Here is a 406,241-nt window from a genome sequence, read left to right as displayed (position 1 = left end):
AAGAGGAGAAATGTATGTCGAGAATTATAGGAGAGCGTCATAAAAGATAAGAAAAACTCTTTATTTGGAGTTTTTCTTAAAATAAATTTGCAATTGTGGTAAACCTAGAATACGACTGAGGCAACGCGAAATGGAGATATCTATAAAAAATGTCGTCATTGCGGGGAGGAACGACGAAGCAATATTACTACGATCGCTACCTGCGACCGCATTTGGATTGCTTCGTGCCTCGCAATGACGAGTTATAGCTTAAAAATACTGCTTAATCGCAGTTAGCATCTCTGCAGTAAGTTTGCCGTTGGTGGCTAATATTTCTCTTTTTTCAAAATAATCATTTCCTCCCGAAAAGTCGAACACCTCTCCTCCTGCCTGCTGTACAATAAAACATCCGGCGGCAAAATCCCACTGTTGCAGGTTGAATTCGAAAAAAGCATCAAAACGTCCGCAGGCGGTATAAACCAGATCTACGGCTGCCGCACCAATTCTGCGTACGCCATGGCTTTTTTGCATCATTTCGGCCAGTAATTTTAAATATTGAGGTTGTTTATCAAACTGCCAGTACGGAAATCCCGTAGCCAATAAGCTCGATTTTAAATCAGGATTAACAGAAACTTTAATTTCTTTTTTATTCATAAAAGCTAAGCCACCTTTGTAAGAATAAAACATTTCGCCCCTGTTTAATTCATAAACTACTCCGATAACAGGCAAACCATCTTCATAAAGGGCCACGCTGATGCCATAAGCCGGCATGCCATGGATAAAATTGGTGGTACCATCTAAAGGATCGATGATCCAGGTATAGGTTTTACCTTCCCTGCTGATTGTTTTCTCTTCGGTAATAAAACCAGCATCGGGAATTAATTTTTCGAGATTTTGGACAAGTTTCTGTTCTGCCGTTTTATCAACATAAGAAACCATATCATTTAATCCTTTGTATTCGATTTTTTGTGCATCAAATTGCATGGCTTCTTTACGGATAAAGTTTCCGGTAAGCTTTACAATCGATATCACTTTATTGCATAGTAATTCGTAATTCATAGCTATTTAACAACCAAACATAGTTGTTGTTGGATTTTAAATAAATATTTAGAAAGCAGTTTAAGCCAGTTGATTTTTGTTCCTTAAGGCATAAGCACTTAACGCGATCCCGCCAACTACGAGGAAGGTAGAAATCATTTCGGCCTGGGTAAAGCGAAGACCAAAAACATGGTATTTTGAATTTACACGAATCAATTCGATACAGAAACGCTCTAAACCGTTTAAAATCATATAAATACCAAACATTAAACCTGGTGCTTTGATTTTATCCCTGATTTTCCATAAGAAAGCAAAAAGGATTAAACAGATAATTACCTCGTAAATTGGTGTCGGATAAACACCCTGGGCCAGTTCGTTACAGAATTTACCATTACAACCCGGAATTGGAATTCCTTCGCCTACCACATTATTAGGATATTTGTACGACCATAACCAATCTGGCAGCCATGAAAAAGGTTTTGGGTTCGGATTTACAATTCCCCAGTCGCCATCGCCGGCTAAATGGCAGCCTATACGGCCAACAGCATAAGCCAGCATCATTCCCGGTCCACCTACATCGAGCATGTGCAGGGGCTTAATTCCATTTCTTTTAGCAATAATTAATACTGCAGCACCGCCACAGATTAAACCGCCGTAAAAGGTTAAGCCGCTAAAAGATAACAGCCTTTCGATAGGATGCTGAACAAAATCATCCCAATATTCTAAATTATCAAAGAATTTTGCCCCCAAGAAGCCCCAGATCGCTGCCCAAACAATCAGGTTGCTCATGGTTTGGTATGGATGAACAGTAACCAGCGTTTCTTTTGGTTTATCGAGTTTGTGTTTATTTTTTTCAGTGTAATCCCAATAAGCAAATAAACCGGCGAAGAACAAACCACCGATGATATTTCCTTTAGCCGACATGAGTATGCCCTGTGCATCGCTAACAAAAAGCCTGTAATTTAACAAGGCGTAAACCAGTTTATAACCAATAACAAAGCCAAAAAGGCCATTCATAATCAGTTCTGAGGTTGTAGCAGGTTTACCGATTACAATTGTTTTTTTAATTGGATGGAGTATGCCAAGTGCTTCTTTACGCTTAAGTTCTTTGGTAAATGCCCAATAACCTGCCACAAATGCCAGCGCCACAAAAACGCCGAAAGTATTAAACGGAAGCGGTAAATTAATGCCGAAAAGATATTCTAAAAAATGTGAAACGGTAGGAAACATACAAATAATTTGAAGCGAAGATAGGAAAGAAAGACCAAAGCTTAAAGACTAAAGTGGAAAGACTAAAGACCAGCGTTTAAAGCAGAAAGAAACAGGTTAAAATCTAAGTTTTTTTTGAAAAAGAGTGGTTCTGTATTTCATCGGTTAATACAGCCCTGCTCTACGCTTTACTCACCCGATTGAAAAAAATCGGGATTCGTGCCCGCTCCGATCAGGTTTAATTAACTTATTGCACTAGTTCTTCGCAAAAATTTTAACCAGTCGATATCAATTCCATCATCCATCTTACATTTTCCATCATCTATCCTTCGAATACGCTCAGAATGACAAACAAGTTGATGTGAACTTCGGACTCAGGACTACCGACTTTGGACTTAATTAGTGATGTGCGTAAGCAGTTTCCAGTTCAGCAACTTCTACTTCGCCATCGGCGGTAATCTCTAATAGCTTAACAGCTTTTAATTCGTTTACCATAACCGGATCGTATTTGGCACGTACTTTTACATAGTTCTTGGTAAAACCGTGCATGTAGCCAGATTTTTGATCGGCTTCGAAAAGCACTTCTCCTTCGCTGCCAATCTGAGATTCGTAAAAAGCCCTGCGTTTTTTATCAGATAAAATATGGAGCATTTTGCTACGCTCATTACGTTCGCTACCTGTAACAACACCTTTCATTTCTGCAGCAGCAGTTAATTCGCGCTCAGAATAAGTAAATACATGCAGGTAAGAAATATCAAGCTGATTCAGAAACTGATAGGTATCTAAAAAATCTTCTTTTGTTTCGCCGGGAAAACCAACAATCACATCTACACCAATACAGCAATGTGGCATTACCTCTTTAATTTTAGCAACACGCTCTACATACAAATCTCTGCGGTAACGGCGGCGCATTAAGCCTAAAATTTTATCGGAGCCCGATTGTAAAGGAATGTGAAAATGAGGTACAAATCTTTTTGAGGTTGATACGAACTGAATAATCTCATTGCTCAAAAGGTTTGGCTCAATTGATGAAATACGGATCCTTTCAATTCCTTCAACTTCATCCAGGGCTTTAACCAAATCAAAAAATTTATCTTCACGCTGACCGTTACGGATACCGAAATCGCCAAGGTTTACCCCTGTTAACACGATCTCTTTTACACCGCTTTCGGCAATCATTTTTGCACGGTTAACCACATTCTCGATGGTATCGCTACGGCTTGCGCCACGTGCCAATGGAATGGTACAATAGGTACAAGGATAATCGCAGCCATCCTGCACTTTTAAGAAAGTACGCGTTCTATCGCCAATAGAATAAGAAGCAATAAAATTATGGTTTACTTTTTCTATATTCCGTTGATGCACAACCGCTTTAGGCTGTTTGGTTAAATCGGTAATGTATTCTACAATCCTGAATTTTTCTGCAGCGCCCAAAACCATATCAACGCCTTCAATTTCAGCAATTTCCTGTGGTTTTAATTGCGCATAGCAACCTACAATGGTTACAAATGCATTGGGAGAATACTTTAAGGCCTCTTTAACAACTTTACGGCATTTTTTGTCCGCATGCTCGGTAACTGAACAGGTATTAATTACATACACATCGGCCTGATCCTGAAATTCTACCACAGCATAACCAGCATCGGTAAATAAACGACCGATGGTTGAAGTTTCAGAGAAGTTGAGTTTACAACCTAATGTATAAAATGCGACCTTTTTCATTGAGCCTGCAAAGATACAATTTTTAGATATTAGATTGGATACAATATATTTGTTAGTGAATAACTGACAAAATACAGACTATAAATTATTGGGCACACAGATAGTTGTGCCATCTTTTAAGCGCAGCTCGTGCATCCCCTCCAGGCAGGCTCTTTTTTCACATCCGCATAGAAATAATCCCGAAGCGAATAAAACAACTAAAATAAAAACTGATTTCGGCATGATGTTGCTGCTTAGTTTGCGTTATACGATTTAATACAATCTTTTACAGCATCGAAACTATAGCTGTCGTCTTTTTTAAATTTTTCCAGCAATTCAGGTTTGTCGCTGATCAGGTTATATAAATTATCTTTACGCTCACTTCTTGATCCAAAAATGCGATTGCTCTTTACCTCAAAAAGTTCTCCGTTTTGTTTGCTTGCATACCAAACGATATCAACGTGGTTATTACCAGACTGGCGGTAATATTCTAACAAATCTATTTTACCCCTTACAAGCCTTTGCAAAAAATCAGGACTCTTTTTATCCGGACGTTCTTTAACGAGATAGTTGATTTCATTTTCGGCTTTAAAGAATTCTTTAGTTTCGCGAAGTTTAATTTTATTAAAACTATCTGTTCCTTCAGGTTTGAAGCTGTAAAAACCGATAAATTGCTTTTTGATTTCCCCTTTCAGGGTGTCGTTTTAAGAAGTAATCAGGAAATCCTGTGCATTAAGCCTGGAAAAAAAAGCGCATAGAAATGCACAGCATAAAACGGAGCGTAAAAATAGTTTCATGATATTGGTTTGGTTTAAAGGCCAAAAATATTTAAACTTTGGCAAAATAGCAACTACTCCTGCCAGCGATAACTTTCCTGTTCAAACCCTGCCAAATCAAGCACCCTGCTGATCACTGTTCCTGCCACTTCTTCAATGGTTTTAGGTAAACTATAGAATGACGGGTTTGCGGGGCAAATTATTCCACCTGCTTCGGTAAGGGTTTTCATGTTATTAATATGGATCAGGCTGAAAGGCGTATCTCTTACCACCGCAATCAATTTTCTCCGCTCTTTTAACACTACATCCGCAGCCCTCGAAATCAGATCGTTCGATATGCCATGTGCAATACGGCCTAAAGTACCCATAGAGCAGGGAACGATGATCATGGTGTCGTATTTTGCTGATCCTGACGCAAAAGGCGCATTAAAATCGTTCTTATTATAAAAAGTAAAGTCTTTAAAATCATTGTAGTTTTGATTGCCAAGTTCGAACTGCCAAACCTCTTTCGCATTATCGCTCATTACTACACCAACCGCTTCAATCTGATCTTTTAACACCGATAACTGGTCGAATAAAACTTTGGCATAAATAGATCCGCTCGCTCCGGTAACAGCAACAATTACTTTCTTTTTCATCATGAAACAAAAATAGGTTTTCTGGGGGATTAAAAATAAAAAAGGGCCAGAACATTGTTCTGACCCTACATCTACCTATGAAAAACATACCCTCGAAAGGGTAAGAACAAATATATATAAATTTTTAAAAAAATGTATGTAAGAAATGTTAAATCGTTAAAATGACGTATTTAAATCTAAAACAAAATATAAACTACTGATTAACAGTTCAATAATTTTTATTAAAAAGATAAAAAAACTATTTTAAGAGACAAAAACGTGACGTTTTATATAACATTATCATGAAAAATGTATTACAAATAAGTCACTTTTACTCAGTATGCCATTACATTTTAAATTCCATACCGTTATTTCGGTAATTTGGCTTTACATTTTTTTGATATTAAAATAACATTTGCACTCAAAATAATTCAGGCTAAAGTGCTTCTTATTTGCGATTATCGTGATTGTATTTCTGCAAACTGCAGCGCCAGCTTTGACCTGATACGGCTTAAGGTTTCCAATCGCATACATAAAAAAGAAGCAATATATTTTAAGGGCACCCTGTTAACCAGTTCAGGATAAGATTTCATAAACCGGAGGTAACGTTTCTCTGCGGATTGTAACCTCGAAATAAGTGCCCTTTCGCAGGCTTGCAAATAATGAAGCTGGGTCATTTTCCGGCTTACATAATTCACAATCTGGTAATTAAGATATAGTAATTTTAACATCGTGTAGGGAACAGCAATAGCAACCACATCTTCAAGCGCCTGTACATATTCCTCAATGGGTTCGCTTTCATCCCAAAAATTACTAACGTTGCCAACAAACTCGTTTTCTTTTGCAATCCAGGTGGTTATTTCCTGATTATCTTCTTTCATATAGCCCCTCACAATACCATTTAAAATGAGGTATGTACATTTATCGCGGTGCAATGGCGAAGTTATAAACTTATTTTTCTTAAAGTTAACGGGAAAGGTATGGCTATTAATGATAAATTCTATATCAGGCGTTAGATCGTGAAACAATCTATATACTTTTATCAACGGCGAAAAGCCATTAAAAGGTAGCCACTTATCTTCTGAATAAATGTTTTCGGGATTCATGTTTTATCTATTGTGTAACTGCAAACTAATCGTTCAAAAAAGAACGACAAACGAAAATATTATCTACCTATTTCTGAAACACAGATACAGGAAAAATGTTTAGCTAAAAATAATTTATCCATAAAAATAAATGCTCGCTGTAGTTTTCGGATCATTATATATTGAAAAGTTACATTAGCTCCGTATATCTACTACAATTTTGTAGTATAAATATGATGCAATCCCAGCAAATCTATTGGCAATTAACGTCGTAAAGATTATATTTGGTAAAGCGCCAATTCAATTTTATGATTAATTTAACCTCTTCATTCCTAAAAGCATTATTAAAGCACTCCAAATCGCCCCTTATTATCTTTAAAATAAAACCCGTATTAGTGGTGGTGGAGCACAATGATGCTTATCAGGCTTTAATAGAGCGGATTGGAGGGGAATTAAAGTTTTACGATATTGATGCGATCCCTAACCTGATATCTGACAGAGAGAAAGATTTACTGGTTAAAACGGTACATAAAGTAAGCGAGCTTAAAACAAACAACAGTTTAATTATCCATCCCATTTATTCCAATTCGCCAAATGTGAACTGGGAGCTGGAGTTTTCACCTGTGCTTCAGGCTGAGCACCCGGTTGAATATATTGTTTGTTCGCTCAAAGAAATCCCTACTAATGAAAATGATCTCGAACATATTTTACTCGAACTATCTGAAAGCGAAGCAAGGTTTAGGGGCTTTTTTGAACAGGCGCCGCTAGGTATGTGCGTATTACGAGGCAGGGAATTAATTACGGAGTATGCAAATGATAATATTTTAAAACTCTGGGGCAGAACCAGAAAAGAAGTAATCGGCATTCCGCAGGAAGAATCAAGACAGGAACTTGGCCTGCAAAGACAGATATTAAGCCGTGTGAAGGATATTTTTAAAACAGGCGAGCCTTTAACATTAAATGAACTTAAAATTTCGACACCTACGGCTGATGGTTACTTTATAGCCATGTACCAGCCGCTAAAAAACGATAAAAATGAAGTAACCAGCATTCTAGTTATTATTAAAGATATTACAGAACAGGTAAACTTTAAAAAGGAATTGCTTAAGGCAAAAGACATTTTAAAAATTGCTATGGATGCCTCAGAAATGGGATCGTGGAATATTGATATAGAAAGCAAAAAAGTACTTCTATCAGAAAGGGCACAGCAGATTTACGAACTGGATAGCAATAAATTAAGCCTGGATGAAGCAAAGTCGCTTATTAGTCCCGAAAATTTAACATTTCTAACCGGCAGTATCAGAAAAGCACTGCACAACAAAGAAGCGTTTAATATTGAATACCAGATTAATTTAAACGGGATTAAAGCCAAAACAAAGTGGCTGAGAACGGCCGGAAAAGCTTATTATAACGAACAGGGAAAGGGTGTTTATATTGCTGGAGCGGTTTTGGATATTACTGAGCATAAGCAGGATGAAATCAGAAAAAATGATTTTATTGGGATGGTGAGTCACGAACTTAAAACACCATTAACTGCCTTAAACGCTTATGTGCAGCTTTTACAATATAAGCTTAAAGAAACCGGAAATGAATTTACAGCAGAAACGCTGGATAAAATTAACGTTCAGCTGAAAAGAATGTCGTTAATGATTGATGGTTTCTTAAATGTATCTCTACTGGAATCGGGCAAAATTTTACTTAATAAAATTGATTTCGACCTGGCAGACCTGATTGAAACCATTGCAGAAGAAAACCGGGTAATTTTACCAAGTCATTTTATACAGGTAATCGGATCAGAGGGAATGATTGTAAATGCTGACCGGGAAAAAATCGGCAATGTAGTGAATAACCTGATCAGCAATGCGGCCAAATACTCAAAAAAAGAATCTCTAATTGCCATAAAATGTGAAAAAAGACAAGGTGAATTAGTGGTAAGTGTAGAAGATGAGGGAATTGGCATTAAAGAAAACGATCTTCCTAAACTTTTCGACAGGTTTTTCCGCGTAGAGAGCCAGGTTACACAAACCATTGCTGGTTTTGGCGTGGGTTTATATATCTGCGCCGAAGTGATAGAAAGGCACGGCGGAAAAATATGGGCAGAAAGTAAATTTGGTGAAGGCTCTACCTTTTATTTTAGCCTGCCTGCTCCCATAATAAGTTCTTAGCTGTTATAAATTACATAGGCTGGGCCAGAGTTTTTCTTTTTCTACCTCAACATTCATGGCAGAAAGCCCCTGGGCTGTTAATTGTATCTCAAAAGTTACTTTTGAATTTATTTCAATTTCATTGGGTATTGTGTCCAGACGAAAATGAATATCCTGACCATTTTCATCCATTATGATTCCAATGCCAAGTTCAATATTGATCTGAATAACTTCTCCCCTTCTTTTATCACTCATAAACACTTGTAAAAAACTCGACAATTATAATCAAAAAACGTATAATTAAAAATACATAAACACATTTTTATGCACAACTTAAAGCTATACTAAAACGTTTTGTGGTGGTTAAATAAGTTAATATATCTATTCAGGTTTTTCAAATCACATAAATGAACAATTCTTATAAACAAAAACAATTTTAGCTATTGAGTTAGATTTAGATGATACCGATGGCAATGAAACATATAAACTGATTTTTAATATAATTAAACTATAGAAAACATAGTGATTAAGATTATTTAACACAACTCACTGCATTACAGCTTGTTATTTCCAATAAAAAAAGTTAATTTTATCAAAACAAAATGGGTTTGTAAGTGTTATTACCGAATTAATCATTCCGCTATGAAAAATCTCAATCAAACCACAGGCATTAAAGAAGAAATTATCCTATTATCCGAAGAAACAGACCGTAATTACTGGGCAAACCGTCTTGGCGTGAGTTCTGAAGTATTGAAATCGGCCGTTAGGGCCACCAGGTGCATTACACTGCATCAGATTACGGCTTATTTAAACCAGCAAAAGAAAGCAGTGAGTATTTCCTGATTTTATAAATGATCTTAACAGAGGGTCTTCATTTCAATCCGCTGGTTGAAATGAAGATCAAACTATGCTTCTCATCCTCCTCTTTTGTTTTCTAAAAACCCAATCACGCTCAATCTGTTCAATATTTTAACCTCGCCACACAATAAGCCAATAGGTTGATGGATTCTTTCGAAATTTTCTTTTGAAGAAAGCCATCTTTGATATTACTAACCGCGTTTCCTAGTTTATCTTCTAACAGATCAAGCATAGCCATAATATTTTCTGGCGCTACAATTAATGATAAGATAGGATAATACTTATTTTCGAGGTCTTTTTTCTGTGTATTGGTAGCTAAGTCCAACGTCCACTCTTCGTTTGCTGAAAAGCCATATTCGTGCCTGGTATTGTTCAATTCATACAAAAAAACTTTTGCCTGAACTTTCTGATCGTTATTTGCCATTTTTACCCGGTTTTTTGGCGAATGGATCGATTTCAGTTTTTGCCGATTTACCTTTACCGGACTGATAATCTGTGGGTGCTTTTTTGTTTACACTGGCCTCTTTCTTTTTGTCTCTACTCATGAATCTTAATGTTTATGATAAATAAGACCAATCATCATTGCATAAACAATTCGGTGGTTGGAATAAGAAATACTCATCTAAATAAGATTAGCGAATACCATAATGGTACATCAGCGAGAGAAAGAAGTAATTGTATTACTGATATAAACAAATATACATTTTAAAATGGTTAAAACAGTCATAGAAGTCTGGTTATCAGGATATATTTTATTTAAACATTAAAAAGCATCGCAAATAAAAAAGGCCTGAAATTAATTCAGGCCTTTTAAAATGTTATTAATGATGCGCGCTATTTTTGTGATTGCTCAGGCGCTTTACCAATCAGATCCATAAACTGATCTAACTTAGGCGTAATGATAATCTGCGTACGTCTGTTTTTGGCTTTTCCACCAGCGGTAGTATTATCGGCAATCGGGTTATATTCGCCACGGCCACCTGCTGTTAAACGTTTAGGATCTACAGCATATTTGGTTTGCAATACCTGCACTACAGATGAGGCACGTAAAGCACTTAAATCCCAATTATTGCGGATATTGGGCTGTGTAATGGGCACGTTATCGGTATTACCTTCAATTAAGACATCATAAGTATCGTAATCTTTAATGATCTTGGCGATTTTACTTAAAGTTTCTCCTGCTTTATCAGAAACTTCGTAACTACCTGATTTATAAAGCATATTATCAGCTAAAGAGATATAAACCACCCCTTTAAGCACCTGTACATCCACATCGCCAAGTTCTTCCCTGCTTAAAGAACGGGTTAAATTATTGGTTAACACCATATTAAGCGAATCGCTTTTGTTTTTGGCATTTACCAGTTGTTTGATGTATTTATTTGAACTGTTAATTTCATCAACCAGCTTCGAGATATTCACGTTACCCTGATTGCTGGAGTTTAAACATTTATTCAGGGCATCTTGTAAGGCGGTAACATTTGCCCTTTCTGATGCAATCTGTTCTTCTAAACTTTTAACCCTGCTGGTGCTTCCGCTCAGTTCGCGTTGGCTATCCTGATATTTATTGCTCAGTTCCTGATTTCTTTCTCTTAATTTCGAATAAGTATCCTGAAGTTCGGCGTATTTTTTATTACTTACACAACCTGCAGCAAGGGCGAGGCCAAAGAGCATTAAAGGGATTGATTTGTATAATTTCATAATATTAATTTTTTTATTGTTAATAGGTTAACAAATTTCCTGCCGCAAAGTTTAATATGCCTCTAACCGATGTTAAAAAGCGTTAATCTTTACAGCATCGAAGCTGGCCAATGCTTTATACGCTCTTAATCCTATACTGCCCGACTGATACTGGCTATCTGCTGCAGAAAGAATAGCTTTTGCAGATCCGTTTATAAAAATATCGAAATTATCGCCGTTAGCAACAATTTTTAAGGTGTACATTTTGTTCATTTCAACAGGATATTTTGCCGAGCTCAGCACAATCCATTTTTGATCGCTCACCTTACCTAACTGTACCGTTCCATCAACCGGGTTCAAACCAACATAATATCCCTGATAAGCATCAGGACCGATGGCCGGATTAGAAACCCGGAACATTAAGCCGGCATCGCCTGCGGTATTGATTTTTACATCGGCCTGGTAAGTAAAATCTTTAAAATCTGTGCTATTGGCTACATATTTTGAACCATTAATGCCGTAACCACCAGAGCCGGCGTTTGAGGCCGAATTAACCTGCCCATCTTTCCAAAACCAGCCACCACCATAAAAAACCCAATCGGCAGCCATTCCTTTATCAAAATTTTCTGTCAGGCTTTTATTTACTTTTTTGGGCTGACCAATTACCGGAAAGCAGCTTAAACGGATATTTTCGGATCCGTAGGGTACTAAAGTAATTTCTTCATCTTTTTCATCAGAGGCAACAGGACTAAAGGGCACATCAAAAGCTGCCACCTTATTATATCCTAAACCCCAGGAAGGGATTTTTTTGCCCTGAACCTTTAATTTTACAGGTGATGATGCTGCGATAAAAGGATTTTCTGGCATGGCAGATTTTTCAATTTTAACGGTACTGTTTAAATTTCCTTTAGTTAATGAAAGTCCATAATTCCATGGTGAGGCGGGAAGGATTTCATAATCGGTAAAACCAGCAACAGGATGCGTTTTGGTAATTTTATTTTCAGCCTTGATTTCTAATGCATAAACGATTGGACCACGCATTATACTTACCGAATTATTTACCTGACTTTGCGTACTTACCTCCATCGGGAAATTAAGTTCCAATTGGTCGTTATTTTTCCAATCGCGGCTAATTGAGAACATTTCTCCTGCTTTTACACCGCTTAATAGAGTTCCGTTTAATTTTATGACCGGTTTAATACTCCATGCCGGAATTCTCAAAATTAACGGAAATGATGTCGGTGCTGTCAAGCCAATTTTTAACCTGATTTGTTCTTCAAAAGGGTAATTGGTTTCTTCGATAATTTTAATTTTTTTGTTCCCGGCCACTATAGTTTCTGTTTCCATTGGCCCATAGGTAATTACGGCCAGCCCGTTACCGGGTGTAGCCACCACGCTATTTTTCACAAAATACGGCCAGCCCATGTGCATATTATAGCGGCAGCAGCCATAACCTGAGTAAGGACTGGAAACGATGCCAGAAGCATAATCCTGATTAAAACCATATTCGCCATGTACGCTTTGTACCTGATTGGGCAAGGTATAGTAAGAGTGATTTTTAAAATCCCTGCTAAATTGGGCAGGCAAGGCATTAAAAGCTACTTTTTCAAGCTGATCGCCAATTTTTGCCTCGTGAATTACTTTGGCAGCAGTTTCTAAACTCTGCATCCATTCTACCACGGTACAGGTTTCTACCCCTTCAACACTGCTGGTGCCTGCCAGAAATTCTGTTCCGGAGCCTAAACCTTCAGGCTGGCCGTGATCGTGCATGATATGCTGAATACCTTTTAAAAGGGCATCGCGGTTGGCAGGCGAGTCGTTCAGTTGTGCATAAACCACAGGGAATTTTAAGGCCTGAGCCACATTAACCATGTGCTTTGGCTGAAAATCGTCACCATAAAAATAAAACCCGTTATTGGTATAAATATCAATCCAGGGATAAGCCTGTTCTTTTAATTTTTCTACCAGTTTTAAGAGGTCCTTATCGCCGGTTTTATTGTAAAGCCAGATGGCAATTTCCATATTGTCGCCAGCTCTTGATTTACCCCATTCTTTTAAAGGATCGGCATCGAGATTGGCCAGTTCGTATTTAAAATATCTGGAAAGAAACGGGATTACCCTTTTATCATTTGTGGCTTCGTAATAACTTTGAAGGGCATACATCATGGGCATACGCGGCCACCAGTCTTTCATTTTTGGCGGGCCGAATAAACCATTTGGCTGCTGATTATTGAGCGTCCAATCGATATATTTTTGTGCTTTAGCTTTAAGCGCAGCATCATCTAAGGTATAAGCCAGGGCCACTAAACCTTTAACATAGTAAGGTACCCGCTCCCATCCGTTACCATCTCCGCCAAGCCAATCGGTATTTTTACCCAGATTATCTTTCTCGGGATATAGTTCTTCGGCCATTCCTGTTGCGCCATCGCGCTGTTGCTCGAGTTGTTTTAATAACCATCCTTTGGCTTTTATACTGCCAAGTGGCAATTGCACATAAACCTGTTGTTTTAATGGCGCTTTATTAAATTCGGTTAAATTTTGGGCTTGTAAATTTTGAAAGACTAAACTGGAAATCAGAAAACAAACTGGTGCTACTATTCTCTTCATAAAAGGATTATTGGTTAGATAATTATTTTTATAAAACTAACAAATATAGGCGAATAATAAAACGATTTAGTAAATATCCAAGAAAGCAAATAAGTAATTGACAATCAAAAAATTACCATAAAAAACAAAACCGACAACTTATATTAATAAATTGCCGGGCTTTATATAAAGTTATTTATAAAAATTATTTTTTGCCGAAAGTGATGCCTTGCCAGGTATCCGTTCTGAACGGTGATGCCGGAAGCCCATCGCTGGCAAGTAGATTTGCTACTGGATTATTTCCCCATGCATAGCGCACAGCAACAGGATTTGCAACCTGATCGCTGCTTACTACAATCTGATTTCCCTGGATACTGGCTTTTGCCCAGTGAAATTTCTTATCTGCCCCTGCAATGGCAAAACCGGTAAGGGCCGCACCATCTGCTACTTTTATTCCATTTTCGGTATTGCTAAAAGTTAAACGGATTTGTTTGCCTTCTACCTTCGCAGATTGGTAAACCGGCCCTGAATAGTTATTTTTCTGACCGTAAGTTTTGGCCAGTGCGATCAGGCCGAGTCTTCTTCCTACTTCCTGTTTGTTTTTAGGGTGAATATCTTTTGCGTCGCCAATATCGATAATGGTTGCCATGCCGGTATTTGGTAAAGCCAGTGTTCTCTGATGTGCCTCCCTAAGTTCGGCCCAGGTCGATTCTACAGGAGCATTATCTACCTGCATGTAATTGGCCAACTGTACAAAATAGAAAGGAAAATCGCCCTGCCCCCATTTCTGGCGCCAATCTTTAATCATTACAGGAAATAGCTCACGATATTGATAAGCCCTATCGGCATTGCTTTCTCCCTGATACCAAATGGCTCCTTTTATTGAAAACTGTATAAAAGGATGAATCATGGCATTATATAAAACAGTTGGTCGGTTGGGTCCGCTTTCGTCGGCAGGTTTTGGTCCGATGTTATTAAAATTGAGTCCAACTTTGTATTTCCAGTCTCCCGTAAGTGAAATTAGCCCGCCAACGCTATTTGTCAAATTTAAATTTTTGCCTTCGCCATAAATTCCCCCACCGCCACCGCTATCAAAAACGCGCACGGTAATGATATTTTCGCCGGGTTTGAGTAAATCAGCTGGTATTGTATAGGTTCTTCCTACATTATAACCAACGGTTTCGCCAACTTTTACACCATTTACGTAAGTGATGTCGTTATCATCAATAGTACCAAGGTTAAGTTTTATACCGCTTGTTTTCCAATTTTCAGGAATATTCACCTTTTTACTGAACCACACAATGCCATCGAAGTTTTTGAGTGCTGCCTCTTCCCACAAAGTTGGTAAAGTCATGCTTTTCCAGTTGGTAGTTTCTGCTGCAGCCCATTTAAGTTGTCCGGCCTGATATCCGGAATCCTTTTCTGTAGTCATTTTAACCCAACCGGCTACTTTTTCATCGTATGAAACTGTTGAAGAATTTTTAGCGGCTTGCTGGATTTTATCAACGGCTGCAGAAAAATCAGTCATTTTTTTAAGCGATTCAGCGCTGGTCCAGGCTTCTGCAATGGTACCACCCCATGAGGTATGGATTAATCCGATTGGGATTTTTGTTTTCTCGTACACTTCGCGGGCAAAGAAATAGGCTGTAGAAGAAAAATCTGCAATATATTTTGGGCTGCATTCCTGCCAGCCGCCATTAGTTACTTTGGTATCGCTTAACGGAACATTACTGGTGATATGTTCTGCCTGTAATAAACGGATGTTTGGGAATTTCGCATCTGCGATTTCTTTTTCATAATTGTTTATTTTCCCCCAGCCTGCAAGTGGCATTTCCATATTGGATTGACCTGAACAGATCCATACATCACCGATTAATACGTTACTAAGCTCCAGTAATTCTCCATCCGAAATGGTGATAGTGTAAGGTCCGCCATAAGCAGGAGTTCCAACTTTAATTTTCCAATTGCCTATTGCATCAGCAATGGCACCATAATTAATTTTATTCCACGAAACTGTGATTTTAACTGCTTTACCAGCAGTTGCTTTACCCCAAATTGCAACATTTGTTTTTTGTTGTAAAACCATATTATTGCTAAAAACCGATGGCAACAAAATTTTCGCTTGTAAAAACTGGAAGCTGAATATTAATAATGCAAGTAGAAATAAAGATTTTGATCCCGGGATGCTCATAATTGATCTGTATTTTGATGATTAGATAGCGAATTTACATTTTCTACGGGTTAACGGCAATACATTCATGGCTCCGGGCAAATTTATGTTAAAAATGAGGTAAAATTCGTTCAATTGTTTTGGGTAAGAATATCATTTTGCTTATTTTGCAGGTCTAAAAGAACAGCTCTGGATTCAAGATCGAATTGCCGGACGTTCCTCAAATTACTGAATTAATGGTTAAGATTTTTATAGGCGGCCTTCCTGACAATATCCAAGAGATGGATTTGGCAATACTGGTTAGTCTTCACGGCAGGGTAGAAACAATTAAAATTGTGCGCGACAGGGCTACGGGCAAATGTAAGGGTTATGCTTTTTTGGAAATATATAGTCTTCCTGATGCCAAAAACATTGTATCTACTTTAAATGATGAAACTTTTAAAGGCAATGTTATTACGGTAAAAATATCGGAAGAGGACAATACCGCTAAAGCGGTGAAACCAAAAACCAACCAGCCTTTTAAAAGTAAAAGACCAAGGTTACAGCGGTAATTTTTCTTCAAATTTCTTTACAACATCTTACCCTTTCAGTTTTCTTTGTTTTTATAGCAGCAAACTGTTAATCAGTATTTGCTTTCTGTTAATTAGTTTTTTGACGATAAACTTTTTTATCTGGTTCTAAACCTATATTTTGCCAGCATAGTTCCGATGCTCATGTAAATAACCGACATAAACAGATATGGAAAATTATGCCATTGTAATATTTATTTTAGCGGTAATGATCGGTTTATCCTCAATTGCCGACCACATTAAAATCCCCTATCCTGTTTTATTGATTATTGCCGGTATAGCAGTTGGTTTTATCCCTTCTTTACCGCCTGTTGATATTAATCCGGAAATTATTTTTTTGATTTTCTTACCACCATTACTCTACGATGCCGCTTTTAATATTTCGTTCAAGCAGTTTAAAACCAATATTAATACGATTCTTACATTAGCTATATCACTTGTTTTTATTACGGCAATAGGCATTGCTGTTGTGGCACATTATATAATTCCGGGTATGAGCTGGCCGATATCTTTCGTACTGGGTGCGATTCTTTCTGCTACTGATGCGGTTGCTGCAATGAGTATTACGAAAGGATTAGGCTTATCGCATAAAACCAATACCATTTTAGAGGGCGAAAGTTTGGTTAATGATGCTTCGGCACTGGTAGCATACCGTTTTGCTGTTGCGGCAGTAACCGGAACTGCTTTTGTATTTTGGAAAGCGTCGTTAGAATTTGCAGTTTTAATGGCGGGAGGTTTCCTGATTGGTATGGTAATGTCGAGAATTCTGGCTTTTATTCTTAAAAGGATACACGATAACCGGTTGGCAACCATCAGTTTTATGTTACTGATGCCCTTCGTTACCTATTTAATTGCTGAACATGTGCACGTTTCGGGCGTAATTGCTGTGGTAATGCTGGGCTTAGGCATCTCGAGATTCAGCAATATGGTTTTCCCGGAACAGCTTAAAAATCAGTCGAAAAATATCTGGGACATTGTTATTTTTTTATTAAACGGATTGATTTTCATCTTAATCGGGCTGCAGTTTCCTTACGTTTACAGGAACATCAATAGCGCAGATATCCTGCCTTATATTGGTTATTCTTTTGTGATTACCATTGTAGCTTTGCTGCTTAGGATGGCACGTGTTTTCCTACAAAGGTTTAACCTTCAGAAAGCTTTTCAAAAAGGAAAACATAAGATTACAGAAGAGGCTTTATTAGATTTTAAAAATAGTCTGATTATTAGCTGGTCGGGTATGCGGGGCATAGTTTCTTTGGCTATTGCCATCGGATTACCAGCTACTTTAGCTGATGGAAGTGCTTTCCCGCAGCGTAATGCTATTATTTTTATTCCTGTTGTGGTGGTCCTTTTTACGCTTATCGGGCAGGGGCTTACTTTACCATGGTTAGTTAGGAAACTGGCAACGGAGGATGAAAGATAATGCTCTGTTTTACTTCAGAGAGTGCAAAGAGATAAAATCACAGAAAACGTATAAGTTAGATAGATAAACTTTGACAATCTTAAAGGCTTATTGCACAATAAGATTGTTAAAGTGTACTATAATCTGATTATAAACTTAAACGACGACTTACCCTTGACTTTCGTAACTATTTCATTTATCATTAAGGAATTAAGATAGTTAAGAAAACTTTGACAATCTTAAAGGCTTAGTGCACAATAAGATTGTCAAAGTCTAGGCCGTTATTGATTTACCAATACACGCTGTAAAGGGCAACCAATAATCCGATAATTAATAATGCACCAACGGCAAAACTGGTTGATGTTTTAAACATTTTAGCATCGATGGCCAGTCCTTTTGCTTCTGCTTTTGCTTTATTGCTCGATAAACTGATAATAACCATACCAAGGATACAAAAGACAAAAACAAAACCCATTCTGTCTAAGAAAGGTATTTCGTAAACACCTGCGGCATTTTTAACCGAAAAGCCACTTCCCGACAGCCATGAAAGATCGGTAAGATTAGGTAAGAATTTAAGTACGATAGAAAGGGCAAAACCGCCAATAGTAGCAAATAATGCCGCACCTGAAGTTGTTCTTTTCCAGAAGAAACCTAAGATAAACATGGCAAAAATACCAGGTGATACAAAGCCTGTATATTCCTGGATGTATTGAAAACCACCTTTTTTATCAATTCCCAGGAACGGAGCAATTACTACTCCCAGGATCATGGCCACAACGATAGAAATTTTACCAGTTGTTACCAGATTTTTTTCTGATGCTTCAACATTTAATACCTTTTTATAAATATCCAATGTAAAAATAGTAGCAATACTGTTTGCTTTGCCTGCTAACGAAGCCACCACGGCAGCGGTTAATGCGGCAAAAGAAAGTCCTTTTAAACCTGCAGGAAGCAAATTTAACAATACCGGATAAGCACGATCTGGATTTACTGAACCACCCTGAATCATTTCTGACTGGAAAGCGCCATCTTTATATAAAACATAAGCTGCAATACCCGGAAGTACTACAATAATCGGCATTAATAATTTTAAGAATGCAGCGAAAAGAATCCCGCCGCGGGCCGTTTCTAAATTTGCCCCCAAAGCACGCTGGGTAATGTACTGGTTACAGCCCCAATAATTTAAATTCACAATCCACATACCGCCTACCAATACACTTAAACCTGGTAAATCGATGTAATTTTCGTTGTCAGGCTTTAAAATCATGTGAAAATGCTCTGAGGCTTTAGTTGTCATCAAGCTATAACCCTCGAAAATCCCTGATGTACCATAATGCGTAGAAACGAGGTTTAAAGCCAGATAAGTGGTTGCTAAACCACCTAAAATCAGAAAAAACACCTGAATTACATCGGTATAACCGATTACTTTCATCCCGCCGAGGGTAATGATGATGGCAAAAATAGCAATGGCATACATACAAAAACGCAGATCGAAACCAGAAATACTGCTTACGGCCAAAGCACCCAGATAAAGGATCGAAGTTAAATTTACCACTACATACAGCAATAACCAGAACACGGCCATAATCATGGCCACTGTTCCATTATAGCGCTGATGCAGGAATTGCGGCATGGTAGCAATTTTATTTTTCAGGTAAACCGGAATGAAAAATACCGCTACTACTACTAAAGTAAGCGCGCCCATCCATTCGTAAGTTGCAATGGCTAAGCCCATTTTAAAGCCTGAGCCACTCATGCCGATGAACTGCTCGGCCGAAATATTCGATGCAATTAATGATGCACCAATGGCCCACCAGGTTAAAGAGCCTTCGGCAAGAAAATAATCTTTTGAGCCTGTAGATTCTGATTTTTTCTTGTTGTAGATGTAGAGCCCGTAAGCGGCTACAATAACGAAGTATATTGCAAATACAATATAATCCTTCGTGTCTAATAAATTGTTCTTCATTGATTTATTTTGGTTAGTGTATCTAAGCTGTATTAATTGTATAAGCTGGTTCCATTATCGGTTTGGACGGTATAAGCATCTAATTTTAACCCAAACTCCAGCTGGTATTTAGCAGCCAGTTCTTCGATGAGACCGGCAATTTTATCTTCTTTAACAATATTTATGGTACAGCCACCAAAACCTCCTCCCATCATCCTGGCACCTAATACATCATCCAGGGGTTTAACAGCATCAACCAGAAAGTCGAGTTCTTTGCAGCTCACTTCGTAATCTTTGCTTAAACCTTCATGTGTTTCGAACATTAATTTGCCCAAACCTTGCAGGTTACCATTTTCCAATTGCTCTGCTGCGGTGAGCAAACGGCCAATTTCTTTTACTACGAAACTACATTTTTTGTACACCTCTTCGTCTTTTGGTTTAACATAAGCATCCAGCATGCCTAGATCAACATCACGCAGGGTATTTACATTTGGGTAATGCTCTTTAACCCAGGCAACACCCTGTTCGCATTGTGCCCTTCTTTTGTTGTAAGCCGAATCGGCCAGGGCATGTTTTACATTGGTGTTTAATAACAATAATTTATATCCATCCAGTTTTAAGGGGATATAGATGTGCTTCATTGATCTGCAATCGAGCATAATGGCCTGATCCTTTTTACCAAACACCGAAGCAAACTGATCCATAATACCGCAGTTAACGCCTGCAAAAGTCTGTTCGGCTTTCTGCGCGATTAAAGCAATATCTATTTTCGGAACGGAAAGCGAAAAAAGCTGATCGAGAGCAAAACCGGTAGCACACTCTACCGCAGCAGAAGACGACAAACCTGCTCCCAACGGCACATCGCCATCAATATAAAAGTTAAAACCACCCAGTTTATAACCTCTTTCTTTTAGCTGATCGGCTACTCCCAAAATATAATTGGCCCAGCTGTTTTCTGATTTTTTTAAATTTTTAACCGATGAAATATCAAATTGCTGATAGCTTTCTGAAAACAAATGAATTTCATCATCTTCTCTTTTTGATATGGCCACATAAATGGCCTTATCAATAGCAGCCGGCATCACAAAACCACCATTGTAATCGGTATGCTCGCCTATAATGTTGATCCTTCCGGGGGAGCGCACCAGGAGTGGTTCGGCATTGAAAAGCTTTTTAAATGTATTTTTTAACTGTTGTGCATTCATTTTTAGCATTTTATCCTTCAGTCTTGCTGATTTTATAGTGTATGGTAGACATTTCTTTTAAACGGTTTGCGGCAAATTCAGGTGTAATATCACGCTGTGGATTGGCCAGCATTTCGTAACCAACCATAAATTTTTTAACAGTTGCCGAACGCAATAAAGGCGGATAAAAATGCATGTGCCAGTGCCATTCAGGATAATAACCATTGTTTACCGGCGTTTGGTGCATTCCGGCTGAGTAAGGAAAAGAGGTTTCGAACAGGTTATCGTATTTGGTTGTAAGTACTTTAATTGCTTCTGCCAATGATTTCTTTTCCGCCTCGCTGAACAATTTAATGCTGTTTACATGGCGTTTGCTGATGATCATGGTTTCGTATGGCCAAACTGCCCAGAAAGGAACCAACACTACAAAATGATCATTTTTAAATACAATACGTTCGTTCTTTTTCAATTCCAGTTTTAGGTAATCGGCAAGCAAACTTCTTCTATGAATGGCATAATAAGTTTTCTGACGTTCGGTTTCTTTGGCAATTTCGAGGGGAATATCACCCTGCGACCAGATCTGTCCGTGCGGATGCGGGTTGCTACAGCCCATTATTTCGCCTTTGTTTTCAAAAATCTGAATGTATTTGATCCAATCGTTTTCGGCCAGACTGTTAAATTCATTCTGCCAAACATTTATCACTGCGGTAATGGCTTCCACACTCATTTCGGGTAGCGTAAGGTTATGCTTCGGGCTAAAACTGATTACCCGGCAAAGCCCTCGCTGGTTATTTGCCACCAACAAATCATTTTCATTCATATCACCTGCAGGTGTATCTTCGAGCAAAGCCGCAAAATCATTGTTAAAAACAAAGCTTTCGGTATAATCCGGATTGCTATCGCCATCTGCCCTGCCATTGCCCGGGCATAAATAACATTTTGGATCGTATTCTGGGCGGTTATCAGGTGTTACATCTTCAACCTTGCCCTGCCAGGGCCTTTTAGTACGGTGTGGGGAAACTAAAACCCATTCTCCGGTTAATATATTTAACCTGGTGTGCGGGTTACTGTCGAGTTCGAATGTCTGGTTCATCTTATATTTTCAATTGGTTAGAATAAGGAAGTCATTTTACTTCACCCGTCTAAGCCGCCAAATTATAAAATTAATATTAATTGTCAAATAGACAATTAATATTAATTTTTATATTCGTGAAAATTTGAACATATTAAGGCCTTAAAACCTCTTATAAAAAATGATTGAATATTCCAGACAGCCGCATTACCTTGTTGCTGTTGATTGTATTGTATTTGGATTTGATGGCGAGCACCTTAAAATTCTTCTTGTAAAGCGCGGTTTAGAGCCCGAAATAAATAAATGGAGTTTAATGGGCGGTTTTGTTGGTGCTGATGAAAGCCCTGATGATGCCGCAAACAGGGTATTGAAAAAAATGACGGGTTTGGAAGGCGTATATCTGGAACAAATGCAGATTTACGGCGAACCTAACCGCGATCCGATAGAGCGCACGCTTTCTGTGGGTTATTTTGCACTAATTGATATCCATAAGTACGAAGCGCAGTTAAATGATGATTATGAAGCAGAATGGTTTTTGATTAACGACAGGCCAAAACTTATTTTCGACCATAACCAGATGGTTGCAGATGCCCGTAAAAAATTAAGGTATAAGGCGGCCCTCCACCCTATTCTGTTCGAAATGCTGCCTAAAAAATTCACTATACCGCAATTGCACATCCTTTTTGAAGAGGTAAACGACACCAAAATCGATACGCGGAATTTCAGTCGTAAGATTACATCGACCGGACTGCTGATTAAACTTGCTGAAAAAGACAGAACAGGTTCAAAGAAAGGTGCATTTTATTTTAAACTTGATAAAAAGAAATATGCGGCCAATGCACAGGCCTTTTTAAACCTGATGCCCAATCTGAAAGTTTAGGTTTTACTTCTGTTGGTGCTATGAAAGCTAAAACAAAAACAAAGCCTTATTCCTTTGCTTAGGTAGTTGATACCTTAAATATGGCAAAGCACAAAAAAAGAAAATTCCAGCCTATAGAAAACTATGGCGTTATCGGCAACCTTAAAACCGTGGCCCTGGTTTCGCTGCAGGGATCAATCGATTTTTTATGTGCGCCAAGGTTTGATTCGCCTACCGTTTTTGCCTCCATGCTCGATTCGGAGAAAGGTGGTTACTTTTCAGTTGAGCCACAACTGGAAAACTGTACCAGCAAGCAACTTTACCTGCCGGGAACGGCTGTACTCCTTACCCGTTTTTTTGCTGAACAGGGCATTGCCGAACTTACGGATTACATGCCTTTATCAAAAGAAACTGATTTCCCAAGTGCTATCGTGAGGCAGATTAAAGCCATTAGGGGCAACATTACCTTTAAAGTTTATTGTGTGCCAAGCTTTGGTTATACTAAAAGTACACATACCGTTCAGCATGAGAATGATGAGCTGGTGTTTTTTTCCAAAACGGAAAAAATTACGCTTAAATTAAAGGCAGATGTTCCGCTCCATATTAAAAAAGATATGGGTTATGCAGAATTTACGCTAAAAGAATCGGAAATGGCGCATATCATCATGGAAATTATTGAAGGTGATGGATCTGCAGCTGATTTAAACCATTATACGAAACATGGTTATAGGAAAACCGTCGATTATTGGCGCGAATGGATTAACCAGACTACCTATAAAGGTCGCTACGACGAAATTATCAGAAGATCTGCCATTACCCTCAAATTGCTTACTTCAGCAGAATTTGGATCAGCAGTGGCAGCGCCAACTTTTGGACTGCCGGAAACCATTGGCGGGAACCGGAACTGGGATTACCGTTTTACCTGGATCAGGGATGCGGCATTTACCATGTATGCCTTTTTAAGACTCGGCTTTTTTGACGAAGCCACGGCGTTTATGGACTGGATATTTAACCTTTGCCAAAAGATAGACCTTCAACTGGTTTATCAGATAGATGGAAATGCGAAAATAAAAGAAGTAGAAGCCGATCAGTTTGAAGGTTATCAAGCCTCAAAACCTGTAAGAATAGGTAATGAAGCGGCAAGCCAGTTACAGATTGATATATATGGCGAACTGATTGATACTGTGTACATTTATAACAAATCGCACAAACCAATTACTTATGAATTCTGGACATTGATTGAAAAACAGGTTCAATGTGTAATTAAACAATGGAAAAAACCTGATCACGGTATCTGGGAGATCAGGAATGAGAAAAAGGAATTCCTGCATACGCGTTTAATGTGCTGGGTAGCAATGGACAGGGCGATTAAAATTGCCGAAAACCGCTCATTCCCTTATCCTGAAAGTGAATGGCACAATATCCGCAGCGAGATTTATGCAGACATTTACCATAATTTCTGGAATGAAAAATTAGGTGCCTGGGTACAGTATAAAGGTGCCACACATGTAGATGCGAGTGCATTGCTGATGCCATTAACACATTTTATCTCCCCATTAGAATCCCGCTGGCTTTCTACCATGAAAGTAATTGATGAAGAACTATTACTGGACGTACTGGTTTACCGTTATAAAAACGGCATGACTAAAATAGATGGATTAGAAGGCGAAGAAGGCACCTTTAACATGTGCTCGTTCTGGTTTATAGAAGCACTGGCAAAAAGCGGGGAACTGGAGCGTGCAGTAGAAAATTTTGAAAAGATGATCGGTTATTCCAATCACCTCTTACTTTTTAGCGAAGAACTGGGTCGAAAAGGTGAACACCTGGGCAATTTCCCTCAGGCTTTTACGCACCTGGCTTTAATCAGTGCAGCAGTAGAGCTCAACAAACAGCTGAGCCGCGAAACGGGTTAGCTTATTGCTCTTCGTAATGATAGGTTAAACCGCCATCAACAAAATAAGTTGATCCAGTTACATACGCGGCATCATCAGAAGCGAGAAAAGCCACCACATTGGCCACATCTTCTACCTTGCCCATTCTTTTTAAGGGGATATTCTGCAGCACTTTTTCCAGTTGCTCCTTATCATTCAATAAATCCTGATTGATGGGAGTAGAAACTGCACCCGGCGCTACATTATTGATCCTGATGTTAAAAGGCGCCAGTTCTGTGGCCAGGTTTCTTGTCAGCATTCTTAAACCGCCTTTACTGGCACAATACGCTGCAAAATGCGGAAATACAATTTCTTCGTGTACCGAACTCATGTTAATTATTGTTCCGGCTACTTTATGCTCCCTACAGTAGTTTACAAAAGACTGGATACCGAAAAAAACACCTTTTAAATTGGTATCCATTACCAAATCATAATCTTCTTCGGTTACTTCCCAAAAATTGGCCTTCTTCTCAACGCCTGCGTTATTGATCAAAATATCAAGATGACCAAACTCATTTACGGCATCGTTTACCAGTTTAATGGCTTCTTTCGCTTTACTTAAATCGGCTGCTAAAAAAGAAGCTTTTTGTCCCATTTTTTCGATCAGGACAATCAGTTTTTCGCCACGCTCATCAAACTTGTGTCCATTTAAAATAATATCACAACCTTCTTTGGCTAATTTTAAGGCACATGCAGCACCAATTCCCTGGCTGCTTCCGGTAATTAAAGCAACTTTATTTTTGAAACGATCCATATCCATATTTTATAATAGATAAAGAAAATTTAGCGGAATATGTTTGGAGAAACCGCATTAAAATGGTGTTGATTTAAAATAAGTTATCCTGAAAAAGATCCTGAAATGACAACTAAATCTGATTGATTGATGCAAAAAATATAACTTCTTAAATAAAACACCGTTATACGTGTAATCGTTTTTTAGTATGTTTGGGCAACAAACACACAATAAACTTAAATTAATTTTAAAACATGAACATTACCAAAAATCTCCTGTTTACTACGCTTATTGCTTTGGGTACGCTTACGATGTATTCTTGTAAAACCAAAAAACTGGCTGCAAAACCAGCTCCGGCACCTGTTGAAAAACCAGCACCACCTGTTGAAGAGAAAAAACCGACACCAGAACCTGAACCCGAAAAACCAGAACCCATTGAAAAACCGAATTTTAATTTAGATAACATCCAGTTCGAGTTTAATTCGTTTGTACTTAAAACTTCTTCTTTCCCAATTTTGGACAGAGCAGTGGCTGAAATGAAAAAATCACCAAATACTAAGTTTATCCTTAACGGATATTCATCTGCCGAGGGTACACCAGAACATAACATGTCACTTTCAGTTGACCGTGCAAATTCGGTAAAATCATATTTTGTGAATGCTGGTTTAAACGGTAACAACTTTACCATTGTTGGGCATGGGGATAAAGATCCGATTAGTCCGAATACGACTGAAGAAGGTAGAATTTTGAACCGTAGAACTGAAATTAAAGTTCAGAAATAAGAACAAAAAAACAATATTAAAAGCTGAATCGTGTAAAATGATTCAGCTTTTTTGTTTATAAGTTGCCTTACCGGCTTTATAAACTATTAAAGTCTTATTTTTTATCGTCCTGTTTAACATCAGAATGACCAAGGTTTTTATCTGGACTAATTTCATCTCGGATCAGCTGTTTTAACTCTTTTATCTCGGGAAAACGCTGCATCTGTTTCCTGTCGAAAATTAATTTATCATTTATCGTTATTGTAAATACACCCGATGTTTCGGCCGGCAATAAAGTAACGCCTTTTACCTCATCAACAAAAGTGGTTAAAATTTCCTGCGCCATATAAGCCGAACGTAGCATCCAGCCGCATTTAGGGCAATAGGTAATATTTATGAGGGGTTTCTCCATTGATTTTCTTTTTTACAAGGATACAAAATTATGGAAGATGTAAAACATAAAATGGATGAGGACTGATGACCATTATCAAATCACAAGGACCAATAGTGATGGTTAAAGGAATAATTGAGAAAATTGTTAAAAATGAAAGTAATGATCGATTTACATTGAACAATTATACCTAATTACACTGAAAAAATAAACTTACTCTGCGAGCATCTCTGTAGACTGTGGGAAATAATTATACACCCTAATCTGCCGCCTTTGAGCTAAAAATTTAAGCACCTACCTTTTCTTCTCTCTATCGGGCCTAAAAATAATATAAAAAACAAAAATTCCTGCTAATAAAAAAACTATTCCTAAAATTAAATTTGCCCTATCATCCATATAAAAGCAACACCGCTATGTACAAATAGTTGGGATTAACCTACAACCTGTAAGAGTAAACGATTTTAGCACTGAACAAAATGAACTAAACAAGTTTTAGGCTCATCTGTTATCAAAATAGAAATAGGGTATCCACATCCATGTTTACCCCATTTCAAATTACTCCCGTGTTAGAGGAATTATAAATACATTAATAAAGCACATTTTGTTTGCTTTGTATGGATTATCATACATAATAAATTTCAAAACAGGTTGAAACCAGTAAATAAAAATCCTTCTACTACGCTCAGGATGATAATGGTATAAAAATATTCAACATATACTACATCGCTATTTATCTTTCAATGGAATTTTAAACCAGAATTCTGAACCTTCCCCTTCTTTACTGTTTACGCCGATTTCTCCTCCGTGCCTTTCAACAATTTCTGCTGAGATATATAAACCTAAACCAAGCCCGGAGAAACTATGCGAAGAGGCTTCTACCCGGAAAAACCTGTCAAATACAAACTGCGATTTATCTTTAGGAATGCCAATACCATAGTCACGAACAGAAACCAAAAGGTAATCTTCTTCCGTTTTTGCCGAAACTTCAATTTTATCGGCATCGGGCGAATATTTAATGGCGTTTGAGATAAAATTACTCAATACCTGTTCAATACGGTTGCGATCGGCAAATACCTGTACATCGTTTATTTCCATCACAATATCATGCCCGTTCAAACTTTCCTGCAAGCCATCAATGGCATCTTCTATCACTCCGGCAATGTTAAAATCAGAGAAGTTGAAAGTCATTTTGCCAGCTTGTATCTTGGTTACATCCAATAAATCTTCAACGAGTGCCGTCAGCTTTCCAATCTGTCGGTTGGCCTTGTCTACAAACTCATAAATTTTTTCAAATTTCTGTTGTTCGGCCATTCTCAGCGCAAATTGCAAAAAGCCTTTAATACTGGTAATAGGTGTTTTCAGTTCATGACTGGCAATACTCATAAACTCATCTTTACGGTGCATCAGCTCTTTTGTGGCCTGTTGCGCTTTCATTAAATCGGTTACTTCGAAACCAAAAAAAGCAATTCCATCTATTACACCTTTATCAGAAAATACAGGGTTTAATATCATATCGAACCATTTCTCTACTGATTTACCTGTAGTTTTATTTACCTGATCAATTTTATAGGCATTGGCTACATAAGTTTTGCCTGTTTGCATTACCTGGTCTTCAATTTCCAGAAGTTCAGGCGATTCGAATTTAGATCCGTTCCCTATCCTTGAGCGGCCGATATAATCTGTACCTCCATCAAAGGTTTTAAAGGCTTCATTCACAAATTCGTATTTCAGTCCTTCCCCTCTGCGGATGGTAATTAATGCAGGTGCATTTTTGAAAATGCTGTAAAACTCGTCTTGCTGTTTTTTGATGAGTTTTTGGAGTTCTCCACGTTTTTTCTCGGTATGTTTCTGTTTGCTGATGTCGATTACGTAAGTTACAGCACCGTTAGGCACTTCTTCATCGAGCAGGGCAGCACCTACCAGCACATCAACAGGAACGCCATCTTTACGGAGGTATTGTTTTTCAAATGGCGGACAGAAACCTTCTTCTTTTAACAATTTAGCAGATATTTTGCTGATTGGTAAAAAAGCTTCGGGTGTGATCTGCATCCAGTCTATATTTCCATTTTCGAAATCAGACCGTGTATAACCTAAAAGTTTTAAGAAAATATCATTGGCATCCTCTATCCTGCCGGTTTCGGTATTGCTAAACAAAATGCCGATTACGTTTGATTCGAAAATCTTTCTAAATTTACGCTCGGTAGAGTTCAGTTTTACTTCGGTATCTACCAGTTTCGAAATATCAACAATAGAGCCTACCATGCGGTAAGGGGTTTGCAGATCATCCAGTAAAATACTGCCACGATCGAGTAAGGTAGCATAACTGCCATCGGCTTTTTGTAAGCGGTATTGGGATGTCCACTGTGTTTCGTTATGGTTAATGGCATCGTAAACACTGGTTTTTACCCTTTCGCGGTCATCCGGATGGATTTTATCAAACCAAAAGGCAATATTTTGAGTCTCCAAATCCTTTTCATAGCCAAACATTGTGGTAAAGTTATCGCTCCGCCACATGGTATTATGTGCTAAGTTCCAGTCCCAAATGGTATCGTTAGTGGCGTGTGATACGAGGTTGAAACGTTCTTCACTTTCAGAAAGTTTCATGGTCCGCTCCTTCACCTTCAGTTCAAGGTCGGAGTTAAGCTGGCGCAGGTTTTCGCGTGCACCCAAGAGCTCGTTGTAGTTTTTCTTCAGTTTCTGTTCGGCCAGTTTTTGCTGACTGATATCTGTGAGGGTGGCCACAAAACCATCCGACATTTTTACGGCAATAAGCTGGCACCATTGTTCTTTAGAGAACTGCAGTTCCGTTTCGAGCACCTTGCCATTTTCTACAACACCAACATATTTATTAAACAGGTTACTTACGGTTAGTTCGGGTAACATTTTAACCAGCCTTGCACCTGTTAGTTCTGCTTTATTTTTCTTTAAAATACTCAGTGCCGAATCGTTATAGGTACTGCATTCAAAATCAGTAATAAAATGCTTGGCATCCCTTACCGCCCTGAAAGCTAAAATACCATTTATGCTGGCATTAAAAACACCGCTAATGATGTTGTTCAGTTCGGTAATCCTTGAAATATCTACGAAAGAAATTACGACTCCATCTACCCGCTTATCTTTCCTTAAATAAGGCATAATCCGCATTAACGAACGGGTATTGTTTTTTAGCTGAACTTCTTTTTCTATTATATGCCCGCTTAATAATACTTGTCTGATATCACCGGTAAAGTTTTCTGCCTTAATATTATTTGAAATATGTTCAATGGAGCGGCCAATATCTGCTTCAATAAGGTTAACCATGCTGATTGCTGCAGGATTAAATTTACGGATAATCATTCCCGCATCCAGAAAAATCTGTCCGATGTCTGTACTCCTGAAATAATTGTCCAGGTCATCGTTTAACTCAATGAGTTCTTTAATTTTAAGCTGATGCTCGGTATTAAGGGTATGAAGTTCTTCGTTAAGCGATTGCAATTCCTCATTGCTGGATTGCAGTTCTTCGTTTGCCGAAAGCAATTCTTCGTTACTGGATTGAAGCTCCTCGTTGGTGGTCTCCATTTCTTCAACCGCCATCTGCAGGTTAGAACGGGTTTCGTTCAGTTCGGCTTCCAATTCAAATACGTATTCAGATTGTGTAGCATCATGAAAACCAGGCAATGCCAATTCGTCTTTTCCGGCAACAACTTCTAAAACATGCTCGGCAAAAACCACCATTGTAAAGCCGTTCGTATTTGCAGGATCGGATGGTACGATGGAGATATTGACAAATAAATTATCCTTAAAACGGATCTTTTTTAAGGTGATTTTTTTATTCTCTTTCCATGCTTTTCTCAGTCCGGTATTAAGCACAACTGATACCTCTCTGGGTACCATTTTCAAAATATTCAGTTCAATGCTTTGTTCGGGCAGCGATAAATATTGCCTGTAATCGCCAACAGCATCCTGCATAACATAAGCCTGATCTATAAATACGGCTACATACCCAACATCTGATGAGAGAAAGTCGGCCAGGCGTTTTTCGAGCGGACTTTGAACAGTTTCATTAACATTTCCTTTTTTCCGGTCTAAACCAGGGGCTGTCCTGGAGCCGGTGTTATACGTATTATAGGTAGAATAATTAATTTTTCCGGTTTTCTGATAGATTTTCGATTTACCCGAAATTTCTGTTAATCCGGCTTTCATAGATGATGCCGTTTCGCTTGAGCCCAGAAACAGGTAACCGTTAGGCAGCAGCGAAAAGTGAAATATCGAGAGAATTTTTTCCTGAAGGATGCTGTTGACATAAATAAGCATATTCCGGCAGGTAACCAGGTCGTTTTTTATAAAAGGCGGCGATTTAATTACATCGTGTTTGGCAAACACCACCTGTTTACGTAAGCTGGCAATCACGCTGATGTATTTCCCTTCCTGTATAAAGTACTTTTTAAACAGGTGGGCCGGAATTTCCTTTTTTACAGTAAGCGGATATTGCCCTTTGGAAGCAATTTCGATGCTTTTATCATCAATATCTGAAGCAAATATTTTAATTTCGATTTTTTTACCAGAGCGGTCTACACAATCATTTACCATCGCGGCAACAGAGTAAGCTTCTTCTCCGGTGCTACAGGCACATATCCAGATTTTGATAACATCGCCATCTTCTTTTCGTGCAACTATATCCTGCAAGGCATATTCGTTAAGCTGTGCAAAGGCCTGTTCATCCCTGAAAAATTTGGTTACACCGATGAGGAAATCCTGCGCTAAAATTTTCACTTCATTTGCATTGCCCCGCAAAAATTCTACATAACGATCGAGTTTTTTTATGCCTCTTTCATTCATCCTCCGGCCAATGCGCCTGATGATGGTTGGGGTTTTATAGAGGTTAAAATCGTTGCCGCTGCTGTTGTGTACCAGTTTAAATATTTCATCAAGCAGTTCTTCATTTACCTTACCGTTTTCGAGTACTTTAACGGGTTCTTCATTTACGTAACTAAAAAGCTCTTCCTGCATCCTTGAAGGAACCATCACATGATCGGCGTTGCCTGATGCTATGGCTGAATTTGGCATTCCGTCGAACTTGGCAGAAGCCGGATCCTGAACAATTACCATCCCGCCGTTTTCTTTAATGCTTTGGATGCCTTTGGTGCCATCAGTTCCTGTTCCGGAGAGGATAATGGCAATGGCTTTTTCTTTTTTATCTTTAGCCAGGGTATATAAAAAATGATCAATCGCCGTATTTGGTGCTTTAATCTGCGATTTATCTGCCAGTTTAAGCCGTCCATTTACCAAAGTCATGAGTTTATTATTGGGAATAATATACACGCAATCCTGTTGGATGGCCATATCATTTGCGGCTTCGAACACCTTCATATGGGTATGTTTGCCCACCAGCTCTACCAGTAAACTTTTATAATCTGAAGAAAGGTGCTGGATTACGACAAAAGAAAAACTCGAATTTGCAGGCATGTGGTCGAAAAATTCGTGAATAGCTTCCAAACCACCTGCAGAAGCTCCAATAGCTACAATATATTTATCGTAACGCTTATTCAATACCAGATCCTGCTTTTCCTTTTCCTGCTTTTTTTCCATCAGGTTAATTATAAAGTTGCTTTGTTCTAAATTCAAATATAAAATTCCTCAATGATTCGGCGATTTCCAGTTCATTTTGGACCCAGTGCAATGATTGACCATAAACGGTTTGTAACCAAAGTTTAAACGAGTTACGCGGGTGATAGTTTTTACCGTCTTTGTCAAAATTGATGACCTGCTCCGGGTCTCCGCCCCATTTTATCTGCCGTATTACCTCCGGACGGAAACAGATGACATAATCGCCGCTCCTGCCATCAACAGGAATAACCAAGATGCCACTTCCTGTTTTTTCGTAAGCCCTGGCTTCTTCATATAATTCGCCCAGGTGGCTGCTCGAAAAAATCTTTTCAATCCCCTTGCCTTCAAGCCAGAGCATCAGGTTATAAATTTCACTTTTATCAGGAATATCACCCCGGTATTCTATTCGGTTTCCAATCTTTACCACCACTCCACCAGCATTAAACAAAGAAAGAATGTTTAGGTTTTCGTCATCCAGCAATCCTTCGATAATATCATCTTTACCATAAATAAAATCAGTAATGGCGGTCCGTTTTTCCAATCTAGAGGCCGATTGATTGTAATCTTCCTGATCTAAAATGGCTGCAATCCTGTTTGATATTTCTACCGAAAGCCATTCGAAAATATAGCGCATATCTACATTCGGATAATTTGGTTCGATGTGGTGGCAGGAAATTAACCCCCATAGCTTACCCTCACGCAACACCCTGATCGACATAGATGCACTTACATTCATATTCTGCATGTACTCCAGATGTACCGAAGCCACGCCCCGTAAATTACAGTCAGACAGATCGATAAACGCGTTCGTTAACGGATTAATTACCGGATATAAGCGAACAGGCTGATAAGCCCTATTAGAAATAAGCCTGAAGGGATTTTTAAGGTAAAGTGCCCTTGCCTGTTTAGGCACATCAGAAGCCGGAAAGGTTTGGCCGAGATAACTTTCCAGTGCTCCTGAAATATCTTCAGCAATAACAGTTCCGTTCCAGTTGGCATCGAACTGGTACATCCTTACTCCATCAAAGCCAGAAACTTTACGTAATTGTTTAATGGCCACATTGCAAACTTCTTCCAGGGTAGAGCCGCTTTCCATTGCCGAAATAAACTGCCTTACTTCCTGAAAAACATCCGAAAAGCTTTTCCTTCCTTCTTTTGATGCCGTTTCTATTTCGAGCAGTGAATAATCATTTTTAATGTGGATCAAACCATCAAAAGACAGCTGTTTGCCCTCTTTCTCAAACAGGAGGTTCAAAGGAATCCTGTCTTTGGCATCACCGGCAATGAGTTTAGTGATATTTTCTACATCAGCGCGGCTAAAAAAAGATGATAAATGTTTGTTCATCATCTGCGCAGGTGCCTCATCCGTTATGGTACTCAGGTTTTCGCTGACCTGAATAATATTCAGCGTTTTATTATCAAGCACCAGCAGGTACCCGTAGTCCTGAATGGAGTTGATGTGGTGTATGGGCAAATTTCCGCAGAATTCTGCATCATAATTTCGTATTTCAGACATTTCCGACTATCGTTGATGGTAACCTTGTGAAGACAAACACAAGATTCCATTTCTTAACAATTATACTGCCAACAAGTTAACAGTTTAAGATAATTTTCCTTTAAATAAGCCGATCAAGGCATATCTTGCTAAAATATAGATTAAGGACATTACATAACGAAAAATCATGAAAATAATACTACAGATACAACCCATAGGAATGTTATTATACCATGCATGTATCTTAGTAAAAAAAGTAAATATGCCTGAATAACCCTTTTTATGTCTTCAACAGCCGCCTGAATTTTGATTGATAAGGGTTAATTTTATAACATAATCAACAGAACATGAGCAACGAAAAGAATTTAACAGCCAGTATAGAGATTAACAAACCGGTTGAGGTGGTTTGGGAACTTTGGAATGATCCGGTACATATTGCCGTTTGGAATGCGCCATCTGAGGAATGGATCAATGAGAAAATTGAGAATAACCTGACTGAAGGAGGATTTTTTTTATATGTAATGGCAAAAAAAGATGGCAGCGAAAAATTCAATTTTAAAGGTACTTATACCGAAATAATCAAACATAAACGCATTGCCTATACGTTAGATGATAACAGAAAAAGTTTGATCACTTTTACAGGAGATCAACCGGTTACCCTTACCGAAACCTTTGAGCCTGTTACACATCTTGATTTGGGCATGCAGCAGGAGTTCTGCCAATCTGGACTGAACCAGCTTAAAGCTTATGCTGAACGGTTGTAGCCGTTTTTTTAACTGGTTTCTTCCTTTTCTTCCACCAGATGATAAAACCGGTGACGGGTAAACTGGCGGCAATTAACGCGGCCAGGAAAGAAACTATTTTATTGGGTAGCCCTAAAAGCCTGCCCGTATGCAGGTCGTAATTGGTCGCTTCGATTAAGTCGGCGCCATTAAAATCTTTATACAGTTTAGCCCTGAGCATTGCTCCGGTAGCTTCCTCGTAAAAAAATGTATTCTGATTTCTCGCCCAGCGGTAAGGATAAATCATTCTTAAACGCAGTTCGCCTTTACCCCGCAAAGAAAAATTGGTTGCCATAGCCCCCGGATATTTATTTTTTGCTTCAGTATAAATTTTATTGTAACGTACAGGTAACGAATCAATCTGCGCCGGTTTAGCAGCAACAGTGGCTTTTCCCTGCCCCAGTTTACTGCCGGTAAAAAAACTCGCTGTATTTTTTACACTTTTAAAGGCAAAATATAAACCGCTTAAAGCGGTTATTAAGAGCACGATCGATGCATAAAAACCAAGTACATTGTGCAGGTCGTAATTGAGGCGTTTAAATGATGCTTTCCTTTTAATCGTTAAAGATTGTTTTAATAAACGCATTTGCCCGGGGAACCAAAGCACCAGCCCGGTAATCAGCATGATCACAAAAATAACCACCGACCATTGCATGATAAACTCTCCGGTTTTCCCCAACAATAATGAAAGATGGATGTGTTCAACTACCTGAAGCCAGTCTTCTTTTCCTTTTTTTACTAAAGAAGCGTCGTAAGGGTTAAAATAATAAACAGCAGCTTTTTTTGTGGTAATTTCTACTGTTGCATTCGGTATAGCATTTTCAATTCGGATCAACCTTAACTGATCTTTTGGCGAAAGTTTTTCAAAGCTTAAAATAACCTGATCTAAACCAACGAAAGGCTTCTGCTGAACTGCCACATAACGAAAATCTTTCTGGGTTAGATCTCTTATTTCTTCTTCAAATACGTAAAGCGCACCTGTAATACTGATGATGATAACAACCAAACCACTTGCCAGGCCTAACCAGAGGTGAATATTCCTGATGGCGTTTTTAAAGTTTTTATTTTTCATTGCCTAAAATGCATAGCCCAGCGATAGGTTAAACCTGCGTCCGTTGCCCCTCACATAATTTACATTGCTGCCATAAAACTGAGAAATAGCAGGATAATAAACCTTATTCAGTAAATTTTCTACCCCTAATGACAGTTTTAAAGGTTGTATAATCTGATAGGCAGCTGCAACATTAAACAGGTTAAAAGCTTTAACCGGACCTTCTCCGATTAAATATTTACCCGCAGCGTTGGTTTTAAAGCGATCGCGGTTACCAACACGCATCCAGTTTACATCCAGGCTCAGGTTTTTAATGCCCGTATATTTTAAATAAACAGTAGTTTTAGACGGCGGGATACGCGTTGTATTTAAATACACATCTTTATCGCCATTAAAATTCCCATCATCATCCACATCACCTTTTCCTTCTACCTGTGCATAATTTCCTCCTATGCCCAGCTCTTTTAAAATCTGGTAATCAGCCTGGATTTCAAATCCATATACACGCTCAGGAATACGCTGAGAGATGTACGTTCCATTCACTTCTAAAAGGTTGGCACCCAGTTTTGATGTACTGTAATAATAGGCCGCGCTAAAATTTAAGTTGCCAATTGTGCTGCTAAAGCCAGCTTCATAATTGTTTACAATAATCGGCTTGGTTTCTAACTGTGATAAAGTATTGCTTTTTGCCGCCCTTAAAACCCTGCCTAATTCAAATACCGAAAATGATTGTGCATAGCTAACAAAAGGATTAAAGAATTTAAATTTAGAATAACGCGCACCTGCATTAAACACCAGGGCATTGTAGTTTAATTTACCACCTTGTACAGCAATGCTTCCGGCACCGTTGGCGCCAGTGGCCAGGGTGTTAAAATCGTCCACATCGATATTGATGTTCTCGATCCTTAAGCCGCCTTTAATGGTTAAATCGTTCATTAAAGTTGCCGAAGCCTGTAAATAAGGTGCAAAATTAACCATGTTCATATCCGGCACCCATAAACGGCCATCAGTTAAGCTTTGTGCAGTTTTATCGTTCATTAAATCCAAACCGTAGTTCAATTGCATGGGCACCTTTTGGGTAATGTTAAATGGTGTATTTAAATTTACCCTTGCACCTTTCTTTGTTGAAGTAATAGCAGATTGGCCACTACCAAAAAATGATGCTGAATTTGAATAAATGGTATAAAAATCCTGGTAATATATATTGGCTGTTAAATCAGTTTTACCAAAAATCTGCTGATTGGTATATTGTAAATTGGCATTATGGTTAAACCTTGTCCCTTCATCTTCGCCCAATCTTGTTCCGTAAACACCAATTGCGGGCAATTGACCATAAACGCCATCTTTGGTAATATATTTAGAGTGCTGCCTTGAACTGAAATAATTGTACATTACCTGTAAACGCTGCCTGGTGGTAATGTTATAACCCAGTTTTACAAAACCGTTGTAAGATTTCGTTTCACCCAAACCATATTCAGGCGAAATTACCAAACCCTCAGCATCACGGAAAACACCTGTTTTTTCGTACATGCCACTTACCAGGTAATCAAATTTATCCACCTTGCCATACAGCTGTTGCGAAAAACGATAACCTATGGTGCTGTCGCCTTTTAAGTTACCCGTAATCCCTGCCTGACTATAACCTCCGAAGGATTTGCCTTTATCGGCTTTTTTAGTGATGTAGTTGATTAAACCACCTTCTGCTCCATTACCATAAATAGCCGTAGCACCTTTAATTACCTCTACACGTTCAATTACCGAAGGATCGATACTGCGGATATCCCTGCCGCCTGCCCTTAAGGGTGTAGATTGCGGAATGCCATCAATTAATACCAAAACATTTCTTCCACGCAAAGTCTGACCAGAGTTACCTGTCTGATTGGTAGAAAAACCTAATCCAGGTACACTGTAAGAAAGTATGTTGGCCAAATTCGGACTAATGGCAGATTGTGTATTTAATTCTTTTGCCGTAAGCACGGTTACCGAAGATGGTGTTTGCGATAAAGATTCAGGCCTTCTGCTTGCCGAAACAATTACGTCGTTAAGTCCTTCGCTCTGTTCTTTTAAAATGAAAATAACTTTGGCTGTATCATTTATATTCACCAATACGCTCTGCTCAAAAGGGTCGTATCCGGTTATGGAAACCCTAACCTGTTGATTTCCGGCCGGTACAGAAACCAACTTAAAATTTCCGGATTTATCTGAAGTGGTTTTAAGGTTTTGCTTCCTGATCTGGATATTGGCAAAGGGTACGCTGTTTCCCAGCGAATCGACAACTTTACCACTGATTGATCCTTTCTCTGTTTGTGCAAAGATGGTAACGGACGATAGGATAAAAAGAACTATGGCTAAAAGTTTGATATAAATGTGCTTCATGAAACTGGAAATTTCGGCAAATCTAACATTATTTAGACTTGTTAAAAATAATAATCAGAAAAAGATGCCTATCTGGGAATTAATCATTCGCCATTTTAAAATAATTGAGACATAATTTCTATTTTATTTGATATTTGTGCTAACCGTTTAAATAAAAAGGATGTCGGAAATAAAGAAGCTTAAGTATGCAATGGTAACCGGTGCCAGTAAAGGTATCGGCAGATCGATGGCTGTTGCACTGGCGAAAAGAAAAATTAACTTACTGCTAGTTGCCCGTTCAGCAGATGAACTACATGGTCTTCAAAACGACATTAAAAAAAAATACGGTGTTGAAGTAGATGTTTTATCCATCGATCTCAGCTTGCCGCAGTCGCCAAAGGAAGTTACAGATTGGGTAAATGCAAAAAATTACGCTGTTTACATCCTCATAAACAATGCAGGTTATGGTTTATGGGGCAAGTTTGCCGCGCTGGATTTGACCGCTCAGTTAGAAATGTGTCAGTTAAATATGAATACCGTTACTTCATTATGCCATTTACTGCTTCCAATACTTTCAAAAGAAAAAGAAGCTTATATCCTTAATGTATCCAGTACTGCAGCTTACCAGGCGGTGCCTACACTGGCCATTTATTCGGCAACTAAAGCCTTTGTATTATCATTTACAAGGGCATTGCGCTTCGAACTTAAAGACACCGGTGTTTCGGTAAGCTGCTTAAGTCCCGGGCCGGTTGATACCGGCTTTGCCAGTCGCGCAGGTTTGGATGCCTTTAGCAAAATGGCAGAAAAATTTAACATGCAGCCCGATGAAGTAGCTGAAATTACAATTAAAGGGATGTTTAACAAAAAATCAGAGATTATTCCAGGTTTTACGAATGTCATCAGCGTATATGCCAATAGAATTTTACCAAAAGGATTTATCGAGAAAATGGCCGCAGGGATTTATAAGACGAAATAAGATGGAAGATGTGGGATGGAAGATGGAATTAATAACCAATGATTCATTTGTAATGACCAACTGCTACCTCACTAAATGATTTTGTGATCCCGAGCGTAGTCGAAGGATCTTCCCAATACATTAATTTTACTTTGATAATCTTCCGGAACCAATGCCTGTAAGATTGTCAAAGTTTACTGTTTCAGCGTTTCAATCTGCAGAAACGATTTGTCATCCTGAAGTTTACTTTGACAATCTTTTGGGAATAATGCCTGTAAGATTATTAAAGTTTACCTTTTAGAAGAAAAATAAACCCAGATAGATTTCATGGAATTACAATCTGCCAGAAGCGATTTGTCATCCTGAGCGTTGTCGAAGGATCTTCCCAATAACATTAAAGTTTACTTTGACAATCTTTTGGGAATAATGCCTGTAAGGTTGTCAAAGTTTACCGTTTAGAAGAAAAATAACCCAAATAATTTCTTAGCGTTGCAATCTGCCAGAAACGATTTGTCATCATGAAATTTACTTTGACAATCTTCCGGAGCCAATACCTGTAAGATTGTCAAAGTTTACCGTTTCCCCAATACATTAATTTTACTTTGATAATCTTAAGGAACCAATAACCTAGCCGCCCTCAAAAAATATTTTAAAAAATTTTAAATAAAATTCTTTGGAATATTAAAAATATGTTACGTTTGCATTAAATACTACTAAATCTATAGATAATGTCGAATAAAACAAACCTGTTTTATTTTCCTTCAGTACCGAACCACTCGCCCATGCGAATGTGCTGTTGTTGCGCATAATTCTATCTATTCAATTTATTTCTTTTTCTAAACCTTTAATTTACTTACAATGGCCACATCGTATCCAACCTTTACCCTATCCGATCAGTTAACCAGGCAACAACTTGATTTTTTTAACACCCATGGTTTTATCCATTTCAAAAATTTCATTAAACCAGCAACGGTTTCTTCCATCATTGATGCCTCTAAAGAGGTGGAAAAAAAATGGATCGAACAAGATATCAAAAAAATAAACGGAGTGCCTATTAAATACGGAAAAGACCTCGATGGCTCGCCGATTGTACAACGTTTCGCTTTTCTTAATCAACAGCATCAAACTTTGAGCGGTTTATTGTTAGATCCACGTTTTAATGCGCTGCTTCAGCTGGCTGGCGATGGTGCGCGATTAGGTACAGAAGAAAAAGACGGTATGGTATTTAACCACTACATTAACGGACCAGACAGCAAATTCAGCAAAATGGGCTGGCATACCGATGGTTTAAGGGATATTTTTTATGGCACAAAATTGAACCCAATGTTGAATGTTGGCATCCATTTAAGTACCTTAAAACCCGAAAATGGCGGATTAAAGATTATTCCGGGCACGCACAAACAAAGTATATACCAGATGTTGTTCCGCAAGAAATACTTTTTGGATAACAAACCGGATGCTGATGAAGTATCGATCTTGCCTGAAGCCGGGGATTTAACCATACACGATGGCCGTTTATGGCACAGGGTTGCAGAATCGGCTGTACGTGGTGAGGAAAGCAGGCGCCGTGTAATTTACATCCCGATTATTGCAGGTAAGTACGCACCAAAAAATGAGAATAGTCCGACGGTGTTTTACCAGCGTTTTGCAGGGATTGTAAAATAAATATATGTTATTTGTACTATTATTCAGTTACCTGGTCAGATCAGGAAAGCTAAAGCGGATAAGCGATTTTTATAAGTGCATACCGAAGAAAATCGGTTTAAAATTTTACCGGCCGGGAACCGCGATACTATTTAGCGTAATACTGGTTGGGGTATAAATTGGAGGATAACATTAAACAGAACGAAAACCATACAAAAGGCAAAAGGGTATTTGCAGATCGGGAACGGACCAATATTTTACGTAAGGGCGAGCAAAGCCTGATCCTTTTTTTATTGAAGAAAGTACCTGCGTGGGTATCTCCTAATATTATGACGGGTATCGGAATGTTCGGATCTATAATTGTGTTTTCTGCATTTATTTTAGCTCATTTCTACAGCCGGACTTATTTACTGACGGGGATTTTAGGATTTTTCATCAATTGGCTTGGCGATTCGCTGGATGGCCGATTAGCATATTACCGCGAAACACCTCGAAAATGGTATGGTTTTGCACTCGATATTATTATGGATTGGCTCAGCATTATCCTCATTGGTTTTGGATATTATTTTTATGCAGAAGGACTCACACAGGTTTTAGCCTTTCTTTTTGTAGTGCTTTATGGCTGGTCGATGATTATCAGCCAGTTGAGGTACAAGATAACCGGTCATTACCAAATCGATTCGGGCCGCTTAGGGCCAACTGAACTGCGAATCATCATTTCGATTGTTCTTATTGCCGAAACATTAATTACTGGCAGCATTACCTATTTTGCTATGGCCATGGTAGCTTTGTTAATGATATTAAACACCATTGATACCTTTAAACTTTTAAAAGCCGGCGATGCTAAAGACAGGGAGGAAAAAGCATGATCAACTGGCCATCTGTAAAGCTTTTTTTAAAGGCACAGGTATCTGCATTTTCTGGTGGGGTAACCGATTATGGTTTAATGGTGCTCTTAACCGAATGGCTTCATATCCATTTTACCATTTCAATTTTAATTTCCGGTACTGTTGGCGGAATTGTTAACTTTTGCATTAACCGTTTTTGGGCCTTCAAAAGCACCGATGATTATTGCAGTTCTGCGAGCGGGCAACTGATCCGCTTTTTTACGGTAGTTCTGGGAAGTATTTCTTTAAAATCAGGTGGAACTTATTTATTGCATCAAAGCCTGAATGTAGATTACAAAATCGGCAGATTATTAATTGACAGCGTTGTTTCTTATGGTTTTAACTATCCTCTAATGAAATATTGGGTGTTTAAAATTAATAAATCCCATGAATTTGATGATGAAGAGGAGTATTTTGATCCCATTGGGAGAGAACAAAGGGCTTAATTACTTTGCTACTATTTTTTATGATTTATCATATAATAGCCCTACCATATTTAACTGGCAAGCGTTTGCGCTTTATTCGTTAAAATAAAGCGATTCAAAGGGTTAATTTCTTTAGAAAAGTGACGATAGGCTTTTAAGTGATGATTTATCTCGATAAATTGTCACTTAAAAGCCAATTTTTCATTGGATGAAGCAATCTCTATTGTATTATTAAAAGCTAAAAGATTGCTTCGTTGTTCCTCCTCGCAATAACAACTTTTCTACTTAAATCTGTCGATGGTAAAAGTAAAAATTTCAATTCAACAGACCGTTGATTATAGATATATGTATATTTCTAATTAATAAAGGTAAAAAAGGATGTCCAGCCCAAACGATGAAGCATAAAAACCGAACACCTTACCTTTACCTTATCAGTTTAATATTGTTTTAGGGTCGCTTACCCTATCCTGATTTATTTTTTTAATAATTTCTTCGAATCTGGATTGTTTTTCAATGTATTTATTTAATAAATCGATCTGGTTTAAGCCCCTTACCAAATTATGACCGGCATAATTGGTTTTATAGTAAGTATCTCCATTTAAAAAATCGGCTATAAACCTTACGGCCTGCATGTAAATCATAAATTTACCTGCATAAATGAAGAATTGTTTTTCAGTAAAATTTAAAACCGGATCCATCTCTTCCATATATCCTTTATGTATCGCTGCAAACACATCTTCCCTGATGGCTATTTTACTAAAATCTTTTTCCTCTTCGTTTGCTTCTGATAAATAAGTACGCATCATATCACCTACATCGCTTATAAAATAGCCCGGCATCACCGTATCCAGATCGATTACGCACAAGCCAACACCTGTATCAACCTGCAAAAGCACATTGCTGATTTTGGTATCGTGGTGTACCACACGCAGGTTAAGTGCGCCGCTATCAACCATATGGCCGTATTGCTCTTCGATATCGTAATGCCTGATGATTTCGTCTATCGCGAATTTTGCTTCTTTGATCCTTTCTTTGGTTGCCTGCTCTAACGCAGTTTTAAACTGTTCTACACGCAATGGAAGGTTATGAAAATCTTCGATGGTGGGTTTTAACTTTTTTACATTGAAAGCGCATAACATCCTCGTAAATTTACCAAACTGCTTTGCAGCGTGATAAGCCTGCTCCGGATGGTGCACAAAATCAATTGAGCAAGAATTTTCAACAAAAGGGAAAACACGGTAAAAGTGATCGTCGATTACTACAAAATCATTTCCATCTGTAGTTGATATGGGCGCAACAAATAAATACTTGGGAGCGGTTTGATCCAGATATTTCTTTATCGTTTCGATATTTTGGGCAATATTTTGAGGCTGACGAAAAACCTCGGTATTTACTTCCTGTAAAATATAGGCTAATTCTTCACTATAAACTTTCCAGGTATGGTTAATTAAACCCGAGCCAAAAGGTTCAATTTTAAATTTTTCTACGTTAAGTCCATAAGCACCTAAGACTTCTTGAAACATAAGATGTTAATATTTTTGATGAAAATTGTTCCAGGTTAATCTACATTGATGCCCCCGGATAAAGTTGCGTGTTAAAATATGCGGGCAGGCTTGTACACACTACCCGCAACCGAGACTAAAAGCCGCTATCGTCTAAAGCGAAAGTATTTTTACGGTCTTTCCATTTTCCTTTGGTAAAATCAGGGAATTTTTGTGGCATGTTCCCTTCTTTTAACGATTTGGTAGAAAGCGGTGTAATTACACTCATGGTAACCGAATCATATACATCAATCGGCGTTTGTTTTTTCTGTTTTACCGCCTGGATAAAGCCGTTAAATACAAACCAGTCCATACCACCGTGACCAGCGCCTACTGCTTCTGCTTCGTATTTTTTCCAAAGCGGGTGATCATATTTATCAAACCACTCTTTTGCGGGATCCCAAACATCGTCCTTTTTAGATTTATGATCGATATAAACCGATTTGTTTACGTCCATCCAAAGGCCTTTTGTACCCTGCACCCTGAAACCGATAGAATACGGGCGGGGCAAGTGTGTATCATGACTTAACAACACGGTTTCGCCATTTGCACAGTTGATCATCGTTGTGGTTACATCACCGTTTTTATAATTGATTTTGGCATTTGGATGGCCTGGCGACATTTCTTCTACATAAGCAGCCAATCCTCTGGCTTTAGAGCTGAAGGATACCAGACTGGTAAAACTGTTCCCCCTGTTAATATTGGCATATTGCATTAACGGACCTACGCCGTGTGTGGGATACAGATCGCCATCCTGATCGATGTTGAACTGCGTACGCCATTGTGCCTCGCTTAAAGCTTTTGGGCCGTATTCTACCCCACCACCATAATAATCTTTGCCGTTGTTAAAAAGTACGTTTCTTAAATTATGCTGATACCCACCTTCCAGGTGTACCAATTCTCCAAAGAGGCCTTGTCTAACCATATTCAGGGCTGCCATCACATCTCTGCGGTAACAAACATTCTCCAAAGTCATGTAAGGCATGCCGGTTTTTTCAGAAGTATTTACAATATCCCAATGATCCTGTACGGTTAAACCTGCAATTACTTCGCAGCCCACATATTTACCAGCTTTCATGGCATCAACCGCCTGATCGCGGTGAAACTGCCACGGGGTTGCTATAATTACGGCATCAATGTCTTTACGTTCAATCAGTTTTTTGTAAGCATCTACCCCACCTGTATATTCTGTTGCGGCTGGCCTGCCTTTTTTAGCGATAAAAGCCCGGCAAACTTTAAGTGAGCTTTCCTGAGTATCGCAAATTGCCACGATTTCTACATCGTCTCTTAAAGCACCTTCAGAGATATGGCTCATTCCACGTGCGCCTACACCGATATAGCCCAATCTTACTTTTCCACTGTCTGATGATGCAAATAAACTTCCGGTTGGCAGGATGGTTAAACCAGCAGCCGTAAATGCACCATTTTTGATAAAATCTCTACGTTCCATTTGTGTTGTTTAATATTTATTGTTTAGTTTTTAATTGATCCGGTTATTTCTGAACAAACGTTTTACTAGCTGTTATTTCGCCCTTTTTCTCTTCAAAACCACTTCATCTACAGCGCATTAATAATCATTTTAGTTTAAAGGTTTTTAAATGGTTTCTGGTTAAAATATAACCTGTAATCTTTAATCCTTCCATTGGCGTTATCCTGCCTTGGCAGTAATTTCAATCCTTTAATATTGTAGCTTTTGCCCAGGTCGATTACGATCTGATGCGGTGGTTTTGGTGATTTATTTTCCCACTGGGTATGCCAGATACTGGTAAACTGCAGGTCGAAAACATTGGCTGCATTTCCGTCATCGCTGCCAAGTTCTTCGCTATCTGCAAAAACAATTTTCCAATCGTTACGCGGAATTTCATTGCCTTTATCATCAAGCAATACAATTTCTGCAACAGAGGTGTATGGTTGCCCTTTCTGTTCTGATAGTGCTTCCAGGCAGAAATACCTTGCTGTTATTGGTTTAAAATTTACTGTTTGCCATTTATTATCATTAGAAAAGGTGCCTTCGGTATAGGGCTGTTGTGCATCGGCAAGCCACTTCTGATTGGCTTTACGGTGTAATTCGGGCTGTTTTTCGTTTACTACATCTAAAATGGGTTTGTCCAGAAAGCTTAAATCCGGTTTTGCATTTCCGAATAAATCGAAAACCACCACTTCGTTTTTACCTTTTTTAAGCCAGCTGCCCGGCACCAGCATGGTTTGTGTAGGGCCGATATTCCAGTATCTGCCCAAACACATTCCATTTAACCAAACTAATCCCTTATTCCACTTACTCATGTCGAGATAAGTATCCTGCTGTTTATCAGCATTAAAATTTCCTTTATAAAATGCTGCTGTTGCAGGCTGGTTTGTAAGCTTTTCGTAATGCAAGGGAATATTTACCTCACCCATCCTGACAGGATAATTTTTCCAGCCTTTTAATGTAATTTGTTTTCCGTTTTCAGTTAAAACTACCTCACCGTGTATGCCTTTTCTATCGTGCATCTGGTATCCATAGTTTACACGACCTGTAGCCTCCACCAAAATTCTTAATGTGCTTTTAGCAGTTCTGGCCGGAATTTCGATGCTGAATTTATTTTTTCTTCTATCCAGTTCACCTATTTTTTTGCCATTAATGTACACCAGGGCATAATCGTGGATATCTTTAAAAGTCAAAATAGCTTTTTTGCCAGCAGTTAAAGCCGTTTCGTACAATACCGCGCCAAAATCCAGGTTTAAATCTTCCATTAGCAAGGCTGTATCTACTAATACGGGTTTAGGGAGGTTTTTGGTAAGCACAGCTATTGATGAAAAAGTAACCGGTTGTAGTTTCTGTATTTTGTTTGCTGCAGGTACTTCAGGCAGCACCTCCCCTTCCTGCAGGTAACCGGCAAAAAGCTTGCGGATGGCATAAAACTTCTCGGTGGCATTGCCGGCCTCATCAATAGGTGCATCATAATCGTAACTACTGGTTTGCGGCAGGTAAGGCGGTGCATTGGCGCCACTGTAGGTGCCAAAACTGGTACCGCCGTGTGCCATATATATGCTGAAAGATGCTTTCTGATCGAGCATATATTTCAACTCATTTACAATACGCTGCGTATCACCTTTGTGGTGCGGCCTGCCCCAGCTATCAAACCAGCCCGGATAATATTCGCCACACATTAACGGGCCTGTTGGCTGTATAGCCCTTAAGGCTTTAAAATTGGCCTCTGGTCCGCTGCCAAAGTTTACTACTGCAAATAACCCATCAGGATGATCGTTTTTTAACTGCGAAGGGCCATCGCAATGAAATAAGGGAACAGTAAAGCCGGCTTCTTTTAAATCGGTCTTAATGATGTTCATATAATCCTTATCGTTGCCATAACTCCCGTATTCGTTCTCTACCTGCACCATGATAATATTACCACCATTATTAACCTGTAAAGGTGCCAGCTGTTTGCCTACTGCTAAAAGGTATTTTTTCGACCTTTCTAAAAAGTATGGATATTGTGTGCGCAAACGAATGTTTTTATCTTTAAGCAGCCACCAGGGGAAGCCACCAAACTCCCATTCGGCACAAGAATATGGCCCGGGCCTCAATATTACATACAAACCCACTTCTTTAGCCAGTTTGCAAAATTCTGCCGCATCGCTCTGGCCCGTCCATGTAAACTGATCAGGTTGTTTCTCATGCATGTTCCAAAATAAATAGGCACATACCGTATTTAAGCCCATTGCTTTTGCCATTTGCAAACGTTGTTTCCATTCGGCCTTTGGTATGCGGGCAAAATGCATCTCGCCACAGCGTATTACATAAGGCTTGCCATTAAGTTCAAAAGCATCGGCACCTATAGTAAAGGTAGTTTGTTTTTGGGCCCAGCCATTTACATTCAGGCTGATTAACAATCCTATAGCAATTATATTTTTAAGCAAAAGGGCACGCATTTGTTTAGGTTATGTTGGGTTTTGTTGATTTGTATTTTTAAAAGTAGAACAAGCAAATGAGCAAAACAACATAAATAACAGCGCAAACGATTGACTAATTTTTAGGTTACACATTTTAACTAAGCCTAACGAACGCACTTATTTCGCAATTGTATTTAACCCATTTTTAAAGAAATAAATTGATTTTTAAAAGGCTGGGTTATTAACTGGAAGCTTAAAAACAGATAAAATATAAAATGCTTTTAATCATCTAATTTTTAAAAAGATGTAGAAGTATTTCCACAACTACAATATAGAGTGTGGAAAATTAGCATAATACCCAGATATTTTTTTTCATACACATGCTCAAATATTTTCTTTAATATATTATTCTTTGAGCGCCATAATCTGCTTTAAATCACAAAAAAGAGCACTTTTTCTCAAAACAACTTCTTTCACGCAAACACAAAATACTTAAAATCAGGCTATCACAAAACAATTTGGACAAAATTTTGCAAGAGTGTAAATGCAGATTGCATTTATATCTGGTTTTCTAATTCTAACCTCTTATTATGGGAGACAAACTCATTACCGAAATCAATATCGAAGGCAAGGCCATCAAACACTTTGATTCGTTCGACCTGGAACAAAAATTTAACGGACATCATTATTTCAAACTAAAGTTCAGGCAAAACCAATTGGGTTTGCCGGGACTTATTACGCTTGATAACAGCCGCGATTTTGTTGGCAAAACACTTACAGCTTCTTTTGGATATGAAACTGATAAATTACAGGAATTTACAGGGTTGGTTACCAAAATATCGCTTGATCAAAGTCATGGTTATCATGGCGTACTCGTTGTGAGTGGCTACAGTCCTACCATTTTAATTGAACATGGAGCAGATCTGGGTTCTTATCTTGATAAAAGTTTAGAAGAAATAGTAGCGCTGACCACAAAAGATATAGCTAAAAATGATCTTAAAATAGTAACCAATACTAACCGCAAAATCCCTGTCGATTATCTTATCCAGTACAAGGAGAGCGATTTTGAGTTTTTAAACCGTTTATCGGCCGAATATCAAGAATGGTTTTTCTATGATGGGAAACAACTCAATTTCGGCAAACCAGATGAACAAAAGGAAATACAACTGTTTTATGGTCGCGATGTGCAGGATCTGCAATATGCCATGGAAATTTCTCCGATCAAAAATAAAAATTTCACGTATTACCACAATGAAGACGAGATTTTGCAAAGTGAAAGCACAGGCAAAACAGACGGCATACCTGACCTTGCACATGCAGTTCGAACTGCTAAGCAAACCTTTAGCAAGACACATCATCAACAGGTACAAATCGCTATAAACAGTAATAAGGAAATTAAAACCTATACAGAAAACGAGGAAAAAGCCAATGCATCAAAGTTTTTAAAAATCAATGCCAAAGGCGATAATGCAGCATTAAGCATTGGTTGCGTTGCCGAAATCATGATGAGCATAAAACAGGAACTTGCTTTCATCACCGAAAGCCTGGGTAAATTCCTGATTACCAGTATTCATCACCATATTGATGTAGCGGGCAAGTACCATAATACTTTTGAAGGTTTAGTCGCCTCAACAGAATATCTTTTGGTAAAAAATTATAAAAGGCCAAATCCGCAGATGCAGCTGGCTGATGTGGTGGATAATAATGATCCGCTTGGCCATGGCCGGATTAAGGTGAGGTTTAAATGGGAATGCCTCAACAACGATGTTACTGATTGGTTAAGGATAATAACACCAGATGCAGGCAGCAGCGCACAGGTAAATACAAACAGGGGTTTTGTATTTGTTCCCGAAGTTGGCGACCAGGTTGCTGTAACTTTTGAAGAAGGAAATATTGCCAGACCCATTGTAATGGGGAGTATTTTCCACGGTTTAAATGGTGCGGGAGGTGATGAAGATAATCATTTGAAAACAATTGCAACCAGAAGTGGGCATACGGTTGAATTTAATGACACTGCGGGTGCTGAAACCATTACCATTACCGACAAAAACCACAATATCATCAGATTTGACACCAGCGCATCAAGTATCGAAATCAGCGCACCAGAAAACATTAACATTACGGCTAAGAATATAACCATTAATGCTGAACAAAACATTTCAATAACTGCCGGAGAACATCTTTATTATAATGCCGGAGGAAACATTACGAGCAATGCGGGCGAAAACCATTCGGTAATGGCAGAAAACATCAGCATGGTTGCTAACAATAATATTAATAAAAGTGCTTCCAATATCGAAAAAACTGCAGAACATATTAATTTAAACAGTACAAAAGAGAATATCGAGTTGCATAGCAGCAAAGAAATTGTAAACAAAAGCGGCAATAAAGTTAAATTGTTCTGACATGGGTACGATCAAATATATCAGCAAAACCATCACTGAAAATGCAGAAAGTACTAAGTGGTCTGCAACCAAAGGCGACATTAATTTAAATGCATCAAAAGAGGTGATGCTGCAGAGTGGAGATAAGGTTAAGTATAATCAGTATGAGCCTGAGGAGAGTAAAGCATGTAGCTGCAAAGTACATTCTAAAGTGAGAAACTTTAAAGAATTAGTAGCAATAGTGAAAGATGCCGAAGATATGTTGATCAGAAATGGTATTACTGAGGTAGGAGAAAGGATTAATACATTAAGAGGTATTTACTACGGTTCGTTATGGAGTGTCGATTATGCAAACGAAAAAAGTTCATCTAGAAATATAGCATTTACTGTATACACTGGCTCTAGTGTAAAGTACGACGCCAGAATAAAATTAAAATGTTCAGTTAATTGTAAAGGTAATTTATTTCATACGCTTTACTCATCAGCTGAAGTATTTGACACACCTTATAAAGCTTTAGATTTTGGACATTTAATTATTGGGCTAGATTCAAGAAGAAGTTGGGCATCGAGACGCGCGAAAATACCTACGCAAGGCGGTACGGGTTTGGAATTAAATACATGGGTAGGAGATCTGGGAGGAGGTGTTGGATTTTTATCGAATTTAAGAGTCACAAATTCAAAAAAAAGAGCAAAATCAATTTTTCCAGTTGGTGGAAGTAGTTATGGCTCAATGGTGAATTTGGAAGGTGATATTGGTGCATACGTAGCAGGAATGGATGAAAAATACCCAGAAAAGATTGTTGACTCAACCGCACATTTTAATACTATACATGAGATCCTACAAGATTACTTTATTAATAAATGGAATAATAGGGCATTCTATTTTATGGCCATGCTTGGGGGAAGAGTTAGTAACAATGAGATTAAGTATGAGAAGGAAACTTTAATTATGGAATGTGCTGATAAAATCGAAGATTTTGCTAGATGGTACCTCGGAAATAGAATGCGGGATAAAAACTCAGGTGGAATAGAAGATTTCGGGAAAGCGAGTCAGCATTTCAAACCTGTTTCTGAAGAAGTTGCTGCTATTTTTATTGAAGCTTTAATTCATACTGTAAAAAAACCATCAGATATGATCACTGCCAGAACTGATCCTAACCCAAAAAGACCAGGAGAATCTACATTATCAAAGGCTTATAGAGGTGGGCATGATTTATATGAAAAATTAAAGGAAAAATTACAGAAATATTAATGATGAAAATGTTTTGGAAAATCAATATTTACCTAAGCATCATCACATTTATGATATGCTTATTTTATTTGGCAAGTATAATTCGTTCATTAAACCTAAATAACGTTATTCTTTCTATTACCTCCATGTTTTTTTTATACGGTACATTTTTAGAGATCGTACAAATCCCGCTCTGTTTAATAGCACTTCTTTTCAACAACAAACCAAAAAGGATATGGCTATTCTTTTTAATGATGATTATCTTTTTTACAGTTAAAATAACACTATATGTATACATTTTAGGCAGTATCTAAAACTATCTAACTAAATGAAAAAATGAGTAAAATTCTATATAAACCTTTAGAAAAACCACTAAGCATGCTTTGCAAGGTTGAGATAACCGAGAAAACGGGTAATGATGAAGATTATTTTTTTAAAACTTTTAGTGTAGAAATTTTTCCACACAAAACTTCTTTTTGGTCTGGAAATCAAAATATAGATATTGTCCGTAAACCAATTTCGCCCAACAATTTACCAGATAATAATGCTGATGCCTTTGCCCAACAGGTTTCGGCAGTCTTGTATCAGTTAACCATAAAGCTCGGATTAAACGGTGTACCAAGCGCAGTTGAGAAACAACACGAACTGTGGCAAAAGTGGTTGAATATTAGAGAAAATTTAGCCGATACTTTTACAGGAGATTGGGTTGAACCGGCCCTAACAAAAGTGGATGTAAAAATGTTGCCTGGCGAGACCTTCACTCCATACATCATGCAAGACATATTTCTGAATGAATATTTTAGAAATATCTACGATGCTTCTTTTACAGGTAATGTTTTTTATAGCAAAAGAACTGTGCATGGCTTGTGCCCCTTCCCTATCCAGTTTAACGAAAAATGGTTGCTTCATACTTCTGACACTGAGCAATCGATTAATTTTTCAGGTAAGTGGGATAAAATTGATGATCAGTCAGGTTTTAAAAAGTGGCTTAAAAATAAAACTGATGATCGCCTCGGCGAAATCCGTGTTGAAGGACAATATCAGCTAGATCCTGTTACGGGTTGGTGTAATGCATTGGAAAGCTGCTATTTCTTAACCACAAACAGTTATAAAAAGACGCTTAAAATTACTTTAACCACCAATTAAATATAACCAAAATGGATTGGAGCACAGATCCTGAGCCAGTTAATGCTAAAGATAATATCACAGCTATTGATGCTGCCGATACCCTAAAGGGAGCAGGCCAGCCTGCCGTGCAGGATCCTGACCGTTCCATCCCGAATACAGAAATTACGGAGATTTTGGCCTGCCATGGTGCAAAATGCACCTGCGATCAGGCTTTCGATCCTTCTTACAAACCATTAAAAGTACTCAGCCATAATAAATACATAATTAACGATAACGGTGAAACCAAACTGATTGCCACCACTTTAGAAAATAAACTGCTCAACCTCAACTTTGGCCAGTGTAAAGTACCGGATCCGGGAAAACCCGTGCCCTGTACGGCCAAGCTGCAATGGAAAGATTATTACGAAAAAGTAGAGCTCCCCAACGGGGCTTATGTGCTAACCGATAAAAGCACGGCAATATGTACAGCAAAAGGCGGAAACATAAAAATTGTTCAGCATGGCCAACAGCTTGATATCACTCCCCGAGAACTCGAAAATGCCAGTGCAGGCAGCTGGGTAGCTGATGGCCCCTTGCTTACCGAGGAGTTTATGTACACCAGTGCGGTGGCAAAAAACAACGACGAAGACGGTGCGGCCGTAAAGTCAATTTCTCCATTAACTTATGGCAAACTGCAGCCGCTCAATAGCCCTGTTACTTTCAGGGCAGAATTTTACGGACAGCCCGGCGATGCCGAAAAGCAGGGCGTAAACTGGGTAATTTACGATACAAACGGCGAGCCCATGCAATTGCGGAGCGATGCCGGCGAAACCATCACCATTACCTTCAAAAAAGCAGGAATATACCTCATTGAGGCCTATGGCAAGGCAAATGGCGATAAAAAAGTAACCAGGGCTTATACCATCAAAGAAAACACGATCGATACGGTAACCGCGGTAGACGGAAAAACCAAAGTGAGGGTACAGGTACCTGTAACATTCAGGCTGAAAAGCCTTTTCCCTGGCCTGGCCGTACCCGGCGATATCAGTACCATTAGCTGGGAAGTAACCAAAACAGGTGGTACCGGGGTGCCTAAACTGTTAACCCCAAGCGGGAACATTACCCAGGTCATCTGTAATGATGAATGCACTTATGTGGTATCGGCCTGTTTTAACGGTGTCCCAAAACAATCAGAGCAGATCCATGCCCTGAGGAATGGGATTACATCGGTAATTGCCTCTGTTGAAAGTACGAGGGTAAAAGAACAGGTCATATTTAGCGTAAAAGACCATTTTAAGGTTTTGCCTGCCCTGCCCGAAGAAAGTACTGCGGTAAAATGGACATGTAAAGACGATAAAGGAAAGCCTGTTGAAGCATTTGAAACCAAAACTGGTGAGACGGTAAGCCATCAATTCGAAGAACCAGGCGAATACACCGTACAGGCCTATCTGGTACAGCCAGGAGCAAAGGTAGCGGTTAAAATAACCGTCGCCCAGCCCGCGCTTATACTCGCACAATGGGAATACCCCGAAGGTGGCAGAAAAACAAAAACGGGCTGGGGAGAAAAAAACCACGCTTACCTTAAATTCAAAGCGGCGGAAGGCATTACCGTTAACCTGGAGTACGGCTATATCGATGGTAATGGTAATGCCAGGGCCATGCACGTCATCAATGGTTTCAAGGTGCCCCAAAACCAGATACCCGATACCGCAAAATATCCTTTTGTACCACACGCAGCCCAATATTCAAAACTGTTAAAAGCAGGAACAGAATTTTATTTCAAGGTACATGCTGCCGATAAAAAATATGAAATTTTAAACGGGGATATCCCTCAGCCGTTGCAAAAACTAAAACTGGTTACAGGTGAAGAAATTGTAAGCATTGAATTTTTAACCGATGGCAAAGCAGTTATACAGGCCTTATACGGCAGTAAAATGCAATGCCGAATCCGCACCCGGAACCTGAGCACAAAAAACATCTCGGTAAAAATATACCGTAAAGAAAGCCGGCTGGGACTGGATAACCTTAGAAACGATACCCTTGTACACCATAAAGAATATCCCTTAAACCCTGACGGTACAGTTGAATTTGACTTCACCCTGGACAAAAGCTGGGAAAAAAGTTACAGCGAAAGGCTGCACCGATTTTATGCCGTGATCGGAGAAATGGAGTTTTTTGGTATCAGCAATACCCTGATGGCTTTTAAGAATGACGTGCCCGCAAATGGCGGCAAGGCACTGGTGGGGATTGGAAGGCAGGAAGGGCATAATACTGGCGGCTGCCCGAGGTGCAATAAGGATATTACCCCGGCAGAACTGAAGCAGATATTCGGGGACGCAGATAATGAAACACTCACAACAGTTGCCAATACCTACAACAAATATATGGCAGAACTTGGCATGAACACCTGCTGGGTAAAAGCACATTTCTTTGCCCAGATCAGAGTCGAATCTAGCACTAAACTGCATTTAAAAAGTGGCGAAAGCTTCAACTATTATTATGAAAGCTTAATAAATACGTTTGCAACATTTAAATCTGCAGAAGGGAGAGAAAAAGCAAAAGAATGGGGACGTGCCAAGTTGAAACCAACCTTGCCTGGTGTAGATTTAGAAAACCAGAAAAAAATTGCAAACTGGGCATATTCAAGAAATGGCGAAACGGGCAAACAATTAGGGAATAAAGAACCGAATGATGGTTGGAACTTTAGAGGAAAGGGACTAATTCAGTTAACCGGGAGAGATGCCTATGTTTATGCAAATGCATATACAAAAAAAGAAAATTTCGACATTATAGCCAATCCAGATCTAGTTTTGACAAACATTACTGCCGCAACATTATCATCAATGGCATTTTTCAAATGGAAAGGTCTAATTGCTATTAGTAATGGTTTTTCCATAAACATACTTGTTTCTAAAGGAGTAGGAAATGAAGTTAAAAAAAGTTACTCCGAAAAACAGAAAGCATTTGATGACTATACTTCAAGGATATTTAGAACAAAGGATTGTGATTGGAATAAGATTAGTATTAAAATTCTAGGTAATCGTGCACCTTGGATGGAAATTGCCTTAAATGAGGCAAAAGCAATGAAAGGATGCCTAGAAAAAGATAATCCAATGTATGCAAGGGCCAAGGCATACTTAAAATATTGCGACAACTATGAGGAGCCCACTCATCCTAAAAAAGGACCATGGTGCGCTGCGTATATGAATTGGTGTATTGGTAAAACGAAGAATTCGAAAACTAACCAGGCTTATAGTCATTCAAATTCAGCATCTTCTTTAGTGCCTATAGGTAATCCTAAATATAAGAAGATACCAGTCCCCATTTATGGATGCCTGGTTGTTTATAAAGCGACAAATGCATCAGGCGGCCATACAGGCTTTCTTTATGGAAAAACAAAGAACGGGCGATTTATCCTTATAGGGGGAAATCAAGGAGATTCTATTCGTTTTAGTGATTATGGATCTTCATTTACATATAATGGGATTATTAAAAAATTCGAAGGTTTTTATATCCCTGCCGATTATCAACCTAAAGATGCAGATAAATTAAATGATAAGGATATATATGCTGATGTAGCAGAAATAAATAAAAAATATGGCATTAAATCAAAAGTAAAAACGAACAAATCAAATTAGTCAAAATGAAGACAATTCAAATTATTGCTTTTTGCATCATCTTAACCGCTTGCAGAAATGAAAACAGAGAAAATAGTTTGCTAACAAATCAAAAAACACAAATTTCAACCATGCCGATAAAAGAGATTAAGGAAATAAAAGAGCATATTGAATTACAGAAAAGAGTAAATACTGAAGAAGAAGGGTTTGAAAATCCTTATTCAATGACTAGTAAAGATTTAGAACTGGCTTCAACAGTTATTTTTGAAGGATTGAAAAATAACGGCTTTAAGAAAACAACAGAGGAAGATTTTCTAAAACGGATTAAATTAATATTCGGAATAGAAAACAAGAAAAGCTCTAATTATAAAATTCATTCAACGAATATGTATATTTCCTTATATGGAAATCAAAATCTTCCTTATGAAGACTTGATAAAAAACGAATTTTATAATTCTATTGATACTCGAAATTATTATTTGATGCTAAAAAATCATATAATTATAGAACTTGAGTACTTAGAAGATATTATTAAAATAAGTAAAGATAATACTTATAAAATTATTGTTAAGCCCAATCTTGTACACAGGAATAAATATCTATTTAATAGTGACAAAGCAAGTTTGGCCTGGCTACTAAATAATGATAAACCTTTTTTAATAGCACTACTCGAAAAGTATGGATATGATAAAGATCCCAAAATAAATAAAATGGTGCTAGATTCTATCTATAAAGAATATACTCAAACAGGTCCAGTAAGAGGCCAATATATTGCTACGTTATTTTTCATTAAAGACAGCTATAATCAATTACAGATTAGAGAGGGTTTATTAAGATATGTTGAAGAAACCACAAGCTCAACAGACAATCGACTATTATATGCTTTAAGTGCCTTTATGGACTCTTTATATTCAGAAGATCGTGATCATATCTATAATGAAGACCCCTCTAAAAAATTTACAGAGCTAGAGAAAGCAAAAATAATAGCATACTTTACAAATATAGAAATTCCTCTTATTGAAAAGTATAAACAAGATCAGGTTATCTGGAACAATGCTACATCAACGTTCTATTACCTTGCACAAGAACAACCCCAAATGGTAGAATTGATTAAAAAAAATAATTATTTCGGTTTGCCTAAACTGAAAATCATGATTGATGAAACATTAAAACAAATTGAGGTTTACAACGAGCATTATCACGAAAGTAATCCATAAGCTTAATAATAATATTCCTTAAGCATATAATTTTGGGGTTCCTATGTTTTATAATGTCGATGAACCATTACTAACGTGTAGCTCCTCAGTAATACGTAGCGTGACACTTTGATTAATGGCAACTTAAATAAAAAAAACCGGTAAGCGCGACAGTCCTCCCTTTTCTTATTTCACCAAACATCATGAAGATGCTTATAAATATGGCCGTACCAAAGACCATGCGGCGGATCAAAAGATGATCGCCAACTTAGCCTACGCCGATAAAAACAGAAGTGTAGATAACAGGGTCGGAAATACCAGGAAGGTGATGGCTGGAATTTTAGGGGTAAAGGCCTGATCCAGCTTACCGGAAGGGAAAATTATACCAAAGCAAATGCCTATACTTTGAAATATGAAAAAGTAGATATCCTTAAAAATCCTGATATCGTATCCAAAGATATTAAAATAGCAGTACTAACCTCTATGGCCTTTTTTAAATGGAAGGGGTTGATTGCGCTTAGTAATGGTAGAACAAAAAACATTCAAATATCTATGGGAGTAGGCCATGAGGTTGGGAATAGTTACACCTTAAAACAGAGTTCATTTGATGAATTTACGTCAAAGACATTTAAGATTAATCTCTGTACATGGGGCAAAGCAACAAATATAAAACCCAGCAAAAATAGAGCTCCTTGGATGGTATTTGCGATAAATTAAATTGGCCAGAAAGCATTCAAAGGGGATATAATAATAAAAGAATACAGAATATTTTAGTGCATTAACTAATGGAAAGGGATCAAATGAGGAAACAAATTGGTGTAGGGCATTTGCAAGTTGGTGTTTTTATAAAGCTTCTATACCCCTCCTCCTCTGTCTTGTAGAGCCGCGATGTGGCAGTTCTGGAAAAATCTAGACCTATATACGGATCAGCGGCAGTTATTGATTGGGGTTCCAATGACTTAGCAAAACCAAATGGCCATAATTTTGCTGTTGGTGGTGACGGCCATATAACTTTTGTAATTGGGATTAGTGAAGATGGGAAATATTATTACTGTGTGTAGGTAGGAATCAGGGAGGAACTAAAGGGGCTAGAGAAGTTAGTATTTCGAAATATCCAAAAGCAGTGATTGATTGGTTTGTTATTCCACCAGATTACATACCCGAAGAAAATGAATATAATTTAAAAATTATGCATAGTACAACTGATATAGGAACAGAATTTACAACCCGAACTGAAAAATGAAAAGCAACACAAAAAAAGCAGCAATATATTTATTAATAATTATACTCTATTCTTGCAAAAATGAAAATAAATCTAGCCTTAATCAAGATACCAATACACTAACAATGGAAATTTTGAAAAAACAAATTGAAGCTGGAGCTTCAGCTGAAAAATTTGAAACTGACTATCCTAATTATAAATACACAGAACAGGACCTTCTGGCTACTCTACCAATTCTAAAAGAGCGATTGCGAGCCAGTGGTTTTAAATTTTTAAATCAAAAAGAATTCATTAACCAAGTAAGTTACGTATTTGGGAGAAATATTGATTTCACTTCAAATAATCCTTTTCTAATTTTAAACACAGAAGATAGATGCAATAAAACAGCACAATTTAGTAGAAATGATTTTTCGATCGAATTAAATCCGTTTTTATTCTATATCGCAAAAAGCGACAAATTATTGACAGAGCTATATGCATTACCTGAAATTTTTAATTATAAAGATGATTCACCAGAGATTTCAGCTTTTGAAAGTACTATGCCACTAATAAAGACCGATACTGATGGTGAAAAAATTAAAATATACCCTTGGAAGGACGTTGAATCAATTAGTAAAAAAAGAGAAAAAAATCTTCAAACCTTTATTCATCGAAACAAATATATCTTTAACAATGATAAGGCTAGCCTAGCTTGGCTATTGAATAATGATAAAATATTTTTGAAAACACTCGCTCTAAATTTTGGTTACGATAAGGATCCGAAAATAAATAAGATGGTCTTATCTTCTATTGTTAAAGAACATATTAATTCTACAGAATTTATAGGACAATTCTTTTTCATCAAAGATTGCAATAATAAATTACAGATAAGAAAGAATCTTTTAAAATATGTAGAGGAAAACACTAGCGCTACAGACAATAGATTTATTTATGCATTAGGTTATTATATGTTATCAATTTATTCTGAGGACCTGGATAAAATCTTCGACGAAGATCCCTCCAAAAAATTCACTGATGTAGAAAAAGCAGAAATTGTAGCCAACATTGCCAATATCGAAAACCCTGCAATAGAGAAATATAAATCTCTGGAATCATCAGATGTATGGAATAAGGCAGGCTCTTCATTATATAATATTTCGGTTTCGCACCCTGAAGTAATTAAAATAATAGAACAGCATAATTATTTCGGCCTGCCTAAGATGAAAGAGATCATAGCTAAGTTACAGGAAGAGGCTCCACCAACTGGTGCAGATCCGGAATAAGCCGTAAGGTTAGCCAATTTTAAACCCATAAGCAAGTAGTTGTTTATGGGTTTGCCTTTAAAAAGCATTCCAGAACCTATTTATGGCTGTTTCGTAGTTTATAAACATAAAGATGGAGTACATGGCCATACCGGTCTATTATACAGCAAAACACCTAAAGGAAAATATATATTACTTGGTGGTAATCAAAGCAATTCAATCCGTTTTAGTGAATATGGTGAATATACGAGTAAGAATAAACAGAAAAAATTATATGGTTTCTATATACCTGTTGATTATGAATAAAGATGCGGACAAATTGAGAGATGGTAATATTTATGAAAGCTCTGCAGTAGTAAACAAAAAATATGGCATTAAGCCAGCACCAAAAAAAGAGAATAAATCAAACTAAATTTTTAAATACAAAATATGAAAATAAATAAGAGATTGTTTTTTTGCATTATGTTATTAGCATTAAACAGCTGTAAAAACAAACCAACACAAAATGATTCTATTCTAAAAGAAGAAATACAAAAGCAAGATATGCCACTAACAATAATAGAAGAAATAAAGCAACATTTGGAATATCAAAAAAGATCAAGCAACGAAAATGAGGATATTGAAAATCCTTATGAAAGAAACTCAAGAGATTTAGAACTGGCCTCAATTGTAATCTTTGAAGGTTTAAAAAACAATGGATTTAAAGCTGTAAGTGACGAGGTATTTAATGAAAAAATTAAGGAAATATTTGGAATTGAGAATTTGAAAAATCTCCATTACAAAATACATGTTACAGATAGTTACATTACACTTTTTGGACAACAAAAAGAAGATTATAATTTCTTGATAAAAAATGAATTTGAGGGATTTGCTGATACTGAAAATTATTATCTCCTAAGAAAAGAACATTTATTTATGGAGCCTCATTCATTAAGGTACATAATAAAAATTAATAAAGATAATAGTTATAAAATTATTATAGAACCTTATCTTATTCATAGAAACAAATATTTATTTAATAACGATAAAGCAAGTTTGGCCTGGCTTTTAAATAATGATAAATCTTTTTTAGGTACCCTACTAGAAAACTTTGGCTATGACAAAGAGCCAAAAATAAATAAAATGATGTTGGATTCCACATACAATCGAAACCCTCAACGTGGAGAGTTAATTGCAAATTTGATTTTTATTAAAGATAGTTACAATAAATTTCAGATGAGAGAGGGCTTATTAAAATACATAGAAGATAATACTAGCGCAAAAGATAACCGTTATATTCTTTAGGAGATTTTGCATATGTATTATATGATGGCGATGTGAAAGACGATGCTTATAAAGTTTTTACTGAAGATCCCTCCAAAAAATTCACTGATGTAGAAAAAGCAGAAATTGTAGCCAACATTGCCAATATCGAAAACCCTGCTATAGAAAAATACAAATCTCCTGCATCTTCTGATGTATGGAATCTTCCGGGTTCTTCATTATACAACCTTTCGGTTTCTCACCCTGAAGTAATTAAAATAATAGAACAGCATAATTATTTCGGCCTGCCTAAGATGAAAGCGATTATAGCTAAGTTACAGGAGGAGGCTCCACCAACAGGTGCAGATCCGGAATAATGGAAATTTGAGATACACGTAGAAGAGGATAATTGCCCCAATAAATATCACCATGTTATTGGCCTGATAATTTGCAAACACAGGGGTATTACAAATTTGCCAATGCCAAAAGCCCATCCACGCTAAACCCGGTAGCAATGGAAATCCTTTTTATTGGCAAGGTATCTCCAATTATTACCCATATAGCCTGTTGCGCAATATTTCCAATAAAAAGATTGGAGTGTATAACGGGACTAAAGCACCCACGATGGTATGAACGTCCATTTTCAAATTAAACTCCCCGCGTGTGCTTTAGAAACACCTTAAAATACTATGCCGCCAGATTACCCTCTAAATTAATGAAACTGTCAAAAGAAAACTCACGGTTAAGCAACAAGACGATATTAATTAAATATTAAGTTAACAATTTATTAATATCTTTAGGCGCTAACCAAACCTTCAGAATTCCTTCAGAATTGGAACTTACCTTCGCCCAATACTTATACAATTGTGGCAGGTAAGCTAAAAACTTTTGGATTCGACCTTATAATGAGCATTAAACAACAAACAAACAAATTACTGAATAACAGATTTGGTCCAGTTTTTTTAGTTACCGCACTGTTATGCAGTATATCTTTACTCACCAGGCTGGCTTTACTGGTTTATAGTGCCTCATCTGTTGATTGGTCGGTACTTAACCTGATTAAAATTTTCACTATCGGCCTATTTTACGATCTTGCTGCAGCATCTTTTGCAGTAATACCCATTGTAATTTATTTATGGTTGCTGCCTTCTAAATGGTATAACCGTAAATTCAGCAGGGCATTGTTGTTTATTTATTTCTTTTTTGTTGTTTTCAGCCTTATTTTCAATGCCATTTCTGAGTGGTTTTTTTGGGAAGAATTTTCGGTGCGTTATAACTTTATAGCGGTCGATTATTTGGTGTACACTACAGAAGTGATCGGAAATATCCGCCAATCGTACCCCATAAATAGCATTTTGCTGGCTTTGGTGTTGCTGACGGCCGCAGTTATTTACCTTTTAAGGCCATATATAACTGCATCAACCACTTCAAAAAGCAGTTTTGGTAAACGAACAAAAATTGCTTTGATCCTTTTATGCGTGCCTGTTTTTACCTATTTCTGCGTAAGCCATAAATTAAAATACCTGAGCAAAAACCAATATGTAAACGAGCTTTCGGGCAATGGGATGTACGATTTTGGTTTCGCATTTTGGAATAACCAGCTCGATTACAACACTTTTTATAAAACGTTGCCCATTAAAAGGGCCGGATCTATTTTGAACCATTTACTTCAGCAGGATACCAGCCTGGCATTCAAAAATACTTCGAGAAAAATTGCTAACGCGGGTGCTGAAAATAAGATGAACGTAGTACTCATCAGTGTTGAGAGTTTAAGCGCCGAGTTTCTGGGTACTTTTGGCAATACGCAGCACATTACCCCGCAGCTCGATTCGCTGGCCAAAGAAGGATTGCTTTTTAATAATTTATACGCCTCGGGCACGCGGACGGTACGTGGTTTGGAAGCACTTTCGCTTTGCATCCCTCCCACGCCCGGACAATCGATTGTTAAACGTCCGGATAATAAAAACCTGTTTACTTTGGGTAGTATCTTCCGATCTAAAGGTTATAACAGCAGGTTTATTTATGGCGGTTATGGCTATTTTGATAACATGAACGAATTTTTCTCTAACAATGGTTATGAAGTAACCGACAGAAGTTCGTTACAGGATTCGGAAATTCATTATTCTAATATCTGGGGCGTGGCCGATGAAGACCTGTTTACCCTGTCGTTACGCGAACTGGATAAAGACTATAAAAACAAAAAGCCGTTTTTTGCACAGATTATGACGGTTTCGAACCACCGCCCTTACACTTATCCTGAAGGCCGGATTGATATTCCATCGCATACCGGCAGAGAAGGCGCCGTAAAATATACCGATTATGCAATTGGGAAATTTATCAGAGAAGCAAAGCAAAAACCCTGGTTTTCGAATACCCTTTTTGTTATTGTAGCCGATCATTGTGCATCCAGTGCAGGTAAAGTAGAGCTACCGGTTGATAAATACCATATTCCAATGATTTTTTATAGCCCCGGGCACATTGCGCCGGGTAAATTTGAGAAACTTACCGCACAGATTGATATTGGCCCTACTATTCTGGGTTATCTGAATTTTAGTTACGACAGTAAATTTTTCGGCCAGGATGTTTTTAAAATAAAAGACGGCGATGAAAGGGCTTTTATCAGTACCTACCAAAGCCTGGGTTACATTAAAAATGACAAACTGGTAATCCTCGATCCGAATAAAAAAGCGGTTACCTATAAACCTAATTTTACTACGGGGAGTGCAGCAACCCTGCCGGCAGATCAGCAACTAATTAACGAGGCGATATCGAATTACCAAATGGCTTCATACTTATACCAGAAAGGGCTGTACGGTTTCGAATCTAAAAAGAGATAATTGCCTGAACAGAAACCTATAGAAATTACAAACGATATACTATTTACTTAATTCCAGCTGATTATTCCACTCTTTCAATAATTCGGGGTGTTTTAACAATTCTTCTTCACTTAAATCGGTTTCCAGTTCGCTTAATTTAAAATCGATGGTATCGGTTATTACGCTGCTGATGTTTAATAAATGGTCTATTTCCGGATCGATCAGGTATTCTAAAAGTTCGAATACCGCACAACCAGCATTCAAGGCATAAGTTCCAGATGGATCAGTAAATTCTTCGGTATCGGGTAAAACTTCTTCCAGTTCAGTTAAAAGTTGATTTACCTTTTCTTCATTCACGCCATCCAGCACTGAATCCTTAATACATTGAATAGATTCTTTCAATATTTCAGGATTTCCCCACTTAAATTCATTGTAAAAATCGATGTAATCAGGTAAGAGCCTTTCGCAGATATCCAGTCCAAAGCCAATTAACCTGCTTTGAGGTAAAACCGTTAATTGCTGACTTAAGCGCTCGTAAAACCGGGTAGAATCCATATGATATTATTTTAGCAAACCGATTGACCTTTAAGCAATTAAAATCATTAAGAAAAACATTCCTCAATATTTAAATACATCAATGGCCAGGGCACAAAGATATGCGTAATTTTTACAGGCACAATTTTATTGCAATTAAACGATTTGCCTGCACGATGTTTCTCTTACATTTGCTTACGTATGCAATTACCGCCGCATCATTTACTCCAGGGACTGGTTAAACACTATCTGATTATTGATCAAAAAGTCAGCGTGGTACAATCCTACCGCATGTTTTCGGATGGTAATCCAGGAATCGTTTTTCATTTAAAAGATCCGTTTTTGCAGTGGAATAACGAAAATTCTGCAGTCATTAAACAACCCCGGAATTTTGTTTATGGGCAACTGAGCCATTATAACACCATAGTTACCCAAGGTGATTTAAAGATGATTGTTGTGGTGCTGGAACCTTATGCTCTATTTACCCATTTCCATACGGCGGCATATGAGTTAAATGACGAAACGGTACCTTTGGCCATTTTTTTTGGACAGGAAGCCCGTAATGTTGAAGAACAAATTACCACTGCCACATCTCCCGTTGAAGCCATCGCAATTATTGAGCGCTTTTTAATCAAGCGGTTAACTGCACAAAGAAATTTAAGTGCCGGTTTTAACAGGGCCATGCGTTGCATTTACCAGCACCATGGCTTAATCAGTATAGAAGATTTACTCCAAACAATCCCCATAACCGAAAGGCAGCTGGAACGTAAATTCTGCGAGCATGTGGGTACCTCGCCTAAAAAATTTGCTGATATCATTAAGCTGCAGCACTTTCTTAAATTACTTCAAAAACAACCCGATAAGGAGAAAATAGCCAATTTGATTTATATTTCTGGTTATTACGACCATGCCCACCTTAACCGTAATTTTAAAAAGATGACTGGTTTTACCCCAATCTATTATAAACAGACGCCGCAAATGCTGGCCATAAATCTGATGCAGGTATAAGGTGATTGATTGTCGGTTTTGTACAAATTTTTCATTATTGAGCTGATTAGTTTTGATCAGTTAAAATACTAAAAATGAAAAATTTTAAAATAGCTACCGCTCAGTTCGAAAACCGCAGTGGCGACAAGGCATATAACCTTTCGGTAATTGAAAAGCTTGCCAAAGAAGCCTCAGCTCAGGGTGCACAGGCAATTGCCTTCCACGAATGTTCAATAACCGGTTACACTTTTGCCAGGCACCTTTCTAAACAGCAGATGCTCCAACTGGCAGAAATTATACCTCAGGGATCAAGCATTATCCGCTTAACCGAAATCGCCAAAGAATTTAACATCGCCATTCTGGCCGGACTATTTGAAAAAGATGAAAACGATAATCTTTTTAAAGCCTATGTTTGTGTTGACGGGAATGGACTGATTGCCAAACACCGAAAGCTGCATCCCTTTATCAATCCACATCTTTTACCTGGCAATGCTTTTACGGTATTTGATTTATATGGATGGAAATGCGGCATACTGATCTGTTATGACAATAATATTATTGAAAATGTAAGGGCAACCACACTGCTGGGCGCACAAATTATTTTTATGCCGCATGTAACCATGTGCACGCCATCTACCCGCCCGGGTGCAGGCTTTGTAGATGCTAAACTTTGGGAAAATAAAAAAGCGAACAACGTTATTTTACGTGCAGAATTCGATGGCCTTAAAGGCCGCCAGTGGTTAATGAAATGGTTGCCTGCCCGGGCCTACGATAATGGAATTTACGCTGTTTTCGCCAACCCCATTGGCATGGATGATGATCAGCTTAAAAACGGATGTTCGATGATTATTGATCCTTTTGGAGATGTAATTGCCGAATGCAGGTCTTTAGGAAATGAATTTGTACTTGCTGAATTAAGTTCCGACAAGCTTACCGATGCGGGAGGATACCGGTATATCCAGGCCAGGAAACCAGATTTATATCAGGCTATACTTGGTAAGCCACACAAAAGCAATCAACAGGTTGCATGGCTTAAGAAGAAAACGATCTGATTGGCAGGATAAATTGAGGTTGTAAATCCATCTGCCGAATTATTCATTACAGAACAACCCTATATTTTATGCTATTAAACAAAAAAGCCTTACATTTCTGTAAGGCTTTCTGTGATCCCGCTGGGATTCGAACCCAGGACCACTACATTAAAAGTGTAATGCTCTACCAGCTGAGCTACGGAATCATTTATTTATGTCCCTTGCGGGGCTGCAAAGATAGAAATTAAATCTATTGTTGCAAAAGATAAATTTAAAATATTTAATATAAAATTAACGTTAATGAAACTCAAAGAGGTTAAATATTTATGAATCATGATGTTAAATTCATTTAAAAAAAATCTTATTCCCGGTATCTTTTTACTGCTTTACATCGAAATGAAATATTTTTTTTAAAAGAAGCCTGTTTAAAATATCCAAAACCTTTATATATCCTTTCCGATTTAATGTTGTAGCAAAAAAGTAAGTAAAAAGCAGAATCATTTCTTTTCACCTGAATCTATCCATGAACTAACCAACATTTTAACATTCCTGTTAGTTGTATGAACTGCTGATGATTTTTTTATTTTCATTATTATTTTCATTTTTACGGATACATTCGCTTTTCCCTAATGAATATTGAAAATATTTATGGTGAAGATAAATGGACTGCATTTGGTGGATTTTCGCCACTTATTACAGTCTTTAAGTCTTACCACCCGCTTAATCCCGAAATTGAAAACATTATTAACCGCTATACATTTCCTATACGCTTTGCAAAAAACAAACATATTGCATCGCCGTTAAAGCACAACCGTTATATCTTTCTGATTTTAGAAGGGGCAGTACATGGTTACCTTAAAATGGGAAATAAAAAAATTACCACATGGATTGCTGCAGAAAACGAACTGGCAGGAACAATCAGGAATTTGTGGGAGAATGAAATATCCGACGAATATATTGAAACGATTGATCCGGTGTTTGCGATTGCCATTCCGCATGAAATGTCGAAACTACTTTACGAAAATTTCCCCATCGCTAACTATGTAGGGCGTAAAATGACTGAAATTTATTTTCAGGGGGCAACCGAAAGAGCATTCATCTGCAGACTTCCTACTGCATTAAAACGTTACCAAAGGTTTTTAGTTTCTTATCCACACCTGATTAACCGTGTACCACTGAAGTATGTAGCTTCGTTTATAGGCATGCGGCTCGAAACACTTAGCCGAATCAGGAAACAGGCTTTAATTGAAGATGGTAAATAATTTTTCAACTCATAAGGGTTGTAACCCTAATAAAAAAGCGGGACCAATTAAAATCAGTCCCGCTTTTTTTACTAAATTTTCTTTTAAAACTTAACCGTATTCAAGTTTTTATCCACTAAAACCCCATCATTAACGTTAAGGTTAAACTGAAGTTTACGTTTGGCTTTCAATTTCAGGATAAATAAATCGCTGGTTCCGTTTAAGGCATCTTTAGCCCCAACATTTATAAATGTTGGGTACAAAACCTTATCTCCGTTGGTATGTAGGCGATCGTTGGTGAAATTGTCCATTTGTTTCACATTTAAGTTCTGCACGCTTACAAAATCATAATCCTGCGCATGGTATGGCAAGGCGAAACTTAAGGCATTTACAGATTTAAGGTTCAATCCTTTTACTTTAATCTCCACAATCTCATCTTTGTTATAGGTCTGTTTTGCAGTACTGATTTCCAGCTTACCCGCAACCTTCTCAATTTTACTATCGTTTACACCACCATCAAGCTGGGTAGCTACTACTGAAATATCGTAGGCATCAATCAGGTTGTTTTTATTGATATCGCCATTGCTGATATAACCTTCAAAATCGGCATCACCTTTTCTTAGCCCGGTATAGTTGATGTAAGAAGTTAAATCGTTCCGGTCAATCAAACGGTCGTTATTGATATCGCCGGGCAGGTAACTTTCGGTTCCGGCAACTTTAAACACGTATAATTCGCGTCCAGATCCAAAACCACCCACACCATCGGCAACTGCAATTTTAATGTAACGAGCAGTTGGATGACTTGTGAAGTTAAATATTTTAACATCACCATTATTTGCCCACTCAAAAGTGCCTGCATCCGTCCAGCTTTCTTTATTGTTGCTGTAAAACACTTTACCTTTTAATAATATTCCGTTGCCTCTCCCGCTACGTGGCAGGTAATGAAATTTATCCAGCTGATTAATTGATTTAAGATCGATCACCATATCAAAAGGAACCGATTTTACACCCCATTTGGTGTGCCATATGTTACCTTCATCAAAATCAAATAATTTATCAACGCCCTCACCATCCTGATTTTCAGCTGTAGTTTGGGCCGCAATACCCTGAATGGCAAATTCTAAAGGATTAGATTTAGTGGTAGCTTTAATTTCAGTCCAGTCAGAATAACCATCCTTATTTACCGCACGCAATTTAAATGTGTAAGGCGTTTCGGCCGATAAACCATCAAATAACAGGGCCGTATCGCGGATGGTGGTGTAGTGCATTTCATTGAAATCGATTTCATAAAAATCTGCATGATTTACTTTGCTCCACGTTGGGGTAAGTGAGTAAGCTTCTTTGTTTTTATCGGTGACACTTGCGTGCAACGGAGCAGCTAACTTTCCTGTTGATACGCGTTGTTTATCAGCAGGTTCAAATTTAAAGCCATCTATATTAACCGTTACAGGATTGATTGTAATGTCGGTAGCCTGAATTTTGATTAAAACCTGAGGATTTTTTGTAATTACAACTTTTTCAAAATCGCTGCCTTTTGTAGCAAAACGGTTCAAGTTCGGTGTGGCATCATAAAAGAATACGTTGCTCTGTTTCAAAAACGCCTCTTTTGAATTTACTTCTGTGAGTTTAATTTTATCATTCCCCACCCTAGCCGTAAGCTTTTTAGGCTTTTCTGTTGCGTTAACCACCAATTCGGTTGTTTTTTCTTTAATAAAACCCTCAAAATCACCTTTTGTAATATTAATGGTTACCGCAGCATTATTTTTTTGATCTGATGTCAACTCAATTAAGGTCGACGCACCTTTACCTATTTTGTACGCTTCTGTTGTTCCATCATCATCATATTCGGTAAATGAGGTATTCCCTGATGGATAAAGTTCGTAAATCCTATTGGCTTTATTAATCTCAGCAACATTGTTGTTTGGATTTGTCATCGGAATAATGGCTCCATTTTTAACGAAAACGGGTAATTTCCAAAGTGGTGCGGCAAAACTGTTGAGGATGCAGTTTCCGGTATATTTTTCACCGGTAAAATAATCGATCCAGGTTCCTTCCGGCAGGTAAATGCCGTTGCGGATATCATTTCCTTTATCGTCTGATTTAGTCGCCTGATAAATTGGTGCTACCAGAAAAGACGGGCCATATAAATACTGATACTGTGTTGAAATTCCTTTGGTATAAGCATTTGGATATTCCAGGAACATGGCCCTGATGATCGGCAAACCTGTAAGGGCTTCTTTCGCGATGCTATAGGTATAAGGTATTAATTCGGATTTCAGCTTTAAATAATTTCGGTTGATAGAAGCCACAGGTTCTCCTAAAGCGTGCGGATATTTTTCGTTGGCACCCCAGCCATCCATGTTCAACTGCATTGGCGTAAAGGTTTTCCATTGAAAATCGCGGGTGTTGATGGTTTGATTTTTACCACCAAAAATACCATCCATATCGGAGGTAATGTTTGGCTGACCGGATAAACCTGAACCTAAGTAGGTTGGAATGTGAAAACGGATATATTCCCATACCCCGCCGGTTTGATCGCCCGACCAGATGCCTGCATAGCGCTGTGTACCTGCCCAGCCATCCAACGAGATGATGAAAGGCCTGCTGCTGTTGCCATAATAAGGCATAATTTGCGCTACATCGGCTACCCCGTTTAACCCGAAAGAGTAACCTGCGCCTACCCAGGCTACATCGGTTTTTAATACACGAACACCGGCATCTCTGGCTTCTTTGATGATATCGCGCTGTAATAAAGCACTTACCCCGGTTTTAGGATGAAGATCTGATTGGGTCCACAAACCTATTTCAACACCGTTTTTACGGGCATAATCGCCAAAACTTTTTAAGTTTTGAATGTTGCCGTCCAATGTTTCGGTTTGGCCATATCCTGCCCCATAACCATCGTTAGGAAGCACCCAGCCCAAGGGCATGTCATTCTTTTTGTAGCGATCAATCACCGCACGTGCTGAAAACTGATAATTGTTTTTCTCGCCGTTTAATGATTCTTTTATCCCGCCGTTATCTTTCTGGCTTTCCTTGTAGCGTTTTCCATCTTCAAACAAAGTTCCTTTTTCATCTTCTTTCCAAAAATCGCGGTTGTAGGCATTTAAATGTCCCTGGTAAAAACCGAATTTCGGCAATAATACAGGATTCCCTGTAAGCTGGTAAAAATCATTCAATAAAGGCACGGCACCATTGTCTACCATAAAAAAGGCATCCAGGTAACCGGTTTCGTGTGTTAATTTAACCAGTCCTTTTTCTTTAGCACCAAAATTGTAATTTCCTTTACTAAAGGTGTACCACATTACGGCATAACCGTTTGTAGACCAGTAATAAGGTGTTGGCGTAGCTACTCCACCGTCTGTCCAGCTGTTTTGGTTTTCGATGGAAATGGCTTTTCCTTTATGCGAGAAACGACCATTTTGCACACCGCCCCCGTAAAAATATTCATCCGGATTTTCTTTAAAGCTGAGTGTTACTTTTCCTTTTTCGAACTGAATGGGGATAAGTTCTTCTAAAGCCAATGCCTGTGTAGCGAGGTTAATGACCTTAATTAAAGAAGTATTTTTATCGATCAGAACGGTTATCTTTGCTGTAGAAATGAATAACTGATTATTTTCATCCTTAATTTCCAGTTTCGATACCGGCCTGCGCGGATTTTCTACCAGAATTTTAGCCTCTGGTTTTGCTTCAGGGTCACGGATAAACCCACCGGTGGGATCCTGAAAAAGGCGGAAAATATTATCGCCATAAAAATCGACTGTTAAGCGCTGGTTATCGGTAAGCAATAACTCAATTGTGGTTGAATTGATCTTTTTTACATCAGTTACCCTGATGCTTTTTTGAGCAGGCTGGTTGTTTTTTTGCGCCATTTCCTGTGCGAAAACATAGGCTGGAAATGCGTAAAAAAGAGCCGTAAATGCTAACAGGATTATGGTTTTAGAGCGTTTGTAAAAGGGTTGCAGGGCCATTAAGATTTGATTTGGTTATGTTATGTAGTTAGGCAAGCTTATTGTACAAGCTGCTGTTGGCTAAAGTTAGCAATGATGCATAAGGAAACGCTGTGTTTTTAAGCACAAACACCGCGCAATCGTTTGTCTATCATGTTTTTTACTTTATTTAGCAAAGCGCTTGAGTAAGGAACCGGGGTTTAGAGTTGAGAGCCGGTTAACCGGTAACCGATAGACCATTCTACCTAAAAATTTTACAATTAATAAGGATTTATGGCAGGCGTTTTGCATACAGATGGCAAAATCAGATTAATGAACCTTTTAGTACCTAAAGCTTATAGTTGCGTGATCATTGATGATAGCCGCATGAGTAAGCCACTTTTCGAAAATTTCGTTTCCCAAATAGATAAACTTGAACTTAAAGGCAGCTTTACGGATAAAGTAGATGCTATGGCCGCTTTCTGGACATTCGGAAAAATAGATTTCCTTTTTTTAGACGTACAAATGGATATGTCGGGCATTGATGTAGCCAGGATGCTCAAAAACAGCGTAAAATATGTTGTAATTTTAGGTACGCAGGGCACACAGGCAATCGATGCTTTTGCTAATAAGTGTAAATTTTTATCAAAACCACTCGATTTTACAAATTTTTTAAACGCAATTGAGCAGTTGATTTCTGTTTAGTCCGGAGTCATTAGTCTGAAGTTATAAGTCGATTATTCGACAAAATGACCAATAACCAATGATCAATGAACTAATGACCAATCAACTAATGACTAATGACCAATAAACCAACTTAAATATCCGAATAATCGGTGGGGTAAATAAATTTTGTATCGTTTTTAGAAACGTTGTGCTGATACTCTGGCATTGCAGATAACTTTTTCCAATAATCATCGGCAGAAAAAGCCTTCCAGTGTTCATCTCTGTCTGCCTTATTCTCAAAGGTAGTGAGGTACATCAGGTTCGGCATGCGGCTTCCTGAAATTACTTCTCCGTAAAATACGGCATTAAAATTAAGCCGCTTAAATAAACCTATTTCATCGCCTTTATTGAACATCAGCACTTTGTTCTGGTAATATTTTTCGGTAGGCGATTCGTAACTCCTTAGTTCATATACCCGTTCTTTCATTGGTGATTTTAATTTGGGCAGCATAAAAGCGGGTGCACCTTCAAAAGCTTGTAAAATAATGGATTCAAGGCGTTCATAAGGCGCATCGTTATATATCGCATCCAGATAGGTCTTGCCCTCGATGCTATATTGCTGATCTTTTGCAAGTTTTTTATCGAGTTCTAAAATGCTATTGACTGATTTTAAAGGAATAAATACATAGATAAGTTTTTCATTAACCGCAGCCGGATCGCTTACAATAGGTTTAAACACGCCCACTTTTGCAATTCCGGATCGGTGGAGTGCGGGCAAATAAGCTTTCTGTAAATACTCATCCACGGTTTTTTCCTGCGCATCGTTTTTTAAATGGTAAATTTTAATCTGATAGAAATCTCTCTTCGCTGCATGTGCTGCAAATGCATTAAATGCTAAGAAAAACAAAAACAAACCGGATATTCTGATCTTTGGCAACATATTTACTGATGATTAAAATGATTTGGCACTAATGTACCGATTATCAGTTAAAAAAAATCAGTTAACAGTTTGCAATCGACGGTTTATAGTAGCAATTGAATAAATAACCAATAACTAATGACCAATAAACTAATGACCAATGACCAATGACTACTGAACTAATGACCAATGACCAATCTACTTTGAAATATTTGGATTTGGCGGTTCGGCATTAAGCAGGTGTTTCACAAAAAAATCGCGCTTACGCCTCCGTCCATAAATACCTCCATCACTATGGCCCATCCCTGGTATGCTTAAAATATCAAAATTTTTATTCGCTTTGATTAAGGCATCTGCTAACCGATAGGTTGATTCTGGCGGTACATTTTCGTCCGCTTCGCCAACAATCAGAAATAAATTGCCCTGTAATTTGGCCGCATTTGTAATGTTAGATTGTTCTTCATAATGCGGTCCTACGGGATACCCCATCCATTGCTCGTTCCACCACTGTTTGTCGATACGGTTATCATGGCAACCACAAGCAGAAACGGCCGCTTTGTAAAACTCCGGATGAAATAACAGTGCCCCCGTTGAGCTTTGTCCACCTGCAGAAGTACCATAAATTCCCACGCGTGTAATATCTGCATTCGGATATTTCGCTGCCATGGCTTTCATCCATAATATCCGGTCAGGAAAACCGGCATCGGCAATATTTTTCCAGCATACATCATGAAAGGCTTTAGACCGGTTAGCCGTTCCCATTCCGTCAATCTGCACTACAATAAACCCTAATTCAGCCATACTTTGCATTTCGCTGGCCGGTAAAAAGTTTTTAGGCACAAAACTATCGTGCGGACCTGCATAAATATTTTCGATCACGGGATAGGTTTTGCTGGCATCCATGTTTGATGGAAAGCAAACAATGCCCCATATATCGGTTACACCATCGCGTCCTTTAGCTACAAATACCTCAGGTAATTTAACACCAGTAGCCAAATACGCCTCCTTTTGCCCGTGTTCTATTTCAGTTATTTTTTTTGTGCTCGCCGTTAACCTTAATGCTGTAACTGGTGGAACATTGACCTGAGAATAGGTATCAAGGTAATATTTACGATCGGGAGAAAAACTGAGGCTGTGGTTGCCATTTTCGGGCGTAAGGCCAATCAGGCCTTTACCGTCAAAACCAATGCGGTAATAGTGGATAAAATATGGATCTTCTCCATTATTCATGCCGCAGGCCCTGAACCAAACCTGGCGCTTTATTACGTCTACACTATCAATATCAAGCACCACATAATCTCCTTTAGTAATGATCGACTGTTTCCCGCTGAGCGTATTTACATGATAAAGGTGCTGCCAGCCATCCTGCTCGCTGGTATATAACATTTCATTTGTTTTAGGCAGGTAACGGGTATAAATCCGGCTTTCGTAAATGAAAGTTTTTGTTTTTTCGTCGATGATATTTTTGGTTTTACCCGTTAGCACATCTACTTCAATTACCCTGAAACGCTGATGGCCCCTGTCTACTTTTTCGTAGCTGTAATACCTGCTGCTGCCCGAACGCCAATGCAGGTCTGGCGGACCGAAAAAATCAATCGGATCTGCATCTACCTTAATGGCAGTTTTAGCTGATACATTAAAAATGTAGGGTTGGTACGCCGTAAAATCATCGCCCGGCTGTGCATATTCTCTTGATTTTAACTCGCCCCGTGTAGTACCGGGAACGGAACTCAGTACATAATGTACTTTTTTAATTTCTTTGGGATCGGTTTTGTAAGCCACTATAGTTTTGCTATCCGGCGACCATTCAAAATCGCCATAGGGTTTGCCGGCATTGCCATCGGTGCTCAATTGTGTTTCTGCTTTGGTTTTAAGATCGACCACGAACAGGTTTCCTCCACGAATCAGGATTTCGTTTTTACCATCTGGCGATTTCCGCAATTCGCGGTTCCTTTGCCAACGCGACCGACGTTGTTGTAAGGCTTTTTTAGCAAAATAGCGGTAAATTGTGGTGTCGCTGGTATTGGTCAGGCTAAAATCGCCAAGATTGAGTTGAAACCAGTTATCCTGTATTTTTATTTTCGCGGTATTTCCCTGTTCAGCGAAATACAATTCAGCAAATTGAAGTTTTAGCGGATTTTGTTTCTTACCGGTAATTTTCTCAATATTCCTGGCTACGATATCATGATCGAACGCCAACTTACGTTTTCCGCTTGCCGCATCTACATAATAATATTCCCAGGTTCGGTTGGGCAGGTTCTTCTTATACCAGAATGCACTTCCATCTTTTTTCCAGTAAGGAACAATATCATTATTGGTTGGAATATTGCGTAATGCAGTATCGAGTTTAGCAGATAATTGATACGCGCTAGCCATTTCTACAGCGCCCGGAGCATAAGGACTTAGTTTTAAATGTTGCGCTTTTGTTTGAAAAAGAACTAAATTTAACAGAATAAAAATTACTGGCATTTTGGCCTTAGAAAAAGTCATTATTATATTTTTTGGTTATAAATACGGGATTATGAGCGTTGGTTGCACTTTACGATAAGCAACATTTTAAAAATCAGGTAAAAGGCATCTCCCTCCATTTGAAAAAACGGCTATGTTTTATGATGAAAGAAGATAATCTATTCGTTTAAGCGCCTACGTAATTCACTTTACTTACGTTGTTGTAAGTATCGATATAAGACCGTGGCGATTGGCCGATAATGCTTTTAAATACCCTGTTAAAATTAGTAATACTATTAAAACCGGCTTTATAAGCTACTCCTGAAATACAATCTGCTTTTTCGCCCGAGATCAGGCTCTTACATGCGTCGTTGATTCTCACTTCGTTTAAAAATGAAACAAAAGTGTGTCCGGTGTGCTTTTTAAAGTACCTGCAAAAGGCTTGCGGAGTCATAAAAGCGGTATTGGCTACATCTTCCAATGAAATCTGGTTATTGTAATTCTGGGTAATGAAACTGATGATCTTACTCAACCGCATCCCTTCATTTTCGCTAACATTAGTTGAATAAATATCCGAGCAGAGGGATTCTACATTTTCGTTTAAATCCTGCAAACTGTTGATCAGTTTTAAAAAATTAAACAGTACATCTACACCCGTTGCGTGATGAACATTGAATAATTTGGCCACGATATCTTTGGTAAAGCCAAGAGGAATTTTAAAACCGTGTTTATTTTTAGTCAAAAAAGCGCTTGCCATTTTCATTTCCGGAAGATTGAACAATGAAGCAAGAATGCCATTGGGATTGAAATAAACCGAACATGCTTTGATTGTTTTATGGCTATCTGCCGAAAAATATTCAGGATTACTTTTAAATAAATGCGGAAGCTTTGCACCGATTACAAAAATATCGCCCGACCGGAAGCTATGCATATCGTTCCCTGCAATTAAAGTACCTTCTCCACTTTCGATATAAGTGATCTGCCATTCGTCGTGGCGGTGCAGATATTGATAAAAATACGGCAATTCGATGTGTTCCGATATAACACTCTTATCATCGGGCACAAGCAGGGTAAATGGTAATACTTTCATAGTCTGGTTAGATTTGGTTCAGTTTACAGATTATGAATTGAATGTAAGGATATTAACCATAAAAATCAAACAAATACCAAATCAGGTTAAAATCCTGCTATAATTTAACAATATATGGCAGATTATATCTGATATAAGTCCGGACCACTGCAAAAAATGAAAACATCTATTTTGGGATTACAAATCCGTCTACTTAAACAGTAAGTTAACGCGATACTGCAAAAGGTTCCAATTTTAAATCAGTTGCAGTTCCGGCAACAATCTGGCTAACAAGTAATCCCGTTGCAGGGCCTAAACTCAAACCCATCATGCCATGACCAGTTGCAATGATCAGGTTATCTCTTTTTTCACTTCTGCCTATGTAAGGTAAACCATCCGGGGAAGATGGACGGAAACCATACCAGATGTCTTTTTCCGCCGGAAGTTCAGGCTTTAAATCAGGGAAATAAGCCGGCACCGATTCTACAATGCCTTTAACCCGCTGCATGTTTATCCGGTTATTAATTTTATCCAATTCCATTGTCCCTCCGTACCTGATCTGACCGTTCATTGGTGTAATGGCTACCCTCGCTTCGCATAACAATGCCGGAATAGTTAAACGGTTTTGTGGTTCGGCTTCCATAAAAGAATAGCCTTTTCCTGGCATTAAAGATATGTTGATATCGGCCATTTTAGCCACCGCAGGCGACCAGGAGCCAGTAGCTATCACATACTGATCTGCTTCCCAGGCCTGTATCCCTGTAAAAACTTTCGTGATGCGATTGCCTGCCACTTTTATCTGATCAACCTCCTTCCCCCGTTCAATTTTTACACCATTTTCGGTTAAATATCCGAGTAAAGCATTCATTAATTTTGTTGGATAGAGGTGTGCATCGCAACGGTAATGTACCGCGCCTAAAACATCCAGCTTTAAACCGGGCTGTAGTGCCCTGCACTCATTGACGCTTAATACGGCCATATCCAAACCCAGTTCTTTTGCTCTTGCTGCCAGATGAGCTTCTTCTTCACCTGCCTTTTCCGTTTTGTAAAAGGCAAGAATACCATTATTGGTGAGCCCGAAATTAAAATCCGGCTCTTTTGCCAGGTCTTCGTATAGCTTTTTACTTAATAAAGAAAGATCGCGCAAAGGTTCTGCCGATTGGCTAACATGTTTTGCAGTGGCATGTTTCATAAATTTCAGTCCCCAATTAATGAGATTTGAACTTAATGACGGGCGGACGTAAAACGGACTTTTACTGTTAAACATCCATCTGATACCCTGTTTAATCATTCCGGGTGCAGCCAAAGGCACAAAATGGCTCGGTACAATCATTCCCGCATTACCAAAAGAGCAGTTGTCGGTAATGTCGCCTTTATCTAAAACAGTTACTTCGTATCCTTTTTTTTGCAGGTAATATGCTGAAGTTAAACCCACAATCCCACCACCAATAATTAATACCTTCGACATTCTTTTATTTTATTTACTGATCAATTTAAAAACTTACTATATCACCTGAAATCCATGTGCGTATGGATCATCTTCGGCATCAATTTTAATCGTATTGTAACCAAATACTTTTGCCCAGCCCTCTACACTCGGGATAATTGCTTTAATTCCATTCAGTTCTACTTCTTCTTCTACCCTCCCTGTAAATTTACTGCCGATAAAACTTTCGTGGATAAAATCTTCTCCCAATTTTAATTTCCCTTTGGCATGCCACTGCGCCATGCGTGCAGAAGTACCGGTACCACAAGGTGACCGATCGATGGCTTTATCGCCATAAAAAACGGCATTTCGGGCGGTTGATGCTGGGTCGATTGTTTTGCCTGTCCATAATACATGGCTACAGCCGTTTATTGTCGGATCAAGCGGGTGAACAAAAGTATATTTTTCGTTAATGCGTTTTCTGATGGTTTGGCTCCAGGTAATTAATTGTGAGGCTGAATAGTTTTCCAATCCGGGAAAATTCTGCTGAGGATCAACAATCGCATAAAAATTGCCTCCGTAAGCTACATCAAAAGTAAGCAGTCCTAAATCCGGACATTCAATTTCCAGGTTTTCAGCAGCGAGATAGGAAGCTACATTTTTTAACTTAACAGATTTAACTTTTCTTCCTTCCTGCCTGTATTCGATTAACACAAGCCCTGCCGGAGCTTCCATTCTGATTATACCGGGTACTTTTGGTTTAATCAGTCCTTCTTCAATCGCAATGGTAATGGTGCCAATTGTTCCGTGGCCGCACATGGGTAAACAGCCGCTGGTTTCGATAAAGAGCACGGCAACGTCGTTATCCGGATCGTGAGGGGGATAGAGAATACTGCCCGACATCATATCATGCCCACGTGGCTCGAACATTAAACCCGTTCTGATCCAGTCAAATTCTTTTAAAAAATGCTGACGTTTTTCACTCATATTTGAGCCAATAAGCTGTGGACCACCACCTGCAACCAGCCTCACCGGATTTCCACAGGTGTGCGCATCTACACAAAAAAATGTTTTACTCATGAGATTTGGTTAATTTTTGATTAACGGTTCTGAAAATATTTAAAGGGTTACCGTCCTTCAGTTCATCCGGTAAAAGTTCCTGTTCCCAGTCCTGATAAGCCAATGGCCTTACAAAACGGTTGATTGCAGTAGAACCTACTGATGTAAAGCGGCTATCGTTAGTTGCCGGGAAAGGCCCGCCATGTTGCATAGCTGCACAAACTTCCACTCCGGTAGGCACGCCGTTTAAAATGATCCTTCCGGTTTTACCGGTGAGTTTACTAAGCAAGACTTCATAATGCTGAAGCTCCTGCTTTTCGGCCATCAGGGTTACGGTCAATTGTCCTTCCAATACATCAATTGCTTTTTCAAGTTCAGCAACATCATCAGCCACTACCAGCAAAGAATATGGTCCAAAAATTTCTTCACGGAGTTTTGGGTTTTTGATAAAATCAGCGGCACTTACTTGCGCAATTTTTGCCTGAGATTGATTTTTTAATTCATTATTATTCAGATTAGATGAAGCTATAACCTCAACTCCTGCTTCATTTATAATTTCTGCAGAAAGTTGACCATAATTGCCTGCAATGCCTTCGGTAAGCATGGTTGCTGATGGGATAACCGCAATGGCTTCTTTTAAAACAATTTTAAAATTATCGAGCCCCGGAGACTGAACAGCGAGTAATAAACCAGGGTTAGTACAAAACTGACCGGCACCCAAAGTAATAGAAGCTGCATATTTTTTGGCCAGTTCTGCTGCCTGTTTTTCTATAGCCTGCGGAAGAAAAATAACCGGATTAATACTTCCCATTTCGGCAAAAACCGGGACAGGTTGCTCACGCTGTTGCGCTAAATTAATCAAAGCCATGCCTCCCTTATACGAACCTGTAAAAGTTACTGCCCTGGTTAACGGATGTTGCACAAGATTAGCTCCTATGCTATAACCATCATCATATAACATGGAAAAAACACCTTTTGGCATCCCGGTTTTATCCACAGCTTTTATAATGGCTCCGCCTACTAAAGCACTGGTACCATAATGTGCCGGATGTACTTTTACTACTACCGGACAACCAGAAGCCAGCGCCGAAGCGGTATCACCTCCTGCTACCGAAAAAGCAAGCGGAAAGTTACTCGCGCCAAAAACCACTACCGGGCCAACCGGCACCAGCATTCTTCTGATATCCGGACGAGGTAAAGGTTGCCTTTCAGGCAGGGCTGTATCTATAATCGCATCCACCCAAGAGCCTTCGGAAACAAGATTGGCAAATAACCTTAACTGCCCGGTGGTTCTGCCCAGTTCGCCCTGCAGGCGGGGTAATGGCAGGCCACTTTCGGCCGAAGCCCTGTTTACCAGTTCTTCACCAAGGTGGGCAATTTCGTCGGCAATGGCATTTAAAAAAGCTGCCTTAAGGTCTTTATTTAAACTTTTGTAACTATAGAAAGCCGTAGTTGCTGCTGCTAAGGCTTCATCAACCAAACTTTTGTTTGCTTTAGAAAATTCGCCATCAAGCGTTAATCCTGTAGCAGGATTAACGGCTTTAAGGCTTTTTTCATTAACTTCTGCATAGGCACCGGCTACAATATTTTTTCCGTTCATATTTGATTTTTAAACTATTTGCCCCAACTTCCGGCTGGTAATTCAGGACGAACAGCTAATGCATCGTTGATAATTTTCAATACTTTTTCTCTTTCTGCCCCGCTTAACGGTAAACGTGGGGCACGCACAGCCTCTGTTCCTAAGCCAGTGGCTACCTCTGCCAGTTTAATGTATTGTACCAATTTGGCGTGGATATCCAGTTCCAACACAGGTAAAAACCAGCGGTAAATGGTGAGGGCTTCGGCAATGCGGTTTTGCTTGATCAGCCTGAAAATTGCTACGGTTTCTCTTGGAAAAGCATCAACCAAGCCTGCAACCCATCCATGGGCACCCATTACGATACTTTCCATCGCCAGGGGATCTACACCGGTAAAGATTTTAAACCGGTCGCCAAAGCGGTTGATTAAACGGGTAACATTTGAAACATCTCTCGTTGATTCTTTTATCGCCTGGATGTTATCATATTTGGTTAACACTTCAAACATATCCAGTGTTACCTCGATTTTATAGTCGACCGGATTGTTGTAAATCATGATGGGCAGACTGGTGCTTTCTGCAATCGCCCCGAAAAATGCAAGGGTTTCATCGGCCGCTGCATTATAACGCATTGGTGGCAATAACATCAATCCGTTTGCGCCAAGTGATTCTGCTTTTTTAGCGGCTTCAATCGCTTTTTTTGTGGTAGACTCTGCAATGTTCAACAAAACAGGTACACGGCCGTTTACGAGGCTTAAAGTGTGCGACAGCAGGCCAAATTTTTCTTCATCAGTAAGCACACTGGCTTCGCCAAGTGATCCACCCAAAATAATGCCTTCTGCGCCTGCTTCCAGCTGTGCTTCGATATTTAAATCGAAAGCCGGAAAATCCAATTCATCATTCGCTGTAAACTTAGTGGTTACAGCAGGAAAAACTCCCGTCCATTTGATACTCATTTACTTTTATATTTTTAATATTAAGATTGATATGAATTTTAACTAAATTTTAGCTTTAGTTAATTAAACTATCATCATTTAGGTTTAATATGAATAAACTTTTAAATGATTTTCAAATTTAGGGGATATGTAAATGGCAACATTGTTGGATTTTAACCAATACCGACCGGAAATGCACCATTTAAATCAGCAGGTAAATGACCAGAGGAATAATCATCATGTAGAATACGCTCAAAATGAAATAATGAGACGAGCGCAAAAAAAAATGGTATTCTTTCGAAAAAGAATACCATTTAGGTGATCCGTCAGATGCTACCATCTAACGGCATTTTAATGTTTATTTTTTAATAAGCACCGCTTCTGATCGATTCAACTTCTGCAGTAGTTAAGGCTAAATGTTTACCTAACATTCTGCTTCCGTTTTCGGTAACCAGAAAATCATCTTCTACCCTGATGCCGCTAAAGTTTCTAAACTGCTCTAACTTATCGTAGTTGATAAATTCAGTAAATTGATTGGCGGCTTTCCAGCGGTCAATCAGTTCGGGGATGATGTAAACTCCGGGCTCAACAGTTAATACATAACCTGCTTCGAGCGCCTTGCCTAATCTTAACGATTTTAAACCAAACTGTGCTGTATTTTTAACCAGCTCGTCGGTATAACCTACATATTGCTCGCCTAAATCTTCCATATCATGTACATCGAGGCCCATCATATGGCCGGTGCCGCATTGAAAAAACATGGCATGCGCACCAGCCTGTACGGCATCGTCTACATTTCCTTTCATCAATCCAATATCTTTTAAACCCTGCGCAAGCATTTTACAGGAAGCCAGGTGTACATCTAAATACCTAACACCGGGAGCCAAAAGGTTTTTAGCGTGGGTATAGGCATTGAGTACGATATCGTAAACATCTTTTTGCTCAGGGCTGAATTTCTTGCCCACCGGAAAAGTACGGGTAAGATCGCCGGCATAACCTAAAGCGGTTTCCACACCCGAATCGTTGAGTACTAACTGGCCCTCTTTAAGCTGGTTTCCGTGGTAGTGGTTATGGAGAATTTCGCCCTGAACGGTGAGGATAACCGGATAAGCCAGATTGCCTCCCGAGGCCAATGCCTCGCCCTGTATTTTTGCTGCAAGCTCACGCTCGTACATCCCGGGTTTTGCCTGTTGCATTACCATTAGATGAATATCGGCAGAGCGCGATGCGGCACGATCCAGTTCTACTATTTCTTCAGCTGACTTAACTGAACGCTGTGAAACAACTGCCTTTATAAAATCAAGCGATGCATGTTCTTTAAGCTGACCAATCGGAATGTTAAACCAATTTGCCAGTTTAATTTTATTCTCCGGGCGATACGGTGGTAAAAAATGAACGGCACGTTTTTTTATCTGATATTGATCGAGGTAGGTATCAAGTTGATCAAGGGGCAGCACTTTGGTTAAGCCTGAGTCTGCACTTTTTTCGGCTAATGTTTTTTGACGACCCATCCAAACGATATCATCAATGCCCATTTCGTTGCCGAACAGAATGGTTTCATCTTCCTCTAAATCAATAATTGCAGCCAGTGAAGGTTCGCTGATCCCAAAGTAATACAAAAAGGTACTGTCCTGCCTAAAATGGTAGGTGTTATCTTTATAGTTCATGGGACTATCTTCGTTACCCAGAAAGAGTAATATCCCGGAATTGATTTTTGATTTTAATGCGGAGCGTCGTTGGAGGTAAACTTTCTTTTCAAACATATTTTTATGAATTAGGCAAATATCCCAAAAGTGATCTTTATGCAATAGCTATTAAACAGAATGGCTAAAATATGGGTTGTATTTGCAAATTATAAGCTATTTATAAAAGTCATAATAATATTCTGCTTACCGAAAAATTAGTACAAAATCTGACAGTAATTAAATTAAAGACTATAAACAATTGATTATCAAATTTGTGATTGAATAAGTATCTGATTTAGTAAGAGCAATCACATACAATTAAAGTTTTTATTCAATATTTAATTCCGAATAATTTATTTATATAATTGAATGATAACACTTTAAGTAATTTTATATTAACATATAATACCATCAAGCTATACAGTTTATTCATTATCAATTCATAATAGTGAATATAATAATAAAAACTTTGTTGTAAAGCTCAAGAAATTATAAAATATTTCATTGAAGATTATCGTAGAATAGTGCTCAATCGTGATCTTAGGAGAAATCTCTAATTATAATTTTAAAGATTTCTCCACCCTGTCGAAATTATGATTCAAGGATACACCTGTCATTCCAAATTCTTCATTTGTTATAACTGGCCTCCTGAAATGATGATAAATTAAATCGCCTTACATTTCTCTTTCAGCCATGCAACTTCTTCTACAGAAAGCAAAGGTTGAAGCTGGTTAAAAACTGTTTGATTATAGTGGTTTAACCAGGCCAGCTGATGGCTTTCTAAAAGTGATTTATTTATAACCGAAGTATCAATGTAACATAAGGTTAATGTTTCGAAAGCGAGGAAATCACCAAATTCAGTATGGTTGTGGGAAATGCATAAAACCAGGTTCTCGATCCTCACACCGTGTTTTGCAGGACGATAAATACCAGGTTCGATTGAGGTTACCATGCCAGGCTTAAAGGCAATATCTACATTAGCCGGGCTAATGGTCTGAGGTCCTTCATGTACGTTCAGAAAAAAACCAATACCGTGACCTGTGCCGTGGCCGAAGTTGATTCCATACTCCCAAAGGGGTTTTCTACAAACAGCATCGATCTGGTAACCATTTGTACCTGCCGGAAAGATGAGTTTAGATCCTTCTATCAAACCTTTTAACACCAAAGTATAATCGTCGGCCTGGCGTACTGTGCAATTGCCGATGGGTATCACCCTTGTAATATCGGTTGTGCCATAAAGGTACTGTCCTCCTGAATCGACCAGAAACAAACCATCGCCATTGATTTCCTGATCGCTTTCCGGCGTTACAGTATAATGTGGCAGTGCACCATTGGCATTATAGCCCGAAATGGTATTAAAGCTTAAACCAACGAAAGAAGCATTTTCAGCCCTGAAAGCATCCAGTTTTTGAGCAGCAGACCACTCTGTAATTTTTTCTTTTCCCAGACGATCTTCCAGCCATTTAAAAAACCTGGTTAAAGCTACACCATCATGCAGCATGGCTTTCCGGATATGTTTGATTTCCGTGCCGTTTTTCAGGCTTTTTAAATGTGTGACCGGATTAATCCCTGAAATTATTTTAGCTGTTTGGGGTAAAAGCTGACAGAGGCCAAAGCATGTCCGTTTTGGATCAATAAAAACCGTAGCCTCTTCTGGCAGCGTTTCCAGTGCATTACCTGCTTCATGATAGGGATATAAATCTACTCCCTGCTGATTTAAAGTCTCTATATCGTTCTTTGAAAGTTTTTCTTCATTGATGAAAAGCTTTGTTTCGTTTGGTGTGATTAAAGCAAAGCTTAAAGCAACCGGATTGTAATCTACATCACTGCCACGCAAGTTAAAAAGCCAGGCAATATCATCAAGTGCGGAAATAAAGTGATAACCGGCTCCGTATGCAATTAAGTTGGTTCTTACCTGCGTTATTTTAGCTGAGATGCTGAGGCCGGCAGCTTCTGCATCGATTAAATAAGCTTTCTCCGCTGGAAGGCCTACCCTATCGGTCCATATCTCGCTAACGAAATCTACATTGGTTATCGCTATTTGTTGTTGCTGCAGGCTATTTTTTAGCGCTGTAGCCAATGTAACGGTGATTAACTGGTAATTAAAGCCGACCGTGGCACCTTTAGGTAAAACTCCGGACAACCAATCGATGTACTCGGGCGTATGCGGTATTTTTAATTTTACCAGTTCATAACCCGAACCGCTCAATTGCGCCTCTGCCTGTGTAAAATACCTCGAATCTGTCCAAAGACCTGCAAATTCCTGTGTAATTACCAGCGTTCCGGCAGAGCCTGTAAAACCACTAACAAACGGAATGGCTTTGTAATGCGCCGGCAGATATTCGCTGATATGCGGATCGGCCGCGGTAATGATATAGGCATCTATATTATGCCCGGCCATTAACGTACGCAAGGCCTGTAATTTTTCTATATAGGTCATGTTGAGGAAAATTGTAATCGGCCAAATTTAAATATTACGACGATATTAGCTATCTTAAACAGCTAAAAGTTACTTAATACTCTCGTTTTTCCTTTTCCAGAACAGGTATTTCGAAACGTTTAATTAGCGGGGTACGGTGTTCTTTTTTCGAAATGGCAACCATTTGCTTAATGATATCGGGATGGGCCGATGCCACATCATTTTGTTCTTTCAGGTCGGTATTCAGATCGTACAATGTCCATTTATCATTGCCTTTTAACATATCTAATCTTACTCCTTTCCAGTTCCCGATGCGGATGGCTTGTTGTCCGCCATATTCGGGATATTCGAAGTAGAGGTAATCATGCTGTACCTGTTTTCCTTTATTCAAAATGGTTGGTAAAATACTTAATCCGTCAATTCCGGATGGTGTGTTGATCTTCAGGAGGTCGCAAAAGGTTGGCATCATATCCAAAGTTGAAGAGATCAGGTCGCTTGTAGCACCTTCTTTTACTTTACCCGGCCAGGATACGATGAACGGTTCTCTGATGCCCCCTTCTCTCACAAAACCTTTCCCCCAGCCGTATTCGCCCTTAAAAGGGCCGTTGCTGTTAAAAAATACGGGATCAGCCCCTGCATTAAACGCGGTACCGTTATCGGCGCAGAACATGATGATTGTATTATCGTAAACACCTTCATCCTTCAGTTTTTTAATCAATTGTCCTATCTGCCTGTCGAGCAATGTAATCATAGCAGCATACGTAGCACGCGGATAGCGGCAAGGGAAGTACGAGCCTCCAAGAAACGGCTTTTCATCGCCAAACTTTTTGTGGTAGTAATTAACCAGGTCTTTAGGTGCCTGTAAAGATACATGTGGCAAAGGACTGGCGTAGTACAAAAAGAAGGGGTTATCTTTATTTTTGCCGATAAAATTTAATGCAGCTTTGATCAGAAAATCAGGCGCATAATCGTTCTGCTGGTATTTTTCGTAGTTTTTTTCGTTTAAAGGATCAAGATCTGCGGGGAATTTAACATCAGGATCAACAATCTTATTATCAAGCGGAACCCGGTTTTCATTTTCCCATAAATGGCCGCTGTAATAGGTATGATCCTGCCGCTGACAGATAAACCCATAGAAATAATCAAACCCCTGACGGTTGGGTACGCCAGCAGTCATCGGACTTCCCAATCCCCATTTGCCTACCAATGCGGTATGATAACCTACCGTTTTTAATACTTTGGCAATGGTGATGGTAGAATCAGGGATGGGATACTGGCCTTCGAGAAAGGGATTGGCCTCCATTGCCTTAAAGTTCCATACTTCTCCACGTTCGTCCCACTCGTGGTTGCCGCGGATAAATGCTTTACCCGAGTTGATACCTGTCATCAATCCATATCTGGAGGGTGCACAAACCGGATAGGCATAATGCTGGGTAAAACGCATGCCACGTTTGGCCAGTTCATCTAAATTAGGGGTTTCTATCTTCTGCTGTCCATAACTACCCAGTTCACCATAACCCAGGTCATCGGCCAGAATGTACACAATGTTGGGCCTGGATTTTGATTGTTGTGCAAAAGAATTAAAGGTAAACAGGCAGGCTAATATTACTAAAGCAGTTCTTTTTATCATACATTAAAGATGGTAAGCGTTTATAGCCTACAATATATTGATAAGTACGGATGCTGTTTTAATTTTTCACTGCACAAACGTTTGCATAAAAGCAGGATAGTAACCCAATGAACAGAAAAGTCCCCATATCAACCATTGGGCCTTTTGGTTTACACCGAAAATTATTTAGGTAATCATTATTTTTCACCAACTGAGCCACCGGATAACAGCTGAGTTTTGGTTGATATATTATTTAACTGAATAAACCTCTTCTATTTGTTTAGTAAGGTATTTAAAAGCCTGTGGCATTTCTACAGCGGCATTATTGGTACTGGCTTCGATAAAGATATACCCTTTGTAGTTGATTTTCTTTAATGCCCTGAGGTACGGCCTGAAATCATCGCCGGCCACACCGGGCAGGCTACGTTTTTCTTTTTCGGCAATTTCGCAAAAGCCAACTTGTTTAGCGGCAGCAATAATTTCATCGGGCGATTCGCCTTCACGCAGCATGTGGAAAATATCAACATTAAGCCTGAAGTTGGGTTCGTGTACTTTCTTTACAATTTCGGCTGCTGCTTTTAATGAGGTAATGAAATTGGTTTCGGTGGTTTCGAGGTTTTCCAACAGGATCACCACCTCATTTTTCCTAGCCATCTGGCCGAGTTCTTTGCAAAGGATTACGAAATCTGCTTTTGCTTTATCCAGATCGTAACCAGCCGGAATACTTCTCGCTCCCGAACTGCCGAGAACAATGTATTTTACGCCCGCTAGTTTTGCCCTCGAAAGCACAGTTTCGGTATAACTTAAAACTTTCGCTTCATCTACATCGGGGCCTGCAATTTTTAAACTGCTCGGGAAGAAAAGGTTACAGCTTAATACTTTACATTTCGCGGCTTTAATTCTTTTCAAACTGGCTTGAAATTCATCTTCACTCAAAGTAGGCGAAAGTATCTTCGGTACGGATTCACCAATCATTTTAAACCCAGCAGCATACGCTGTACTATCTTGCGCCAAACCGCTTACAATACCCAATTCCGGATAAGCTTGCCGGGCTGAAACCGGATTAGAAATGAGCAAAATGCATAAGCTGGTAATTGCTAAAAATATATTTTTCATAATGTTACTGATTCAGAACAGGATTAATGAGTTTCAGGATTATAGTTTTCAAAAATTGATTCAACTACAGGCTGTTTTATTGCCATATAGATTTAACCGAGTAAACTTTTAAATCTTTAATTTCGATATTATTTCCCCAAAGCTGAAAACCTTCGGTGTTTTTAGCATCTGGTTTTCGCTCCATTGAATAGGAATAGGCGCCACCATCAATAAAAACTTCAACAGAGGTACGATCGATAAAAATATCTGCAGAAATTTCCATGCTGGTCATATCTTCCGGTGAATAGAAAACACCGTTTATCAGATTAAAATTCATATCATAGTCCAGTATTTTCTGCCCTGAAAGGCTTAATCCGGCACTGGTGGCATGAGAAAGTTTCAGCGTAGTTTTAATGCGGATCCTGTCTGTACCACTATAGGAACTGAGCTTTTCGTTCGCGTCTTTTGCGCTTAAATTGCTCCATCCACCAGCGTTTTCGAAAAGTTGTCCGGCCTCTTTTACAGGTTGGCTCACTAAACGCAAGCCATCTTTTGTGGTTTTAAGTTTAAGTTCGGTGGGTAAAAGCATCATGCCGTTAAAAGGCATATCGGGGTGACTAATCCTCCCCCATCCAATCTGGATCCTTCTGCCATCGCTTTCGGGGATATTGGTAAAGGTTTGGGCAGCATAAATGCTTCCGGTTACATAATAGTGTTTACCAGATTCGGGTATAAATTTCTTGCCATCAAAAGTACCGGTAATATAAGTGTTCGAAGCGCCGTACATCACCCATTTCGTTTTATTTTTATCTCCGTCAACAGGCAGTTCAAATAAATCGGGGCATTCCCAAAAGCCGGTGGTATGACTTTGGAAAGTCCAGTCTTTTAAGTTGGCCGAATTATAAATCGAGTGCCCATCGCGTTCATTGAGCACCATCACCCAATGTTTGCCTGGCTTATACCAGAAAACCCTCGGATCGCGGGTATCTACACTGTTCCATTTTGCTTTCGAATCGATCACTGGATTTTTACTGTATTTTGTCCAGGTACGCCCTTTATCCAGGCTGTAAGCCACACATTGCACCTGTTTTTCATCCGTAAAAGCGGTATAAGTGGCTACCATGGCCGGAGTATTGCCTTTGTTAAAACCAGCCGTGTTATTATAGTCAATTACAGCTGAGCCAGAAAACATCGTACCCGTTTGATCAGGACTTAAAGCAGTTGGCAATTCTTCCCAATGGATCATATCTTTACTTACGGCATGGCCCCACGACATGTTTTCCCATTCGCGCTCATATGGATTATGCTGATAAAACAGGTGATATTCGCCTTCGTAAAAAATAAGGCCGTTCGGGTCGTTTATCCATCCCCGTTTGGTAGTGAAATGAAACTGCGGCCGGTTTTTCTCTTTGTAAATGGACTTTTGCCCTTCAATTTCATCATCCTGATAAATTTTCTGTAAACCCGCAGCATCGCCCTCGTAACTGATTTTAATCGTTTGTCCTTTCAAGGCCGTAACATCACAGAAAACCCAGTATTCGGGTTCGTCTTTTGCCAGCCTGATCTTAAAAACCCGCTCCTGCCTGCCTGAAATTCCGAACTTCATAGTGGCCCTGGCCTGTTTTTGGGAAACGGGAAGGTTAAGGTAACGTTTGTTGATCTTGATTTCGATATCGGCAGCAAAAGCAAATTGGGAAAGAATAAGTAAGGTGCCGATGGCAAAAATTGTTTTAAAACTGGTTTTCATGTTCCGGGATGGTAAATCGTTTTATCGATAAAAGAAAATATTGGTTAGTGGATGAAAAGATAGGGAAAAATATTGGAGGCCGCAATAAATTATTCCTCAGGGCGACAATCGCATTGAAATTAGATTACTGATCTACCGATGATTGACTCCGGACTTCAGACTAAACCATTATATTTGATAATAACTTTCGAAGGAGCAGAACATGAAGACATTGGTTATTTCGGGCGGCGGCAGCAAGGGTGCTTTTGCCGGTGGTGTAGCAGAATACCTCATTAAATACCGTGAAACAAATTATGATCTCTTTGTAGGTTCTTCAACCGGGAGTTTGCTCATCCCTTTTCTGGCCATTGGCGATGTAGAAAGGATTAAAAAACTTTACACCACCATTTCACAATCAGATATTTTTACGGTTTGCCCGTTCATTGTTAAATACAAAAATGGGAAAGTAAAACTGCGTATGAACCATTTCGGGATTATTAAGCAGTTTTTTAAGCGACAGAAAACGCTGGGCGACAGTACGGGTTTAAGAAATTTAATCAGGAACAATTTTAAGCGTAAAGATTTTGAAACCATTAAGGCACTTGGTAAAGAAGTGGTGGTTACTGTAGCCAATTTAACTACGCAACTGATCGAATACAAATCGAGCAACGACTGTAATTATGAAGACTTTTGCGATTGGATGTGGGCATCGTGCAACCTGGCCCCATTAATGAGCCTTTACCAGAAAAATGGAAATGATTATGCTGATGGTGGCTTTGGAAACCTGATTCCGGTGCAGGAAGCGATTATAAAGGGTGCAACAGAGATTGATACGATTGTGTTAAGACAGGAAAAAGCCGTTTATAATAATCCGCCCCTCCAGAATGCGATTGAGGTATTTGCCCGGACGAGCGATTTTATGCTCAACCAGATTGCAAACGACGACCTGATCATCTCGAAATTACAGACCGCGAGCAAAAACGTAAAAATTAATTTCTATTTCATTAACCGCGAGCTTACCACCCATTCTTTTGTATTTAATAAACAGGAAATGACAACCTGGTGGCAGGAAGGATACGACCTGTTTAAAGCGAAAGATTGTACCACACACGTACTGGCAGTTAAAGGGGATCAGGGAATTAAACTTACCGAACAAAAACACGTTAATTTATAACTCCCTAAATAAGTTTCGGTCTGTGAAACACAGACCGGGATTTAACTTACTTTACCACAGTAGCTTCCAGTTCTACTTTTAAGGTTTCGAAAAGGCTTTTTACTTCGAGCAGGGTAGTTGCTTGCCTGATGTTGTGTTTTGCAATCCAATCCTGAAAGATATTAAAATGCGGCCATAGCTCGTAGGTAGCGGTGGTATAAATATTCAGCCTTACAATGCCACTGCATTCGTAACCTGCCTGTGTAATTACGGTTTCCAGGTTTTTCAGGGCATCAATCAACTGGGTTTTCATATCGGCATCGCTGGAGATTCCTTTATCATTAATGGCCGTCTGGCCTGAAACGTATAAGGTGCCTGTTACGTTTTTTACCTCAACAGCCTGTACATAACTGCGCTGATCCTGCCATTGCCAGGGATTTATGATTCTTTTTTCCATTTTACGGGTGTTTTAAATTTTACACCACAAAATTGGAAATAGCAATTAAATACTGCTGTTGACAAACCGCACGATTTTTATGTGAGCTTAATCACAGCCGCAGCTGTTATTTTCAAGCGGCTTAAGATCAGGCTTATTGGTTAATGTTCTAATTTTAAGTGCACTTTAAATGAAGATCCTTTGCCAATTTCACTCTCTACGGTAATTTTTCCACCTGCATAATCCACAATTTCCCTTACCAGGTAAAGGCCAACACCGGTACCCTCAACCTCATTGTTTAAGCGCTGGAATTTAGTAAAAACGGTATTCAGGTTTTCCTTTGCTATGCCCATACCATTATCAGAAACCGTGATGGTAACATAACCTTCCTCTAACGCCGTTCTGATTGTAATGATCGGTGCACGACCGGCAGCCTGGTATTTAATGGCATTATTAACAAGGTTATACACAATGCTGCGCAGTTTTCGCCTCACAAACATCATTTCTGAAACCTCTATTTCGGTATTTATTATTGCTCCCGATTCCAAAATCTGAGGGGCAAGTGTAAGGCGCGCATCCTCTACAATATGCTCAAAACTGATCAGCTCCGGGAAAGCCTTATACTTTTGCTGGTGATTTCTCGAATCCGTCAGGTCGAAAATAACATCTTTCATTTTCCTTAAGCTATTCTCTACTTTCTCTAACAGAAGCGGAAACCGTTCCATGCTTTTATCTGGCAATGCCTTTAACATTTCAATGGTTAAGCCAAGGCTGGTCAGCGGTGTTTTAATGTCGTGCGATATCGTATCAAGCAAAAGCTCATGTTCGGCAATTAACCGTTCCTGCTCTTTCAGGTCTCTGATGCGCATCGTAATCTCCACAAAAGTGATGATTACCCCGTTGGTTTTATTGCTTTTCCTCACAATATAAGGCAGTATATTCATCTGATACCAGCGGAAATCGATAGTTTGGATTTCTTTTTCAAGAATTTCTCCTGAATCTATTACCTGCTGGATGTTTTCTAGAATGGAAGGAAAGCGGAAATTTTCCTTTACATCTGCTATTGGTTTCCCGATATCACTTTCCTGCAGGCTAAACTGCTTCATTGCCGGAGGAGTAAATTTTCTTAACGTTAACGATGCATCAATAAAAAGTTGCGGAATAATGGTATTGCGGAAATAATTTTCCAGTTCCTCGTTCAGGTCGGTTAGCGCACTAACCTGCAGTTTCTGATCGTGCATTTTCATATTGTTTATATCAAAGGTTGGATAATGAAAATGCGTACAAATTCGAAATCTCTCTAAAATAAGATGAAAATTATCAAGTCGTGCAAAATTGATATAAATACGCGTAATTAACAGAAATCTCCGCCCCAACACATGCATTCAAACACACTCAGTACCATTTCTATCTTACCTGGTCAACCTGACCTGCCTTAAAAAGCCAGCAAAACAATGGCATTAAAAACAATGTTGTGCATACACACTAACCAGCTTAAAGTTACAACATGAAAGGATTATCACCATGGGCACTAACAGCACTAGGCCAGTTTAAAAGCAGTAAAACATTATATTCCAAAAATTATGGTGCAATCAGTTTCACCATATTCAGCACAGCAGATTCTTTATGGGCCAGCGTTTCAGATAAAGAAACCGATCCGGTTTATTTCCGTTTGTGTTATGTTCCGGCTGGCCTTAACGATGAGCTGATTATAAATGAAAAGGAAGAAAAAATTTCGCTCAGGATCAATTCAGCAATCGGCATATTTGATGTAAATGTTTCTTTTGAGGCCGAAAAACTTGGCTTTTTAAAATATTCCTGTTCATTTAAACCGGTAGCCAATGTTTTTTTTCCTTTTTGGCCCAGGGATATTTTAACCATCAACCAGGCTGATTATCCCGTAAAACCGATGGGAGAAATCCATGTCAGCCAGGTTGGAACGCGATCAGGCCTCTTGTATTTTTCATTACCGGAACGTAACGTGCGGGTGCTGTATTTCCAGAACCTTACCTCGCTTTCGCCCTATTGCGAACAAACCGGCACCTCGTTAAAAGAGGTGGTTGGAGGCATACTGCCAGAGCTGGGTCTTGCGCTGCCGGCAACAACAAACAAACCTTTGAAAGCTGGTGAAAATATAATCCTGTCTGATGCGATTGTTGCATTTAAAATTGTTGAGACTACAAAATCAGATCTTGCAACCGATTACCTGGATATGCTGGCTGAAGTTTATATCCACATTCCAAAACCGGCAACACATTATAAACACTGGCCCGGAATTTTGGAAAAAGGTTTAACAGACCTGATCGAAAACCCGGGATGCTGGTCGATGGTGGGCGGAAACAGTTACCTTAACGCTTATGTAAGTGATTATGATACACCTCCTGAAATTATGGTACAGCTTGCGGTATTGCTTCCTTTAGTCGATTATAGTGAATGGAGCGGTAAATCGTTAAAGGTTATGGACACCATCAAAAAAGGCCTGCCCGCTTTTTATAGCACTAAATTAAAAACCCTGGTGCGCTGGCACCCTGCAGCTGCTGATAAACTAAAAGGAGAAGAAGAACAAAAAATGCCGATGGTGATGGATTCATGGTACCTGCACCATCCGCTGCTAAATTTATCGCGGCTGGCCATTAAAGGCGATAAGGAGGCAGAAAAACTGTTTCTTGATTCTTTGGGTTTTGCCATAAAAGTAGCACATCAGTTTAAATATGAGTGGCCGGTATTTTATAAAATGGATACACTCGAAATTATTAAAGCTGAAACTAAACCCGGCGAAGGTGGTGAGCAGGATGTAGCCGGACTTTATGCACATGTAATGCTACAGGCATATGAGCTAACTAACGACGGAAAATATTTAAAGGAAGCAGAAAAAGCTGCAAAAAAATTTGAAAAGGTTGGTTATAAGGTAATGTATCAAGCCAACAATACGGCATTTGGTGCGGGGGCGCTTTTGCGTTTATATAAAATTACGGGCAATAAGCTTTACTTAAATTTAAGTTACCGGTGTTTAGCTTCTATATTTCAGAATGTACAGCTTTGGGATTGTAATTATGGTTTTGGCAAACACATCCCAACCTTTTTTGCCCTTTTTCCGCTTAGTGACGCTCCTTATACCGCAGCCTATGAAGAACAGGAAGTATTTTGCGCCCTTCATGATTACCTTGAACATGCACAAAACGTAGACATATTGCCAGCTGTTAAACTGCTCTGCTGTGAATTTATCAGGTACCTGGTAGAAAGGGCACCCTATTATTATCCGCCGTTTTTGCCTGATGAAATGATTTCGGATGAGGTAAAAACAGGCGAAGTAAACCGCAACCTCTGGATTGCGCTGGAAGATATCCATGATGGCATTGAACAAAGTGGTGCTGTTGGACAGGAAGTTTATGGTGCCGGTAATGCCTTTGGCATATTGCCCCGTCATTTTATCCGTTTTGAAGAAGAATCTTTTTTAATTTTTATTGATTGTCCTGTTTCAGGCATCAGGAAAAGCAAAAATTCAGTTATTTTTCATGCTCAGGGTGATCCACGGATATTATGCAGGTTACGCATTACAACCGGCGAGGGAGTAAAAATGCCAAAAAACCTGAAATTTGAATTGTCATCCGCATCGGCAGAACTGAAACCCGCCAGTGATAGGAAAGAAGACTTTGAAGCGTTTATAAAAGGTGGTGAAAAAGTTAAAATCAGCTGGAGCAGATCTTAACTCTTGCTAATAGCAAATTATAAATACGGCAGATATAAAAAGATATATCACAAAAGAGGCAGCTGCCAATGGCGCTGCCCTTTATTAAATTATGGTTTCAGTACCACTTTTACACAATCCTCTTCTTTTTCGTCAAAGATTTTATATCCGTGTGCGACTTCTTCAAGCGGCAAACTGTGTGTAATGATATCATCGAGTACCACTTTACCATCGTTAACCAAACCGATCAGTTTGTCAATATAGTTTAACACCGGTGCCTGCCCCTGCTTAATGGTAATGCCTTTATCGAATATACGATGCATCGGAAAATTATCGTAAGTTGAACCATAAACACCCATAATAGAAACTGTTCCCATGCGGCGTACCGCTTCAAAACACATATCGAGCACTTTCATTGATCCTTTTTCGAAATTAACCGTTGCCTTTACTTTATCCATAAAACTACGCTCAGGTTCAAAACCAACGGCATCTACACAAACATCAGCCCCACGTCCGCCTGTCATAGCACGGATGGCTTCCACTACATCAACCTTATGCGGATTCAATGTATCAACGTTGTTAACGGCTTTTGCTTTTTCCAGGCGGTAATCAAGCGGATCGATGGCAATTACGCGGCTTGCACCGTTTATCCAGGCAGCTTTTTGCGCCATTAAACCTACAGGTCCTGAGCCAAAAATAGCCACCACTTCGCCGCCTTTTAGCTGCGCCCAATCAATTGCCGACCAGCCTGTTGGAAAAATATCTGTTAAGAAAAGTGCCTGCTCATCGGTTAAATGTTCGGGCACGATCCTCGGACTCACATCTGCATAAGGAACACGCACATATTCTGCCTGTCCGCCCGAATAGCCTCCATAAAGATCGGTATAGCCAAAAAGCGCCCCACCTTTCTGATCCATTAAATCGCCGTTTGGCCCGTAATGTTCATAATTAGAATTTTCGCATGCTGGTGAGGCCTCATGCGTACAGAAAAAGCAGGTACCGCATGAAATCGGGAAAGGAACCACTACCCTGTCGCCTTTTTTAAGGTTGGTAATGGCCGAGCCCACTTCTTCTACAATGCCCATAAACTCATGACCTAAAATCATGTTTTCTTTTTGAGGCACAGCACCACTTAAAATATGTAAATCTGAGCCGCAGATTGCGGTTGAAGTAACTTTTAAAATGACATCCCGTGGATCCAGAATTTCCGGATCCGGCACATTATCTACCCTGATATCGCCGGGTTTATGGAAAACAGCTGCTTTCATAGTTCACTATTTAAATGATTAATAATTATTCTCTTTTTCTTCTGATTCGTCATCACCTTCACTTTCGAAACCGATTTCCTCATCATCGTCAGCTGTTGCCGACTCATCATCAGTCAATGCACCAAGATCAGCCGTTGTTACCGAAGTATCATAATCAGCATCGCTCCCGGCTAACTGGTCTTCTGCATCATCATCTTCAACTGTCTCATCCTGATCAGCATCGCTACCTTCAGTCTGTTCGTCAAGGTCTGACAATTCATCCTCTCCTTCGGCACCACTTTCACTTACCGGCCCGTCTGTAGCATACGATTCGTCGTTTTCATTGGTTTGATCAGCATTCACTGTGTTTTGATCCAATTCGTTTTCGTTCTGTTCAAAATTTAAATTTTCCATGTTTTATAGGTTGATCAGGATTGTATTATCCTTATTTAAACAACCTTTGTTATCACTAATTGTTCCGCTAAAAAACGTTATTTATCCCTGTATTTATACCCTATTTATCAATACTGTTGTAGTTTGATTGCGTTAGCACACAACTACCCTTTTGTAATATTTAAATTACAAAAGAGTCTTTCTTTTTTAAATCACTAATTTAAATTATTGATCCGCCCCATACCGGTGGATTAATTTTTAACCGGATTACTAAAACGTTTTAATTAATTCTAAAATGGTTTTATAAACGGTTTAGGCCGCAAAAGATGTCTACTGTGGGATGGCCGGATTTAATATAGGAATCAACTCAAACCTAAATATAAAAACCTATTATGAAACACAGATTAATCCTCATTCCGGGCATTCTGATCTTTCTTAGTTTCTCCTGCAAGAAAAAAGAACTGGATCAACAGGAGCAGCCTTTGAAAAAACCCGCTACCCTGGCAAACACAAACTTATTGGCCGAACCTCCCCTAACCTGGCAGGAACACTGGTTCGACCATGTGCAGGTGCTGCAACGCTTTTACCATGATACGAGCATTGTGGTTTACCACGATAATGATGTGAGCAGCACCGTTACCTGGCCCAATACCTACCTGGCGCAGGTTTGGAATTACACCAAAAGTAAATATGGTTCATTTGGTCCCGATTCGCGTTTATGGGCCATATTTCATACCGGTAAATACAGCGGTGGCCATCCGAGTACCTATATGGATGCCAGTCATGATTACCGGAATGTAATTGATGTCGGCTCGTCGAGCACCAGCGCATGGCTTTCGGGCACAGGCAACGACCTTGATATTACCACACACGAAGTAGGGCATATTGTTGAAGGTGCATCAAGGAATGTATTAAACTCACCTGCATTTGGTATCTGGCATGATAGTAAATGGATGGAAATTTACATCTACGACGTTTATGTTGGCTTAAACCGCACAGCCGACGTACAGCGCTGGTATAACCTGGTGGCTAACGGTGCCGAAAATTATCCAAAAGCACAAACTTATTGGTTCAGGGATTGGTTTTTTCCAATTTATAGTCAACAGGGAAATGCAAGTGCTTTAAACAAATATTTTAGCCTCCTGGCGCAATATTTCCCGAAAGAAACGGTAAATAACGGACAGGGAAACATCACGCGTTTTTCACGGTCAATGAATTACGGCGAATTTATCCATTTTTGGAGCGGTGCAACGGGGATCGATCTTAAACCGCTTGCTTTAAGCGCTTTCGGCACCTTAGATGAGCAGGGCAATAACTGGACTACCCAGCTCACCACCGCCAGAACAGCTTTCCCGAATGTAAGTTACCTGAAAGATATTACCAGCTCGGCAACATTAAGTGTAAGCAATGAAAATGCAGGTGGTGCTTCAGCCGCTGAAGGTTCTTCAAAACTGACAGACAGCTATTACAATACCAAATTCTTTTTGGGCGGCTATCCTGCTACTTTCTGGGCACAGCAAACTTTCTCATCCAGTCAGGTGGTTAAAGGTTATACCATTACTGCCGGCAATGATGCGCCAGACCGCGATCCTAAAGGTTGGAAATTGATGGGATCAAACGATAATGTAAATTTTGCGCAGCTTGATATCCAAAGTAACCAGACTTTTGGTTTAAGAAGACAAACTAAAAAAATATTGATTAGCAATACCACGGCCTACAAATATTACAAACTGTTTATCACTTCGAATAATGGAAGTGCAGATCTGCAGTTTAGCGAGTGGAGGTTGTTGCAGTAAAATTAAAGCTAACGACCGGGAATTTAAGAGTTGAGCAGTTCCTGGTCGTTATTCATTCCCCTCTTTTAGAGGGGTATCCGCAGGACGGGGTGTTTTTTGATTAACAAATTATTTTTTTTGAAAAGCAATACCTGTAATTCAATCAGATGTTAGTCCCGCTATCGCTTATAGTCCTCGCTACGCTGCGGGCTATTCCGCTCTATCTGGTTTAAATGGCAAAACAGCAGCTGATATTAACGGCGAACACCAAACGTTCCTACGGAACGTGAACGCCAATTTCAAAATTGGCTACCTATGATTCGTTCCTACAGAACGGCGCGGGAAATCAATTCCCCTCTCCCAGAGGGGTGTCCGCAGGACGGGGTGTTTTTTGATTAACAAATTATTTTTTTTAAAAGCAATACCTGTATTTCAATCAGGTGTTAGTCCCGCTATCGCTTATAGTCCTCGCTTCGCTGCGGGCTATTCCGCTCTATCGGGTTTAAACGGCAAAACAGCAGCTAATATTAATGGCGAAACACTAAACGTTCCTACGGAACGTTAAACGCCAATTTCAAAATTGGCTACCTATGATTCGTTCCTACGGAACGGCCGCGGGAATCCATTCCCCTCTCCCAGAGGGGTGTCCGCAGGACGGGGTGTTTTTTGATTAACAAATTATTTTTTTGAAAAGCAATACCTGTATTTCAATCAGGTTTTAGTCCCGCTATCGCTTATAGTCCTCGCTACGCTGCGGGCTATTCCGCTCTATCGGGTTTAAATGGCAAAACAGCAGCTGATATTAACGGCGAAACACCAAACGTTCCTACGGAACGTGAACGCCAATTTCAAAAATTGGCTACCTATGATTCGTTCCTACGGAACGGCCCGGGAAATCAATTCCCCTCTTCCAGAGGGGTGTCCGCAGGGCGGGGTGTTCCTCTAAAAGTGAATATTTAACGCGAATAATAAACATGCACCCTACCAATCTTCTCACCAGAACGAAAAATGCATTTCCAAATCAGTTATGCCCACGCTTTGCGCAGAAACCTGATCCAGTTGCCGTGCATTAAATTTTCTATATCTGTTTTGCTGTAACCACGCTTTTCGAATAGCCCTGGAATCTTATCAAGATCAGCAATGCTTTCTAAATCATAAGGGCATTGCTCTCTTCCAAAGGCGCCATCCAGATCGGAGCCAATGCCTACATGCCTGGCATTACCTGCCAGCTGGCAGATGTGGTCGATATGATCGATCATCACTTCGAGGTTGCAGTTCATTGCTTTTGGCGTTGAAACGCCCCGCTGCCAGTTGGGTACCATCATCCAGGCATCTAAAGCCGCACCAATTACAGCCCCGCGGGCAATTAATGCTTTAATCTGATCATCACTAAACTGCCTGTTATGATTTACTAAAGCCCTGCAATTGTTATGCGAGGCCCATACATGACCGTTAAAATGATCAAGTGCATCCCAAAAACTATCATCACATAAATGGGTGGCATCAAGAATAATATTGAGTCTCTCCATCTCAGCAAGCAGTTGGTAAGCCCCGGGACGCAGTTTACCTGTCGCATCTGTTCCCTGTGCATACCTGCCGGGACCATAATGCGCTGGTCCAACGGCCCTTAATCCGCTTTCATAAGCCTGTTGCAGGTAATCAACATGCACAACAGAATCGGCACCTTCCAAACTTAAAATATATCCGATCCGCTTTTTTTCGTTCGGAGAATCTGATTTCCATAAAGCAAGATGTTTTTCTAAACTAGCCACATCGTTCACCAGGATCATTTCGCCACGGTCTTCCATGGCTTTATACCAGGCCAATTGCCCTTGCGTTTGCGCCCAGGCCTGCTCCGGCGAATGCCAGCCCGGCAATGGGTTATCGGGTGCAACAAACCTGGCAATCTGTGTAGCCACCACCAAACCAATATTACCTTTCCGGAGCTCGGGCAGCGATACAGTGGCTTTTGCACGGTCGGGTTTATCAGTTAAACCCTGTTCACGCTCATTTATTTCAGAGAGCGGCCGGGTTAAATCGCGGTTCCACTCCAAAGCATTCATGCTTAAATCTAAATGGGCATCTATGGTAAACATATCAGGGTTTTATATGGTTATTTTTCTTTTTCTGGAAGTGATGTCCCAGATTTGATTAGTATTTTCTGTTGAAACAGCAAGCGCATTTTCGTAAAGGGCAACCGTCGGGCAGATGTGGTACGGCAACCCGTATAAAACATCACCTATCTGGTATTGGTGATTTTCGCCTGCATTTAAAACCAAATGTTCCTCACTTTGGCTAACCGGAATAAGCTCAGGGGCATTTAAAAATACCACTCTTTTATCAAGCGGTTTTTCTGCGGCTACGGCTTTATGCCCTAAATCGCAGCAGATCAGATTACTTTCAGGTAAAGAAACAATCCGCGAAATCACTAAAGCAGCAGTACTAAATTGCTGTTCTTCAAAAGCATCCTGATAACCTTTATCCCAAAGGGCGAAAGTACCGGGACTGCAATCAAAAGTACTTTCTGTATTGTAAATGGTAAAAGTTGGTGTTCCTCCGGCTACAATTACGGGTTGATACTCAGATTGTTTTTGAATTGCAGAAGCTAAGCCATTTAATACCTCAATAATTAATTTTGCTTTTTCGGTTCGAATGCCAAAATCACTTTCATGAATATGACCATCGTAAGCATGTAAACCTTTAACGGACAGGCCTTTTACCTGATCCAGTTTTATATAAAGATCCAATACTTTTTCAGGTAAAATACCCGTACGGTCCATGCCTGCATTTACATCGATAAAAACCTCAGCAGTTAATCCGTTTGATTGAGAAACTGAAGTCAGTTCGAGCGCAATTTTTTCATCATCAACCAGGCAACTGAATTGGGTAAGAGGATATGCTTTCTGGAGAGCAGTAAACCTGGCAATATTTGGTCCAACAGGCTGATAAGCAAGCAGTACATCTGCTGCGCCACACCGGCCAAGCATTTCTGCCTCGGCAATGGTAGCACATTTAAATTTCGCAACTCCTGCATCGATCATCAGCTTGCACACCCCGGCCGATTTATGAGTTTTAACATGCGGACGCAGTCGGTTTTGATCATCGATCATCGAAATAAGCTGTTTGATATTGGCCTTAATCCGGTCTGTATAAAAAACCAGGCCCGGCGATTCAACTGAAGCCGGATCATCTAAGAGGTACCATTGCTTTTCTAACATGATATTGGTTTAATACAGTTCGAATAAAGCTTCGATCTCTACCGGGATATTATCGGGCAGTGAACCAAAACCTACCGCACTTCTTACACCTATCCCGTTGTCAGGCCCCCAAACTTCTGCAAATAATTCACTGCAGCCATTAATAATAAAAGGATGTTTTTCAAATTCGGGTGTGCAGTTTACCATTCCTAAAACCTTAATTACCCGTTTTACCTTGTCCAAACTTCCCAAATTCGTTTTAATGGTCGATAACATGGTTAAGCCTACCTGCCTTGCAGCAAGTTTGCCTTCGTCCTGATTCATATCAGATCCGATCCGGCCGATAATCAGACTTTTATCGTCCCTTACCGGACCATGACCGCTCAGATACAAATATTTTCCATCAATAAGATAAGGTTTGTACACCCCAAGCGGTGCCGGAGCGGGCGGAAGGTTTAATCCAAGTTTTTCGAAATTGGCATCTGCCGTTATATTTTCCATATTAAGCTATTATTATTTTAAGTAAAAGTACGCCGGCTAATCCTGCAGTACCCACTATTGATTCCATTAAAGCCCAGGATCGGAATGTATCTTTAAGGCTTAAATTAAAATATTCTTTAAACATCCAAAATCCGGCGTCGTTTACGTGCGAAAACATTAAGCTGCCTGCGCCAACCGCCAAAACCATTAAATTTGGATCGGTATGCGTGGCCACCATTAAAGGCACAATAATACCTGCTGTGGTGAGGCCGGCAACCGTTGCAGAACCTACACAAAAACGGATCAGGGCTGCAATTAACCAGGCCAAAAATAAGGGTTCAACAGATAATTGTTGCAGATAACCGGCAATTTCTTTACTCACACCACTTTGGGTTAAAATCTCTTTTAAAGCACCCGAGCCGGCAATGATCAGCAAAATCAGTGCGATATCTTTTAAGGCATCGCCAAAAATCCCGGAGAGGTAATCCATTTTCTTTCCTCTCCTAATGCCCAGGAAATAGCCTGCTAAAATCAGCACAATCAACATCACAATAGAGGGATGACCTAAAAAGGTAATGATTGGAAGAATAGTTGAATCTGGATCTAAAAACAGCGGCAAAAAAGAAGCAAGTCCCAGTAAAATAACAGGCAATAAGGCGGTAAAGAGACTGATAAATGTACCAGGCAGTTCATTTTCGGGCAATTCTTTTGCCCTGAACGATGCCATTGGTGTGGAAGGGATGTTTTTTAAAGTTCTGGCAAAAAGCGGTCCGCCGATTACTATTGCAGGTATGGCCACAAGCAATCCATAAAACAGGGTGAGCCCCATATTAGCCTTAAACTGCACCACCAAAGCGGCTGGTGATGGATGGGGTGGTAAAAAACCATGGGTAACAGAAAGCGCTGCAAGCATCGGCAAACCAATATAGAGGGCCGGCAACTTATAACGGTACACCACAGAGAAAATCAGTGGAACCATCAGCACGAATCCGATTCCATAATAAAGCGGAATGCCGATTACAAAACCGGTAATTACCATGGCCCACTGGATATGTCTGGCACCAAAAACATCCATCATGACCTGGGCGATTTTTTGAGCGGCACCACTTTCTGCAACCAGTTTGCCCAACATGGCACCCGTTGTAATGATAATTACCAATGAACCCAAAACATCGCCAATTCCTTTTTCAACAGCACCTGCAATTTTCGGCAGAGGTAAGCCTAAACCCATTCCTGCCAGTACCGAAACCGTCAGAAAGGCCAGAAAAGCATTGATTTTAAAAACGGAGATCATTAAAATCAACAATGCAATGCAGCAGAAAACGATGAGTATGGTCATTTATGTATATTTTTCAATTTTCTCTGCCTGCACTGTTTTTCAGGCGATATAATGCAAAATAGTAATTATTTTGTTTTAAGTTGATGATATCACCCCGTATTTTACCCGGAATATCTGCATAATATTATTATGGGAGCCCTAAAATCATATAAACTTTTATCAGAATTATATAAAGCCATCAGGCAGAACCCCGCTTAATTTTGTTTTATGAAAATTAAGGCAGTTTTCTTCCTCTTTACATTTATGCTTAACACCCTTGTGGGTTTTGGCTGTTCCATATTAATGGAAAATGAAGGGAACGAAAGTAGCCATAAACATGACCACCATACACATCAGCATGAAACAGTTAAGTTAGTTTCTTCCCAGCATGCTGAGCTTAAAATAACCGAAAAAGAAGATTCCTGCTGTAAAACACTGGTTACCAATTTTCTGGTTCAGGGTAAACTACTGTCCTATTATACAAAACTAAACCTAAAGGCACCTGCACTGGTTCCAACGGGTTTCGCTTTTGTTCCGCAAACAAAAATTATTATTGCAGCTCAGCAAGAAATTAACCATCGCGCTTACCATCCACCACATCCTGATATCAGGATATCCATACAGAGTTTTCAGATATAGCATTAAGATAATAAAGCCTGCTAACAAACAGCTTTGAGTGATCGCATAGCGTTGTCACCCTGTCCCAATTCCGTAATTAGATCAGGCTCTTTTTAGCAGTCACGTCAATCTAATTATTAATCTTATTCTTTATCGTTAAAATAAAACACATGAAAACTTTCCTATATAGCCTTGCCTGCTCTATATTTTTCATAAGCACATACAGTACAAATGCTGATGCGAAACAGGCTTACAATCTTACAAATGATCAGGGCGCTAAAAACAATCCAACAACTATTTTAGATGCTTACTTAAAGTTAAAAAATGCCCTGGGTGCTGATAATGGCAAAAATGCCGCCGCTGCCGGAAACGAGCTGGTAAAAGCATTTGCAGGTTTCGATCAAACCAGGCTCACTGCTTCGGAACGGAAAACCTATGCAGAAATTGTGGATGATGCCAAAGAACATGCCAGGCACATTGGAGTAAATGCAGACAACATTCCTCACCAACGCGAGCATTTTGGTCTATTGAGCAAAGACATCTACGACATGATTAAATTATTGGGCGCCGGCCGCGAGATTTATGTTGACAGTTGCCCCATGTACAATAAAGGTAAAGGTGCCATCTGGATCAGCGAGGTAAAAGATATTAAAAATCCATACTTCGGAAAAGCGATGTCTACCTGCGGTGAAATCAGGGAAACGCTGCATTAACAGATGCATTTCGTAAAGAAAACACTAATTGGGCTGCTATTGATTACGATAGCGGCCCATTTTTACAGGCCTGCCCAAAATAACGATCCATCGGCTATGCCAAATCACATTTCGAGGGTTGTTAATGTTCCCGGTCAGGTAAATGCTATACTCAGAAAGGCCTGTTACGATTGCCATAGCAACAACACCCGGTATCCCTGGTATGCCCAAATTCAACCCCTTAACTGGTTTGTTAATAAACACATTAAAGCGGCCAAAGCAGAACTCAATTTTGATGAGTTTAAGAATGATACCAAGAGGAAACAGTTGAGCAAGCTCCGTGCAATTGAAAACAGCCTGGAAGATGGCACCATGCCCATTACATCGTACACTTTAATCCATCGTGATGCCATTTTAAGCAAACATGAAAAACAGCAGCTCACTGAGTGGATAAAGGCATCGGAAGAGAGCCTTGAAAAAAACTCATTTTAATAACAACACAAATATCGAAAGATGAAAAATATAATATTCAGCATTTTAATATTCTTTTCGCTCAGCGTTTCTGCCCAGGAAAGGAATGGAATGAAAATGCCAGAGAAAGAAAAAACCACAACAACGGTTTATACCTGCCCGATGCACCCGGAAATCGTATCTGATAAACCAGGTAAATGCCCCAAATGCGGAATGAACCTGGTTGCAAAGAGGGGAAATGACACTAAAAACAAAGCGGCTCATCAGGATATGCCGGGCATGAAACACGATAAAAGTGAAGGCATAAATGGTATGGATATGACCGGCAATTCTACCACAATGGACAACATTAAAAAAGCGAAAGCCAATCTTGGTCCCATAAAAATTTTGCCATCTAATACGCCTCCAGGAACCGTTCGCTACGATTTATATGTTACTGATACCACCGTAACCTATGGAGGCAAACCCAAACATGCCATTGCAGTAAACGGCAGCATACCAATGCCCACTTTAACTTTTACTGAGGGCGATACCGCTGAAATTTATGTACACAACAGGTTAAAAGAAGAAACTTCTATGCACTGGCACGGGCTTTTTCTTCCAAACCGTTATGATGGCGTACCCAATATGACGCAGATGCCCATAAAACCAGGAGCTACACACTTTTATAAATTTCCGGTTAAACAAAATGGCACACATTGGTACCATAGCCACACCATGTTACAGGAACAGATTGGCATGTATGGTGCATTTATCATCAAAAAACGTCAGGAATGGGATATTCCTTCCATTCCGTTGGTGTTAAGCGAATGGACCAATATGAAACCGGAAGAAGTGCAAAGAAGCCTCCACGCTGCTACCGATTGGTTTTCGATTAAAAAAGGCACTACACAGAGTTATGCAGAGGCCATTAAAACCGGGAACTTTAAAACCAAAGTGGCTAATGAATGGAAGAGGATGAACGCCATGGATGTTAGTGATGTGTATTACGATAAATTCCTGATTAACGGAGAAAATCAGTATCAACAACCCCAGTTTAAGGCCGGCGATAAGGTGAGGTTACGTATTGCCAATGCAGGAGCTTCATCCTACTTCTGGCTTAAATATGCCGGTGGAAAAATTACGGTGGTAGCAACTGATGGAAATGATGTAGAGCCGGTTGAGGTAGACCGTTTAATTATCGCAGTATCTGAAACTTACGATGTGGTAGTCACCATCCCTGAAAATAAAAGTTATGAATTTTTAGTGACACCGGAGGACCGTACAAAATCTGCATCCCTATGGTTGGGAAATGGCGAAAAAGTAGCAGCCGGAAAAATGCCTAAACTCAAATATTTCGCCGGGATGAAGATGATGAATGATATGATGGATATGAACGGCAATATGATGGAAATGAAAGGCATGAAAATGCAAAACCAGATCATGGATATGAACACCGTAATGTACCCGGAAATTACAGGTCCGGAAAATGCTAAAAAAACAGCAAAAATGGATGACATGGATATGAATGATGAGTTACCCGATATTGTTACCCTGAATTACAACATGCTGCGCGATCCTAAAAAAACGGTTTTGCCCAAAGGACCAGTTAGGGAGCTAAAATTCGACCTCACGGGAAACATGAACCGTTACGTTTGGACACTGGACAATAAAACCGTTTCGGAATCAGATAAAATACTGATCAAAAAAGGTGAGAATTTAAGGATCATTTTATACAACAACAGCATGATGCGCCACCCGATGCACCTGCATGGACACGATTTTAGGGTAATTAACGGACAGGGAGATTACGCCCCGATGAAAAACGTGCTCGATATTATGCCAATGGAAAGGGACACGATTGAATTTGCGGCTACTGAAAATGGTGGCGACTGGTTTTTTCATTGCCATATTTTATACCACATGATGAGCGGCATGGGCAGGGTGTTCAGTTATGAAAATTCGCCACCCAACCCTGATGTACCCGATCCGAAACTGGCACAACGCAGACTCTTCCGCGACGACCGAATGCCTCACCTGATGGGCCGTGTGGGTATAGAAAGCAGTGGCAGCGACGGACAGTTAATGCTGGCACAAACCCGCTGGTCTCTTAATACCATGTGGCATGTAGGAACTAACGCCATGATGGGTTACGAGAGCGAAACCATGTTAGGCAGGTACATTGGCCGTAATCAATGGCTGTTTCCTTATGTGGGCTTTGATTATCACTATAAAGAATTTAATCCCGGCGAAAAGAACATTTTCGGAAGCGATGAACGCAATATGTTCGGACAGATCAGCAATAAAGAAAACAGAAAAACAATTGTTGCGGGGATTGCCTATGCCCTGCCAATGCTCATTGTTGCCGATGCCAGAATTGATGGCAACGGGAAATTAAGGTTTCAGTTGGGAAGAGAAGATATCCCGGTTTCGAAACGTTTACGTGCAAACTTTATGGTAAACACCGATAAGGAATATGCAGCAGGGCTTAGGTTTATATTAACAAAATACATTGCACTTTCTTCCCACTACGACAGCGATATGGGGCTTGGAGGCGGATTAACTTTTAATTATTAGCGATTAAGTATAACGGGGTAAATGAGGGTCTAATGTCCGTTTATCCCGTTTTACGAAATAAGCCACAACATCCATTGCGGCTTATTTACTAACCAAATAATAACCAATATCTATGATATCTATACCCCAAAACTAATCAGGGAAGATGAACAATAAATGAAGTTATTTCGATTACAGGTAATTTGGCCTGAAAGTTTTGCTTAACACTTTAAGTTCTTCGTTGCTGATGAGGTTGGGATCTTCAAATTGCCGCTTTACAAGGTTTAGCGGTACTTTAACCGTTCCGTTTGTGGTGCGGATGATGCAGATTTCCTGATCGGCGGTGGATGATACATAATGCCCTATTTCGGATTCAATTTCGGATAAACGGATCAGCAGTTCGTAGTAGATATAGAGCGGAAAATTCACTTCGCAAAGTTAACATAATAAAAAGCAAAGATTTAATTATTGTTATGTTAACGTTAATTACATTGATAATAATTAATTAACAGTGGGTGTAAGCTATTTTGAAGGCGGCCAATCTAACCGAAAATTAACCCATGGTTAACAGTAGTAGTTTTAATTTTGCTGTTAAAATTCAGAAAGGCCATGAAAAAACGCTCAACTCACTTAAAAAGAATGCTTTATTGCTGTTTTTGTTTTATTTTTCTGATCATTATACTTCCTTCATGCAAAAAAGATAAAAAAACCCCAAATTATCTGGCAGGAAGCAACGAAAACATCAATACCTGGATACTCGATAGCCTGAAACGCTATTATTACTGGAATGAACAATTGCCTTCTGGTCCTGATATTGGCCTTTCGCCTAAAGATTTTTTTAATTCGGTGCGTAATGGTGCCGATCGTTTTTCGTACATTAATATTCCAAACGACGCTACAACCAATATACCAAACAACCGCAATTTCGGTTTTGATTATGCAACTGTCAGCGACCAAAACAGCACCAGGGTGATCGGGATTATTAAACTGGTGTTAAAAGATTCTCCGGCATCGAGGGCGGGTTTAAAACGAGGCGATTACATCAGCAAAATAAACGGAAAAACGTTAACATCGGCTAATGCGCAGGCTTTACAGGATGAAATATTAAACAGCGAGCGCTTTTCTTTAGGTTTGGCAGAATTGAATAATAATACCTGGACAGATACACGTACGGTAGATTTAGCCAAAGGGGTAATCCTCGATCAAAAAGAAATCAGTAAGGTAATAGAAAGCGATGGAAAAAAAGTCGGCTACCTATATTTTCTTGATTTTAATGGTGGCTTAGCCAGTTCGTTGACTGCGGTTTTTAGCAATTTTAAATCGGAAGGAATTACAGATCTTATACTTGATCTCCGTTACAACGCCGGCGGACAGGTAGCAGAGGCCGCAGCAATATGTGCCATGATTGTGCAGAATATTGCTTATGATAAACCATTCATCACCTATAAGGGCAATAAAAACGGCGGTACCAGAACAGAATCTATCGGTACAGCGGCTACTTTTGATCGTACCGTAAATTTTAATGTCCTTCTTCAGCAAAACCTTGGTTTAAGCAAAGTGTATATTTTATCAACCGCAGCAACGGCCTCCGCTTCTGAAGTCATGATCAACAATTTAAAACCCTTTATCCAGGTGGTACAGATTGGCGAAAAAACCAGGGGAAAAGATGAAGCTTCTTTCAGGATATTTGATTCACGCATCCCGAAACAGGTAAACTGGGAAATGCACCCCATTGTGTACAAACTTTTTAATGCACAAGGTATTGGAAACTACAGCTCAGGTATTAACCCCGATGTTGCGGTAAATGAATTCAATACCCTGCCCCTGCTCCCGTTAGGCGATCAGGCCGATCCTTTAGTAAAAACAGCAATTGCAAGAATAACCGGTAAAATAGCCAAAACCGGCATTAGCGCCAATTCAATGCTTTCCGGGGGCTTCCGATCCGGAAATATTTTGATGGATTCGAGGGTGCAATCTGCCCAACAGAGCATGGTAATTACGCACCGCTAAATGGTTAGAAAAGGTTCTCATTAGCTTAACATTAACTTTAAATGCAAGCCCTAACTTGCCTTCGTTAACCGCTACTCATGGAAAAGTTGGAAGATTTTAAAAATATAAAACTCCTGAATGCAGTGAAGACTGGCGATTCGGCTGCTTTTAACGAAATTTACCACAAGTACCGTCAAAAGATTTTTGGTTATGCCTACCATTTTACCCGTTGCAGGGAAGAAGCCGAAGAACTTACACAGGATGCTTTTGTAAGGCTTTGGGAGAACAGGATCAAAATAGACCCTGAAAAAAATTTCGACGCTTTTCTTTATACCCTCATCCGCAATAATTTTCTGGGTACACTCCGCAAAAAAGCAAGAGAAAAAGCCTACAGCAGCGAAAGTTTAAGGCAAGAGCAATCTTTTAATGCCATTGAAGATGAACTCGATGCGAAAGAATCGAAACAGCTGGCACAGGAAGCAATAGAAAGTCTTTCGCCACAGGTAAAACGAATATACCTCATGAGCCGCAATGATCACCATACGCATGAGGAAATATCACAATTGATGGGCATTTCTAAAAACACGGTGAACAACCACCTCAAAAAATCGCTGGGCATTATGCGGAAATACTTTAAAACTTATTCTCCTGAAACGATTATATCACTGACGGTAGTGGTTCAATTGTTCATTAGCCAATGGTTCATTGGTCATTAGTTCATTGATCATTGTTTATTGGTGATTCAATTCCATCATCCATCTTACCTTTTCCATCCTTAAAGATCCTTCGGCTACGCTCAGGATGACAATCTGCGCTAAATTCTCCGTGTTTCTGTGCCTCCGTGGCTTAATTACTAAAGCCATCGCTAACTGCTCATTGTAAATTAATCATTGGTGATTCAATTCCATCATCCATCTTACATTTTCCATCCTTAAAGATCCTTCCATTAGTAGCCTCATTATTAGTACGGTCGTCATTGCGAGGAGGAACGACGAAGCAATCTATCCTGTTAGCAAAGATGACCTCTTGCAGACTATCATTTGCTAAAAAAAAGTCACTAATATTGATTTTTATACAATAAATAATTCCACCATTAAGGAATTAAGAACATTAAGATTCACAGTTAATTTTAATTTCTAATTCATCTGTTAATTGATCATTAAAATTCCATCACCCATCTTACATTTTCCATCCTTAAAGATTCTTCGACTCTGCTCAGGATGACAATCTACGCTAAATTCTCTGTGTTTTCGTGCCTCCGTGGCTTAATTACTAAAGTCATCGCTAACTGCTCATTGTAAATTAATCATTGGTGATTCAATTCCATCATCCATCTTACATTTTCCATCCTTAAAGATCCTTCCATTAGTAGCCTCATTATTAGTACGGTCGTCATTGCGAGGAGGAACGACGAAGCAATCTATCCTGTTAGCAAAGATGACCTCTTGCAGACTATCATTTGCTAAAAAAAATGTCACTAATATTGATTTTTATACAATAAATAATTCCACCATTAAGGAATTAAGAACATTAAGATTTACAGTTAATTTTAATTTCTAATTCATCTGTTAATTGATCATTAAAATTCCATCACCCATCTTACATTTTCCATCCTTAAAGATCCTTCGGCTACGCTCAGGATGACAATCTGCGCTAAATTCTCCGTGTTTCCGCGCCTCCGTGGCTCAATTACTAAAACCATCGCTAACTGGTTATTGAAAATTAATCATTGGCTATTCACTTCCATCATCCATCTTACCTTTCCATCCTTAAAGATCCTTCCATTAGTAGCCTCATTATTAGTACGGTCGTCATTGCGAGGAGGAACGACGAAGCAATCTATCCTGTTAGCAAAGATGACCTCTTGCAGACTATCATTTGCTAAAAAAAAGTCACTAATATTGATTTTTATACAATAAATAATTCCACCATTAAGGAATTAAGAACATTAAGATTTACAGTTAATTTTAATTTCTAATTCATCTGTTAATTGATCATTAAAATTCCATCATCCATCTTACATTTTCCATCCTTAAAGATCCTTCCATTAGTAGCCTCATTATTAGTACGGTCGTCATTGCGAGGAGGAACGACGAAGCAATCTATCCTGTTAGCAAAGATGACCTCTTGCAGACTATCATTTGCTAAAAAAAATGTCACTAGTATTGATTTTTATACAATAAATAATTCCACCATTAAGGAATTAAGAACATTAAGATTTACAGTTAATTTTAATTTCTAATTCATCTGTTAATTGATCATTAAAATTCCATCATCCATCAAGATCCTTCGACTCTGCTCAGGATGAAAATCTACGCTAAATTCTCTGTGTTTTCGTGCCTCCGTGGCTTAATTACTAAAGTCATCGCTAACTGCTCATTGTAAATTAATCATTGGCTATTCAATTCCATCATCCATCTTACATTTTCCATCCTTAAAGCTCCTTCGGCTCCGCTCAGGATGACAATCTGCGCTAAATTCTCCGTGTTTCCGTGCCTTAATTATACTTTTAAATCTTTTTTAAAAAAAATCTTCTCCCCCTATAGCTGTATCCCAACTTTCATGCATATATACTGTAGCACGCAGCATAAAAGCGTTAACACCAAGCATAAAAGTGAAACAAGATTACATTAAAACATTATTTGAACTTTACCTGGAGGGCAAAACTGATCCGGAACAGGAAAAAACCCTGATGGAATACCTCGCCGATCCTGCGAATGGCGACAGCGAATTTCATGCGATAATGGAAAAAGCATGGAAAAAGCAAAACATCCTGCCCGACTACTCCCCGGAAGCCAACAAAGGGCTAGATGAAATATGGAATAAAATTGAGGCCGGTCAGCCAAAAAGCAAAAGACTATACCCTGTACTAAAATATGCTGCCGCAATTGTGGTAATTATTTCTGCAGCTCTCGGTTGGTATGCCTATAAAAAAACACAGCAGCCGGTAGAAATAGCAATTGCCTTTTTAAGTAAAACTACCCAAAAGGGAGAAAAAGTAAAACTGATGCTGCCCGATAGTTCCATTGTATATCTGGGTGCAGGGAGTAAACTTACCTGGCCGTCGCATTTTGTGAAAGGGAAGCTTAGAAATATCCAGCTCGAAGGCGAAGCTTTTTTTGAAGTAAAACACGATATCAAGAGTCCGTTTATTGTACACAGCGGGCACATGCAAACCAGGGTTCTGGGTACTTCATTTAACATCTATGCCTACCCTAAAGATGGAACTTTCAGTGTTGCAGTAAGAACCGGAAAGGTAGGGGTTTCAGAAAACCGTGAGGGTAAATTAAAACAACTTTCGCTCCTTACACCGGGCATGAAACTGCTTTACCGCCTTAAAGAAGGTGATTATACAGTACGTACAGAACGCATTGCAGAGGTAAATGCCTGGATTAAAAACAGTTTTGCTTTTAAAGATACAAGCTTAGCAGCCATGCTTAAATCACTGGAAAGATATTACAATGTTCATTTTGAACTTAAGGGCAACAATTTAAATCAATGCAGGTTTAATGCCACGTTCACCAATAAAAGCATTGGCGATATAATGGAAGAAATCCGCGTGATGAGCGGCAAAAAAATGAAATATAAAATAGACACTGTGAACAAAACAATTACCGTATGGGGGGAGGGCTGTCAATGAGGAGTTAGCGATATGCTATAGTGCTGCAAAAAGCACCATAAACCGGATTTATACCTACGAAAAACAAATTAAACCTCTTAACATGAACAAGGAGCCGGATTGCTCGAACAATCCAGCTCCTAAAACAAAAGTTTTTAACCCGTGAGAATTAAAAAACATCTTGAACCTATGAAAATAGGGTTTTACGACTATATAAAAGAATATTTTATCAATTTGGATTACCGTGCTCTGGTAGCCCTTATGGTGTTATGTACATTTTTATTAAACCAGGGCATGGCAAGCAGCTTTGCGCAAACGCCAAAAGAAACCAGTTTGAGCATTAAAATAGCGACAAAAAATATCCCAGATGCACTTTCTCTGCTCGAAGAAAAAGCCGGATTTTCCATCAATTATAACAAATCGATTTTTAGCCAAAACGGAACAATAAACCTTGAGGTCAAAAATATGCCCCTAGAGCTTATCCTTAAAAAGATACTTTCGGGCACCAGGGTAACGTATAGGTTTGCTGATGCCAATACCATATTGCTTTATAAATTACCAGATCCGGTAAAACCAGGGCGGGTATCGGGAAAAATATTCGATGAGAAAGGAGAAACCCTTCCCGGTGCTTCCGTAAAGATTATCGAAACAGGCAAAGCCACCCAAACAGCAAGCGACGGAAGTTATAGCATAAATGTGGAGCCCGGAACCTATACCGTAGAAATCAGCTATATTTCTTTCGCTACCAAACGCATCAGTGAGGTAATCGTAAAAAGCGATAAAACCACCACACTTGATATCTCATTAAAACCCGATGCAACAGGCTTGCAGGATGTTGTGGTAACGGCTACCTATAAAAAAGCTTCTGTTGAAGGTTTGCTTACCCGTCAGAAAAATGCCTCCGAAATCAGTAACGGGATCAGTGCCGAACAGATTTCGAGAACTCCGGATAAAAACATCGGCGAAAGTTTAAAGCGCATCAGCGGGGTAAGCTCTATAGATAATAAACTGGTACTGGTACGTGGTATTGGCGAACGGTATAATACGGCACAATTAGATGGCATCACTTTGCCAAGCACCGAAGCACAGACCCGCAATTTCTCTTTCGACCTCATCCCTTCCAGTCTGGTTGATAACGTGGTGGTAAGTAAAACAGTTACTCCTGATATGAACAGCAGTTTCGGTGGTGGTTTAATCCAGATCAATACCAAAGATATCCCGACAGAAAATTTCATGAGCTTTACGGCAGGTACTTCCTATAACGACCAAAGTACAGGCAAAGACTTTTTAAGCCATCAGCGTGGCAAAAACGATTACCTGGGTTTTGATGATGGCCGAAGAAAATTCCCTGAAGATTTACAGCATACCGACCGTACTATTACGCCCAATAACACCCTTACTGATGAGCAGTATAAACAAAAGCTGATTACACAGAGCCAGAAGTTTACGAACGATAATTTTACGATGTACAAATACAAAACTGCCCCCTCGCAGAATTATCAGTTCACCGTTGGCAGGCTGATCGCTATTGATACCACCAATAATAAAAAACTGGGCTTTACAGCGTCTTTAAACTATCGCAATACGCAGAATATCAACAACATAGAACAACAAACCAGAAGCGATTGGAATGCCGGCACCACCAATACCGGTAATAAATACATGTTCAACACCACTTTGGGTGCCATGCTAAATATTGGCTTACAGCTGAATAAAAACAGGTTTGGTTTCCGCAATACCTATACGCATATTTTTAACAATGATATGGTGCGTACCATTGGGTATGATACGGATCAGGGAACGGCATTTTTTAATGCAGGCTTAAAACCCAACCGCATTGTAGAGGCCGACGATCCTACCTACACGGATTTATTACAGAATAAATTAAACGGTCAGCACCAGCTGGGCAAGGTAAAATTAGACTGGAATTTATCAAGGACAGCAATAGACCGTAAAGAGAAAGACCTGGGGATTGCCACGCAATATCTAACCAAAACAGGTAACGATTACGAATATTTTTACGCATCAAGCGGACAAACAGAGGGTTATATCAAACCTACATCGCGCCATAACTACAGCAATAACGAACATCATTTCTCATGGAGCGGTGATGCAAGCATGCCGTTTAAAACGGGTCCGCTAAACAACAGCATCAAAGCTGGTTATTTTGGTATCCATAAAGAAGGATCGCTAAACTGGCAGATTGCTTCGCTGGTAAACAGTCCCGCACTCGCCGATAGTTTAAGATACATCCCGATTGGACAGATGATCGATCCAGCTAAAATTGGCAATAACGGTTACAATTACTACATCAACAATTACTTTTTAAATGGCTATAAGGGAAAAAGCACTACCCAGGCCGGTTATGTAATGCTGGATAACCGCCTAGCCGAAAAACTACGCCTGGTTTGGGGTGTAAGGGCCGAATATTATAAATATACCGAGCTGCGTAATGACATCAACGTGAGGGGAATCAGCTCATTTGCACTACCTTACGAAAAGAAATGGAGGTGGTTGCCATCGGCAAATCTTACTTATAGTCCAACAAGGCAGATCAACATCAGGGCTGCCTTTTCAAATACGGCCATCAGACCGGAACTAATGGATAACAGCCAGTTCTTCAGGTACGATCCTATGTTCGATGCGCAGTTTGGCAATGAGGGTTTGGCGAGTACACAGATTAAAAATTTCGATATTAAAGCAGAATGGTTTCCGGGTTTAGGCGAAATTATCTCAGCAAGTGCTTTTTATAAACGCTTTGATAAACCCGTTGAAGTTACTTTCAGCTTATCAAACGGTAACGGTGGCTTTTATTACATCTTAAACTCTGATGAAGCTAAAGTGTATGGTTTAGAATTCGAGCTAAGGAAAAACCTCGGCTTTATTGCCAGTGCTCCCCTGTTATCGCGCTTTACCCTATATGGAAATTTAACCCTGCAAAAGGCAGATGTAGTGGGAACATATAATGCAATTGGGCCCGATGGCAGCCAGATTAAAGTAAGCACCAAAGTAAAAAGAAACATGTACGGCCAGTCGCCTTACCTTTTAAATGCTGGTTTACAATACCTTGATGAGCACTTTGGTTTTAACATTTCTTACAACAAATCGGGACTTAAAACCACAATGGTAAGTGCAGAACTGCTGCGCATAGAATATGAAAAACCAAGAGACCAGATTGATGCGCAGGTGAGTTACAAATTTTACAAAAACAGGTTCGAGGTAAAGGTAAATGCGGGTAACCTGCTCAATAAGGCCTCTGTAATTTTTAACAATAACGGCAGTTATGAGCGCAATCCTGAATATGTTGCCGGAACCGCCGATTACAGTAAGCAATACCACCTGAAACCAGGTTTTACCAATGCTTTGGATGATGGCGACCAGATATTGTTTTCGCAGAAGTTTGGCCGGACCTACAGTACTTCCATTACCTATAATTTTTAATGCGACCATGAAAAACAGTATAAATAAGGTTACACCATTTAAAAAGAAAGGAGGAACAAAGTTTCCTGCATAGCCATAAAAAAAACGAAAGGTTGTATCAGAACCCTCCGTTTTAAACCGGTCATTTCTAGTGGAACGGCGCATCAGGATAAACCCGAATTATTTTAAAAACCTACTGCTAAAAGTCGAGGACTGTTAACAGATCTGCTTAGTGATATCGATCAGAAATACTAAGATATAAAAAAACATACCATTTAGGTACAAACAGGCTTTTATTTCCGCAAAACAACGGATCACTTGCATCCTGTATCTGAATAACCAAAAAAATCAACCTAAAAAACATGGATCATCCCTATGAGATCCTATGAAAAACAAAAAACGAAAATGAAAAATTTCAAAAACTTAATCGGTCTTTTATCAATTGTTGCTGTTTCTTTTACAGCTTGTAAAAAAAATGAAGGTGGTTCATCAGCATTTGGCAACCGCAGTACTTCAGCAGCAGATTATTCTCAATCATCATTACCGGTTGTAGCAGTTAGCGGAGACATTACCAGCTCTGTAACCTGGACAGCAGGAAACGTTTACGAATTAAGCGGTGTAGTAACGGTTAGAAACGGTGCAACATTAACCATTCAGCCAGGCACTTACATCAAAGCATCGGTTAATACCCCGGGTGTACAAAACGGTGTATTGGTTATTGCAAAAGATGGTACCATCAATGCAGTTGGTACAGCTGCCGATCCGATTGTATTTACAAGCCGTTACCTTTTAGATGGCGATGCCAGCACAACAGGTAAACCAGGTGATTTTGGTGGTACAATTATTTTAGGTAATGCAACCATCAACGTTGGTGATAAACTGATTGAAGGTTTGGCTAACGAAGCTAAATTCCATTACGGAGGTACTAACGATGCCGATAATCGTGGTACTTTCCAGTATGTACGTATTGAATATGCCGGTTTCCAGCTGGCTCCAAACGTTGAGGTTAACGGTTTAACTTTAGGCGGTGTAGGTAACGGAACTACTATCGATCACGTACAGGTTTCTTACGGTTTAGATGATGGATTCGAATTTTTCGGTGGTACAGTTAACGCAAGCAATTTAATCGCCTTGGCTTCTGACGATGATCAGTTCGATTTCGATAATGGTTTCAGTGGTATATTAAGCGACTGTATCGCTATTGCAGATAAAAATTCTACCCACAGCACAAGCGGTAGTGCCAGCGATTCTAACGGGATCGAATCAGATAACAACGCACCTGCAGAAGATGCAACTTTTAGCTTAACACCTAAAACACACCCTGTATTAATCAATGTGAGCATTTTTGGAACAGAAAATACTTCAGGTATTGCCGGTTTAGGTTACCGTAATGGTATCCGCGAGCGCAGAGGTTCGGAAGTTACTTTATCTAACGTAATTGTTTCTGGTTACAACACCGGTATCGCTTTTGATGCTGATGCCAATGCAAGTCTTTCAGATATCTCTACTACATCTGTTCACGGTTTCACAAATTCAATTACAGCGGCAGTTGGTGCTTATGTTGATGGTGGCGGTAACAATTTAGTGGTTAATGCAAGCAACGCAAGTTCATTCGGTGTAAGCCAGCCATGGTACAATACACCAGGTTCTCCATCTACGGTTACACTTCCGGGTTGGGCTGCTACATGGTCAAAACTTGTATTCTAATTTTTTCTCTCTTACCAAAAGAGACCGTACCTTTTCAGGTATGGTCTCTTGATTTATAAAAACAGCACTTTTCTGTTTTAAATGATAATTACCCTCTTTTATGAAACTAAAAATCTTTACCCTTTTCTTTTTTTCGGCCGTTGTAGCCTTAGGTTTATCCTGTCGCAAAGCAGAACTTCTTCAGCCAGAACCTGCTAAAGTAATCCAGTTAACCCTTACCGGTGCTTCTGATGTAGCATTGGAATATTTGTATAAAGACAGTATCATTGCTACCCCGCCTGTTGGTGGCATTAATGTAAAAACATTGCTTTCTGTAAAGGATCAGAACGCTGTTTTAAAGGTGAGAAAAAAAGGCACATCAGAAATATTGCTCACCAAAACCATGGTTGCAGCACCATTTGATCAGACCATCAGTATTTTTTATGATGGAACCAAAGTGTACAACAGTGCCATTTCATTGGTTGTTAAAGGTTTTGCCTTATCCGGCGAAATTGAATTCCTGTTAGATGGAAAAGTATTATCATCCGGTACCAGTACCATTAACAACACGTTTTTTATCCTAATTGATAAAGGCACCACGAGGGAAATTACCATCCGTAAGAAAGGGACAACCGAAATTCTTCTGACCAAAACAATCCAGGCCGAAATAGCAAGGCAGAATATTGATTTCTTTTTCGACGGAACCAAAATCGCAGATAATGTAAAACTCACTCCACCGGCAAATCCTGCCAATATGATGGTCAGTGCAAAGTTTGAAACCATATTTTCACCACAATTTAAAAATGTTGACGTAGATATTGTTTTTTATACAAAACCTACATCTGCCGCCATTACAACCGCAGGAACAAAAGTTACACCCGAACTTAGGCTTACCCTTAAAAAAGATGGCTCGTTCAATTCAATTGAACTCCCACCACTGCCCGGACCGAATTACATTTACAGCTTTGACATATTTGAAGCGGGAACCAACAATGTTCCTTACACCACTACCGCCTCACCATTTGTAAATGCAGCATTTCCTTTTAAACAAAACGAAGGAAGGTATGGTTCAATCAGTTTTGAAGCAAATACATCAAAGCTTTTTATTATAAAGGATACGAAAAATTTAGCTGCAGTAACAAGATCTACCTATTTCTCCGGCGCCGTTACCGATCTTTCTGAATATTTTAAATAAAAATCATAATATAGGGGAAAACCTGCGCATTGTGCATGGGTTATTCCCCTGTTTTTTTCGAATGATAATACCTGTTATTCAACCATCGTCTCCGTTTGCAAAGGGGATGAAAGAAAATGGCGATTGTATCACCTCATATAGCTATTCCTAACCTTTCTTAATTGTTAAAAAAACAGCATCTGCTTTAACGTATTGATAACAATCATTTAACATTCAAAATGATTTAAATCAGTTACTTATTCATTTATTTGGGTAGTGTAGATAAGAGATCTGCACCATGAATATCCAAACTGATTTTATGCCGTCGTTCTGCACCGTTATACCCTTTTTAGGGAACACCGATTTAAGTACCCCACTCGCCATTGTTTTTATTGTTTGCCTCCTTGCCGTAGTTGGTTTTGAGTTTGTAAATGGTTTTCACGATACGGCCAATGCAGTAGCAACCGTAATTTATACCAAGGCACTTAAGCCCATTATTGCCATTCCCTGGTCGGGATTCTGGAATTTTATGGGCGTATTTACCGGAGGGATTGCCGTAGCCATGGGCATTTTAAAACTTGTTCCATTAGATGCTTTAATGAACCTTCCGGTTGGTGTTGGCGCGGCTATGGTTTTAGCCGTTTTGTTGGCTTCCATTGCCTGGAACCTCGGCACCTGGTACCTGGGGATCCCCTGTTCCAGTTCGCATACCTTGATTGGTGCCATGATTGGCGCAGGTTTAGCCTTTACCTGGTACTATGGTGGCAATGGCGTAAACTGGGGCAAGGCCGAAGAAATTGGTTTATCACTTATTTTGTCGCCCGTTATCGGCTTCGGACTAGCCATATTGCTGATGTATTTTTTAAAGCATGTAATTAAGTATCATGCGTTATTTCACATCCCAACCGGCGAAAACGACCGTCCGCCATTATTGATCAGGGGCCTGCTGATTACTACCTGTACACTGGTTAGTTTTTTCCACGGAAGCAACGACGGACAAAAAGGAGTGGGTTTATTAATGCTAATCCTGATTGCCTTTTTACCGGCGAAATTTGCAGTAAACCATCACATTCCCAACGATAAAGTATTGTTTCAGCTGAATCAGACGGAACAGGTGCTTAAAAAAACAGCCAGCCTTAACCATGGCAAGCGATTGGATATCAGCACACTGCTGAATAAAATAGACAAGACAAAATATCATCTGTCGCTTAAAAATGAAACTGATAAAAAAAACACCTATCTTTTCCGTAAGCAGATTGAAGACGTTATAGCTTCGGTAAAAACGGTGCGGGAAGATAAAACACTGGTAATTAACCCGGCTGATGATCAGCTTCTTCGCGATAATGCTTCCGAATTATCGAAACTGGTAGAATTTGCACCGCTTTGGGTAATACTTTTAATTTCCATTTCACTCGGACTGGGTACAATGATCGGCTGGAAACGCATAGCGGTTACCATTGGCGAGAAAATAGGTAACGAACATTTAAATTATGCGCAGGGCGCTACTTCCGAAATTGTAGCCGCCTCTACCATCGGCTTAAGTACCGCTTTTGGTTTGCCCGTAAGTACCACACACGTATTATCAAGCGGGATAGCCGGTGCAATGGTGGCTTCTGGCGGAAGAAAAAACCTGAACAATAATACGCTCAAAAATATTGGTCTGGCCTGGGTACTTACCTTGCCGGTTTCGATTGTATTGGCTATTTTGTTATTTATGCTTTTTCACCTGTTTATTTAAAATATTATTCTGCAAAAAATGAAACAGATACTTGTAGCAACAGATTTTTCAAGAAGTGCCGGAAATGCCCTCTCCTATGCATTGGCAATGGCAAAAACGCTGAAAATGGAAGTTGTGGCCATTCATGCCATCCACCCTACCGAAGGTATAAATAACAGCACCTACAATGCCATTTTTATCGAATCGTACTACAGAAATAAAAGGGTTGCTTTAAAAGAATGGGCCGAAAACATCAGTCAGAAAGATAACCTCACCGATGTAAAACTCGAAACCATATGCGATGTAGGCTTTTTAAAAACGGTAATTACCAAACATACCGAAAATAACCCTGTAGAATTATTGGTAATGGGCATTACCGGTGCTACAGGTATCAGCGGAATTGTGGGCAGTAACGCCAGCATGGCTGTTACCAAAATGAGAATCCCGACGTTAATTGTACCTCTGGAGAGCAGTTTTACCAATTTCCCGATTATTACGCTCGCCACTGATTATGAAACCGTGCTTTCGCCGAAAGACATTACCGCCCTCAGCGAATTGTTAAAAGCCTCGGGAACAAGAAAAATGCAGGTGCTTTATGTGGCAGAAAAATCAGATGAAGTTCACATTAAAACCGGAGAAAAAAGAATCAGGGAGCTGCTACCAGATACCGAGATAGAATTTAATTACATTATGCACAACAGTGCCCCAAATGGCATTATGGACTTTATTAAAAGTAATCACACCGATATTCTTTGTTTGGTTAAGCACCACCATAATATCATTTACCGCTTATTTACCAGCAGTACGGTTAACCAGGTGATGAACAAAACGGTGAAGGCTATTTTGGTATTACATGAATAAGAGGGAGTTTTGAGTTGAGATGGAAAAGGTAAGACGGATGATGGAATTGAATCACCAATGATCAGTTAGCGATGGCTTTAATAGTAAGCCACAGAGGCACGGAAACACGGAAAATTCAACTCGTGTTGTCATCCTGAGGGATAATTTATTTTATAAAAATCAATATGAATGACAGAAGAATCTTCGCGCAATGATAAGCCGCTAAGTTCGTCATTGCGAGAAGGCTTTTTCAGCCGACGAAGCAATCTTTCTTGCTAGCGATCATTGTTAGAAAGATTGCTTCGTCGTTCCTCCTCGCAATGACGACCTTTCTAAATCTGTCAATGGTAGCTTGTCGAAGAATCTTTAGGATGGAAAAGGTAAGACGGATGATGGAATTTCAATGATCAGTTAGCAAATGAATTAGAAATTAACTATATCTTAATGTTCTTAATTCCTTAATGGTGAAATTATTTATTGATAAAAATCAGTGACAGTTTTTGGCAAATGGCAGCCAGCATGAGGTCGTCATTGCAATTAAAACCTTACTACCGGCAGTATGTAATAATATTATAGCAGAGGCAATTCAGCGCAGAATCTTATTTTAATTTATTCTAAATTAACTTACTTTTGCTGCTATAATTCTATCTTAAGATAGCCAACAAACATTTCATGAGCTTAGGCACAATCAAAAAAACTGTAGCTAAAAAAAACGCATCAAAATCTCTCCTTAGTAAAACAGTTTCATTTCTTCACCTCTGGCTCGGGCTTTTGGCAGGAAGTGTGTTGATTATAGTCGCCTTAACGGGCTGCATCCTCTCTTTTGAAGATGAGCTTACCCCCTTGCTGTTTTCGAAAGAACAACAGGTAACACCAAAAGCCGAACGCTTACCGGCAGATTCGCTGGTTTCCATTGCCAAAACAAATTTTCCCAAAAAGAAAATCTTCAGGATGATCTTACCAGCTGAACCCAACAGAAGTGTAAAAGCAACTTTTGGTACCAAAAAGGCTGGCTATGATTATGTGTACCTTAACCCTTATTCTGGTGAAATCCTTTCAAAAGGAAAAGAAAATAAGCGTTTTTTCGTTGTTGTACTCAATCTTCATCGTTTTTTACTTGCCGGAACGGTTGGAAAAACCATTACAGGCATTTCTTGTGCCATTACTTTTTTTATGACAATTAGCGGGCTTTATCTCTGGTGGCCGAAAAACAGGAAAGTATTAAAACAGCGTTTAGTTGTTAAGCAAAATGCTTCGTTTAAAAGAACAAACTGGGACCTGCATGCCGTGGGAGGTTTTTATGTAATGATTTTTCTTTTCCTCATCACTTTAACCGGATTGATCTGGAGTTACGATTGGGTGGAAAACATGATGTTTAAACTTACCGATGGAAAAATTTCAAAACCCGAAGTGGTGAAACAACCTGAAGTAAAAGGAACAAAGGAAGCTGGACTTTATGAAAAAATCATATCGGCAACCAACACGATTTATGCGCATCAGGGTGATTTAACCATAAATTTCCCTGATAAGAAGGATAAGCCTGTATTGGTGTCGAAAGAAAACGGCGAAGCAAGAGTAAATACAACAGATCAGGCTTATTTTAACAACCGCAATGGCGAACTGATCGAAAAACGTCCGTTTACAGGTTTAAGTTTGGGTAATCAGCTTCGTAAACTGAACAAACCGATCCATACAGGCAGCATTTTTGGCTGGCCAACCAAATTGCTGATGTTTATTGTGGCATTATTAACAGCATCATTACCAATTACCGGCTTATTCATTTATTTAGGCAGAGGTAAGAAGAAGAAAAAGGCAGTTATAGCTTAATAAAAAAGCCGTCATCTCCAAAACGAAGCGAATGTAGATCCTTCGACAAGCTCAGAATGACAAGTAATATAAAATAGCCGTCATCTCGAAAACGCAGTGGAGCGAAGATCTATCCCGAGACAGGTTTTGCTTCGCAGCGCCTTCGGGTTCTCGACTACGTTGCACTCCGCTCGAAATGACGGCATTGTGGAAAGTTTTCCTTCTCTTAAAACTTCAATATAAAGTTTCCGGTAAATCTTGCTGGAGCCTGTGGCGTTAGGCGTACAGACCAGGCTTTTTCACTCGTCAGGTTATCTACTTTAAATCCGATACGGAATTTAGCATGATCGTAAAAAACACTTGCATCAAATATTTTATACGATGGAATAATAAATCTCGATAAACCACCTGTAAGCGTTGGATAAGTGTTGATATAATACGACTGGTCGCCAATGTTGCCTCCTACACCTGCACCAAGTCCTTTAAATTTACCCATTGGAATACGGTAGCTCACCCAGAAGTTATACGTGTTTGGCGGGCCGGTTACCCCCGGACGAAGGCCATTATTGCGTGGATCTGCAGCTGCAGTAACTTTACTGTCGTTATAAGCATAACCTGCCACAATATTTAAGCCATCAAAAGGATTTGCTGTTAATTCTACTTCCAATCCCCTGCTTAATTGACCGCCGTCCTGAATAAAAAAGTTAACCGGATCTACAGGATCAGGGCGTACAATATTTTTAACCTTAATGTCGTAATAACTGATGGTACCCACCAGGCGGTGATCAAACAGATCGGCTTTTGCACCAAATTCCATCTGATCGGCATATTCTGCATCTACCCTGCTGCCATCGCTTTTAAGTCCGCTTTTGTTAAAAAAGCCGTTCATGTAATTACCGAACAACGATAAATGATCTTTATACACTTCATAAACCAATCCCAGTTTTGGTGAAAGGTTGGTTTGTCCATAAGGACTGTTCGCAGCAGTAGCCGTAGCAATACCACCAGAAAGTTGCCCGGTAATAATGTTGTAAACCCCTTTATTCTGGAAACGGTTTACCCTTAAACTCAACATGGCATTTAACCTGTCGGTGATACTAAAAACGTCAGAAACGTAAGCTGAATAGGTATTATCGCCATTGTATTCTTTCCTTAACGTACCTCTGGAAGTTAACGAATCTACTTTAAACTGGCTAATGCGATAAGAAGCGGGTGTATTGATAAAATCAACATCAGTTGGCCAGTTTACAGTAACACGGTCGAAATCGTTAAAATTGTTATAATAATCTACACCAACCACCATACGGTTCCGATGACCGGCAATTTTAAAATCACCTACAAAGTTCTGCTGGATATCTGTAGCAATAAACTGGGTATAGCCATTAATAATTTGCGGACGTATGGTGGTTTCAGACCTTGAATTTAAAGCTGTAATATTTCCACTGATTGACGAACGTGCCCTGGAGATAACAGTTTGCGAAGTCCACTCTTCTGAAATTTTATAATTAATCTGCCCAAAAATGTTCATCATCTGTGTTTTGTAAGGCAGATCGTTGCTCAGGAAGGTTTTATTATACGGAAAACCACTATCTGCAATTGATCTGGTAATTTCGGCAACGCCTGCAGGAACAGCAGTGTAAGGATTATACCTCACTACCGAAGTTCCGGTAGCCTGACCAAACTCTACATCAAGCAATAAAGATAAACGATCGGTAATCTGGTAAGAGAAACTAGGTGCAACACTTACGCTGTTTGTAAAACCCTGCTCCTGAAAGCTATGTTCCCAGGTGGTAGCTCCGTTTAAACGAAACAAAGCAGTTCTATCGGCATTAATTGGTGTATTTACATCTACGGTTAACCTGTTAAAATTCCAGCTTCCGGTAGTGTAACCTACTTCGCCACCAAAACCGTTGTAAGGTTTTTTGGTTACACGGTTGTATAAACCACCATAACTGCTCGAAATGCTGTTACCGAAAAGTGTAGTAGATGGACCTTTTATGGCTTCAATACGTTCTAAATTGGCCGGATCGATAAACGAAAAAGCTGCTCCGGCAACCCCGTTACGTGCATTTGGCTCAGTATCGAACCCACGCGAGCGGAAAGTAACACGGCCCTGGTTGGCAATCATCGGGATACCTGCACCGGGAACGTTTTTAGCGATGCTTCCTAAATCAACCGCCATCTGTTCCTGAAATAATGCTTTCGGAACGGAGTTGTACACCTGCGGATTTTCGAGATTTTTAAGTGGCAAACGGGCAATGTACACACTTTCTTTCTGCGTAAATTTGTTGGTTGCACCTGCCACGGTAACCTCTTGCAATGCCTGTACATTTTCCTTTTCCAAACGGTAATCTGCAGTGGCAGTTTCGCCTGCTACAACAGTTACTTTTAAATCTTTTTGAGGAGAACCCAATACCTGAATCCTTACGGTATAACTTCCGGGAACGATATTAGAAAAAAAGTAATTTCCCTGCTCATCTGTAAGGGTTGTTTTATTGATTTCTAAAAGGGAAACCGATGCCGAGGCATAAGGCTGGCCATTTACCAAACTTACCTTACCGGATATTTTTCCGGGGGCTTGGGCAAAAACGGTGTTGCCTGCAAACAAAAAGCAGGACAATAACATGAAGTAAAAAAATTTCATTAAATGATAATTATAAGGATGTCTGAATATTCGCGCAAATATAAAAACATTATTTATAATTAGTCTAAATAATTATGAGGGATTAGAAATTTAACATCATCTATTCAATAAACAGACAATAATTACACCTGTGGCGGATACCTGAATAAGCAACTCCCTGATAACTGCCCCCTTTCGGATCAACCCAATCTAAGCGAATAATATACATTCCTTTCGTGGCAGCCGAAAAAAGCGCGGTTCCCTGTTTATCCAATACCAATTCTTTTTCCCAGTTTTCGGGGTTAAAAACCCTGAGTTTAGTTTTGGCCTTTGCCGGAACGTTATTTTGAAAAGCTTCAACTTTAATCATTTTGCCATCTTTTGTAATGGTGAGATCAAGAAATTGCATTGGCGTTAATTGTACTTGTGCCAAACCTACAACATATTGGCTGCAGAGATAATCAACCGGCAGTACATTTTCTCCGCCAATTGCAGACCGGTCTACCACGGGGTGAGTATTATTGATTCCCAATATGCGGTATGTGCCCTTATTTTTTGGTGTAAATGAAGTTTCCCAGCAGTCGGCTTTCTGGTTGATTTGGAGGATCGTTTTTATGCCGGAAGGATCGATCAGGCTAAAGCTGAACGCTGCCGCAAGCTGAAGTTCTTTACCGGTTTGCCTGTGGCGGATCCCTAAATCATCAATATTGCCATAAATGAGCTGAACGGTTACTTTTTCGCCGGCTTTTCCCGAACCTTTAATTTCCATCCAGTAAGCACTTGCATGACTTAAAAACGGGATAAAAATAAAGCCAAGCAGGATAAAGATATTTCTTGCTGCAGATGTGGTTTTCATGTGGCAAAGATATGAGATCGAAGTAAGTTATTTGAAAAATGATCAAATGAAAGAATGCACAATAACCAATTAACCAATGACCAATTAACAAATGACCAATGAACCAATGAACCAATGACTAATGAACCAATGACCAATAAACGGCTTCCCCAACAAAAATGTTAAATAAAATACAGAATTTCTTAAAACAAATTATCTTTATTGCGGATTGTCTATCCGATACACGAACTAATATGTACTAACTATATGGGAAAAAAAATCAGCATTCTCGAAGATGATCAGGGAATCAGGGAAATCGTTGAACTTATTTTTTCGCAGGAAGATTATGAAGTTACAGGCTTTGCAAATGTAAATGATTTTATGAGCAGAAAATGCAATACAGTGCCTGATCTTTTCCTGCTTGATGTAATGCTTCCTGATGGAAATGGCCTGAATGTTTGCGATATGTTAAAATCAGAAAAAGCGACCAGTAATGTGCCTGTACTGATGATGAGTGCACATGCAGACCTGATTACGATGAAAAACCAATGTAAGGCAGATGGGTTTATTTCTAAACCATTCGACATTGATCATTTAATTAATATGGTAAAAGAGACCATTTAGAAAACATCATCAGCGCAACATTTATTCTTCTTTTTCACCAAGCGGAAGCGTAAAGTAAAAATTACTGCCCTGTCCGGGTTCACTTTCTACGCCAATTTCGCCACCGTGGCGCTGCACAATATCTGCACAGATAAAAAGCCCTAAACCAAGGCCCGAAACCTGGGTACCCCTTTCATCGGCCCTGAAATAGCGGTCGAACAGGTGCGGAAGTTTATCAGCAGGGATTCCGGGGCCATTATCGCGGACAGAAACCTTTACCATCTCACCTAATGATTTTATGCCCAGAAAAATCTCCCTGGAGTCTGGCGCATATTTTACGGCATTGTTAACCAGATTAACCACAACCTGATCAATACGGTGTTCATCGGCATAAACCATTAGGCTTTTATCGCCTTCTAAAATCAATTCGTGACTACCAGATTCCCTTACGTGGATACAGCATTTTTCGAGCATATCGCTAAGATTAAACCAGTTCTTTTTAAGGCCAACATGCCCCTGGTTAATTTTGGATACATTGAGCAGATCATCTACCAGTTCGGTAATTTTATCCATACTCCGGGAAGCCTGATCAATCACTTTTGGAAAAAGCACTGTATTGGGATTTTCGCGCATCCTTACCAATAACTGAAGCGAAGCTTTTAATGTGGTTAAAGGGGTTTTGAGTTCGTGACTGGCAATTGAAATAAAATCGTCTTTTTGCTGTTGCAGGGCTTTGTACACGGTAATATCCATCACCGTACCAAGCGTGCGCAAACGGTTTCCGTTTGCATCAAAATAAACTTTTGCCTGAAACCTGAGCCATTTTAAAGGCAGGCCTTTGGGGATGTACCTGGCCTCGTAAAAAATCCGCCCTGTTTTCCTGGCTTCCTCATGTGCCAGAACACTTAAATGGACATCATCGGGGTGATAATGATCAATAATGGTTTCGCGGTTTACTCCATTTCCAAGACCAAAAATTTCATCAAAACGGGCTGAGCCCACCAGTTCGCCAGTTTTATAATTGAGGTCGTAGGTGCCTATTTCTGCTGCTTCTACCGCAAGGCGGATGCGTTCTTCTACTTCTTCTACTGCATGCCGGGTGCGCACTTTTTCGGAGACATCGATACCAACCACCATTACTGCAGAAACGTTTCCTGACAGGTCACTTACAGGTTCATATACAAAATCGACAAAAACCTGTTCCGCCAATCCGTTCCGGATAAGCGTGAGCTCCGCTTCTTTTGCAAAAAATGCTTCGCCCGACTGAAAAACTTTCTCCATTACCGGGGCGTAAACTTCGGCTGCTTCGGGCACGCCATCCCAAATGGGTTTTCCATCCAGTTGAGTACGTTCTTTTCCCACGAGTTCTAAATAGCGGTCGTTTAGTTCAGTCACTACCAAATCATTTGCCCTGATTACACAAATGGCAAATGGAGCTTGCTGGATCAGGCTCCTGAATCTTCCTTCGCTAAGTTCGAGTAAACGTGTCGATTCGGTAAGCTCTTCATTCGTTGTGGCCAGTTCCTCGTTGCTGGCGGCAAGTGCTTCGTTTATGGCTGCTAATCTTTCATTGTTTTCTACCGCTTCTAAACCCATCCGGCTAATGTTACTTGCCGATTCTACCAGCTGGGTAACATCTGTTGCGTAACAAACTACACCTATCACTTGATGATCTGCATCCTTAACGGGCTGGTAGGAAAAGGTATAATAAAAAGTTTTGAGCTGGCCGTCAATCATCAGGTCGGCACGATCGTTTACCGCGTAATAAGCTTCTCCCGTTCTCATTACCTGGCGTAACAATGCTTCAAAAGGCTGACCATCAATTTCAGGAAGTGCTTCTAAAAACCGTTTGCCAATTACAGAAGCATCTTTTCCCCAGGCTTTTAATGTTGCGGCATTTGCCAAAGCAACGCGAAGTTCTTCACCAAGGATCAGGTATATAGGGTAAGGTGAGCCTTCAATAAGCCCGGCCAGAATTTCTTTATCAAGGATCATAATAGGGATAAATAGCAAAACAACGTTTTGAACGTGATATGCCCGTTACGAAGTTAAAAAAGAAGTGGAAATATTGCTAATGCCTGATGGATAATTTTGGATGGAGGTTTTCGGTTTACAGTTACCGGTTAACAGTTTTCAGTTAACAATTTTCAATAACCAATTAACAAATGATCAATGACCAATAAACAAATGACCAATGACCAGGAAACTAAGAACAATGACCAATAAACTAATGACCAATAAACCAGTAAACGAGAAAAACTATTTATCTTCCTCGCCGGCAATGCCCAGGTTACGTACCACGTTGAGCACACCGGTTTGCCAATGCAGGTAGCCCAGCATTCCGCAGATATCAATTACCTTTGCTTCAATTTTCGAAGGCACATCATTCACTACGCGGAAGCGGATTTTATATTTCGGATTATAACTGATGTAAATAATGATATCATCGTTACGCTCACCAACATCAGCAAGAAAGGCAAGATGTTGATCGCGCAGCTCATCAGCCGCTTGCTGCAAACGTCCATTCATTAATCTCGAAAGTGCTTTATCAGGAACAAAATCTGTCTCCAGGATAGCCAATACCGTAACGACCATGAACGCAAAAGTAAAAACCTAAATCATACCTGCAAATACAATCTCTCAAACTACTGAAAATGAGCCTGAATAATTTTGCAGATTCTCTTACAAATGGCAAAAAACGATAAAAAGGAGTCGAAAAGGATATATTTGCCCCTCTATTCGTGGTTTGGATATAATTAACAGATTATTCTCCCTCAGACGAGTACTCATCAGCTTATGCATTGCGATTAGAGAAAACAGTTTAACAGACCTTTTATTGATAGATCAGCAGTATTTCTGCTGTCTGTTTTAGTCAAAAAAAAACGGACACCAAATGGCGCCCGTTTTTATAAATTTATCGTATTGGTTTAACGCGTAGGTTTGTTACCAATTGATACCTAAATTGATTTCGAAACTTCCTGCAGTATAACCGCTTAATGCACCGGTTTGAGTAGTGTAAGAAGTATTAATGGTGTATTTCTTTTTGTAATGTAAGCCTACGCCAAAACTTGCGGCTTTACTGGTATGGTACATGGCTGTAAACAGTACCTGTTGGTTAGCAACACCAAACTGACCGCCAACATCAACAATATCTGCGATTTCTGTAAATGAACGGTAAGCTACCTTTGGCTGAAAAACATTATCGCCCAATTGGAACTTGTAACCTGCTGAAGCATATACCACAGGGGTATTGATCAGTTTAAAATTATCTCTTTTGAAATAATTTTTCAGGTTTACCATGGCCACATCGGCATTAAAGCCTTTAGTGGTTAGCCCCACTCCGAAGTCTCCATCAAAATATGTTTTATGGTCGGTATTGTAAACACCTATCTGACCATCGTTAGGGTTACCAATAAGATCCTGCATATCTATCCTCTGGTTCATAAAACCTGCTGATAAACCGAAGTGTAATTTAGCCGATTCACTGAGAGGAAGATGATATGCATAAGTTGCCAGGATACGTGTTTGCCTTTGCAAACCAGCCTTATCAAGGTTCATGTTTAACCCAACGCCTACCCTTTCCCAACCGTAGGTAGCGGTAAGGTTCTGAATCATAGGTGCACCAGGCACATCGTTCCACTGCGAGCGGAAAGCAAGATCTAAATCTGCACCTTCTGCTACCCCGGCCATTGCCGGGTTAGCGAGATAGGTATTATTGAAATATTGGTTTAACAACGGACTGGTTTGTGCGCTTACCTTCGAAACCCCGATAAGAGCAAGCAGTATCAATATTTTTGTTTTCATCGTTTTCATTTTTCTTAACGGTTTCTGATAATCGTGATAAATCCTTTTTGAACAAGTTTATCTGGTCCATAAGTTATGATGTAGTAGTAGGTACCTTCGGCAAGATCGTTTCCGCCAATTGTTCCGTTCCAGCTGTTATCATATCCTTTTTTATTATACATTTCTCTACCATTGCGGTCGAATATCCTCACTTCGTTGCTTGGATACATGTCGATGTTTTGTATAATCCAGGTATCATTCACACCATCGCCGTTAGGTGTTAAGATGTTATTGGCTACAACTTTGTAATCTTCGTTCACTTTAATAGTGATTGTTGATATACTGCTACATCCGCTTGCATTGGTTACACGAACCGTATAAGTTGTGGTTTGTGCCGGGCGGACAGTAAGTGTAGCTGTGTTCTGACCACTAATGATTCCGCTTGCTGCAGACCAGCTGTAGCTTGTTCCACCACTTGCTGTTAATATTGCAGTTTCACCTTTACTGATCTCAGTACCTTTATTGCTTACGATGTTTGCCGTTGGAAGCGCGTTAATGGTTAGGGTACCATTTACATACACAAAACTATAGTTGCCTGCCACAGCATTTGCCGGAACGAGTGCGTATGTACCGGCTACATTTCTGTTTGCCGTGGTGGTTACGCTAGGTTTAGTGCTTAACGAACTTTCGGTATCGCCTGCTTTAAAGCCACTGTATGTTACTGCAAATGTTGGGAAACCGTCAGACTGACACATTACTGCATTGCTCGCCGTAACGGTAAGTACTGCTTTGTTAATGGTGAGATTAGCGCCTACATAAGTAATTGCATAGTTGCCGTTTAAGGCAACTGTACCCTGATTAATGGCATATGTACCTGCGTTTTCTCCAGCTGTTCTGGTTAAACTTCCGCTAAAGCTATCACCTGTTTGTAATGCCGGAGCAAAAGTATAGGTTAAAGCAGGATCGGTATCGCCATAGGTTTTACTCATCGCTGCCGCAGTTACCGTAATGGTTTTAGCGCTTATTGTAAGGTTGGCACCAACATAAGTTAAGGTGTAGTTGCTGTTTAAGGCAAGTGTACCCTGATTGATGGCATAATTACCTACATTTTCACCAGCTGTACGGGTTAATGATCCTGTAAAGCTATCGCCTGTAATCAACGCCGGAGCGAATGTATAAGTTAAAGCCGGATCGGCATCACCATACGTTTTGCTCTTAGCGGTTGCGGTTACGGTGATCGTTTTCTTAGTGATGGTTAAATTAGCACCAACATAAGTTAAGGTGTAATTAGGATTTAAAGCTAATGTACCCTGATTGATGCCATAAGTACCGATAGTTTCTCCAGCTGTTCTGGTCAGTGATCCTGTAAAGGCATCAGTACCTACCAATGCCGGAGCAAAGGTATAAGTTAAGGCAGGATCAGCATCGCCATAGGTTTTGCTTTTCGCTGCTGCGGTTACCGTTACTGTTTTCTTACCGATGGTTAAATCAGCACCAACATAAGTTAAGGTGTAATTAGGACTTAAAGCTAACGTACCCTGGTTAATGCCATAAGTACCGATATTTTCGCCAGCTGTTCTGGTCAGTGATCCTGTAAAGGCATCAGTACCTACCAATGCCGGAGCAAAAGTATAAGTTAAGGCAGGATCAGCATCACCGTAAGTTTTGCTTTTCGCTGCTGCGGTTACCGTGATCGTTTTCTTACCGATGGTTAAATCAGCACCTACATAAGTTAAGGTATAATTAGGGCTTAAAGCTAATGTACCCTGGTTGATGCCATAAGAACCGATATTTTCACCAGCTGTTCTGGTCAGTGATCCTGTAAAGGCATCAGTACCTACTAATGCCGGAGCAAAAGTGTAGGTTAAGGCTGGATCAGCATCGCCATAGGTTTTGCTTTTCGCTGCTGCGGTTACCGTGATCGTTTTCTTACCGATGGTTAAATCAGCACCAACATAAGTTAAGGTATAATTAGGACTTAAAGCTAAAGTACCCTGGTTGATACCATAAGTACCGGTGTTCTCACCAGCTGTTCTGGTCAGTGATCCTGTAAAGGCATCAGTACCTACCAACGCCGGAGCAAAAGTATAGGTTAAGGCCGGATCAGCATCGCCATAGGTTTTGCTTTTCGCTGCTGCAGTTACCGTGATCATTTTCTTACCGATGGTTAAATCAGCACCAACATAAGTTAAGGTATAATTAGGACTCAAGGTTAATGTACCCTGGTTGATACCATAAGTACCGATATTTTCGCCAGCTGTTCTTGTCAGTGATCCTGTAAAGACATCAGTACCTACCAATGCCGGAGCAAAAGTATAGGTTAAGGCCGGATCAGCATCGCCATAGGTTTTGCTTTTCGCTGCTGCGGTTACCGTGATCGTTTTCTTACCGATGGTTAAATCAGCACCAACATAAGTTAAGGTATAATTAGGACTTAAAGCTAACGTACCCTGGTTGATGCCATAAGTACCGATATTTTCGCCAGCTGTTCTGGTCAGTGATCCTGTAAAAGCATCAGTACCTACTAATGCCGGAGCAAAAGTATAGGTTAAGGCCGGATCAGCATCGCCATAGGTTTTGCTTTTCGCTGCTGCGGTTACCGTAATTGTTTTTGGAGAGATCACCAAACTTCCTGTTGCCGCAGTAGCGGTATAATTGTTATTGGTTAACGTTGCCGAAACTGCATAAGTACCAGCCGCCGTTGGAGCAGTTGATAAACCATCATAAGTAATGCTTACTCCGGTTAAACCTGAAGGGCTGGTTGTTGCTGTTGCTGATTTCGGAGCGCCGTCGAACACCTGCGCTAAATTACCCAGGGTAATGGTTGCATTTGCTTTATTTACGGTTAATATTTGTACTACATCTGTGGCTGGATCATAACCTGAACCACCAGCTTGTGATGCGGTAATATCTGCCGTACCAGCACCTGTAATTGTTAACACATTACCGCTTATAGTAGCTACCGACGTGTTACTTGAGGTATAGGTTAGCGGTAAACCAGAACTAGCAGTTCCAGTAAGCGTTAACGGACTGTTTCCAAACGTTTGTGCTGGAAGCGCTGCGAATGTTATGGTTTGCGCACTTGTAATTGATTCGATTGTAAATGCTTTTGAAGCTGTTTGGCTACAACCACTTTCTGTTACTGTAATCACAAAATTAAATGTACCAGATGCTGTTGGTGTTCCGGTGATGTTACCGGCACTGCTTAATGTTAAGCCTGCAGGTAAATTGCCGGTGGTTACAGCATAAGTATAGCTTCCATTTCCACCTGTGGCATTAATTGCCTGAGTATAAGATACCGCAACGTGAGATGAAGGAAGACTCGCAGTAGTAATACCCAATGCTGCCGGTTGTGTAATGGTAAAGCTTTGTGTGGTTTGGCAAAGGTTAGCATCTGTAACTGTTACAGTATAGGTACCTGCAGCCAGGCCTGTAGCCGTTGCAGCAGTACCCCCGCCTGGAGCCCACGAATAGGTATATGCGCCGGTACCGCCGGTTACATTAACTGTAGCAGTGCCGGTTGAACCTCCATTACAAAGCACATTTGATTGTGCGCCAGCTGATGCAACAAGCGCTGCCGGCTGCGTAATGGTAAAGCTTTGTGTAGTTTGACAAAGGTTGGCATCTGTAACTGTTACGGTATAGGTTCCTGCGGCCAGGCCTGTAGCCGTTGCAGCAGTTCCCCCGCTTGGAGCCCACGAATAGGTATAAGTTCCGGTACCGCCGGTTACATTAACTGTAGCCGAACCGTTGCCTCCACCATTACAACTCACATTGGTTTTCGCTCCAGCTGAAGCAACAAGTGCTGCTGGTTGTGTGATGGTAAAGCTTTGTGTTGTTTGACAAAGGTTGGCATCTTTGATGGTTACGGTATAGGTACCAGCAGCTAAACCTGTAGCAGTTGCCCCTGTACCACCGCTAGGTGCCCATAAATAAGTGTAAGCTCCTGTTCCGCCGGTTACATTAACTGTAGCCGAACCATTGTTGGCACCGTTACAAATGATATTGGTTTGTGAAGGAGTAACAACAATTGCTGTTGGCTGGGTAATCGTAAAGGTACGGGTAGCTGTACATAGATTTGCATCTGTAATGGTTACCGTGTAAGTACCAGCTGTAAGGCCTGTTGCACTAGCGGCAGTACCGCCACTTGGCGACCATGAATAGGTATAACCACCAGCTCCGCCGCTTGCAGTTACCGATGCACTACCATTAGCTCCGCCGTTGCATGAAAGATTGGTTTGTGCACCAGTTGTGGTGATTGCCGTTGGCTGGGTAATGGTAAACGTACGGGTTGCTGTACATAAATTTGCATCTTTAATGGTTACCGTATAAGTACCTGCAGCAAGGCCTGTCGCCGTTGCAGCAGTACCGCCACTAGGCGACCATGAATAAGTATAACCACCAGCTCCCCCACTTGCAACTACCGATGCCGTACCGTTAGATCCGCCATTACATGAAAGATTGGTTTGTGCACCAGTTGTGGTGATTGCAGTTGGCTGGGTAATCGTAAATGTACGGGTAGCTGTGCATAGATTTGCATCGGTTATAGTTACGACATAAGTACCAGCAGAAAGGCCTGTTGCCGTTGCAGCAGTACCGCCACTTGGCGACCATGAATAAGTATAACCACCAGTTCCGCCGCTTGCAGTTACCGATGCACTACCATTAGCTCCGCCGTTGCATGAAAGATTGGTTTGTGCGGCGGTCGTAGTAATTGCTGTTGGCTGGGTAATCGTGAACGTACGGGTTGCCGTACATAGATTTGCATCGGTTATAGTCACGACATAAGTACCAGCAGAAAGGCCTGTTGCCGTTGCAGCAGTACCTCCACTTGGCGACCATGAATAAGTATAACCACCAGCTCCGCCGCTTGCAGTTACCGATGCCGTACCGTTAGATCCGCCGTTGCATGAAATATTGGTTTGTGCGGCGGTTGTAGTAATTGCAGTTGGCTGGGTAATGGTAAATGTACGGGTAGCTGTACATAGATTTGCATCTGTAATGGTTACCGTGTAAGTACCGGCAGAAAGGCCTGTTGCCGTTGCAGCAGTACCGCCACTTGGCGACCATGAATAAGTATAACCACCAGCTCCGCCACTTGCGGTTACCGATGCCGTACCGTTAGTTCCGCCGTTGCATGAAATATTGGTTTGTGCGCCGGTTGTAGTAATTGCTGTTGGCTGGGTAATGGTAAAGGTACGGGTTGCCGTACATAGATTTGCATCTTTAATGGTTACCGTATATGTACCTGCAGCAAGGCCTGTCGCCGTTGCAGCAGTACCGCCACTTGGCGACCATGAATAAGTATAACCACCAGCTCCCCCACTTGCAATTACCGATGCCGTACCGTTAGATCCGCCATTACATGAAAGATTGGTTTGTGCGCCGGTTGTGGTAATTGCCGTTGGCTGGGTAATCGTAAACGTACGGGTTGCCGTGCATAGATTTGCATCGGTTATAGTTACGACATAAGTACCAGCAGAAAGGCCTGTTGCCGTTGCAGCAGTACCGCCACTTGGCGACCATGAGTAAGTATAACCACCAGCTCCGCCACTTACAGTTACCGATGCACTACCATTAGCCCCTCCATTGCATGAAAGATTGGTTTGTGCGGCGGTTGTGGTAATGGCTGTTGGCTGGGTAATCGTAAACGTACGGGTAGCTGTACATAGATTTGCATCTGTAATGGTTACCGTGTAAGTACCAGCAGCGAGGCCTGTTGCCGTTGCAGCAGTACCGCCACTTGGCGACCATGAATAAGTATAACCACCAGCTCCGCCGCTTGCAGTTACCGATGCAGTACCGTTAGTTCCGCCGTTGCATGAAATATTGGTTTGTGCGCCGGTTGTAGTAATTGCTGTTGGCTGGGTAATCGTGAACGTACGGGTAGCTGTACATAGATTTGCATCTTTAATGGTTACCGTATAAGTACCTGCAGCCAGGCCTGTCGCCGTAGCGGCAGTACCGCCACTTGGCGACCATGAATAAGTATAACCACCAGCTCCCCCACTTGCAACTACCGATGCCGTACCGTTAGATCCGCCATTACATGAAAGATTGGTTTGTGCGCCGGTTGTGGTAATTGCTGTTGGCTGGGTAATCGTAAACGTACGGGTAGCCGTGCATAGATTTGCATCGGTTATAGTTACGACATAAGTACCGGCAGAAAGGCCTGTTGCCGTTGCAGCAGTACCTCCACTTGGCGACCATGAATAAGTATAACCACCAGCTCCGCCACTTGCAGTTACCGATGCACTACCATTAGCTCCGCCGTTGCACGAAAGATTGGTTTGTGCGGCGGTTGTGGTAATGGCTGTTGGCTGGGTAATTGTAAACGTACGGGTTGCTGTACATAGATTTGCATCTGTAATGGTTACCGTGTAAGTACCAGCAGCAAGGCCTGTTGCCGTTGCAGCAGTACCACCACTTGGCGACCATGAATAAGTATAACCACCAGCTCCGCCACTTGCAGTTACCGATGCAGTACCGTTAGTTCCGCCGTTGCACGAAATATTGGTTTGTGCGCCAGTTGAGGTAATTGCTGTTGGCTGGGTAATGGTAAAACTTTGTGTTTTGGTACAGCCATTTGCATCAGTTGCAGTTACTGTCCAAACACCTGCGGTAAGACCGGTTACACTACGGGTTCCATCGCCGGTTGGCGTACCAGGACTCCAATCATATGTAATCGTTCCTGTTCCTCCTGTTGCAGCTGTAACACTCGCAGCACCGTTACTTCCACCAAAACATGAAACATTTGTTTGGCTTTGTAAATTAAGGCCACTAATTGCGGTTGGTTGGGTAATGGTAAAGGTACGTGTAGCCGTACAAAGATTTGCATCTGTTATAGTTACAACATAGGTACCAGCAGCGAGGCCTGTTGCCGTAGCAGAAGTACCGCCACTTGGCGACCATGAATAAGTATAACCACCAGCTCCGCCACTTGCAGTTACCGATGCCGCACCATTAGTTCCGCCGTTGCATGAAATATTGGTTTGTGCGCCGGTTGTAGTAATTGCTGTTGGCTGGGTAATCGTAAAGGTACGGGTAGCCGTACAGTTGTTTGCATCGGTTATAGTTACAACATAGGTACCGGCAGTAAGGCCAGTTGCCGTTGCAGCAGTACCGCCACTAGGCGACCATGAATAAGTATAACCACCAGCTCCGCCGCTTGCAGTTACCGATGCACTACCATTAGCTCCGCCGTTGCACGAAAGATTGGTTTGTGCGCCAGTTGTAGTAATTGCCGTTGGCTGGGTAATGGTAAAACTTTGTGTTTTGGTACAACTATTTGCATCCGTAACGGTTACAGTATAGGTACCTGCTGCTAAGCCAGTTGCCGTAGCAGCTGTGCCACCACTTGGTGACCATAGATAAGAATATGGACCTGTTCCTCCTGTTGCAGATACAGTAGCAGAACCATTAGTTCCGCCGAAACATGAAACGTTAGTTTGGTTTAAAGCAGTTGTGCTAATCGCAGTTGGCTGGGTTACCGTAACATTTACAGTACCTGTACAGCCGTTTGCATCGGTAATGACAACCGAATAACTACCAGCTGCTAAACCTGTTCTGTCTTCGGTAGTAACTCCACCACCCCAGTTAAAGGTATATGGTGCAGTACCGCCTGCTGGCGTAAGGTTGACAGCCCCGTTTGTGCCACCATTACAAGCAATATTGGTTACTACTGTTGTTCCTGATACCGCTGAAGCAGGTTGAGTTACCGTAACATTTACAGTACCGGTACAGCTATTGGCATCGGTAATGATTACCGAATAACTACCAGCCGCTAAACCTGTTCTATCTTCGGTAGTAATGCCTCCACCCCAGTTAAATGTATATGGAGCCGTACCACCTGTTGGCGTAAGGTTAATTGATCCGGTTGTACCGCCAAAACAAGCAATATTGGTTACAACTGTAGATCCAGATATAGCTGTGGGCTGAGTTACGGTAGCAGTAACTGTACCTGTACAGCCATTGGCATCGGTAATAATAACCGAATAATTACCAGCAGCCAAACCTGTTCTGTCTTCGGTAGTAATACCACCGCCCCAGTTAAAGGTATATGGTGCAGTACCACCAGTTGGCGTAAGATTAATTGAGCCATTTGTGCCACCATTACAGGCAACATTAGTAATTACCCTGGTTCCCGACACTGCTGAAGCAGGCTGACTTACCGTAACATTTACAGTACCTGTACAGCCGTTTGCATCGGTAATAATAACCGAATAACTACCAGCTGCTAAACCTGTTCTGTCTTCAGTAGTAACACCACCACCCCAGTTAAAGGTATATGGTGCTGTACCGCCTACTGGCGTAAGGTTGATAGCCCCGTTTGTGCCACCATTACAAGCAATATTGGTTACTACGGTAAATCCTGATACTGCTGAAGCGGGTTGATTAATGGTAATACTTCTTGTAATTTGTGTAGATTCATTATCTGTTATTGTACAGGTATAAGTTCCAGGACTTAAACCGGTAGCTGTAGCCCCGGTTCCTCCCGATGGCGACCATGAATACGTGTAAGGCGTAGCGCCACCTGTTATGCTTACTGTTGCCGTACCATTGGAACCACCAAAACAAGATACATCAGTTTTACTTATTGTTGCTGATAAAGCGGCATTGGTGGTAAAAGTTAAATCTGATCCATAACTTGTCCCTGCTGTATTGGTAGCATAAGCCCTGAAATGAATAAGCGTTCCGGCCGGTAAACCAGAAACAACACCACTAAAAGTACCCGTTCCGGTTCCATTGGCAACTTTATTATTAGAAATTGTTGGGTTAGCCGTTGTTGCCCATACAATACCTCTTTCTGTTACAGGCGTTCCGCCATCGGCAGTTACATTTCCACCCAGTGTAGCTTTTAAAGATCCTACGCCTGTTGCTGCACCTGTTGTAATGGTTGGTGTTACGGGTGTTGGCGTTTCAAATAAACGAAAATTATCAACAGCAAGCTCCTGCGACCCCGCAGCATTTGCATGGCAATTCATCCTGATATTTAAAAGCGATCCGGTTCCCGGAATGTTTACGCCAAATTCTGCAAAAGCATAAGATAAACTTGCGCCATCTCCTTGTAAATCACCAGTAGTTTCTAATTGAAGTGTACTGGCAGATCCTGCATCATTTGGTGCCAGGTTGGCATAAAATGCTATTGCCCTCACCCATGGACCGCCATCAATCTGATATTCGAAAGCCAGAAAATCCTGTGCAGGTAACGCTGGAGGTACCACATTATTAAAGTTAGATCCTTGCCATGCACCAAGTGGGTTAGCAGCAAAAAGCCCCTTAAATGATAAACCTGTTTTTCCACTAATGTTGATATTATTCCAGGTTACCTGTTGGTTTGCAGGGATAGAATTATTAGTATTAGTTGGACCTTTATCAATATCCTCGCCTGCAAAAAATTTAATACCCTGATAACCATTATAAACACCGTTTTGCAGATTCAGCTGAGATGGGATTGCTCGTGTAAAGTAGGATGTCCATGTTGGACTTCCATTGTTAAATTCAACAGAAGGAACCCTTGTCCCGGAACTTGGCGCTCCGGTATCCTCGAAGGTATCGCTCCAAAATTGGATCTGTGCGCTGGCTCCCATGTAGAAGAAACAGAGGAGCAGTGTAAAAATTAAAGTAAAGTTTTTTTTCATAATTCCAGAGTTTAAAAATTGAATTATTGTTTTGTAAAAAATCAATTGAAAATCCCTGCCTTTTCAGGGTGTAATGTGATATATTGTGAAGCCGTCATGATTCCATAATCAGTGCTGAGAATACTTACAGTAATCTGTTGATTATCAACACAGGCTATTTGTACACTATCAATTGCCGATACTATTGTGCCCGCCATTTGATCATGGGGTTCATCCAATAGCTCGGCTGCAATTATTTTAACCTGTTCGCCCTGTAGTGTGGCATCGGCACCCGCATTCCATGGGTTGCATGCATTTATTAATGCAATAATTTCTTCTGCGTTCATTCGGTTCCAGTTAATGTAGGTATCCGATAACCGGGGTTTTTCAAAATAGCAAGACAAGCGCTCATCTTGTGGTTGATTTGGAATGCTGCTGGCAAACTGTAACATGTTAGCCATGTTAAGTGCCACATGAGCCATCCGGTTACTTAATTTTACGGTAAGTTTCCCATAAGTATCTTCAGCTTCAACCGGTACCGGATCGTTAAAAATAATGTTGCCCTTATCAAATTCCGAATTCATAAAATGGGTACAGATAGCAGTCTCAGTTTCCTGGTTTTTCAACACTTCAAAAATTGGCATTGCCCCTCTGTACTGCGGTAATGGCCCTGGATGAAAATTGATAAACTTTTGCTCACCGTATGATAAAACTGTTTCAGGAATTAAATAAGGAAAGGATATACAAAATATATAATCGGGTTTTAAACCGTCAATCCATTGCCTCAATCCGGAAATGCTATTTTTATCAGGAAAAGATTTAAACCCTAAATTGTTATCTTCCGATTCTCTTTCCAATGCATCTACAATGGTTTCACTTGCTCCGCCTATGCCGATTCCGCACATAAAATTTTCAAATGCAAGTAATTGCAATGCTGGAAAAGCAAATTTTCCTCCACACAATACCAATATCTTTTTTTGTGTTTCCATTGTTAAATGCATGTATAGCTATTATACCAGGCCGACATCGCATTATCGAGTTCGTAACCAGCTATTTTTTTAAATTGATCGGGTACATCATTGGCCATACTTTCTATCTGCACCGCACATTTCCCTTCATTATCAGGTACTATAGTTGCGTTGTAAAGGGGCGCTATAGAGGTGTTGGTTTTGGCATCGAAATAAATCGTTCCTCTCGGGCTTTCAAATTCAAATGATTGTAACCCTGCCACAATCTGTTGAATGTTATTTTTATTCGCTTCCATTAATTCCAGAATTTTTAAAGCGATTGCCGCACTTTCCCAACTGAGTAATGAAAAAAGGTTGGGTATTCTACCTGCGTTTGATATGGCCAGAATAAAGGCCACATTTTCTTTTGAACTTAGATTTTTTGACCATGCCGCAATTCCCTTCACATGTTGTCCCGGATATATTGCATCCGCCAGCATCATTTCTTCAAAGCCAAACGGCGGCATATAAACAGGCAGATTTTGTCCTTCAAAAGACTCTTTAATGGCTTCAAAATACCACTGAACAAAATCGCCGCTAAAAACACTTAATAAGGCACTGTCAGGAAATTGCTCCAAATGCTGTTTTAAGGGCTGCATAGTAAACTCATCCTGACGATAACCTGTAGCATGATTAAAAACAATACTTCCTCCGGTTTCTTCAAATGCCTTCGAAATACTGTAGGTATGTAAATATCCCCCATCATAATAGCCCGTTACCATACCTGCTGATTTAAGGCCATCATCTGCTGCCTGTTTCGCGGCAAGTGAGGCACCTAAAGCATTATGAAGGGAATGATAAAAAATATTAGGACAGGCTGGCCACTCTCCTGGTAAATTAGCGCCTGCATCTAATACGATCAGCATTTTGTTGGCAGCAAGAAAAAGCGGCCGAAGCAATTGTGCCATGCGGTGCCCGATGTAGGCAATCACCAATGAAACATTTTCTTCAAGTAAAAGCTTTTCGGCACTGCGGTAACACTGTTGTTTCTCTGCACCAAAACCAATGTTTTCGGTAACTATTTTAACATCACTTCTCCCCAAATGCTTTAATCCAGATCGTAATCCTTCATAAAGATCAAATCCAATGGTTTGATAATATGTTGATCTGGGTAATAAAATCCCTATAGTTTGCATGTTTACGGAGTATATAAAGGGGAGATTTAACCCTCCCCTTTAATAATTTTTATTAGTTTCTGCTTGGAAATATTCCCTGAACGGCGATAGAATAGTTAATTACCAGATAAGGATTCATCACTGTAATCGGCAAGCCAGAACCAGAAATATCAGTAGTACCTGAAACTTCAACACCACCAGTATAAATTCCCGGAGTTGCACCATTGCCCGAATACATAGAACTTGTTGCTACAGCCGGGAAAGTACCATCCGGAGATGCTTCGTCAGCATTTGCAGATGAAGCTTGTTGCTTTATTTTAAGCGCGTTTAGTGTATGCACGTGCGGTGGCATATTCGATGTTAATATCGATACAGTGGGTGTACCAGATGCTTCACCTATTGTATAATAAGGCAAACCTGCTCCTTGTCCCTGACCAATTGGCATGCGACCTTGTAAGTTTGGTAATCCAAATGTTTGCTGTCCATTTCCACCGTACACAGTTCCTAACAGGGAAAATAAGGCTGTATTTGATGCAATTGATAAAAGTTGACCTGCACAGGTCATGTACCCTCTAGGAGCAAAGCTGAATCCTAGAATTTTAATCTCTCCAATAAATGGTTCTGTAGACATGATTTTTAATTATATGGTTAAAAAATAAATTGATTAAAATGGTGGTAGATCAGTAGGTAAAATGATGTGTAGAAGTAGAATGGCTAATAACCTTATCTGTAAGAGATCCTGAACCTGCGATTCAACGCATGGCTCATCCCCCTCATTCCTGCAGTACTGTTGAAGTCTTTTTTATCAGAATTTAAAAATGCACGAGCTTCAAACAATAAAGGAGAAATAAGTTCGTTATAAGTTTTCTTCTGCAGAGATTTTGACGCGGTATCTTCACCGGCGTTAAAATGCAGGTTGTGTGAAAAATTATAGCTAACTAAAAGATGGGTTTGGCTGTAAGTATTTTCGGTAATACCCGTTTGTACAGGTGTATTAAAAGAATGAGCCAGAATTTGGCCATTACCGGATAAAACTTTTTTCTTTAAGAAAGAGCGCTTCTTAAGATTCATGGGATTTTGTTTGGGATGATTTGGATATGTAAATATCTGACAAAATAATGATACGAAACAATCCCTATTAATAAGTATTTTACCTCTGAAAATTAATTTTTGGCTAAATACTGGCTTAATTATGTCAGGAAAAAGGTTTTAGCTCATTATTTTTTAATTGACAATTGTCAACATTTAATTTCAAACATCACGGAATGTTAAAAACTAATTGATTCTACACCAAAAAACAATTAATACTACAACTCAACTATCTTTTTAGTACCCGAATTGTAACTTTTTATTTACTTAATTTAAGGGTATTTAATGGAAAATTAAATCAGGAAAAGCGATAGTAATCTTAGTTTAGCGGTAGTCTTTTACCGAAAGAGCCGTTATAAAATTTTGGTAGGCTAAATTAGCATGATGATAATCAGGAAGGTCAACTTTAATATCGTTATGATAAGGCTGACCGGGATATTTACTATGAAAACCTAAGCGTTTTTTCATCTCGCTTTCATTCGTCGTTTTCGCCGCTATCGAGGCAAAAAAATGCTTAAGCAAATTATCCATGCCCCAGTTATAATCATAAAAATGATCGAGCGGATGATTTGCTATTACCAAATCATAAAGCGCTTTATAATAACCCTCAAGTACCTGAGCGGTAAAGAAATTAAAATCGCTATAATGCCGCTCCTCTAACTTTATTTTTAGCAAACTGGCTTCAATAATTCCGGGAACACTATGTAAACCCCTTCTTTTATGATGAGAAATAATAACAGCGCCGGGTTCTCTGCTTAAAAAGTAAAAAGGCGTTTCAGGAAACCATTTTCTTAGTAAAGGATAAAAATGAATGTGCCAGCTATCAAGCTTTATAAACAATTGCTGGTATTGGCTTTTACGCTTTTGCCCCATTATTTTTACCGCAGCTTTAAACCACTTTTCAACTTCTTCTTCCTTTAAATTTTTGTCTTGCACAAACGCTCTTAAAATTTCATCAATTAAGGGTGCTTCTGCATAAACAATATTGGCCGGATCGATTGACAGTGCCTGGGTTAACAAGGTAGAACCGCAACGCGATACATGAAATATGAATGCTGTTGGCGGTATTGCATCTATTCCCTGAGACGACACAGCCAAAAAACCTGTATCGCTAAGCGGATTATACACAGATCTTTCGCGCATTTTCGATAAACAAATGGCAATAGTTTCATCAAAAAAAGGTTCGGCAATGTGCCTCTCGGCAAGATCCATCCAACGCAATTGCCAGGTTCCATCGGGTTTTTCGAATTTATAGGGAATCCAATTCAGCAAACCATCCATCAGATCTTTTTTTTCAGGTCTTCAATCAGTTGTTTCGAAGCCGGAGTATTCAGCCTCTCCAGTTCTGCTATTACCTTCAGCGTACTTTCTCTATCTATCTGCTGTTCCTTTTGCTCTGCTGCCATATCATATCCATGAGCAGTAAAAAGCGCATCGGTCCAGCTGTTGCGCAGCGCATCTATCACCAGGTGCACCCTTACCGATTGGCCGTTATTTATAATAGCATGGGTTTCATCGAAATTGATATACCAGCTGGTACCTTCATTAAGCACTAAATATTCATCTCCTACTTTAAACTGAACGCCATCATTCGTTTGGATAGGAATATGGATCCTGCACACACCATTAACGTAATTACACCCCCGGTCACGGTGAGGCTTAATTTCGGCACCCGGATGTAAAGCCAAAAGCCTGATGGATTCTTTCGGACAATGCCACGAATCGAGTATTGATTTGATATAAGGCAGCTTTTTTAACAAGGCTGTTTCTTTGTAGCTATCTACATCGTAATTAGCAAAAATATCGTCTTCTTTTCCACTTGCTGATTGTAGCGAAATACTCTGCCAGATTCCATTGTAATCTTTTTTATTAAAATGTTCTTTCCAGTTCAGTGCCATTGCTATAGCAAGTTCACTTTTGAGTAACTGAACGTCATATTGTTGGTTAAACTGAATGTATCTGGACAATTTGGGATGATTTTTTGTAATATTAGGAATAGTTTATTAAACTGCAAATTTTTAACCCTGATTTATAACTTTACTTTTTTATAACCTAAATTTGCGCCTAATATCTAAATTAACATGGAACATCATACCAGCCTCATACTCTCTTTTTTACGCGATATCGGCATCAGTTATAGCCTTGAAGAAATAGAAGGCGAAACCTTTTTACCAGGATTAAAACTACGAACGGGAACGCTGATTATCGATAGAGGTAAATTACTTTACCCGGGAGATATTTTACATGAGGCCGGGCACCTGGCTTGTATGCCACCTGATATCCGAAAAAATATGAGCGACAATTTACCCGGCGGAGATTTGCACGATGGCGGCGAATTAATGGCCATTGCCTGGTCTTACGCCGCCTGTATTTATTTAAACATTGATGCAAAAGTGGTATTTCACGAACATGGCTATAAAAATGGTTCTGACGCTATTATTGAGAACTTTAAAGCGTCGAGATTTATTGCAGTGCCGCTTTTGCAATGGCTCGGCATGACTTATGATGAAAAACAAGCACAAATTCATGAACTGCCCCCTTATCCTGCCATGCAGAAATGGTTGTGTACGGAAAGGCCCGGATAATTAAGCAAAAAAAAATGACGCGTTCAGAAAAACTGGCCAGCTGGGTGGCAGATAAACATAAAAATCAGCTGATTAAATGTACCGTTCTCCCCTATTTCGACCATTCAAACAAAGTAGCATTATTGGCAAAAGGCGCTACAGAATGGGGTTACGAAACAGGCCTTTCATGATTTATTAGAAGATACCAATACCACAAGTGCTGATTTAAATGCCGCTTTATTGAATTTTGGCTACCCTGAAGCCATAGCAGAACTGATTACATTTAATGTAATTGAACTCACTGATGTTTTTACAAAAACGGCTTACCCTAACTTAAGCAAAAAGGAAAGAAAAAAAATGGAAAGCAAGCGATTGCAAACCCTAAGTCCCACAGCACAAACGGTAAAATATGCCGATTTAATCGATAATATTGCCTGGATGATGAAGTACGACTTAAAGCATGCCGCTAAATACCTGAAAAAGAAAGCTACTCTTTTGCTGAGTTTAAACCGCGGGAATGAAGAGCTACGGCAACAAGCTATGGATATTATCCGGCAAGAATTGTTAAAAGTCTAACGGCATGCTCCTGCCAGACATTAAGTGTAAAAAAAAGCGCTCCCGGTTAAGAGAACGCTTATATCCAGAGACTAACCGGATTGGGTTAAACGGTTTTAACCGTGGGTAATTTAGTATACTTTACTGCCCCTACACTACAGGCAGATAACAGGCAAAGTACTGCAATAACGATAAAAATGCTATTGGTATTTCCGGTTGTATCGATGGCAAAACCCAGTAAAGGCTCACCGAAAGCGGCAAAAAGATAAGCGATCATATTCATAAAACCGATGCCCGTACCGGTAAGGCTACTCCCCAAAAAATCGGGACTGAGCGGAAAAAAGCAAGCCTGAGGACCATATACAAAAAAGCCTGCCAGCAGCATCAATACACCTCCCAAAAGCAGGTTATGAACCGGTGCAATATAAATCAGAATGGCAATAACCGCACTTACCGACATGCCGAAGATAATGGCTTTAATCCGGTCTTTTTTAAATAAACTGTCAGACAGGATTCCGAAAGTAAGCGCTCCGGCTGCCATGCCTACGGGTAATAAAAAGGTGACCCATAAATTGCCTGGATTGTCTTTCCAGTTGCCTCCCAAATAATGAACCGGAACCCAAAAAATAAGGCCATAACGGGCCATACTTTCAAAGCCAAAACCAAGTGAGGCCACCATGAACCTTTTATTACTCAATACCAAACGATAACGGTTTACCCAGCTTACCTCTGGCTGTTTTTCTATTTGCGTACCTGTTGCTGCAGTGGGTTTATCGCGGGCAATAATCATAAAGGCGGTGGCCGAAATCAATAACAGAAGAACCGGCAACCTGAAAAGCATCCGCCACTCATAACCCTGTTGTAATAAAATTATAGAAAGCAGGTAAGTTACCACTGAGGAAAGTCCCGCAGCCATGGTATAAAAACCAAAAGCTTTGCCCCGCTCCTCTTCACTCCACCAGTTATTAATCAGTTTCGCACCCGGTGCAAAAGCCATCGATTGAAAATAACCGTTTAAGGCCCATAATACCATAATCAGCGTTCCGCTGTTGGCAAAACTAATGGCCACATTGGTGATGATGGAAAGGTATGCGCCAACCGTAACCATTAAACGTGCGCTAAAACGATCGGCCAGGTTTCCGTTGATTAACTGCCCGATGGAATAGCCCATCAGCATCGAAAAACTGATCCAGCCAATACCCGTGTATGGAATATGCAATTCGGCCGCCATCCCTTTTGCTGCCCAGCCAAAATTGTGCCTCCCTGTATAAAAAAACAGGTAGCAGAACATGGTTATCAACAGCATTTTCCATTGCTGTACCCTAAATTTCTTATCCATTTTGCAAGGCTTCCTGTTGATCCAGATTAATACCCACCCTGAGCGGTTTATTCGCTACGGCAAAGGCAAAGGCCTCATTCGTATTTAAAAGAACAAATTCTTTCGATACCACTTTTTCGAAAGGAAAAACCTGGTGATTTTTACTGATGAAATTTACAGCGTAAACAAAATCTTCGAAATTATAATTGTGCAAACCTTTTATGGTAATTAACCGCCGCACCACCGATTCTGCATCAACCTGAACTTTGCGGGTATTAAATACTGCACCTATCCATATTGCCGTTCCACCGGTGGCCAGTTTTTCGAGACTATTTTCCATTGCATCAGCCGAACCGCTCATATCAAATGCAAGCTCAATTCCTTCCGGTAAACCCGCCGAAGCAGCTGTTAACAGATGAGTTTCGTTTGCGCCAAATGCTAAAGCCTGTTCAAGCCGTTGAGGATTAATATCGGCCATATGAATATGGCCGGCTCCTGCATCTTTACACATTGCGGCACATACCATACCTAGTAACCCGCTTCCGGTAATGAGCACTTTTTTCTTTTTGATATCTCCTGCCAGCCTTAATGCCCCTGCAACCGTAGCTACAGCACAATTGATGATGGCAGCTACCGGCAATGGTACTTCTTTTGAGATTTTGAGTACTGCTGTGCCTGGTTTAAGGATACAATGCGTAGATAAACCTCCATGTAATGCATCATTGGCCGTAATTTGTGCATGACCATATTTAAAAAGATTTTCACCTTTTTGCGGCATGCCCGCTTTTGACATGGCAGACTCTGGATCAGAAGAAAAAATACTCCAGGTTACCCTGTCGCCGGCATTCAGTTTATTTCCCAGGTAATCTTTCTCCTCATGCCCATCAGCAAAACCCACAATTTCGCCTACAATCTCGTGCCCCAGTACGGTAGGTACTTTCTCTTTTCTTAAGCCACAATACGTATGCAGATCGCTGCCACAAAGTGTGGTGTAAAGGTTTTTAATCAGGATTTCTCCTCTCCGGAGGTCAGGAATATCTTTTACCTGCACTTCCATAGGTTGCCCGTGCCCGTTAAAAACTACTATTCTGGCTTTATCCATTTTGATAAATGCTAATATCTGGTGAAGAAATGTATAAAATCTTTAATCAATGAGCGGTAAAAGGTCAATCAGGTTGTCGATAATCAGATCCGGCTGGGCTTCCATTAACTGTGCCGCAGTATGTGCTCCCGTGGTAATACCGATGCTCAGGCCGCACCCTGCATTTTGTCCTTCCTCAATATCGATGGCCGAATCTCCAATTTTCACCACGCTGGTACTGTCGGTAATATTAAAGTTTTTCATTGCAAATTCGATCATGTCAGGATCAGGACGGTTGCGCGATACATCAGAAGCCGTTACAAGTGCATCAAACTCTCTTCCCACACTCCATCCCAGTTTTTTGATAATTGAATTGGCCGTAGCGCTATCGTACCCCGTGTTTAGTACTGCTAAAATATTTCTGCTTTTTAACTCAGTAAACAATTCTACTGCATTTGGCTGGGGAAGAATATCTTCAGTAGCGTAGGCATTGGTTAAAGCAACGATAAATTCGTCGTATATTTTAGCCGTAAGCGTTTCGTCGGTAACATTTGCATAGGTTGATAGTACCGAACGGATGGCCTGTTTTTTTTCTTTACCCGCGCCCTGGGCAAGCACCTGGTCCAAAGTAAATCCGAAACCAGCATTATTAATTGCCTTTTGAAGCGTTTTATACACCAGGTTATCTTCATTTACTGTGGTTCCGGCCATATCAAAAACCACCATTGCTATTTTGTTTTTCTTCATTTCAAATCTAATTTATGTATTTATTTCCCTTTGTGTACAAAAGAGAATAAAGTGTTTAGCAAAACTAAACAATGTTTACTTAAAACAAATTTTATCCATATTAATTTTTTGTTAAATTTAGAGTACCTTAACTTCTGGCAAAATCTACAGGCTTTTACTGCATGAATGGAACCGGTACGTTGCTGCACAAAATTGCTCCGTTGATTTAAATCCGGGTTAAAGACACTTTAACCATATTAAACAGCCAAAATTATTCGCATTTGAATATTAAATATCATTATCTTGGGGGCTATATTATGAAAGGAATTATGAAAGAGTCTGCAGAAATCCTTGGTCTCATTAAAGAGTACGAAACACGCGAATCGGACCTGAGGCTGAACATTGCCCAACTCAAAAGCTTAAATGAGGCATTGCGCATTGCAGATGAAAGAAGTGCTATACTTCACTCGATTATTGAAAGTTCTGATGATGCAATTGTAAGCAAAGACCTCAATAGTATTGTAACCAGCTGGAATGATGCTGCTGAAAGGATTTTCGGCTACAGTGCATCTGAAATGATCGGCAGATCAATCATGAAAATCATTCCGCCTGAACGTGCTGAGGAAGAACCACATATTCTTGGTCAGTTAAGGCAGGGAATCAGGGTTGATCATTTTGAAACAGAGCGGCTTAGAAAAGACGGCACATTAATTAATGTTTCGCTGACCATTTCGCCGATTAAAGACCGCAACGGAAATGTAGTTGGCTTATCCAAAATTGCCAGGGATATTACCGACAAAAAAAATATCGAAATCAAGAAAAATGAATTCATCGGTTTTGTAAGCCACGAACTTAAAACGCCATTAACTTCTCTTCGCTCCTACATCCAGGTTGCTTTGCATAAGGCCAAAAAGGATGAACTTGAATTTATTTCCCAGGCACTTTCGAGGGCAGAACTGCAGACCAAAAAAATGGAGAATATGATTTCCGACTTCCTCAGCATTTCGAAATTTGAGGACGGGCACATGAAAATTAATTCTACCCGGTTTGATATGGCAAAGGCCATCCAGGAAAACCTGGAAGATGCCCGCATTGCTTCGGCAAAACATATACTGGTTTATGTGGGTGCAGATGAAGCCTATGTGCACGGAGACCGGGAAAAACTCTCGCTTGTGCTCACCAACCTGATCAGCAATGCCCAGAAATATTCGCCCAGCGGAGGTACGATTACGATAAACTGCCAACCTAAAGACCAGCACTTTTTCATCAGTGTAAGCGATCAGGGCATCGGTATTTCCACCGCCGACCAAAAGCTGATGTTTGGAAAATTCTTCAGGGTTAACAGCGAACAGACTAAATTTATAAGCGGCTTCGGAATCGGCCTTTACCTGGCCTCCACCATCATCAACCTTCATAAATCTTCCATCACTGTAGAAAGTGCACCCGATAAAGGCTCAACATTTTCTTTTCATGTAGCAGCTGCTACGGAGGCGGTTTAAACCAGAATATTTTGCGGCATTAATACTTAACCTGAGGCAATTCCCAAACAACACTTATATTTTTTTGTTGAATTAAATTAAAAAAGATAAGTGCATATGAATAACGAGCTACCCTACGTAATCTGTTTGATGATGACCTCGGTTGATGGAAAAATTCTGGGCGAGAAATGGGGCGATAGTCCAAAAATGAAGGTATTAAAGGGAACGTTTGAAAAAATCCATGAGGAAATTGGCGTTGGCGCATGGATTGTTGGCCGTACCACCATGGAAAAAGATTTTACCGGTTTTGCAAAACCGGTGTTAAAAAAAGGACAGCAGAAAACAGACCGCAATGACTTTGTTTCAGCCCATCAATCAAACACATTTGCCATTGCCATAGATGGTAAAGCCAAACTTGGCTGGGAAAAATCAACAATGCAGGGCGACCATGTGATTACCATTCTTACCGAAAGTGTAAAAGATGCTTATCTAGCCCATTTACAAGACATTGGCGTTTCGTACATTTTTGCGGGTAAAGATGAAATCAATTTAAAAACCGCTTTAAAAAAACTACGTAAGCTTTTTGGCATTGAAAAACTGATGCTCGAAGGTGGTGCCCGTATCAATGGAAGTTTTCTTAATGAAGGCCTTATTGATGAACTTCACCAATTGCTGCTACCTGTAGCTGATGGAACCATTAAAACTTCAACCCTTTTCGAAATCGACGAAAAAACAAAAAAAGATGGCGCTACGCTATTAAAACTCGAAAAAGTGAAACAAATAGAGAATGACGTACTTTGGATTACCTACAAAACAGGAAAGCATTAATTAACGCAAACAACACAATAACAAAAAAATTAGCACATAAGAGCTATAAGCTTATGGAGTGATCATGCACATCCAGCGGGCAATTATGGCCTCTTACCGACTTTCCGTTTTTATCCCGATATGGCTGCTTTACCTTTGTAAAATAGTCATTTCAACACCATGGGGTTTTATCTAAAAAGGTTTTTTGTGCTTTTAATCTTGCTTCTGCCGGTTTGTTATGCCTTTAATGCTTTTGCCACCGCCGCTATTGCTACGGTACCGCTATCCACATCAGGCAGAAGCATAAAGGATTGTTCGTTTGATGGAGGCTTTGTTTTCTTTGCCGTGGCATTAACAATAATTGCTGTAATCAGGATTAGAAAAAACCTGTGAAATAATTTTAACAAAATCAGCACATTTTTGCCAAATTTCCCAGTTGCTTTAATTTAAAATCGATTTCATCTGTCCAGGGCATGCCCATACAGATGCGTAAGCAATTCTGATATTGTTCCTGTAAGGTAAACATCCGGCCCGGAGAAATGCTGATTTTCTGTTTTATGGCCAGCTCGTAAAGTTTTATCGTATCTGCACCTTTCGCCAGTTCAACCCAAATGGCAAGACCTCCCTGTGGCCGGCTGATTTTCGTTCCCTCCGGAAAATAAGTGGCAATGGCATGGCTAAAACGCTGGTAATTACCCATCAGCGTGCGCCTGATCTGGTGGATATGAACATCATAGCGACCGCTTTTAAAAAAATTGCCCACTACTTCGTGCACCAGTGATGGTGTGGCAATGGCATGTACCAGTTTTAACTTCATTATTTTATCCTTATACTTTCCCGGGGCCACCCACCCTACCCGGTATCCGGGAGCAAGCGTTTTAGAAATGGCACTGCACCACAGCACATTCCCTTCGGTATCAAAGGCTTTACAGCATTTTGGCCTTTGTGCACCGAAATACAGATCGCCATATACATCATCTTCAATCAGCGGGATGTTGTGTTTGGCCAACAATTTAACCACTTCTTTTTTATGTTCATCGGGCATACAGCTGCCCAAAGGAGTATTAAAATTTGGAATAAGCACACAGATATCGATTTTCGAAACCAGTTTTTTCAACGCTTCAATTTCGATACCAGTAACCGGATGGGTAGGCAGCTCGAGCACTTTGAGGCCCAGACTAATGGCCAGCTGAAAAATGCCCGGATAACAAGGGCTTTCGATGGCCACGGTATCGCCCGGTTTAGCCAAAGCCATCAGAGAAAAAGAGAGCGCGTTCATTCCGCCGCTAGTGGTAATAAGATCGTCTTCGCTCAAATTTCCTCCCCAGCCCAAAGAGCGCACGGCAACCATTCTGCGGAGCTGAATATTGCCTTGAAGTGGCTCGTAAGCTGTACCGCCCTGCAACAACCTGCTCGCCTGGAGAATTTCTTTTTGCAGTTTTGCCAAAGGCAACAGGTTACCGGAAGGGATACCGATAGAAAAAAGTGTAATGTCGTTATTCCCCATGCTCGAATACACTTTGGTAATCAGTTCATCAGGTTCTTTGTTGCCTGGCATTAAGGTGGGTGTACTTACAGCAGGAAGCGGCAGACGCTGAACGGACCGGTTACTGACAAAAAAGCCAGACTGAGGTTTTGCATCGATCAGTGATTGCGCTTCGAGCTCTAAAAAAACCCTTTTGGCCGTGTTCATCCCAATGGCATATTCCTTACAGAGCATCCTTACCGAAGGGAGTTTTTCACCAACCTTCAAAATACCGTTCCTGATCTGAGCCGCTATTCCATCCGCAATTTCATTGTACCTGTAAACCTTTTTCATAAACAAACTGTATCCATACAAATATACAAAACTGATACTGTATTTACTTATTTCTCTTTATCACTTTTGGTGAAGTAAATTTTAGATATGATAAGCACAACAACGGGTAGCCTGGCTACCAGAAAAATTTCGGGCGGCTGGCTTAACGGTTTTATTGGTGTATTAATTTTTAGCGGCTCTATGCCGGCCACTAAAATAGCGGTAATGGATATGAGCCCTGTTTTTGTAACCATTGCGAGGGCAACCATTGCAGGTGTACTTGCACTGGCTGTATTAATTTTGCTTAAAGAGAAGCGCCCTGCAAAAAGCAGTTTAGGATCGCTCATTATTGTGGCTGTTGGTGCAGTAATCGGGTTCCCCCTGTTAAGTGCCCTGGCTTTGGCGCACATCACATCTGCACATTCGCTGGTGTTTTTGGGCTTATTGCCTTTGGTAACCGCAATATTTGCTGTTTTACGCGGAGGAGAACGGCCGAAACTCATTTTCTGGCTCTTTTCTGCATTGGGCAGTATATTGGTAATCGGTTATGCCATTTATCAGGGCATTAATGCTTCACCACTTGGTGACCTGCTGATGCTGGCAGCCATTGTACTTTGTGGATTGGGCTATGCAGAAGGTGCGCGTTTGACCAAAACCATTGGTGGCTGGCAGGTCATATCCTGGGCATTGGTCATGTCCCTTCCACTCATGCTCCCGTTAATTTTTGTTTTTAAACCCGTTTCGTTATCGGCTGTAAGTCCTGGTGCCTGGTTAGGCTTAGCCTACATTTCATTATTTAGCATGTTTATTGGTTTCATTTTTTGGTATAAAGGACTTGCGCAGGGCGGTATCGCATCTGTAGGGCAACTTCAGTTGTTACAGCCCTTTTTCGGTCTGGCGCTCGCCGCAACCTTGCTGCATGAGGAAGTTAGCTTAAATATGCTGGCAGTAACCATAGGCATTATCCTCTGTGTTGCCGGTTCTAAAAAATTTGCCCGCTAATAATTCAATATAAAAATTAAACATATGAAAATCAGCAATAGTACTGCGGAAGATATCCCAGAAATTTTTCGCCTTTACGAAAGCGCTACAGCTTTCCAGAAAACGAAATACAACCTTCACTGGCCAAAATTCGAAACCTCACTTGTCGAAAATGAGGTAAATGAGCATAGACAATGGAAAATAACCATTAATGGAAAAACAGCTTGTGTATGGGCAACAACATTTGATGACCCACAGATATGGGAAGCTAAAAATGCTGATCCATCTGTTTATATTCACCGCATAGCAACCAACCCCGAATTTAAAGGGCAAAATATGGTTGCCATTATTGTAGATTGGGCAAAAGAATATGCCAGGACAAATGATAAAACCTACGTACGCCTGGATACTGTTGGCCAAAACGAAGGCCTGATTAACCATTATACAAAAATGGGATTTGAATTTCTGGGCTTGTTTGATTTAGCAAATACAGATCAGTTGCCGGCACATTATCAAGGAAACCCCGTGAGTTTGTTTGAGATGCAGGTTGTATAATTGAGCGTAAAGTTGTGTATGTGGTTGAAAGAAAAATTCACCGATATTTAATATTACTATACTTTTTCTATCAGCATAATTAATTAGTTTTGATAATCAAGAAACTTGCCTCCGGAACATCCTAAATTTAAACGTTAAACAAAGCATTTAGATTTGCCGGGGTATTATTAAACTGATCAGGAAAAGCTTTCAGGATTGTGATGCCGCTTTTTTCAGGATGATGCGCTTTAATCAACTTTATCCACCATAACATTAAACAACACAGCATGAGTACAATTAAAGTAAAAGACGGAACCGAAATCTACTACAAAGACTGGGGAACTGGTCAACCTATTGTTTTCCATCATGGATGGCCTTTATCGGGCGATGACTGGGACGGACAGATGATGTTTTTCCTTGAAAAGGGTTACAGGGTTATTGCTCATGACCGCCGCGGACACGGACGCTCGGGCCAGACAGCACTTGGGCACGACATGGACACTTATGCGGCAGATGTGGCAGAACTGACCACTGCGCTTGATTTAAAGGATGCGATCCACATTGGCCATTCTACCGGTGGCGGAGAGGTCATCAGATACGTGGCACAATACGGAAAAGGCCGCGTAGCCAAAGCCGTGCTGATTAGTGCCGTTACGCCTCTTATGGCCAAAACAGCAAACAATCCAGACGGTATTCCGATGGAGATATTTGATGAAATCCGCCAGGGAACTGCTTATAACAGGCCACAGTATTTTCAGGATTTTACACTGCCGTTTTATGGCTTTAACCGCGAAGGAGCTAAAGTATCGCAAGGGGTAAGAGATAACTGGTGGCGCCAGGGCATGATGGGTGGAATTAAAGCACATTATGATTGTATCAAAGCATTTTCTGAAACCGATTTTACAGCAGATCTTGAAAGCGTTGATGTGCCTGTGTTAATATTGCATGGCGAAGATGATCAGATTGTTCCGTATCAACTTACGGGTGTAAAAGCAGCAAAATTAGTTAAAAACGGTAAATTGATTACCTACCCGGGTTTTCCACACGGAATGCCTACAACAGAAGCCGAAACAATCAACAAAGATCTGCTTGATTTTATAAAGGCATAATGATAAAGGTTACTAACCAGTGGTAACGCCGCTGGTTAGTAATTACATTCATCCTGTTTAAACTAATTATATTTTTTAACCCAACGCTGTATTTCATCCAGCACTATTTTTTCGCTATCAGGTTGGTTCATGCCACAATCATGCCCCTTACCCAACATAGGGATAAACCTGGCAATCAGTTTTTTATCCGTTAATAGCCTGAATAAAAATTTGGATTGATTATCCGGCACCAGCTCATCCTTATCGCCATGAAAGAGCAAAGTTGGTATTGCTTTAACATATTTGTAAGGGCTTACCTCAGTAAATTTTATACTGATTTTTTGATCCGGGATATATTTTGCCCCGGCTAAAAGTTCAACATTTTTAACAAGATTGTTTTTCTGAAGGGCTTTCATGGTTTCGGGATCATCAAGGCGCACAGGAGGGCAAAGTGCAGTAATGGATCTGATATCTTTATTACTGGTATAACCATATAACAACGCCAGATGAGCGCCTGCACTGATTCCGGCCAGGTGATAACCTTTTGATCTAAAGTGGTATTCCACAGATTTTCGCTGTATAAATGTTAAGGCCTGGTCAATATCAGAAAGAAGATCTTTGCCGTTTACATTTTCACTTACATAACGGTAATCAACATTGGCTACAATAAACCCCCGGTTGCGTAAATCCTTCGCTGTTTTATCAGTGTACTCATTTCCGCCCATCATCCAGGCACCACCATGGAGTAATATAACCACAGCAGTATTTTTATTATAAGTTGCCGGGAGAAAAAGATCGAGTTGATTTTGTGCTGCTGAACCGTATTTCAAATGCAGTAAATCTTTGGCGTCAGGCTGTTTAAAGGCTTGCGAAACCTGTAAAAACGATAGGTTGAGCAGCAACATCAGTATTATTTTCATCATTTTCTCTTTAATAAACAAAAATAGCCATTTCAGGCGCCTGTTCTTCCAAAAAACCATTTAAAACGAAAAAAGCAGCTCTTTTCAGAACTGCTTTTACAATAAGGTTAGAAAACTGTTTAGTTTTGTTCAATTTCCTTTAAACTATTCATTTTTTTATAGGCCAGGAAGCCTTTTATATCTTCAAAGTGCTCACGAACACGTTTATTGCCAAATTCAAATACTTTTGTTGCCAGTCCGTCCAGGAAATCCCGGTCATGCGATACCAAAATCAAAGTACCATCGAAATCTTTCAGCGCATCTTTAATAATGTCTTTGGTTTTCATGTCCAAATGGTTGGTCGGCTCATCCAGAATTAATACGTTTACGGGCTCTAACAGCAATTTAATCATGGCCAAACGCGTTTTTTCGCCACCAGAAAGTACCTTAACCTTTTTCGTAGTATCATCGCCGCTAAACATAAAGGCACCTAAAAGATCTTTGATTTTAATGGTACCATCACTTAATGGAATCTGGTCGATGGTTTCGAATACGGTCAAACCTTCATCAAGCAATGCCGCCTGGTTTTGGGCAAAGTAACCGATTTTTGCATTGTGGCCAACTTTTAAGCCGCCCTCAAAATCAATCTCCCCCATAATGGCTTTAATCATTGTCGACTTACCTTCACCGTTTTTACCAACAAAAGCTACTTTTTCTCCCCGCTCAATCACCATAGATGCTTTTTCAAAAACCACATGATCGCCGTAAGTTTTCGTCAGTTCTTCTACCATTACGGGATATTGACCAGAACGTGGTGAAGGAGGAAATTTCAATCGCAAAGCAGAAGTATCCACTTCATCAATCTCAATTACTTCAAGCTTCTCGAGCATTTTCACACGCGATTGCACCTGCAGGGTTTTAGAATAGGTTCCCCTGAAACGATCTATAAACTCCTGGTTATCGGCAATAAAACGTTGTTGTTCTTCGTAAGCTTTTAACTGATGGATCCGTCGGTCGGCCCGCAGCTGAAGGTAATGGCTGTATTTGGCTTTATAATCGTATATCCTGCCCATCGTAACCTCAATGGTACGATTAGAAACATTATCTACAAAGGCACGGTCGTGCGAGATCACCATCACTGCTTTGGCCGAATTGATCAGGAAATCTTCCAGCCATTGAATACTTTCGATATCCATGTGGTTGGTGGGCTCATCCAGTAAAATCAGATCAGGTTTTTTTAATAAAATCTTTGCCAGCTCAATGCGCATACGCCATCCGCCCGAAAACTCGGAAGTTTGACGGGTAAAATCTTTACGTTCAAAACCCAGGCCTTTTAGTACTTTTTCTACCTCTGCATCGTAATTGGTCTCTTCAATTGAATAAAATTTCTCACTGAGTTCGGATACGCGTTCAATGAGTTTCATATAGTCGTCGCTTTCGTAATCCGTACGGATAGTAAGCTGCTCGTTCAACTCGTCGAGTTCTTTTTGCATTTGGTTTACCTCTGCAAAAGCTTTCATTGTTTCTTCAAAAACGGTTACATTATCCTGCGTAAGCAAATGCTGTGGTAAATAAGCAATTACGGCTTCCTTCGGACCAGTTACGCTACCGGAAGTAGGTTTGGCTGCATCGGCAATAATTTTAAGAATGGTTGATTTACCTGCACCATTTTTACCCATAAGGGCAATTTTATCATTCTCGTTTATCGAAAAGGTTACATCGCTAAAAAGCGTGGTTCCGCCAAATGAAACGGAGATGTTATTTACATTAATCACGAAGTTGGAATATTAATTGGCGGCAAAGATAAAGGAAAGCGCGTAAATTACAGCTTTTGTACAATCAATTATCTCTGCTGGCAGCAGATTCCAAAAATTGACCGACATTTCGACTGAACCACAGTCCAGACGTTAAAGTCGGGAGTGAAATCTTTTTGCATAGTTTAAAGATTTCTCCACTGCTGTAGAAAGGACGAGCCACCTAAAAATACCACCCACTACAGTATTTTTCGAAGATAAACTCTGGGAATAACGATTCCTTGCAGCATATCCGCGCCAGTTTACAAAAATCTACCGTTATTTAATTAGACGATTTTTTAGTATCATCGTTACTAATGCTGCGTTCGCTCTTTTTAATCGATCCCTTGAGTTTTCCGAATTTCCAGTTAAGCCCAAAACTGATGCGCCGGAAAGGATTTTCGCGGATACGCTCCTGGGTAAAATTAACCCCTTCGGTATAACTTCTGTAAGCCCTGTACTTTTGAAAAGGATTGGCAACCATGGCAGAGAAGGTTAATTTATCTTTAATGATATCTTTACTGCCGCTGAAACCCAGGTAATAATAATAATTCGACTGGCCCTGCAACATTACATCAGGTGCTCCATAATTAAAGGATACACTGGTTTTCCAGGTTTTTTCGAACTTATAACTCGTGGTAAAGCTCGAATAGCCGGTTAAACCGCTGTTTTTTGCCAATACGCCATTAATCATTCCTTCCAGCCAGATGTAATTCAGGTTTGCACTTAAATTGACGTTCCATTTGGCCGTAATGGGATAATTGAAGTTTGCATTTGTACCCAGCAACCTGCTTTTACCAATATTGAAAGAAGTTATCCTGGTTAGGTTTTGGGCAGGAAGATATTCATATACCTGCTGCTGGGTGTTGTTGGCAAAATTATAGCTCAGGCTTAAATTGAGTGATCCTTTTTTAAAATTACTATAAGTTAATTCGAAGTTATTGCTTAATGTAGCCTCAAGATCAGGGTTACCAAAATACTCAAAGTTTGGCCTCGATTTATCTACAAACGGATTCAGGTCCCAGATGCCGGGGCGCTGGATTCGCTGGGTGAATCCCAGGCTGATACTTTGACTGTTTTTCAGGGTTCTGTTAAAAGAAACCGATGGAATCAGGTTAAAGTAATCTGTTTTAACAGTGGTATTGGTACTTTCAAAGTTGCCGGTTACATAGGTTCCTTCCAAACGGGCTCCCGCCTTAAAAGTCCAGTTTTTAAGTTTTAAAATATAAGTATTGTACACCCCGAAAATATTCTGGTCATTGCCATAAACATTGCCCTGCGAAGGGTCTACCTGGTAAATGTTTTGCGCAGGATTAAAATTGAGGTACTGGAAATTGCTCTCCCCGTTCCTTAAAATTGCCTTTACACCGGCCTCAACGGTAAGTTTTTTAAAGGGGTTAACATAATCTACCTGTATGGTTTGCTCTTTCGAGCTACTGGTATTTTCCTGTTTATAATCCGGGCCGGTAAAGTTGATTTTGTTACTAAACATCACATCGCTTAGCTGAGGTTCGGAACTGTTAAAAAATTTATAAGAGAAGGTAAGGAGGTGCTCTTTTTTATCCCTGAAACCTTTTTGATAGTTGAAGGTATAGTCGGTACCGCCCCACTCATACCTGTTGGCGCTGCTCATATCGTATGCTGATGATACTGCTCCATCCCTGAGATCAAAATGCTGCATCAGGTTTTGCTGGTTATAACCACTGTAGGGGTTAACTTCAACGGTAATCAGGTTCAGGGAATCGATCTCATAACTCAGCTCGCCACCGCCCCAGGCCCATTTATTGTCTATCTTTTGAAAACCCAGTGAATAAAGGCTGGAGGGGATTGGGGTTTCGCGGCTATTGCGGATCTCGTTCAATTTTATGCCATCAACCTGCCACACGCCTGTTCCCCCGTATAAATTAGCACCGAATTTGCCCTGTTTTATGGTGAAATTTCCATTTCCGCTCGGCCCGCCCGGAAACTGATAACGTGCATTCAGGTTTCCATTGTATCCGTTTTCCATCTTTTTTGAAGTGATGATGTTAATAATTCCGGATAATCCTTCACTTTCGTACTTCGATGGCGGGGTGGTAATTACTTCTATTTTCTGCACACCGGCAGCAGGCATGCTTTTCAGGTATTCTTTCGGATCTCTGGTGAGAATCCCCGATGGTTTGCCATTAATCAGGATACGGTAATTGCCTGTTCCTTTCAGCTTTACATTATCATCTGCATCTACCGATAAAAGCGGGACTTTACGCATCATATCCAATACCGAGAGTACTTTGCTCTCCGCATCTGCCTGGATATCATAAACAATACGGTCGGGTTCCTGTTTGATAAGCGGCCTGCTTCCGGCAACTGAAACTTCTCCCAGTTCATTGCTGGCAGCGGGTGTCATACTAATTTTGCCCAGATCGGTATTAGCCGTTACCTTCACAACAAGCTGTTTCGGCCTGTAGCCCAAAGATCCGATGAGGAGCCTGTATTGCCCCTCGCCGATCCCGGAAAACGAGAATTTCCCCTGCGCGTCAGAAACTACACTTTTAATTACGAGCGAATCTTTTTTAATGGCAACAGTAAAGTATTCGCCAGGCTTTTGGGTAAGGCTGTCTACAATTACGCCGCTTATCTGGTATTTAGTTTCCTGGGCGTGCAAGGTTCCCAAAGTAAGGCTGCATTGAATAACAATGCAGATCATTAAAAAGTATCTGCTCATAAAAAGTTGTTTTCCGGTTTATAAAACATTTCTGTCTTACTGCTTACTAGATGCAAAAGTTTAAATAATGTTGCACGGGTTTAGGAGAATTGATCAGAAAAGGCTAAAAATCAATAAGATAAATTTGCTCATGCATTAATTTTATATCATCTATCAACGAAAAAACGGAACTGATTGCAAAGATTTTACACAAAAATTTACTTTCATCACATTTATCCCTGGTTCTATCACATTTATCTATCAGCGTGTTTATTTCAATATATATTGCAGCGCATTTAAACAATATTATACCCCAAGAATTTAACGACAATGAAATTCCGTTTACTTATTTTGTTCTGCTGCTTCAGTTTCAGGCTGTTTGCACAAACCCTTCCTGATTCCACTTCCCAATCAGCCTTTACCATTGAAAACATTAAATTTAACAGCGCAGGGATCACACTGGAAGGCGAAATTTTTAAACCAAAGCATGCGCATGCGGCAATAGTTTTGGTACATGGCTCCGGCCAGGAAATGAGGATGACGGGGATGGCATCGTTTTTGGCGAAAAACGGGATCGCGGTATTAACCTACGACAAACGCGGCGTGGGCAAATCGGGCGGGGTTTATGCCGGACCAGAAACAGGAACCAATAACATCGATTCTGCCAACCTCAACCTATTGGCTTTAGATGCCAGTGCGGCTTCTAATATTCTTTTGGCGCATTTAACGGGTAAAAACCTGCCAACAGGCCTGATGGGTTTTAGTCAGGCCGGCTGGATTATTCCTCTGGCCGCAAAGAAAAACAGCCAGATCAGTTTTATGGTAATATTTAGCGGCCCGGTTGTTACAACGTTAGAACAGCTACGTTTTCAGTTTTATACACAGGGGCAATCTACCTTTTGGGAAACACATACTGAAGCAGAGGCTCGGGAACACATCAGTAACGATCCAGACCGTTATCAGTTTGCCGGAACCGATCCCCGCGATGCCCTCGCAACACTCTCTACCCCGGGACTTTGGATTTTTGGCGGTAAAGACATCCAGATTCCGGTAGGTTTATCAATAGAACGCCTCAATGTGCTCAAAGCAAAAGGTAAACCTTATCACTACCAGTTATTTCCGGCGCTGGGCCATAATACTTCTTCTAATAAATCTCCTGAAACGCTTCACTACGCGCTCCGGTGGATTAAAACCATTGGAGAAGCTAAGAAAAAGAAATCGTTGAATAAATATTAATAACCTGATTCGACGAAAAAATATCACAATAAAATTCAAATATAATTGATATATCAATTATATTTGAAACAATGAAAAAATCTTTTTATTTAAATATTTCGTTTTCCACGTTAATATTTGGCCTTAATACTGTCTGTCAGGCTCAAAACAGCAAAATCGACAGTACGGTTAAAGCGATCATGATAGAGAACCATATTGCAGGTCTATCTGCAGCAGTTATCGACAGTGGTAAAATTATCTGGACAGGCTATTATGGATACCAGAATATTGAGCAACAAAAAAAGGTAAATGCCCAAACTACTTTCGTAATTGCATCAACCTCTAAAACAGTTACAGCAGCTGCACTGATGCAGCTTTACAGCAAGGGCAAGTTTAAAATGGATGATGACATCAACAAATACCTGCCTTTTAAAGTTAAAAACCCCAATTATCCAAATTTACCGATCACTTTCGGTCAGCTACTCCGTCACCGTTCAGCCATTCAGGATAATATAGACTACCTCGGCCCGTTCTGGCTGGTAAAAAAAGGTGATCCGACAATACCGCTTGGCACTTTTTTAAAAGACTACCTGGCTATTGACGGGAAAAACTATAGCGCAAAAAAGAATTTTTTTAACGAAAAACCCGATAGTGCATTTCATTACAGTAACATTGGCATATCACTGGCAGGCTATCTGGTGGAATGTATATCAGGAATGCCTTTTGAACAGTACTGCAAGCAAAACATATTTACCCCGCTGGAAATGAATACTTCTGCATGGCATTTAAAAGATCTTGATACCACAAAACTTGCCATGCCTTATCACTATAGCGATTCGCTCAAAAAATTTGTACCTCTGGGGTTCGGTGGTTTCCCTGATTATCCTGCAGGAACCTTACATACTACACCAACACAACTTGCCAACTTTTTAATTTCCTGGACACAGCACGGAAAATTTAAGGATAAACAAGTATTTGAAAGAAATGCAATACAACTTTTAACACCGGATGAAACCAGTTTAGGTTATTATACCTGGTTTTTAAGAGGTACAGAGAAGGGAGAGCTTATTTATAACCATACAGGTGGAGATGAAGGCGTATTAAGTTTTATAGCATTTAGCCCGAAAACAAAAAAAGGCATATTGTTTATGATGAACAGTTTTTTTGAATCAAGAGAAGCCTTTATTAAACTCATAAATTTATTCTATTATAATGCACGTTAATTGTAAAGCGATGAATAATGACGAAAATTTAGAAGACATCCTGTTTTATTCGCTCGAAAGATCGATTAAAAGTTACCGGCAATTTGCCCAGCAGCAACTTGTAAAAAACGGTTTTAATATCACTATTGATCAGTGGCTGTTATTAAAAGCAATTCATAATCATCCCGGGAAAACGCAACAGCAAATTGCCCAGGCTATTTTTAAAGATTTTGCATCTGTTACCCGCATGGTGGAATTATTAGTCGAAAAAAAATACCTGATCCGCTTCTCCCACCCTACCGACCGTAGAAGATTTCAGTTAAAACTGGCAAAAACTGCAGTAGAATTATTGCATGATATGCAACCCATAATCGAAAACAACCGCAAAACAGCCTTAAAAAATATTAGCGAACAACAAATCATTCAATTTGACGAAGTACTGAATCTCATTATCAATAATTGTAAGGCTTAAAAGCTTAGTAAAAATACTTGCATATTGTTGTCGTATATATTATATTTGCGACTACAATAATCAATAATATGAGAAAATTAAATTTTGCCTCCCTTCAGGTCAGGGATTTAGAGATTTCAAAAGATTTTTACGCCAACAAACTAGGTTTTGAAATAGCATCAGTTAACCCTGCAGCCTGCATTTTCAAATATGACGAAGGCGAAGCAAGCTTTGCCATCCGAAAACCTTTAACAGACCTAACAGGCAAAGAACCTGGCATTGGTGTATCGTTGTGGTTTGCCATTGATGAAGACATTGAAGAACTTGAAAGAACACTAACTGAAAGAGAAGTTCCGCTTCTGGGGCCGGTTAACAACACTCCATTCGGAAGAACCCTCATCGTAAAAGATCCGGACGGATACAACATTACTTTTCTGCAGCCAAACTAAACAGCGGGTAAGATGGAAAATCAGGATACAAAATACTGGATTATCGTTGCCTCTAAAGACCATGTCAAAAATGGCATGGCTCAGGGCATCGCCCAGGCCTGTCACGGAAAGGCATCCCCGTTAAGAAGGATGCGCAAAGGTGATTTTATTATCTGCTACTCGGGCAAACAGACAATGGGACAGCCCCAGCCCTGCCAGCAGTTTACTGCAATTGGGAAGGTAAAAGATGAGCAAACCTATCAGTTCCAGGTTTCGGAAGATTTTTGTCCCTCCAGGCGAAATATAGAATTTTTGCCTGGCAAAGATATTTCTATCTTACCTTTGATAGCCGGACTGGATTTTATCCCAAACAAAAAAAACTGGGGTTATCCTTTCCGCTTTGGTTTTTTTGAGATCAAACGCCACGATTTTGAACTGATCTCATCACAAATGCTAATACAAGATAATGCCTGACAAAATAGAATTTCATTTCAAGAACCCGCTGGATAGTCCGGGTTACCTGCTCGGACAACTAACGATGTTATGGCAGCGTAAACTGAAACGTGTACTTGATCCGCTGGACCTTACCCATACTCAATTTGCATTGCTTTGCGCACTGGCCTGGCTTGCAAGAGAAAGAGACAATGTTACCCAGGTAGATATAGCGAACCAGGGCAATGCAGACCGGATGATGGTATCGAAGGTACTGCGTACACTGGAGGAAAAAAAATTTATTACCAGACAGGAGCATAAAACGGATACGCGGGCAAAGACCATCAGCCTGACGGAAACTGGTGAAACCATACTCCAGAAAGCAATTATTTCTGTAGAAAACGCAGATTTAGCCTTTTTTTCAATGCTGGAAAAGGATCTGCCTGACTTTAATTCGAGTATGGCTTCGCTGATCGAAGTAAATAAAATTGATTAACCAGCCACACGCGGAATGCCGTACCCTTTTTTATAAATGGATTAATGCAAGATTTATCGCGTTGGGCTAACTTAAAAAGGGAAAATGATTGAGACAATTTCTAATCAAAACCCCGAAAAAAACATAAAAGTAACGCCTTTTAATTGGTGGAAGATAAAGACACATTAAGTTTATCGCCGGGAGCCTTGCCAAAATGACCGGTGTACCATTCAATTAGTTTAGGCGATTTAAACTGGCTGTTCCCATTCATTCCCCTTATAAACCGTTTGGCCGATTTAGTACCGTCTTCTCCTATCATGGCCTGATAAAGAACATAATCTACTATAATTTTATCATCCGGCCTGGGACCTTTGTAAGCCAATATTGCACCATCTTTTCCGATAATGAATGCTGCAGGATCGCCAATCATCAAAATTTTACGGAATTCGGCCGACGGAGTATCATCACCTAACCTGCTGGTATTCGATGAAGTATCTGAACCTACGTAAAGTTCGGAGAAAACTACGTCGGGATATTTGGTAAAACGCTCTTTCAGTTGCTGATATGATTTTTCTTGCTGCACAGATCGTTTTTTATTTCCCCAAACGTACAGGTACACTGTTTTACCATTGTACAAATTTCCAAATGACTGATTTCTTCCTTCCGGATCTACGATTTTTACATCAGAGATATGGGTTGATGTGTAATCGTTATAGTTTTTAACCATTAGTTTGGCAATTCCTTTCACCATCATCGTGCATGAACTGGTAAGAAAGCAAAGGCTAAGAATAAGGTAGGTGATTTTTTTCATCTTTTGAGTTTTGTCTGGTACCACCGGAATGTATCTGTTTATTGTTTGCAGGGTAGACGACAAAAATTAATTAAAGGTTGCATCAATAAAAAAACATTCTATCCGACCGCATGCAAACGACTTACAACAAAATGAAAATCAGCATATTATATTTTTTTTTAACACCTGCCGTTATTAAAAGAGTTCATCTCCAATGTCTAATAATTTATTGAATCTGAAATCTATGCTAGCGGGGCAATCTTTATGATTTAATAATTACATGTCAGGAGGGGTTCTCCCAACATGTATTTTGATTACTTTAACGCTTCGGCACCGGCAGTTGCCACCTGGTGATCCTGATCAACAGTTCCCCCTGAAACGCCGATAGCGCCAATCACCTCACCGGCTTCATTTTTTAATACTACACCACCCGGAAATGTAATTAAACCGCCATTTGAATGCTCGATATTGTATAAAGGCTGCCCGGGCTGTGAAAGCTTTCCGATTTCGCCGGAATCCATATCAAAAAACCTGGCAGTTTTTGCTTTCTTAATGGAAATATCAATTGATCCAAGCCAGGCATTGTCCATTCTGTGAAATGCTTTTAAATTGGCACCTTCATCAACAACAGCAATATTCATGGGTACGCCGATTTCTTTCGCTTTGGCTTTGGCTGCCGACGATAATTTTTCTACGATTTCTAATGTTAAGCTCATATTTCATCATGATTAATGTATCTGATTAACATGGCTACCAGCTTATTGTTCTGTTACACAAAGGTTTTTGTTATTCTTTAACAGAATATTTGATGGGTATTATCATTTAAAAAGGCCTAAAAAACCTGAAATGAAACACTATTTTGCTGATTTATTGTACTCTTGCAAAGTATATAACCAAGTCGGCCGCACCTTTCTGCCACCAGGTATTCAATATCTGCAGGCACATCATTTACGATCCGGTAGCGGATCTTATATTTTTGGTTATAAGATAAGTGGATGGTCAGGTAATGTGCTGTTGATCTTCTTGTATGAAGGCCAATCAGGTGGAAGTCCTGCAGTTCCTTTGCCGCAGTCAGCAGTCTGTTGTTCATGATCCTGGCCAATGCTGGCTCTTGTCTGAATTCCGTATCTAAAATAGCAACTACCGTAACATTCATGGGGCAAAATTACCATCTTTCGCATCAGTTACAAACGCCCGAACGGTAAGTCACTGGAAACGAGAAACATTTTATTTTTGCACAATTTAAAGGCATTATTTACCGTTAATATCAATTTTTTTTCATACCTACAGACCTAAAACATACTTCCGATACGCCATTAAACAACAGGCATCTCCCGCCAGATATGAGCACAGTTAGAATTGCACCAGACTTTGCTGCGCTAACTGATCCGGTACCGGAAATGATTGAAAATCAACAATAAACTCTCCATGTGCACATTTACACTTTAAAGCGAAATACGGTACCAATAGCGCGCAAAAAGATGATTATAATGAATCAGGATTTTGTTTAAACGCCTGTTTTTTAACGCACCATGTCGTCATGCTCCGCATGTTTTGCACGTTGGTTGTTTTAATGGGTTCGTGCAGCTCGCCACCCAGTTTTTTAGTGATGCGAAGGAGCATTTCCTGGTTAACCAAAAAGCGTTCGGATCCATCTGGCAGCATATATCTTCCGTTTCCGATAAACCGGACCGCAGACTCAATACCGATATCGGAGGCGAGGCGGCAAAAAAAGTACCCCTCCGGTTTTAACACGCGCCACATTTCAGCAAGCATGGCCTCAAAATGTTCAAGGTTTTGAGCAAAGTGTAACACCGCACTGCTGATAACAAGGTCAAATTTCGCTTCCTCAAAAGGCAGGTTTTCTATCGGGGAAACCTGAAAGTTATTTTTTATGCCAAACCCGCAGAGCTGGCCTGCAAGTTCCTGAATCCGGGCAATAGCCTCCGGATTTTGATCGACCCCATAAACCTGGTGGCCATTTTTTAAAAAGTAAATTAAATTTCTTCCAGTGCCGCAACCGGCATCAAGAATGGTATGGCAGTTTGCGTAGGTGCCTTTGAGCAACTGGTCAAAAAGATAAATATCGATGTCTCCAAAGGTGTCGCGGATTTGATGGTTTGTTAGCATTTTCAATAAAATTAGCAATATAAAACATGAAATTTATGCCAGGTATCCTGAAAAGTTTTAGGCTCTACCCGTGTATTAAACAACCTCACTTACCAACTGCCTGAGCATCTTTAAATTACCGTACGCATCTCCCATGGTATTATTAAAATAAACAAAAACCTCTTTTCCCTCCAGCAACCAGTCTGCAATGTAACCGGCATACTCTGCAAGTACATCTTCAGCATAACTGCCCCGGTAATTACCGCCGGGTCCATGGAACCTCAGGTACCGGAAAGTACTATCAGGACCATTTTCAGGCCCAGCCCCCATACCTTTGTCGTGGATAACCATTGCCAGCTCATTTTCTTCCAGGAGTTCCATTACCTCTGCGGTGTATAAAGAGGCATGCCTGAATTCCAATGCTATTTTCCATTCTTTTTCAGGATCATGTTCCCTCAGGCTAAGCATCAAGCGTGAAAGTTGATGAAGGTTACCTATCCTGGCACTTGGCGGGAACTGTACGAGAAGACAACCTTTTTTGTCATCTGCAGCCCTGATCACATCCATAAACCTGCTGATCTCTGCAGGATCGAAACCCAGTTGTGGGGAATGCGTAATCCCCTTAAAGAGTTTAAAGGTAAAACGGAATCCGTTTGGCACATCCAAAGTCCATTTTTTTACCGTAGATGCCAGTGGAATTTTATAAAATGAACTATTGATTTCAATACTGTTCATAAGTGAACCGTAATAGCATAGCCTGGACTTTTCCCTGAATGCTTCCGGATAATGCAGTTTATTGGGTACGGGCAATAAAAGCCCGCTGGTGCCTGAATAATAACCTTTGATTTCTTGTCCCATGGTTTAATGCAACAACGCCAAAGGCTAAATTGTTGTCAAAACCACGCATCAAATCCTTTCTGCTGCCGGAATAGTAAAATCTGTTCAGCCAGCGATCCGTGCAGAATAAGGAAATGATAAGCAATAAAACTTACATCAAACCAAGGCATCCATTGTAAAGGACTGTATAACAAATACCTCCACATCACTTAAAACTATTACGCGCCAAACATTGTACTAGCTATAATCATAAAACAAAGAACATGAAAAAGCAGAATTTTTTCGAACGCGCCTCCAATCAGATTACCTGCTGGACCGGAAGTCCATGGGCTTTTACCACTGCATTTATTATCGTAATTATCTGGGGCGTAAGCGGTCCGATATTCCATTTTTCGGATACCTGGCAACTGGTGATCAACACGGGAACCACGATTGTTACTTTCCTGATGGTTTTCCTGATTCAGAAAACGCAGAATAAGGACTCAAAGGCCATACAGCTGAAACTTAATGAGCTGCTGGCCGCAAGCCGCCATGCCAGTAACCGGATGGTAGATATTGAAGACCTCACCGAGTCTGAGCTGGATGTCCTTCATAAATATTACCAGAAACTTTCGGATGTTGCTGAAAAGGACGACGATATCCATAAATCCCATTCTATTGATTCGGCCGAAAAGCTGGCTGAAGAAAAAAACCAGGCCCTCGAACAGAGCAGACCAAATCAGCACTAATAACTACACATTTACCGAGCGAAATATGTCAGAACGTTCCGAAAAAATAAAGGCTTTCAACAAGAACCGCCTTGATTCAATTATCAGCTTAAAATATACCGCCATGCTTGAAAATGCCTTCCGCTTTTACCGCGGAACCTGCCATCTTTTTTATGAGCGGATAGCGGCACTGAAAACCATGCCCAAATCGCCCGTTGGCTGGATCAGCGGTGACCTGCACCTTGAAAATTTTGGAAGCTATAAGGGTAATAACAAACTGGTTTATTTTGACCTGAACGATTTTGATGAGGCCATAAAAGCGCCGGTGCTTTGGGAGGTGGTACGCCTGGTAACCAGTATATTTATCGCCTTCCAAACGCTGGAGATTGATGGCGAACAGGCAATGAACATGGCAACGCTTTTTCTGAAAAGTTACGGCACAACTTTGATAGGCGGAAAGGCGATGGACCTTGATCCAAGAACATCCAAAGGCATTGTTGGTGATTTTTTAAAACGGGCAGAAAGGGGCTCTGCAGATGAACTTATACAGAAAAGAACACTGCGAAAGGGCCGTAAACTGCAGCTCGACACCAACGACGAACGTCATTTTAAACTGGAAAAGGGACTTAAATCTGAACTGATCAGCCATATGGAAGAATGGTTATCACAGAATAACGACAGCCCTTACAATTACCGGGTAAAGGATGTGGTTTACCGGCTTGCCGGAACCGGAAGCCTGGGACAGAAACGTTATCTGTTTCTGCTTAAGAGCCTGCACAAAAAAGACCGTTATTTATTGATCGATATGAAACAGGCTTATCCTTCTTCACTTACGCCATTTTTGAAAAACCCGCAGCCCGATTGGAATAATGAAGCTGAGCGAATTGTATCGGTACAAAAACGCATGCAGCATGTATCCGCCTCTCTGCTTTCTACCAGCACATTCAAAAGTGAAGATTATGTGATCCAGGAACTGCAGCCGGTAAAGGATACGCTGAAATTTAAACTCATCAGGGAAGAATACCGCAAGCTCTTTCAGGTTATCGACGATATGGGAATGCTCACGGCCTCTTCTCAGTTAAGAAGTTCGGGAATGGATGGAACGGCAACCAAGGATGAACTGAAAGCTTTTGCGATAAATAAGGGCTGGCAGCAACAGATTCTTGATATTGCCATAGAGCAGGCAGCTCTTGTGTGTGCAGATTTTGGTGCTTTCCAACAGGATTACAGAAACGGTGCGTATAATGTTGAGCCAAAAAAAGAGGAGCAGCCGGTTTAATGAAAAAGTTCCTGGGATTTGGTATAATAGCTTGTTCTCCCCCCGATTTTTTCAGAAAGGATTTCCTCGCCTTTAGGGGTCTGTTTGAGCTTTGCGCTGTGCACCTGCATAAAATCCCTCAGTTCGCCTGTTAACTCATCGCCATTTTCTTTTTCGATCTTTTTAATTGCTGTTTCCAAAACGGAATGAATACTCTTATGGAGTTTTTTAACGTACTCGTCAGGGATTTTACCGGCAATAGAGAAAGGGGAAATCCCTGCGTGGTAGAGAATTTCATCTCCATAGGAATTTCCGATTCCGCGGACCTTTTTCTGATCCATCAGCAGGGTTTTGATCGTAGTTTTTTTACCCTCCAGCAATTTTTTCAGAACCGGATAATTCAGCTCTAAGGCATCGGGCACCTCGTTTACCGATGGATTGAGCGTGGGCGTTGCCTGTTTTTGCATATCGGTAACTGCAAAACCTCTGCCGCCTTTAAAGTGGAAAACAAGCACAGGAAATTTCGGGGGCTTTTCTCCTAATGCCACCAGCTCGCCACGCAACATCAGGTGCAGTCCTAAAACCCTGTCGCGGCCAAAATGAAACTGCAGCGTTTTACCTGAACGTTTCACTTTGGAAAGCTGATGGCCTTCCAGCGACTCTTTAAGTTTTTTAGCCGTTACGTTGAGTTTCCCTGCAACTTCTACATCAATTTTTTCCAGTATTTTTCCGCTGTATCTGCGGTTTAGTATTCTGGAAAACACTTCTAAATCGGGGAGTTCTGCCATAAGGTTATGTTTTGAGGTATTTTTTTATTTCTGAAAGCTTATTACCCCGCATCAGGGCGGCAGCTTTAAGCTCATCTGTACTTATCCGGAAACGTTCTGCCCTATAGGTGAGTTCGCTTTCGTTACCGGTATTTATTGTTCCTTCATCAGGCCCAAAATCACCAGGCTCCAGCGTTTCGCGGTCGCCTTCTGCCTCATGCAACGCATCGTCCTTACCGGAAGGATCATCCTCAAAGAACTGCCTCGCCCGTTTAAGCCCGGTGGCTATTGCCAGTCCTTCCTCTAAACCTTCGGCAAGCAGTGCATTTGCTATTTCTACAGCCTTTTCCCTCAGGAAAACAGGCTGGTTTTTATATGACGGAGGGTAATCTCCATTATACCATGGCATCATATTCTCCTTTCTTTGTTTTATCAGTTAACCGCTATTATTTTGAAATAAGCATCGTCCTTTTTCTTAACTACCAGGTCCAGGTGTTCGTCGAAATCGACCAGGTTCATCACTTCATCCTGAAGAAAAGTGCTGAATACCTCAAGATCGGTATCAGGATTAAGGGTAATTTCCAAAGTTTCACTGGTTTTCCATCCGGTATGGATAATTTCAGGATATGCCCCTTTAAGTATTGCAGGAAAACCATTTCTGGAAAATGCTTCTGAAAGCGCAGCGGAGATATCCCAAAGATGCTCCTGCAGCGGCTGATCTTCTGTTTTCCACTGCATGCCGTGAGCGGGATCCTGCCACATGGTACCGAGAAAAGCATTTTCGAGGCTTACGCTATAACATTCACCACTACTTTCAACAATGGCCTGTTTGATGCCGTTGCTGGTTGCGATATCAAAAATGTATCTTTCCATATTCAGATCGGGTTTTATTTCGGATGTTTTGGATTTTAAACGATTCCTGCGTTCTCTGCCATACATTAAACAGAGTGCCGCCAGTGAAACACCAAGGGCTGCACCAAAAAGCAATTCTGTGGTGTAACGCCCTATCCACTTACCGGCCCGTTGGCCAGACTGTTCATTTACAAATACTTCCATGTGCGTAGAACATCAGATATGACCGATCGGTTTGGTTATCTGCATTTATATTTTTTAGAACTGATGTTCCATTAATACAGATTACGCATATCATTAAAACTAAAAGGAATAAATCCTGTTGTTAATAAAACTTAAATTTTAAAAACATGGGAAACTTACTTTATCTGGTTGCAGTTGTACTTGTCATTATATGGGCAATTAGTTTTTTCGGGGGATATTACACTGGCGGAATTATCCACGCTTTGCTGGTAATCGCTGTAATTGCTGTGATATTACGTTTGATAAGAGGAGCAGCTTAAAATTAATTAACGACCGGTTACAAACGATTTCCGGATCGCGAGAACAACAAAACGACTGACCGCAGACAAAATCATATCTGCGGTCTTTTTTATGGGTTAAATGATGTTGCAAAATGTTGAGACTTTAAGATTAATGCGGCGCGTTATTAATCCTTTTCGCAGTGCTGCCTGAGCTGTTTTGGTCCCTGAGGCCATATAAAGGCCGTGGTTTGCTTCTTCCAGCCAAGATTTTTATAAAAACGATCTGCACCCGGAGCAGCGCTCAGGTTAACAAAATGATAATTATTTAACTGAGCGTTTAAGGCGCTGACGAGATATTTTCCAAGCCCCTGACCCTGGTAATCCGGATCAACAACGATGTCGGCCAGCATTGCATAATATCTTCCATCTCCTACTACCCTGCCGAAAGCGATTATAATATCCCCATGATAGATAAAAAGCGTAGTAGTACTCATGCCAAAGGCCTTTTCTATTTCTTCTGCCAGGCGATGTTTCCAGTTGATTTTCTGGAACAGTTCGAGCACCCGTTGCCAGTTGATACCGGTTAAATCCGGATTGATGTGATATTCATAAGCAGGTAGTTTCTGAGGGACTATCATGGTTAGTGATTAAATTATTATTTTGATGGGATAAATATTGGGTAAAAACGATTTAGATTAACTGAAATTGTGTACTAAATGGTTATCTGTTTGTTTGATTATTGCCTGGAGATGATCACATTCCTGAGTTCGACCGGTGCCTTCTGCAAGGCCTTTCTAAATACCTTATCGTTTTCGAAACTGATATCTTTTAAGCTCAGCCGCTCGTAGCTCACCTCAAACCTGTCACACCCGAAGGGCCAGGGTTTAACAATAAGCCGCTGCTCTTGCTGAAAAAACTGATAAGAAGTTCCACCAGGCCCCTGACTGATTTCGAGGCGGCGCTCTTCGGGCGGAATCTGGTCCTGGCAGATGAGCAGCGAAAAGGCATCACAAAATTCAAGCAGTGCATAAGCGCGGTTTACTTCTTCCATACTGCTCCGGGCCTCTTTGATCCACTGCGGTTCCTGCTTTTTAAGTTTTGCGAGATAAGGTTTTGCTGCCGCTTCACTTCCATGGGTAAAGGAGATATGCCGTGCAAAAAGCAGCGCGATAAAACGGCTCTTGCTTAAGGCTTTATCCATCATCTCAATGCAGGCCTCCATGTCAAATGCAGTCATTTTAAAATCCAACGGACCACCGTTATCGCATAGCAGCGGACCCCGGCTAAATTCGTTAAAAACATCGTCATGCTCGGTAGTGGCAATCAGGGTTTCTACCCAGCGGTTGGGCTGGTCGGAAATTTTCCATCTTGCACATATCTGTCCGGCCAGAAGCCCGTGCGCACGTTGGGTTATGATTTCCCAGCCGCTGTTACAATAGTTCACTATCATGATTTTTCCACGCTGCTAAATTCCAAACTGCCTTTAAACCGCTGTACGCATTGCTGCCCGCCGCGACATTATTTTTTCAATAAGGCCCTGCAAACGGCTCCGGTAGTCGCTGCCCAGCCACTTCGTATAGTTTTTGGTTACCGTACCCAGGCATTTGGCATATTGCTTTATCCTCCAGTCGATTTCCTTATCAAGTTCTTTAGATAATTCAAGCGCCATTGTTACCGTTTCTGCATTGTCTGCACACATAAGCGCATGTTGTCTGATGGAACTGCGGAGTACAGACCTTGCCTTTTCTCCTTTCTCCATAGCTGTTTGATAGGCGGCTAATACATCAAAAGATATCCCCGTGCTATTGGGAAACTTATTCCTCATTTCCGCAGGCATCTGGTGGATATCATCGGTAGCTTTCGCCAGAATCTGGTGATAGATTTCGGGGTTTTCAAATACATGTTGCCAGTCTATCGGCGCATCCCATTCTCCAAACCTTTCTGCATTGTTGCCCAGGTCTGTAATGTTAAATGTTCTTTTACCGGGCAAACGCCTTGCTCCCCTGCCAATCATCTGGTGGTAGAGTGTAAGGGAGGTGGTTGCACGGTTTAATATTACAGACTGAACTGAAGGTTCATCAAAACCGGTTGTTAAAATGGAAACCGAGGTAAGTATAGCGCCCTTTGTTTTTTTAAACCATTTTAATATTTCAACCCGTTCTGCACTTTCTGTCTGGTTGTCAAGATGGCGTACCGGATAACCTGCCTCCTGGAAAACTTCAAGCACCTTACGGGAGGTAAATATTCCGTTATTAAAAATCAGTGTTTTTTTACCCAGAGAATGTTCCCTGTAGGCATGAATTAAAAGATCGAGCATGGCTTTAGACGAATAAAGTTCATCGGAACTGCTTACCGTAAAATCACCATGAATACCCCTGTTGAGGGTATTGAGCTCTACCTCATAACCAAAACTTTTTGGTTTTGCCAGAAACCCGTTTTCGATGAGCGAACTTATGGGTTCCCCAAGCACCAGTTCGCCATAAAAGTTTTTCATCGGTCTGGATACATCTGCCGAAAATGGTGTTGCTGTTACACCAATTACCCCGGCGCCGGGAAATTTCTTAAGCAGTTTATGAAAAGAATTGTGATGAGCCTCATCCACGATGACAAGCCCCACGCCTTCAGTATCGATAACGCCATCATCTATCCGGTGTTTAAGGGTTTCAACCATGGCCACATAACAGTGATAATAATCTTTTTTAGAGATCCTTTTAACCGTACTGTTCACAACTTTATTATTAACGCCTGTATTTTTCAGTGCCAGCGAAGTCTGCCTGCACAGCTCCTGCCGATGGGTAAGCACGATAACTTTTTTCCCGTATTTTTTGATAAAGCGGTCAGCAATTTCAGAAAAGATGACAGTTTTACCACCACCAGTAGGCAACTGATAGAGTAAACGCGGGCTGTCGGTTCCCTCCTGCATTTTTTCAAAAAGGGTTTCAATAGCGTGTTGCTGATAGGGATATAATTTTCTCGCTGGACCATGCGCAGCCGAAGGGGATAAAATCTGCATGGTGTTACAACCACAGAAACAGGCCGAAAGTTTTGAGATAAGGTGAGATCATAAAAATCTTTATTACTTATATCAAATGGTAGATTGCCCATGCTTATGTAACCTGAAGGCTGTGATGACAGAAGCCCTGCAGGCCCGGCGCGGGCTCCCGCCAATAAAAAATAATTAACCGTTGTGAGCGGTTGTTTTTTCAACTGTTTTAATCACCCCTGGCTGATGTAACCTTCAATAGCTCTTTTTTTTATTCGATTTCTCCTTCAGCGAGCCCCTCCAAAAACCAGCCTGATTTGTACTCAAACAAAACTTCCCGATCTCCCGATTCACTGATTACCTTGCCCGTAAAATCGTGTGCAATATCTTTTTCCGATTCTAGCACCGCTTTGGCCCTAGCTGCATATTCTTCGAGATCGAGGCCATCCCTGATGACGTAATGTGGCTCTCCCACATCCATCCAGCGCGTTTCTACCACCCCCTCTTCGAATTTGTTCCTATTGGCTGCCTCAAGAGCACCACCATTCTGATTAATCTCCATAACTATCAATTTATTTTTATATTTTTTTTCTACTAAAATCAGCCATATTTCTTTTTCCAGCAGATTTTTTCTTCACGATACCAGTGATTTGCTTCTGCCTTTTTCCAGTAATCATAAAATATTAAAGCAGCCTCTGCCTTTTGCTCCTCTCCGGTACCACGTGTTAAAGGGGCATAATCATCTTTTTTATCGTATTTATTGCCTCCCTTATAATTGGCATAGCGCCTCGCACGGGTATATCCCATCTGAAGATACTTCCGGGCCAGGTCGGCGCCTACAAAATCACCGTCTTCTGTAAAATCTATAAAACAGTTAAAAATTGCATCTGCACTCTGCCTGGCAATCTGTGGATCCTTAAAACGCCATAATGGGCCAATTAAAGACTTGTAGGGTTCACAGATTAACACACCCTGCTCTCCTTTTCCAACACGGTACATCTGCGGATGATCACGGTAATTGATTTCTTTTTTCCAGGGATAACTTTCGATATCAAATCCGAGATAAGACGGACGCCTCACCTTAGGGATGTTCTTATCGGATACCGTCTTTTTCATATTACCGCTATCATACTATACCACAATCAGTTACCTTATATACAGCAAATCGTTCTGCACCATTATAAACCATATCGTTTAAACAATTTGCATCATCTTAAAATGGAGAACAGTATCTACAGGAAAAAAGTTTGGTTTATGAGCTACCGGGCGGGGACTGAAGGATTAATGCTAAGATATTCGTTATCCCTGCATCCGGAGATAAAACGGAATGCAGATCGACCATAAGCTTTCCGGATAAATATATTGGAATGTAAATCCCTACCTGAGCAACAACTCCAACTGTAACAATACTCCGGCGGCCGTCAGGGTATTCAAAAAATTAACCGCATTATTCCCGATTATCCCCTTCCGCTCCAGCACAGCGCCTAATACTGAATCGGTGAGGTTTCCTGCGGTCCCTGCCAGTACGATAAATAAAAAGCTGATGTCCCATCCCCGTCCTAGCGCATAAATGCCGGCAATAACGGCGCTTCCGGCAATACCGGTTAAGGTTCCTTCCAGACTAATTACTCCATCTTGCCCACAGCTGTCGGGCCTGAAAGAAATAACATTAAAAAAACGGCTCCCATAAACCATTCCAAGCTCTGATGAGAGGGTATCTGCTGTTGCTGAAGCAAAAGCGGCTGCCATAGCCGGAAACATCAGATAATTGAGCTGAGGATAGTATAGAATCAGAATACCTGCAATGGCAGCAGCACCGGCGTTGGCCAGTACCTGCAACGCACTACGGCCTTTACCTGTTTCCTCCACAGGCACAAAAGTTTTCTTTTTATGCTCCTGCCAGGAGGTGGCGGCAGAACCCATAATAAAAAATGCCGTCATCATTGCAAGCCCTGTGTAACCTGCTGCGCTGAAAATAATTACCGCCAGTATTGCGCCTGTAAAAGCAGCTGTAACGGTTAGCTTTTTTGCCAGTATGCTATAGGCCATACCCGCAATAATGATGATAGGCAAAAAGATACCGGTATTGAACATGGCACAAATATATCTGAATTATATTTACGCAAAAGCAACTTTACAAGCTTTTGAAAGCCTTTGAACTTCCATCAGCCTGTAAAGCTTATAAATAATTTTATGATTCCTCTAATAAATCAATCAGGGCTTTGGCTGCCGGGCCTGCCGACAAAGGATTCTGACCGGTTATGAGCAATCCATCTTTTTCTACATGAGACAAGAAGGGCACGAGCGCGGTTTTTACTTCGGCGCCAAGTTCTTCCAGTTTGGTTTGGAGCAGATACGGCACATTACCACTACGGCCAACCAAAGTTTCTTCGGTATTACTGAAAGCTGAAATGATTTTCCCTTTTAAAAACCCGGGCCTTTGCCTGTCTGCACTGATCAATGCCGCCGGACCATGGCATACAGCAGCTACCGGTTTGCCGGCGTCTAAAAAATCAAGGATTAAAATTCCGCTGTTGTTATCCTGAGCCAGATCCCAGATTGGTCCGTGCCCGCCGGGATAGAACACTGCGTCAAAGTCTTCAGACTTTACCTGATTGAGCAAATGGGTTTGCGAAAACGCAGTCTTTGCAGTTTCATCATCCTGATACCTGCGGTTAGAACCGGTTATATTTTCTGTGAGTTCGCTTACCGGATCAACAGGGGGCCGCCCTCCTTTCGGGCTAACCAGCGTTACCTGATAACCGGCATCGATAAATTCATAATAAGGGTCTGTAAATTCGCCCAGCCACACACCTGTTTTTCCATCGGTATTTTCCATCCCGCTGTGCGAGGTTAATACCATTAATATTTTTTTCATGTGTTGTTATTTAATGTCTTCCGGATCAAGTTCATTTCCTTCCTCATCTACCCGCTGGTGTTCGTCCCAGTTCGAATCCTGCGTGGATTTCTCTTGCGGGTTAATATTTTGATTCTCGTCCTTCTCTTCTTTTTCTTTGGGATCTTTCATTGCTATTGGTTTTAAGTTTGATTAATAACAAAACCGCAGGGCAATAGTTCGGAAAAGTTTAAAGGCAGCAGTGAAAATGGAATCAGGGCACCAAGCGGGAGCGGCGAAGCGTCTTAATACCGCGGAAGTGTGAAATGAAGGGTTGATCGTTTGCCGGGTTCACTTTCTAGCCATATTGTGCCACCATGTAATGAAATAATTTCAGCACAGAAGTACAGACCTATACCAAAACCGGAAGTGGTTTTGCTCAGGTCATTTTCAATTCTGTAATAATGTTGAAAGATTTTTTGATGATGGCCGGGATCGATCCCTGTACCGTTTTCTCGAACAGAAAAATGGATTTCTATCACAAAAACAGTGGCAAAATTAGCGGAAATGACAAAAAAGGCCTGGCATAGCGAACCGCTTGCCTCTTTTATATCAATAAACTGTTCCCCGATATTAATACAGGGGAGCAGTTTATTTTAGTTGGGAACCTGTACGGTTTTAACTGTTGTATAGTTGTACTTTTTAAAGGCATCGTTTACCCTTACCCCAATGCGGATAAAATATGTTGTGGCATACTTCATCGGTTGTGAGGATGAAATAGTGAGCACCTGGTTTTCCATAGCTGCCGTTGCAGCCACAACTCCCCCAACCCGGGTATTATCAAAGTTATTGTTGCCAACATACTGGGTAGTGGAAATAAAAAGCTGATAATCCAAAGGTGCGGGCTGTGTTTTTCCAGCAGGGGCAGCATTCCGTGTAAATTTAAAAGATACCAAGATTTTTTTATCGGCGGTAACCACAGGTTCGCCTGCAAAATCTACATTAAGGTAAGGCACCACTTTAAAATCGGCCACGGTAGTATTGCCACTGGTCAGTTCAACGGTTTTCATTTGTGCACTATCCAGCGGATAAAAAGGTCCGTCGAAAGGGGCAACACGGTAACGCCCGGCAAAAAGTTTATTGTTGCTGTATCTTCCATCCTGTAAAAAATTAAGGTCCTGGGCAGTCGGGTTATTGTTCCAGCTTAGTTCCTCGAGCTTTATCCTTGCGCTTCCCTTTCCCTGCTCAAGTTGCAGGGCTTTACCGCCGGCATCAGTTAACGCACCTGATATGCCTGCATCAGGGGATAAGTAATTATCTTTTGTACAGGAAGAACCCATCAGCGCGGCAGCACACAACAGGGCATATATTATATTTCTTTTCATTTTTGTTTCTTTTGATTGTTAGTTACTCAGATTCGGTTTAAGTCCTTTTGCCACCTCTCCTGCAGGAATCGGTTCATAGTAATTACGCACGGGGAAGGTGAAGGCCGAATTGCGTTCATCGAAACGGCAATCGAAAATATATTTACCCAGAATATAATCAGTGCCCTGGTTAACTGCCCCCTTCGAAAACAGGAAAGGATTAAGCCTTCTCCATGTTCTTGCATTTACTTCCTGGTCAAAGGTTCTCCAGCGGATCATGTCCCAGTACAATTTGTTTTCAAAAGCGAGTTCTTTTCTGCGCTCAATCCTGATGATCTGCTGACCACGATTAGGGGCGAGTACATAGCCACCTGCAATAAGAGGAGTTGCACTGGCCGCAGATAATTCGCCTGGACTGCCCAGCAATACTGCTCCTGCCCTGCCGCGGATATCGTTAATGCAGTTATAGGCATCTGCCTGGAGATCTGTTCCTGCCACGGCACCACCGTTCTGAAAAATTTCGAGCGCAGCTTCTGCCCTGTTAAGCAAAATTTCTGCATAGCGCATTTCTATCCACGATTGCGTAGACATGTGCAGCGCGGTTGCACCTACCGTTAAGTTTGGATTAAGGTATTTACGCCCTGAAAAACCGGTTACCGAGCCGGCACCCGAACCAGACTGGATACCATCTAAACCGGCCGGTAAAATTTTCTCACCATTGGAAAGCACAATGGGAATCTGCACTCCCGGCCTGTTATCAGATGATTGTTTGATGTTAGCATTGTAATAGGCAAGAGTGGTATAGTTGGTTTTACTATCATCCGGAAAAAACTTTTGTACAGGGACCGAAGGATCAACACTTTCGATAAAAGTACCGCGGCGGATATCATTGTTAAGTCCTTTAAAAGCCTGGCCGGGAAGCAGGACGGTACCGCGCAGGCGTGGCTCTGCATTATCAAAAAGTTCTCTCACGTTGTTAAAAACCTTATACGACCCATCGGCATTTAGTGTATTCAATTGGCCTTTGGCATTTTTAGGCAAACCATCGAAAAGCTCAACATAATCTAATGTCGGGCAGAAACGGTCACCGTAGGTAGAGGTCATATGTTGCGGAGATTCGAGGGCATCCCAGCTATGAACAGATTCCGGATAAGAATAACCTTTAACAAAAATATTTTCCGGGCTGGAAGTATCAAGAAACAGTTCCGCATAATTGTCAGCAGTTGAGAGGCGGTCGGTTGCCGACCATTTTTTACGGTACAGGCTATACTGACCATCGAGCAGTTTCGCGGCCTGCCAGGCGGCAATAAAATAGGTATTCGCCTTGTCGGCAGGAATTCCGTTCAGCATTACATTTCCTACTATATATGGGGTTCCATACCTGGCAATTGAACCAGCGGTAAGCATTACCCTTGATTTGAAACCTGCAGCTATAAATTTATTTGCCCTACCCTTATTCTCGCTTACGGTATTTAAGCCGGCAATTGCCAGATCAAGATCAGCGGCAATAAAATCGTAACTTTCCTGTTCGCTGCTCCTTGGTACCAGCAGTTGTGAGGGATCTACTCCCGCATAATCGTTCTGGGTTTCTTTCAGTATTGGTACTCCCCCATACCTTTTAACCAGGGCAAAATAAGTGTAGGCCCTTAAAAAATAAGCCTCGGCTTGCCATTTTGCTACGCTGGCAGGCACTAGTCCCTGTTTTGGCAGGTTGGCCAGCAGGTAATTGATATTTCTGATCTCTTTATAGGCTTCGGCAAAGTATCCTCTGGCAGGATTGATAAACCCGCCATTGTTGCGGTTTGCATTTTCGCCGGTATTGATCGAAAGTGTGCTGATGATATTCCATGTGTTAAATCCGTTGGTACCCTGGTTATCGGCACTGTATTTAAAATCCTCAATCGGAAGGTTATTGTAGAGGGTAGCCATATAAGCCTTTACCCCATCGTCTGTTCCCAGCGCAATATCATCCTGAATGATGTTTGGAGGAGAGAGTTCCAGTTTGTTACAGGAGAAAAATACACCAGCAAACAACACTGTTATAATAAAATTGAATCTTTTCATAATCATTTCCCGATTCTATAGTTAAAACTTAATATTGGCGCCAAAATTTACCGTTTTGTTTAACGGATAGAGGTATCCGTAAATGTTGGAAGGATGCTCGGGATCTACCCCGATGGCATTGGTAAAGGTAAACAGGTTATAACCGTTGGCATAAAAGCGCACCTGTTGAAGCCCGGCCTTCGAAATGAGTTTTTTGGGCAGTGAATACCCCAGTTCGATACTTTTTACCCGAAGGTAAGATCCGTTCTGAATTCCTCTTTTTGAGTCGATTTCATATTGGGTACCCGAATAGGCATTGTAACCCGGAATCCATACATTGGAAGGATCGTAAGGGTCTTTTTTCGGGTCCTGCGGATGCCACCTGTCCATAAAGAAATCAAGTGCGTTTTCCGAAATTGTCTGGTACATTTCACCGTAGGCCACGTAAGACATCCCCGCCCCCTGCAACAGCACGTTCAGGTCAAAGCCTTTATAATCAGCACTTATATTCAATCCAAAGGTGAGCAGCGGATTGTTTTGTTTGCTATTAAAATCCCCTGTCGGATTGAGCGTTGTTGCAATAGGATAGCGGTCCATGTCATCTATGGTTCCATCTCCGTTCCAGTCTTCATAAATATAATCTCCCGGCAGGGTTACCCTTGAGGTATATACCGGATACCTGGCAATTTCACTATTGCTTTGGTACTGACCTACATAGCCATAACCAAACCATACATCGTTGTAACGGTTGGTGGTGTTGTTCCTCCAGTTCAGGTAAGAGTTGCCATCCCGTCCGCGTTCTACATATCTGTTTTTCGTCCTGGTAATGTTGATGTTTCCACTGAGGCTATAGTTTAGCTCCTTACCGATTGTATTTCTATGGGTTAAAAGCAATTCCAGTCCCCGGGTCTGATCAGAATTTAGGTTTTCCAATCCGGTTACCGCTCCAAAAGTTGCCGGAAAAGAAACCGACCTGTTTGCTGCTATCCCGCTTCCGTTACGCTGAAAGGCATCGAAAGAGAAACCGAATTTACCTTTCCAGAATTCACCATCAAGCCCAAAATTCAGCATTTTGCCTTCATACCAGGTAAAATTAGGGGTTGGAAGCACCCTGAAGCCGAGCGAATTCGTCCATCCATCGAAAAAATATCCGTTAGAGAGTCCCTGCGAATTTCCGGTTGCAGGATAATCATAACCCTGGACATGTTGAAAATTTAAGCCGCTGTCGTTCCCCACCACGCCATAACTTGCGCGCAGTTTAATATTATCGATAAAAGAAAGCGCGCTGTTGTTTTTGATAAAACCCTCTTCCGAAATCCTCCAGCCCAACGATCCTGAAGGGAAAAAGCCCCATTTATCACTTGGCGGAAATTTCGAAGAACCATCGCGGCGCACGGCAAATTCCAGCAGATATTTCGAACTGTAGGCATAATTGATCCGGCCGATAAATGCTTTCCTGCTGGTCTGAAAAACGTCGGCAGGGTTATTAAATCCCTGTTGGTTTAGCGAATTTCCGGCAAAGAGGTAAGGAAGCTGAATAGAAAGTTCGCGTTGCGCCTGAAAAGCATCGCCAGAGTTGTTTTCCTCTTCATAGGCACCAAAAAGTTTTAGGTCATGCTTGCCCGCAAAAGTACGCTCATAGTTTAACGAAAACTGCAAAAGGTTGTTTGGCGTGGTGCTGTAGCTGCGGTTAAGCTGATTCGGGATCTGATATTTTACGCCGGTATAACTGTTGTTTGTTGGGTTGTAATCATATACAGAAAAGGTTTTTTGGTAAGAAGTGTTATCGGTAAGGTTGGCATCGTAACTAAAAAGCCCCCTGGCCGAAAGTCCTTTAACAAACGGCACCGCATAATCAAGACTGAAGGAACTCTGAAAAATCTTGTTATTGTATTTTCTGAATCCGGAAATATCTGAATCGGCAATGGCACCGGGATTATAATCTGCCTGGTTTTTGAACAGGTAGGCGGGATTGTTGTTGGCATAATAAGGGTCATCAGGATGTGATCTCCAGAGATTTTTAAAAATCTCCCACGAATCGCGGTACGGACGGTTCTGTTCATCCATAATTCCGCTCAGGTTAAGGGTAGCTTTTAGCGAGCGGGTTACCTGTGCAGTTACATTCGACCTGAAATTGTATTTCTTATAATTGAGATCGTCTGACTTCCAAAGGCCGCTCTGGGCAGAATAACCAAAATTCATGAAGTAGGAAATTTTCCCTCCTTCGGCACTTCCGCTTGCACTCAGGTTGTGCTGAGATTGACCCGAACTTTTTCTCATCACCATAGTGTACCAATCTGTACTTTGCCTGGTTCCATCAAGGAACGGCCTGATTACATCATCAGAAAAGGCAGGTACCGGAGAATTGATATTGTGCATCGATCTTTCATTGAGGATGGTAAACCGATCTACCGCATTAAGTGGCTTAGGCAAACCTGAAGGCCGCTGGAAGCCTGCAAATACCGAATATTCGATTGAGGCTTTACCCATAGCGCCCTTTTTGGTCGTAACTACAATTACGCCGTTTGCTGCCCGTGCCCCGTAAATGGCTGCAGAAGCATCTTTAAGCACCGAAACGCTTTCGATCTCATTGGGATCAAGTCTGCTCAGGTTCCCCCGGGGTACACCATCAATAATCACCAGCGGATTGTTGCCAAAACCGCGGATATCAAACTGGTTATTAAATGTACCAGGTTCAGAAGTTCCCTGCACTACCCTCAGGCCAGGAACCTTACCGGTAAGCATGTTCTGTACATTCTGGTTTTTGGTAGTGGTAATCTCCTTGTTAGATACCGAGGCAACCGAACCGGTAAGGCTGGTCTTTTTTTGGGTGCCATAACCTACCACCACAACCTCTTCCAGGCTTTTATCCGTTTCGCTAAGGCTTACATTTATCGTCCTGCTTCCTCCAACGGGCAATTCTTTTGTTGTATAACCCACAAATGAAAAGGTAAGCACAGCGCCCGAAGCAACAGTTATGGCGTACTCACCGTTATTATTTGTAGAGCTGGCGGCACTGCCACCCTTCACTTTTACAACAGCACCGACCAGAGGGCCGCCGTTTTCATCTGTCACCTTGCCCTTTACAGGCGTACCCTGCGCATGCACACTTACGGAAATGTAACAGCCGAGCAGGAAAAACAATAATTTTCTCATACTAAATTTTCATTATAATCATGGTTAGATAATTAGGCTAAAGAACCAGTTAACCCTTAAGGAAAAATTAATATTTAATTAATTATGCGCCTAAAACCTATTTTTTTATTGGAAAAGCCTAAAAACCTGCAAAATAATGAGCAGGAAAAATTCTGTACAGAAGAAAGAAGATTAGACAGGTAAACCGATCGGTTTACCTGTATTTTCAATAGCTGAGGAAATTACTATTGGTATCGTGTTTTTTGCGATCCACCACTGTGTTATTTATTTAAGGCCGGTTAGGTGCATGAACACCAAAACTATAATTTGGCTTGGCACCCATGGTCATTTTCATTACTCCGCCGCTTACAATATCATGATGTTCGATAAAGGTTTTACTATAAGGTTTTCCATTCAGCGTAATGCTTTGAACGTAAATATTTTTTGGACCGTTATTTACTGCGGTTACGGTAAAACTTTTCCCCTGCGGAAGTTTAATGGTTGCGGCATCAAATTTCGGACTACCAATTACGTATTGCCCTGAGGCAGGAAATACCGGATAAAAACCCAGCGAAGAAAAAATGTACCAGGCTGACATTTGCCCACAATCTTCATTACCGATAATGCCATCCGGACGGTCGTGGTAAAATTCATCCATAATGTACCGCACTTTTTCGGCTGTTTTCCATTGCTGCCCCACATAATTATACAGGTAAGCAATATGGTGACTTGGCTCATTCCCATGGGCATACTGACCGATATTTCCGGTAAGATCGACCAAATCTCCTGCAGCCGGAATGGTAAAAAATTCATCCAGCCTTTTCGTAAATGTTTTTTCGCCACCCAGCATTTCAATCAGTCCTTTTACATCCTGGGGTACCAGCCATAAATACTGCCAGGCATTACCTTCGGCATAATCGGTGGCGTAAGGTTTGGTTGATTTTAGGGGATCAAAAACAGGATTCCAGCTGCCATCTTTCATTTTACCACGCGGAAACCCAACGGTTTTATCATAATACAACTGGTAATTTTTCGCACGTTTTTCAAAATACTGGTAATCGGCATCTTTGCCCATGGCCTTTGCCATTAAGGCGATGCTCCCGTCAGCAACGGCATCTTCCAAACCATTGGCAACGGGCCTGTTGACGCCAATATCAGAAGGAATGGCTTTAAAATCACGTACATAATTTAATCCGCGGAGATCCGACATCGCCGTTTTTTTCATGGCAGCGAAGGCCCGCTCGGCATCAAAACCTCGGAAACCTTTTAAATAAGCCTCGGCAATAATCTGCTGACTGCTTATTCCAACCATGGTTCCGGTATCGTAACCGTTTAAATGCCATATAGGTAAATAACCCTGTTCATCATAAATGGCGAGCATGGTATTTACAAAATCGCTTATTTTATCAGGATTGAGGATAGTGAAAAGGGGATGTTCGGCACGGTAAGTATCCCAGGTAGAAAACACCGAATAATTCTGGAAAGCAGGTTTTTGATGTACTTTATTATCCGCACCCTGATAATCACCATTATGATCGTTAAACAGGGATGGATGCATCATCGCGTGGTACAGAGCGGTGTAAAACACCCTTTTATCAGTCTTGCTTTCGGTTTTAATTTCGATTTTAGAAAGCGCTTTGTTCCATTTATCATCTGCTGATTTAATTACAGCGTCCATGTTCCAATCCGGAATCTCTGCGGCGATATTAGCCAGTGCATTTTCACTGCTTACGGGCGAAATGCCTACTTTAAACTGAATGGTGCCGGGCGAAGTACCTAAACTGATCAATCCCTTAATTGCTTTCCCCTGCCCTTTTTTGGCATTGAGCGATTTTGACTCTTCATACACATTAAAGGCATCAATGGCTTTCCCGAAACGGATGGCGAAAAATACCTGCTGCTCTTTGGCCCAGCCTGATGAAAAACGATAACCTTTCAGGGTATAAGCATCAACCTGCTCAATATAGGTATCGGTAGCCTTATCGTTGAGGCCTTCTTTTAGGTCGATAATAATCTGGGCTGGTTTGCCAGACGGGAATTTGTAACGGTGAAATCCCACCCTTTCAGTTGCGGTAAGTGCTACATCGATATTGTAATCATCTAGTTTTACAGCATAATAACCTGGACGGACTTTTTCATTTTTATGCGAATACACTGAAGAATAACCGCTCTTATGGTTTTCTTCAGTGCCTTTATCAGTTTTGATGGCTCCTGTAAACGGCATAATCAGCACATCGCCAAGATCGCCGATTCCGGTACCACTTAACCGCAGATGCGAGAAACCGGTTAAAATGCTGTCGCCATAATTATAACCCGAACACCAGTCCCAGCCCTTGAAAATATTCATCGGACCAAGCTGCACCGCACCGAAAGGAACATTAGCACCTACAAAAACGTGTCCGTGACTACCTGAACCAATGTAGGAATCAACATAAGTGGTTTTGGACTGAGCGAAGGTGAGCGTACAGATCAGAGCGAAATAAAGGGTAAAAAGGTATTTCATATATATTGTTGAATTGTTTTATTGTTGGGATTGTGTGATTGTTTATAAAAAAGTGTCATCTCGACTAGAATGCAATGGAATGCCCGCCTGCTTCAGGCAGGGAGAGAACTATCTGGATAGATTTCTCGACTCCGCTCGAAATGACGGTCGCTCCATCTGCACTTTAACCGCACTGGATTCCCTTATATTTAGTACACAGGGAATATTGATGGTAGAAAACATACCTTCATCGTTCTTTTGTGCGAATTTTGCCAGAAGCAGTTTCATAATGTGCTGAGCAATTTTTTCCATGGGCTGCCGAATTGCCGTAATTGCGGGAGAAATAAACTCAAGCAGCTCAAAATCATCGAATGATACCAATGCGAGGTCGTCCCTAAATTTTCTATTTGGCGATTTCAGGGCGCGAAGACCTTCCATGGTGAGGTAATTGGCGGCAAATATTACGGCATCGATCTGGCGGTTTGCATGAAGAAAACTGGTAATGATATTTACTGTACTCCCGTTGCCTTCATATTTAATTTTCAGGATTGTTTCTGCCTTTCCATGATCAGAAACCGCATCGCGGTAGCCTTCCAAACGATCGGTCATTTGTTGTTCTCCTGTATCGGTAGTAATAAAAGCGCAATTGCGGTAGCCATTTTCAAAAAGGTGTTGAGTAGCTTTGTAAGTACTCGAAAAATTATCCACCAGCACATAATCGGCCGGGATTCCGGGCAGGTAACGATCGAAAAGCACTACGGGAACTTCAGAATCGACCAGTTTTTTAACTTCCTCTTCCATGCCCACAGCCGTGGCCACAATGTATCCATCAACACGCCTTTCGGTAAAAGCATCAACCAGTTCGGTAAATTTATTTTTTTCTTTTCCGGTACTGCTGAACAGGATTTTATAACCGTGTTGTGCGGCTATTTCTTCCAGAAAATTAGCAATGCCCGAAAAAAACGGATCTGAAATATGATCGACCAAAAAACCGATGGTATTCGATTTTCCCGTCCTCAATCCTTTGGCAAATGAATTCGGACGAAAGCCAACTTCGGCTACCAGATCGAGGATTTTAGCGGTTACTTCTTTGCTGATAAATTTTTCTTTCGCCTTTCCGTTAATTACAAACGAAACAGTGGTGGTAGAGAGGTTTAGCCTTTGGGCAATGTCTTTAATCGATATTTTTTTCGTCATGGAGATTTAGATCTGTAAGCGTGTGGCCAACGAAACAAATCCTGATAAAAATTAACGGGTTGATCTGGTTAGCAATGGCCAAAATATCCCTGTTCGATTAATAAAGCCTTAAAAAATGATTAAAAACGGATTTTATTTGAAAAACCAATAGGAAAAAAAATAGGCTTAGGGATTTTAATTGCCTGCGCATTAAGTAAAGGTTTTTTAACCACGGATGCACACAGATAAACACGGATTTTTATTTGTGTGCGTCCTTTTTATCTGTGGTTAAATTATATCTATCCAAGGGTATTGGCTTAACTTTTACTGGTCTTAGCATCTTGCTAAGACTTTTGTTTTCGCTATGCGTTCCCGGGCGTGCAGACGGGAAGAGACCCATTTCAATAGATTTCTCGGCTTCGCTGCGCTCCGCTCGAAATGACGGCACGAGGGGCTTTACTACTAATAACGACTCCAGCTAGGCCTTGGCATCGTATCTCCGTTCTGCTTAAATCCGGCCTAATAAATTTTTTGGCAGGCACTGCACCAGCCGCCCCACTGGCTTTAAAAGAAAAATTTTCAGCCGGCGTTTTTTGGTTCTTTTTGACGCCAAAAAGAAGGAGCCCTTCGGCGGCGGCGAGCCGAGGCAAGGATGAGCTGTGAGGCATAATTGGATTTTTACTGGTCTTAGCGTTTCGCTAATACTTTTGTTTTCGCAATGCGTACCCAGGGGTGCAGACGGAAAGATATCCATTTCAATAGATTTCTCGGCTTCGCTGCGCTCCGCTCGAAATGACGGCACGAGGGGCTTTACTACTAACTACGACTTTACTGGTCTTAGCGTCTCGCTAAGACAATTGTTATTTGCTTCGCCTGCCCGGCCGTTCAAACGGGAAGAGATCCATCTCAATAGATTTAGCTCCGCTGAGCACTTTGTGGTTCTCGACTTCGCTGCGCTCCGCTCGAAATGACGGCGCGAGTGGCTTTACTACTAATAACGACTCCAGCTTTTTTTTTGCCACGGATGCACAGATAAACACAGATTTTTTTCCCGCAGATTTAAAAAAAATAAATTGCCTCTTATTTATTACTCAAAATAATACGTTTTTCCTGCTTCCGTTTTAACATCATACAAAACCGTTGCTTTTAAAGCTACAGGATTAAGTTTCGCGCTTGCTGCTATAATCGGTTTTTGCTGTTCCTCTACTTCAAATAAAGGGTTAGGATTTTTTCCTTTTGCCAATGCCGGCGTTGCCCCTTTTACATACCTTAAGGTGTTGGGCAGGCGTAATCTACAATTTCCGCCAAGCGCTGAATGAACGGTCAACTTAGTGATTTTGCCTTCTTTCCAGGTAATATCAAAGCTGAAACCACCCCGAGATACCAATCCGCTAACACTTCCGTTTTTCCAGGCATCAGGCAGGGCAGGTAAAACATAAATAAACCCATCCTGCGATTGGAGCAGCATTTCGGCCACGCCTGAGGTACAGCCAAAGTTACCATCGATCTGGAAAGGTGGATGCGCATCAAAAAGATTCGGGTAAGTGCCTCCATCCTGTCCGCTTTCGGCAACCGGTGCCGGACTAAGCTGATCGGTAATTAATTTATAGGCGTGGTTACCATCCAGCAAACGGGCCCAGAAATTTACCTTCCAGCCCATACTCCATCCCGTCGATTTATCGCCCCTGTTCAATAGCACAGTTTTAGCGGCATCAAAAAGCTCGGGGTTATGATAAGCCGAAACCTGGTTAGAAGGATATAAACCATAAAGGTGCGAAGCGTGGCGGTGTTTATCTCCAGGCCTGTCGAAATCCTGTAACCATTCCTGCAACTGACCAAAACGTCCGATCTGCATCGGCGGAAGTTTAGCCCTTAACGTTTTTAAGCTGTCGGCAAAAGAAACATCCTGTTTCAAAGCAGAAGAAGCTTTTATCACGTTACTGAATACATCAAAAACCAACTGATTATCCATGGTAGTGCCCGCAGCAAGTGCCACACCTTTCTGGTATTCGTTTTCGGGCGACATAGACGGAGATACAATCAGCCATTTATGTACAGGCTCTTCCTGCAGTACATCTTTGTAAAACATAGTCAGCTCCTTTAACACCGGGTACATTTCCTTCAAAAACTTTTTATCACCTGTGTACAGGTAATGTTGCCAGATATGCTGTGTTAGCCAGGCACCACCCATGGGCCACATGCCATAATAACCGCCGTCCGTTGGTCCGGTAATGCGCCATAAATCAGTATTGTGGTGCATATTCCAGCCACGGGCATGGTACATTTTCGATGCACTCTCCTTCCCTGTTATGAAAAGATCTTTAAGCATGCTGAACAAAGGCTGGTGCATTTCGGAAAGATTGGTTACTTCGGCCGGCCAGTAATTCATTTCCGTGTTGATGTTTACGGTGTATTTGCTGTCCCACGGCGGAGCGATTTTCGAATTCCACTTGCCCTGTAAGGTTGCAGGCTGATTTCCGGGCTGTGAACTACAAATCAACAGGTAACGGCCAAACTGGAAGTAAAGTGAAACCAGGGCCGGATCATCACCTGATTTAAACTTTTTGATGCGTTCATCGGTTGGGAGTTTTGCTTCATCAGTAAAACCAAGATCGAGTTTAACGCGGTCGAAATATTTTTTGTAAGCCTGGATGTGATCTGCTTTTAAGGCCTGGTAACTTTTGCCCATCGCCAATGAAAGAAAGTTTAAAGCTTTTTCGTTTTCATTAACATCTAAGGTTTTATAATTCTTAAAGTTGGTCGCGATTGAAACGAAGATGGTTGCGGCATCAGCATTTTTAATCGTTAAACTGTCTTTTTCTGTTTTTAAGGTACCGCCTTCGGTTTTGGTTTTAACAAGGGTGGTGTATTTAACTGAACCTTTTTTTCCTTCCAGATCGCCCGTGATCCCGCTTAATTTAAGCGTATTATTTTCGGTAATGACTTTGTAATTTGGCATCGGACTGTTCATGCCCAGGCTAAAACTGATGCTTTTAGGTTTATTTGCGGTAATCCTGATGATCAGCACCTGATCTTTAAGTGAGGTAAAGGTTTCGCGTTTATAGCTTACACCGTCTTTGGTATAAGTTACAGTAGCAATGGCATTGCTGATATCGAGATCGCGGTAATATTGACTAACAGGTGCTGTATTTCCGGAATGGATAAAAAGACTTCCGGCAAGCTGGTATTGCATCCCATGGTTGTAACCTTCGCCACTGGCCCTTTTAAAAGTATTGTTTGCCAGCTGCTGGGCATCATTGTATTTTTGATCGGCCAGTAATTTACGCATGTCGCTAATATTGTCATATACATCTGGCAACACATTATTGCCGGGTCCGCCAGACCATATCGTTTCTTCGTTCAGCTGGATTTCTTCTTTATCAGGATTACCATAAACCATCGCCGCAAGTCTTCCGTTGCCCAGGGGTAAAGCCTCATTCCAGTTGCTGGCCGGCTTATCGTACCAGAGTTTCATGGTATTGGGTTTTACTTTTTGAGCATTGCCAATCAGAGAGCAAAAGAGCAGTGTGGTGCTAAGGAGGCTGATTTTAGTCAGTAACATGTTATGCTGGTTAGGGAGATTTTTAATTTATTGGTATTGGTGGTAAGATAAGATTTATTGTTTTGTTTTATGCAGGCACGTCATTTCTATTGATTCGTCATCTCGACTGAAGCAAAGCGGAATGGAGAGATCTATCGAGACAGATCTCTCCGCTACGTTGCACTTCGGTCGAGATGACGGAATGTGGGAAGCAATCTTTTTTGCAGGAAAGATTGCTTCGTCTTACCTCCTCGCAATGACGATTTTTTTGCTTGCGTCTTTTCACTTTGGTCTTTTAGCTTTAGTCTTTCACCTTAATCAACTCCTCCACCATATTTACAAAAAGCTTTGCGGCAATCGGGTCGGTATTTCCTTTAGTAAGCAACATTTCAGAAAGTATTGCGGTTCCTTTATCGGTTACCTTTACAACCGGAAATCCCCTGATGGCATCTAAAGTTTTGGTACGCTGGTCTATATTTCCTTCGAGATAACCATGCACCTTGGTAAATGCGGCGAGGGCTTCAACACCTGTGCCTCGGTTAATGTGGTAGGCACCCGAACTTACCGTTGGGTTCTGCCTTTCGTTATTGTTGAAATAGCGCAATTCCATTGGTTCAATTCCTTTAAAAACAGTTGATTCCGGGATTTCCATCGAAACGATTTCACCCTGTTCTTTTAATATACTTCTAATCTGTTCGGGAAATATCACTGAAGCCAGACTTCCACTGTTTAACATTAATAGTTTACCGCCATTTTTTACAAAGTTTTGGACAGCATAAGCTGTTGTAGTTGAGGTATTTACCGAATCCAATCCGCTTAATATCAATACATTTGGTTTTTGTTTTATTGCGGCATCAACATCAGCAGCAATAGTCACTTTTAAACCTGAATTTGCAGCGAGCTGAGCAATTTTACCGCTTTTATCAAGCAAAACAACCTTAGAATCGCTAACTCCAACAGCTTTAATATAATTTTTATCGGCAATGGTTATTTCGTAATCATTTGCAGAGATTATTTTCCCGTTTTCGATAAGTTTGACCACCAGTTTAGCATCCGTTTTTGTCAAAGAAAGGTTTTCAGGAAGGTTGATTTTTGGTGCAATCCATTTGCGTCCATAATAATCAACAGGAGGCATCGTTTCTTTGCCTTCTTTTAATACTTTTCCATTTTTATCTTCGATAGTCCATTGGATCGTACTTTGCGAAATGGCTTTTCCGTCTTCACTATCATTCACCACATAAAAACGGACAGGCAAGGTTGCCCCGGCATAAAAATGCCTTCCCCATAATTCTGCAGATACCAAAACGGGTTGCAAAGCTTTTTTCATCTGGTAATAAGTGTGCTCTGGTTTAATCAGTTTGGCATCTTCAATATTGCTGAACCAGGTTAATGCCGCAAAATGCAAAATACCCGCAGCTTTATCATTGGTACGCCTTACTGCCTCAGCCGATTCTCGGGTGATAAATGACTGTGCTTCTAAAAAATATTTCGGATCGGCATATTCGTAAGCATAGTTCCCCACCAATGAGGAAGGATTTTGATGTACATAAGTATAAAAACGCGTCGGGTGCCCGGTTTCGGAAGGGTAACCTGTAGAAAACTCCTGACTAATCAACGGTCTGCCCGGGTTTTTGAAACGCTGCTGCCATTCACCATTAAATTCGGAAAAGATGGAGCCATGATACCAGTTGAGGTACCAATGCTGATCGTCGATATCGCCATCATCAATGGTAGTATAAAAGTCCTTTCCAAATTTTTTCTCCTTGCGGATATAATTGGAATCAAAACTGATGGGCCTGGTGGGGTCGATTTCCCTCATTTTTTTCACCACATCCGAAATGATCTTCATTTTTAGTTTCGCCCTTTCCATATCAGGATCGTTATCATAAAATTTCATCTCGTTATTTACCGTCCAGAATAAAAGTGAAGGATGGTTGCGGTATTTTTTAATCAGGTCGAAAAACTCGTTCTTCCAAAAGTCGATTAGTTTAGTATCTGGCATACTGCTGTTGATCATCAGCCATGGCCAGCCACCTTCGTAACTCACCCCTACACCCTGATGATCGGAAGCATTCATCCAAACTTCGCTATAAGGTGCAGTATGGGTGCGGGTAACGGCAATATTGCCATCGTGCATCAGTTTAGAAAATGCATTGGCCAATAAAGTATCGTTTGGTGCCAGCGACATTGGCGTATGGTTTCCTCCGCGCAGCCAGTAGGGCTTATCGTTCAGGTAGAAATAATCGCCTTTTGCGGTGAACGTCCTGAAGCCCGATTCTATCGTTAAACGATCAGTTTCCTGTTTGCCTTTACTCAAGATGAAGCTAAAATTATAAAGATTGGGTTTGGCCGGCGACCATAATTTAGGTTTTAACCCACTGATGCTGTATTTGAAAACCTTTTCTTCACCAGCATTCAAATGTTGATCTTTTAAAGCTTCACCAGCGAATAATGCGCGTAGATCTTGATTATCAACTATTGATGTAGCCAGATTGAATGCACTGTTTTTAGCAGTAGTGTTTTTTACAGTAAGCTCGATATCTGCACCGGTTAAATTCGGTTTAATAAATACATCAGTAATCTTTAATGGATCGGAAATCACCAGCGATACGGGTTGCCAGATGCCCGCAGGATCATCGTTATAGAAACCATGGGCCAAATCTTTAATCATTTTATTGGTAATGGGCACGGTTACGGCCACATCGGTTACTTTATCGGCATCTTTAATGTCCTTTACAAAATCTCTCGAAACTTTAACCACAATCAGATTGCGGCCTGGTTTCAACAAGCCAGTTCCATCAACTTTAAAAGCACCGAACATGCCGATGTGTGGCTCACTGGCTTTTTTGCCATTGATAAAAACTTCTCCTACTTTTGATACCGCATCGAAATTAATTTCGAGGTTTTTGCCTGCAACTTCGGCCGGGAGTTCGAGCCATTGGCGATAATAACCTACATCTGTTTTTTTATAATCAAAAGTATAGGCTTCGCAGCGTTCAATTTCTTTCTGGTAATGGTTATCGGCAACACCTTTGCTTGCAGTATTGTACTTTTCGCCATGCAACCACTCCCGGTTCGGATTCCAGAACTGTGGAACGGTCATTACATGCCAGTTTTCATCGCTACTTTCGGGTGAAATGGCCTTTTGGGGATCGCTGATTTCATATCCGGGTACAAATAACCATTTTCCGGTGAGCGAGAGACTGGTCCTGCCGTTTGGCAGTGTACCTACCTTTACCGGTTTGTAAGCAGCGCGCTCCTGCACTCTTTTTTGTACTTTATTTACCAAGGGAGTAGCATATTCCAGCACTTTATCATCTTTAAAAGCATCAGCCGCTAATGGTTTGATCGATAAATCATCAAATTCGTTTGCCAGCCAGCTTCCGCCAAGGATTACTTTTCCTTTTGGCGAAAACTTTGAATATGGATCTTTCACATCAATAAGCGGAAGGATTTTATCCTCCAGAAAAACCCTGATCCTGTTGCCTACCACCTGGATGCGGAAATTATACCACTTTCCGGGAACAAGCTTAAAATCAAGGTGGCGCAGCGCCAAATGATCGTCGGTTCCCATGTAACCCAATCTGGCCAGGTATAAATCGTTCTGGATACCACCCCTCAAACCAATGATGTATTTATCGTTTCGTGATGAAGCCCTGAAACCGGCCCATATCTGCACCTGTTTTTCACTTTCTGGCGTTCTGGCTTTAAAACTGACTTCGTAATCGCTGGCTTCCAAATCTCCAAAAGCAACATCAATAGCTTTCGTTTTTAAAACACCCTGTTCTATTTTGACTGTTCCACGCCCGGTAGCTTCGAGCTTTTGTACGCTATCAAAGTGTTCGTTTATACTTTTTTGGGCAAATAGCGAAAAGAAGGGAAACAGGCTGAATAATATTGATAAAGAAAGGTTTAGTCGTTTTTTAAGCATTATAATTTGTCCTTTTAATGGTTCTTCACACAGTAAGCCCCGGCTGTAAGTGTTCTTATTTGGGTAATGGAATATTATTTTGGAATGGAATTTCTTTTTTGAGCATTTTCGATGCAAAACCAGCCAGATAGAGGTAATAATCGTTTGGTATGCCTTCTTCGAATTTCACAAAACGGTTCTCTCCAACCGGTGGATTTTTGGAAGCCTTAAAAATGGCAGTTCCTTCATCTACCTCATCAAACATGGCTACATAAATCATTTCTACACCGCTATTGATCGCACTCGAAAGCTGTTTCCAGAAAAATTGCCCCCTGTTTCTCGGGATCTGATCAAATGGAGAGCTGGGTTTCATGTTATGCCAGCTAAAGCCCGGATAAATTACCGGAACAAAATCCAGCCGATTGGCTTTGCACCAGGCCATATCTGCCTTGATCCGTTCCATCATTACCGGGATGTTTTCTTCTTTAAAACGCCCCACAAACCAGGGCTGGATAATGTCTGCTTTTTTGCATACTTCGAGCAGTCCGGGATCTGCAATGGCATCGCCTTTTAACTCGCGCCACTGTGTAGGTACGCCGAGTAATAAAGAACAACCGCCATAAACGGGATCGTGCTGAAGGAAATCCATAATTTTGGTGATGGTTTTTAGCGTATAACGCCTTTTATCGTTAAACCCGATCCCCCAAAGGGCAACCAATGGTTTTTGTTTATGGTATAAATAACTTTGTTTATTGCCACGGGTGGTGAGCCTTAAACTGTCTACCAGGTGTTTAAAATCATTGATCACCAGCTCTTCGTCGCCCTCCTGCATGCCCGAAAAATCGTACATCAGCGATATAGCACGTTTGTGTTTTCCGGCCGCATCGAGCGCAGAACGAAGTACTTTGTTATTGTGCGCCAAACTCTTCACATTTTTAAGGTTGGAGACAAAACGCTGTACAAATACCCCATCAATACCGTACTGCTCCATCCATTTAAAATGCAGCTGAACGGTCGATTCGTCGTAAGAACTGAAAAGGTAGGCCGGACTTCCGTCTTCATGCTGAAAAGCGGTTTTATAGGTCTTCTTATATTCAGAAACATCTGGCCATACATCGATTTTAATACTGCCGGGGGCAAAACCTTTGGCTCCGGCATAATGGTTCCACCCACGTCCGCCACCATCTCCCAGCGCATTAAACCAGCCCTGGTAACCGGCCATTACCAAACCTTTATAACTTTTAAACGCACTGGTAGCGCTATGTTTAAGCTGTGCATTTGCCGTACAAGCAAAGCATAACATGATTAATAATATCGTATTCCTTTTCATTATTTGCCTGGGCTTATAGTTCCATGTCCCCAATTTTTATTCGGTATTGGCCCCATTTCGAGTTCTAAAGTAGCACCGCCAACCAGTTGCTCATGGGTAAACCATGGTGTATTTAATTCTTTTCCGTTCAATTTGGCACTTTGTATGTATTTGTTTACTACCGAACTGTTACTGGCAATTACACGGAAGGTTTTTCCATTGGGTAAGGCTATGCTCACTTTTTCAAAAACAGGACTTCCAATCGTATAGGTTGGAATACCTGGAGTTAGCGGATAAAAACCCATAGAAGAAAATACAGCAAAGGCCGTCATACCGCCACCATCTTCGTCGCCGGGAATACCAAAAACATTGTCTTTAAACCAGGTATCCAATAAAAAGCGTACCCTTCTTTGTGTTTTCCATGGTGAAGCAGTAAAATTATACAAATATGGAATATGGAAGCTTGGTTCGTTACCCATCGAATATTGACCTACGAGACCGGTAGCATCAGGAAATTTAGCATTAAATTCATATTTACTCCTGTCAAGTGGTTCCCTGAAAAGCTGATCGAGCTTATCTTCGAAGTTTTTGCTTCCGCCGAATAAACCAATCAAACCTTTCACATCATGCTGTACCTGCCAAACGTAGGTCCAGCCGTTGTTTTCGTCGTAATAATCACGACCGCCCATTCCGCCATCAAATTTAGGGTCTATATTAATCCAGTTACCTTTGTTATCCTTCGGCATAAATAATTGCTTTTTAGGATCCCATAAATTTCGGTAGTTCTGTCCGCGGGCATTGAATTTTTTATAATCGGCTGTTTTGCCTAAATCGTTGGCCAGCTCGCCCAAAGCCCAATCGTCGTAACTATGTCCGAGGGTAATGGCTACCGCCTGGCGTTTTTCAAAATTATGCACTTCTGCAACAGTTTCCTTTTCGCCAGGATGTAAAGCAGGAAAATAACCTTTCTGGTAATATACTTCTTCCAGTTCGGTTTTAGGGCCATTTTTCCAGGGTAACATGGTGGCTTCGGTTGCATTTTTATACATGCCTTTATAAGCCTCGGCCATGTCGAAATTTTTCAGTCCTTTGCGATGGGCATCCAGAAAACTTACAGTAGAATGAAAACCGTTCATGCACACGTGATCGCCAAAAAGTACCGGAAATGTTGGCATCCAGCCGCTTTGGCTGTACATGTTTACATAAGAATTAAGCATATCTTCTTCCTGTGCGGGGTTTAAGATTACGCGGAGCGGATGATGTGCCAGATAGGTATCCCATGCCCAGTCATCAACAAAGAAAGGACGGCTGGTTTGGTGGATTTTGTTATCGTAACCACTAAAATACTGGCCATCTTCGGTAATATCCACCATGCGCTCGTAGGTACGGTAAAGTGCGGTATAAAACGAACGTTTTTGGGCTTCTGTCCCTCCGGCCGTCTGGATCTGGTTGATTACTTTCGACCAGGCATTTTCACCCTGCGTTTTAATACTTTCGAAACTCTGTCCTGCAAATTCTGCATCATAGTTCTTTTTAGCCTGAGCAGCACTGATGTAAGAAATGGCATATTTGAAACTGATGTTTTTTGCCTTGCTCTGGTCAAAACTGATCCACGCTTTTACACTTTTACCATCAATGGCACGCTCATTTACCACCTGACCGCCTTTAACCACACCAAAACTTGCACCGGCATCAAAAACACCATATAAATATACCTTAACATTGCCATGATAGGTTTCCAGGCCGGTTATTTCGGTATCGGAAATGAATTTATAAGCCGATTCACCGGGGTTGTACGTGCCCAGCAACAGCGATTTCTGTGCATTTGCAGGAAATACAAAACGGTAATAACCGGTCTTTTTTCCGGGTACAAATTCTACGTTTACTTCATCATCAAGCAGAAAGGTACTGTAATACCAGGGCCGGGTTACTTCAAGGTCATAATCGTAGGTAAGCTGATTTTTCCAGTTTGCCAGCTCAATCTTTTTTACAGATGGTTTGATGGAAAATACCTCGCCCAAACGGTGGGAAACAATATTTAGGGGGAAGCTTGAAATCTGATCGTCCATATAATCGCTACGTTGCGGAAACATGCGGATCATCTGGTTGGGCAATTGCACGGTTGGCCGGGTAGGCTGCAAAAGCTGACCCACATTACCAATACGGGGATCAATATATCTGAGGTTTCCGGCACCATCATTATTTTTTTCCTGGGCTTGGGCAACAAAGGCATTAAGAGAGAGCAATACAATATTGGAAAGGGCGATACAGGATCTGAATAGGTTCTTCATTTATGGGTTAAAGGTTATCGTAAATTGGTATAGAAGCTTGTTTAAATAGCATGTAAAGATTTTGCTGCCCGTATTTTTCTGGAGCGCATATAAAGCAATAATCCGGTGAAAGCCAGTACCAGTATCAACGGGATTACCAGTGTGGTCTGCAAAATTTCAGGTCCGGCCATGTTTTTGGCCTCGTTGAGGTCCTGAGCCAGTAGTGAACCTTCTGATGCTTTTGAATACACTTTGAGATCGGCACCCGCCGGAAGGTGTTTCACGATCAGTTTATCGTAAAAACTGCCCATAAATACGGTATAAATGGATACCGCGAACATGCCTGCCCCACCCATTAAATTGAGGCCTAATGCTCCTGAACCCGGGATATTTTCGGCCACAAAACCGATCATAGTAGGCCAGAAATAACATACACCAATCCCAAATACAATGGCGGCCAGGAAAATTGAACTTCCTGTAAGCGTACTCAACATGTATAATCCGCTGGCAGCAAATATGGCCGATAACAGCAAAACACCCTGCGGAGCCAGTTTATGTACTACAGGTTCGGCAAATGCACGGCCGATAACCATAATACCCGTGGTAAGGGTAAGCAAGAGCAAAGCATTGTCGGTTACATTTTTCAATAACAGGCCAATCCATTGTCCGGTAAAAAGTTCGGTAATGGCTGTGCCAAACATACAGATGAACATAAAAATAAAAAGCGGCGATAATACCGCACGGTACATATCGGAGGTACTGTAACCAGAGGTAACGCGTTCGGTTTTAGGGAAATCGAGTTTGGAAAAAAGGAAACCATAAACCAGTGTAGGGATCAACATGGCTGCTACCTGCCATTGCCAGCTCAAACTAACTTTTACAAAAAGTGTTACTACGAGTGTACCGATTACAATGCCACCGGGGAACCATAAATGAAAGTGGTTTAATTTTGTGGTTTTGTTTTCGGGAAATAAAGTGGCCATCAAAGGGTTACAGGCCGCCTCTACTGTTCCGTTTGCAATGCCGATAAGCAAGGTAGAAAGGAACAGGCTCCAATACCCCTGTGCAAAAATGGTTAAAGCTATGCCTGCCAGGTGAAATACAAAAGCGGCAACCAGCAGGCGTTTCATACCCACAGCATCTACAATGAAACCGCCAATGATAATGGCCAGCGGGAACCCCCAGAAAGCCGTAGCGGTAATAGTACCCAATTGTGTGGCATTAAGCTGAAACTCGTTGGCAAGCTGGCCCATCATGCCCGCCCTGATCCCGAAAGAAAGCGAGGTGACAAGCAGGGCCATGCAGCTTGCCCAAAATAATTTGTTGGTTTGAATGTTTGGCATAGTGTTTTTTATAGGTTTTATTTAGATGATTCGAGTTCGGTAATTGTCCAAGGTTTGGTGCGTGAGGCATGTAAATCACGCACTTTTTTTACATCAGCAGGTTTGATGGTACTGGCTTTATTGCCTAAATCGTTACGGATGTAGCTCAAAACCGAAGCAATATAATCGTCGGTATTAAAACCCAAAGCGGGCATAACATCTGGATAGGTTTTAGCATTGATTGGCCCTGAAAGTCCGTGAAGCAAAATTTTGATCAGTTTCTGCGGATCGCCGGTTACATCTTTTGATGAGGCAAGCGGTGGCGCGGGCATATCTTTTCCTCCGATGGAAACACCTTTTCCGTCAGCACCATGACAGGTGGCACAAAGCTGTTTGAAAATCAATCCGCCCTCGGTTACCAGTTTACGGTCGGCCTCTGCCATTAACTTGGCATTCCGCTCTGAAGCGGCTTTGGCATCAATGGCCGACTGGTATTTCTTTTGCGATTCTACCAGAACCGGAACATTGTTATTCTGCGCCAGCACATCGGCCAATAAGGCTTTCGATTGATCGGCTTTTGCATAACGCAGGCTCAGTGCAAGCTGAAAACGTACATCTTCGCTCGGATCATTTTTAAGTGTGGCAAGCGTAGTTAATAAACTGGTGTTGCCTTCCCTCAATTTATCATCGCAGATCCAAACTGCAGTTTTTCTCACCGAAGCATCTTTATCCTTTAAACCCTGGTTTAAGGTTGGCTCATCGAGAGATTTTAAGCCATTAAGTGTCCAAAGTGCATGGATACGGGCAAGCGGATTAGCAGAAGTAGTGGCCATGGTTTTTAAGGCCGGAACAACCGATTTATCGCCACGTACCACCAATATTTTCTGTGCATTATCTCTCCACCAGCCATTTGGATGCTCGAGATAAGCCACCAGTTCGCTACTGGGTTGGTTTAACATCTGCGGACGTTTTTTATCGGGTTTGATCCCATCGTAAACCACCCGGTAAATGCGGCCTCGGCCGATATTTTTGTCCAATCCACGTGGCACGATTTTGCTTCTTAAAAAACTTCCAGGTTTTGTCCAGTTTCCTTCCTGGATGATTCCGCGGTACATATCTACAATGTAAAGGCTTCCATCGGGGCCGGTTACACTGTTAACCGGACGGAAATTCATATCGGTAGAAGCAATAAATTCTTCTTTGTTATATGCATTGGTCAGGGTAATTTTTCCGGCAGTATTGGTCACTTTTGCCCTGCGGATTAAACGGCCAACCGGCTCACAAATAAACAGATCGCCTCTGGCATCGTTCGGTAAAGCGGTTCCCCTGAAAACAGATTGCCCTGTACAGCCCGTAAAGTGGTTCAGGGTGCTATCCGGACGGAGGCGGTTCACTCCACCCTGCACATCCGGGGTAGAAATAATCGGCCAAACTGCCTGGAATTCATCGTTATACTGGTCTTTAAAATCAAGTCTGCCATAAGCCGGGTTCTGCTGAAAGTTTAAAGCAGGGGTTTCGGAACCGGCAGCTGAAAAGTACAAACGGCCATAATCATCGTGGGTAAGCCCCCATTGTCCGCTTGCGCCTTCTGGTAAAAATTCGCGTTTAATCTGTCCGTTTTCATAACTGTAGCGCGCATTTTCTACCGTAACATATATTTTATTATCGATGTTCCAGATTAAACCGCTTTTCTGGTGCTCAAGATTACCTGTATTAATGGCATCGTTATTAAATACCTGTTTTTTCTCATCGGCCACGCCATCCCCATTGGTATCGCGGTAGCTGTAAATGTTGTTAGAATTGGTTTCGTTCACCAGCAAACGATCATCAAGGGTTAAAATCATCCTCGGCAACACCAGATTATCGATAAAAATGACCGATTTATCCATTTTTCCGTCGCCATTCGTATCTTCCAGCCTTTTAACCGAACATACAGCCTTCATCTCCCCTGTACCGTCTACATCCTGCATATAGGTATTCATTTCGGCAACATACATCCTTCCGTTTCCGTCCCAGACAATGGCAACAGGCTCGTGTATCATCGGCTCACTGGCCACGAGTTCTAAATGATATCCCTTTTGCAGGTGAATCGTTTTCATACTTTCCTCCGGAGAAAGATAAGCGGGAGATGGATTGGTGTTAACGATGATTTTTCCATCGGCATCGCGTTTAAGGGCAGTTTGGGTAACTTTACAGGTATAAATGAAACTCGAAAGCGCCAGTATCCCTATTACAATTTTTTTGTTCTTTTTCATTTGTTGTTTGTGTTGTGGTTATTTTTTTCGGCCAAGGGCATATTTAATTCCTCCCAATAAATGCTGAAGAAATAATGGCTCGGTATAAGAAGCTTCGGTATGGCCCAGTTCAGTGTAAAAGGCCCTTCCGCCATCATAAGTATGGTACCAGGCCATGGGGTGGTTATCGCCCATTTTGGCTTTGCCTGCATCGTAACTTTTCTCGTTAATGGTAATGAGCACTTTCAGATCAGTAGCAACAGATTTAAAGTTGTACCATTCGTCCTTCCGTTTCCATAAGTTGGGGAGCATTTCTGTTGAAAGGTGATTTTTATCAATGACGTTCAGTTCAGCTTCCTGCTGGTTGGGGTGACCGGCAAAATAAGCCCCTACCAAATTGCCATACCAGGGCCACTGGTATTCGCAGTCAGTTGCAGCATGCACGCCCACAAAAGCACCACCATGATGGATATAATCTTCAAAAGCTTTTTGCTGTGTATCATTCAATACATCGCCAGTAGTACTCAGGAAAATTACGGCATTATACTTTTTGAGGTTAGAGGGATTAAAGTTGATTGCATTTGTTGTACTATCAACATCGAAATTATTTTCTGCACCTAGTTTTATAATGGCTTTTACACCATCGGCAATGGCATTGTGGTGAAAACCTGCCGTTTTACAGAAAATAAGCACTTTCTGCTTTTTGGCAGATAAACTGTTGCTGAAAAGCAAAACGGCGATTACAATCAGGCTGCTGATGTATTTAATCTTTTTCATAAAATAGGTTTAATCTGGTTAGTTTAACGGAAGGTGAAATTAGGCCCGCGGCTTAAAAAAAAATTAATAAACAATTAATTTAAAAAGCCTTTTTGTAACTATTCGGCGATTAAAATCACAAAAAACCTGATTACCAACTGAAAATCAATCAGTTAAAAACAGAGCGATAAAAACAGTAAAATAATTTAACAGCATTTTTTGTGAGCATAATTTTACCCCCCGGTTTAACTGATAGAATTGTTAATCTGCTGTTAATTGAGTAGAAAATGGGTAACAAAAATCAGAGATCATCTGCCCCGGAAATATTTGCTCTCTGGCGAGCCATATGTATTAATGCCCCGGGGTTGAAACCAGCACTTCTGAAAAGCTTTTCTGAAATTCATCTCCATAAAGGAGTTTATATTCTTTACAGAAGTTTTCGTAAGTATTTTTAGCTATAGAATGTTTCCCCAGGTGAACAAGTGCCTTACATTTAATTACCATTGCTTCTTCATTTACCGAATCAAAATAAAAGATATAACTGGAAAGTTCGATCAATAATTCAGGATCGCTTTCTATCCCAACCGAATGCGAAAAATGCAGGTAAGAATCGATGATTTCGTTCGATATTTCTGCCTTAAAACTGTCCATCCACTCGTAATTTACGGTAGGCAGGAATGGTCCGCGTTTAATAATGGTGGCAAGACGCCTGATTTTTTGATGATCGAGGTGCGATTTATCCTTAATAATATTTACATACTCCTGGTAATCGGTATAGGTAACTGCAGTATCGATATTGATGCGCCAGTAACCGGTTTCTTTCGAAATCTGGCAATTGCTGATCTTATCGAGGATACTTTTTAATTTAGCGATGTTAACCGAGCGGTTATTCCGGGCACTTTCGTTCGATTTATCAAACCACAGCAGTTCCTTAAGTTTATCTGAACTGATGCCGCGCTCCCACCTTATTGTGTACAGCAGAACCACGAGGAAAAGTTCCTTTATAAGTGGGGTAAACTGTTTGGTAATCTGCTGACCATCATCATCAAATACCTGTAAATCGCCAAAAAGAAAAATTGAACTTTTGTTTCCGGTTACTGTTTCTTCAATAAGGACAGTTTCTTTTACTTCTTCACCCGGATCAGCAAGTAATTGAACCTGAGCATGATACAATGGCTTGGTTGCTTTTTTATTTCTGAAGACAAAAAAGATGATTCCCATGGCAACCAGAAACAAACCGGAAAACCAGTACCAGAATGAAGAATGTTCTGCGAAAAGCTTATCAGGAGCATCTAATGGCGGCGAATTGAGCGCATAAATATTGACGTGCGTTTTATCGGTACTGTCGCGAAAAGTAGTAACTGCAATAAAGCGTTTTGAAGATCTGCTATAATAAAGGTCTGAATAGGAATTGATATCATGAAACCTGTACGGGATTTTACTGCCACTCAGTTTATATTCCGGTTTATCGAGCGAACCTACAATGAGCTGTAGTTTAGAATCATACCTGTGCCGCGGAAATATCAGGCCGTAAAATGTACGTTCCTTTTCGTTAATGATCAGTGAATTTGCAAAAACAAAATCTTCTCCCCCAACTTTAAGTTCATAGCGCTTTTTGATTGTTTTTTTATCCATATCAAAGTACAGCAAATCGTACAGGTTGCGCGGGTTAAGCATCTGCTTACCTGTTGTACTTCCATAGCCACCGATAATGTAGGCGCCATTTCCCGATTGCCCAAGCGCAGCCAGGTACCTCGGTGTAAAAACATCACCTTTAAACTGCTCCTGTTGCCAGGTACCGGTTGGAAAATGGTATTTATTGACCTGGTTTTTGTATATAAAGTGGCCATAGCCTGCAATCATATACAATGAAGAATCTTTTGGAGAATAAAACTTGTTAAAAAGCCAGTTGTCGGTAATAGGTGTTTTGGGGTTATAATCTTTAGACCATGTTCTGGATGCGGAATCGAAAACACTAACGGTCTTCTGATCGGCGTAAAAATTGAGCAAACGGTTATTGCTTTCGTCGTACAGCGAATAGTTTCCTCTTAAAAGGGTAAGTTTATTGGCAAAAGGCAACGATTTGAGTTTGGTATCGCTCACCGAGAAAGTTTTGAGCGAGTCTCTTTCCACAATATACACCTCATCTTTTTTGGTATTAAATGCGGTACTTGCAGGTCCTTTTACTACAAAACTCCCAAGCCTTTGCCAGTCGTAATGCATTTTTTTAATCCACAAGGCACGGTTTACACCGGCTTTGTTATCGCCAACAAGTTCTTTGGCCCTGTTGCCGTCATATTCATCAAGCGGCCAGTGGTATTTTAGCTCTCCATCTTCGGTAATCTTAATGTTGCGGATTTTCATCGGGGGATTATCTGAGGTTTTAAACTGCTGATATTCATTGGCCCCGAAAAGGATCTTAAAACAACTCCCTTTATTCAGATTTACCGTCGCTTTGCCAATATATTGACCACAAAACAGGGTTAATTGCGATTTTTGTGCATCAAACCTCAATTTTATCTGGTTCCAGTGATGATAAAGCGTAGAAGGAGGAATTTCGAAAGCAATTTTCGAAAATTTATTCCCGACAATTACCTTAAAATGATGCTTTTCTTTAAAATCATTATCATAAAGAAGGTCGATATTTTCAGAATCGTTAACAACCAGGCGTAAAATGTAACCGAAATAATCGTCTTTATTCGGCAGAAAATTTAAATCGAAACTCAGGTCAAAGCCATCCTCAAAACACAGGTTTTTGCCGGGACTTAAATCGAGTCCGGTCCGTTGGTCCTGAACCACTTCATGACTAAAGAAGCCAAGGCCATATGATTGAGAAAAGCTTTTGTTGCAGCAGAGCGAAAGGATGATTACTGCACTCCAGAGATATAATTTGGTCATGATTTATTAACATTACGAATATAGAATATATATCCCAATGTTGCCATAGTTGTATAAGGTTAAACGTATTGGTACATGGTTAATCTGTTAATTTCGTCTCGGCATTTTAATTGTAAGAGGTTTTTCGGCACGTAACATTTTTGCTGCCTCGCCGGTAAGCCATAAATAATGATCGGAAGGCATACCATCCATCCCAATAAATGATGTTTTCGTGCTTACCGGCGGTTTATCGGTGGCTTTAAAAATTGCGGTCGCTTCATTTACCTCATCAAACATGGCCACATACAGCATATCTGCACCACTAAGCAAAGCCGTAGCAATTTGCTGCCAGTAAAAACGCCCGCCTTGTCTGGGTATTGAGCCTACGGGTTTCACATCGTCCGGAAATTCATATTTACTTAAATTATGCCAGCTAAAACCGGGTGTAACGCAGGGCACATAATCAATATGGCGGGCACTGCACCATTTCATATCCTCAATCAGGTCATCCCGAAAGCGGTCCATATCGTTATGGAGCAGTGGTGTATAGCGCTGCACTGACCATGGTAAAACAATATCCGATCTGGCAATCAGCTCATGCAGGTACGGATCGTTGATGCAATCGCCTTTTAGTTCGCGCCAGGCATTGGGTACACCCAGCATCACTGCACAGCCTCCATAAACCGGATCGTTTTTTAAGAAATCGATCAGGCGCTCTATACCAATATTGCGGATATTATACGGCCGGTCCGGAAAACCGACGCCCCAGATGGCTACAACTGGTTTTCCGTTATGCTGTAAATAGGTATTGAGCCCATCCGGATTGGTCAGTTTTAATTCATCCACCAGGTATTTCCAGTCTTCTATAATGGCTGAGCAATCCTCATTTTTTGCCGATAGTCCGGATAGATCGTACATTACGGCAATGGCGCGTTTATATTTAGAAGCAGCCAGGGAAGCATTTTTTAAAATCGTTGCGCCATCGCCTTTTCTTTCATTTTCTCTGGCGTTGTTAAAAAAGCGCTGCATAAAAACACCATCTACACCATAGTCCTGCATCCATTTAAAGTGCAGGTCGATGCTGCTTTTATCATAGGAGCTGAAAAAACGGGCTTTCTCTCCGGAAGCCAGCGTAAAAGGAGTTTGATAGGTTTTGCTGTACTCCGTTACGTCAGGCCACATATCTATACCCGATTTATCTTCGTTTCCATAAGCATAATGTTTGGATGAAGAACCATCGCCTTCTGCCCTGAACCAGCCCTGGTAACCCGCCATAATGAGGTGTTTATAATTTGGATATGCTGTTTTTTTCTGATGCTTATATTGTGCCTGACAAAGAAAAGCACAGGAAATTATTAAAATAGCGGTGAAATAATACTTTTTCATGTAAATGGTGCTTTAAATTTTTATCCGGCTGCTTAAACGGTCATTTTCTGAGGATGAGCCAATAATAACCTTGAACCAGCCGGGTTCTACAACACGTTTCATGTTGATATCCAAAAGTGAAAGATCATGCGGATTGAGTATAAAACTGATGGCTTTTGATTCACCAATATCCAGGTGCACGCGTTCAAACCCTCTCAGGTTTTTACTGTAAGTGATGATAGAACTCACCTCATCCTGCACATACAGCTGAGGCACTTCATCGCCTGCCCTGCTACCTGTATTTTTGATTTTAAAGCTAATTTTTATCTTTTTTTCAGTTTGGTAGGCATTAACAATTTTAAGGTCGCTATACTGAAAATCGGTGTAACTGAGCCCATAACCAAAAGGATACAGAAAACCGCTCACATTTGCGTCTTCTTTACTATCTGCATCGGCTGAAGGTTTCATCGGAAAAGAAAGCGGAATCTGCCCAACTGATTTTGGGAAAGGTACGCTCAGTTTCCCCCCGGGATTATAATTGCCAAACACCACATCTGCAATTGCTTTTCCGGTATATTCGCCCAGGTACCAGGTTTCGATAATGGCCGGGATAATTTTATGGTCAAACCCAAAAGTAACAGGCCGTCCGCCTACTAAAAGTAATACCATCGGCTTTTTTAATGCTGCAATTCTTTTGAGCAGAAGCTCCTGCCTTCCGGGCAGTTTAAGCGTAAGCCTCGATTTAGTTTCGCCTATTGTATTTTCATTGTCGCCCAGTACAAGAAATATGGTTTCCGATTTTTTAGCCAGGTTTACCGCCTCTTCTATGGCGTCGTTTTCATCTTTGGTGAGATCGAAATCCTGTACATCGCTTTCGGGAAAATTTTTATCGATATGATCACATCCTTTTGCATAATTAATTTTGGTACCTGCGGGTAAAGCGGCTTTTAATCCATCAAATACGGTAATTACGCTGGCATGTGTTGGCCCATAGCGCGAAAGAAGGCTGTTGTGCTCTTTGGCATTTGGGCCAATTATGGCAACCGTACCTGTTTTTGCAGCATCGAGCGGTAATATTTTATTCTGATTTTCTAAAAGTACAATCCCCTCTCTTGCAGCTTGCAGCGCAAGTTTTTTAGCTTCATTATGGTGCACGGCACGGTCGGCCGCCTGTGTATCTTCTACATATGGATGGTCAAAAAGACCGATTTCGAATTTCACCCGGAGCACTTCTGCAACCCGCTGGTTTACAACACTCATAGCGATGGATCCATTTTTTATTCCTCTTCTAAGTCCTCTCAGGTAATCGGCCGGGTTTTTAAATTCAGTACGCACATTCAAACCCGCAGCAAGCGCCATACGGGCCGCATCGGCAGTATCTTTAGCTACATGATGTTTTGCAAAAAGATCTTCCAAAGCATGGCTGTCACTCGTTACATAACCTTTAAAACCAAACTGTTTGCGCAAAATATCCGTCAGGAAATAACGACTGGCAATAATTGGCTGTCCATCATAATCGTTGTAAGAGGCCATTACACCTTTTGCATGGGCTTCCTGAAAAGCAACCCTAAAAGGCTCAAGATAAAGGTTCCACATTTCCCTGGGCGCAACATGCGGATCAGTGCGCACACCACCATCTCTTCCACCCACCGGAATGCTGTAAACAGCAAAATGTTTTACGGTAGAAATGATTCCGTTTTCCTGTATGCCCAGGATATTCTGTTTACCCAGCTGCGAGACTAAAAAAGGATCGCAGCCATAGGTTTCCTCCATCCGGCCCCACCTGGGATCTGATGATACATCGAGTATGGGCGAATATACATTGGTATAGCCGAGTGCTTTTGCTTCGCGGGCGGTAACCTGCCCGATCTGCCTTACCAGCTGCCTGTTAAAGCTGCTGCCCTGGGCCAGCTGGGCAGGAAAATAGGTTGCTTTCATGTGGTTAAGCCCACGGATCCCCTCGGTGGTAAAATCAACAGGTATTCCCAGCCTGGTTTCTTCAATAAACCAGCGCTGTATCGTATTGATGGCCGATGCATGCGATGAATATGGAAATGCAAAAACGGTATCTTTTCTCAGCCCTGTTAATTGTTCATCTATATTGGCAATGCCATCTTTCCACACGCTATCTTTCCAGGATGGCGTTGGCTGTCTGTCTTTTAAAAAAGCTCCATAACCATACAAAGTGGTTAACTGACAGGTTTTTTCCTCCACGGTCATCCTTTTGAGAAGATCGGCAACCCTTTTCTCTATGGGTTGTGTTTTATCCTCATAAACATCCAGTTTTCCATTCTTGTTAAAATCTATCCATTTCCGGTTAGCTGGTTCAGGTTTCCTGCTAAATGCAAAAATGAAAACCGTTAAGAAAGGAACGAGAACAATCAGGGCCGTTTTTTTTATCTGCATAAGTGTTGCTGTTATAATTATAGGGTTATTGAAAGCTTTAAACGGGCAATTATTTTTTATAAACAGGAACCCGCCCCGATTAATGTGGCTTTTTCTCCAAGTGTAGAGCGTTTAATGGGAAAACTATAGCCCATCATCTGTGCAAGGTATTTCCGGGTATCGTCGAGAAAAAAGGCTTCTGCCTGAGCAATATTGCCACCAATTACCGCGGCCAGCGGCATTTTTTTTCTTACGAACTTATAGATAAATTTAGCAAGATTCATACTGAATTCGATAAAAATGGAACGGAAATATGGGGAATCGCGGTGGTTTTCGACCAAATCTTTAACATCTTTGATTTTCACTTCGGCTAACTCCTCGAACCGGGTAACAAACCACCTTGTAGAAATATAATCTTCGGCAATGCCTTTTAAAAACGGCATTTTCCATAAATCTGAATCAAAAGCTTTGCCATCTATCATATGTGCCGTACCCAAACCGGTGCCCAGGGTAAGGCCAATTGCCTTATCCAGTCCTTTTATACTTCCACTGAATATTTCGCCCTGTAAAAAGCATACCGCATCGTTACGGAAGCTTATTTTAGCTGCCGGAAAATTTAGCCTTTGCGCCAGCTTTTCCTTAATATTAACTTTATAAAGCGATTCATATTTATCCTGATCCTTAATCAGGCAGATTCCGTTTTTATAATCCATTGGTCCCGGCATGGCAATCGAGATCCAGGCAGGCATTCCGGCATATTTGCCTATTGCATTTTCGATGGTTAATGCCCATGCCCCGATAATTTCAGCGGCAGAAGCATGTGCATTTAAACGTGCGCGAAACCTGGTTTTTGATATTTCTTTTTTCTTCTCCAGATCGATAAGAGCGGCAGTGATATGGGAGCCACCAATATCGACACCCAAAACAATTTTTTCCATGTTGTTGATTTTAGCGTTACAACATTAACCAGACACAAGTATTAAATCGTTTTACCTCTTTAAATGTAAAGAATTTACGCAACAGGAGCTATTTGGTTAGTGTTTTGGCTCAAACCTATGCCTGAAGGATTAATAAAACTTTAAAAAAAGATTAATTAAGGAAATATTCTGAAAATAATCCTTTACAACCTGTTTTTTCAAACAAATCGCCCGCAATATTAAATATTGTTTTAGAAGCAACTTCTTTTTTTAAAGAAATAAAAATTTGATTTGGCCAGGTACAGTTTGAAAGGGAGATTTTGATCAAAAAAATCAAAAATAAAAATACCAATCTGTTTTTTTATTAAATAAGCCTGGAAAATTAATGCTTTATTATTAATTAATTAATTGCCCTGCACGTAATTTATAAAAGATTTAGAGCCGTAACCGGGCCAACTAAACAAACTAACCAAATAACTAACCATCTAAATTACACTGCATGATGAATTAATACTTTCATAACAGGCTGCCTGTTGCTGATTATTCATATGCAGGCAAGTCACTAATACCAAATCGTAACTACAAGTAGCATCACCTGAATTATAACGAACAGGATGATCCTGCATTTAACCAAATAAACAAATTTTATGAGCATTAATCGACTTATTTTAAAGTGGTACGTCCGCTTTATACCTGTTGCTTTTATTTCGGTAACCGATACCGGAACAACCGGTTCCACATCAAAGAGCAGATCTTATTCCAAACCGCCCCTATCAAACAATCTGTACCATAGGGCAACACCGGCAATTAATCACAGCATTATTTAAGCATTAATGAAATGAAGATAGAATTTTACAAATATTGCCTCGCATTATTACTGGTCATTTTTTCTACGCTGGCAAAAGCTCAAAACAAACAACTTAACATTAAAGGTACTGTGCTCGATAATACGAACCAGCCAATTGTAGGGGTTTCTGTAAGTGCTGTGGGCGCAACGAATACAAAGGCCACCCAAACAGATCAGGATGGAAAATTTAAGATCACTGTCCCGGTTAATACAACTTTAAGGTTCAGTTACATGGGTTTTCTGCCTCAGCAGGTCGCGGTAAGGTCAGAAACAGAATTACGCATTGTTTTACTCGACGATACGAAAAGCCTGAGTGAGGTTGTGGTAACGGCAATGGGTATTAAACAAGAAGCCAAATCGCTGGCCTACTCCCGCCAAAGCATAGATGTATCTTCTATGACGGAGGCCCGCGGAAGTAGTCTGCTTGATATGTTATCTGGAAAGGCTGCCGGCATGCAGATTGTTTCGGGAGGCGGCCCCGGTGCCTCAACCCGGGTGGTAATCAGGGGAAATAATTCCCTCACCGGTAACAACCAGCCATTATTTGTGATCGACGGGATTCCTGTGTTAAATAACTCAGGAGAAAACGGCGATCTTGATTTCGGGAGCCCGGTAAACAGCATCAATCCTGATGAAATTGAAAATGTGGAGATTTTGAAGGGTGCAAATGCCGCAGCGCTTTACGGATCGGACGCCGCAAACGGAGTGGTACTGATCACCACTAAAAAAGCCGGCAGAAGGCAGGGACTGGGAATCAGCTATGGTTTTAATACCATGCTGGGGAATCTGTACAATTTTCCTACGCTACAGAACATATATGGCGCCGGACAAACCGGACAGTTTAAAAGAGAGGGGATAAATTATTTCAGCAATTCTGGCAATGGGGTAAGCTTTGATCCGAATTTGCCTTACGGAATATGGAACCCGAATATGGGAAACCAGGATCAGCGATCGTGGGGTATGCCAATGCTCGGATTTAAAGTTGTGGGCAGAAACGGGATTGTAAAAGATTATGTTCCTCAACCACAAACCATCGAAAGCATGTATAAAACCTCTAATGCGATCACCAACAGTTTTTCTATCGATAAGCTAACGGATGCGATGAGTTTCAGGCTTTCGTACACCGGGCAAACCGCTGATGACATTTTGGAGAAATTCAATTTATTCGACAGGCATAACCTTAATGTAAGGAGCACAGCGAAAATTACCGATTATTTAGACCTGGATGCGAACATCAGGTACACTTATGAGAATATGGACAACAGGGGATTCCGCGACAGCTCAAACAGGAACCCGCTCTATGTAATTGCGAATCTCCCTAGGGATGCTTCTTATGCAGAACTTGTACCATGGAAACAAAATGGCGGCACACCGTTCAATTTTAACGGTTTCACCAATCCTTACTGGCTGTTAAATGAAACTTCGAACCAGGACAGTAAAAACTTTTTAAATGCAAGCCTCACGGCTAATATCAGACTTAACCAGCTGTTCAGACTAAGGCTTACCGCGGCAACTGATCTGCAGCAGCAAAAAGGCTGGGATTTTACCAATCTTTATACCCCTTTTGATATTGATGGCGAATACTATAAATGGAACAGGTTATCAACCAATAATAACTATAATGCCCTGCTCTCTTTTAACAAAAAACTGAATAAGGATTTTAACCTGAACTCAAACTTTGGGGCCTCTTTACAAACTGTTAAAGCAGACCGCATGTCATCAAGGGCTTTTATGCTCATTACGCCTGATCTGGCCAGTTTATCAAATGCAAAAGGCATTATTGGTGCGGTTGAAGAACCTGAGGCCAAAAATAAACAGGCCATTTTTGGTATGGGTAATTTAGGCTATAAAAACTGGGCATTTTTAGAAGCCACCGCCCGCAACGAATGGTCGAGCACCTTACCATCGGCCAACAACTCTTATTTTTATTATTCGTTGGGTAGTAGTGTGGTGGTTACAGATGCGCTCAAAATAAATAAAAAAGTGCTCTCTTATCTTAAATTCAGGGGCTCTTTTGCGCAGGTTGGTAATGATACAGGTTTCGACAGGCTTTACAGCGGTTACTTCAGGAATGAAAATGGTTCTTTCCTTGGGATTCCATTTTTTACCGGCGAAGAGGTGCTGAAAAACAACAAACTTAAACCCGAGCAAACGCAATCGTGGGAGTTTGGTTCGGAGCTTAAACTCTGGAATGGCAGGGTAAATGCCGATGTAACCTATTACAGCAAAAGCACCAAAAACCAGATTGTAGAGGCAGATGCGATTTCTGCCAGCGGCTACCGCAGGGAAATCCTGAATGCAGGGGAAATCCAGAACTCCGGGGTCGAGGTAAGCCTGAACGTTACACCTGTTAAAACAAAATTCTTCAGCTGGACCACCACTTTCAACTGGGCACAAAACCGATCAAAGGTAGTATCACTTGTAGAGGGCATTACCCGCTATGAGATGGGCAGTGGCGATAATATCAGGCTTTATGCAGAAGTGGGCAAACCATACGGCGTATTTTACGGAAACGATTATAAACGAAATGCCGATGGTGCAATCTATGTAGGTGTTGACGGGAAACCCAAATTCCTGCCTGATCAGTATTTAGGCTCCATACAACCGGATTGGTTTGGCGGCTGGCAAAACTCTTTCAGGGTTGGCCCGGTAGATTTGGGCTTTATGTTTGATTTCCAGTCGGGTGGAAAAGTATGGTCTTACACTGCATTCAGAGGCGGTATTGATGGCAATACCGTACAATCTTTAGAAGGCCGCTATGACGACCTTATTTCGCAGCTGATTTTGGGCGAAAATACGGATGAACGCAGAGGTTTCCTCCAGCCGGGAAACACGGTTAAACCCGGTGCCGATTACCTCCAGAATTATGTACGCTACCCTGACGGCTCCCGTCCGAAAGGCGTTCAGCTTGGCAATACCGTTTATGATCCTTCTGTTGGCGCTTTTTGGGCCGATAAACCTTCAATGGCCTGGGTATCGCCTATGGACCACTGGACGCACAACAGTGCTTCGAGCGCGGCAAGATATATCTATGATGCCTCTTACATCAAATTAAGGGAAGTAACCATGGGTTATACCTTAAAAAGCACCTGGTTTAGAAAAACGCCAGTTAAAAGTGCAAGGGTGGCGCTGGTTGGACGTAACCTGGCCATATTATTCCAGAATACCCCAAAAGGTCTGGATCCACAGGCTACCTCAACAACAGGTAATGCTCAGGGTTTCGAAAGGGGTTTTAGTTTACCAATGTCAACATGGGGATTTGATGTCAAACTTTCATTTTAAAAATACGACGATGAAAAAAATAACCTATATGCTCGCATTCATTTTCCTATGCGCCGCCTTTCAAAGCTGCACCAAGGATTTTGAAGAGATTAACACCAACAAAAACAAAGTGTACAATGTGGATGTCAACGATATTTTCGCCGGCACGGTTTCCCGTACCATGAGACTGATCCAGGATGTAAACTACAACAAACTGATCAATTTTTCAAGGTATGCGGTAGTCGGTTTTGCCACCAATCCCTCACAGGATATTGGCGACAACTATTTTAACCAGTTTTATGTGGGCATTATTCGCGATGTGCTCAAAATGGAAAAAGAATACACCGGAAAACCGGAATTTGCCAATCGCCTTGCAATGGTAAAAACCTGGAAATCATACCTTTTTTACATGATGGCCTCGATGTACGGAAGTGTGCCGATGAGCCAGGCGCTTGCTGATAGCGAGCAAAGTAAAAGGGAATATACCTATGATACTGAACTCGAAATATACACCCAGATCCTGAAAGATTTAAAAGATGCCAGTGCATTGTACAGGGTATCTTCTGCTTATCCAAACGACTTATTAATGCGCGATCCTGTATTTGGCGGAAGTGCTTTTGGTAAATCCGACATTTCGAAATGGCAGAAATTTACCAATACGCTGCGTTTAAATATTGCGCTTCATGCCCAAAACCTCTCAATGGACCTTGCCAGAACCCATTCCAGCGAAGCAATGGCTGATGACTCTAAACTGATTTCTTCACTTGATGATATGGTGAAATTACAGTGGGGATCGGATGAATCGATGAGTGCATCTTATTATTACACCAGGTTTATCAAAAACGCGACGAATTTTAGCGAGATGACCTACCCTGCCCTGGGCGAATATTTTGCGATTTACCTTTTTTCTTATAAAGATCCGCGCCTGGGTGCCTATAGTCTTAAAGGAAACCAGCTCTCACCAATAAAAGTTAAGCCCTTCCTGTACACCGATACACTGACCAGAAAACACCTTAATTTCTGCACCAAAACAGATTGCCCGAATTTTGCACTGCACCAGGCCGATGGAATGAACAATTTAAGAAGCGACTCGGTGTTAGTGGATTATGCTATGCCTTATGTACCACTTCCGGAGCTGAATAGCCTTGCTGCAGGATGGGAATGGGCCTTTATACCAGGTAAAGATTTTCGCTATAATGATCCGCTGGCAAGCAGGAACAGCCCTTACAACCTCTCTTTTGTACAGACTGATTTTGTAAAAGAGAACGCCAGCATGATCTTACTAAACTGGGCCGACAGCTATTTTTTAAAGGCTGAGGCCGAAATGCTTTTTGGTTCGGAAGCTAAGGCCATGCAGAATTACGAATCGGGTGTACGCGCTTCGTTTGCACAATACAACCTGGCCGGTGTTGACGAATACCTTGCCCAGAATGGCGTAAAATGGAATACGGATGGAAAAGGTTATGCCGACAGGAGGTTATTGTACCGCGCCAACATCCGTGGCAGAGGCGGCAAAGACAATCACCTGGAGCAGATTTACAAACAAAGGTACATCGCAGATTACCTGAACTGTTTAGAGGGCTGGAACCTGGAACGCAGAACCAGGGTACTGCGCTTCCCTCCTTTTTTCGCCAATGGTGGCGCCAGCGATGTTGAGGGATACAATTCAGCCTACAATTACTGGACAGAGCGTTTTGTTTATCCGATTGTAGAGCAGAGTAAAAACCGGGAAGCCTATTACAAGGGGATTGAAAACTTAAAGGCGGCAAGTCCTTATTACAGGGGCGACCGCTGGGGAGATAACGTTTACACCACTTTGGGTTTTGCAAAGCTGAATCCCGACCTGATTTTCGCCGAGCAGTTATATAGCGGTAACAAAAAAATCAGGCCAAACTGCGAATATTTCAATAAAAAATACGGCAAAACCTACGAGGAAGTTGTTGCAACGGCAAAAAGTATGACAGGAGAATCAAACGATAACCTGGCGCTTACAAAAGCTTTTGATTATTCGTTCAGGCAGCTTTTGGTTACCTATATTCCTAAATAAACAAGCATTAAAGATTATCCATATCAATATAATCATGAAAAAAAGAATTATCAAAATCCCGTTAATGGGAATATTATTAGTGGTCCTGGCTGTTTCCTGTAAAAAAGATACAGGTCCGTCGATTGACGATTATCCACTAAATTATGAAATTGAAAAAGTTCCGGTAACCAGCAATATACCGGTTGGCGCTTATATTTATGAACCTTCCGGCATTCTGATCAGTGATGAGATAAAATGGAGCAGGATTACTGAAAAGTATGATGCCGCGGCAGGAAAAATCGGTCCGTACGTGAGGCCGGAGCTGGGCCGTTACGAGTTGAGGCCTACAGAGGCAGGCGCACTGAACATGTCGAAAATCGTTGAATGGGCAAAATCAGCAAAAATCGACTTTTTGATCAGCCCGGCGATGAAAGAAAACCCGGGCGCCATGTTTCCCAATAACCTGAATGGTACCGACTCTTTGACGATAAATATGCTGGCAGAACATAATTTTAATCTGCCATCGGTTAATATGGGCACAATGAAATACGCCATTTCGGTGGATATTAATAATTTCAGTGCGGGATTAAGTAACAACTTATTGCTTGAAACTGCGCCGGCAACGGTTTATAACATTAACGGACAGAATATATCGGTGAGCCGCGAAGACAGGTTGTATAGCTTCTTAAAGCGCATTTCGCTCTATTTTAAAGATGAAACCTATTATCATTTCCAGGGGCGCCCCGTGCTGGTATTTCTTGGTGCAGACAGGCTCTACACCGAAAACAGTAAAAAAGTATATGACAATATCCGCAAGGTAATTAAGGAACAAACCGGAAAAGATGTTTATATCATTGCCCGCCAACCACAATGGACACCGTCTGCCCGTTTTGAATACTTTTTTATGCAGGGTAAAGCCGATGCGGTAACCATGGACAACATGTGCAATGTAGGCAGCGGAGTTACGGGTTGGGACAGAACGTATCTGCTAAACCGTTTAATCAATGAAAATTACAAACTGAACAAAGAATATCTCTCTAAAAATTTCAGCATTGATTTTATTCCATCGGTTTCTCCTTCTTTTACCGCAAACATTAACAACGCAACCCCGGATTATAATTACCCTGCGATCAGAAAAAACGAAGCAGATTTTAGGGAACGGTGCAATGTGGCCAAAATTAACCTCGGGAATAGCCGAATCGTGCTGGTTGAATCATTTAACAACTGGCAATGGGATTCACAGATAGAGCCTACCGCAACAGATTACGGAGAAGGTTATGGCAGCAAATACCTGGATATTGTGCGCGATGAATTTAAAGTAAAATAAGAATCCCGCCTAAATAAACCGATTCTGTTCAACAATGCAATAATAAGAATTAATGAAAAGAAGATTGATATACGGCCTGGCCATGTTAATAATCGTTTTGACCAATTGTTCAAAAGATAAAAACCAGTCGCCAGATAAGCCTGTGCTCAACATCGAAAGAGATGTTTATGAGTACTTAAACACCAATAAAACAGGAAGTTTTAACGTTTCGATATCTGATAATAGCGAATGGGATATAGAAAGCTTAACCACCCAAACCTGGATCAGCGCTGCAAAAAAAGGCGGCAAAGTAGAGCTTACCATGGAAGAAAACACCAGTTTATACGAAAGGGTAGCTAAAATAAAAGTTTTTAGTGCAGATAAGTTACTGAGCAAAATCATCGTGATTAAGCAACATGGAAATACACCAACAATTATTATCGACAATCCTGTTTTAAAACTTAAAAACCAGGCAGATAACGGCACCGTAACCATTAACAGTAACATGAACTGGTCGTTAAGTTGTGATGCCGACTGGTTAACCTGGGAAATAAAGGGTGGTGAAGTAAAACTAACCGCTACGGCAAATCCCCAGGCCGGAGAACGTACCGCCGTGGTGATTATTAATGCAGAATCTCCGGTTTTTAACAAATCAATCACCGTTACGCAAAAAGGGACGATTGAATTTGAAATAGACAAGAAAAACCTTCAGTTTAGCAGGGATGGCAGTAGCGAGGTAATTACCATAGAAACCAACCAGCAATGGAATTATGCAGTGAGTTTAAATTCGAGCTGGTTTACAGTACAGAGAGACGGAAACAAGTTAACGGTTACCACAGTTAAAAATAATTTTGTAGACCTAAGTGGAACCATAACCATTACTTATGGCCTGGTAAATGTAGTGATTCAGGTAAAACAAACCGGTATAGCCATCGGCACAGAGTTAGACAGGCAGGTGCTGATTGCAATTTACGAAAGCATGGGTGGCGCCAACTGGTCTGGTACGAAATGGAATATTACCGCACCTTTACAAGAGGCCACTGCCGCCACCAACTGGAATGGAATTACAGTGGCAAAAGTTAATGGTGTAGACCGGGTAACGAGGATTAATCTGGCGGCCAGAAACCTTAAAGGCCCCATCCCTCCTGCTATCGGTTATCTGAGTGAACTGATATTGATCGATATGAACAATAACAACCAACAGTTAACCGGTACCATTCCGCCATCAATGGGTAACTTACGAAAACTGACGAGTTTAACGCTGAGCAGATCAGGTTTAACAGGAACTATCCCTGCTGAATTTGCAAATCTTACGGCGCTAACGCTTCTTCAGATGCATACCTCTAATTTTACAGGACCAATACCAGAAAACGTTTTCAGCAAAATGCCTAATTTAAATTCGCTGGAACTAAAACTCAATAATTTTACGGGGAATTTACCTGCAGATCTGTTAAGTCATCCAAAATTGGGCAGTTGGAATGCAGCAGCCAACATCTGTCCTCAAAATGCAGGATACGGCTTTACAAAATGTCCATAACAAGGCACCATAAAGCGCGAAGATAAAAAAGCAAAGTATGGCTTTAAAAAAACAGCCCATGGAGTAATCCGTGGGCTGTTTATTTTTAAGGGCATAACCCGTAAAGGCATTTCTACACAAAGTTTAATGTAAAATCCTCAGGGCATCTATCCTGGTGGTTATTGCTCCGCTTTTGGCATGGTATATTCTAAACCAGTTGATGGCGTTCAAATTTGGGGTTCCACCCGTAATGGTTGCAGAAGCAAAGGTTTTGGTAATGTGGTTCCATCCGTTTGTTAAAGGGCCGATATCCCAGCTATATTCATTTACATCTGCTGCGCCACCACTCCCGATCTCAATCTGGTTTGAGGCCGTAAATTTAGTTACATCTGATACATAGTACCAAAAATCGACAGATCCGTTTGCCACCGTTACATTCGGGTTAACAGCCGTAAAGGAGCGTTGAAATTCCAACGTGCCGCTACCTGCAGATTGCAATGAAGCACTACCTTCTTTTTTATCGCTGGTATTTACAGAAAGGGTGTTTCCGGATGCCCAGCCAGCATTGGCATCGGCATTATTCAGCAAAAATACTGATCCCGATGACAGATAAGGCGCAATATAGGGTTTTAATAAACCCGCAGCCTTAATATGCCCTGCAACACTTGGGTGCACCCCGTCGTTAAAATCAGCAGAAGGGTGAGGCAGCAACCAGCCCGTGGTATTAATATAATGAACGGCATTATCTCCGGCGGCAATGCGCTGGTTTACCGCAGCCTGTACCAATGCTGCCTTTGCCCCACTAAACGGACGGAGCGTAAATATTTCGGCATTGGCAAACTTTGTACGCACATTTAAAAGAAAATTTAAATATCCGTTTTGAAAAGTTGCATCGGGTACGCCTGTACTTTGATCATTCTGACCTAAATTAATAACCACAATTTTAGGGGTGTACCTGGTAAAATCCCAGTTTGGAGACGATGGGTAAGCTAAAGACTGTGATTTAAAATATTGTACATCCATACCGATTTTGGTTGCATTTACCCCATATCCGTTTACCAGGGTGATGCCGGGATAGGCAATCTGTGTATGCTCGGCATTCATTGATTCTGAAACTACCCAGGCATAATCAGATACATTGGCCTGTGCATCGGTATAACCCGCTGTTATAGAATCTCCTATATATTCTACAATGTCGGCAGAAACTGCTGGTGGCGAGGTAGTTGCTCCATTATCGAGCACCAAACCGCGGAAATTAAATACATAATCGTAATCTTTGCCCTGCGCCACACTCAAACTATGGTTACCTGCCGACAAGGGAGTGGATTTAAGATTAATGGTGCCGCCTGCACCTGTAAAACTCACCCATGGACCACCATCGATTTTAGCATAAAAATTACTGGTATTGCCAACTTTTATTTTAACGGTGGTACCGGTAAAGTTAACCTTAATATAGGCCCCGCCCCAATAACTTAAATATTGTGTAGGATTACTAAAATCCCAACGGCCAAAATATTTAATATTCGGATCGTTGATTCCAATATCAAGTGCTGCAATAACTGGCCCATTCCTGAGCTGTGCGGAAGCCAAAAGCTTTTCGGAGGTGAAATTTTGCGGAAGCAACTCATTTTTTGAGCAGCCAATGGCAGATAGCCCCAAAAGCGTTAAAAAAATAAATATAGTTTTTCTCATTATTTTAAAAGGGTTAGGATGATAATCAAATTTGTCGCCCGGAGTTGAGCAACAGCTATTAACAATTGACTCCACCCTACCAAAATTAAACGGCGCCATATACCGGAACACGATAATAATTATGGGTATTGTGGAGTCAACAACTAACGAATTAACGTTTATTTTTTTTCAGTCCAAATCAGATTACTATTGATGTGACGTTGGATGGTTAGCAGTAAGCGGTATCTGGCCTTTTATCATTTTGGCACCATCGCGGGTGAGCCTTAAATAAAAATCAGAAGAACAGGCCACTCCATCTGCATCCAAAGTTAAAAAGTATTGATTGCTGGGCTTCATTGAAGCATTTTCTGCAGCCTTGGCAATGGCGGTGCCCTCATTATATTCATCAAACATGGCAACTTTAACACTTGGAATATTGTTGTTCCTGATGTTATAAAACTGCCTCCAGAGGAAATCTCCATGTAAGCGTGGTATTTCGTTCTGCGCACCTGTATGCCAGTTAGACCATGCAAAACCCGGAAAAGCAACGGGTTGATAATCCTGGTTATGCGAGTTGCAATAGGCAAAATCAGCACTGAGGGTTGAAACATAATTGTTGGCGCCGGCAATGCCGTTCATAGATCCAACTGTCCACGGCTGGATCATATTGGCCTGGTTATAAGCACTCATATTGGTGGCATCATTTCGCCAGTCCCTTTTTACCCCAATAATTACGTAACACCCCTGGGTTTTAAACCAATTAATCACATCTGTCCATACGGCATTATTACCTGGTCTTCCCGAAACCCCTATGCCCCATAAACTTACCACAGGCTTCCCATTCTGTTTCGCATAAGCCGTAGAAGAAGTATGGGTTTGCATGCGGGTGGTCCAGTCGGTTTTAATTTCAGACTGGAAATTTGTCCAGCCGGAAATGTCGTATTCGATAAAGAATTTGCGCCCGTAAGTTTCGGCAGCTGCTTTCACCATAGGTACATTTCCATTACGCCAGTTCAGATCGCGTGGATCAGCTGCCAGGGCACTGCCAAAACGTTGAAGCGCAGCACAATCGATACCGTTTTGCTGCATCCAGAGGAAATGCGTATTTACAACCTGCTGAGAATAAGAAGTAAATAATTTTGCTGGCTGGCCATTGCCCAGATTTGCAAACCCGGTTTGGTAGGTGGTGGTATATTCCCTCACATCAGGCCACATTTCAACATTAATATGCCCCGGAGATGGCGGATTAGGTCCCCAGGTTTTCCACGAATTAAATGGCGATCCATCACCAAGACAGCCAAACCAGGCCTGGTAGCCTACAACAAGCTTACCTACCACATCTCCCGGAGGAGAAGCCAGTGCTGCAACCTGCTTTGCCTGCGAAAGGCTGTGGTGCACAACCTCTTCGCTTTCCTGTGTTTTTTTACAACCCACTGCCGTCAGAATTACTGCCGACAGCAGCATTAAATTAATTTTTCTCATTGATCGGATATATTTGGTTAACACACCAACATCGGTGTAAAAACCAAAATAGAACCGAGCTATTAATAAATGATAAATAAATAATTAATAAGGCATTTGTAGCTGATTAATAATTATTTTATGCATCCTGATATACTTACATTCCTAAACTCTCAGCAAAGCGTACAAATGACCGGAAGATAACGCCAGATTATTTTTCGTCCTTTTTATCGCTGATTTTAATTCGGATAGGGCCTTTGATTTTTTTGATGTCTACAGGTTCGCCTTTCTGGGTGATGAGGACCAGTCCCTGCTTTTGTAAGGCGATGGCTTCTTCCCATACAGCTGACATGTGCGCCCGCCAGTGCCCTGGGAATAACAGCCTGGCAATTTCGGAAGGGCAGGTGCTTTTTTCGGGTCCGCGGAGCATGGCCATTTGGAGTATGGTGGCTTTGATATCTGGCTGTTGATCCATTAGCATACAACAAAACTCGGGCAGGATTGATTTGGCGCGGGAAAAATTATTATATCTCCGCTACAGGCCATCCTGATTTGTTTGAACAGGCACACCTCCGTTAGCAAACCTGAACTAGGTAGCAATGACCTCTGAAATTCAGCCATTTAAGCCCCGGCATCATTTTCGCTGTGAATATAAAAAAATGATTATGAGCTGGACTTGCCCTAAATGTGACCGTGAACTGCCCTGGAAAGACTACCGCCACTATTGCCAGCGCGTAGATCTGGACAGTCTGTTTGTCGGGCGCTCCGCCGAGTTGGTGCTGGCTTTCGATAAAATTTTAGCGGAGGTGGCAGACTGGCCGAATGTGCTGATCGGGGTAACTCCAAACTGTATCGTATTTACCAAAAGGGTGGGTTTCCTGATTATCAGACCGATGAAGAAAGAGCTGGACATCAAATTTTATTCAGCCATGGCACACACCGAAAAACCTGTGGTTAAAAGTATCGCTTCGGGCAAAAAATTTGAGAACCACATCAGGATCTCCTCCGCGGATGAGGTGCGTCCGGGATTGTTTGTGTATATCCAGGAGTCTTATGAGCTACAATAAGAAAAATATTTTCCCTAACCATAGTTTTGTCCCTATAAAATTAGGGATCAGGTATTTTTTAAATCCTGATTTTCTTGATCAGGTTGATTGCCCTCTCCCATTTTTGGTATATTGCTATAGGTTTAGGATAACTTTTTAACTTAAATTCCCAGGGAATGAGCACTTCCATGTCATTTGCTTTTTTAAGTTCCGGAATCCAGTGCCGGATAAATTTCTGGGCTTTATATTTATTGGATTGGTGCACGGGATTGGTGTACCAGATTTCAAAGGCCTGCATGTGCCAGTTCATCCAGTTAGAACTCACGTCGTAATCGATAAGCCTGGATTCAAAATAGGCTGCTCCCCAGGTCCAGTCGATTTTCAGGTCATGTACAAAATAACTCGCACAGTTTACCCTGCCCCTGTTGCTCATGTAACCGGTCTGGTTTAATTGCCGCATATGCGCATCAATAAAAGGGATCCCCGTTTTGCCTTCACACCATTTTTTGAATTTACCGGGATCGTTTTCCCATTGGTAATTTTTATTCTTGTAGCCTTTGCTTTTAAAGATCGCCTCACCGAAGCGCATGGATTTAAAAGTGAAATAATCCCGCCAAACCAGTTCAAAAATCAGCCACCAAGTGCTCTGGTTCTTTTTGATTTCCTTTTCGTAAAGCTGCACTTTTTCATAAATCTCTCTTGCAGAAATGCAGCCCAGGGCGAGGTAAGGAGAAAATTTTGAACTGTAGTCCATCCCGTCTGACTGGTTTCTGCTCCAGCGGTAACGGGTGAGTTCCTCCGATTTAAAAGTATAGTATTCCAGCCGTTCCAGTGCGGCATCTTCGCCTCCCTTAACAAAAGGTCTGGCATTTTTGTATTCCCCCACGCTAAAACCATAATCTTTGTAAGAAGGGAACCTGCTGGCAATAACCTTTTTAACAGGGTTTAGTTTTTTGGGGATGTCGAAGGTTTTTCTGGGCTCCGATTCCTTCCCTGCTGGAATGCGATAAGCTTTGCTTGTAAGGGGGATTTTAGGGATGGAGAAAGGAATATCGTCTTTGTGGTAAAGTGTTTTTTCCCAGAAAAAATGGAAGCTGGTTTCGGGCAGGGCCTGCTTTAACTTTCTGATGAGTTCAAGCTCATAGCTGGCATATTCTTCTGCTGCGTAGATATCGGTAATCTGGTGTTTTTGAATAAGTTCGGGTATGGTAATCAGCGCGGATTCGGCTCCGATACTCAGCTGACCACCTATCAATTTCAGGTTGGCTTTGAGATTGCTGATGGATTGCTCCAGAAACTTAAACCGGTTGATGTCTGCTTTACGAAAACCTAAGCTGTGATTTTCGAAGTTCGATTTTTCAAGGCAAAAGCAGCAGAGTACTTCGTCGCATTCTTTCTGTGCAGTTACCAGTGCCTCATTATCATGCAACCGCAAATCATTTTTAAACCAGATGAGTCCTCGTTTTTTATTTGGTGTTTTCATTTATTTGCTTTACTGCCGATAATGATATGAAGCATGTGCCGACTAATGCCACTGTTTAGACTGACACTTAAAATAAACAGTAAAACGATGTTAAATGTTCGCACTGAAAAGATTTCATTGCATTAAGTTAAAAACGATAGCTCTTGCCAGTTTAAGCCATTTATGCAGGGTTTCGATCTGGCCCTGAGCACCATTGATTTACGGGCTGCTTTTATTTGAGCCAAAAAAAGCCCCAATTAGGGGCTTAAATAATTATTTTACTTTTTTCTCGATCGCTTTGCGCTGGTTTCCTTCGCTTGATTTGGCACCTTTAATTTTATCAGCTTTTACATCGAGTTTTTTCGCCTCGTATTTAATTTCGTGGTCCTGGTTACTTACCGAGTTTCTTTCCACTTTTGTTCCTCTTGCCATCATGTTTATTTTTAGGTGTATAGATATAACATTGGTTTTCAGGAATTAGTTTAGAAATTTATGACTGCTTTTTAATTTATCAAATCCGCCTATTTATCTTATCCGTGCTATCACTAACATTTACCGGCAATTATTTGGTCTCAGCAACCGATATATCATAATTTATATGCGGCGCTTATTATGCTAAAAGCTCCCCCATTCCGAAGGTGGTTAAGCCTTTTCCAAACTGTTCTGCAACAGCCTGGTTGGCAGTATTAATGTATTCACCAGTGATCGGATCAACAACCGTTCTCAGCGGCCTTTTACCTTTTTCAGTGGCTATTAATTTTACGATCGCATCAGCAACATCCTGTGGATTGGTTTGATGGCTCTGGATCAGTTCACCCAATGCTGCCATCATCTTATTTGGAATCTCTGCGATAGCGCCATAACCTTCGAACACAGACTGATCTGAAGCATAAACTGTTTTTTGCGACATTTCAGTCGGAAATGCACCAGGCTCCAGAATCGCCACGTCTATTCCCAAACGTTTAACTTCGTAATGTAAACCTTCACTGAGCCCTTCCAAACCGAATTTTGATGCGGCATAAACAGTAGCGAAAGGAAATGAGACCCTTCCAAATCCGCTGGTTACATTGATGATCAGTCCCTCCTGCTGTTTACGCATGGCCGGTAAAACCTGCTTAATGAATCTCCAGGGGGCAAAAACGTTAACATCAAACATTGCCTGCACATCTTCAGTTGTAAAGCTTTCGGCCACGCCATGCATGGAAAATCCTGCATTATTAACCAGCACATCAATGGAACCCTCTTTCGAAATAATGGTTTTTACAGCCTGCTCAACGCTTTTTTCATCGGTAAGGGTAACATCGAGAACAGTTACATTCTCAACCGCCGATAGTGCCTGAGCTTTATCCGCATTTTTACCCGCAGTATCTCTCATCGTTGCGTAAACCTTATGACCTGATGCGGCAACACTGTGCGCGGTAAGCCAACCAAAACCACTATTTGTTCCTGTTATTAATACGATTTTTTTACTCATCTTTCTATTGTTTAAATGATTTATGCAAAGGTTGGGCAAGTGAACCATATAACATTTACCATTTGGTAAAAAGCATCATCAGCGGATGTTTTTCCTTATTCTGCTGAGTGACTGCTGGGTAATACCGAGGTAAGATGCCACATACGAAAGCGGGACACGGTTAACAAGTCCGGGGAAATGATCGAGAAATGAAAGATAACGGGTTGTTGCATCTTCAGATACCAGAGGACTTCTTCTTTCTATCGCTTTCAGGAGACAGTTTTTGACAATGAGGTGCTCTATCTCTTTCCAGCCAACAATAGTATTGCCAATTTCATCCCAGCTCTTTTTTGAAAAGACCAGTAAACGGCAATCTGTTATGGCCTGTATATATTCTGAGGCAACCATTTGAATTTCAAACTTCTGCTGGTCGGAAACAAAATTATTTTCCTCAACAAAGGAATGCGTAATCTCTTCACTTTTATTGTTATAATAACAGAATCTGGTTACTCCTTTAAGAAGAAAACCTACATATCGTGGGATTTTACCAGCCTCCGAAAAATATTCCTCTTTGCGCAACTCTACCGTTTCTGCCTTGCTCAGAATAAGTTCAATCTGTTGGGTATTCAAGTTGCCGAATTGCAGTATGTAATTGACAAATTCTTCCATTTTACAAATTTCACCTTTATAAATCGAAACTTTTTTACCATATGGTAAAAAATGTTTTCTTACACACATTATTGTCGTGAACAGCGTATTTTGTCAGATTTTAGCCGGAGTCCCGACATTCAGACCCAATTTTTCGCAAAAAAGCTTACTAAACAGAGAGTTAGGGGTAAAAAAGGACAAAACCATTTGAAAATGTTTTTTCCTCGTTATGGGGTCAATGGCGGTGCGTAATTCGAACCATTTTGTAAACGAATTGGTAGAAACAGGCGGTTTTTCGAAAATGTTGAAAGAATAACTTAATATATTTTTGCTCCACTAATTTCACTCGGAGTTGTTCCAAATTCTTTTTTAAACACAAAATAAAAATGCGTAATATCCTCAAAACCTAAATCAAGGTAAATATCGGTCGGTTTTTGTTTTTTTTCTTCGATGAGAAAACGGGCTTCCTGCAAACGTCTTTTTAACAACCAACGATTTGGCGTTTCCTGAAATATGGTTTTAAAATCTCTTTTAAATGCAGATAAACTGCGTCCTGTAAGAAATGCGAACCTTTCAATGCTCACATTGAACTTATAATTTTGTTGCATAAATTTTTCCAAATCCAACCGTCCGGGAATGCCAAAATCAAAAAGAATATCTGACAACTCTGGATGTAATTGCAATAATATGAGCAACAATTCCTCTCGTTTAATATCTGAGAAAGTTTGGCTTATATTTCCCGAATTGTTATAGTACGGTTCTAATGACAATAAAAAACTATTGATTAAATTATCTTTTTTAAACTTTACAAACGCATCCTTTGAAATAAATTTTTTGAATACAATTGAATGTTTTTTTTGAAATGCTTTTAAAAAGGCTTCATCCAAAAAGATAATTACTTTCTCAAACTCATTATTATATCGCACTTTGTTGTATCGTGCCAATCGGTTTTTACGAACCAAACAACTTTCACCGGCCTTCAAAACATAATGTTTGTTTCCATCATAACCATTCATTTTTCCTTTTGCCAGAAACACAAAGAAATGCTCTGCGATGAATTGTTCTGCAGAAAGCACAGGACCAACAGTACAGGATTTTATTTCAGTTATTTTCATTTCGACAATTTAAAAATATCGTCTGCTTCCAAAATTTGGGTTTGATAACCCTTTAACACTGCATTAATCATTGCTTTTCCTACTTCAGAAAGTTTTAATGTTTTTGCAGGAAAAAATGGCGACATCAGTGGCCCCAGAATCTTATAAATCAGCTTTATATTTTTCTGGCCTTTACTTCCTGTCATTATTGCCGGGCGGAAATTGTATTGACCTTTAAAAGGCAATTTCATTAATGCATTTTCGGTGCGTCCTTTTACCCTTGCCCACATTACTTTTCCTTTTTCTGTACTATCGGTGCGGTTGCCCGATACATAAATAAAAGTCATTGCAGAATTAATGTGTGATATTGTTGTAGCAAATGGAACTACAAAATCATAGGTCTTTTTGGTAAAGCTTTCCTCGTTCTCGCCAACAGAACTGGCACCAGCACAAAAGAAACATCCATCGTAAGTTTCCAGTAAATCCGAGTGATTGTTGATTTCTGAAAAATCCTTTATAACCAACTCTTTCAGCTTTGGATGATTTTTATTGTAATGTTTCCTGCCGATAACCAGCACTTCGGTTACTAAAGGATTATCTAAGCACTCAAATAGAACGCCTTCTCCTACCATTCCTGTAGCACCTGTTATGATTACTTTCATAGGTTTACAATTTTCAAATCAATTAAACTATTTGCAGTCGCTAATATAGCTTCTTCATTGCCTCTTGGCTGCCAACCCAAAAGATTTTTTGCTTTTTCGTTACTTGCATGTTTTATTGAACCTAAAAGAGGCGTTAACATTTTCAATTTTGGATTGAAAGTAGCGAGCAATCTGATAAGCCAATTTGGTATTTCTTTTGTCGGTACTTTAGCCGCTTTTTGGCCTAAATTTCTCCTGAGAATATGTGCTATATCCAAAAAAGAAACTGATTTTCCTGCAACGGCAAGAAAGCGCTGGCCGTTGGCTTGAGGCATTGTCATTGCTTTAAAATGTAAATCTGCCACGTCCCGCACATCAACATATCCAAAAATCAATTTGGGGCAGGAACGCATTTCGCCATTCAACATTTGCCTGATGGTCTGAATAGAATGCGAAAAATCGTTGGACAAAACCGGACCCAAAACACCCGTTGGATTGACCACAGATAATTCCATCCCAGCTCCTTCATTTTCAATAAAATCCCAGGCCGCTTTTTCCGAAATGGTTTTGGAACGTTGATAAGGCGCCACGGTATCGTTCAGTTCTGTCCAGTCTTCTTCTGTGTAAGGTGTTTTTTTAACGGTTCCCATACCTACTGCACCAAATGCAGAAGTAAGGACTACACGTTTTACACCTGCTTTTTTTGCTGCTTTAAGCACAAACAAAACGCCATTAACTGCGGGTTTTACAAAGTCATCATCTGTTTTTGCATCTGTGTTTGGAGTTGGCGAAGCTGTGTGGATGACATACTGACAACCTTGTGCGGCATTTTCCCAACTTTTTTCATTGCTCAATTCGGCTTCTGCAAAAGATAAATCCTCAAAGTTGGTGATGCCCGCTTCTCTCAGCATTTGTTTAACCAGCGCTGTCTTTTTAAGCGAACGAAGGGTGGCTTTAACTTTGTAACCATTTTGAAGCAAAGTTATTATACAATATGAAGCGATAAAGCCTGAGCCGCCAGTGACTAAAACTGTTTCTCTATTTTCCATTTTTGAAGTTTTGATAAAACAAAGTTCAACTATAAAAAAAGCAAAAAGCTTGTTATAAGGTCCAAATTTATTTGTTATAAAGGTCAGAACTTGATACCTCAAAATGTAAAGCTTACATAGTGACCCTAATATTGGAATAATTGTGAAATATAGAATTCCATTTATATAGCTTCGAAATGGAACCAAAAAAGTAGATTACAATTTATTGATTAATAATAAAATAACCAATTCAAAGTAGTAAAGAATTATTTTTACACCGTCAGGGTATCCATATGGGATTCGAACCAAAAAACACGTTTTACCTGCCCTATTCAACGATTTCAAAATCCCCTAAAAACAAAAAGGCCCTTTAAGATAATCTTAAAGGGCTCTCGGGGTCGGCAACGGTTCGAATTAGCAATAAATTTATTGCTGATTTAAAGAGAATCGCAGAACTAGACACTAGGATGACAGAGTATGATAAGCTTGGTAGGCTCATGAAATTACGGAAAGAAAGTGAAAAATTGATTCCAAAAGTTGTAGACAAAAAGAAAAAAATTAGAGCAAAACGAAAATCTAGAAAAGTGCTACTCAAGAAATGGATTATTAATATTTCTGATAATTAAATGGATGAACCAATCTAATTTACCCCCTTAAGGTGAATCCATGATTGATTGAATAAGAATAATCAACAAAAAATTTATTTTTATTGTTGCGGGGTCAATTCATTCTGGTTTGTTCAATCTCACAGAGTTAAACTTGCTAAGAGAATTTCTGGCGGGTTTTATTAGTAAAAAATACTTCGCTCTAAGTCACTGCAGGAGAAGGTTCCTGGATTAGAAAATTATCCAAAATGGTGCATTGAATGTTTTTTTAGATGCCTCAAGAATAATCATTGATTTGCTTTTGGTTGGTACCAAACATGATGCGAATCACTTTTTGTATTTGTATTCTGAGCGTATAGTGGATATTTCAGCAAAAATGGCCAGCCGTTCCGCATTTAAACTGTCACTCCGTTTCGCTTTAAAGTGATCACCTGTTTCGAGGCAAACTGGCCGTTCTGATCTTTTGATCAGCTTTTTTCGCAACTGGCTTTCGGGAATAATTTTTCAATTTCTGCATAAAATAATCGCTCCTGGGAGCATATCTATTATTCGGGATGGACCACGGTCGCTTCGCTGTTTTGAAGATAGTATGGCGCTTTTTTTACGCATTCCAGTACCTGCAGATGGATTTTGATCGCTAGAAAGGTCTGAATTGAGGATAAATCCGGCAGTAAGATGGATCTGGATCCAAAGTGTATATTTGTTCAGAGGGAAAGGAACTTAGATGTGCATCATCTGGTAATCAAATTGATAGCCAGTTTGGCCCGAAACAGAGGGGTCACTTTCAGGTTTTTCCCCGTATAGATTTTCTCATCACAAGCATTCTTCATGTTCTTTATCCTCATAATTCCTATGGCCAATGGAGATAGTAGAATTTAACAATATTTGTTTTCTTTGTTTCCAATTCTGATATTAACATTTGCAGGCATACCTATAATGTAAAAAACCATCTATCCAAAAAAATCATAATTGATGATATCTTCGCAAAAATCAAATATCAATATACAAACAACTACCAACCAATAAAATTCAATGAAATTAGACCTTTTTCAGATTGACTCATTTACCGATGAAATATTCCGTGGCAATCCAGCCTGCGTTGTTCCGCTTAAGGAATGGCTTCCGGACGAAATACTCTTCAAAATAACAAAAGAAAATGCCGTTGCAGAAACTGCTTTCTTTGTAGATATGGGCACGCACATACACCTGCGCTGGTTTACGCCTGAAATTGAGATGGATTTATGCGGTCATGCCACCCTGGGTGCTGCCCACGCACTCCATACCATTTTAAATTATGGCAAAGAAGAAATTGTTTTTGCGACAGCAAGCGGAAAACTCACTGTGGCGATAAAAGATGATTTATATTCGCTGGATTTCCCTTCTAGAAAACCTGTACCTGCCCAACTTCCCGCAGTAATTGTTAAAGCACTAAACATCCAGCCAAAAAAAGTTTTGAAATCAAGGGATTATATATTGGTATATGAAAACGAGCAGCAAATAAGGGATATCGTGATCGACAGACAGATATTTGATCAGATCAACCTCGACCCAGGTGGTGTGGTGGTTACGGCTAAAGGCAATGAGGTTGATTTCGTCTCCCGGTACTTTACACCGCAATCAACCATCCTTGAAGATCCGGTTACCGGCTCAGCACATTGTTCACTCATTCCTTACTGGAGCGAACAAATTCATAAAAATGATCTGCTTGCGACTCAGGTTTCTGAACGCAGTGGAACGCTATACTGTTCGGATCGTGGCGAAAGGGTTATAATCAGCGGTAAGGCCAGAACATATTCTATTGGCACATTATGGACAGCATAGGATCAACTGAACTCACCTGATTTTAAGCATCGATCATAAGGCTTTATAATTTAGCGTTGATCTGCCCCTAGCGAACAAAAAGCCCTAGCTATTCATCGCGGTTAGATCCATCATCCTATCCCTTGCATGATGGATCTTATTAAATCACCTCATCCAGCTCCTGGCTCCGTAAGTGCCCCCCAATAACCTCCACCCCCATTATCGATATCCCACTCAGATCTTCACTTTAATTGATCAGGTTATAATAACATAACCAAGCTCCAACTAGATTACCCGATATACAACCATTCTCCGGCTGACTGAATATATAGATTATCCTAATCGCAGTAGCATGCTCAGACAGACATTGTTTAGGTCCCGAAGTTTCTATGTACATCGGAGGCTTGTGCAATGAACCTTAACTAATAAATTATTTAAGGAAAAATAAAACAAATATTTAATTCTCGTTGTTGTGAAATAAAATATTTATAATTGGGATAGGGGATTTCAGCTTGCTTACAGGAATTAGCAATAGCTGATATCGAACAGTTCGGTTTTACCATTGCAAATACTCAATATTTAACATACACTTAATTTACAATTATGAAAAAAATCATCTTATCAGCAATTTTTGGTTTTTCGGCGATAGCATTTTTGCCATCATCTTCTAAAGCTCAGAGTACCCCTAAAGCTCAAAATACGTCAACGAGCCAGAGTACAACGGACAGGGCCATGACTCAACCCGAACCCACTAATGCATTAGCCGCATGGTCGGCAGGTTATCAATATGGTATTTCACATGGTTGGGGACAGGAAGATTCCCTCTATTGGGCCAATGTACAGATGAAGCTTTGGATTTACCATCACGGGTATTAAGTTTTAAACGCTGGCGGGACTTAGTCCCGCCACCTAAACAAAATGCCGTGAATCTTTAATTCTCAAAGAAAATGGCGCTTGTTTAACCCGCATCTCATAAGATAGCCAGAGGAAGCAGTACTCCCATAATAAGGATCAAACTAAAGTAAAACTGGTAAATGCTGTTGGAGGGATTATGAAAAATTGGCTTCAGCAGTTTAACTGTGTATGTCAGCAACAGTGGTCACTCAATCCCCGTTAGGCTGAAAGAAAATTCCTTCAAAAAATTCATTAACAAAATAATCTTGCGCAAGCCAATGAGGTCCTGCGTGGCATTTCGGCGAATGTGTACGGGCGTGAACCAAAAAGGAACTTCGTATTTCTATCGGGTTGCTTCGATGAAAATCCCGATAAACGGAAGAACCAAATTAAAAAATATAGTCTAAAAGGAGTTATGGGATATGCATCATCCGGCGAAAAGGACGGGTTTAGAAAAATATTAGATTATTTACGTTCCAACATATATACTGATCGACAAGCATGGCAACATGATAACAGCAAGAGGTGATGGGCCAGCTGATTTGGACTTATGGCAATATACTAATCCTTAACATACATCTGTAAGTCTTGTTAAATGAAGCAGTGCGTCAGATTAGCTATTCTGGATCCGCTTGAAATGATCTTAGAGGTTACAGATTTAACGGTACACACTGAAAAAGATTCCAAAAGACTTCTGAACGCCTGAGGACATAACCCATACCTCGCCTACTGGATCTCTGGATGCCGATCCTATCCGGATAACAGATTGTCTCCAATATCCGTAAGAATAAACTCTTTTCAAAAACGCCGGTAATCATTATATCGGCAAGCCGTGACGGTAAGGAAATAGCCATCGGTGCCTGCACAGATGATTTCATATCAAAACATTTTGATATCAACGAGCTGATCAAAAGGATTGACCTTCAGTTGAACTCATCAGGTGACAAAACCTAAAAACACCATTTGAAATTTCCTCATTCAGAAGGGTTCTTCGCAGATAGGTTTTTTCAATTGCAATCTGCTAAGTTGATGCCCGGAAATTCGTTTTGCGGACCATGTTCAGTCAGGGATATATACTCGAAAGCAGTTCCGCAAAAGCTTTGACAACTTCCGGACAGAATAATCTTCTCAACGGCAGGATTTAATTCCAGGGCAGGAGTGGCGGTTCATCTATATTCAAGACACACATCAGTGCCCCTATCAATTGTACTGCGTCCTACCGATCCGGGATACCTTGCCATCAAGATTCGGGCTGGGAAAGTCCGGATAGTAAACCAGAGTAACCGTACAGCCATTCTGGTTATAAAATACCCCCGGGGCGGCTCCGATCTGAAAACTCGGGATCACCACACGTGTCCCGGCAGGAAGCGTCCCGGTAACAGTAATGGTAGCATAGTCATCGTTGACATTACCGCTGGAGTTATCCGCGATCCATAGCTTCTGATCCGAGATAGGGCCTACAAGCGCGACAGAGCTGATCCTGTCATTCGAACCCGGATGGGTACTGGTCAGATTGAGGTTGACATTTGCAAATGCCCCATAGAGCAGATCACAGGTTCCTTGAGCATTATGGCCTTCATAAAATGCGAAATAACCCTCTCCGGTTACAGGTCTTCCGATCTCGGAGGGTTGCCTGGATGGATTGTCCTGGGCAAAAAGGTGCTGGGATGCCATCAACAGTGCTGACATCAGCAAACAGTTTTTAAAAATCTTTTTCATTTAATATTATAGGTATGTGTAGTGCCAATATACCTATTATTACGACAACTACCAAAAATACTACTATGTCAATGTAAATATAAAATTACATTTTAACACAACTTCAACTACAAACATACCGGATGCGATGTAAGGCAAAGACACTGGAAGTGAACCTTTAGGCCCGGATTAGTATGCTTAAACATTTAAAGAATGCTTTAGAAAGCGGACTTGTCGAGGAAAGAACCATTACCATTTTGAATACCTTAAAGGATCGAGGTAAGAACGGGAAAAAAAATAGACAGACCGACTTGTTATGGCGAACCGTACAGTGTACCATCAGAATTGAAGAATCGAGACTGATCGCTACCCGACCTGACAATCTGGACGAGGTGCTTGAAGATTATGGCGCATATATCTAAAACGACCTTCGTGGAGAGGGCACAGTTTTATTATAAGGCATCCTTCGATGTACTTCAGGATCTGTATGAAAAGGCCTGACGATATTTTTTTATGGCATTTTGAAACTGAACCATCAGGGCCTTTATTTCAGTTTTTTTGTACTGCTTTTAATAGCTAAAAGTGCCTTCTCTCTATTGGTCTGTCTATTGGCTTAACCATTTATGAACTATAAAGAAGGAGGCATAAAACTCCCTCCTTCTTTGGTTACGATAGGCTTCCGACAGCGTGGTAAAAACCAAAAAGTTGAAATGACCGGTTATAAATAAACTGTTATTTCTCAGGTAAAATATTTTGATTGAACATATTAATCCATTCCTGAACAGACTCTTTGGTTGGTGATGCAAAATCTTTTATGCCATCAACAGTTTCCCTGGAAAGCGGTGCAGCTCTTTGAAACATGATTTCTTCAAAGGCTGAAATTGCATCTTTTTGATTGGGATAACTTTTATCGCAGAGACATTCGCATAGATCCAGGGCGTCCAGCATCGCGAGATTAACACCTTCACCATTGGGAGGCATTAAATGCGCTGCATCACCAATAAGGGTGATATTACTTTTGGTTCTCCACCTTTGCTCCAAAGGAAAATAGTTCAGCGGGCGCCATGTGAAATGTTCACTGGCTTCAAAAAGCGTATAAAATACAGAATTCCAATTTTCAAAATGCTTTAATAAATAGCTTCGTACTTCTACAGGTTTTTTGAAATCGATACCGCTTTGTGTGATCCAGTTTTCCGGATACATTGATGACGCGTAAAAGTTAGGCCCCCATCACCACGTGGCTGCACAGCTATAGTGGGGATTATTCCAAAAGTGGCCACTTGTTTTTCTGCAAAGTGGCCACTTTTTTCGGTTTAAAATGGCCACTGATTTCGCTTAAAAGTGGCCATTCGGCTCATTTTAAGCGATTTTAAGCTGTTATTAATGCTGGCGGCAATGATCGTTTGCTGTTATAAAGTGTTTTTAAAGGAGCTCAGTGGGCCTTAAAATTGATTTTTTTCCAGTCTTACAAATCAGATTTTCCGAATTTGTTTTTTGTCGCTGAATATGGCGCTAGAGTGGCTGTTATACTCCAAAACGTGGGCCTGATGTTCCGCTCGGCTGTATTTTTAGAGATTGGAGGACAAAAACACTTTTAGTCTGGATTTCCCTGGTTTAGCAGGAATGAATATATTTGGGCCTTTTCTTAGCTTGCCCTTCTCAAGATTGGGTAAATCCCCGGGTGCACAGTTTGGAACGGAATCCGCTGTCTACTATTGCCGAAATCCCCAGATAAGTTAAGTTTTTAGATTATGAACATTAAAAATTAATGACCAAGATTAAACGTAACTAATCTTTTACTTAATAATTTAAGTTCATGAATTATCCCCTTTAATTACTTGCAATTGCAGTTGTCTGAAAAAATAAGTAGGTATAATAGGTATAATAAGTCAGGTAAATCCTTTTACTTACGGCAAACTTAGTTGATATTTACCCCAGAAATATTAGTTTTGAAATGTGGCTTAAATTTTATCAAGCGTAAAAGGTAAGTTACATGTAGAAAGCTATATCTACTACAACCATCTAACCAATTAAAAACATTATGATAACGCTCTTAAAACCCACATTACTATTAATTGACAAAAATCAGCAACATTTTTTTTGTTCCGCTGATGACAAATAGGCTACTCCTAGTTTTCTTTTTTCTCTTAGAAATTGGAAAAAGTTTTTCCCAACAGGTAACAATTGATACAACTAATGTTACATTGTTGAGAATCGCACCGGAAACTGCGATGGGCGGAAATGCAGCTTTGTTTATCGACAAAGTGAACTACATACCCCTTCAAACGTCTAAAGAATCAGAATTTGGCTCCATTACTCAGCTCGAGGTTACCGATTCCTTTTTTATTATCCTAGATCAGGCAACCAATTCGGTCCTTTTATTCGACAGGATGGGAAATTTTTATCGTAAAATTCAAACCAAAGGATTAGCAGGTCAACTTGGCTATGGTGAGCAGTTCAAGCAGATCTGTGTGGACCAAACAAAAAAACAAATCCTGATACGGACACGCAATCAAAATCATACACTAGTGTATGATTTTGAAGCAAACCTGATACAAACCATTAAAACAGATTTAATCAAGGGAGAATTCGCATTTTTTGACAATGGAAAGGCTATCGTCAACTCTACCGGATATGATTACAATGATGAGCTCAAAAAATATGATCAGTTCTGGCTAAATAAGAATCAAGTATCAGGAAAACTTTCATTATGGAGTCATTTAAAAAAACTCGATTCCCGCGATATCCTTACGCCTGACCAATTTTATTATCAATCAGGCGATCATTTTTTTAGTACCAACACTTACTCCTATAATATATTTAGGATTGGTTCTGATTCAATTTCGCTTGCCTATCAATTTTTATTTCCCCAGGAAAATTCCTTACCCAAGGACTTCCTGATCAACAAGTCACTGGAATACAAACGGATAAATTATCTTCGCGACCACAGTGAGTTGATATATAGCGTCACCAACTTTTTCAAAGTCGGAGACAATCTAATGTTCAAATTGCAGAGCGGGAAAAGCAACGATTTTGACGATCTGGTATTCAATCTTAAATCCCAGCGGCTAATTGCGATGAAAAAAATAACGCCCGATTCAGTAAGTCAATACCTGACAATTGCCCAACCCTCGATACTTGGGACCGAATATTCGAATCACGGAATCCAAAAAGTTTTCGGGAAAAACATATACACATCCTATTCGGCACTTGAACTTTTTACGTCAAAATCAAATTCAGAAGAGACTGTTCGCTATGATGATAAGCTGAAGAAATTTTTTGCCGCAAAAAATGATCATGCCAATCCCGTGATCGTGGAAATCACCCTAGAAAGTGACCTGTGATGAGAGCTTTTCTGTTAACGCTTTATCTCTCGATCAATTTGTTGGCTGGCGCTGTTGCACAGACCAAGCCGGACAGTGTAAAGTTAGGGAGGCTAAACGGGCGCGTTATGGATTCAAAAAGGAATTTTCCTTTAATATCTGCAACAGCTACTATTTATAACCTCAAAACAAACGATATTATTAATTATGGCCTGACGAATCCCTATGGATATTTTTCAATCGGAAGTATACCCGTAACAGATTCCCTTAAGCTCATAATTAGCTACATTGGCTATAAGGATAAAATGGTCCGGTTTAAGATGGGCCAAAGTCCAGTTCTTGATTTAAAAACTGTATTGGTCGATCCCGGTGCAATCGAGCTTAATGAAGTAACTATTTCCAGCGCACCTCCCGTAAAGATCAAAGGTGATACCGTGGAATTCAATGCAGATGCTTTCAAGCTAAAACCCAATGCCGTAGTAGAAGATCTTCTTCGAAATCTGCCTGGCGTCATTATCTGGGGAGATGGCAAGATCACTGTAAATGGAAAAAATGTTAGTAAAATACTGGTGGATGGTAAACCATTCTTTGGCGGCAATTTCAAAATCGCAACACAAAATCTTCCAAATCAAATAATAGATAAGGTACAGGTTACGCCTGACAAACCCACCGATAACAATCCGATCGTATCGACGGTATCGGTCAATCTAACCTTAAAAGAAAAAAACAAGAAAGGCCTCTTTGGGAAAGCAAGTGCGGGGCTGGGCACTGGTCACAAATATGATGGGAATCTAAGTTTGAATTACTTCACGCCAAAAATGGAGCTTACCGCACTCGGCGCCGGTAATAATGTCAACAAGGTGGCTGACAATATCACCACGCTGTTGGAAGACGCTGTTTTTAAGCCCAGCCGATCGACAGAATACTTACCAGACTTCAATGCCCTTGGGCAAAATAAATTTTTATCCGGAGGATTCAATCTATCTCGGAGCTTTTCCAATAAGAGGAAACTGAATATCAATTTCTTCCGCAATAATATCGACAAAATTATAGAGCAGAATTACATTGGTATTTCTTCCTTGGCAAATGAGCGCAGAATCGACAGTTCGATAACAAGAAAGTCAGGAACAGATATAGGATATAGATTCTTGGCCTCTTATGAACAGAATAGGCCCAACAGCAACTTCGGGATATCTGCTAAAATATCAAAAGATATCGGTTCGCTCGAAGAGCGGACGAAAAACATCATCAATGATGGAAGTTCCCAACTTAGCATAGTCAATAATTTCAAGAATAACGGCTTCGATACCGACGAAAACATTGCGCTATCGATCAACTTCGATAAGTCAGCGGATTATTCGAAAAAGCAGATCAAAAATCGCAGTTACCTTTTTAAATACACGCTTTCTTATGACAAGTATCATTCCAGTAACGAAAGGGTAAGCGAATACAGCGGGCAGTTAGGCAACGTTAACAGGGAGTATTTAACAGATCACTCCAAAGTTAACAATGGTTTAGAATACCGTTACAGAAATATTGGTCGATTTATAAAGCTTCAGGGGATACAATTGGATCTGATAAACAGGTTTGATCTCAATAAATTCTCAAGAGATAACAGGGTCAGCGATGTCACAGGTGAAGGCAAGATTTCAAATAGGTTTCTTACCAATAAGGATAATTATTGGATGGTTGATGAAAAGCCTTCCCTTTTGATGAAAAAAAGATTTTCAAAGTTATTTGAAAGTCGTTATTCCAAGGATCTGCTCATTTCCGTTGATCTTCAAGCCCGGTTTGTCAATCAAAAAAACACAGCAATGATCAATACGCTTAATTTCAATAGATCTTTTAGCGCCTTTCTGCCCAATGTTGAAGCAATTTATCAATATAACAATGTCGGACGGTTCAACAGGATGCTCAAAGCAGCCTACGCGCCCCAAATGAAAGTCCCAAGCCTGGAACAACTGGTTGCCTTGCCTGATTCATCGGACCTCTACAATCTGAGAAAAGGAAACATACACCTCAGACCCGAATACCGCCATGAGTTCATTCTTTCGGTTATACAAAGCTCCTACAGTAAAAAGGCAAACTACATTTTCTCACTCGATCTCAAAGCAGGCATTGTTGAAAAAAGCATCATAGATAGTATCGATTACCGAAACACCATTTCGGGGACCACCTATTCGATGGCCAATGCTGGAGCTTCTAATTATGCCTCGATCATGTTAACCCTGGATAAAACATATATGTTCAAAGATAAACAGGTAATGCCCACAATATATATGGGTTTAAACCGGTCAAATCTTCCGCGCTATATTAATGGATCCCTATACCAAACCAATACTTTTTCCACCATACTAAAGGCCGGACTTTCCTATACGTATAAGAACCTGCTCCTGGTTTCGGCCAATCACGCGCTGTCGTTTTTCAGGAATACCCAATTCCAGTCTGAATATTACACCAATATCTCCTTGTCCAATATCACGACCTTAAATTTTACGCTAAATCAATTTAAACATTGCACATTCAACATAAATGTAAAGAACACGGATTCGAAATTAAGCAACGACAGGAAATTAAACTACGTTTTACTCAACAGTAGCATTCTTTATCGGTTTTTAAAAAGTGAACAGCTGGAGATGAAGTTCAGTGCACTCGATATTTTAAAACAGAATCGAAATGTCCTGATCGATCAATTTGAAAACCGCGTGACCCGCAGTGAAATCAATTCGCTTCAAAGGTACTTTATGGTCTCGCTTTCTTACTACCCAAGACTCTTTAATCAACAATTATAATTAATCCATCAAAAAATGAAAAAACAAAAAAACAAACTCATGACCATTATTGCGTTTTTAGTTCTTGGAATTGGGACAGCAATCACACTTTCCTCCTTCGTGGAATCCGGCCATTCTGGATCTAAGGCAATGTATGCCCTTGCTTCAACAGATACGGATACCGACTCAGATACCGACACGGGTACAGAAACCGGCACGGATACAGATACCAATACCGACACGGATACAGATACCGACACGAATACCGACACAAACGGAGATACCGGAACCGGTACGGATACCAATGGAGGAACCGGTACGAACACTAATGGAGGAACCGGCACAAACACTGGCACAAGCCCAGGATCAGGAGGTCCCCTTTTTGAAAAATCTGTAGACCACCCTTATGCATGTCAGGCAACAACAGTAACCTATACCACCTACTATAACGGAAATACTATCCTGTATACCAAATACAGTAATGGTGCTATCAAAGGAAATGCAGAGACCAACCAAACGGTAACCGGTACAGCGACAGGCTCGATGCCGATCAAAGCTTTCAATACTCACTGGATCGAATGTCTTAGCCAGCTTGGCTTGGGCTGTACACCTTGTGTACCTATTCAGGCTTGTACCGTAGGTTGCGTTTAAGATAATCTTTAGGACAGGGATTTGAAGAGTGTCCCTTCCTATTTAATTCAAAGAAACTATGAAAAACATTTTCAGAACAACATCAACCGTTCTGCTCATGATGCTAATAGGTTATTCCTGCAAGCAATCTGGGCGTATTGCGGTAATTACTCCGGTAAAAGCAAAAACCGACACAATAAATATTCCGGCGAGTTTGGAAAACGTTAGCTTCGACTATAATAAAACGCTCACCGATATCCGATTCGTCAAATTGGAAACCACATCGAAAAGTATTTTTGGATATCCTGACCGCATATTCATATCCGATAACAGGATAATCATCTGCGATATCTACATTTCCAAATCGGTATTTTTGTTCGACAGCAGCGGAAAGTTTATTGACAAGGTTGGTGTCGGCAGTGATGATCATTCGGGGCTTAAAAGTATCAGGGATGCAACTTTCGATTATAGGCATAAAGTGCTCTCAATATTTGACGATAAGGACGGGAAGATAGCAACATTTGATACTCAGGGAAAACTGATAAAAAAAATTGCTATAAAGCCCTTTTTCGTGCGTTTTTCTTACCTGAAAGATTCCATTTACGTATTGCAGACACCAATAGAGAACCGTGGTGTAAGTGGAGAACTCAATGATTTCGACCTGGCATTTTCCGATAATGATGGGGCGATCAAATCTGCTTCATGGAGTAACGAAAAAGACAAAAAAATACTGCCGAACTATGATTACAATACAAAAATACCTTCTTCAGGCTCGGGGGAATTTATATACTACAGTCCAAAATTCTCAAGAACAATCTACCAGGTAAAAAATTACCCGCTTTCCATTCATTCCAGGTTTTATTTGAATTTTTTAGGTAAAAACGATACTTCGCCGTCGGAATTCACAACACTCGCGGACTTAAATACCATGAAAGACGAGAAGTTCTATTTCGATGGAAGTATTATTTCCAGCGGAGCATTACACTTCATTGCTCTTATGGAGAAAAACATACCAACCGGCGTATTTTACTCTTCGCGAACAAAAAAAATATATGGCGGACAACCTATTTCCAGACTCGGCATTAATGAAAAGGCCAAAATGGATTATTTCTCTTATCCTATCGCAAGTACTGCCACAGAATTTATCAGCATCCTGAACCCTTCGGAAATTTGCGAGAAGGAAAAAATCTTCAGGCAACAGGAAAAGCAATACGGTATAAAGCCTGTTAGCAGGGACGAAAAATTTGATACCCTGCTAAGAAACCTAAAAAAAGATGACAACCAGGTCCTGGTATTTTATAAACTAAAATTGAGTTAAAACAATGAAACGCATCCTCCTGATATTACTGCTGGCTTTGGTTATAGTGCAGTCATATGCAATTATTTCGCTCTCTAAAAACAGAAAGCAGGAAAGGCTCAAACTAAAAAACAAAATAGAGGTCTTAACCACGACTAAAAAAGTATTGTTCAAAAAAATTATCAATACGGGACTTTCGGTGTCCATTCCATTCGATGTTCAAGGGCAACTTTTGGAATCTTCCAATGGGAGCATGGTTAGGCTTATGGACTTGTCTGGTAGTAGCCCAAAAGTGGTCTTTAGGATCAGCGACCGTCACTGCGGAGAGTGTATCTTGGCGCAGCTTCCCTTCCTCAAGAAGCTGTCCGATTCAATTGGAAAAGAAAACGTAGTTATACTTGGCTCGTACCTTAATTTTAAGAACCTGAAAATTTTCATGACGGTAAACAAGTTGGATTACCCCTATTATAACCTTCCAAGTGAAGCACTTTCTTACCTAGACATCGAGATGCAAAGCTCACCTTACTACTTTGAAATGGAGAAGCAAAAAACCGGCAATATCTTCTTACCCGAAAAGGAACTTCCGGAATTAACCGATATCTACATCAGGGGTATCATCGCCAACCGTAAGATATGATCCATAGCAATAGGTTTTTGATATCAATTATAATAGTTGTAGTTGCCTATATTTACTGCCCTATCTCCGTTTTAAATTTTTCATCTCCCGATGATAACTGGATGTTGTTGTCCAATCGGTTTATCGAGATGGAAAACTTCTTTTCAACGGCCAATATTCTAAAGGTTTTTCAAACCTTCGAGAGCGGACAATATTCTCCGCTGAATACGGTCTATTACCGGTTGATCTACCATATTCAAGGGCTGGATCCTTATTATTTCCACATTTTTTCATGGTTGATACATTTATGCAATATCGCAGCTGTCTTCCAATTATGCAGGAGGATTCTACTGTTTTTCGATTTGGATGAAAAGCAATTGCCGGTGATTGTATCCCTGATTTGGGCCATACATCCATTGAACGTAGAATCCGTAATATGGATATCAGCCTCGAAAATCCCTCTTTTCACGCTGTTCGTACTGATATCGACGATCAATGTTTTCGACGCGTTGCTAAAGCAAAAAGGAAGGTTTCTTTTATATAGTTTTGTTTTCTTCGTGATCGCTTGTTTATGTAAAGAGCAGGCATTTATGAATGTCTTTGTAATCCTTTTCCTGCTCGGCTATCACATCAGAAAATGCGGATATGTTACCGACCGTTGGCCGGTCTATCTATACATCCTTTCGAGCGTTTCGGCAACTTTGATTTTTGCGATCCTTTCCCGAAATGCTAATGCAGCCCATACCAATCAGCTGGTGATACAATCCTACTCGATCCTAGAACGATTGACACTTATTGGCCACTGCTTGTTTTTCTATATCAAAAACACAGTCCTTCCATTTGGTTTGCATTTTCATTATGGCATGCCCTTCCTCAAAGGAGCAGATATCTGGATGGAGTTAATCCTGTACATCATTTTTTTTATCTTCCTATCCATGTTAGGGTTCTATTACCTAAAGCGTAGCAAAATTCCTTCTTTCTATATATTTAATTTCCTTGGATTTTTTGCACACCTGGGATTGGTACTTCAGGTTATACCAATGACCAGGACATCTGCTGTTGCAGACCGGTATATGTATCTACCGATTCTTTACCTGATTATACCTGGTGTTTACTACCTACTACAGTGGCTTAAACACCAGTCTGCCCTGAACATAAAATTTGCGCAATCCGCGTTTGCCCTCTACTCATTGTATCTGATAATTTATGGGCACTTTCTTTCCGAAAAATGGGCGTTACTAAATATATAGATATGAGTGATAAAACAAAAATAAATCTACTACTGACACTTCTTGTGGGTGCTTCAATTTTTTCTGCTTATGCGCTAATGTCAAAAGGCAAGTCAAGTCCTGCCATCGCCATTGTATTTGACCAGAAAAAAAAACCGAAACAGGTAAACTTTGCCGCCTTCGATAAAAATGACTTTTGGGACAATTATCCCTTCCTGGTGCTAACCAATAACAATCGATTCATCGACCCCGCTACTAAATTTTTCGCAAAAGATGGTAATGTAATAAAGCTTGCCACATTAACCACAAATGGACCCAAACTCTTCCTCCGGATCTCGAGGAAAAATTACCAGGAGCAATATGTAAAGGACTTGCTGACTTATCTCAAAATCAGCAATATATCGGTCACATTGATTCTGGATGCTGACGCACCTAAATTCCTGACACTGTTTTTAAAAGATAACCAGATCGATCAGGAGGCCTATATGCTGATAAAAACCCTTGATGATCTTACCATTGAGGGGCTTAAACTACCTTACCTTTTTGTTTTGAGCCCTAAACTGCAGGTTTCTAAATTATATGTCCCAAGAGCAGAAGCCCCGGAAATGACTCAACAATATATTAGCGCAGTGATCGATCGACAAGTTAAACCCTAAAAAGATGAGGACTAAAATCATACTTGCGGGCGTTTATTTATTTATCGCGACCTGTTTCTACTTGTTTTTGCTCCGCTTTTTGCCTGGCGAAAAATTCCCTACGGACAGCAATCTTATCCAATGGGACGCGAAGTGGTACCAGCAAATCAAAGACCAAGGTTACGTATTTGTTCCTTACCGGGTTTGTAACATGGCATTCTTTCCGCTGTTTCCTTTGCTATGGAAAACATTAGCGGTATCCCCGCTGACGATCTCGATCCTGAATTTTATAATATTCATCGCTGCATTTATCACAATGGCAGTCCGTAATAAAATGGGCAATGTGGAGTTTTTGTTTATCCTGACCATTCCAATGTTCGTGTTTTGTGCGTTACCTTATTCGGAATCCACCTTTTTTGTCTTTAGCCTGATTACTTTGATTGGCTTTGATAAAGATAACACAAAACTACAGTTTTTAGGTTTTCTCGGGGCATCGCTAGCAAGATCGGCATCAATTGTTGCCATTCCAGCGCTACTGATCAGTACAATACTTTTGAAAAACAGCAATAAATCCAACCTTCAAAAAGCAAAACAGTTTGTATGGAATTTTGTTGCCATTGCCTTGGGAATACTTTTTTCTGCGATCATGCAGGGAGGTCAAACAGGAAAATGGTTTTATTTCCTGCATATACAGCAATTTTGGAAGCGGCATTGGATAATTCCGCAAGTTCCCTTTACCACATATGCTCCCGATAAAATGCTGGGAATAGATGCGTTAGGACTAATTGTAGGAACGGTTTGTTTCTGTTTTTGCTGCACTTGGCTCTACCGGTATTTAAAAAAAGAAGGTAATTGCTCTGTTAGTCAATCAGTTTTTTTCTCAAGCTTTTACATAACAGGCCTCGCTCTTCTGGATGTCTTCTTCACTTTTCAAAGAAATGGCGGTACAAGTATTTGGAGTATCGGGCGCCATGTATTATGTTCCCCATTTTTTATTTATTTTTTGCTTTGGTGGATCAGGGATTTAAAGGAAACCAATAAAATAGGCTGGATTCTGATTTTTGCAATAACGTGCGTGTTGCCAATATCCGGGATTTTTCGATATCCACAACATATAATTTTCATTTTATCATCGCTCCTGGGCGTAATTATTCTGAAATATTTTCCAAAATATAACTTAACCCTTATTATCCTATGTTTCATAAACCTTTTTTTTCAGCTCGAGACATTCAACAGATATTTGAATGGCGGCTGGATAGGCTGAAGTTCAATATCTAACCATAATTATAAACACTAAACCTATTGAAAATGGCACTTATCAGTATTATAATACCAGCATACCAGGAGGAGCGCAATATCGCATTGATCGCTAATTCGCTTGTTTCTACTATGGAGCAAACAGAGCATGAATATGAACTTATTTTTATAAATGACGGAAGTATCGACGATAGTGAAAATATTCTTTTTGATATCAGTAAAAGATATCCAAACGTGTTTTTCATCAATCTGTCAAGAAATTTTGGACAACAAAACGCTTTGAAAGCAGGCTATGATTATTCCACCGGCGATGCTGTAATCTGCATGGATGCAGATTTTCAGAACCCCCCCGCCATTATAAAGGAACTCATCGAGCAGTGGCAGAACGGTTTTGAAATAGTTGTGTGTAGACGCAAAGCAGGAAAACAGTCTGGGAATTTTGTCAAAGAAAACACTTCAAAGCTGTTCTATAAAATTCTCTCCAAACTCTCCGACAATCCTATTGATAGCAACTGCCCTGATTTCAGGCTCCTTGATAAAAAGCTAGTGGATATTATTAGGAACCTGCCTGAAAGCGATATTTTCTTAAGGGGAATCGTTTCATGGTTAGGATTTAAAAAAACTGTGGTTGAGTACGAGCACGCCGTCAGGATTCATGGTAAAACCCAGTATTCCTTTTCCAAAATGTTAAGACTTGCAGAGTCGGGCCTCACCGGCTTTAGCGTACGGCCTTTGAGATTTGCTATCTATCTTGGTATTTTCTTTTCATCAATATCGCTCTTATTTTTACCCTATATTCTTTCCCAATATCTTCGGGGAGAAACAGTAGCCGGTTGGACATCACTCATTGCAACCGTTATTTTTCTAGGCGGAATTAATTTATTCATTCTTGGCGTCATAGGGATTTATATCGGGAAGTTGTTTACTCAATCTAAGCAAAGACCAAGTTATATTGTGAAAAACACGAATTTGAGATGCGATGAAGTAATAGAAAATGGTTTACAAGCCTATAGACCGCTGACACAGCCGATAGCTACCGGAGCCGCTTAAAGTTAAACTATTAGTTATTCTTTTTTAAAAGATGAAAGGAGATCATACCGTTTTAAGGACTCTTTTGAATGCAGTAATATGACAATATACTTATTATCTTAATGGAGTATATATCTATGATCGTATTTTAAATCTATGTAGACGTATGGATTATTTTAAAGAGTTAAAACTTATTATAAACAAAATTTTCCTTAAAGTTAAACTAACCTTAATTAACTTTTATAGGCTGCTCTAGCATAAATAACCTTAAAATTATAACATAAATGACGGTTTATTTGCAAAAAACTTATGCATTTAAAATTTGACTTCGCATCACTAACTTGCGAATACATATTTTAGTCGTACTTAATTGGTTTGATCGTTTTATAGGTTTAGGTATAATTTAAACTCGTAATTTAAAAATTAATTAGGTTAACTTTCGTTCAAATTGTATCTTTGGATTGTAAGATTCAGTGATTATCTACATCAAAGTAATGGTGAGTAATTCGGTGCGTAGAAAACCGAAAACCAATTAAGAAATTGAATGCCAATAGGTTAAAATAACTAGGTTATTCCCCTACGGGCTACAAAAATCAATGTCAAATGATGTCAAAACCTTCATCGCTTATAAATCCACAGCCAAAGAACGCTTCTATTTAACCCAAGAGGAAGTAGATAAGATTATAGCTAAAGAATTTACTATAGGAAGGCTACAACAAGTTAGGGATATTTTCATTTTTTGTTGCTTTACAGGATTATCCTATGCCGATGTTAAGAAACTAAAACGATCTGAAATCGCTTTAGGCATAGATGGTGAAAAGTGGATATTTACTAAGAGACAAAAAACTAATACTTTTTCCCATATACCAATTTTACCCAATGCCTTTGATATATTACGTCGTTATAAGGACAATCCTGAATGCGAAAATAGGGATTTGGTATTGCCGGTATTAAGCAACCAGAAAATGAATGCTTACCTAAAAGAGATAGCGGATGTTTGTTGCATAAATAAACATTTGACATTCCATATGGCCAGGCATACATTTGCAACAACTGTCACGCTTTCCAATGGGGTCCCAATCGAAACAGTAAGCAAAATACTTGGACATACTGCTTTAAAAACTACCCAGCACTACGCAAAGGTTCTGGATATCAAGATTAGCCACGATATGGGTAAGCTTAAATCCAGTTTAGTAATAACTAAACTCTAATTTTTCACGTTAAATGTCAAAAGAGGCTGTCTTCTAAGTCAAAACCGAAATCCAAAACAGAATTTAATTTTGGCGATTTTTTTAAAATAATGATATACAACAAAAAACGGTAATTATATATAGAGAGAATTACTATTTTTTGTTAAGATAGAGGCTGAGATAAAATGCTATTTAGGTACATCAAGGCTGAAATGACTTATCGGACAGCCTCTTTTAACGTATTATAACATCTGGTTGGGAGAATGGACGGGACCAGACCCAATTGCGTATTTAATTGAAACTTTACGGTTCCATTTCGGACCAAACTGTATGCGAATTTGATTGCCGGGCGACTGTCAAAGTTGTCACTGTCCCATTGAGCAAAACTAACCCCGACTTCAAATTTTCTTCCCCCTGGAAATGCTTCAATGCACCCAAGCTTAAGATCGATAGCCCTCTCTTTTCAAAAAATCAGCAAAGCATGGCCTGTAGGATCAAGCTGAAAATCTGATAATGGGCTGCCCTCGCAAGAGCAATCCATTATCTTAAAACTTCTATTTGTTTAAAAACTTACCTCGGCAATTATTCCAGTGAAAAAGTTTCCCAGCCAGAAATAGTAGTCCTGTTGCATTTCATGGCCGATTGCCCGTTTTCTGAAGAAATGAATTTGCCATTATTTCCTTTAAAGGAAATTTTTCCGTTAGTGTTTACCACCCAGTCAAATTTTTCCCAATCGCTAATGGTTGTGCGGGTGCAGGTGATCCCGGTTGCGGCGCCATTTTCTGAAGATACATATTTGTTCATGCTTTTTAACGCGATTTTTCCGGCACCAGCATCGACAATCATAAAGCTTTCCCAGTCAGAGGCACTCGCACGGTTACATCTGAGGGCAACTTCACCGTTTTCACCGGAAACAAACAGGTTGTTAGAACCTTTTAGTTTAATTGTCTGACCAATTGGAGGTTCGGCCTGTACCTGCAGATTACCCAATTCCAACCAGCCGTTTTTAATAGTTCCGGTTACTGCCAGTGCAATGCCTGGTTTGTTGGCATTTGTTTTATCAATGATGGCCACCCCCCATTTATAATTCCCAGCCGGCAGGTTAATTGCCGTTGTGGTAAAATTGTAACTCATAGGATTATCTTTCAGCCACTTAGAAGGCTCACCACTTTCATCTATAAAAAGTTTTTTAACCACACCAGCGGTATCTAGAATGGCAAAAGCTACTTTATATTTATAATTCCACTGCGGAATGTTATTTGGGCAGTAACCCCAACCCATATTTCTCCAGCGATGGCTTATTGTAGCGGTGGCCCCATTGGCAATTTCATTGGGTAATGATACCTGATCAGGATATAGCCGATAGCCTCCTTCAGCAGTGAAGCGCTGTACCAACGGAAAACTGGTTTGAAACCAGGAAGCCACTTCGCCAACCCTGAAATCCATCATATTTACAGCTGCTTCCGCTGATCTTTCAAATTCTGCTTTTCTTACATCTTCAGGATGCCCTTCGCGATATTGGCCGCTTGAATCAATCCAATAGCGGTGTGTACCCGTTACAATCCATCCCCCTTCCATAATAATCGGTCGTTTATGTTTCCAGGTTGCTGCAAAGTTTTTCTCCCAGCTTTGGTAATAATCGGTCATGGCAAAAGCATCATGCCTCAGGCTATATCCTTGATTTATCGCTTTCACCAGTAACTGGTTGCTGTTAGGGTTTGCTGCACCCCAGCTCGTTGGATGACCTATTAAACGGTGGTAATTGATCACCAGCGGTACTTTGGTGAAGGTCCTATTGTAGAGTGCCATGATCCAGTCCAGTACCTCTTCCTTTACGGTTTCAGTTTGTGCGGCCGTTAATACCCCCGGAGCGGCATACACGGTATTATGGGCTTCACCCCATTTGCCTAAGCCATAGGCATCAATAAACGATGTGCGAACCGGATCGTTAAAGTCTTTGGCAAGCTCTTCAATAAATGTGGTGTAATATTGCCTGAAAATCGGATCCTGTGGAAATGGTGTTTTCTGCGATGGTACTGCAGGATTTGATAACCAATATTGAGCTCCCGCCGTGAATACAAAAGAAGGTGTATTTTCTCCCTGGTCGCGGCCATCTACCACAATCCGGAAAGCAATAGGCAAGCCCCTGGTTTTAACACCGTTAATGAGTTTACCAATCTGCGAGTTGGGATCTCTCCAGGCATAAACACCGGGGCTTGGGTTAAGCGATCGCCAGCTGGTTCGGATGTAACAGGCTGAGGCATAATCTATGGCCTTTACACTGGCACCCAGTTCGGGTACAAAAAACTGTGTGTCCCAGTAGGTTTCGGTAGCATCCCGTTTGCCATACATCACCCATCCGTTTAGCGGGTTCCGTAACACCGCAGTACCATTATATACAGGGTTGATCAGCACATTATTGGCAATAACAGCCAGTTTTTGAGGTCCCTTATCAAAGGTTTGTGAAAGGTTTTCTTCCACTATTTTGGAACAGGAAAGCGAATGCAGACCTAAAAGCGCAAGCAGCGTTACCTTTCCAGTCCACCCGAAAATGATTTTTTTCATAGTAATAAATATTAAATTTTAGATTAGAGGTTTTGCTATTATTCGGTACCTATTTTGAACCTTAGAATAAATTTTCTTTACACTAAATCTTTCTTTACATATCGCAATTGGAGAAAAATGCCAATCAATAATTTTAATAAGAAGTTAAGCGTAAGTCTTAAAGATTAAAATGGAGACTGGCAAATCGGATAAAATTTGTCCAATCATAAACATTGAGGTCGTGTTTCCCTTCCCTGAAATGGTAACCTATATCCGAATGAATGATGGGCTTGTTCACACCAGGCATATTTGCAGGAAGCCTCACTTTCTTGCCATATAAATCGTAAACAGGTTTGGCCTGTACCAATGATAAAAAAGAACCATAAGGGTCTGCCCAGCGATCTTCAGTAGCATTGGTGGTATAAACCGGCCTTGGCGCAATCAAGCCTATGAGCATATGCTGATCAACAGGCAAGCTGTTTACATCATTGCTGTATTTTTTGTAATTATTGTTAAACCAGTAACCAAACTGTTTATTAATCAGGCTTATGGTTTCTCCATATTTACGCCTGGCCAGCGATGCACCCGTACTGCCTGAGCAACTGCTAAACACCATGGCGAAGCGTTGATCCTGGGCTGCCGACCATAGGGCTGTTTTACCACCCCTTGAATGGCCTACCAGCGCAACTTTGTTAAAATCAATATCTGTATCAGTTTTAAAATAATCCATTACCCTGCTTGCCGCCCATGCCCAAACACCAATGGCTTTCATGCCATTAACTTTTTCCAGCTCGGCAGGAAATAACTTTTTTAATACGCCGTTCTGGTAGCTATCCTTACGATCAGGCGCTACATCCGAATGATGAAAGGCAGCTATGGCATAACCGCTATCAATGACCATTTCGGCCGGCCAGAAAGTACTCTTTTCCATTCTGGTCGGATCTGTATTTCTGCTACTTCGGTTGTTGATAAGTAAAAATACCGGAGCGGGTTTTGTTCGCTTGTTGGGAATAAAGAGTACAACAGGAAAGGATACCGAGCGACCATCATTCCACGCTGTAATTGTTATCTCTTTCAAATGTGCTTTTCCAGACATGGCAACCTTGTTTTCGTTGGTCACTATAAACTTTAAACTATCAAAATTAGCTGGTGTTTTTCCGTACACATGTTCTTCAAACAGGGCTAAAATTTCCGGTCTGCGCTGCTTTTCCCAAGCGGAGACATTTTTAATTTTTTTACCCTTTGCAGTTAGCAGTATATCGGGTAAAGTATAAGTTGGCACGGTACCTTCGTCATAATTAACGATTTCTCCCATAAACCGGTCTGTTTTCTGCGCATACACTCCAGCCGATAAAAAAACTGGACCAATTAAGCATATCATAGCCTTTTTTAACAAATTGCTGACGCGCCAACTGCCTTGATGAGCAAAGGATTTTAGTCTGTTCATCATACTCAATACCCTGGGTTTTGAATAAGTTTATTGGCCTTATTGATTTCTGATTGTTGAAACGGATACCAATAATTTTTACTGGTAAAGGTTCGGTTTTCAATTACAAAAGGGCTATAAGTTAGCGCAGTACCCACCTTCGTGATTTTCATCCCCCTAACTGCTCCGTTAAAATTACTTTCCCCGTCTTTCCAGCGGCGGACATCAAAAAACCGTTGTTCTTCAAAACACAATTCCACCCTGCGTTCATTTTTAATCCGGTCGCGCATTTGCGATTGTGTGAACCCGGCCAGTGCAGGCATTCCGGCACGGTTACGCACCGCATTTATCGCGTTATAAACTTCTGCGTTCGGACCTCCAAATTCGTTCAGGGCCTCTGCATAGATCAGTAAAATTTCTGCATAGCGAAACAATACCCAGGGTCTTCTTACGCTCGTGGTACCTGTAATGTTGTAAGTAGCGTTACCACTTAAAAATTTACGCAGGTAATAACCTGATTTTGTGCTATTTACATTGGAAGGCACATTATCACGTCCACCTTCATAAGTCTCTACAGCCCGGGTTAAGCTTCCTGTTTTAAAATTTGCGCCGTTAACAACGATAAACTGGTTTAAACGCGGGTCTCTGTTTGCATACGGATTTTGTGGATCGTAGCCTGATGCAGGATCGGTTATGGATCTGCCATTGGTCATTTCAAATGCGTCAACCAAATTCTGCGTCGGGTTTGTTCTGCCCAACCCACCGGTAAAGCTAATGGGCGCATTATTGGCTTCTATAGCATTGGTGTTATTTGCCGGCGTAGCGAAGATCACCTCGTTATTATAAGAGGTTGCAGTGTTGGTGTAATCCCATAAGTTTGGAAACAAAGCCGTACTTAATAAGCTGTGTTTATTTAAGTCGATTAAATCCTTTGCTGCATTGGCCGCATTTTGCCAGCGTTGCAGATTGTTACCTGTGTTATATAAAGGACTTGCATAAACCAGTAGCGTTTTGGCTTTTAGCGCCATCCCTGCAGCCTTTGTGGCACGTCCGTAATTTGCAGCATCCCAATCTTTTGTGGTGGCTGCAGGAATCTGACTGATGGCCGAGTCGCAATCCTTAACAATTTGCTTGACTACCTCATCAACTGAATTTCGGGGAATATTCAGATCTTCAACCGGCGAAAAGGAACGGGTGGCGAGAACAATGCCCCCATATCTTTTAAACAATTCATAATGTAATAAACCCCTCAGAAAAAATGCTTCTCCCCGTAATCCGCGAAGATCACTTGCCGGAAAAATCACTGCTGTAGGCGATCGTTCGAGAAACGTATTGACCACCCACAAGCCATTATACAGATTGGTATACTGCTCATCAAAAGTTCTTAAACTGCTCCAGTTGCCATTATTGAAAATATTTACATTACTGTTTAAGTTTGAGTTTACTGCTTCATCACTTCCGCTGGCCATTAACGCACCTGAACCATCAACATTGTACCTGGCCAGCATATAATTATAACCATTGTTTAAATACTCACGCACACGTCTGTCAGTATTCCAGATCGCTTCTTCGTTAACTGGGCCTTCACTGTATGAAGGTTCAAAAAATTCATCCTTACAAGCGCTAATGCTCATGAGCAAAACTGCCAGAACGATATACATATTATATAAATTCTTTTTCATCTTCATTTTGAATTAAAATTTAACATTTAAGCCGATTGCAAAGGTTTTTACGTAAGGGTAAGACGAAAAACGACCTGCATTGGGTGTTTCGGGATCAATACCAAGTTCACCGAGTCTGGAAATGGAGAAGATGTTATTGCCACTTAAAAAGATTCTTGCGCCTTTAAAACGTAAACTTTGGTTAAAGCTTTGTGGCGTACTATAGCCAATCTCCGCAGATCTGAGTTTTAAAAAATCTCCTGAATACAACCAAAAGGTAGAGTTGGCCGTGTTGTTTCCATTGTCTGATATTCCGATACGGGGATATTTTGCCGTTGCCGCTGTAGCTGGGGTCCAGCTATCTAAACTCAGCTGGTTTAATCCGTTCGGACCGGCATATACAATATCAGAGACATCTACGGTTCTGCCACCAACTCCCTGAAACTGTGCGCCTAAATCAAACTGTTTATATCGGATATTAAAACCAAAGCCATAATATATTTTCGGAATATCGGTATAGTCGCTTGAAATGGCGTCGTTTGCATCGATGATATTATCATTGTTAACATCTCTGTATTTAAGATCGCCCGGCACAACCAGGCTCGAAAGCGTTTGTTTTGGACTGGCATTAATTTCTGCCTGACTCTGAAAAATACCTTCAGCGATGTAATAATTTCCACCATTTACATACCGGCCTATGGTAGACTGGTTAGGCAGTACATTTTCCGTTCTTTCCAAAATAATATTTTTAGCATAGGTAAAGTTGGCATTGGTACTGATCAGCACTTCACCAATTTTTTTATGTAAAGTTCCGCTGGCATCGAATCCTTTGCTGCTTACCTTCCCCGAATTTACCTGAGCGATGGCTATTCCAACAATGCCCGGTAAGTTTGCAGGCCCAAGGATATCCGTTCGTTTTTCATCAAAATAATCTACAGAGAAAGAAAGTGCACCTTTAAAAAAATCTACATCTATACCCAGGTTCAAACGGTCAATTTTTTCCCAGGTGGTTAAAGGATTACCTGCAGGACTTACCAGCCTGGCTGTGGTTGATGTAGAAAACGTAGAGCCTAAAAATGGACCTGCATCTCTGGTAAACAGTGTACGGTATGGCAGCCTGACCACATTACCACTGGCATCATAAGTTGGGCCAATATTACCCGAGCGACCATAAGATCCGCGCAGTTTCAGGTAATTGATCACGGAAGCATCTTTCAGAAAATCTTCTCTAGATATTAACCAGCCAGCTGATACTGCCGGAAAAAAGCCAAAACGTCTTCCAGGCGCATAGTTTTCAGATCCGGAGTAACTCCCTGTAAATCCCACCTGGTAACGCTGCTTAAAACTGTAATCTGCCCGCCCTACAATCATGCGGGAACGATAATCCAGCCGGTCTACCGCAGCGCTTATGTATTGCTGCGCCCGTACGTTTGCCTTTACCTGGTGATCTGTGGCAAAGGTTCTGTTATAATCCAGGCCAAACCAAAGTTCATTATTTTTGGTATTGGTTTGGAAAGCAGCATTGCGGTAAGCAATAACTGCCGGTGTACGATAAGTTTGTACAGGTGTTACGGTTTGATTAAAAACTGCATAGTTCTGAGATAACCCGTCACCATAATTACCATAACCGTCATAAGAAAAGAACAGGTTAGCCGAAAGGCCTTTTGTGATAAAATCCATTTTCTGATCGGCCATGATACTGGCGAGCAAAATATTAGTGGTGGTTCTCGAAAATCCTGTAGATTGTAACTGGCCCAGGGGATTACTTTGAAAGAGTGAGGTTCCACCATAAGATCCATCTGGATTTAAAATCGGAAAGGCGTTTGGTGGCAAGTTATACAGGTTACTCAAAACCGTGCTGGTGCCATCACCAACATCATTACGCACTTCACTCCTCACCCCCGCCAAAAGCGTAAGTGAAAGTGTTTTGGTTACATCATAATCTAAATTGATGCGGAAATTATAACGTTTATAGCCATAATTAGAATCGTAATTAGGCGTTTCCGTTTCCTTCAAAAGACCTTGCTGGTTAAAGTAACTCACGGAGCTGAAATATCGCACCCTGCTACTCCCTCCGCTAAAGGTAAGCGCATACCTTTGCGTGGCTGCCCTTTTGCTCAAAAAGCGGTCTAAATAGTTATTATCTGGATAAAGGTAAGGGTTGGTATGGTTTTTATAACCTTCCAGGGCTGCGTCATTATAAGCTGGTGCCTGCCCCACATTGGTTAAACCCCGATTATATAAAGTAGCAAAATCAAATGAATTTAAGGGTTTGATCAGTTTGCTGGCAGATTGAAAACCGCCCTGAGCATCAAAAGAAATCAGGTTTTCTCCTATCTTACCTCTTTTTGTAGTGACCAAAATTGCGCCATTGCCTCCATTCAGGCCATACCAGTTTAAACCAGCAGCATCTTTTAATACGGTTACACTTTCAATTTCGCTGATATCCATATCTTCGAAATCACGTTCAATTCCGTCTACCAGAAAAGCTGGCGTAGCGCCTTGCGCATAAGATGATTTTCCGCGGATTTGATAGGATACGTTTCCTCCGCCTGGCTGATTACCTGTCCACCTGAATAAAAAGCCGCTTAATCTCCCGGCCAGTAAACCAGACAGGTTACTGATCGGTACTTGCGTAAGCTGATTATAGCGAAGCGAGCTTTGGGCATAATTTAGTTCTGCCCTGCTGCGTGTAGCAAACGGAATTTCTATTAATTTATCTGTTGAGTCTTTGCGGTTGGCTTTCATAATCCTAACGGTATCCTGCTTCCTGTTAGTTTGTGCGAGGGCCGTGCAGGTTAACAGATAGCTGATGATGCACAGCATAACGCCCGAACATTTAATATATCTTGTCATTTCTTATCTTTTAAATTAATGTACAACCCAATAACTACCATCCCGGATTCTGTTTCAATGCACCACTGGTTTTATTCATTTCTGACCGTGGAATAGGGTACAAATACATGTTGGTATTGAATACTTTTTTAAATGCGGGTAATTCGATCACGTTATAGCTGAAAGAACCATTGGCATTTTTAATCACTTTCATGGCCTTCATTGGCTGGGCCACAATTTCAGGCCCTTCTTTCCAGCGAAGGATATCCCACCAGCGCATGTCTTCGAAAGCGAATTCGATGGCCCGTTCATTTCTGATGCGTTCGCGCATTGCAGCTTGACTAAGACCAGCTGGTAAAACCGGCATTTTAGCGCGCAGGCGAATGGCATTTACCGCATTATACACTTCGGCAGTCGGTCCTGATTCTTCATTTAAAGCTTCGGCATAATTGATCAGGACTTCTGCATATCTGTAAAAAACATAATTCAGCAAAGCTGATGCGGTTGAGCCCGAACGTGAAGCCTCCGGCCAGAGCCTTTTCAGGTAATAACTTGTTTTAGTTATTGATGTGGCCGTACTGATATCGGTTCCATACGTGATGATACCCTGGGCATTGGTTTCAGATTGCCATGTTTGCACCGCCCGCCCCTGCCAGGTGGCATTATTATAAAGAATGTTCACATAAAACCGAGGATCTCTGTTGAGGTAAGGATTTTGCGGATTGTATCCCGAAGTGGCATCACTAATGGGTTTGCCATTGGCCATTTCGTACAGATCAACATGATTCTGAACGGGCGAAAGGTTAGATTGTGCCCCTCCATAACTTGTAGGAATCAAAAAATCGCTCAGATAAGTACCAATAAATCCACGGCCGCCACGGGGCCAGATCCGGATATATTCATTAGAGTTGGCTACCGTGAGCACGTTGGCATAGTTTGGCTCCAATGAAAATTTATTCAGGTCCATAATTGCCTTTGATGCATCTGCAGCTTTTTTCCATTTTGCCAAATCATTGCCCGGATTATTCAACGGGCTGGCATCGAAGAGCAAAGCTCTTGCTTTAAGGGCCATAACCGCAGCCCCTGTAGCCCGGTTAGCTTGTGCTGCAGGATTTGGCCAGTCGGAATTGGTTAATGGCAACAACGTAAGGGCCTGTTCCAAATCACTTAAAATCAACGCAAATGTTTCCGAATAACTGCTGCGAGGAAGATCTGTAGAAGCTTCGGTAAAGTCTTGCGGCTGGGTTAATATCACTACTCCTCCAAAGCGCCTTAACAGCTCGAAATAGAAATAAGCACGAAGATAAAGTTGCTCACCTTTAATATAACCAGGATTGTAAAGATCGGTCCAGGGAACTTTATCCATATTGGCCAGCATCAGGTTTGCATTTCTGATTCCCCGGTACATTTGAGCGTAAATGCCTGTTACATCAGCAGCTCCCGGATCTAGAAACTGTCCGCTGTTCATCGCCGCTACCTCGATCTGACCATTATTGGCAATAGACTCGTCTGTAAATTGTGAGGTCATGCCCTTGTATCCGCTCAAGCGGCCATAATCCGAAATGGAAAAAGTATAGGTAAAATCGCCAAAACGGGATGCCGTTAATGGGTCTTTAAAAACCTCTTCAAGGTCGCTCTGGATGCCTACATCACGTTGTAAAAAATCCTTTCTGCAGGAATAAGCAATACAGAGAACAAATGAAAACAAAATATATATGATTTTTTTCATGATGATAACCTTTGATTAGAGTGATAAATTGAGGCCAAAATTGAAAACCTTAGTAGTGGGAATCGTGGCAATAGAAGATGCATAGGCATTTCCAGACAAGCTGTTTTCAGGATCTATGCCGTAAAAATTTGTCCAGGTAATTAAGTTCTGACCGCTAACGAATACGGTTAGGCCATTTAGGCGAATTCTATTGACTAATTTTTTAGGCAAACTGTAACTGAACTGCACATTTCGTAATTTGATGTAAGAAGCATCTTGCAATGTGAAGTCGTTTAGGCTTTCGTTAGGATTTGCATTCAGACCCGGACGAATTACCGGCCAGCTTGCATTGGTATTACCTGGTGTCCATCTATTTAACATTGGTGCATAATACTGGTTGAGGCCACCACTTTGGAACACCACGTTTGAACTCACATTTGTTACCGCATTAAAAAGCGCCGATAATTGAAATCCTTTATACCCAAACTGCATGTTAAGGCTTGCATTATATTCCGGAATATTAGGATGCCCAATGGCGATTACATCCTGGTTATTAATGATTCCGTCGCCGTTAACATCCTGATATTTAAAATCGCCGGGTATAGAAGGATAAGCTGTAATTTTGTTCAGCGGACTACTATCGATATCTTTTTGATCTGCATAAAAACCCAGAACATGGTATCCAAAATAGGTACCGATGGGCTTGCCTGTTACCCGTAGGTTTTCGGCAAGACCAGGTGCTTCATCCAATACCCTTCGCTCGTTTCTGGCATAACTCAGGTTGCCCGTAAAGGAATAGGTAAAATCTTTAATCTTATCACGGTAAGTTGCGGAGATTTCATATCCATGGTTGTAATTTACGCCATAATTGGTACTTGGCACGGTGGCGCCGTAAGTTGCAAAACTGGTGGCCGAACGGGTAGTTAAAATATCCGAACGCTCATCATCAAAAAGGTCTGCAGTGATATTCAGCTTATCTTTGAATAAAGAAAGATCAAGTCCGATATTTCGCTTTAAAGACACCTCAAAAGTGATAAACGGATTGCCATACTGTAGCTGGGTATAAGTTGGCGCACTAAAGTTGCTGTTCGGGTTTCCAAACACTACGTTTGATCCGGCGCCAAACCTGTTCTGGTAATAGAAACGACTTGTACTAGGACTGGGAATCCCTACTCTTCCAATTGAACCACGGATTTTAAACATGCTGATCCAGGTATATTTTTTCATCCATTCCTCGTTGGCCAGATTATAACCGAGCGTTGCTGCCGGAAAAAATCCGTAGCGATAACCTTTGGCATAGTTTTCCGAACCATTATAAGTGGCACTGGCAGTTATAAAGTATTTATTTCCATAATTATAAGTGGCCTCTGAAATGATTCCCTGGTTGGCATAAGGAGCAGCAGCGGCAGCCGAGCCCTGCAATTCGCGCTGACCGATTAGATTGGCACTCAAATTATGCTTGCCAAATGATCTGCCATAGGTTAAAAACAACTGGAGATTCGTTTTGGTAAAACCACTCCTTGAATAGGCTGGTGCCCCAAAAAAATCATTATAGGTACCACCAACAGGTGTTAGTGCCAGGCTGGCCCTGTCGAGTTCAAGGTATCCTGTGCTTCCTCTTTGCAGTTTTCCTGATAATTGGGTGGCATCGTAACCGAATTGTGCTTTTAAGCTTAGCCCTTTAGTTATAAAATCAAGTTTTTGGTTTACCGTAAAAATTGATTCTGCAATATTATTATCGGTAAAAGCATAGCCTCCATACGTTAATAAAGCATAGGGATTGACGGAATTTATTCCACCAAGTCCATAATTTACGATGTGGTTATAGTTTCCATCCAACGCAATCACTTTAGGATCATCAGAGTTAATGTATTCTTTAAAAAACGGCGCTGCCCATGAAGGCATTTTCAACGCCCGGCCCACAAGCCCTTCAATCCCATTACTCACAACCCCTGCAGGATCATTATATTCGCTCATGCCTGCCGGGCTGTAACGGTGTTCGTTCCTACCCGCAAGGTTCACTTCAAAGTTGGTGGTTCTGGTCAGGTCTATGCCTACCCTGGCCCTGAAATTGTAACGGCCGTAGCTCGGGGAAGTAGAATAATCTAAAGGTGTTTTAAATTCCTTAAAATTTCCTTCCTCGCGCATATGGCTAAATGAGGTAAAGTATTTTACCTTTTCACTACCGCCAGATATGGTTAAGTTCTGTTGGTTCTGCATCCAATGATCTTTAACCAATTCATCGTACCACATCACATCCGGATAAAGTAATGGATTCCCGTTGCCGGCCTTAAAAATGGCTAAATCCTCATCGGTAAAGGCTCGGGGTTCGCCCACGTTGCGCTGCCCCTCACTTAACAGCATAGCACTTTCATAAGCGCCCAAAATTTCAGGACGGGAGGTTGCACTGATGATGCCCAGATTACCGGAAAATGTTACTCTTGCCGGCCCCTCCACTCCCTTTTTGGTAGTAATCACAAATACACCGTTTGCACCTTTCAAACCATATAATGCGGTAGATGAGGCATCTTTCAGCACATTTATACTTTCAATTTCATTGGGATCAATATCACCGAAAGATGTACGCTCCACACCATCCACAATAATGAGCGCAGTAGCTGAAGGAGAAACTTGTCCGCGGATATACAAAGCGGCCCCGTTAATCCCCGGACGTCCGGAAGTTTGCTGTACCACCAGGCCGGGTACGCGACCGGCCAATGCATTGTTCACATTAGTTACGGGTGCTTTTAATAAATCCTGACCAGAAACGGTACTGATGGCAGCAGTAACAGCTGATCTTCTTTGTGTAGAATAACCGTTTACCACGACTTCACTGAGCGAGCTGCTTGCGGAGATCAATGTGATGTTGATTACACCGATAGCCCCTATCGTTACCTCTTTGCTTTCAAAACCAATGGTCGAAAAAACAAGCACCTGGCCAGGGTTAACATTGATTTTATATTTTCCATCCAAATCGGTCTGGACGCCGGTAGTGGTACCTTTTATTCTGATGGTTGCACCCGGAATAGGTTGATTTTTATCATCTTTAACGGTTCCGGTTATTTCCTGAAACCGCATTGCGGGGCGTTTGGCAACAAAGCCACTCGTCACTTTTATGGGCATGGCTGGCAATGCCTGGGCCTTACACCAAAATGCAGCAACCAAAATAAGCCAGCCTTTGGACCTTAGGTTTATATTTTTTATCATTTATCTGATATATGGTTAGAATTATAATCTTTAGATATTTCCGCCTTTTTTGTGCATAACAGATCTCCAGGGCAACGCGCAGGCGTCCTCATCAATTCCCCTAAAAGGGTGCAGGTTTTTATCTGTTGAGTTAAAAACGAAGATTGGAAAGCATTAAAAAAGCGTCTGATTCAAGCTTCTACGCTAAACCTGATGCCTGGAGATACCGATCAAATAAAAGGGCATTTCCGATGTCATTGCTCGTAATTCAGGTTTCGTGTTTTCCTCATTTGCAATAAGGAGAATAGTTAAGAAATAGGTTGTCATCATATTTTGGTTTATTATTTGGTTAACACAAATCTATATGCTTATCTATTTCAGGGGGTTCACTTTTGTACGGAAATGGTTTGTTTTTGTACGCAGGGTTAATATTTACGGTTTATTTTTAGAAAGTTTGCTTTTTACAAACCAAATGGCTGCCATTGAAAGATCCTAATAAAGTCCGGTCGTCATTCAGTAGCGATCTGATCGAGTTGGGAATGATGATCTTTCGAGTGATATAGCTAGTAGCCTGAACTCGAAATTACCTAACTAAAATACCCTCTATAAACACCCCATACCTGACCAATTCGTCATGCTGAACTTGTTTTATTAGTGGAAAATAATTTTTCAATCGCTTTATAGCCACTTCGTGGTTAGCATCTTTTCAGCAGGAAAGACCATGAAATAAATTCAGGGTGACGGCCGCTTAATCAGAAAGCCGGTATAAGGTTACCGGAAGACAATATTAATAATCGAATTCAGGTTAGTAGATGTATCTGCATATTTTATGGTTCTTTTCAATATGGTATGGATTGCCACTTTACGAAGATATTGCGCAAACTCTTCAGATACATTTTCAGGCTTAAATCTGATGTTTTTAACTGAATCATTAAACAAAATACCATACCAGATTAATCCGCCCAAGTATTTACCGGCATCATTGGCATGGTTGGGATCAAATACGAGGTCTTTTTTATTCCAGTAGTAACCGATATTGATCGAGTGGGTCTGATCTGGCAAATTTGGGGCTGTGGGATGCTCATAATTAAATGAATGATCAGGTTTAAAACCATATTTCCTTTCTTCGGCTACAATTTGGAAAGCATCACCAACCGGTAAAATCCGGGCATTAATCCGCTTTGCCAGGAGATGGTAAGCCGCACGTGATTTCTGCCACATTTCCTGCTGACTCGCTGCCACTTTACCTTCTGCTATACGCCCAAACTTCTTTGCATCGGTACGGTATGCCCAGGTTTGATGAACCACCAAACGCGCCTGGGGTTGCAATGCTTTAACATAGTCAACCAGTTTGTTGGCATATGGATAGTAGGTAGAGGAGTCTGCCGAAAGATAAGAATACTGTTGAATGGTAACAATGTCCCATTTCCCTTGCCCCAACAACATTTTTAATGATTTTCCGCCGTAGGGTTTTCCCTTTGGATCATCAGCATTGGCTTCTGCTTTTTCTACATAACCCCAATGCTGCTCAAGAGAATGCCCACCAAGTTCAGCACGTCCGATGATGAGCGTTTTCCCTCTTTCTTTTGCCAGTTGCGGCAAAAAGGCTGATGCGTTTTGAGAAAAACTGTTCCCTATAATAAATAAACGTAAGGTATCCTGCCGGCTTTGAGCAAAAACATTTGCAGTGAGGCAAACCAGCAAAAGGGAATACATGCTCAACTTAATTAAAGTCGAGAACTGTAATTTCATATTAATCTTCATAATCGCCTATTTTAGTTTCTTAAGGTATTCATACAATTGTGTTCCCGCCAGCAAAAATGCACCGACGCCATACACCTCAGTACTATTGCCATTTACGGCATCCGGACTTGCACCAATGGGTTGTACATAACCCAGCATCCCATCTTCATGTACGGCAGAAACCATGGCTTTCCACGATTTTTCTACCACAGGAAGGTATTGTTTCTTGTCTAAAATACCGTGGTTTAAACCCCAGGCCATGGCATAGCAAAAAAAGCCGGTTCCGCTCATCTCCTTAACCGGAAAACTTGCAGGATCTAATAATGAAGCATGCCAGCTGCCATCTTGTTGTTGTAATCCTGCCACCCTGGCTACCATATCCTGATAAAGCAAAATCAGTTTCTTTCTATCGGGGTGGTTTTTCGGCATATTTTCCAACACCCTTACCAAGCCGGCCAATACCCATCCATTGCCTCTTGACCAGAATATTTTTTGTCCGTTTTTCTCTCTTTTATTAAAGAAACTCTCATCTCTAAAAAATAGCTTCTCCGATGGGTCATATAAAAATTCGGTTGTCTTCCACCACAATTTAACAGCTGTATTCAGGTACTTATCATCTCGCGTAGCCGTGCTCAGATAAGCCAAAGATGGCGGTCCCATAAAAAGGGCATCACACCATGCCCACTCTCTTTTTTGGATATTGTTTTTCCAGTTCAAAGGTTCGTTATGGGTTTGGCTAATGATACTATCGGCCTGCAACATAAAAGGAGCAATCATCTTTTTCTTTTTGAACTTACTGTAGAGTTGGGCATAAGTTTGTCCTACACAATAGTCATCTGCATAAAAGCGCAAATGTCCGGTATTCCAGCCCAAATCATCTCCAATATCGACCAGCGTTTGTAGATACCGTTCATTGCCCCGCAGGTTACCAAAAGCAAAAATACCGGTATAACAGGCTCCATTCGTCCAATCTGCTTTTCGATGATTAAACCCCTTGTCCTTCCAGGTATTCAATTGCCAGTCTGCAACCCGCTGCATCGTTTTAAAAATGTTTGTGGTTTCCAGAGTAGAATCCCTTTTTAAAGATGTTTCACCCGAAAAAGCGCTCATTCCGCCGTAACAGCTAAATACTAATATCAGAAGCAGTCGTTTTAAATTCATATCTTTCATTTCTTAATTGATTATTTTTGATAAACCCTTATATAATCTACTTCAAACCTGGCTGAAAAGGTCGTTTTAGAAGGATCTCCACCCTGTTTACCGCCTATTGCCAAATCGAGCAGCATATAATGCGGTCGTTTAAAAGGATTAATACCAGTCCCATCCTGGTTAACCAAACGGTCTAATGACACCTTATTTAAAAGCTGGTTATCCACATAAAGTGCGATGCTGTTTTCATCCCAATCCATTCGCCAGATGTGAAATTGATCTGCCCATGCCTGACCGCCAAGGGAATCGATATTTTTCTCGGTGCTAAACCAGGCATCTTTTCGATCTGCACCCATGAAGGCGATATTAGCGAGCAGTTTTTTCCGGTAGTATTCCATGATATCGATTTCACCCGTCGCCGGCCAGGATCCTTTTGTTCCCAATGTCCACCAGGCTGGCCAGATGCCATCTCTGATATCTATTTTACCGCGCATCACAAACCTGCCGTAAAGCCAGCTATGCAATCCTTGGGTTTTAATGCTGGCGGAAGTGTAATCAGCCTCTCTTCTACTTTTTTTCCAGTCACTGCTTCCTTCCTTAAAGTTAGGGTTTGTTTTTTTCTCTCTTTTGGCCTCCAGAATTAGCTTTCCATCTTCACACCTCGCATTTTCCTTTTGGTACCATTGATATTCTTCGTTGCGTTCGAATCCAAGTTCATAATTCCAGTTAGCCGGATCGGGTGCACCGTTATTATTAAATTCTTCGGCCCATACCAGTTTGTAACCGCCTGAACGGAGTGCTGACGGCTTAGGATCTTTTTGTTGGGCCACTCCGGATAAGCTGATGCATAAGGTACAGGCCGGTAATAATAATTTGACTAGATATTTTTTCATGGGGAATAATTTATTGGTATCCGTTTAATCGTAAAGGCATAAGGGTTGGAAATGTCCAGGCATAATCATGTGTGGTATACATAACGGGACGATATTGTGCAAGATATTCATCAAATTGCGGCGAAGGGTAAATGCCATTCATCGCCTCCAGTAAGTTGGCCGGCCAGAAACCTGTTGCGGTATGAACAGAACCCGTATCCGGATTTTTGAAAAATTTCCACTCTTCGGGGTGTTGATTGTAATAAAACAAATAATCCAGCGCCTTTTTAAATGATGCCCCATCCCGTGATGCATTAAAGAGATTTTCGCCCGTCTGATTATAAATGATCCAGCTGGACGCGGTAAGCGGTGCCAAAGAGAAATAGGTATACCAAATACCCTTGCCCTGCCGCTTTACTTCCTCCACCAGGTGGCCATCTGGGGCGATTTTATCAAAAAGGTCCTTTTTAATTAAGGCAGTGTTTTGCTCCATATCTTCCCGGTCTTCCAGATAGGTATCGGCCAGGATAGAAGCCAAACGAGACCAATCGCCAGAGTTGTTGTTCCGGTACCTGATGCTGTTCGCTGCCGCACGAAACACATTTTTTGTCCACCATTTAAATTGTGTTACATCCTTGGACTTCCATCTTTTATAATCCTTGAGCAGGTCTGCACTGATCAATAAGGCAGTACCAGAATACGACATCACCAGTGAACCATCCAGTTGAGAATATTTTTTATTGATAGATGCCCAGGCATTCAGGAAATAAATGGCTTTATCTGCATATTTTGTTTTTCCACTCAGCTGATAAGCTAAAGCACAACTGTATGCCGAAAAACCATCCACCTGTAGCGCCCGTGAAGTTCGGCGGTGGGTTTCCTTGTCAACATAAAAACCCGGAATACTGAAATCTTCTACCGCATGTTGCGTGACCAGCAAAGCCGAATCTGCTTTAATCAGTAAGGCCGTATAGGCTGATAAATAAGGTTCTTTTTTGGCTTTGAGCTGTTTTTTAACAAAATCAATCTGCTGTTGCGGATGCATCCCCTTTAGCCGATGTTGCGCAAAAACTAGTTGCCCCGGCAGTATGCATAACAGCGAGGTTATAGATAAAATAATAAGAAAAAATTTCAGGTGCTTCATAGGTTTTATTTGGTTAATGAGAGTGCTTTAACAGTGTAGTTGTCTGCATGCTCGGCAATAATTTCTTAAACGGCATTATTCTCTGAACTATAGCGCTTTTTATATTCAGACGGACTGGTTTCAAATTGTTTTTTAAAGCATACACTAAAATATTTGGCGTTATTAAATCCGGTTTGGTAAGCAACTTCTGCTACGGTTAAATCTGCATGTTCCAATAAGTAGGCACTTCTTTTCAGGCGGATGTTCAGGATAAATTCTTTGATAGACATACCCACAATATCATTGATCTTTTGATACAGGATCGTCCTTCCAGTATTCATGTCAGACACAAAATCGTCTACCGAGTAATTGGGATTGGCCATATGCTGCTCAATAAACTTCATGGCCTTAATCAGCAATTCCTCATCCATCGAAGTAATGGTTACATTAACGGGATCTACGACGAGCCGCTTGCTGTACATTTCCCTCATTTCCTGCTGGTTTTTCAAAATGGTATCTATCTGCTGAATCAGGTATTCCACTTCAAAAGGTTTATCAATAAAAACGGTTGCGCCATGTTCCAGTGCCTTGGTTTTATTCTGATTTACGTCGCCCATGCCCGAAATCATGACGATGGGAATGTGGCTGGTTTTAAAGTTCTGCCGCAAATGGTTACATACCTCAAACCCATTGGTATTGGGCATCATCAGGTCGGAAATAATCAGTTGAGGATATATTTTTTCAGCTTTGATAATGCCCTCCTGACCATCGCTGGCCAAATAGACATTGTACTTTTCAGACAAGCGTCGCTCCAGATAGTTCCGCAGGTTAGGATCATCGTCAATCAACAAAATGCTGGTCGATTTCCTTGCATGCTTTGGAGATAGATCGGGTTCCTCGGCTTCTAAAAGGATTTCATCAATTTCGGAGATGGTATAATCGTATACGTTCGACTGCATATCGCCTGATCCTGCTTCTTTTTTAAGCGGGAGTATCATGGTAAAAGAAACCTTGTTGGTTTTATTTACCATCCAGATTTTGCCTTCAATGGCATCTACCAGTTCCTTTACAATGGCAAGGCCAAGACCTGAACTTTCTTCAAAAGTAGGGCGATAAGATGACAAGCGGTTAAAGGAGGTAAATAGTGTGGCAATCTGCTCTTGCGAAAAGCCTATACTGGTATTTAATACTTCAACAGAAATGTATTCCCTTTCAAGGTGATCCGGCTCCATAGCTAGCCTGGACTGTTCCTCAGCTGTAGATTGATAAATCCTTACGCCTACATAACCTTTGTTAGAGGTGTACTTTAAGGCATTCGAGAAAAGATTAGTCAGGATTTTTTCAATAATATCATAATCGAAAGCTACAAATAATTGGTCTTCATGAGCATTAAAATTGGTTTCTATTTCCTTTTTGTTCGCGTAGAGTTCAAAAAGTCCAAAAATATCATGCACAAAACCGATAAAATTGCCAACCTGTGGATTTAGGGTTATTTTCTGACTTTCTATTTCCCTAAAACGAAGCAATTGACTAATTGAACGCTGTATTCGCGCCACATTTTTCTCAATTAATTGCATATATCCAGCCGCATGGTCATTTTTCTGAACGGTTTCTTTTAACTGCTTCAATGGTTCGAGCACCAGGGTAAGCGGGGTTTTAAGATCGTGTGAAATATTGGTAAAAAAATCAGTTCTCGCCTGGTTCAAATCCCGCATATTTTGTTCTTTGAGTGCCTCTAACGCCAGTCGTTCTTTAAAAACCTTTTTATTGGTATAATACCGCATGATGAAAAACAAAAGCCCCAGTACAATTAAAGTGTAAATGAAGTAAGCCCACCAGGATAGAAAAAACGGGGGATTGACATGAAAATAAAGCTTTGAAATTTCGTTGCCCCAAAGCCCGTCATTGTTGGAAGCCTTGATCTCAAAAATATAATCTCCCCCCGGTAAATTAAAAAACTGTACAGCGTGTTGATTAGGATTCATCTTCAGCCATTTATCGCTTAAGCCAACCATACGATAAGAAAATTGATTTTGATCTGCCGATAAGTAGCTGTTTGATGAAAAACGGATTTCTATATTCGACTGGTTACTGGAAAGTGTAAACTTACCCTCATCGTGATTGCTTAAGGTAGAAATATCTTTGGTTAAAGGTGAATCTTCCGTTGCATTGCTTACCAGTTGGTTGTTAATTAATAAGGCTGTGAAAAATACTTTTGGTTTCTGGATGTTTTTGTTGAGGTATTGCGGATCAAAAAGTACAAATCCGTTAGTACCCCCAAATAATAGCTCTCCTTTTTTAGTTTTATAGGCCGACCTTAAATAGAACGAACCGCAACTATTTGCTTTATAAAATCTGGCTTTTTCAAACTTTTGAGTTTTTTGATTGAAAAAGTACAGCCCATCATTTGTGCTAAACCAAATATTTCCGGAAATATCGTCTTCCAAAATACCAAAAACGATTTTAGGAGGAAAACCATTGGCACTACTAAAGTTAAGGTAGCCTCCGTCTCTCTTTAGAAGATTAACACCTCTTCCCGAAGTACCCAACCAGAGGTCTCCATTTGATGCTTCATAGTAGCAACCCAAGTGATTCACCGCATATGGACCATCTTTGATGATATAGTGACGCAACACTTTAAGCGTTTTAGGATCTACAATATAAAGCCCTTGATGAGTAACCAGACGAAGGTGTTGCTGCTGATCGATCGAAATGGCCTCAATCTCTACGTCCAGTGCCTGTCCGTTTGCAGCGATCAATTTAACCATCTCCGCTTCTGTTGCCTCGTTTTTTTTGCGGTGGAAGAAATTTTTATCCGGATCGGTCATCCACCAGGTTCCTCCGGCATCCCGTACGAAATCATATACCGTTAAGGGCTGTTTGCTTCCGGGTAAAAGGATGTTAAGGTTACTAAAACGCTTTGTAGCCATTTCATAAGCAGAAATACCGCCGTTGAAAGAAGAAATAAAGAGGTTTTTTCGGTCAGGATCAAATTTTAAGCGCTTAACCATATTAGAATTGATGGAATTGGCTTCGGCCTTGGTAAAGTGGCGAAAACTGTCATCCTTCCTGTTCCAATAGTTGAGTCCACCGCCCTCTGTAGCAATCCAGATATTGCCCATATCATCTTCCTGAAAACCGCTTACTATGGGGTGGTTAAGTCCGCCAGGACTGGTTGTAAAATAACGAACGTATGCATCATAAGGTGAACAATAAGCGATTTTACCACCATAAGTACCAATCCAGGCACCCTGATCAGGATCGCCATAGATGGTCCATATCGAATTATTTGGCAATGAAAAAGCATCGTTTGGGTTCATTTTGAGTAGCTTGCTGATCTGAGTTTTCGGATCATAAAGCAACAATCCAGACTGTGTGGCTATCCACATGATGCCCGTTTGGTCAATAAAGATTTTTTTGGACATCGTAGTCTGGAAGCCCGGGCCGGTAACCGGTATATTTTTTTTAATTACACCTTTGGCATCAGTCACGAAAATGCCACCTCGCTGGGTTAGGAAATAATAATCGTCCTGATAGGCCACAGCGTCGTTCACCACAAAGGAGGTTTGACCCAGATTGGTAAAAACTGAAAAGCGTGCTGTTCTGGTATCGAACCTGTAAAGTAAATTTTCCTGGGAGAGATAAATATTTCCTTTCAGGCTGATCACACTCTCAAAATACCTGTTGGTAGGAAGCTTGATTTTCTTAAAATCCTTTTTCCCCCGACCAGATATATATAGGCTGTCGCCAGAGAGCATGTATAGATTGCCATTATTATGGAGGCATATGGAGCGGATTTTTCCAGGGAGAACCAGTTCAAAATTAAATTGTCCATAGTTAAACTTCAATAAACCATGATTAGTGCCCAAAAATAATCCACCTTTTTTATCTGTCACCAAAGAACCGTAAGCCCATTTTACTTTGGGGTCGCTCTTCGAGGCCAATTCATTTAACTGATAAAAACTGTTCCCGTCATACATAAAAACAGCATCTGGACCAGTATACCACATCCGTCCCAAGCTATCTTTGGTGATGCTCTGAATACCACTATAATACGATGTTTCGGGCATGACATGGAACCGATACCTGGATATATCAATTGCCGCCGCACTTTTTAGCAAAAATGCACAACATAATAGCAGCAAATAAGCGATTTTCCGGATACCCATAAAGTTAAAATGCATAAGCAGGTATTCTATTGGACTTTCTAATGATCATTTAATTTTTTCATCTTTCAATTATTCCATTTCCATCTGATTGATATCAATAGCAACTGAGATGCAGCTAAAATAAGTGTTATAATCGCCACGGTTAAGCGTGGATATCATAAATTGTAATTCATTTCGGATTTGTTACGATGAAGTTTAGCTATAACTGTCATCATAGATCCACTAGTGCCGCCGTCATCCGATAGCTATCGGATCTCGCGCATGCGGGAATCTTAAGGCGGTTGTATTAAGATTCCCAATCAAGTTGGGAATGACGATCTCTCGGGGATGTTATTCCTTAAAATTGATCCGTCATTCCTATTGATTTTTATACCGTAAATTATCCCTCAAGATGCCCATTCTATATTTTATGATATCCCATCCTACAATCTTCTCTTCAAACGACTAAGCGCCTCCAGATAATAATAATCTGCATAGGTTAAGGGCACATCTACTTCAGATTTAAAGGGAAATGCTCCCGTGCTGTGCATCAGGATAAAATTTCCGTTTTCGCCCAACTTTGCCGTATATTCATCAGAAGCGAGTGTCCGGATTTGCTTTTCTACCACTTCCATATATTTATTTTTAGTATCGGCATTTACAAAATCGCTTAATTCAGTCAGTGCAGATGCCATAATACAGGCCGCTGAAGCATCTCTTGGTGTATCAGCTCGCACCGGAGCATCGTAGTCCCAATAAGGAATGAAATTTTTTGGCATTTTAGGATGATTGATCAGAAAATCAGCGATATGCATCGCCTGATCCAGGTAGCGTTTTTCCCTGGTTTCCCGATAAAGATAAGTATAACCATAAAGGCCCCATGCTTGTCCCCGGCTCCATGCAGAACTATCAGCATAACCCTGATGCGTTTGCTTTTTATGCGGAAGACCAGTCTGTCGGTTATATGAAACGACATGGTAAGAGCTGAAATCGGGCCTAAAGTGATGCTCCATAGTTTTATCGGCATGCGAAAGCACTATTTTTTTCAGTTGCTCATTTGCTGATTGCTTGCTTGCCCACAACAAAAATTCGAGATTCATGATATTATCGATAATGACCGGATATTGCCAAACGGTTTTATTATGGTCCCACGACCTGATGAGGCCCACTTTAGGATCATAGCGGGTAGCCAGCGATTGCGCTCCTCTAAGCAAAACTGCCTTGTAAGATGTATCTCCGGTTAATCGATAGCCATTGCCAAAACTGCAATACAGCATAAAACCTACATCATGATTATCGGTGGTGAATTTCTCACGTTCTACCCTGGCCGTATACAATTTGGCGAATGCTAACAGTGCTGGATTTTTGCTATGCTCGTAAACATACCATAGAGACCCCGGAAAAAATCCGCTACACCACCAACTTGAATCAGAGATGGTGTTTTTGCCCGCTTCGAATGACCGTGGTAATACACCTGCCTGATGCTTATATTTTTTGGCCATTAACAGGCATTGCTGTTCAGCAAAAGACAGGGCTTGATTAACAACTGCTTTCAAATTTTGCGCATTTGCAAGGTTGTTCCATAATAACCCTGTTAACAACAGTGCTAAAAATCTCCTCATAAATTTTATTTGATGTTTTTGTAATAATCTGCAATAACATACCAGGCTTTTTTACGAAATCCCTGATCAGAAACCAGTCCTTTTCTGTTCCAGCCATCCTGATAAGTAGGGTGAAAGCGAAATGGCGACCGAAAATCGAACAATACCCAGGGTGATATTCCATTGAGATTTGGAATATTTTTAAACATTTCCAGGTTATCCTTGTAAAGCTGGGCCTGGTAGTCTTCGCTCCATGAACCTGCTACATCAGCGTCACCGGTTTTCCCATACAATGCCTCAGCACCAAATTCTGAAATAATCAGAGGTTTGTTGCTGGCCACGTCCCAAATGGCCTTTTTTGGTGTAACGGGCCAGGGATGATACCAACCCATATATTTATTAATGGCCACCACATCAATTTCATTTATAAAAGGGTCGTCCATTACAAAACGTTGTTTATCCGGATTAAACCGAACCAGATCAAATGCAGCCGTAATTAAACGGGTGCTATCAATATCTTTCGTACATTTAATCAGGTATTTAAGAAATTCATTCCTGGCAACAGATGGCTGGGTTTCATTAGCCATTCCCCAGAAAGAGATGGCGCATCGGTTTTTATCCCGCATTACCATCTCGCTGATCATCTTTCCGGCTTTCTTTTTGGTTTCAAGGTTTTCAAAATCAATCCCTTGCCATATTGGTGTCTCTTCCCACAACAGAAAACCCATTTTTTCGGCAGCACGTACCGTATATTCATTTTGCGGATAATGTGCCAAACGGATCATATTACAGCCTAAAGCTTTCGCTTCAGATAAAAGCATCATGGCATCTGCCTCAGAGAAAGCTCTACCTTTACGCTGTGGAATTTCCTCATGAAAACTAATAGATTTGAGAAAAACCGGCTTGTCATTCAGGTAAATCTGTGTTCCTTTTACCGCCAGGTTTCTAAAACCAATCCGTTCTTCTACCCTATCTTGGCTGGTAGATATCACCACCTGATAAAGTTTAGGCGCATCAGGCGACCAGCGCTGTATTTTTTTTACACCAGTGATTGACACGCTAGCAGTCCCGTCTTGATCGGTAACCAGCTTTTGTTTGATATTCAGTTCAGGAATCTCAATGGTTAGCGCTACATTTTTCTGGTTATCAACAACTTTAACCTTCGCATTAATTTGATCAGGACGATGTTTGTCCAACTGAACAAAATAATCCTGAATAAATATCTTTGGGGTTGATACCAACATCACATCGCGGGTGATGCCTCCATAATTCCACCAATCGAATGATTTCGCGGGAATAGCATCAGCAGTCCGGGTATTGTTTACCTCCAGGGCTAAAAAATTATCTGATTTTTTCACCAGATCTGTTATCTCTACCTGAAAAGGTGTAAAACCTCCTTCATGTTCTACAATTTCCTTTCCGTTCAAATAAACCTTACATCGATAACTTACCGCAGCAAAGTAAATAAACAGGCGTTCGTGATCTGCTTTGAGCGCATCAAAATGCCTGGCGTACCAAACCGTACCTTCATAATATTTGAGTTCGGGCAGTTGACTGTTCCAGTCTGAAGGCACATTTAATTTTAAGCCACTATCAAAGGCATATTCATAAAAATCTGTCTTTCCGGCTGGTTTTTTATTGAGGTATATTTTGTTTTTCCGTCCCTGATCGTACTGGTCTATAATCGCTTCCCATTGCCCGTTAAGCGATTGTGTTGTTCTGCCGTATACATTAACCAGGGTCTCCTGGGCAGAAAGTTTAGACAAAAAGCAACATAATATTAGGAGCAAATTAAAAATGGTTCTGGTTGGTTTCATAAATTACGGTGTTTATTTTTTAAAAATCTTCATCGCGAAACCACCGCCCTGAGCCATGCTAATGGATAATTTTCGATCTGTAGGAATCTCGATCTGATGCTTTTTGTAGTCTGTAGCGATTTTATTGGCGTTAATCCCATCCTGATAAATTTCTGCAACATAATCTCCGCTACCAAGAAAACTGAGGTCAAGATCAAGTTTGCGTGCTTCCCAATTGGTTAAAGCACCCAGGTACCAGGCGTTACCCTTTTGGCGGACAGTGGTAATGTATTGCCCGATCTCACCGTTAAGTACGATGGTACGATCCCAAACCGTAGGGATAGCACTAATAAAATCAGTACATTCCTGCTCCTTCGCATAATTGTCCGGGCTATCACAAAGCATATTTAAGGGCGATTCAAAAACTACATATTCTGCCAGTTGCCTGCAGCGTGTCCCCTGACTCATGGGTTCATCATTTATTCCCCTATGGCTACTTTTAGTTGCATTACGCATGGCACCCTGCGTGTAATCTACGGGTCCAACGATCATCCTGATAAAAGGCATAGTCACATCGTAGGTTACCATATCCATCTCCGGCCCGTTCCATTTCATCTGCTCCAGACCATTTACAGCTTCATAATTAATTACATTCGGAAAAGTACGGTTTAGCCCGGTAGGTTTATAGGTACCGTGAAAATCGACCATCAACTTATATTTGGCGGCTATTTCTGCGGCCCGGTAATGAAAATCAACCATTTCCTGATCATCACGGTCCATAAAATCGATCTTAAAACCTTTTACCCCCAACTGCGCGTAATGTCTGCAAACTTGTTCCAGATCGCGTGCAAAGGCATAGTACCCAGTCCATAGAATAAGGTCTACATTTTTAGATTTGCCATAAGCGACCAGTTCTTTCAGATTAATTTCTGGAACAACCTCAAACAAACTTGCCTTAAGATTTACTGCCCAGCCTTCATCCAAAATCACATATTCAATTTTATTTTTGGCGGCAAAATCTATATAAGCCTTATAGGTTTCGGTATTAACACCCGAAACAAAGTCTACCTTACTCAAGCCCCAGTTATTCCACCACTCCCAGGCCACTTTGCCAGGTTTTATCCACGAAATATCCTTTAAACGGCTGGGTTCGGCCAACTTGTAAACCATATCATTATCCGCCAGGGCTTTATCGCTGGTGCTAACAATGGCAATGCGCCAGGGAAATTTGGTTTGTGTCCTACTTTTAGCAAGATAAGGCTGGCGTGAGGTGACGATTTGTTGCAGCTGGTTATGTCCGCCCTGCCCGGTAGATTTTGGATAAGCTGCGAAGTTGGCTTCCAGAACATTTCCTCCGGCAGGATTAAAAAAAAACATACCCGGATAACTTTGCAAATCAGCTTCGGCCAGACATACTTTTTTACCCTTATCCAATTCCACCACCAAAGGAGAAAATGCAAGCCTATGTTTATCCATTTTACTCAAAGGGGTGTAGGTATAGGTATTTTCAAACGAATTGAAATATTGGCCCTCAATGGTTTTCTCTTTAGTTTTTACATAAGGAATGTAGGCTTTGTAATCTTTTGGAAAATGAAAAGCGGCCAGTTCTTCATTCACGATAAAATCCTGCTTAGCCACAGAGACAAACCGGTAAGCCATGCCCTCATTGTAAAGTCGAAAAATCAGTTTGTAATCTTCCTTAAATTCCAGCGTCAATTCTGCATATTCATCATTGATACGGTTTCTTTTATAAAAATAGGCAGGGATTTCCTTTTTAACGGTAATGGTTTTGCTTTGTTTCAGGTGAGATTTGATACCGAAGGTTTTCCCATTGCCCAATTTCATGGCTATGTCGCCAGAATTCAGTAGGCGTTCACCATCATGCGCCAGCTGAAAACGGATACTATCTCCAATGCTTACATCCACCTGCAACCGCCCGTCGGGGGAATTAAGACTAACCCTCTTTTGGGCGATTGCGGGGATGCTAAGGAACGTTAAAAGGAAAAGGTTTAATATGTTTTTCATCGGTTATTTTAAAATGGTATAGCTGTACATCACAAAATCATTTATAGCAGGCAAGACTACTTTCAAGGCTCCTTTTCTACCAGTGGTTTGAATCATCGCCTTCCCCCTTCCAAGTAGCGGTTTTAATTGTATTTTAACCTTTTCGGGTAACCAGGTCTCCAGTATGCCTGTGGCGTCAGAATTATTTTCCCTGAACACCATCAAATAACCCCTATCTTTTAGGAGAGATTGAAAACCTGTCCATGATTTGCCTGAAGGTTCATCACCAATCGGTAAAATGGTTCCCTGATGAAAATCGTGCTGCACCTTTTTATACTTCGCAATCAATTCTCCTAATTGTAACGCTTCTTTGGGTAGTCCCGTGCCTTCAAACCAGGCCAGTGGCTGGGCGGCCATGGTAATGGCAAATAAATATTCGAAAGTATAATCGGAAGGAGCGAAAGGATCCTGGCCATATTTGTCGGTATTTCTCCATTTATTTAAAAATTCGATCTGCAACTTCTCTGGTGGTATGTATTTAGAAAGCTGCCATAAATTGCGGAGTGTCCAGTAAGGATAGTAATTTTGCCAGTCGGTGTAACGGTTCTCCAGAAAAATATTGCCGTATTCGGTAAAAAGATGATAACCTCCCCTGCGACCCGCAGTAGCATCGAGATTGAAAACAGCCTGGTTTTCTGTTTCGCTCAACGCCCGATTAAACATTTTGGTTAGATTAATTTCCGATTGTTTGTTGGGAATAGACAGTCCATCAATTTTAAATGTCCTGATTCCGTACATCCGGTACAGTTCGACCATCGCCGAAGCATCTTTTTCCCAGTCTGCATAGTCCTGCTGAATACTGGGGTTAAACCATAAGCAAATTTCGATACCCAGCGCTTTACCTCTTTTTACGACTGGACCTAGTCCAGTCGGATATTTTGCCGTATCAGGTTTCCAATAATTGGGGTTGTCCCAAATGTTTTTAAAAGATCCTTTGGCCAATGCAGAATTTGGACTTTTCCCTTGCTGCCATCCGTCATCGATCTGAAAATGGGTGATACCCAGTTTAGCTGCAGCTTCCAGTTCTAACAGGCTAAATTTTTCCTTAACTTTAGCATCCTGGCTCCTATCGCCCCAGGTATTCATCATCACCATTTCGTCTCGCTGTGATTCATTTTTACGGATGGTTTTCTGATAGCCACGTAACGCTTGCAACTGGTTAAACTCTTTTCCGCTATAAACGCCCAATACCACTGTATAAGCTTTGCGCCACTCATCTGCTCGGATATCTTTGGCACTTAGCCCTAATCCGTTTACCGCAAAATGCCCAAACTCAGTCGTAAAATCCTGACCGCCATAGGCCAGCTGTACACTGGAAGCCGGCGCTTCCTTTAAGAAAAAAAAGCCGGCCTCTTTTTCCTGGTTGTGCGCAAAAAGCAGGTTGCCCCGGTAACCTTTTTTTCTATAGGGAATAAACTTATTTTCCAGTACCAGGTTGTTGTTCCAGTCGGTTACGTCAAAAAATTCGACCGCTTTACCCTGCCAGTGGTAACCGTCCAGCTTTAACTGATCTAAAACTGTGGCAGAACTATTGACCTTCATATCATCGGCAAATTCAATGTTTTTCTGATCCGCGGCATTGGCCTGTTGTCCTCCTGATATACCCGACAGCTGGCCTTTCAGATAGGTTTCGCCGGCGATTGAAGCGCTTTGCGCATTGATCCGGTAAACCCGCTTTACGTCAAGCGCGCCTATAGAAAAAGAAATAATGGTTTCCTGTGAAGAGATGTGAATGGTATTGTCTTTCTTTACTAATACCTCATACTGTCCATTCTGAGTTTCGGTGCCGGCTTGAATGTAAAAATCGGGACTCTTAAGCTTATTAAGCCAAACTTTCCGGCCTTTTTTATCGCTTAAGCTATGCGTAATTACATTTCCCTTGTTCCAGATAAATTTACGCTCAATAAATTGATTGCCTATCGTCAGGGTATCTTGATCAAGGCGACTGTAGCATGCATCCTGTGCGGAGCAAGATATACCAGCCGCCAAAAGTAAAAGCAGCAGTAAAAAGGTATAAACTTTCCCTGTTAAATTGCTTTTGATCCTTGCAAAGATTGGTACTGGTGTCACCTGCGGAAGAAGATGACCGAAACTTTGCGGAAGGCACCGCCTGTTGATCTCATAATTTGTAGCTGTCATATTTGGAGATTCCAAAACTAGCTACTTGCGCTTAACGAGGGGTTCAGTTTTGTACGGAAATGGTTCAGTTTTGTACAAAAAACCAAAGCATTGATTTTTTTGACTGTATCCACACGATTCAACACAAGAAATATGGTTGAATTGACTTGATGCCAGATGTAGGCTATACAGCAGGTGCAGCCCATCTAGCGAGAAAAATGGATGAAGATTTTCTACTCGATCAGCTAATTGGGCATTTCGGCAAAAATGGCCAGCCGTTCCGCATTTAAACTGTCACCCCATTTCGCTTTAAAGTGACCACCTGTTTCGGGGCAAACTGGCCGTTCTGATCTTTCGATCAGCTTTTTTCGCAACTGGCTTTCGGGAATAATTTTTCAATTTCTGCATAAAATAAAGGCTCCTGGGAGCATATCTACTATTCGGGATGGACTACGGTCACTTCGCTGTTTTGAAGGGGGTATGGCGTTTTTTTTACGCGTTCCAGTACCTGCGAATGGATTTTGATCGCTAGAAAGGTCTGAATTGAGGATAAATCCGGCAGTATGATGGATTAAACCGAAAAGTCCTGAGGAAAATGGATTTGGATCCGAAGTGTATATTTGTTCAGAGGGAAAGGAACTTAGATGTGCATCATCCGGTAATCAATTTGGTGGCCAGTTTGGCCCGAAACAGAGGGGTCACTTTCACCGAAATACACACTTTGAGCAGATTTTTTCTGAATATGGATGGATTTTCTTCCATCTGCTTCTTGAATATCCTGTTAAAATGGCTCTGGTCGGAGAAACCTGTAAGGTATGCGATTTCGGTGAGGGAGTATGCTGTATTCTGCATAAGGCTTACGGCTTTCTCGATACGCATCTTTCGGATATACTCTCCAAATGATAAGTTGTCGAAGTATTTGGAGAACTCCCTTGAAACGTAGGCAGGATTGATCTCCAACGATTCTGAAGCCTGCGAAAGACTAATGCTCATATTGGTGTCCATCTGGTCCTGGATCATCTCTTTCAGCTCCCTTGTCCACTGCGGGGCATTTTGTGAACTTGATTTCAGGTAGCGATTGTAAACATCGAGCAAAAGGTGCTCTACGGGAGACTGCGTGTGCTTTTGGTCGTGAAGGTGCTTGGCCCACGTATAAAGGCCGTCATATATGGTCATTCCAATTTCCAACAGATCGTGGTCATCGGGGATGTTCCTTGAGAGCCCCAGAAAAATAGCAGACAGGCCGGCTGCCTGTGGGGCAAAATCGGGCCTGTCTGTATCAGCACCACGGATGATGGCAGCCATCCTGTCCAGGGCCACATCCTTTATGTTGTGCTTTTTGAGGAAATAATCAAAGGTACACTTGTCATCATAATGGCTGTATTCCACACCCGGAAGGTCAAACGGAATGGCACCGATTTTTTCGGCCTCGGCAATTACCTGTTCAAATTGAACGTAGATGATTTCTGCATCTGGATCAATGAACCTTTTAATCAGCCAAGGGCAGGCGATCCGGTCAATCTTTGGTCTTTCTCGGGTGATCCATTTCATTTTCTTTATCGAAGCTTAAGCGCTAAAGTTAATGAATGGAAGCCAAATTCTATTTACGTTAAAGGATTTGAGTTGTGCAACAGCCACGTAAGCGCGTACCTGCAGCTCCATTTCCGGCATCATAAAATTTTGCAGCATCGGCTTCGATTGCAGATACCAGCTCTTTAACTTTTTTGAATTTTTCCATAATTGTTTTTTTATTGGCCAGAAGCCGGCCATTATCTTATAATTTACATTTAACAAAGCGTGCCACTAAATTAACAAAAGCATTTAAACACCCAAACCCTGACTGGCAGAAACCTCTTTTCCCTTTGATTTTATTACCTCCTTATTTATTGAAGGTTCCTTAAGGAACTGCTCCCTTTTCTCAGGTTTACCACTCAGGGCAAACATATTCAACTGAGAATAGCGTGGAACGGCTTCAACCTGCAGTTTGACCTGCTCCCCATTTTTGTCAACAGTGATAAAGGGCCGGTCGCCATTTTTCAGCTGCGCTTCCAGTTTGGCTCTTTCCTTCGGATCGTCAAGTTCCTTGATGTTGAATTTATCAAGTACTTCTTTCAAGTTAAACCCGTAGGAAGGGTCATGGTATTGGTTCATATTGAAATTCATGTAACGGTCCCTGGGGCCATCAAGATCCAGCTTCATCCATGCTTTATAGGGGTGTCCGCCCTGGGTAAGCATATCCTCACGATATACTGCACGGCCTTCAATTAAGTTTATGGACTGTGAAGCAGTAAAGCCCTTACCCCTTTCCACCCAGATGGTCTGAGGCAATGGCGGATTGCGGAAAGTCCTGCCAAATTCCTTATCCATATAATTAATTTTGCCTGCTTCCATGGAAACCAGTCTGGTTTTATGGGCTGCATCCTTTCCAACGGCAAGCTCGGCATTTCCGGTATGTTTCTTGAAGACTTCAATGGCCTCGGCTACATTTTCTCTTTTCCAGACATTGTTTTTCCCCGGGGTTTCGCTGGGCGAGATCACCAGGTACTTCTGGCCGGCCTCCAAGGGTCTAGCCTCATTTAATGCTACATCATATTTGTTCAGGTAATAATTTGCTGACTGTCCTGACTGTTTGAAATAGAGATTGAGGTCGATCTGTCCCTTTTGACCGGCTACCTGATCCTTTAAAATAAATTCGGGAAGATTATTTTTCATGTTTTCTTCCATTTTTTCCTGAAGCTCCTTACTGAAGCCCAAAGATTTCATCTCGTTTTTGAGATTTTCTAAATTGTTTAAATTCATACTATTGTTGTTTTTGGTTAATGGATTAGCTTGCCTTAATGCTTCTAAAAAATCATCTGCATGCTGATAATAAATGGGATGTCCCAGACTGCTACCTGGCAGTTCCCGGCAGCCCATCTTTGCATCCAGATCGTCCAGCGCTTCATCGATAGAGGCAAATGAATTTACCTGATAAGGCTGCAGGCACATAGCTGAGGGCAGCAGTTCAACAACCACATGCGGGAGTCCTGCGTCCCGGGCATTTTCTACTATATGGGCAATTGTTTCTGCATATCTGGTTTCCAGCAGCATATCATTTTATTTAAAGTCAGGGAGCGTTACTTTGATCAAGTGATTTTTTGGTTTTTAGCTTGATGATGGCCGGATACTGTTCGTTCACTGCGGCTTTATGCGCTGTTATTTTTTTCTTTAAAACCTCCATAGGAATCAATCTTTGTTTTTCATCTCGAAAAACGAGTTCTTTTTGTTTTGGATTGGCTTCCAGATAAAACATCCCTGTACTTTCCAGCTTGAATGGGACTTGCGCACCATTGTTAATCATTTCAAGAACTTCACTTCGATCGATGGCTGGGTACTTTAATTCTTCAGCAACTTTTTTAAGCAAGTCGGGGGCGCGGAAGCCCTCTTCTACAAAAAGTTCACGCAATGGGAATTTTCCTGTGGCATCCATGGACTCAAAATCGATCTGCAGCCACTTCTCGGCTTTCGAGTGATCTACCGTTACGCTAACCGCACCACCTTTTAACAGATAAATAACCTGGTTTATATTTAGTCCATGCCTGCCATCTATCATACATTGGCATTCCCCTTCTGCCGGATGATGCAATGTTGCATGCAGGTTATCCAGACGATAACCTCCATACCTGCTTTTTTCAATATGGAGCACAATTTCCAACGCGCTATCCTGTTCAAACCGGCTTGAGATGGGCAGCGCTATTTTCTCCCTTTCAAAATCAAGCTGATCTTTAAGATAAGGGGAGAGCCCTGTAATACCCATCGCCCGAATCCGGTCATCCAGCTTGTTGAAGTTTTCATTCATTTCCCTTTCAAAATATCTGGTAAGCCGCGGTATGGTCAGGAAGCGTTCCTTCCATTCCGCGATTTTCCGTATAAACAGATGGGGAAAGAATTCTTTACGCATATTTTTCAGCATGGCCATGATAATGCCGGCATAGATTTTCTCATCAATACTTGGCGCGATTAACAACCGGGCCAGGCCCGAGCGCATATAGATATATTTTTCACTTCTGATACTTTGGAAAATACCTCCATCCTCCCCGAAAGAAGATTCCAATTGCTTTTGCCTTTCATCCCAGTTCTTTAAGATGATTTTTCCACGGTTAACTGCTGGCGCCATATCATCTGCTGATTTTATTGTTCCTGAGCAATACCGGAAATCCGGCCTTCACCTTCATTTTTACGCGTCTGATTTTTTTTGAAAAAAGGCCCTTGGCTGCATCTAAACCAGCTCCGGCAGCTTTCATGCCTACCGACTGGTCCATCGTTAAAAGCTGAAGGCTCCGCACCGCGTCATCAGCGCCTCCGGATATGGCACTGTTTACCACAGCATCCGGGGCCTCTATTCCTTTTATTCCATCCAGGCTGTAGACAGAAAGATCTACGGGAATAATATTATCGCCCATCCTGATCGTTTTGATGTCGACCAAAAGGCGCTGGTTGGTCAGGTTGCAAAGCCCAAAAATCAGCTGACCTTGTGGTAATAATACTTCTCCCAGGCGTACCGAATCGGTGAGCACGAGTTTTAATACCCCACCCTGTACCAGCGTCTGTTTTTCAGCAATCCGCGCGGGGATAGCAGCAAATTTTTCTTCGGGTGCGGAATTCACCTGCTTAATGTAGGCATCCCGCACACGTTCGGGATGCTGGATATCAAGTACCTTTTCCAGCATCCCGCTGAGCTGATTCATTTCCTGATCTTCACTATTGCCATTTTGCATGGCAGACATGAGCTGCTCTAAGCGCTCCACATCAGATTTCATTCCTGGAACCGTAATTTTACTTTTCCTGACCAGGGCTGGCTCTGTCGTCTCTAAGGGCGTATTAATCTGGTTATTTAACGTTTGCAGCTTAAGGTCGATTTCCCGGGTTGGATCTTCTTTCGGTGGAGCGTGAAATCCCAGGCGGTCTGCAATCTGATCCAGGCCGCCGCTTATTTTTTTTATGGAATCCTGATCCCCCAGCTCGTAAATACCCAGTTTATTGGTCGGCTTTTCTTTTGAAAAGCTGGCATCGGGTAAAGTAGCATTGATACCTGTCTGTTTGAGTTGGGCTGACTGTATAGCCCTGCCACCGCCCATGGCATAAAACGCCATGGCAAAAAAAGGCAGGATAAGTATTGGCAGTCCCAGGAGAATTTTTCTTTTGTCAATTATTTTTCGGTTTTTCATTTCTATATTTTTATGGTGAATAATTAATCTACTGCTGAAATAATCAGTGAAAGAAAATAACTGCTACAGATAGCCAGAAATGCGATCAGCAGTGTCAGCATTGCCCTCATAGAGAGATGACGGCACTTCCAGTTAAGCCAAATGGAAAAATTTTTCTGAACGGAAAGTATTTTTTCATTCAGATGCGCAGACACCGTTGAGTGGACATTCTTTTCTTTAGGTTTTTCCATTGTTTTAGGGTTTTATGGGTTCATCGAAATTATCCAGGGTCTCCCATCGCTGGATCAAAAAGCCGTGGGGGTTATTATCCGAGCGCGAAACATTGCGCAGATATCCCGAAGTAAGGAGTTTCCGCCTCACTGTTGAAGTTGCACGGATCAGCCGCTGGGTAGCGTAGCATCTGAAATAGTAAGGATATTGGTTCAGATCCACCCGAGTGCTGTCTATTGTTATTTCCTGGGAAATATTGGCCGAGATGAGGTTATTGAAATATCCTTTCTCTTTTAGGTTATCATAGGCACGCTTGGCACTTTCATCTGCCAGGTTAAGGGCGGAGGAAATATTGGTCTGAATCACCTTTTCATCAGGATCAAGGGTAAAAAAGTAATGGTGAAACATCTTGACGTGGTCCCTGATCTCTACGCCGATATTGTCCTTACGCTCGGAGGCGAAGGCTTCCAGGGCTTTGCCATTTGCGAGAATATAAACCTTTGCCTGCGCCCTGCCGGCCAGATCAAAACCTTTATAGATGGCAAAGCCTGATATCAGCATGCAGGCCAGGATCAGAAAAATGCTGAACCGTTTGATATGGTTGAAAGCGGTGTCGATATTTTTTAACTGCGTGAACATAGCTTGGTTTTTAAGTTAATTTTCCTGTTATCTTATCTTTTTGATGGCTGGCCTGATCTGGGAAATAATCTCCATGTGCGGCGCTTGCATAGCTTTGCGACTGCATTCTTGCGCTATCTCCAAGCGCATCAGCAACCATGCCGCCTGCCCCCATGGTTGCATTCATGCCGGACCGCGGGGCGGCAACAACCAGTGAGTTGACCTTGTTCAGTATAGCATTGCCCCCACCTGCATGTACCACATAATTGGCGACATTGGGCACAGAAAAATAGCCTACGATCCCAATAATGAGAAATATGAGATATGCCGTATCGGTGGAAGAGAAAAAGGTATCTCCCTGCGCCTGGATCTGCGAGAGGTCAACTTTGATCATGTTTTCCTGTATCTTTCCCAGGATGCTGCCGAAGATATTGGCAATGGGCAGCCATAGAAATATATTTACGTAACGGGCCAGCCAAACGGTGAGGGTCTGCTGGAAACCATCAAATACGGCGAAACCAAAAACCAATGGTCCCAAAATGGCCAGCACAATTAAAAAGAAAGTGCGGATGGTATTGATACACAACGCTGCTGCTGCATAAAGTACTTCCAATATTTCTTTAAGCCAGGATTTTATTGAATTACGGAGGTTGTAACTCTGTTTTTCCATCCAGAACTGCATCGAATTACCGAGGCCATCCAGAAAGGTTTCATTCTCCCTGCCGGGATCTTTGGGATGGGTATATTTGTACCATTTATCACTGTCCCCGTTGCCACTTTCTCCAACGTACATCTGCCAGTTCTTTGATTTTTTTATGGCCTGTTCCTTTAAGGCAAGCAATCGCTCAATGGCCTTATTGCTACCACTGACCATAGCGCCAGTTGCCGAAACAGTAGGTTTCAAAATACCATTCATAATACCAATTACCATGGGAAACATCATGATACACATGCCGAGCGCAAAAGGGCGGAGCAAGGGATAAAAATCGATTGGTTCGGCTGCAGCGATCTGCCGCCAGACGCGGCTGGCGATGTACCATAGTGCTCCAAAGCCGGCGATTCCCCTGGCCACATCGATTAGCCTGGAACACAATGGCAGCATATCTTCGTATACCTTGTCCAACACGGACTGCATACCGGAGAGTTCACCCGCAATTCCCTGCGCTCCAGCCATGGCCGGCAGAATAAAAAAGGCAAAAGCGAGGCCTGCCCCCCTTAAAAGGTGAGAAAAAAAACGTTTCATATCCGTAAAAATTAATTGATTTTAAAGAGATTTTTTGTTCTGTCAATATCTGCCCTGGCGGCCTTTCGCTGCATCAGTAAAGTCCCAGCCTGACGGTTAAAGCTCCGAAGGAAGATGAGCTTATCTGAAGTATCGGCAAAGATCCGGTCAATGGCACCCAGCCGGTCCTCATCACTCATCCGGAGCGAATTTGCCGTGAGTATCAGGGTCAGCTTATCCAGATTATCCATACTGGCTGAGAAAAGTTCGCTGTAAACCTTTGCGAGGTAGTCCAGTTCAACCGCACTGAAAAGACCTGATGAGTTAAACTGCTTAAAGGCATGCTTATATTCTGAAAGGATATCTTTTTGGAAAGACAGGATATCCCCTACCCTTCGATATTTGCGTACTTCCGGACTAACCAGCATCATTCCATCCAAAAAGGCCTCATGAAGGGAGAAATTTCCCTGGGAGATATTTTTCACTGCATTATATCCATTGGAGATGACGGTGTATCCTTTTTTCATATCCTTCAAAATGTTCTTGAGCTGGCTGAGCTTTTCTACATTGATCAGTAACTGCTGGGCTTCTGTAGATTGAGCAAAGCCATTACCTGCCAAAATCATCACAAACAATACAACAGTAAACCATTTTATGCTACCTGATTTCATACCAATCCTCCATTTCCTTTAAGGTTTTTAGCTCTTTACTGTGCGCCGAGGCAAGCGATCTGGCTGCAGCGGCAAAGCGTAGGGTAAATGTTTTCTTTTCCTTCATGGCACTGTAAAGTTTATCGATCCTTTCCAGGCGCTCATCATCACTCATCTCCAGTTTTCCCGAGGTGATCACCAGCAGCAGGTCTTCTAAATCCCTCAGGCTATCCAAGAGCAGATTACTAGCCACCAAGGCCACATAAGCCTGGTTAGCATCCCCTAATAATTCCAGGCTTTCAACCGATGAAATAGCTCTCCCGATCTGAAGCTGCAACTGGATAATCTCCACAATTTTGCTGCTGCGTTTGATCTCAGGGCTAACGACTTTAAGGGAAGCGAAGAAAGCACCATGCAGATCGAATTCTCCTTTGCTTGCGATTTTGATGAAATCCAGGCCAGAGCTGCCGATCTCATATCCTTTTTTGAGGTATCCTGCATAAACTTTCAGTGCAGCGACCTGTTCGAGCAGGTATTTTTTTTGGGTCTTTTTCTGAGAAAACCATTCTGACCAGGTCTGAGCTGTAGATACCTGCGCAAAGAGCAGTAGTGAAGCACACACTAAAAACCATTTTTTCTTTCTAGTTGACATCATAAAGCTCCTTTAATTTAGCAACCTCATCCAGTGAGTTAGCACGTCCGATACTCAAAGTGATGTTTCCGGAATTAAACCTTTTCAGATCGGTATAATTTCCCTCCATTTTATCCGCCGCAGCGTTAATGATTTCTAACCGGTTTGCATCGCTCATCTGCGTTTTAAAGGCATTCACTACCAGCAGCACCTGATCGAGATTTTTGACACTTTCCTCGAGAATCCCTAAATAAACCTTTTGCATCTCCTCAAGTTCATCAGAAGAAAAATGGCTGTCCTTTTGAAAAAGGCCCCACGCCCATTTGTATTCATCGACAATTGCGATCTGTTTTAAGGTGAGCTCTTTTACCCTTTTATAATAAGTAATGGCGGACTTCACTTTCCATAGAGAGGTATAGTATTCTTCGTATAGTTCTTTCTGCCTCTCCGTCCAGTCGGCAATCTCTGTGAGCTTTAACTTGGAAAGCTGGTTTTCGAGCACCTTTTGAGCATTCTGCAGCCAGATGGTCTCATTCTGCAAACGCTGAACCTTGAGGTCTACGGCGCGGATGACCTTCTTTACGCCCGCCTTGATAACCTCCAGTACCGCTATCTGGGCGGTGGCGCCTTTAGGGATGCTGACGCAAATGGTCATGGCACTGACGGGCAATATTACCATATAGTTTTTCATAATTTTTTTTATTTTTCTTCCCAGCAGACCAAGCTTCGAAAACGGGTTTGCCAGTGGGTTTCTGATTTTTGCGGTACATGGCCTTGTACCTAAAATTTGAGATCTCATATTGTTGGGTGGGTTAATTTTTGGTGTATTTTCTCTTTCCAATGAGAATATAACCTGATCCGGGAAAGATGTTGATCAGTCTTCCCTTTCTGGTTTCGGTAAGTGTCCTGGTGCCCTCATCATAAACAGCGTTCCATTCCTCGCTTTCATATTGACGCTTCCCTATTTTTCCACCATCGATAATGTTAAATCCCGTTCGGCGATGGATTAAAAACTGGTTGCTTTCAGTTGCTTCAACGATGAGGGTATCATCGGCCTGACTGTATTTTCCCCTGGCAGAATTGGTGTAAGTTCCGGGAAGAAATTCCCTGGTCTGATCCCTTTTACAGGCCGCGAGCTGCATGAGCGGTAAGGCGGCTAAAAAATAATGATAGATTTTCATGGCTAACTACTTGTTTTTAAATTGATTGTTTTCTGATATCCTGGGCTAATGCACTTATCCCCTTTTGGATACTCCCGAACCTGGCAGCATATTCCTGTACCTGCAACTTTTCCTTCTCTTCGGTAGTATAAGCGAGATATTCCTCCAAAGAAACTTCGGTGCGGTAAACCTTACTAGGAGGAGAGATGAATACTTCTTTGTATCTCCTGCCTGGTTCGTTGGCGCGGTTCATGGAAAGGATCTGGGCTTTTTCCTTGTCGGTCAGCCCCAGCAGTTCCTGGATTTCGGTAAAGCGGTTCTGGTATTTGCGCTGATCAAATAGGATCTTGCATGCCGAACTGCTGATGATGGTCTGCCTGACAATGGGCGAAGAAATAATATCCTCCACTTCCTGGGTAACTACCACAGCCTCGCCGAAGAACTTGCGCACGGTCTTGAAAAGGTAACGGATGTATTCTGCCATGCCTTCCCTGGCGATGGCTTTCCAGCATTCTTCCAGAAGGATCATCTTTCGGATACCTTTAAGCTTTCTCATTTTGGAGATAAAAACATCGATAATAATCAGGGTCACCACGGGAAAAAGAATCGGATGATCCTTGATCGCATCAAGTTCAAAAACAATAAATCGCTCGGAAAGGAGGTCTAGCTGGGTTGTGGCATTGAGCAGGTAATCAAATTCCCCGCCCCGGTAGTATGGTTTTAACACATAAAGAAACCTGCCGATATCAAAATAGCTTTCCTTGACCCCGTTTTCTTTGAGAACCATGAGGTATTCCCCGGAAAGGAACTCATAAAATGAATTGAAGCAGGGAAAGATATCCGGATATGATTCCAGCTGTTGAAAATACAGACTGAGCGCATTGGAAAACCCGACATATTCTGAGCGGGTAAAGGATTCACCTTCCCTTTTGCAGAGCGCGAGTAGCAAGGTTTTGATACTCTCCCGTTTTTCGGTATCCATCAAATCTCCGGGCATCAGGTAAAAGGGATTGAAGGCTATAGGATTGGTTTCACTATAGGTAAAATAATATCCCCCCACCAAATCACAAAGGCCTTTATAGCTATGGCCGACATCTACCAGCAGCACATGGGTCCCTTGCTCGTAATAGCTCCGGACCATGTGGTTGGTGAAAAAGCTTTTGCCTGACCCACTGGGGCCGAGTATAAATTTATTGCGGTTGGTGGTGTAGCCCTTTTCCATAGGCTCATCTGAAATATCAACATGCACGGGCCGTCCGGAAATGCGCTCGCCAAGCCTGATGCCGAAGGGAGAAAGAGAATCCCGGTAATGGCTTTCCATGTTGAAAAGGCAGGTTGCCTGCTCCAAAAAAGTATCAAAAGTATCGTTCATGGGAAAGTCGGCTTCATTTCCGGGAAGCCCTGCAAACCAGATCTGAGCCTGTCCATCAGTTTCCCTTTTGGCCGAAGCATCGATGGCAGCCATGCAGGAGCCCACCTTATTCTTGATATCTTTAAGCTCAACGGCATCATCCGACCAGGCCATTATATTTACATGCGACTTTACCGGAAGCCTGCCAAGTGCCACCGCTTCGTTAAGAAAGTCATTTACCGCATCGCGTGAAACCGCATTCTCACGGGAATAGGCAGAAAGTGACTGCAGGCGCAGTTTTTTAGCCTCAAGCTTTTTAAGGGTCTTTTGGGTATCTCCGATAAAAACATACTGGTTCAGGATGTGGTTGCAGCTGAGCAATTGCCCAAGGGGACTGGCAAATCCGATGCTGAATTTGGACCGGTCATTAGAATAGGGCTCATAGTTAATGCGGCTACCGCAAAAAGAAGGCAGGTCTTCGACATCCGCCAGGGTATAGATTTCCATACGCTTCTCCCCGATTCTGATTTCCTCCTTTAAATGGATGTCTCGGACCATTGGCATTTCAGATTCACCCAGTAGCGTGCAGTAGCGTTCAATAATGCCGGCGGAGGTGGCTGTACCTGCAAGCTCATCATCCTTTAAGCGTTCCAGAGAGACGAACCCGGAATCATGAAGGATGCCCGCGAACTGACCGGCACTATCCAAAAAGTCTGACAGTAGCGTATAGCTGATGGTCTGCGGGGGAACAAGCCCTCTTCTCATCAGGCCAGAAGTGGCCGATGAGGATGATTTCCCTGCCATTGCCCTGCGGGTGAGAAAAATGTAGCAATTGTGATGGGTATAGGGCCTTTCGTTAAAAAAACGTTCACTGGAAAGGGAAAGAAAACCGCTTTCGGCCTTTTCAAAATTTGCACGGAATTTTTCCTGGATAAACCAGTCCTGTTTATGAAAAATGCTTCCGGAAGGCAAAAGCCTGATGGCTTTTACCCATGCCTGATGATATGCTTCATAGTCCCTTTCGGAAAGAGAAAAGATCTCGGGCAGAATTGTGCGGTACGCAATGGTGATGTCCCCGTTGTAAGAAAGGATACAGTCATGCTCTACTTTATAAATGGGAAGAATTTGGAGGGCCTCTGTCATGGTTTAAGAGTTAAATGTTTGAGATTAACTTTGGGATACTTTAGGGATGTGAAGATCCTGCGGGTGCTAAATCGGATATAGCCGGGAAGCCGTTTTCGGGCCAGGTATTTCATCAGTCCGTGCTCCCCGAACCTGTAGCTCAAGCGGAAAATCACCATAAAAAGCGCGGTTCCCGATCCCATGATCAGGGGCAGCAGCAGAAAAAGGCTAAGCCCTGAGATATAAAGTATGGCAAAAGACAGGAGCAGCAGTACCAACCCGATAGCCAGATAGGCAATATATTGCGCCTTAAGCCCCTTGAAGAGGATAGGTTTTGAAACGCCCTTATTGATCTGATAGATAACTGCCATGGCTAAATCCCGAAAAATGATTTTAGCACTGTAGCGACTACCACCAGAAATATACAGCTGCCAAACCAGGCTGCAGCGACCTTATTGGTATCAGGCTCCCCGGCGTTCCACTTGTTAAAGACCTTGATAGCGCCTATGATGCCAACTACTGAACCGATAGCGTACATCAGGTCACACCCGGTATCGAAATAGCCTTTTACCTTGTTGGTCGCTTCCTGGATTCCGGCATTACCATCCTGGGCGAAGCAGGAAAGCGAAAAAATATAATTGAATGTTAGCCAGGCGCAGCAGAACATCAGGGTTTTCAGAAAGGCCTGTTTTTTTGCTTGTTTTATTGAATTGTCCATTGTAAAATTTTTCAGGTTAAAAATCGAGTTGATTAGTCCCACAGGTTTTCCAGTTCCTTCAGACTTACCGAAAAAGGCGCATGGTCACGGATAAACTCATTGATCTTGCCGATATTCGGGCTGGAACCGATGCGCCCGTATTTTTCGCTGATCATGGCTGCAAGGGAAAAGAAATCCTGCTTGGTTCCATCTTCTTTGGCCAGGACTGCAAAAATCTCCTTCAGCTCCTGCAGTACATCGGGAACTAGTCCGAGCTGGTCTGACTTACTGTTCCCATCATGCTGAGATCCGGCATTTCCCGCTGCAAAATTCAATGCGCCCATACTTATTATCTCTAATCCTTCAGGCATCCTGGATCTGCCCATGACCTCAGGGGCAGCAGGATAATCCAGATCTGCACCTTGCCCGGATTCAGCATCAGGTGCTGTTACTCCTTTGTTCAGGCCACCCGAAAGGCAAGTCATGGCATCCTTCCGATAGACCGTAAGCCCGAGTAACAGATACCAAACGGCACTTAAAACAGCATAGAAAATGAAAAAAGTTGTCCAGGAAAATTGTTGTAACATACATTTAAGATTTCGTGGCAGGCACCATTGCCTGCCTTTGTCGGTACAAATGTTGGGAAGGGAAAGATTTTTGGTTCAGTAGTACGCGCGTACTACCTAACGTTTTTCTTTCACCTGAAGATTAATACCCGTAGCGGCCTTTTTGATCCTCTGGAATCCAGGCGTCACTATCTTCTATCCGTTTTGCAACGAGCTGCTGCATTTCATCTAGGTACCTTGTCTTACTCATTGATTTACGTCTTTTGATATCTGCGAAGCGCTTAAAGTAGCCTGAGATATTCACCTGGAAGAACTGACCAAAAAAATCCATCAGCTCGGATAAGCTGATTTTGCCCCCGTTCACCTGCCCTGTTTCATAAACCCCGTACACCAGCTCGACCATATTGACCGCTTCTCCTGTCCACTTTAATCCTTTGACTGCGTTTGTATCCACACCACTCTCTGCGCCCTTTCTCATTTCGATCTCCTGTGATAAAATCTTTTGAAGCTTTTCATAGGCCATAAATTTGGAAAACAGATAATCTGCCGCTGTTGAAAAAGCCGGATCCACTTCTGGCACCTCGGAAAAACCGATGAGTTGACTACCGCCACCCCTGATAAAATAGCGTTCGTCGAGATCGGTAGCCCTCATCCGGTAATACTGGTAAAGAAATTCATTTTGGCGAAAGAAACGGTCAATGAAGGATAGCTGTGACTCCAGGTGTGCAAGCTGCTTTTCCTTACCCAGCAAGGGCATGCCGTTCTCTATCGCATACCGCTCAGTAATCAGGATCAGTTGCGCATAAATCTGAGGCTTACCCTTTTTAAAAAAATAAATTTCCTCCTGCTGATCGGCAAAACCGATTTTGGAGATTTCGAGTTTTAGCTGTACCAGGGCTTTCTGAACAAGTGCAAGACCGCTCTTTAGTTTCTCCATTGCGTCATTGATGTTAGCGGTTTCTTCTACCTGAAGTAAAAGCTGGGCATAAAGTTTTTCTGATAGTTTTTCCAGATTCATAACAATACATTTTTGGTTATTGAACTGAGCAGCATTTATTCAGATACCGGAAAAGCAGGCTTTTAAGCGGTCTCGCATAACAAAAGCGAATAAATTCCGTTAAAAAAGAATACATCCTTCCGACAGGACAATATTAGCCAGGTAAATACGCTGAAGAGTTGATTTGTGACACAATCGACAAGCTATGCAAAAAAGAGCTACCGAAGAAGCCGATCTATTGGAAACGCTGAGCTTCATTGCACCGCTTCCTGCTCCCCTGCAGAACAGGGTAAATGAAGAGGTGGTCACAGAGAGTTTTAGCCGCAAACATCTCCTTCTCAGGCCGGGTGAAACCGCCAGAAGACTATACTTCATCCGCAATGGTTTTCTACGTGCCTATTTCATTGATGAAAATGGCAAAGAGTGCACCACCTGGTTTATGGGAAAGGGGGATCTGATGATTTCTGTTTACAGCTTTTTCACCCAAAAACCAGCTCATGAATACATAGAAGTACTTCAGGATTGTAAATTGCAGTCGATCAGCTGGCAGCAGTTGAACGCCTATTACGCAGATTTTCCTCAGGGCAATCTGCTGGGCAGGATCGTTATACAGAAGTATTATATTATGAGCGAGGAAAGGGCAATTTTCCTGCGTACCCAGACCCCAAATCTGCGCTATGAAAAATTGCATGAACAGCATCCCGATATTGAGCAGCAAACCAGTCAGAACAATATCGCTTCTTACCTTGGAATCAGCCGCGAAACGCTGAGCAGGATTCGGCGTAAAAAAATGCAAATGTGTCACAAGACACAAAACAGGCAAGATTCATCTCCGGTTTTTAACTAGAAAATTAATGTTATGAAAACAAATTTCAAAATTGTGATACTTTTTATATTGCTTTCCTTCGGGTGCAAAAAGGATCAGATGGATGAAAACACAACTCAAACTGATCCTGCGGAAAATGTTACCTTATCTTTAAGTGAAGCTCAGAAGTATATTTCACGGATTGACCCAGACAGCAGTAAGGTATTGGAAAAAATCCATATCGACTGGCAACTTGCAAAAAGTGTTGCCACCAGGGATGGAAATAAATGGACGGTTCTGCTGGATGGGCAGCCGACCTATCAAAACTATAAACAGGGATACAGGGAGCTTGTCATATTAAGGAATTACAAAACTTCCCGGATTGAGGCTAAAATTCTGGAAATCATACCAGAGGCGCTGTACCTGCAGGAAAAACGAACGGCAAAAGCATCTGATTTCACCGGGCGGATATTTGAATATGACCTTAACTATAGACTGACCGGTGGCAGACTTTACAGCGATGGTAAGCCCGTTGGAATAATACAGCAGTTTTCACCACAAGCCTATGCAAACCTGAAGTTTAAAGAAGTAAATCCCTTCAGCGGAGTACAGGGAAAACTCATGCTCCTGGCGGTTGCAACCTGCGATTGGCTTCAGGACACCTATATAGATGCAGAGGGGGATTTTACTGTTCATTCTACTAAGGTTTGCTCTACTACCTATATTGATGATAGTGGTGGCGGAGGTGGAGGCGGCTATTACGATGGGGTCGGTGGTGATTCATCCGGTCCACAACATGGCGGCGGGGGCGGAAGTTCACCATCATCTCCTCCTCCCCCATCCAATCTTCCCGGTGAGGATAAAAGTCCGGTCAATCCTAAAGAAATGATGAAATGCTTTTCTAAAATTTCAGATGTAAATGCAGCCTGCGTTGTTAGGGTATATGTTGTGGAACCCCAACCGGGAACCTATTTCAATGTCGGTGCCAACAGTTTCGGCCATGTTGCCATTTCATTGAGCAAAACCAGCGGCAGCACCACCATTACCCAAACGGTTGGCTTTTATCCTACAGGAACAGGATTGGAGAAGCTAACATCAAAATCACAGATTTTGGACAATGGAGATATGGAATATGATATAGGCGCAACATATTATGTAACTGGTGAAAGTTTTCAAAAAGTAATTGATTACGTCAGCAACCCACCAACAAACTACCATTTCTTGGATTATAATTGCTCAGCATTCGTTTACGGGGCGGGCCAGGCAGGTGGCATTCCAATCCCAGACCCAACGACTCAAATTGGATTGGGTGGACCTGGTGGGGCCAGTTTTGCCAAAACACCCGCAGGAATGGCAAGCGCTTTGCGGGAACAAAAAGCAGCTAATCCAAAATCAGATATCAACGAAGCTGGAGGGCGTGTTCCTGGAAGCAATGGGCCTTGTAAATAGAATATTATGAAAAAGAAAATCAAAATTTGGATCATCATAATTGTTTCAATTGTGATTATAACTAATTTACCACCAGTTAATTATTTTCTCGAAGAAAATTACAGTTATCAAAATAACGATGCTAGCTTTATTTACGTTGAACAACCAGGGAAAGGTTTAGATTATGAGGTGGGACAAATAAGATTTAAACGGTTTCAAAAACAGAATCCAGATAAAGATCAGACACTTTATCGAACTTTCACTCTAAAACCATGGAAATTTTGGGAATGGTGGCAGATGCTTAGACATTTCGAAAGATTCAAGCTACCATACTATTCAAAAATTAGCTAATACATTTTACATAGCTTCATGCGTTATAATGCCGCAGGTGCTTTTTACCGGAATTATCGAATCTATGGCAAAAAAGGCAGCTATTGAACGATACCGATAAACTTCCATATCAGATTGGGATTGTGGCAAGGAATATTTTGGTTTCCGGGAGTGTATAACGATCGTTTCGATAAAGAAGTGGGACAATGCGTTCTCACCGTAGCGTTTGGGACAACTGCAGCAAATGGTATTAAGCAGCAAATCCATAATTCCAAGAAAAGGAATGCCGACAATACTTACCGATGACCTAACAGGGGAAATGGTTGATGGAAGAACCGAGCGAAGAACGGCTGACCGAAATTGCACTTACCCAAATTCCATCAAATTAATGGAGGCTTGCACTATTGATAAGGATTACCCGTTTGCAGGTGAGGCCACCCCGCTAGAATATACTAATCACTCAGCTCTTAACATTAGTCTGTGGATCTAGAACATGGATTTTGACCATTTGAAAAATTAGTCTTGGTTTCATATTTTAGTTAATGTTAAAACCAAATGTTTGCTGTTTACGATAAATACCAAAGACTCATGATTAGCCTACAGTTGATTAGGGAAGCTATTTTAAAAGCGCATGTTGAAAAACGGCAGCTGCGTCAAAATAAGGTACGCTGATCAAGAAGCTAATCAAACATACCGGGAAGAAACTGCCGACAACTATAACGTTCCGGGGCTTATCGAATTTGAATCATCCAATCTATAAATTATTACGGTTTCCTTATCGCTACTAATAAAACATTATTTTTTCTGGTCAAAATAGAACATCACCGATCTTAACAGTATGCGCTATCCGCCTTGAGTTCTCCACCAAAAACAAAATCTTTTCCACATTTCGTGATTTGCTAACAATTTTAGTTTTATGTTTGTTGTATATTTTTAATACTAAAAATAATAGCTAAAAAATTAAGTTAATTATCATGGATGCTAAAAGGGAATTGTTTCAAAAATTGCAACAGGATATCCTGTTGTGGCAGGGTTTTAAACCTGTGGCCTCAAGCAAAACTGAGCGTATTGGCCTTGGAGATATAGAAGATGCTTTCCCTGGTGGCGTGTTCCCGAAAAAGGCAATCCATGAATTTATTACCGTAGTCCCCGAACAATCGGCGGCAAGCGATGGCTTTATCGCAGGACTGCTGGCCATACTCATGGAAAATGGTGCGGCATGCGTATGGGCAAGCACATCACGCCGTTTGTTCCCTGCATCACTGGGACTTTTCAATGTTGAGGCTGAGCGCATTATTTTTATGGATGTCCAGACCGAAAAGGATGTACTATGGATTACAGAAGAAGCCCTCAAATGCGAGGGGCTCGCGGCAGTAGTCGCCGAGGTCAATAATCTCTCACTTATCGAATCTCGAAGATTGCAGCTGGCTGTAGAATCAAGTGGCGTTACAGGTTTTATACTTCGAAAAGATGAAAATAAAACCGCTAGTACAGTCGCCACGGCTAGGTGGAGGATCAGTCCCATGCCTTCTCAAACAGAAGATGGAATGCCGGGACTGGGGTTTCCCCGCTGGCAGGTCGAGCTGCTGAAGGTGCGCAACGGGAATCCTGGAAACTTCGTGCTGGAATGGGCGGGAGAAAAATTCGTGGAAATTAAGAAAATCAAAAAACAGCTTGTTTGGTCTGAAATGGAGGGCAGGCAGATTGGATAGATCTCATGCAAAGGCGTTTTGTTTCCATATGGTTCCGCCAGCTGCTAGCTGACTGGCAGCTTATCCGCAGGCCCGAGCTTTCCGGCGTACCCTTTGTTTTTGCTGCGCCCGACCATGGCCGAATGCTGATCACTGCGGTGAGCGAACTGGCCCATAGTTTCGGTGTCGAGGTTGGAATGCGTGCTGCCGATGCAAAGGCTATTTGTCCCGGACTTGAGGTTCTGGACGATAAACCTGGAAGACCGAAAAAACTGCTCAAAGGGCTTGGCGAATGGTGCGTGCGCTATTCGCCAATAGTTGCCATCGATGAATTTGCAATGGATGGACTGCTGCTTGAGGCAAGCGGATGCTGCCATCTTTGGGGCGGGGAACGCGGATACCTAAAAGAAATCGTTTCCAGGCTAAAAAGCAAGGGCTATACGGTTCGCGTTGCAATAGCCGATACGCCTGGGGCTGCCTGGGCAGTTTCCCATTATGGAAAAGTGACCCCGCTGATCCCGATCGGCGAGCATGTGGATGCGCTGCTTAACCTGGTACCTGATGCCCTACGCCTTGAGGAAACAGTGTTGGCCAAACTCCGGAAACTTGGATTTTACCAGATCAAAAGTTTTATCGGGATGCCCAGATCGGTATTACGCAGGCGATTTGGGGAAGATTTTCTGCTGCGATTGGCCCAAGCCATTGGTACAGAAAATGAAGTCCTTCTTCCCCTTCAGGTGCCTGTGGGGTTCAGCGAAAGGCTGGCCTGCCTGGAGCCCATCAAAACGCGAAACGGAATAGAGATCGCCATTAATAAATTGCTTAAAAACCTGTGCAAGCGCATGCAGGCTGAAGGAAAGGGATTAAGGTCCGGCGTGCTTAGCTGCTACCGGATCGACGGCAAAGTGGTACAGGTTGATATCGGCACAAGTGGCGCCTCACATAGCCTCAGCCACCTTTTCAAGCTTTTCCAGCTGAAGATCGATCAAATCAGGCCAGCCCTGGGCATTGAGCTTTTTGTGCTGGATGCACCGAGAGTGGATGATGTGGAGGTCCCCCAGGAAGAAATGTGGTCATCAAAGCCGGGACTTGATGACAAGAGCGTGATCAAACTACTCGACCGTGTAGCTGGAAAGGTCGGTTTTCAGGTGATACATCGCTATCTGCCCGCCAAAAGGTATTGGCCAGAACGGGCAATACTCAAAGCGGCATCGGTAACAGAAAAACCGAATGCGCCATGGCGGGTCGACAGGCCTCGGCCTACGGAGCTTCTTCAAACTCCAGCCCCTATAGAAGTGATGGCCATTATCCCCGATCATCCCCCTAAGTTTTTTATATATAAGGGTGTTCGACATATTGTTACAAAAGCCGATGGACCGGAGCGCATCGAGCGGGAATGGTGGCTGGATCAGGGTGAGCACAGGGATTATTACCAGGTGGAGGATGAGCAGGGCGGCCGCTACTGGCTGTTCCGTTCCGGGCATTACGGGGGAGAAAATAAGCATAAATGGTTTATCCATGGATTTTTTGCATAAGGAAGATAGTTATGGCGTATAGCGAATTACAGGTGACATCGAATTTTAGTTTCTTACGAGGGGCATCGCATGCCCATGAACTGGTGGAACAGGCGGAGGCTTTTGGATATCAAAAAATAGCGATCACTGACCGTAACACCTTGGCCGGAATTGTCCGGGCTCATGCGGCATGCAGGGAAAAAAACGTAAAGCTTATTCCGGCCTGCAGGCTGGATCTGCTGGATGGACCGAGCTTACTGGCCTATCCAACCGACAGGGAAGCTTACGGCAGATTATCGGCACTGCTCACCCTTGGCAATATGCGGACCGAAAAAGGATCCTGCCACATTTCAAGGGCGGATGTCTATGCCCATAGCAAGGGAATCATCTTTTGCATTGTGATGCCTGGAGAGCTCAACCGCAGGTTTGAATACGAGGCGAGCTTTATTAGTGCGGTTGCTGAATACAAGCAGGCACTGAACGGGCAGTTATATTTGGCGGCTACCAGATCCTATATGGGAAATGATGATAAACTGATCTTTAGGACGTCACAGCTTTCAAATTTTTATAGCATTCCGGTAGTGGCAACGGGCGATATCCATTACCATGATCCCTCGCGCAGGGAACTGCAGGATGTGCTAACATGCGTGCGGGAAAAATGCACCGTTCAGGAGGCGGGGTTCCGATTGCACCAGAATGCAGAGCGCTATATGAAAGAGGTTGCAGAAATGGAACGATTGTTCAGAAGATATCCAAGTGCGATCAAAAATACAATGGTGATTGCCGAGGCCAGTAATTTTTCTTTGGATGAACTGAAATACGTTTATCCAGAAGAGATCAATCAGAGCGGCAGGTGTCCAATGGAGGAGCTGGAGTTTCTTACTTGGAAAGGGGCACATGAGTTTTACGGTGAAGACATCCCTGAAAAAGTGGTTAAGATGATCCACCATGAAATGGAATTTGTAAGGCAGATGGATTATGCCAATTATTTTCTTTTTGTGGAAGATATTGTGCGGGAGGCCAGGTCACGCGGGATCCTATGCCAGGGACGGGGCTCGGCGGCCAACTCTGCCATTTGTTTTGTTTTAGGGATCACATCAGTAAATCCGATGAAATTCGACCTGCTTTTTGAGCGTTTTATTTCCCCCGCCAGAAACGAGCCCCCTGATATCGATGTGGATTTTGAGCATGAGCGAAGAGAAGAAATCATCCAGTATATCTACAATAAATACGGGCGTGACCGGGCGGCAATCGTAGCAACAGTTACCCAGCAGCACCAAAAGGGCGCAATCCGGGATGTGGGAAAAGCAATGGGGCTTTCGGTGGATACTATTAATAGGCTTTCAAGTTCCATTTGGGAGTTTACCGATGAATGGTTCGAGGGAAAAAGGATTACTGAACAGGGCCTGAATCCAAACGATCCGCACCTAAAAAAAACGCTGGAGCTTACCTCTCAGATGATGGGCTTTCCGCGGCAGCTTGGCCAGCACACTGGGGGATTTGTAGTAACCCAGGGGAAGCTTACGGATCTCTGCCCTATCCTTAATGCCAGGATGGAGGACCGCACGAACATCGAGTGGAATAAAGATGACATCGATGCCCTAGGCTTTTTGAAGGTGGATGTATTGGCCCTTGGCATGCTTACCTGCATACGCAAAGCGTTCGACCTTTGCCGCGATCATTATGGAAAGCAGTTTACACTGTCCAATATTCCACAGGATGATCCCGAGGTTTATGACATGATCTGTCTGGCCGATACGCTTGGCGTATTCCAGATCGAGAGTAGGGCGCAGATGTCCATGCTTCCCAGGTTAAAGCCACGGGAATTTTATGATCTGGTGATAGAGGTGGCAATCGTTCGGCCAGGGCCGATACAGGGAGATATGGTTCATCCCTATCTGCGAAGGCGAAATGGCGAAGAGCCAGTGGTATACCCTTCGCCGGAGCTGGAAGAAATCCTGGGACGAACTCTCGGTGTCCCCTTGTTCCAGGAACAGGCAATGAAAATTGCAATCGTTGCAGCAGGATTTACCCCGGCCGAAGCCGATGGATTGCGAAGAAGTATGGCAACGTTCAAATTCAAGGGCCTGGTGAACCAATATGAGCAGAAGCTAATAGATGGAATGCTGGCCAAAGGATATACCCTAGAGTTTGCAAAGCGGATATTCAAACAACTGGAGGGATTTGGAAGCTATGGTTTTCCAGAATCGCATGCGGCAAGTTTCGCGCTGCTGGTGTATGTGTCATGTTGGCTGAAACATTATTACCCGGATGTTTTTGCAGCGGCACTGCTTAACAGCATGCCGATGGGATTTTACCAGCCTGCTCAGATTGTTATCGATGCCCAGAAACAAACCGTCGAGGTGCGCGAGGTAGATGTTAACTATTCTTTGTGGGATAATAAGCTCGAAGAAAAATCGGGCAAATATTTTGCGATGCGTTTGGGATTCCGGCAGATCAGCGGTATCAGGGTCGATGATGTCGATACCCTGGTCGATGGACGTGGCGAAGGATATAAAAGCGTTACCGCGCTTCGTGATGCAGGGGTTTCAATCGTTGCACTGGAGAGATTGGCTGACGCGGATGCTTTTCGGTCTATGGGAATGGATCGGCGCAAGGCGCTCTGGGAAGTTTCGGCTTTGCAGGATATGCCAGTAGAATTATTCAAGGGACAGGCATCTGAAAGTGTGCTGGAAACGCAGGTCGAATTGCCGCTTATGGGAAAGGGGGAACACGTGGTGCAGGATTATGCTAGCATAGGGCTTTCGCTCAAAGCACATCCGGTGAGTTTCGTGCGGTCGCAACTGGATATGCTCAATATCCGCAGTTGCCACCATATCAATAATGATTCTACAGATGGGCAGCTGGTAAAGGTCGCGGGATTGGTACTGGTACGCCAGCGTCCCGGAACTGCGGGCGGGGTTTGTTTTATCACCATAGAAGATGAAACGGGATCTTCTAATCTGGTTGTATTTGAAAAACTGTTCGAAACCTACCGCAAGGAAATATTGCATGCAAGGCTACTAATGGTGGAAGGCCGGTTGCAGCGTGAGGGAAAGGTGGTACACGTGATCGTGAGCAAGTGTTTTGATTTTACAAAAATGCTGGGCAAGTTGGTGCAGCGAGAAGTTGATGAGTTGCCGGTGTTGACTTTAGCTCGAGGCGATGAAAAAACGGCACCTTATCCATCACAGAATAAGCGGGCGCTGGTTCGTGAAGAAGCACCTAATAAGGCTTTTCATGGTGGTAGGAATTTCAAATAATGTGCTTTAGAGACATTGATAAAATTTTTATCTTTAGTATTGATTTTAACAAAAATAGATGGAAGAAAACACGGTGACCCTGATTGTTGGACTGGCTGGAATTATTGCAACTTTGTTAGTAGCCGTTATAGGCTTTTACTATACACATAAATCACAGGCTAACTCTTTTCGAGAACAACTTTACAGTAGGCAAATAGATTTGATTTCGAAGCTTTTTCACTATCATGGAAGGTTTAAGATTTTTTCTACGCTGATAATAGAAAATCATTTCAAAGAAGAAGCGCTAGAAGACATTAGGGATATACTTCGGGATCATTCGATAGCAAAAGAAGAAGCCGGGGCAATTTTTCCAACGGAATTATATGAACAATTAAGGGACGTTTCAGATGCTATGTCCATTTTTATGGAACGTCAGGAAAACGATATTTTGCTGTCAAGAGAAGACCAATTTGTTTTTAATTCAGCAGATGTAAAGTTTGCGCTTCTTTCTAGGTCACTTTTAGGAGTCGATGAATTATCAATTGGAAATATCCAACTTACATCTTCTTGGAAAAGCTTTAAACGAGTAAAAAATATTGATGGTGGATATTTTGATAGATTTGTTAGAGCAAAAATGGATGTGGACACAAACAATACATAACTGCATAAGAATATCTTGATTTAACGGATACTTTTTAACTATGGAAGGAAAACTACATCATGTTTCGGATAAGCGAAAAGTTAAGCTTGTTATTTATGAAATACAGGATACAGGAGAGGATATAGCAATGCAAGAAGTTGTAACATTGAAAGCTGGTAAGGCAACGATAAAATTTGACAATCCCAATTCCACTGCTATGTATCTCAATGCATCGGAACGTGAATTGAAGGTAGCAAAAAGTTTACATAAAGAATTGATAGAGCCGAAGATTTCGACGAGATCCTCGTATGACCTATCCGATGAAGATGTAGTTAAGTTATATGATTATTTCGAGCATATAAGAATAAGTATTATTATGGCTTATACAGCCGTTGAGTGCCTATGCAATGCTCTAATACCTAAAGAATATTCTTATATTGAAAAAACTACTGATGGCGAAAGAGTGTGGGATTTTAAGGAAATACAAAGATGGAAGTCTACGACTCAGAAGTTGCGCCAAATTCTACCTAATGCCTTGGCAATGAGAGATCCTGGACAGTTTAAATCATATTCCACATTTTGCAGGTTAGAGAGCATAAGAAACGAAGTTATACATACGCGGAGCATTCTACCCAAAGACTTAAAGATGGAAGATCGATTGGATTTTCAGTTACTTCAGCCAAGAGTATTTGGCATTGTTGGTTCAGCTAAATCATTAATCAAGGAGATACACGCATCGCTGCCGTATAACAAAGAGGTACCAATGCTTTATGACACGGAGGACGTTGTCAAAATAAAAACTAACTCCTGGGAGGACCTTGGACTTACCAGAGTTGGGCAATGGAACCCAAATATATCAATCAAGGACTCCTAAATTAAAACTAAAATCTATTACGCAGCTAAATTGCGGTGTTGATACCGACCTTCGCAAAGAAGTATAATGGAATTAGGACTCGATAGAAATGAAATTTATAGAGGAAAACGAAGAAAAATATTGGGTAATATCCAATCGCAATGATTTAGAAGAGATTTTTGCGGATATAGATGGAGGGGAACAGTTTGCCTGCAAATTTAGATTTGTGGAAAGACAATTATTTATTTCGCTCCTCAAAAAATTGGGGATAAAAAATAAGCAATTTGCGGAGACCTATTATCATTATGATTCTGTAAAGAAATTACATATTTCAGAAAGCCAATTTGGTTACGTATGGATTAGTACTGTTGGGCTAGTTGCAAGTCGAAAATCAACATCGAATCGTGCAGTAAATTCGTGCATGAACCAGTATGTCGTAATTTCTCTGTTGTTGGAAAATGCAATCAAGGTAATCGAAGATGAAAAGGTATATGATATGGATTCCTATCAATTTGAACTTTTAAATAATTTGTCTCCTGCGATTTATCAAAATGTTGTGTTTTATATCGAGGTATTTTGCAAAGCGTACTTGTCTCTCACACAAACTGTCCCCCCACATACTCATAGTTTAAGTTTGATATACCAAAAAACGGTGGAGGTCATGACTAGTAAAAATCATGACGACTCGTTATTTCAGGTAATCGTCCTTGAACCGCTATATAGATTTGTTGACCATGTTAGAAATATACCAGGCGGGTTTAGGGAACACTTTATTAAGTATGACGATAATCCGCAAGATGACACAGCTATATTATTTGATTTAGTGGGGTTGAATGAATTGGAAAACCTTTTAACCTTGAGCGAGGACTTTATTGTCGACTATTATTACCGCGGAGATGATACACATTATCTAAAATCCAACCTATTTCAAAGATTGTTAAAAAAGGCAGATACTGAGGATAAAAAGAAAAGAATCTATTCCTTATATCCACACTTAGCAACAAAAATCAAGTAGTTACCCAAGAACATACTTTTTCAATTTATACCTATAATGGTAAAGTAGGCGTCGTCTTCTCTTTTGACCATGAGATCTAAATGTTCTTCAAATGTCACCAGGTTTAATACTTCGTCCTTTAAAAAAGTAGTAAACACTTCCATATCAGTATCAGTCTTTACCCGCACTTCAAGGGTTTCACTGGTTTTCCATTCGGTCGAAACGATTTCCGGATATGAACCCATCAAAAGTGAAGGAAAGCCTTTTCGAGAAAAAGCTTCGGAAAGATGAACGGCTATCTCCCACGTAAATGGCTGTAGCTCATCATCGTCAGTTTGCCACTGCATGCCCCTATGCTCATCCTGCCACATGCTGCCCGCAAACTTTCCGTCAAACAGAACGCTATAGCATTCCCCTGCCTCCTCAACTGTTGCCTGTATATTTCCTCTATCTGTAGGAAGGTCAAAAACATATCTTTCCATGGTGTTAATTTTTAGTATAAATGCATTGTGAGCTTTTTTGTTTTAGCAATAAACTTGGCATAATGCCTGGCAAGAAAATAAACGTCAAAACTAAGTGAAGTTTTCCTGAGCCGAAGAGAGCACCTTATGCATATCTATTCCCTTTCCCAGTACGCCCATAAATAAATCGCCTGTTTCTTTTAACCTGTCGATAGCGTTGAAGATGGTAAAATCGCGCATTTTCAGTCCCGGTTTAACTTCGTCCCAGAGCAAAGGCATCGAGACCGTCGCGCCGGGTTTTGGCCTGAGTGAATAAACGCCAGCAATGGTCGCACCTGGCCTGTTTTGCAAAAAGTCAAGATACATTTTACCACCCCGCTTAGAAATGCTGCGTTCCAGCGTGGTGAATTTCGGCAGTTCCCGGTGGACCTGCCGAACAATCAAATTGGCAAATAATTGCGATTGTTCGTAGGTGTACTCTGCGCCCAGTGGGATATAAATATGGATGCCGGTTGAACCAGAGGTTTTAGCGAAGCCCGGTACGCCGATACTGTCGAGCACATCCTTGGTTACCAGTGCAGCCTTGATCACCTGCTCAAAAGTGTTTTTATCGGGATCCAGGTCAATCACGCAATAGTCTGGATTATCCGGAGAAGCAGCCCTGCTGAACCAAGGGTTCATTTCTATACAGCCAAGGCTTGCCATCCATAAAAGAGTTGCCCTGTCTCTGCCCAGAAGATAGCTTTTTTCTTCGCCCTTTTCATTGGTATGTGGCATGGTATGCGCCCATGTCGGTGCGGTTTCCTTAACGTTCTTTTGATAAAAACTTTCTCCATGGATTCCGCCCGGAAACCTGTTGAGTGACATTGGCCTGTCCAAAAGATAGGGAACCATGAACGGCGCTACGGCATCATAATAGTTGAACATATCGCGCTTGGTCACCTTATCTTCCGGCCAGTAAAGCTTGTCCAGGTTGGTAAACTTCAGGATATGTCCATCGATTTTCTTTCCCTGAATCTGCGAGCTGCCTTCCAATAGGGGCTTTGTGGTTTTTAGGCTTTTGCCCTTAGCAGGTTTTATGGCCTTCGTAGGCTTCTCTGAGTTTTCTTCAGTCAATTTCTGTTCAAGTTTCACTTCATGAACAAGTGTCTGTGTATCCGCCTCGAGTTCCAGAATAACTTCTTTGGGATCTTTGTCTTTCCTTAATCCCTTAAATGATGCCTGACGTACTTTCCCGTCGCTGGTCAGCTCGGCAAACTCGATCTCGCAGATGAGTTTTGGTTTTAGCCATGTTGGCTTTGCTCCAAGTCGCTGAGGTTTGAACTGTGATGGCTCGTCCACATCGGGCGTGGTTTCAAAGGGACAGGTTTTTGTGGCCAGCTTATCGAACTCATCCATGAGTTCCTTTTGAGTAGTTTGATTGAATCCGGTGCCTACCTTACCGATATATTTCAGCTTTCCCTTACCATCATATACGCCTAAGGCAAGTGCGCTAAAATATTTTTCGGTCCCTTCGTTTCGCGTGTATCCGCCGATCGCTACTTCCTGCCTTCTCTTCGCCTTTATCTTCAGCCATTCCCTAGATCTGCTATCGGAGGAATAAAAGCTATCTGCCCGCTTGGCGATAATACCTTCCAGCTTCATCCGCTTGGCGGCATGAAAAAAGTCTATGCCTGAGGTAAGGTAGGCCTGGCTTAATTTTATGCTTTCATGTTCTTTGGGCACAATGGCTTCAAGTACCTGGCGCCTTTGATTAAGTGTTAGGGATAAAAGCGAATAGCCTTGGAGCCAAAGGATATCAAACAGATAATAGTGCAGTTTTGCCCGCTGGGTATTCTTCCAGTTCTGAAGGGCGCCAAAGTCGGCCGAACCATCTTCCTTTAATGCTACGATCTCCCCGTCCAGAATGGCATTGAGGTTCAGGCTGTCGAGTGATTCGGAAATGGAGGTAAACTGGGTGAATTCCAAATTGTTCCTGGAATAGATCTCTGTTCGTCCTTTCTTTAAATAGGAAATGGCACGGTAGCCGTCCCACTTAATCTCATACAGCCAGCCAGGCTCATCAAAAGGTTCGTCAACCAATGTAGCTTTCATCGGTTTTATCCCCGAGGGCATCGTAGTTTCTTCCACCGACCGGACAATGTCTTGAATATCTGGCGGAAGAGTGTCGAGAAATCCCTTCGCTTTTGCTGAACCGGTCTTCTGGGATTTGAGGTTTTTCTTTAACGGCTTATCGGTAAGCTCTATCCATACGGGTGCGTGGTCGCTAGCCCCTTCCCAGCCCCGCACGTGTTTATCAACATCCCCTTCTTTTAATTTTTCCGCAAGATCCGCGGTCAATAAAAAGTGGTCCAGTCTTAAGCCCGCATTCCGCTCATAGGCTTTTCGCAGGTAATCCCAATAGGTATAAATGGCAGAAGTTGGATACAGGGTTCTGATGGCATCCGTCCATCCCTGATCCAATAGAGATTGATAATTGGCTCTGATCTCAGGCCTGAAGAGTGCGTCGTTTTTGTATTTCTCAGGCTTATAAGTATCAAGGTCGGTGGGCATCACGTTGTAGTCACCAACTAGCATAACCGGAAGCCCTGTTGCAATAAGCGTTTTCGCATGGTCGATCAATCTTGAAAACCAGCGTTTTTTGAATTCATATTTAGGCCCGGGATATGGGTTGCCGAAGGGAAGATAAATGCAACCAATCACGGTATCGTAAGTAAAAACCTCTAGATACCTGCTGTGGGTATATTCATCATCTTCCCCTGGCAGGTCATTCCTGAGTTCCTTGATCTCTTTTTTGGATAGAACCGCAACGCCGTTCCACGCCTTTTGTCCATGCCATTTGGCATGGTATCCGGCATCGTTGATTTTTCTGATAGGAAAAGATTTATCCTCGCATTTGAGCTCTTGCAGGCATAAAATATCCGGATCGGCCTCTTTAAGCCATTTCAGAAGGGTTTCGATGCGGCCATTAACGCCGTTTATATTATAGGTGGCAATCTTCATGCGGCTAAAAAAAGCCCCTTTCGGAGCTCGTTTTTTATTTTACCTTTTTTTCGATGTCTTTTCGCTGGTTGCCGGCGCTCGATTTCACGTCTCTTATTTTATCTGGTTTGACATCTAGCTTATTTGCTTCATATTTGATTTCGTGGTCCTGGTTGGAAACCGAATTGCGCTCCACTCTTGTTCCTCTTGCCATAATATTATCTTTTAGTTAACAATATAATAACATCTGATCTTGGAATTGGTTTTTAGCTTTAATATGGCTAGTTATAGTTGCTTACCATAAAACGCATATAGCCACCCAAGACTCAGGAACACCCGATCTATTTAGATCATGAATAACCATTATGTCATGTATTTACTCAGGGGATGTCAATCATAAGGGTAAACATCCAGCATATATATATTCCCAAATGGTTTTGATTATTTCTCTTCTTCAAAACTATGGGTAAAAGAAAATGTTACCAAAAGAAAAACCGGAATATGAAAAACAGAAATTTACGATTTATCATTATGGGACTGGCAATGTCGGCCGCCATTGGGGCGCATGCCCAAAGAGGGCTACCGCCGAAAGAAGTTACCCGATCCCTTTCAGTAACCAAGTATGCACAGGTATTAGAATTTAAACCAGAGATGGTTAAACTGTTAAAAGTACCTGCCGGGTGGCAGGTGAATGTTGCTGCTTCAGGTTTGGGCAAACCCCGTATGCTTTATACCAGTCCTTCTGGAAATGTGTATGTGACCAGAAGAGATGGTGGCGACGTACTTTTACTGGAAGATAAAAACAAAGACGGCAAATTCGAAAATCTGATTACAGTTGTATCTGAATTTAAAGGTGTCCATGGCATAACCATGAAAGATAACTGGATGTACCTGTGCAATAGCAACGAAGTTCGCCGTTATCCGGTTAAACCAGATGGCACGCTTAATATTTATGGAAAAGAAACATTGATCAAAGACCTTCCGGACGGAGGTCAGCATCCAAACCGGACAATGGATTTTGGACCAGACGGGATGCTTTATATCAGTGTGGGTTCGTTATGCAACGACTGTAAGGAAAGTGATAAGGAAACGGCGGTAATGTTACAGGTTGATCCAAGAAACTGGAGTAGAAAACTTTATGCCAGTGGTCTTCGCAATACCATTGGTTTCGACTGGCATCCTCAGACCAAGGAACTTTGGGGTGTAGATAACGGAGGCGATGCAAAGGGCAGCGAATGGCCGCCGGAAGAAGTAAACCAGATAAAACAGGGCGCAGATTATGGTTTCCCATACGCCTATGGAAAAAGAGAGGTAGATAAGAGCCGGGAGGACCCCGCCGGAAATACAAAGGAAGAGGTTGTTAAAAATACCGAACCCTCTGTGCTGGAACTTACGGCACACATGGCTCCGATCGCCTTCACCTTTTTCAGGGGCGCATCAAATATCCCTGCAGAATGGTCGGGAGATGGACTGGTTGCGTGGCACGGCTCCTGGAATGCCGAAAAACCTGTGGGATTCAAAGTCCAGCGCATTCATTTTGAAAATGGTTCAGCAGTAAAAGCAGAAGATTTTCTAAGCGGCTTTTTACAGGGGGATTCCCGTTTTGGAAGACCTGCCGGGATTACCGTAACAAAAGAAGGAACAATTTACATTTCGGATGACGTGGGGATTTCAGGGATAGTAGACACCGGATTTCAATCCAAAGTGTGCACCCGGCTTTAGTCCCTGGATCCAGGGAAATTTGATTCAATCTGTACCAAAGATAAAAGTTCATCCGAAATTTCAGCTTTCCGTTTTTAAGTGCAGCGATCCGCTCTGCCAGGTCTTCAGAATAGATTTTGGATCCCTGATTCTCTAAAAGGCCCAATAGGCATCATTCAAAAGGTCCCCAGGTACGAAAAAACAGCCCATCTAAACCAGATCACCTAGCACAATCTAATTTTTCTTTTTAAGCGGATTTTAAAGCATCTGCAGCGCGTTTTATTACAAAGATGATAGAAGATTCGGGCAGGCTAAAAACCAAGTTTAAAAACGCTAAAAATCAGCCAACTGCACACTTTAAGCGGTAATCAGTGCACATTTTGGAGCGAAATGAGTGGTCATTTTGGTTAGGAATGAGTGGCCACTTTTCGGATAATCCCCACTTAAACTGCAGCAAAAACAATTTTTACACCGTCATCCGTAATCCAATTTATTGCGGAAAAGTAATTGTACCAAAATATAAAAATGAAGATGCATTTCTAGCGCAGGGATTACACGAAGCTTTGATTAGCGAAACAATGTTCTTTAATGTACAAGATATTTTAAATGGAAGGAAGAAAGAATTTGGTCAGCCCATTGCTACACCAGAGTCACTCGTTTTGCGCGGATTCTTGAAGTGCCCTAAGTGTCACCGATCCTTGAGTGGAAGTTCGTCAAAGGGAAAGAACAAACATTTTACTTATTATCACTGCACATCCGCTTGTGGAATCCGGTACAGGTCTGAAAGAGCTAATGAAGACTTTATAACGGAGCTCTTAGCGTACTTACCTAGGAAGGGTTATGATGAAATTTTTACCCAAACGATATCTGATGCATATCAAAATCAAGTTGGCTCTATCTTAGACGAGCGAAAAACTTATTCGACCCAAATCAGAGATTACAATAGAAAGATCGAAAAAGCGAGAGATTTGTTATTAGATAACGAGATTGATGCGGTCGACTTCAGAGCTATCAAAGTTGATTGCAATGAAAAAATCGCCATAATAGAATCAAAATTATCAGAGCTTAATGCAAAAAATAAGGCTGAATTAAACATTAAACCGATAGCTGAGCGGGCTATTAACAATTTGATGAATCTGGACGTATTTTACGAAAATTCCAGCGTTGAAGGTAAACGATACCTAATAAGTTGTTTATTTCCCGAAAAAATGGAATACAATGGAGACCGATATCGAACACCTAATGTTAACGAAATAGCTCAACATATCTATCTGAAAAACAAGGAGTTAGAATCAAAAAAAATGGGACGAAAATCTTCTGAAAAGACCTCGTCCCACTGGGGGTGGCTGATGGGGGATGAATCCACCAAAAAGGCCAACGATTTAACAGCCAATATAGTTACCTCTATGATGTCATAAGTTTTCATGATTGGCCTACTGACGCTAAAATTTATATCCCAAACCGATGCCAATATTTACTTTAGTCAACTTAGTTTTTGTTGTTGAGCCACTGATCGGAGCAATATTGGATGAATAAACAACATCACTAAATTCTACTTTTGAATCGCTATAGTCGACATTAGCCAAAAATGCTAATCTTTCGCTTATGCTTTGCTTTAATCCTATACCCACTAGATAATTGAAAGCTGTAGAAGATTTTTCGGCTTTGTTAATGTAGTAGTTTTGATTGTTTGCCGTAACAGCCAAATTTGTTGCGGGTTCTTTAATGCTGACGGCTCCTGCTAAAGCTCTAAAAAAAATATCCGTTTTCGTGCCTACAGGAAATGCATAATAAAACCCTGCGAGAAAAGAAGCAGAATTCCAGTTATCTGCGGTTACAGTCCAATTTGTACCACTGGTTCTAGCTGCCCTTTGCAAATCGGATTCACTAAAATCATTGTTATCAATTTTTACCAGGGCTTGGAGTCCAAAATTCTTAATGATCCTGTAATCGTAGCCTAAAGCGATGCTATAGCCTGTTTTTGCGTAACCTGCTAGTTCGTTATTTTCATCCTTACTCGCGAAATCATTGAGGGGAATGCTTGCCCCCAAGTGAAAGCTAACAGTACTTTTGTTTTGTGCATAGCTAGTCAATTGTGCCATTAAAAAGCACATTAAGAGCGTTAATCTGATTTTCATTTATAATCATTTTAATTGTTTGAAAGCTATTTTAATCCAACCATTTTTAGAAGCTCGGCTTCTTTGGCTGGATCATTTAGTTTGATGGTAATACTTACCTCGTAAGCCGACTTTAAAATACTAGGGCTTGTTTTTGCTTCAGCAACAGAATGTACATTTTCCATTAGATCGTAAACAGAAACCTGCAACAGTTCTGCAACTTCGTAAAGCCTGTTGATAGTTAAATCAGATTTTCCACTTTCGATTTTACTATATGCAGCCTGTTTTATGCCAAGTTCATTGGCGACATATTCCTGACTAAAACCTTTACTAGCCCGAATATTCCTGATTTTAAGCCCTAAATCATTCATGGATGTAAAATTATTGTATTGATTTTGAATTACTTATGACTTAAACGATTATTTTATTCATTAAAAGCTTGTTTTTATTCATTAAAGTAATGAATATTGCTGTATGGAATTATTACTTAAAAGAATAAATCATTTGTTTGACTTTTTAATAATGCAAATTGAATACCTATAATTTAAGTTATGATACATAATAATGAGTAATTGACGCTTAAACTTACTAGAGCAAATTAGAATATTATCGCTAAAAGGAATAATTACAATCTGACTACAAACAAATGGAAATTATACAAAAACGCCTCGCCAAAAGAACATCGATACCTCAAAATGCTGTATCGAAAAACAGAAAAACCCAAATAAAAAAACATACAACTATGCACACCAACACAATCCAATCATTGCTTACTGCTAAAGGCTTTAAAAAGGTGGTACCTACCGATGAAATATTGCAGGCGTTAGATAACATGACGTTGCACCGTTTCAACAAAATCTTAGATAATAAAGTAAAAATGACATTAGAGGAGGCAGCGGCTTTTGCTAATTGGTTAAGCGTTCCTATTGAAGATTTGACCACCACCCCTACCCAACAAACACACACCCTTGCAGACAAATTCGGACTAAATCATTAAGTCATGAGCAAACAAACTAAAACTATTTCTAATGCTTGGGAGGCAGAAGAAATAATAATTAAAATAATGGCGCAGCAGGATAAAATCAGAGCTTCCAGGGATCAGGCCAAACATAAGGCAATGAACGCTGCACGCGATGTACAGTATCGATTCTACATGTGCCAGGTTACAATTTTAGATAACCAGTTTATCGAACTAAAACAAAAAATCGATTTGATTTCCGAATTTTTAATTATACCACAATGATGACACCGGCAGAATATTTAGAAAGCCAGTCAAGGTACAGGAAACTTTCGCAAAGGCAATTACAGCTTGAGGCGCAAATTAAATTCAATCAGAATGATCCAGCCACTTTAAGCCAGCTAAGAGCCGAATATAGGCAGGTGACAACAGAACTATCAAGTATATTAATTAACAACATTGATCAATCATCAAATGGGAACACTAACTAAACGAGAAAAACAAATTTTAGAAGATTTTGGAAACGATCCAAACTATAGAATTGAAACAAACAGCCGCGGCCAAATCGTCGCAACTCCGTTAACCATTGGCAAAAGCAGTATGCAACGCTTTATTGATGGTGAACAATTTACGCTAACATGGGAGGCCAGCGCATTCGAAAATATTGTATTCAGATTTGACGAAAAAAGATGTGTGGTGGTTAATGACAGCGGTGCGGATAAATTGGGTGTCTTAGCCGTTTTGGGTACCGGATTTTTGTATAAAACTGGCAACCGGCCTACCACGATAATGAGTTTTAATGATGTAAATTTTGTGAGCCATGAAGGTTGTAAGTAAAATATTGCTTTACTGCATAATGTTCTATGCGGGAAATACATCTGCACAAACAGTTTACCAGCACGGTAACTACCAAGGGCAGCGCCGACCTGAATACATTAAACTTAGAGGAGTAATTACCAATAAATACATCAATAAGCGCTTAAGATGGATTTTTATTGATTACGGCGATAAACATTTAATTGTAAGTGTGGTTGATGCCAGAAAGTTTGAGAGCTTAAAACTTAATACGTCGGTCAAATTAGATAGCTGTTTTTTATTGGATTCTAATAAATGGAAAAGATGACGACAAATAAAAATTTCAGAGGTATAGTGTTTCGAAAGATCGATGATGATGATGAGACCTGCAAGTATGCCATTATGGAACTGGCCACGGGCAAATTTGTAGATCATGTATCTAAAAATGGTAGGATCGCTTTTAGGATAAATCCATTTAACGCGAACTATTTTTTAACTAGTGGTTACGCCGAACGTTGGTTGACAGAAAAGAATTTAGATCATACAAAATTTAAAGTTGTGGCTTTCGAAGAAGCTTATGAGAAAGAAACAAAAGAATTATGCGATTTTATCAATTACGGAATTTTACCTGATCTGGATATATGAAAAAGCCATTTGATACCTACAATGGTGGTAAAGCTGGTAACGGTACGTATCAGCAAATCATCAACCACATTCCAAAATGCGATGTTTTCGTCGATGCTATGGTCGGGAACGGAGGCATCGTTTATAATTTGGCTTTGCCTGCGCTAACGCATATCAATGACATTGACCCTTCTGTCATAGCCAAACATGATGTTGGGTGTTCTTCAACAAATATTATTAAAAGCAATGTCGACTACAAAGCATTAATAATAAAATATAGCGGTAGCGTAGGAAATGTTTTTATGTACTTTGATCCGCCATATCTATTTGAAACTATAAAAAGTAAGCGGCCATTGTATCGATATAGCTGGACAGAATCGGATCATATTATTTTCCTTTCAGCTGCATGCATAGCAGATTTTAACGTAATGATCTCACATTACCCATGCCCACTTTACGACGACATGCTCAAAGGTTGGTACACACATGATTTTCAGAGCATAACCAGACAGGGCTTAAGGACGGAACGAATTTACATGAACTACCCGCCACCGGTTATTTTACAAGACTTCCGCTATCTAGGGAAGGATTATAGGGAACGTCAACGAATAAAACGCAAGATTGAACGGCATATCAAAAGACTGGAAAAAATGCCAGCTGACGAAAGAACAGCGATCCTATCGTCGATCACAGTAAAATATAGTGCTACTACCGCAAAATTTATCGCACCTGGTCACACAGTTGAAAATAACTGTGAGGACCATACAGCCAAAAACGACTATGAGATCCTGAATCGTTCTAAAATATTTCCAGACGCGCCTTTAAATAAGAAGTTGTTGGCCATGGACACATTTCTAATCGACAAAATCAGATAAATATGAGCGACCAAACAAACAACCGTATCAATTTTAATGAAAATTGGAACGGTAAACTTCTTTGTAACTGTTTCACAACGATAAGGCTTTTTGATGTTAAATACGAATTGGGAGGTATTTACGACATATCATTAAAGGATAAAGTATCGGGTCCGGCCGAAATAGTTTTTCTAAAAGAAATAAATCTAAATCAGATAACAGTCGCAATGGCTTATACCGATATAGGCTATTCACCTGCCCAGGCGCGGGAGATGATTAAACAGTTTTATCCATCTGTTCCCGACATTGAAAATGCAAAATTTATCTACATCGTTCTAAAACGCACTACACAAGATGTTAACCTTTCTAACCAAATTAACAAATTCAGAACTGTTCAAGGTGCTGACATTCCAATACAGGGATGACTTCACTACATCAGCTTTACTATGGATGTTTATCATAGCTATAGCTCAAAAACTTCAACTAACTTTTTTCAACTAATAAGCACGAAAAAAGCGGTGTCACATTGGGAGTGTGTACACCGCTTGAGTTTTTACCAAACAAACTAATTATGCTAACGCAAGAAACACGCCAAAAAACCAAATACAATATAAAAAAACGGTTACTTAAGCTTCCAGGCGAATATTATAAAAACCGTTACCAGTTGTGTTTATTGATCGGAATCACCGATAGAACGCTAATAAGATGGATTGAAACAAAAATCGATCAGCATTTTAGCATCCCTACAGACCAGTTCTACGAAATAGCCGGTTTCCTTGATTGTAATCCTACAGACCTAATTAACATGCCTGATGAAAGATAATTATAACTCCGATCTGTACAAATCAGTCTACAACTCTGATGCCGATGAAGTGCTTTTAAAAAAAATTATAGAGTTACAGAACACGATCGATACTGCAAAAATGAGCCCAAACAAAAGCTCAAAAGCTATTGAGTTCTACGAAAGTGTCATAGCTACAATGAAATATGCCTGGGCGCAACTGGTAGAACTTGAAGGCGTCCACCTAAAAAACAAGTTCCTCAATACTGAAAACGGCTATTTGAAATGCATGGTCAGTGATTTACAACAGGAACTAAACAAATATAGAACGGTCGAAAAACTGGTCGTAACTGGAGAATTGGACGAAATCGTAAAAGCAGTAGATAATTACCTTAAAAATAGAAAGCCAAATGAGCAATAGAGATATAGAGAGCGAAGAAATAGACCTACTGGAACCGGAATTAGAGGAAGGGGAAACACTAAGCCCGCACGACATAAAATTTTGGAAAACAACTTATGAAACCAATAAGGAGACAGGAAAAGCAAGGTTAAAAAGCATCACCATCAACAAACTAAAATTATTGAAGGTATTTTTTCTTTTAGGTTTCCGTAGGTTAGATATTGACGATCAGTCAACTTTTATTCGGATCGAAAATAACAGGGTAATTAAACGGATCAACATTAACCAGGTAGTTGACACATTCTTCGAGTATCTGGACGAAAAGGATTATTGGTTCGACGACGAAAAGTCGCTTAACCTCGATATGATCAAGGAAAAATTTATAGCGAGCCCCGGCAGTTATTTTAAGGAGGATAAATTGTACAGGCTTAACCTGTTTACAAAAGAAAAAATCGTATTTAACACCGATACACTTACCGAAAAGTTTCTCTATTACAAAAACGGCTATGTCCGCATTACCAAAGCTGGTGTTGATTTCAATGACTACAGTAAGCTTGATAAATACATATGGGAAAGTGAAGTATTAACGCGCAATTTCACCTTTACAAAGTACGATGACAGTTATGTAGGACAGTTCGTTACCAAAATATGCCAAAGTGAAGCGTCAGATATTAATGAACGTATTAAAGCCTTAAAAATAATTATGGGCTATTATATGCACTCTTTTACGGATTGCAAATTAGTTTCACTAATGCTTACCGATAGTAAAATCAGCGATGAAAATGAGGCTAACGGTCGTACGGGAAAATCGTTATTCTGCAAATTGATCGGCTACATGTTAAGTAAAAATCCCGAAGACCTTTCAGTGAAAACGTTTATTGATATATCAGGCAAAAATTTCGATCCGAAAGAAAAACACCGTTACCAAGATGTAGGCTACGAAACTAAAATAGTTGTGCTTAATGACTTGAAAAAATATTTCGATGTAGACTGTGTTTATAATGATGTTACTGAGGGTGTAACTGTAGAGCGCAAAAATATGTCTCCCTATCGCGTTAAACTAAAAATGATACTTACTACCAACAAAACTGTCAAAATTGAGGGAGATAGCTCAAAAGACCGTTTCTTAGAGTTCGAGTTTTCAGACTACTTTAGCAAAAGGCGTACCCCGGAAATGGAGTTTAGACACTGGTTTTTCCGTGATTGGGATGCCGATCAGTGGGCGCAATTTGATAATTATATGATTAGTTGTGTTCAAGATTATTTCGTCGCTGACTGTAAGCTCATGGAACCGGAACATATAAACCTTAATGCACGTAAGCTTAAAGAAAACACGGCTGTTGTATTCCTAGATTATATGAGCGACTTAAAAATACAGTTCAACCAGTGGTACAATAAAGCCGATTTGTTTAACGGATTTATTAAGCGATACCCGGATTATGATAACCAAAAATTCAAACAAATGCACTTTACTGGATGGGTTAAACTTTACACCAAATACATGCCGGAGTTTGAAGAGTTCAACAAAGAACGGGATGAAAAAAGGAGTGATGATGTAATCGAAATGATGTTTAGAAAAGCTTCCAATGTGGAAGATGAAATAATGTAATTATGAGAGTTCTATTAGCATGTGAAGAATCAAAAAACCGCAAATGTTGAAAACTTGAATCAACAAAATTTAAATGATTTTATCCACAAATTGCAGCACATAATACAATCTAATCAAACCCACTACAAAATTAGTCAAAATACTAGTAAACAGGTATTTAAAATGAAACAGAAAAATTAAAGTTACTAATTTAGCAGGTTTTTATTATGACAAATCGTCGGTGAAAAAGTTTGATTATAATCTATTTTATGCACAGTGTAAGAACACTTACATACGTTAAGCCAATCGATTACTTATATTTGAATAATAAAAAAGGGTTAACCCTGCCAGGTTAACCCAAATATTTTATAATTTAATTTCAAAATTTATGGAATCGAACGAAAGTCGAAACGGGGTCTCAGGCCCCCCACAAATGTTGATCAAAGGTAACACCTTTGATCTTCACAAACAAGAGGTCTTTGTAACAATTGGCAAAGATTTAAAAAAAATTTTAGCCATGTTGATGTATTTGCTTCAATTGCTTTACATGCTGCTAGAATTTAAAGCCCTGATACCGAAATTATTTTAGGTATCAAAATCATTAGCTTGACTAAAGTTAAACAAGAAACGGCCATAAGTTTAAAACCTATGGCCGTTTTCTTTTATTAACGCTCTCAATACAATAGTAGTAAAATTAATTAACCTGGGCAACCAAATCGATCAAAATATCGGCATCTGCTGCCGTAAACTGATCAGTGTTAAAATCTACCCGCCATCCCCCAATTGATTGATGGATTGATCCACGATAAAATTTATCTACTAAAATGTGGTAGCCACTGCCACCACCATTTGGTTGCGAAAGCTCGACATCCTTTATTTCGTCTCCGAAAGCTGCTTTAAATTCAATCTTGCTCATAAAATTTTTATTTATTACCTGTAAGAACACTTTTTTTTTGAATAAGTTTTTTGCGTGCCTCTCCCCTACCGGAGAGGTTTTTTATTATATATAATCTACTCCTTTCCATTTCGAGGAAATATCAATATTTAACGTCGTTTTCTATATATACTATTCCCTTATTCCTAAACGTAGTTAAGAAAAAGTAAATCAATTAGTTAAGTAAAACAGTATATATTCCAAACCTATTCCGAAACTGTTCCGATATATTCCGTTAAACAGTGATGCCGGAATAGGTAAAATTACAAATAGGAATTTTTCGGAATAGCTACGGAACACCTTATTTTTCGTAACTACCTGATTATCAAATAATGGGAGAGCAAAACACCTAAAACGGTACAATTTGACCCCCACTTTGTAAATGACAGTCGCTGTTGTCAGCAAACCAACTTTAAACCACGTTTACATAGTTCCATCTTTGTAATGTTGGTACTCCCAATACCAAACCAAACAAACTAAAAAACTAATGCAATTAAACGAAAACAGCAGTTCGGAAGAAACTTTTGCTAATGTGATTTCCGTTGTTACCGATCGGGTGCTTGGCATTGATTTACCAACACCGCAACCGGCGAAACAACCTCGCAACCAGCATTTAAAAGTGGATGAACCGAAAAACAAACAATTTACAGCCCGCTGCACAGAGAGCGAACACGAAGCCATTAGCGCTGCAATGGCAGCCAACGGATGTACAGATATTGTTCGTTTGATGCTGTTTTCGATTAATCTGCATAAGAGAGACCTTTTTTCATCATTCAAAATCAAATAAATATGGGCTTAGGTAGAAAAGCAACAACAACTCTTATGGAAAACGACCAAAACCAAGAAAACAATAACCAGGACTTAATTATCCTTGAAGATCAGGACACAAAACTTATCGATGTTGCCGATATGGTACCGGTAGATAAAAACGAACTTGAAGAGTTAATTGCCCAGAACTTACAGCAGAAAGAAGAAATAGGCGCTTTAGTGGGCTTGTTCTTAAATTTCATCCCTCTGTTTAAGGATGGTGTTAACCCTTTATCGTTGGTTTCACTTATTCCAAAACTGATAAGTGATCCACAAATTAAAAACCAGGTTGCTGCAATATTCCCGATCATCGAAAAATACAGTTCATAATGGAAAGCGTAGATTTAGGCAATGTCCTGAGCAAAAAAGTTCAGGTAACCCCGATTACAGTATTGGATGAACCCGCCAGTAATTTAGTGATGGATGATCCTGCACCGGTCGAAGTAATCGAACCCGAAGTGATTGAGGATCGCCCAGAACCCGAACACGGTTACATGCCTCCTGATCATATTGCGGAAACCATAGTTAACTGCCTGGATGGGCTACAATCGTGGATCATTCCGATTGCCCGTAAAAAAATGTTTTTCACCGATCGCGAATTGGAGTTATTGCAAACGATGGACACTACCGGCGGCACTGTCTACCCTAAAAACAGCCCCGAAACCACGGTTATGGATAAGCTTTTGAAACATAAAGAAGTTATCAAAATCATTCCCTTTGATGAAGGCGAAAAAAGTAGGCTGGTTGCATCCACTGCCCGTTATGCAGAAACTACCGAAATGAAGGTTAGCCCATTATCGGGATTGATGCTTGCATACGGTGAAGTGTTTTTAAAAAGGGCGGCAATATTCGTAAACGATTAAATAAACACCATGAATAAAAGATTTATTATCGGCGCTGCACTTTCTGCGCTGATGTTTGGCGGAGCGGGTGCATCTGCTGCAACCACTTCAGTCGGAACCTATAAGGAAATGAAGTCTGGAGCAATTGAAACCAGACAACAAAGGCATCAACGCGTAGTTTTTCAAGGTGGTGGTCTGGATTTGATCGAACAGGGAGCGCCAGGCTTATCGCCAAAAGCATACGGGCTGCTAGTTGGGAATGGTGGCAGTAAACGCAGCAATAGGTTGCGATACAGCCACAATGCCAAATTAAAGAGACGGTGCAAGAATTAATTTATCAATCAATAATTGGGCTTTTGTTAGGGATAATTTTAGGTTCAATTGTCGTAAACAGGGAATAGTCATGATTTTGGCACTAGCAATTTTTATTGTTTTCATCTTTGCCCTAATTTTTTGGGATGATATTATGATCATCCACTGTAATTGGGGATTAAGAAATTTTATATACGATCACCTTTACAACCTGTATTCGGTACTTATAAAAATATTCAATTTATGAAACGATTACTTTTTGGCGCCATAGCCGGTTTTAGCGTTGCTGCAGTCTTTTTTCCTAGGATGATCCGCAATATTTTAACTGAAAACAGGCTTTTGAGCGACAATGCCCACATCGAACGCCATAAAAAAACAATCGCAATGATTACCAAAAATAAATTAACCGATGAAGACTACAGAAACCGTTATCCCAACAACACTTAAAGCATTTGGCCAGGAATGGTGCCTACAAGGTGAATTTTCCGATTTGGATGAAATGGAAGCTAATAAAGCCCGATGGGTTAAAATTGGACACAAAGCCATGATCAAAAAAACGAACAGATTATACGTAACCAGGTTCAGGCAATAATGGAAAGGGATTTACATTACAGCGCTATCGTTGTAGGCCGTAAAGGCGTGGGTAAAAGCACTTATATGGCAAAAACCGCACTGCAATATCCTTCCGATTCAAAGGTGCTTATAATTGATGTAAACGGGTCACCCGCCTACAACAGTTTTAAAACAATTGAACCTAACCAGATCAAACTATTCCGTAGCGGTCACGCAAAAATTTTAGGCACCCCGACTGATGAGACCTTAGAAATAATCGCCAGGGATTTCAGGGGCGGATTAATTGTTTTCGAGGATGCAACGAAGTATATTTCGGGAAATGTTAAGCCAAATATAAAAAGGTTTTTGGTTGACCATAGGATGTTCCAATGTGATCTTATTTTCGCGTTCCACTCACTTAAATTTGTGCCTCCTTTCTTTTGGTCGATGATCGCTTACTGTACAATCTTTAAAACGGCTGAGGTATTTAATAATAAATATCAGGATCGTATTCCCGACTTCGAAACCATTAAAAAAGCATACGATAAAGTTAAAGCATCAAAAGATATCCGGTTCCATATAACCGTTGAAACATCAATTTAATTTACATGGGTTTAGAGGCTCAATTCACAATTAAAGCATATAGCAAAAAGGAGCTGCACGCACTTTACAAGGTCTCTGCAAAAACTTTCCGTGCCTGGATTGAGCCAATTGTGGATTTAGGCTGCTATAAAGGCCAAAAATATACACCGGCACAGGTCGAAAAATTAGTATTTCATTTAGGTAAACCATAAAATCAAGAAAATGAGTAAAGAAAAAAGTAATTCAACCAGCAACGGAATTGGATTTTTAGGGCTACTGACAGTAGCTTTCATTGTTTTAAAACTTTGTAATGTTATTACCTGGTCGTGGTGGTTGGTAACCATTCCAATCTGGGGCACAGTTGCCATTGTTGCAGCAATCTGGTTGCTGATAATTCTGGCATCTATAATCTTTACATAATCTATGAAAACACCTGACAACGATCTTTTTGGCAAAACGTTTTTCACGGCAAAGCTAAAAGATTCTGACGATTCGATATCAGGGTTTTACACGCGTGATAACGATGAAAACAGAAGTCCGGCGATAATCAACCCGGATGATGGTGTCTTACACCACATTAAACGCGAAACTTTGGAAATGTACATGGGCGGTGAAAAGTTCATAAAAATATAACAAGCCAACACAATAAAAAAAGCCTCCAAATCGGGGGCTTTTTTTATGCCTGAAAAGTCCCATAAAGTCCTTTGCGTCCAATTGAAAGCACATAAGTCCCTTTACTGTTACCCAAGGTGTTAGGCTGGCGTAAACTTGTAATCAAATAAGCAAAAAACTCAAACCAAACACTTAAAAAATGGGACTTTCCATCGACAAAAAACAGGCCGCAACAATTGTGGTAGCAACGGTTGTAGCCGCCGTTATTATTTTTCTCCTTAATAAATGGCTGGTAAAAAAAGTAACAACCGCAAACGGTGAAACTGCCAGTTTCGTAGGCCACCCATCAGTTGGTTATATCTAGGCCAAAAACCATTCATTTCTAAAAAAAACAAACAAACTAAAAAATCACAAACACTAAAAAAATGAAAAAGAATATTTTTGGCGGTAAAGCCGCTCTTGCCTTCGCTGATCCACGTTTCGTAAATCACAACTATAAATCTGCCGAAGATTTAGAGCGTGAAGCCGGCGACCTTTCTAATTTCCACGGTGGTGGTATCGGATATGTAGGTCAAGGTGACCAGTTCCTGGATTTCGCCGGAAGCGGTGTTTCACTGGCATCAGCTGCAAGGAATGCAAAACCGTTTATTGTTACCTTTACAAATGCCAACGCTGCACCACGTGAAGCCTTGATCTGCCCTGGTATGATCCGAGACGCTGTTGGTTTAATGAAAACGGGTGCTTTTAATGATACATCTGGCAATGCCGGCCTATCAGGTCAATCAGGTTCACCAGGTTCCATTGAGTATTTCAACGCATTTATCGATAAATTCCCATCATTGGTTAGCGGTATCAAGATTGCAACACAGAATTTAGCGCAAATGGATCAGGCGCTTACATTGGTAAAGGAATCACCGTTCCAGAACCATTCATCAATGGTTATAACGCCTGGTATCTATGCAAGCGAAGGAAACTTTAACACAGCTATCTTAACGATCCCTACACCATTTTATTTAACAAATGAACACAAAGTTAGGTACACCGTTTTAGGCAGCACAACTGTTGTTATTACTTTAATGATCGGTGTATCATTAAATGTCGCAAAGGCTTTACGATCGAAAGTAGACACAGCAAAAACCAATATTGAAAACGCAGGTGGTGCAGCTGTAGTTTCTAAGTTTATCGGGTAGTAAATCCTAAATGGATACCGCAATAATCAAAATAGTTGCGCAGGAGCCACAGAGCGTCGCGCAACTATTTAACCTTTACGGTTACGATATGCCGGTAACACCTCGTAACCTGCAAAACCTGTTAAAACTTTACGGAACAGAACCTTTACCGATCAGTAATGCCACCGGTGATGAAAAACCAAAGAAATCTTTTGCAGAAATCATGAACATGGTAGCAAGTGGCACACAGACACTTGCAAAGGTAATTTCAGCAGTCAAAGGAAATTCAACGAATATCGTAAACGGCCAAAATGTAAGTGTCTCGGTTGATGGAAATCAAACCGGCGCTACAGAAAGGGTTTTCGGCATAGACCGAAAACTGTTTATCATACTGGCAATACTGTTATTAATTCTCGTAGGCGTTCTACTATTCCGTAAAAAACAATGACAGGCTGGGCAAAAGGGATAACAAAAATAACCAGGGTAGCCGATTTGGGCGCTACACCTGCAAGGGTAAACCGCCGTACCGGTGAAATGTTCCTAAGTATCCGCCACATGAAAGCGATGCCAAAGGAACACAGGCTGTTTGTAATGCTGCACGAAAAAGCACATGTAGAACTGCAAACTACCGATGAAGTGACTGCCGATGCAAAAGCTTTTAAGGAATATGCCGATCTGGGCTATTCCTTAAATCAATCGGTAAAGGTATTGACCAGTGTACTGAACGAGGATAATCCCGAACACCACTGGCGCATGTATCTACAGCTACAACGGGCAAAAGCTTACGATTACAGCCATTACGGCAACAAGAAAATTTATAAAAATGGGTAACACATCTTTATTGAGCAAGAAAAAAAGAGAGGCCAAAAATCAATATGGCCTCTCTAATACACCATTCGGAAAGGTAATGTCACCAGAGGAAGCGCAAGCAACGTTTGCGGCAAATCTGCCGACTTCTGCCGAGATCATTGCAAATGGCCCATTGTACAATCCGTTGAACCTTCCCGAAGCGGAAGTAAAAAAAATGAACGCTTTGGGCGTTACTGCGGTCGGTGCTACAAATATCATTACCGCGAGTGAGGATGACGACGACGAAAACCAAGATACTGACGCGTTTTATTACGATGACAACAATATTTTCTCTTTTACCGGAGAAAAGAACCGTGGTAGAAAACCAAACGCTGACCTTTCGAAGTTACCGGCATCAAAAATTCGGGTAGCCAAACCAAATGTTAAAGTCTTATCTGATAAGGATGGTAATGATTTCGAATATTTGGGACAATGGAACGGCGATCTTTCGTTTTTAGATGAAGTGGCCAAAAATATTGCGCCACCGCCCGCGGGATCATTTCTTTACCGCAAACCAAGCGGCGCAAGATTGGCCGACAAAATCAAAATGGATTATTACATCGGCCTCGATCCTGACAAATCCGATTTCTTTATCGGCCTGCAAGGAAATCAAATATTTAAGCCGATAGGCCACAAGTTTGTAAATGAACCGGAAATAAGCAATTTCTCATTCGGCAACGCTGGCATTCTGGGTAATAATACGATTGCTCCAATGGGGCAAACATTTGGCTTCACCCCATACAATGGAAAGCAGACACCTTACAAGGTGAGTTCTATGAGTACCAATTTCGGAAACCTATCCTATTCAAACAATATCAAACCAGTTGGTTTAGGTGCATTTTATAATCCTGTGGCCATCGGGAATCCTTTAAGCTTTAATGCTGCTGGCAAGCCCAAAACGAGTGATCCGACGGAGGAAACCAGTAACGGAACACCAGGTACAGGTTTTGAAAAAGTTGCCAACGGTATCGCCGCTATTGCTACTGCCGGTGCAGCTGTTATAAATGCGGTAAAAAGCAACAGGCAGCCAAACCTTTCTGTAGGAGCAAGTAACGGCGATTTAGCCGGCTACATTGCTTCACAAAATGCAGGTGGCGGTTTTGGAGCAGGTGGTTTTGGTGGATTTGGTACCGGTGGCTTTGGCGAAACTGAATATGGTAGCGATGGTGAATCTTACCAAACACTGCCTAACGGACAAAAAGTTTTAGTCACCTCTAACGGATCAAAATCAAATACACTTCTTTATGTCATTGCGGCAATCGCGGTAGCCGGATTAATCTTTTACTATATCAAACACAAAAAGAAGCCATGACAGTGCCAAAATTAACCGATTTAAACAAGTTTATACTTCCGGTAATTCTTTTGGCCGCTGTAGTGTATTTCATCTGGAAAAACGGCAAAAAAGCAGGCCTAACAATTATACCGGATGTCCCGTACATCGATGATCAGGGAGTAATGACAAAAAACTTCAACCCGAATACATTGGCTGAAGAGCTGTTCGATGTTATGGATGGCCTATTCACATTAAGCGGTACTAAGGATGCTGTATTCAGAAAGCTTTACGAATTACCGACCGACAATATGGTTATTGCCGTTTACAATGCCTTTAATACAAAATATGGCTCGAAAGGCAGTGGATCATTAACCAAATGGATTAGCGATGAAGCATACTACAACTATGGCCTGGGATATAAGGACAAAGCTATTAAACGCCTCAAAAGTTTACGATTACAATAATTAAGAACCTTTTAACAAACACTCAAAATGTCAAACAACACAAAATACCTGATCATTGCTGCCGTAGTAATTGCAGCTGGTTATTTCCTTTGGAAAAAATATTCGTTGGTTAGAAAAGTTGCCTAAGATGGAAACCAAAGATACCAGCGGAGCTATTGCACTAAGCCTACTGATCGTAGGTGCGATTGGTGCAATAGTCTACCTTTTTTTAAGGAAAAAGAAAGGCGAAACTGACGTTGCTGCAGCTGCAAAAACAGCACCGATAAACCAGTCTGTGGCCGCAAAGATCAATGCAGGTTTCAGCACTAATATGAGCAAATCGAGCGATGACCAGATTAAGCAATACGCTACCTGGCTTGATAAGATCGAGGAAATTGTAAATAAGATGAAGGCCGGTAGTATCAAAGCTGCCACACCTGAACTGATCTATAATACCAGAACGATCATGAACCTGGGTGATGATAGCTTAAGAAAAACCGTTCAGCGCTGGGAAAGCATCAGAAACCGCAAAATAAGTAGCCATGCTGCATTCAACAATCAAGGAAGTTTCTACGATGACAGTGAAACCGTACCAGGGCTATTGAGCAGATTAATTGAACTTAACCTAATCGGATAATGAGCGTAATAAGTGATTTAGTAAACAAGGGCGAATTGCCCAAAGTAACCGTTGAGGTTAAGATCAGTAAAGAAAATATGATCGACCTGGCAGCTATTGCGGTAATTGCCGCATTGGTTGTTCTGTTGATCAGCCGTACACTTTTAAAGAATCTGTAAATGGATATTACCCGTAAAAAATATATCGAAAGTATTAAGGATGCAGTAATTACCGCTACATCAGGAACTACATTGTTCCCATCAGTGATGCTGGCGCAGGCCGCGTTAGAGGGCGGTAACGGTGCATCAGTATTAGCTAAAAAGTACAATAACCATTTTGGCATTAAGGCATCGGGATCATGGAAAGGATTAACCGTAGTAATGCCTACAACAGAATATGTCAAAGGTGTTGCTATCAAAGTTCAAGCGACTTTTAGAGCGTACGCATCACTGTTAGACAGCTTCTTAGATAGAGTAAATTTCTTGAAAGTTAATTCAAGGTATGCGAAAAATGGTGTTTTTTCTGCGAAAACTCCCGAAGATCAGGCAAAAGCTTTACAGAAAGCTGGTTACGCAACTGATCCAAATTACGCCAACCTAATTATAAATATCATTAAGACTTACAACCTTAAACAGTACGATACAGCGGAAGCAAAAACGGAAGCTGTAAGTAGCGTAAAAAAAAAGGCATAACGGTAATTGTGGTCGTTTTAGCAGCAATCCTGGCAACATACATCATCTACAGAACAGTTAAAAAATGAGACCTTCCGAAAACGCAATACAGGCAATAAAGAACAGGGAAAGATGCAGTTTAGTTTCTTACCGATTACCTGGTGAAAAACACTATACTATTGGTTGGGGGCATTATTGCGATAGGACACCGGCATTAGACCGTGCAGGTGCAAGAATTTCCCAGGCACAGGCAGATGCCTACCTGGTTCAGGATGTCGAAGAAAAAACTGCCTATCTGAATACCATCTTAAAAACAGAAGTAAGCCAAAATTTGTACGATGCGCTTGTATCTACTTTCTATCAGTACAACCCAAAGAATCTTTATTTAAGGGGTATTGTTCAGGCCATAAACTTAGGGGCATCTGTTTCAAGGGTTGCAAAAATGCTTATGGCGCTGCCATCAAACAAATACAACAAAAAGGCCAGGAAGGTTGATGCGCTTTTAGCCACAACCGGCCAGGTGTACCACATCGATAACATCAAAGTATAAAACCAAACAAACTATAAACCAAGCAGACTTAAAAATGGGCGTAACCAAGCATTCACCGGTGTATAATAGGGAATCGGTTGCGCCCGGTCTCTTTTAAAAATCTTAAAAATGGGTTACATAGGCGAAGAAACAATCGGGGTATTACCACCGGCCATACCAGCTGACGAAATATCTGCACCAGAAAATTACGTTCCCGCACAATTAGGAAACAAAGGTATCGTCGGCGTTACCAATACAACTTTTTTATTAAACACGAATGAATCAACACCCGCGGGCGAAAACAAGGTAATGAAGCTGCACCAGGGCACCTATGCAAACTCTGCCATAGTGGTACTGGAAGCGGCAGAGGGCGCGGCTCCAAATGCGATTATCGCACGCCACTGGCAGGATGGTAGTTTACCTACGCCTACCGACGGTTTGCCGATGACACATTTAAGTATTTTCGAAATCGTTGGAACCGAAAATATCCGTCGTTTCAGGATCGTATCAGCCGATAACAAAGCACACAAAGTTCAGGTTCAATATTTAATGTAATGGAATACAATAAAAAACGAGTTTATCAGATACCGGTCTTTAATACCGGTGGTGGTAACGGTTCACCTGGTGACGGTGTGTTATTGGCCTCTGATCTGGGCGACTGGTTAGACCTGCCGGAAAAAAGCCTGAATATCTTCGACGAGCAAATCAATATTCAGTATAAACTTGATATGATGAGTTATCCGGACAAGGCTATTTTGTTCCTTGCAGGGCAATTTGGCGTTAAGTCGGATTTCGTAGGCTCTGAACTCATTTTGGGTGTATTGCCACTGAATACGAGGCCAAAACACAAGTTAAAACAAAATTTCACGTGCCAGTCAACAGAATGCTATTTGGTAATAGAACTTAACGGCGAAGTAAAATTGCAGGCCGTTTCTGGTGATCTTCCGGTAACTATCGGAGTTTCCGAACCTGATCCGTATTTCATTAACGTTGATTACAATCCAAAAATCGAAGATGACAACGGAACCGTCTTTACTGCAACCAGATCGCAGAACTTTACGCGCAATAATTGTGGTATCGGTTCAACCGGATCATCGGTAACATTCGAAAAAACCTATACATCAACGATCAGCCAGGTTGATGCAAACAACCAGCGGGCGAATGATGCGAATTTTGCGGCAGAAGGCCAGGCATGGGCAAACGATCCTGCAAACGGTGCTACATGTTCTACATTGCCGTCATTTTCTGCACAAAGATCGCAAAGCTTTACACGTAATAATTGCGCTTCCGGAGAAACTGGCTCATCTGTGCCATTTATAAAAAACTATACCGGTTCAACCCAACAGGCCGCAGATGATGCTGCCGCTAATGATCCTAACTTTGCAACCGAAGGACAGGCATTTGCTAATGATCCGGCAAACGGCGGAACATGCAGCGTTCCTGCACAGCGTTACTACGCCCAGAGGACACAAAGTTTTACCCGAAACAATTGTGGTGGAAATGCAACCGGATCAGCGATACCGTTCACTAAAAATTACCAGTCCGACATTAGCCAGATTGATGCTGATAATAAGGCCGCAAACGATCCTGATTTTGCAACCGAAGGACAGGCGTTTGCGAATGATCCTGAAAACGGGGCAACTTGTACAGTTAACTTCCCCAAATATTACCTTACGTTAAGCGGTGGTGTTGGAGAAATCCGTCAAATCTCGGTGGCTTTAACGGATGAAAATGGTGATGAGGTAAGTGTAAGTGAAGGGATACGTTTTACATGGAGTGGTGTTCTTAACCCTTTAACGGGAGACATTGATCCGTCAAACATTGGTGGAACGCGGACACTTGCAGCAGAATCAACCTCGCTAAACCTTTATTCATATTCTTCAAATACACATTACGTAACAAACTTAGTTATCACGGTTCCTACGCCAAATGTTGTTGATGGGCATGATATTATTTCGCAATCATAATTATGAAAAATAGATATTTAAAATTAAGCGATGCAAAAACAGTGTCGTACCAGGTTAACCCAATCGGGGTAAATGAGGTTTCTATTTACATGGAAAATTCGGGCGTGATCAACCAGGTTATTTTATCGGGCGCCCACACAGCTAAACTTAAAACCGGATTGACAGGCACTTATCCTGTAGGTGAGCAGTCCTACCCTTTCACTTACAACGCGGGCGACCGTGTTTTTGTCTCATTCACTTACGATGATCTGATGACAGCATCCGCAAACGTTAAACTTAAATGCACAGATAATTAATTATGGCAACTTATAACTGGTCATTGAGACCGAATGTACCTAACAGATACAATCTGGTTATTGAAGACACACCAGACAATGTGAGGCCGAATAATGCTGTTTATATTGCATTATGGGGCAATGACATTACGGGCAACGGTAGCCGGATGTACCCGTACAGAACATTTGAATTTGCTAGATTTATCAGTGCAACTATAATAGTTGGAAGTGGCGTGTACAGGGAAATTGCAAGAATAGGAGGCCAGGGGTTCGCTGATGGTGATGTAGTTATCGACAACACAATAAATGGAGAAGATTTAACTGTAAGGCCTAATGGTTTTATACTCAAAACAAAAGATGCTGTAAACTTATATGAATCCGGTTTTTGTACTCTATTTTCTGCGAGAAACATTTATTTAAATGCGCCAAATTCCATCCATCATAATGTAATTTCTTGCAGAGGCTCTATTTTTGGGGATGCAACGAATATTATGAGCGTAACGTCTTCTGGCAATAACACTTTCATTAGTTCTAAAATCAATCCAGGCGGTAGCACTCCTGAAAATCCTACAACATATATGAGTTGCTTTTATTTCTCAATATTTGATGGATGCGATTTTACACTCCAGTATTATGGAGCTACAGAATTGCCACCAATTTGGGACTACTGTTTGTTCCATAATTGTAGGTTTAGAATGCTCCAATCCGATGACTATGTTGAGATTAATAATAAAGTAGATTTACTGGCATTTATTAAAACCGTACACCCTAATTATATAGGCCTTACCAACTGCGTTTTCGGAGACCCTCAGTTTAACAACCCAAATGTTGGCGATTATAGTCTGTCCTTTAACAGCCCAGCCAAAAACGCAAGTTATTTCGGTACATACGTAGGTGCTTTGTCCCTAGGTTATCCGATTTTGGCCCGCGCAGATGAAACACAAGGTACATTTAGGTTTAGTAGTGCCGTAAACGTTACGATTGGAGACAATGAAATCAAATTAAACAATAAAAATTTAGATGCATCAATCGAAACTAAGGTAATCCCTAACCTGATACAAAGGGAGTTGGCCGTAGCGCCTATTTATGGTTTCATTGCTGATAGGAACGGTCATTATATCGATAGTATCGCCGACCTTGCAACTACCGTGGTAACAGCAAGTGAAGCCCTGAAGCCAAATACCCCTTACATCGTCGAAGGTTCTGCTATAACTTATGTAAATGCTGTAATCCAGCCTGGTGAAAGGTTTACCACTACCGATGTAACATCATATACAACTGAGCTGGCAGGAGTGTGCAGGGAAATTACAGAAGCTCCACAGCGACATACAATTGAGGCACGGTTTAGTGATGGTGAAGCCACTATTTTGGAAGGTAGCCCGCTAACGCCTACTTACTGGTACTATGTGACAGGAACAATCAATTACAATGGGATTGATTACACCGACAAGACTTTTGAGGCAATAGACTCAAATGCTTTCATCGGTGCCGGAACAGTGATCGAGGCTATGAAAGACCAAGCCTACCAGCACTATGAGCCAAATGTTAAATTTAAATCGAACAACATTGGTGATACCAGGTTGGGTAAGATCATACGCGGTAACGGTGATCCTGATTACGAACGTGGCACAGGAAAAGAATTCCCGATCAGTGCCAAATTTATGCAGGTAAAATATACTATCCGTGTAAACAATTTAAAACCTTAAAAATGTATATCGTTCAATCGGGGGAAATATCGCCAGACCGCCTATACGAAGTAATAGGAACCAAAAGCGTTATCTATAACGGAGAAACCTTTGATACCGGCGATAGCTTTCGGGGCGTTTACGGGATTACAGATTTTTCTTACACTGGTAGTGGATCAGAACAGTTGACGGAACTTTCGGAGATAAGGGGTAGTTCGATCCTTTTTGAAGTATCCGATGGGGAACGCAACTTTGAGATTGAACAAACTTCCGTACAGGGTATGTCGATGATATTTGAACTTAACAATGAAGAAAAAATTGTACAGGAAACAACCGAAATAAAAGGCATGAGTATTACCCTGGCAGACTTTCCCTATTATGCGTTCCAATGGACAGAAACAAGATATTTATAAACCAAACAAACCAAACAATGAAGAATGACAACTTATCAATCGGTAACCTGGTTGATCGCGCCACTTCCAAAACACCAAGCTTTTGGAAAAGGTTCCAGAAATACGCCGCTATCGCCGGTGTCTTAGCCGGTACGGTTTTAACGGGCGGCTTTGCCGTACCGGCAGCTGTTACTACTATTGCAACAATTGTTGCGTCAATGTCCGGTGCCGCAATCACTATTGCTCAGTTAACGAAGGAGGATGCAGCCGATGACAGCGCCGAACCAGCAAAATAAGCTTATCGCCTTTTTACCCTACCTGCTTTCAATCATCACGTATTTTGGCGGTTCTTATATCAATTCATTGAATTATACCGATAAAGTCGATAACCTGATCACCACGGTAAACACTATGAACCAGAAGATGGATAGTAAAACGGAAAAGGATAACGCAATAGATAAGCGCGTAAGCAAAATCGAATTTTACCTTTTCGAGTATAAAAAGCCGGTCGAACAGACCGTTACGGTAACACAGCAAAACTGATCGAAAGCCACCAATATGGTGGCTTTTTTTTGTTTAATGCCATAAATAACGATGAGAGCTCACATCGTTATTTATGGCCATGACTGCCGGCGTTTAAAAAAAACATACACAAATACCGGTCATAACACCGGAAATGACTATGATGGCCAACATAGTCAATTTTGGCGTTATGATCAGGATCTCATAGCCGTTTCTGTCTGTGAGGTCCCGAAATTAAATTGAAGGCGCATTATCGAAAGCCGTTAGATCGGCAATAAGCCCCAACGATTTTAGATAAGTGTCCGTTTCCTCTAAACTTGAATGCCCCAACTGTTGTTGCAGGCTCTTTATGTCGATACCTGCACGGTAATGCTCCACGACACCGGTATGCTTCCAGCTATACAGCGTGTAATCACTTCCAAAATCCAGTTCTTTTACAATTGCAGAATGGATTTTGCCAGCGAAATTTTTTGACAGCGTTTCGCTGCCCGGGCGCAGATTTTTACCAAAAACATAATCATTGCTTTTTGCCTTTTTCAGATCAAGCGCCTGTATAACCTCTAAAAAATTGAGTGAAAGCCTTACATAACGGATTTTGCGGTTTTTGGTGATGTTTGCGGGCATTACTATTTGCCGGTTTTTAATATCGACCATATTAACCCTTAACCGGCCGATTTCTGCCGGCCTGATGAAGCCATAAAACATGAACTGTACAAAGTACCACAACCGGATATTTTTTCCGGTTATGACCTCTTTTAAGGTTTTTACCTGGTCTGGATCGTACGCGATGTTTTTTCCGATTTCTTCCGGTTCCTTTTTTATGCCTGCCGCGGGGTTGGCCTCGATCATCTTACGTTCGACCATCATACCCAGCATTGCCTTTATTGCCGATCCGTATTTGTTCCTGGTAACATTGTTCAGTCCGTTTGCCTGTTTGTAATCCAAAAAACCGATTACATCCTCTTTTTTTAACGAATTGATCAGCCATTTTTCCCATCCCTGGACTTTGCAGTAGGCCAAAAAAAGATTGGCGATTGATGAGTAACTGTTAAAGGTAGCCAGGCGCCGGCTGTTTTTAATTGTCTGAATAATGATTTTGAATGCCTGACTTATGGTGTGGTCATTACGCAGGTTCACGGCAATAATTTTCTGTTCCGCGTGCTTTGCTTCATGGATATGGAACCCGTTTGAAAGGAGTTTGTTTATTTCCCTTATACGGGTCTCTGCAAAAGCCCTTTTTTCTTTGATGGTCTTTTGTTTATCAACTTCATAATCGCGTTTCCGCACCAATATACCCTTTTGCGCATCCCATACATAGAAAACGATATACCAGCGAAGGGTTTCGCTTTCGATCAGTCGGGCAGGTTTATAGGGAGGTTCTGGCATTTGGTTTAGATCATCAATTAGCTTAAATCTGTCCTTTACTGACGCAACGATTGCCGCAAACAATAAAAAACCGCCTTCACATATATGTAAAGACGGTTTTGGGTGGCTGATGGGGCTCGAACCCACGACCCTCGGCACCACAAACCAATACTCTAACCAACTGAGCTACAGCCACCGTGTTTTTTGATGTCACAAAAGTACGACTTTTAATATTCCTCGCAAATATTTTTTTCAAAGTTTTTACAACAAATTTTTAATTCCTTAACATTCAATTATTTGAAATTGAAAAAAAATTTCAGCAACAGATAAAATAGGCGATTTTAAAGCTAAAAACATAACTTTACAGCGTTTATGATCGAAATTTATACAGACGGAGCAGCTAGCGGAAACCCCGGACCAGGTGGTTGGGGTACTATTTTAAGGGCAGGGCAACACTACAAGGAACTGAGTGGTGGTTTTAGAATGACTACAAATAACCGCATGGAGTTATTGGCTGTAATAAAGGGATTAGAGGCATTAAAAAGTTTGAACCAGGAGGTGACCGTTTATTCAGATTCGAAATATGTGGTTGATGCCGTTGAAAAAAAATGGGTTTTCGGCTGGGTGAAAAAAGGTTTTAAAGATAAAAAGAACAAAGACCTCTGGTTGCGTTTCCTCGAACTATACAAACTGCACAAGGTAAAATTTATCTGGATTAAAGGTCACAACGATCATCCTGAGAATGAGCGCTGCGACCGTTTAGCTGTTTTTGCCTCGCAAGACAAACAAAATTTAGCGATAGATACTTTTTTTGAAGCAGAAAGAAATAAGGCAAACCTTTTTTAGTCTATCCCGCCGATTACATTTAAATCTTCAAGCTTAGCTTCTATATTCTCATCAACAGAGATCGATTTTGCAGTGTAAAGCAACATCATTTCTTCTGCTTTCTCAACCATTTTTCTGGAGCCGATAAAAACCGGAACCCTTTGGTGTAGTTCGGTCGGCTGGATTTCCAATATGCGCTCGAAACCTGTACTGGCTTTGCCCCCGGCCTGCTCTATAATAAAAGCCATCGGGTTACATTCGTACAGCAACCTTAGCTTTCCGTTAGGTGAGCGTGCGGTGGTTGGATAGATATAAATACCACCCTTTATTAAATTCCGGTGGATATCGCCCACCATCGAGCCGATATAACGTGAAGTGTAAGGACGTTTTGTTGCTTCATCTTCTACCTGGCAATATTTGATGTATTTTTTTACACCGTCAGGAAAATGCACGTAATTCCCTTCATTTACGGAATATAAATAGCCCACCTCGGGGATTTTCATTTGAGGATGCGATAAACAGAATTCGCCTATTGACGGATCGAGGGTAAACCCGTTCACCCCTTTTCCGGTAGTGTACACCAGCATGGTTGATGAACCATAAATAATATAACCTGCGGCCACCTGCTGCGTACCCTTTTGCAATACATCATCTATACTTGCCCTGCCATCCACCGATTTCCGGCGATAAATAGAGAAAATAGTGCCCACGGCAACATTTACATCGGTATTTGAAGAACCATCTAAAGGATCGATGCAAACAATATATTTGGCATTCTGCGAAACCGGAGATTCGATATGGATGATTTCGTCTTCTTCTTCAGTTGCCACAATGCAGCATTCGCCACCGCTGGTTAATGCGGCAATAAACTGCTTATCTGCATAAACATCTAATTTTTTCTGTTCTTCTCCCTGAATATTGGTTGTACCCATGTCGCCAAGAATATCAACCAAACCTGCCTTATTAATTTCGCGGTTTACAATTTTTGCGGCAATGCCAATATCTCTTAGCAGCCTGGAAAGCTCTCCTTTGGCATAAGGGAAATCTGCCTGTTTTTCTATAATAAATTGTCCTAGTGTTTTAACGCCATAAACCATACTTAGTGTACATTTTACATTATCTACCCGATAACTCTATAACCTCTAAGGTATGAATATTTTCGTCAGTAATGCAAAACCTGATCAGTGTACGCACCTTGTGCCAGCCGTGTTTTCCTGCTGCTCCGGGGTTTATATGCAAACATTTTATTTTTTCATCGAACATTACTTTCAAAATATGAGAATGTCCGGTAATAAATAATTTTGGAGGGTTAGTGTATATTTCTGGCTTTACAAAATTAGAATACCTGCCGGGATAACCGCCTATGTGGGTCATCCATACATCAACCTCTTCGCAGCTAAATCGATTTTGTTCAGGAAAGGCTGATCTGATGGTTGCATCATCAATGTTTCCGAATACCCCCCGCAAGGGTTTAAATGCGGCCAGGGGTTCTGCTACATCTGGACCAAAATCACCCGCATGCCAGATTTCATCTACCTCATCAAAGTGTTTGAAAACGGCTTCATCCAAAAAACCATGCGTATCAGAAATTAATCCTATTTTTTTCATGAATCAAAGGTAATATCAATCCGGTTTCCCACATTAAACATCGCAACAAATTATTTTCTGCGTGTTTAATGTTTCAGAAAAAACAATCTTTTTAACCTGAAAAATCATTAAAAACCTAAGAAAGCACCTTATTTTATCTATAGGATATTAGCATTGGAACAGGCCATCATTTCAAAGGAAAAATTAATGCTGTCTTACCTGTTTAAATGTCCCGTTGGGTTGTATAAAAGAAACAGACAAAGGTTTTGACACGCCTTCTTTCTTCTCGAATTTTAAACTAAAACCCTTTAAATTTTTGAAATTAAAAGTATCGTTTCCAACTGAAACGGTTTCATATTCGGGCTGACCGGGTACAGAGACAAATAAAACTTTACCTTTTAAATAAACTTTTGCCATCCCCTTTTCACCATAGCTTCCGGTATAATTTTCTAATTCTGCAGCACTTAATTCAACCGTTCTTGGCTTGTAATTAAAAATGGCAGGTTTCATTCCACGTTCTAAAGGAATACTGATCCCTTCAATTTTCCCATCCTGTCCGCTGATAAAATTGAAACGTAAATCGCTTTCTGCTGTATCAATTTTCCCTTTTTTATCTATCCCGCTAATGCTGAACACATCGTAATGGTAATGTCTGAGCAAAAGTTTTTCTTTACCCATCATGGCAAACAGCGAATCGTTTTTGAACGATACATTGATTACGCCATAAGCAGGGTTATCAAATAAACCATCATAATCTTTTAAAGGATGAGAAGGTTTTGTATTTAAAACATGGGCATTCTCTGCCGTTTTTTTGGTGGCTTTTTCTCTTTCTCTGGCTTCTTTTTTTGCTTTAATCGCCCTACTATTCCAATCGGTATTTTCCAGTTCCAGCATCCGGTCGGCAATGCTGCTATATACAATTTTCGGAACAGGGGAGCCGTTTTGATTGGTTAAAACCACTATACCCAATTTATCTGTAGGAAAAAAGGATACACTTGCCGAAAAACCATTAATATTACCGCCATGCTCTACCATATAATGGCCGCGGTAAGAGCTGATCATCCAGCCAAAACCATAGGTAGATAAATAAATGTCCTCATCCTCTTCTGGTAAACCACCGTTCATTACCATCTGCGAACTTGCAGCTTCCCTGATGTATGAAACAGGTAAAATTTCCTTTCCTTTATAAGATCCCCCGTTAATCCAAACTTTTAACCAGTGTGTCATATCGTTTACACTGCTATTAATGCTTCCGGCCGGACCCATACCATCTATATTAAAATAATCAATCTTTTCAATTGCGCCTTTATCATTCACAGTATAAGGTAAGGAAGCGTCGCTATCTTTTTCAAATTTGAAAATATCGGTATTTGAACGGTTCATCTCCAAAGGATCAAAAAACTTTTCTTTAATATTCTGCTCCCAGGTTTTTCCGGTCAGTTTTTCAACAATCATCCCCTGCGCAAGAAACATAAAGTTGTTGTACTGCCATTTCTCGCGCACTGCAGCAGTAGGCTCCATATAACGAACCCTTTGAATGATACTATCGCGGTTTGAAGTATTAAATACGAACCACGATAAATCATAACGCGACAAACCGGTACGGTGGCACATCATATCACGTACGGTAATCTGGCTGTTCATGTTATCGTTGTAAAATTTTAACTGTGGTAAATATGAGGTAGCGATGCCATCAAATGATAATTTCCCTTCTTTTTGTTGTAAACCAATGAGTGCTGATGTAAATGATTTTGTGCTCGAACCGATAGCAAAAAGGGTATTCGGCCTAACCGGTTTTTTGTTCTCCAGATCCCGGTAGCCAAAGCCTTTGCTATAAATTACCTGATCGCCTTTTACCACAGCCACTGCAAAACCAGCCACCTGCTGATCTTTTAATACGCGGTTTAATAGGGTATCAATCCCCGCCAAAGGATCGCCGGTTTTTTGTTTTTTAGATTGCGCAAGAGAAGATATTGCCATCAGGCACAGCAAAAACACATTTAGACTACGTTTCATTTAATTTAGGTGAGTTGGTTTGCAGCCTAAATTACAAATGATATAGCAGAAAACGCTTATGCTTCAAACTATTTCCTTAGTAAGCCAGAAAAAAATCTTTAAGTAAAATCTTATACTCCTGCGTATGTTCCTTTAAAGATTCATAAATATTAAAATCACTTTCTTTTAAAGGCACTTCCCCTTTTTTTAAACAGATGACTTGCCTGAAAGTAGGTTTATTTTCATCAGAATGAATATTAACGCGTTCGGCAAGTGATAAATTATATGGAGAAGCGATATTAATCACCTTATCGGCCTGTTTTATCGGGAGAATTAACCAGATCTGCCCTCCATCAGCCAAAAGCGAGTTTGATTTTTCTACCAACGAACTAAAAAAGTCTTCATCTGCATGCCGTGCGATGCCTTTTCTGATTTCTTCGTTTTTTAAATCATTTACAAAAAAAGGCGGATTAGATACAATCAGGTCAAATTTTTCATTCGTATTATATTGTTCAATTGCAACATGGTTAATATTCAGGCGCTCACTGAAAACTGATAACCGGAAGTTTTTGCTCGCAGTTTCAGCAGCTTGTTGATCAATTTCTACTGCTTCTATAAATGCATCAGGAAAACGTTGCGCCAGCATTAAAGCAATTACACCCGTTCCTGTGCCAATATCCAGAATCTTTTTTGGCGATGGATGCGAAACGGTTGCACCAAGCAATACGCCATCGGTATTAATTTTCATGGCGCAGCCTGTTTGATCGACATCGAACTGTTTGAATTTAAAAATATTCATCTTAAATTTCGTACAATTCTAAAGGCAAACCATCCGGATCGGCAAAAAAAGTAAACCTTTTATCAGTAAATTCATCAACGCGGATCGGCTCCGTTACAATTCCCTGTTCGTTTAATCTGGAAATTTCTTTCTCGATATCCTCAACCTCAAAAGCCAGATGACGCAAACCCTGTGCTTCTGGTCGCGATGGTCTTGCAGGAGGATTTTCGAAGGAAAAAAGCTCGATCTGATACACACCATTTACCGCCAGATCGAGTTTATACGATTTTCTTTCAGTCCGGTAAACCTCGGCCAAAACCTTAAAACCCAATTTATTTACATAAAAATCTTTCGATTTTTCGTAATCAGAACAGATAATGGCAATGTGGTGGATACGAAGCATAAAAATTAATGATTGAATGTCAAAATTATTGAATGACAGAATGAATGAATGATAGAATGCATTATTGAATTACAAAGCAAAGTTGCAAAATATCCTTATTAGTTAATCAAAATTCTTTTTAGCATTCTCTCATTCAAAACTCAATCATTCAATCATTCAAAATTCTATCATTCATTCCCTGATTCATTCTGTCATTAAATTTAAAAACGCTATTTTTGCAACTTCAAAAAAAAAGCATGATTCATTTCTTCCTTAGTCAATCGCAGGCGATTTTTGTTCTACAAACAGACAAAGCGCTTTCTACCACTGATATTACTAAACTCGAATGGTTATTTGGCGGCGCCAAAATCTCGCAGGAAACAGCCCTAACTGGCTTTTTCGTTGGACCAAGAGCAGCAATGATTACTCCCTGGAGCACTAACGCAGTAGAGATTACCCAGAACATGGACATGCAGGGAATCATTAGGATTGAAGAATTTAAGAAGGTTGACGAGGATTTTTCAGATTATGATCCGATGCTTTCTCAAAAATACAACAAACTGGATCAGGAGGTTTATACCATCAATATTAAACCTGAACCGATTTTAGAAATCACTGATATTGCAGCTTATAACAAACAGGAAGGACTGTCTTTAAGCGATGAAGAGGTTGATTATTTAAACTCACTGGCGCAGAAACTGGAAAGACCATTAACTGATTCTGAAGTTTTTGGTTTCTCACAGGTAAATTCTGAACACTGCCGTCACAAAATTTTCAATGGCAAATTCGTAATTGATGGTGTTGAGCAGCCTACTTCTTTATTTAAGCTAATCCGTAAAACCTCAGAAGAAAACCCTAACGATATTGTTTCGGCCTATAAAGATAACGTAGCTTTTATAAAAGGTCCGAAAGTGCAGCAGTTTGCACCTAAACGTGCCGATGAACCTGATTACTATACCACAAGCGATTTCGAATCGGTAATTTCACTTAAAGCAGAAACCCATAATTTCCCAACCACCGTAGAGCCTTTTAATGGTGCGGCTACAGGTTCGGGAGGTGAAATCAGAGACCGTTTAGCCGGCGGACAAGGCTCATTGCCTTTGGCCGGAACAGCTGTTTACATGACAGCCCTTTCTCGTCTGGAGGATAACCGTCCATGGGAAAAAGGTGTTGAAGAAAGAGAATGGTTATACCAAACCCCGATGGATATCCTGATCAAAGCATCAAATGGCGCTACAGATTTTGGAAATAAATTCGGGCAACCGCTGATTACAGGTTCGGTTTTAACATTCGAACATCAAGAAGAAGACAGAAAATTAGGTTTTGACAAAGTAATTATGCTTGCCGGTGGTATCGGTTACGGTAAAGCCAGCCAGGCACAAAAACTTAAACCACAGGAAGGCGATAACATTGTTATTTTAGGTGGCGAAAACTATAGAATCGGAATGGGAGGTGCAGCAGTTTCATCTGCAGATACCGGTCAGCATGGTAGTGGAATTGAATTAAATGCCATCCAGCGTTCAAACCCTGAAATGCAGAAACGTGCGGCAAATGCGGTGCGCGGCATGGTAGAAAGCGATCATAATTCGATTATATCGATCCACGATCACGGTGCAGGCGGTCACTTAAACTGTTTATCAGAACTGGTTGAAGAAACCGGTGGTTTAATCGACTTAAATAAATTGCCTGTTGGCGACCCTACCCTTTCAGCCAAAGAAATTATCGGTAACGAATCGCAGGAAAGAATGGGATTGGTAATCGGTAACGAACACATCGAAACCCTTCAAAAAATAGCCGATCGCGAACGTTCGCCAATGTACACTGTTGGTAAAGTAACCGGCGATCACCGTTTTACTTTTAAATCGGCAACAACCGGTTTAAAACCGATGGATTTAGAACTGGCCGCCATGTTTGGCAGTTCTCCAAAAATCGTAATGGACGACAAAACCATCGATCGTAAATATGAAGCGGTTACTTATAACAATAACGAATTAAATACCTATTTAGAGCAGGTGCTTCAGTTAGAAGCTGTTGCTGCTAAAGATTGGTTAACCAATAAAGTAGACCGTTGCGTGGGTGGCCGTGTGGCCAAACAACAGTGTGCTGGTCCGTTACAACTACCGTTAAACAACTGTGGTGTAATGGCTTTAGATTTCCAGGGTAAAGAAGGTATTGCCACTTCGGTTGGTCATGCACCGCTTTCTGCCCTGATCGATCCGGCAGCAGGTAGCCGAAATGCCATTGCCGAATCACTTTCGAATATTGTTTGGGCACCTTTAAAAGATGGTTTAAAAAGTGTTTCGCTATCTGCCAACTGGATGTGGGCCTGTAAAAACGAGGGTGAAGATGCACGTTTATATGCTGCCGTAAAAGCCTGTTCTGATTTTGCCATCGATCTAGGAATCAACATCCCAACTGGAAAAGATTCGTTGTCGATGAAACAGAAATACAAAGATGGCGATGTGATTGCACCAGGTACTGTAATTATTTCTGCAGGTGCTAACTGTGATGACATTACCAAAGTAGTAGAACCGGTATTGCAGAAAAATGGCGGATCAATTTATTACATCAATCTTTCTAACGACGGTTACAAATTAGGTGGTTCATCTTTTGCGCAGATTTTAAACAAAATCGGCACAGAAACTCCTGACATTAAAGATGCCGGTCAATTTAAAACAGCATTTAATACGCTTCAACAATTAATTAAGGAAGATAAAATCCAGGCTGGTCACGATATTGGTAGCGGTGGTTTAATTACTACTTTATTGGAAATGTGTTTTGCTGACCGTGATTTAGGTGCTTCGATCGATTTATCTTCATTGGCAGAAGCTGATAGCATTAAAGTATTATTTGCAGAGAATATTGGTATCGTATTCCAGGCTGACGCTTCGGTTGAAGAAACTTTTGCTCAGGCAGGCGTAACTTTCCATAAAATCGGTGAAGTAAACCAAACAGCTAAATTGGAAGTTAAAAATGCTGCAGATAACTTTAGCTTTGATATCGATCATTTACGTGATGTTTGGTTCAAAACTTCGTACCTGTTAGATAGCAAACAAACCGGTAATGGTTTAGCTAAAGAACGTTACGATAATTACAAAAACCAGGTTTTAAACTATACTTTCCCAACACAATTTGATGGCAAGAAACCGGTAATCGACGCTACCAAACCACGTCCAAAAGCGGCCATTATCCGCGAAAAAGGAAGTAACTCAGAGCGCGAACTGGCCAATGCCATGTATTTAGCTGGTTTTGATGTGAAAGATGTACACATGACCGATTTAATCACCGGCAGGGAAACTTTAGAAGATATTCAGTTTATTGGTGCTGTTGGTGGTTTCTCTAACTCTGATGTTTTAGGATCGGCGAAAGGCTGGGCAGGTGCATTTTTATACAACGAAAAAGCAAGAGTGGCTTTAGAGAAATTTTTCGCCCGTCCTGATACTTTATCCGTTGGTGTTTGTAACGGTTGCCAGTTATTTGTGGAGCTGGGCTTAATCAATAAAGACCACGCAGAAAAACCTAAAATGCTGCACAACAAAAGCGGTAAACACGAAAGTATTTTCACTTCTTTAACCTTACAGGAAAACAATTCGGTCATGTTATCAACCCTGGCAGGAAGCACTTTAGGCGTTTGGGTTTCACATGGTGAAGGAAGATTCTCGTTACCTTATACAGAAGATAAATACAAAATAGTGGCAAAATATGCCTACGAAAGCTATCCTGCAAGTCCGAATGGCTCTGATTATAACACCGCAATGATGTGTGATGAAACCGGCCGTCACCTGGTAATGATGCCGCACATTGAGCGCTCACTGTTCCAATGGCACTGGGCAAATTATCCACAAGGTCGTAAAGACGAAGTTTCGCCATGGATGGAAGCTTTTGTTAATGCACGCAAGTGGATTGAGAATAAGGGATAAGGTTGATGGATGATGTAAAATGGATGATGGAGTAAAAACCATCATCCATTTTTTGTTTACAGACCTCTATCTCAAGCGAAGTATCTTTACAGTGCCGTCATCTCGAACGAAGTGCAACGCAGTCGAGAGATCTATCGAGATAAATTTCTCCCCGCCTCGGAATGACGCAACTATTTAAATCAGATAACATAAAAAACGGCCCGGGCTCCGCCTAAACCGTTTCAATTTACCTAACCCCAACATCCACGGTCTGTGTCCTCACAGAACATCGTCAAAACTAATGATGCAAGTTTTTGCAAGTGATCTGTGAGGACACAGACCACGGAGTAAACAAAGTGTCTTTACAGTACCGTCATCTCGAACGAAGTGCACGCAGTCGAGAGATCTATCGAGATAGATTTCTCCCCGCCTGTACGGGCAGGCATTTCGTTACCGGTGAAACCTGCTAGCTTCAGTCGAAATGACGCAACTATTTAAATCAGATAACATAAAAAACGGCCCGGGCTCCACCTAAACCGTTTCAATTTACCTAACCCCAACATCCACGGTCTGTGTCCTCACAGAACATCGTCAAAACTAATGATGCAAGTTTTTGCAAGTGATCTGTGAGGACACAGACCGCGGAGTAAACGAAGTGTTTTTACAGTGCCGTCATCTCGAGCGAAGTGCAACGCAGTCGAGAGATCTATCGAGATAGATTTCTTTGCAAGTGGTCTGTGGAGACACAGACCACGGAGTAAACGAAGTGTCTTTACGGTACCGTCATCTCGAACGAAGTGCAACGCAGTCGAGAGATCTATCGAGATAGATTTCTCCCCGCCTGTACGGGCAGGCATTTCACTACCGGTGAAACCTGTGAAACAAGCAAGCATACCATGATAAATAATAACAGATGCTTACACCGGCTAGCTTCAGTCGAAATGACGCAACTATTTAAATCAGATAACATAAAAAACGGCCCGGGCACTGCCCAAACCGTTTCAATTTACCTAACCCTACATCTCCCTAAAAACCAAGAGCGTTAATAGAAAGCTTCCCCATCATCCATCTCACATTTTCCATCATCATATTCCTTGCACATCCCTTCTCACTTCTTTTCTCCAACCCTTTCCATATTTCTTATCCATAAAAGAAGCCACTACTTTATTATAATCTTCGATCGAAATATTTAAGGGCATTACACATCCAAAATCGCGGTAAGCAATGCCATATTTCTTTTCAAATACTTCCTGCCCTTTAATATAAATAGATACAATACCACCGCGGAGCAAAAACTTAACAGTTCCGTTTTTTAAATCGGTATTGGCCAGTTTAATGCTGTATTGTTTTGAAGTATCTGCCGGATTTACAACTTTAGCACTTAAATAAGCAGCGGTAAAGCAAGTAAATAGTATTATTAGGAGGAACTTTTTCATTTTCAACCATCTTTAATTAGAAATCTGAAAATTGATGGCCATATTATACCTCACCCTCACCGGAACACCTTTATTTTTACCGGGTTTCCAAAGTGGCGATTTTTTAATCACTTTCATCGCTTCTTCATCGCAGCCAAAACCGATGCCTTTAATTACCGATACATCAGTGATGGAACCATCCTTCTCTACCACAAAACTCACAAATACCTTTCCCGCTGCGCCTTCTTCCTGTGCCTTTGACGGATACCTTAAATTACGTTCCATATATTTAGACCAGGCTTTGGCACCACCTGTAAATTCTGGATATTCATCAACACCACTTGTAGTATATTCTGCATTATCGGCCGTTCCTGTTCCCTCTTTAGCAGTCCCAGCTCCATCACCATTACCTTTGGCATCTGGAATTACCAAATTTGGAGCAACAATTCCATCTTGCGTCCTATCACTGATCACAGCATTTTGTATTTCTTTAATGGTAGGAGGATCTGGAAGATCTACTTTATTTACAACCACTATATTCTGCGATAAAGCAACCGTTTTAACCTTTACAGGTTCTGCTTTTTTCGGCTCAGGTTTTTCTTCCGGTTTAGGAACATCTGGTTTCATCTGATGGATAACATCATCCAGTTTCACCACTGTTGGTGCAGTATCAAATACAACTTCCTTTGGCAAAAGCTTTGCATAAATCAAAGGCGAGAAACACAATAGTACAAATAAACTACCCGATACGAAAAGCGCTCTCGTCATAATCTTCGAAGATTTAGACCTTAAATCGTAAGCACCATAGTTTTTGTTGCGGTTTGCAAATACAAGATCGAGCCACTCGGTTTTGTACACGTTAATAGAAGAGTTGAACATAGTTTTAAAGTTTTATACCATGATGCAGCAAAATCAACGATTCCATAAAACATTTAAAAAATCTATTTTCGTTACAAAAAATGAAATTTTTCATCTGAAAAACATTTTTTTATTTCATTTTCAGTAAAATTCACATAATTCGTGCGATTGTTTTACAAAAATTAATAAAATATACTATTTTTGACAAAAAACATAACAAATTAATGAAAAGCTTAAGAACCATCGCATTAAAAGAGGCTCAAAATAGAATTTCGCCTGAAGTTAAATCTCCTTCAGCGAAAATTTCTGATTTTTATGGCTCGAATGTATTTGATAAGAAAAAAATGAGAGATTTCTTATCTAAGGACGTGTATGAAAAATTAATTTCATCTATCAACCAAGGTGAATTAATCAATTCTGATGATGCTAACCAAATTGCTACAGCTATGAAAGCATGGGCAATGAGCGCTGGCGCAACGCACTACACGCACTGGTTCCAGCCATTAACTGGCACAACAGCCGAAAAACATGATTCGTTTTTTGAGCCAAGTGGCGATGGTGCTATCGAAAAATTTGCTGGTAGTGCATTGGTTCAGCAAGAGCCAGATGCTTCAAGTTTCCCTAACGGCGGTATCCGTAATACTTTCGAAGCCCGCGGTTATACTGCATGGGATCCATCATCTCCAGCCTTCATTATGGAAAGTAAAGCAGGTAAAACCCTTTGCATCCCTACCGTTTTTGTATCATACACAGGCGAAGCCTTAGATTATAAAGCACCATTATTAAAAGCATTGGCTGCACTTGATAAAGCTGCTGTTGATGTTTGCCAATATTTCGATAAAAGCATTACTAAAGTAAATGCATCATTAGGTATTGAGCAAGAATATTTCTTAGTTGATGAGTCATTATTCAACGCCCGTCCGGATTTATTGTTAACCGGTCGTGCTTTGTTCGGTCACATGTCTGCTAAAGGCCAGCAATTAGAAGACCATTATTTCGGTTCTATTCCTGAGCGCGTATTCAGCTACATGGTAGATTTCGAAAACGAAGCTTTAAAATTAGGTATTCCGTTAAAAACCCGTCACAATGAGGTTGCGCCGTCTCAGTTTGAGTGTGCACCGATTTATGAAGAAATCAACTTAGCTATCGATCACAATCAGTTATTGATGGATTTGATGGAGAAAGTTGCCCGTCGTCACCATTTCCGTGTATTATTGCACGAAAAACCATACGCAGGCATCAACGGATCGGGTAAACACAATAACTGGAGCTTAATTACCGACACTGGTAAAAACTTATTGGCTCCTGGTAAAACACCTAAAAACAACTTAATGTTCCTTGCTTTCTTTGTAAATACAATTAAAGCCGTTAGCGAGCATGCAGATTTATTACGTGCAAGTATTGCATCAGTAAGCAACGATCACCGTTTAGGTGCAAACGAAGCGCCACCTGCAATTATCTCTATCTTCTTAGGTTCTCAATTAAACGATGTACTGGATGAAATTGAGCACTCACGCATCAGCAAAAAAATCAAAGAAGATAATGCACTTTGGTTAGGTATCCCTAAAATCCCTCAGATTTTATTAGATAATACCGACCGTAACCGTACCTCTCCTTTCGCATTTACTGGTAATAAATTTGAGTTGAGAGCTGTTGGTTCATCAGCAAATTCTTCTGCTCCGATGACGATCTTAAACGCGATTATGGCTGAGCAATTGGTTAAATTTAAAGTTGAAGTAGACAAATTGATCAAAAAAGGTGATAAAAAAGACATCGCTTTATTAACCGTGATCAAAAAATACATCAAAGAATCTAAAGGTATCCGTTTCGAAGGAAATGGTTATAGCCAGGAGTGGGAAGATGAAGCTGCAACACGCGGTTTATCAAACATCAAAACTACACCAAAAGCTTTAGATGCTTATTTAACTGAAAAATCTGCTGAGTTATTTGCTACAACAGGTATTTACAGCGCACGTGAGATTCATGCCCGTCATGAAATCATGTTAGAAAACTTCTACAAAAAATTACAGATCGAAGCACGTGTAATGGGCGAAGTGGCTAACACAGCCATCATCCCGGCAGCAATCGCTTACCAAAACTCTCTGATCGAAAATGTACAGGGTTTAAAAGCAATCGGTGTAGACAGCAAAGTTTCGATCGATATCGTTAAAAAACTTTCTGAGCATTTAGAAATTGTAAAAACCAATATCGATGCGATGTTAGAAGAACGTAAAGTAACCAACAAAATCGAAGATACGCGTGAGAAAGCAATTGCTTACGATGAGAAAGTTAAATCTTACTTCGATATTATCCGTTACCATGCTGATAAATTAGAGCAAATTGTTGACGACAGCGTTTGGCCTTTACCAAAATTCAGAGAATTATTATTCATGAAATAGATTTAAGCCGTAAGGTTTAAGGTATAGGGCGTAAGGTTTTAAACTTTACGCCCTTTTTTGTTCATTGGTTCATTGGCCATTGGTTCATGAGTACAGTTTTATTGCAAACTGTTAACTGCTAATTATTTCAAGTTTTTTTTGGAAAGCAATACCAGTGCTCATCGGTTAGAACAGTCCTGCTTTCCTTCCTGCTATGAAAGTTGTTGCTCAATTTTTAAAGTGATTGCAACAGCATCCATCCAATCAGGTTTATTTATGATAGGCCTGTGCAAGAGAAAAACCCGCCACAGTGAACAATCCTCTATATACTAAGCCCGATTGTACGGATGCGGTTTTGATCAACAGATTTTTCTTATCCATAAATTTAAAACCGCAGGAGGAAAAGCGGGACTGCAAACCGCCATAAAATGACAACTTTCACTTCCAAAATCTCTTTCAATTTTCTTATTAAAACAAGCCTTGTGCAGGTAAAACGCTGTCAAAGACTCATAGTTTAACCATCGACTCCGGACTTCGAACTCCCGACTTCCGACTTTCTAACTTCTTCCCTTTTACCTTCCACCTTAAAAAACTATCTTTGCGGCAACATGAGTGATAACAGGTACAATCAACGCGGCGTTTCTGCCTCAAAAGAAGATGTGCACAATGCCATCAAAAACATCGACAAAGGAATTTTCCCAAAAGCGTTCTGCAAAATCATCCCCGACATTTTAGGCGGCGATGAAGAATATTGCAACATTATGCATGCCGATGGTGCAGGTACCAAATCTTCTTTAGCTTATGTGTACTGGAAAGAAACAGGTGATATTTCGGTATGGAAAGGCATTGCACAGGATGCCATTATCATGAATATCGACGATCTGATCTGCGTGGGTGCTACTGATAACATTTTATTATCCTCAACCATTGGAAGAAATAAAAACCTGATTCCCGGCGAAGTGATTGCTGCCGTAATTAACGGAACCGAAGAAATTTTGGCCGATTTACGCGAACAGGGCATCTCCATTTACTCAACCGGTGGCGAAACAGCTGATGTTGGCGATTTGGTGAGGACCATTATCGTCGATTCTACCGTAACTTGCCGTTTAAAGCGCGAAGACATCATCAGCAACGATAATATTAAGCCAGGCGACGTTATTGTGGCATTAGCCTCATACGGACAAGCTACTTACGAAACGGAATATAATGGTGGCATGGGATCGAACGGATTAACCTCTGCCCGTCACGATGTTTTTGAGAAAGCTGTTGCCAATAGCTACCCTGAAAGTTTTGATCCGGCCGTTCCTTTCGACCTGGTTTTCTCTGGCCAAAAGCAACTCACCGATGAAATTGAAATTGAAGGTTTTGGTAAAATAACCGCAGGTAAATTGGTACTCTCTCCTACCCGCACTTATGCACCAGTAATTAAAAAAATATTAGAAAAACACGCTGGCCAGATAAATGGTATTGTACACTGCAGTGGTGGCGCGCAAACCAAGGTACTTCACTTCATCAATGATGATATCCACGTCATCAAGAATAACCTGTTCCCTGTTCCGCCGCTATTTAAACTGATACAGGAACAATCGGGCACTGATTGGAAAGAAATGTACAAGGTATTTAATATGGGCCACAGAATGGAACTTTATGTACCACAAGAGATTGCAGATAGCATTATCGAAATATCAAAAAGCTTTAACATCGACGCTCAGGTAATTGGCCATGTAGAAAAAGGCGACCAGAAACAGGTAACGATTGAAAGCGAAAAAGGAACTTTTGTTTATAATTAAAATAATAAAAACTCAATAAAAAAGGGCTGAAATTTTATTTCAGCCCTTTTTTATGCGTGTCAACAAACTTGTGAATAAAATACAATCCTATTAAATATTTTTCAAAAAAAAACATTTATTGAATACGAAGCACACTAAGATCTTCAATAAACGATCCCTCTATTGGATTCATATTCTGATCATTATGCTCTCTTATCTGCATACTACCGATATAATAACCAGTTGAACCTTGTGGCACCGTAATATTATAATCTTCTAATACATGTGTATAATAATGGAAATATGGTGAAAATTGTGATTCATATACATTTCTAATCTTTCTTACTCTAAGCATAATATCTTTTGGTAGTGCAAAAGATATATTATTGCGGGTAAAATATATGGAAACTTCTCTATCCAGTTCATGATTAAATCCATCATATAAATATTCATTATCTACAAAATCATAAACGATGTTAATAGGCATGTATAAATAATTGACGCCATCAATATCCCCTTGCGAAAGATGATCATTGTACCACCATACAGAGCCATCTTTTCTTGTCATTTGTGGTGAAGTATTCCCCCCTACTCTAGCTTCGGGTACACTTGAAGGATATAACATTATAGAATTAAAATCGAATGCTCCTAACTGAGCTCCTGATCTACCCTGTACATTATATGTAGCATATTGATAGGTCCAATCAGAATTGATGTTTGAGAAATTAATATTAATGTACTGATCCCGGTCAGTTCTACATTGCTCATGCATCAATCCTACTGCATGTCCAATTTCATGGGTAACAGTAGACTTATCTGCTCCAGCGGCTAACCTTATTAACTGCTGTCCACCAATCATACCCAATTGAGAATCTCCTCCTCCATTTGGTGGAGCACCCTGAAAATTCACATAATTTGCTTGATTAGTTCGTTGTATAAAACGGATTGATGTACTGGCCTCCCAATCGCTCATCGCACCTAAAATATCAGAACTATGAGCAGCATCATTAATTACATAGTATACAATCCCATTTGGCCACAATTTTTGAAATTCGGCTGTAAAGGTACTTCTAGGCGTAGATGTTTTACCACCACCTACTTTATTATACTCCAAATAAGCAATCTGGTCATTTGATAAAATAACATCACCTCCAACAACATATTCTACTTTACTGTTAATTTGTACAGTAACTTGCCCGCCGTTCTTTAAATGATAAGTAATTACTTTACCTAAAGTGTTCTGCTGTTCTTCTTCTTTAACAGAAGCTTCTTTTTTACAGGCACTCAAAAAAATGATAAGTGCTGCAAAAGCGTAATAGATTTTTTTCATGTTTAGATGTTTTTAAAATTTTATTTCATATTAGTTTAATCATTAGGTAAACATGTATGATTTACTATAAAAGCACAAAAGTTTAGGAATGCAATTGAATTAGATTTGGAGGGATGAACTACACAAGGCAGCACATTAATAACCTAATTGGTGAAAAAGAATATTTTCAGAGAGAGCGTGCGTTTCATAAATAGATTTTTTTGTTTTTCCGCGTTAAAGATGCAAATCAACTATTAAAGTCATTCTTTTTTTACATGAAGTAGTTAGTTTATTACATGAAACAATCACAAAAAACACCAAAAAGCAAGAATCCCCGATCAGTTGATCGGGGATTCTTGCTAATAGAAAATTATTCCAAACGTAAAATCCGTTCACCGTATTTAATTTCTGTTTCAGATATGATATCAAATTCATATTCTTTTCCTGCTGTTACAATAAGCTTTTTACCCTTAATTTTGTATGTACCTCTATCCGATACGTCACCTCCCGGCACTATATCTGCTTTACCATCAACCATGAGTGTAACATGTATCGCACTGCTAATAAAGAATCCGTTAGTTGGCTTGGGTACATTAATTTCATAGAATGTTTTTTCTTCCTTTACAGTTAGTTTTTTACAAGAAGTAAAACATAAAAACACGAGCATTAAATAGATAAGGTTTTTCATTTTTTAGTTTTATTAAAATAAACGGATCACGATTAATAAACGCTACAAATAATATTATAATTTACAATTAATTAAAAAAAACAAAAGCCCTCCGATTTTATACCGAAGGGCTTTTTTTATCTCAAAATCAGTGTTGATTAATATTTAACACGAACACCAATCTGCATGCTCCAACGTGATAAATAATCAGAATAAGCATAAGGTTTACCAGTATATTGATCTGTACCAAATGTTGGGTTAAAAGTATAGTTAGGTTTTACGACATTACCAGTTGTGGTATATCCTACAATGTTTAAAGGAGATATTACCTGGTTTGAAGAGAAATATCCTTGTCCCCATTTCTTATTAATCAAGTTACCAACATTGAAAATATCAAATGTGAAGCTAAAAACACTTTTTTTGTAGATATGAATATCCTGAACTAATTTAAAATCGAAATGATTTTCCCATGGTAAACGAGTACCATTACGTTTGGTGTTTTTTCCGATATTATCTCTTAAATAAGGATCAGAGTTTACATATTGTTGGAACAATTCATATTGTCTAGCTCCAGTCATTGTACCAGTAACACCAGTAACTGGATCTTTTATACCTGTTAAAGGAGTGATAAAGCTAGTAGCATCTACAGGAATAAAAAGTAAATCTGCATTGTTACTCGATGATTTTGATGGAGTTGCGGTCGTAGAACCATCATCACCATTTAAGTCGCCGAATACAACATAAGAAAGCGCTTGTCCAGATTGTCCATTATAGAATAAACCAAGATTAGTTGCGAATTTACCTCCACCGTAAGTAAATTTCTTACCTAACATGAATGATACTCTCGAGCCCATATCATTGTTATTAGTTGTTAAATCTAAATTATTCAAACCGTTAACATTGTAAGCAAATCTATAGTTTGATAACGCAGTAGAAGAAGTACCATCATTTAGGTTAAATGAATGGCCAATAGTATATGAAACACTTGCCATAAATCCACTACTGAATTGCTTATCTAATTTACCATAAACGGTGTATGAATAACCTTTATTCGTATTAGTTAAATATAAAATATTAGTATAATTTTTATCTATTTTACTATTGTTATAAAAAGGTCTTGTTACACCATTACCCATATCTAATGTATAAGAAGCCGGGTTAAGGTTCATATCCTGATACAATATATCCTTGATCGTTTTTGTATAAGTACCTTCAATAGTACCTACTAATCCCCAAGGCAATTTTTGGTCAACTGCTAAGTTAGCTTTTAATACTCTAGGTGCCTGAAAATTCGGATCTGTTAAATCAACTTCTGAAGGAAGTGGAGTTGTTGGTGTACCTTGATAAGGGTTGCTTGGGTTAAATACAATTTTGTTTGCTGCAATTGCGGCTGCATTTGCTGTATATTTAATTGTTGCTTTCCCAGTATTTGAATATTGGTTTGATACCCATACCATTGGTACACGGCCAGAGAATATACCTGCACCACCACGGATTTGAGTTCTAGAATTGTTAAAAACATCCCAGTTAAAACCTAACCTTGGCGTTACAATTATATTTGATTTTGGAGTTCTGTTATTTACCAGATTATTAGCTACTGCTACAGGTGATGCATTAAAAGCAGCATTTTCAACTGGATTATTTAAATATACAGGCACTTCAGCTCTTACACCGTAGGTTAATCTGAAGTTATCTCTAATACTCCAAACATCCTGAGCATATAAACTAAACTGAGCCATTTCAATTTTAGCTGGGGCTAAAGGATCGCTAGCATCTGTTGAGTAAGTTGTTTGATATTGAGTCATCCCTGTCTGAGGAGTGCTCATAAATCCAGCTAGACTTGTAAAGCTGTAATCACCATATACACCTTGTAAAAAAACGTTTTTAGTTTTATAGAATAAATTATCCGTTCCAAATGTAAGGTTATGGCTTCCTAAGTTAAGGTTAAAATTATCAGTTAAGGTAAAGTTATCCTGGTTTAAGCTATTTGCCTGAGAACTGTAATCAGCTCCAAATCTAAAAGTTCCAGCAACCGGATCAGCAATGCTAACGCTTGGGAACGCAGCTCCCGGATCTCTTCTATCCCTTACAGCTGTATAAGTTAAACGCAATAAGTTAGATGCATTATTTGATAATTTCGAGCTTAACTCAGCTACAACAGAAGTAGTTTTGTTACTTTGAGCATATCCATTGTTATAAAACGACATAGCCGTTTGAGAATCAGAAATACTGTAGTTACTTCCCTGAACATAGTTTCCGCGGATCATTAACTTATTTTTGTCATTGATGTTCCAATCAATACGACCAAATATATTATCAGCTTTTCTCGTTAAATTAATTCCATTAATTTTACCTACATCATAGCCATATTTGTTCATTACAAAATCCTTTAATGTTTGCGCAGTTGCAACATTGATTCTTGAAGTTCCATCAGGGCCACCTGGTTGGTTAGCAATAGGTTGATCCCTGTTTAAGCCTTCATACGCAACAAAGAAGAATAATTTATCTTTAATAATCGGTCCTCCCATACTTAAACCATATTGGAAAGATTTGAAGTCTGTATATTTATTTCTTGTGGTATAACTTCTTCCAACAAGATCTTGATTTTGATAAGTTCCAAACGCTGTTCCATGAACTTCGTTCGTTCCACTTTTTGTTACCGCATTTAAACTTCCACCAGTGAAACCAGCCTGACTAACATCATAAGGTGATAATGAAACCTGAACTTGCTCTATCGCATCAAATGGAATTGGATTAATATTTGCCTGCCCACCGTTAGTACCGTTACTTGCAAGACCAAAAACGTCTGTTGAGTTAGCACCATCAATAGTGAACTGATTATAACGTGTACTTTGTCCGCCAAAACTTATTCCAAGCGGAGATCCATCAGTACTACTATTTCTTACCAAAGCAATAGGACTTAAACGAGCAAAGTCATTGATGTTACGCGAAATAGTTGGCAACATATCCAATTGGTTTCGTGAAACCGAAGTGGAAGTTCCTGTTTTATTTCTTCCAATTACCGAATTCCTGCTACCAGTTACATTTACTTCAGTTAGGATTACCGAATTATCAACTAAAACTGGATCAAGTTTACTGCTTTCACCAAGGTTCAAATAGATATCCTTATTAATAAAAGGATGATAACCTACGAAATTCACCTCAATGGTGTAAGGACCACCAACACGCATGTTATTAATGACGTAGCGCCCTTCGTTGTTGGTTGATACAGAATAAACTGTACCTGTTGGTGTATGTGTTGCCTTAACACTCGCACCAGGTAAAACGCCTTTGGCATCTTTAACTGTTCCTGAAATTGAAGATGTGGTTACCTGTGCATTAGCACCAACAGTAATACCTACAAATGCAACAATAACCAGTACTAATCTTAAAAGTAAAGATTTCTTCATACTTTGTTTTTTAAATGTTTTTTGTTGTTGAATAATAATCTAATAGGGATTTTATTGCTGCAAATGTCCTAATAAAATTTAACACATTTTAACATCCAATGTTAAATAATTATTAAGTCGGGCAAAACTTTTCAACATTTAACACATATTGTAGCGATTATAACTTTCAGTTTATCAATACATTGATAATAAAGCTAAATTTTTAATAACGAAATTATCAGTTGATTATAATTTAAGCATAAAAGTTATGTTAACATTGGTATTTTTCAAATAATACATATCAACACCATTTTTTAAGCTTCAAACACTTTGATTATTTAACTTTTTGTTATTCAACCCATATATTATTCGGCAAAACACCATCATTATGGATACTCTTTTATAATTGGTTATTCAAAACAATATTCATCCATTGTAATTTTTAAATGCTATCTCAACATTGCCCTATTCAATTGACATTTTTTTTTTAGTTTTGAGCGATTATTAAGGAAATAGTATTCCTTTAATTTTCATGATGCAAAAGGTTTAATCCTTTATCCGGTAAAGAATCGGAGCATACATTATAAAATGCAGAACAATTAAGAAACAAATCTCTTTAAAATTAGATATGAACCGTCCATGATTATAAGTCTGTTAAATGATGATTAATTATGGTAAGCTCCATCTGACAGATAAATAACAAATTAAAAAAAACAGATGAATTACGACGTTATTGTTTTAGGCAGCGGCCCAGGTGGTTATGTAGCTGCAATCAGAGCTTCACAATTGGGACTAAAAGTTGCCATTGTAGAGCGTGAATCATTAGGTGGTATTTGTTTAAACTGGGGCTGTATCCCTACTAAAGCACTTTTAAAAAGCGCTCAGGTTTTCGAATATATTAATCATGCTGCTGATTACGGAATTACTACTGCCGGTGCCACTGCAGATTTTGCAGCTGTGGTAAAACGCAGCCGTGGCGTTGCCGATGGCATGAGCAAAGGCGTTCAGTTTTTGATGAAAAAAAATAAAATTGACGTGATTATGGGAACTGGTAAAGTAAAACCAGGGAACAAATTAGAAGTTAAAGGTGCTGATGGATCTCAACAGGAACTAAGTGCTAAAAATATCATCATTGCTACTGGTGCCCGTTCGAGAGAATTGCCAAACCTTAAACAGGACGGCAAAAAAATCATAGGCTACCGCCAGGCCATGGTACTTCCCGAATTACCAAAAAGTATGGTGGTAGTGGGTTCTGGTGCTATCGGTGTAGAATTTGCCTATTTCTACGCTACTATGGGCACTAAAGTAACCATCGTAGAGTTTATGGATAACGTTGTTCCGGTTGAAGACGAAGATGTGTCTAAACAATTATTGCGCAGCCTGAAAAAAGTGGGCATCGATGTAATGACTTCAGCAAGTGTTGAATCGGTTGATACCAGTGGTGCAGGTTGTAAAGTTTCAGTTAAAACAGCTTCAGGTATGCAAACCATCGAGGCCGATATCGTGCTTTCGGCAGCTGGTATTGTAGCCAACATCGAAAACATTGGTTTAGAAGAAGTAGGCATCAAAACTGAAAAGGGCAAAATTGTTACTGATGAGTTTTACAATACTTCTGTAAAAGGTTATTATGCAATTGGTGATGTAGTTGGCGGACAAGCTTTAGCACACGTTGCTTCTGCAGAAGGAATTATCTGTGTAGAAAAAATTGCTGGTCAGCATGTTGAGCCTTTAGATTATAACAACATCCCGGGATGTACTTATTGCACACCGGAAATTGCTTCTGTTGGTTATACCGAAAAAGCGGCAAAAGCAGCAGGTTACGAATTAAAAATCGGTAAATTCCCTTTCTCAGCTTCGGGTAAAGCAAGTGCTGCCGGTGCAAAAGATGGTTTTATCAAATTAATTTTTGATGCTAAATACGGCGAATTACTAGGTGCACATATGATCGGTGCGAACGTTACCGAAATGATTGCAGAAATTGTAGTGGCCCGTAAATTAGAAACTACCGGACATGAAATGATAAAATCTGTTCACCCTCACCCAACCATGAGCGAGGCCATTATGGAAGCTGCTGCTGATGCATACGGTGAAGTAATACATTTATAAAATAAACATCTGGATTAACGTCTCATTTTTTTACATTGAAAAAAACTTTCTTTTTAGCTGTGCTTTCTATTTTAAGCACAGCTCAATTTTTATATGCTCAAAAAAACATCCTTAAAGGCTATATCATTAAATTAAATAACGATACAGTTAAAGGATATATTGATTATAAAAACTGGAATAAAAATCCTGTATCAATCCATTACTACCCTACTTTAAATGATAAAGCACAAAGCTTGGATGTAAAAAGCATTAATGGTTTTGGAATTACCGACGATAAATACGTGGAATCGTATGTTTCAAAAGCGGTAAAACTTGAAACATCTCCACAACAATTAGGTAAACTAGGCTTCGATAAAGAACCTTCATTTGAAGATAAAGTTCTTTTTCTCCATATTTTAAATGAAGGCGATCTAACTTTACTTAAATATGTGGACGACCGAAGCCATTTTTTTATCTATGACGGGAACAAGACCGAAGAATTGATCAACAAGCGATATTATGTTAACGAATCAAAAAATCAGATTGCATATAATTCAGCTTATAAAGAACAACTTAAGGATCTGTTTATCAACAATAAAGACATCAATGAAAACGATATAGAAAAAGTTAGTTTTTTTGAAAGCGAAATTATCAGAATAGTTCAAAAATACAATCAGTCCAGGCCAAATTCATATAAGCCGATCAGCACTAAAAATGAGAAATTAACAGCTAAGTTCGGTCTTATTTTAGGCGGAAGTTATTCAACTTTATCTTTCAGAGATGTTGATTTTAAAGGTTCAACCAGTATTATTCCGGGGGTGTCCTTATTATTAACAATACCTCGGTCGTCAGAAAAATTGGGCATAAACTTCGATTTAGCCTATCGTTCATTTAAATTTGATGGTACATACCAGGATAAGCAATCTGATTTTCAATATTCAAATCAAACTTATGCTTTTGATGGAAAATATTTAAAGTTGAGCGCGATGTTCAGGTACACATTCGCTAATACTTCACTTAAACCTTTCATAAATTTGGGCGTTAGTAGTGCTTATGCTTTTAAACTTGAAGAAAATACAATTTTCGAAGATACTTTTCATTCAACAACAACTGTGAACCAACGTAATTTTTTCGATGAACTTCGTAAATTCGATCAGGGCGCTCTTTTTGGTGCAGGATTAGCCATTAAACACTTCAGAATTGAAGCGCGTGGAGAAATCTCAAATGGATTTTCAACAATAACAGCTATAAAAACAGGGATAACCAGTGGTTATCTCTTAGTAAACTATCAATTTTAGGTTTTTATACCGTAATTTAAGAAAACCCTTTAGTTAAAGCTAAAGGGTTTTCTTATTTTAGCCCGAGTTACATCACACATTTTACCTTTTACATCTTTCAAATGAAACTCCACACTATAAACACAGGCTTATTTAAATTAGATGGCGGTGCCATGTTCGGCGTTGTACCTAAGGCCATCTGGCAAAAAACCAATCCTGCCGATAGCAATAACCTCTGTACCTGGGCCATGCGCTGTTTATTGATAGAAAAAGGCAATCAATTGATTTTAGTGGATACCGGCATCGGAAATAAACAGGATGAAAAATTTTTTAGCCATTATTATCTGCATGGTGATGATTCTATGGAGAAATCACTTGCACAATTAGGCTTCAGTACTGCCGATATTACCGATGTTTTTCTCACCCACCTCCATTTCGACCATGCGGGCGGGGCAATCGTTAGAGAAAATGAAAAACTGATTCCTGCTTTTAAAAACGCAATCTACTGGAGCAACGAAAAACACTGGGAATGGGCCGTTGAGCCGAACGCAAGGGAGAAAGCTTCATTTCTAAAAGAAAATATCCTGCCAATACAAGAAAGCGGTCAGCTTAAATTTATAAAGGAGCAGGAAAATATAGAGTGGCAGAAAAATATCAATATCAGCTTTGCCTATGGCCATACTGATGCCATGATGCTGCCAAAAATTAATTATAAAGGAAAGACCATTGTGTATATGGCCGATCTTTTACCTTCAGTTGGTCACCTGCCCCTACCCTATGTAATGGCTTATGATATGTTTCCGTTAAAAACACTGACAGAAAAACAGGCATTTTTAGAAGAAGCGGTTAACAATAACTATGTATTATATCTTGAACACGATCCCATTAACGAATGCTGCACCTTACAACGCACCGAAAAAGGAATCCGTGTAGCAGAAAATTTTAATTTGAATGATATATAAATGATCAGACCAGCCAGCCCCGCAGATGCAGAAGAAGTAGTGCCATTGATTATCCAGGCGATGGGTAAACTGGCGAATAAATTAACCAATATTGATGAGGAGAAAGTTTTAATAGAAATCTTTACTTATTTTTTTCAACTAAAAGGCAATCAATACAGTTATGAAAACACACTGGTTTATGAAGAAGAAGGTAAAGTTCTCGGATCACTGAACGCTTATGATGGAGGAAAGCTGCCAGAACTCCGCAAACCATTTCTGAATTATGTAGCCGAACGCTACCAAACAAGCAAACTCAATCAGGGCACAGAAACTGAAACTGGGGAATTCTACCTCGATAGTATTAGTGTTAATCCTACAGCCCAGGGAAAAGGAATTGGGAAACAGCTGATTATTGCAGGCATAGATTGGGCTGAAAAACTCGGTCACCATACCGTTGGCTTGTTGGTAGAAAATAATAATCCTGACGCCCAAAGGCTTTACAAAAAAATGAATTTTGTTATTCAAAACGAAAAACAATTTATGGGTGGATTATATCACCACATGGTTTTTAAAATCAAATAATCTGCCTCTGGTCATTCACCTGGCACTGCCAAGCGCCCAACTCCAACTGCTTCCAAAATTTATTTCCATTTTTATTTGTATTTAATCTAAATAATACCAATTTTTGTAAACGATGGAAAAAGCATGTATCGACATTAACGAACTGGTTAACGTATTCTCAAATACCCATGGTTCTATTTATCAGTCTGATAAATTAAATTGCTTTTATGTAGATTTTGGCGGCAAGTTTGCCCGCTTTAACTGCCTGTCACTTCAAAAACTAAAAACGGTTGTCGAAAATATTGATATCGAAGCCCTTCTTTTAAATACCCACAAAGCCGATTTCGAACTGGTTACCTTTAATGGTTGCGAGCACATTTATTTATTAAGTGCTTTAGAAATTATCGCATTGAAAGATTTACTGCAAGGTACTTTTACCATGTTCAAGCTTAACCACATCATCAGCGACTGCCTGTATAGATTAGTTTACTAATTAATGGTTAATCGGTTAATTGTCTAAATTGGTTAACTGACACCTGCATGGGTTCATTAGCCATTAGTTTTTATTAGTTCATTAGTCATTTGTTTATAGGTATTGCAAATTGGTTAACTGACTCAAAACTCCTAATCGGGTTAATTGGTTAACTGTACAAATTGGTTAACTGACTCAAAACTCCTAATGGGCTAATTGGTTAATTGTACAAATTGGTTAACTGACTCAAAACTCCCAATTGGGTTAATTGGTTAACTGTACAAATTGGTTAACTGACTCAAAACTCCTAATCGGGTTAATTGGTTAACTGTACAAATTGGTTAACTGATCCCAAACGCCAGGCCCAAAACTTCTAACTGAAAATTGCTAACTGCAAACTGATCATTGTTAATTAACCATCACTACTCATCTGATCCTCAAGCACTATCCGTTTCGCGTTATTCTTCCATTTTTCATCATCCGTCTAACCTCTTACATCATCCATCCTGCCTTATTTAAACTCATTACAAATAACTAATTATCAGCAATTTAGACTAATTTCATATAGCAAATAAATTATAATTACGAACAAATTCGATTTACATTTGTATTGTTATTAAAGTACAGAAATATGAAAGATCTAATGCGTATCAAATGTTTAATATCTCAGGATATCGAAACATTATTAAATCAGCAAATTAAAAAAGAAGCTCACTCTTCATCACTATATTTATCAATGTCATCCTGGTGTGACCAAAATGGATTCGATTATTCAGCAGATTATTTTTTAAAGCAATCTGAAGAAGAAAGAGTACACCAGTTAAAATTATTCAAATATGTGCTGGATATGGGCGGAAATGCAATCTCTCCGGAAGTTTCAGGCATTAAAACTGACTTCGCCGGATTTAGAGAAGTTTTCGAAGATGCTCTAGAAGCAGAAATCGCCATTACACAGAGTTTTAAAAACCTGGCTGCAAGATGCCATAAGGAACAGGATTTTGTAACCATGGAATTCTTAAACTGGTTCTTAAAAGAGCAACGTGAAGAAGAATACAAAGCACGCAGAGCGTTAGAGTTGTTCGAGGTTATTGGTGAAGAAGGTACCGGAAGATGGGAAATCGATAAACATGTGAACAAAATCTCTTATTCAGAAGAATAACAACAACAAAACATATATTGAAAAGCTATCCTGAAAAGGGTAGCTTTTTTTGTGCTGTGATTTTTATTTCTGTTATCTCAAATAGAAAGCTCGTCATTGCGGGAGGCTTTTTCAGCCGATAGCCTGTTTTGATTTTTAGGGAAAGCAATTTTCTACAGTCCGCTACCTCTACCTCCTTACTAATACGCCTCTTTCTTAAAACTCATCAATGCCATCAAAATTCAAGTCCTTAAATCCATCAATAAAAAAGAAAAGCTCCGGTTTTACCGGAGCTTTCTTAGTTTAGGTTGTTTGGTTTATGTTGATTATGAATAAGTCTTGAAATTTTTATAAAAAAAGCGCCGTTACCAGCGCTTTTTTTAAACCAAATATATAATAATAATTAACGAGCATTACAAAAGTACAAACTTTATTGATATTCGCAAGTATTTTTAATAAAAAACTTAAAATTTTTAATAAAAAAAAAAAAAAAACACATCTAATAAATTAAAAATTAAATAAAAAAACATATAAAAACCAATTTTAACACAATAAAATAGCATTATTTTAAAAAATTAATGCACTTAATTAAAATAATTGGATAAAAAATGATAATATTTCATAAAATATAACCCAAACATCACACAAAAACCTCACAAACACAGATTATTATAAAATATTCATTTAAATTTCAATAAAATAAAGATTTGATGGACTGAATTATCGCACAGAATTTAAACAAACACCAGAAAAAAAATAACAATACCATGCATATGTTATGTATCCCACGATAGTTTACAATTTGAAGTTAACAGTTAGCAGTTTGAACTAACCGCAAACTAAAAAACTGAAAACTGTGTACCGAAAACTGCTAACTGATAAACTTTTTTTCTAAATTTGCGCCTTTTACAAATAACAATATGATTAAGAGACAGCAAATTAAAGATTTATTAAAGTCGACAGCATTTGACACAGAAGTAACGGTTATGGGATGGGTTAGAACCTTCCGTAATAATCAGTTTATTGCCTTAAATGACGGATCTTGCATGAGCAATATCCAGGTTGTGATCGATTTTAATAATTTACCTGATGAGCTGTTAAAAAGAATAACAACCGGCGCAGCCATTTCGGCAACAGGTAAACTGATCGAATCGCTTGGTAAAGGTCAATCTGTAGAGGTTAAAGCTAGCAGTGTAGAAATTTTAGGTGACAGCGATCCTGAAAAATTCCCTTTACAGCCTAAAAAACACAGTTTAGAGTTTTTACGTGAAATTGCCCACCTGCGTTTCCGTACCAATACTTTTAATGCCGTTTTTAAAGTACGCCATGCCCTGGCTTTTGCCATTCACCAGTTTTACAACGAACGTGGTTTTGTGTACATGCACACTCCTATTATCACGGCCAGTGATGCAGAAGGTGCGGGCGAGATGTTTAAAGTAACCACTTTAGATTTCGACAATACGCCGCGCGCTGAAGATGGTAAGGTAGATTTCTCACAGGATTTCTTCGCCCGCGCAACTAATTTAACGGTATCAGGACAGTTGGAAGGTGAATTGGCAGCGATGGCTTTTGGCAAGATTTATACATTCGGACCAACTTTCAGGGCCGAAAATTCGAATACTACACGTCACCTGGCTGAATTTTGGATGATTGAACCTGAATTTGCTTTTGCTGATTTAGAAGATAACATGCAACTTGCAGAAGACATGATGAAGTATGTGATTAAATATGCTTTAGACAACTGCAAGGATGAATTAGAATTTTTAAACAGCCGTTTAGCGGAAGAAGATAAACAGAAACCTCAGAATGAGCGCAGTGAATTGAGTTTATTGGAGAAACTGGATTTCTGTTTGGCAAATGATTTTGAACGTTTAACTTATACGGAAGCCATCAGGATTTTAAAATCTTCGAAGCCAAACCAAAAGAAACAGTTTAAATACCTGATTGACGAATGGGGAGCTGATTTGCAAAGCGAGCACGAGCGTTTCCTGGTAGAAAAACACTTTAAAAAACCGGTAATCTTAACCGATTATCCTGCTGATATTAAATCATTCTACATGCGCCAGAACGAGCCGGATGCTGAAGGCAGACAAACTGTTGCCGCAATGGACATCTTATTCCCCGGTATCGGTGAAATGATTGGCGGATCGGCCCGTGAAGAGCGTTTAGACCGCTTAACGAAACGTATGGAAGATTTAAATATCCCTCAGGACGAACTTTGGTGGTATCTGGATACCCGCCGTTTTGGTACTGCACCACACGCTGGTTTTGGTTTAGGCTTTGAACGTTTGGTATTGTTTGTAACCGGAATGACCAACATCCGCGATGTAATTGCTTTCCCAAGGTTCCCGAAAAACGCAGAGTTTTAGGGTTTAGGGAAACAAATAGCCCATTATCAAAGAAGTCAAGTTTTAAAAACTTGACTTCTTTTTTTTATGACGTAGTGAAAGATAAACATGGCTGAACCACAGATAAAAAGGATGCACACAGATAAAAATCCGTGTTTATCTTTGTGCATCTGCGGTTAAAAAACCTTAACTTAATTACCCGGCGAGACGCTCGTGGGCAGAAACGTTTTGTGTTTTAAACATTAATAGTTTCCCTATCACTGCCACCTAAACCTGATTGGAGCGAAAAGCCCGCAGCATAGCGAGGACTTGCAGCGTAAAGCAGGACTGAACAATCCCAAGCACTACTGCACCTGCTTTTCTAAAAAAAAGGTATATTTTACTATCTGGAAAGACTTTCGAAGTTTGTTAACTACCGCCCATCATCATGCATGGTATCGCTATACGGATTGGCATGCGCATAATCTACTGCCGAAACTTTATAATCGGTTGGTGCAAAGCTGGCCGAAGTGCTCAATGCCATCCCCAGTTCGTAGCGGGTTGGATAAGGTGTTTGCAATAAACTGCCTGCTGGGATGTATGGAAAACTCTCTAAATAACTCTGCATTACACTCGGGCTCACCCTCCTGTTGATATAAGCGCGGCTTAACTGATGCGTTTCCCTTAAACCCGCAGCGCCCAGCAGCTCTACAGCGCTGGCTACGGTAAGGTTATGGAAATTTTTAACGCGAACGGTTTTATCCTCAACCACAAGACCTTTCATTAAACTCTGATCTTGCGTAGCCACGCCTGTTGGGCAGGTATTGCTGTTACACTCCAAAGCCTGGATACAGCCTAAAGCAAACATCATTCCGCGGGCTGCATTACACATATCGGCACCAAGGGCAATGTTTTTAACCAGATCGAAACCTGTAGCCACTTTACCCGAAGCAATAATTTTTATGTGTTTTTTAAGGTCGAAGCCATTTAGTACATCGTAAACAAAAGCAACACCTTCGCGTAGTGGCATCCCTACCGAGTTAGAAAACTCCTGTGGTGCAGCACCTGTTCCACCTTCGCCACCATCTACGGTAATAAAATCGGGATAAATTTTGGTTTCTACCATTGCTTTGCAAATGGCGTAAAATTCGCTTTTGCGACCGATACATAATTTAAAACCAATGGGTTTGCCGCCCGATAAATCACGAAGTTTCTTAACAAACTCCAATAAACCGATAGGCGTATTAAAGGCAGAGTGTGCAGGTGGCGACAATACATCTTTACCTTCGGGTACCAAACGGATCCTGGCCACCTCCGGCGTTACTTTTTTAGCCGGCAACATCCCGCCATGCCCCGGTTTAGCGCCCTGCGAAAGTTTAATTTCGATCATTTTTACCTGATCGGTTTTGGCCCTTTCGGCATAGGCATCATAATTGAAAGTTCCATCGGCATTACGGCAACCGAAATAACCGGTACCAATTTGCCAGATTAAATCGCCACCCGGCTGACGGTGATAATCGCTGATTCCCCCCTCGCCTGTATTGTGTGCAAAATTGCCCATTTTGGCACCACCGTTTAAGGCTAAAATGGCATTCTGGCTCAAAGAACCAAAACTCATGGCCGAAATGTTATAAATACTGGCCGAATAAGGCTTTTTGCAATCTGGTCCGCCTACGGTAACGCGTGGATCTAAATTTAACTCGTGGTGCGAAATGGCGGCGATGCTATGGCTTAACCATTCGTAACCGTTATCATAAACGTTTAACTGCGTTCCGAAAGGAATGGTATCGTTATCTTTTTTGGCACGCTGATAAATCAACGAGCGGTTTAACCTGTTATAAGGTGTACCGTTGGTATCGCTCTCTACAAAATATTGGTAAACTTTCGGCCTCAGCTCTTCCATAAAATACCTTAAGCGACCAAATACAGGATAGTTTCTTACGATACTGTGTTTAGGCTGGTATAAATCGTAAACACCAAGCAGTACAAAAGGACCGGTGAAGATGAATGTCCACCATAAAAAAGGATGGTACAAGCCCAGCATAATGGTTAGGGCAATTAAAAATGCAGCAATGGCGACAAAAGCTTTTCTCATGTTGTTATTGTTAAGTATGATATCTGCACTGTAGAAGGATAATTTTGTTATCTTCTACCTTGTAAACAAGTCTGTGTTCTAAATTAATCCTCCTCGACCACCACCCGGAGTATTGATGTTTCAGTGGCTCCGGCTTCCCGGTTCCTTCAAAAGGCGTACGTTCGATTTCTTTTATGAGGGCATTTATCTTCTTGAGCACCGATTTATCAACCGATTGCCAATAGAGATAATCCTCCCATGCACCATCAAGAAACAATTTAATCATTATCGATCAAATCTTTTTCCTTAGCTAAACCATCCTCATAATCTTTTAGTCCCTGCTCAAGCCTCATTGCATTTTTTGGGCTTTTTAACAGATAAAAAGTTTCCTGCATACTATCATAATCTGCTTTCGATAGCACAACAACGTCTTCTCCTTTTGCCCGGGTAACAAATAAAGGGGTATGATTAGTGAAAACCTTATCTAAATAAGACTTTAAACTTTGCCTGAATGAGGTATAATTTGTGATTTCCATAATACTCGTTTATAATCTTCAAAATTAAAGATAATAAAAAACCTGTACAATTATTTGTACATATTTAGAACGTTTATGATTAATGTTATTTAAACAACAAACGCATTAAATTGTTATTTTTACGCTATGCTTATTAAGATTTATCCGGAAAACCCAAACGAAAGGGCTATTGAACAAGTTGTTGAAGTGCTGAAAAAAGGTGGCCTGATCATCTATCCAACGGATACGATTTATGGTTTGGGCTGCGACATCACTAATCCAAAAGCGATTGAAAAAATCTGCAGAATCCGTGGCATCAAACCCGAAAAGGCTAATTTCTCTTTCATCTGTCACGATTTAAAGCACATTTCCGATTACATCAAACCGATTGATAATACCACTTTCAGGGTGTTAAAGAAAGCTTTACCGGGTCCGTTTACCTTTATTTTTAACGCCAATAACAATGTACCTAAATTATTAAGTTCCAATAAAAAAACGGTGGGTATCCGTGTGCCCGATAACAACATTGCACGCTGTATTGTAAAAGAGCTGGGCAACCCCATTCTTTCTACCTCGATAAAAGATGATGATGATGTAATCGAATATTCTACCGATCCGGAACTGATCCACGAGAAATACGAGGACCTGGTTGACCTGATTATCGACGGTGGCTATGGAGATAATGAGGCTTCTACGGTGATTGATTGTACCACGGGTGAGTTTGAAGTAATTCGTGAAGGCAAAGGAAATATTGAGGAGTATTTGTAAGCTTTTTCTAGTAGAGCCAGATCGCCTGTTTTACCAGGCCTGTTAGATTGCTTGTTTTTTGGAAATGATGGTTTCAGTTCCCTGTAGCGCCTCTAGCCCTGCTTTACACTTCAAGTCCTCCCCGATTAAAATCGGGATGCGGGCTTTCCGTTTCAATCAGGCTTATTAACAAAGGGTGCTCTCCGAAGGTGAATAGCATTAGAATTAAAGCAGGTTTTATCATATTTGTATTTCGATTCGAATTTGTCAGATTGAATCGTATCGTGCGGGTTTTTGGCATCATGCTGGCTTGCTTAAAAAATTCCGCATCCCGCACCGAAGCACATCGTCAATCCCAGGTGGCAGCCAAATCAACTTTCGTTTCGCAGAAACAAACAAAACAAAGTGCCGCTGTTTTTTTGATGAGCGTGGGTAGTGAGGAGCCACATAGCCGGATTGACAAAGCGCTTTGGGTACTTTGGCGCTCCAAAGTACCATGCCTCGCGGCATAGAGCGGAAAGAAAATCCTTCTTAACAATTGTACATAAAATCTGCAGACATGAGAATGCAAAAATTCCCATATCCTAAGAATTTATCAACATTTCAACTATATATCAAAGAAATATATAAATTTATGTTTTTAAAAGTTTATTCCCCAAGCTTTTAGCCAAACTAACAACTAAATTAATATAACTGTAATACTGAATTAACATTCTACCTCTATTTTCGTAACCTAATCACTCTATATGGCGCTACCATTACTCCAGTAACTGTTTTCCGGTTAAAATCAGCCAAATAGTGTTCGCAATACAGCTATATATAAAATATAGCCAAAATTGTTTGCGCTAAATGATCAAAATCCTTTAATCCCAATCCTTATTATTCTTGTATGGCAAAACTTTACTTCTAATCATTCAAATCCTTGCGGGACCGTTCCCGAAAAATAAAGCAATTACTCCTGATTCGCTTCACTAACTTATTCAAAAAAATCATCCATCATTTCATATCCCTAAACAAATTATATGAAAAAACTTTTACTATTTTGTTTTACAATGCTTTTGGCAACATCGATATTTGCCCAGAGTTTTAGCGGAACGTACAATTTTAGCAGCGTTTCTACTACCACAGGTAAAACTGATCCTACTGCAGTTCCAACCGCAACAGGGGTTACCTTTGGTTCTTTTACGGCCAACGGAGCTGTTTCTACCAATCCGAATGCAAGTGGCAGGTTTTCTTTTACCAGCCAGCCAACCGGGGCAACTAATGCCAGTGATCTTTTTACAGGCGCAATAGACTTAACTAAATATTACGAAGTAACCATTACGCCGGCTTCGGGTTATACCTTAAACATTACCGGAATTAAGTTTTCAGTACAACGCTCGGCAACCGGGATCAGGCAGTACAGTGTCCGTTCGAGCAAAGACGGTTATGCAGCTAACTTACCGGCAAGCATATCGCCTGCCAATTCAGATTTACAGGTGGTATCTGGAAATGTATTTCAGGTAATCGATATAGCAACAGCTGCTGAGGTAGGCAGTACCATTACCTTAACCGGTTTCACCAGTATTGCTACCGCAACCACTTTTCGTTTTTATGGTTACAATGCCGAAGCTTCCGGGGGTACCTTTAGTATAGACGACGTTGCAATTTCAGGATCTGCGGTTTCTGCCACTGATAACACACCGCCTGTAAATGCCGCTACCTACCCAAAAACTTCGAATATCACCTCAACAGGTTTTAACCTTACCCATAATATCGATGAAGCCGGTAAAACTTATTATGTTGTTACCGCATCAGGCAGCCCTGCACCAAGCCCTGCACAGGTAAAAACCGGTTTAAACGGAAGCGGTACAACAGCGATTAAATCGGGTTCGTTAACCAATGTGGCCAATACCGATGTAAGTACTTCAGTTACGGGATTAACTGCGGCAACAAATTATGCTGTTTATGTAGTAGCCGAAGATGTGGCCACCACACCAAATATACAAACCACCGTATCGCTTTTAAATGTAACCACACTTCCTTTGGTAGATGTTACGCCACCCGTTTTTGCTGCAAATTCGCCTGCAGTAACGGGTATCGGTACCACTTCGTTTAACTTAAGCAGCAACATTAACGAGCCTGGTAAAACTTATTACGTTTTAGTAGCAGCCACTGCCCAGGCACCAAGCCCTGCACAGGTAAAGGCAGGACTCGATGGTTCAAATGCGGCAGCACTAAAATCAGGCTCACTTAACAATGTTGCCAATACAGATGCAACTGCAGGCATTACAGGTTTAACCGCCTCAACTGCTTATAAATTATATGTAGTAGCAGAAGATAACGCCACTTTGCCCAACCTGCAAACCGCTGCTGTATCAATAAACATTACCACTTTTGCCCCGCCTACCATTATCATTAGCCAGTATTACGAAGGCTCGGGTGTAAACAAATGGATAGAATTAACCAACTTAAGCAACAGTCCCGTTAATACCTCTACCCCACAGTTAAAACTGGGTTTATGGAACATTTCGGGCGATGCAGGCAACATCAATATCACCGGGGCACCATCGCAGGTGTACAACTTAACAGTAACCATACCGGCCAGGGGAACCGTGTTGATCGGAAATACCAACAATTCGCCTGAAGAAATCCCATACCTTACCGCCGCAAGTGCAGCCGAAACAAGCAATTCTGTAATTAACTTTAACGGTAATGATGGCGTAGCGCTTCTGGATGCTAACAACAACATTATCGATGCTTTTGGCCAGGATGTAAACGCGAAAGATGTTTCTTATGTAAGGCACCTTGATGTTGCAACAGCAAGCTCAACCTTTATCGCCGACGACTGGACCAGATTAACCGTAGATATTGTAAAAGATGCAGTAGATGATGATGATGCCAATAAACTTGGCGTTCATTTTCCACCAAACCTGCCTAACTGTGCCGCACCAACTATTGTGCCGGGCAATGCTCAATTTACCAACACCACACCAAACAGCATTTCGTTTACCTTCACCAAATCAGACGATGCGACCGAATACCTCATCATCAGAAGTTTAAACAGCACGCTTTCTGTTAACCCGACCGATGGAACAACTTATGCTGTAAGTACTGCATTGGGAGGCGGAGTGGTAGTAGCCCGCCAGGCCACACCTGCCTTTAACAATACCGGTTTAACAAGCGCCACCAAATACTATTATTTTATTTATGCCCTGAACAATACGTCTTGTCTGGGTGGCCCTAAATATTTAACCAGCGCACTCATTGCAAGCGAAACCACCAAAACGCTCCTCCCTTGTGTAAAACCAGCCAGTCAGCCACAAAATTTCCTGGTTACCAATGCCAACCACAACTTTGTTCAGGCCTCTTATGCAGCTGCAGCCAATGCCGACGATTACCTGGTGGTAATGGCCACCAAACCATCACTTACCGCTTTGCCAGCCGACCAAACCGTTTATAACGTAGGCGACAACCTGGGCGGTGGTATTGTAGTGAAAAGCGGTGCAGGTACCAGCTTTACCCGATACGGACTTACACAAAACACCCAATATTACTTCTTTATCTTTTCGGTAAACAGCAATTGTACCGGAGGGCCATTGTACCTGACCACAAACCCGCTCGTGGGGCAGCACAAAACCAGTATCCTCGATGTAAACAAACTGAATTTCTATTATGGCAACCTGCACAGTCACAGTAGTTATTCGGATGGTAACCAGGATGATAAAACCAAAATCCCTGTTGATGATTACGAGTTCGCAAAGAAATCGATGAACCTTGATTTCCTCGGTATATCGGAGCACAACCACTCGCAGGCCGGTATGATGAAAGCAAATTGGCAGAAAGGTATCGATCAGGCCAAAAATGCGACTACACCAACTTTCCTCGCCTTACACGGTATGGAATGGGGCGTAATCAGTGGCGGCGGTCACGTAATTGTTTATGGTATCGATTCACTGGTGGGATGGGAAAACGACAACTACGACATCTTTGTACCGAAAAACACCTATACCGGCAACACCGGATTATTCAGAATCATTAACAGGCATGGTTTAAATGCGGTAGCTACACTGGCCCACCCAAATACCACCGATTATAATAATTTAGTAGCCAATTACGATATCAGTGCCGACAGTGCAATTGTAGGAACTGCGCTTGAAAGCGGTCCGGCCACTTCAAAAAACATTACCTATTCAGATCCTGCCAGCTCAATGAGTTACCTGAGCTATTATAACAGGATGCTTGCAAAAGGTTATCACCTGGGTGCCACAATCGACCACGATAACCACAACCTTACTTTCGGTCGCCATACCAAGGCCAGGCTGGTAGTACTTTCGCCCGCCCTCACCGAAAACGACATCCTCGATGCCGTTAAAAAAATGCGCTTTTATGCTTCAGAGGATTCGGCAGCCAAAGTGCTTTTCACCATCAATAAACAACCCGTTGGCAGCGTATTTACCGTAGCAGGCGCACCACAGATCGAGGTTACTTCTAAAACCACAAAAGATGTAACCAGTATTAAATTAATGTATGGCGAACCCGGTACCGGAGTAAACCCAACAGAACTCTTAACCAGTACCACAGGTCAGTTAACCTATAGTCACACTGCCCTGGCCAATTTAAAAACAGGTTATTATTATGCAGACATTGTTGAATCAGACGGAAGCAGGATCATTACCTCCCCTATCTGGTACACCAGAGATGATGCTGTTGTAAAAAAAGATCAGCAAATCACTTTTACGGCCACCAAAACCGTTACCTATGGCGATCCTGATTTTGATGCCGGCGCAACCAGCGACAATACCAGCATCAATATTGTGTACACCAGCAGCAATACCAGTTTTGCAAAAATCAGCAATAACGATATTCAGATTGTTGGCGCAGGTACCGTAACCATTACCGCTACCCAACCGGGTGATGCATTTTATAACGAAGCATCAAAACAATTAATCCTGACGGTGGCTCCTAAACCAATCAATGTAAAGGCCGACGCCAAAACAAAGGTTGAAGGAACGGCAGATCCGGCATTTACCTATGTTTCTAGCCCAGCTTTATTGGGTACCGATGTATTTACAGGCGCCTTAACAAGAGATGCAGGCGAAACTCCCGGCGATTTTGCCATCAAAGTGGGTACCCTCGCCATTAATCCGAATTATGCGATTAACTATACCGCAGCCAACCTGCATATTTATGCCAAGCCGGTTGCAGCCTTAAGCGGTAACATTTCTATCCCGGTAAATACCACCGCACCGGCAATTACCTTCACCGCAACCGCAGGTACCGCACCATTTACTTTTAAGTATAATATTAATGGCGGGGCGAGTCAAACTTTAACATCAACAACAGGCACTGCAACCATCATCCCACCAAGCAATACCGTGGGTACCTTTGTTTACACAGTAACCAGCATTGCAGATGCTTACAGTACACAGCCTCAAAACATTTCTACTACCGTTAAAATTAACCCTATCCCTGTGGCTGGCATTGCCGGAACTACCGCCTTATGTTTAAACGGCACTGCACCAACAATTACTTTTACCGGTGGAAACGGAACAGGTCCATATGTATTTACCTATAACATTAACGGCGGTACAAGCCAAACGGTGAGCACTACAGGAACCAACACAACAGCTACCCTAACCGCTCCGGCAAACGTTGCAGGTACCTTTAACTACAATTTACTTCAGGTGAGTGATGTAAACGCAGGGCAGGCACAAAGCGGAACCGCAACCATTACGGTAAGGGCTTTGGCTACTGCAAGCATTTCGGGCTCAACAGCAATACCAAACCTTGCTGCAGCACCTAATATTACTTTTACCGGAGCCAACGGAACCGCGCCATATACCTTTACCTATAATATTAATGGCGGGGCAAACAGAACGATAACTTCAACAGGCAATACGGCAACCGTTTCTGCGCCAACTTCGGCAGTAGGAACATTTGTATATAACTTAGTCAGCGTGGCTGATGTAAACTGTGGTCAGCCGCAAACCGGTTCAGCAACCGTAATTATCCGTCCATTACCAATAGCCACCATTGCAGGTAACGCTTCGGTGTGTAACTTTGGTTCATCGCCAAACATCACCTTTACCGGATCAGTTGGGACGGCTCCTTACACTTTTACCTATACCGTAAACGGCGGCAGCAACCGTACCGTAACCACCAATTCAACTACTGCTACAGTTAGTGCGCCAACCAACGCGGTGGGTACATTTACCTATACATTAGTGAGCGTGGCCGATGCTTATGCCAGTCAAACACAAACCGGATCTGCAACTGTGACCGTAAATGCTTTACCAGTGGCTTCGATCAGCAGCAATAAAGGTTTGTCCATTTCCAAAGGTGATGCCATCGTGTTAACCGCAAGCGGTGGTACACAGTACAACTGGTCGGGCGCCGATATCATTAGCGGACAGAATACGCCTGCTTTAACCATCCGCCCCAAACAGAGCGGCACTTACCGCGTTACCGTAACCAATGCAAGCGGTTGTGTGAGCGATCAGACCATTTCCATTACAGTAATTGACGATTATAAACTGGAAGCCAGTACAGTAGTAACACCCAACGGGGATGGTTACAACGATAAATTTATCGTGAAAAACATCGATTACTATCCGAACAATACCTTAAAAATATTCGATAAGGCCGGAAGGATGTTATACACCAAACACACGTACACCAATGATTGGGATGGAACCATAAACGGCAGTCCGTTGAGCGAAGGCACCTATTATTACATCATCGATTTGGGTAATGGCATCGGTACATTTAAAGGTTATATCAACATCATCAGAGACTAATTACAGACATGAGAGCAATTACAAAAAACATAAAGCAAATGCGTCGCGTAACGTTTCTATTTGCTGCAACTACATTATTTTTCGGATCTGCAAAAGCGCAGATCCTTCCACTCAATGCACAATATTTCCAGAACCGTTACCTCATTAACCCCTCAATGGCCGGTATCGACGAAGGTTTTAACATCAACGGGAGTTTCCGCAAACAGTGGTCGAACATTCCCGGAGCACCCATTACCCAAAGCGTAACTTTAGACCAGCAGGTAAACAAAGTGGGCTGGGGCGTAAACATCTACAATGAGAAATCGGGCGGGATCCAGCGTACTAAGGCGGTTGGAACTTTTGCCTATCACCTGCCATTAAACAGCAACGACCAGAAATTAAATTTCGGGATCTCTTTCGGCGCAAGTCAGGATAAACTTGATTTAAGCAGCATAAGGAACAGCGACATTAACGATCCTTCTATTGCCCGTTTTAACGACAGGGGCTATTACCTGGACGGCGATTTCGGGATTTCTTATACCTCCAAAGGATTAACTGTTGAAGGCGCTGTGCCCAACATGCGTTCAGTTTTCAGAAAAGACGATTTAAATTTTGCCGATAAACCCACCTTTTATTCTGCAGTAAGTTACAAATTCGCTTTAGGATCGGGCATTAATGGCATTAGCCTCGAGCCAAAAGGTGTTTTCAGGGGCATTAAAAACTACGAAAATTTATGGGATGCAGGTGTTAACGCCAACTTTGCCAACGATAAATTATACCTGATGGCCATGTACCACAACACGCAAAATGCTACCGTTGGCTTCGGAATGAACTATAAATCGACTTTATATTTTATGGCGTACTACAATACCGCCACTTCAGCCATCAGCGGTTATACCGACGGTGATTTCGAAGTGAACATTCGTGTAAATATTAGCAAGAAACCATAACATAATTATTCCAAAAAACTGTTTCAGTTTTAAAAAATGGTCGTGATTCCGAATAATCGAGGATTTTAATGCTTAAAGCATTACATTTTTACCAAAGCCGCAGAATAAAATCTGCGGCTTTTTTTATGGATCGCAGTGTCCCTATCCGCCTAACGGCACCTTTCCCCTGAAAGGGAAAGGCCTTGAAAAACAAATTACCGCACCCTGCAATATGCTCCATGCGATCTGCTCTCTGGTATCGGCCTCGCAGATTTCCGCTGGAAAAAGCACGAAAATCTTTGCAGCTCCCCTCATTATCCCACAGCTCAAGGCAGGATCAAAGCGGGAGCGGTGGGGATAAGCAAGGTTAAGAGCCTAGATGCTGCCGCAATCAAGATTTCCGTGGCTTTTACAAGGAAGGATGCAAACCTTGATTGTTGGTTTCTTTATCATCAAGGATAAAGAAAGAGCCCCTCGGTGGCGGCGAACCGATAGAAAATTTTAATCTGTAGAGTTTAATTTAATAGATTTCTCCATTACGCTGCGCTCCAGTCGAAATGACGGATTGTTCGCGGTAGAAATTACGCGTGATATTTCTTTGCTCCCTGCTACCGGCCTCGCAGATTTCCGCCGAAATAAGCATTGAAATTCCTGCAGCCCACTCTCAATACCTCACTGCCCAAGGCAATATACAGTCCCGATTTTTCATCGGAACCTCCATATTGCCGCAATGAGAATTTCGATAGCTTAGTTCAAGAAAAGGTGCAAGCCTTGGGTTTTTGTTTCTTTTGGGCCAAGCCAAAAGAAAGAGCCCCTCGGCGGCGGTGAGCCGAGGCAAGACTGAGTAAGGGGCAAAATAGAAAAGAAACTTAGCCAGTGAGCAAACATAAACCAGTAATCAACACTTAGAGATCCTTCATGCCTCAGGATGACAATAACTCTTTTTAATGGGATTGCGGCAATGAGCCGATAGAAAATTTTAATCTGTAGAGTTTAATTTAATAGATTTCTCCATTACGCTGCGCTCCAGTCGAAATGACGGATTGTTCGCGGTAGAAATTATGCGTGATATTTCTCTGCTCCCTGCTATCGGCCTCGCAGATTTTCGCCGAAATAAGCATTGAAATTCCTGCAGCCCACTCTCAATACCTCACTGCCCAAGGCAATATACAGTCCCGATTTTTCATCGGGCCCTCCATATTGCCGCAGTGGGAATTTCGATAGCTTAGTTCAAGAAAAGGTGCAAGCCTTGGGTTTTTGTTTCTTTTGGGCCAAGCCAAAAGAAAGAGCCCATCGGCGGCGGTGAGCCGAGGCAAGACTGAGCATAAGGCAAAGGAAAACTTAGCCGGTGAGCAAACACAAACCAGTAATCAACACTTACAGATCCTTCGTGCCTCAGGATGACAATAATTCTTTTTAATGAGATTGCTTCGGCTCGCTCAAACCCAGCCTCGCAATGACGAAAATTGGTTTTTAGTTACCACATCAGTAACCCTTAAAAATCTACCAGAAACATGAAATATGCTACTTTTCTTTACATCTGGTACATTTTTTTTTTGCACTTAATTTAAAACAATAATTTCGTTTCACAAACCTACTACAAACCTACTTTATGAAAATAAAATTACTTACTTTACTAATATTAATTGGTATTGGCGCAAAAGCGCAAACCTACAAGCCAGACAGGCAGCATAACCTTGTAGTGGTGTATCTCATTCCACAAGACATTCCCCCCTTACCTAATTACGAAGAAAGAATTAGCAAAGCCTTACTTTATGGGCAAGAGTTTTTCCGCCAGCAAATGATACAACAAGGATTTGGCGATAAAACATTTGGCCTTATAAAAGATAACGCCATGCAACGGGTGCAAATATGTACTGTTAAAAGTAATAAACCCGCTAGCGAGCTAAGTAATGCCGGCGCAGTTAAGGGCGAAGCAGATGCCTATCTGGCATTGCCGGAAAATGTAGCTAAAAATACCAGCCAGCACATGCTCATCATTTCCCCATACGACAATAAGCTTTATGGCGGTTGGGGTAAATACAGTATTGTGTACGATAATTTGGGTTTGGATATGACTAATCCTAATAAAGACAATTTAGCGCTTTGGGTAGGGGGTATGTTACACGAGCTTGGCCATGCCCTTCAATTACAGCATAACAACGAACCCTTTCCCGTAGGTGGAGACATGCGGTTGCAGGGCGCACCTAAAACACAGGCCCAACGTTACCCTGATACCTACAGGCCTACCTTAATGGGCATTGGCAACTATAGCTTAGAGGTTTTACCCAACAACCCTACAATTTTAACCAAGGCAGATTGTGCCATGCTCGATGTTTGTGAAATTTTTAACGATGTAACCATCCCCAGGTATTACGACGAAAAATTATCAGCAGTGGATATCATACACGGTACTTATAACACAACTACCCAACAGCTGGAATTTAACGGAAAATTTCTAAACAATACGCCGGCATTTCCGGTGAAACACATTGCTGTTTTTCTCGATCCAAATATTGAGGGCGAAGGTGAGGGCGCTAATCATGATTACAACGCCATATCATACGAAATAGAACCTATTGGTACCGACAGTTTTTCGATCGCTTTACCTTTATCAGGTTTATCTTATCAGGGCAATACAACTTATGAGGTCAAAATTAAACTCATCCATACCAACGGATACATTACGCAGGGTATTGCACACATTTATTTTGATTCGAATATACCCGGGTTGGCTACAGAATTTGCTCCTAAAAATATAACCAGGGCTGACAGAACCAATTGGACCATTACGCCAGGCAACAAAATTATTGGCGGTAGCACCAAAATTGATGAAGATGCCAATGGAAATATTGGTTTGGCAACGAACCTTATAGACAACAACCCCAGTACCACGTGGAATTCCTATAATGATGCCAAAACCATGTACCCTCACCAGGTAACCATTGATACAAAAACACAGCAGGATTACGTTGGCATAAGCTATCTCCACAAAAAGGGCTTATCAAATGCCATTAAAAATATTGAACTGTACGGTAGTAATACGGGCAAAGAGGGCGATTTTGTTTTGTTAAAAACAGACGTTTTAGGGAGAAGCGACGGGGGCAAATACATCAGCTTTAACAAAAAAGAAAATTTCAGGTATTTCCGTTTTGTGGCCATAAGCCCTCAAAATAGTAATGATGGATGGGCGTATTTAGCTGAACTTAACTTATGGCAAGGACCTGATCCCATTAACCAGACTAAGCCTGCAAATACTTTAGTTAGCCGTGCCGGGTGGACCATAAGAGCGGGCAATAAATTAAAGCCCGATAATGTAACCACTTACGAAGACGAAAATAAAACTACGCCTGATGGTCAATCAGCTGTTAACGAATCGGCCGAGTCTGCAATTGACGGTAGAGATAAAACCGGTTGGGAATCTAATTATGATGCTTATTTTCCACATGAGCTCATCATTGATACCAAATCGGTACAACGCTTTACCGGATGGAGCTATAATCAGCTTTACGATATGTATGTGATGGTTAAAGATGTTGATATTTTAGTGAGCGACGACGATGTAAATTATACATTGGTAGGCAGTTATACACTTAATTATAACAACGGAGTAAATCAGATTAATTTTGAGCCCAGAAACTTCAGGTATTTTAAATTTGTTACCAAAAACGCATTCGACGGGCTACATTATGCTGCCATTGCCGAACTTAATTTATATAACGACCCAACGGTTAAGGGAAATGTACCGTCACCAGCTTTAAAGGTAAATCAAACAGCTTTCGATTTTGGTTCGCAGAATACAGGGACCAATTCTACCGTACAAACGTTTAACCTGAATGCAACGGGCTTAACTGATGCAGTAAACATCACCACAACTGCACCTTTTTACCTCTCGAAAGATAATATTACCTACAGCACTTCACTGGTTTATACCGCGGCCGAACTTGCAGCAGACAAAACAGTTTCAGTACGTTTTAGCCCCACAACAGCCTCGGCAGCATCGGGCACTATCAGTATTTCGAGCACCGGGGCAACTACACTGAATATTACTGCAACAGGTGTAGCTACCACCCCACCCGCAACACCATCACATATTGTCATATCAGAAATTTACGGTGGCGGCGGAAACTCTGGCGCAACTTACAAAAATGACTTTATCGAATTGTATAACCCGGGGAATACAGCAGTCGATTTAACCGGATGGAGCGTTCAATATACAAGTGCTACCGGTGCTGGCAACTGGACAGCAACCAACTTATCTGGTGCCATTGCTCCAAAGGGTTTTTACCTCGTTCAGGAAGCAGCAGGCGCAGGTGGTACAGTAGATTTACCAACGCCTGATAAGATTGGCACGCTTAATTTATCGGGTACCACCGGAAAAGTATTGTTAAGCAATTCGGTTACCCTTCAAACAGGAGCAAACCCGACTGGTGCAAATATTATTGATAAAGTCGGTTTCGGAACAGCAAATGGTTTTGAAGGTACTGCGCCCGCAACAGCCACAACCAATTCTACATCCATAGAAAGAAAAGCAAGCGCTACATCAGATGCCACTACCATGGGAACTGGCGGTACAGAAGAGTTTGCCGGTAACGGATACGATAGTGATGATAATTCTTTAGATTTTATATTGAGACCGCCAAATCCGCAAAACACCTCTGTAACTGAGCCGGCTTCTACCTCTGGCCCGAATTTAGTTGTTACACCAAAAACTCTGGCTTTCGGCAATCAGGCCATTAATACCACTTCGGCACCTAAAACCTATGTATTATCTGCCGGTAACTTAACCAATGCCACTACCCTGACTACAACTGCACCTTATTCTATTTCGAAAGATAACATTACCTTTTCTTCCACATTAACTTACAGCGTGGCAGATTTAGCCACAAACCAAACGGTGTATGTAAAATTCAGTCCAACGGTTGCAGGCAATTCAACTGGTGCCATTTTACATGAAAGCACTGGTGCAACTTCGGTTTCACTTTCATTAACCGGTCTGGCAGTTGATCCCAGCCAAACAGCTTTTAACTTCGAAAACTGTACTACTGCGGGGAGTGCTGCACTATCCGATGGTTTTTATCAATACAGCGTAACCGGTGCACAAACCTGGGCTTGTACCACTACATTCGGACACGATCCGGCCGATCCTACAGGTGTGGCAAACACCGGAAATGCCCTTCAGATTAATGGTTATTCAGGCGGTAATATTTTGAATGAGGATTGGTTAATCTCGCCGGCTTTAAATATCTCTTCATTTAAGTATGCTATTTTATCTTTCTACACAAGATCTGCTTTCGCAGGAGATAAATTACAACTCAAAATTTCAACCAACTATACTGGTTCGGGTGATCCTGCACTGGCCACCTGGACCAGCTTAGACGGTAAATTTCCTGAAACAGGTACCGATAAATGGACCAAATCGGATAATATAGATTTATCAGCCTACAAAGCAACGCCGGTTTATGTAGCTATCGTATATAATTCTACTACTTCGTCGGCCAGCCGCTGGACAGTAGATGATTTTGTGGTAACCAATTCCAATACGCCACCTGCGGTAGATATTACTACTTCGCCATCAAGCATTAGCTTTGGTTTTCAGGCGGCCAACACCACTTCTGCAGCAAGTACCTTTGGTTTTTCTGCCGGTAACTTAACGGATGATGTAACCCTAACCGCCCCGGCTAACTTTACCTTATCTAAAACCAGTACCGGAACGTACAGCAGTACCATTACTTATGCAAAAGCCGATATCAACAATACGTCGCCAACAGTTTATGCTAAATTTTCACCAGCTACGGTCAATACCAGTTATACAGGAAATGTAAACATTGCCACTGCTGGTTCAGCAAACAAAACGGTAGCCTTAAGCGGAAACACTTTCGATGCTGCCAATACTTTAGAAGTGGTAAACTGGAATATCGAATGGTTTGGCAGCCCTGCCCAGAACCCATCGAACGATGCCCAGCAGGCCGCTAATGTTAAAACAGTGGTGAATAATCTCAATGCCGATATTTATGGTTTTGCTGAGGTTGTAGATACCACTTTGTTTAGAAATACCGTTTTACCGGCCGGATACAATGTTTTATTCAGTGATTTCGGATCCTATGCTGATAATAAAGCAGATGCCGATTACCCCCTGGCGCAGAAACTGGCATTTATGTACCGTACCGATCTGATTAAACCCATTTCAACTTTAGGGATTTTAAGAGATACCTATAACCCGGCTGTACCTGCAACCAGTGCCGATGGTAGCCCTTACAAAAACTGGTCGTCGGGCCGCTTCCCTTACCTGATGCAGGCGCAGGTAAATATCAACAATAAAGCAGATACCGTTTATTTTGTAGAGATCCATGCCAAAGCCAATACCGGTACTACAGCCGATCAGATTGATGCCTACAACCGCAGAAAAGCAGGAAACAAACAGTTAAAAGACTGGCTGGATCTTAATCTGGCTGGCAAAAAAGTAATCATTCTCGGCGATTTTAACGATGTACTGGATGCGGATAAAACCATCGCCCCAATGCCCGGCACCGGAACTTCGTATTCAGATTTCACCCAGGATGCGGCTAATTATTTCCCGGTAACCTTACCTTTAAGTTTAGCGGGCAAACAATCTACCGCAGGATTTAATACAGTAATTGATAACGTCATCATCACGAAAAACCTTAACCTCAATTACATCCCGGCATCGGCAGAGGTTTTAGATGCCGTTAAAAACCTGGTTTCCAATTATAGCACTACCACAACCGATCATTATCCTGTTAAAACGAGATACCTGTTCGGCAATGGTGCGCCTACCCTCGATGCCATAGCAGATCAGGCTATCTGTTATGCTCCGGCTAACCAAACCATTGCTTTAACCGGAATTTCTGCTGGTCCTGAAACCACACAAAACACTACACTTTCGGTAACTGCTGATAACGCGAGCCTGTTTGATGTATTAACCATTGCAGCAAATGGTACCGATAAGGGCACCATTACTTACCATTTAAAAAACAACATAAGTGGCGAAGCCAATATTACCGTTACAGTACTGGATGATGGCGGAACAGATTTTGGGGGTGTAAATAAAATCACCAAATCTTTCAAATTAACGGGTACCTCAACCGCTACAGCAACTGTTACAGGTACAGCTGCAGTGTGCGTAAATGACGCGGACCAAACCATCACCTTTACAGGAGCGAACGGAACTGCCCCCTATACATTTACCTATAATGTTAATGGAGGAGCAGATCAAACTGTAAGCACTACCGGCACAAGTTCATCCGTAACGGTTTCAGTGCCAGGCAATGTTGAGGGTACATTTGCCTATAATTTACTGAACGTTAAAGATGTTAACTGTGGTCAGGCGCAAAGCGGAACCGCAACCATTACCGTAAGGGCTTTAGCCACTGCAAGCATTTCGGGTTCAGCAACAGTACCCAAACTGGCTGCAGCACCTGATATTACCTTCACCGGAGCCAACGGAACGGCACCATACACTTTTACCTATAATATTAATGGCGGGGCAAACAAAACGGTAACTTCAACCGGCAATACTGCGACCATTTCAGTGCCAACTTCGGCAGCGGGAACCTTTATATATAATTTAGTAAGCGTAGCCGATGTAAACTGTAGCCAGCCGCAAACCGGTTCGGCAATGGTAACTGTAAATGCTTTACCAGCGGCCACCATTGCAGGTAATACCTCGGTGTGTAATTTTGGTCCATCGCCAGACATCACTTTCACCGGATCAGGCGGAACAGCACCTTACACTTTTACCTATACCATAAACGGAGGCAGCAACCGCACCGTAACCACCAATTCAACTACCGCAACGGTTAGTGCGCCAACCAATGCAGAGGGTACATTTACCTACACTTTGGTAAGCGTGGCTGATGCTTATGCCAGTCAAACACAAAGCGGCACCGCAACCATTACCGTGAGGGCTTTAGCCACTGCAAGCATTTCGGGTTCAGCAACGGTATCCAAACTGGTTGCAGCACCTGATATTACCTTCACCGGAGCCAACGGAACGGCACCATACACTTTTACCTATAATATTAATGGCGGGGCAAACAAAACGGTAACTTCAACCGGCAATACTGCGACCATTTCAGTGCCAACTTCGGCAGCGGGAACCTTTATATATAATTTAGTAAGCGTAGCCGATGTAAACTGTAGCCAGCCGCAAACCGGTTCGGCAATGGTAACTGTAAATGCTTTACCAGCGGCCACCATCGCAGGTAATGCTTCGGTATGTAACTTTGGTCCATCGCCAGACATCACCTTTACCGGATCAGGTGGAACAGCACCTTACACTTTTACCTATACCATAAACGGAGGCAGCAACCGCACCGTAACCACCAATTCAACTACCGCAACGGTTAGTGCGCCAACCAATGCAGAGGGTACATTTACCTACACTTTGGTAAGCGTGGCTGATGCTTATGCCAGTCAAACACAAACCGGATCGGCAACAATTACTGTAAGGGCTTTAGCCACTGCAAGCATTTCGGGTTCAGCAACGGTATCCAAACTGGCCGCAGCACCTGATATTACCTTCACCGGAACTAACGGAACGGTGCCATACACCTTTACCTATAATATTAACGGCGGGGCAAACAAAACCGTAACTTCAACCGGCAATACTGCGACCGTTTCAGTGCCAACGTCAGCATCGGGAACCTTTATATATAACTTAGTAAGTGTAGCCGATATAAACTGTAGCCAGCCGCAAACCGGTTCAGCAACGGTAACAGTAAATGCTTTACCAGTGGCCACCATTGCAGGTAATACCTCGGTATGTAATTTTGGTCCATCGCCAAACGTCACTTTTACCGGATCAGGCGGAACAGCACCTTACACTTTTACCTATACCATAAACGGAGGCAGCAACCGCACCGTAACCAGCAATTCAACTACTGCTACAGTTAGTGCGCCAACCAACGCGGTGGGTACATTTACCTATACATTAGTGAGCGTGGCTGATGCTTATGCCAGTCAAGCGCAAAGCGGATCGGCAACAATTACTGTAAGGGCTTTAGCCACTGCAAGCATTTCGGGTTCAGCAACGGTATCCAAACTGGCCGCAGCACCTGATATTACCTTCACCGGAACTAACGGAACCGCGCCATATACCTTTACCTATAATATTAATGGCGGGGTAAACAAAACCGTAACTTCAACCGGCAATACCGCGACCGTTTCAGTGCCAACGTCAGCATCGGGAACTTTTGTGTACAATTTAGTAAGTGTAGCCGATGTAAACTGTAGCCAGCCGCAAACCGGTTCGGCAACGGTAAACGTAAATGATTTGCCAGTAGCCACCATTGCAGGTAATGCTTTGGTATGTAATTTTGGTACATCGCCAGACATCACCTTTACCGGATCAGGCGGAACAGCACCTTACACTTTTACCTATACCATAAACGGAGGCAGCAACCGCACCGTAACCACCAATTCAACTACCGCGACAGTTAGTGCGCCGACCAATGCAGAGGGTACATTTACCTACACTTTGGTGAGCGTGGCTGATGCTTATGCCAGTCAATTACAAACCGGATCGGCAACGGTGACCGTAAATGCTTTACCAGCGGCTTCGATCAGCAGCAATAAAGGTTTATCGGTTTCGAAAGGTGATGCAATTATTTTAACCGCTACCGGCGGTACACAATACAGCTGGTCGGGCCCGGATATCATTAGCGGACAAAGTACTGCTGCCTTAACCATCCGCCCTAAACAGAGCGGCACTTACCGCGTTACCGTAACCAATGCGAGTGGCTGTATGAGCGATCAAAACATTGCCATTACGGTAATTGATGATTATAAACTGGAAGCCAATACGGTAGTCACACCAAACGGAGATGGTTACAACGATAAGTTTATCGTAAAAAACATCGATTACTATCCGAATAATACCTTGAAGGTGTTCAATAAAGCCGGAAAGATTTTATACACCAAACACGCTTATACCAATGATTGGGACGGAACCATAAACGGCAGTGCGTTGAGCGAAGGCACCTATTATTACATCATCGATTTGGGTAATGGTATCGGTAAGTTTAAAGGTTACATCAATATCCTTAGAAACTAATTACAGACATGAGAGCAATTACAAAAAACATAAAGCAAATGCGTCGCGTAACGTTTCTATTTGCTGTTAGCACATTATTTATAGGATCTGCAAAAGCGCAGATCCTCCCACTCAATGCACAATACTTTCAGAACCGTTACCTGATTAACCCCTCAATGGCCGGTATCGACGAAGGGTTTAACATCAACGGAAGTTTCCGCAAAAAGTGGTCGAACATTCCCGGTGCACCCATTAGCCAAAGCGTAACCTTAGACCAGCAGTTAAACAAAGTGGGCTGGGGCATGAATATCTACAATGAGAAAGCCGGCGGGATCCAGCGTACCAAAGCGATGGGTACCTTTGCCTATCACCTGCCGTTAAACAGCAACGACCAGAAATTAAATTTCGGGATCTCTTTTGGCGCAAGTCAGGATAAGCTCGATTTAAGCAGCATAAGGAACAGCGACATTAACGATCCTTCCATCGCTCGTTTTAACGACAGGGGTTATTACCTGGATGGCGATTTCGGGATTTCCTACACCTTAAGAGGGTTAACCGTTGAAGGTGCCTTGCCCAACATGCGTTCCGTTTTCAGAAAAGACGATTTAAACTTTGCCGATAAACCCACCTTTTATTCCGCTGTGAGTTACAAATTCACCTTAGGATCTGGCATTAACGGCATCAGCCTCGAGCCAAAAGGTGTTTTCAGGGGCATTAAAAACTACCAAAACTTATGGGATGCAGGTGTTAACGCCAACTTCGCCAACGATAAATTATACGTAATGGCCATGTACCACAACACGCAAAATGCTACCGTTGGTTTCGGAATGAACTATAAATCGACTTTATATTTTATGGCTTATTACAATACCGCCACTTCAGCCATCAGCGGTTATACCGACGGCGATTTCGAAGTAAATATCCGCTTAAATATTAGCAAGAAACCATAATATATAGCCGTCATTCCAAACTTGTTTCAGTTTTAAAGAGAATCGTCGTTATCCCGAATCCGGAAATTTTAATGCATAAAACAAAATATCTTCACCTAAGCCGCAGAATAAATCTGCGGCTTTTTTATTGGTCGCAGCGCCCCTATCCGCCTACCGGCACCTTTCTATTGAAAGGGAAAGGCCTTGAAAAACAAATTAACCGCACCCTGCAATATGTTCCATGAGATCTGCTCCCTGCTATCGGCCTCTCAGATTTCCGCCGGAAAAAGCACGAAAATCTTTGCAGCTCCCCTCATTACCGCACAGCCCAAGGCAGGATCAAAGCGGGAGCGGTGGGGATAAGCAAGGGTAAGAGCCTCGATGCTGCAATCAAGATTTCCGTAGCTTTTTACAAGGAAGGATGCAAGCCTTGATTTTTTGTTTCTTTATCATCAATGATAAAGAAAGAGTCCCTCGGCGGCGGCGAACCGATAGAAAATTTTAATCTGTAGAGTTTAAATTAATAGATTTCTCCATTACGCTGCTCTCCAGTCGAAATGACGGATTGTTCGCGGTAAAAATTACGCGTGATATTTCTCTGCTCCATGCTACCGGCCTCGCAGATTTCCGCCGGAAAAAGCACGAAAATCTTTGCAGCTCCCCTCATTACCCCACAGCCCAAGGCAGGATCAAAGCGGGAGCGGTGGGGATAAGCAAGGGTAAGAGCCTCGATGCTGCCGCAATCAAGATTTCCGTAGCTTTTTACAAGGAAGGATGCAAGCCTTGATTTTTTGGTCCCTTTTTCATCAAGGAAAAAGGACTAGCCCCGGCGGCAATGAGCCGATAGAAAATTTTAATCTGTAGAATTTAACTTAATAGATTTCTCCATTACGCTGCGCTCCAGTCGAAATGACGGATTGTTCGCGGTAGAAATTACGCGTGATATAGCTAAACAATTAAGATTCCCGCCTCCGCGGGAATGACGATCGCTTTAGAAAACATCCCTATACATCACGCTATCTGCTCCCTGCTACCGGCCTCGCAGATTTTCGCCGAAATAAGCATTGAAATTCCTGCAGCCCACCCTCAATATCTCACTGCCCAAGGCAATATACAGTCCCGATTTTTCATCGGGGCCTCCATATTGCCGCAATCAGAATTTCGATAGCTTAGTTCAAGAAAGGATGCAAGCCTTGGGTTTTTGTTTCTTTTAGGCCAAGCCAAAAGAAAGAGCCCCTCGGAGGCGGTGAGCCGAGGCAAGCCTGAGCATAAGGCAAAGAAAAACTTAGCGGGTGAACAAACACAAACCAGTAATAAACATTTACAGATCCTTCGTACCTCAGGAAGACAGAAAACCAGTTAAACTAATAGCGAAAGCAGTAAGGTTCCCGCCTGCGCGAGATCAATAGCTATCCGATAACGACCATATAGAAACTTATTCTTCACAAAAACCACCCCCTATCCCTCCTTTTTCCTATTTTTACCCTTATGGCTAAACTCATCAACCTTGAAGCATTTCAGCGTTTCTTCCGCTCCGGACAAGTGGGCGGGTTTTTATTACTGATCTGCGTAGCCATCTCCTTAATCATTGCCAATACCGCCTCAAAAGAAAGTTTCGAAGCTTTTTTAGCCACCAGATTAGGCTTTGGCGAAGTAAACTACAGTATTTTAGCCTGGATAAACGACGCCCTCATGGCCATATTTTTCCTGCTCGTAGGACTCGAAATCAAACGTGAACTCGTAGAAGGCGAACTCTCTTCCCTTAAAAGCGCAGCTTTACCCGTTATCGCCGCCTTAGGGGGCATGCTGGTACCCGCGTTGATTTATAGCCTGTTTAATAAAGGTGCAGAAACCGCCGGTGGCTGGGGCATCCCCATGGCAACCGACATTGCCTTTGCCCTCGCCATTATCGCCATGCTGGGTAAAAGCGTACCGGCCAGTTTAAAAATATTCCTGGCCGCTTTGGCCATTGTAGATGATCTCGGTGCTATCCTCGTTATCGCGTTTTTTTATACGCAACAGATCCATTTCGAATACCTGGCCATGGCTGGGGGCATCCTAATGCTTTTAGGCTTAATGAATTATTTCGGCGTAAAGAAGCTCGTATTTTACCTCATCCCGGGTATATTCCTCTGGTATTTCATCCACCACTCGGGCATCCATGCCACCATTGCAGGGGTATTACTGGCTTTCACCATTCCCACCAACGAAACCGACATCGAATCGCCATTGGAAAAACTGGAACATTTTTTAACCACTCCGGTGAATTACCTCATTATGCCGGTTTTCGCACTGGCCAATACGAATATCACTTTCCAGAAAGAAATGCTTACCGGACTGGTATCCCCTTTAGGCCTCGGCATTATCGTAGGTTTATTTGCAGGAAAAACCATCGGCGTAACCCTTTTCAGTTGGCTCGCCGTGAAACTGAAATGGGCCGATTTACCCACCGGAGCAGGCTGGAAACACCTCCTAGGTTTGGGCATGCTCGCCGGAATCGGTTTTACCATGTCGATTTTTATTGCGTTGCTTTCTTTTAGTGATGCACTGCATGTATCCGAAGCGAAGTTTGCAATACTAACCGCCTCAGTTTTATCGGGCGTGGTGGGTTTTGTGTTTTTGAAATCGGTGAAAGATTAATCATGTTTTTACCGCAGAGGACATAAAAGCTATACGTGAAAGTCGCAAAGTACCCTCCTATACGCTGGATGATAAATTTTCCTACTTCCGCTACCTAAGCCGGAATTAGCCAACAGGCCATTAGCAAATTAGAGCAGAGCGAAGAAATTGAGGATAGTGCTTTGGAGAAAGTAGCAAAGGTTTTGGGCGTGACAAAAGAAGCGATACTCCAATTTTCGGATGATGCAGTAATTAATTATTTCAACACTTTTAATGATAATAGCTTCAATAACGGAGCATATAACTCTTTCAACTGTAATTTTAATCCAATTGATAAATTAATGGAGGCATTAGAGGCCAACAAAGAATTATACGAAAAGCTATTGGCTAGCGAAAGAGAGAAAATAGAGATATTGAATAATAAGTAGAAAAAATAACTGTAAAAGTAAAAGCCCGACCGGAAATGATTGGGCTTTTTTATTTGAATACTTTAGAGAAATTGAATACTTTCAAAATAATTCTAATTGTAAAATTTACAAATAGCTATCAAAAATCTCATGTAACTTATTTCTCCACTTTAATGGTACATCCTCCCAGTTATCTCCCCATGAATCAGCAACTTGGTAAGCTTTAAATGGCTTTTCATAAGTTGCGTTATAACCAATTTCATCTTCAACGCAGTTATTCATCATAATAATTTTGCCATTATTACCTAACGCATCTCTGATAGGCTGATTGAATTTAAATGCATTAGGCTCGTTCTCATCTTTATCATGCACTACAATAGGCTTTATCCCCATTGAAATTAAGTATTTTACTAATCCAATTATTGCAGCTTTTCCTCTTGCTTTAATTATTTCAAAGTTTGATACAATTTTCAAAAACTTAGCCCTATCAATCCGTTTAAGTGATTCTTTAAACAGAATATCTTCAGTATCCCCTTCGATAATTATAACATGATTAGTAAAAAAAATCCTTGAGACATAATTATCAATTTTAAGAACCATCTTAACATATTGTTGATCGTTATCTTGTAAAGCTTTAAATTTTTCTGTTACACTAAAAGTATCACATTCAACGTGATTGCCACAGTTATACAATCTATTTAAAACTTGATTAGGTTTACGTGAAATATCTATAAGGTACGGAGAATGTGTCGAGGCGATGATTTGTGAACTGTTTTTACTTAATTCATATATAGCATCACGCATTTGATTTGCTGCACTTGGATGTAAATAGATCTCAGGCTCCTCAAAACAAATAATTAAAGATCGATTATGTTCATCTTCTCGTTGCGATAACCATTTTTGGCGATATCGTAACATTCCAAAAACTGCTGCACGAATCATTCCTGTTCCCTGATTATCTATCGAAGTTCGAATGTTACTAGACATTTCTACAAGGAAAGATGGTTTTAAATTTGTAGGATCGCTTAGGTTCGTACTAGCGTGTAGCTTAGATTCTGGAAATACACTCGACAGTACAGAATTCAAATCAATCATCATCTTTCCAAATTCAGAACTATTATCTGCTGGATCCAATTCTTTTGCAAGGTTATTTAAATGAACCTGTGCTTCTTTAAAATGATCAGAACTCTCTCTAACCGTTTCAAATAGTTCTGCTAGTGTTTTACTCAAAACTCCATTTCCAGAGCCGCTTAGTTCCATGGAGGATGAATCAACTGGGATAAGTAAAAATCTTGGCAACATTTTAAGCACATTTCCGGGTATACCTCCAGGATTTTGAAACCATTCTTCCTCTTCTTCAAGTTCAAATAACTCGTCAATCTGTTCAAGTTTGTCTAATGCCCCTTTGCTTTTACCTATAGCTTTATTCAGTTCAGTAAAAGATTCTCCAATAATTTCCGCATCAATTCCCTTAGAGATATAATCATTAGGGGTTTTACAATTTTCGTATTCTACTTTGATTTTTCTCTTTTTGGATTTGAACTCAACTATTACATCTTTTCCTAATTCGTAGGTTTTTCTATAAATAACAGAAAGACCACTTTCTTCCATACCATCTTCAATATCGTAAGTAAATATCCTGCCTTTAAACCCCCTCCATTGTTTAGCTTCTACAGGTAAGTTTCTGAATTCAGCTTCTAAAACAACGGTAGTAATATCTACTTTAGTTTCTTTAGTCTCATCGTCTACTATCGAATGAAATTCCGCATTAGCTAATTGTTTTCTCCAGACAATAAAACTTCAATAGCTTTTAGAATTGAGCTTTTCCCGCAATTATTTTGACCAATCAAAAATGTAGCATCTCCAAATTTTACTTCGACATCCTTGAGTCTCTTAAAACCGGATATTTTTAAACAATGTAATTTCATTTTTATTTATGTTCGTCCCAATATGTATTTATGTAAATCACTTCTTAATATTCTATTATCATATCAACTTTTCAGGGCTATATTTCCATGTGAATTTGTGACATCCCTTTATCTCCTTTGCTATAATCTCCTCTAACATCAAACGTGATTTCCAAAATATTAATGTTCTCTGCTTTTCTAAGATCATACATTTTCCATCCCATTTTGCCTGAAGAAGAATATCCTCCAACCTGATAGGCTCTTAAAGCCTCATTTCCGGCAGTGGTTTTACCATAACGGTGAGGCTCGACTTCTCTTAATGTTCCTTCATAGTTAAATTCAATTACATTTTGATTTTCGATTGCTTCAATAATTAGTTTGTTCATGATCATTTGATTAAATTTCCTAGTATTTATTAGTTGTTTCTATTAAGCAGATGTTATCAATTCATCAATAACATCAGCAAAGTCAAATTCATGGATTAACATTATCGTATGCCCATCCTTTCTCATATTTATAGCTTTCTCTACTTTGCGCCCATAACAAGAAAAGGCCCATGCAGGGTTACCGTTATCACCAATTATTAAATAGTCTGTTTTAAGTGTTATGCCATCGGTTGGTATACCTCCCTGATTGAGAATCTTTTTCTTTAAACCCTCTCTGCTAGTTCTTTGTAGTATACCTGTAATACAGAAAGTCTTGCCATCAAATGTAACATCGGGTTCGCTCGTGCATAAACCAGAGATATTGATGCGCTCGGTTTCCCTTCTAATTTGTTCATTTATGTCTCCATCTAAGTTTATTCCAAGCAAAATTCCTTTTAAAGAACTAATTGCTTTATCAGCTTGCGCTTTAGAGGTATACATATCTAAAATCAGTTGGTCTGGTTGTTTCATATAATCATAATCACGAATAGGTAAAACAGCTGAGTACAAACAACAATTTTGTGCGATTTAGTATTACAAAATGGTTGTTAAAAAAAGGATTTGAGAGAAAAAACGGAAAGGATTGAGCTAGAATTATTTAGATATAGTAATATAGATCAATAAGTTGAAATTTGCAAATTCTAAAATCACTTCTTAGGGTATAAAGCTGAATTAACACTTACACGCACTTCTCTCCACATATTCCTTATTACCCTTACTATTGTAATAAAAACAACCACCTTTAGAACCTTGATATAATTTTTGGCCGGATTTATAGGTACCACACGGCGTATAAGTCTCAGTATCTGTACTCGTCCCAACTTCATTTTGTTTGCTACAGGCAAAAATGCCAATACTTAAAAACAGGATACAATAAAATCTTTTCATGGCACCAAGATACTTGGCCAGGAGGAGTAAAATTTACGGGTTTCCGTATTACGAGAAATTTTATTTAAAATAATCTGTTAAGCCAACACCCTTTCAAAAATCCCAATAACCTTTAAATCAATAGTTTCTTCATCTCTTAAAACAAGGGGCTTAAAATACTCATCAGTAGATAAAGGATGTAAGGTAATTTCTTCATGCACCCAACTATCATCAGTTTGGGCTTTCTTGCTTCTGTATTCTTTAATAGTATACTGACCACCTAAATCTTTATCATATATATTGGTTGATTCAACTAAGCAAATCAATCCATTACGGGAGCCTCCGCTATATTTTCTAAATAAGGCAATGGACCCGTTAGGAATAACTTTATTCATAGATTCGCCAATAATCTTGCAAGCAAATAGATCGGTATTTGTCCTTAAGCTTTCAGGCAACTCCAAAAAGCTAATATTTTCAACTTGCTGATAATCGGAAAATGAACCCGCAGCAATATTTAAATCATAAAAAGGAATGCATTGCCCGTTGGTTTTATTCGGATGTATGTTTAGCGGCTTAACTTCAGCTAAAGGTTCTTTTAACCGCCAAAATTTTTTAAAATGGTTACGCAGTGCCGGATCGCAAACGTAAATAAAAGTTCCATTAATTCCTCTTAATAAAATGGTTTTATAAATATTAATAATATAGCTTTTTAATATCTCAGGATCTCTAATAGAGTTTTTACCATTTTTATCCTGATATAATTGGTCATAAATAATTAGTTTTTCTGATATAGGATCATAGCCGATTTCAGGCCCAATGATTACACCAGTATAATTTAGATCATAACCCTGAATAGTATGTATACAACCAACTTCATTTATGGCATTTGGTGTATTTACCCAATCGACGGTTACAGCATTCCACTGCAACTTTGTATCCTCTATAACAATATCAAATTTACTTTTATCTTTATTTGAAATCCATTTCCAGGCAAAACCTGCAACTAATCTGGATAAACCGAATTGCTGATCTTTTAATTTTATATCATTGACCATATCATCTAAAGATTCGTAGAGATATGACTCATAGTTTAAACCAGGGGCATAAGGTTTTAATGCATTATTTTGCTCGGTAAACAAACCTTGAATAAATTTTACATAATCCGCACCACCCTTAACCCTAAATTGGGTTTTCAATATCTCGTAACGGGTATCAGCTTTTTGTTTTAAATTCTTAAATGCACTGGCCGACACATCAGAAGGTTTTATGCTTTGCTGTTCATCATAAAATAAGATGCTTTTATTGGCTTGTTTTAAAACCCAGTCCAACTCAGAACTCGTCATTTTGTCGAAACCTAGTGCCTTACAGTTTTGATCAAAGGCACCAAAATAAGCGCCTAAATTTACCCTTTGCCTTAAACGATGTGATTCATCAATAATTAATAAATCGTATTTCTTTTTAACCACATCGGCAGGCCCGATAACCATATTCGATTTTAAACCTTTAATCCCTTTAAAAACTTTTTCTATTGTTTTTCTAAAAGAGGACATAGGAACTACTAAAGCCATTTCAAGATGACCGTATTGTTCCTTAACTTTTTTAAACAATTCAAAAAGTTCCAGATCATTCTCGTCAAAATCAGTTAAATTAAAATCTTCGGTATCTGTTTTTAAGAGCTTAAATAAAAATATAGCTAAAATGCTTTTTCCTGTTCCTGCACCACCTTCAATTAAACTTACTTTTGCCCGCTCATCCAACAAACATTTAAGTATCGTTTTTAGACCAGTAACCTGTTCATCCGACAAACTTTTATAAGGCGAATATTTAAAAAGGTCGCTATTATCAATATATTCCAAAGAATGTCTGGTAATACCCAGCGTTCGGAGTTCAGACCAAATATCTTTAAATATATCCCAGTAAAGTTCCTTCTTTTGGTAAAAATGATGGTTAGCAATGCCCAAATTACCATTCTGTAACTGATAGCGGCCGTCGGCTGCTAGGTATTTTATTAAATTAGATTCAATATCAAGCGTTGCAGATTTGTTAAAAAGATCACTTAAAATTAAGTGTGCTGATTTAAGATTTTTTTTATGATCACTTTTTAAATGGGCTTTCATACGACTAACAAGGTCGGTAGTTTCCCCAACGTAAGCTTCATACTTATTGTTTTCACTTAAAAAGTAAACTAATGGCCAGGATAAAAAATTCTGATGTTTTAAACTTAGATCTGTTAAACTTTGTTCGGAAAATTCAGAAGTGCTAATTAGATAACGTTTACTCATTTATAGTTCATTATACTTTTTAGCCGTCCCTTTTGCTTTATTAACTGGATACTTGGCGTCGTTAATTTTAATTTTATCAAGAATGATTTGCTCCACATCCAGATTGTATTTTTCAGCCAGCAACAGCGCATAAGAAAAGACATCAGCGAGTTCTTCTTTTATCTTATCAACATTGGCATCCTCGGCATTTTTCCATAAAAACAGCTCCAGCAATTCAGCTGCTTCGATATTCAAAGCAAGGGCTAAATCTTTGGGATTATGAAACTGCGCCCAATCGCGCTCGTCTCTAAACTTTAATAATGCTGCTGTTATCTCTTCGGTCATAAGGCTAATTGTGGCCAATTTAAGAATATAGTGTTGATTTGGAAAACGTGATCACAAAAATAAAAAGTCAACTCACTTAATTCCTATACAGCTTTGAAAATTCAACCAACTTTTCTTTCATTAAATTCCCTTGCTGTTTAATTTTATCCTCTGTCCAAATCTCCTCCTTCATCATCAGTACCTGCTTTAAACTATCAGGTCCTTCTTTAGCATAAAAATCCTTTTTAGCCGCTGGCATATGATTGCTCAATTTCGAATTTTTACTGCTGCTAATTAAACATAGATTACCAAAGAGATCAAATATTCCACGGTCTATTTTATGTTCCTTTGAAATAGGATTTTGTGGATAGTAGTGCTCAACCGAACTTCTAAAAGTAAATTCAAACTCAGCAGACTGGTCACTTTTTTGTTTCCACAGAATATAGTCAAGGTAATTAAATACGAAATTCTCTACAGCTGTACCTCTATCCAAGAGATTTAGGTTATAGTTGCCGTGCTGTTTATTTATCGAAACTCCTTTATTGGAATAAATAATATCAAAATAATCAGTTGGATTTTCAGCAATAAACCTATCAAATAAATAAGCCTGGGCTAAGTTCTGCAAATAGATCCGATAATTTTCAGGATTGACATCTTGCTCGTTAAAAAGATAATTGAGTGCAGCATTTAACCAATGTTTGTAAACTAATGTTGGTGTTGATACATGGAACATGGCAAGCAGCATCAATATTTCTTTGTTCTGAGAATCATTACTTTCTTCCTGATCAAAGGTATTTACATAGCCAACCCTGTTATTATCATACAATTTCAATGTTTTTAAACTCCATTGATCTTTCTCCTTAAAAAACTCTCTTTTAATAATGTACTGATCAAATAAATGTTTCGTTTTTAACAGATTAAAACCAAATGCCTTCACAAAATTAACCTGTTCATTTATACTAAGGAGTTTTAGTTCGACATCAAAAAAATCTTTAAGGCGCTTATCATCTAAGCTGATATTTTTTTGGGTTTGGATTCTTAAAACGTGTAATAGAAAATTGGAGAAATTTATTACAGAATTGAATCGCTCTGGTGCTTCTTCGTTATGATTTTTATTTACTTCAAAAGCTCCTTTAAATTCAATAATCTCGCAAATATTTAATTCAGTTTCAGCATCAATTGAATTAGATTTTTCTGCAAACGTCTCTATGTTTGCCTGGTTTATTTTTACAGCAACTTCATCAAGACTTGAACAATCAAGTTTATTCCAATTCTTTGTGAAAATTGTACTACGTTGTTTAGGGGAAAATCCATATTGAACATAACGTTCCATATCTGAACAAGCTTCCCAGATTAAGTTGAAAGCATGGCATAGATCGGGGTCGCTTTTTAAAACATTTAATAAACTGGCTTTTAATACCTCATGTTTTTCTAATTGTTCGCCCCTGTTATTCATGATTTCAAAATAATGGTTTAAATCAGTTTCCGGGGGCACCGGCACTCTAATAAGACAAACATTAGCAATTAAGTATTTATAAAAATGAAGAACTGCATCTTTCGTAGTTAAAAAGCTTTTTAGTATTTTTTGGGCATCAAGATAGCGTTGTTTTATATAAACATTATATTCTTGACTATTTTCAGTATCAATATTTCCCTTTTCAATGGCTGCTAAACTTGCTGTCGATTTTTTTCTACTATCAAAACTCAATTTTAAGTTAAGGGGAATAATGTAATTTAAGTCGTCTTTAAAAGTATGATGCAATGCATGTAGTAATATCTTCAAAGTGGTTAAACGCTGTTGACCGTCAATAGTCTCAAAAGAAATTTTGTTTTCTACTTCCCGCTCATAAATGATTAAAGAACCAATATAGTAAGGCTGTTTGCATTTGTGATCGTCAAAAGCAAAATCATAAATGTCTTGAATCAATTGTTTAATTTCTCCCTGTCCCCAGGTATAATTGCGCTGATAGATTGGAATAACATAATTATCATGCCTTCCAAATAATTCCCCGATTGAAAAAGATGGTATGTTATTCATAAATGTATTGGAGCTTTAAAAAAAGATTTTTGATATTTTTAGTTTTTTCGGAATCAACTACAGTATTCAATGCTTTAATTTTCACGCTAAAAAAATCGTTAGGCTGCAAGGCATTTTTAATAGTCTTAAAAATTTGTGGATTCTGAAGGGCGTAATTATCTACCGTGGCGAGTTGTACGGCATGTTGGGTTAACCTCACTGTATAAGCCCAAATAAAAATTCGTTCTATAGCTCGTTCGATCTCTACTTTTCCAAATTTATCTATATAGTACATTAAAGCGCAGTCGAATAAATTCCTTACATATTTATCCCCAGTTCTAAATCTACCATCATAGGTATCTAAAACTTTGAGAATATCTTTTGCTATTCCTTCTTTTTCGACAGTAATTTTTAATTCATTTATGGTTTTCACATAATGGGCAATCATTTCAAAAAAACGCTTTCCATTAATCACCACCTGATCCAACTGAAACGGATAACTTAATTCCCTATGGTCAATATTTCTGTTAAAGTCTTTATTATAACCATCAACATAGAAATGACTGATGCGATAGATATTTGCGAAGGGATAAGGCTCCTGGATGTTAGGACTTATGCCTTTAAAGATTGAAATATCATTTTTAGTAAATCGCCTTGCAGAATTACCGTTATTCCAATTTCTAATTCGAAATAAATAATTGGAGAAGGTACGTTTTAGTTTTTTAAGTTCCATATTTTCCCAGCCTTCAACAATTCCAATGCGCTCTTTTTCTGAGGTGTGATCCACCATTTCACGTAGATGAAATGCTTTTAATAAATCATGGGGATTTAAATCCACACCTCTTGCATTCTGCGAATCAAAAAACTGAAAAGCTTCAGATATATCACTTAAAACTACTTTTACTACTTCACACCGGTCATAAAAAAAACCAATGGTTTCAGCATCAAAATCTACAATTCTACGTTGTATTTCCCGATAGTTTTCCCTGATGTTATTTTTACTTAAATTGTTCTTAAAACTTAATTTATTTGTAAGATCCAATTGAGGAATGTTGAGGCCAGCATTTTTTAGCTTTTCTTGTAAGGTGTCGTTATTTTGTATGGCTAATGCAATTAACAACAGTGTAATGGTTCTTTGTTGACCATCAACAATATCGTTAACAGTGGTAGTTTCTTCAATTGAATCGTTTTGATGATAAACAATGGTACCCAGACGGTAAGCCGGCTTATCTTTAAATAATAAAATATCATTTAATAAGTCATTTACATTTTTTAACGACCATTTATAAGGCCTTTGATAATTTGGAATTCTCAGTTTTTGATCAAATAATAAACTTCGAAGAGTAATTACCTCTGGTGTTATCCTTTTATATTTATCACTTTGGAGCTGAGTATCATGGGGTAATGGTGCTATATCAAGCACCGATAAATCAGTAATGACTTCGTCAAAACGATTAGAACAAGAGTGTTCTTCAAGTTCGGGATTAAGCATGTAGATATTTGAGCGTTTAATTTATTATTTATTGACTGCAGCTAATATACAGCTTAAAAATGAAAAGATATTAATGTAGATAAAGCCTCACTAGGAAGCTTTATCTATCAGGTGATAATAGCATTAAGTCGTATGGCACGGCAATGAACACCAATAACATCCATTAATCCGATTTAAGGAAGGATGTATTCTTTTCGCTTCTGCAACTGCTGGTCCACATGAACTGAACACGCCTAGGTAATCATAGTTAAGTTCTGGATAATACCCGCAATCATCTTTGTGAACCTCATAATCGCCATTGGGCTGTTGGTTCAAATTTAATCTGTAATTAGCCATAAGATTTGGTTTTAAATTTTAATTCAATCAAACCTCCACAATCCACCTCACCATTCCTTACGGTTTCCCCCATCCTCCATATTATTCATCTGAGTTAAACCAAAAGAAAATTAACCAGCAATTATCCCGGTTTTTAGGAGAGCAAGAATAAGCCATTGATACCATATTCAAATCTGTGTTGATCCGTGTCCATCTGTGGTTAAATCCCTAAGCCTAATCAAATTAGCCAATCCCCTTTTCGAAAAAAATAACCCCACCACTATAAGTTGTAAAAAATAAATTTTAACTTAATGTCAATGAACAATTTTATTAACATTTAAAAAACAAGTTATGTCAAAAATCAATGACGCCGGCCATCATAAAAATGTGGCCAATTTCGAAAACCTCATTGCTTATTTAACCGGTTACGGCGCGGTGTACAACCCCAGCAATGTGAACATCCAGTTAAAAAGTTTAAATGAGAAGGCTGTGGCCGCCAGAACCATTACCGAACAGGTACACGACCTGGCTGCTAAAAACAGTAGTGCCATTGCTGCCCGCGACCTGGCTTTTAAGCCCCTGAAAAAACTGAGTACCCGCATTGTGAATGCCATAAAAGCCAGCAATGTGTCGCAGCAGGTAGCAGACAATGCCGCAACCAATAACCGGAAAATCCAGGGCCAAAGGACATCAGCAAAGTTAACAGACGAGGAAAAAGAAAAGCTGGCGGCCAGTGGAACCATTGTGAACCAGGTATCGGCCTCGCAACAAAGTTTCGATGCCCAGCTCGACAATTTCGACAAGCAGATTAAACTGTTAGGTACCATCCCTACCTATGCCCCCAACGAAGTAGAGTTACAGCAAGCCACCCTTACTACCTTGTACAACGATTTATTGCAGAAAAACCGCGATGTGGTGGCAAAAACCTCCGAACTGAGTGGCCTTCGCCTTAACCGGAATAATATCCTCTACCATCCCGAAACCGGTATTGTGGCACTGGCCTTATATGCTAAGAATTACTCAAAATCTATTTTTGGTGCAAGCACGCCGCAGTACAAGCAGATTTCGGGAATTCCATTTAAAACCGTAAAAATTTAAACTCATGAAAAAAATCATCCCAACCAAAATTTAGAACAGCAACAGACATCAAAATCGGTTGCTGTTTTTGTTTTATAGCAATTTCGGGAAATGTAAATTGCAAACTACCGGCTAAAAACTGTTCACTGCAAGTATAAATCCATCCACTGCAAGTATGATACTAGCAACTGCGGTTAAAATTCTGTTAACTGCGAACTAAAAACTGTCAACTGCAAACTAAAAACTGTTCACTGCAAGTATAAACCCATTCACTGCAAGTATAATACTCACAACTGCGGTTATAATTTTGTTAACTGCAAACTAAAAACTGTCAACTGCTAACTAAAAACTCCCTACCACTCCGGTAAAGTTGTTAACTGCCCCGATAGAACTATCGACGGAAAGTTCAGAACTGTGAACTGCAAGTTCAAAATCCCGTTGGAAAGTATAAAGTAACCGACTGCAAACATAAAGCTGCGAGCTGAAAGTATAATGTTGCGAATGGAAAGTTTAGAACTTTCAACTGCAAGTTCATAACTATCGATGGCACCGGTAATGCTGCCATGCGCAAAATAAATTCTGTGCACTGCAATTGTAGTTCTGTTAACTGCAATTATAATGTTGCTCACTGCATGGGTTACCTAAATACAGTTCAAAGATTTCTTCCCAAACCTTCGGGATCGAAATGACGGATTGGTCGTTGTAAAAATTATGCGTAATATCCCTCTACTCCCTGCTACGGCCTCGGATATGATGGAAGGAGAAAACGTTAAAGCTTTTGCACTCCCTTTTCCCTAATCACTATCCCGAGGCAGCACGCCCTCCCCGATCCTTCATCGGGGGCTTGTGCTGACGACTTAAATGCTTTGACGAATTTATCCGAAATCAGATCCAAGCCTTGGGTTTTTGTTTCTTTTGGGCCAAGCCAAAAGAAAGAGCCCCTCGGCGGCAGTGAGCCGATAGAGATTTTCATTACCAGAATTTAAGTTTAACAGATTTCTTCCCGAACCTTCGGGATCGAAATGACGGATTGATCGTTATAAATTACGCGTAACATTCCTCTGCTCCCTGCTACCGGCCTCGGGTATGATGGAAGGAGAAAACGTTAAAGCTTTTGCACTCCCTTTTCCCTAATCACTATCCCGAGGCAGCACGCCCTCCCCGATCCTTCATCGGGGGCTTGTGCTAACGACTTAAAAGCTTTGACGAATTTATCCGACATCAGATCCAAGCCTTGGGTTTTTGTTTCTTTTGGGCCAAGCCAAAAGAAAGAGCCCCTCGGCGGCGGTGAGCCGATAAAGATTTTCATTACCAGAATTTAAGTTTAACAGATTTCTTCCCGAACCTTCGGGATCGAAATGACGGATTGATCGTTGTAAAATTACGCGTAATATTCCTCCGCTCCCTGCTACCGGCCTCGGATATGATGGAAGGAGAAAGCGTTAAAGCTTTTGCACCTACATTCAATCAGCACAGCACTGAGGTAGCACGCCCTCCCCGATCCTTCATCGGGGGCTTGTGCTGACGACTTAAAAGCTTTGACGAATTTATCCGACATTAGATCCAAGCCTTGGGTTTTTGTTTCTTTTGGGCCAAGCCAAAAGAAAGAGCCCCTCGGCGGTGGTGAGCCGATAGAGATTTTCATTACCAGAATTTAAGTTTAACAGATTTCTTCCCGAACCGTCGGGATCGAAATGACGGATTGATCGTTGTAAAAATTACGCGTAATATCCCTCTGTTCCCTGCTACCGGCCTCGGATATGATGGAAGGAGAAAGCGTTAAAGCTTTTGCACTCCCTTTTCCCTAATCACTATCCCGAGGCAGCACGCCCTCCCCGATCCTTCATCGGGGGCTTGTGCTGACGACTTAAAAGCATTTACGAATTTATCCGACATCAGATCCAAGCCTTGGGTTTTTGTTTCTTTTGGGCCAAGCCAAAAGAAAGAGCCCCTCGGCGGCGGTGAGCCGATAGAGATTTTTATTACCAGAATTTAAGTTTAACAGATTTCTTCCCGAACCTTCGGGATCGAAATGACGGATTGATCGTTGTAAAAATTACGCATAATATCCCTCTGCTCCCTGCTACCGGCCTCGGATATGATGGAAGGAGAAAGCGTTAAAGCTTTAGCACTCCCTTTTCCCTAATCACTATCCCGAGGCAGCACGCCCTCCCCGATCCTTCATCGGGGGCTTGTGCTGACGACTTAAAAGCTTTGACGAATTTATCCGACATCAGATCCAAGCCTTGGGTTTTTGTTTCTTTTGGGCCAAACCAAAAGAAAGAGCCCCACGGCGGCAGTGAGCCGATAGAGATTTTCATTACCAGAATTTAAGTTTAACAGATTTCTTCCCGAACCTTCGGGATCGAAATGACGGATTGATCGTTGTAAAAATAACGCGTAATATTCCTCTGCTCCCTGCTACGGCCTCGGATATGATGGAAGGAGAAAGCGTTAAAGCTTTTGCACCTCCCATTCAATCAGCACAGCACTGAGGCAGCACGCCCTCCCCGATCCTTCATCGGGGGCTTGTGCTGACGACTTAAAAGCTTTGACGAATTTATCCGACATCAGATCCAAGCCTTGGGTTTTTGTTTCTTTTGGGCCAAGCCAAAAGAAAGAGCCCCTCGGCGGCGGTGAGCCGATAAAGATTTTCATTAC

Annotated in this window: 321 protein-coding genes and 2 tRNA genes; 147 read left to right on the top strand and 176 right to left on the bottom strand. The window is 40.7% G+C overall.

Features of this window, described 5'->3' with window-relative positions; genetic code table 11:
- Positions 1-249: 249 nt before the first annotated feature.
- From ACTJKC_RS16330 to ACTJKC_RS16305, 6 genes are all read right to left on the bottom strand, one after another.
- On the bottom strand, positions 250-1,038 hold the full coding sequence (locus tag ACTJKC_RS16330) for an inositol monophosphatase family protein (protein WP_440793557.1): 789 nt from the start codon (positions 1,036-1,038) through the stop codon (positions 250-252).
- Positions 1,039-1,098: 60 nt separating this feature from the next.
- Positions 1,099-2,247: a prolipoprotein diacylglyceryl transferase gene (locus ACTJKC_RS16325; protein ID WP_440793555.1), complete on the bottom strand. Its 1,149-nt coding sequence runs from the start codon at positions 2,245-2,247 to the stop codon at positions 1,099-1,101.
- Between the two features lie 378 nt (positions 2,248-2,625).
- On the bottom strand, positions 2,626-3,948 hold the full coding sequence (mtaB, locus tag ACTJKC_RS16320) for a tRNA (N(6)-L-threonylcarbamoyladenosine(37)-C(2))-methylthiotransferase MtaB (protein ID WP_440793553.1): 1,323 nt from the start codon (positions 3,946-3,948) through the stop codon (positions 2,626-2,628).
- Between the two features lie 233 nt (positions 3,949-4,181).
- Positions 4,182-4,454 carry a hypothetical protein gene (locus ACTJKC_RS16315; protein ID WP_440793551.1) on the bottom strand — a complete coding sequence of 91 codons (273 nt, stop codon included), beginning with the start codon at positions 4,452-4,454 and terminating at the stop codon, positions 4,182-4,184.
- Positions 4,455-4,777: 323 nt separating this feature from the next.
- The gene (locus ACTJKC_RS16310) at positions 4,778-5,344 is read right to left on the bottom strand and encodes a UbiX family flavin prenyltransferase (RefSeq protein WP_440793550.1); all 567 of its coding nucleotides are present in this window, start codon (positions 5,342-5,344) and stop codon (positions 4,778-4,780) included.
- Between the two features lie 434 nt (positions 5,345-5,778).
- Positions 5,779-6,426: a Crp/Fnr family transcriptional regulator gene (locus tag ACTJKC_RS16305; protein ID WP_440793548.1), complete on the bottom strand. Its 648-nt coding sequence runs from the start codon at positions 6,424-6,426 to the stop codon at positions 5,779-5,781.
- A 287-nt stretch (positions 6,427-6,713) separates the two neighbouring features.
- Between ACTJKC_RS16305 and ACTJKC_RS16300 the strand changes: the two genes are divergently transcribed.
- The gene (locus ACTJKC_RS16300) at positions 6,714-8,570 is read left to right on the top strand and encodes an ATP-binding protein (protein WP_440793546.1); all 1,857 of its coding nucleotides are present in this window, start codon (positions 6,714-6,716) and stop codon (positions 8,568-8,570) included.
- 3 nt (positions 8,571-8,573) lie between these two features.
- Here ACTJKC_RS16300 and ACTJKC_RS16295 read toward each other — a convergent pair whose 3' ends face one another.
- On the bottom strand, positions 8,574-8,804 hold the full coding sequence (locus tag ACTJKC_RS16295) for a hypothetical protein (protein WP_344853588.1): 231 nt from the start codon (positions 8,802-8,804) through the stop codon (positions 8,574-8,576).
- A gap of 387 nt (positions 8,805-9,191) precedes the next feature.
- Between ACTJKC_RS16295 and ACTJKC_RS16290 the strand changes: the two genes are divergently transcribed.
- Complete coding sequence (locus ACTJKC_RS16290; protein WP_344853589.1) at positions 9,192-9,392, top strand: DUF3606 domain-containing protein; 201 nt, start codon at positions 9,192-9,194, stop codon at positions 9,390-9,392.
- Between the two features lie 118 nt (positions 9,393-9,510).
- Here the strand turns inward: ACTJKC_RS16290 and ACTJKC_RS16285 are convergent, their stop codons facing one another.
- From ACTJKC_RS16285 to ACTJKC_RS16265, 5 genes are all read right to left on the bottom strand, one after another.
- Positions 9,511-9,831 (bottom strand): hypothetical protein, encoded by a 321-nt coding sequence (locus ACTJKC_RS16285; RefSeq protein WP_440793543.1) that lies wholly within the window; start codon positions 9,829-9,831, stop codon positions 9,511-9,513.
- Complete coding sequence (locus tag ACTJKC_RS16280; protein WP_440793541.1) at positions 9,821-9,952, bottom strand: hypothetical protein; 132 nt, start codon at positions 9,950-9,952, stop codon at positions 9,821-9,823. Before ACTJKC_RS16280 ends, ACTJKC_RS16285 begins: the two co-directional genes overlap by 11 nt.
- A 289-nt stretch (positions 9,953-10,241) precedes the next feature.
- Positions 10,242-11,105: an OmpA family protein gene (locus ACTJKC_RS16275; RefSeq protein WP_440793539.1), complete on the bottom strand. Its 864-nt coding sequence runs from the start codon at positions 11,103-11,105 to the stop codon at positions 10,242-10,244.
- Positions 11,106-11,177: 72 nt separating this feature from the next.
- Entirely contained in the window at positions 11,178-13,691 is a 2,514-nt protein-coding gene (locus ACTJKC_RS16270) for a beta-L-arabinofuranosidase domain-containing protein (RefSeq protein WP_440793537.1), read from the bottom strand.
- 184 nt (positions 13,692-13,875) lie between these two features.
- On the bottom strand, positions 13,876-15,861 hold the full coding sequence (locus ACTJKC_RS16265; protein WP_440793535.1) for a sialate O-acetylesterase: 1,986 nt from the start codon (positions 15,859-15,861) through the stop codon (positions 13,876-13,878).
- Between the two features lie 215 nt (positions 15,862-16,076).
- Between ACTJKC_RS16265 and ACTJKC_RS16260 the strand changes: the two genes are divergently transcribed.
- The gene (locus ACTJKC_RS16260) at positions 16,077-16,391 is read left to right on the top strand and encodes an RNA recognition motif domain-containing protein (RefSeq protein ID WP_344853595.1); all 315 of its coding nucleotides are present in this window, start codon (positions 16,077-16,079) and stop codon (positions 16,389-16,391) included.
- A gap of 187 nt (positions 16,392-16,578) precedes the next feature.
- The gene (locus ACTJKC_RS16255) at positions 16,579-17,832 is read left to right on the top strand and encodes a Na+/H+ antiporter (protein ID WP_440793532.1); all 1,254 of its coding nucleotides are present in this window, start codon (positions 16,579-16,581) and stop codon (positions 17,830-17,832) included.
- Between the two features lie 268 nt (positions 17,833-18,100).
- Here ACTJKC_RS16255 and ACTJKC_RS16250 read toward each other — a convergent pair whose 3' ends face one another.
- The 3 genes from ACTJKC_RS16250 to ACTJKC_RS16240 are packed head-to-tail and all read right to left on the bottom strand — an operon-like array spanning position 18,101 to position 22,033.
- The gene (locus ACTJKC_RS16250; RefSeq protein WP_440793530.1) at positions 18,101-19,777 is read right to left on the bottom strand and encodes a sodium/sugar symporter; all 1,677 of its coding nucleotides are present in this window, start codon (positions 19,775-19,777) and stop codon (positions 18,101-18,103) included.
- A 32-nt stretch (positions 19,778-19,809) separates the two neighbouring features.
- Positions 19,810-20,961, bottom strand: a complete 1,152-nt coding sequence (locus ACTJKC_RS16245) for a galactokinase (protein ID WP_440793528.1) — start codon at positions 20,959-20,961, stop codon at positions 19,810-19,812.
- A 10-nt stretch (positions 20,962-20,971) separates the two neighbouring features.
- Positions 20,972-22,033 (bottom strand): UDP-glucose--hexose-1-phosphate uridylyltransferase, encoded by a 1,062-nt coding sequence (locus ACTJKC_RS16240; protein ID WP_440793526.1) that lies wholly within the window; start codon positions 22,031-22,033, stop codon positions 20,972-20,974.
- Positions 22,034-22,193: 160 nt separating this feature from the next.
- Between ACTJKC_RS16240 and ACTJKC_RS16235 the strand changes: the two genes are divergently transcribed.
- Both ACTJKC_RS16235 and ACTJKC_RS16230 read left to right on the top strand, forming a co-directional pair.
- Positions 22,194-22,892 carry an NUDIX hydrolase gene (locus tag ACTJKC_RS16235; RefSeq protein WP_440793524.1) on the top strand — a complete coding sequence of 233 codons (699 nt, stop codon included), beginning with the start codon at positions 22,194-22,196 and terminating at the stop codon, positions 22,890-22,892.
- An 80-nt stretch (positions 22,893-22,972) separates the two neighbouring features.
- Complete coding sequence (locus ACTJKC_RS16230) at positions 22,973-24,784, top strand: glycoside hydrolase family 15 protein (protein WP_440793522.1); 1,812 nt, start codon at positions 22,973-22,975, stop codon at positions 24,782-24,784.
- Between the two features lies 1 nt (position 24,785).
- Here ACTJKC_RS16230 and ACTJKC_RS16225 read toward each other — a convergent pair whose 3' ends face one another.
- On the bottom strand, positions 24,786-25,556 hold the full coding sequence (locus tag ACTJKC_RS16225; protein ID WP_440793520.1) for an SDR family NAD(P)-dependent oxidoreductase: 771 nt from the start codon (positions 25,554-25,556) through the stop codon (positions 24,786-24,788).
- Between the two features lie 233 nt (positions 25,557-25,789).
- Between ACTJKC_RS16225 and ACTJKC_RS16220 the strand changes: the two genes are divergently transcribed.
- The gene (locus ACTJKC_RS16220; protein WP_440793518.1) at positions 25,790-26,317 is read left to right on the top strand and encodes an OmpA family protein; all 528 of its coding nucleotides are present in this window, start codon (positions 25,790-25,792) and stop codon (positions 26,315-26,317) included.
- Positions 26,318-26,411: 94 nt separating this feature from the next.
- Here the strand turns inward: ACTJKC_RS16220 and ACTJKC_RS16215 are convergent, their stop codons facing one another.
- The 3 genes from ACTJKC_RS16215 to ACTJKC_RS16205 all read right to left on the bottom strand — a co-directional run bounded on the left by ACTJKC_RS16215 (position 26,412) and on the right by ACTJKC_RS16205 (position 33,789).
- Positions 26,412-26,708, bottom strand: coding sequence for a SelT/SelW/SelH family protein (locus ACTJKC_RS16215; protein WP_344853604.1), 297 nt, complete (start codon positions 26,706-26,708; stop codon positions 26,412-26,414).
- Between the two features lie 705 nt (positions 26,709-27,413).
- Complete coding sequence (locus tag ACTJKC_RS16210; RefSeq protein WP_440793515.1) at positions 27,414-32,255, bottom strand: chemotaxis protein CheB; 4,842 nt, start codon at positions 32,253-32,255, stop codon at positions 27,414-27,416.
- Positions 32,256-32,259: 4 nt separating this feature from the next.
- Positions 32,260-33,789: a GAF domain-containing protein gene (locus ACTJKC_RS16205; protein ID WP_440793513.1), complete on the bottom strand. Its 1,530-nt coding sequence runs from the start codon at positions 33,787-33,789 to the stop codon at positions 32,260-32,262.
- Between the two features lie 326 nt (positions 33,790-34,115).
- Here ACTJKC_RS16205 and ACTJKC_RS16200 point away from each other — a divergent pair, with 326 nt between their 5' ends.
- Complete coding sequence (locus ACTJKC_RS16200; protein WP_440793512.1) at positions 34,116-34,532, top strand: SRPBCC domain-containing protein; 417 nt, start codon at positions 34,116-34,118, stop codon at positions 34,530-34,532.
- Here ACTJKC_RS16200 and ACTJKC_RS16195 read toward each other — a convergent pair.
- The gene (locus ACTJKC_RS16195; RefSeq protein ID WP_440793510.1) at positions 34,507-35,622 is read right to left on the bottom strand and encodes a PepSY-associated TM helix domain-containing protein; all 1,116 of its coding nucleotides are present in this window, start codon (positions 35,620-35,622) and stop codon (positions 34,507-34,509) included. The two genes, ACTJKC_RS16200 and ACTJKC_RS16195, sit on opposite strands and share 26 nt — an antisense overlap.
- A gap of 3 nt (positions 35,623-35,625) precedes the next feature.
- On the bottom strand, positions 35,626-37,977 hold the full coding sequence (locus ACTJKC_RS16190; RefSeq protein ID WP_440793508.1) for a TonB-dependent receptor: 2,352 nt from the start codon (positions 37,975-37,977) through the stop codon (positions 35,626-35,628).
- Positions 37,978-38,137: 160 nt separating this feature from the next.
- Here ACTJKC_RS16190 and ACTJKC_RS16185 point away from each other — a divergent pair, with 160 nt between their 5' ends.
- The 4 genes from ACTJKC_RS16185 to ACTJKC_RS16170 all read left to right on the top strand — a co-directional run bounded on the left by ACTJKC_RS16185 (position 38,138) and on the right by ACTJKC_RS16170 (position 41,888).
- Positions 38,138-38,932 (top strand): SDR family NAD(P)-dependent oxidoreductase, encoded by a 795-nt coding sequence (locus tag ACTJKC_RS16185; RefSeq protein ID WP_440793505.1) that lies wholly within the window; start codon positions 38,138-38,140, stop codon positions 38,930-38,932.
- An 837-nt stretch (positions 38,933-39,769) separates the two neighbouring features.
- Entirely contained in the window at positions 39,770-40,576 is an 807-nt protein-coding gene (locus ACTJKC_RS16180; RefSeq protein WP_440793503.1) for a phytanoyl-CoA dioxygenase family protein, read from the top strand.
- 158 nt (positions 40,577-40,734) lie between these two features.
- Positions 40,735-41,424 (top strand): CDP-alcohol phosphatidyltransferase family protein, encoded by a 690-nt coding sequence (locus ACTJKC_RS16175; RefSeq protein ID WP_344853612.1) that lies wholly within the window; start codon positions 40,735-40,737, stop codon positions 41,422-41,424.
- On the top strand, positions 41,421-41,888 hold the full coding sequence (locus ACTJKC_RS16170) for a GtrA family protein (protein ID WP_440793500.1): 468 nt from the start codon (positions 41,421-41,423) through the stop codon (positions 41,886-41,888). Before ACTJKC_RS16175 ends, ACTJKC_RS16170 begins: the two co-directional genes overlap by 4 nt.
- Before the next feature lie 410 nt (positions 41,889-42,298).
- Here ACTJKC_RS16170 and ACTJKC_RS16165 read toward each other — a convergent pair whose 3' ends face one another.
- From ACTJKC_RS16165 to ACTJKC_RS16155, 3 genes are all read right to left on the bottom strand, one after another.
- Entirely contained in the window at positions 42,299-43,390 is a 1,092-nt protein-coding gene (locus tag ACTJKC_RS16165; RefSeq protein ID WP_440793498.1) for a phosphotransferase enzyme family protein, read from the bottom strand.
- Between the two features lie 115 nt (positions 43,391-43,505).
- Complete coding sequence (locus ACTJKC_RS16160) at positions 43,506-44,858, bottom strand: Gfo/Idh/MocA family protein (RefSeq protein WP_440793496.1); 1,353 nt, start codon at positions 44,856-44,858, stop codon at positions 43,506-43,508.
- Positions 44,859-44,992: 134 nt separating this feature from the next.
- Positions 44,993-47,308, bottom strand: a complete 2,316-nt coding sequence (locus tag ACTJKC_RS16155) for a beta-galactosidase (RefSeq protein ID WP_440793494.1) — start codon at positions 47,306-47,308, stop codon at positions 44,993-44,995.
- Between the two features lie 563 nt (positions 47,309-47,871).
- Here ACTJKC_RS16155 and ACTJKC_RS16150 point away from each other — a divergent pair.
- The 11 genes from ACTJKC_RS16150 (at position 47,872) to ACTJKC_RS16100 (ending at position 63,358) form a co-directional block, all read left to right on the top strand.
- Positions 47,872-49,686 carry a type VI secretion system Vgr family protein gene (locus ACTJKC_RS16150; protein WP_440793492.1) on the top strand — a complete coding sequence of 605 codons (1,815 nt, stop codon included), beginning with the start codon at positions 47,872-47,874 and terminating at the stop codon, positions 49,684-49,686.
- Position 49,687: 1 nt separating this feature from the next.
- A complete protein-coding gene (locus ACTJKC_RS16145; protein WP_440793490.1) occupies positions 49,688-50,917 on the top strand; it encodes a hypothetical protein in 1,230 nt (409 codons plus the stop codon).
- A 315-nt stretch (positions 50,918-51,232) separates the two neighbouring features.
- Complete coding sequence (locus tag ACTJKC_RS16140; protein ID WP_440793488.1) at positions 51,233-52,042, top strand: hypothetical protein; 810 nt, start codon at positions 51,233-51,235, stop codon at positions 52,040-52,042.
- 11 nt (positions 52,043-52,053) lie between these two features.
- A complete protein-coding gene (locus ACTJKC_RS16135) occupies positions 52,054-55,641 on the top strand; it encodes a PAAR-like protein (protein WP_440793486.1) in 3,588 nt (1,195 codons plus the stop codon).
- 5 nt (positions 55,642-55,646) lie between these two features.
- Complete coding sequence (locus tag ACTJKC_RS16130; protein WP_344851106.1) at positions 55,647-56,837, top strand: hypothetical protein; 1,191 nt, start codon at positions 55,647-55,649, stop codon at positions 56,835-56,837.
- A gap of 384 nt (positions 56,838-57,221) precedes the next feature.
- Positions 57,222-57,533, top strand: a complete 312-nt coding sequence (locus ACTJKC_RS16125) for a hypothetical protein (RefSeq protein ID WP_440793484.1) — start codon at positions 57,222-57,224, stop codon at positions 57,531-57,533.
- 522 nt (positions 57,534-58,055) lie between these two features.
- Positions 58,056-59,300, top strand: coding sequence for a hypothetical protein (locus ACTJKC_RS16120; protein WP_440793482.1), 1,245 nt, complete (start codon positions 58,056-58,058; stop codon positions 59,298-59,300).
- A gap of 45 nt (positions 59,301-59,345) precedes the next feature.
- On the top strand, positions 59,346-59,585 hold the full coding sequence (locus ACTJKC_RS16115) for a hypothetical protein (RefSeq protein WP_440793480.1): 240 nt from the start codon (positions 59,346-59,348) through the stop codon (positions 59,583-59,585).
- A 123-nt stretch (positions 59,586-59,708) separates the two neighbouring features.
- On the top strand, positions 59,709-60,563 hold the full coding sequence (locus ACTJKC_RS16110) for a hypothetical protein (protein WP_440793478.1): 855 nt from the start codon (positions 59,709-59,711) through the stop codon (positions 60,561-60,563).
- Between the two features lie 32 nt (positions 60,564-60,595).
- The gene (locus tag ACTJKC_RS16105) at positions 60,596-60,898 is read left to right on the top strand and encodes a hypothetical protein (RefSeq protein WP_440793476.1); all 303 of its coding nucleotides are present in this window, start codon (positions 60,596-60,598) and stop codon (positions 60,896-60,898) included.
- Between the two features lie 528 nt (positions 60,899-61,426).
- Positions 61,427-63,358 carry an LTA synthase family protein gene (locus ACTJKC_RS16100; protein ID WP_440793474.1) on the top strand — a complete coding sequence of 644 codons (1,932 nt, stop codon included), beginning with the start codon at positions 61,427-61,429 and terminating at the stop codon, positions 63,356-63,358.
- 39 nt (positions 63,359-63,397) lie between these two features.
- Here the strand turns inward: ACTJKC_RS16100 and ACTJKC_RS16095 are convergent, their stop codons facing one another.
- On the bottom strand, positions 63,398-63,892 hold the full coding sequence (locus ACTJKC_RS16095) for a DUF416 family protein (protein ID WP_440793472.1): 495 nt from the start codon (positions 63,890-63,892) through the stop codon (positions 63,398-63,400).
- A 180-nt stretch (positions 63,893-64,072) separates the two neighbouring features.
- Here ACTJKC_RS16095 and ACTJKC_RS16090 point away from each other — a divergent pair, with 180 nt between their 5' ends.
- Both ACTJKC_RS16090 and ACTJKC_RS16085 read left to right on the top strand, forming a co-directional pair.
- Positions 64,073-64,879: a DUF6597 domain-containing transcriptional factor gene (locus ACTJKC_RS16090; RefSeq protein WP_440793470.1), complete on the top strand. Its 807-nt coding sequence runs from the start codon at positions 64,073-64,075 to the stop codon at positions 64,877-64,879.
- Positions 64,880-64,953: 74 nt separating this feature from the next.
- Positions 64,954-65,910 carry a nitrilase family protein gene (locus tag ACTJKC_RS16085; protein WP_440793468.1) on the top strand — a complete coding sequence of 319 codons (957 nt, stop codon included), beginning with the start codon at positions 64,954-64,956 and terminating at the stop codon, positions 65,908-65,910.
- 112 nt (positions 65,911-66,022) lie between these two features.
- On the opposite strand, the gene ACTJKC_RS16080 is transcribed toward ACTJKC_RS16085, so the two are convergent.
- Positions 66,023-66,095, bottom strand: a tRNA-Lys gene (locus ACTJKC_RS16080).
- Positions 66,096-66,518: 423 nt separating this feature from the next.
- Here ACTJKC_RS16080 and ACTJKC_RS16075 point away from each other — a divergent pair.
- A complete protein-coding gene (locus ACTJKC_RS16075) occupies positions 66,519-67,151 on the top strand; it encodes a Crp/Fnr family transcriptional regulator (protein ID WP_344853969.1) in 633 nt (210 codons plus the stop codon).
- An 83-nt stretch (positions 67,152-67,234) separates the two neighbouring features.
- Here the strand turns inward: ACTJKC_RS16075 and ACTJKC_RS16070 are convergent, their stop codons facing one another.
- Positions 67,235-71,101, bottom strand: coding sequence for a TIM-barrel domain-containing protein (locus tag ACTJKC_RS16070; RefSeq protein ID WP_440793466.1), 3,867 nt, complete (start codon positions 71,099-71,101; stop codon positions 67,235-67,237).
- 252 nt (positions 71,102-71,353) lie between these two features.
- Between ACTJKC_RS16070 and ACTJKC_RS16065 the strand changes: the two genes are divergently transcribed.
- Positions 71,354-71,764: a response regulator gene (locus ACTJKC_RS16065; RefSeq protein WP_440793465.1), complete on the top strand. Its 411-nt coding sequence runs from the start codon at positions 71,354-71,356 to the stop codon at positions 71,762-71,764.
- Between the two features lie 112 nt (positions 71,765-71,876).
- On the opposite strand, the gene ACTJKC_RS16060 is transcribed toward ACTJKC_RS16065, so the two are convergent.
- From ACTJKC_RS16060 to ACTJKC_RS16005, 12 genes are all read right to left on the bottom strand, one after another.
- Positions 71,877-72,665 (bottom strand): NIPSNAP family protein, encoded by a 789-nt coding sequence (locus ACTJKC_RS16060; RefSeq protein ID WP_440793463.1) that lies wholly within the window; start codon positions 72,663-72,665, stop codon positions 71,877-71,879.
- 177 nt (positions 72,666-72,842) lie between these two features.
- Positions 72,843-75,134: a prolyl oligopeptidase family serine peptidase gene (locus tag ACTJKC_RS16055; protein ID WP_440793461.1), complete on the bottom strand. Its 2,292-nt coding sequence runs from the start codon at positions 75,132-75,134 to the stop codon at positions 72,843-72,845.
- Positions 75,135-75,279: 145 nt separating this feature from the next.
- A complete protein-coding gene (locus ACTJKC_RS16050) occupies positions 75,280-76,182 on the bottom strand; it encodes an AraC family transcriptional regulator (RefSeq protein WP_440793459.1) in 903 nt (300 codons plus the stop codon).
- A gap of 205 nt (positions 76,183-76,387) precedes the next feature.
- Positions 76,388-77,629, bottom strand: coding sequence for an NAD(P)/FAD-dependent oxidoreductase (locus tag ACTJKC_RS16045; protein ID WP_440793457.1), 1,242 nt, complete (start codon positions 77,627-77,629; stop codon positions 76,388-76,390).
- A gap of 36 nt (positions 77,630-77,665) precedes the next feature.
- Positions 77,666-78,667 (bottom strand): 4-hydroxyproline epimerase, encoded by a 1,002-nt coding sequence (locus ACTJKC_RS16040; RefSeq protein WP_440793455.1) that lies wholly within the window; start codon positions 78,665-78,667, stop codon positions 77,666-77,668.
- A complete protein-coding gene (locus ACTJKC_RS16035) occupies positions 78,660-80,246 on the bottom strand; it encodes an aldehyde dehydrogenase (NADP(+)) (RefSeq protein ID WP_440793453.1) in 1,587 nt (528 codons plus the stop codon). The genes ACTJKC_RS16040 and ACTJKC_RS16035 overlap by 8 nt, the downstream gene beginning before the upstream one ends.
- Before the next feature lie 14 nt (positions 80,247-80,260).
- Complete coding sequence (locus ACTJKC_RS16030; protein ID WP_344853978.1) at positions 80,261-81,178, bottom strand: dihydrodipicolinate synthase family protein; 918 nt, start codon at positions 81,176-81,178, stop codon at positions 80,261-80,263.
- A 344-nt stretch (positions 81,179-81,522) separates the two neighbouring features.
- Positions 81,523-82,920, bottom strand: a complete 1,398-nt coding sequence (locus ACTJKC_RS16025) for an aminopeptidase P family protein (RefSeq protein ID WP_440793451.1) — start codon at positions 82,918-82,920, stop codon at positions 81,523-81,525.
- Between the two features lie 586 nt (positions 82,921-83,506).
- Entirely contained in the window at positions 83,507-85,282 is a 1,776-nt protein-coding gene (locus tag ACTJKC_RS16020) for an aminopeptidase P family protein (protein WP_440793449.1), read from the bottom strand.
- A gap of 73 nt (positions 85,283-85,355) precedes the next feature.
- Entirely contained in the window at positions 85,356-86,891 is a 1,536-nt protein-coding gene (locus ACTJKC_RS16015; protein ID WP_440793447.1) for an arylsulfatase, read from the bottom strand.
- Between the two features lie 228 nt (positions 86,892-87,119).
- The gene (locus tag ACTJKC_RS16010) at positions 87,120-87,986 is read right to left on the bottom strand and encodes a sugar phosphate isomerase/epimerase family protein (RefSeq protein WP_440793445.1); all 867 of its coding nucleotides are present in this window, start codon (positions 87,984-87,986) and stop codon (positions 87,120-87,122) included.
- A gap of 76 nt (positions 87,987-88,062) precedes the next feature.
- Complete coding sequence (locus tag ACTJKC_RS16005) at positions 88,063-89,712, bottom strand: 2,6-beta-D-fructofuranosidase (protein WP_440793443.1); 1,650 nt, start codon at positions 89,710-89,712, stop codon at positions 88,063-88,065.
- Positions 89,713-89,914: 202 nt separating this feature from the next.
- Between ACTJKC_RS16005 and ACTJKC_RS16000 the strand changes: the two genes are divergently transcribed.
- Complete coding sequence (locus ACTJKC_RS16000; RefSeq protein ID WP_440793441.1) at positions 89,915-90,865, top strand: patatin-like phospholipase family protein; 951 nt, start codon at positions 89,915-89,917, stop codon at positions 90,863-90,865.
- Between the two features lie 46 nt (positions 90,866-90,911).
- Here ACTJKC_RS16000 and ACTJKC_RS15995 read toward each other — a convergent pair whose 3' ends face one another.
- Both ACTJKC_RS15995 and ACTJKC_RS15990 read right to left on the bottom strand, forming a co-directional pair.
- A complete protein-coding gene (locus tag ACTJKC_RS15995) occupies positions 90,912-91,301 on the bottom strand; it encodes a RidA family protein (protein WP_440793439.1) in 390 nt (129 codons plus the stop codon).
- 140 nt (positions 91,302-91,441) lie between these two features.
- Positions 91,442-92,521, bottom strand: a complete 1,080-nt coding sequence (locus ACTJKC_RS15990; RefSeq protein ID WP_440793437.1) for a sensor histidine kinase — start codon at positions 92,519-92,521, stop codon at positions 91,442-91,444.
- A gap of 266 nt (positions 92,522-92,787) precedes the next feature.
- Between ACTJKC_RS15990 and ACTJKC_RS15985 the strand changes: the two genes are divergently transcribed.
- The gene (locus tag ACTJKC_RS15985; RefSeq protein WP_440793435.1) at positions 92,788-94,989 is read left to right on the top strand and encodes a hypothetical protein; all 2,202 of its coding nucleotides are present in this window, start codon (positions 92,788-92,790) and stop codon (positions 94,987-94,989) included.
- An 89-nt stretch (positions 94,990-95,078) separates the two neighbouring features.
- Here the strand turns inward: ACTJKC_RS15985 and ACTJKC_RS15980 are convergent, their stop codons facing one another.
- Together ACTJKC_RS15980 and ACTJKC_RS15975 are read right to left on the bottom strand one after the other, a co-directional pair.
- On the bottom strand, positions 95,079-96,236 hold the full coding sequence (locus ACTJKC_RS15980) for a zinc-dependent alcohol dehydrogenase (RefSeq protein ID WP_440793433.1): 1,158 nt from the start codon (positions 96,234-96,236) through the stop codon (positions 95,079-95,081).
- Positions 96,237-96,254: 18 nt separating this feature from the next.
- Complete coding sequence (locus tag ACTJKC_RS15975; protein WP_440793431.1) at positions 96,255-96,629, bottom strand: hypothetical protein; 375 nt, start codon at positions 96,627-96,629, stop codon at positions 96,255-96,257.
- Positions 96,630-97,000: 371 nt separating this feature from the next.
- Between ACTJKC_RS15975 and ACTJKC_RS15970 the strand changes: the two genes are divergently transcribed.
- Positions 97,001-98,404, top strand: coding sequence for a hypothetical protein (locus ACTJKC_RS15970; RefSeq protein ID WP_440793430.1), 1,404 nt, complete (start codon positions 97,001-97,003; stop codon positions 98,402-98,404).
- 1,004 nt (positions 98,405-99,408) lie between these two features.
- On the opposite strand, the gene ACTJKC_RS15965 is transcribed toward ACTJKC_RS15970, so the two are convergent.
- The 4 genes from ACTJKC_RS15965 to ACTJKC_RS15950 are packed head-to-tail and all read right to left on the bottom strand — an operon-like array spanning position 99,409 to position 103,399.
- A complete protein-coding gene (locus ACTJKC_RS15965) occupies positions 99,409-100,479 on the bottom strand; it encodes a dipeptidase (protein ID WP_440793428.1) in 1,071 nt (356 codons plus the stop codon).
- Positions 100,480-100,488: 9 nt separating this feature from the next.
- The gene (locus ACTJKC_RS15960) at positions 100,489-101,601 is read right to left on the bottom strand and encodes a D-TA family PLP-dependent enzyme (RefSeq protein WP_440793426.1); all 1,113 of its coding nucleotides are present in this window, start codon (positions 101,599-101,601) and stop codon (positions 100,489-100,491) included.
- Between the two features lie 9 nt (positions 101,602-101,610).
- Positions 101,611-102,081, bottom strand: a complete 471-nt coding sequence (locus ACTJKC_RS15955; RefSeq protein ID WP_440793424.1) for a RidA family protein — start codon at positions 102,079-102,081, stop codon at positions 101,611-101,613.
- 1 nt (position 102,082) lies between these two features.
- Entirely contained in the window at positions 102,083-103,399 is a 1,317-nt protein-coding gene (locus ACTJKC_RS15950; protein WP_440793422.1) for a gluconate:H+ symporter, read from the bottom strand.
- Between the two features lie 207 nt (positions 103,400-103,606).
- Here ACTJKC_RS15950 and ACTJKC_RS15945 point away from each other — a divergent pair, with 207 nt between their 5' ends.
- The 4 genes from ACTJKC_RS15945 to ACTJKC_RS15930 all read left to right on the top strand — a co-directional run bounded on the left by ACTJKC_RS15945 (position 103,607) and on the right by ACTJKC_RS15930 (position 107,715).
- Positions 103,607-104,017, top strand: a complete 411-nt coding sequence (locus ACTJKC_RS15945; protein ID WP_440793420.1) for a hypothetical protein — start codon at positions 103,607-103,609, stop codon at positions 104,015-104,017.
- Between the two features lie 149 nt (positions 104,018-104,166).
- The gene (locus ACTJKC_RS15940) at positions 104,167-104,709 is read left to right on the top strand and encodes a DUF3347 domain-containing protein (RefSeq protein ID WP_440793418.1); all 543 of its coding nucleotides are present in this window, start codon (positions 104,167-104,169) and stop codon (positions 104,707-104,709) included.
- 3 nt (positions 104,710-104,712) lie between these two features.
- On the top strand, positions 104,713-105,180 hold the full coding sequence (locus tag ACTJKC_RS15935) for a heme-binding domain-containing protein (protein ID WP_440793416.1): 468 nt from the start codon (positions 104,713-104,715) through the stop codon (positions 105,178-105,180).
- 21 nt (positions 105,181-105,201) lie between these two features.
- Positions 105,202-107,715 (top strand): multicopper oxidase domain-containing protein, encoded by a 2,514-nt coding sequence (locus tag ACTJKC_RS15930; protein ID WP_440793414.1) that lies wholly within the window; start codon positions 105,202-105,204, stop codon positions 107,713-107,715.
- Positions 107,716-107,886: 171 nt separating this feature from the next.
- Here the strand turns inward: ACTJKC_RS15930 and ACTJKC_RS15925 are convergent, their stop codons facing one another.
- A complete protein-coding gene (locus ACTJKC_RS15925; protein ID WP_440793412.1) occupies positions 107,887-108,123 on the bottom strand; it encodes a hypothetical protein in 237 nt (78 codons plus the stop codon).
- 180 nt (positions 108,124-108,303) lie between these two features.
- On the opposite strand from ACTJKC_RS15925, the gene ACTJKC_RS15920 reads away from it, so the two are divergent.
- The 9 genes from ACTJKC_RS15920 to ACTJKC_RS15880 all read left to right on the top strand — a co-directional run bounded on the left by ACTJKC_RS15920 (position 108,304) and on the right by ACTJKC_RS15880 (position 123,966).
- On the top strand, positions 108,304-109,704 hold the full coding sequence (locus ACTJKC_RS15920) for a S41 family peptidase (RefSeq protein WP_440793410.1): 1,401 nt from the start codon (positions 108,304-108,306) through the stop codon (positions 109,702-109,704).
- Between the two features lie 77 nt (positions 109,705-109,781).
- A complete protein-coding gene (locus tag ACTJKC_RS15915; RefSeq protein ID WP_440793408.1) occupies positions 109,782-110,399 on the top strand; it encodes an RNA polymerase sigma factor in 618 nt (205 codons plus the stop codon).
- Positions 110,400-112,297: 1,898 nt separating this feature from the next.
- Complete coding sequence (locus ACTJKC_RS15910) at positions 112,298-113,323, top strand: FecR family protein (protein ID WP_440793406.1); 1,026 nt, start codon at positions 112,298-112,300, stop codon at positions 113,321-113,323.
- Positions 113,324-113,491: 168 nt separating this feature from the next.
- On the top strand, positions 113,492-116,743 hold the full coding sequence (locus ACTJKC_RS15905; RefSeq protein WP_440793404.1) for a TonB-dependent receptor domain-containing protein: 3,252 nt from the start codon (positions 113,492-113,494) through the stop codon (positions 116,741-116,743).
- Between the two features lie 384 nt (positions 116,744-117,127).
- Positions 117,128-118,429, top strand: a complete 1,302-nt coding sequence (locus tag ACTJKC_RS15900; RefSeq protein WP_344854006.1) for a hypothetical protein — start codon at positions 117,128-117,130, stop codon at positions 118,427-118,429.
- A 100-nt stretch (positions 118,430-118,529) separates the two neighbouring features.
- Complete coding sequence (locus tag ACTJKC_RS15895; RefSeq protein ID WP_440793402.1) at positions 118,530-119,603, top strand: hypothetical protein; 1,074 nt, start codon at positions 118,530-118,532, stop codon at positions 119,601-119,603.
- Positions 119,604-119,880: 277 nt separating this feature from the next.
- The gene (locus ACTJKC_RS15890; RefSeq protein ID WP_440793400.1) at positions 119,881-121,320 is read left to right on the top strand and encodes an inorganic phosphate transporter; all 1,440 of its coding nucleotides are present in this window, start codon (positions 119,881-119,883) and stop codon (positions 121,318-121,320) included.
- An 18-nt stretch (positions 121,321-121,338) separates the two neighbouring features.
- Positions 121,339-122,160: a universal stress protein gene (locus ACTJKC_RS15885; RefSeq protein WP_344854009.1), complete on the top strand. Its 822-nt coding sequence runs from the start codon at positions 121,339-121,341 to the stop codon at positions 122,158-122,160.
- A 651-nt stretch (positions 122,161-122,811) separates the two neighbouring features.
- Positions 122,812-123,966: a PepSY-associated TM helix domain-containing protein gene (locus tag ACTJKC_RS15880; protein ID WP_440793398.1), complete on the top strand. Its 1,155-nt coding sequence runs from the start codon at positions 122,812-122,814 to the stop codon at positions 123,964-123,966.
- A 205-nt stretch (positions 123,967-124,171) separates the two neighbouring features.
- Here ACTJKC_RS15880 and ACTJKC_RS15875 read toward each other — a convergent pair whose 3' ends face one another.
- Both ACTJKC_RS15875 and ACTJKC_RS15870 read right to left on the bottom strand, forming a co-directional pair.
- Positions 124,172-126,589 carry a TonB-dependent receptor domain-containing protein gene (locus ACTJKC_RS15875; RefSeq protein WP_440793396.1) on the bottom strand — a complete coding sequence of 806 codons (2,418 nt, stop codon included), beginning with the start codon at positions 126,587-126,589 and terminating at the stop codon, positions 124,172-124,174.
- A 100-nt stretch (positions 126,590-126,689) separates the two neighbouring features.
- A complete protein-coding gene (locus tag ACTJKC_RS15870; RefSeq protein WP_440793394.1) occupies positions 126,690-127,424 on the bottom strand; it encodes a hypothetical protein in 735 nt (244 codons plus the stop codon).
- A gap of 246 nt (positions 127,425-127,670) precedes the next feature.
- Between ACTJKC_RS15870 and ACTJKC_RS15865 the strand changes: the two genes are divergently transcribed.
- Positions 127,671-128,027, top strand: coding sequence for a response regulator transcription factor (locus ACTJKC_RS15865; protein WP_344850272.1), 357 nt, complete (start codon positions 127,671-127,673; stop codon positions 128,025-128,027).
- Positions 128,028-128,048: 21 nt separating this feature from the next.
- Here the strand turns inward: ACTJKC_RS15865 and ACTJKC_RS15860 are convergent, their stop codons facing one another.
- The 10 genes from ACTJKC_RS15860 to ACTJKC_RS15815 form a co-directional block, all read right to left on the bottom strand.
- The gene (locus ACTJKC_RS15860) at positions 128,049-130,001 is read right to left on the bottom strand and encodes a PAS domain-containing sensor histidine kinase (RefSeq protein WP_344850270.1); all 1,953 of its coding nucleotides are present in this window, start codon (positions 129,999-130,001) and stop codon (positions 128,049-128,051) included.
- Positions 130,002-130,265: 264 nt separating this feature from the next.
- Positions 130,266-130,601 (bottom strand): hypothetical protein, encoded by a 336-nt coding sequence (locus ACTJKC_RS15855; protein ID WP_344850269.1) that lies wholly within the window; start codon positions 130,599-130,601, stop codon positions 130,266-130,268.
- Between the two features lie 348 nt (positions 130,602-130,949).
- The gene (locus tag ACTJKC_RS15850; protein WP_344850267.1) at positions 130,950-131,810 is read right to left on the bottom strand and encodes a PorP/SprF family type IX secretion system membrane protein; all 861 of its coding nucleotides are present in this window, start codon (positions 131,808-131,810) and stop codon (positions 130,950-130,952) included.
- A gap of 14 nt (positions 131,811-131,824) precedes the next feature.
- A complete protein-coding gene (locus ACTJKC_RS15845) occupies positions 131,825-141,430 on the bottom strand; it encodes an MBG domain-containing protein (RefSeq protein ID WP_440793391.1) in 9,606 nt (3,201 codons plus the stop codon).
- Between the two features lie 41 nt (positions 141,431-141,471).
- A complete protein-coding gene (locus ACTJKC_RS15840) occupies positions 141,472-142,398 on the bottom strand; it encodes a methionyl-tRNA formyltransferase (RefSeq protein ID WP_440793389.1) in 927 nt (308 codons plus the stop codon).
- A gap of 2 nt (positions 142,399-142,400) precedes the next feature.
- On the bottom strand, positions 142,401-143,552 hold the full coding sequence (locus tag ACTJKC_RS15835) for an ABC transporter substrate-binding protein (RefSeq protein ID WP_440793387.1): 1,152 nt from the start codon (positions 143,550-143,552) through the stop codon (positions 142,401-142,403).
- 52 nt (positions 143,553-143,604) lie between these two features.
- Positions 143,605-144,162 (bottom strand): phage tail protein, encoded by a 558-nt coding sequence (locus ACTJKC_RS15830; protein ID WP_440793385.1) that lies wholly within the window; start codon positions 144,160-144,162, stop codon positions 143,605-143,607.
- Positions 144,163-144,254: 92 nt separating this feature from the next.
- Positions 144,255-144,602, bottom strand: coding sequence for a hypothetical protein (locus tag ACTJKC_RS15825; RefSeq protein WP_440793383.1), 348 nt, complete (start codon positions 144,600-144,602; stop codon positions 144,255-144,257).
- A 342-nt stretch (positions 144,603-144,944) separates the two neighbouring features.
- Positions 144,945-145,901 carry a hypothetical protein gene (locus tag ACTJKC_RS15820; protein WP_440793381.1) on the bottom strand — a complete coding sequence of 319 codons (957 nt, stop codon included), beginning with the start codon at positions 145,899-145,901 and terminating at the stop codon, positions 144,945-144,947.
- Positions 145,901-146,587 (bottom strand): aspartyl/asparaginyl beta-hydroxylase domain-containing protein, encoded by a 687-nt coding sequence (locus ACTJKC_RS15815; protein ID WP_440793379.1) that lies wholly within the window; start codon positions 146,585-146,587, stop codon positions 145,901-145,903. Before ACTJKC_RS15815 ends, ACTJKC_RS15820 begins: the two co-directional genes overlap by 1 nt.
- Before the next feature lie 114 nt (positions 146,588-146,701).
- Here ACTJKC_RS15815 and ACTJKC_RS15810 point away from each other — a divergent pair, with 114 nt between their 5' ends.
- From ACTJKC_RS15810 to ACTJKC_RS15800, 3 genes are read left to right on the top strand one after another with little or no spacing between them, the layout of a single operon-like run.
- The gene (locus ACTJKC_RS15810) at positions 146,702-147,205 is read left to right on the top strand and encodes a hypothetical protein (protein ID WP_440793377.1); all 504 of its coding nucleotides are present in this window, start codon (positions 146,702-146,704) and stop codon (positions 147,203-147,205) included.
- A 14-nt stretch (positions 147,206-147,219) separates the two neighbouring features.
- Positions 147,220-147,375 carry a hypothetical protein gene (locus ACTJKC_RS15805; RefSeq protein ID WP_440793375.1) on the top strand — a complete coding sequence of 52 codons (156 nt, stop codon included), beginning with the start codon at positions 147,220-147,222 and terminating at the stop codon, positions 147,373-147,375.
- A gap of 49 nt (positions 147,376-147,424) precedes the next feature.
- A complete protein-coding gene (locus ACTJKC_RS15800) occupies positions 147,425-147,760 on the top strand; it encodes a hypothetical protein (RefSeq protein ID WP_440793373.1) in 336 nt (111 codons plus the stop codon).
- Between the two features lie 85 nt (positions 147,761-147,845).
- Here ACTJKC_RS15800 and ACTJKC_RS15795 read toward each other — a convergent pair whose 3' ends face one another.
- Genes ACTJKC_RS15795 through ACTJKC_RS15785 form a run of 3 tightly spaced genes read right to left on the bottom strand, consistent with a single transcriptional unit; the run spans position 147,846 to position 150,885 of the window.
- On the bottom strand, positions 147,846-149,078 hold the full coding sequence (locus ACTJKC_RS15795; RefSeq protein ID WP_440793371.1) for an MFS transporter: 1,233 nt from the start codon (positions 149,076-149,078) through the stop codon (positions 147,846-147,848).
- Positions 149,071-150,159, bottom strand: a complete 1,089-nt coding sequence (locus tag ACTJKC_RS15790; RefSeq protein WP_440793369.1) for a zinc-binding dehydrogenase — start codon at positions 150,157-150,159, stop codon at positions 149,071-149,073. The genes ACTJKC_RS15795 and ACTJKC_RS15790 overlap by 8 nt, the downstream gene beginning before the upstream one ends.
- A 42-nt stretch (positions 150,160-150,201) precedes the next feature.
- Entirely contained in the window at positions 150,202-150,885 is a 684-nt protein-coding gene (locus ACTJKC_RS15785; protein ID WP_440793367.1) for a phosphonatase-like hydrolase, read from the bottom strand.
- 308 nt (positions 150,886-151,193) lie between these two features.
- On the opposite strand from ACTJKC_RS15785, the gene ACTJKC_RS15780 reads away from it, so the two are divergent.
- The gene (locus tag ACTJKC_RS15780; RefSeq protein WP_440793365.1) at positions 151,194-152,363 is read left to right on the top strand and encodes a sensor histidine kinase; all 1,170 of its coding nucleotides are present in this window, start codon (positions 151,194-151,196) and stop codon (positions 152,361-152,363) included.
- Between the two features lie 96 nt (positions 152,364-152,459).
- On the top strand, positions 152,460-153,170 hold the full coding sequence (locus ACTJKC_RS15775) for a RibD family protein (RefSeq protein ID WP_440793363.1): 711 nt from the start codon (positions 152,460-152,462) through the stop codon (positions 153,168-153,170).
- Positions 153,171-153,385: 215 nt separating this feature from the next.
- Here ACTJKC_RS15775 and ACTJKC_RS15770 read toward each other — a convergent pair whose 3' ends face one another.
- The gene (locus tag ACTJKC_RS15770) at positions 153,386-153,556 is read right to left on the bottom strand and encodes a hypothetical protein (protein WP_440793361.1); all 171 of its coding nucleotides are present in this window, start codon (positions 153,554-153,556) and stop codon (positions 153,386-153,388) included.
- 2 nt (positions 153,557-153,558) lie between these two features.
- A complete protein-coding gene (locus ACTJKC_RS15765; protein WP_440793359.1) occupies positions 153,559-154,968 on the bottom strand; it encodes a PLP-dependent aminotransferase family protein in 1,410 nt (469 codons plus the stop codon).
- An 87-nt stretch (positions 154,969-155,055) separates the two neighbouring features.
- On the opposite strand from ACTJKC_RS15765, the gene ACTJKC_RS15760 reads away from it, so the two are divergent.
- The 3 genes from ACTJKC_RS15760 (at position 155,056) to ACTJKC_RS15750 (ending at position 157,571) form a co-directional block, all read left to right on the top strand.
- Positions 155,056-155,949: a DMT family transporter gene (locus tag ACTJKC_RS15760; RefSeq protein ID WP_440793357.1), complete on the top strand. Its 894-nt coding sequence runs from the start codon at positions 155,056-155,058 to the stop codon at positions 155,947-155,949.
- Positions 155,950-155,973: 24 nt separating this feature from the next.
- On the top strand, positions 155,974-156,483 hold the full coding sequence (locus ACTJKC_RS15755; protein WP_440793355.1) for a GNAT family N-acetyltransferase: 510 nt from the start codon (positions 155,974-155,976) through the stop codon (positions 156,481-156,483).
- A 266-nt stretch (positions 156,484-156,749) separates the two neighbouring features.
- Entirely contained in the window at positions 156,750-157,571 is an 822-nt protein-coding gene (locus ACTJKC_RS15750; protein ID WP_440793353.1) for an alpha/beta fold hydrolase, read from the top strand.
- 62 nt (positions 157,572-157,633) lie between these two features.
- Here the strand turns inward: ACTJKC_RS15750 and ACTJKC_RS15745 are convergent, their stop codons facing one another.
- The 3 genes from ACTJKC_RS15745 to ACTJKC_RS15735 all read right to left on the bottom strand — a co-directional run bounded on the left by ACTJKC_RS15745 (position 157,634) and on the right by ACTJKC_RS15735 (position 162,946).
- Positions 157,634-158,473 (bottom strand): alpha/beta hydrolase fold domain-containing protein, encoded by an 840-nt coding sequence (locus ACTJKC_RS15745; protein ID WP_440793351.1) that lies wholly within the window; start codon positions 158,471-158,473, stop codon positions 157,634-157,636.
- 116 nt (positions 158,474-158,589) lie between these two features.
- A complete protein-coding gene (locus ACTJKC_RS15740) occupies positions 158,590-160,224 on the bottom strand; it encodes an ABC-F family ATP-binding cassette domain-containing protein (RefSeq protein ID WP_440793349.1) in 1,635 nt (544 codons plus the stop codon).
- A 301-nt stretch (positions 160,225-160,525) separates the two neighbouring features.
- Positions 160,526-162,946, bottom strand: coding sequence for an outer membrane beta-barrel protein (locus ACTJKC_RS15735; protein ID WP_440793347.1), 2,421 nt, complete (start codon positions 162,944-162,946; stop codon positions 160,526-160,528).
- A gap of 309 nt (positions 162,947-163,255) precedes the next feature.
- On the opposite strand from ACTJKC_RS15735, the gene ACTJKC_RS15730 reads away from it, so the two are divergent.
- From ACTJKC_RS15730 to ACTJKC_RS15705, 6 genes are all read left to right on the top strand, one after another.
- The gene (locus ACTJKC_RS15730) at positions 163,256-164,161 is read left to right on the top strand and encodes an alpha/beta hydrolase family protein (protein WP_440793345.1); all 906 of its coding nucleotides are present in this window, start codon (positions 163,256-163,258) and stop codon (positions 164,159-164,161) included.
- Positions 164,162-164,232: 71 nt separating this feature from the next.
- Positions 164,233-165,363, top strand: a complete 1,131-nt coding sequence (locus tag ACTJKC_RS15725; protein ID WP_440793343.1) for a serine hydrolase domain-containing protein — start codon at positions 164,233-164,235, stop codon at positions 165,361-165,363.
- A gap of 10 nt (positions 165,364-165,373) precedes the next feature.
- On the top strand, positions 165,374-165,814 hold the full coding sequence (locus ACTJKC_RS15720; protein ID WP_440793341.1) for a MarR family winged helix-turn-helix transcriptional regulator: 441 nt from the start codon (positions 165,374-165,376) through the stop codon (positions 165,812-165,814).
- Positions 165,815-165,882: 68 nt separating this feature from the next.
- A complete protein-coding gene (locus ACTJKC_RS15715) occupies positions 165,883-166,242 on the top strand; it encodes a VOC family protein (RefSeq protein ID WP_344850222.1) in 360 nt (119 codons plus the stop codon).
- A gap of 12 nt (positions 166,243-166,254) precedes the next feature.
- Positions 166,255-166,695 (top strand): EVE domain-containing protein, encoded by a 441-nt coding sequence (locus ACTJKC_RS15710; RefSeq protein ID WP_440793339.1) that lies wholly within the window; start codon positions 166,255-166,257, stop codon positions 166,693-166,695.
- The gene (locus ACTJKC_RS15705; RefSeq protein WP_440793337.1) at positions 166,688-167,149 is read left to right on the top strand and encodes a MarR family winged helix-turn-helix transcriptional regulator; all 462 of its coding nucleotides are present in this window, start codon (positions 166,688-166,690) and stop codon (positions 167,147-167,149) included. Before ACTJKC_RS15710 ends, ACTJKC_RS15705 begins: the two co-directional genes overlap by 8 nt.
- A gap of 139 nt (positions 167,150-167,288) precedes the next feature.
- Here the strand turns inward: ACTJKC_RS15705 and ACTJKC_RS15700 are convergent, their stop codons facing one another.
- From ACTJKC_RS15700 to ACTJKC_RS15680, 5 genes are all read right to left on the bottom strand, one after another.
- Positions 167,289-167,939, bottom strand: a complete 651-nt coding sequence (locus tag ACTJKC_RS15700) for a hypothetical protein (protein ID WP_440793335.1) — start codon at positions 167,937-167,939, stop codon at positions 167,289-167,291.
- Between the two features lie 293 nt (positions 167,940-168,232).
- Positions 168,233-168,634 carry a GlcG/HbpS family heme-binding protein gene (locus ACTJKC_RS15695; RefSeq protein WP_344850214.1) on the bottom strand — a complete coding sequence of 134 codons (402 nt, stop codon included), beginning with the start codon at positions 168,632-168,634 and terminating at the stop codon, positions 168,233-168,235.
- 116 nt (positions 168,635-168,750) lie between these two features.
- The gene (locus ACTJKC_RS15690; protein WP_440793333.1) at positions 168,751-169,074 is read right to left on the bottom strand and encodes a hypothetical protein; all 324 of its coding nucleotides are present in this window, start codon (positions 169,072-169,074) and stop codon (positions 168,751-168,753) included.
- A gap of 329 nt (positions 169,075-169,403) precedes the next feature.
- A complete protein-coding gene (locus tag ACTJKC_RS15685) occupies positions 169,404-170,048 on the bottom strand; it encodes a class I SAM-dependent methyltransferase (RefSeq protein WP_440793331.1) in 645 nt (214 codons plus the stop codon).
- Positions 170,049-170,123: 75 nt separating this feature from the next.
- Complete coding sequence (locus ACTJKC_RS15680) at positions 170,124-170,885, bottom strand: DUF72 domain-containing protein (RefSeq protein ID WP_440793329.1); 762 nt, start codon at positions 170,883-170,885, stop codon at positions 170,124-170,126.
- A gap of 242 nt (positions 170,886-171,127) precedes the next feature.
- Here ACTJKC_RS15680 and ACTJKC_RS15675 point away from each other — a divergent pair, with 242 nt between their 5' ends.
- Together ACTJKC_RS15675 and ACTJKC_RS15670 are read left to right on the top strand one after the other, a co-directional pair.
- Complete coding sequence (locus ACTJKC_RS15675) at positions 171,128-171,592, top strand: low affinity iron permease family protein (protein WP_344850208.1); 465 nt, start codon at positions 171,128-171,130, stop codon at positions 171,590-171,592.
- A gap of 25 nt (positions 171,593-171,617) precedes the next feature.
- Positions 171,618-172,850, top strand: coding sequence for a DUF2252 domain-containing protein (locus ACTJKC_RS15670; protein WP_440793327.1), 1,233 nt, complete (start codon positions 171,618-171,620; stop codon positions 172,848-172,850).
- Here ACTJKC_RS15670 and ACTJKC_RS15665 read toward each other — a convergent pair.
- Genes ACTJKC_RS15665 through ACTJKC_RS15655 form a run of 3 tightly spaced genes read right to left on the bottom strand, consistent with a single transcriptional unit; the run spans position 172,847 to position 174,652 of the window.
- Positions 172,847-173,617, bottom strand: coding sequence for a DNA-formamidopyrimidine glycosylase family protein (locus tag ACTJKC_RS15665; RefSeq protein WP_440793325.1), 771 nt, complete (start codon positions 173,615-173,617; stop codon positions 172,847-172,849). The genes ACTJKC_RS15670 and ACTJKC_RS15665 overlap by 4 nt on opposite strands.
- Positions 173,618-173,621: 4 nt before the next feature.
- On the bottom strand, positions 173,622-174,008 hold the full coding sequence (locus ACTJKC_RS15660) for a DUF3606 domain-containing protein (RefSeq protein WP_440793323.1): 387 nt from the start codon (positions 174,006-174,008) through the stop codon (positions 173,622-173,624).
- Positions 174,009-174,028: 20 nt separating this feature from the next.
- The gene (locus ACTJKC_RS15655; protein WP_440793321.1) at positions 174,029-174,652 is read right to left on the bottom strand and encodes a hypothetical protein; all 624 of its coding nucleotides are present in this window, start codon (positions 174,650-174,652) and stop codon (positions 174,029-174,031) included.
- A gap of 146 nt (positions 174,653-174,798) precedes the next feature.
- Here ACTJKC_RS15655 and ACTJKC_RS15650 point away from each other — a divergent pair, with 146 nt between their 5' ends.
- Positions 174,799-174,951, top strand: a complete 153-nt coding sequence (locus tag ACTJKC_RS15650; RefSeq protein ID WP_115684176.1) for a lmo0937 family membrane protein — start codon at positions 174,799-174,801, stop codon at positions 174,949-174,951.
- A 146-nt stretch (positions 174,952-175,097) separates the two neighbouring features.
- Here ACTJKC_RS15650 and ACTJKC_RS15645 read toward each other — a convergent pair whose 3' ends face one another.
- The 9 genes from ACTJKC_RS15645 to ACTJKC_RS15605 all read right to left on the bottom strand — a co-directional run bounded on the left by ACTJKC_RS15645 (position 175,098) and on the right by ACTJKC_RS15605 (position 181,207).
- Positions 175,098-175,550 carry a GNAT family N-acetyltransferase gene (locus tag ACTJKC_RS15645; RefSeq protein ID WP_344850196.1) on the bottom strand — a complete coding sequence of 151 codons (453 nt, stop codon included), beginning with the start codon at positions 175,548-175,550 and terminating at the stop codon, positions 175,098-175,100.
- Positions 175,551-175,648: 98 nt separating this feature from the next.
- Positions 175,649-176,362, bottom strand: a complete 714-nt coding sequence (locus ACTJKC_RS15640; protein ID WP_440793318.1) for a DUF3891 family protein — start codon at positions 176,360-176,362, stop codon at positions 175,649-175,651.
- Between the two features lie 33 nt (positions 176,363-176,395).
- Positions 176,396-177,925, bottom strand: a complete 1,530-nt coding sequence (locus ACTJKC_RS15635; RefSeq protein ID WP_440793316.1) for a DEAD/DEAH box helicase — start codon at positions 177,923-177,925, stop codon at positions 176,396-176,398.
- 241 nt (positions 177,926-178,166) lie between these two features.
- Positions 178,167-178,457, bottom strand: coding sequence for a hypothetical protein (locus tag ACTJKC_RS15630; protein ID WP_440793314.1), 291 nt, complete (start codon positions 178,455-178,457; stop codon positions 178,167-178,169).
- A gap of 38 nt (positions 178,458-178,495) precedes the next feature.
- Positions 178,496-179,011 carry a DUF4385 domain-containing protein gene (locus tag ACTJKC_RS15625; RefSeq protein ID WP_440793312.1) on the bottom strand — a complete coding sequence of 172 codons (516 nt, stop codon included), beginning with the start codon at positions 179,009-179,011 and terminating at the stop codon, positions 178,496-178,498.
- Positions 179,012-179,272: 261 nt separating this feature from the next.
- Complete coding sequence (locus ACTJKC_RS15620) at positions 179,273-179,989, bottom strand: DUF92 domain-containing protein (RefSeq protein ID WP_440793310.1); 717 nt, start codon at positions 179,987-179,989, stop codon at positions 179,273-179,275.
- Between the two features lie 97 nt (positions 179,990-180,086).
- Positions 180,087-180,773, bottom strand: coding sequence for a type 1 glutamine amidotransferase domain-containing protein (locus ACTJKC_RS15615; protein ID WP_440793308.1), 687 nt, complete (start codon positions 180,771-180,773; stop codon positions 180,087-180,089).
- 6 nt (positions 180,774-180,779) lie between these two features.
- The gene (locus tag ACTJKC_RS15610) at positions 180,780-180,923 is read right to left on the bottom strand and encodes a hypothetical protein (protein WP_440793306.1); all 144 of its coding nucleotides are present in this window, start codon (positions 180,921-180,923) and stop codon (positions 180,780-180,782) included.
- 113 nt (positions 180,924-181,036) lie between these two features.
- Positions 181,037-181,207 carry an ATP-binding protein gene (locus ACTJKC_RS15605; RefSeq protein WP_440793561.1) on the bottom strand — a complete coding sequence of 57 codons (171 nt, stop codon included), beginning with the start codon at positions 181,205-181,207 and terminating at the stop codon, positions 181,037-181,039.
- On the opposite strand from ACTJKC_RS15605, the gene ACTJKC_RS15600 reads away from it, so the two are divergent.
- A complete protein-coding gene (locus ACTJKC_RS15600; protein WP_440793563.1) occupies positions 181,196-181,321 on the top strand; it encodes a hypothetical protein in 126 nt (41 codons plus the stop codon). The genes ACTJKC_RS15605 and ACTJKC_RS15600 overlap by 12 nt on opposite strands.
- A 66-nt stretch (positions 181,322-181,387) precedes the next feature.
- On the opposite strand, the gene ACTJKC_RS15595 is transcribed toward ACTJKC_RS15600, so the two are convergent.
- From ACTJKC_RS15595 to ACTJKC_RS15520, 16 genes are all read right to left on the bottom strand, one after another.
- Entirely contained in the window at positions 181,388-182,116 is a 729-nt protein-coding gene (locus ACTJKC_RS15595; RefSeq protein ID WP_440793304.1) for a DUF3823 domain-containing protein, read from the bottom strand.
- A gap of 18 nt (positions 182,117-182,134) precedes the next feature.
- Entirely contained in the window at positions 182,135-184,159 is a 2,025-nt protein-coding gene (locus ACTJKC_RS15590) for a RagB/SusD family nutrient uptake outer membrane protein (protein WP_440793302.1), read from the bottom strand.
- Positions 184,160-184,180: 21 nt separating this feature from the next.
- A complete protein-coding gene (locus ACTJKC_RS15585) occupies positions 184,181-187,294 on the bottom strand; it encodes a SusC/RagA family TonB-linked outer membrane protein (protein ID WP_440793300.1) in 3,114 nt (1,037 codons plus the stop codon).
- 268 nt (positions 187,295-187,562) lie between these two features.
- Entirely contained in the window at positions 187,563-189,776 is a 2,214-nt protein-coding gene (locus ACTJKC_RS15580; protein WP_440793298.1) for a GH92 family glycosyl hydrolase, read from the bottom strand.
- A gap of 108 nt (positions 189,777-189,884) precedes the next feature.
- Complete coding sequence (locus tag ACTJKC_RS15575) at positions 189,885-190,952, bottom strand: LacI family DNA-binding transcriptional regulator (protein ID WP_440793296.1); 1,068 nt, start codon at positions 190,950-190,952, stop codon at positions 189,885-189,887.
- Between the two features lie 1,066 nt (positions 190,953-192,018).
- Positions 192,019-194,493, bottom strand: a complete 2,475-nt coding sequence (locus tag ACTJKC_RS15570) for a glycoside hydrolase family 95 protein (protein ID WP_440793294.1) — start codon at positions 194,491-194,493, stop codon at positions 192,019-192,021.
- 280 nt (positions 194,494-194,773) lie between these two features.
- The gene (locus tag ACTJKC_RS15565; RefSeq protein ID WP_440793292.1) at positions 194,774-198,403 is read right to left on the bottom strand and encodes a glycoside hydrolase family 2 protein; all 3,630 of its coding nucleotides are present in this window, start codon (positions 198,401-198,403) and stop codon (positions 194,774-194,776) included.
- A gap of 55 nt (positions 198,404-198,458) precedes the next feature.
- Entirely contained in the window at positions 198,459-199,712 is a 1,254-nt protein-coding gene (locus ACTJKC_RS15560; protein ID WP_440793290.1) for a glycoside hydrolase family 71/99-like protein, read from the bottom strand.
- Positions 199,712-201,982 (bottom strand): GH92 family glycosyl hydrolase, encoded by a 2,271-nt coding sequence (locus ACTJKC_RS15555; RefSeq protein WP_440793288.1) that lies wholly within the window; start codon positions 201,980-201,982, stop codon positions 199,712-199,714. The genes ACTJKC_RS15560 and ACTJKC_RS15555 overlap by 1 nt, the downstream gene beginning before the upstream one ends.
- A gap of 41 nt (positions 201,983-202,023) precedes the next feature.
- Entirely contained in the window at positions 202,024-203,304 is a 1,281-nt protein-coding gene (locus ACTJKC_RS15550; RefSeq protein WP_440793286.1) for an MFS transporter, read from the bottom strand.
- Between the two features lie 17 nt (positions 203,305-203,321).
- The gene (locus ACTJKC_RS15545; RefSeq protein WP_440793284.1) at positions 203,322-205,538 is read right to left on the bottom strand and encodes a DUF7133 domain-containing protein; all 2,217 of its coding nucleotides are present in this window, start codon (positions 205,536-205,538) and stop codon (positions 203,322-203,324) included.
- 18 nt (positions 205,539-205,556) lie between these two features.
- Positions 205,557-206,294, bottom strand: a complete 738-nt coding sequence (locus ACTJKC_RS15540; protein ID WP_440793282.1) for a ThuA domain-containing protein — start codon at positions 206,292-206,294, stop codon at positions 205,557-205,559.
- A gap of 330 nt (positions 206,295-206,624) precedes the next feature.
- Positions 206,625-209,171 (bottom strand): galactose oxidase, encoded by a 2,547-nt coding sequence (locus tag ACTJKC_RS15535; RefSeq protein ID WP_440793280.1) that lies wholly within the window; start codon positions 209,169-209,171, stop codon positions 206,625-206,627.
- A gap of 87 nt (positions 209,172-209,258) precedes the next feature.
- On the bottom strand, positions 209,259-210,536 hold the full coding sequence (locus ACTJKC_RS15530; RefSeq protein ID WP_440793278.1) for a glycoside hydrolase family 71/99-like protein: 1,278 nt from the start codon (positions 210,534-210,536) through the stop codon (positions 209,259-209,261).
- A gap of 12 nt (positions 210,537-210,548) precedes the next feature.
- Positions 210,549-212,921, bottom strand: coding sequence for a glycoside hydrolase family 3 N-terminal domain-containing protein (locus ACTJKC_RS15525; protein ID WP_440793276.1), 2,373 nt, complete (start codon positions 212,919-212,921; stop codon positions 210,549-210,551).
- A gap of 56 nt (positions 212,922-212,977) precedes the next feature.
- Positions 212,978-213,838: an ROK family protein gene (locus ACTJKC_RS15520; RefSeq protein WP_440793274.1), complete on the bottom strand. Its 861-nt coding sequence runs from the start codon at positions 213,836-213,838 to the stop codon at positions 212,978-212,980.
- Positions 213,839-214,655: 817 nt separating this feature from the next.
- Between ACTJKC_RS15520 and ACTJKC_RS15515 the strand changes: the two genes are divergently transcribed.
- From ACTJKC_RS15515 to ACTJKC_RS15500, 4 genes are read left to right on the top strand one after another with little or no spacing between them, the layout of a single operon-like run.
- Positions 214,656-217,946, top strand: coding sequence for a SusC/RagA family TonB-linked outer membrane protein (locus ACTJKC_RS15515; protein ID WP_440793272.1), 3,291 nt, complete (start codon positions 214,656-214,658; stop codon positions 217,944-217,946).
- Positions 217,947-217,956: 10 nt separating this feature from the next.
- Positions 217,957-219,972, top strand: coding sequence for a SusD/RagB family nutrient-binding outer membrane lipoprotein (locus ACTJKC_RS15510; RefSeq protein WP_440793270.1), 2,016 nt, complete (start codon positions 217,957-217,959; stop codon positions 219,970-219,972).
- 34 nt (positions 219,973-220,006) lie between these two features.
- The gene (locus tag ACTJKC_RS15505; protein ID WP_440793268.1) at positions 220,007-221,278 is read left to right on the top strand and encodes a glycoside hydrolase family 99-like domain-containing protein; all 1,272 of its coding nucleotides are present in this window, start codon (positions 220,007-220,009) and stop codon (positions 221,276-221,278) included.
- Positions 221,279-221,330: 52 nt separating this feature from the next.
- Positions 221,331-222,794 (top strand): BACON domain-containing protein, encoded by a 1,464-nt coding sequence (locus tag ACTJKC_RS15500; RefSeq protein WP_440793267.1) that lies wholly within the window; start codon positions 221,331-221,333, stop codon positions 222,792-222,794.
- A gap of 123 nt (positions 222,795-222,917) precedes the next feature.
- On the opposite strand, the gene ACTJKC_RS15495 is transcribed toward ACTJKC_RS15500, so the two are convergent.
- The 3 genes from ACTJKC_RS15495 to ACTJKC_RS15485 all read right to left on the bottom strand — a co-directional run bounded on the left by ACTJKC_RS15495 (position 222,918) and on the right by ACTJKC_RS15485 (position 226,380).
- A complete protein-coding gene (locus ACTJKC_RS15495; protein WP_440793265.1) occupies positions 222,918-224,465 on the bottom strand; it encodes a GDSL-type esterase/lipase family protein in 1,548 nt (515 codons plus the stop codon).
- A 186-nt stretch (positions 224,466-224,651) separates the two neighbouring features.
- Complete coding sequence (locus tag ACTJKC_RS15490; RefSeq protein WP_440793263.1) at positions 224,652-225,926, bottom strand: glycoside hydrolase family 71/99-like protein; 1,275 nt, start codon at positions 225,924-225,926, stop codon at positions 224,652-224,654.
- 190 nt (positions 225,927-226,116) lie between these two features.
- Positions 226,117-226,380, bottom strand: a complete 264-nt coding sequence (locus ACTJKC_RS15485) for a DUF3253 domain-containing protein (protein WP_440793261.1) — start codon at positions 226,378-226,380, stop codon at positions 226,117-226,119.
- Positions 226,381-226,570: 190 nt separating this feature from the next.
- Here ACTJKC_RS15485 and ACTJKC_RS15480 point away from each other — a divergent pair, with 190 nt between their 5' ends.
- Positions 226,571-226,972: a DUF5655 domain-containing protein gene (locus ACTJKC_RS15480; protein WP_440793259.1), complete on the top strand. Its 402-nt coding sequence runs from the start codon at positions 226,571-226,573 to the stop codon at positions 226,970-226,972.
- A 58-nt stretch (positions 226,973-227,030) separates the two neighbouring features.
- Here the strand turns inward: ACTJKC_RS15480 and ACTJKC_RS15475 are convergent, their stop codons facing one another.
- From ACTJKC_RS15475 to ACTJKC_RS15445, 7 genes are all read right to left on the bottom strand, one after another.
- On the bottom strand, positions 227,031-228,434 hold the full coding sequence (locus tag ACTJKC_RS15475) for a DASH family cryptochrome (RefSeq protein WP_440793257.1): 1,404 nt from the start codon (positions 228,432-228,434) through the stop codon (positions 227,031-227,033).
- A gap of 252 nt (positions 228,435-228,686) precedes the next feature.
- Positions 228,687-228,848 (bottom strand): DUF3606 domain-containing protein, encoded by a 162-nt coding sequence (locus ACTJKC_RS15470; RefSeq protein WP_440793255.1) that lies wholly within the window; start codon positions 228,846-228,848, stop codon positions 228,687-228,689.
- 175 nt (positions 228,849-229,023) lie between these two features.
- On the bottom strand, positions 229,024-229,887 hold the full coding sequence (locus ACTJKC_RS15465; RefSeq protein ID WP_344850130.1) for an SDR family oxidoreductase: 864 nt from the start codon (positions 229,885-229,887) through the stop codon (positions 229,024-229,026).
- A gap of 78 nt (positions 229,888-229,965) precedes the next feature.
- The gene (locus ACTJKC_RS15460) at positions 229,966-230,535 is read right to left on the bottom strand and encodes a Crp/Fnr family transcriptional regulator (protein WP_344850128.1); all 570 of its coding nucleotides are present in this window, start codon (positions 230,533-230,535) and stop codon (positions 229,966-229,968) included.
- Between the two features lie 296 nt (positions 230,536-230,831).
- Positions 230,832-231,629, bottom strand: coding sequence for a helix-turn-helix domain-containing protein (locus ACTJKC_RS15455; protein ID WP_344850126.1), 798 nt, complete (start codon positions 231,627-231,629; stop codon positions 230,832-230,834).
- Positions 231,626-232,270, bottom strand: coding sequence for an NAD-dependent epimerase/dehydratase family protein (locus ACTJKC_RS15450; protein WP_440793252.1), 645 nt, complete (start codon positions 232,268-232,270; stop codon positions 231,626-231,628). Before ACTJKC_RS15450 ends, ACTJKC_RS15455 begins: the two co-directional genes overlap by 4 nt.
- Positions 232,267-233,298 carry an SDR family oxidoreductase gene (locus ACTJKC_RS15445; protein WP_440793250.1) on the bottom strand — a complete coding sequence of 344 codons (1,032 nt, stop codon included), beginning with the start codon at positions 233,296-233,298 and terminating at the stop codon, positions 232,267-232,269. The genes ACTJKC_RS15450 and ACTJKC_RS15445 overlap by 4 nt, the downstream gene beginning before the upstream one ends.
- Positions 233,299-234,914: 1,616 nt before the next feature.
- On the opposite strand from ACTJKC_RS15445, the gene ACTJKC_RS15440 reads away from it, so the two are divergent.
- Positions 234,915-235,703 (top strand): PhzF family phenazine biosynthesis protein, encoded by a 789-nt coding sequence (locus ACTJKC_RS15440; protein ID WP_440793248.1) that lies wholly within the window; start codon positions 234,915-234,917, stop codon positions 235,701-235,703.
- A 582-nt stretch (positions 235,704-236,285) separates the two neighbouring features.
- Positions 236,286-236,558 (top strand): hypothetical protein, encoded by a 273-nt coding sequence (locus tag ACTJKC_RS15435; protein WP_440793246.1) that lies wholly within the window; start codon positions 236,286-236,288, stop codon positions 236,556-236,558.
- A gap of 1,218 nt (positions 236,559-237,776) precedes the next feature.
- Here the strand turns inward: ACTJKC_RS15435 and ACTJKC_RS15430 are convergent.
- A complete protein-coding gene (locus tag ACTJKC_RS15430; protein ID WP_440793244.1) occupies positions 237,777-238,295 on the bottom strand; it encodes a hypothetical protein in 519 nt (172 codons plus the stop codon).
- A 173-nt stretch (positions 238,296-238,468) separates the two neighbouring features.
- On the opposite strand from ACTJKC_RS15430, the gene ACTJKC_RS15425 reads away from it, so the two are divergent.
- Positions 238,469-238,696, top strand: coding sequence for a hypothetical protein (locus ACTJKC_RS15425; RefSeq protein ID WP_440793242.1), 228 nt, complete (start codon positions 238,469-238,471; stop codon positions 238,694-238,696).
- 310 nt (positions 238,697-239,006) lie between these two features.
- On the opposite strand, the gene ACTJKC_RS15420 is transcribed toward ACTJKC_RS15425, so the two are convergent.
- A complete protein-coding gene (locus ACTJKC_RS15420) occupies positions 239,007-239,477 on the bottom strand; it encodes an FAD-dependent oxidoreductase (protein ID WP_440793240.1) in 471 nt (156 codons plus the stop codon).
- Between the two features lie 872 nt (positions 239,478-240,349).
- Here ACTJKC_RS15420 and ACTJKC_RS15415 point away from each other — a divergent pair.
- The 10 genes from ACTJKC_RS15415 to ACTJKC_RS15370 all read left to right on the top strand — a co-directional run bounded on the left by ACTJKC_RS15415 (position 240,350) and on the right by ACTJKC_RS15370 (position 252,272).
- Positions 240,350-241,618, top strand: coding sequence for a 6-bladed beta-propeller (locus tag ACTJKC_RS15415; RefSeq protein ID WP_440793238.1), 1,269 nt, complete (start codon positions 240,350-240,352; stop codon positions 241,616-241,618).
- Positions 241,618-244,389, top strand: coding sequence for an outer membrane beta-barrel protein (locus ACTJKC_RS15410; protein ID WP_440793236.1), 2,772 nt, complete (start codon positions 241,618-241,620; stop codon positions 244,387-244,389). The genes ACTJKC_RS15415 and ACTJKC_RS15410 overlap by 1 nt, the downstream gene beginning before the upstream one ends.
- Positions 244,390-244,518: 129 nt before the next feature.
- Positions 244,519-245,019 (top strand): hypothetical protein, encoded by a 501-nt coding sequence (locus ACTJKC_RS15405; RefSeq protein WP_344850115.1) that lies wholly within the window; start codon positions 244,519-244,521, stop codon positions 245,017-245,019.
- A gap of 58 nt (positions 245,020-245,077) precedes the next feature.
- Entirely contained in the window at positions 245,078-246,316 is a 1,239-nt protein-coding gene (locus tag ACTJKC_RS15400) for a 6-bladed beta-propeller (protein WP_440793234.1), read from the top strand.
- A 4-nt stretch (positions 246,317-246,320) separates the two neighbouring features.
- On the top strand, positions 246,321-246,932 hold the full coding sequence (locus tag ACTJKC_RS15395; protein ID WP_344850111.1) for a hypothetical protein: 612 nt from the start codon (positions 246,321-246,323) through the stop codon (positions 246,930-246,932).
- 128 nt (positions 246,933-247,060) lie between these two features.
- Positions 247,061-248,161, top strand: a complete 1,101-nt coding sequence (locus tag ACTJKC_RS15390; RefSeq protein ID WP_344850109.1) for a hypothetical protein — start codon at positions 247,061-247,063, stop codon at positions 248,159-248,161.
- Between the two features lie 2 nt (positions 248,162-248,163).
- A complete protein-coding gene (locus ACTJKC_RS15385) occupies positions 248,164-248,796 on the top strand; it encodes a hypothetical protein (protein WP_440793231.1) in 633 nt (210 codons plus the stop codon).
- 4 nt (positions 248,797-248,800) lie between these two features.
- Positions 248,801-250,039, top strand: a complete 1,239-nt coding sequence (locus ACTJKC_RS15380; RefSeq protein WP_440793229.1) for a hypothetical protein — start codon at positions 248,801-248,803, stop codon at positions 250,037-250,039.
- A 44-nt stretch (positions 250,040-250,083) separates the two neighbouring features.
- Positions 250,084-251,082, top strand: a complete 999-nt coding sequence (locus tag ACTJKC_RS15375) for a glycosyltransferase family 2 protein (protein WP_440793227.1) — start codon at positions 250,084-250,086, stop codon at positions 251,080-251,082.
- 575 nt (positions 251,083-251,657) lie between these two features.
- A complete protein-coding gene (locus ACTJKC_RS15370; RefSeq protein ID WP_440793225.1) occupies positions 251,658-252,272 on the top strand; it encodes a site-specific integrase in 615 nt (204 codons plus the stop codon).
- Between the two features lie 561 nt (positions 252,273-252,833).
- Here ACTJKC_RS15370 and ACTJKC_RS15365 read toward each other — a convergent pair.
- The 32 genes from ACTJKC_RS15365 to ACTJKC_RS15210 form a co-directional block, all read right to left on the bottom strand.
- A complete protein-coding gene (locus ACTJKC_RS15365; RefSeq protein ID WP_440793223.1) occupies positions 252,834-254,816 on the bottom strand; it encodes a DUF4832 domain-containing protein in 1,983 nt (660 codons plus the stop codon).
- Between the two features lie 157 nt (positions 254,817-254,973).
- Entirely contained in the window at positions 254,974-256,110 is a 1,137-nt protein-coding gene (locus tag ACTJKC_RS15360) for a glucuronyl esterase domain-containing protein (RefSeq protein WP_440793221.1), read from the bottom strand.
- Between the two features lie 137 nt (positions 256,111-256,247).
- Positions 256,248-257,903, bottom strand: a complete 1,656-nt coding sequence (locus ACTJKC_RS15355) for a RagB/SusD family nutrient uptake outer membrane protein (protein ID WP_440793219.1) — start codon at positions 257,901-257,903, stop codon at positions 256,248-256,250.
- 12 nt (positions 257,904-257,915) lie between these two features.
- Positions 257,916-260,738 carry a SusC/RagA family TonB-linked outer membrane protein gene (locus ACTJKC_RS15350; protein ID WP_440793217.1) on the bottom strand — a complete coding sequence of 941 codons (2,823 nt, stop codon included), beginning with the start codon at positions 260,736-260,738 and terminating at the stop codon, positions 257,916-257,918.
- 34 nt (positions 260,739-260,772) lie between these two features.
- Positions 260,773-262,446: a RagB/SusD family nutrient uptake outer membrane protein gene (locus tag ACTJKC_RS15345; RefSeq protein WP_440793215.1), complete on the bottom strand. Its 1,674-nt coding sequence runs from the start codon at positions 262,444-262,446 to the stop codon at positions 260,773-260,775.
- A gap of 15 nt (positions 262,447-262,461) precedes the next feature.
- Complete coding sequence (locus ACTJKC_RS15340; protein WP_440793213.1) at positions 262,462-265,632, bottom strand: SusC/RagA family TonB-linked outer membrane protein; 3,171 nt, start codon at positions 265,630-265,632, stop codon at positions 262,462-262,464.
- A gap of 750 nt (positions 265,633-266,382) precedes the next feature.
- Entirely contained in the window at positions 266,383-267,375 is a 993-nt protein-coding gene (locus tag ACTJKC_RS15335; RefSeq protein ID WP_440793211.1) for a DUF4886 domain-containing protein, read from the bottom strand.
- A 6-nt stretch (positions 267,376-267,381) separates the two neighbouring features.
- The gene (locus tag ACTJKC_RS15330) at positions 267,382-268,515 is read right to left on the bottom strand and encodes a glycoside hydrolase family 88/105 protein (RefSeq protein ID WP_440793209.1); all 1,134 of its coding nucleotides are present in this window, start codon (positions 268,513-268,515) and stop codon (positions 267,382-267,384) included.
- Between the two features lie 20 nt (positions 268,516-268,535).
- Positions 268,536-269,396 carry a glycoside hydrolase family 16 protein gene (locus ACTJKC_RS15325; RefSeq protein WP_344850084.1) on the bottom strand — a complete coding sequence of 287 codons (861 nt, stop codon included), beginning with the start codon at positions 269,394-269,396 and terminating at the stop codon, positions 268,536-268,538.
- Positions 269,397-269,406: 10 nt separating this feature from the next.
- On the bottom strand, positions 269,407-270,420 hold the full coding sequence (locus tag ACTJKC_RS15320; protein ID WP_440793206.1) for an alginate lyase family protein: 1,014 nt from the start codon (positions 270,418-270,420) through the stop codon (positions 269,407-269,409).
- A 164-nt stretch (positions 270,421-270,584) separates the two neighbouring features.
- Positions 270,585-274,568, bottom strand: coding sequence for a hybrid sensor histidine kinase/response regulator transcription factor (locus ACTJKC_RS15315; RefSeq protein ID WP_440793204.1), 3,984 nt, complete (start codon positions 274,566-274,568; stop codon positions 270,585-270,587).
- A gap of 521 nt (positions 274,569-275,089) precedes the next feature.
- A complete protein-coding gene (locus ACTJKC_RS15310; protein WP_440793202.1) occupies positions 275,090-276,268 on the bottom strand; it encodes a glycoside hydrolase family 88 protein in 1,179 nt (392 codons plus the stop codon).
- 5 nt (positions 276,269-276,273) lie between these two features.
- Positions 276,274-278,064 carry a glycoside hydrolase family 2 protein gene (locus tag ACTJKC_RS15305; RefSeq protein WP_440793200.1) on the bottom strand — a complete coding sequence of 597 codons (1,791 nt, stop codon included), beginning with the start codon at positions 278,062-278,064 and terminating at the stop codon, positions 276,274-276,276.
- A gap of 12 nt (positions 278,065-278,076) precedes the next feature.
- Complete coding sequence (locus ACTJKC_RS15300) at positions 278,077-280,068, bottom strand: glycoside hydrolase family 97 protein (RefSeq protein ID WP_440793198.1); 1,992 nt, start codon at positions 280,066-280,068, stop codon at positions 278,077-278,079.
- A gap of 3 nt (positions 280,069-280,071) precedes the next feature.
- Positions 280,072-282,246 (bottom strand): alpha-galactosidase, encoded by a 2,175-nt coding sequence (locus tag ACTJKC_RS15295; RefSeq protein WP_440793196.1) that lies wholly within the window; start codon positions 282,244-282,246, stop codon positions 280,072-280,074.
- Between the two features lie 630 nt (positions 282,247-282,876).
- Complete coding sequence (locus tag ACTJKC_RS15290) at positions 282,877-283,776, bottom strand: chromate resistance protein ChrB domain-containing protein (RefSeq protein ID WP_440793194.1); 900 nt, start codon at positions 283,774-283,776, stop codon at positions 282,877-282,879.
- Positions 283,777-283,834: 58 nt separating this feature from the next.
- Positions 283,835-283,963 (bottom strand): hypothetical protein, encoded by a 129-nt coding sequence (locus ACTJKC_RS15285; protein WP_440793192.1) that lies wholly within the window; start codon positions 283,961-283,963, stop codon positions 283,835-283,837.
- A gap of 83 nt (positions 283,964-284,046) precedes the next feature.
- On the bottom strand, positions 284,047-285,315 hold the full coding sequence (locus ACTJKC_RS15280) for a hypothetical protein (RefSeq protein ID WP_440793190.1): 1,269 nt from the start codon (positions 285,313-285,315) through the stop codon (positions 284,047-284,049).
- A 16-nt stretch (positions 285,316-285,331) separates the two neighbouring features.
- Entirely contained in the window at positions 285,332-286,381 is a 1,050-nt protein-coding gene (locus ACTJKC_RS15275; protein WP_440793188.1) for a hypothetical protein, read from the bottom strand.
- Between the two features lies 1 nt (position 286,382).
- Entirely contained in the window at positions 286,383-287,432 is a 1,050-nt protein-coding gene (gene traM, locus ACTJKC_RS15270) for a conjugative transposon protein TraM (protein WP_440793186.1), read from the bottom strand.
- Between the two features lie 23 nt (positions 287,433-287,455).
- Complete coding sequence (locus tag ACTJKC_RS15265; protein ID WP_440793184.1) at positions 287,456-287,662, bottom strand: hypothetical protein; 207 nt, start codon at positions 287,660-287,662, stop codon at positions 287,456-287,458.
- 4 nt (positions 287,663-287,666) lie between these two features.
- Positions 287,667-288,281, bottom strand: coding sequence for a conjugative transposon protein TraK (gene traK / locus ACTJKC_RS15260; protein WP_440793182.1), 615 nt, complete (start codon positions 288,279-288,281; stop codon positions 287,667-287,669).
- Positions 288,282-288,291: 10 nt separating this feature from the next.
- Complete coding sequence (traJ, locus tag ACTJKC_RS15255) at positions 288,292-289,434, bottom strand: conjugative transposon protein TraJ (protein WP_440793181.1); 1,143 nt, start codon at positions 289,432-289,434, stop codon at positions 288,292-288,294.
- Between the two features lie 80 nt (positions 289,435-289,514).
- Complete coding sequence (locus ACTJKC_RS15250; RefSeq protein WP_440793179.1) at positions 289,515-290,153, bottom strand: TerB family tellurite resistance protein; 639 nt, start codon at positions 290,151-290,153, stop codon at positions 289,515-289,517.
- A complete protein-coding gene (locus tag ACTJKC_RS15245) occupies positions 290,140-290,787 on the bottom strand; it encodes a hypothetical protein (protein ID WP_440793177.1) in 648 nt (215 codons plus the stop codon). The genes ACTJKC_RS15250 and ACTJKC_RS15245 overlap by 14 nt, the downstream gene beginning before the upstream one ends.
- Complete coding sequence (locus tag ACTJKC_RS15240) at positions 290,774-291,454, bottom strand: conjugal transfer protein TraI (protein WP_440793559.1); 681 nt, start codon at positions 291,452-291,454, stop codon at positions 290,774-290,776. Before ACTJKC_RS15240 ends, ACTJKC_RS15245 begins: the two co-directional genes overlap by 14 nt.
- A 121-nt stretch (positions 291,455-291,575) precedes the next feature.
- Positions 291,576-291,944, bottom strand: coding sequence for a hypothetical protein (locus tag ACTJKC_RS15235; RefSeq protein ID WP_440793175.1), 369 nt, complete (start codon positions 291,942-291,944; stop codon positions 291,576-291,578).
- Between the two features lie 16 nt (positions 291,945-291,960).
- Positions 291,961-294,417 carry a TraG family conjugative transposon ATPase gene (locus ACTJKC_RS15230; protein ID WP_440793173.1) on the bottom strand — a complete coding sequence of 819 codons (2,457 nt, stop codon included), beginning with the start codon at positions 294,415-294,417 and terminating at the stop codon, positions 291,961-291,963.
- Positions 294,414-294,767, bottom strand: a complete 354-nt coding sequence (locus ACTJKC_RS15225; protein WP_440793171.1) for a DUF4133 domain-containing protein — start codon at positions 294,765-294,767, stop codon at positions 294,414-294,416. The genes ACTJKC_RS15230 and ACTJKC_RS15225 overlap by 4 nt, the downstream gene beginning before the upstream one ends.
- 2 nt (positions 294,768-294,769) lie before the next feature.
- Positions 294,770-295,114: a DUF4134 domain-containing protein gene (locus tag ACTJKC_RS15220; protein WP_440793169.1), complete on the bottom strand. Its 345-nt coding sequence runs from the start codon at positions 295,112-295,114 to the stop codon at positions 294,770-294,772.
- 32 nt (positions 295,115-295,146) lie between these two features.
- Positions 295,147-295,680: a hypothetical protein gene (locus tag ACTJKC_RS15215; RefSeq protein WP_440793167.1), complete on the bottom strand. Its 534-nt coding sequence runs from the start codon at positions 295,678-295,680 to the stop codon at positions 295,147-295,149.
- A gap of 121 nt (positions 295,681-295,801) precedes the next feature.
- Complete coding sequence (locus ACTJKC_RS15210; RefSeq protein WP_440793165.1) at positions 295,802-296,677, bottom strand: RteC domain-containing protein; 876 nt, start codon at positions 296,675-296,677, stop codon at positions 295,802-295,804.
- 184 nt (positions 296,678-296,861) lie between these two features.
- Here ACTJKC_RS15210 and ACTJKC_RS15205 point away from each other — a divergent pair, with 184 nt between their 5' ends.
- The 9 genes from ACTJKC_RS15205 to ACTJKC_RS15165 all read left to right on the top strand — a co-directional run bounded on the left by ACTJKC_RS15205 (position 296,862) and on the right by ACTJKC_RS15165 (position 308,174).
- Entirely contained in the window at positions 296,862-297,503 is a 642-nt protein-coding gene (locus tag ACTJKC_RS15205) for a Crp/Fnr family transcriptional regulator (RefSeq protein ID WP_440793163.1), read from the top strand.
- A gap of 12 nt (positions 297,504-297,515) precedes the next feature.
- Positions 297,516-298,910, top strand: coding sequence for a hypothetical protein (locus ACTJKC_RS15200; protein ID WP_440793161.1), 1,395 nt, complete (start codon positions 297,516-297,518; stop codon positions 298,908-298,910).
- Positions 298,911-298,916: 6 nt separating this feature from the next.
- Positions 298,917-299,240 (top strand): hypothetical protein, encoded by a 324-nt coding sequence (locus tag ACTJKC_RS15195; protein WP_440793159.1) that lies wholly within the window; start codon positions 298,917-298,919, stop codon positions 299,238-299,240.
- A gap of 953 nt (positions 299,241-300,193) precedes the next feature.
- Positions 300,194-300,931 carry an ImuA family protein gene (locus ACTJKC_RS15190; RefSeq protein WP_440793157.1) on the top strand — a complete coding sequence of 246 codons (738 nt, stop codon included), beginning with the start codon at positions 300,194-300,196 and terminating at the stop codon, positions 300,929-300,931.
- Positions 300,932-300,936: 5 nt separating this feature from the next.
- The gene (locus ACTJKC_RS15185; RefSeq protein WP_440793155.1) at positions 300,937-302,445 is read left to right on the top strand and encodes a Y-family DNA polymerase; all 1,509 of its coding nucleotides are present in this window, start codon (positions 300,937-300,939) and stop codon (positions 302,443-302,445) included.
- An 11-nt stretch (positions 302,446-302,456) separates the two neighbouring features.
- Positions 302,457-305,687, top strand: a complete 3,231-nt coding sequence (locus ACTJKC_RS15180; RefSeq protein ID WP_440793153.1) for an error-prone DNA polymerase — start codon at positions 302,457-302,459, stop codon at positions 305,685-305,687.
- 58 nt (positions 305,688-305,745) lie between these two features.
- A complete protein-coding gene (locus ACTJKC_RS15175; protein WP_440793151.1) occupies positions 305,746-306,327 on the top strand; it encodes a hypothetical protein in 582 nt (193 codons plus the stop codon).
- A gap of 40 nt (positions 306,328-306,367) precedes the next feature.
- A complete protein-coding gene (locus tag ACTJKC_RS15170) occupies positions 306,368-307,180 on the top strand; it encodes a hypothetical protein (protein ID WP_440793149.1) in 813 nt (270 codons plus the stop codon).
- Positions 307,181-307,268: 88 nt separating this feature from the next.
- Positions 307,269-308,174, top strand: a complete 906-nt coding sequence (locus ACTJKC_RS15165) for a hypothetical protein (protein ID WP_440793147.1) — start codon at positions 307,269-307,271, stop codon at positions 308,172-308,174.
- A 20-nt stretch (positions 308,175-308,194) separates the two neighbouring features.
- Here ACTJKC_RS15165 and ACTJKC_RS15160 read toward each other — a convergent pair whose 3' ends face one another.
- The 3 genes from ACTJKC_RS15160 to ACTJKC_RS15150 form a co-directional block, all read right to left on the bottom strand.
- The gene (locus tag ACTJKC_RS15160; protein ID WP_440793146.1) at positions 308,195-308,635 is read right to left on the bottom strand and encodes a hypothetical protein; all 441 of its coding nucleotides are present in this window, start codon (positions 308,633-308,635) and stop codon (positions 308,195-308,197) included.
- Positions 308,636-308,725: 90 nt separating this feature from the next.
- Positions 308,726-311,617 (bottom strand): DNA ligase D, encoded by a 2,892-nt coding sequence (ligD, locus tag ACTJKC_RS15155; RefSeq protein ID WP_440793144.1) that lies wholly within the window; start codon positions 311,615-311,617, stop codon positions 308,726-308,728.
- A 34-nt stretch (positions 311,618-311,651) separates the two neighbouring features.
- On the bottom strand, positions 311,652-311,810 hold the full coding sequence (locus ACTJKC_RS15150) for a DUF3606 domain-containing protein (RefSeq protein WP_440793142.1): 159 nt from the start codon (positions 311,808-311,810) through the stop codon (positions 311,652-311,654).
- A gap of 287 nt (positions 311,811-312,097) precedes the next feature.
- Between ACTJKC_RS15150 and ACTJKC_RS15145 the strand changes: the two genes are divergently transcribed.
- Together ACTJKC_RS15145 and ACTJKC_RS15140 are read left to right on the top strand one after the other, a co-directional pair.
- Positions 312,098-313,318 (top strand): PQQ-dependent sugar dehydrogenase, encoded by a 1,221-nt coding sequence (locus ACTJKC_RS15145; protein ID WP_440793140.1) that lies wholly within the window; start codon positions 312,098-312,100, stop codon positions 313,316-313,318.
- Positions 313,319-313,710: 392 nt separating this feature from the next.
- The gene (locus tag ACTJKC_RS15140; protein ID WP_440793138.1) at positions 313,711-314,715 is read left to right on the top strand and encodes a recombinase family protein; all 1,005 of its coding nucleotides are present in this window, start codon (positions 313,711-313,713) and stop codon (positions 314,713-314,715) included.
- A gap of 24 nt (positions 314,716-314,739) precedes the next feature.
- On the opposite strand, the gene ACTJKC_RS15135 is transcribed toward ACTJKC_RS15140, so the two are convergent.
- Positions 314,740-315,435 (bottom strand): outer membrane beta-barrel protein, encoded by a 696-nt coding sequence (locus ACTJKC_RS15135; protein WP_440793136.1) that lies wholly within the window; start codon positions 315,433-315,435, stop codon positions 314,740-314,742.
- Between the two features lie 26 nt (positions 315,436-315,461).
- Complete coding sequence (locus ACTJKC_RS15130) at positions 315,462-315,785, bottom strand: helix-turn-helix domain-containing protein (protein WP_440793134.1); 324 nt, start codon at positions 315,783-315,785, stop codon at positions 315,462-315,464.
- A gap of 275 nt (positions 315,786-316,060) precedes the next feature.
- On the opposite strand from ACTJKC_RS15130, the gene ACTJKC_RS15125 reads away from it, so the two are divergent.
- The 11 genes from ACTJKC_RS15125 (at position 316,061) to ACTJKC_RS15075 (ending at position 322,003) form a co-directional block, all read left to right on the top strand.
- On the top strand, positions 316,061-316,411 hold the full coding sequence (locus tag ACTJKC_RS15125; RefSeq protein ID WP_440793132.1) for a hypothetical protein: 351 nt from the start codon (positions 316,061-316,063) through the stop codon (positions 316,409-316,411).
- Positions 316,412-316,414: 3 nt separating this feature from the next.
- On the top strand, positions 316,415-316,657 hold the full coding sequence (locus ACTJKC_RS15120) for a hypothetical protein (protein WP_440793130.1): 243 nt from the start codon (positions 316,415-316,417) through the stop codon (positions 316,655-316,657).
- Between the two features lie 174 nt (positions 316,658-316,831).
- Positions 316,832-317,209: a hypothetical protein gene (locus ACTJKC_RS15115; protein WP_440793128.1), complete on the top strand. Its 378-nt coding sequence runs from the start codon at positions 316,832-316,834 to the stop codon at positions 317,207-317,209.
- Positions 317,193-317,495 (top strand): hypothetical protein, encoded by a 303-nt coding sequence (locus ACTJKC_RS15110; protein WP_440793126.1) that lies wholly within the window; start codon positions 317,193-317,195, stop codon positions 317,493-317,495. The genes ACTJKC_RS15115 and ACTJKC_RS15110 overlap by 17 nt, the downstream gene beginning before the upstream one ends.
- Entirely contained in the window at positions 317,492-317,812 is a 321-nt protein-coding gene (locus tag ACTJKC_RS15105; RefSeq protein WP_440793125.1) for a hypothetical protein, read from the top strand. The genes ACTJKC_RS15110 and ACTJKC_RS15105 overlap by 4 nt, the downstream gene beginning before the upstream one ends.
- Positions 317,809-318,666: a hypothetical protein gene (locus ACTJKC_RS15100; RefSeq protein WP_440793123.1), complete on the top strand. Its 858-nt coding sequence runs from the start codon at positions 317,809-317,811 to the stop codon at positions 318,664-318,666. The genes ACTJKC_RS15105 and ACTJKC_RS15100 overlap by 4 nt, the downstream gene beginning before the upstream one ends.
- Before the next feature lie 2 nt (positions 318,667-318,668).
- Positions 318,669-319,070: a hypothetical protein gene (locus tag ACTJKC_RS15095; protein ID WP_440793121.1), complete on the top strand. Its 402-nt coding sequence runs from the start codon at positions 318,669-318,671 to the stop codon at positions 319,068-319,070.
- Between the two features lie 146 nt (positions 319,071-319,216).
- Positions 319,217-319,468: a hypothetical protein gene (locus tag ACTJKC_RS15090; protein ID WP_440793119.1), complete on the top strand. Its 252-nt coding sequence runs from the start codon at positions 319,217-319,219 to the stop codon at positions 319,466-319,468.
- Positions 319,458-319,847, top strand: a complete 390-nt coding sequence (locus ACTJKC_RS15085; RefSeq protein ID WP_440793117.1) for a hypothetical protein — start codon at positions 319,458-319,460, stop codon at positions 319,845-319,847. The genes ACTJKC_RS15090 and ACTJKC_RS15085 overlap by 11 nt, the downstream gene beginning before the upstream one ends.
- The gene (locus ACTJKC_RS15080; protein WP_440793115.1) at positions 319,837-321,435 is read left to right on the top strand and encodes a hypothetical protein; all 1,599 of its coding nucleotides are present in this window, start codon (positions 319,837-319,839) and stop codon (positions 321,433-321,435) included. Before ACTJKC_RS15085 ends, ACTJKC_RS15080 begins: the two co-directional genes overlap by 11 nt.
- Positions 321,436-321,802: 367 nt before the next feature.
- The gene (locus tag ACTJKC_RS15075) at positions 321,803-322,003 is read left to right on the top strand and encodes a hypothetical protein (protein WP_440793113.1); all 201 of its coding nucleotides are present in this window, start codon (positions 321,803-321,805) and stop codon (positions 322,001-322,003) included.
- A 105-nt stretch (positions 322,004-322,108) separates the two neighbouring features.
- On the opposite strand, the gene ACTJKC_RS15070 is transcribed toward ACTJKC_RS15075, so the two are convergent.
- Positions 322,109-322,330, bottom strand: a complete 222-nt coding sequence (locus tag ACTJKC_RS15070) for a hypothetical protein (protein WP_440793111.1) — start codon at positions 322,328-322,330, stop codon at positions 322,109-322,111.
- A 505-nt stretch (positions 322,331-322,835) separates the two neighbouring features.
- Between ACTJKC_RS15070 and ACTJKC_RS15065 the strand changes: the two genes are divergently transcribed.
- From ACTJKC_RS15065 to ACTJKC_RS14940, 26 genes are all read left to right on the top strand, one after another.
- Positions 322,836-323,135, top strand: a complete 300-nt coding sequence (locus ACTJKC_RS15065; protein WP_440793109.1) for a hypothetical protein — start codon at positions 322,836-322,838, stop codon at positions 323,133-323,135.
- Positions 323,136-323,170: 35 nt separating this feature from the next.
- Positions 323,171-323,485, top strand: a complete 315-nt coding sequence (locus tag ACTJKC_RS15060) for a hypothetical protein (protein WP_440793107.1) — start codon at positions 323,171-323,173, stop codon at positions 323,483-323,485.
- Positions 323,485-324,018, top strand: a complete 534-nt coding sequence (locus ACTJKC_RS15055) for a hypothetical protein (protein WP_440793105.1) — start codon at positions 323,485-323,487, stop codon at positions 324,016-324,018. The genes ACTJKC_RS15060 and ACTJKC_RS15055 overlap by 1 nt, the downstream gene beginning before the upstream one ends.
- Before the next feature lie 9 nt (positions 324,019-324,027).
- Positions 324,028-324,330 carry a hypothetical protein gene (locus tag ACTJKC_RS15050; protein ID WP_440793103.1) on the top strand — a complete coding sequence of 101 codons (303 nt, stop codon included), beginning with the start codon at positions 324,028-324,030 and terminating at the stop codon, positions 324,328-324,330.
- Between the two features lie 222 nt (positions 324,331-324,552).
- The gene (locus tag ACTJKC_RS15045) at positions 324,553-324,756 is read left to right on the top strand and encodes a hypothetical protein (RefSeq protein ID WP_440793101.1); all 204 of its coding nucleotides are present in this window, start codon (positions 324,553-324,555) and stop codon (positions 324,754-324,756) included.
- 144 nt (positions 324,757-324,900) lie between these two features.
- Positions 324,901-325,464, top strand: a complete 564-nt coding sequence (locus ACTJKC_RS15040; RefSeq protein WP_440793099.1) for a hypothetical protein — start codon at positions 324,901-324,903, stop codon at positions 325,462-325,464.
- A gap of 5 nt (positions 325,465-325,469) precedes the next feature.
- A complete protein-coding gene (locus ACTJKC_RS15035; RefSeq protein ID WP_440793098.1) occupies positions 325,470-325,655 on the top strand; it encodes a hypothetical protein in 186 nt (61 codons plus the stop codon).
- Between the two features lie 10 nt (positions 325,656-325,665).
- On the top strand, positions 325,666-325,863 hold the full coding sequence (locus tag ACTJKC_RS15030) for a hypothetical protein (RefSeq protein WP_440793096.1): 198 nt from the start codon (positions 325,666-325,668) through the stop codon (positions 325,861-325,863).
- Between the two features lie 3 nt (positions 325,864-325,866).
- The gene (locus tag ACTJKC_RS15025; RefSeq protein ID WP_440793094.1) at positions 325,867-326,076 is read left to right on the top strand and encodes a hypothetical protein; all 210 of its coding nucleotides are present in this window, start codon (positions 325,867-325,869) and stop codon (positions 326,074-326,076) included.
- Positions 326,077-326,254: 178 nt separating this feature from the next.
- Positions 326,255-326,419 (top strand): hypothetical protein, encoded by a 165-nt coding sequence (locus tag ACTJKC_RS15020; RefSeq protein WP_162799892.1) that lies wholly within the window; start codon positions 326,255-326,257, stop codon positions 326,417-326,419.
- A 61-nt stretch (positions 326,420-326,480) separates the two neighbouring features.
- A complete protein-coding gene (locus ACTJKC_RS15015) occupies positions 326,481-327,245 on the top strand; it encodes a hypothetical protein (RefSeq protein ID WP_440793092.1) in 765 nt (254 codons plus the stop codon).
- A 10-nt stretch (positions 327,246-327,255) separates the two neighbouring features.
- Entirely contained in the window at positions 327,256-327,672 is a 417-nt protein-coding gene (locus ACTJKC_RS15010; RefSeq protein WP_440793090.1) for a hypothetical protein, read from the top strand.
- The gene (locus ACTJKC_RS15005; protein WP_440793088.1) at positions 327,669-328,055 is read left to right on the top strand and encodes a hypothetical protein; all 387 of its coding nucleotides are present in this window, start codon (positions 327,669-327,671) and stop codon (positions 328,053-328,055) included. Before ACTJKC_RS15010 ends, ACTJKC_RS15005 begins: the two co-directional genes overlap by 4 nt.
- A complete protein-coding gene (locus tag ACTJKC_RS15000; RefSeq protein WP_440793086.1) occupies positions 328,048-329,385 on the top strand; it encodes a hypothetical protein in 1,338 nt (445 codons plus the stop codon). The genes ACTJKC_RS15005 and ACTJKC_RS15000 overlap by 8 nt, the downstream gene beginning before the upstream one ends.
- A complete protein-coding gene (locus ACTJKC_RS14995) occupies positions 329,382-329,810 on the top strand; it encodes a hypothetical protein (protein WP_440793084.1) in 429 nt (142 codons plus the stop codon). Before ACTJKC_RS15000 ends, ACTJKC_RS14995 begins: the two co-directional genes overlap by 4 nt.
- 127 nt (positions 329,811-329,937) lie before the next feature.
- Complete coding sequence (locus ACTJKC_RS14990; RefSeq protein ID WP_440793082.1) at positions 329,938-330,426, top strand: hypothetical protein; 489 nt, start codon at positions 329,938-329,940, stop codon at positions 330,424-330,426.
- On the top strand, positions 330,426-330,584 hold the full coding sequence (locus ACTJKC_RS14985; RefSeq protein ID WP_162799893.1) for a hypothetical protein: 159 nt from the start codon (positions 330,426-330,428) through the stop codon (positions 330,582-330,584). The genes ACTJKC_RS14990 and ACTJKC_RS14985 overlap by 1 nt, the downstream gene beginning before the upstream one ends.
- Positions 330,585-331,097, top strand: a complete 513-nt coding sequence (locus ACTJKC_RS14980; RefSeq protein WP_440793080.1) for a glycoside hydrolase family 73 protein — start codon at positions 330,585-330,587, stop codon at positions 331,095-331,097.
- A gap of 64 nt (positions 331,098-331,161) precedes the next feature.
- Complete coding sequence (locus ACTJKC_RS14975) at positions 331,162-331,626, top strand: glycoside hydrolase family protein (RefSeq protein ID WP_440793078.1); 465 nt, start codon at positions 331,162-331,164, stop codon at positions 331,624-331,626.
- A gap of 108 nt (positions 331,627-331,734) precedes the next feature.
- A complete protein-coding gene (locus ACTJKC_RS14970; protein WP_440793076.1) occupies positions 331,735-332,160 on the top strand; it encodes a hypothetical protein in 426 nt (141 codons plus the stop codon).
- Positions 332,160-333,572, top strand: a complete 1,413-nt coding sequence (locus ACTJKC_RS14965; RefSeq protein WP_440793074.1) for a DUF5977 domain-containing protein — start codon at positions 332,160-332,162, stop codon at positions 333,570-333,572. The genes ACTJKC_RS14970 and ACTJKC_RS14965 overlap by 1 nt, the downstream gene beginning before the upstream one ends.
- Before the next feature lie 2 nt (positions 333,573-333,574).
- Positions 333,575-333,868: a hypothetical protein gene (locus ACTJKC_RS14960; RefSeq protein ID WP_440793072.1), complete on the top strand. Its 294-nt coding sequence runs from the start codon at positions 333,575-333,577 to the stop codon at positions 333,866-333,868.
- A gap of 2 nt (positions 333,869-333,870) precedes the next feature.
- Positions 333,871-335,553 (top strand): hypothetical protein, encoded by a 1,683-nt coding sequence (locus tag ACTJKC_RS14955; protein WP_440793070.1) that lies wholly within the window; start codon positions 333,871-333,873, stop codon positions 335,551-335,553.
- A 2-nt stretch (positions 335,554-335,555) separates the two neighbouring features.
- A complete protein-coding gene (locus tag ACTJKC_RS14950) occupies positions 335,556-335,945 on the top strand; it encodes a hypothetical protein (RefSeq protein WP_440793068.1) in 390 nt (129 codons plus the stop codon).
- 17 nt (positions 335,946-335,962) lie between these two features.
- Positions 335,963-336,220: a hypothetical protein gene (locus ACTJKC_RS14945; RefSeq protein WP_440793066.1), complete on the top strand. Its 258-nt coding sequence runs from the start codon at positions 335,963-335,965 to the stop codon at positions 336,218-336,220.
- The gene (locus ACTJKC_RS14940) at positions 336,195-336,467 is read left to right on the top strand and encodes a hypothetical protein (protein ID WP_025142756.1); all 273 of its coding nucleotides are present in this window, start codon (positions 336,195-336,197) and stop codon (positions 336,465-336,467) included. The genes ACTJKC_RS14945 and ACTJKC_RS14940 overlap by 26 nt, the downstream gene beginning before the upstream one ends.
- A 213-nt stretch (positions 336,468-336,680) precedes the next feature.
- On the opposite strand, the gene ACTJKC_RS14935 is transcribed toward ACTJKC_RS14940, so the two are convergent.
- Together ACTJKC_RS14935 and ACTJKC_RS14930 are read right to left on the bottom strand one after the other, a co-directional pair.
- Positions 336,681-337,832, bottom strand: a complete 1,152-nt coding sequence (locus ACTJKC_RS14935) for a tyrosine-type recombinase/integrase (RefSeq protein WP_440793064.1) — start codon at positions 337,830-337,832, stop codon at positions 336,681-336,683.
- Between the two features lie 101 nt (positions 337,833-337,933).
- A tRNA-His gene (locus ACTJKC_RS14930) sits at positions 337,934-338,007 on the bottom strand.
- A 176-nt stretch (positions 338,008-338,183) separates the two neighbouring features.
- Here ACTJKC_RS14930 and rnhA point away from each other — a divergent pair.
- On the top strand, positions 338,184-338,657 hold the full coding sequence (gene rnhA, locus ACTJKC_RS14925) for a ribonuclease HI (RefSeq protein WP_344850054.1): 474 nt from the start codon (positions 338,184-338,186) through the stop codon (positions 338,655-338,657).
- On the opposite strand, the gene fbp is transcribed toward rnhA, so the two are convergent.
- The 5 genes from fbp to gloA2 all read right to left on the bottom strand — a co-directional run bounded on the left by fbp (position 338,654) and on the right by gloA2 (position 343,399).
- On the bottom strand, positions 338,654-339,733 hold the full coding sequence (fbp, locus tag ACTJKC_RS14920; RefSeq protein ID WP_440793062.1) for a class 1 fructose-bisphosphatase: 1,080 nt from the start codon (positions 339,731-339,733) through the stop codon (positions 338,654-338,656). The genes rnhA and fbp overlap by 4 nt on opposite strands.
- 19 nt (positions 339,734-339,752) lie before the next feature.
- The gene (locus ACTJKC_RS14915) at positions 339,753-340,244 is read right to left on the bottom strand and encodes a metallophosphoesterase family protein (RefSeq protein WP_440793060.1); all 492 of its coding nucleotides are present in this window, start codon (positions 340,242-340,244) and stop codon (positions 339,753-339,755) included.
- 183 nt (positions 340,245-340,427) lie between these two features.
- Complete coding sequence (locus tag ACTJKC_RS14910; protein WP_440793058.1) at positions 340,428-342,239, bottom strand: serine hydrolase; 1,812 nt, start codon at positions 342,237-342,239, stop codon at positions 340,428-340,430.
- Between the two features lie 76 nt (positions 342,240-342,315).
- The gene (locus ACTJKC_RS14905; protein WP_440793056.1) at positions 342,316-343,017 is read right to left on the bottom strand and encodes a tRNA1(Val) (adenine(37)-N6)-methyltransferase; all 702 of its coding nucleotides are present in this window, start codon (positions 343,015-343,017) and stop codon (positions 342,316-342,318) included.
- A gap of 1 nt (position 343,018) precedes the next feature.
- Complete coding sequence (gloA2, locus tag ACTJKC_RS14900; RefSeq protein ID WP_440793054.1) at positions 343,019-343,399, bottom strand: SMU1112c/YaeR family gloxylase I-like metalloprotein; 381 nt, start codon at positions 343,397-343,399, stop codon at positions 343,019-343,021.
- Positions 343,400-343,635: 236 nt separating this feature from the next.
- On the opposite strand from gloA2, the gene purL reads away from it, so the two are divergent.
- Entirely contained in the window at positions 343,636-347,298 is a 3,663-nt protein-coding gene (purL, locus tag ACTJKC_RS14895) for a phosphoribosylformylglycinamidine synthase (protein WP_440793052.1), read from the top strand.
- A gap of 1,064 nt (positions 347,299-348,362) precedes the next feature.
- Here the strand turns inward: purL and ACTJKC_RS14890 are convergent.
- Positions 348,363-348,713, bottom strand: a complete 351-nt coding sequence (locus tag ACTJKC_RS14890) for a hypothetical protein (RefSeq protein WP_440793050.1) — start codon at positions 348,711-348,713, stop codon at positions 348,363-348,365.
- Positions 348,714-348,725: 12 nt separating this feature from the next.
- Positions 348,726-349,571 carry an energy transducer TonB gene (locus ACTJKC_RS14885; RefSeq protein WP_440793048.1) on the bottom strand — a complete coding sequence of 282 codons (846 nt, stop codon included), beginning with the start codon at positions 349,569-349,571 and terminating at the stop codon, positions 348,726-348,728.
- Positions 349,572-349,774: 203 nt separating this feature from the next.
- Between ACTJKC_RS14885 and ACTJKC_RS14880 the strand changes: the two genes are divergently transcribed.
- Both ACTJKC_RS14880 and ACTJKC_RS14875 read left to right on the top strand, forming a co-directional pair.
- Entirely contained in the window at positions 349,775-351,949 is a 2,175-nt protein-coding gene (locus ACTJKC_RS14880; RefSeq protein WP_344850042.1) for a glutamine synthetase III family protein, read from the top strand.
- Positions 351,950-352,536: 587 nt separating this feature from the next.
- Positions 352,537-353,718 carry an AIR synthase related protein gene (locus ACTJKC_RS14875; protein WP_440793046.1) on the top strand — a complete coding sequence of 394 codons (1,182 nt, stop codon included), beginning with the start codon at positions 352,537-352,539 and terminating at the stop codon, positions 353,716-353,718.
- A gap of 115 nt (positions 353,719-353,833) precedes the next feature.
- On the opposite strand, the gene ACTJKC_RS14870 is transcribed toward ACTJKC_RS14875, so the two are convergent.
- From ACTJKC_RS14870 to ACTJKC_RS14860, 3 genes are all read right to left on the bottom strand, one after another.
- Positions 353,834-355,027 (bottom strand): M12 family metallopeptidase, encoded by a 1,194-nt coding sequence (locus ACTJKC_RS14870; protein WP_440793044.1) that lies wholly within the window; start codon positions 355,025-355,027, stop codon positions 353,834-353,836.
- A 349-nt stretch (positions 355,028-355,376) separates the two neighbouring features.
- Positions 355,377-355,694, bottom strand: a complete 318-nt coding sequence (locus tag ACTJKC_RS14865; protein ID WP_440793042.1) for a hypothetical protein — start codon at positions 355,692-355,694, stop codon at positions 355,377-355,379.
- Positions 355,695-355,831: 137 nt separating this feature from the next.
- A complete protein-coding gene (locus ACTJKC_RS14860) occupies positions 355,832-359,083 on the bottom strand; it encodes a TonB-dependent receptor (RefSeq protein ID WP_440793040.1) in 3,252 nt (1,083 codons plus the stop codon).
- A 696-nt stretch (positions 359,084-359,779) separates the two neighbouring features.
- On the opposite strand from ACTJKC_RS14860, the gene lpdA reads away from it, so the two are divergent.
- The 7 genes from lpdA (at position 359,780) to asnS (ending at position 367,905) form a co-directional block, all read left to right on the top strand.
- Entirely contained in the window at positions 359,780-361,168 is a 1,389-nt protein-coding gene (gene lpdA, locus ACTJKC_RS14855) for a dihydrolipoyl dehydrogenase (RefSeq protein WP_440793038.1), read from the top strand.
- Between the two features lie 35 nt (positions 361,169-361,203).
- The gene (locus tag ACTJKC_RS14850; protein WP_440793036.1) at positions 361,204-362,445 is read left to right on the top strand and encodes a hypothetical protein; all 1,242 of its coding nucleotides are present in this window, start codon (positions 361,204-361,206) and stop codon (positions 362,443-362,445) included.
- A 101-nt stretch (positions 362,446-362,546) separates the two neighbouring features.
- Positions 362,547-363,386 carry an MBL fold metallo-hydrolase gene (locus ACTJKC_RS14845; protein ID WP_440793034.1) on the top strand — a complete coding sequence of 280 codons (840 nt, stop codon included), beginning with the start codon at positions 362,547-362,549 and terminating at the stop codon, positions 363,384-363,386.
- A complete protein-coding gene (locus tag ACTJKC_RS14840) occupies positions 363,387-363,947 on the top strand; it encodes an N-acetyltransferase family protein (protein ID WP_440793032.1) in 561 nt (186 codons plus the stop codon). It abuts the gene before it with no gap.
- A gap of 112 nt (positions 363,948-364,059) precedes the next feature.
- Positions 364,060-364,419, top strand: a complete 360-nt coding sequence (locus ACTJKC_RS14835; RefSeq protein WP_344850027.1) for a hypothetical protein — start codon at positions 364,060-364,062, stop codon at positions 364,417-364,419.
- A gap of 610 nt (positions 364,420-365,029) precedes the next feature.
- On the top strand, positions 365,030-365,557 hold the full coding sequence (locus ACTJKC_RS14830; protein ID WP_344850023.1) for a ferritin: 528 nt from the start codon (positions 365,030-365,032) through the stop codon (positions 365,555-365,557).
- A gap of 899 nt (positions 365,558-366,456) precedes the next feature.
- Entirely contained in the window at positions 366,457-367,905 is a 1,449-nt protein-coding gene (gene asnS / locus ACTJKC_RS14825; RefSeq protein ID WP_440793030.1) for an asparagine--tRNA ligase, read from the top strand.
- Positions 367,906-368,296: 391 nt separating this feature from the next.
- Here the strand turns inward: asnS and ACTJKC_RS14820 are convergent, their stop codons facing one another.
- Genes ACTJKC_RS14820 through ACTJKC_RS14810 form a run of 3 tightly spaced genes read right to left on the bottom strand, consistent with a single transcriptional unit; the run spans position 368,297 to position 370,473 of the window.
- Entirely contained in the window at positions 368,297-369,958 is a 1,662-nt protein-coding gene (locus ACTJKC_RS14820) for an FMN-binding glutamate synthase family protein (RefSeq protein WP_440793028.1), read from the bottom strand.
- Between the two features lie 10 nt (positions 369,959-369,968).
- Positions 369,969-370,223, bottom strand: a complete 255-nt coding sequence (locus ACTJKC_RS14815; protein ID WP_029275821.1) for a Txe/YoeB family addiction module toxin — start codon at positions 370,221-370,223, stop codon at positions 369,969-369,971.
- Positions 370,216-370,473, bottom strand: a complete 258-nt coding sequence (locus ACTJKC_RS14810) for a type II toxin-antitoxin system Phd/YefM family antitoxin (protein WP_187594123.1) — start codon at positions 370,471-370,473, stop codon at positions 370,216-370,218. The genes ACTJKC_RS14815 and ACTJKC_RS14810 overlap by 8 nt, the downstream gene beginning before the upstream one ends.
- 126 nt (positions 370,474-370,599) lie before the next feature.
- Between ACTJKC_RS14810 and ACTJKC_RS14805 the strand changes: the two genes are divergently transcribed.
- From ACTJKC_RS14805 to ACTJKC_RS14775, 7 genes are all read left to right on the top strand, one after another.
- Positions 370,600-371,220 (top strand): L-threonylcarbamoyladenylate synthase, encoded by a 621-nt coding sequence (locus ACTJKC_RS14805; protein ID WP_187594122.1) that lies wholly within the window; start codon positions 370,600-370,602, stop codon positions 371,218-371,220.
- A gap of 1,001 nt (positions 371,221-372,221) precedes the next feature.
- Positions 372,222-377,978 (top strand): CehA/McbA family metallohydrolase, encoded by a 5,757-nt coding sequence (locus ACTJKC_RS14800; protein WP_440793024.1) that lies wholly within the window; start codon positions 372,222-372,224, stop codon positions 377,976-377,978.
- Positions 377,979-377,986: 8 nt separating this feature from the next.
- Positions 377,987-378,907, top strand: coding sequence for a PorP/SprF family type IX secretion system membrane protein (locus tag ACTJKC_RS14795; RefSeq protein ID WP_440793022.1), 921 nt, complete (start codon positions 377,987-377,989; stop codon positions 378,905-378,907).
- Between the two features lie 1,591 nt (positions 378,908-380,498).
- On the top strand, positions 380,499-388,961 hold the full coding sequence (locus ACTJKC_RS14790; protein ID WP_440793020.1) for a gliding motility-associated C-terminal domain-containing protein: 8,463 nt from the start codon (positions 380,499-380,501) through the stop codon (positions 388,959-388,961).
- Between the two features lie 8 nt (positions 388,962-388,969).
- Positions 388,970-389,890, top strand: a complete 921-nt coding sequence (locus ACTJKC_RS14785) for a PorP/SprF family type IX secretion system membrane protein (protein ID WP_440793018.1) — start codon at positions 388,970-388,972, stop codon at positions 389,888-389,890.
- Between the two features lie 1,467 nt (positions 389,891-391,357).
- Positions 391,358-392,509, top strand: a complete 1,152-nt coding sequence (gene nhaA, locus ACTJKC_RS14780; RefSeq protein WP_440793016.1) for a Na+/H+ antiporter NhaA — start codon at positions 391,358-391,360, stop codon at positions 392,507-392,509.
- A gap of 161 nt (positions 392,510-392,670) precedes the next feature.
- Positions 392,671-392,916 carry a hypothetical protein gene (locus tag ACTJKC_RS14775; RefSeq protein ID WP_440793014.1) on the top strand — a complete coding sequence of 82 codons (246 nt, stop codon included), beginning with the start codon at positions 392,671-392,673 and terminating at the stop codon, positions 392,914-392,916.
- A 105-nt stretch (positions 392,917-393,021) separates the two neighbouring features.
- On the opposite strand, the gene ACTJKC_RS14770 is transcribed toward ACTJKC_RS14775, so the two are convergent.
- The 8 genes from ACTJKC_RS14770 to ACTJKC_RS14735 all read right to left on the bottom strand — a co-directional run bounded on the left by ACTJKC_RS14770 (position 393,022) and on the right by ACTJKC_RS14735 (position 402,188).
- The gene (locus tag ACTJKC_RS14770; protein ID WP_440793012.1) at positions 393,022-394,506 is read right to left on the bottom strand and encodes an ATP-dependent nuclease; all 1,485 of its coding nucleotides are present in this window, start codon (positions 394,504-394,506) and stop codon (positions 393,022-393,024) included.
- A 161-nt stretch (positions 394,507-394,667) separates the two neighbouring features.
- Positions 394,668-394,823 carry an AAA family ATPase gene (locus ACTJKC_RS14765; RefSeq protein ID WP_440793010.1) on the bottom strand — a complete coding sequence of 52 codons (156 nt, stop codon included), beginning with the start codon at positions 394,821-394,823 and terminating at the stop codon, positions 394,668-394,670.
- Between the two features lie 77 nt (positions 394,824-394,900).
- Positions 394,901-395,188 carry a hypothetical protein gene (locus tag ACTJKC_RS14760; RefSeq protein ID WP_440793008.1) on the bottom strand — a complete coding sequence of 96 codons (288 nt, stop codon included), beginning with the start codon at positions 395,186-395,188 and terminating at the stop codon, positions 394,901-394,903.
- Positions 395,189-395,230: 42 nt separating this feature from the next.
- Positions 395,231-395,698, bottom strand: a complete 468-nt coding sequence (locus ACTJKC_RS14755) for a BRCT domain-containing protein (protein WP_440793006.1) — start codon at positions 395,696-395,698, stop codon at positions 395,231-395,233.
- A 494-nt stretch (positions 395,699-396,192) separates the two neighbouring features.
- Positions 396,193-398,376: a DNA/RNA helicase domain-containing protein gene (locus tag ACTJKC_RS14750; protein WP_440793004.1), complete on the bottom strand. Its 2,184-nt coding sequence runs from the start codon at positions 398,374-398,376 to the stop codon at positions 396,193-396,195.
- Positions 398,377-398,700, bottom strand: coding sequence for a nucleotide pyrophosphohydrolase (locus ACTJKC_RS14745; RefSeq protein ID WP_440793002.1), 324 nt, complete (start codon positions 398,698-398,700; stop codon positions 398,377-398,379).
- A gap of 76 nt (positions 398,701-398,776) precedes the next feature.
- A complete protein-coding gene (locus tag ACTJKC_RS14740) occupies positions 398,777-400,717 on the bottom strand; it encodes a DUF262 domain-containing protein (protein WP_440793000.1) in 1,941 nt (646 codons plus the stop codon).
- Positions 400,710-402,188 carry a DUF262 domain-containing protein gene (locus ACTJKC_RS14735; protein WP_440792998.1) on the bottom strand — a complete coding sequence of 493 codons (1,479 nt, stop codon included), beginning with the start codon at positions 402,186-402,188 and terminating at the stop codon, positions 400,710-400,712. The genes ACTJKC_RS14740 and ACTJKC_RS14735 overlap by 8 nt, the downstream gene beginning before the upstream one ends.
- Positions 402,189-402,854: 666 nt before the next feature.
- Here ACTJKC_RS14735 and ACTJKC_RS14730 point away from each other — a divergent pair.
- Positions 402,855-403,601, top strand: a complete 747-nt coding sequence (locus ACTJKC_RS14730) for a hypothetical protein (RefSeq protein ID WP_440792996.1) — start codon at positions 402,855-402,857, stop codon at positions 403,599-403,601.
- 2,096 nt (positions 403,602-405,697) lie between these two features.
- On the opposite strand, the gene ACTJKC_RS14725 is transcribed toward ACTJKC_RS14730, so the two are convergent.
- Together ACTJKC_RS14725 and ACTJKC_RS14720 are read right to left on the bottom strand one after the other, a co-directional pair.
- Positions 405,698-405,901, bottom strand: coding sequence for a hypothetical protein (locus tag ACTJKC_RS14725; protein WP_440792994.1), 204 nt, complete (start codon positions 405,899-405,901; stop codon positions 405,698-405,700).
- 133 nt (positions 405,902-406,034) lie between these two features.
- On the bottom strand, positions 406,035-406,241 hold a 207-nt coding region (locus tag ACTJKC_RS14720; RefSeq protein ID WP_440792992.1), incomplete at its 5' end, for a hypothetical protein.

The organism is Pedobacter sp. 22226, from assembly GCF_052045455.1.
GTDB classification, from domain to species: Bacteria; Bacteroidota; Bacteroidia; order Sphingobacteriales; family Sphingobacteriaceae; genus Pedobacter; species Pedobacter jeongneungensis.
The sequence above is the reverse complement of the archived record's forward strand: the minus strand, read 5'-3'. Positions and strand labels throughout refer to the sequence as shown.

Excerpts from the sequence above, each read along its gene's own strand:
- ACTJKC_RS15120 (WP_440793130.1), top strand. The coding sequence starts at position 316,415 with ATGAGCAAACAAACTAAAACTATTTCTAATGCTTGGGAGGCAGAAGAA.
- ACTJKC_RS15140 (WP_440793138.1), top strand. The coding sequence starts at position 313,711 with ATGAGTGGCCACTTTTCGGATAATCCCCACTTAAACTGCAGCAAAAAC.
- ACTJKC_RS15410 (WP_440793236.1), top strand. The coding sequence starts at position 241,618 with ATGAGAGCTTTTCTGTTAACGCTTTATCTCTCGATCAATTTGTTGGCT.
- ACTJKC_RS14815 (WP_029275821.1), bottom strand. The coding sequence starts at position 370,223 with ATGATTAAATTGTTTCTTGATGGTGCATGGGAGGATTATCTCTATTGG.
- ACTJKC_RS14915 (WP_440793060.1), bottom strand. The coding sequence starts at position 340,244 with ATGAAAAAAATAGGATTAATTTCTGATACGCATGGTTTTTTGGATGAA.
- ACTJKC_RS14760 (WP_440793008.1), bottom strand. The coding sequence starts at position 395,188 with ATGAACAAACTAATTATTGAAGCAATCGAAAATCAAAATGTAATTGAA.
- ACTJKC_RS14965 (WP_440793074.1), top strand. The coding sequence starts at position 332,160 with ATGGAATACAATAAAAAACGAGTTTATCAGATACCGGTCTTTAATACC.
- ACTJKC_RS14755 (WP_440793006.1), bottom strand. The coding sequence starts at position 395,698 with ATGAAACAACCAGACCAACTGATTTTAGATATGTATACCTCTAAAGCG.
- ACTJKC_RS16220 (WP_440793518.1), top strand. The coding sequence starts at position 25,790 with ATGAACATTACCAAAAATCTCCTGTTTACTACGCTTATTGCTTTGGGT.
- ACTJKC_RS14955 (WP_440793070.1), top strand. The coding sequence starts at position 333,871 with ATGGCAACTTATAACTGGTCATTGAGACCGAATGTACCTAACAGATAC.
- ACTJKC_RS16040 (WP_440793455.1), bottom strand. The coding sequence starts at position 78,667 with ATGAGTAAAACATTTTTTTGTGTAGATGCGCACACCTGTGGAAATCCG.
- ACTJKC_RS15930 (WP_440793414.1), top strand. The coding sequence starts at position 105,202 with ATGAAAAATATAATATTCAGCATTTTAATATTCTTTTCGCTCAGCGTT.
- ACTJKC_RS15245 (WP_440793177.1), bottom strand. The coding sequence starts at position 290,787 with ATGATGTCAACTAGAAAGAAAAAATGGTTTTTAGTGTGTGCTTCACTA.
- ACTJKC_RS15080 (WP_440793115.1), top strand. The coding sequence starts at position 319,837 with ATGAGCAATAGAGATATAGAGAGCGAAGAAATAGACCTACTGGAACCG.
- ACTJKC_RS15590 (WP_440793302.1), bottom strand. The coding sequence starts at position 184,159 with ATGAAAAGATTCAATTTTATTATAACAGTGTTGTTTGCTGGTGTATTT.
- ACTJKC_RS15320 (WP_440793206.1), bottom strand. The coding sequence starts at position 270,420 with ATGCATCCGCAACAGCAGATTGATTTTGTTAAAAAACAGCTCAAAGCC.
- ACTJKC_RS14985 (WP_162799893.1), top strand. The coding sequence starts at position 330,426 with ATGAGCGTAATAAGTGATTTAGTAAACAAGGGCGAATTGCCCAAAGTA.
- ACTJKC_RS15780 (WP_440793365.1), top strand. The coding sequence starts at position 151,194 with ATGAAAGAGTCTGCAGAAATCCTTGGTCTCATTAAAGAGTACGAAACA.
- ligD (WP_440793144.1), bottom strand. The coding sequence starts at position 311,617 with ATGAAGATTGCCACCTATAATATAAACGGCGTTAATGGCCGCATCGAA.
- ACTJKC_RS15895 (WP_440793402.1), top strand. The coding sequence starts at position 118,530 with ATGAAACTAAAAATCTTTACCCTTTTCTTTTTTTCGGCCGTTGTAGCC.
- ACTJKC_RS14820 (WP_440793028.1), bottom strand. The coding sequence starts at position 369,958 with ATGAGAAAAGCTTTTGTCGCCATTGCTGCATTTTTAATTGCCCTAACC.
- ACTJKC_RS15580 (WP_440793298.1), bottom strand. The coding sequence starts at position 189,776 with ATGAAATACCTTTTTACCCTTTATTTCGCTCTGATCTGTACGCTCACC.
- ACTJKC_RS15525 (WP_440793276.1), bottom strand. The coding sequence starts at position 212,921 with ATGCAGATAAAAAAAACGGCCCTGATTGTTCTCGTTCCTTTCTTAACG.
- ACTJKC_RS16150 (WP_440793492.1), top strand. The coding sequence starts at position 47,872 with ATGGGAGACAAACTCATTACCGAAATCAATATCGAAGGCAAGGCCATC.
- ACTJKC_RS15280 (WP_440793190.1), bottom strand. The coding sequence starts at position 285,315 with ATGCTGCTGGAAACCAGATATGCAGAAACAATTGCCCATATAGTAGAA.
- ACTJKC_RS15505 (WP_440793268.1), top strand. The coding sequence starts at position 220,007 with ATGAAAAAAAGAATTATCAAAATCCCGTTAATGGGAATATTATTAGTG.
- ACTJKC_RS16180 (WP_440793503.1), top strand. The coding sequence starts at position 39,770 with ATGGCCACATCGTATCCAACCTTTACCCTATCCGATCAGTTAACCAGG.
- traK (WP_440793182.1), bottom strand. The coding sequence starts at position 288,281 with ATGTTCACGCAGTTAAAAAATATCGACACCGCTTTCAACCATATCAAA.
- ACTJKC_RS15810 (WP_440793377.1), top strand. The coding sequence starts at position 146,702 with ATGGAACATCATACCAGCCTCATACTCTCTTTTTTACGCGATATCGGC.
- ACTJKC_RS15325 (WP_344850084.1), bottom strand. The coding sequence starts at position 269,396 with ATGAAAAAATATCTAGTCAAATTATTATTACCGGCCTGTACCTTATGC.
- gloA2 (WP_440793054.1), bottom strand. The coding sequence starts at position 343,399 with ATGCTTCGTATCCACCACATTGCCATTATCTGTTCTGATTACGAAAAA.
- ACTJKC_RS15060 (WP_440793107.1), top strand. The coding sequence starts at position 323,171 with ATGGAAAACGACCAAAACCAAGAAAACAATAACCAGGACTTAATTATC.
- ACTJKC_RS15310 (WP_440793202.1), bottom strand. The coding sequence starts at position 276,268 with ATGAGGAGATTTTTAGCACTGTTGTTAACAGGGTTATTATGGAACAAC.
- ACTJKC_RS15300 (WP_440793198.1), bottom strand. The coding sequence starts at position 280,068 with ATGAAAAACATATTAAACCTTTTCCTTTTAACGTTCCTTAGCATCCCC.
- ACTJKC_RS14750 (WP_440793004.1), bottom strand. The coding sequence starts at position 398,376 with ATGAGTAAACGTTATCTAATTAGCACTTCTGAATTTTCCGAACAAAGT.
- ACTJKC_RS15420 (WP_440793240.1), bottom strand. The coding sequence starts at position 239,477 with ATGTATCCGGAAAACTGGATCACACAAAGCGGTATCGATTTCAAAAAA.
- ACTJKC_RS15835 (WP_440793387.1), bottom strand. The coding sequence starts at position 143,552 with ATGCAAACTATAGGGATTTTATTACCCAGATCAACATATTATCAAACC.
- ACTJKC_RS15595 (WP_440793304.1), bottom strand. The coding sequence starts at position 182,116 with ATGAAAAGAAATATAATATATGCCCTGTTGTGTGCTGCCGCGCTGATG.
- ACTJKC_RS15735 (WP_440793347.1), bottom strand. The coding sequence starts at position 162,946 with ATGAGCAGATACTTTTTAATGATCTGCATTGTTATTCAATGCAGCCTT.
- ACTJKC_RS15615 (WP_440793308.1), bottom strand. The coding sequence starts at position 180,773 with ATGAAAAAAATATTAATGGTATTAACCTCGCACAGCGGGATGGAAAAT.
- ACTJKC_RS15495 (WP_440793265.1), bottom strand. The coding sequence starts at position 224,465 with ATGAGAAAAACTATATTTATTTTTTTAACGCTTTTGGGGCTATCTGCC.
- ACTJKC_RS15995 (WP_440793439.1), bottom strand. The coding sequence starts at position 91,301 with ATGGAAAAAAGAATCATAAATCCCTGGCAATGGCAGGATCAGCGCAGT.
- ACTJKC_RS16130 (WP_344851106.1), top strand. The coding sequence starts at position 55,647 with ATGAAGACAATTCAAATTATTGCTTTTTGCATCATCTTAACCGCTTGC.
- ACTJKC_RS15285 (WP_440793192.1), bottom strand. The coding sequence starts at position 283,963 with ATGGAAAAATTCAAAAAAGTTAAAGAGCTGGTATCTGCAATCGAAGCC.
- ACTJKC_RS16205 (WP_440793513.1), bottom strand. The coding sequence starts at position 33,789 with ATGTCTGAAATACGAAATTATGATGCAGAATTCTGCGGAAATTTGCCC.
- ACTJKC_RS15610 (WP_440793306.1), bottom strand. The coding sequence starts at position 180,923 with ATGAAAGATCCCAAAGAAAAAGAAGAGAAGGACGAGAATCAAAATATT.
- ACTJKC_RS15135 (WP_440793136.1), bottom strand. The coding sequence starts at position 315,435 with ATGAAAATCAGATTAACGCTCTTAATGTGCTTTTTAATGGCACAATTG.
- ACTJKC_RS15065 (WP_440793109.1), top strand. The coding sequence starts at position 322,836 with ATGCAATTAAACGAAAACAGCAGTTCGGAAGAAACTTTTGCTAATGTG.
- ACTJKC_RS16290 (WP_344853589.1), top strand. The coding sequence starts at position 9,192 with ATGAAAAATCTCAATCAAACCACAGGCATTAAAGAAGAAATTATCCTA.
- ACTJKC_RS15290 (WP_440793194.1), bottom strand. The coding sequence starts at position 283,776 with ATGAAATGGATCACCCGAGAAAGACCAAAGATTGACCGGATCGCCTGC.
- ACTJKC_RS15520 (WP_440793274.1), bottom strand. The coding sequence starts at position 213,838 with ATGGAAAAAATTGTTTTGGGTGTCGATATTGGTGGCTCCCATATCACT.
- ACTJKC_RS15725 (WP_440793343.1), top strand. The coding sequence starts at position 164,233 with ATGAAAAAATCTTTTTATTTAAATATTTCGTTTTCCACGTTAATATTT.
- ACTJKC_RS15035 (WP_440793098.1), top strand. The coding sequence starts at position 325,470 with ATGGGTTTAGAGGCTCAATTCACAATTAAAGCATATAGCAAAAAGGAG.
- ACTJKC_RS15045 (WP_440793101.1), top strand. The coding sequence starts at position 324,553 with ATGAAACGATTACTTTTTGGCGCCATAGCCGGTTTTAGCGTTGCTGCA.
- ACTJKC_RS15660 (WP_440793323.1), bottom strand. The coding sequence starts at position 174,008 with ATGATGCCATGGTATAATGGAGATTACCCTCCGTCATATAAAAACCAG.
- ACTJKC_RS15635 (WP_440793316.1), bottom strand. The coding sequence starts at position 177,925 with ATGCAGATTTTATCCCCTTCGGCTGCGCATGGTCCAGCGAGAAAATTA.
- ACTJKC_RS15145 (WP_440793140.1), top strand. The coding sequence starts at position 312,098 with ATGAAAAACAGAAATTTACGATTTATCATTATGGGACTGGCAATGTCG.
- ACTJKC_RS15000 (WP_440793086.1), top strand. The coding sequence starts at position 328,048 with ATGGGTAACACATCTTTATTGAGCAAGAAAAAAAGAGAGGCCAAAAAT.
- ACTJKC_RS16190 (WP_440793508.1), bottom strand. The coding sequence starts at position 37,977 with ATGAAGCACATTTATATCAAACTTTTAGCCATAGTTCTTTTTATCCTA.
- ACTJKC_RS15765 (WP_440793359.1), bottom strand. The coding sequence starts at position 154,968 with ATGAAAAAGGTTTACAGGTACAATGAAATTGCGGATGGAATAGCGGCT.
- ACTJKC_RS15670 (WP_440793327.1), top strand. The coding sequence starts at position 171,618 with ATGTCAGAACGTTCCGAAAAAATAAAGGCTTTCAACAAGAACCGCCTT.
- ACTJKC_RS15655 (WP_440793321.1), bottom strand. The coding sequence starts at position 174,652 with ATGGAAGTATTTGTAAATGAACAGTCTGGCCAACGGGCCGGTAAGTGG.
- ACTJKC_RS15905 (WP_440793404.1), top strand. The coding sequence starts at position 113,492 with ATGAAAATAGGGTTTTACGACTATATAAAAGAATATTTTATCAATTTG.
- ACTJKC_RS15785 (WP_440793367.1), bottom strand. The coding sequence starts at position 150,885 with ATGAAGAAAAACAAAATAGCAATGGTGGTTTTTGATATGGCCGGAACC.
- ACTJKC_RS14940 (WP_025142756.1), top strand. The coding sequence starts at position 336,195 with ATGACAGCGCCGAACCAGCAAAATAAGCTTATCGCCTTTTTACCCTAC.
- fbp (WP_440793062.1), bottom strand. The coding sequence starts at position 339,733 with ATGGTTTATGGCGTTAAAACACTAGGACAATTTATTATAGAAAAACAG.
- ACTJKC_RS16275 (WP_440793539.1), bottom strand. The coding sequence starts at position 11,105 with ATGAAATTATACAAATCAATCCCTTTAATGCTCTTTGGCCTCGCCCTT.
- ACTJKC_RS14950 (WP_440793068.1), top strand. The coding sequence starts at position 335,556 with ATGTATATCGTTCAATCGGGGGAAATATCGCCAGACCGCCTATACGAA.
- nhaA (WP_440793016.1), top strand. The coding sequence starts at position 391,358 with ATGGCTAAACTCATCAACCTTGAAGCATTTCAGCGTTTCTTCCGCTCC.
- ACTJKC_RS14880 (WP_344850042.1), top strand. The coding sequence starts at position 349,775 with ATGAAAAGCTTAAGAACCATCGCATTAAAAGAGGCTCAAAATAGAATT.
- ACTJKC_RS16055 (WP_440793461.1), bottom strand. The coding sequence starts at position 75,134 with ATGACTTTTTCTAAGGCCAAAATGCCAGTAATTTTTATTCTGTTAAAT.
- ACTJKC_RS15050 (WP_440793103.1), top strand. The coding sequence starts at position 324,028 with ATGAATAAAAGATTTATTATCGGCGCTGCACTTTCTGCGCTGATGTTT.
- ACTJKC_RS15920 (WP_440793410.1), top strand. The coding sequence starts at position 108,304 with ATGAAAAAACGCTCAACTCACTTAAAAAGAATGCTTTATTGCTGTTTT.
- ACTJKC_RS16200 (WP_440793512.1), top strand. The coding sequence starts at position 34,116 with ATGAGCAACGAAAAGAATTTAACAGCCAGTATAGAGATTAACAAACCG.
- ACTJKC_RS15250 (WP_440793179.1), bottom strand. The coding sequence starts at position 290,153 with ATGAAATCAGGTAGCATAAAATGGTTTACTGTTGTATTGTTTGTGATG.
- ACTJKC_RS14770 (WP_440793012.1), bottom strand. The coding sequence starts at position 394,506 with ATGGAAGAAAGTGGTCTTTCTGTTATTTATAGAAAAACCTACGAATTA.
- ACTJKC_RS15950 (WP_440793422.1), bottom strand. The coding sequence starts at position 103,399 with ATGACCATACTCATCGTTTTCTGCTGCATTGCATTGTTGATTTTAATG.
- ACTJKC_RS15970 (WP_440793430.1), top strand. The coding sequence starts at position 97,001 with ATGAAACACAGATTAATCCTCATTCCGGGCATTCTGATCTTTCTTAGT.
- ACTJKC_RS15455 (WP_344850126.1), bottom strand. The coding sequence starts at position 231,629 with ATGAAAATAACTGAAATAAAATCCTGTACTGTTGGTCCTGTGCTTTCT.
- ACTJKC_RS15295 (WP_440793196.1), bottom strand. The coding sequence starts at position 282,246 with ATGACAGCTACAAATTATGAGATCAACAGGCGGTGCCTTCCGCAAAGT.
- ACTJKC_RS16010 (WP_440793445.1), bottom strand. The coding sequence starts at position 87,986 with ATGAAAAATATATTTTTAGCAATTACCAGCTTATGCATTTTGCTCATT.
- ACTJKC_RS15880 (WP_440793398.1), top strand. The coding sequence starts at position 122,812 with ATGAGCTTAGGCACAATCAAAAAAACTGTAGCTAAAAAAAACGCATCA.
- ACTJKC_RS16095 (WP_440793472.1), bottom strand. The coding sequence starts at position 63,892 with ATGGATTCTACCCGGTTTTACGAGCGCTTAAGTCAGCAATTAACGGTT.
- ACTJKC_RS15860 (WP_344850270.1), bottom strand. The coding sequence starts at position 130,001 with ATGATCCTTGATAAAGAAATTCTGGCCGGGCTTATTGAAGGCTCACCT.
- ACTJKC_RS16165 (WP_440793498.1), bottom strand. The coding sequence starts at position 43,390 with ATGTTTCAAGAAGTCTTAGGTGCTTATGGACTTAACGTAGAAAAATTT.
- ACTJKC_RS15055 (WP_440793105.1), top strand. The coding sequence starts at position 323,485 with ATGGAAAGCGTAGATTTAGGCAATGTCCTGAGCAAAAAAGTTCAGGTA.
- ACTJKC_RS16215 (WP_344853604.1), bottom strand. The coding sequence starts at position 26,708 with ATGGAGAAACCCCTCATAAATATTACCTATTGCCCTAAATGCGGCTGG.
- ACTJKC_RS16145 (WP_440793490.1), top strand. The coding sequence starts at position 49,688 with ATGGGTACGATCAAATATATCAGCAAAACCATCACTGAAAATGCAGAA.
- ACTJKC_RS14810 (WP_187594123.1), bottom strand. The coding sequence starts at position 370,473 with ATGGAAATCACAAATTATACCTCATTCAGGCAAAGTTTAAAGTCTTAT.
- ACTJKC_RS16115 (WP_440793480.1), top strand. The coding sequence starts at position 59,346 with ATGGGTTTGCCTTTAAAAAGCATTCCAGAACCTATTTATGGCTGTTTC.
- ACTJKC_RS14840 (WP_440793032.1), top strand. The coding sequence starts at position 363,387 with ATGATCAGACCAGCCAGCCCCGCAGATGCAGAAGAAGTAGTGCCATTG.
- ACTJKC_RS15535 (WP_440793280.1), bottom strand. The coding sequence starts at position 209,171 with ATGACCAAATTATATCTCTGGAGTGCAGTAATCATCCTTTCGCTCTGC.
- ACTJKC_RS16285 (WP_440793543.1), bottom strand. The coding sequence starts at position 9,831 with ATGGCAAATAACGATCAGAAAGTTCAGGCAAAAGTTTTTTTGTATGAA.
- ACTJKC_RS15790 (WP_440793369.1), bottom strand. The coding sequence starts at position 150,159 with ATGGATAAAGCCAGAATAGTAGTTTTTAACGGGCACGGGCAACCTATG.
- ACTJKC_RS15105 (WP_440793125.1), top strand. The coding sequence starts at position 317,492 with ATGACGACAAATAAAAATTTCAGAGGTATAGTGTTTCGAAAGATCGAT.
- ACTJKC_RS15340 (WP_440793213.1), bottom strand. The coding sequence starts at position 265,632 with ATGATAAAAAATATAAACCTAAGGTCCAAAGGCTGGCTTATTTTGGTT.
- ACTJKC_RS15005 (WP_440793088.1), top strand. The coding sequence starts at position 327,669 with ATGACAGGCTGGGCAAAAGGGATAACAAAAATAACCAGGGTAGCCGAT.
- ACTJKC_RS15160 (WP_440793146.1), bottom strand. The coding sequence starts at position 308,635 with ATGGAAAGATATGTTTTTGACCTTCCTACAGATAGAGGAAATATACAG.
- ACTJKC_RS15990 (WP_440793437.1), bottom strand. The coding sequence starts at position 92,521 with ATGCACGATCAGAAACTGCAGGTTAGTGCGCTAACCGACCTGAACGAG.
- ACTJKC_RS15345 (WP_440793215.1), bottom strand. The coding sequence starts at position 262,446 with ATGAAAAAAATCATATATATTTTGTTTTCATTTGTTCTCTGTATTGCT.
- ACTJKC_RS15375 (WP_440793227.1), top strand. The coding sequence starts at position 250,084 with ATGGCACTTATCAGTATTATAATACCAGCATACCAGGAGGAGCGCAAT.
- ACTJKC_RS16060 (WP_440793463.1), bottom strand. The coding sequence starts at position 72,665 with ATGTTGCCAAAGATCAGAATATCCGGTTTGTTTTTGTTTTTCTTAGCA.
- ACTJKC_RS14870 (WP_440793044.1), bottom strand. The coding sequence starts at position 355,027 with ATGAAAAAAATCTATTACGCTTTTGCAGCACTTATCATTTTTTTGAGT.
- ACTJKC_RS15380 (WP_440793229.1), top strand. The coding sequence starts at position 248,801 with ATGAGGACTAAAATCATACTTGCGGGCGTTTATTTATTTATCGCGACC.
- ACTJKC_RS15820 (WP_440793381.1), bottom strand. The coding sequence starts at position 145,901 with ATGGATGGTTTGCTGAATTGGATTCCCTATAAATTCGAAAAACCCGAT.
- ACTJKC_RS16030 (WP_344853978.1), bottom strand. The coding sequence starts at position 81,178 with ATGAGTATCAAATGGACGGGAGTTTTTCCTGCTGTAACCACTAAGTTT.
- ACTJKC_RS14865 (WP_440793042.1), bottom strand. The coding sequence starts at position 355,694 with ATGAAAAACCTTATCTATTTAATGCTCGTGTTTTTATGTTTTACTTCT.
- ACTJKC_RS15485 (WP_440793261.1), bottom strand. The coding sequence starts at position 226,380 with ATGGATCAACAGCCAGATATCAAAGCCACCATACTCCAAATGGCCATG.
- ACTJKC_RS15230 (WP_440793173.1), bottom strand. The coding sequence starts at position 294,417 with ATGACAGAGGCCCTCCAAATTCTTCCCATTTATAAAGTAGAGCATGAC.
- ACTJKC_RS15365 (WP_440793223.1), bottom strand. The coding sequence starts at position 254,816 with ATGAAAAAAATCATTTTCGGGTGGACTGGAAAGGTAACGCTGCTTGCG.
- ACTJKC_RS16310 (WP_440793550.1), bottom strand. The coding sequence starts at position 5,344 with ATGATGAAAAAGAAAGTAATTGTTGCTGTTACCGGAGCGAGCGGATCT.
- ACTJKC_RS15370 (WP_440793225.1), top strand. The coding sequence starts at position 251,658 with ATGTCAAATGATGTCAAAACCTTCATCGCTTATAAATCCACAGCCAAA.
- ACTJKC_RS15440 (WP_440793248.1), top strand. The coding sequence starts at position 234,915 with ATGAAATTAGACCTTTTTCAGATTGACTCATTTACCGATGAAATATTC.
- ACTJKC_RS15805 (WP_440793375.1), top strand. The coding sequence starts at position 147,220 with ATGACGCGTTCAGAAAAACTGGCCAGCTGGGTGGCAGATAAACATAAA.
- ACTJKC_RS14975 (WP_440793078.1), top strand. The coding sequence starts at position 331,162 with ATGAGACCTTCCGAAAACGCAATACAGGCAATAAAGAACAGGGAAAGA.
- ACTJKC_RS15955 (WP_440793424.1), bottom strand. The coding sequence starts at position 102,081 with ATGGAAAATATAACGGCAGATGCCAATTTCGAAAAACTTGGATTAAAC.
- ACTJKC_RS15195 (WP_440793159.1), top strand. The coding sequence starts at position 298,917 with ATGAAAAAGAAAATCAAAATTTGGATCATCATAATTGTTTCAATTGTG.
- ACTJKC_RS15730 (WP_440793345.1), top strand. The coding sequence starts at position 163,256 with ATGAAATTCCGTTTACTTATTTTGTTCTGCTGCTTCAGTTTCAGGCTG.
- ACTJKC_RS15185 (WP_440793155.1), top strand. The coding sequence starts at position 300,937 with ATGCAAAGGCGTTTTGTTTCCATATGGTTCCGCCAGCTGCTAGCTGAC.
- ACTJKC_RS15650 (WP_115684176.1), top strand. The coding sequence starts at position 174,799 with ATGGGAAACTTACTTTATCTGGTTGCAGTTGTACTTGTCATTATATGG.
- ACTJKC_RS15095 (WP_440793121.1), top strand. The coding sequence starts at position 318,669 with ATGAGCGACCAAACAAACAACCGTATCAATTTTAATGAAAATTGGAAC.
- ACTJKC_RS15275 (WP_440793188.1), bottom strand. The coding sequence starts at position 286,381 with ATGGCGCCAGCAGTTAACCGTGGAAAAATCATCTTAAAGAACTGGGAT.
- ACTJKC_RS16020 (WP_440793449.1), bottom strand. The coding sequence starts at position 85,282 with ATGACCTATATAGAAAAATTACAGGCCTTGCGTACGTTAATGGCCGGG.
- ACTJKC_RS16000 (WP_440793441.1), top strand. The coding sequence starts at position 89,915 with ATGAAGACATTGGTTATTTCGGGCGGCGGCAGCAAGGGTGCTTTTGCC.
- ACTJKC_RS16170 (WP_440793500.1), top strand. The coding sequence starts at position 41,421 with ATGATCAACTGGCCATCTGTAAAGCTTTTTTTAAAGGCACAGGTATCT.
- ACTJKC_RS15720 (WP_440793341.1), top strand. The coding sequence starts at position 165,374 with ATGAATAATGACGAAAATTTAGAAGACATCCTGTTTTATTCGCTCGAA.
- ACTJKC_RS15575 (WP_440793296.1), bottom strand. The coding sequence starts at position 190,952 with ATGACGAAAAAAATATCGATTAAAGACATTGCCCAAAGGCTAAACCTC.
- asnS (WP_440793030.1), top strand. The coding sequence starts at position 366,457 with ATGATTAAGAGACAGCAAATTAAAGATTTATTAAAGTCGACAGCATTT.
- ACTJKC_RS15540 (WP_440793282.1), bottom strand. The coding sequence starts at position 206,294 with ATGAAAAAGATTAAATACATCAGCAGCCTGATTGTAATCGCCGTTTTG.
- ACTJKC_RS14980 (WP_440793080.1), top strand. The coding sequence starts at position 330,585 with ATGGATATTACCCGTAAAAAATATATCGAAAGTATTAAGGATGCAGTA.
- ACTJKC_RS15755 (WP_440793355.1), top strand. The coding sequence starts at position 155,974 with ATGAAAATCAGCAATAGTACTGCGGAAGATATCCCAGAAATTTTTCGC.
- ACTJKC_RS14990 (WP_440793082.1), top strand. The coding sequence starts at position 329,938 with ATGGAAACCAAAGATACCAGCGGAGCTATTGCACTAAGCCTACTGATC.
- ACTJKC_RS15235 (WP_440793175.1), bottom strand. The coding sequence starts at position 291,944 with ATGAAAATCTATCATTATTTTTTAGCCGCCTTACCGCTCATGCAGCTC.
- ACTJKC_RS14725 (WP_440792994.1), bottom strand. The coding sequence starts at position 405,901 with ATGAAAATCTCTATCGGCTCACTGCCGCCGTGGGGCTCTTTCTTTTGG.
- ACTJKC_RS15750 (WP_440793353.1), top strand. The coding sequence starts at position 156,750 with ATGAGTACAATTAAAGTAAAAGACGGAACCGAAATCTACTACAAAGAC.
- ACTJKC_RS14745 (WP_440793002.1), bottom strand. The coding sequence starts at position 398,700 with ATGACCGAAGAGATAACAGCAGCATTATTAAAGTTTAGAGACGAGCGC.
- ACTJKC_RS15110 (WP_440793126.1), top strand. The coding sequence starts at position 317,193 with ATGAAGGTTGTAAGTAAAATATTGCTTTACTGCATAATGTTCTATGCG.
- ACTJKC_RS15840 (WP_440793389.1), bottom strand. The coding sequence starts at position 142,398 with ATGGAAACACAAAAAAAGATATTGGTATTGTGTGGAGGAAAATTTGCT.
- ACTJKC_RS15695 (WP_344850214.1), bottom strand. The coding sequence starts at position 168,634 with ATGAGCTTAACATTAGAAATCGTAGAAAAATTATCGTCGGCAGCCAAA.
- ACTJKC_RS15965 (WP_440793428.1), bottom strand. The coding sequence starts at position 100,479 with ATGTTTACCATAGATGCCCATTTAGATTTAAGCATGAATGCTTTGGAG.
- ACTJKC_RS14970 (WP_440793076.1), top strand. The coding sequence starts at position 331,735 with ATGGGTTACATAGGCGAAGAAACAATCGGGGTATTACCACCGGCCATA.
- ACTJKC_RS16265 (WP_440793535.1), bottom strand. The coding sequence starts at position 15,861 with ATGAGCATCCCGGGATCAAAATCTTTATTTCTACTTGCATTATTAATA.
- ACTJKC_RS15550 (WP_440793286.1), bottom strand. The coding sequence starts at position 203,304 with ATGCCAAACATTCAAACCAACAAATTATTTTGGGCAAGCTGCATGGCC.
- ACTJKC_RS16045 (WP_440793457.1), bottom strand. The coding sequence starts at position 77,629 with ATGTCGAAGGTATTAATTATTGGTGGTGGGATTGTGGGTTTAACTTCA.
- ACTJKC_RS16280 (WP_440793541.1), bottom strand. The coding sequence starts at position 9,952 with ATGAGTAGAGACAAAAAGAAAGAGGCCAGTGTAAACAAAAAAGCACCC.
- ACTJKC_RS15435 (WP_440793246.1), top strand. The coding sequence starts at position 236,286 with ATGAAAAAAATCATCTTATCAGCAATTTTTGGTTTTTCGGCGATAGCA.
- ACTJKC_RS15395 (WP_344850111.1), top strand. The coding sequence starts at position 246,321 with ATGAAACGCATCCTCCTGATATTACTGCTGGCTTTGGTTATAGTGCAG.
- ACTJKC_RS16295 (WP_344853588.1), bottom strand. The coding sequence starts at position 8,804 with ATGAGTGATAAAAGAAGGGGAGAAGTTATTCAGATCAATATTGAACTT.
- ACTJKC_RS15030 (WP_440793096.1), top strand. The coding sequence starts at position 325,666 with ATGAGTAAAGAAAAAAGTAATTCAACCAGCAACGGAATTGGATTTTTA.
- ACTJKC_RS14845 (WP_440793034.1), top strand. The coding sequence starts at position 362,547 with ATGAAACTCCACACTATAAACACAGGCTTATTTAAATTAGATGGCGGT.
- ACTJKC_RS16065 (WP_440793465.1), top strand. The coding sequence starts at position 71,354 with ATGGCAGGCGTTTTGCATACAGATGGCAAAATCAGATTAATGAACCTT.
- ACTJKC_RS16240 (WP_440793526.1), bottom strand. The coding sequence starts at position 22,033 with ATGAACCAGACATTCGAACTCGACAGTAACCCGCACACCAGGTTAAAT.
- ACTJKC_RS15450 (WP_440793252.1), bottom strand. The coding sequence starts at position 232,270 with ATGAAAGTAATCATAACAGGTGCTACAGGAATGGTAGGAGAAGGCGTT.
- ACTJKC_RS15465 (WP_344850130.1), bottom strand. The coding sequence starts at position 229,887 with ATGAGTAAAAAAATCGTATTAATAACAGGAACAAATAGTGGTTTTGGT.
- ACTJKC_RS16025 (WP_440793451.1), bottom strand. The coding sequence starts at position 82,920 with ATGTTTGAAAAGAAAGTTTACCTCCAACGACGCTCCGCATTAAAATCA.
- ACTJKC_RS15825 (WP_440793383.1), bottom strand. The coding sequence starts at position 144,602 with ATGAATCTTAAGAAGCGCTCTTTCTTAAAGAAAAAAGTTTTATCCGGT.
- ACTJKC_RS15200 (WP_440793161.1), top strand. The coding sequence starts at position 297,516 with ATGAAAACAAATTTCAAAATTGTGATACTTTTTATATTGCTTTCCTTC.
- ACTJKC_RS15020 (WP_162799892.1), top strand. The coding sequence starts at position 326,255 with ATGGGACTTTCCATCGACAAAAAACAGGCCGCAACAATTGTGGTAGCA.
- ACTJKC_RS14740 (WP_440793000.1), bottom strand. The coding sequence starts at position 400,717 with ATGAATAACATACCATCTTTTTCAATCGGGGAATTATTTGGAAGGCAT.
- ACTJKC_RS15460 (WP_344850128.1), bottom strand. The coding sequence starts at position 230,535 with ATGGAAGAATTTGTCAATTACATACTGCAATTCGGCAACTTGAATACC.
- ACTJKC_RS15980 (WP_440793433.1), bottom strand. The coding sequence starts at position 96,236 with ATGAAAGCAGCTGTTTTCCATAAACCCGGCGATATCAGGGTAGATAAT.
- ACTJKC_RS14905 (WP_440793056.1), bottom strand. The coding sequence starts at position 343,017 with ATGAATATTTTTAAATTCAAACAGTTCGATGTCGATCAAACAGGCTGC.
- ACTJKC_RS15985 (WP_440793435.1), top strand. The coding sequence starts at position 92,788 with ATGAAAGGATTATCACCATGGGCACTAACAGCACTAGGCCAGTTTAAA.
- traJ (WP_440793181.1), bottom strand. The coding sequence starts at position 289,434 with ATGGCTGGAGCGCAGGGAATTGCGGGTGAACTCTCCGGTATGCAGTCC.
- ACTJKC_RS14910 (WP_440793058.1), bottom strand. The coding sequence starts at position 342,239 with ATGAAACGTAGTCTAAATGTGTTTTTGCTGTGCCTGATGGCAATATCT.
- ACTJKC_RS15710 (WP_440793339.1), top strand. The coding sequence starts at position 166,255 with ATGGAAAATCAGGATACAAAATACTGGATTATCGTTGCCTCTAAAGAC.
- ACTJKC_RS15940 (WP_440793418.1), top strand. The coding sequence starts at position 104,167 with ATGAAAACTTTCCTATATAGCCTTGCCTGCTCTATATTTTTCATAAGC.
- ACTJKC_RS16135 (WP_440793486.1), top strand. The coding sequence starts at position 52,054 with ATGGATTGGAGCACAGATCCTGAGCCAGTTAATGCTAAAGATAATATC.
- ACTJKC_RS15480 (WP_440793259.1), top strand. The coding sequence starts at position 226,571 with ATGAGCTGGACTTGCCCTAAATGTGACCGTGAACTGCCCTGGAAAGAC.
- ACTJKC_RS14875 (WP_440793046.1), top strand. The coding sequence starts at position 352,537 with ATGAGTGATAACAGGTACAATCAACGCGGCGTTTCTGCCTCAAAAGAA.
- ACTJKC_RS15795 (WP_440793371.1), bottom strand. The coding sequence starts at position 149,078 with ATGGATAAGAAATTTAGGGTACAGCAATGGAAAATGCTGTTGATAACC.
- ACTJKC_RS15630 (WP_440793314.1), bottom strand. The coding sequence starts at position 178,457 with ATGGAGATTAATCAGAATGGTGGTGCTCTTGAGGCAGCCAATAGGAAC.
- ACTJKC_RS15680 (WP_440793329.1), bottom strand. The coding sequence starts at position 170,885 with ATGGGACAAGAAATCAAAGGTTATTATTCAGGCACCAGCGGGCTTTTA.
- ACTJKC_RS15850 (WP_344850267.1), bottom strand. The coding sequence starts at position 131,810 with ATGAAAACAAAAATATTGATACTGCTTGCTCTTATCGGGGTTTCGAAG.
- ACTJKC_RS15220 (WP_440793169.1), bottom strand. The coding sequence starts at position 295,114 with ATGGACAATTCAATAAAACAAGCAAAAAAACAGGCCTTTCTGAAAACC.
- ACTJKC_RS15025 (WP_440793094.1), top strand. The coding sequence starts at position 325,867 with ATGAAAACACCTGACAACGATCTTTTTGGCAAAACGTTTTTCACGGCA.
- traM (WP_440793186.1), bottom strand. The coding sequence starts at position 287,432 with ATGAAAAACCGAAAAATAATTGACAAAAGAAAAATTCTCCTGGGACTG.
- ACTJKC_RS14860 (WP_440793040.1), bottom strand. The coding sequence starts at position 359,083 with ATGAAGAAATCTTTACTTTTAAGATTAGTACTGGTTATTGTTGCATTT.
- ACTJKC_RS14790 (WP_440793020.1), top strand. The coding sequence starts at position 380,499 with ATGAAAATAAAATTACTTACTTTACTAATATTAATTGGTATTGGCGCA.
- ACTJKC_RS16260 (WP_344853595.1), top strand. The coding sequence starts at position 16,077 with ATGGTTAAGATTTTTATAGGCGGCCTTCCTGACAATATCCAAGAGATG.
- ACTJKC_RS15010 (WP_440793090.1), top strand. The coding sequence starts at position 327,256 with ATGGATACCGCAATAATCAAAATAGTTGCGCAGGAGCCACAGAGCGTC.
- ACTJKC_RS15405 (WP_344850115.1), top strand. The coding sequence starts at position 244,519 with ATGTATGCCCTTGCTTCAACAGATACGGATACCGACTCAGATACCGAC.
- ACTJKC_RS14800 (WP_440793024.1), top strand. The coding sequence starts at position 372,222 with ATGAAAAAACTTTTACTATTTTGTTTTACAATGCTTTTGGCAACATCG.
- ACTJKC_RS15180 (WP_440793153.1), top strand. The coding sequence starts at position 302,457 with ATGGCGTATAGCGAATTACAGGTGACATCGAATTTTAGTTTCTTACGA.
- ACTJKC_RS16230 (WP_440793522.1), top strand. The coding sequence starts at position 22,973 with ATGGCAAAGCACAAAAAAAGAAAATTCCAGCCTATAGAAAACTATGGC.
- ACTJKC_RS15845 (WP_440793391.1), bottom strand. The coding sequence starts at position 141,430 with ATGAAAAAAAACTTTACTTTAATTTTTACACTGCTCCTCTGTTTCTTC.
- ACTJKC_RS14885 (WP_440793048.1), bottom strand. The coding sequence starts at position 349,571 with ATGTTCAACTCTTCTATTAACGTGTACAAAACCGAGTGGCTCGATCTT.
- ACTJKC_RS15355 (WP_440793219.1), bottom strand. The coding sequence starts at position 257,903 with ATGAAAAAGAATTTATATAATATGTATATCGTTCTGGCAGTTTTGCTC.
- ACTJKC_RS15570 (WP_440793294.1), bottom strand. The coding sequence starts at position 194,493 with ATGTTACTGACTAAAATCAGCCTCCTTAGCACCACACTGCTCTTTTGC.
- mtaB (WP_440793553.1), bottom strand. The coding sequence starts at position 3,948 with ATGAAAAAGGTCGCATTTTATACATTAGGTTGTAAACTCAACTTCTCT.
- ACTJKC_RS16330 (WP_440793557.1), bottom strand. The coding sequence starts at position 1,038 with ATGAATTACGAATTACTATGCAATAAAGTGATATCGATTGTAAAGCTT.
- ACTJKC_RS15150 (WP_440793142.1), bottom strand. The coding sequence starts at position 311,810 with ATGGCAAGAGGAACAAGAGTGGAGCGCAATTCGGTTTCCAACCAGGAC.
- ACTJKC_RS15975 (WP_440793431.1), bottom strand. The coding sequence starts at position 96,629 with ATGGAAAATTTAAATTTTGAACAGAACGAAAACGAATTGGATCAAAAC.
- ACTJKC_RS15915 (WP_440793408.1), top strand. The coding sequence starts at position 109,782 with ATGGAAAAGTTGGAAGATTTTAAAAATATAAAACTCCTGAATGCAGTG.
- ACTJKC_RS16005 (WP_440793443.1), bottom strand. The coding sequence starts at position 89,712 with ATGAAAACCAGTTTTAAAACAATTTTTGCCATCGGCACCTTACTTATT.
- ACTJKC_RS15100 (WP_440793123.1), top strand. The coding sequence starts at position 317,809 with ATGAAAAAGCCATTTGATACCTACAATGGTGGTAAAGCTGGTAACGGT.
- ACTJKC_RS15305 (WP_440793200.1), bottom strand. The coding sequence starts at position 278,064 with ATGAAACCAACCAGAACCATTTTTAATTTGCTCCTAATATTATGTTGC.
- ACTJKC_RS16185 (WP_440793505.1), top strand. The coding sequence starts at position 38,138 with ATGTCGGAAATAAAGAAGCTTAAGTATGCAATGGTAACCGGTGCCAGT.
- ACTJKC_RS15620 (WP_440793310.1), bottom strand. The coding sequence starts at position 179,989 with ATGTTCAATACCGGTATCTTTTTGCCTATCATCATTATTGCGGGTATG.
- ACTJKC_RS16300 (WP_440793546.1), top strand. The coding sequence starts at position 6,714 with ATGATTAATTTAACCTCTTCATTCCTAAAAGCATTATTAAAGCACTCC.
- ACTJKC_RS15675 (WP_344850208.1), top strand. The coding sequence starts at position 171,128 with ATGAAAAAGCAGAATTTTTTCGAACGCGCCTCCAATCAGATTACCTGC.
- ACTJKC_RS15170 (WP_440793149.1), top strand. The coding sequence starts at position 306,368 with ATGGAAGGAAAACTACATCATGTTTCGGATAAGCGAAAAGTTAAGCTT.
- ACTJKC_RS15350 (WP_440793217.1), bottom strand. The coding sequence starts at position 260,738 with ATGACAAGATATATTAAATGTTCGGGCGTTATGCTGTGCATCATCAGC.
- ACTJKC_RS16210 (WP_440793515.1), bottom strand. The coding sequence starts at position 32,255 with ATGGAAAAAAAGCAGGAAAAGGAAAAGCAGGATCTGGTATTGAATAAG.
- ACTJKC_RS15330 (WP_440793209.1), bottom strand. The coding sequence starts at position 268,515 with ATGAATTTAAAACGACTGCTTCTGATATTAGTATTTAGCTGTTACGGC.
- ACTJKC_RS14805 (WP_187594122.1), top strand. The coding sequence starts at position 370,600 with ATGCTTATTAAGATTTATCCGGAAAACCCAAACGAAAGGGCTATTGAA.
- ACTJKC_RS15335 (WP_440793211.1), bottom strand. The coding sequence starts at position 267,375 with ATGAAGATTAATATGAAATTACAGTTCTCGACTTTAATTAAGTTGAGC.
- ACTJKC_RS15510 (WP_440793270.1), top strand. The coding sequence starts at position 217,957 with ATGAAAAAAATAACCTATATGCTCGCATTCATTTTCCTATGCGCCGCC.
- ACTJKC_RS15560 (WP_440793290.1), bottom strand. The coding sequence starts at position 199,712 with ATGAAAAGGAATACGATATTATTAATCATGTTATGCTTTGCTTGTACG.
- ACTJKC_RS15875 (WP_440793396.1), bottom strand. The coding sequence starts at position 126,589 with ATGAAATTTTTTTACTTCATGTTATTGTCCTGCTTTTTGTTTGCAGGC.
- ACTJKC_RS15625 (WP_440793312.1), bottom strand. The coding sequence starts at position 179,011 with ATGAAAAAGACGGTATCCGATAAGAACATCCCTAAGGTGAGGCGTCCG.
- ACTJKC_RS16070 (WP_440793466.1), bottom strand. The coding sequence starts at position 71,101 with ATGGCCCTGCAACCCTTTTACAAACGCTCTAAAACCATAATCCTGTTA.
- ACTJKC_RS16120 (WP_440793482.1), top strand. The coding sequence starts at position 58,056 with ATGAAAAGCAACACAAAAAAAGCAGCAATATATTTATTAATAATTATA.
- ACTJKC_RS15385 (WP_440793231.1), top strand. The coding sequence starts at position 248,164 with ATGAGTGATAAAACAAAAATAAATCTACTACTGACACTTCTTGTGGGT.
- ACTJKC_RS14735 (WP_440792998.1), bottom strand. The coding sequence starts at position 402,188 with ATGCTTAATCCCGAACTTGAAGAACACTCTTGTTCTAATCGTTTTGAC.
- ACTJKC_RS16270 (WP_440793537.1), bottom strand. The coding sequence starts at position 13,691 with ATGAAGAGAATAGTAGCACCAGTTTGTTTTCTGATTTCCAGTTTAGTC.
- ACTJKC_RS15130 (WP_440793134.1), bottom strand. The coding sequence starts at position 315,785 with ATGAATGATTTAGGGCTTAAAATCAGGAATATTCGGGCTAGTAAAGGT.
- ACTJKC_RS15475 (WP_440793257.1), bottom strand. The coding sequence starts at position 228,434 with ATGAAAACACCAAATAAAAAACGAGGACTCATCTGGTTTAAAAATGAT.
- ACTJKC_RS15530 (WP_440793278.1), bottom strand. The coding sequence starts at position 210,536 with ATGAAAAAGTATTATTTCACCGCTATTTTAATAATTTCCTGTGCTTTT.
- ACTJKC_RS15040 (WP_440793099.1), top strand. The coding sequence starts at position 324,901 with ATGGAAAGGGATTTACATTACAGCGCTATCGTTGTAGGCCGTAAAGGC.
- rnhA (WP_344850054.1), top strand. The coding sequence starts at position 338,184 with ATGATCGAAATTTATACAGACGGAGCAGCTAGCGGAAACCCCGGACCA.
- ACTJKC_RS15865 (WP_344850272.1), top strand. The coding sequence starts at position 127,671 with ATGGGAAAAAAAATCAGCATTCTCGAAGATGATCAGGGAATCAGGGAA.
- ACTJKC_RS15360 (WP_440793221.1), bottom strand. The coding sequence starts at position 256,110 with ATGGGAGAAATCGTTAATTATGACGAAGGTACCGTGCCAACTTATACT.
- ACTJKC_RS14890 (WP_440793050.1), bottom strand. The coding sequence starts at position 348,713 with ATGAAAAAGTTCCTCCTAATAATACTATTTACTTGCTTTACCGCTGCT.
- ACTJKC_RS15830 (WP_440793385.1), bottom strand. The coding sequence starts at position 144,162 with ATGTCTACAGAACCATTTATTGGAGAGATTAAAATTCTAGGATTCAGC.
- ACTJKC_RS15645 (WP_344850196.1), bottom strand. The coding sequence starts at position 175,550 with ATGATAGTCCCTCAGAAACTACCTGCTTATGAATATCACATCAATCCG.
- ACTJKC_RS15715 (WP_344850222.1), top strand. The coding sequence starts at position 165,883 with ATGAGAAAATTAAATTTTGCCTCCCTTCAGGTCAGGGATTTAGAGATT.
- ACTJKC_RS16255 (WP_440793532.1), top strand. The coding sequence starts at position 16,579 with ATGGAAAATTATGCCATTGTAATATTTATTTTAGCGGTAATGATCGGT.
- ACTJKC_RS15545 (WP_440793284.1), bottom strand. The coding sequence starts at position 205,538 with ATGAAAAAGAACAAAAAAATTGTAATAGGGATACTGGCGCTTTCGAGT.
- ACTJKC_RS15315 (WP_440793204.1), bottom strand. The coding sequence starts at position 274,568 with ATGCCCGAAACATCGTATTATAGTGGTATTCAGAGCATCACCAAAGAT.
- ACTJKC_RS15490 (WP_440793263.1), bottom strand. The coding sequence starts at position 225,926 with ATGAGAAAAATTAATTTAATGCTGCTGTCGGCAGTAATTCTGACGGCA.
- ACTJKC_RS16160 (WP_440793496.1), bottom strand. The coding sequence starts at position 44,858 with ATGGAACGTAGAGATTTTATCAAAAATGGTGCATTTACGGCTGCTGGT.
- ACTJKC_RS16140 (WP_440793488.1), top strand. The coding sequence starts at position 51,233 with ATGAGTAAAATTCTATATAAACCTTTAGAAAAACCACTAAGCATGCTT.
- ACTJKC_RS15775 (WP_440793363.1), top strand. The coding sequence starts at position 152,460 with ATGAATAACGAGCTACCCTACGTAATCTGTTTGATGATGACCTCGGTT.
- ACTJKC_RS15090 (WP_440793119.1), top strand. The coding sequence starts at position 319,217 with ATGCTAACGCAAGAAACACGCCAAAAAACCAAATACAATATAAAAAAA.
- ACTJKC_RS16085 (WP_440793468.1), top strand. The coding sequence starts at position 64,954 with ATGAAAAATTTTAAAATAGCTACCGCTCAGTTCGAAAACCGCAGTGGC.
- ACTJKC_RS16195 (WP_440793510.1), bottom strand. The coding sequence starts at position 35,622 with ATGAAAAATAAAAACTTTAAAAACGCCATCAGGAATATTCACCTCTGG.
- ACTJKC_RS16075 (WP_344853969.1), top strand. The coding sequence starts at position 66,519 with ATGAATATTGAAAATATTTATGGTGAAGATAAATGGACTGCATTTGGT.
- ACTJKC_RS16050 (WP_440793459.1), bottom strand. The coding sequence starts at position 76,182 with ATGAAAGTATTACCATTTACCCTGCTTGTGCCCGATGATAAGAGTGTT.
- ACTJKC_RS14830 (WP_344850023.1), top strand. The coding sequence starts at position 365,030 with ATGAAAGATCTAATGCGTATCAAATGTTTAATATCTCAGGATATCGAA.
- ACTJKC_RS15665 (WP_440793325.1), bottom strand. The coding sequence starts at position 173,617 with ATGGCAGAACTCCCCGATTTAGAAGTGTTTTCCAGAATACTAAACCGC.
- ACTJKC_RS15870 (WP_440793394.1), bottom strand. The coding sequence starts at position 127,424 with ATGAAAACCACATCTGCAGCAAGAAATATCTTTATCCTGCTTGGCTTT.
- ACTJKC_RS15085 (WP_440793117.1), top strand. The coding sequence starts at position 319,458 with ATGAAAGATAATTATAACTCCGATCTGTACAAATCAGTCTACAACTCT.
- ACTJKC_RS15745 (WP_440793351.1), bottom strand. The coding sequence starts at position 158,473 with ATGATGAAAATAATACTGATGTTGCTGCTCAACCTATCGTTTTTACAG.
- ACTJKC_RS15425 (WP_440793242.1), top strand. The coding sequence starts at position 238,469 with ATGCTTAAACATTTAAAGAATGCTTTAGAAAGCGGACTTGTCGAGGAA.
- ACTJKC_RS15890 (WP_440793400.1), top strand. The coding sequence starts at position 119,881 with ATGAATATCCAAACTGATTTTATGCCGTCGTTCTGCACCGTTATACCC.
- ACTJKC_RS14835 (WP_344850027.1), top strand. The coding sequence starts at position 364,060 with ATGGAAAAAGCATGTATCGACATTAACGAACTGGTTAACGTATTCTCA.
- ACTJKC_RS16305 (WP_440793548.1), bottom strand. The coding sequence starts at position 6,426 with ATGAATCCCGAAAACATTTATTCAGAAGATAAGTGGCTACCTTTTAAT.
- ACTJKC_RS16250 (WP_440793530.1), bottom strand. The coding sequence starts at position 19,777 with ATGAAGAACAATTTATTAGACACGAAGGATTATATTGTATTTGCAATA.
- ACTJKC_RS16015 (WP_440793447.1), bottom strand. The coding sequence starts at position 86,891 with ATGATAAAAAGAACTGCTTTAGTAATATTAGCCTGCCTGTTTACCTTT.
- lpdA (WP_440793038.1), top strand. The coding sequence starts at position 359,780 with ATGAATTACGACGTTATTGTTTTAGGCAGCGGCCCAGGTGGTTATGTA.
- ACTJKC_RS15705 (WP_440793337.1), top strand. The coding sequence starts at position 166,688 with ATGCCTGACAAAATAGAATTTCATTTCAAGAACCCGCTGGATAGTCCG.
- ACTJKC_RS15470 (WP_440793255.1), bottom strand. The coding sequence starts at position 228,848 with ATGATGGCAAGAGGAACAAAAGTGGAAAGAAACTCGGTAAGTAACCAG.
- ACTJKC_RS14995 (WP_440793084.1), top strand. The coding sequence starts at position 329,382 with ATGACAGTGCCAAAATTAACCGATTTAAACAAGTTTATACTTCCGGTA.
- ACTJKC_RS15885 (WP_344854009.1), top strand. The coding sequence starts at position 121,339 with ATGAAACAGATACTTGTAGCAACAGATTTTTCAAGAAGTGCCGGAAAT.
- ACTJKC_RS15125 (WP_440793132.1), top strand. The coding sequence starts at position 316,061 with ATGGAAATTATACAAAAACGCCTCGCCAAAAGAACATCGATACCTCAA.
- ACTJKC_RS15685 (WP_440793331.1), bottom strand. The coding sequence starts at position 170,048 with ATGCTAACAAACCATCAAATCCGCGACACCTTTGGAGACATCGATATT.
- ACTJKC_RS14765 (WP_440793010.1), bottom strand. The coding sequence starts at position 394,823 with ATGAAATTACATTGTTTAAAAATATCCGGTTTTAAGAGACTCAAGGAT.
- ACTJKC_RS15075 (WP_440793113.1), top strand. The coding sequence starts at position 321,803 with ATGGAATCGAACGAAAGTCGAAACGGGGTCTCAGGCCCCCCACAAATG.
- ACTJKC_RS15690 (WP_440793333.1), bottom strand. The coding sequence starts at position 169,074 with ATGAATGTTACGGTAGTTGCTATTTTAGATACGGAATTCAGACAAGAG.
- ACTJKC_RS15175 (WP_440793151.1), top strand. The coding sequence starts at position 305,746 with ATGGAAGAAAACACGGTGACCCTGATTGTTGGACTGGCTGGAATTATT.
- ACTJKC_RS15600 (WP_440793563.1), top strand. The coding sequence starts at position 181,196 with ATGTTGAAAGATTTTTTGATGATGGCCGGGATCGATCCCTGTACCGTT.
- ACTJKC_RS15390 (WP_344850109.1), top strand. The coding sequence starts at position 247,061 with ATGGAAAACTTCTTTTCAACGGCCAATATTCTAAAGGTTTTTCAAACC.
- ACTJKC_RS15935 (WP_440793416.1), top strand. The coding sequence starts at position 104,713 with ATGCATTTCGTAAAGAAAACACTAATTGGGCTGCTATTGATTACGATA.
- ACTJKC_RS14730 (WP_440792996.1), top strand. The coding sequence starts at position 402,855 with ATGTCAAAAATCAATGACGCCGGCCATCATAAAAATGTGGCCAATTTC.
- ACTJKC_RS14935 (WP_440793064.1), bottom strand. The coding sequence starts at position 337,832 with ATGCCAGAACCTCCCTATAAACCTGCCCGACTGATCGAAAGCGAAACC.
- ACTJKC_RS15445 (WP_440793250.1), bottom strand. The coding sequence starts at position 233,298 with ATGGAAAATAGAGAAACAGTTTTAGTCACTGGCGGCTCAGGCTTTATC.
- ACTJKC_RS15240 (WP_440793559.1), bottom strand. The coding sequence starts at position 291,454 with ATGAAAAACTATATGGTAATATTGCCCGTCAGTGCCATGACCATTTGC.
- ACTJKC_RS16225 (WP_440793520.1), bottom strand. The coding sequence starts at position 25,556 with ATGGATCGTTTCAAAAATAAAGTTGCTTTAATTACCGGAAGCAGCCAG.
- ACTJKC_RS14945 (WP_440793066.1), top strand. The coding sequence starts at position 335,963 with ATGAAGAATGACAACTTATCAATCGGTAACCTGGTTGATCGCGCCACT.
- ACTJKC_RS16035 (WP_440793453.1), bottom strand. The coding sequence starts at position 80,246 with ATGAACGGAAAAAATATTGTAGCCGGTGCCTATGCAGAAGTTAATGAA.
- ACTJKC_RS16100 (WP_440793474.1), top strand. The coding sequence starts at position 61,427 with ATGAGCATTAAACAACAAACAAACAAATTACTGAATAACAGATTTGGT.
- ACTJKC_RS16235 (WP_440793524.1), top strand. The coding sequence starts at position 22,194 with ATGATTGAATATTCCAGACAGCCGCATTACCTTGTTGCTGTTGATTGT.
- ACTJKC_RS16110 (WP_440793478.1), top strand. The coding sequence starts at position 59,709 with ATGAAAATAAATAAGAGATTGTTTTTTTGCATTATGTTATTAGCATTA.
- ACTJKC_RS15015 (WP_440793092.1), top strand. The coding sequence starts at position 326,481 with ATGAAAAAGAATATTTTTGGCGGTAAAGCCGCTCTTGCCTTCGCTGAT.
- ACTJKC_RS15900 (WP_344854006.1), top strand. The coding sequence starts at position 117,128 with ATGAAAAATTTCAAAAACTTAATCGGTCTTTTATCAATTGTTGCTGTT.
- ACTJKC_RS15225 (WP_440793171.1), bottom strand. The coding sequence starts at position 294,767 with ATGGCAGTTATCTATCAGATCAATAAGGGCGTTTCAAAACCTATCCTC.
- ACTJKC_RS15555 (WP_440793288.1), bottom strand. The coding sequence starts at position 201,982 with ATGAAGAACCTATTCAGATCCTGTATCGCCCTTTCCAATATTGTATTG.
- ACTJKC_RS15070 (WP_440793111.1), bottom strand. The coding sequence starts at position 322,330 with ATGAGCAAGATTGAATTTAAAGCAGCTTTCGGAGACGAAATAAAGGAT.
- ACTJKC_RS15700 (WP_440793335.1), bottom strand. The coding sequence starts at position 167,939 with ATGAAAAAAATCACCTACCTTATTCTTAGCCTTTGCTTTCTTACCAGT.
- ACTJKC_RS16245 (WP_440793528.1), bottom strand. The coding sequence starts at position 20,961 with ATGAATGCACAACAGTTAAAAAATACATTTAAAAAGCTTTTCAATGCC.
- ACTJKC_RS15565 (WP_440793292.1), bottom strand. The coding sequence starts at position 198,403 with ATGCTTAAAAAACGACTAAACCTTTCTTTATCAATATTATTCAGCCTG.
- ACTJKC_RS15640 (WP_440793318.1), bottom strand. The coding sequence starts at position 176,362 with ATGATAGTGAACTATTGTAACAGCGGCTGGGAAATCATAACCCAACGT.
- ACTJKC_RS14785 (WP_440793018.1), top strand. The coding sequence starts at position 388,970 with ATGAGAGCAATTACAAAAAACATAAAGCAAATGCGTCGCGTAACGTTT.
- ACTJKC_RS15960 (WP_440793426.1), bottom strand. The coding sequence starts at position 101,601 with ATGTTAGAAAAGCAATGGTACCTCTTAGATGATCCGGCTTCAGTTGAA.
- ACTJKC_RS15585 (WP_440793300.1), bottom strand. The coding sequence starts at position 187,294 with ATGAGAAAATTATTGTTTTTCCTGCTCGGCTGTTACATTTCCGTAAGT.
- ACTJKC_RS14795 (WP_440793022.1), top strand. The coding sequence starts at position 377,987 with ATGAGAGCAATTACAAAAAACATAAAGCAAATGCGTCGCGTAACGTTT.
- ACTJKC_RS15760 (WP_440793357.1), top strand. The coding sequence starts at position 155,056 with ATGATAAGCACAACAACGGGTAGCCTGGCTACCAGAAAAATTTCGGGC.
- ACTJKC_RS15265 (WP_440793184.1), bottom strand. The coding sequence starts at position 287,662 with ATGGAAAAACCTAAAGAAAAGAATGTCCACTCAACGGTGTCTGCGCAT.
- ACTJKC_RS15945 (WP_440793420.1), top strand. The coding sequence starts at position 103,607 with ATGAAAATTAAGGCAGTTTTCTTCCTCTTTACATTTATGCTTAACACC.
- ACTJKC_RS16090 (WP_440793470.1), top strand. The coding sequence starts at position 64,073 with ATGCAATTACCGCCGCATCATTTACTCCAGGGACTGGTTAAACACTAT.
- ACTJKC_RS15855 (WP_344850269.1), bottom strand. The coding sequence starts at position 130,601 with ATGGTCGTTACGGTATTGGCTATCCTGGAGACAGATTTTGTTCCTGAT.
- ACTJKC_RS15205 (WP_440793163.1), top strand. The coding sequence starts at position 296,862 with ATGCAAAAAAGAGCTACCGAAGAAGCCGATCTATTGGAAACGCTGAGC.
- ACTJKC_RS15215 (WP_440793167.1), bottom strand. The coding sequence starts at position 295,680 with ATGTTACAACAATTTTCCTGGACAACTTTTTTCATTTTCTATGCTGTT.
- ACTJKC_RS15500 (WP_440793267.1), top strand. The coding sequence starts at position 221,331 with ATGAAAAGAAGATTGATATACGGCCTGGCCATGTTAATAATCGTTTTG.
- ACTJKC_RS15515 (WP_440793272.1), top strand. The coding sequence starts at position 214,656 with ATGAAGATAGAATTTTACAAATATTGCCTCGCATTATTACTGGTCATT.
- ACTJKC_RS16325 (WP_440793555.1), bottom strand. The coding sequence starts at position 2,247 with ATGTTTCCTACCGTTTCACATTTTTTAGAATATCTTTTCGGCATTAAT.
- ACTJKC_RS15210 (WP_440793165.1), bottom strand. The coding sequence starts at position 296,677 with ATGAATCTGGAAAAACTATCAGAAAAACTTTATGCCCAGCTTTTACTT.
- ACTJKC_RS15430 (WP_440793244.1), bottom strand. The coding sequence starts at position 238,295 with ATGAAAAAGATTTTTAAAAACTGTTTGCTGATGTCAGCACTGTTGATG.
- ACTJKC_RS15165 (WP_440793147.1), top strand. The coding sequence starts at position 307,269 with ATGAAATTTATAGAGGAAAACGAAGAAAAATATTGGGTAATATCCAAT.
- purL (WP_440793052.1), top strand. The coding sequence starts at position 343,636 with ATGATTCATTTCTTCCTTAGTCAATCGCAGGCGATTTTTGTTCTACAA.
- ACTJKC_RS14960 (WP_440793072.1), top strand. The coding sequence starts at position 333,575 with ATGAAAAATAGATATTTAAAATTAAGCGATGCAAAAACAGTGTCGTAC.
- ACTJKC_RS15190 (WP_440793157.1), top strand. The coding sequence starts at position 300,194 with ATGGATGCTAAAAGGGAATTGTTTCAAAAATTGCAACAGGATATCCTG.
- ACTJKC_RS15400 (WP_440793234.1), top strand. The coding sequence starts at position 245,078 with ATGAAAAACATTTTCAGAACAACATCAACCGTTCTGCTCATGATGCTA.